This is a genomic window from Candidatus Tisiphia endosymbiont of Sialis lutaria (assembly GCF_964026535.1).
Lineage (GTDB): Bacteria > Pseudomonadota > Alphaproteobacteria > Rickettsiales > Rickettsiaceae > Tisiphia.
The window spans coordinates 922,742-1,384,114 of sequence record NZ_OZ032153.1 but is presented as its reverse complement, the minus strand read 5'-3'; the positions used below and the strand labels follow the sequence as shown (position 1 = coordinate 1,384,114).

Below are 461,373 nucleotides of genomic sequence, written 5' to 3'. Positions count from 1 at the left end.
AGCAATTTTATCTAGGTCAGATTTATTTTCAGCAAAAGATATAATTTTTTGAGGAGGTGTTACCCTTATCATAACATTATTTTTTTATTAAATTTTTATAAAAATGCAAGTTTTACCTACGACTCACATTTAACTGTAAAACAAGGAATGTGCAGACGAATATCTCCGCAGGTATATTTGCGGTATCAATTCTTCAAAGCAGGAGAGTATACATATTTATTAAGTAATTGCAATTACTTAATCTTGGAATATGCATTTTTAGAATATTTATTATGATTCTTCTTCCATCTATTATGAAACCAGAACCATTGTCCTGGGTTTTCTTTAACCCAATTACCTAAAATTTGGTTAATAGTAACCATTATATTATAACAATCTGTTTGATTATTATTAGTTTTTTGTAATTTTATTGGCGGATGAATAATAATTTTAAAATAACTGTTATTACTATTAGTGCGAACCACTTGTAATGGTATAATTGGGTAGCTGAACTGTAATGCAATTTTAGCAATTGCCTGAGCAGTCATGGCTGGTTGCCCTAAAAATGGTACTTCAATACCATTATTCATTTTTTGATCTACCAGCATACCAATTGCATATCCTGATTTAATAGCAGATATTAGCTCTCTTACCCCTTGTGTTCCTTTGGGAATTAGCTTTATATCATTACTTATACGCGTATCGTTAATTAGTTTGTCAACATAAGGATTATTTAATTTGCGGTAGATAATAGCAAATTTATGATAAAATTTATTGCTAATTTTAAGAGCAAAATCCCAATTAGCAAAATGTCCAGTAAAGAATAAGAATGGTTGCTGTGATTTCTGGAATTCTATTATATTCTCAAGACCACTTATCTCTATTCGTCTAGATAATTCTTCCTCTGACATCTTATTAACATATGGAAATTCTCCTATAAAACTGCCAAAATTATCCCATACTTGATTAACGATTGCTTGAGAATTTATGGATCCTTCATTTGTGTATAGATTATTGCCAAGAATATTTTGAATATTTTCTTTTGCAACTTTATTAACTGGTAACAAAGGACCTATTTTCCTTGCTAAGGATCGACAAATATTTACAGATTTGTCAATACCCAATGCCCCTAGTATTTTTAGTACTATTAAAACAAAAAAATATTCAAGTAAATATATAATATTTTTAAATAATTTTTTCATATATTAAATCTACTAATAATTGTTGATTATTTAATAATAAATGCACATCGCAACATATTACGGACAGATCAGTATCGCATATTCTTACGTAATCTTTTCTAGTGGTTATTAGCAGAGAGTTAGATTTTTTTGATTGTTCTTTTAAATATTCTAAATCTTCTGCAGAATATTGATGATGATCAGGGAAAATCTTATGACCGATTAACTGCAATCCATAATTTTCTAATGTAGAGAGAAACCTTTCAGGATTTCCTATACCACTAAAGGCAAAATAATTTTTTGTCTTGTCGATATTTATAGAGGGAACTATTTGAGCTTGTATACTCTTCTGCTTTGAGTATAGAAATGGATACTTCTTATATGAGAGAAAAGAATCAGAACCTACTGAAATAACTATATCAGCTTTGTCAATAGCTTGTTTGGGGTATTGACGCAGAGGACCAGCTGGAATTAAGAACCCATTGCCAAATAATCTATTAGCATCAACTGACAGAATAACAATATCCTTATGAAAATTAGGATTCTGCATCGAGTCATCTACTATAATCACCTTTGGCTTAATCCTTTCTATAAAAGGCTCTATATCTTGAATTTTCTTTGCGGCAATGACTTTACCATATTTTAACAGCATTACTGTTTCATCCCCGACATCTGCTACTGTATGGTGTGCTTCAACTAACAATGCTGCTTGAAGATTACTACCATAACCTTTAGTGATAATTATAAAATCAATATTAATAGCTTTCAATAGTTGAGCAAGGAAAATTACTATTTGAGTTTTACCAGTACCCCCGATGCTTATATTACCAACGCAAATTACTTTACAAGGAAATATTATTGGGCGAGCTGTGATCCTTCGTAGATAACTAGCAAAAAGATATAACCAGCTTAATGGTAATAATAAATAGGCAATAATATTTTTACTTTGCCAAAATTTAGGGTAAATAAGCCTGATCATAGTTATTATAAGTAATATTGCTCAAAGTCATTGCTAGGAAAACCGTGGCACAACTGTTGAAAGTTAAAAAGTGGAACGGGTTTTAGATAGCTTTTTCGTCATTGCGAGCCACCGTAGATGGCGTAGCAATCCATAAAAGAGTAGATTGCTTCTTATTACCTTCTTAAACTGATGCATATGCACGTAGGCGGGAATCTAGACCCCTGCTTTCGCCAGGGGTGACATCCAACTTTCTCGTCATTCTCATCCACTATTGTTATTCCCGCGTAGGCGGGAATCTAGACCCCTACTTTCGCAGGGGTGACATCTAAGGTAAATGAGTTAAGATAACTTCAAACCTATCATGGAAATTATCATAGTACTAATAAAGAAAACTCGCATAGCAGAATATGGCTCATTAAAATACACTATTCCTACTATGACTGTTCCTACCGCTCCGATACCAGTCCATAGAAGATAAGCAGTGCCAAGAGGTAGCTTATCTAGAGTTTTACTAAGACAAATAAAGCTTAATATTGAAAAGCCAATAAAAGCTATAATAGGTTTTATTTTGGTAAACCCATCTGATAATTTTAGCGATATAGAAAAACCTATTTCAAATAATCCGGCAAATATAAGGAGAATCCAAGTTACTAGCATATTATTACCTTTGTTTAACATATCCTGAGGACTTGCTATTTTGTAAAGAACTTTTATTAGGCAAGTTGGGCTGTAGCTGAGTCTTTATTGTACTATATTTTTGATTAACTACAGACTTTACCCCACTACTCAATAGATGTTCCTTTGCAACATTATGCTCTACAGATTGTTGTTTGGTCAAAAATTCTTTATTATTTTTTAACAAATTAGTTTTTAGAGTAGTAATTTTTTGTTCTTCCTCACTCATCGATTTATCAGCACTAAGAATCATCCCCCCCATCTTCTCTCCTATTTTGGGAGCATATTCTATTGCTAGAATAGAAGCCGGGACTACCATAAAAGCAAATGTAGCCCCGGCTGTTGCAACACTAATCGCCCCAACTGCTAAAACACTAATAGCCGTTATAATTTTGCTGGTTGCTTGTTTAAATATTTCCGTTTTCTTATTATGTTTTGCTGCAACAGTTACTATTCTATTAATTTCCAATTGAACATTATCACTTACCTCTTTAGGCTGTTGATATTTTTTTACCGCATGCATTACTGTTGTACGAAATATTTCTGGTTCAACTTGAATAAAGTTTGTTAATTCATAATTATTTTTTGCTGCCAACAAACCTTTTAGCACTTGTTTGATTACTCCCCTCTCTTCAGAATTTGTATCACCAAAATTTGTATTTATTAGTGTATCAACTACTATATCTTCTGATTTGTTTAGAATATTATCTCTATCCTGATAGTCTACTGCATCTGTAGAGATTGCTACCGAAAACAACATTAATACTGTTGAAAAACTATCATCAGTAATAACTTTTTGACCAAAAAAAGTTCGTAATTTACCAATGCAATTACCTATATGCACATTAATTTCAGGTATTGATTTAAGTCTAATTTCGTAATCAATAGCTATGACATTAGCAAGTGTTAAACATGTTTGTTTTGTTATATTATTAATTAACTCTTCACATATGCTTTTTCTGCATATAGAAATATTTGTACTGTTGAAGATGTTCATAATTTTATTTATTTGTTGTTATTTCTCTTATACGCATGTTGAGTTTTGTAAAAATCACATCAGGGGTTCTTTCTGTTGATAGTTTATAAATAACCTTGGACTCCAATACATCTTCTTTTTTGACGTCTATAGATAGTACAATAGTATTTTCCGGCATACAAGAGTATATTTCTTTTATGATTGTCGAGAATGTTACAAAATCTTTAGTAGAGAATCTTATGTAAACATCATAATTCTTTATCTTTATAGTATCTTGCTTTGTTCCCATATCTGATCTAATACCACTTAAGAATTCTTGTTTAATCGATATAGTAATCGGCTCATTTAGGTTGTATTTTTTTGACAAACTATCAATTTTCATTATTAACCTTGCTCTCTCTAAACAACTTTGTCTAGCAGAAATAGATAATAATTTCGTATATCTTGCATAGGTCTCTAGTATTTTATTTTTTGAATTTATTATAGAATATAGCTTTAACGTTTCTTGAGCTAGGGATTCTGCAATATTGTTATTCTTGCTAATCGACTCCATATAATCTTTATTAAGACTTTGTAGCAACCATAAAATGCTAGAAATACACAAACAACATATAGCAAACTTAAAAAATATAACATTTTTTAGATGAATAATAAAATTTTTAAGCATCTTTTACCCTTTCTTTTTAGTAATAATAACCGATGCCGGTATTACCACTCTATTAGATAAATCTAATATTTGGTCAGTAAATATTGTAAATTTAATATCCATATTGCTAAATATTTTACTAAAATTTGCAATTTCTTGTTCTAAAAATTTAGTAGCCTCTTCGACTAATATATCATTAACTATAAGCCTCAATGATATTCCAATTTTTATATACTGATTAGAGGATGATAACGTATTATCTAGATCCAACCTTTGCCATTTAACCTCTTCTATATGAATACTAGGTGGTAAATTTGTTACAAACTTTTCTAACAAATCAAATGGTATTGGTGCTGGAATTTGTAATAATGATTCAAAGACGTATAAATCAGCTAAATTAGTAGCGTTTTGAAGATATGGATAGGTCTGCTTAACATTATAATAATCCTGCTCAGTACTAAAATAATGTGAATTTAAAATATCTAACTTTTTGTAATTTGCTACGGTTTTAACTTTGATAATAGATGCGGCAAATATCAATATTATTATTATAGTAATAAGTGGTTTAAAAACTAAAGAGCTGATAAGATTGAGTTTAGCTATCGATTCTAAATATTGATTAGAGGCTAGAAAGCTTTTTTGTTCATTAAATAATTTAACGATCATCCCATCTGAAAATTTATTATCCAATTCCCCTGAATTGACTATACATATTACTGGATGTCCAGCAAAATTGGATTGTTCTAATAGCAACTTTAAATTTTGGTCTACTATGAAAATTATACAAACTTTAAGGGCTAGATTAGCAATATAATTTTTACAAGATATCAAACAATCTTCCACTTCTTGTTCGATTATACCCTGAATATATGAATCTGACTTATCAGCTGGATAGTCCAATGTTTGTTTTGAGATTATATTACCTTGGTGTTTAACAACAAGTTTAATGCCGCTGGTATTTAAAATACATACAAAAATTTGTAAATATTCACTATATTTATTATTCTCAACATTTTTTACAATTTTATCGATAATTGTTTGCAACTCTAAAGATAAAAAATAAATCCCACCAAATTTTTGGCTATCACTTGCCAGCAAATTTTCAAGTAGTTTACTTAAAGGAGGAGTATAAGGACTAGAGACAATCAAACTATTCCACACCTCACTAGGCTTGGTATTGATGTTATAAACACTATAACCAACTATATAATCTGCAGGAAAATACTCTTCAATAAACTTCTCCACAGGATTGTTTGTTACTATTGAATGTAGTACAGGTACTAGCTCATGACGTAATTGACATTCAGAACCGCTTAATAAGAAGAAAACATAATGTTTCTTGAATTTAGCAAAAAATTCTTTATAGGAATCTAATTCATTTTGCTTTTCATCAGGGACAAATAAACTACCTACAACTTTATCGTGAACCAAAGCACAAAGAAATGTACCTTTATCTCCTATTAGGATAATAATATTTTTTTTATACAAAAAATACGCTATAAGCTTGTGCAACATTTTTATAAAAACTTGCATTTTTAATCGATTGAGTATATTAATCATAGATTAGCACTTAACTTATAGTTAGTTAGATTATATTTTACCTTACGTATAACAAATATCACCCTTACCCGACTTAATGTCACCCCTGCTCGACTTAGTGTCACCCCTGCGTAAGCAGGAGTCTTAGATTCCCGCCTACGCGGGAATGCCAAGGGAGTCAATGTCATATATCGTAATATATCATAAAAATTAACTACACTAATAGATATATGCAAATTATTTAAAAAATTGTCAGATATAATCATCAGCTTTTATTGTTGCCTGAGCTGCGGCAACCCTTGCTATAGGGATGCGGTATGGTGAACATGATACATAATGCAAACCAACTCTATAAAAGAACTCTATAGAATGAGGATTACCAGCATGCTCTCCGCATACGCCAAGTTTTAATGTAGGGTTGCTCTTTAAACCACGTTTTATAGCAATTTTTATTAACTCCCCTACCCCTTCCTCATCTAATTTACTAAAAGGATCAAATGCAAAGATTTTTTTCTCCAAATAATCCGGGAAAAATGAGGCTACATCATCTCGAGAAATGCCGTATGTTGTTTGGGTCAAATCATTAGTACCAAAACTAAAATAATCTAGCTCTTCAGCAATCTCTCCAGCTTTTAAAGCCGCTCTTGGTAGCTCAATCATCGTACCAAGAGTAAAATCAAACTTGCATTTGTTAATATCTTCCATGTTAGTAATAACATCTTGTATGTGTATTTTTAAGATTTTCAGTTCATTAACATCACTAATTAAAGGAATCATTAACTCCAGAATAGTATTGATATTTTCTTCAACTTGTAACTCTCTGATAGCAGTAAAAATTGCCCTTATTTGCATTTGATAAATCTCAGGATAAGAAATACCGAGGCGACATCCTCTATGTCCAAGCATAGGGTTTACTTCATATAATGCATGCAAGCGTTGCTCCACAACAGCTAACGGTAGATTCATCACCTTTGCTAAGTTTCTTTTATCATCCTCTGTTGTTGGTAAAAATTCATGTAGAGGCGGGTCAAGCAATCTGATATTTATTGGTTTACCCTGTATAATTTTAAATAATGCCTTAAAATCTTGAATTTGTAAGGGCAATAATTTACTAATCGCATGTTTCCTTCTCTCTAGATCAGGAGCAATGATCATTTCTCGTACTAATGGTATTTTATCATGGTCAAAAAACATATGTTCTGTTCTGCATAAGCCAATTCCGCTTGCCCCAAATTTTAGGGAAACACCTGCATCTAAAATAGTTTCGGCATTGGCTCTAACTTTTAAAGTAGCAAATTCATCTGCCCAATCCAAAATTGTTTGAAATTCCTTAGTAAAAGTAGGCTGAATCAATGGCACCTCCCCTAAGAAAATTTTCCCCGTTCCGCCATCTATAGTTATTAAGTCACCATAGTTGATGATAGTATTACCTATTTTAAATATCTGTTTTTTCTCATCTATTACCAAATCATTTGCCCCGCAAACACATGGTTTTCCTAACCCTCTAGCAACTACCGCAGCATGAGAGGTCATCCCACCTCTGGCTGTCAGAATACCGGCTGAAACATACATACCGTTTATATCTTCAGGGCTAGTATCATGGCGTACCAAAATCACTTTATGGTGATGCGACATTTTCTCAGCATCATAAGGAGAAAAAACTACTATACCAGTAGCAGCCCCTGGAGAAGCTGGTAGCCCTTTAGAGATATGGTCTAGAGTATTGCTATAATCAATAGCCGTATGTAAAAGCTGCGTTAACGATTCCGGCTCTATACGCATTATTGCTTGTTGTTTAGAAATCAGCCCTTCTTGCACCATATCCGTAGCAATTTTAATGCTGGCTAAAGCTGTTCTTTTGGCAGTACGTGTTTGCAAAATATACAAAACTCCGTTTTGTACGGTGAATTCAATATCTTGTACGTCCAAGTAATGTAACTCTAACTTCTTACAAATCTCTTGTAATTGTTCAAATATTTGTGGCATAACTATTTGCATTGAACAATCTACATCATGCTCGTTGGTAATAGGGCTTGGGGTTCTTGTCCCTGATACCACATCCTCACCTTGAGCATTTATTAAATATTCACCAAAAAGCTTATTTTCACCAGTTGCAGGACAACGCGAGAATACTACGCCTGTAGCAGAATTACTTCCTTGATTGCCAAAAACCATTGACTGGACATTAATCGCCGTACCCCAGTTATTGGGTATATTGTGTAATTTTCTATAAGTTACCGCCCTATCCCCTGCCCAGGATTTTAATACGGCTTTTATTGATTGTTCTAATTGTTTATATGGGTCAAAAAGTGATTCTTTACCATGAGATTCTTCCCCATGATTAAAAATTATTTTTTTAAACTCTTCAACTATTATTCTTAAAAAATCTCCTGTAATTTCTTTCTCTTGATAGATATTACATTTAACCTTATGCATCTCAAATGCATTTTTAAATAAACCATTTGAAATTGATAGCACCATTGATCCATACATTTCTAAGAATCGTCGATAGCTATCAAGAGCAAAAATCTCATTTCCAGTAATATTTGATAGTGCATCGCAAACTTGATCATTATACCCAAGATTAAGTATAGTATCCATCATACCAGGCATCGAAGCTCTTGAACCTGAGCGAACGGATAATAATAATGGATTATTATGATCACCAAAAACCTTGCCAGTAGAATTTTCTAAATTTTTAATAGCTATCACTAAATCATTATTAAAATTCTCAGGCAAACTGTAATTATTTTTATAAAAATAATTACAGAGTTCTGTAGTAATAGTAAAACCATCAGGAATAGGTAAATTTAAATTAGACATCTCGGCAAGACCAGCTCCTTTACTGCCAAGCACGTCTTTCATTTGAGCATTACCATCCCCACCTTTAGTACCAAAATAATAGATCCATTTGTTCATAAATACCAAAACAATTTACTTTTTATGTAACCCCTGCTTCGGTGCGGGGTCTAGATTCCGCACCGAAGCACATAAGCATCAGTTTAAGAAAACAATAATTGAAAAACCGTCATTGCGAGGAGACCATAGGTCGACGAAGCAATCCAGAAAGGCGATTAGAGATGGATTGCCACGCCACCTACGGTGGCTCGCAATGACGACTTTTCTACCTTATTTTCTTAAACTTACGCCTATGTACCGAAGCAGGAATAACAGGGAAGCCAAGAACCTGACAAAGTAGCAAGAACGACCAAAGCCCCCTACCCCACCATCAAAATTTATAACCATACCGCATACCTAAATTAGTTAAACCAGGGTTAAATTTCCCAATACCAGCATTAGATAAGTGGTCAATAATTACAGCAACACTGTGCTTCTCTTGAATCATTACCCCTAAACTAAGACTTTCTCTAAATAAGAATCTTGTTCCTAAGGCTCGTCTTCTTTGATTTAATTTTTCTACTTCGCCATTATGAATTCCAAATCCAAAAGTTGCCTCTAAAAATACATATTTCATGATATCAAAATGCCAAGTAATCCCAGTATAGATATTGCTAGTATAGCTATCACTGTTAATATTTGTTCCTACATGAGGATAAGCATATAAAAATTTGTACTCGTTATTAAAAAGATATTCTAAATTAATGTCAGAACCCTTCTCATAACGTTGTCTTAATTTACCCCTTAGTCCAAATTTATACCCTAAATCATGTCTCAATACTCCAATTCTCATTTCTTCAGCCAGAGTTCTTGAACCAATTAATAAAAGAATTAAAAAAATTAAGTGCTGTATTTTTTTATATTTCATATAACTCAATGCCCTTTTGCTTTATTAGTTAAAATTAATCCCATAATCAAATCATAAGCTCTAGCAAATTGATAATCTTTTTTATAAAGATCAGATAGTTGGTCTAGAGTATTTTTCGATTCAGTCGTTTTTGTTTTATCTTTATCTTTTGTAGTATCATCTGTTTTCTTAATAGCCTCTTTATCTTTATTTGTAGAGTCTAGTTTTTTATCATCATTTTTTTTGTTATCGTTTTTTAAGTAATTTTTTAAAGAAGCTTCAGAGAATCTTCCATCTATCATTTTTGTTTCAGGATATTCAACTTTTACCATCTCAACAAATATGTCAGGTTCGATACCCTCTGCTTGAATTGAACGATCATTAGGGGTGTAATATTTAGCCGTAGTAAGCTTTACAGCTGCTCTAGGACTGATTACCGAAAAGCTTTGTACAGATCCTTTACCGAAAGATTTTGTGCCAAGTATTATCGCTCTTTTATGATCTTGCAAGCTACCAGCTACAATTTCTGCAGCTGAGGCAGAGCCAACATTAATAAGAACAATCATCGGAACTAATGGAGCTTTTTCTGCAGATTTATTGCTATTAAATACCGCATTACTATTCTTGGTTCTTCCCTTGGTAGTAACAATTACTCCAGAATCAATAAAATATTCGCTAACAGCAACAGCCTGCTCTAACAAACCACCAGGATTATTACGTAAATCTAGAATAATACCCTCTATGCTATTTTTACTGCCATCTTTTAAAGTTTTCATAGATTTTTTTAATTCTTCAATGGTGTGTTCATTAAAAGCCCCTATTCTTATATAAGCTATATTATTTTTTTCTAAATGAGCTTTTACTGGGGTAATGGTAACTATTTCGCGGATAAGTTCAATTTCTTTTGGCTTAGATTCACCTTCTGTAATCACCAGTAATTTCACTTTTGTTCCTGGTTCTCCACGCATCTCTTTGACAGATTTATGAAAACCCAAAGTTGATACAAACTCATCATTAACTCCTACTATATAGTCTCCGGCTTTTATACCTGCCTTATAAGCTGCTAGATCATCAATAGGTGAAATGACTTTGATGGCACCATTATCATACTGCACTTGAACACCAATACCGCCAAACTCTCCTTTAGTCTCATTAAGAAAATCTTTTAGATCATCATCAGTAAAATAGCTAGAATGGGGATCTAGCGAAGTTAACATGCCTTCGATAGCAGCATCAGTCATTTTTTGTTTTTCCGGTTCTTGAACATAGTCTTTATTAATACGCTCAAAGACCTCTTGAAATTGTTTGAGATAAGCTGTATCTGATAATTCGTTCTTTTTCTTCGGTTCTTCCGCAAATGTGATATTGGCACAAAAGATAAAACTTGATAATAACATTATAAAGCGTATGAACATAGTACTCCTAAATATCTAAATTGTTTATAATTGTATCCATCTTAATTAAAGCCTGATTATAAATGAACTGAAAACGTTTTTCTGGTTTCTTGCCCATAAGATCGTCTACTATCTTAGCAATATTATCAAAATCATCTATAGTAACTTTTAGAATGGTTCTATTTTTTGGGTTCATTGTTGTTTCTTTTAACTGAGCTGGCATCATTTCACCTAACCCCTTAAATCGACCAATATCTATTTTAGCCTTACTATTTTTTAATAATTTAGCAGTTAAATCAGTTTTTTGTTGATCATTTACTGCATAGTAAGTTTTATTAGATTGGGTTAATCTATAAAGAGGTGGTTTGGCAAGATATAAATGACCTGAAGATATTAACTTCGGCATACGAAGATAAAAGAACGTCATTAACAATGAGGCGATATGAGCTCCGTCAACATCAGCATCTGTCATAATTATTATTTTTTCATAACGCAAATTCTCCTCTCGATAATTTTTAAGACTACCACAGGCTAATGCCACCTCTAAATCTTGAATTTCTTGGTTGTTAGTAATTTTCTCGAAAGTTGCATTGGCAACATTCAAAATTTTGCCTCTAAGAGGTAAAATAGCTTGTGTTTCTCGATCTCTTGCCTGTTTAGCTGATCCCCCGGCAGAATCTCCTTCAACCAAGAATAATTCCGTCCCATTAGGAGAGGTTCTTGTACAATCTGCTAATTTACCTGGTAATCGCAATTTTTGTGTAGCAGTTTTACGTGAAATATTTTTTTCGTTACGCTTATTTATTCGGTATTCCGCAATATTAACTATATGTTCAAGCAGCTGGTTGGCTACGAGTTTATTACTACTCAACCAATGATCAAAATGGTCTTTAACAATGTTCTCTACTATTTTATTAATCCCAGGCGAAACCAATTTTTCTTTTGTTTGTCCTTGAAATATTGGCTCTTGGATAAATACAGAAAAAACAATAGAAGAAGTTTCTAGAATATCCTCAATAGTAAGTAAAGTGGTTTTTTTATTACCGGTCATTTCACCATATACCTTTATACCACGCAGTAATGCACTACGCAACCCTTGCTCATGGGTTCCCCCAAGAGGGGTAGGAATAGTGTTGCAATAGGATTGGATAAAAGGTTGGTCTTCATTTTTATGCCAAGCAATTGCCCATTCCACTTTTATGTGATCCTGGTCCCACTCAATATTACCACAAAAAATCTCTCCACTAACTAAATCTTCCAAATTTATTTTAGAAATTAAATAATCTTTCAAACCATCTGGAAAATGGATGAGAGCTGTTGCTGGAACATCGCTTTTAGTTTCAACTTCACATTGCCACTCTATCGTTACCCCTCTATACAAATAGGCTTTTGATTTGGCTAATTCATATATTCTTTTTGGTGAAAAGGATGCTTTCTCTCCAAAAATTTCTGGGTCAGGATGAAAATTGATAGATGTTCCCCTTAATTTTTTGGCAATATCTTCACTGGTTAAATCATTCAATTTTTGTCCTTTGGAATAAGATTGCTTGAATAATTTACCCTGCTTATATACTTTAATTTCTAAATAGTCGGATAAAGCATTAACAACCGAAATGCCAACTCCATGTAAGCCACCTGCTGTTTGATAGACATTATTTGAAAATTTACCACCAGAATGAAGGTGAGTTAAAATTACCTCAAGAGCAGATTTATCAGGAAATTTGGGATGATTATCAACAGGAATCCCTCTACCATTATCAGAGATAGTGATACTATTATTTACATGCATCTTTATGGTGATAACGCTAGCAAAACCAGCAACAGCTTCATCCATAGCATTATCTAGCACTTCCGAAACAAGATGATGCATAGCATTCTCGTCCGTCCCGCCAATATACATACCAGGACGCTTGCGTACAGGCTCAAGCCCTTCTAATACTTCAATATCTTTTGCTGTATACGAATTATTAATTTTGGGCTTCTTTTCATTAAAGCTAAATAGATCAAGCATATTATGATGTTAACTTACAAGTTTTTGATGAATATACTATTTTGAAAGATAGAGAAAAGCAAGAACACATACAGCAAATGCTTGAAATATAACCCGTAACGACATTAATTTGGAACTAAATTTTTTGTCAATTTTCCCGCCAATAGCCATAGAGACAACACCTAGCACTAAGATTAATGTAGTCAAACTTAAAGCAATTAATATATATACCACAAAATTATCTCTAAAAATTACTTTATTATATAGTCAATTAACCTGAATTAGTGCCGAATAAGCCATAGTACCCTACAATTTTTATTCTATAACTCACCTTACGCACAAACCACATGACAATTTAAAAATTCCAGGAAAGTGCAAAATGTCATTGCAAGACCACTACGTGATCGTGGCAATCGACATTTATTAGATTGCTTCGTCGACCTTACGATCTCCTCGCAATGACGATTTTTTAATTATTGTTTTCTTAAACTAACGCTTATGCGTCATTGCGAGGAGTGCGGAAACCGCACAACGAAGCAATCCATATATTCGATGTATCTATACTAATTCTCATGAATTGCTTCGTCGCCACTAAAAGTGGCGACTTTGCTAAACTTAGTAACGGTATACTTTATTTTATAGAAGTTACAGCCCTACGGTTCTGTGCCCAAGCTGCTTCATTATCACCAAGAACAGCTGGTCTCTCTTTACCATAAGAGATAGTATCAAGTTTGTTCATAACTCCTAGATTATTAGTCAAGTATTTTCGAACAGCCTCTGCTCTTCTTTCACCAAGTGCCAAGTTATACTCTCTTGTCCCTCTCTCATCACAATGCCCTTCAATAGTGGCTTCCGTATTAGGATGGCTTTTTAACCAATTAGCTTGTTTACTTAGCTGTTCTTTTGCTTGAGGTGAAATATCTGATTTATTAAGAGCAAAAAACACCCTGTCACCAGCACGTCTTTCAAAATCAGAAGCTAGAGAACTTTCCTCAACTTCATTAGTTATACCCGTATCTATCGGTTTTTTCTTTGCACCACACCCAGAAAGCATAAATAGTGCTAAAAAAGCTATTGTGGTTTTTTTTAGTATCATAACAAACTCCTTAAATTATTAAATAAGCTACTGATTTACATTTGCCTAACAAAAAATTGTCAAACACCCATTGCCTGCATTATATACTATCATATCACTACTTAAAAGCATAAAATTATTCTAATATTACATTTTAAACTCTTTAGTATCTGTGTCAGAAATACCATATATCTATAGTCAATTCAGGAGAAGTTGGTGACGTCGTCACTCGTCACTCGCCTATTACTTATAGGCGTCGCTCCATCGCTCCTAGCATCAACTTCTCCTGAATTGACTATAATCCGTTAAAGTTCTGATAACACCCCCTTTATCATATCTGGTAACTTTCCTAGTTTACTTACATCAGTACCACCTGCCTGAGCTATATTCGCTTGACCACCACCGCCACTACCGCCAAGGAATATAGATATTTCTTTAGCCAAATTACCAGCATGAACCTTATTACTGATTTTTTTACTAACAGCAACTGTAATCGATAATTTGCAAGTATTATGCCCTGTGCTACCACTAACCTCTTTAGATTTTTCCGGCATAGCTATGTATATAACTACAAGATTATCAGACTTATCAACTATTCGTTCAGCAGATAAGCGTAATATTTTACTATCTATATTATGTACTATCTTATAGATTAACTTTATATCCGAAACACTGACTGATTCTTTGGCAATTTGTTCAATATTCAAATCAAGCATCGAGACCTGCAGAGATACTAACTGATCTTCTAATTGTTTCTTACTAGCAATTAGACTATTAACCTTATCAATAAGTTCATTCTTACCTATTTTTAAAGCGGCAGATATATTTTCAATCATCGCATCATTCTGCCTAATTAGTTTTAAGACAAATTCACCGCAAACCGCTTCTATCCTTCGAACGCCAGCTGCAATAGCACTTTCACTGATAATTTTAAACATCCCAATATCACCAGTTCTAGTAACATGTGTACCACCACATAACTCAAGTGAATTTAGTTCGAGCGAATTCATCGCTACTACCCGTACTTCAGAATCATATTTTTCACCAAATAAAGCCATAGCCCCTGCTTTAATAGCGTCGTCTGTTGACATTAATGTTGTGGTAACTTTTGAATTATCAGTAATAATCTGATTTACTTTATCTTCTATCAAGATAATTTCTTTTTGGGTTAATGCCGCCATATGACTAATATCAAAACGTAAACGATCATATGCTACCAGCGATCCTTTCTGCGTTACGTGTTTACCCAGTACTTGATGTAATACTGCATGTAATATATGAGTTGCCGAATGATGAATTCTTAAATTATTACGATATTTGACATCAATAGCAAAATCGGCACTATCTCCAACCTTAATGGTGGTTCCTTCCTGCCAAATACATATATGAGCAATTATTGAACCAAGATATTTTACAGTATCTACTACTCTAATTTTACTGTTGCTAGATTTGATATAACCTATATCCCCCATCTGTCCACCAGATTCCCCATAAAAAGGAGTTTGATTACTAATTAAAATAAATCTCTCCTCATTAGTTTCTATAGTATCAAATAATTTATTATCTTTAATAAGAGCTAATATCTTACCTTCCGCCTCATTCAAATAATAACCCAAAAATTCGGTACTACCAAATTCTGCTTTAATATCAAACCACATCTTATCTGTTTTAGATTCATTCGAACCTAACCAAGATTTTCTTGCCCTGTCTTTTTGCTCTTGCATCTTATTATTAAAGCCATCAAGATCAATGGAGATTTGTTTAGATTTTAATATATCTTCAGTTAAATCGACAGGAAAGCCGTATGTATCATATAATTTAAAAACTATTTCTCCTGAAAGCTCTGAATTTTTACTAAGATGGTTTGTTTCATCATCAAGTAATTTAAGACCTCTTTCAAGAGTTGCTTTAAATATTATTTCCTCTTGTTCCAGGATATTACTGGCAAAATCCTCAGCCCTTCTCAGTTCGGGATAAGTTGTTCCCATAATCTCTACTAATTTAGGAATCAGTCTATACATTAAAGGTTCACTACTACCAAGTATATGGGCATGCCTCATACTCCGACGCATAATACGCCTAAGTACATATCCTCTACCTTCATTTGAGGGCATGATGCCATCACTAATTAAAAAAGCACAAGCTCGTAAATGATCTGCAATAACCCGGTAAGAAAACTTAGCCTCTCCTTCTACCTTAACTTTTACTATATTCTCGGTATAGGCGATTATTTCCTTAAATAAATCTGTGTCATAATTATTATAGACATTTTGCATCACAGCACTAATACGCTCCAACCCCATACCAGTATCAATGGATTTTTTAGGCAATTCAATCCTAGTATCACTATCGACTTGTTCAAATTGCATAAAGACCATATTCCAAATCTCAATGAAGCGATCACCATCTTGCTCTTGCGTTCCTGGCAACCCTCCTTGTATCTGCTCTCCATGATCATAAAAAATTTCTGAACATGGCCCACAAGGTCCAGTATCTCCCATTGACCAAAAATTATCAGTGGTTTTTATTTTAATAATTCGCTCATCGCTTAAATTAGCAATTTTTTTCCAATAGGTAGCTGCTTCTTCATCAGTATGATAAACCGTTACATATAGTTTTTCTTTAGCTATAGCAAATTCCTTGGTTAAAAGATTCCAAGCATGATATATTGCTTCTTCCTTAAAATAATCACCAAAAGAAAAATTGCCCAACATTTCAAAGAATGTATGATGTCTTGCAGTATAACCAACATTCTCAAGATCATTATGCTTACCACCAGCCCGTAGTGATTTTTGACTAGTAACCGCTCTTTGATAATTTCTATTTTCCTGACCGGTAAAAACGTTTTTAAATTGTACCATCCCAGAATTAACAAACATTAAACTAGGATCATTATGAGGAATAAGAGAACTAGCTGGAACGTGTAAATGATTATTGGCAACAAAATAACTTATAAATTTATTTCTAATTTCTTCAGTGGTAAGTTTAGTCATGAGTAAATGATCCTTGGAAAATGTTTAGTTTAATGTTTTATTTAATTTTATATCACATAAATATATCTACACTAAGTGTATTAACTCATTTTATTTACAATAAATGTATTTTTATTTTGAATATATATAGTCAATTGATGGGAAGTTGGTGACGTCGTCCCTCGTCGCTCCTAGCCCCAAATTCTCCTGAATTGACTATAATTAATTATCGCAGACAGTCTCTTAAAGGGATAATTGATATTTTATAACTTATTTAGGTTTGGAAAATTATGGAGTTTATGGCACATATGTTTGTGTAATATTCTAACAACAATTATACCTTCCTCCTGCTTTATATAATAAAGCACATGTTTCTTTATAGGAAAGCTTAGTAACGCATGATATATGTCGGCACGCAAAGTACCTATACTAGGACTGCTGCTTAAAGTAATAATTTTACTATATATCTCGTCTAGATATTTTATGGCTTGTTGTTTTCCCCAATATTTTAGAGTATAATTTGTAATATCTTCAAGATCACGTCTAGCACTATCAGTAAACTTACATTGAATCATTGATCTTCATTTGTAGGTTATTAAAAACATCCCTATAATCATATATTTTATTTTTTGTTATGTCATCTAATCCTTCAGCAATAGCAAGTTTCAATAGCTGTTCTTTAAAGGCTTCCAATTTTTGAAATTCTTTATCAGAAACTATTACAGCTATAGGCTTACCATTTTTTCTTATACTAATAGGTTCTACTTGAGCTTTAATAAGTAATTCACCAAATTCACGTTTTGCATCAGTTGCATTTAATTGTTCCATAACAATAATTATTTTAATTAATATGCTCAATTAAAGCATAAGTTACTAATATAGTCAAATTAATAACAATATAGTCAATTGATGGGAAATTGGGGACGTCGTTACTCGTCGCTCCTAGCCCCAAATTCTCCTGAATTGACTATATATGGCTAAAAGCTTTTTATCTTAAAAGTTTTTCTATGGTAAGGTGAAAAACCATGAGAATGTATAGCATTTAGATGTTCTTTTGTCCCATATCCAAAGTTCTTATGCCACATATATTCTGGAAATTCTTTGGCATACTCAAGTAATAAACGATCTCTAGTAACTTTTGCAATAATAGATGCCGCTCCAATAGAAATCGATAAATTATCACCATTTACTATACTAATAAATCTTGAATCGGCAAATTTCATGTTACCATCTACTAATATTGTATCCGGTTTAACAGAAAGATTTGCTACTGATATAGTACAAGCCTTTTTAGTCGCTTCAAGGATATTAATTATATCTATCTCATCGTGATACACTATACCAACAGACCAAATATAATTCTGTGTTATTTGTTCATATAACAAATTCCTCTTTTCTCTAGTAAGTTTTTTAGAATCTTTGATACCATTTATGATTTTTGTTTGATCAATGATGACAGATGCAGCTACTACAGGTCCCACTAACGGCCCTCTGCCAGCTTCATCTACTCCAGCTACTAACCCAAAATATTTTTGCTCTAATTCAAACATAATATTCTCCTATTTTAATATGACATCTAACTTTTTCGTCATTCCCGCTTCGGTGCGGAATCTAGACCCCGCACCAAAGCAGGGGTGACATCTGACTAAGTAGCTCCTTGCCATGACGTTTGGGGTAGGAAGTTTATTAATCATAAGCAAAAGTTAATGTTACAGTAGTGCCTATGCCTATTTTACTTTGTAACTCAAATTTACCTTTCATTAATTCAACCAACTTGCGAGTAAGTGGTAAACCAAGACCGGTTCCTTGGTATTTTCTGCCAACGGTACTATCAATCTGCCCAAAGGTTGATAGTACTTTGGGAATATCTCTCTCATCAATTCCTATACCAGTATCTATAACCTGTATATAAACTAGCCCTTTAGGCTCATCTTTCTCAGCATAAATTGTTATAGTACCTGATGCTTTGGTGAACTTTATAGAATTAGATAAAAGGTTAAAAAATACTTGTTTAAGTCTTTTGGGATCTGCTTTTATCACGATATGATCTTTTGGTAATTTTTCAATTAATTGCACTGATGCCTGATCAGCTCTTGGATTCATTATCCTTACAGTAGAAGTAATTAATTTATTGAGATCTAACTCGATAAATTCAACTAATAGCTTGTCAGCCGATGCTTTTGATAAGTCTAATATATCAGTTATTATACTAAGTAAATGCTTACCTGCACTGTTAATATCTTTTATATAATTATCATGCTCTTTATTGTAAGGTGTAGACATCATAATTTCTGAAAAACCTATAATAGCATTTAAAGGGGTACGTAGTTCATGACTAACATTGGCAAAAAATTTAGTATGAGCAGAACTTTCATTTCTAACCTTAATTACCGCTTCCTCTAACGCTTTATTAGCCTCAAATTGTTGATCTATAATCTTCTGTGCATAATTTGTGTTGCTAATTACGATAATTAAGAATATTAGCATAATGATAAAAAATGTTAGTAATACTTTTTTCTCCAGCTCTATAATACTTGACCATAAACTAGTAATATTAGTATTAATCTCTAACACACCATCAACAGGATACCTAGATAAGTCGCGGTTTATTATTGGAATATAACTTGTTATACAGGATGCTTTCTCTACTTTCCCTGACATATGGAATAGGGCTCTAGGAATTAATATATGACTTGTCATTCCTTTAAAAGCTTTGTTAAAGGCTTGCTCTACAACCAGCTCTTTTAAAAAATATTTGTCAAATTGGCTAATAATTCTTTGATACAAAGTATCTTCAGGAAAATTCACCTGACTTGTTATTTGAATTGGAGAGCTGGTTATAATTTTATGACCTTGTAGATCATATAAAGAAATATAGGCATTGAGATTAACAAAAATATCAACTGAAGTAGTTGCAAATTTAATAAAATCGGCATCTTGCAATAAATTTATATAACCAAATTCATGTAATTTATTTACAGCCGTTTTATTCCTATTCCAGACATTTTTTGTATAAACACCAGCTATTTTAATATTTGCTTCTCCAACTTGCTTTAAAATCATTTCTTCAATAATGAAGTAACGATAGTAAATCATGTTGACAATGATATTTATAAATAACCCAAAGAATGCCAGTCTAACAATATACTTATTTTGAATCATTAGATTTGCACATATTATTTAGAGGTGAGCGTTCACAGGAAAAAAGTTAAAGTACAAGACGTCATTGCGAGGAGCTACTTTAGTAGCGACGAAGCAATCCAAGAATAATGGATTGCCACAACCACTACGTGGTCTCGCAATGACGCTTGGCTTTTATTCATCATAAGAAAATAGCAAAAAAACCGTGAACGCTCATTATTAGAGTATAGCAGGTTATTCACTAGCACTAAGTTTTTTCTTTGTAGATGATTCCTTAGGCAATTTCTTATCACTCGCTGATTTCAGCTGATCAAAAATACTCAAAGCTTGAGTTATAAAGCTTCCTGGTTCAGAAAGATTTGCCGGCAAAATTACTGTATTACTATCCTTAGCTAACTCACCAAAAGCAGATATATATTGTTCAGCGATTTTTAAAGATACTGCATCGTTTCCTCCAGATTTCTGAATAGAGGCTGCTATAAGTTCAATACTTTTAGCAGTAGCCATGGCTACTAATCCTATTGCTTCAGCCTCACCCTTAGCCCTATTTACTTGATCAATATAGGAAGCTTCAGAATTTAATACAACTTGAGCCTTCTCGCCTTCCGCATGGTTTATTTTTGCTTGTCTATTGCCTTCTGAGTCTAAAATTTGGGCTCGTTTTTGACGTTCTGCTGCAACTTGTAACTCCATCGCTTTAAGTATTGTTTGTGGTGGCTGAATGTCTTTAATTTCATAACGCATACATTGTATTCCCCAATTGACTGCCGCTTGGTTAATAGCAGAAACAATAGCGATATTCAAGGTTTCTCGTTCTTCAAAAGTTCTGTCTAATGGTAACTTACCTATTTCTGAACGCATAGTGGTCTGTGCAAGCTGAGTGATAGCATAATATGGACTATTAACCCCATAAGATGCAGCAACTGGATCGACAATTTTTACATATAACACACCATCTATTAGTAACGTAACATTATCATTGGAAATGGCTGTTTGAGCAGTCACATCAATCGCTTCTTCCTTTAAAGTGTGTTTGTAGGCTACTTTCTGAATCACTGGTATCAAAATACTCAAGCCAGGCTGCAAGATGCTATCAAATTTCCCAAATTTTTCAACAATCCATGCTTGTTGTTGTGGCACAACCTTAACCATCTGTATAATAATAAGGATCGCCACGATACTACAAACTAATAATATATATTCCATATTTTCTCCTTTTTAAATCTATAACTAACCCGATTAGTATTTACCCATACAAACCGTCATTGTGAGGAAGCCCGTAGGTCAACGAAGCAATCCAGGAAAGTGAATAAAAATGGATTGCTTCGACTACTACGTAGTCTCGCAATGACGTTTGAGATGCATACACGTCATTGCGAACGAACATATGTGAGTGTGGCAATCCATTATTCTTGGATTGCTTCGTCGCCTTCGGCTCTTCGCAATAACGTCAGTTCACATGGCTAAAACCTTTTTTGGGTAGCTATAATAATTTCACTATGCTACCGTCATTAATCTTAGTAATTCCTTCCACTACTACCATATCTCCTTCTTTGATTTCGTCTGAAATAATCTCTGTTAAACCATTTAGACTAGTACCTAGCTTAACATAAAGTTGTTGCACTTTGTTATCATTAAGTTTATATACAAAATACTGACCTTTACTATTACTCTGCACTGATTGACTAGCTACTGCTAAATTCCGATGTTTGTTAATAATTAAGTCTATAGGCACATAGCTTCTATGTAGCATATTACTATTAGAATCAACAATAACTTTAGCACCTATAGTACCATTATCTGAAACATATTGTGAGATTTCAGCAATTTTTCCATTAATCTTATCACCATTATTATCGGTTATCACTAAATCAGTAGATACTGACACCTGATTATAAAGCTCCTCAGGTAACTCCATTAAAATACTCTTAGTGGTAGAATTTTGAGCAATAATGCTAAAAAGATAATTTTTTTGTTCTACCTTATCCCCTTTTTTTAGCTTTATTATACCAATATTTCCATCAAATGGTGCTACGATAACCATATCGTTGTAACTATTCATTGCTTTGGAAAAAGCAAGCTTAGCTGTTTCTAAATCACTATTTGATTTTTCTAGTACATCACTACTAATATATTTTTTGGCAAATAATGCCTTATCACGTTCATAAGCAGTCATCGCCGTTTTTAAAGAGATTTCTGCTTGTGACTTAGTTGACGTAGCTAAATCTTTGTCAATAATAAGCAAAATATCTCCTTTATTAACCTTACCATGAGAATCAGATACTACATCAACCGTACCAGAAATATTAGCATAATAATCCCGGCTTGCATCATTTTTACATTGTCCGACAACGCTGAAAACATTATGCAAATCAGCCATTTGCACTTTACTGGCTTTTACCGGAATGCCCTCTTGTTTTTCAGCGATAGCACAGCAAGAAATAATGCATATACTTACAAAAACAATTAACTTATTCAACATTTCAAATATCCTATTAAAGTTTTAAATCTGTTAGCCAACGATGTTCATTCTCTAAAATTTCAAAACGAATTTTTTCACTTTTTTTATCAAGCTCTGCTTCCGGTACTAAAGAAGCTCCGCTAAATTCAAAACCATAAAAATTAATCTGTAATTTAGTACATATTTTTTCCACCGACTCAATATTTTCTAAAACATCATCAACGAATATTATGGTTTTAGGGTAGTAATTTTTCTTGTGTAAAATATTCTCTAATACTACACCTTTATCAATATCGGCAGTAAGAATCACCCCTTCTTCCATCATCGGCATACCATTCTCACTATGTAATTCATCAATTAATATTTCCTCTTTTATTGGAGTAGATTTCATAAAATCTATATTTATTCCTTTAAGCTCTTTTAAACGCCAATTGATAAAATCTTCAATAACCCCGAATCTACCTGTATATAGCTTGGTTAAAGCAGCAGTTGGAATTTGCCTCTCCCATAATTTACTCAATATATCATTTATATTGGGGTTCACTAAGCGAATAGTACGATTTTTTAGAATAATACTAAAAAAAAGTTGCCTTTCTTTTCTAGTAAAGCGTTTTTTGCTTTCAACACACCATTCACGTCTATAAGGATGAGTTAAGCGATATTCATCTTGAGCCATGATCAGTACGTCATCCACATCAAAAAGCACCAAACTATCTTGATCTAGCTTATCTATTACTTCTGCAACTTTTAAAAAATCTGAGACTTTAGCTGTTTTAGCAAATTTATGGTTATTCATTAGTTTTTATATTTTATTATTTCTTCCAAAGAATTAGCAATTATAGCCAAATCTGATTCTCTTGAGAGATTGTGATGCCCATCTTTTATTAATTTCATTACTACTATATCACTAGTAATTTTTTCTACTAACTTATTTGAAATATTATAAGGTACATCAATATCTAACATCCCGTGAATTAAATGAACAGGTTTCTTAAGATTAATACTATTTGAGTTTAGTAACAAGTGATTTTTGGCTTCAAGTATTAATTGATAGCTTATTGGGTATGTATTATTGCAATTACGCCCACTAACATCAAGCCATTTTTGCTGTTGCATTTGTTTTTTTTGACTTTCAGTTAAATTTTCCCAAATGTTTTCTGTAAAATCTATTGCTGGAGCAAGACCAATAACGCTACAAATTTTACTAGGAAATTTTATAGCAGCCAACATAGCAAGCCAGGCACCCATACTGGAACCAATTATAATAGTTGGCTGCAGGACAAGTTTATTTAACACCATCTCAACTCCCATAAGCCAAGAGCCAATAGTTTCATCAAGAAAATCACCTGACGATATTCCATGACCAAAATTATCAAATGTGATAAAATTATAATCTTGTTTTTTACAGTAATTTTCAAGGAATACAGCCTTGGTACCATTCATATGTGACATCAAGCCATGTAAAAACATTACGGAAGGCATATTTTTTTTACTACTTTTATAATGATTATAAGTGATAAATTTTTTATTTTCTGTATTATATATTTTATTCATTTAAATTAGTTAATTAATGATTTCATCAGATTCACCCAAACGATACCATAAACCAACCATTTTGCAAGTAGTTCCAGCTTTATTCTCTGGTGGAGTAGAGCGAGGGACAATTGAAGTGGCTAAAATGTTAAAAAAAGTTGATTATAATGTTATTGTAGTCTCCTCTGGTGGTTCATTAGTTGAAGAATTAATAGCTGCAGATATACCGCATATTTCTATGAATAGTGCTACTAAAAATCCTTTTTCAATATGGAAAAATGCAAGATTTTTATCAGAAATAATCAAGGAATATGACGTAGATATAGTACATGCAAGATCAAGAGCTCCGGCTTGGAGTTGTTATATGGCAGCAAAGGCTACTAATACTAAATTCTTAACAACATTTCATGGCATTTACAACATCTCAAATTTGTTCAAACATTTCTATAATAGCGTAATGACAAAAGGCGAGAAGGTCATAGCTGTATCTAATTTTGTAAAGCAGCATATAGTAACTAATTATAAAATTTTAGAAGAACAAATTGTGGTAATACGTCGAGGGGTAGATTATCGTTATTTTGATCCCCAAAATGTCACAGAAGAAAAGTTAGTAAAATATAAAAAGAAATACGGTCTATCTAATAACACTCCTCCCATAATATTATTACCATCAAGAATTACCAGTTGGAAGGGTCACCTTACCCTTGTTGAAGCACTTGGTAAACTAAAACATCTAGATTTCTATTGTCTGATGGTTGGGGATTTATCTAAACACCCCAATTTCACAAATCGAATAAAATCTCTTATAAACTTATTGAAACTACAAAGTAAAGTTCAAATTTTTGGTAATGAAATTGATATGCTCGGTCTTTATGGCATTTCAGATATAGTGTTATCTACTTCAATTGAGCCAGAAGCATTTGGTCGTACTATAACTGAAGGGCAATCAATGGAAAAGCTAGTAATTGCTACAAATATTGGTGGAGCTATTGAAACAATATCAGATACAAAAACTGGATTTCATGTTAAACCAAACGATCCAAGCGATTTAGCAGAAAAAATTGAACATTGCTTATCCATCCTCAAAACCAATGAAGGTAAAAAGATACAACAAGCAGCAAGAAAAGCAGTAATCGATAACTTTTCCCTTGATTTAATGCTAAGTAAAACCTTAGATTTATATAAGGAAATGCTTAAGAAAACATAATATTTTCTAGGTTTGATAAAGCCCCAGCCACCTTTTTAGCCTTTCTAAATTTTGTTGGAGCTTTAATATGGTTACGTTAAAAATTTTGTCAACAGAACCTAAACAAAAAAATCCCTAAAATACTTTATTACGCAAATTTTGGATAAGAAGTTAAAAATTTTATAATTTTTTACTGATAAATAGTTAGTGCAAGTTATTATTATGTTATAATGAAATATATAGTCAATTCAGGAGAATTTGGGGCTAAGAGCGATGGAGCGACGCCTATAAGTAATAGGCGAGCATTGAGCAACAACGTCCCCAACTTCTCATCAATTGACTATATAAGCAAGTTATTAGTAAATACCATGTTCATGAGTTGTCATAAATTATTTAGACATAAGAGTGAATTCTAGTTGATTGAGTAAAGTATGAAAGAACAAACCCACAATAATTATCAGCCAAGAATGTTTGTTGGTACCGATGACTTCTACGATTTGTTGATTAATAGCGACATATTTGTTGACAAAAGTCTAATGATCAAGGAGTTGTTAGAAGATAGTGGTAAAGTCACCTTAATCACCCGTCCAAGGCGGTGGGGGAAGAGCTTGAATATGGATATGGTGCGGAGATTCTTTGAGATAGAGGTGGATGAGCAAGGGCAGGTTCTGCCACAAGAACAAAAGATGAATTATAAGCTGTTTAGTGGAGGAGAAGTGGATTTAGGCTTTGATGAGACTAAAGAACTAAAGCCATTAAAAATTGCTAATGTAGCAAACTCTATGAAACGCCAAGGTCAATTTCCAGTTATTCTTATAAGTTTCAAAGGCGTTAGGGGCAGTAATTATGAAGAAATTGAGGTGGGAATTAAAAGTCAAATAATTAATTTATTTGCCAAGCATCGTTATTTAGAGCGTTATATAAAACAAGATGAAAAATTATTGATTGATGCACAAAAGGAAATATTACAAAGATATTTTACAGGAAAGTTAATAGAAGATGACATTAAAAATAGTTTAAAATTTCTAAGTGATTTACTTTATAAACATTTTAATCAGAAAGTTTACATACTAATTGACGAATATGATACGCCAATTAATAGTGCCTATATGAAATTTGGCAATAATCTAGAAGAGTTTGAGGAAGTATTAGCTCTATTTCGTGCAATATTTGGTAATAGTCTTAAAACCAATGATTCATTACAAAAAGGTGTTATTACCGGTATATTACGGATTGCTAAGGCTAATTTGTTTTCAGATTTGAATAATTTAACTGAATGTAGTTTACTAGATGAAAGATTTTCTAGCAGTTACGGGTTTACTCAAGCAGAAGTTGATGAATTATTAACTAAAGTACCAACCACTACAAAGCCAGAAGAAATTAAAAATTGGTATAATGGCTATAATTTTGGTGGAGAAGTCATTTATAATCCATGGTCGATTATGCAATGTTTGGCAAGTAAAGGCAAGCTGGATCATTATTGGATTGATAGTGGTGGGACTAATTGGATTGATCATGTACTGCTCTCAGATGAGAGGCAAACAGATATTCAGGCTTTAGCTGCAGGTAAAACTATTACTTCTTCTATTACTAAACATATAAATTTTGCTGATATCAACCAACCAGAAGGGTTATTTAGCTTATTATTATTTAGTGGTTACCTAAATACAACTACCAAGATGCCAGAAAGAGATATTTATGATTTATCTGCTCCTAACTACGAGGTGAAATATATTTATGAAAAAAGAATGCTATACTCAATTAACCTGAAGAGTTGCAGAAATGGTTAACGGTAATAGTTTGGAAATTATCATTTATTAAGGTACGTAACCTATCTTTATAATTGCCGATGTTGCTAAAAAATTTGTTTATTGCTTCCGAAAATTGTTCGAAATTATGATAAAATTTATTATTAGTTGTAATACTGTGCATAAACTTCCATAATCTCTCAATTGGGTTAAGATTTGGACTATATGGTGGCAAAAATACTAGCTCTATTTTAGTATTTACTAGGTATTCCTTAACTTTCTTGGATTTGTGGTAACTGGCATTGTCACAGATTAAATATATTCTTTCCTTCTCACTATTCTCCTCTTCCAATCTCTGTAGGAAATTAACTATCTGCTCCCCATTTATTTTGGGGTTCTCTGTGCTTACTAACTGTAAATTAACTAGGTTAATAGCACCAATCATGTGCTTTCTTCTCCAGCCACTGAATGTTGGTAAGGTCTTATCTTGGTTCTTTCTTATCCAACCGCACCTTGCCTTTGCTTGATACTGAGGATGAACACCGTCCATAAAATATATGGCTTCCTTATCTCTGAGATTCCCTTTTAGTAAACTGTAGTTTAACTTAAATAATTCTTGCTTGTCAAAATCCAGCTTAGCTGGTACTACTTTCGGCTTCTTGTAAACAAAACCCAGTTTGTATAGTAATTTTGTTACTCCCGTTATCGTATATGTCACACCATATTTGTTCTCAATGTAATGCATGATATCTTTAGCATAAACATAATTATTTGCTTCTAGGTGATTCACTAATTCTGCCTGCTCAACATCATTTAATTTGCTTGTGCTACCTCCATTGTTGGTATTAAGCTTATTGGCTTTTTGATAATCAACAATATGTTTTCTTATCGCTTCGTGGCTCAGGAGTAGTACCTTAGCAATCTCTACATTACTATACCCATCGTCATACATCAAAACTGCCTTAATACGATCACGTATCCTTCCGTCTCGTTCTGTTTTATGACGTTCCTTCAATTTTTCTCTTTGTTCTTCTGTCAATACATTCTTGCTCATAATATCATATACTCTATAATATCTCTCCTATCTTTGCAACCCTTCATTTATTAGTAGTATACAATGGGTTACTAAACAAATAAAAATTGATAATTCTGGATATTATTCTTTTGTTACTCTATTACCAGATGGTAAAATAGAGGCGTTTAAAGAGCGTCTGCAGGAATTGTTAGTTAATCCTACTAGTTTTCATCAAACAGGAGAGAAAAAAGCCGAATTATTTTATAGTGGCTTTATGCTCGGCTTTATTAATATGTTAGCTCCTAATTATATAATATCAAGTGAACAAGAATCAGGGGATGGCAGAGCCGACGTTATGATGATTCCAAAAATTGGCAAAGGTGATAAAGCGATGATTATCGAGTATAAAATCGCTAAATCCTCAGAAGATTTAGCAGATATAGCTAAATCTGGCTTACAACAAATTATAGATAAGAAATATGATACTAGGATAAAAGAATATCAGCATGTAAAACAAATACTCAAAATTTCGATGGCATTTTGTGGAAAAAATATGGAGTTAGAATATGAAATAACGAAGCTCTAATAATAGAGCGTAAGCACTTGTATAATAAGCAATTTGGTATCTGATTGGGTTCGGAAATTGTTCACTACGCCCCGCCAATTCTCTTAGCAATATTTTCGTTAAAATCCTTATATTCATGGTATTTTCTCCGGTTAATTAGGTTGAATTTTAATAGTATAAAAAATTTTATTACTTGTCAATTTACAATTAATTTATAGGTTTTTCTGCTGGAAGAGTTACATATCGATTACATATCATAACACTACTTTTAAGTACCTCCTTATTAAGATATACAACTGAAAAATAGTTAATTATTTTTGTCGTCAACAACGAACCAAATCAATCTAAAATTGAATAGTTTACCATTTTAAAAATAATTGCCTGTCCTAGCTTGAATTACTAAAAATATAATTCAAGTTGCCAAAATACCACTTTTAAACACTTCCTTATTTTAATTTTCATTATTATAAATTAATTCTTGCAAACTATTTTTATCAGCGATAATTATTTAATTATGACTAGGGCGTGTCATCAATTAAGTAATATTACAGAAGAAGCCAAATAAATTGCTCCCAGAAAATTCTGAGCTAGTTTATCATAACGCGTAGCAATGCCTCGAGATTGTTTAAGTTTTGCAAAGAAATTTTCAATTAAATGACGATACTTATAAAGCTCTATATCATATTCTACAGGAAATTTACGATTCTTCTTGGATGGAATTACAGGAGTGCAATTCTTATCTTTTATCTTATTCCTCATTCTTGCCTTAGCATCATAAGCCTTATCTGCAATTACGGTATCCGCTTTTGTCAAAGTTTCCATTAAAGCATCAGAGCCTTGTAAATCATGCGACTGACCAGGGGTTAAATGAAAAGCTGTCGGATTTCCTAAAGAATCAACAGTTGCATGAATTTTAGTTGATAAACCGCCTTTACTACGACCTATTGCTTGGTCATCTACTATGGCTTTTTTTTAGCTCCGGCACTATGTTGATGTACTCTAACAATCGTTGAATCAATCATACTATATTCATTATCTGCATCTTGTGCAAGTAGTTCAAAAACCTTCTTCCATACCTCTTTTTGGCTCCAACGTGTATGTCTTGTATGAATTACTCTAAAATCTCCAAATCTTTCTGGTAAGTCTCTCCACGGTATACCACAACTGTTGAAAGTTAAAAAGTACAAAACATTGCAATCGATAATTATACATAAATTTATCCTTCAATCTTTATAATTTTAAGTCTACAAGATTAGGATCTCCGCCGCAAAATAATACAATATCCTTGATAATCTCCTTTTCAAGCAGCAGCGTAAATTGCAATAGAACAAGCTTAAATCCCCATAAATTGTTTACTTTTTTAAATATTGCAAACAAAATAGCAGCTATTAAAATACAATATATGTATACTTTCATTCCATTCTCCCTATGGCTAATAAAATGTTTAATTTGTAAATTTTGCTTAATAAATTTAAAAAATACTTCAATTTCCCACCTTTTTTTGTAGCTGCTTGCTATATCTTGTGCTGATAAATATAATATATTACTTAAAAACCACAATTCTCCTGCTGTCTTACTATTGGCTTTAATTAGTCGTAAATTACACTTTATTTCCTTATGATTTTTATCATATAAATTTACAATCTCATCACTTATGATAGTTAAATCTTTGCAGAATTCCTGTTCTAAATCTTCTTCAGTCGTATCAGTTGTGTTAATTCTATTCGTTTGTATTAATGCGTATTTTCTGTTTATATTTGCTCGCGTAATAAAATATTGTTCATTTTTGGTAAAAGCCTCAAATGTTTGGGCTTTTGAGAGACCTCTATCAAATAACAATATTTCTTCTTTCTCTATCTTTGTTGCATTAATGGCTTGTACAAGAGCTATATTTTCACTAGACTCAGATTGTTGGCTACAAAATCTTACACTAGATGGTATTGAATTTTTTAACCCTACACTTATTTTAATATGTCTGTCTTGAGTTTTGCCACCAAGATTTAATCCATCTTTTAATAATTTACCAGATAAAGTAATTATAGTAGAATCAAACCTATGTAGCTTATCGGAGTCAGTTTTTTTAAATTTATCATTATATTTTATTACCAAATTTATATATATATCTTCAAAATATCTGGTATCTATCGATGATAATCTCTTGCTGATAGAGCTGTGATCTAAGACATTATTATTTTTATCTTGAGTTTTAAGTAACGAAGATAAATTTTTATTATTATTAGTTATAAGTTATAAGGCTCTCAGGCTCTCAGGCTCAGTTTATAGCCCTTTAGTATACAATGAACAAAGCTTTTTAAAATAAATTTACCTGTAATTTTATTATTTACTTTATCTATTTTGTATAATTTGCCCAGTTCATTTAATTTTTCTTCGTCTATTAAATCCATAATTTCTGATATCTGCATATTCTTAAGTCATTATTTATATGAACTTAATTTATACACAATCTTTAGTTATATTTTAACTCCTTTTTTAACTTTCAACAGTTGTGCACGGTATACCAGCACGATATCTATATAATACAACTTCTACGAATAATCTATTATCTTTGGCACTTGCTCCTACGTCTCCTTCTTTTCCAGGTAAAATATCCTTTATTCTTTCCCATTGATCATCTCTTAAAGCATATCTGCGCATTGGTCACCTTCTTATTTTTTTACCAATATCTAATTTGCCTCATCCTAATATTTATGTCAACTTAATTGATGACACGCCCTAGATAATATTTGTATATTATTAGTGATATAAATGGTTTATTCTAACTTATACAAAAAATATATGATTTATGCTTATGTTCGTGTTAGTACAGATACACAAACTGTAACTAATCAAAAATATGAAATTTTGCAATTTATTGATGAGAAAAAAATTCATATTGGTCAATGGGTAGAAGAATCTATTAGTGGAACTAAAAAAGTAAATGAACGCAAATTAGGAACTCTACTTGATAATATGGTAGCAAATGATTTGTTGATCGTTACAGAATTATCAAGATTAGGACGTAACCTAATGGAAGTAATGAGTTTCCTTCACCAATGTATGGAACGTAATATCAAAGTATTTACGACAAAAGAACGTTACGAATTGGGTAATAATATCAATTCTAAGGTTCTTGCTTTTGCATTTAGTCTCTCAGCAGAAATAGAACGTAATATGATTTCTCAAAGAACAAAAGAAGCTCTTGCTCGAAAAAAATCAGAAGGAATAAAACTTGGGAGACCAAAAGGTAGTCTATCTAAATATACGAAACTGACAGGAAAAGAGTTAACTATTATAGAATTACTGAGTAAGGACATCTCTATTTCTGCAATAGCAATAATTTTTGGAGTTCACCGACTCACAGCAAATGCATTTATAAAAAACAACAAACTCTTAAATAAAACCTGATCCATCATAATCAAAAATTTCTGGAATTACCCCCTAGGTTCTGTTGACAAAATTTTTAACGTAACCATATTAAAGCTCCAACGAAATTTAGAAAGGCTAAAAAGGTGGCTGGGGCTTTATCAAACCTAGAAAATATACGCCTAAAATGTTTGATTTTACCAAAGAAACATTCAATTAAATGGCGTTCTTTATAAATATGTTTATCATATTCACGTTGTACTTTACGATTAGATTTTGGTGGGATAACAACCTCACACCCCTTATTTTCTAGGCTTTCTACAAACGCACTACTATCATATCCTTTATCACCTATCACCGTCGTATTCTGAACATCTTTAGTAAGATTTTCAGCCTGAGTGATATCATTTCTTTGCCCAGCAGTTAGTATAAACTTCAGTGGGTTACCCAACCATCAACGAGGGCATGAATTTTAGTACTAAAACCACCTTTGCTTCTACCTAAAGCTGCTTCCTCTTGATTACCTTTAATATATCCAGATGAGCAAGCATGTGCTCTTACAATAGTTGGATCAATCATCATTGATTCCATATCTACATCTACTTTAACATGATCCATTAAAGCTTCCCATATACCTTTGTCAACCCATCTCTTAAATCTGCGATAAACACTGTACCAACAACCATAATAATCAGGCAGAAGACGCCATTGACAACCTGTTCTAGCAATAAACCATATTGCTTCAATAAACTGTCTTATTTTTTCCTCATTCTTGTTGTGTATAGCTTTTTTTTCTTGAAAAATGATAAAATTGCTTCCCATGCTTGGTCTTCTATGTAATACTTCATATCGGTAGTTTCTTGGTTTCGATAACTAGAAACTACCATTTCTTCTTACTATTGCAACTTCTTTATTCTACTCTGATAACTTAACATAAAATTTTGTCAACAGAACCTAGCATCTTCACTCTATCTTTTTTATCTATCTCAATAATTTTTTTTTGAGGTAATTATTTTCTATTGTTATTTCTCCTATAATTTTGTGTAGACCTTCAATCTCCTGTAATACAAGCTTTTACTTTTTAATATACTCACTTTCTGGTATAAACACTTGGTATAGATTACTTAAAGCCTTGTCACGCCATTCATATAAATTAGTAACTGGAATCTTATATTCACTACAGATTTCAGCGGTTCCTTTTTTACTCTTTATTGCTTCTATAGCTATTTTTGCTTTAAATTCTGCCTCATAATTCTTCTTTATTGTCATAATATTTTAGACCTCCTATCCTGGTTATTTTATCTTATAAAAAACGGATCGCTCTAATTTTTTTGGTCTAAATTTATGGGTGCATTATAATCTTGGTTGTCAAGATGTTTACTATGTTGGCAACTTTAAAGGAATAGGTAAGGTTTATGGTCAAACTTTTATCGATAGCTATTCCAGGGTGACGGATGCCAAATTATACACAGACAAAACAGCTATAACCTCTGCTGATATGTTAAATGATAGAGTTCTACCTTGGTACGAAGAACAAGGTATTCCTATACTACGTATATTAACTGATCGTGGTACTGAATATAAAGGAAATATAGAACATCATGCCTTTGAATTGTTTTTAAGTATTGAAGGAATAGAACACACCGTTACAAAAGCATATTCCCCTCAAACTAACGGGATATGTGAGAGGTTTCATAAAACCATGAAAAATGAGTTTTATGATACTGCAATGCGTAAAAAGATTTACAATTCACTTTTTGAATTGCAAAAAGATCTTGATACCTGGTTACATTATTATAATAACGAACGTCCTCATTCCGGCAAGTATTGCTATGGTAAAACTCCAATGCAAACCTTTAAAGATAGTAAAAAATTAGCGTTTGAAAAAAATAATGAGATCTTGTATCTTGAACACTTATCTGACAGTCAAAATTTATCTGACAATCTAATAAGTTAATTTATGGGGTCTGTAAGATCAAATCTTGACTTCTACAGATAAGGCATTTGAGTAAGATAACTTATTGCAGGATATTTTTCTATAACAGAGAAGAAATTAACAGCAATTCCGACTCCTAGTTCGCTTTTGCCCCGTTTCTGTAAATTAACCCAATTTTGTGGGTACCCGCTCCTAAAATTGATTCAAAAAATCTTCGTCTGGCAACAGCCCCATAATACTAACTATAGAACCAAGACTCCATTGTGATGAATTATTATAGGTAAATACCATTACTTGTCCTTTTTGAATATATTCTAATAGATAGTTATTAATTAGTGTTTTTTGTATGGATTTAAATACCTCCAGGTGAGAGACAATTATCAAATTATCATGTTTCTTTAGTAAAATATCTAATATAGTCGTAGCTACTCTTCTATCAAAACTTGTCTCTTCCTCTGGGGTAATCAATTTATTATTATGCTCTCCAAAATACCTTTCATTTAGATTGCTGTTATAAAAGATAGGTAATTTATTATAGTCACTAATTATTTGAGCCGTTTCTTTTGCTCTATTTAAGTTGCTAGAGATAAGTGTTGCTTTTTTAGCATGTATTTTTTTTAAATACTCACTTATAGTAATTGCAGCATTTCTAGCTTCTTTTATTCCAGTTAAATTTAACTGATAATCTTTAAAACCTAGATGTAATAAATCCATATTCCAATCGGTACTACCATGACGAACAAAAATAAATTTTTTAGTTAAGCTCATTTGTATTACCTATCAATTCATACTCATCCATGCTATTTACACTCCACTTATGCTCTGAAAAACGAAAAGATACAATTTCACCATAATTAATATTAACATCGCTAAGACCCATAAATTTCATTATTACAGATTTCACACATCCATGTGAAATAATTAATCCGACTCCTAGTTCGCTTTTGCCCCGTTTCTGTAATTTAACCCAAAATTCTAGTTTTTTGATTAAATAGCTTCGGTATACAAGTTGTCACCACACACTAACCTACTCTCCCCTTCTACATTATTATCTGAACTTCCAATCAGTTTGGCATTTTCATCATCAAATATATTATCATTTCTTATATTATGATCTTTGAATTCTCTGTCTTATAAGAAAGGACTTGATTTACTCATTTCAAAATCAAGTAATCTTTGTTTAAGATCAAGACCGGAAGCATAACCTCTAAGTTTTCCATCTTTGCCAATAACTCTATGGCAAGGAATAATAAATGTAAAGGGATTATATCCTACTGCAGTAGCTACAGCTCTGACCGCAGTAGGATATAATATTTCTTGGGCTAGCTCTTTATAACTAATAGTTTTGCCATATTCTATTTCAACTAAGCGATTCCAAACAAGTTCTTGTAATTTAGTCCCATTAAGTTTATATTCGATATTGAATGAATATCTTGAGCCTGCAAAATATTCATTGAGTTGTTTGGTAGTTTCTTTAAAAATTTCTAAGTCATTATTCAAAAACCAGTTCTTTTGGATTTCTGGAAAGTACTTTTGATTTAATACATATACACCTGTTAAAAAATGGGTATCTGCTAATAATAGCAAATTGTCAGCTGCTGTTTTAATAAAAGAGTAATAAGTCATTTTTTTACCTATTCTTTAATATAACTAATAGCACATTATTAAATTAGTAATTTCTGCTACTGCACTTTAATATAATTATACATAATACGATATGCTACTGATCCAGCATAGGAACCCCATTTTTTTTGACAAATCGAATCAATTTGTGTACTGGAAATTATCGTAGGTAGTCCAAGCCACCAAGAGAATGCTTTTCTGATAATTAAGTCACCTGAAGGAACAACATCAAAATTTCTTAACCCTCTTAAGGAAATCCAGTCACTAGTCCAACGTCCGATACCACAGAAATTCATCAAAGTATTTTTTATTTCTTCTGTGTTATTCATAGTAACTAACCGCTGCTCTAAGTTATTTTGTACAAATTCATTAGAAATTTGTATAATTGCCTTGCTTTTTAATTTACTTATACCAATTGACATGATCTTATCTATAGATAAGCTTTTAATAAGTTCAGGAAGAGGAAATAAATAATAATTTCTTCCTTTGTAAGAAAAGAATTCACCAAATTTTAAGATAAAATTCCTTCTTAAAGAATTTGCTACATTTGCTGATATGAGTTGTCCTATAATTGTCTGAACAGTTGCTTCAAATATTGATAAATATCCATGTACACCAGTATAGTAAGTTAATACAGGATACGTTTTTGATTCTATATTTATCTTTCTAAAAAATAAAGGATCATCTAATCCAAACAATTTTGTAATCATTAAAGATAATGTTTTAAATTGATCTACATAGGAGTTGTCATTAAGAACTTTTATTTTTAAAAATTCTTTCTCTTTATAAACGCAAACAAGTAAGTTCCTACCATTCAAATTAATAAGTCTAGTAAAGACATATCTATTAACAATATTTATAGGGTCAGTGCTTCCTCTCTGAATTACATTTAAAGCATCGGATAAACAGAATGATTTAGGTTCTGTTGACAAAATTTTATGTTAAGTTATCAGAGTAGAATAAAGAAGTTGCAATAGTAAGAAGAAATGGTAGTTTCTAGTTATCGAAACCAAGAAACTACCGATATGAAGTATTACATAGAAGACCAAGCATGGGAAGCAATTTTATCATTTTTTAAGAAAAAAAAAGCTATACACAACAAGAATGAGGAAAAAATAAGACAGTTTATTGAAGCAATATGGTTTATTGCTAGAACAGGTTGTCAATGGCGTCTTCTGCCTGATTATTATGGTTGTTGGTACAGTGTTTATCGCAGATTTAAGAGATGGGTTGACAAAGGTATATGGGAAGCTTTAATGGATCATGTTAAAGTAGATGTAGATATGGAATCAATGATGATTGATGCAACTATTGTAAGAGTACATGCTTGCTCATCTGGATATATTAAAGGTAATCAAGAGGAAGCAGCTTTAGGTAGAAGCAAAGGTGGTTTTAGTACTAAAATTCATGCCCTCGTTGATGCATTGGGTAACCCACTGAAGTTTATACTAACTGCTGGGCAAAGAAATGATATCACTCAGGCTGAAAATCTTACTAAAGATGTTCAGAATACGACGGTGATAGGCGATAAAGGATATGATAGTAGTGTGTTTGTAGAAAGCTTAAAAAATAAGGGGTGTGAGGTTGTTATCCCACCAAAATCTAATCGTAAAGTACAACGTGAATATGATAAACATATTTATAAAGAACGCCATTTAATTGAATGCTTCTTTGGTAAAATCAAACATTTTAGGCGTATATTTTCTAGGTTTGATAAAGCCCCAGCCACCTTTTTAGCCTTTCTAAATTTTGTTGGAGCTTTAATATGGTTACGTTAAAAATTTTGTCAACAGAACCTAGGAGGCTGCCTGCGATAGATTGATTATGCAGAAAGTTTAATTAACATATGTTTCTTCTTACCCGCAGATATCTTAATAACTTGGCTGTCCTGCATAAAAGTCAAGTCAACCATCATATTTTCATCTTCGATTAGTTGATTATTGATTTTAGCCCCAGCCCCTCTAATGAGTCTACGTCCCTCAGATTTTGATTCAACAAGACCCAACTCATGAAGCAATTCATATACTGAAATGCCTAGAGTTAAACGACTCTGTTCAATATAGATAGTTGGTAAATTTACGTCAATTTCTCCTTGTTCAAAAACCTTTGTAGCTGTTTCTAAGGCTGCTATAGCCGCTTGTTCACCATGACAAAGTTTTGTTAAATTAAATGCTAATTGCTTCTTGGCGCCATTAATATCAGACTCAGCAAGTACGATAAACTCTTGCATCTTATCTTCCTCTAACTCGCTATATAATTTAGCAAATTTGACTACATCTTGATCTTCACAATTCCGCCAATATTGATAATAATCATATGGAGTTAACATATCTTCATTTAGCCACACTGCTCCACCAATAGACTTACCCATCTTATTGCCAGAAGCAGTTGTTAATAATGGCGTAGTCATACCAAAAACTTCATTACCAGTTAGTTTCCTGGTAAAATCAACGCCCATTATGATATTACCCCATTGGTCACTACCACCTATTTGCAAAGAACAGCCATATACTTTATTTAAATGATAAAAATCGTAGGCTTGTAGCAACATATAGTTAAATTCTAAAAAACTCATATGCTGTTCTCTTTCCAAACGTAATTTCACCGAATCCATAGATAACATACGATTCACAGAAAAAAAACTACCAAATTTGCCAAGAAAATCTAAGTAATTTAACGATTCGAGCCACTCTGAATTATCAATTAATATTGCATCATTTGTCCCAGTACCGAATTTAATAAATTTTGATAATGATTTTTTTATACCTTCAGCATTTTTGGCAATTTCTTCTTTTGTTAAAGATTTTCTTGCCTCATCTTTACCAGTAGGATCACCAATTTTACTAGTCGCCCCTCCCAGGATTACTATTGGTTTATGACCATATTGTTGCAATAGACGCAAAATCATAATTTGCATCAGACTCCCAACATGTAAAGATTGAGCTGTACAATCAAAGCCAATATAAACAGATATTTTACTATTGTTCATTAGTGTCGTTAGTTTTTCTAAATCAGTACATTGATATAAAAAGCCTTTATTCTCAAAATCTTTAATAAACATAATGATTTACAAAATAATAAAATTAAACAAAAAACTATATAGCAGTTACTTACTAACCTTACGCATGGCATTTAAAAGTCATATAGAAAATAGCTTGGCGTCATTGCGAGAAGCTACTTTAGTAGCGACGAAGCAATCTATATGTGGATTGCCACGCTCACGTACGTTCGCTCGCAATGACGTTTTGTACTTTTCCGAAATTTTTAAATTGTCATGGGGTTTATGCGTAAGGTAAGTTACTTACTCATTGATTGTTGAGTCCCTTTACCCATAGCAGCCTCTTTTATTGCCGAACCTAGATTAACAACACTCTTGGCAACGTCTCCCATGGCTATAGCATTGTTTAAACTACTTTTAACCATAGTACTAACTGCCTTACATGAACATTTTATTACATTCACCACCGCATTTAAAATCTTATTATCTTTGATGGCATTAATGGGTGCCTCAAATATTTTTTCAACTTTTTTTAATTGTTCTGTAGCAAAATCTTTTAAGCGACCTGTAAGAGTTAGTGAAGAGCTTAATTTATCTAGAGGTTTTTTATGATCTACACTATCAGCGAATTCCTTGAGTTTTTCAAATGAACTCATAAATTCCTCAAACACCTTTCCTGCTTTCTCAAATTCTAATTTCTTTACCCCAGAAAAAGCCTTACTAGCAGTACCAGAAAAACATTTACGTGCTTCCTCCAGATTCTTTTTTACTTCTTCTAGTTGTTGCAAGGCTAGAAAAGTACCAGGCATTTCTCCTACATGACTCTTTAGCTCTTCTGCAGACAAACTCTCTTGAACTTCATCTACTTTTTTACCCATAATTTCCTCTGATTATTTAATTAAATTTTTTATCCATGGAACTTCACTAGAAATTGTAGCAGAAAATTCCTCTTATCTCAATCATTAAAAATCTAAATCGGCGTAGCATGTGGGTGGAGTAAAACCTGGTATTTTGTCTTGTAGTAGAGAGCGAAAGCTAGGTCTGGATTTGACTATTGCATACCAATGACGAATAGATGACCATTTATCCCAGTTAACTTCACCGAAATAATCTAGAACGGAGATATGACAGGCGGCAGCTATATCTGCACAGCTTAAGGAATTTGATGCAATAAAGCTACGTAACTCCAATAAATTGGACATATAGTTCAAGTGATGTGACAAATTAGTCTTTGCTGCTCTAAGAAAATCGGTTCTAGGTCCCCCTAATTGGCAGGATGGTCTTACTATTTTTTCATCGATAATAATTTTTGTTACTTCGCGGTAAAATTTTTCATTAAACCAACTGAGTAATCGACGGATTTCGCATCTAATATCAAAATCTTCGTCCATAAAATTAAAATTTGGATATTTTTCATGGAAATACTCAGTGATCGGATAAATTCCTGCTATAATTAAATTGGATGCCTCTTGTAAGACCGGTAAAGTACCCGCCTGATTTAAAGACAAAAATTCTTGATTCCTCTGCCAATAATCCTCTTTAACCATAGTAAATTGAGCATCTAGTTCTTTTAGTAACACCCGAACCTGACGTGATAATGGACAAATAGGATAATGGTATAATTTTCTCAATTAACTACCCTTGATTTAAACATTGAACCTAAAATGCACTACATCTCCATCTTGCATTTTATACTCTTTACCTTCTAAACGCATTTTACCCATTTCTTTAGCTTTTACTTCCCCATTAAACTTTATATAATCCTGATAGCTAATGACTTCAGCCCGAATAAAACCTTTCTCGAAATCAGTATGAATAATACCAGCCGCTTTAGGAGCCAGTGTACCATTACTAAAAGTCCAGGCATGTGTTTCTTTCGGTCCAACAGTAAAAAAGCTTTTTAGATCTAATAAATTATACATTTCTCTTATAATTTTACTCAGACCTGTTTCCGCAAGCCCTATACTATTTAAGAACTCAATTTTTTCCTCTTTACTTTCCAAAACTGCAATATCCGCTTCAATTTTCGATGAAATGAGGACATGTTTTGCCCCTTCTTCTTCAGCTTTTTTTGCTACAAGCTCGGTAAATTTATTACCAGTAATCGCCTCATTTTCCAAGACATTACAAGCATATAAAACTGGCTTAGAAGTCAATAATTGCAATTGATCTAACATTTCTTTGCTATAAGCCTTGCTGATGCTGCGTACTGGCTTACCTATCGCTAGAGTTGCTTGAATTTCTTTTAATAACTCTACTTGATCTTTTAAAGCTTTATCGCCTGTTTTTAAACGTTTCTCAGCATTCGTTAAACGTTTTTCTACCGATTCAAGATCGGCTAAAATTAATTCTGTTTCTATTATTTCAGCATCATATATTGGATCAATCTTATTATGCACATGAGTAATATCTATATCCTCAAAACAACGTAATACGTGCAAAATAGCATCGACCTCTCGTATATGAGATAAAAACTTATTACCAAGCCCCTCACCTTTACTAGCCCCTTGTACCAAGCCAGCAATATCGACGACTTCTATATAAGTAGGAATAATTTTAGTAGAATTAGCAACAACTGCCAACTCATTTAGCCTAATATCCGGTACTGATACTATAGCCGAATTTGGCTCTATAGTGCAGAAAGGATAATTAGCCGCTTCTGCTGCAACACTGGAAGTTAAAGCATTAAACAAAGTTGATTTTCCTACATTTGGCAAACCAACAATACCACATCTTAATGTCATAAATCTAATATCATAAATTTCTATTCATATAGTTAACCCAATTGGTATTTACCATGGATTGCTTCGTTGCCACCAAAGTGGCTTCTCATAATGACGCTGGGGGTATATATACGTCTATTAGCGATATATATGCTCCTATATTTAAACGTCATTGCGAGAAGGCGTAAGCCGACGAAGCAATCCATTTCTAACCATTTTCTTGGATTGCTTCGTCGCTACCAAAGCGGCTTCTCGCAATGACGAAGTAATGCTAGGAAGCTATAAATCTTTCCTTAAATAATATACTTCCGAATCTTTAGCATAGCCACTTCTTATAAACTCTAATTTAAAGCCTAATTTTTCATAAAATGGTCTGGCTTGCCAATCGGTAGTGAATAAAGTCATAAATTTACAATTACGCTCTCGTGCTACCTCTTCCACCTTTGCCATTAGTAAAGTACCATAATTTTGACCACGAAAATTTTCTGAAACCCATAACGTGTCAACATATAAACAACCATAGAAACTCTTGCCATCTACACCAGCAACAAAATTTTTATCATTATCAAAACAGGCGAAGGAAAATGATTTTGTAGCATCAAGCCCCTTCTTGACTTTAGCCAGCTCATTTAAACCATTCTCCATTACCTTCATATATTGTGCATCTATGCTATTATCTGCATAGACTATCTCTAAATGTGATTGTCTCTCCATAATTTAAACTACACTCCTGTTAAATTCTTCTACTTTGCCTGAAAGCAATAAATGGAAATTATTGGTTATTATATCAATGGAACTGATAATAATTTTATATTCTTCTTTAGAGAAAGGAGCTAAGACGTAATCCGATACATCATCATACGCCGATGGTCTTCCTACCCCAATTCTGATACGGTGATAATAATTCCCTATACACTGATCCAATGATTTTAAACCATTATGCCCACCACTACCACCAGCTAATTTATATTTTATTCGACCAATTTCTAAATCTATATCATCATGTAAAACGAAAATATTTGGTGGGTTGATATTATAGTAAGAACATATGGCTTGTACTGCTTTACCGGACAGATTCATATAAGTTACAGGTTTTGCCAATAGTAATTTCTGTCCGTCCACTATCCCTTGTGCCAGTTCTGCATGAAGTTTGGATTTTGTATTCCAAGAAATTTTATAGTATTCTGATAAATAATCGACAGCTATGAAGCCAACGTTATGACGAGTATTTTGATACTCCTTGCCTATATTTCCCAAACCTACAACAAGTACACTCTTCTGATTTGAATATATATTTGAAGGCTTTGAAGAATTGGCTTCGCCAATAATTGAGGGATATTCATGCGTTTTTGATAATGTCATTATTACGACCTTTTGTCATTTCCACCCACTATTGTCATTCCCGCGTAGGCGGGAATCTAGACCCCGCACTGAAGCAGGGGTGACACTAAGGGCAGATATAACACAAAAACGGATTGCTTCGTCGTCATAAAACGACTCCTCGCAATGACGTTTGAGATGCATACACGTCATTGCGAGCGAACATATGTGAGCGTGGCAATCCATAAATTGTCATATGGATTGCTTCGTCGACCTACGATCTTCCTCGCAATGACGGCTAAAGCTTACACACTTCTCGCAATGACGGTTATATAATTATTTTGCTTTTACTTCTTCAGTTGCAGTTTCTTCAGTTTCTGCCTTACTACCCTTACGCCCAATGATAGTAGCAATAATAAAATCACTTTTACTAGCTAGCTGAGTTCCTTCAGGTAATTTAATGCCTTTAGCTTTTAAAGACTGACCTATTAGCATATTGCTAACATCAATATTAATATTTTTAGGTATATTATTGACATCACATAAAAGATTCATAGTTCTTTTGATGATATTAAAGAACCCTCCCCTTTTAACTCCTAAAGCTCTTTCTTTACCTTCGTAAACTACTGGAACTTCCATTGTTTGGGTTTTTTCTTCTAAATGGACAAAATCAACATGCCTAACTATGTCAGTAATCGGATGCAATTCTACAGCTTTTGGTAATACTTTATGGGTTTTGTTCCCCACTTTAATTTGAACAATGGATGATATAAAACCAGGCTTTCTATAGTGCTTAGTTATTTCTTTTTCTTCAATAGAAACAGCAAGTGGCTGTTTATTTGCTCCATAAACCACAGCAGGAACCATACCTCTTCTGCGTAGGTCTCTTGCAGCTCCTGTCCCAAATTTCTCCCGCATTTCCGCTGCAAGTTCTAATAGTTCACTCATCTTTTTCTCCCAAGAGATTTTAATAATATTAGGTAATGATAGTACTAAATGCTAAAAAATTCAAGTATTAATTTGACAAGTTGTTTGTCAATTGGTTACTATAGACGTTCATAGTAAAGTTATATAGGGAGTATTTGCATGTCAAAAGATCAAAATCAAGATCAAGGTCAACAAGAAATAGAAGCTGTATTATTAAAAGAAACCGATGCATTAACAAAGATGCAGAATGTTATAGGTGGACTCCTAGAGGCTAATAAACAACTGGAGGACAGTATACAGTTAAAACAAGAAGTGGAAAAGCTAAAAAAAGAAGCACCATCTTTACCTTGGTTTAAAAGACTTGTGCAAATTATTCCACAGATAAAATATCTTTTTATAAAAAATGATGAGCAGATCTCTGCAGAGAAAAGAGAAATTAACAGAGAGATACTTACAGATGTTGACGATACATTAAAAAAAATAGGAAAAAAATCTTCATCGTTACAAGTAATCATCGATAAAGAATTACAGAAAGGGTTGGATAAGATTTTGCAAAAAGAGTTATCGGATAAACAAAAAGAAACAGCAGCAGAATTACAAGAACAGTTGAACAACTTAGCTGTATCCCAAGAAAATTTTAGGGAAATTGTACCAAAAATTTATAATGCTAATGAAGCTGTAGCATTAATGCACGAAAGAACACAACTAACCCAAATACAAAAAGACATCACCAAACTGGTAAATGCTAATGATAAAGTGCAAGAGCTGATTGCTATAAAACAACAATTAGCAAAATTGCAACAAGAATTACCATCAACTTGGTTAGATGGTCTTAAACAAATTGTAACAAAAATCAAGCATATTTTTGTAAGTACTCCGGAAAAAATTCTAGAAAAAACCGTAACCAAAAACAATGAAACGTTACGTCATATTGATAATGCTTTAAAATTCACTGGTAAGAACATAGAGAGTTCAAAACTAGCTAGAAAAGATAAGTTGCATAAAGAATTAGAGAAGTTGACAGAAAGAAAGTTATCAAACGAGCAGTCCGATGCAGTGAAAGTTTTAAGTAGTAAAATTGATTTAGCTTTTTCCAGAACAGTTTCTATTTCAGAACCATTACTAACTACGATTGGTCAAGAGCAGACTCAGTCGCAAACCTTGCACTCATCAATGCCTAATCTACAGACGGTGCCACTACGTCAAGCCCCGCCACCACCTCCTTTAGCTAACGCTTCATTACCAAACCAAGCTGTTCAGCAACAAAACACAATACCACCAGCACCACCTCTACCTCAGGGTATAGGTTCTCAGCAAGCAGCCGGCTCTATACCACGACCAACACGTCCAGCTCCACCGCCACCTTCTACACATACTACTTCGTTGCCGGATATAAATGCTCCACAACCAGAAGAACATGCTAGACGAGCATCTATGCCATCGTCAACAAAACGGCATGCTCCACCTCCACCTGTACGTACTACGTCGTTGCAGAATCTAGCTGACCCACAACCAAATATTGCAGCGGAAACACCTCCAGCACCACCGCCGCCACCACTACATGTACCAGGCTTACAACAAGGTGCCCATCAAGAACCCCAAATAATACCACCGCCACCACCATTGCCACCGACAGCAGCCCAACCAGCTCCGCCGCCTCTACCAGGAGGGTTTGATCAACCGATACCACCACCTCCTCCACCACCGCCACCACCTGGTCAAACTAACAACCCGGCAGCAGCAAACCCAATAGAAAGGCAGGAGAATGCTCATGGACAGCTATTAGATGAAATTGCAACAGGGATTACTCTAAAAAAAGTAGAAATCGTGGATAAAAAACCCTCTCAAGATGATATGTTCGCTGCAATTAAAGCTGGCAAGGATGGTGGCTTCAAACTAAAGACAAAAGAAGAAAGAGATGCAATAGAAAAAGAAAGAATAGAAAGAGAAGGAGTAGAAGGTGATAAGGGTGGAACTAAAGCAGGAGAGGAACCTTCTATTGTTACAGCTCTGAGAGACGCAATACTTACTAGAGGAAAGGCAATACACGATGATGACGATGATGAACAACCACATGCTGACCTTGTGGAGTTTATTAATAATAAAGATATCGATCAATCTGCTCTTATTAATAAACTTGGTGCTAAGGGTGACAAAGATATTAATAGCAAAGAAAAGCTAATTGAATTTATTGGGAAAGATTTCAGGGAGCAAGATTTTGAGGGATGGGAAGAAGTTGATCAGGAAAAGAAACAAACAAAACTCGTTAAAAAACTAAAGGAACTTAAAGAGAACTATAATAATAAGACTCTTGACTTATCAGCTAAGCCTGTTGTTGAAGCGGTAGCAACAAAGGAAAATCTCCCTAAAGAGCTTCAGGCAGAAGTAAAAGCTATTGCAGCCACTATCCCTAAACCCGAGAATGTTACAGGAGCCAATAAGCTCCCTCCTACACCGCCTCCTCCCCCTAAACGACCTGTAGGACAGGGTAAATAGGCTGACAACCATTAAGACAGTCTAGGATTGGATTGCCTTCAATGGCACTAAAGTGGCTTCTCGCAATGACGGTATGGCGATAATCTAAGCCCCCTGCCTACGCAGGGGTGACAACTACCCTTCTGTCATTGCGAGGAGGTCGCCAGACCGACGAAGCAATCCATTTTAATCGTTTTTTGGATTGCTTCGTCGACCTAAGGTCTCCTCGCAATGACGACTTTTCTACTTTATTTTCTTAAACTAAGTCAATTCAGGGGAATTGGGTAGCAGGAACGATGGAGCGACGCCTATAAGTAATAGGCGAGTAACGACATCACCAACTTCTCATCAATTGACTATATCTATAGCAACTAATTCATTGAACTTATACTAAAGAAATTTTAGAAAAAATTATTTTCTTTTGTCTTGATTTCTTGCCCACTATACTTTAAATTATCTCTAACTAAATGGGTTTTTAATATATGATCAATCATCATTCTGTAGAATCTTCTAATAATAGTGTAACTAAGAAATCTTATAATCTGTATTTTGCAGGTCCATTATTTACTAATAAGGATCTTATAGGTAATTTATATTTAGCTTCTGCCATAGAGGAGGCATCTAGTGGTAAGTATAAATTTATACTACCTCAAAATTTAGAGCAAAGGGATACCCATGCTAAACACATAAAAAATAATGATTTAAAAGCTATAAAAGAAGCTGATGGAGGCATATTTAGTTTTGACGGTACAGACCCAGATTCTGGTACAATAGTAGAATTTATTCAAAGTAAATTTTTAGATAAACCTGCAGTATTATATAGAAGTGATATTAGATTGGGGGGAGATCAGAAAAGAACTCAGGGTAATCCTTGGAATCTGATGATGTCAAATTATCCGCGTGCTAAAGTTGTTATAATTGAAGATATAGTGATAAAATATCAAGACTTCCATAAGGAGCATTCAGGTGATGTACACAGTATATCAAAAGCATTATCTCTTCTTATAGCTCAGCCTATTATTAAGGCATTAGATGAAGTATTTGCTACACTGCCGTTAGTGTTGCCTGATAACTTAGATAAGAAAATGCTAGATAAGCACTTTCATATACTTAATGATTTAGATACACACTAGGAGCCTGTTGGAGAATAGAGAATTTACCATAAATACGGTCAATTTTTATTCTCCAACAACCTCCTATAGTCAATTCAGGAGGATTGGGTAGCAGGAGCGATGGAGCGACAACGTCACCAACTTCTCATCAATTGACTATACTATACAACCCCGTCATTGCGAGGAGGTCGCCAGACCGACGAAGCAATCCATTTTAATCGTTTTTTGGATTGCTTCGTCGACCAAGGTCTCCTCGCAATGACGACTTTTCTACTTTATTTTCTAAACTAACGCCTATGCACAATGACGTTGACCACATACGACTTTTAAACTCCCCAGTCTAAAACCGCTTCCTCTTCTAACTAACTATATAGAAAATACCTGAATAAAAAATAATAAAAATATTTTTCATAAAATACTTAGTGCATATCATAATTAGTATATACTATAGTCAATTGATGAGAATTTGGTGCTAGGAGCGGTGGAGCGACGACGTCACCATCAATTGACTAATGGATAAAACAATTAAATTAAGTAAATATGACAAAAAAATATAATATCGCAGTGGTTGGGGCAACAGGTAATGTTGGGCGAGAAACTCTAGAAATTTTATTTGAGAGAAGTTTGCCAATTAATAATATCTATGCTATAGCATCGAGTGAATCTAATGGTAAAGAAGTTAGTTTTGGAGATGGTACTATAAAAATAGCTGATATAGATAGTGTAGATTTTAGTAAAATTGATATTGCTTTTTTTTCAGCCGGATCAGAAATATCAAAGAAATATATACCCATGGTTACCAAGCAAGGCTGCGTAGTTATCGATAAATCATCATTTTTCAGACTTGATCCTGATGTTCCTTTGATAGTTCCAGAAGCTAATCTGGCTAGCCTAAAAGATTATACTATTAAAAATATTATAGCTAATCCTAATTGCTGTACTGTTCCCATAGCTACCGCGTTAAAGCCTTTGGATAATGCCGTAAAGATTAAGAGACTGGTTATATCAACCTATCAGTCAGCTTCCGGAGCAGGCAAAAAAGGAATGGAAGAACTGTATGAACAAACCAAGGCAAAATATGTTTTTAAGGACATTGAACCTAAAGTTTTTCCACATCAAATAGCTTTTAATTTATTCCCGCATATAGGTAGCTTTAATAAAGATGGTTCTACTAGTGAAGAATCTAAGATCGCCCTGGAATTAGAAAAAATTATAGGAACACATGCTAAAGCTAGTGTAACTTGTGTTAGAGTACCGGTGTTTGTTGGTCATGCTATTTCAGTTAATGTTGAATTTAGTGGGGCAATAAATGCGGAAGAAGTAAAAGAGATTCTTAAAGAATCAGACTCTATTGAGGTTAATTGTCATTTAGAGCCAATACAATATGTCACTCCCAAAGATGTAGTAGGTACGGATATGGTCTATGTCTCACGAATTAGACAAGATCATAGTCAAAAAAACACCATTAATTTATGGATTACAGCTGATAATTTACGTAAAGGAGCAGCTTTAAATGCTGTGCATATTGCTGAAGAGCTAATCAAGTATATTTGACAAATAATCAGAATAAATTGTGGATAACTTTGTGGGTAAATAAAAAATACTTATTTTGGGTAACTATGCTAAGGTCAGTTTTATATGTTATTGATAGCCAAGATATGTTGCCATAATTGCTTAAAGTATAGATTAAAGCTCGTTAACATTTTAATTAAAAATATATAAAAAGTCAATATAAATTTCTAACTTTTACTTAGTGCATAACTTTTTTGGTGTATAATTAAATTAATTAATCAATAATAAAATAATGAGACAAATACAAATAATTTCCGTTGGTAAACTTAATAATTATTATCAGCCAATTGCCAGAGATTATCAAAAATTGATAAAATATAATATAAAATCCACAGAAATTTGTTATTCAAAAAAATTACCAGCTGAACAAATCAAACAATTTGAAGGTAAATTAATTAATGAATTTTTAGAAGAAAAATCCTGTAAAATAGTACTAAACATTATTGGTAATGATTATAATAGTCATGAATTTACAAAATTAATAACAAATAATTTGCAATCAGGTAAAAATATACAATTTATTATTGGTGGTGCATTCGGTTTAGATAAATCGATTCTTGAACAAGCAAATATCCATCTTAGCCTTTCAAAAATGACTATGCCCCATCAAATGGCAAAAATAATATTATTAGAACAAATATATCGGACTCAGACCATAATAGAAAACCATCCATATCATAAATAGGTATATTACTCTATGAAATTTAACAATTATCTTTTACATATTAGGCTCCTAACAATTCATACAATCTTCCTACCAGTTATTTTTATGTCCTTATCAGCATTTGCTAATTCAGAGTTCAACAAGAATAATGCAGAATTTATTAATTTATTGAAAGATACAAAAATTACTGTTGTTGCTCCTGCTTCAGGAGTCAGCAATGAAATATTATCTAATTTGAGAAATATTACTTCGTTAAAACTAAATATTCTAAATGATTGCTTTAAAGGAAAAAGCCTATTCCATTCTTCCGATGATCAAACAAGATTATTATGTTTGGAAAAGGCCTTAACTGATCAATCAAATAACGTAATATGGGCTCTTCGTGGGGGATATGGTTCAGCTAAATTAATTCCTGACTTACAACGCTTAAAGAAACCGATAAAGGAAAAGTTTTTTATAGGATTTAGTGATATGACAGCTTTACATATTTTCTTTTCGCAAGAATGGGGGTGGAAAACAATTCATGGTAATGGTATCGCTGAAATACTTAAGCCAACTAAAGATCGTCAAAATTTTATAAAAATAGCAAAAATAATTTCTGGTAAAGAAACTCAAGCTAAAATTAAAGGATTATCAGCACTTAACCTTGCGGCAAAATCCAGTAAAATCGTTACAGGTAATCTTACGGGCGGTAATCTAAGCATTGTACAAACATCTATAGGTACATCATGGCAAATAAAAACGGCAAATAAGATACTTTTCTTGGAAGATGTTGATACAAAGCCATACCAACTAGATCGTATCTTATATCATTTAAAACAAGCAGGGCTGTTAGAACGAGTAAACGCTATAATATTTGGAACTTGTGGAAATGATAACGAGACCATGATTAGGACTCTTACTGATTTTGCGGCTACCTTAAAAATCCCAATATTTAAGACCAATAGATTCGGTCATGAACGAGTTAATAATCCAATTATCTACAACACTGATACAAAAATTATTGTTACTGATGATAATCAGTTTGAATTAATAATGCAATGCTATTAAATAACCCCCCTCTCTCTTGTCACCCCTGCTTACGCAGGGGTCTCAGATCATAGCACCCTACAATTTTTATTCTATAAGTATTAAACAGCATAAAAACGTCATTGCGAGAAGGCGTGAGCCTACGAAGCAATCCATATAGTCTTGATGTATCTATACTAATTCTCATGGATTGCTTCGTCGCTACTAAAGTAGCTCCTCGCAATGACGTTTTTACCCTGTCATTCCCGCGTAGGCGGGAATCTAGACCCCTGCTTACGCAGGGGTGACACAACAATGGATTGCTGCGTCACCGCTTTTAGCGGCTCCTCGCAATGACGCTTAGCAGTCAGCTTTCTTACTCATCATAAGGAAATAAATAAAAAATTGTAGGGTGCTATGCTCAGATTCCCACCGTTGCTAAGAATGACACAAGACTTTCACAGAAATGACAAAAAAGTTAGATGTCATAAAGGATGAACAGCTGGATTAGCTATAATCATTTTCATATTTAGACATTTTAGCAGCTAAACGATATTGATTGATCCCATCAACATGCGATTTCACTTCACTTTTAATAAGCTCTTTTCTTTCTTCTATTTTCTTCAGTACTGCTTTACTATATTCTAAAGATTGACTATCACCATTACTTTCGGCTTTCTCACGCATAATATCATAATGTTCTTGTCTACGTATATATCTATCCTCATCAATCATTCTTTGCTCAATCTTATGGGCATTGTCAATCATTTCACGAGTTTGAGTATCTGTTGCTTTTTCTCGCATAAATCTTTCTCCCATTAATACTGGACTTTCTCCATCATTTTCACCTTGAGCAAGAGCATTATATACCTGAAAGGAAAGATCTTTGTTGGTTAATTGTTCATAATAATCAATATCTGTTGTTCTACCCTGTAATTCAAGTTTAGCTAGATATTCAGGAGATGCGATATCTTCCTGAACAGCTATAGTTTCTTTATTGATTTTTGTCTTAAGTTTTTGATGTTCCAAAGCTCGTTGATCATCCTTAAGTGATTCATTATGGGTTCTAAGTCTTGGATCATTATAGTTAAAATCTTCCCACTCAGCCCCAGTCAAGTTACCCTCAAAAGCATCACGTAAATCCTTACCAACAACAGCCGTCAGAGCTTCCCGCTTTAACCCTTCATAACCAGCATATATTTTCTCCCCTATATTCCTACGTTTTCTATCCCGTAACGCTCTCTTTTCCTCAACACGCTTGTTCATATCTTGCCAACTTCTGAGAGGAGCTATATTTTTACCAAATAATCCTACTCCTCTTTTTGACATTTCTTGATGCGAATTCATATAAGCTTGCTGGAAATCTTTGGTAAACTTTGCATCACTGGCTAATTCTCGTAAACTCTTACCATCTTTAGTTTTCATTGACTCATTAAGTTGTTTCTTTTGATCTTCATTAAGAGAATCATATTTTTTACCTTCACCAAATTTAAGAGCTGCTAAATGATCTCGAAGTGCTGAATAACTATTGCCAGTAAATTCTTTAACTGGTTCATCAGGTTTAATGGTTTTCATAACCTCGTTAATAGCTCTGTGATAATCACTTTCAGCTTTAACATTAACGTCTTTATAATCTATACCGTAATTTCTTTTTACTTCACTTAAAACACTCGAATTTACTGATTTGGGGTCAAGTGCCTCTCGTGCTACACCCTTCATCATTTTTTTCTCATACCATATAGCAACAGGCATTGTTATCATTTCCACTCCTTGATCCGCCCTTTTCTTGACAGCCCCAAAAGCATAATTTGCAGGTCTCTCTATTTGTTGCTGAATAGGGGCAAAAGCAGCTTGTCCAACCGCTTGTAAATTTGTTAGATTACCCGATGTGCTAGATAAGAATTTAGCACTTGAAACAGCTATATCATTAAATTTACTTAGTAAATAAACACATACAAAAATTAACAATAATCCATCCAGCTGAACAAATTTACCATTAAAAAAGTTGTTAATTCTTGCTAAATCTTTGACTGGATCTAAAAATGGTAACTCAATATATCTATTCTCCTGACATTCATAAGCTGAACATAGTCTACCCTCCGGCGAACGACCTTCTGGTGAATTATCCCTTACACGATGATCAACAGGTACTAATATATCAGCTCTTGCTTTACTAAATTGGTTACCTTTCATTGGAGATGGAAACCACCAATAAAATATCGAGTCTCCAAGACTAGTATCTAGGTCTTCATTAATACTACCAAATAGTTCATTTATCGGACCTAAATTTGGGAAGTCATACTTACATACACCAAAACCAAGTGAAGAATATATTTCTGTTCTGATAATCATTGAAATAAATGCTAAACCAGTAAATAATATAATCGGTTGTATAGCATATGATATTAGCTGCCTTAACCAGTTCTCAAACAATGAACGGGTAATACCAAATAACATAAAGCAGATGAATATTGGTGCCATTATGATAATCATCCCAATAATTATCAATGCCGTAAGATATATAACAGTAGCCTTAAATACCATCATGAAGATATAATAAAGAGCTATCAGGAATAGAATTATATATATAAACCCTAATGGATCAACGAACAGTAATGAAAATAATTTTGCCATAGTTTGTGGAGCAATCATCAAGCCTATTATACTCCAAGAACCTGGTCCGGTCGCAGCAGTTTGTTTAATTATTTGTAATATTTGCTCTACCCCTTCTACAAAAAACACAAACAAATAATCATGGAAAAATTGCCAACTAATAGTAGAACTAAGTAAAGTAGATACTATACTAATTTTTACTATTCTAATTATTAGCTCAGTATGGGTGAGATTAACATTGCCAATCAGAAAAGAAAAGCCTGTAAATATAACATACAAAGTTAACAAAGCCGAAACAGATAAACGATATCCTGGTTTTTTAATAATATTCTCGTAAATTTTCCTAACTAACCCATGTTCCTCTCCTTTACCAAATAACTCAACTTTTATTAAATTTACTAAAAAGTCAATAGGATCTGGTCTAGTATCATTAACCCCAGATTTAATAACTACACGATACTGACCATTATTATCATCGTAAAACTTATCTAAAATCTTGAAATATAATGGAGATTTATCGTATTGCTTTTTTTTACCTTGATCTTCATCATATTTATAACTTATCCCTCCAGCTTTTACTAATTCACCTCTTTTATTAAGATCATAAAATGTATGACCAACCATAGGCTCACCAAGATGGGCGGTAATTCCTTTTGGTGTACGTTGGGTATCCAATGAAAGATTAGGATTTGTATTACTTTCAGCAATCAATAAATATAGCCCCACTCCATTTTTAAATAAGCATGGTGCATTACTAACTTTAGCATCTTTACTATTAGTACACATCTTACCATCTCTAAATTGGCATTCTTGTAATCTTTTACAAAATTCAGATAAAGTATTGGTATTATTTTCTTGACCATACCATGCACACCAAGCTGATAACTCTGAAGGGCTATTTTTATCTCCTTTAGCAAAATCCCAAGTTTTTACCAAGATAGTCAGTGGTTGACCATTTACATTATATCCAGTATCAACCCAAGGAGCAGATTGATTATCTTGTTGTTGCCCACTTAACTCTTCTTTTTTATATCTTGAAGAAATTACAAATTTTATAAAGCCAAAATCATCTGCATCAATGCACCTATCCCCAGTACACCCTGAAAGACAAAATATAGAAATTAACAAAATAGTACAAATATTCTTCATTTATAAAACCTAGGCTTAAATAGTAATTATTCCTGTTTAGTAGGTGGTGTGCCACCTGCTCCACCACCATCTGAATCATGTCTTGAGGCAAATATTTTGCCTGTATATTCTTTTTTATTTTCAGAGTCCTCTCTACCCTTTGCTCTATAATTTTGATCGATTACCTTGTCTTTAAATATTCTCGCTGGGGCAAGAGCTACATCCTTAATAGGTTTTGCTACAGTTCCCATATCCTGCATAATAGATTTTGTAGGATTATCAGGCTCTTGGAAATTCCCCTCCCGCCTTGCAGGTTGTACATTAGTCAATAGGACAACCACTTTAGTAACATAATCCACAAGCCCATGAGCCATTAGGCAATAAGCATAGAATAACAAACAACTGGTAAATATTACCAAAAATGTACCTGTAGAATTTAATAAAGTGTCTAAATCATTAATTTCTGCAACTGATGGACTAAAAAAAGGTATCCCAGGTAAAAATGGCAAACTAAAAGAAAAATTAATTGGTATATCTATATGTGTTAAATCTAAACCTATAGCTATTGGTAAGAATCCTGGATTCCAACATGCTCTAACTACAATTTTTAAAAGTTGATCCGACATCACTTGATCTATTAATAAAAAGAATATTAATAATATGCTTGGTTGCATCATATAACTAAATAAAGTAGATAGCCAGTTATCAAAGATACTTTTCGTTTTTTCAAATAGTACCAAGATTATAAAGAATGGTGCTAAAGATATCATCACTGACAAACCAATATATGCTATAACGTAACCTATGATAACTTCCAAAATAGCTCTAAAATAGAGTGTAAGAGAATAAATAGTTATGATAGCAACAACAATAAGACCATTATGGATTTGTAATAGCTGTATGAACAATAATAACCAAAATCTACCATTGGTATATTTGTCAAATATTGGATCAATAAAACCAAAAATATTAGACTTAGAACTAGTGAGTCCTGATACATTGCTCATTATATAGTCAGTACCCTCAATAAAGGCACTAAATAAATAATCATTAAAAAAGCTCCAACTATTTTCTCCTAGTAGCACTGCTACCAAAGCTATTTTTATAAACCTAGTTAATAAATCTTTAGCCGTTATCTGGGTAGCACCTGCTAAAAAGGTTAACGCATATATCATTACATAGAGAACTAATGCTGATTTGATGATTCGTCGTAACGTTACGTTTTTAGTTAGTTTAGTATAGAAATGCCAAGTACAATTATGAAAACTATCAGTAATAGGTTTAACGGCTCCTTTATATACAATATCTGAGAACCAAGTACTTCCAGTGTAATTAGCATAATTTACACTAATTTCTCCCATCACCTCTTTATTAGGATTCTTGACTCTAATCCATAAATAGCCATCTTTTTCAGCATCAATTGAAAAATCTTGGGCAATTTGTGTTCCAACGGTCGATTTTTCATCTGGCGTTCCACCATCTTCCATTATAGCATATTCAACTTCTATGTTTTTTTGTTGAGTATTACTAATAGCCTTATCACCATTACCTACTTCTACAATCATAATGTAGCGTCCAAAATGTAAGAATTTAGCACTCAAATCTACAGTAGAACCATTAATATAAGAACTAAGCTCACCAAAACTAGAAAAGCTAGTCCAATCACTAATTAGAGGCTTATCCAGAGCAGTAAACATACCTTGAATTGACCAATTAGTTGAAAAATCCAAATTACCGGCAACGCTAGACTTGTAATATAAGAAATTCTTTTTTAAAGATTCAGAATATACAAAACTTTCTGCTTCTCCCTTTATGACATTCCCACCTAGCGATATCTTCATTCCTCTTCCTTGATCATAGAAGCATACTGGATCATTATCATTAACAGAATTAGGACAATTTGTAACAGGTAAGTTATTCATACGGTCTATAGATGATTGAGTTAATGGCTTACCAACTAATATTAGCTTATCTAATATCTTATACTTGGTATTTGTCCCAGTACCACTACACTCTATGCTCTTTCTTGAGGGATCAATAGAATCACACAATCTTTCTGCAGTTGAATATAGTATTTTATTATCAAGGTTACTATTAGTGTAAAGTGACGCTATTCCCAGCGTATTACTCTCAAGTTCTGTTTTTAATATATCTTTGTCAGTAGCTGCACTAAAAAACTCTCCCGCTGCTGCAAGAGTTATGTTTATTACATCACCTTGTTCTATATGAATTTTTTGTCTGTTTTTAGCAAAATTAAAATAGTCTACATAATTTTGTATTTTATTAAATGCTAAAGTTGCATAATCTTTCGTTTGGTCAGTTGACTTAAATCCTGGAAAATCACTAGCTTCATACTTATTAGTTAAATAATTAAAAGTTTTAATAAATATTTGAGGTTTATTGAACCTTGGATCTATACGGTAAATCACCAAATATTTTCTTGGATTACTTACAGCTCCCCTAGTACTCCATTCAAACTTAATTGCTCTATCTTTTTTAACGTAGTTACCGGTAGAATTCCATGTATTGGGTTTTGCCAGGTCTAAAGAAATTCTGCCTTCTTGCATACCATTAAATTTTGGTACTTCTAGACATGTCGCAAATAAAGCACCAAGCCCACTTAAAGTTGAATTCATCCAATCATATTTACTATCATCGGCTTTGGCAGAATGAAAGGCTAAGAGAACTAGTAAGGCAATAAATATTTGCCCCTTAAATAGTAGACTTCCTGCATAAGTCAATCTAGTTGGTGATTTTGTCGTCAAAACTCGCCTCCGCTCCGAACAATCGTCTATGTACGCGAGGGTAGCAGGCTTCGTTTTTCCTAAAAATCCCTCAACTATCTTTGACTTATGCAGGAAGTCTAGTAAATCTACCAACAAAATTAAATACCTAAAATTTCTCATCCTATTCACTTATTTTCAATTATTATTTCGGACTCGTATTAGAAGCACTTTCACCACCACCTTCACTATTATTTGAACTTTCAGCCTTATTGTTACCATCACTATCCTTGGTATCAATTTTTGATCTAGCTTTATTACCCTTATCAAGGGCTTTATTCCTATCTTTTAATCTTTTACTAGCATCTTGCTTGATTGCGTCTCTTCCTTGTTTGTCTAAACCAACTTTTTTCAAAGCTCCTTGCTCCATTGCCGATGACATATTTTGCCCCATAGAGGTAGCAGAAGGTCCAGCAGTACTAGTCAATTTTGCCACCATTTGCCCAGAAAATTCAACATAACCATACATTCCATAGGAAATAATAATCAAGGCAATATAATGTTGCATATTCAAGCCCATCATCCCAGAACGAGGATCCATCCCCCAAGGTGCAAACCAATTGATACACAAAATCTCTAAATTAGAGAAAATTGCAGGAAGACCCGGAATGGCAGGGAATGGAATTTTTATTGGTAAAGCACATTTCCAACACACACTATAACCAGTTGTAAAATCCAAGTAAATTGTAAACAACTGAGTAAGTATAATAATTCCTGCCATTAAGATTACTGGTTCTATCATATATCTAAAAGTAAATCGCACCCAATTATCAAATAAATATCTAGTAAAATCAAATAGCATAAATGTAAGAAATAGTGGAGCTATGCCGATTAATAAAGCTGTTGCCATAAATGCCATAATATAAACTGCTACCGCCCGAAGAACGGTAATGATTACTATAATTACACTAATAAATAGTATAACAAAATAAATCAGTCCACTAAGGCCCATTGATAATAAAGATAGCACTTGACCAGCAAAAGTTTTACTAAATAATATTTTACTCATTAATGCATCTAAGAACATAAAAGGATTTGATATCTTATCCGTAGATGAAAACATACTATAACCACTCATATTAGAGATGATCCCATCTGAAAAATTAGTGATAAAATCAAATATATATTCATTAAAAAATCTAAAAGTACTCTCATTCATTAATCCACTAACTATGGCAATTTTTGCTATCCTAATTACCAAATCCTGTTGATTGATTTTAACCATACCTAGTAAAAACATTGCCCCATATAACATAACGTAAAGAATTAACACTGCTTTTATATAGTTAAAAAAGTTACTACAATTAGTAGTTCCACCACCATAGCAAGTCATGTTCTTAAAAATTGTTACCGCAGCATCCTTGATTTTTCCTTTTAACAACTCAAATAAAGGATTTAGAACATTAAAAGTAAAGCTACCCACCTTTTGTGATGTACGAAATTCTACTTTGTACCTACCATAACTTTCTTTATAATCCTCTTTTGCATTGTAAATTCTCATCCATAAATATCCAGTATCATTCGCCGTAATTTTTGCATTACCATCGGCATCTTTCACTTGAATATTAGTAGTGCTATAAATTGTACTAGTTTTATTAGGATTTTCACCATATGGCATTATTAAATACTGTACTCCACCACGATTCTCTATAACATCATCAAAACTATTACCATTACTTCTTCGACATTTAGTTTGCTTAATATTTAACACATAACCACCAGTATTTTGGCTATAGTCAGAATATTTTGACCAAAAACGATATTGTAAATAGCTTTTTGCTGTAGCGGTTATAATATCGTTAAAAATAATTTGATATTTACTATTAACCACCTTACTATCATTTCCTGAATCATTCTCCTTGTCTTTATCATTTATTTTAGCAAATGCATAGCCTGTTCCTGGAGATTTAGATGGAGTCCCACTATTATCGATTCTGTATAATAGACCTGTTGGAGCGGCATACCAAAAATGTCTTTTTTTCTGATAATCTCCTTCTATATACTCTTTATCTTTAATACTATGATCAACATCTGGACATGTAGAAGATGGAATATTTAAATTATGAGAACATTCCGGATGAAAATCCGTAAATAATTTTCCAACATTATTAGACCAAGGAGATGTAAAAAAATCATCATCTCGATAAGGTTCTGGTGCTTCCTTCATATCATTAACCCAAGCCCCGTTTTTAGGGCAGCTATAGGTTGCACAACAACCAAACGCTACAGTACAAAAATCACCAATTAGTTCCATACAACCAAAAAAACAAGCGGAAGGACAGTATCTTGTACTGGGTCCATTATATAAACCATCAACCCATTTACAACCACTAACATACTCTCCATAATATATTGAATATCTACCACATAATGGACTGTATTTTCTCTTGCCTTCTGAGCAATCTGCTGTTTCTATAAAATTTTTAGATTCACCATCTTGCTTAACAAACTTAAAGATATTTTTTACACTAACATTAACCATATTTGGCAATTTCTTTTGATCCGGCAAAATTGATATTACAACCTCATCATTAACAAATAATTCAGCTATATTTCGCCATTCATCAGTTTTAGCATCAAAAATTAAAGATAACGGTTCCACATTAATTTCTTCAACCCTAGGAATGGCAATTCTGTTACCATTACTATCCAAATCTGAAAGTTGTTGGATATTATTTGGGGGAATATAAGCCCTGCAGAGACTTATATTGCCTTTTATTGAAAACTGAATCTCCTTCCCATTTGTAACAGCTAGGTTAGTATTTAACCATTCTCCGTAATGGTTAGGATCATACTTAGTATTGAGCGAACCATCTGGGTTTGTTTCAGTAATAACAGTATAGTTTCCTGTTGCGTTAAGCATTACCGTATTAGTAATATAATCGGTATTACCACCCTGTGTGTCATCATATCTCATAAGACAACCATTAGTAATTTTTACTGATCCTATCATCGCAAGCACTACCATAACAAGGCTAACCAATAAAGCAATTAGACCTAGTAACATTATAAGTTTTGATAAATTTCCTTTCATATTATAATATCCAAGTTATAGCTAACCCCATTAGTATTTATCCATAACAAATTGACGTAATTACAAGAAGGTGTGAAGTCCAAACAAAGTAATCTACCTTGTGGCGTCATTGCGAGCGAGCGTATGTGAGCGTGGCAATCCATGAAGTTTGTATGGATTGCTTCGTCGATCTTACGACCTCCTCGCAATGACGTTGGGGTAGAAGTGCTTCCGTCATTGCGAGGCCACGTAGTGGTCGTGGCAATCCATTGTTCATTGGATGCCATATATGACGTTAGGGGTTTTTGTACTCCTCGCAATGACGACATCATAATGTTATTATGGTTAATTCTAGCCATTACCCAGCACCACCAGGACTCATACCACCACCTGCACCCATATCGCTACCACCGCCACCCATACCACCACTACTAGAATCTTTTGCTTCTTCCCCTCCTTTCCTTGGTTTTTCTACGGGATCTTTTTCGGGTACTTTTCCGCTTGATTTTTCTGAAGCATCGGCAATAAAGTCTATCCCTTTCTTAACCATGTCAACTATCTTAGTAGGACTGGCTGTTACAGAATCCATGATCGGTCCTCCATTAAGCTCAGCTGCAAACTGACTAATTGATTTTGAGAAATAATAAAAAATAATTGAGAAAACTAATACATATAGTAAATCTATCATCAATGAGAAGATATCCGTCACAATTGATTTAATTGGGAAAAAACTTAAAAGATGCTTTTCCCAACCTACTCCTGAATAATATTGTAATAATTTATACCCAGCACTATTTCTACAATCTTCAGGCTTATCTATTGGCAATCTAAGCTCAAAAGTACTAAACTGAACCTCATTATGTACATAGTCATGCCTCATAAACTGACAATTCTTGTATATTGCCGAATCGTACATAGTAAGCAGCAAGGCAATAAAACCAGCTATTACCGCAGGCTGCAATGCACAAGATATACAAATTTTTAGCCATGCGTCAAAATATGCTTTGGTTCTGGTAAATAAAGCCATAGGAATAAATATAGGAGAAATATAGGTCATGACATATATGGTAACTAAACATACTAGGTAATGGGTTAAAAAATATAAAATTATTGAGATAAATATTACAGAAAATATTAACCCAGATACTACTATTATGATATTACCAGCTAATAAAAAGCCAAATAATACAGTAAAAAATCTGAATGCCCCTACCTTACCCAAATCATCCGGAGCTTCACTACCAGGTTTTTTAAAATCTTCCTTATTCAAAGCAGTACCTTTAGTATCGCCCGACACAGTATTAGGAACGTTATTTAAAATAGCTTCTGTATTATAGATTAACCCCATACCCAAATAATAAGCTATCCGACAATCAACAGCATCCCAAAGGGCATAAAAACTATAACCATTTTTATATTCCTTAGCATCAAATTCACATAACCCTCTAGAACCACCAGAATTAAAAACTATTTGGGCAAATTGTGGAGTAAGTTCAGTAAGTAACGGTAAACCATACTGCAACATCCCATTGTCAGTAGTTTCTTTACCACCCTTAAAATAAGCTGGTCCAATACCTGTAGCAAAATAAGTCACCATTATTAGTTTCATAACAAAAGTTGCTATTTTATCTAAATTACCATATTCCTTGCTTAGAATCATATTAACAGCAAAAAACATAATATATAATATTAACGCTGCCCTAATAGATACTTTCAAAGATTCTTGAAAGGTCGAGAATGGATTAAGGGCAACCAAACTAACTTTATCATTTTTTGGGTTACAGTTACTATAACGGAAAAAAACTTTATCCAGAGTTTCCTTCATGCAATCTACAGCTAACCCAGAAAAATTAAATAACGACTGACTTCTGGTAGTACCCATATAACAAGTTTTGCCTATATTCCGACATTGTTCATCTGGCGGCAATGGCGGAGCTGGTGTGGTAGTATTCTTACAAGCCAATGGAAATGGTCCTTTTGAAGTAGACATGACCAGGCACAATAAGCGTCTATCAACAATTTTTACTGTCAGAATAATATCCTTCAACAAACTGTTTCCACCTAAATCAGGATTATCAGCACTTAACTCACCGAGAGTCTTAGAGTCATTTAAGTTAAGAGTAATAACTGTACATTCTTTAGGACTCCCTTTTTTATTTTTTAGACAAAATTTAAATCTTGCATCACTTGGATCGCAAGCATCAGGAGCAAGAGGGTTGGTCATATCAATACTATACATAATATGACCGTAAGCAGTACTTTTCTTTAAATAATCATCGGTTCCAAATGAGACTGATGGACACAGCTCTCCATAACCAGCAAAAACCTCAACTGCAAAAAATATTAAGCAAAATTGTATAAAAATTTGTATGGCTTTACTCACTTTACACATGGCATTTAAAAGACATAGGAAAAATAGTCTGACGTCATTGCGAGGAATGCGGGAGCCGCAAGACGAAGCAATCCATTTTTGGTTAGTTTTATGGATTGCTTCGTCGGTTACACCTCCTCGCAATGACGTCTTGGTAAGAGTACTGGTCATTGCGAGACCACGTAGTGGTCGTGGCAATCTATTTTTGATCACTTTTTGGATTGCTTCTTGGCTCGCACCTCCTCGCAATGACGTCTTGTACTTTTTTGCAATTTTTAAATTGCTACTAGGTTTATGCGTAAGGTGAGTGGCTTTATGAATTTTCATCAGAGCCATCTTTTTTTACTTTTACATTAGCACTATCAGCTATAACTTGTCTAGCTGCTCTATTTTTAATAGATTTTGCTTTGAAATCTTTAAATGCTTGTTCCTCTAATTTAGCATTTCTATCTTTTATTTCACGATTTCTTATTTCTTGTTTAACGTAACCAGTATCTCCAAGTTTTAAAGTGTGATCCTCCATTTCTCTCGAAGTTTTAGAAAGTACTCCAGAAGCACCAGAAGCATTTTGCTCTTTTGCCAATGCTGATGCAGCAGGAGTTGCCTTTTCTAAGGGCTTACCTAATTCCTGTTTATTAGTAGCTAGCGGTGGTGATTTATCAATAGGACTATCTGTTGCTGCTATTGTAGTAGTTGCCGCTAAAACAGGACTTTCACCAACACTCGTCTCTAAATTACTTCTTGCTTCCTGTGAAGCCCCTCCTCCACTTGAAGAACCGCCTTCATTGACAGCAGCTACAGTAGCTTCTGCAATGCGACGAATTGGCAAAGAAGCTCCAGTACCTCCTAAAGATTTCGTTCCACCTCCTGCTGAGCCAGTAGCTCCAGCTGAACCACTGGTACTTACGCTATCTCCTACTGATTCATCACCAGTAGTACTATTACTATCTCCAGCTAATTCACCTTTATCGCCACCTTTACCACCACCAGCCAAATCCTTAGCTCCCCCTCCTCCGGCTGCTTTATCTCCTGCCATGTTTCCAGCTGCTCCAATAGCAGCCATACCAGCTTTAAATATTGCTTGCGGATGAATGGCAACACTACTAAGTGCCACACCCTCGGTCATATCAGCCGCAAATTCTGCTAACTGAGCACTAAGGTGATACATTAAATACAAAGTAAAGCAGGCAGTAATTAACGCTAGCACAATATCTTTAATTTTTTCAAAAATTAATTTTGGTGATACAAAGAACATACCGGGCCCCATAACAACACCCTGCAGAAACTGAAATTTAGATAAATAACTATCTGTACTACCACTTCCTGGCTTTTCTTTAAGCATCTCATTTAGGTTATCTTTAGCAAAATCAACAACTGTTGCAAGTGGATTATTAAGCATATAACCTAGGCTATTCTTACAACTTTTAACTTCGTCTTTAGTATACTTACTCCAATCATTATTAACAAAAAATATTTTCACAGCTCTTTTTCCGTCGCCACCACTTTCTATACTATTGTTTATGGTTTTACTTGTATATTTACAGTGACCATAAAAACCAACATCGTAAACCGAAAACATCATAATCATAAAGGTCACCACCACCATAGGCTGTAACAAAAATGATATTAGCAATTTTACCCACGATTCAAAGTAACCTCGTGTATATTCAAATAAAAACATTGGTACGAAAAGAGGTGCTAAAACACCCAATATTACTATAGATATCATGCACATCACTGTAGCATTCACCATAAATGCTCCAACAGATATCACTAATAAAGGATAAGAAAGTGCTAAAGATACAAGAGTCATGTTGCCTGAAATAATAGCAGGAATCAGTAAATATACATAAGGTGGAGCTGAGAAACTAAAGAAGTCAAAACTCTTGAAATCATGATTTCTATATTGATTTTCTACCATCATCGTTGATAGTATATCTAATCCCAAATAATGACTTACCCGACAATCTAATGCATCCCATAATGGCAGATAAGAAAGACTCTTATCACCATAATCTTCAGGGTTAAATTTACACAAATCTGATGGGGCAGAATTCATAACCCAACCACCAAGCGTATCTATTCCTCCTAATAACAAAGGAAAAGCCCATTGCACCATACCATCTAGTCGATTATAGTCAGAACCACTATTGGGAGTAATATTTATACCTACAGAGAAATAGGTTACAAATAACATTTTTAATACAAAATTAATTATTTCATTTTTAGGTGGAATTTCACTAGAAAGTATGATTTTAAAACCAAAGAAAATTACATATATAGTTAATAAAGCAGTGACAGTTCTGTGCATATTACGCTGAAATTGAAATAATACACTACTCTCCCTTTTACTAGGATTAACCACTTTATTAACATCATCAAATGTACAAACATCTTTACTAATCAGTAATCTTGCGGTCATTTCTTTAATACATTCGATTAATGGAGCAGAGATAACTATGGCTGTCTTAGAATTATTATAAGCCCTTTGGTAACAACTAGAGGATGATAAACCACAATCAACTATCGCCATTGGATCAGTAGCAGTTTTGTTAGAACCATTTTGAGAATTATCACCAAGATTCATAAAAGACGCATATATAGATTCAGGGTGGGGTTCTCTAATATACTTACAACCAACCGGCACCCAATCTGCTAATATAGTAGGAGCAGCTACACACATAGTATCCTTTTGCCTTACTACTTTAAAAACAACTGGCAAAAGCACGTCTAACATTACACCGGTATCACCATCTTTTTGATCCTTATAAATAACATGAAATTCGCCCTTATTATCTTTCCAAGCCTCCATAATATCATGCCATGGATCAGAACCGGTTAATACGGCTTTAGCAATAGCAATGGCAGAAATACCTATTGCCTTTATCCTAGCAGTTTGTAGCTTAATATTATTGCAAAATGCAAAGGTTAATTTGGGATCGTTTGGATCAATTTTATTATTTCTTGCACACTGCCCCCCAGGGTAATCTCCATCAAATAATTCATGATCATTTATTTTAAGACGCAGCATCGTATTAGCATAAACCCCTGGCGAGATTATATTCGCAGTAGCAAAGGAAAAAAACGACCCTGGTATACAAGTGTGAGAAAATTCTGTACGTAATAAGTCACCCACACCCCGAGTTTCACAGGTCAAACTTGAAAGAGTAGTAATTATAGTACCTAAAGCATCTTCTTCTGCATAACTATTATGGATAGCAGTAATATTGAGTATACTACATAAGATCAGTATCCTACCAAATGCTTTAACACTATACAATAAGCCACTGACACTAAAGTTACAGTATAACAGGGTTAATAATTTTCTATGTTTGTAATGCATAAATTAACTAAAGTGACTTTACTTCCTCATAAAATATAGGTAACCATTTTTCAGGATCATCACCATATTGCTCTCTAATCTTATTCAACAATAACACCGTTTCAACCCGACCAGAAAGAACATTAATAATATCATTCATACCATCTAGGTTTATTTTAGCAACAACCGCATCTACTCCCTGTTTTATTAAAAAATAACGCGATGTTGGATCAGTAGTTTTTATTAAAATATATTCCCGTTGACTAAGCATAAAGGCACTACGATAAATATCAGTTGCCTTAAGATTGGGTAAAAATATTTGGGTTGCAGTTTGTTGAATCAGAGTATCGCTGATTCTGCTTTTAGCTGCATCTTCAACGCTTTGGGTAGCAAAAATTACAAAAGTATTTAACTTACGCAAAACTTTTAGCCAGTCCTTAATTTTCGGAGCAAATACCGGATTATCAATCAAAGCCCATGCCTCATCAAGAACTATCATAGTTCTCTGACCATCTAAAGAAATACTAATTCTATGGAAGATGTATAATAATACAGGAGCAAGACTAACTGGATCTTTTAACAACTCTGTCATATCAAAACCAAATACTCGAGCTTTCTGTAAATCGATATTATCTGTCTCATTATCAAATATTCTGGCATGCGAACCTCTCCCAACCCACATAGCAATTCTACCTGCCAAACTATTAGGACCATCAATGCCTAAAAATGCTACAACATTTTTTAACCTTCTATCTTTCTTTTCTAGCTTAAAATTACCGCTTACTGCTTGTGATAGAGTCTTATTATCTTCGGATGATAACGACTCTCCATTAGAAGTAACCAATACTTTAAGCCACTCTAATATAAATGTTCTATTCTCTCCAGTATCATCAAGTTGTAAGGGATTAAAGTTACATTCTCCCCCCGGATCAATTGTGGTATAAACCCCATTAAGTGATCTAATAAATATTTCTGCACCGTGATCTTTATCAAAAAAGAACATTCTCGGTTTAAATTTTTGTGCTTGTGCACATAAAAAATTCATTAATACTGTTTTACCAGCCCCAGTTGGACCAATAATCAAACTATGCCCAACGTCCCGAACATGAAAACTGAAATAAAAAGGAGTACCCGAAGTAGTATCGAGTACAGTCACATATTCTCCCCAATGATTATTAAAAACCTTACCTAATGGATAATTATGCATAGATGCAAAACTAGCCATGTTTAAAGTATTGATAGTCGAACCTCTTACTATATAATCCATATTCCCAGGAAGCTGTCCCCAATAACTCGGTTCCATATTAATTTTTTCTCTAACAGGTTGAATTCCAGAATTAGAGAGTTCAACAGAAGCCATAGATAAAGTATCTTCAAGAGATTTTAAATTACTATCAGAGCAGAGAAGTGAAAAATGGTGTTCTCCAAAACCAATATCACCACTGGTAGCCATATCAAGTGCTCGAGAGATTTCGGCAACTTGTGATACAGCCTTATCGTCTGATTGAATCATCCTATTTTGTTGTAGTTGCATTTTATTAATTGCCACCGTTCTATTAGCAAAAATAAAACTCTGAGTCATAACAAATTCAAAAGGCATTTGTAAAAAGCCATCAAATATCCCAGCTGATGTAGATGGTCCATATTCTAAAATACTTAGTATCCCAGCATATCTTCTACCCGCTGGACCACGTGCTTCTATGGATCTAGAACCAAAAAATAATCTATGGGTTGGAAGATATTGGTCTATTGAACTTCTGGGAACAACCATTTGCATTGAAGAACCACAATTTACCAGAGTACCAAGAAACTCCATAATATCACAACAATAGCCACTACTAGATTTGCGGACGCCAAGTAGCGTAGCACCATAACTATGGAAAGTGTTAACTACTCTTGAGGACATTTCTCGTAGACTGTCCTGCATCTCTCGCATGTCATTTTCCCAAGCCGATTTATTAGACTTTTGCATCAACTTCTTAACAAAGTACTCGATTACAGCAACTCCAGCTTTATCTGGTCGATAAAGAATACTAACATACAACTCATTAAAAAAAGACCTAGAACCGGCATGTTTCTTACGCCATTCATTTGATAAATAAGTTGTGAAATCATTAGGTACTTTTATGGTAGGATCAGAGGTATATTCCAGCCCATCAAAAATCACTGGTCTACGCCTCCTGATCGTGTGGAAATACATCACAATGTTGCCTGATGACATATTTTTAAGCAAAGAATTCCTGATATTTTTTTTAATATCTAAATCTTCATCATCAGCTGTTTCAAAGGAAAATCCCCCTATCTTTACTACTTGTAATAATTCATTATTTTTGGTTAGGATAGTATTACTATCCCAATGGCACTTATAAGGAATAAAATGAGAAGTAGGTTTTTCTTTCCTAGAACTCGATTCTTTTGCTGCTTTTGTTACAGATAATTTTATCATTTTGTCATTTTATAACTGTTCTTTTAAATACCGTATGAGTTCGCTCCATAGAATGATTTATTAGGACACTGGCTACATTTAGAAGATTTATTTAAGAACAATTCTATAAATCTTGGTTCTTTAAAACATATTACATACCCTATCATATGAATTACAAAAGCAACAAGCAAATTCATAATACTATTACTTTGAATAAATAATGACATCGATATGATCATATTAAGTGCTGCAAATTTTATACTCACGCCAAATATCATTGCAGGTCTTGTTAAACCAACAAATAACGGATCTGATACTAAACTACCTGACATAAATTAATCCCCTTTAACTCCAATTCGGTTATATCTATAAATATATAGTCAATTCACCTGAATTAGTGCCGCACCCATCATGCTGTCATTGCGAGGAGGCGTAAGCCTCCGAAGCAATCCATTTTAATCGTTTTTTTGGATTGCCACGACCACTACGTGGTCTCGCAATGACGCTGAGACTAAATACTAATCGAATTTATAACGTCGCCAATTCAAGTTAATTCACTATAGCAGATTTTTATGCTCCACTAATAGATGTTTTCATTATTTTTGTAATATTAGTTATTTTTTTCATTAACGTGAGTTGCCAATTAAAACGTCATTGCGAGCAAACGTACGCATAAGCGTCAGTTTGAGAAAACAATAATTGAAAAACCGTCATTGCGAGGAGACCGTAAGGTCGACGAAGCAATCTAGAAAAGTGATTAGAAATGGATTGCCACGCCACCTACGGTGGCTCGCAACGACGACTTTTCTACTTTATTTTCTTAAACCGACGCTTATACAATGACGCCAAGCTATTTGCTATATGACTTTTAAATGTCATACGTGAGGTGAGTTTATAATTTAATGCATTTTGCCAAACTAAACTGCAATTCTTTTGCACCTTCTTTACTCCTACTACTTGTATAAATTACATTACAGGAGTAGCCCAAAGTTGCAAGAAAATTCTGTGCTGTTGCCGTTAGGTTTTCTCTATCTGTTACCTTATCTGACTTGGTAAAAACAATTTGGAAATCTTTATTGCAAGAAAGTAACAATTTAGCAATTTCCATATCATTTTGCTTTACTCCTCTTCTAGCATCAATCAACAAATTTACTAATTTGAGATTTACACTCATTCTGAGATAGTATGTTATTAATACTTCCCACTGTTGTTTGATATATATTGGCACTTCAGCAAAGCCATATCCAGGAAGATCAACTAAAATAAGTCTATCGATAAGGGAGAAAAAATTTATTTGCCTAGTGCGACCAGGAGTATTAGAAACCTTAGCAATACTTGAATTATTACAGATACTATTAATCAAACTTGACTTACCAACATTTGATTTACCAACAAAGGCAATCTCTGGTACAGATGTATTAGGGAACTGATTTATTTTTGCCACACCAGCTATAAATTTTACCTCTTGCCGAAATAGTTTTGTAACCTTATCAACCGACATTCTTATCTAGCTTATTAATGTAATATTGCTGAGCTATTGATAAAATATTACTCCAAGACCAATAAATCACTACTCCCACTGGAAAACTACTAAACATTACTAAAAAAACTAGCGGCATAAATTTCATTACTTGAGCTTGAATTGGATCGGCTGACTGTTGTGGAGTCATCCTTTGCAATAAGAACATAGTAAGAGCCATGAGAATAGGCCATGCACCAATCATTAGGAAGCTTGGGCAAGCAAATGGCAATAGTCCGAACAAATTAAAAATTGATGTTGGATCAGGAGCAGATAAATCTTTTATCCAACCAAAAAATGGTGCCTGACGCATCTCGATAGTTACATATAACACTTTATAAATTGAGAACAATACTGGGCTTTGTACAATAATCGGCAGACAACCAGCAAGGGGATTAACCTTTTCTCTTTTATACAATGCCATAACTTCTTGGTTAAGTCTCATTTTATCATCAGCATATAACGCTCTAATCCTCTCTACTTCGGGCTGAATATTTTTCACTCTCTTCATAGAACGATATGATTTATTAGCAAAAGTAAACATTAGCAGTTTTATAATAACAGTTACGATCAAGATACTAACACCGAAGTTACCAACGTAATGATAGAAAAAGTTCATAACATTAAAGAGTGGTTTAGTGATTATATAAAACCAACCAAAATCAATTGCCCGGTCAAATAATTTAATATTATATTGCTTTTCGTATTTGTCTAATAAGTCAACTTTCTTTGCTCCGGCAAATAATCTTTGCGATATAGTGAGTTTTTGTCCTACTTCTATAGTCTGAGTTGAAGAAATGAAGTCGACCTGGTATTTTTCAACACCGTTTTTCATTGCATAATTGAAGTTGGAACTATATATACTAGCTTTATCTGGAATTAAGGAAGATAACCAATATTTATCGGTTATACCAACCCAATCAACAACAGTTTGTGGAAATTTCTCAGTTTTCTTATCTTTTAAATCGTCAAAAGAATGTTCTTTAAGCCTACCATCAATAACACCGATTGGTCCTTGATGTAGTATATTAACTGATTTTTCTTTACCAATATATTTACGGTTAATTAGTCCATAATATTGCACTGAAATTGGTTCTTTGCTATCATTCACCGTAGTTTGATCTATGGTAAATAAATAATTACTATCCATACTTATCGTAACCAAGAATTTAACCCCATCTTTGTTGATCCATGACAAATTCACAGGGTTTGTAGGCGTTAACTGATCATTATCAGCCTGCCACAGAGTTTCACTATCAGGAAGAATAATACTATTATCCTTGTTAAACCAGCCTATTTCAGCAAAATAAGCTTCTTCTGACTGAGAATGGGCAAATAACACAACAGGTTTACTGTCTGGTGATAAATCTTGCTTATATTTCAACAAAATTAAATCATCAAACCGGAGTCCTTTTAAAGCAATCGATCCAGAAAGTAATTCTGAGTCTATCCGAATTCTCTTAGTAGAAACAGGTGATTCAGCTTCTTTAGGGGTTGCTACTTGATTATTCTTTTTCTTTAACTCTTGAACTTGCTTGTTATATATTTTATTTTGCTGTTCTAATTTTTGTAATCTTGGTTTATCATAAAAATATTGCCATCCAAAAATAATCCCAAGGGACAAGACAATTGCAGCTACCAAGTTAACTATGTTATGATTCATTACCGGTCTAAAAAATAATTTATATTATATAAAATAAAATAGAATACCCTAAATTTAGGGTTTTCATTATACTACTCCTATGAGTTCTATAAGATTTAAGTAAATTAATCAAGAAATTTGATTTATTGATTTAATATACCAGCATCTCTTGTATTATTATTCACCATTAATTATATATTAAAGTACTTAGTGGAAGAAAATATTATGATATATTTATAGTATAGCTCATAACAAACTAACGTCATTGCGAGAAGACCGCAGGTCGACGAAGTAATCCAAAAAAGTAATTAGAAAGGATTGCCACGCTCACATATGTTCGCTCGCAATGACGGAGTAATACTAATCGGGTTGGCTATAATAAACTTTGAGTTAATTTAAAATTTATGAGGTTATGGTAATGAACATAGAGAAATTTACTACCCAGGCAAAATCTGTATTATCTAATGCCCAAAGCATAGCAGCAAAAAATGATCATCAGCAAATATTGCCATTACACATATTGGCGAGTTTATTAAACGATGATAGTGGAGTTATTGATAATCTTATTAATACTTTAGGTACTAGCTTCGATGATTTGAATAGAGCTATAACCGTAGAATTAAACAAAATCCCAAAAGTGCAAATAGAGGGAGGAGGACAACTTTACCTATCATCAGAAGCACTAAAATTACTTGATAAAGCATTAGAGCTTGCAAAGAATAATGCCGATAGTTTTATAACTATTGAGAGAATTTTTGAGGCATTATCATATGATAAAACCTCTGCTGGTAAGATTTTATCAGAGAATGCAATAACTAATAAAAAAATAAACGCAGCAATTTTACAGTTAAGAAAAGGTAAGACAGCAGATAATAACTCTTCTGAAAGTAGTTATGACGCCCTAAAAAAATATGGTAGAGATGTAACCGAGCTAGCAGAACTTGGTAAACTTGATCCAATCATCGGTAGAGATGAGGAAATTAGAAGAACCGTGCAAGTTTTGTCGAGAAGAATGAAAAATAATCCTGTGCTAATAGGAGAGCCAGGAGTTGGTAAAACGGCGATAATAGAAGGGTTAGCCCAAAGAATATTTAGCCAAGATATTCCAGAAACTCTAGCAAATTGTCGAATCATTGAACTTGATATGGGAGCTTTAATTGCTGGGGCTAAATATCGTGGTGAATTCGAAGAACGACTAAAAGCTGTATTAAATGAGATTAAGCACTCTAGTGGGGAGATTATTTTATTTATTGATGAGCTACATCTTTTAGTAGGAACTGGTAAGACAGACGGAGCCATGGATTCATCAAATTTACTAAAGCCAATGCTTGCTAGAGGAGAACTCCATTGTATCGGTGCTACGACTTTAGATGAATATCGCAAATATATCGAGAAAGATACCGCTCTTGCCAGAAGATTTCAAGCAGTTTACGTTAATGAACCAACAGTAGAAGATACTATTTCGATTCTGCGTGGTATTAAGGACAAATACGAATTACATCATGGCGTAAAAATTGTTGATAGTGCTATAGTTGCCGCTAGCACTCTATCTAACAGATATATTACCGATCGTTATTTACCAGATAAAGCTATTGATTTAATCGATGAAGCATGTAGTCGGCTAAAAATAGAATTATCTAGCAAACCGGAAGAATTAGATGAGCTTGATCGTCGTATCATTCAAATAAAAATTGAGCTAGCAGCTCTAAAAAAAGAAGATGATGAATATTCAAAAAAGAAAATTATCCAATTAACAGACGAATTAACTAAACTTGAATCTCGTTCTTACGATATGAATGCTAGCTGGCAAGCTGAAAAATCCAAAATACATATTGAACAAAAATTAAAAGAAGAGCTAGAAAAAGCTCGTTTAGAACTTGAAAGAGCAGAAAGAAGTAGTGATCTTGCCCGAGCTAGTGAGTTGAAATATGGTATTATTCCTGATTTGACTAAGAAACTACAACAAGCAGTAGAAGGGGGAAATAACAAATTATCAAAAGAAGTTGTATCAGAAAACGATATAGCTATAATTATTTCCAAAATTACTGGTATACCGATTGACACAATGCTATCAAGCGAACGTGAGAAGTTATTAGCGATGGAAGATAAACTACGTCAATCGGTAATCGGTCAAGATGAAGCTATAAAAGGAGTCAGCGATGCTGTGCGTCGTTCTCGTGCTGGAATACAGGATCATAATAGACCACTTGGATCGTTTTTATTCTTAGGTCCAACTGGTGTTGGTAAAACGGAACTAACCAAAGCTTTGGCACTTTTTTTATTTGACGATCGTAATGCCATTCTCAGAATTGATATGTCTGAATATATGGAAAAACACTCTATATCACGTTTGATTGGGGCTCCTCCAGGCTATGTTGGTTATGAGCAGGGAGGAGTTTTAACAGAAGCGGTACGTAGGAGACCTTATCAAGTTATTTTATTTGATGAGGTAGAAAAAGCCCATACGGATATTTTCAATATCATGTTACAAATTTTGGATGAAGGTCGTCTAACTGATAGTCAAGGAATAACTGTTGATTTTAAAAATACCATCATTGTTCTTACTTCCAACCTTGGGGCTGAAATACTTATTAATCAACAGCAAGATGATGACCAAGATGCAATTAAAGAACAAGTAATGCAACATGTACGAGCAACATTTAAACCTGAATTCTTAAATAGGCTAGATGAGATTATTCTATTCCATAAACTAACTCGTGCTGACATACATGATATTGTCAAAATACAACTAGATAATTTGAAAGAAATTCTTTCACAACAAAATATTACATTGCAATTTGATCAATCGGCAATAAATTACCTGGCTGATAAAGGTTATGATTCAATGTTTGGTGCTAGACCATTGAAAAGAGTTATTCAACGAGAATTACAGAATAATTTCGCCAAAATGATTCTTTCTAGTAGAATCGGTAGCGGTGATATTGTAAATATAAAAGCAATAAATAATGAATTAGCTATTGATAAAATGATAACTTAACAATAATTATGAAAAATGCACAATATTAAACCCAAGATTTGGGTATTAGCTGATAGCAGGGTGGGTAATGTCAATCAAGCTATAGCTCTAGCAGAAAAGCTTGGTCTTGGTTATCAATTAAAACCTATTGAATATAATTTTTGGGGTAAATTACCAAATTTTTTACTAGCCCTTAGCCCTATCCATGTGAAAAAGCAGCTATTACAATCGTGGGAGATGGAAGGCTTCCCTGACTTAATAATTTCTGCTGGGAGAAGAACCGCTTCTTTAGCGAGCTATTTAAAACATAAATCTGCTGGGAAAGTAAAAATTATTCAAATTATGCACCCCAACCTACCATTTAAGCAATTTGACCTAATTATTTTACCGCATCATGATAAGGTTAGCAGGGAAGAACTATGCACGAATGACAAGAATATATTGAGAATTACTGGAGCTCTTAATAATGTTCAAGCAAAAATACAGGCTGGCGGTATTGAGTTACGCAAAAATTATCCAGATCTTAAGCAGTTTATATCGGTAATTATTGGTGGTAATAGCAAAAATTATCAATTTACCGACGAAAATGCTCGCGAATTTGCTGCAATATTATCTAATCTTACTAAGACCCAAGATGAAAAACATACCCTGTTCATTAGCTTTAGTCGACGTACTCCTAATTCAGCAAAACAAATTATCAAAAATAAGGTACCTTCATCGGCTATTATTTACGATCCAACAGAGGAAGAAGCTAAACCTAATCCTTATTTTGGGATGTTGGCACAGGCAGATTACATAATTTCTACGGCTGATTCGATTTCTATGTGTAGTGAGGCAGCTTCCACTGGTAAACCTCTTTATATATTCTGTCCTAGTAATTTTAAATCACCTAAACATCTAGCATTTACACAAAATTTGCTAGAATTAGGAATAGCTAAAATACTAGACAAATCTGTAATGCAGCTTGAAAACTATAATTATGCCCCTCTTAATGAAGTAGAAAAAATTGCTAATATCATAATTACAAAAAATTGGATAAAATGATGATCCATAATTCGACAACAAAATCACCAACTAGCCTGGCACCAACTAGCCTGGCTTATGCAGAAAGTATATTAATTGATTCTCATTGTCACCTCAACATGTTAAAAGAAGACTTATCAGCCATAATAAGCAGAGCTGAGAATAATAATGTTAAGTACATGCAGACTATATGTACTACCATTGAGGAATTGCCGGATATTTTAGAAATAGCCGTAAGATACGGTAATGTTTTTGCTTCGTGTGGAGTTCACCCCAATGAAGTGAAGGAAATTGTCTCGTGCGAAACTATTATGGAATATTGTAATCATCCGAAAATTATTGGAATTGGTGAAACTGGTCTCGATTATTATTACCAGACATCAGACAAACATCAACAGATTAGTTCTTTTGGGCAACATATACAGGCATCTCAAAGTACCGGGTTGCCAATTATAGTCCATACAAGAGAAGCCGAACAAGATACTATTGATATTTTAAGTAGCGAAATGCAAAATATCGCGTTTCACGGTCTTATTCATTGCTTTACCGCTTCAAAGCATTTGGCAAAAAAAATGCTTGACCTTGGTATGTATATATCGATTGCTGGAATTGTAACCTTTAAAAACGCCACCGATTTACAGGATATAGTACGTTATATTCCACTAGACCGGTTATTAATTGAAACAGATTCTCCTTATCTTGCCCCTGTTCCGATGCGTGGCAAACAAAACGAACCAGCTTTTGTCAAATATGTAGCAGAAAAAATAGCTGAAATAAAAGAAACAAACCTAGAAACAGTAGCAAATGCTACTACCACAAATTTTATATCTTTATTCAGCAAAACCCATCTAGTTGTAAATTGTAATTCCCGCCCACTATTATCATTTCCTCCCACTATTGTCATTCCCGCGTAGGCGGGAATCTAGCCCCCTGCTTCTATAGAGCCTGAGCAATCAGAAAAGTTTTTTAACCGTAATTTTGTATCCCACTCATCTTTAAGTATACTATAATATACTGTATCTCGGCGTCTATCATCAGGCATAAGAGTGTGGCTTCGCAATACACCTTCTTCAGTTGCTCCAATTTTAATTAGCCCACCTTTAGCTCTTACATTAAGTGCATCTGTTTTAAACTCTACCCTTTCCATATTAAGGTAATCAAAGGCAAAATGCAATAAAAGAAACTTGGCATTTTTGTTAATACCACTTCCTTGAAACAATGTTTCTATCCAACTCCAACCTATTTCTATCCTTCTATCTTTTGGAGAATAATTGCCAAAAGCCGTTGACCCAACAATTTTTCCTGTTTTCTGCTCTTCAATAGTAAAATGATATCGTAAACCCATTTTCCTTTGTTGTATAGCATCATCAACGTAGTCGTTCATATCTTGTACTTGAGACATTTTGATAGCAAAATATTTCCAAACTGCGTAATCATAATGGAACCGAACAAACTCAGGCATATCATCTGCGTTTAATGGTCTTAATCTTACTAACTCATTATTACAGATAATGTCATGCTCAAAAAAGCTGCCATTATTCTTAGCTAACGCTAACTTAAAATTAGCGAATATATTGTTCATATTTACTCCTACTATAGTTGACGCCTGGGTAAAACCCTTCCGTCATTGCAAGGAATGCCCAAACCTCAGCCGTCATTACACATAGGCATCAGTTTAAGAAAATAAAGTAGAAAAGTCGTCATTGCGAGCGAACATATGTGAGCGTGGCAATCCATTTTTAATCATTTCTGGATTGCTTCATAGACCTAAGGTCTCGCAATGACCTCGCAATAATGTTAAGTAATAAGCAAGCAACGAGTGACGACGTCCCCAACTTCTCATCATTTGACTATAGCATCAGTGGTCTTTATATCATCATCTTCACTAAGAAATTTCTTTTGCATCTCTGACTTGCCAAGTGGCTTGTTAATTTTATTATTCTTACTGGCTTCGACTTCCTTAATTTTTTTACTACTACCTGTTTTAGCTTTATTTGGTAAAACTTTATCAACAGTTTGTTGGTTAGTAGTTTGTCGTGCAGGACATCTATATTTTTCTAAATCTTTCTTAGTTTCACGCAAAATAGCTTTAATTTGCTCTAGCTCTTTGTGCAAATTATTATTTGCTTGATCATTCTTATCATTATTTTGTTTCTTCAGCTTATCATTTGCCGAATTCAATGAAGGATATTCTTTTTCTTGATTTTGCTTACGTTTTTCATTACGTTCCGCATCTTGTTTTACCATCTTAAGATACATTTGACGATTTCTTAAAGTTGGATTGATTGTTTCAGTATCATATTCACTAAACAAATCCCCCTCATCATCATCAAAATTTTCTTCCATAACATTTCTTTTTGCCATCGCTATATATTTCTTATTATAAAGCGGTGGACGTTTGCCACCGGCAAAACCTTTACTATCTATAATTTTATTATTAGCAGATTTTTTGAAATATCCTCTAAACCCATCAGTACAACCTGAAAGTAGGGATAATCCCAAAACTATAATAATAACTTTTTTTAACATAAATTAGTCCGATAATTTGATAATATAGTCAATTCAGGAGAATTTGGGACTAGGAACGATGGAGCGACGCCTATAAGTAATAGGCGAGCGACGAGTGACGACGTTCCCAACTTCTCATCAATTGACTATAACATAATTAATGACACAAAATCACCCAAGTTGCAAGAATCAATTAACCAGGAAGTAGTTATAGGGAAAAAACAAGCTGATTGACCCAAATTTATCTTGTACTTTTTAATAAATATTATATAAAGCCTATTCATAAGTAAATAAAGTACTTTATATATGCCAAAATCTACTAAAGATCACTTAGTTATTACCGAAAACAGAACCTTTTTTTGCAATAAAATGCCATATATTAGCAGGCCTGAACGTTATTACTTCGAAGTACTCGAAGATATAACGCTAACTGTAAAATATCCAATTGATATAGCAGTTGCCTTAAATCCCACAGGTGCAGTTAAGTTACCTTTAGAGAAAGATTATTGTACTTTTCAAAATCAAAGCTCCTTAGATTCTCTTTGTGATCATGTCTCTATATTAAATAAAGATTCTATTACCTCACTTCTACTCCCTATGGGTACTAAAGTTAGCTTTACTAAAAACAATATTACCTATCATTTAGAAAACACAACTTCAAAAAAATTAGTCATAGAGAATCTAAATTTAGTTATCAATATTTATGAATACCTAACTGGCGAATTACCAAAAACTCTTTCCATTTTTAAAATTAACAAAATAACTAAAATGGCACTTGAGTCTCATGATATAAGGTATCTAATATTTTATAAGATGAATCAAGAATTAATAGCTTTATTTGCTAAACAAAATAATGGGAATTTAGATTGCCAAAAAATAGATGCATTTATACAAAAGCATTTTTTAGAATTACCTGATATTATTCTTAAAATATTACAGGATTATCTTGGTTTAGAAAATCCCTATTACTTAAGTTCTCTCCCTCCAAAAATATTAAATGAAGATTTTTTGCACTTAAAGTCCTCCGATGTAAACAAGCATGTTGATATTGATGATAATCACACCATCACCCCTCTAGGAATCGTAGAAGTTCCTATAGAAATACAATAAAATCCCGCTTAAAGGCAACTTCCTAGACGTCTTCTCCTCCCGCTAATAACAACCCAAAGAAATCAGTTTACTATTTCTTCTACTGTATCAGCTAAAATATTACTACCGTCATTTTTCCGCTTTAATAATTCACAAGATGCCCGCTCCAGTATATCACGATTTTTTATTAGCACTAAGAGTTTATCGGCTAATTTTTCTGCAGTAATTTTATTTTGTTCAAAACACCACCCTGCCCCACTATCTTCCAGTGCCTTGGCATTATAGAATTGATGGTTTTCAGTAGCAAAAGGTAGAGGAATAAAAATTGCCGGCAAGCCAATATAGCTAAGCTCAGAAATAGTTGATGCCCCAGCCCTTGATATTACTAGTTCTTGATTGGCATATTGCTGATCCATATCATAAAAAAAATCGGCTATTTTATGTGGGATGTTTAATTCACTATAAATTTTAGCAATATTGTCTAAATCTTCTGGGGGAGCTTGTTGGGTAATATGTAGTTTAATATCAGGATTTGATTGCACTAATATCTTAATCGCTTCCGGTATTAAAGTAGAAAACACCTTTGCTCCCTGACTTCCACCAAAAATCAATATTCGAAAAATATCATTGCTAAAATTATCCTTAACTTTCAGCTTTTTAACATTATCCCGTACTATATTTCCTATAACTAATTTCTTATTATAGTCAACAATATTATAATTTTTAGTTTCCTCATAGGTAAGCGCAACTCTTCTGGCCCATTTTAAGAATAATCTATTGACCTTACCAATAAAGCAGTTTTGTTCATAAATTACGATAGGAATACGTAACAATACAGCTGCTATCAGAGGAGGAGCAGAGGGATAGCCACCAAACCCAATTATAACACAAGGTTTGACCTGCAATAATAGCAATAACATCTTAAAAATCATAAATAATAAACAAATTAATAATTTAAACTTATTAAACAACCCTTTCGGTGGCAATCTAAAATTTATTATATGTGGAATGAGCGGTAAATCTTCAGTTAAATATTTTTGGCATCTAACGTCAGTAATAAGGTGTAATTTATACCCGCGTTTCACCAATTCTTCAGCCAAAGCAATAGCGGGAAATAGATGACCTGCCGTACCACCACCAACAACAATTATACTCTTCATATGTCAATATCTTGAATTTTATAGTTAGTAAGGGAAGTTTTATGTTTGGTAAAACCAAGCAGCATCCCTGTAGCAATAGCTATGGCAAAAGTTGAAGAACCACCATAGCTAATAAATGGTAATGTCATCCCTTTGGTTGGTAATAAATTCAAGGTAACACCTATATTAATTAAGGCTTGTAAACCTATCTGTGCAACAATACCACTTGCTGCCAATTGAACAAATTTATCTTCTTCGTTAATGAGTTTCAGTAAACTACGAATCACTATAAAAGCAAATATTCCTATAATTATCAAGCAGATAATCGCCCCAAATTCCTCACCAGCAACAGCAAAAATAAAATCAGCATGAGAATCCGGCAATACTTGTTTTACCGCTCCTTCACCAGGACCACAACCATATAAACCACCATGCTCAAATGCTCTGATTGACTTACTAACTTGATAATTACTAATACTCTCTGGATCAAAAAAACTATTAATCCTTTTCGCTACATGAGGCAGCCAAAAATAAGCTGCTGTAACACCAAATAACAACATAAAAGCAGCAAGCATAATCCAAAATATTGGCATACCAGCAACAAAAAGCTGAATACCAAAAACTGCAGTAACCATCACTAACATACCAAAATCTGGCTGGATAATTAATAATAAAGCAATGATACCATACAGAACTATACAAATAGAAAAACTTGGAAATTCCCCCTCAAATTTCAATGATAATATCCAACCTGCAACTACCGCAAAAAATGGTTTTATAAATTCTGAAGGCTGAATCGAAAAACCTAAAATATTAACCCAGCGAATAGCCCCCTTAACTTCATAACCATAGAATTTAACTAAAATTAATAACAATATGCTGACAATAAATCCTAAAATTGACAATCTCTTTAACCATTTTTTGGAAAAAAGGGAAAAAAGAATGATCAATAGCGATGCACTAGCAAGATAAAATAATTGTCTAGAGGCAAAATAATGCTCATTGAGTCCTATTCTATTTGCTATTACTGGTCCAGCTGTAGTAACCAGCATCATACTAAAAACAAACAGGATTACTAAAGCAATAATCATTTGCTGGTCGATACTACGCCACCACCATTTTAGGTAATTGTTAGATAATTCATTATTATGATTATCTTTAATCATGGTTAGCAATAATATTATATAATTCTATAAATAGATTTCCGCGTTCTTCAAAATTTTTAAATTGATCGTAAGAGGCACAAGCTGGAGCTAACAAAATATTTTTTATGCTCCCTATATCTTGCATTGCATCTCTAACTGCAACATTAAAAGCCTCCTGCAAATTTTGACAAATTTGAAAATTTACTCTACCCTTAAGTGACGATGCAAAAAGTTCTTTATCTTGACCAAAAAGATAAGCCTTATGAATTTTATCAAACCATGGAGCTAAATTTGTTATTCCTCCTTCTTTTGCCACTCCTCCAGCTAGCCAATATATATTATCAAGTGCAGCAAGGGATTTAGAAGCAGCAATGCTATTGGTAGCTTTGCTATCGTTATAAAATTTTATCATACTCGAATGATCTGAGTATATTGTACCAACATATTGCATCCTGTGCGGCAACCCCTTAAACAACTCGATAGCAGCAATTATTTGTTCTGGTCTTAGCCCTATAATCCGACAAGCCGCATAACTGGCAACAATATTTTCCTGATTATGGATGCCTTGTAGATAGCTATTATTTGGCAAATTAATAGTAATTGGTTCAAAAATATTGTCATAAACAACATTATTACAAATTGATACTCCTTTATCAAGGATTTTACCAACAGAGATTGGTATTAAATTTGTGGTATTCTCCTTTTGTAACTCTAAGAAAATATTGTTGGTAATTTCATTATCAACACTAATTATGGCAAATGAATCTTTATCCATTCGATCAAAGATTTTCTTTTTAGCGACAATATAGCCTTGCATATTATTATGCCGATCTAAATGATCCTCGGTAATATTAAGTAGCACAGCAATTTTAGCTTTAAAACTGCTTAATAAGTCTAACTGAAAGGAAGATAGCTCTAATACATACCCTTGACAATCTAATCCCATACTTAAGGCAGGAACACCAATATTCCCGCCAACTGGATAATCAAAACCACAAAACTGTAAAATATGACCAGTTAGAGCAGTGGTAGTACTCTTACCATTAGTACCAGTTATACCGATAAAATTAGCTTTCTTCCCCCCTCTAAACTTAACTTCCTCAAATAATAAGTCTATATCTGAGGTTATTGATATATTACGGACATTCGCCATGGTAACAATGTCATGCGATAAGGGAACACCTGGACTCAACAATATCTTATCAATATCCTGCCACCGCTGATCAGAAAAGCTAACCAAATTATCGTTTCCATAAATTTTACTGAAAGCATCCCTACTACTACCTAGTTGATCATAACAAATTATCCTAGCTACTTTATTTAGCGATTGATAAGCAGCCATACCAGTCTTACCAAGACCAACTATCCCTATAGTCTTATTTTTTTGTGAAAGAAATAATGACATAATTTTTAGTTTAATAATCCATTATTTACTCTACTTTCAATAGTTCATTGATTCTTGTAACAGATAATCTAGTCATTCTCGCTACTTCTTCAATAGAGCTACCATTATTTATCATCATTTTTATTAATTTAGCTTCTCCCCTAGCTTCTCCGATTCTAATACCATCCTGTACTCCGATTTTAATACCATCTTGCACTCCGATTTTGATACCATCCTGTAGCCCGATTTGAATCCCTTCTTCTTTCCATACTTGAGCTATACTAGGCATAAGTTCTTCTCCTTTTTCTTTAGTTAAACTATTTTTTAATATTTTTTCTAACTCTATTTTATCATTTTGCTCAATAAAGGTCAAAGTATAGCTCAATAGATTTCTTATATGGTCATGACCTATTGTTATTTTACTCAATTTAGGCAAGAGATAAGAGATTTCTTGCCATCTTTTCAGTAATTGACGTTCGTGGATGTGCTTAAGGAAAAATAACAAAATTCCAGACCATATTTTTTTCTTGAGTTCTTCATCGGGGATATCATGTACGTTAATAAGCTGACAATCATTTGTCCAGAAGCCTCTGGCTAAATCTGGATGGCTAAATAAATTCCATATATTGAGCGATGCGTTATATTTCTTCTTGCCATTATAAATTATTAGGGGATAAATTAATGGGAGGCTTTTAGCTTTATGATTAGTAGTTAAATATAGATCACAAATATTAATCATATATTTAAATAACCTAAATGCCATCATTTTATCAACAGTACTTTGATGCTCCAATAGCAAAAAAATATAGCCATCCTGATCATTAAACTTAACAGAAAATAATACATCAGAAATAGTTTCAGAAAGGTCTGGCTCAATAAAACTATCTTTTTCTAATTTTACAGTTGTGCTATCGATTAAAGCCAGCACATCTTTAGGCAAATGAGTTACCAAAAACTCTTTAGCAACTATAGGATTCTCCATAGATTTGCGAAAGATTTCGTCATGTTTTGGCTTGTCTGAAGTCATAATAAAATTTGCTTATATAGCTAATCTAATAATTCATTACTTACTGTACTTTCAGTAATTCATTGATTTTAGTAATAGATAGTCCAGTAATTCTCGCTACTTCTTCAATAGAGTTACCATTTTTTATAATCATTTTTATTAATTTAGCTTCCGATTTGGATGCCTCCCTCTTTCCATACTTAAGCTATACTAGGCATAAGTCCATCCCCTTTTTCTTTAGCTAAACTAATTATAGGGCTTTGTAAGCCACGCATAAATTCTTCGGCGTTCAAGATTTTTCTTCCTTCTTGCTGTAATCTCTGGATGATCAAAGTACCTTTACCACAAGCTACCTCCAAAACACTATTATTAACTACGGTACCAGGTGGCAAATTAATATCCAAATCGTTATAATACGCTTCTAGAATCTTTATAATTTTACCTCTATATTCAAAATATACACCAGGCCAAGGATTCATACCTCGAATTTTACAATCTATTTTGTAGGCAGTCTCACACCAATCTATCTTTCCTTCTTCTTTCTTAAGTTTATGAGCATAAGTTACGCCATTCTTATCCTGGATAATTTTTGGTAAATTATCAATATTATCTAAGGTTTCAATCAATAAATCTGCTCCTATTTTTGCACATTGGTCATGCAAAATTGGTAAAGTTATTCTAGGAGAAAGTGACAATGAATGCTGCAATATAATATCACCAGTATCTAGCCCTTCATCCATCTGCATTATACATACAGAAGTTTCTAAATCACCTTCTATAATAGTACGCTGTAATGGAGCTGCCCCCCTATGACGCGGCAAACTTGACGGATGAATATTAAGACATCCATATTTTTTAGCTTGCAGGATAACTGTTGGTATTAAAAACCCATAAGCAACTACCACTATTATATCCGCCTCAATTGAATTAATTAAATTGGTTATTTCTTCGGTTCTTAAGGTCTTAGGAGTATAAGTTGCAATATTATATTTTGATGCCAAAAGATGTACTGGAGATTCCACCTCATTGAGTCCTCTCCCTTTAGATTTTGCAGCTTGAGTAAATACACCAACTACCTGGTGGTCGTTGCTGTTAATTAATTCCCTAAGAGTGGGTACAGAAAATTCTGGCGTACCCATAAAAATTACTTTCATAAATTATTATTTTTTAGCTTTTTTAATTTACGTAATGCTATATCCTTTTTTATATTACTCAAATAATCAACTAACAACTTACCGTCTAAATGATCCATCTCATGTTGAATAACCCTAGCAAGCCAACCATCAGCTTTTAATTCTTGCTGTATATTGTTATAGTCTAAGAACCTTATACTTATAGACTCAGACCTTGCTACTTCAACATGTTGCTCCGGTAAAGATAAACACCCTTCTAATGCCACAACTAACTCTTTAGATTTATCTATTATTTCTGGGTCTACAATAAATAACGGATAAAAACCCTCTGCTCTTTCTGTATCATCACTATTCTGTAAGTCAACCACTAATATACGCTTAACTATTCCGATCTGAATTGCTGCAAGTCCTACCCCATGATCATGATACATGGTTTCAACCATATCATCCATCAACTTTCTTATAGTATCATTGACTGTACCTACGGGCAAAGATTTTTGTTTTAATCTTGAATCCGGAGCAGTTACAATAGGTAACACAGACATAATTTTTAAACCACCAAATTATTTATAGTAAATTTAGGAGAATTGGCTAGCAGAGGCGATAAAGCAACACCTATAATCAATAGGCGTCACTCGTCGCTCCCAGGAGACTAGCGACAATAACTAATTCAGCGTTATCCACCTTTAGCCCGCCCTACTCCTTTCCCTTGACTACTAATACGAAAAGCTTCACTTTTATTTTTGCTTAAAAAACCACTAAAATCTTCTTTCGTAAATTTAAACTCCGCAATATTCTTTGCTGGACTTTTTTCTGTATTCAATCTTTTATCTTGTTTTTTATCAATAGATAGTAATTGTATAAAATCTTCTTTAATTTTACTTGATGTTGTTGGAGAGTTTAAAGTCTTAATCAGCGATTCTAATGCCTTGGTATCATTTCTAACTTCTTTATTGCGGTTAGTTGCTGCAAGTATAACATAATCTTTTAAGGGACTCTTATTATCTTTTCCTTCCCAACGTTCTGAAGTACAAAAAGATAAAAGTGCCTCAGCTTTTGCTTGATGACTTCGAGTAGCATCACGATCTTGCCAACTTTTCTCAGTTGGCTTTGCCGGAATTATATGGTCTAACATTTTATGAGCAAATGTTTTATTCAAATTGTCATTATCATAAACCTCATAGACGCTTAGAAGGAATTTTTGCTGTTCAAAGTTTTTATCTACCCCCTTACCTAACTCGTAATTATCTAAATATTCCAACGTCTGAAAACGTCCTTTAATATGCAAGTAACCTGCATATTTCTGAGCATCATCAAAATCAAGAGTGGATATACCTTGAGTATCTAATGTCACCGTGTTTAATGCATTCTCACGTAAATTAGTAAGAGTAGCTTTATCAGTTTCCGTATATTTAAAATGTCCACCAACTTGAGCCAGAGTTTTATATACTACATCCATTAAAAATTTTATTAGAGCACTTGGGCTGTCAAAAGGCTTGGCACTATATATTGCCACATTTGTTGAAGCATCCATACCACTACCAAAAGCAAGAGCCAGTACCCTACCCTGTTTTTTTGCTAGAGCAACATTATCAAAACCATCTAATTCTTCGGCAGAATCCACTTTACTCTCATTTTCAGGAAAATATCCAATAGGTACATTGTCCCTATATCCCCCATCAACATATTCAACCCCATCAATTGTTGCCGGTTGGAAAACTATAGGAATTGAAGCAGAGGCACGACAAGCTAAAGCAATTTCAACATCAGGGCTATTTTCCGCACTAAAAATTTGCAACGTACCATTATCTCGCCTTACTGCAGTAATTAATAAATCTTTAAATTGCTCTGAGTCAACAAGTCTTAAAAGAGCTAAATCCTTAAAAAGGATTTTCCCACCAGCTTGGCATTTTTCCATTAATTCACTGAACTCTTTACCATTAGAGTCTATGATAGTTTGAATTTTATCAAATTGCTTATTTAGCTGTTGTTTTTGAAAATCCAATCCTTGAATATTCTCATTTATATCACTAATCTGTTGACTATTATCACCATGTTGTTGTTTTAATTGTTCAATCGAGTTTAAAAGCTCTTGCTTTTTTTGCTCTAACTTTTCTTGCTGTTGTACAATCCTATCACGACCTGACTGACAAAGCTCCCCAAAGTTCTTGCCCTTCAAAAAATTAAATACCCCTGTTCTGATTGTTTTATCTAAAAGACCATATAATGGGGTACCATCCTTGCCAATCTGCACCGGACCAGCTGAAAATCCTTGCGTACCAAGTAAACCTTTAAGGTTAGTCTCTTTTGAAATTTTCTCAAATTCTTCAGGGGGGATACCACAGGCAACCATCGCCGCACTTATCGCCCCAGCAGATGAGCCTGCAACCGCCTTAACCATTCCAACTGCTCCAGATTCTGCCAAGGCTGAATAAACACCGGAATATATTGCCCCTTTGGCTCCTCCCCCACTAAATACCAAATACTCAAAAGGAGTTTTTTGCCTTTCCAGCATTTCTTCTATATTACCCATAAATTTTACTCAATATTTAATTTTACCACCTTACTCATGACATTTACAGATCATGTATATCTCGTCATTGTGCATAAGCATCATTGCGAGGAAGCCCTTAGATCGACGAAACAATCCAAGAAAGTAATTAGCAATGGATTGCCACGCTCACATACGTTCGCTCGCAATGATGAGTTATAGGCTTATACGTCATTGCGAGGAGTACGGAAACCACAATTTTTCAGGGTAGCTATTGTCATCTTCTATGATAATCTTTCTGCCTGGTAAATTTAGTAGAAGATATGAATAATCCAGCTCCTATAACTAAAAATACTGAAACAGTAAAAATACTAGCTATCATAAAATGCCCGAACATTGCTAAAATTAGCGTAGTAATACAGACCATTATCATAAATATAACCGCACTAACTCTCCCTTTTTTTGTTATGTTTTCATAAACCTCAATACTTTTAATATCCATTTGCTGTCTATGCGTTTGTTCTTTCTCTGCCATAACAATTAATTTTGCCAAGGTGCCTGGATGAAGATTTTCATATTCTTCCATTAAATCTATAGGCGGCATAACATGCTCAAACTTCTTACGATAGAAGCTATTATCTTTTTCTCTAGGATTATTGTTAATTTTTGAATATCCTTTATTCAATCTATTATTACTAGCAAAGAAGCTTTTACTCTCTTTCATATTCTTTTTTTATTTCTTGAAATGTTGAATTAATATATTTTTCTATTTTAACAAAATACTCAGACAAATCTGTCTCTGGCTTCTTTCTTATTGTTGTTTTAGATATTTTAAATATACTAAAAAAACCAGTTAGGAAATGCCTTACAAAATCTTTACTCATTTGGTTTTATTCATTTAATTTTCATATTTATTACGTCATTCCCGCCATTGCGAGACCATGTAATGGTCGTAGCAATCCACACTCATTAGATTGCCGCGTCGCTACTAAAGTAGCTCCTCGCTAATAGACGATTAAATTCCTCTAAATCACTTTTATAAAATTATCATCAGGAATCAATGGCTCTCCTCTGAAATTTACTGCATTGTTGAATTTATTGCAACAAGTTATAAAGTTTTTATCACAACCTATAGTAAGATCAACCGTTTTATTACACTTCATACTATCAGGAATTAATTGATCCAATATAATTACATTTCCAGAATGACTAATTATCTTACTATAAAATTGACCATTAGCTAAAATAGCATCCCCATAATTAAAATAACCACTTTCTTTATCAATATCTGAAATGACTATAGTTCTGCCAAATATTTCCTGAACATTATATATCTGACTATAAACTGTTTTATCTATTTTGCATTTTAAATCTCCAAAATTAGCACGACATTTTTTACTAAAAGATTGCAGTAACGACTGATTATATCCCATATTTGGCTCTAAACGTAAAGTAAAATCTAAATCCCTTTTAGTATAAAGGCTACAGCAATAAGTAACAAAATGCTTATAAGAATCAGCACAACTAGTATAAATTCTGACCATAGCCTGGGTCAAATCATAATGTTGCTCTACTCCATTATTCTCAAAAACTCCTTCTAAGATAATGTAATTCTGTGCGGAATCATTAAAAACCCCTTCCTTTAAAGTTATTCCAGAATTTGGCATAAATCTTATCCCATCAATTGACAAAGATTTATCAGATTCAGTAAGATATACTACTAATAAATGAAGGGTTGCAAAGATAGGAGAGATATTATAGAGTATATGATATTATGAGCAAGAATGTATTGACAGAAGAACAAAGAGAAAAATTGAAGGAACGTCATAAAACAGAACGAGACGGAAGGATACGTGATCGTATTAAGGCAGTTTTGATGTATGACGATGGGTATAGTAATGTAGAGATTGCTAAGGTACTACTCCTGAGCCACGAAGCGATAAGAAAACATATTGTTGATTATCAAAAAGCCAATAAGCTTAATACCAACAATGGAGGTAGCACAAGCAAATTAAATGATGTTGAGCAGGCAGAATTAGTGAATCACCTAGAAGCAAATAATTATGTTTATGCTAAAGATATCATGCATTACATTGAGAACAAATATGGTGTGACATATACGATAACGGGAGTAACAAAATTACTATACAAACTGGGTTTTGTTTACAAGAAGCCGAAAGTAGTACCAGCTAAGCTGGATTTTGACAAGCAAGAATTATTTAAGTTAAACTACAGTTTACTAAAAGGGAATCTCAGAGATAAGGAAGCCATATATTTTATGGACGGTGTTCATCCTCAGTATCAAGCAAAGGCAAGGTGCGGTTGGATAAGAAAGAACCAAGATAAGACCTTACCAACATTCAGTGGCTGGAGAAGAAAGCACATGATTGGTGCTATTAACCTAGTTAATTTACAGTTAGTAAGCACAGAGAACCCCAAAATAAATGGGGAGCAGATAGTTAATTTCCTACAGAGATTGGAAGAGGAGAATAGTGAGAAGGAAAGAATATATTTAATCTGTGACAATGCCAGTTACCACAAATCCAAGAAAGTTAAGGAATACCTAGTAAATACTAAAATAGAGCTAGTATTTTTGCCACCATATAGTCCAAATCTTAACCCAATTGAGAGATTATGGAAGTTTATGCACAGTATTACAACTAATAATAAATTTTATCATAATTTCGAACAATTTTCGGAAGCAATAAACAAATTTTTTAGCAACATCGGCAATTATAAAGATAGGTTACGTACCTTAATAAATGATAATTTCCAAACTATTACCGTTAACCATTTCTGCAACTCTTCAGGTTAATTGAGTATACAACTCCAAACCGTCTTGTAGCGTGATATGGAAACAATAAGTAAAATTATGTACCGCTCTATGGAATTATCAATATATTCTGTCATATAACCTCCATTAACTCTATTTGCGATAATTCTATTGACCCATCAGAAGAATACGAATATTCAAAACTATCATTAGCAAATCGTACAGCTACATCAAAAGTAAAACTACCTGTCAAAATTTGCTCCCTATCTAATGGGTTTGGTAAAGTTATTAATCCAGTATTATAATCAAGCTGAACATCCAAATTTACACCATTAACATAAAATTCTTCGCTACCAGCTACCGGTTTATTAATTGTTATAGCATAGGGTAAAATTGGGTCATCATATAATTTAATCAGTTGATATTGGGTTAATTTTCCATCGCCTTCAGCAATGAATTGCCTTGATACTTGATGATCAACATTATCTCTGAAGCGAAAAGAAAAACTCCCTCCCCTTCTTGCTCTGAAGAAAGAGCTAAATTGCTCAAATTCAAAACTACTCAGACGACAATTTTTAATCAAATATCTTTGTCTAGCATATTCTCTATCTAAATTTCTTACTTCTCTACCTGATAATGTCATAGCACAAGAAATAGCAAATTCCGGTTTACCAACAGCAAAAGTTTCAATAAATTCCGGCATACGTATATCATGAAAATTCATAATTCAATATCCCTTGCTTTACCCTGAACTCTTTCAAATAATTTCTCCTCATCATTATAGTCAATTAATAAGAAGTTGGTGACGTCGTTGCTCCTGCTAGCCAATTCTTCTGAATTAAATATAGCTTCTTGTAATTGCCATTTTTTCATAATCTACCTTTGATTTTATTAATTAATTAGCGTAGGCAGTCTCCTAACCTATATCATTCTAATAGCATAAGATCATTTTTTATTAGCGACCTAAAATCCTTATCCATATCAACAAGCCATCTTTTTATATCCACTTTAATAGTTAAATCAGATTCCTCCAATTCTTCTTACAACTTACACAATTGTTGATCACTTACTGCTTCCATAATACAAAGGTCAAGATCAGAAAATTTTCTATGACGACCTTTAACACGTGAACCGTATGCCTTAAATATATAAGGATATTTTTTAAGATAGATTGCAATATAGTCAATTGATGAGCAGTTGGGGACGTTGTTGCTCAATGCTCACCCATTATTTATAGGCGTCACTCCATCGTTCCTGCTACCCAATTCTCCTGAATTGAATTGACTATAGTTTCTATATCCTCATTCTTGGCAATAGAAGTTTTTCAAACTTATAGTTCTTAATTATCTCCATAATGACTCCACATGCGTAGTATCTTTATTCTCTTATCTACTATCTACCTCATAAAATAATCTATGTTGCAAATTAACCCTTCTCGAATAAGCTCCCAAATACATACCCCTTAACTTTTTAAAAGGTGGGGGATTTTGAAATGGATCATTGCTTATAATTTCTAGTAATTTGTATATTTGTTTCTGCAAAGGTGATTTCTTAATCTTTTTAAAATCTTTACAAGCATCGCTAGTAAAATACAAACTATACATTTAAGCTAATCCACCAATTTTGTCTTACAATCTTTAAAATCAGTAGTAAGACCTTTGATTATTGATTGACTTAATTCTTTATTTTTTGCTACCAATAATGTTTCTTGAATATCTTCCCAGTCTTGTTTTGAAATTAAAACTGCTGTATTTCTTTTGCCTTTTATTATTGTTGGCTCATGCTCCTCTGCTACCATATCTATTAATTTATATAAGTTCTTCCTAGCCTCACTAGCTACCAAATATGCCATAATTATTCCTATAAAATGTTGATTAACAGTACTATATATGGCACTGTTAATCAATAGACCTCTTGCCTAACTCTACTTCTGCTGGCAATTTGTACGTGATAGCGGTACTCTGCTCCTCACGTACACTAGAGTACGCTGCGGTTCGAGGTGAAGCGTCTCCTTCAAATTCCTCAGCATAAGCGAGTTTTGCAAGAGGTCTAATATCTTTAACCCCCTTTATTGCAATTTTTGCTAATTCTGTTCTCCTTTAACAAGGCTTTGTAATCTATAGTAAGCTTAGTAGTAATAAGGTCAGAACTACGCTGAAAATTTATATTACAGGCTTTCATACCAGCAACAATGTAATCTTGAAGAATACACGAATTAGCTGTTAATTTATTAGTAATTTTCTCCGCCAGTAAAGTTAAAAGCCCCTGATTTTTATCCCTAGCAAAAGCACTTATCTCAAATTCCACTTGGTAAATATCCTGCCCTAATCTTGAAATATTTTCAACTTTCAAAATATTTACTAGTAAGAACGGATATTTTGCATCTTGGACTACCGATATGTAAATCCGGTCAACACTAAGCCTAATATCCGGCTCCCCAGATAATAAGTTATATATGCTCATGTGAAAATCATGAATAAAATTAACAGACATATATTTGTAACCCTATAATATTCAAGAATTTACTTCTTTCTTCAACATTAATAATCCGCTTAATTTCAAATTGCCTATCTCTAAACGATATACGCATTTTGGTGGTAATGCCGGTGATAAATCTCATTTTAAACACATAAAACCCTTCAGTCATAATATGACCAAAATTCAAATGTTCTATCGAGGTAAATCGATTATCAGAAATAGGTTTTATTTCAGCATAAGTAGAAAGTTTCTCTTGCCATTTTTCTTGTTCTATCTCACTTACAGAAAAATTCTCTAGAATTTTCACCTGATGTTGTAAAGTACGTGCTATTGATTTTTTCATTCTTACCTTTCCAAAAGCCTTATATTCTTAATTGCCTATACGCTAGATATAGATTCTTAATTTCTGTTGATAAAGAAGTAGCATTTTGCCTTTCCCTATCATACATTTCTGCTATATGCATTAATATGCTATGCTTTATTGAAGCTGGAATATGCATTTTATCATAACCAACAATATATTCAACCATTAATTGATAATTTTCTAATTTTTTATTCAAACATAATAATGATCGATCGTGATCTAAGTAATATTGATCAGATTGCAGCTTCATAGATTGACTGTTATTTGTTAGAGTATAGTCAATTGATGAGAAGTTGGGGACGTCGTCACTCGTCGCTCGCCTATTACTTATAGGCGTCACTCCGTCGCTCCTAGCCCCAAATTCTCCTGAACTGACTATAATCTTCACTAATTCCTTTATCGGTTGGTATTTTAACTGAAAATTTTGTTGATTTTTAATATTACAAACAAACTCTACCCGCCTTGTTATTATTGTAAGTTTAGTAAAATTCTCAGCAGCCATAATTGCAGCATCTATCAAGCTGCTAATTAAATCATCATCATAATCGCCTTCTATTCTCATATAGTTCTTAACTTCCACTAGGCTCCAAATAGCCTGAGGAATTAGTTCAATAATCCTAAAAGTATTTTTTTTATACATATAGCTACTTCACATAGGTTAACTAAACATAGCCAGTTTAATAGCACTCTGATTCACTACGTCGCCCCCTACCCTTTTAACTGCGTAAAATTTGACAAATGGCTTATCAGTATAGGGATCTCTCATTATACTAATACCACCACGATCTATGATTTTATAGGCTGATTTAAAATCACCTATAGCAATTGCCATATTACCTTCCTTGATAGGCGGCATCTCAGAACAGCAAAGCACTGATATACCAAATATTGTTTGCTTTAAAGAATCAGACAGTGACTGTTGCCAAATAAACCGACCATTATTATCTTGAAGTTTTTGGATTTCTGATAAAGTAGTACGATTCATCAAAAAAGTAGCATTTGCCAAATATTCTTCATCAAGTAAATTAATGAAATCTAATAATTTTTCGGCAGTAACTTGTCCCCCCATCTCAAATAGCTCTATTTTATCACGAGCTCTTGATAAGATACCTCTTGGCTTTTTCTTACCGTCACCATTAATAAACGCCTCATTTTCTGCTTTAACAAAACTATCTCTTAAACGCTCTATCAACCAATTCTCTATCCGAATAGCTGAGTCATCTATCAAAGTTTGACTGGCTTTTGGCTGAGCATAAAGCTCATGCACAAAGATTCTCTGTTGCTTTAGCCGAGAGGCAGTTGTTTCTTCTCTTGCTTGCAAATCACCAACCCAACCACTAGCAAAACTCCCCTCTTCAATTACTATATCAAGGGCATTACTAGAAATTGTTTCGATTGATGCTAATTGTCGCATAGGTGATCTAGCGTTAATCTCAGTAATGATACTATTATATAAAGCCGGTACTAACAATACTCCACCTTCCTCAGGTCCGCTATTTAAAGATTTTTCGATTAATTCACTTTGGCTACCTTTGCGAATATAATTATTAAAAGCAGTTTTATGCTCAATATCTTGCATCCCCCCTATTTCTGGGCGAGATAGAAAATTTTCTAAATTATAAACTTTTTCTTGTAACTCACTAATTTTTACTTCATTGTTATTTTGTTTTGTTATTAATTCTATATGCATTTTATTCTCCATTAAAATTGAATGTTTTACATTTTTTTGTTTTAAAGAAAAGCTATCGCAAATTTGCTGATTACTAGCCCGTTGCTTATTGCCCAAATTATAAATTGATGAGAAATCTCTCCTGCTACCCAATTCCCCTGAATTGACTATATTCAAATCATTTAAGTATCTTTGTTTAGTGATATGCGAAATTTTGGCATGGTAATTGGCTGGAAAAGTTACGATACTCACCTCAATTAATTCCGCTTCAGTGATTATTCTTTGGTTTAAGTTATTGTAATTTGCTAATTTTATATTAAAACCAATGGAAAGACCATCAACGGCTCCTTGGCGAACAAGCTCTATAGCTTCTTTACCTTTGTCGATTTTATTATTAATTATAGCTTCAACTTTTAAGCCGTAATCATCTTCCGTCAAAGACTTAATCACCCCTATTGGCTGTTGCCAATCATGTTGCCAAAGAAACTTGATACATAAATGATTGGCTGAGGCAAAAGCCCCTTTAGCAATTAGGTCATTATGCTGATCAGAAATATTATAAACACTAGCATAACCTGAAATAACTACGTTATTATCTGTAACAGATTTTATGATTAAATTTTGAATGGCTTGATTTTGCTGTAAGTTTTCAATATACATATTACCCCATAATTGCAATAACTATAGGTAATATATACTAAAAATCTCTAGCACTAAGTATTTTAGAAAAAAAATATTGATTTTTATCAAATATTTTTAAAATATATTCAATAAACGTTTATTAGTAAGGAAAACTATAGAAGAAAAATCTTCTGTATAAGGATGCCATCCTACTCGACTTATTGTCATACCTACTCTCTTGTCACCCTTGCTTTGGTGCGGGGTCTAGATTCCCGCCTACTCACATAAGCGTCAGCAATTAAGAAAACAATAATTGAAAAACCGTCATTGCGAGGAGACCGTAAGGTCACGAAGCAATCCAGAAAAGTGATTAGAAATAAATTGCCACGCCACCTACGGTGGCTCGCAATGACGACTTATTAATAAAAATTAATCTTGTGTTTTTTACTAAATATTATACAATCTCTCTTTAACAATTATAATACGAGACTTTATATATGCAAAATAACACCAATAACTTATCCCCTCCCAATCATGTTACCCCAGCAACGTTTCTTGCTGCCTTAAGGATGGCTAATGGCATACGCCTACCTATACCAGTTAATAACAATTTGGATATGCCAAATCTTGATACCTCTCTTGTTAATAACAATTTAAACGTTACAACCTCTGATCTATCAACTCCAATCCCTAATAGTACCGCCCCTGATGCTCACCCACCACTGCTAGGAGCAGAAGTTCAGCAGCCCCCTACAGAGTAAGATAACTTCACCACTTCAAAAGCTGTTTTTACAGCTTTTGAAGTTTAGTTACAAATATTCAGTTTAATATTTAGCCTCAGCGTCATTGCGAGCTGATGTATCCCCACGAAATTGTTGCAAAATAGCAAGAATTGATAGAGATAGTAGGTTATGGATGTAAAAACAGTATTAAATCGAAGTAATAAAAGAACATTGTCCTTTTATACATAATAATCGTTTAAATGCGTTACTTGATGTTGCAGGAGGCTTGACAGTAAAAGATAAAAAGATTTATTCGTATTTTATCCTTGGGAAATTTATTATTGAATTTAATTATTTGCATGCCATAAAACCATTGCTAGAACCCCTGACATCTATTATAAAGACAGAGCTTTGTCATGCTTAATTTCGTGGGGATATATCAGCTCGCAATGATAGTTTTTCATTTATTATTTTCTTAAACTGACGCCTATGTACTCCATCGCTCCTAGCCTCAAATTCTCCTGAATTGACTATATCAATGGTTATTATAATTTCTAATGAAATCAAATTTATAATTCTTCTTGCGTAATGCATTAATTAGATTTCGTAAATTTTCTTTACCATTGAAGCAATCTTGGAACATCTCATCATGCATTAATAAAATTAATTTATTAGGTAATGCAGTATCTTTTTTTGCAAATTTAGCATCTATCTCTTCTACTAGACGATCAACAGATTGTATAGGGCAACCATCATTATAGTGAGTCCATTCTAAATCCCATCCATATAGGTAAAAACCATTCTTGTACATAGCATTATCATCTATCTTTTCAACTTGATCTTCCTGTTTTGAAATATACGGATCATCTCTAGTTAAGTTAGGGAGACGGAATACATTCCTCCCAGGAAGTCTAGTATCAATATGGGAACCTTTTAAACCTAGCGTATCATTATTCTTTTTAAGATCATTAATTACCGATGGAATATCGCGATAAAATTGCTGATATCGATTATAAGCATGAGAATAACTGTGATTCCCTATCTGAATAAAAGGACTCTTCTTAGCTAAATTCACAACACCCTTTGACCAACTACTAGAATCGTAGTGGAATCCTACCATAAACATGGTAACGGGTATCTTTTCTCCAGTCATAACCGCAACGACATTTTCTGTTCCTCTAAGCGGTCCATCGTCTGAAGTGATATAAATGGTATAACTAGCGTATGAAAAGCCAGCATAAAATATACTTGTTATAAATAACAATAAACAAAAATGGTTTAATCTTACAAGAGTTCTTAGTATGTTCATATATTCCTCAGTTAATCTGTTTGGCATAAAAATATAGCTAACCTTTAGTATTTATCTATAACCAACAGAAGTCATCGCAAAAAAGCATAAACCAACGAAGCAATGGCGTTAACCAAATATAGAATTACTTTTAGTTATTAGACCTTATATCACATTTTCAAGATATAAGGTCTATTGTAAGCAGCCTCCTATTGTACCAAAAGAAATATTGAATGTCTATACCAAATAATATGCAACCGTAGAATCAATAGTTGACAATAATCAAAGAGTATAGTTAAATAAATTGTGAGGCAACTATATAACTTATAAATAGCAAAAGAAATGAGTAAATATTTTATATTACTACTGATATTTATAATGCCTCTTAATTCATTAGCTCAACAACAAATATCTAACCAGGTATCTAATTTTGTTGCACCAGTTACTTATTTTGTCGATCATACTAAACAACTAAAGCTACTCAAACATAATTTAGATAAACATCGACAAGCAAGTATTATAGGAACTAGTGGTATGGGGAAAACCCAACTTGCTAGAATGTACTCTCATGAGAATCAAAATAATTATAAACTCATATGGTTTATTGACTGTAATTTAGATATTAATCAAGAGTTTCTAAAGCTAGCTCAAGCTATTAATAGTACTGCTAAATCTAATCTAGTATCAGAAGATATGAGGTTAGTACAACAAGAAGTAATAAGCTATTTATCGAATCAAGATAAATGGTTATTGATATTTGATAATCTGAAAGTCAGTGAAAATAAAAAAGTTCAAGAATTTGTTGATTGGGAAAATAACGGGCATGTTATATTTTGCTCCCAAGATAGTGAAAGATTACCTAATATAATTAAAATGACTGCCTTTACAAAAAGTGATGCGATTACACTTGCTAATAATATTCTAGAAAACAATGATCCAAAAATAGTAAAATTCTTGAGCAAAGAATTTGCTGGCTATCCTATCCTGATAGCACAAGGTGTACAATTATTAAATAATGTACAAGGTTTAGATATAACAGAATATAAGAAAAAAACCCAACGAGCAGCAGATAAAATTCAATTGAACATTATGTTAACTATCAATGAATTAAAGCCAAGTGCTAAAAAATTACTAAATAAAATAGCCTTAATAAATAATCAAGGTTTCTCGAAAGAATTTTTAAAAATTATTACTGATGATCAAAGTACATTGAATGATGATCTTTATCAATTGTCTAAATTTGCCTTAATATCTAACATTGATTCTAATGAAAATAATCCGATCTTTGAAATGCACGATGTTATTGCTGAGAAAATAGCTGAGATTAATTGTAGCGAAGGTAATAAAGCTTATTTAGAGGATATCATTACCAAATTAATAAATTGTATACCAAAAAGTGTATTACAAGCTCGCATTTTTAGAAATGCTAAAACTATCCAAGAAAATCTTGAGATAATTTTAAAAAATTCAGAGAAATATAATTCAAATATATATAAACTTATGGAGCTTAATTTTCAAATAATGCTTCAATATCACAATTCTCTTGATTATTATAATGCAGAAAAAAAGGTTAATTGGTTTAATAAGGCTGATCAGGAAGGAAAATTTAATTTATGGTCGAATAATGATGAAAAATGTGCATATGCAAGTTATGTACAAGCAATAGGTGGGTATCATAGGGGCTATTCTAATTATAAGATGGCAATAAAATATTTTATAAGAGCGAAAGAAATATTTGATAATGTGAAAGGTTATGAATCTTTTAAATGGACTTTATTTTATAGTTTAGCAATATGTAATATTGCATTAGGACAGATTCAAGAAGCAGAAAAAAACATTAAAATTATAGAACAAATGTTTAATGAAGGTTTAGCAGATAAAAGTGACTTAGGATATATACATAGTGCTAGAGCAAAATTATTATTTGTACAAGAGAACTATACTGAATCATTGGAGCAAACTAATAAAATTATAGAAATATCCATTAAAAATGGACTAAGTCCTGATGACCTATTTCTTGTTAATCCTTATTTACTTAAAGTAGAACTATTAAATTATCTTAAAGAATACCCAAAAGCATATATTCAAGTTGAGAAATTATACAATTTGTGTAAATCTTCCCAAAAAGCACCTCCTGAAATATTAGGTCGTATTTACACCCAAATGGCAAGTAGTGAATTAGGATTAGGTAAGCTAGAGCAAGCCTCAGATCATGTTAATAAGGCTATCTCCATATTTTTAGCCGATGAACGTAGAAATCCTAAAAATGCAGATTATTCGGAAGATCCAGATTTAGCAGCAAGTTACGTAGTCCAAGGTAATATTTTATTTGCTCAAGATAACATAAAAGCAGCTATAGAATCCTACAAGAAGGCTTATAGCATATATCATTATTTATATAGGGATAATCGTAAAAATGTGGCTCAAGTGAGTTACTTATATACTCAAGGAGCTAAAGCATCATGTAAAGCAAAAGACTTATCTAATTATAAATTTTTTGGTAAACCGCAAGTAAAGGAGTTTGGCATAAATTATCCTAATACTGTATCTATGTTTGAGTATTGCAAACAATATGATATGGATTTATGGGCAAAAGAAAAATAAAAGAGCTGTATATTTTTGCTTTAAATAGTAGGACTCTTTTTATAAAATGAATGAATTACAACAACAAGCATCAGATCCCCAATATTCTGTTTGGGTTTCTGCCTCAGCCGGTACAGGCAAAACCAAAATTTTAACAGATAGAGTACTCAGATTGCTGATTGAAGGGGTGGCATTTAACAAAATTTTATGCCTAACTTTCACTAATGCAGCTGCCCTTGAAATGCAGAGTAGAATTAGAAATAAGCTTGCTAAATTTGCTGTAGATGGAACTGCTAAATTGACGAAAGAGTTAAGTTTATTACTTACTAGGGAGCCTTTAGAAAGTGAGGTGCAATATACCAAGACTTTATATTACAGACTACTAAACTCTGAAGATGGAATTAACATTTATACTATTCATGCTTTTTGTCAAAAGATGATTAAATTATTTCCTTTGGAATCGAGTATCAATCCAGAATTTCAGATTCTTGATGATATTACAGCACAAGGGGTTATTAACAAAATAAGAAACCAAATCTATTTAGATCCAACTTATAATGAGCTGATTAGTTTCTTTTTGACAAACTTCCATGAAGTAACCATCAATGATATTTTTTCTGAAATAATCCAGCAAAAGATTAAGTTTAAGAAACTATTTGCCAAGCAAGTGGATTACAAAGAACATCAAACTATTAATTCTTATGTTCCTGAGCAATTATCAGAACTTTATAGCCATGCTCGGCAATTACTGGCAAAATACTCAATAGCTATTAACCTAGATCAAGAAATTCAACTATTTTTTCTTACTAAAGAAGGTACTAAGCGTAAGAATATGCTGTCTAAATCTATAGCAACAAACTATCCAAAATTATTGAATGAACTTGAATATATTCAAGAAAAAGTTTTTCAGTTAGGGCAGCAAACTAAAATGCAAGATATGGAAAATTATTCAAATTTGTTGTGTAATTTGGCAAAAATTTTTCTTGATAAATATGAGTCCTATAAAACTGAGAACAGCTTACTGGATTATGATGATTTAATTTATTTGACACAATTATTATTAACAGATGATACTACCAAAAATTGGGTGTCATATAAACTTGATGGTGGAATTGAGCATTTGCTTGTTGATGAAGCACAAGATACTAGCCCTGAACAATGGAGCATTATCACTGCAATTATAGCAGAGTTTTATTCTACCACTAAGCATAAAAAGAGTACTATTTTTGTTGTGGGTGATGAAAAACAGTCGATTTTTAGCTTCCAAGGAGCAAATCTTAGCTCTTTTAATTCTGTTAATGCAAATTTATGTAAAAAATTCTCTGAGGCAAATAAAAATTTCAAAAATATTACTCTTGAATGGTCATATAGGTCTACTGAAAAAATTATCGATATTGTCTATCTAATTTTACAACAAATTAAAAACACTACCCCTCAATTATTTACCTCTGAGAATCCTAAAATTTTACCATTTCGTCAAAATGATAAAGGTATAGTAGAACTCTGGCCACTAGTTAGAGGAGAGAAAGAGACTAAATTATTTTGGCCCTTACCAGAAGAGCATAATAAATCCAAATCTGCTCAGCAAGTACTTGCGGAACAAATTGCTAATTTTATAAAAAGTCAGATAGCAAGCCAAAGAATCTTACATGCCACTAATTCCGAAGTTAAAGAATCAGATTTTATGATTTTGGTACGTAAGAGAGATGAGTTGGTTTTTGAAGTTATTAATTGTCTTAAGCAACATGGTTTGCAAGTAGAAGATGTTGACCGAATCACTTTAGATAAAAGTTTGTCAGTATTAGACTTAATAGCCATAGCAAAATTTGTGCTACTACCTCAAGACGATTTGAATTTGATTGGTCTATTAAAATCCCCAATAATCGGCATGAATGAACAAGAACTACAGTTGCTTGCAGTTTCTCGTGGCAAGAATTCTATATGGGAATATCTGCAAAATATACCAGAATATACAAATATATATAATAAACTATGTTATTTTCTACAACTATACAAAGTTGCCAATTGTGGGAATTTTTTCTCATTGATTGTCGATTGTTGGGATATTAGAAAAATTCTAGTTGAATCTAATGGATTTGATAGTAATGATGTAATAAATGAATTGATATATTTAAGTATAAATTATGCTAATAATATAGATAGCTCGCTGCAAAGCTTTGTTTATTGGTTTGAAAATAACAAAATTGATGTTAAAAGAAACTTAGAATCGTCAAGTAAGATAAAAGTCATGACTGTTCATGCTTCTAAAGGGCTACAAGCACCGATTGTTATCCTGTGTGATACTAGCTCAGTGCCAACTAACAGCAATAAATTTATTTGGGATCAAGATGGTAAGGTGTTCTCTGTCCCCCAATCATCTAATAGCCCAGAATTTTTTAAAGCTCTCAAGGAACAGGAACAACAAAAAGACTTACAAGAATATATCAGACTACTTTATGTGGCAATGACCAGGGCAGAAGATCATTTAGTGATATGTGGTTACCAGTCAAGTGGTAATAAGCTGCCACAAAATTGTTGGTATGAGTTAGTTTCTAGAGCAATGAATATGCATGGTAAGCTACATGATAATGGGATTATAGTTTATGAAATGGTTATTTCTGAGTAAAATTTTAACACAAGATAAAGGTAGCATAGGCTCTAAAATTCAGGTATAATAGCTGTTATAGTCAATTGATGAGAACAACAACCATGCTTAACTTTGCCCCCTATATAGATTTACCTTTAGTTTGGGGTGGACTAATTGTCATAGCAATATTTCTGTATGTATTACTAGATGGTTTTGATCTGGGGGTTGGTATATTATTTCCATTTGCTCCTACTCAAGATTGCCGCAATAAAATGATGAATTCCATAGCACCATTTTGGGATGGTAATGAAACTTGGTTAGTTTTAGGTGGTGGTGGATTATTTGTTGCGTTCCCACTGGCTTATGCAATTTTGATGTCAGCCTTCTATATACCAATTATTGCAATGCTTTTGGGCTTAATTTTTCGCGGGGTAGCTTTTGAGTTTAGATTTAAAGCCACTCCAAAGGATCGTTACATATGGGATTATTCTTTCCATTTTGGTTCTATCATTGCCGCCTTATTTCAGGGAATTATGCTGGGAGCTTTTATCCAAGGCATTAAAGTGGATGGCAGGGTATTTGCTGGCGATGCTTTTGATTGGCTCACCCCTTTTTCTCTGATGACCGGTATTGCTCTGGTATTTGGTTATGCCCTACTTGGTTGTACTTGGCTTATCATGAAAACTGACAAAGATACGCAAATATGGGCTCGTAAATCTGCAGCATATGTATTAATTTATGTTATGTTATTTATGGGATTAGTAAGTTTATGGGTACCATTTTTAAACGAGAGAATTCGTATATTTTGGTTTACTATGCCTAATTTTGCATATCTCTCATTCATTCCTATTTTAACTATTTTTACCTTATTTATGTTATTCACCACTCTTTATAAAAATAAAGAATACCAACCTTTTTGTTACTCAGTTTTACTTTTTACTCTGGGCTATTTAGGGCTAATTTTAAGCATTTGGCCTTTTACCGTACCATATCAAATATCTTTATGGCAATCGGCAGCAATAGCCGAATCACAATCTCTAATGTTGGTAGGAGCTGCGTTACTTTTACCGATAATATTAGGTTATACAATTTATTGTTATTATATATTCCGTGGAAAATCAACTCATCACCCAATGTATTAGTAAATTGAGAAAAATTTTTATTTCTCAGAAATGCAAACAATGGCTTTGGTTTGTAATTTTATACTTAGTGGGGCTAATATTTGTGCTATCATTATCCTGTATAATTAAAGCTATCTTTTTTATATTTGGCTAGGAAACTGGGTAAATAATTTAATTTGTGCTAGACACGCTGCTACGGCAGTTTCAGTTCGCAAAACATTCGCTCCTAGACTTATTGATAAACTATTAGGTCTCAATGAAAGTATCTTAAGTTCATTCGGTGAAAAACCTCCTTCTGGACCGACAATAACTGAAATATTTGAGTATGATGTAGGCATTATTTTTAATAATGTATTATTTTCATCTTCATTTTCATTAGCATATATTATAGAATTATTTAGGTTCTGATCGAGGAAAAGACTAAGTGATGTTAATGGCATAAGAATGGGCGGGGTCAAACGTTCGGATTGTTCTGTAGATTCAATAATACATTTCATCAATTTTTGATTATTAACATTACGAAATTGAGACCTTTCTGTAATTAATGGAATAATTTTTGTCACCCCAAGCTGTACAGCCATATCTATGGCATCTAACATTCTATCACTTTTAATAATCGATATCCCTAAAGTAAGCTCAGGTTCGATTATTGTTTTTCTTAAAATATTAGTAAGTTCAACATGTAAATTATTTTTTGTTATATCGGTAATTTGGGCTATAAACTCACCATCTATACCGTTAAAGATTCTAAAATGATCACCAATTTTTAACCTTAATACTGTTTTAAGGTAGTGGCTATGGTCTTCTGCAAGATTTAACGAATAATTTTTAATTAGTTTGATATTGCTATATATTCTATGAAGACGAGAAATTTTCATAATTTTAACTCCAATGATCAATTATCATAGTACTCTACAATTTTTTATTTATTTCCTTATGATGAGTAAAAAAGCTGACTACTAAGCGTCATTGCAAGCTGATGTATCCCCCACAACTGTTGAAAGTTAGAAGGTAAAGCGGGTTTTAGATAGGTTTTCTGTCATTGCGAGACCACGTAGTGGTCGTGGCAATCCATCTTTGGTTACTTTTATGGATTGCTTCGTCGACCTACGGTCTTTCTCGCAATGACGTTGACCACATACGACTTTTAAACTATCCGGTCTAAAACCGCTTCCTCTTCTAACTTTCAACAGTTGTGATGTATCCCCACGAAATTAAGCACGACAAAGCTCCGTCTTTATAATAGATGCCAGGGATTCTACCAATGGTTTTATGGCATGCAAATAATTAAATTCAATAATAAATTTCCCAAGGGTAAAATACGAATAAATCTTTTTATCTTTTACTGTCAAGCCTTCTGCAACATCAAGTAACGTATTTAAACGATTATTATGTATAAAAGGACAATGTTCTTTTATTACTTCATTTAATACTGTTTTTACATCCATAACCTACTATCTCATCATTAAATAATGATGATATTCTATCAATTCTTGCTATTTTGCAACAATTTCGTGGGGATACATCAGCTCGCAATGACGAAGCACTTTTCTCAAACGTCATTGCGAGGAATAGCTTTGCTATGACGAAGCAATCCAAAATAAGTAGAAATGTATTGTCACAACCATACAGTGGTCTCGCTAATAGACAAAAATTTACTATGGATAAGTGCTAATCGAGTGCATTTTAAAGATTTTTCTAGCATTTATAGCAAAATTATCTATAAATTACTTAGTGGCTAATAAAAATAATATATACTATAGGTAAACTGAGAAGGGTTAACTAAATATATGGTATAATTATGATGTCTTGATAAACAAAAAAATTTAATTTTATGACAGAAGTGATAGCTAAAGAACAATTAGAACAATATATAAATCAAATAGAAGGGCTTGAACAAGAAAAAGCTGAATTATCTGAAGCAATAAAAGATGTATTTGATGCGGCTAGCTCCAGTGGTTTTGATACCAAGGCTATGAAGTCTGTGTTAAAACTAAAAAAACTTGATAGAAATAAGCTGGCTGAACAAGATGCAATCTTAGAATTGTACAGGCAAGCTTTAGGTATATAAATTAAAGATATTTAATAATGAAATTATATCCGTTAAGACTATTACCTGAGCAAGTTAATTTTGATTTTATCAGATTTAAAAAAGTAAGCTATACGATGTCCATTATTTTGTCTCTTGTGAGCATTATATGGATAGGAATTTATAAATTTAATTTTGGTATTGATTTTTCTGGTGGAATTGTTATAGAAGTACGGCTTGATCAATCGCCTGATTTAACCAAAATGCGTGAAGTACTTAATAACCTTAAGATTGGTGAAGTAGTATTGCAAAATTTTGGTAACCAGAATGATTTGTCGATACGAGTTGGTAGCAATAGTGAAGACACTTTAATGCACAATATTGAGCTGATCAAATTGACTTTAAGCAACCAATTTCCTTATAAATTTGAATATCGTAAAGTAGATTTTGTTGGTCCACAAGTTGGAACTCATTTGATAAAATCAGGAATAACGGCTCTAATTCTTTCTTTTCTTGCCATCATGGCTTATACTTGGGCTAGATTCGAGTGGTATTTTGGGCTTGGTATACTGATAGCTTTGCTACATGATGCCATACTAAGTTTAGGTTTTATGAGTGTGATGAGGTTAGACTTCAATCTAACTTCCATAGCGGCTATTCTTACCATAATAGGTTATTCTGTCAATGATTCAGTAGTTATCTATGATAGAATTAGAGAAAACTTACAGAAATCATATCAGAAAACAATGCCACAAATTATTAATCAGAGTATTAATGAGACTTTGTCTAGAACCATTTTAACAGTTGTGACAACCTTGTTGGCAAACCTAGCTTTAGTAATATTTGGTGGAGAAGCTATTCATAGCTTTAGCTTATTAGTATTTTTTGGGATAATAGTTGGTACATATTCTTCTATCTTCATATCTGCTCCGATACTAATGTTATTTGTTGCCAAGAAATTTAGATAGCGAGAACAAGGAGGCAATGAATAGTGGATTGCTTCGTCGGCTTACGCCACAACTGTTGAAAGTTAGAAGAGGAAGCGGTTTTAGACCGGATAGTTTAAAAATCGTATGTGGTCAACGTCATTGCGAGAAAGACCTTAGGTCGACGAAGCAATCCATAAAAGTAACCAAAGATGGATTGCCACGACCACTACGTGGTCTCGCAATGACAGAAAACCTATCTAAAACCCGCTTTACCTTCTAACTTTCAACAGTTGTGGGCTTACGCCTTCTCGCAATGACGCTTGGGTTGCATACACGTCATTGCACATAGGCGTTAGTTTAAGAAAATAAAGTAGAAAAGTCGTCGTTGCGAGCCACCGTAGGTGGCGTGGCAATCCATTTCTCATCAATTGACTATAGTGATTTCAAGAATTGTTAGAACCCACCTTACTCAACATAGTATCGGCTCTTTTTTCAAATGCATCGACCATTTTTTCAGTAGCATCAGTAAAAAATATACCAACTAATTTGTCAACTATGGCAAACTTCATTTTGAAATCAATAAAGAACTCTACTTTACTACCAGTATCTTCTTGAGAAAATTGCCATAAATTTTTTAAATATTTAAATGGTCCGGAGATTGCCTCGACTTCAATGGAGTATCTCTGCTTATTTAAATCATTTGAGTAGATAATTCTTGATTGATAATTGTCTGAAAAACCTTTTAACTGAATTACTAACTCAGCTATAATTTGATTCTCATTTTCTGAGATGATTCTAGCAGCCCTACACCATGGTAAGAATTCAGGATATGACTTTACGTCAAGAACTAAGTGAAATAATTCTTGGGCATTATATGGTAGGAGTTTGATTTGATGAAAACTTGGCATAAATTAATTTACAATTGCAGCATTAAAAATCAGTTACCCTGCCTTTATGCTGCCAATCTCCATGGATAGTTGGTTCTTGACCTTTAAAACCACCTATTTCTTCTGGCTTTTCTTTTTTATCTTTTATGGTAGTATCTTTTTTGTTATCCATAAATGTACTAATCCTCTGTATTACGTCTTTTTATTTGTATAGTCAATTAATTTGAATTAGCAACGTTATAAATCCGATTAGTATTTAGCCTCAGCGTCATTGCGAGGAGCCACTTTAGTGGCGACAAAGCAATCCAAAAAACGATTAAAATGGATTGCTTCGGAGGCTTACGTCTCCTCGCTAATAGACAGCACGATGGGTGCTTATTCGGCGCTAATTCAGGTTAATTGACTATATCTATACATGTTGAAACTTCAGTTGCCGATTTCTCCAATTCTTGCATTAGGTTATGCAAGAAGTCTACTTGCTAAGCCTGGTGCAAAAAAACCATCGGCTCCAACTGCTGCATAAGCTTTGCTTCTTCCTTAATAATATATTTTTACTTAAAGCACAATTTTAATTATCAAAATCTGTCGATAACAATAAGTGCTTGACTCTTTTATTGGGTTAGGATACTCTCAAGATACATTAACTAATTTTTGATACTATTATGTATAGATTGTTATTATTATATATTTTTTTTATAAATATATCTCAAGTAAATGCTGCTGATTTTACCATAGAACCTTTATCTGAATCATCGAAACAAGAGATGATCAAGAAAAAAGTGTGGCATGATGGATGTCCAGTTGCTCTAAATCGATTGAGAGTTATTAAATTCCCTTATTATGATTTTAATTCTGTAATACATCATGATGGAAAACTAGTTGTTTTTGATGCTGTTTCTGAGCATGTTGTCGCCATTTTGAAAAAAATATATGATTTAAAATACCCTATTGCTAAAGCACGTACTATTGAAGATTATGATGGTGATGATGACAGAAGTATGGCAGATAACAATAGTTCTAGTTTCAGTTGTCGTGAAATTACAGGAGGCGGTTTACCTTCAGTACATTCATACGGTCTTGCGATTGACATTAATCCAATTCAAAATCCTTATATTTCTATTCCAAGTGACATAAGTCAAGCAGGGCTTGTTACTGTAAAACCTTCAGAAGGATCAAGTTATCTCAATCGAACCAATATTAGACCTGGGATGAGTGAAGTAATAATTGATCTTTTCGCTGAAAATGGTTTTAGTGTTTGGGGAGGAAAGTGGAACACTCCTATAGATTGGCAGCATTTCCAAACGTCTCGAGCTATGGCACAATTATTAGCCATTATGAACTATAATGATGGGTGTACTCTTTTTGAGTTCTACACTAAAACCCCGCAAATGCTTAACAAAATTGATCCTAATAATAATCAATTTGTTGAGCTTTATAAAAAAGACTCTAAGATGTTTATGCAATGTTTAAAAAAATTACCAGAAATATTAAGCCTAACGCCAGATCAGGCATATGAGATTTTATCAAAATGTATTGTAAATAAGTGATTAATACAACCATTTCTTCTTACTATAGAAATTTTGTTACTCCACTAAGTTAACTAAGAATTTTGTTAACTTAGTATAGGCAATTGATGAGAAGTTGGGGGTGTTATCGTTCAATGCTTGCCTATTACTTATCATAACACCCTACAATTTTTATTCTATAAGTATAAAACAGCATAAAAACGTCATTGCGAGCTGATGTATCCCCACGAAATTCTTGCTATTTTACGCGAGTTGCCAATTAAGTTAGCTCATAAAACCTAGATGTCAAGCAGTTTACGAACTATTTGACACGTGAAAAGTATAATCAAAACGCTATGTATTTTAAAAAATTTCTAATTTTAAGAATTTATTGCATTTTTTGACCTGATTAAATGTTCTTCAAACCTTGTGAAGTCTAGGGTTTACTAAAATCAATTAATTGGCAACTCGTGTTATTTTGCAACAATTTCGTGGGGATACATCAGATTGCGAGGAGGTGTAAACCTCACAACTGTTGAAAGTTAGAAGAGGAAGCGGGTTTTAGATAGGTTTTCTGTCATTGCGAGACCACGCAAGTAGGTCGTGGCAATCCATCTTTGGTTACTTTTATGGATTGCTTCGTCGACCTGCGGTCTTTCTCGCTAATAGACGTTGACCACATACGACTTTTAAACTATTCGGTCTAAAACCTCTTCCTCTTCTAACTTTCAACAGTTGTGGTGTAAACATCCGAAGCAATCCATAAATTGTCCCCTGTTCGACTCAGTGTTACCCCTGCGTAAGCAGGGGGCTAGATTTCGTACCAAAGCGGGAATGACCGCTTCCTTTGTGGCTCTATTTTTTTATTTTATTTGTTGACAAATTCACTCGTCCATATATGACATTGAGTTAAGCAGGGATGACCAACTTATCATCGCTCACTATCCTCCCTTGAATTAACTATATATAGTCAATTCAGGAGGAGTTGGTGCTAGGAGCGATGGAGCGACGCCTATAAGTAATAGGCGAGCGACGAGTGACAACGTCACCAACTTCTCATCAATTGACTATATCTTAAATATGAATAATCAACCGCAACTAATACCAAATTTTATTACTTTAAATAAGCTCGGTCATGATATTGACATTCCAATAAGATGTAGTAATAAAGCTAAACGCATTGCAATTAGAATAAACCATAAAGGAGTTGAACTAGTTCTGCCTAATAAAAATTTTAATACAGGATATAAATTTTTACTAGAAAAAGAATCTTGGATTAGGCGAAAATTATCAGATGTTTCAAAACAAGAACCCATAGATAATAATACTATAACAGTCTTTGACAGAATATACTCATTACTACATATTGATGCAGATTATAATAAAGTGCAAATGGCAGAGGATATTATTCAGATATATTCCCCACCTTCTCAACATAAGAGTACCTTAATAAAATTCTTGAAAGATAGACTGTTACTAGAAGCAATAAACCTGGCTACTCTTCTGGGTAAAGAATATAATATAAACTTTAGTACAATAAAAATTACAAATAATAAGAACAAATGGGGAAGTTGTTCCAGTTATGCTGAACTTACTTTTAATTGGCGACTTATTTTTGCTCCAAAAAAAATACTAAAATACTTAGTGGTACATGAAATATGTCATATAATGGAAATGAATCACAGTAAACATTTCTGGCATTTAGTGGCAAAACTCTATCCTGATTATAAGTTGGCTAGATTATGGCTTAAGAAAAATGGCAATAAATTGCATCAATATCTACAATAAATGGTATCAATTTACAAATTGAGATTATAAAATAATCGCTTTATAAAAATAATATTTGCATTAATAATTACAGTTGATATAATGTGCGACATAAAATAACAGCCCGTTTAATACGGCATAAAAATTATATAGCCAAAAAAAGAACATTTCATGTCAAAAGAAAAAAAACTGCAAATAATACCAAGTTCAGAATTAAAGAATCCTTTGGATTCTCTGTTACTTATTGCACAATATAAAGAGAAAGATTTTACGGTTAAGAAATTTACTCCTAAACACCAAGAATTCTTAGAGCGTCTTTGTCGATATGGTCCAATTGATGATATAGTAAAAATATTTGGAAAAAATATACTAAAGGAGTATGAAAAACTTACAATGCCAGCCTTGCTTTGTAATTTATGCCTTTCACGAGAGGAAAAGAACGGAGTATACAGAGATTACGATAAGAATATTGCTAAAAATATTAAAGATATTTTTGGCATTAAAGATATTTGGGTACCAGCTAATAACAAAACTCCAGGCATTATCTATCAAATACCAGGAAAACGTGTACAGATAAAGATACAATGTGATGATAATATTAAGACTACTCAAATTGCTTGGGCAGCTTACACTAAAGCTAGTGGTATATTATATTTATACAAGATAGGAAAACCTATACCTTCACATAAGATAATAGAGTCATTTCTAGAACTAATAGCATCAATCGATCAAAATAGTTTTATAATAGAAATATTTTTTGATTACACTAACATTATTAAATCTATAACTACAGATATCTTAAATGCTATTGTTAATCAGCCATATTTTAAGAAATCAATGGCCCTCTCTCAGAAGATAACAGAATTTCTGATTAATACTGGTAATATAAAAGAAGCATATGATTTTTTAAATATTACATGTCAACTCATTAAAGATGCACAAGAAGATTCATCAAAATTAGACCCATTGGATAAAAAGTCTGATTTATCTGAATTTATTATGAATCATTATTGGAACTTAGGAATAATAAGTAAGGCTCTAGGTAATTTACCAGATGCTGAGATATGCTTCAAGAGATATTATGAAAAAAATCCAAATTGTAAAGATACTTTTCTAGAGTTATACGGTATCTATTCAGGGTTGGATGATAAGGACAAATCACGAACTCTAGCTGAAGAACATAAGGATTCAGTACCTCACCTTTTAATAATAGACAAAATCATTAATAATGCAATATATCCTCCAAAATCATCTATTATACATCTTTCTTATCAGGAGAAAGCATCTGTAGTAATTACTGCCTTTAATCATGCTATATACTCAGATAACAAAGCACAAACCCAATATTACAAGCAAATAATATTAAAGGAGATACTGCGTGACAAAGAATTTAAAAATACTTGTTCTTTAACAGAACAAATAAAAACACAAATTTTATGCGGAAGTATAAATTTTAATGCTGATATGAGTCAATCATTTATTTTGTGTAAGTTCTATTTTTTACATTCCAATAAATCATATTTAAAATCACCACAAAGTATTTCAAATTGATTCAAAGCTAATGACCAATCTTTTATGGGCATAGTCCATTTTTTAGATGCATTTTGCAGAGCTAAAAATATTATTTTCTGAATTGATTTATCATCTGGAAACACCCCCTTATTTTTGATGATTTTTCTAATTTGACGGTTGACAGATTCAATGGTATTTGTTGTATAAATTACCTTTCTTATTTCCTCAGGAAAAGCAAAAAATGGGATTATCCCACACCAATTACGTTGCCAAATATCAGAAATTACTGGGTATTTTTTGTCCCATTTTGAACTAAATTGTTGAAGTTTTAGACTTGCCATTTCTTCATTATTTGCTGTATAAATTTGCTTCAAATCTGTGGTCACCTCCTTTAAATCCTTATATGAGACATACTTCACTGAATTGCGAACCATATGAACTATACATAACTGTACTATAGTCGCAGGAAATATGCTACTTATCGCTTCCGGAAAACCTTTTAGACCATCAACACAAGCAACATAAATTTGTTCTACTCCTCGATTTTTTAACTCAGTAACTACTTGCATCCAGAATTTAGCACCTTCATTTTTTCCTACCCAAATACCCAGCAACTCCTTCTTTCCTTCTATATTAACAGCAATCGCTAAATATACTGCTTTATTTATCACTACCTGGTTATCCCTAGACTTAACGTGAATACAGTCTAAGTATAATATTGGATAAACCTTATCTAAACCTCGATTTTGCCACCTAGTTACTTCGTCTATTACTCCATCGGTTATTGTCGATATTAAATCACCGGAAACCTCAGTTTGATATATTTCTTCCAAATGACCTCGAATTTCACTGACTGTCATTCCTCGACCATAAAGTGAGATAACTTTATCGTCAAATCCACTGAATCTTCTCAGCCCTTTAGGTATTAATTTCGGAACAAACTCTCCTTCTCGATCTCTTGGTACTTCCAGAGTAACCTTCCTACCATCATCATCAATTATTGTCTTTTCATAGCTACCATTACGACGATTATTATCTACTTTCGGCATTTTACTATGCTTTGAATAACCTAATTCATGCTCTAGTTCACTTTCTAATATTTTTTCAACTATTTGCTTTTTTAGTTGTTGAAATAATCCTTCTCTACCAAACAATTTAGATGGATCGGCTTTTGATAATAATTCTTCTACTAATTCATTACTTATATGATTAGCGTTTAGTTCTAGAAACTTCTTTTCTATTTTTTCTGACATATCTTTCCTTTTTATAAGTTGTTTTTTTACAGTACCTCTTAATGATTTCTTTTACAACTTACACAAACTATATTATAGACTCGCTGATATTCTAAAACAACTTCCTTCTGACGAGATACCTAAGCTACTTCTAGAACTATCTATAATGTATTCATCCCCCTCTACTTATAAGACGGCTTTAGAATATATCAACTTAGCTCGAGAATATGATCCCAATAATCTAACATACTTATTTCACCAAACGATACTAACTGCTGCTTTAAACCTTATTAATCAATATGAATCATTATCAATAGAATCTCAGTCATTAGTAGCAACTTTACCACCAGTAGTGCAAGATTTACCTACAGCAAATGCAGCAGTAGTAAACTCAGAAAATACATCAACAATACCAGAATTAAGGCAACAAAGTTCAGTAAAATATTATTATAATATGCCTGATCTTATTGAAGCATGTAATACTGGAGAGCCAAATGCAATACATCAATACTTTCAAGAGATAAAACAAAAGTCTTTACATGGGAGTCTCGATCTATACCAATCGCCTGGGTGGTATATTAATGAAACAACCCCTATTAAGTCTTCAGAGGCAACTAATGTATTACATAATTTATATGCAATTATTAGCCCTACATTAAAAGAACAACTTAATGACGATGAATATACTAGATGGCAAACTATTTTAGAAAAGGGTTTTGCTAAGAACGACAAAGGTGCCGCAGGGATAAAATTTTTAAAAGGAAAAACAGGAAAAATTTATGAATTAAAAGACCCTTCAAAGGATGCTAGGTTAATGGCGGCGGAAATATATAAAAATAAAAGTGCTGAATCCCTAATATTATTTAAGGAAATAAAGTATCATGGTTATATAAGAGGCTATTTGGACAGAACTGAGAGCGCAATAATCCCATGCGAAGATTATTATGAGTTAATGGGGAAGTCCAATCATCTATTGGATAATTTTGATATAATGGCATTGTAACGGGATGTAACTTAAATACTCACCTTACGCATGGCATTTAAAAGTCATATAGAAAATAGCTTGGCGTCATTGCATCAGCGTCATTGCGAGAAACCACTTTAGTGGGCGACGAAGCAATCTATATGTGGATTGCCACGCTCACGTACGTTCGCTCGCAATGACGTTTTGTACTTGTTCCGGAATTTTTAAATTGTCATGGGGTTTATGCGTAAGGTGAGTTAAATATAGCAAAGTATAAAAACCACTCTTTTTTTTAAACTAATATATAATAAACTATTGCAAGAATTTTTATTTTTAGTTATTATTTACTTTATTATTAAAATAATGGAATGGATACTTAAATGGAAGATATTAATGATTGGGAAGTCAAATACGAAAATTGTAAATATGCTGATAGGTTACTAACTAAACTAATGCAGATGAACCAGGAAGTAAACCGACCAATAGATATTAAAGAAGTCAAAAAAGCTATTTATTATGCAAAAAAATACCATGGTATACTCAATTAACCTGAAGAGTTGCAGAAATGGTTAACGGTAATAGTTTGGAAATTATCATTTATTAAGGTACGTAACCTATCTTTATAATTGCCGATGTTGCTAAAAAATTTGTTTATTGCTTCCGAAAATTGTTCGAAATTATGATAAAATTTATTATTAGTTGTAATACTGTGCATAAACTTCCATAATCTCTCAATTGGGTTAAGATTTGGACTATATGGTGGCAAAAATACTAGCTCTATTTTAGTATTTACTAGGTATTCCTTAACTTTCTTGGATTTGTGGTAACTGGCATTGTCACAGATTAAATATATTCTTTCCTTCTCACTATTCTCCTCTTCCAATCTCTGTAGGAAATTAACTATCTGCTCCCCATTTATTTTGGGGTTCTCTGTGCTTACTAACTGTAAATTAACTAGGTTAATAGCACCAATCATGTGCTTTCTTCTCCAGCCACTGAATGTTGGTAAGGTCTTATCTTGGTTCTTTCTTATCCAACCGCACCTTGCCTTTGCTTGATACTGAGGATGAACACCGTCCATAAAATATATGGCTTCCTTATCTCTGAGATTCCCTTTTAGTAAACTGTAGTTTAACTTAAATAATTCTTGCTTGTCAAAATCCAGCTTAGCTGGTACTACTTTCGGCTTCTTGTAAACAAAACCCAGTTTGTATAGTAATTTTGTTACTCCCGTTATCGTATATGTCACACCATATTTGTTCTCAATGTAATGCATGATATCTTTAGCATAAACATAATTATTTGCTTCTAGGTGATTCACTAATTCTGCCTGCTCAACATCATTTAATTTGCTTGTGCTACCTCCATTGTTGGTATTAAGCTTATTGGCTTTTTGATAATCAACAATATGTTTTCTTATCGCTTCGTGGCTCAGGAGTAGTACCTTAGCAATCTCTACATTACTATACCCATCGTCATACATCAAAACTGCCTTAATACGATCACGTATCCTTCCGTCTCGTTCTGTTTTATGACGTTCCTTCAATTTTTCTCTTTGTTCTTCTGTCAATACATTCTTGCTCATAATATCATATACTCTATAATATCTCTCCTATCTTTGCAACCCTTCATTTATTAGTAGTATAGTCAAATGCGACAATCAGGTGAACCTTATTATTCGCATCCAATAGAGGTAGCGTATATGACTTCTGATTATCTTTTTAGAACTGATATTATTGTTACTAGCATACTGCAAGATACTATAGAGGATACAGAACTTTCCAAAAGTATGATTGCAAGCATTTTTGGAGAACAGGTTGCTAGTCAGGTTATGGATCTTACAAGGATAAAAGAAGATGGATGTAAGATTAGCTCAGCTGAAATAATGAAATTATTATATCAACAAAAAAAATATGATACCTTGATAATTAAGCTTTTTGATCGACTTCATAATATACAGACTATTAGTGCTAAATCTCAGGAAAAAGCTAAAAAGATAATTAAGGAAACTTTACAACATTTCCTAGTTATATGTGAAATAGTAGAAATGCCATGGCTCTGTGAAATTTTATATGACAAATGTTGTATGAACAAACCAACATTAAAACAAACTTCCGATAATCTTTTTATTTTTAACAAACCGTTTAAACTTTCTGGCATTCCATTTTTTCAAAATAAGACACTCCTATGAAAAAAGCTATGCCCACCGGTACAAGAATTAAAAATAATCCCCAATAATCTAAATACTTTGTAGTAAATACTAAACCAAACGATGTTATAAAATAAGTGAGTAATTTTGCTATAGCACTTAAAAAACTAGTATACGTAAACCTTCTAAAGACAGGAAAATATTTATAAAATATTGGTGCTGCAGGTACATGGTCAAATACAAATAAAGCAGCTAAACATTGAAAAATAAATACATAAGTTGAATTATGAGTATATGACAATACTATAGGGAATGAAATAACTGAGGCAAAGAATAAATAGAGCTTTGCTTTAAGTATCTTTAAGGGATGTATTATATAACTAATATAAGCAAGCATAATTATTCCAAATAAGTCTATTAAAGATACCAAGAAGTTTTGGCTAATGACCTGATTAGCTGAAAAACCACATTTTTGCTTTAATATATCTCCACAATATATATAAACAAAATAGAAGCATGGGGGTCTAGCACATTGGATAAAAAAATATGCAATTGAAGTCAAAATTGGTACGTGTTGATCAATAAACTCTTTATCCACCTCTTTAAACTCAATACCATTATCTATAAGCCTATGTTTTAACTTAGTTTTTTTATCCATAAATTCAGTGGCTTCCTTTAAACTAGTTCTAGCAACAGAACCAACTAAGGCAATTCCTGCTCCTACCCAAAATGCTATACGCCAGCTAGATTCATTTTGATAAATATGTGTACTAGTAAAAATTGATGCAACTCCTAGTGCCGCTGTAGTTCCTATAGCTGAAAATACAGTTATTAAAGCAACTAAGGAGTATTGAATAGGTGGATTAGAACTTTCTGTTAAATAAATTTCTGCTCCACGTGCTTCAGCAGTTGCCGCCAAACCTTGTATCATACGACACGCTATAAGTACCCAAGAAGCAGTAATCCCTATTTGAGAATAAGTCGGCAAAGTTGCAATAACAACACACGAAATACCCATTAAAAAAGTAGTGATAATCACTACAATTTTTCTACCGATATAATCACCAATAAAGCCAAACAATAACGCTCCAAAAGGTCTAAGTATGTAAGTAGAAGAAAAAGCAGCAGCGGAAAGCAAAGAGGTTGTAAAAGGGTCGTATTTAGGAAAGAATAATTCATTAAGGAGTACTGCCATATGGATATATAGCATTAAATCAAAGTACTCAAGAAACGTTCCTATAGAAAGTAACCCAACAGCTTTTTTCTGATCTTGCGTTAAGCTAGTCTGAGTATAAATAACTCTTCCATCCGCTTGAATAAATTTACTCATAATTGACTCAAATAATTGTTTTTTACTAACTAGCTAAACCCTTATAAACAGCTATGCTCCTATGACTTAGAGGATAACCGCCACATTCTTTTGCCAATCTATCAAAATAAAAGGTAGCTGTAACCCCACAACTGTTGAAAGTTAGAAGAGGAAGCGGTTTTAGACCGGATAGTTTAAAAATCGTATGTGGTCAACGTCATTGCGAGAAAGACCTTAGGTCGACGAAGCAATCCATAAAAGTAACCAAAGATGGATTGCCACGACCTACTTGCGTGGTCTCGCAATGACAGAAAACCTATCTAAAACCCGCTTTACCTTCTAACTTTCAACAGTTGTAGCTGTAACCCCTATCCATGTAATGGTCGAAGCAATCTATTTCTAATTACTTTCCTGGATTGCTTCGTCGTGCGGTTTTCGCACTCCTCGCAATGACGTTTTTACCCTTAATAGTTACAATTATAATTAAATATAACCTGCTTTAAATAGTCAAGTAATTTTTTATTAAAATATTTTTATTTTATCCTATAAAAAATGGATCGGTCTAAATTTATGATGGGTGTTATATAACAATGTACTCTATTATTAATTTGTTCAAGAATAGTATAGTCAATTGATGGGAAGTTGGTGATGTCGTCGCTCAATGCTCGCCTATTACTTATAGGCGTTGCTCCATCGTTCCTGCTACCCAATTCCCCTGAATTGACTATAATTACTAAGTTAGGAAATGAAAAAATAAGCAATATCGCAAAAATAATGAAAACAGCTATTAGTGGAGCAAAAAAATCTGTTATATTATAGATATAACCGAATTTGGAATAACTTGTTATATCGAATTCAGGTTAATTAGGTTGCTGTAAAAGATTCAAGTACAGTTTTAAAATTCCAATAAGGTATTATCAATGAGCAAATTTAATAAGCAGCCTCCTGAGACTAGCAAGAATCAGAACTCTAGTACAAATTTTAACCCATATGCTAAGATGGGGTCAATCAAATTATGTCAGACCTTAAAAAATATTACAGATGTTAATAATTTGAAGTTAGCTCAGGACAGAGCAAAGAACATTATGTGGGATCAAGCAGATGGTTATAAATATGGTTTTAACGCTTGTGGGCTTAGTACGATAATTACTATATTTAGCAAGCGTGGTTTCAAACCATCTGTAGAATTTTTGGAGGACTGGTTCTATACAGCTATCCAGTACATAGAAGAATTTACCCCTCAAGAACTGTCTAATAGTATTTATGCTTTTGGCACATTAAATATACACCCTTCAAAAGAATTTTTGGAAGTTTGGCAGAGAGAGGCTGTAAAGCAAATAGGAAACTTTAATAACCAAAATTTGGCTAACAGTATTTATGCTTTAAGCAAGTTATACTCGAATGATTTAAATAATATGGACGACAATAAACAAGAGGTGAACGAGCCGAGTGTTAATTTAGTAGATGAACACTCAAATGCGAGTGCCTCAGAGTTTTATAGAACCAATTATTTAGATAATTCCAGTAGAACTCTTTTAATAGAATTCTTGGAAGTTTGGAAAATAGCGACCATAAATAAAATGAACGATTTTAAGGCACAAGAATCAGTCAATTCTTTGTCTGGTTTCTGTAAGTTAGATGCATATTTGAATAAATCTCTTGCAAAACTCGCTGATGCACAAGGAGTTGAAGGAGATGCTTCATCTCAAGCCACAGCACACTCTAGCTCTAGTGTATGCGGAGATTCTAGTACCGCATCATTGTCCCAATTAGTATCTGAACAAGCAAATACTTCAGAATCTTGCGAGATCAATTCCTCAAAAAAATTTCTGAAGAGTTGGGAAGAAGCAGCTATAAGAAAAATCTACCAATTTACCCCACAAGGACTGGCTAATAGTGTTCATGCTTTTAGTCAATTAAAAGACAGGCAACCTTCACAAGAATTTTTGGAATGTTGGCAAAAAGAGGCTATAAATAAGATAAAATGCTTTAAAAGCCAAGAATTGGCTATTAGTATGAATGCTTTTGGTAAATTAAAGCTACAGCCTTCAAAAGAATTTTCGAAAGTCTTGCAGATAGAGGCTATAAATAAAATCAATGATTTTAATGCCCAGGGATTGGTTAATATTATCTATGGTTTTGGTAAATTAAAGCTACAGCCTTTAAAGAACTTTTTGAATAGTTGGGAGAAGGTGGCTATCAATAAAATTGACAAATTTAATACACAAGGACTGGTTAATATTATCTGTGCTTTTGGTAAATTAAAGCTACCACCTTCAACGAATTTTTTGGAAAATTGGGAGGCGGTGGCTATCAATAAAATTAACGAATTTAATACACAAGGACTGACTAATGCTATCTATGCTTTTACTCAATTAAAGGTACAGCCTTCAAAGAACTTTTTAAATAGTTGGGAGAAGGTTGTTATAAGTAAAATCGATAAATTTAATGCACAAGAGCTAACTAGTATTATCTATACTTTAGGTCAATTAGAGGAACAATCTTTAGACAATTTATTGAAAGTTTGGCCGGAAGCAGCTGTAAAGCAGATGCAAAACTTTAGTAGCCAAAATTTGGCTGTTATTATCTGCGCTTTGGGTAAATTAAAAGTGCCGCCTTCAGAGGATTTTTTGGAAAATTGGGAAAAGGCGGCTATCAATAAAATTGACGAATTTAATACACAAGATCTAACTAATATTATCTATACTTTTAGTTCATTAAAGGTACAACCTTTAAAGAATTTTTTGGAAAATTGGGAAAAGGCGGCTATCAATAAAATTGACAAATTTAATGCCCAAGGTCTGGCTAATGCTATCTATGCTGTGAGTCAATTAGAGGATCAATCTTTAGAAAAATTCTTGGAAGTTTGGCAAGAAGCGGCTGTAAAGCAGATACAGACCTTTAACAGCCAAAATTTAGCTAATAGTATATATGCTTTGAGTCAATTAGGGGTTCAACTTTCAGCAAAATTCTTGGAAGCTTGGCAGGAAGCGGCTGTAAAGCAATAACAACCTTCAATAGTCAAAATTTAGCTAATAGTATGTATGCTTTAAGTCAACTAAAAATACAACCTTCAACAGAGTTATGGGAAGTTTGGCAGGTAGCGACTATTGGTAAAATCAATGAATTTACTACACAAGAACTAACTAACAGTATTTATTCTCTTACTATACTCTCTGCGTTAACACAAAATAATTACCTATCAACAGTGAAAGTCTTACGAGATGCAATAAACAAACTTGACTTTAATCAGTTGTCTATAGAAGGGGTTATACAAATTTGGACAGGAACAAATTTGTTGCAAGCATTATTTAATGATCAATTATTAGAGGAAGAGAAGTATAAAAGTATTAGCGAAATAATAAATTCGAATCCATTAAATCCGATGACATCAAATTTACAAGAATCTATGTTTAAGGTTATTGCTAATAAATATAAAGGCACACCAACAAAAATCTGTTCAGAATACTGGATACCAGAATTAGCTACTAGAGTAGATATATGTGTTGTGTTTGAAAATAATGAAAAATTAGTAATACAGATAGATGGACCTTCTCATTTTATTGGCAATGGTAAGCAACATAATGCCGCAACAGAAATTAATACTCTCTTTTTAAACATACTAGGTTATACGACAGTAAGGATACCTTATTATGAGGTGAATGCTGAAAATAGTAAGATAGACATTCTAATGCAACTATTCAAATGTATAGATAATTTCACAACTTCTGAAGAAACAAAGTTTGACCAACATTCATTATCAAATAATTCTGAGTTATTTTCAGAAGTACCATTAAGTGCAGAAGATAGTTCTTATTTTGACAACAAAATTACCAATTAGATTAGGTTATGCAAGAGGTCTATTTTTTTATTTTGAATTTTCTCTACTATTTATAATTAATTGGGGCAATAATTTAAAAAATCTTACATGTGATATAAGAAATTTATTTTACGTAATCTACTGGCTATGCTAGCTTGTTTGTGTTATTATTTCCTAATAAAGTTTATAATAATTTTTAATATGAAAGTAGAATTTTTTGATAATATATCAACCAAAAAAACTAATATTGTTAAAGATAACAATAAACCACCAAGAATGAGGATAGGTACCGATGAATTCTATGACTTGCTAGTTAATAGTGATGTCTTTGTTGATAAAAGTCTAATGATCAAAGAATTATTGGAAGATAGTGGTAAGGTTATATTGATCACCAGACCAAGACGATGGGGTAAGAGCTTGAATATGAACATGCTACAGAAATTTTTTGAGATAGAGGTGGATCAAAATGGCGTTCCTTTACCTACAGAAGATAGGGTTAATCGCATTCTCTTTATCGGTGGGGAAATCAATTTAGGTATTAAAGGAAAAAGGACTTTAAAGCCTTTAAAGATTAACAGTAATGAATATGCCATGACTCAACAAGGTCAATTTCCAGTTATTTCCATAAATTTTAAGGATGTTAAAGGCAGTAACTACCAAGAAATTGAAAATGGGATAAAAAATCAAGTAACTAATTTATTTACAAACCATCGATACTTAAAGCGTTATATAACAACAGATGAAAATTTACTAGATGAGGCACAAAAGGAAAAGTTAAATCGATATTTTACAGGAAAGCTTGATAAGGAAGACTTAAAAGATAGTTTACGGGTTTTGAGTGAAGTACTGTACAAACATTTTGGTCAAAAAGTTTACATATTGATCGATGAATATGACACACCGATCAATAGTTCGTATATTGAATTTGGTGATAAATTAAAAGAATTTGATGATGTACTAAAAATATTCCGCGGGATGTTTGGCAGTAGTTTAAAAACTAATCCTTATTTAGAAAAAGGCGTAATTACTGGTATATTACGGGTTGCTAAGGCTAATTTATTTTCGGATTTGAATAATGTTCGTGAATATACTCTGCTAGATGAAAATTTTGCTAAATTTTATGGTTTCACTCAAGCAGAAGTTGATGAGTTATTAACCAAAGTACCACTTGACACAAGTCCTGAAAAAATTAAAGCTTGGTATAATGGCTATAGTTTTGGTGGTGAGGTAATTTATAATCCATGGTCAATTATGTTATGCTTAGATACTAGAGGCAAACTTGATCATTATTGGCTTGATAGTGGGGGGACGGCTCTTGTTGATAAAGCATTATTGTCAGATGGAATACAGGAAGATTTACAGAGCTTAGCTGCCGGAAAGGCTATTATCTCACCGATTGTCAAACAAATTAGTTTTGCTGATATCAACAAGCCAGTAGGATTATTTAGCTTGTTGTTATTTAGCGGTTATTTAAACCCTGTTGCTAAAAAACCAGAAGAAGATATTTACGAATTGTCGGTACCAAATAAAGAGGTACGATATATATATAATGCCAGAATGCTCCAATGGGTAACTGATCAGTTACAAATTGATCATTTTCGATATTATTCTTTTGCTACTTTGTTACCGGCAGGTAAAATAGAACAGTTTAAAGAAAGATTGCAAGAATTATTGTTAAATGCTACTAGTTTTTACCAAACTGGCGAGAAAAAAGCTGAGCTATTTTATAGTGGTTTTATGCTAGGTTTGATTAATACCTTAGCTTCTGACTACATAATAGACAGTGAAAGAGAAACCGGTAGCGGTAGGGCTGATATTATGTTGATACCTAGAGCTGGAAAGCAAGACAACGCCATTATTATTGAATATAAAATATGCAAGTCTCCAGAAGAGTTAGAATCTGTTGCCAGAGAAGGGCTAGAGCAAATAGCAAAAAAACGATATGAGGCTAAAATAAAAGAATACTCCCATGTTCAAAAAATCATCAAAATATCTATGGCTTTTTGCGGTAAGGAAGTAGCACTAGAATACCAAATAGATAAGGTATCTTAGGCATATAGTCAATTGATGAGAAGTTGTGGACGTTGTCACTTGTCGCTCGCCTATTACTTATAGGCGTCGCTCCATCGTTCCTAGCCCCAAATTCCCCTGAATTGACTATATAGGCTTATACGTCATTGCGAGGAGACCGTAGGTCGACGAAGCAATCCAGTATGTCGTACCTGTTCTGCTTAGTACTACAGTTGTAGTTTAGATGTGAGCATTCATGATTTTTTTGTGATGAATAAAAAAACCTGCTCACCAAAAGTCATTGCGAGGAGACCGTAAGGTCAACGAAGCAATCCATTTCTAATTACTTTCCTGGATTGCTTCGTCGGTCTGGCAACCTCCTCGCAATGACATCTTATACTTTAACCTTTTTTCCGTGAACACTCACATTCAATCTACAACTGTAGTATTAGTGTCATACCTGCGTAGGTAGGGGGCTAGATTCCCGTCGTTGCTAAGAATGACAATAGTGGACGGGAATAACAATTTATTGCTTAGTCTCTACCAAAGTGGCTCCTCGCTAATGACGGCATAATGTACTACTAATAAATTAAGGGTTGCAAAGATAGGAGAGATATTATAGAGTATATGATATTATGAGCAAGAATGTATTGACAGAAGAACAAAGAGAAAAATTGAAGGAACGTCATAAGACAGAACGAGACGGAAGGATACGTGATCGTATTAAGGCAGTTTTGATGTATGACGATGGGTATAGTAATGTAGAGATTGCTAAGGTACTACTCCTGAGCCACGAAGCGATAAGAAAACATATTGTTGATTATCAAAAAGCCAATAAGCTTGATACCAACAACGGAGGTAGCACAAGCAAATTAAATGATGTTGAGCAGGCAGAATTAGTGAATCACCTAGAAGCAAATAATTATGTTTATGCTAAAGATATCATGCATCACATTGAGAACAAATATGGTGTGACATATACGATAACGGGAGTAACAAAATTACTATACAAACGGGGGTTTGTTTACAAGAAGCTGAAAGTAGTACCAGCTAAGCTGGATTTTGACAAGCAAGAATTATTTAAGTTAAACTACAGTTTACTAAAAGGGAATCTCAGAGATAAGGAAGCCATATATTTTATGGATGGTGTTCATCCTCAGTATCAAGCAAAGGCAAGGTGCGGTTGGATAAGAAAGAACCAAGATAAAACCTTACCAACATTCAATGGCTGGAGAAGAAAGCACATGATTGGTGCTATTAACCTAGTTAATTTACAGTTAGTAAGCACAGAGAACCCCAAAATAAATGGGGAGCAGGTAGTTAATTTCCTACAGAGATTGGAAGAGGAGAATAGTGACAAGGAAAAAATATATTTAATCTGTGATAATGCTAGTTACCAATTTCGAACAATTTTCCCGACTTCAGTGTTGTTGTGCCAAAAAGTGGCTGACAGCTCAGGAAATGATAAAATTTCCAGGCACAACAAATTATTTGTTCGAATATAAAAATTTCAAAATAATCCTATAATAATTATTACCTTTACTACTTGATTATTTCTTTTACTCTCCTGATGATATTAAATAAGGAATAGTGCTAATCGGTAAATTCATTGCCTTATAAATAATCTTTGCCTCATCTGATACCGGGGATGGAATGCCAAATACTCTTTTATCTTTAATGTGTACTACACTGGTAATTTCCACCCCAATTAGTGCTTTACGTAATCGTTCCGGTGATAGTTTAATTGACTGTAAATTTACCCGATATTCTAAATGCCTGATACATACTAACGCCATAAAACATAAAGCAATATGTGCCTTGATTCTACTAGGACTCCAATGATAAATTGGTCTAATCTTAATATCGTGTTTACTAACTCTAAATGTTTCTTCAATTTGCCACAATCCTTTATAACGAGACAATATATACGCTATATCAACATTTTCTAGGTTACTAATAACTCCATGCAAACCGTCCCATTTGCTATCTTCCTCTATCTTTTGCTCGTTTACTGCAAACTTATCATTATTATTAATTATTAAATATTTTTTATAACCACTAGCAGAAATTAACGACTTAACTCCTTTACTTCTGTTCATTTTTTTCATTAATTTCTTCAATGCTTGCTCTCTATCTTGAGCATCTTTATAAGCCCTTTTGCTACTATAGCTCATAATCAGTTTGCGACCCTTTTCAGCTAGTTCAATTATTTTTCCCTTATATTCTTCTGCATCAACGGTTAATGGCTGATAATCATCACTATTTAAGATTTTAGCTGTAATATCCTTAGTCATATTCTTAATTTTGGCACCTACTATATATTGATAGCCAGCTTGTTCTAATAGAGCTAAATTTTCATTATTCAACATACCGCTGTCTGCTACAAACACTACTTTATCAATAGCAAACCTGCCTTTCAAGCTATCTAAAGCTTTCAATAAAGTATGACCTTCATAGGTCGCTCCAGGAAATATCTCATAACCGATTGGAATACCATTATTAGTAACAAAAATGCTCAGCATTACCTGTACTTCATTGAATTTATGATCTTTACTAAACCCCTTACTCTTCAACTCATCTTCAGTAAATGATTCAAAATAAAGAGTAGTTGCATCATAAAATAGTACATCGATTTTTTCTTTAAACAACTTTTGACTGCTAAGTAAAGCACACTGCTCGATTTTCTCAACCACCTTATCATCTATTTTATCCATAGTTTTGTATACCGAATCAAGCTTTAAATCTACTCCATAATTATTGACCAATAAATTGACTGTTTCACGCTTACTAGTTGGGTTAGCAATACGAGCTAAAACAACATTGCGTATTATGTTTATGCTCGACACTTCCCTGGCAGGATTGGGTAAGATTTTATTAAAACCAAGTTGGTCATAAATTTTTCCATACACCTCATGAATGCCAATGATAGTGCTTCCTTGACTACGTAAATTGCTGATATCATCAATAGGTTGTGGTTGTATTTGTTCTTTCTCGCACCGCTGTCTAGATGACATCGCCATCGATACTATATCCTTGTCTGGGATAAGATTAGGTTGAGTGCTACTAGTGATTTCAACCTTAATGAATTCAGCAAGCTCTATTAATTTAGTTATTTCTTCTTGGTCTGATGCACTGCCAATATGTCGAACAACCCGTTGTTTTACTTTATTAGTTATGGGATCGCGTATCCCTTCTACTAGTTGAACAGCGTTAACATTACGGGTAGCAGATTTTTTGACTCTAACGAACATATCAGTAGCATATTTAAAACTAATTGTTGGTTAGTATATCTACTAAAATATTGTATGTCAATAATAAAAATATATGGAGGCACAACAAACGCCCTCTAATTAACAAAACCTTTTTTCTCCTGCTTTTTCTATACACTTATCTTTAACTATTTTCCGAAGTCAGGCGAAAATAACCAAACTATCTGTCGCTAAGATCACTGAACTACTGAAAACCCTAAATGGCGGATTATCAGATAAGTTATGATTACTAATTAAAATAAATTCAATTGACTATACTGTTTCCTCAGTGGATATTTCCCCAATACGACTTAAAAATCGTATGATTCCATAATTTTGTTAAAAATTCTTCTATTGGCAATATGTTAATTTGTTGATTACCCCAAATTATCTTCCTAGAAGTATCTTCTAAACAAACTAAATAACCTTTATCTATTTGATGTTCTTCCATAAAAGATTTTATACCTTTTAATTCGGTTTTGTGGACATTTGAAGATATTTTTACTTCAATTGGTAATGGTTGGCTGGTAATAGTGCTAATTATAAAATCAACTTCTAAACCGGTTTTAGTACGCCAATAATTTATACGATGATCTAAATCATTTAGGTTTACATATGCTTGTAACTCAGTAAATACGTAGTGCTCTAAAGCTCTTCCTGCTTCTGAACCTTTGATATTATCAAAACGATTTTGACTAATGCTATTTGCAACTCCTACATCAAAAAAATAAAATTTGGGGTGAGATGATATAATTTCTCTACTAATTTTCTTTTGATATGGATAAACTAAATATCCTACTAAAGTATCAACTAGTATTTGGTAATATTCTTTAACTGTTTTGGCATCAATAGAACAATCCCGAGCTATGTTAGAATAGTTTAATAGTTCACCGCTAGAGAAGGCTGTGCTATCTATAAATCTACTAAAAGCAGTTATATTTCTTACTAATCCCTCAGCTCGAATCTCATTAGTTAAATAATCCTCAACATAAGCTTTTAGTAACTTACGAGGATTATTACTAATGAAATGTGATGGAACTAAGCCATTGTTAAATATTTTTAGAAGATTAAATTCTGACTGTATTTCAGGATATATCAATGGATAGAAATTATATTTTATCGCTCTACCACCTAATAAATTTGTACCATAGGCTCTTAATTTTCTACTACTTGAACCGCATAAAATGAAATAACTATCACTATTCTCTATAAGCCAATGTATCTCATCAAGTAATGCTGGAACTTTTTGTACTTCATCTACTATTATAGGAAAGGTGAGTTTAGCTAAATCTAATGCTAATATTTCTTCTCTAAATTTTGAAGGTTGTTTTAGATACTTAATGTATAGATCAGTTTTTAATAGGTCATAATATATCGAATTAGGATACAGACTTTTTAAATAAGTTGATTTCCCTACCTTCCTAGCTCCCCATAAAAAAGCTGTTTGCCTGTTACTTAAGTTCAATTTTAAATATCTTGTATACATAGGGTTACTATTTAGGAATAAGAACCTAAATAGTAACCCTATTTAGGAATAAAGTATAGATTTTATTTGTTAATCTTAGCTTCCCTCAACATATTCCCTTCCTGCTATAGTCAATTGATGAGAAGTTGGTAACGTCGTTACTCGTCGCTTACCTATTACTTTATACTAGATAATCAAGTTTTTTACAGATTTGAATAAAATATAAGACAATGGTTGTCACCCTGCATAAGCAGGGGGTTAGATTCCACAACTGTTGAAAGTTAGAAGAGGAAGCGGTTTTAGATAGGTTTTCTGTCATTGCGAGACCACGTAGTGGTCGTGGCAATCCATCTTTGGTTGCTTTTATGGATTGCTTCGTCGACCTACGGTCTTTCTCGCAATGACGTTGACCACATACGACTTTTAAACTATCCGGTCTAAAACCGCTTCCTCTTCTAACTTTCAACAGTTGTGGTTTAGATTCCGCACCGAAGCAGGAATGTGGTGCACTCGATTGGATTTGAACCAACGACCTCTGCCTTCGGAGGGCAACGCTCTATCCAGCTGAGCTACGAATGCTTAATTTATTGCTATATACATTTATCATTAGCTGCATTATATTATAAAAGCTTGGGAAGTGCTACCGAATTTTAAATTTTTAAATACTAGGAGGCTACTTACGATAACTAATTATTTAATGGAGAATTGATAGTTTTGATAGTGATAGCATGTAATTTATTATTATCCAATATTTCTGCTAAAGCTTTTTTTACCATCTTGTGCTGATTAATGAGACTGATTCCCCAAAAAGCATCATCTTGTATTTCTAAGGAATAATGATCCTGATCCCCAGCTAGATCAATGATTTTTATTTTGGCATTTGGAAAACTATAACGTATAATCTTTTCAAGTTCTGTAATAGATATTGCCATTTTTTTAAACTTTTTATGCAGAATATAGCAAAAATTTATAGCCTGCAATAATTAATTCTTTACAAAAAAGCCATCATCTTAGATTCGAAAAAAACAAAAGGATAATTATGATAAAAAATATTGAACTATTAAAAGAGTTTGTCGTTAAATGTTTAGAAGAAAAAAAAGCAGAAGATATAGTTGTAATAGATATAAAGCAAAAAACCACCTTAGCTGAATATATTATTCTTGCAAGCGGACGTTCAACTAAAAATGTCGGAGCAATTGCTGAATATTTAGCTTTAGAGCTAAAGAATCAAGCTAATATCAGTACTAATATAGAAGGGCTTGGAAAATCTGAATGGGTGTTAATAGACGTTGGAGATATATTAGTGAATATTTTTTACCCAGAAACTAGAGAGCATTTTAAGTTAGAACAGATGTGGGGAAAAAAATAAATTAAAAATATTAGATTTTTTACTGAAAACTACTTAGTGTAGTTAAAAAATAATGTATAGTCAATCCAGGAAAATTTGGGCTAGGAATGATGGGGCAGTGTCTATAAGTAATAGGCAAGCATTGAATGATGATGTCACCAACTTCTCATCAATTGACTATATATAAATAACTTCTAAAGAAAAGGTGTAAATGGAAGAACATATTCTTATCAATATTATAATTTTATTAGGAACTGGTGTATTTGTTGTAGCAATACTGAAACGTCTTAATCTCAGTCCTGTTTTGGGATATTTAATTGCCGGAGCGGTAATTGGTGATAATGGATTTAGGATTGTAACCTATGATCAGACAAAATTATTAGGAGAATTAGGAGTAGTTTTTTTGCTTTTTGCTATAGGTTTGGAATTATCTTTTGAAAGATTAAAGGTAATGAGGAGGTATGTATTCGGTCTTGGCTCACTGCAAGTATTAACAACTGCTATAATAATTGCTGCTGCTGTTGCTCTAATTAGCGGTAATAGTGGTGCTGCAATTATTATTGGGGGTGGTCTTGCTTTATCCTCGACGGCACTTGTCATGCAAGTGATTGAAGAAAGCCGTAGCCAAGCGACTCAACTCGGGCGTATATCCCTAGCTATTTTGTTATTACAAGACCTCGCAGTTGTACCACTGCTAGTTATTGTACCGCTATTTGCTAGCGATAGTAAAGTTTCTTTAGTATCAGCTCTAGGGATAGCTTTGCTTAAGGCTATTATAGCTCTATTTGCTATATTTGTTGCAGGTAGGGTATTGCTAAGACCTTTGTTTGGGTTCATTTCATCAGAAAATGGTGATATAAACGAGCTGCCAATTTCCATGACTTTATTGGTAGTTTTGTCAGCTGCTTGGGCAACAGAATATTTTGGTCTATCACTTGCTTTAGGAGCTTTTGTTGCGGGGGTTTTGGTTGCAGAAACAGATTTTCGATTGCAAGCGGAAGAAAGTATATATCCTTTCAAAAGCTTATTGTTAGGACTATTCTTTATGAGCGTTGGTATGAATATTGATGCACAGGAAATATATGCTCAAATATCAACTATCCTAACTTGCACTGTTGCCTTGATCATGGTAAAAACATTAATTATTACCGCCTTTTGTATCTTATTTGGTTTTAATCGGGGAGTGGCATTGCACGCCGGTTTATTATTGTCACAAGGCGGAGAGTTTGCTTTTATCTTATTTGGCCTTGGTAAAGAAACTGGGGTTATTGAAGAGAGTACTGCCAATGTGCTTTTATTAGTGGTGACATGTACCATGGCACTAACTCCACTACTGGCAATTTTAGGCAGAAAACTTGCTGAAAAACTTGATAAGCAGCTTGGGAAAACTCCAATACAAATTATAGAACTTGGGGCAAGAGATTTAACAAATCATATAATAATTGCTGGTTTTGGTAGTGTTGGTAAGATGGTAGCATCAGTGCTAGAAGCTGAAGGAATCAATTATATAGCATTAGATGTTAATGACGAAATTGTCAAAGAAGAAACAGCTAATGGATTTCCAGTTTTTAGGGGAGATGTATCACAAATTGATACGTTAAAAGCCGTCGGAGCAGAAAGGATTTTAGCTCTAGCGCTTACAATGAATAATAAGGTTACTATCAAAAAATCTCTTCGAACAATCTCAAGTAATTTTCCAGATCTTGAGGTTATTGTAAGATTAAAAAATTTACAAAATGCTAGAGAATTTTATGATGCTGGAGCAACCACAATCATCCCAGAAAATTATGAGACTGGGTTACAGCTTGGTGGAACTATTCTAAAATTTATTGGTTTGAGTGAATATGAAATAAATCGTATCAAAGGACAATTTAGGTCAGGTAATTATGTAACAGCTAAGCGAGATGATGCATTGCATGAATTAGAAGAAAATGATTCAGAGAAATACTAGGTGTGTTACTCATGGCGATCAAATTATTGCTACTATTACAACAAAAACTATATATGGGGCTATATATTTGGATTGGGCTTATTTTAGCCACTATACCTTTGCTAACAAATGCCGATGATCAAAGGTTACCTATACCTAGATTTGCCGCGATAAAGGCTAATGAGGTAAATGCTAGAGTTGGTCCTACGATAAGAGCCCCTATAGAATGGGTATTTATTAAAAAAGGGGAACCTGTAGAAATTATTGCAGAATATGAACAATGGAGGCAAATTCAGGACATAAAAGGAGAAGGTGGCTGGGTGCATTCCAGCGTATTATCCGGTAAAAGATCGGTGATTGTGGTAAGCCCAGAGTTGGTAGCACTTACTAAAGTGCCTGATGATCAAAATAAAATTATTGTAAAAGTAAGTAATCAAGTCCGTTGCTTACTTAATAAATGCAAAAAAGATCATTGCCAAGTGCGTTGTAAAAATTATACTGGGTGGCTACCTAAAAAAATATTGTGGGGAGTCTATAAGGATGAATATTAATAAAACTTTAATTTTCTAAAATATGACACAAGAAGCAATTAAAATACCTGAAATACAGGAAAAGAATTATAGTTTTAGTGAATTTGTGAATAAATTGCCTTGTCAAAAACAAGAACATAATATCTTAAAAAATAGTTTTGATTTAAATAATCAAGCAATTCTATTTGAAGGTGATTGTATGAAATTATTAAAACAGATTTCAGATAACAGTATAAATTTAATAATAACATCACCGCCATATAACATAGGTAAGGAATACGAAAAAAATAAATATTATAATTGGCAAAAAGAAGTCATCAATGAGTGTTATAGAGCATAGTACCCTACAATTTTTTATTTATTTCCTTATGATGAATAAAAAAGCTGACTGCTAAGCGTCATTGCGAGGAGCTACTTTAGTAGCGACGAAGCAATCCATGAGAATTAGTATAGATACATCAAGACTATATGGATTGCTTCGTAGGCTCACGCCTTCTCGCAATGACGTATAAATCTATAACTTGTCATTGCGAGCGAACATATGTGAGCGTGGCAATCCATATATCATTTCCGTGCTTTCTTATCACCCCTGCTTAACTCAGTGTCATACCTGCGAAGGCAGGTATCTAGATTCCCGCCTTCGCAGGTATGACAAAAATTGACTATAAACGGAGTAAAGATAAGATTAATTCTCTAAAGTTTTTTGATAATTAATCTCTTCTTGATCTAACCTAGCGGCAAGTTTACGCATCCTATTCATGTAAAAGCCTGTTCCTGCCGGCACTAATCTACCAACTATGACATTTTCTTTCAGTCCACGTAACTTATCAACTCTTCCAGCTATAGCCGATTCCGTTAAAACTCTCGTTGTTTCTTGGAAAGAAGCCGCTGAAATAAACGATCTAGTTTGCAGCGATGCCTTAGTAATACCTTGCAGAATTACCTGAGCTTCCGCCGGTCTTAAACCATTCTTAATAGCTTTTTCATTAATTTCAGCAAATTCGCGATGATCTATCTTCTCATCAACCATTAATGTCGTATCACCAGAATTGGTTATCTCTACTTTTTGTAGCATCTGACGGATTATTACCTCGATATGTTTATCGTCAATTTTTACACCCTGTAAACGATATACTGCTTGAATTTCTCCAACCATATAACTTGTAAGAGCTTCCACTCCCATTACTTTTAAAATATCCTGTAGTACTGGATTACCATCAATTAACATATCGCCTTTTTTAACAAAATCACCCTCATTAACCACAACATGCTTGCCTTTTGGTACCATATACTCAATTGGCATACCACCTTCACTTGGCTGAATAATAATACGTCTTTTTGACTTATAGTCTTTACCAAATTCAACTCTACCATCTATTTCTGCAATAACGGCATGATCTTTTGGACGTCTAGCTTCAACAAGTTCGCCCACCCTTGGAAGACCACCAGTAATATCTTTGGTTTTAGTTGATTCCCTTGGAATACGTGACAAGATATCTCCTACTGATACTTTAGCCCCATCTTCAACACTTAAAATAGCATTTACTGGTATATAGTATCTAGCCTCTAAACCATTGGATAACATAATGGTTTCTCCATTCTCATCAACTAATTGGATACGAGGACGTAACTCTGCTCCACGTAAATATTGTTTTGATTCAACTATAACTTTGCTAGAAATACCAGTTGCTTCATCAGTAATATCACGAATTGATACCCCTTCTACCATATCTTTGAATACAACTTTACCAGATTTCTCGGTAATAATTGGAATAGTATATGGATCCCACTCTACTAATTTTTGTGCCTTTTTTACATTATCTAAATCATCAGCTATCAATCTTGCCCCATACGGTACTTTATGCCTTGCTTTCTCATTATTGTTACTATCCAATAATAATAACTCACATGAACGACCCATTACAATCCTACGACCTTCAGAATCAATAACCACATTACGCCCTAGAATCTTCACTTTTGCATCATGAGAAGCTTCTATTGATGATACTTCAGCACCTTTTGTCGCAGCTCCTCCAATATGGAAAGTTCTCATGGTTAGCTGAGTACCTGGCTCACCAATTGACTGGGCGGCAATCACTCCAATTGCTTCTCCTACTGAAACTAATGAACCAGTAGCTAGATCTCTACCATAGCATTTTACACATATTCCGTCAGGAATCTCACATGTTAAAACAGATCGTACTAGCACTGAATCTAGACCAGAAGATTCGATTTCTTCTAATTTTGCTTCGTTAATTAATTCCCCAGCTGATAGTAATAGCATATTAGTCACTGGGTGATAGACGTTAATTGCCACTGTTCTACCTAAAATCTGCTCTGCCAGTGATACAATAACTTCACCACCATCAATAATACTTCTAACTTCTATACCTTTTGTAGTGTGACAATCTTCATCGGTAATTATACAATCTTGAGCAACATCAACTAATCTACGAGTTAAATACCCAGAGTTAGCTGTTTTCAATGCTGTATCCGCCAGACCTTTACGTGCCCCATGTGTAGAATTAAAATACTCAAGAACCGTAAGACCTTCACGGAAATTAGAAATAATAGGAGTTTCAATAATCTCGCCTGATGGTTTAGCCATCAAACCACGCATACCGGCTAACTGCTTAATCTGTGCTGCTGATCCCCTTGCTCCTGAAGTAGCCATCATATATATAGCATTTACTTTTTGATGATTAGGTTTATCATTAACCGGCATCGTAGCAATTTCTTTCATCATGTCATTTGCTACTTTATCAGTACATCTCGACCAAGAATCAATTACTTTATTGTATTTCTCACCATAGGTAATCAGACCATCAGAATATTGTTGTTCAAACTCTTTGACCTCAGTCAATGTTGCATTAATATGAGTATCTTTTGATTTTGGTACAACCATATCGTCCATACCAAAAGAAATACCTGAGGAACAAGCATATTTAAATCCAAGTTTCATTAGCTGATCAGCAAAAATCACCGTAGACTTTTGACCACAATGGCGATATACCAAATCAATTACCCCCGATATATCCTTTTTAGTCATGGCTTTATTGACAAACTTAAACCCAACATTATAATTACGAGGTAATAAATCTCCAATAATTAATCTACCAAGGGTAGTATCGACCATAGTTGCTACAACTTCCCCTGCAGCATTAAGCATATAGCGACGAAATTTTATCTTCGAGTGAATAGTTATTACCTTATTATACAAAGCATGCTCAACCTCTGACATTTTGGCAAATACCATTCCTTCACCAGGCTCATTATCAAAAGCCATAGTTAAATAATAAAGACCCAGTACTATATCCTTATCAGGTACGATAATCGGACGACCATTTGCTGGACTCAATATGTTGTTTGTTGACATCATAAGCACCCTGGCTTCAAGCTGTGCTTCGATTGAAAGAGGGATATGCACTGCCATCTGGTCACCATCAAAGTCAGCATTGAACGCAGCACAAACTAAAGGATGTAGCTGAATAGCTTTCCCTTCTATCAGTAAAGGTTCAAAAGCCTGGATACCTAAACGGTGCAAAGTTGGTGCTCTATTAAGCAATACCGGGTGTTCACGTATAACGTCTTCTAAAATATCCCATACTTCTGGTTTTTCAGCTTCAACCATTTTTTTAGCAGCTTTTATAGTGGTAGCAATTCCATGTAATTCAAGCTTTGAATAAATAAATGGTTTGAATAATTCCAAAGCCATGGTCTTTGGCAACCCACATTGATGCAGCTTAAGCTCTGGTCCAACAACGATAACGGAACGACCAGAATAATCCACCCTTTTACCCAGCAAATTCTGACGAAGCCGACCTTGTTTACCTTTTAACATGTCACTAAGCGACTTAAATGGACGCTTATTAGTATTTTTTACTACCTTACCACGACGACCATTATCGAATAATGCATCGACTGATTCTTGTAACATCCTTTTTTCATTTCGGATGATAATATCCGGTGCCTTTAGTTCTAGTAGTCTTTTTAATCTATTATTTCTATTAATAACTCTTCTATAAAGTTCGTTAAGATCAGAAGTGGCAAATCTGCCTCCATCAAGCATAACTAATGGTCTAATCTCAGGTGGAATAATTGGCAGAACGGTCATAATCATCCATTCTGGCTTATTTTCGGATTCCAGAAAATCTTCCACTAACTTAAGTCTTTTGACAATCTTCTTCTTTTTAATTTCTGAAGAGGTACTTGATAAATCCTCTTGTAATTTCTTCTTTAATTCAGGTAAATCAAGTTCTGAAAGCATTTGGCGAACTACTTCCGCCCCAATAGAAGCCGTAAAATTATCTCCTCCATACTCATCTTGTGCCTTTTGCAGACTATCTTCTGATAAAAGCTCTCCTTTGTGTAGATCAGATAACCCAGGATCAACAACTACATAACTTTCAAAATACAGAACTTTTTCCAAATCCTTCATGGTCATATCTAGCAAGGTACTAATCCTTGATGGTAGAGATTTCAAGAACCATATATGAGCAACTGGTGCTGCTAGTTCAATATGCCCCATTCTTTCTCGACGAACTCTAGATGTAGTAACTTCAACACCGCATTTCTCACAAGTAATGCCACGATATTTCATACGCTTATATTTACCACAAAGACATTCATAGTCTTTTACTGGTCCAAAAATCCTAGCACAGAATAATCCCTCTTTTTCTGGCTTGAACGTACGATAATTTATCGTCTCAGGTTTCATCACTTCACCAAAAGACCATGAACGCACTTGGTCAGGACTAGCAATATTGATTCTTATTTGATCAAATTGCTGAGTACTGCTTAATTGCCCATAAAAATTTGTCATTCCTGTTGTCATAAAGATTTTTCCTTAAAAAATTTTATCAGCTCTAGTTTAGCCTGAATTCGATATAACAAGTTATTGCAAATTCGGTTATATCTATAAATATAGCAGATTTTTATACTACACTAATAGCCATTCTCATTATTTTTGCAAAATTGCTTAATAATAAATAAAAAATCTGCTCGCCAAAGGTCATTGCGAGGAGGCGTAAGCCTCCGAAGCAATCCATTTTAATCGTTTTTTGGATTGCTTCGTCGCCACTAAAGTGGCTCCTCGCAATGACGCTGAGGCTAAATACTAATCTGGTTTATAACGTTGCAAATTCAAGTTAATTCACTATATTATTAATCTGTTGTAGTATCTTCAAGCTTGACATTCAAACATAAGGATCTAAACTCTTTGATCATTACGTTAAATGACTCAGGGATACCAGATTCAAAATTATTATCACCTCGAACAATCGATTCATAAATTTTAATTCTACCAACCACATCGTCCGATTTTACAGTTAACATTTCTTGTAACGTATAAGCAGCACCATAAGCTTGCAAGCCCCAACATTCCATCTCCCCAAATCTCTGACCACCAAAATGCGATTTACCACCTAATGGTTGTTGAGTTACCAAACTATAAGGACCGATAGAACGAGCATGAATTTTATCATCAGCTAAATGGTGCAGTTTTAGGAAATATTTATAGCCAACTGTAACAGTACGATCAAAATACTCTCCTGTTCTACCATCAATTAACTTAATTTGACCAGATGGATCTTGATCTGCCATAGCTAGCATTTCTTTTACGTTCTCAACCTTTGCCCCATCAAAAACCGGAGTTGAAAAATATACCCCCTTATCGATATTATGACAAAATGCCATAATATCTTCATTGGACATTTGCTTTATATCTTTTGTCGTTGAATTCTCGCCATATACCTTCGATACAAAAGATTTAAACTCTTCTATATCAAGATTATTGTTATGAACTTGCTTCAACATAGAAGATATTTTTTTACCAAGATTTACTGCCGCCCAACCAAGATGAGTCTCTAAAATCTGTCCTATATTCATCCGTGAAGGTAAACCAAGTGGGTTAAGAACTATATCAACTACTGTACCATCTTCTAAAAATGGCATATCTTCTTCTGGCATAATACGAGAGATAACACCTTTATTTCCGTGTCTTCCCGCCATTTTATCTCCAGGTTGCAGCTTATGTTTAGTCGCAATAAATACTTTTACAACTTTAAGAGCCCCTTGTGGTAAATCATCGCCACTTTGTAGTTTTTCTACTTTGTTACTAAAACACTTATTGAGTCTATCTTTCTTTTCATCATAATGACGTTTAATTTGCTCAATTTCATTCATTACATCAGCATCTTCAACAATTAGCTGCCAAAATTGTCCCTTTGATAATGATCCAAGGGTTTGCTCGCTAATTAATTGACCAGGTTTTACCGATTTAGGACCACTAACAACTATTTGTCCTGTTAAAATCTTCTCTAAACGCATAAAAACAAAATGCTCTATGACTCGAAGTTCATCATCTCTGTCTTTTGATAATTTTTCAATTTGTTGTTTTTCAATAGCTATAGCACGCTCATCTTTTTCTACTCCTCTACGAGAAAATACTCGTACCTCTACCACTGTACCAGTGATTCCAGAAGGAACGCGTAAAGAAGAGTCCCGAACATCCGAAGCCTTTTCTCCAAAAATAGCTCGAAGTAATTTTTCTTCCGGAGTCATAGGTGACTCACTTTTAGGAGTAACCTTACCCACCAAAATATCACCTGGTTTTACTTCTGCCCCAACATATACTATACCTACTTCGTCAAGATGACGTAAACTTTCATCACTAACATTTGGGATATCACGAGTGATTTCCTCAGGCCCAAGTCTAGTATCTCTAGCAATTATTTCAAATTCTTCAATATGAATTGAAGTGTAAACATCATCTTTTACAATACGTTCTGATATTAAAATTGAATCTTCAAAATTATAACCACTCCATGGTAAGAAAGCCACCAGAACATTTCTACCAAGAGCTATCTCCCCATTATCGGTGCTTGGTCCATCAGCAATTACTTCACCTTTTGCGACATAATCACCAACATTAATTAATGGTTTCTGATTAATACAAGTATTATGGTTAGATCTTTGAAATTTCAATAAATTATAAATGTCTACACCAGGTGAGCCATCTGTTTTCTGCTCCTTAGTCCTTACTACTATTCTAGTCGATTCAACTTGCTCTACTATTCCATCATGTAAGGCGACAACTGAAACTCCAGAATCTTGGGCAACAATTCCTTCAATACCAGTACCAACTAAAGGAGCATCACTTCTAATAAGTGGTACAGCCTGACGTTGCATATTTGATCCCATCAAAGCTCTATTAGCATCATCATTTTCTAAAAATGGAATAAGTGATGCAGCAACAGAAACAACCTGCATCGGAGTAACGTCAATATAATCTATTTCTGCCGGGGTAACCATAACAAAATTACCACCATCAATCCGACAGTTAATTAACTCTTCCTGTAATAAACCTTTTTTATCGATAACTGCATTAGCTTGAGCAATTTTATATTTTCCTTCTTCAATTGCTGACAAGTAAACAACTTCATCTGTTACACGACCATCTACAACTTTTCGATAAGGAGTTTCAATGAAACCATGTTTATTAACCCTAGCATAAGTAGCCATGGAATTAATCAAACCGATATTCTGTCCTTCTGGTGTTTCGATTGGGCAAATACGTCCATAATGGGTAGGGTGAACGTCCCTCACTTCAAATCCAGCTCTCTCCCTACTAATTCCACCAGGTCCTAAAGCTGATAATCTTCTCTTATGAGTTATTTCTGATAATGGATTAGTTTGATCCATAAACTGGGAAAGTTGTGATGTACTAAAAAATTCTTTTACTACAGAAACTAAAACTTTTGAATTTACTAAATCATGAGGCATAACCGCATCAAGATCAACCACAGACATTCTTTCAAGTACTGATTTTTCCATACGAACCAGACCAATCCGAAATTGATTCTCAATTAATTCACCAACTGACCTAACTCTTCTATTACCAAGATGATCAATATCATCTATCGAACCTTTGCCATCTTTTAGATCTACTAAAACTTTAAGAATATGTTTAATATCTTCAATAGTTAAAATAGCTGTAGATTCTGGTATGTTAAGTTCCAATCTTGAATTCATTTTAATACGACCAACTTCCGAGAGATCATATCTTTCAGGCTCAAAAAATAAATTATTAAATAATATCTTAGCCGCTTCAATATTAGCCGGTTCTCCTGGTCTTAATACCCTGAATATGTCGATCAATGCTGATTCATAATTTTGGTTTTTATCAGCAAATAAGGTATTTCTTATGTAAGGACCTGATTGGGTATTGATAGCAAGTACGTCGACAGACGAAATTCCAAGAGTCATAATAGAATTTAGCATATCTATTGTGATCATTTCAGCAATGGTAGCTAGTACCTCACCATTATCTGGATTAACAAGATCATGTGCTAAATATTTCCCTACCAAATACTCACCTTCTACCAAAATATTTTTCACTCCATCTTGAGCAAACTTCTTAGCCAAACGAGGAGTGATCTTTTGCCCAGATGCCAGTATGATATTACCAGTATCTGCATCTACTAAATCAGTAACTAGCCTATGAGCATTTACAGATTCTGGTATAAACTTCATTGCCCAGCATCCATCCTTGGTAAAACAGGTTACCGTATCATAGTAGAATTTTATAATTTCATTAGTAGACATTCCAATAGCTCTAAGCAGAGTAGTAACATAAAGCTTTCTTTTCCTATCTATTCTAAAGTACATAACATCTTTAGCATCAAACTCAAAATCTAACCATGATCCTCTATATGGTATAACCCTAGCAGAATACAAAAACTTCCCTGAAGAGTGAACTTTACCCTCATCATGGTAGAAAAACACACCAGGTGACCTATGCATCTGTGATACTACTACCCTTTCTGTACCATTAATAATAAAGGTACCATTTTTGGTCATCAGGGGAATATCCCCCATATAAACTTCTTGTTCTTTAATACCTTTAATTTCTCTTGCTCCAGTATCTTCGTCAATATCCCAAATACTTAATCTCAATGTAACTTTAAGGGGAGCAGCATAACTAAGACCTCTTTGTGTACACTCCTCAACATCATATTTAGGATTATCAAATTCATATTTAGCAAATTCTAAATAGGCAATATTAGAGGGATCATGAATTGGGAAAATTGAACTTAATACTGATTGTAATCCTTTGTTTTCTCGCTCAAAGTCTTTAACTCCAAATTGTAAAAAACCTTTTTCATAAGAATTTTTCTGAACCTCAATCAAATTTGGTATAGATGCTACCAAATTTATGTGACCAAAATTCTTTCTTATGCGTTTACCAATTGATAAGGACTGCGTTGTCATATAATCTCCCGATTAATTTCTATATCTTAACGCGAGTTGCCAATATATGTAATTGGTAACTCGGCTGTAATCTTGAAAAAAATAGACTTGTTGCTGTGAACAAAGTTTCTGTCATAACTTTTTGTCATATTTTTGATAAAAATTGTAACTTTCAATAATTTTTGTTTTGAAACCAAACAAAAAGCCACTTAAAGAACTCAATTTAGAAGTAATGTATGTTCGAATTATTTGGAGAATTGGCATATAAAACAAAAAAGAAATCTGACATATGCATATTCAAAACAAAAGCCCATGCACAGTTTATAGTTTTACGAAACCAATTCTCTAATTATTCAAGCTTTAAATTATTCAAGCATAATCTCAAATTATTTTTATTTTTGCTAAATAGTATGAATAAATTCTTTAAATTAATAGGCTCTGTGAAGCTAAAATGCATAAATCTGTTGCAAATCTTCAGCTGATTTAGAATTTTGAATAAACAAACGCCAAATTCTCCCATGACAAAAAATATCCGCCCTAGGAGTTTAATAGCTTTTTGTTTATATTTTTGTATAAAATGCAATAGTTTTTGCAGGCACGAAAGTATATTTAGCACCACAACTCTTAAGCAAAATAGAATATCACACAACAAGTTTATTCCCATTATCAACAATACAAACCTAGATTCAGTACTAAAAACGCTAAATATATCAATGTATACTCCAATAATTTAAAGAATTAGAATATACATATAGTCAATTAACCTGAATTAGTGTCGAATAAGCACCCATCGTACTGTCTATTAGCGAAAAGGGGTAAGCCTCCGAAACAATCCATTTTAATAGTTTTTTTGGATTGCTTCGACCACTAAAAGTGGCTCCTCGTAATGACGTTATCTGTCATTGCGAGACCACATAGTGGTCGTGGCAATCCATTTTGGTTAATTTTATAGATTGCTTTGTCGTGCGATTTCCACACTCCTCGCAATGACGCTGAGGCTAAATACTAATCGGATTTATAACGTTACCAATTCAAGTTATTCACTATAGTCAATTGATGAGAAGTTGGGGACGTTATCGCTCAATGCTCGCCTATTACTTATAGGCGTCGCTCCATTGTTCCTAGCCCCAAATTCTCCTGAATTGACTATAATTCTCATAAAATAACTGATATTATAAAAATTATTTTAATTCAACTTTTGCTCCAACTGCTTCTAATTTTTCTTTAAAGCTTTCAGCTTCTTCTTTATTTACACCAGATTTAATAGTTTTTGGGGCAGCATCAACTAATTCTTTAGCTTCTTTCAAACCAAGACCAGTAAGCTCTCTAGTGACCTTAATTACTTCTATTTTTTTATCACCACTACTAACCAAAACAACTTCAAAGGCTGTCTTTTCAGCTACTGCTTCTGATGCAGTAGGAGCTGCAGCTACTGCTACAGGAGCGGCGGCTGTTACACCCCATTTTTCTTCTAGCATTTTTGAAAGCTCTGCTGCTTGAATTACTGTAAGAGTTGATAATTGATCTACGATTTTTACTAGGTCTGTCATAATTTTCTTCCTTTTAAAACTTTTTTATTAAATTAACTTTTATTTGCATAAGCTTGCAAAACTCTAGCAAGTCCAGATGCAGGAGCTTGTATAACGCCAGCAATTTTAGTTGCAGGAGCTTGTAGAAGCCCAATAATTTTGCCTCTGAGTGCGTCTAATGAAGGCAATTTTGCCAATTGTCGTACAGAGCTTGCATCTAATACTTGGTTATTTACTAAACCACCAACTATTTTCAAACATTCATTAGTTTTTGCAAATTCTACGATAAGTTTTGCAGCTTCAACAAGGTCTTCAGAATATGCTAGTGCTGTGGGACCAGCAAACAAATGTGCAACATTATCAACACCAGCCTTATTGGCTGCTATTTTTGACAAAGTATTTTTAACTACTTTGAATCCCACATTTTTTGCTTTAAGAGCCCTACGTAGCGTAGTCACTTGACTAACAGTAAGCCCATGATAATGAGTAATTATCACAGAATTTGACCGCTGATACACTCCTTCAAGTTCTGCGACAAACTCATGTTTCTCTGATCTTAACACCTTAACTCTCCTTGTCGTTACGATATAGTTGCTAAATCTATTTTTACTGATGGACCCATAGTAGAAGATAGATATATTGCTTTTAAATAATTTCCTTTAGCACCAGAAGGCTTTGCTTTAACTACAGCAGATATCAAGGTTGATGCATTATTTACTAAATCTTGTTTAGTAAATGATAATTTACCAACTCCAGCATGAATAATACCAGCCTTTTCAACCCTATACTCTACTTGACCACTTTTGGCATTTTTAATTGCCGTTACGATATCTGTAGTTACCGTGCCAAGTTTTGGATTAGGCATTAAGCCCTTTGGCCCAAGAATTCTTGCCACCGAACCTATTGCTGACATCATATTTGGTGTTGCAATACAAACGTCAAAATTAATTTTCCCAGCCTTAATATCATCGATAATCTCTGTAGAACCAGCCATATCTGCTCCAGCGGCTTTAGCTTCTTCTATCTGTTCATCCTTACAAATCACTGCAACTCTACTAACTTTACCGGTACCAGCTGGCAATGCCACAACACCACGCACCATTTGATCCGAATGTTTAGGATCTACCCCTAATTTCATTACCACTTCCAAAGTAGAATCAAATTTAGTATAGGATGCCGACTGCAAAGCTTCTATTCCTTCTGCTAAAGTACGGTTGCTAGCCAACTCTATATTCTTTCTCGCTGCCCGTATTTTTTTACCACCAGTTAACTTTTTATTATTCACAACATCCTTTTTATCAACTATCATATATTAATCTCCTACTACTTCAAGCCCCATAGATTCAGCAGTACCACGAATAATTTTAGCGGCAGCTATTAAATTATCAGCATTAAGATCCACCATCTTAATTTTGGCAATTTCCATACAATCTGACATGGTAACCTTACCAACAAATGCCTCTTTTTTAGTAGCACTAGAACCTTTAGGAATTTTAGCAAATTGTTTTAAATAATACGATGCTGGGGAAGTCTTAGTTACAAAAGTAAAACTATTATCTTCATAAGCAGTAATTAGCACTGGAATAGGCATACCTGGTTCAAAGCCTTGAGTAGCAGCATTAAATGCCTTACAAAATTCCATAATATTAAGCTTCCTTTGACCAAGGGTAGAACCAATAGGCGGAGCTGGATTAGCTTTACCTGCTGGCACCGTTAACTTAATATAAGATTTTATTTTTTTTGCCATTATAATCCTATTTTTATTCATTTAACACTAATTGGTAATTATCTAATAATAATTTACTAATTAGTCTATTAGACCTCTTGCAAAACTCTACTTCTGCTGGTAATTTGTACGTCAATGCGGTACTCGAGTCCTCACGTACATTAGAGTACGCTGCGATTCTACGTTCCGAGTTTCCTCCAAATTCCTCAGCATAAGTGAGTTTTGCAAGAGGTCTTTGTTTACCTTACACATGGCACTTAAAAGCCATAAGGAAAATAACTTAACATCATTGCGAGGAACTACTTTAGTAGCTCCTTGCAATAACATCATAAGTCATTGCGAGACCATGTAATGGTCGAAGCAATCCATTTCTAATCATTTTCCTAGATTGCTTCGTCGGCTTCACGCCTCCTCGCAATGACCATTAATTACCACAAAACAAGCTAACTATTTTTCCTAACTTGCGTAAAATTTAATTCTATAGGAGTTGCTTTACCAAAAATAGATATAGACACACGCAATTTATTTTTGTCATAATCAATTTCTTCTATAACTCCTGTGAAAGTCTCAAATGGACCGTCAGTAACAATTATCGCTTCACCAATTTCATATAATTTTGAAACCCTAGCATCTTTAGTTTCAGATTCAAGCTTGCTAAAAATATTTTGTACTTCTTTTTCACTAAGAGCTTGTGGTATACTTTTACTACCCAAAAATCCTGTAACTTTAGTGACACTTTTTACCAAATGCCAAGTATCATCTGTCATTTTCATTTTAATCAAAATATAACCAGGCATAAATTTCTTTTCAGTCTTAACGTTCTTACCACGCTTAACTTCAGGTACTTCAATAACCGGAACCACGATATCTTCAAAAAATTCCGACATACCTTGCTTGGCAATTTGATCAAGAATCAGTTGCTTTACACGCTTTTCTGAGCCTGATAATGTATGAATAACGTACCACTGCACCACAATTTTCCCTAAACCTATTCTTTCTACTTCCCAATATTAAGTAAAATCTGCATTATACTATGTATACCGTAATCTAATACTAAACAAATTATACTAAAAATAAATACAGCTACCACTACTATAATAGTTGAAGTTATCAATTCCTTCTTACCGAGCCAAACAATTTTATAAACTTCTTGCTTTACTTGCTCATAAAATTTATAAACTCTATTTTCCTTTAACATATTATACAAACTCATTTATTGGCAGGAGCGACAGGAATCGAACCCGCAACCTTCGGTTTTGGAGACCGATGCTCTACCAATTGAGCTACACTCCTATCACATTCTTATTAAAAAATCAAACTATTTCTTAATAAATTACAATCACAATTTAAAAATTGCAAAAGCAGTCAACGTCATTGCGAGACCACGCAAGTAGGTCGAAGCAACCCATTTTGGTTACTTTTGTGGATTGCTTCGTTGACCTTACGGTCTCCTCGCAATGACATTTGAGGCTTACAACATACCCCAGGCGTCATTGCAAGACCACGTAAGTAGGTCGAAGCAATCCATTTTGGTTACTTTTGTGGATTGCTTCGTTGACCTTACGGTCTCCTCGCAATGACATTTGAGGCTTACAACATACCCCAGGCGTCATTGCGAGACCACGCAAATAGGTCGAAGCAATCCATTTGGGTTACTTTTGTGGATTGCTTCGTTGACCTTACGGTCTCCTCGCAATGACATTTGAGGCTTACAACATACCCCAGGCGTCATTGCGAGACCACGCAAGTAGGTCGAAGCAATCCATTTTTAACTATTTCCCTACAATCTTTAAACTACCATAAATTATAATATCACATCATATATGATCCACTAATACTTTATGTGAAAAATATTTTTATTTTTTACCTTTAATAGTCTCAGCTACCTGTAACGGCACTTGCTCATAATGAGAAAAAACCATACTATATTGAGACCTACCTTGTGATAAAGACCGCAAAGTACTAACATAACCAAACATTTCAGCTAGAGGTACATTGGCAATTATCGCCTGTGCATTACCCCTTGGATCCATGCTTTGCATTTGTCCTCTACGGCTATTTAGGTCGCCAATAATATCACCCATATATTCATTTGGAGTAATCACTTCCACTTTCATAATTGGCTCAAGTAACTTTGGATTACCTTTTGGCATTCCTTCCCTAAAAGCAGCCTTAGTAGCTATCTCAAACGCTAATACACTTGAATCCACATCGTGGAATGCTCCATCTATCAAAGTTGCTTTGAAATCAATCATTGGATAACCAGCAACTACCCCTGTATCCTTAATATTATTTAGACCCTTTTCAACACCAGGAATAAATTCTTTTGGTATAGCTCCACCAACGATTTTGCTTTCAAAAAGAAATCCTTCTCCAGCTTCTTGAGGCTCAAATATTATTTTAACCCGGGCAAATTGTCCAGCTCCACCAGATTGTTTTTTATGTGTGTAATCAATCTCACATTTGCTAGTAATTGTCTCACGATAAGCTACTTGTGGAGCTCCAACATTAACCTCAACCTTAAACTCACGCTTCATACGATCAACCATGATCTCTAAATGCAGCTCTCCCATACCTTTAATAACAGTCTGACCGCTTTCTTGATCAGTTGACACTCTAAAAGATGGATCTTCAGCAGCTAACCTAGATAATGCCATTCCCATTTTTTCTTGATCGGCAGTTGATTTTGGTTCTACAGCTAGTTCAATAACCGGTTCAGGAAATTCCATTCTCTCCAAAACAACCTGCTTATCCATACCACATAAAGTATCACCAGTAGTGGTATTCTTCAGACCAGCCAAGGCAACAATATCTCCTGCCAAAGCTTCCTTAACATCCTCTCTTTCATTAGCATGCATCAGCAACATTCTACCTACTCGTTCCTTTTGATTCTTTACCGTGTTAATCACAGTAACACCAGAACTAATCTTACCAGAATAAATCCTGACAAACGTAAGAGAGCCAACAAATGGATCAGTCATTACTTTAAATGCTAAAGCAGCAAGAGGTTCAGACGCTGAAATTTTAAAATCTTTTTCTTCTCCAGAATCAACCTCTATTCCTCTAACGGTTCCAATATCAACCGGTGAAGGTAAATAATCAACCACTGCATCTAACAAGGGTTGTACACCTTTATTTTTAAAAGCACTACCACATAATACTGGGAAAAAGGCTCTATTAATTGTTCCTTTTCTTATTGCTGATTTAATTTCTTCTTCAGTAAATTCTTCGGCTGACAAATATTTTTCCATTAAATTATCATCAATTTCAGCAACCATCTCAACAAGCAAAGTACGATATTCTTCAACTTTTTCTAGCATATCACTAGGAATATCTTCGTATGAATATTCAGCACCAAGAGATTCATCTTTCCAGATTATTGCCTTCATCTTAATTAGGTCAATAACTCCTTTAAAATTTTCTTCGATACCAACTGGCAACTGAATGACCAAAGGTTTTGCCCCAAGGCGATCTTTAATCATTTCCACGCATTGATAAAAATTAGCACCCATTCTGTCCATCTTATTGACAAAACACATTCTAGGCACTTCATATTTATCAGCCTGTCTCCATACTATTTCTGATTGTGGCTCAACACCGGCCACCCCATCAAATACCGCTACCGCCCCATCAAGAACCCTCAGAGATCTTTCTACTTCGATAGTAAAATCTACGTGACCTGGTGTATCGATAATGTTAATTCTTTTATTTTGCCAATAACAGGTAGTAGCAGCAGAAGTAATGGTAATACCACGCTCTTGCTCTTGTTCCATCCAATCCATGGTAGCACCACCTTCATGGACTTCACCAATCTTATGTGATTTACCAGTATAGAAAAGAATACGCTCGGTTGTAGTAGTTTTACCAGCATCAATATGAGCACAAATCCCGATATTACGGGTGTTAGCAAGAGAAAATTCAGTAGTTGACATATAGCTTATTACCTTGGTTGCGATTTTTTAGGACTAAAATGAGCAAAAGCCTTATTAGCTTCAGCCATTTTATGAGTATCCTCTCTCTTTTTAATAGCAACGCCTCTACTATTTGACGCTTCAAATAGTTCCTCAGCTAATTTATCAATCATCATCTTCTCAGAACGTTTATTTGCTGCATTAATAATCCAACGCGATGCAAGTGCATATCCCCTTTTCTCATCAACAGGAGACGGGACTTGATAGTTTGCCCCTCCTACCCTTACTGACGTAACCTCAAGATATGGCTTAACATTATTCATCGCATTATTGAAAGTTTCATAAGGGTCTACCTTATGCTTTTTCTCTATCTTATTAAAAGCAGAATATACTATCTTTTCAGCTAAAGCTTTTTTTCCTTCTCTCATAATGTTATTAATGAACCTAGCAAGCAAAGGGCTATTATACTTCATATCAGGCAAGACAACCCTTCTCTCTGCGGCATGACGACGTGACATCTTATCTCTCTATTTCAAATTATTTTTTTACAGCTTGCTGCTTCGCTGACGTACCATAACGTGAGCGTCCTTGTTTACGATTTTTTACACCCTGAGTATCATAAGCACCACGTACTATATGGTACTTAACACCCGGAAGATCAGGAACCCTTCCGCCTCTAACCAATACTGTTGAGTGTTCTTGTAAATTATGACCTTCACCAGGTATATAAGCATTGACATACTGCCCATTACTTAAGCGAACACGTGCCATCTTACGAAGAGCAGAGTTAGGCTTCTTAGGAGTAACAGTTTTCACTATTACACAAACACCTTTCAAAAATGGATTGGATTCTAAAGCCGGGGATTTTGTTCTACGAACCTTCGACTTTCTTCCAAAACGGACTAATTGATTATTTGTTGGCATCCAATACTCCAAAATTATTTCTTTTGACTCTTAGTTTATTAACTTTTAAAATGATAAGATTATATACTAAATCCTTAAAGTTATGGAAAAACTATATGCTTTACCACTTTCACTATTAAGAGGCAACAGGTGGAACTATAGCTAATTTTTTCATAAAAGCAAAGTGTTTTTAATAAACTTAACTATATTAGCTATTTTTATGAACTTAAAGTTGCAATTACCCCCCTTAAAGTTTGCAATTCTGCACTAGATAATTTATCTATACGAGTAAAAATATTCATAATATTTTGTGTCATGTGTAATTTCTTCTCAGGAACTTTAAAAAAATTCTTATTATTTAATTCAGTAAATAAATGTTCAAAAAAATATCCTAATTCACCTCTTGACGCTAACTCCTGTTCATTACTAACATTTACTCTCGACTGTTTACTACGAAACAACTCATAACATATGATAATTACCGACTGGGCAATGTTCAGAGAATTAAAATCTCCGGTATTAATATTAATAATCTTATGGGCATAAGTAATCTCCCTATTTTGCAAACCACAATTTTCACGACCAAACATAATACCTACTTTAAGACCTGCCGGACAATCTTGACTTAAATTCTCTGATAGAACATAATCTTTATTGATATTACGTGATGCTACAGTTGTTGCATATAAATAATCAATATCCTCGATACTGGCTTCTAAACTATCATAAATCTTAGCATCATCTATGATATCTATCGCTTATACCGCCACACTACGTGCCTGTTTGTTTGGCCAACCATCTCTAGGCGTAACAATTCTCAACTCTGAAGCATTAAAATTTTTCATTGCTCTGGCAGTGGCACCAATATTCTCCCCCATTTGAGGCTCTACTAAAATAATAATTGGCATACTCAAATCTTTTGAGCCTGGATGTTTTTGATTTCGTGACATATTCTAATACTTAATTATATTATATATTAATTTTTCAAATTTTTGGGGTGTAAGCAAAGCAAACATAGGCTACCGCAAGAGCATCTGCTTCATCAAAGTTACTAATAGCAACTGCCCCTGGTAGTAAAAGCTTAATCATTTGCAAAACCTGATTTTTTTCGGCGTGTCCATACCCCACTACTGATTTCTTAATAACATTAGGTTTAAATTCTCGAAAAGCAACATCATATCCTCCAATAAGTGACATAACCGCCCCTCTAGCATATCCCAATTTCAAAGATGATACACTATTCATATTAACAAAAGTCTCCTCCATCGCAACAATAACAGGTTGATATTGCGTTATTACCTTTTGCAAGGATGCCGTAATGAAAGCTAACCTTTTATGCATCAGCTCACTTGATTTAGTCTTTATCACCCCGCTAGCTAAATATTTCAGAGGATTAGTATCAATTACTCCCCATCCCATACCAGCTAAAGATGGGTCAATTCCTAGTATAACCAAAATTACTCTCCCACTAATAGATTTTTATAAAAAATTATTTAATTCTTCAAATTATTTGAGTTGATATAGTCAATTCAGGAGAATTTGGGGCTAGGAGCGATGCCGTATAGGCATTAGTTTAAGAAAATAAAGTAGAAAAGTCGTCTATTAGCGAGCCACCGTAGGTGGCGTGGCAATCCTTTCTAATCACTTTTCTGAATTGCTTCGTCGACCTAAGGTCTCCTCGCAACGACGGTTTTTCAGTTATTGTTTTCTTAAACTAACGCTTATGAGCAACAACGTCCCCAATTTCTCATCAATTAACTATACCAGTAAAACTCATATAAATTAAGTATAGATTAACTAAAATGACACATAGTTATCATATTAATAATTTATTTTTATGTAAGAAAACAATTTTATCTATTATTTGACTTGAATATTATACATTTTAAGCTAGAATCACCAGTACAAAAAATGAGGTTTACTATGAAAAATTTACTAACTATTATTCTAACTTTGGCTTTCTCTATTTCTGCTTTTGCTGCGGGTTCGTCTTCTGATAAAAAAGATTCAACTGCTACGGATCAGCAACAAGAAGAAAATGCGGATAACCAAGATACAACAAATACGAAGAAAAAAGACGACAAGAAAGAAGAAAAGAAATAATTTCTTTATTCTACAGGCTGGTATAGGATATTTTCTATACCAGCTCTTTCTTTCGACACTGTAAAAAGTGGTATCATTTCTGGACATTTCGTCTTCTTGTCATTCTCCCGTTTCATTCTTTAGTTATAGCTGAATTCTTGTTATTTCTGTGGAAACAGACCTGCAAAATAAGTTGAAAAATATTAGACATGTTTCAAATATAATATATATTCATTTTTAAATTCAAAAGTGTGGTTTTATGAATTTGTTTATTGCTATTATAATTATGGAAATTTTGGCTGGGGCTGAGGTAGATTTATTTGTCCCTAGTTTTCCAGATTTACAAGATACCTTTAATATTTCTACTTTTAAGGTCGAATTTTTACTAGGAATAAATCTTATAGCCCATTGTTTCACAGCTCTAATTGTTGGAAATTTAGGAGATAGGTTTGGTAGAAGAGTAATTATTCTTATAGGTCTTGTAATATTTGTGATTGGCAGTGTATTTTGTCTGTTTGCCATCGATTATTATATGATATTATTTGGTAGATTCCTGCAAGGGGCTGGTATATCTGGAGTAGCAGTGCTTTGCTATCTAGTACTTGCTGATATATATTCGGTCGAACAACAACAACGAATGGTGGGTACTTTAAATGGTACTATTAGCTTAGCTATGGCTTTTGCCCCGGTAGTAGGAAGTTATGTAAATTTTTTGCTTAGTTGGCGAGGGAATTTTGCTATACTGTTAATATTGGGAGTCTTGTGTTTGATAATCGGCATATTATTTATTCCCAAAGGGCAGGCAAATGATAATGTAAAAATATCCCTAAGAGAATATAGCGTAGTCTTTAAGTCCCAAAAAGCTATCTATTATCTAATAACTCTGATTTTTTTATTTCAAGCTTATTGGGTGTTTATTGCTATTTCTCCTATCTTGTATATGCGAGATTTAGGGGTACCTATTCAACAATTTGGTCTATATCAAGGAGCATTGGCAGCAATATTTTCAGCTTTTAGTTTTAGCAATGGCTATTTATTAAACAAGTTTGGACAGAAAAAATGTTTTTTCTTTAGTATTGCAGCACTGGTAGCTTTTATAATTGCTGCTATAATTTTGATTATACTTAAAACTAATGATCCATTAACAATAACAATAGTAGTACAATTAGTGGCAATTGGTAGCATATTTCCTTGTAATATATTATTACCTCTTGCATTAGATAGCATACCAAATGCTAAAGCCAGGTTTAGTGCTATATTTACCTCAGGAAGATTGATTATTACAGCAATATGTTTGCAATTGGCTAGCTATTTTTATCAGGGTAATTTTACGTCATTAGCAATTGTTATGTGTATCACTATAGTCATAGCATTGATTTTCTGTTATAAACTATTGCAAGAAGATAAGATTTTTAATGAATCTGAATTATAATAATGATAAAAAATAATTTTATTCTAAAAGTAGCAGCCCGATATTTTAGAGCCAAGAAGAATGAGAAATTTGTTTCTATTATTTCTGGTTTTTCTTTGATCGGTGTAACCATTGGCGTTGCCGCATTGATCGTGGTAATGTCCGTTATGAACGGTTTTCATTATGAATTAACTAAAAACATTATTGGGCTTAATGGTGACATTAGCATAACCCCATTATCACGTTTTATAGCAAATTATGATGAAATTAACAAAAAGTTACTTAGTAAAAATTATATAAAACATATTTCTCCAAGCGTTGTGGGTCAAGCTCTAGCCCTAGGTAACAGAGCAAATAGTGGTGCGGTAATTAAAGGTATAGATTTAAGTGAACTAAAATATAAAAATCAGATTTTACAAAATGTTAATACCGGAGATTTTGCTGATTTTTCTGGTAAAGATGTGGTGGCAATTGGTAATGAACTTGCTTATAACCTAGGAATTCAAGCAGGAGACAAAATAAAATTAATTTCTCCTAATTCAATTTCTACTGCCTTTGGTAGTATGCCTAGATCTAAAGAGTTCATGGTTGTGGCTACTTTCACTAGCGGTGCATATGATTATGATGCGGCAACTATTTTAATGCCACTTATTGCTGCACAAAATTTCTTGTCTTTTGGTGAAGTTATTAATCTAATCGAGGTAATAACAATAGAACCGAGTAACGCGGGAATTTATGCTTGGGAGATACAAAATATTTTAGGCTCAAAATTACGAGTGATAAGTTGGCAAAAATCGCATCTACAGTTTCTAAATGCTTTAGCTGTTGAAAGAGTAGCAATGTTTACTATTCTTTCCTTAATTATTATGGTAGCAGCCTTTAACATCGTTTCTAGTTTGTTTATGTTGGTTAAAGACAAAACTTCGGATATTGCAGTACTGCGTACTATTGGTGCAAGTACTAGACAGATTATGCTTATTTTTATTTGTAACGGCATGTTTATCGGTGTACCAGGTACTGTTTTAGGTATAATATTGGGTACAAGCTTTGCTTATAATATTCAGTCTATTAAAGATATTTTGGAAAAAATAACTGGTACTAAAATTTTTGAAGCAGCAATTTATTATTTATATAGTCTACCATCGAAGGTAAAAATGGAAGATATAACATTAGTGGCAAGTATTTCTATAGTTTTATGTTTTTGTGCAACAATTTATCCGGCATATAAAGCTGCTAAATTGAATCCTGTGGATGCCCTTCGTTATGAATAAAGCTGTATTAACATTAAAAAATATTTCTAAAAAATATCAGCAGGGAAAATCTATTGTTGAAGTATTAAGTAATGTTAACTTAACTGTAATGCAAGGAGAATTAGTTGCCATAATAGGTTCTTCTGGTAGTGGTAAGTCAACTTTACTCCATATAGCTGGTTTACTTGATACCCCGAATAGTGGTGTGGTAGAAATAAATTCCATAAATTATTCCCAGAATTATGCTCATATAATAAGATTGCATAATATAGGTTTTATCTATCAACGACATCATTTACTCAAAGATTTTACTGCCTTAGAGAATGTAGCAATGCCGAAATTGATTGCTGGTAATAATCGTAAATCCGCTTTCAGGGAAGCAGAAGAGTTGCTAGTAGAGTTAGGGCTGGCTAATAAAATACATAACATGCCGGGTGAGTTATCTGGTGGCGAACAACAAAGAGTAGCTATTGCCCGTAGTTTAATTAATAATCCTCAAATTATTTTAGCTGATGAACCTACCGGTAATCTAGATCCTAATACAGCTAATGAGGTTTTTAACTTATTACTCAAAACTGTTAATCAAAAGAATACTTCTATTATTGTGGTAACTCATAATCATGAAATGGCAAGTAAAATGCATAGAGTATATCAATTAAAATATGGTGAATTGTTATAGTCAATTAACCTGAATTAGTGCCGAATATGCACCCCAAAAGTCATTGCGAGGAGCCGCTAAAAGCGGCGACGCGGCAATCCAAGAAAAAGCGATTAGAAATAGATTGCTTCGAAGGCTTACGCCTTCTCGCAATGACGCTTGAGATGCATACATGTCATTGCGAGACCATGTAATGGTTGAAGCAATCCATTACTAGATTGCTTCAGAAGCTTACGCCTTCTTGCTAATATACAGCACGATGGGTGCTTATTCGGCACTAATTCAAGTTAATTGACTATACTTTAAGAAAGTTTTACTGATTTGTCATGAAGCAACATAATCCCTGTAGTAAAAAATGGATCAAATATAGTCTTTACTTCAAACAATAATGCTTCGTTAGTAATTTCTTGTTGCAATTCTTCTCTAATTAAATCAAACATCTCCTGCAAACTTTTACCACCATCTATCATTTGTTTAAAAACATATTTAGTATATTTAGAAACTGGTATAGTAATCTTGACATCTTTTAACAATGAATTATTTAACGTAAAATTAATGACGTTGCCAGCTATCAAAGCACTAGCTTCCATGTGATCATAAATTTGTTTAGCAATACCCGCAATACCATAAAAATATGGTACATTATCCAAATCATCAAGAGTAGCAATGGTATCTTTTGCATTAGAAGCAAAAAAACTATGTTTAATGATATTGCCAACCATTAATTCACAAATTGCTTGCTGAGTTATTATATCCATCCTCTTAATTTTTTGCAAAAGAGAGAAATCACTAATATAATTCTCAATTCTTAGAGCTAATTTTTCGCTAACATCAGAAAATTCAACAAAATTCAAACCTGCATTATGGATAAATTCGTATAACTCGGGAATGGAATAAGCCCTATCTTGTTTATGCAAGAACATATCATATAATCCTATATCGCCAAAAAAAAACATGGTCTCTTAATAGTTCTTGCCCACGTATATACCAATTAGTTGCAGGGAAGCCAGCCATAACAGCTTTGGCATTCATTATTTCCTCTACCCTATTGTTAACACCCTGATTTACCATTTTCATAATATCTTGTACTTGATATAGTCCAGTACGACCATATTTAGCATAGACCATTACTCCAACTGCTCCGTTGGCAGTTAAAGATTCCTGTAAAATTTTTAAACCATCGGGAGGGCTTTTTAAATGGTGTAATACTCCTGAGCAATTAATATAATCAAACTTGCCTAAATTAAGCTTTGGGATATTTAAGATAGAATCATATACCCATTTAATATTGGTAAGACCACGTTTCTCGGCACGTTTTTGTGCGACCTCCATACTTGGCTTACTAAAATCTAAATATACCACTTCAGCATTTTTATTTTTTAGCTGCTCTGCCATGTATATAGCAGAATCACCAGTACCACCGCCAGCAATTAATACTCGAAAACCTGAGTTAAAATCTTTTTTACCTCGATATAAATAATGATTTAATTCCCCCAAAAATTCACCAGTAATAGCCAGTAATCTTTTTGTTTCATCCTCAGGATCTCTATAAGGATAGGGGTAATCTTGATAATGTTCTTGAACTACAGCAAGATCGCTTGTTGCTTCGATAGAAGAATTAGTCCGTGTTTTTAGTTGCTTAGTTGCCATAGAAAACTTATATATAATGGTTAATTATGCTCCTTATCTAAACGTCATTGCGAGGAGACCATAAGGTCGACGAAGCAATCCATTCTTATGTTTTTTCATCATTTTGGATTGCTTCGTCGCCACCAAAGTGGCTCCTCGCAATGACTTTCAAGATAGGAGATGTACAAACTCATATTAGTAGAAAAAATCATATTATCAAGTCCTTTATTTGTAATTGTATAGTATGACGTTCTTGCCAGCTATTGACTTTTAATGACCCAATCACGGAAATATTATAAGACTTAACATTAAGCAATATATTCTCTATTGGACTAGACACGGCATTAAAAGCAATAGCAGCAAGGGCTTTAGAGCCAAAAGCTTCCTTAGAAGGGGCTAGCAAACATTTTATATGTTTACCACCAACTATGTCAGCTTTCAAAACAAAAAGGTTAGAGAATTTAAATATTGGTTCAGGATTTCCCTGACCAAATGGCTCAAGTTTACTTAGCTCATCCATTAATAGCAAATTTACACTACTAGTAGTGAGCTCAGCATCATATTCTTCGCCTATAAGATCATTCTGATTATTCATATCACTCTTAAAGGCGTGATTTAAGAATTCTTGCAACTCTAGTAATTTTTCTTCTAATACTGTAAATCCAGCAGCCATTGAATGCCCCCCGCCAACTACAATTAACTCTTTAGTCTTGGCGTTGATAATTTTACTACCAAAATCAACATTTTTGATAGAACGGCAAGAAGCCTTACCTATTCCATCATTTAAAGCTATAACTGACACCGGTTTATTAAATTTTTCCTTTAATCTTCCAGCGACAATACCAATCACACCCGGATGCCATCCTTTACCAATTATAAATAATGAGCTATCATTTTCCTGAGTTAAAGCTATTTGAGTAGCTTCCTCTATCATTATCAGTTCTATTACTTTCCGCTCATTATTATGTTTCTCCAACTCCTGTGCTAATCTATTTGCTTCTATTGGACATTCGGTAGATAAAAGATTAGCCCCTAATGATGATTTACCAACTCTTCCACCAGCATTAATCCTAGGTCCCAAGACAAATCCCAAATGATAACAGTTTGGTTTTTCATTTAAGCCAGCAATATCACATAGGGTTGTCATACCTAAATTTTTTCTTTGCTGAAGGATTTTTAATCCTTGAGTAACAAAAGCACGATTTAAGTGAACAAGCTTCATTACATCGCATACCGTACCAAGGGCAACTAAATCTAAATACTGCATTAAGTTAGGTATAGTAATATCATCCCTACCACTAATGTCATGGTGATTGGCAAAGAAATTTTGTTTTTTTAAATCAGATAATAAGGCAGTAGCAAATAAAAATGATACTCCTACAGCAGCCAGATACTTATAATCGCTGGTTTCATCAATACGATTCGGATTAACAACGGCAACAGCCTCAGGTAATATATCACTACTAATGTGATGATCGATCACTATCACATCAAGCCCTACTAGTGCTGCATGTTTCAGAGCCTCATGTGCCATTGCTCCGCAATCTACAGTAATAAGCAGCTTAGTTCCATTATCCTTAATTTTTTGCATAGCAGCTGGGGTTGGTCCATATCCTTCAGCAATTCGGTCTGGAACATAAATATCAACATTTTGCCCCAAATCTCTAAATAGATTCTTAAGCAATGATGAAGAAGTAGCCCCATCAACATCATAATCAGCAAATATGCAGATTTTTTGTTTATTTATAATGGCTTCTATAGCTCTATCTACTGCCTTTTGCATATCAAGTAAATGAAAAGGATTGGGCAGTAAATTCTTAATCCTAGGTGATAAAAAGTCAGCCGCTTGTGCTAAGTTCTCCAGGCGAGGAGATAGAACCCTAGCTAGAAAATCACTAATTCCTACAGAACGACAAAGCTCTAGAACAGCATCCTCGTTGACTAATCGCTGCTGCCAAATTTTGCCATTTACTGAACATTTAGATTCTAGTGCTATTGACATGTAGGGTAACCTTATTAAAAAGTGTAAAATCTAGTTATATAGTCAATTAACCTGAATTAGTGCCGAATAAGCACCGCTGTCATTGCGAGAAGGCGTAAGCCGACGAAGCAATCCATTTTAATCGTTTTTTGGATTACTTCGTCACCACTAAAGTGGCTCTGAGCCATGACGCTAAGGCTAAATACTAATCGGATTTATAACATTGCCAATTCAAGTTAATTGACTATATCTATAATATAACAGATTTTTATGCTCCACTAATAGCTGTTTTCATTATTTTTGCGATGTTTTGCAATATCTAAATTTCAGATAAATTGGCAGGCTAAATAATGTTAACACTCTTATGACATAGTAGTAACGGTAATCACATGCCATAGTAGCAAAAAGTAATACTACCGAAAAGACAAGACCTATCGCAACAATATAAGTTAAAATAACCTTCTCAGGATTATTAGATTGTTTATTTGTTAAAATAGCTGCTAAATACACAAATATTAGTATAAAACTAATAAAGTTCTTAGTTATTAGCCTTGGAAATGCTTTTAAGTAGACTATCACTAGATCTTTTACATGATTTTTTTTAAGATAAATGCCATATTTTTTAGCTTCATTAGGATCAATAAATAAATCGTCACTATAATACTCTGCACTCTTCATTAATAAGATGAAATTCTTTATACGATGTTTAAGAAAAGCTAGTGGATAATGGGTTACAGCTTTTACATAACTAGATTCCAGCTCTTGTAGCTTTATAGGGTCTGATGTTGAATTATAAATTCGATCATCACCAAAAACTAAAGCATTAACTAAAGTCGGTGTATAGAGGGATTTAAGCTTTTCAAAACTATATAAATTTTTATCTTCTTTGACATAATCTGGTAGTAAATCATCATTATCTATTGCAACAATCACCCCTGCTATGTCAAATAGTTGGCGTAATTGTTTTGCATGACTATCCGTGGAAAAATGCTTAGCAAGATAATTATTCCCCTCTATTATTACTAAAGAAAGAATAATAGTTACTATTATCCTAATAAACCAGTTAGCTTTAAGAGAAACTGATAATACAAACAAAATTAAAATTGGGGCAATAAATTGTGCTTGAAATTTAACACCAACAATATAAAAAATAACTAATAACAATCCAATAGCTGCCAAATAAGATGGTCGTTTTTGATGATAGCTATAAAAAATACAACTAGCTATTACAAAAAAACTACCTAAGCCAAACCCTATATCTTTCTAAATTACACCGGATTGAGCTAATATATTTGGAAGAAATGGTATTACAAAATAAAGATATCTATATTTATTTTGTCGATCAGCATAAAAAAGCAATAATACCCCACCCCACAACAATACTAAATGCCATAATAGCATTATCTGTGGTCCTTGATAGATATGATTGAGTAACGACCATATCATTGACATTAAAGGTGGATGATGAGAAAAATAATTTCCACTAATACTTTGTTCATATTGAGAAAAGCTATCAACCGTCATTCCACCAGGATAGGCTGATAAAAAATGAAAAAACATTAAAGCAAAACATAAAATTATGGGATAATATTTACGCCAAAATTTTGTATAAAAAATATTTTTCATAATTTAAAAATCCTTGAGATATTATAAATTCCCGCCTATACGCATAGACATCGGTTTAAGAAAACAATAATTGAAAAACCGTCATTGCGAGGAGACCTTAGGTCGACGAACTACGTGCCTACACGGGAATGAAATTTGTTACTTTGCAATGTCTGAACTTCAGATAAATTGGCAAGCTAAATAATGTTAACACTCTTATTACATAGTAGTAACGGTAATCAGATGCCATAGTAGCAAAAAGTAATACTACCGAAAAAACAAGACCTATCGCAACAATATAAGTTAAAATAACCTTCTCAGGATTATAGTCAATTGATGAGAAGTTGGGGACGTCGTCGCTCAATGCTCGCCTATTACTTATAGGTGTCGCTCCATCGTTCCTAGCCCCAAATTCTCCTGAATTGACTATATCAGATTGTTTATTTGTTAAAATAGCTGTTAAATAAACAAATATTAGTATAAAACTAATAAGGTTGGTTGTTAAAATCCATGGATATTTTTTTAAATATTTTGTTATCGCCTTTTTTAAGTGATTATTCTTAATATCTATATTATGTTTTTGAGCTTCGGTAGAATCAATAAAGCCATAGTGATAGAATCCCGTGTTGGTCATTAAAAAAGCAAAATTAATCATTCGATGTTTTAAAAAAATTAAAGGATGGTACATTATAGCTTTTATATAAGCAGACTGCATCTCTTGCAATTTTATAGGGTCTGATGTTGAATTATAAATCCTAGCATCACCAAAGATTAATGTATCAACCCACTTTGCAGTATATTGTGCCTTGAGCTTTTCAAAACTATATAAATTTTTGTCTTCTTTAACATAGTCTGGTAATAAATCATCATTATTTATGGCAACACTCACTCCAGCAACATCAAAAAATTGAGGTAATTGCTCTGAATGACCCTCTGTAGAAAAATATTTAGCAAGTGTAATATTACCATATATGATTATTACGGAAATAATACTAGTAGCTGTTATTCTTATCAAAATATTAGTTTTAAGATAAACTGACAATATAAACAAAATCAAAATTGGTACAATAAATTTAGCTTGAAATTTAACCCCAACAATATAAAAGCAAATCAATAATAATCCAACAACCACCCAGAAAGGTGCTGTTTTTTGTCGATAAGTAAAAAAAATACAAGTAGCTATGCAGAAGAAAGTACCTAAGGCAAAAACTACATCTTTCCAAATTGTTGCAGATTGAGACAATATATTAGGCGAAAGGGCAATTACCAAATATAGATATCTATATTTATTTTGTTGATCTGCATATAGAAGTAGTAGTATTCCACCCCATAAAAATGCTAAATCTACCAATAGCATCAATTGTGGATCTTGATGGATATGATTAATTAACGACCATACTATTGACATTAAAGATGGGTGATGAGAATTATAATTTCCACTAATACTCTGCTGATATTGATCAAAACTATCAGATGACATACCACCAGGATAGGCTGATAAGAAATGAAAAACCAGTAAGATGAAGCATAAAATTATAGGATAATATTTATGCCAAAATTCTGTATAAAAAATATTTTTCACAATCTTAAAAATCCTTGAGATAATCTATTCTTATGGAATGGATTGCTTCAACCATTACATAGTTTCGCAATGACGTATATGCATCTCAAGCGTCATTGCGAGACCACGCAAGTAGGTAGTGGCAATCCATAAAGCTTGTCATATTGCTTCGTCACCACTAAAACATCTCCTCGCAATAACCTTTGGGTAAAAGTCTTATAAAAAATGATGGTCTATAAGCCGGATTTTGTATAGATAATATTTCTATTATTTATTGCAGTTATTTATCTAGGATAAATGTTACAATTTACCTCAAGCGATCTACCCGCACTACTTCTAGCCAGAGATGCCTAGGAACACGTAAGTTCTGTAGTGCCTATTTGATCTTGCTCTTGGTGGGGTTTACCATGCGTAGCTTGTTACCAACCTACCGGTGTGCTCTTACCACACCATTTCACCCTTACCAAACTATATTATAATTTGGCGGTATATTTTCTGCGGCACTTTCCCTAAAAGATTACTCTCCCGCTGGACGTTAACCAGCACCATATCTCTGTAGAGTCCGGACTTTCCTCGTAAATTCTAGTATAGATTTTTACGCAACTGCACGACCATCGAGGTGATTATGTTTTAATATATTTGCCTAGTCAATGATTTTTTACTAAATTTTTTTACCAGATCACTTAGTGCTAGCTAAAAAGATGCTATTATTGACTTATGCAAGAAGTATAAGATAATAAAGGTTATAAATTTATGGTAGTAAGTATAAAATTTGCCGCTGAGTTACGGGATAAATTACATGGTTTAAATCTTTTTAAGCCAGAACATTTACAATTTTATCAAGAAATGGCACTTGCTTTTATTAAAGGCAATGAAAATGAAATATTACAAATATATAAAGATATTAAAGGAAATAAGACTATAGGGATAGGTTTTAATATGGATAATCCCGAAGCAAGAATTGTTTGGCAGGCAATATTTCAGGGGTTGATATCATTTGATAAAGTTTATAATGGTCAGCAAACTATTACAACTGAGCAATCTCGAATGATATACGACTATAAGAGTGCTACTAATCGCATCGAACTAAAAAATATTTATGGTAAGTCTTGGGATAAGCTAAAACCTAACGAGAGGCTGATGATTGAGGATCTTTATTGGAATGGTGGTAATAAGTTAGTGGGTAAGTTTACAAAATTTTTTCAGCATATGAGGCTTTATGCTGAAAGTTCTAAGTTAAAATATCTAGAGCAAGGATTAATCGAAGTAAGAGAAGGTTCTAATAAAGAAAAGATTAGGGGAATTCAAAATCGTAGAAATGTGCAAAGTGAAATAGGTGATTCGTCCAAATGCCTTACTCTACTCCCATATGTGGGTATTCTCATGATTTTTTTCATCACCACCTCTTGTAAAATAGATTGTAAATTACTATATCAGAACTTGTTAAGTTGAATTGTTTAATCGGAATTAGGAGTGTATATGGCAAAAATTATAGGTATAGATTTAGGAACAACAAATTCCTGCGTTGCAGTAATGGAAGGGAAAGAACCGAAAGTTATAGCAAATGCCGAAGGAGTTAGAACGACTCCCTCAATGGTAGGATTTGCTAGCGGTGGTGAAAAATTAATTGGCGAACCAGCAAAGCGTCAAGCTGTGACCAATCCAAATAATACTTTATATGGCATTAAAAGATTGATAGGTAGAAGTTTCTCTGATCCTATGGTTAAAAAAGATCAAGACCTTGTACCGTACCAAATCGTAAAAGCTGCTAATAATGATGCTTGGGTTGAAGTTAACGGAGAAAAATATTCACCTAGTCAAATTAGTGCTTATATTCTGCAAAAAATGAAGGAAACAGCTGAAAATTATCTTGGTGAAAAGGTAACGCAAGCAGTTATTACTGTACCAGCATATTTTAACGATGCACAACGTCAAGCAACCAAAGATGCTGGAAAAATTGCTGGTTTGGACGTATTACGGATAATCAACGAACCAACAGCCGCAGCTTTAGCATATGGTTTTGATAAAGCTGAAAGCAAAATAATTGCAGTTTATGATCTTGGTGGCGGTACGTTTGACGTATCAATTTTAGAAATAGGTAACGGAGTATTTGAGGTTAAATCTACCAATGGTAATACTTTCCTTGGTGGGGAAGATTTTGATTCGAGAATTCTAGATTATTTAATCGATGAATTTAAGAAAGAAAGTGGTATGGATTTACGCAAAGATCCTTTAGCTTTACAGCGTTTGAAAGAAGCTGCCGAAAAAGCTAAAAAAGAATTATCATCTGTACCGCAAACCGATGTTAATTTACCATATATTACAGCTGATAGTTCAGGTCCTAAACATTTAAATATAAAATTTACTAGAGCAAAGTTAGAATCCTTAGTGGCAACGCTAATTGATTATACAATCGAACCATGTAAGAAAGCTTTAAAAGATGCTGGGCTAAAAGCCTCAGATATTCAGGAAGTAGTGCTAGTTGGCGGTATGACTAGAATGCCAAAAGTTATTGACAAGGTAAAAGAATTTTTTGGTCGCGAACCACATAGAGGAGTAAATCCTGATGAAGTCGTAGCTCTAGGGGCTGCTATTCAAGGTGGGGTATTAAACAAAGAAGTTACTGATATATTATTACTAGATGTTACCCCTTTATCTTTAGGTATTGAAACTCTTGGGGGGGTATTTACTAGGCTGATTGATCGTAATACAACTATTCCTACCAAGAAAAGTCAAACATTCTCTACGGCGGACGATAACCAACATGCGGTAACGATTAGAGTATTCCAAGGTGAACGGGAAATGGCAGCTGCTAATAAGCTACTTGGGCAATTTAATCTGGATGGTATTCCTCCTGCCCCACGAGGAGTACCACAAATTGAAGTAACCTTTGATATCGATGTTAATGGTATAGTTCACGTTTCTGCCAAAGATAAAGCTAGTGGTAAAGAACAGAAAGTAACTATCCAGGCTTCCGGAGGGCTTAGTGATGCAGAAATTGAACAAATGGTCAAAGATGCGGAAAAAAATGCTGATGAGGATAAAAAGCGTCGTGAATTAATTGAAGCTAAAAATAATGCCGATAGCTTGATTTATTCAACTGAAAAGACTCTAAAAGAATATGATGGTAAAATATCAGTTAGTGATAAACAACAAGTAGAAAATGCTATAACAGAGTTAAAGGCAGCTTTAGAGTCAGATAATCTTGAAGAAATTAAAGCGAAAACTGACACTCTTATGGCAGCAAGCATGAAAATTGGAGAAGCTATGTATAAATCTCCGTCGGAAGATGATAGTAATACAGAAGCTAAGGCAAGTGATGACGATAAAGTAGTTGATGCTAATTACGAGGATGTAAGTAATAAGTAATTATTATGCCATTGCGAGCTATCGTAGGTGGCGTGGTAATCCATTTTTTCTGGATTGCTTCGTCGACCTTACGGTCTCCTCGCAATGACAGTTTCTCAATTATTATTTTCTTAAGCCTATGTGCAATGACATGTATGCATCTCAAGCGTCATTGCGAGGAGGCGTAAGCCTCCGAAGCCATCCAGAAAAAATGGATTACCACGCTCATATACGTTCGCTCGTAATGACGTTTTGGCTAAAAATAAAATTTAAAATAAGATATCCTTATTATGTCTACAAAAGATTATTACCAAGTACTTGGAGTTAATAAAACTGCTAGCCAAGCAGAAATAAAAAAGGCTTATCATAAATTAGCTATGCAATATCATCCTGACCGTAATTCACAGGATCAACAAGCAGAAAAAAAGTTTAAGGAAATAAGTAGTGCTTATGATGTACTAAAAGATGAGCAGAAAAGAGCAGCATATGATCGTTTTGGACATGAGGCTTTTCATAATTCAGGAGCAGCATCGTCAGCTGGAAGGCAGGCTTCTAGAGGGGGAAATCATGATTTGAATGATATATTTGGTGAGTTTTTTAATGATTTTATGGGTGGCGGGGCAAGAAGGTCGCACCAGTCCACTAGCGTTAGAGGTTCAGATTTAAAATATGAAATCACAGTTACTTTGTCAGAAGCATTTCGTGGTATCGAGAAAAATATTAGTTTTACTAGTGAAGTAAAGTGTTCACCATGTAACGGTAGTGGTTCAGAAAATAATGATACTGGCATGACCAAATGTGATACTTGTGGAGGACGCGGGGCTACAAGAATACAACAGGGTTTCTTTACCTTAGAACAAACTTGTGCAAAATGCCAAGGTGCAGGGCAAATAATTAAAAATCCATGTAAAAAATGTCATGGTCAAGGGCGTCATTTACAACATAGGAATTTATTGGTAAATATTCCAGCTGGTATTGAGGAAGGCACAAGAATAAGACTTACTGGTGAAGGAGATGCCGGAATGCGAGGAGGCAGTAATGGAGATTTGTATATTTTTGTTACTATTAAGCAACATGACCTGTATAAAGTTGATGGAATTAATTTGCATTGTCGACTACCTATTAGTTTCATTAAAGCTATTTTAGGTGGAGAAGTAGAAGTACCAGACATAGAAGGTGGTAAGGTAAAGTTAAAAATACCAGCCGGCACACAAAATGGCGAACAACTAAGACTAAAAGGCAAAGGTATGTCTAAGGTTAGATCAACCATTAGAGGGGATATGTTTGCCCACATCCATATTGAGATACCGAAAAATCTTACTAAAAAACAAAAAGAATTACTAGAGATGCTAGATACAGAATTGTCAAACGACAAAGATGAAGATGATGCTAGTTTTTTTAACAAAATGAAAAACTTATGGTCATAAAATTTGATTTTTTAATGGTATTGTATTATAAAATGTATTATATGAGTGTAGATATTCAAATGTAGTATTTGGGTATGTTCTAATGTAAAAACAGGGGATTTATGAGAAAAACATCTAACTCAGAAGAAGAACTAAATATAACAATTTCTTCAGAAACAACAGTAGGATTTCAGAGTATTGAGCCAGGGGCAAATCAGGCGAGTGTACAAGTAATCTTACCAGTAGTCTTACCAGTAGGCTTACCACAACAAGCAAATTCTTTAGAAGCACTAAAACATTATCTAGGAAGCTCACTAACATTTCTTAATGCTGAACATTCTAGTAACGAAGAGCTTGGTGTAAATGTAACTGGTGAAAACTCTGGGAATACCGGCAATATTAGTGAGTAGTTTCTTTAGTCACAACTGTTGAAAAGTAAAAGAGGAAGTGGTTTTAGATCGGGTAATTTAAAAATCCCGAGCATTTTGCTATGACTTTTACATTGCCATGACTGTTTAGAATCTAATAACCAATATTTGCGGTAAGATTGTTTGTAATATGCATATACCATTAACATTAAAAAGAATATTACTAATTATTCGTCAAAATAGCCGTATAGTTATTAAATTGGTAATTATAGATCAATTAGTAAAATGGTGGTTTATAAATTATCTAAGGGGCAAAATTGGTCTAACCATGAAAGTAACAAGCTTTTTAGATATAGTTTATAGCTGGAACCATGGTATTAGTTTTGGAATGTTCCGAAATTATTATCAGTATAGCAATATGTTGTTTATAGTTATTAATTCTGTTGTTATAATATATTTATGGTATATCTTATTAAAATGTAAGACAATGACAGGCTTTGTTGGTTATAGTTTTGTCATTGGTGGGGCTATCGGTAATTTGATCGATCGTTTTGTTAATGGGGCAGTATTTGATTTTATTTATTTTCATTATCAAGATTTTGGTTTTCCAATATTTAATCTAGCTGATAGTTTCATTTCATTAGGAGTAATATTTTTGATACATGATTATTATAAAACTAAGAAAATTGTTGAACAACAACAAGACATTAAATATAATCACACTATGATACAAGCTGAAGCAGATAGGATCCGTGAGCTTGCTTTTAAGGAAAATATAAATTTAAAAGGAGATTAAGTGCGTATAACTTTTTGGTTATTTGCTACTGTAATAATGTTATCTGCATGCAGTAAAGAAGTAAAAGAAACAATAGGAATTGTGACCCCTGGACCTGATGAATACAAGGTAGGACGCAACAAAACTCTAGAAATGCCTCCTCACTATGACTTACCTGCTATTAAAGTAAAAGATAAAGAAAACTCTAAATCGTCTTCTCCAGAAACTCTTACTGAGGGTGAACAGGCTTTGATAAAAGAAATAGAAAAATAAGATTAATTATATAATTTTTTCACTTTTTCACTTAGTGGACAGAAATTTTGGTATATACTCAAAAATATATAGATAATTAAATTGACGTCTATTACAAGGCTGTCACCCCTGCTTTGGTGTGGGGTCTTAGATTCCGCACCGAAGTGGGAATGACAAATTGAGCAGTACTATTCAGGGCAGCTATATAGAGGACAATAATTGCCGGAGTTTAAAATAAGGTGAGTGATAATAATAAAAATGTTGTACTGAATTTTGGACCACAACATCCAGCTACCCATGGAGTTTTAAGATTAATCTTAGAAATGGATGGTGAGGTGATCAATAAAGCAGATCCACATATTGGCTTATTGCATCGTGGTACTGAAAAATTAATTGAGTATAAAACATATCTACAAGCTATACCATACTTTGATCGATTAGATTACGTATCGCCAATGTGCCAAGAACACGCCTTTGCCTTAACAGTTGAAGGATTACTTGGCTGCGAAGTTCCAAGACGAGCTCAATTTATTCGAGTGATGTTTTCTGAACTTACCCGTATCCTTAACCACATCCTTAATATCACAACCCAAGCTCTAGATGTTGGTGCTACTACCCCTCTATTATGGTTATTTGAGGAACGTGAAAAAATTATGGAATTTTACGAGCGTGTGTCTGGTTCTAGAATGCATGCAAATTATTTTAGACCTGGTGGCGTTGCCCAAGACTTACCAGATGATATATTAGAAGATATTCATATTTTTATTCAACAATTTCCTAAAAAATTACAAGATGTTGAAACCTTGTTAAATGACAATAGGATTTGGAAACAACGCCTAGTAGATATCGGAGTAGTAAGCCAAAAAGAAGCTATGGATTGGGGGTTTTCTGGTCCAATACTACGAGGCTCAGGTATCGCATGGGATCTTAGAAAAACCAATCCGTACGATGTATATGGTGAACTAGATTTTGACATACCAATTGGCAAAAATGGTGATTGTTATGATAGGTATTTGGTTCGCATTGAAGAAATGTACCAATCACTTAAAATTATACAACAATGTCTTGAAAAAATACCGAAAGGTAGTATTAAAACTGATGACCCTAAAATTGCTCCACCATCAAGAAAGCAAATGAAAGAATCGATGGAAGCAATGATTAATCATTTTAAACTTTATACTGAAGGATATAACGTACCACAAGGCGAGATATATCGATTTGTTGAAGCCCCAAAAGGCGAGTTTGGGGTATATTTATACTCTGATGGAAGCAACAAACCCTATAGATGCCGTATTAAAGCCCCTGGATTTGCTCATCTGCAAGGTTTAGACTTTATGTCGAGAGGCCATTTGATGGCAGATGTGGTAACTATTATTGCCAGTCTTGACATTGTTTTTGGAGAAATTGATCGATGAATGATGAACCAGTAAATTTCAGTTTTAATGATGAAAATTTAAAAAAAGCTCAAGATATTATTAAGAAATATCCTGAAAATAGACAGAAAAGTGCGATCCTACCGTTACTTGACCTTGCCCAACGGCAAATGAATGGTTGGTTACCTAAAGCATCGATAGAGTATGTGGCAAATTTTCTAAATATACCTTTCATCAGAGCTTATGAAGTTGCAACATTCTATACCATGTTTAATCTACAACCAGTAGGACGATATCACATACAAATTTGTGGTACTACCCCCTGTTGGCTAAGGGGTAGCGATAAAATTGCTACTATCTGTAAGAATAAACTGGCTATTAATTTCGGTGAGCTAACCAGCGATAAAAAGTTTAGCCTTACAGAAGTTGAATGTTTGGGTGCTTGTGTTAATGCACCAGTTGTCCAAATCAACGATGATTTTTTTGAAGAGTTAGATGAAGAAGGCATGGCTAAGTTAATTGATAGCCTTGCTTAAACTCTTGAGGAGTAGAATTTTGGGCTAGGAGCGATGGAGTACATAAGCGTCAGTTTAAGAAAACAATAATTGAAAAACCGTCATTGGCGAGGAGACCGTAGCACAACTGTTGAAAGTTAGAAGGTAAAGCGGGTTTTAGATAGGTTTTCTGTCATTGTGAGACCACGCAAGTAGGTCGTGGCAATCCATCTTTGGTTACTTTTATGGATTGCTTCGTCGACCTACGGTCTTTCTCGCTAATAGACGTTGACCACATACGACTTTTAAACTATCCGGTCTAAAACCGCTTCCTCTTCTGACTTTCAACAGTTGTGGAGACCGTAGGTCGACGAAGCAATCTAGTTTAATGAATAATGGATTGCCACGACCTACTTGCGTGGTCTCGCAATGACAGAAAACCTATCTAAAACCCGTTTTACCTTCTAATTTTCAACAGTTGTGGCGGGAATGACAAAGGAGCCAGGTGTCATAAAATAAACAGCTGGGAATCTGAAATTGACTCAATACCAGATTCCAGCTGTAACAGATAGGTAAGTTAAACGTTTATAGAACAGAGCTAACTGGCCCTAGATCTAATACCTCTCCAGAACAATCTACTTTGTCTTGTACCTCACCGCTATCAACAGGAACAAAAGTAGATACTTCAGATACTGAAGCATTAGTAGATGAGAAAATATCACTAAATCTATCAGCAATATGACTAAGTCTATCGAGTCAATCATTTATTTTGTGTAAGTTCTATTTTTTACATTCCAATAAATCATATTTAAAATCACCACAAAGTATTTCAAATTGATTCAAAGCTAATGACCAATCTTTTATGGGCATAGTCCATTTTTTAGATGCATTTTGCAGAGCTAAAAATATTATTTTCTGAATTGATTTATCATCTGGAAACACCCCCTTATTTTTGATGATTTTTCTAATTTGACGGTTGACAGATTCAATGGTATTTGTTGTATAAATTACCTTTCTTATTTCCTCAGGAAAAGCAAAAAATGGGATTATCCCACACCAATTACGTTGCCAAATATCAGAAATTACTGGATATTTTTTGTCCCATTTTGAACTAAATTGTTGAAGTTTTAGACTTGCCATTTCTTCATTATTTGCTGTATAAATTTGCTTCAAATCTGTGGTCACCTCCTTTAAATCCTTATATGAGACATACTTCACTGAATTGCGAACCATATGAACTATACATAACTGTACTATAGTCGCAGGAAATATGCTACTTATCGCTTCCGGAAAACCTTTTAGACCATCAACACAAGCAACATAAATTTGTTCTACTCCTCGATTTTTTAACTCAGTAACTACTTGCATCCAGAATTTAGCACCTTCATTTTTTCCTACCCAAATACCCAGCAACTCCTTCTTTCCTTCTATATTAACAGCAATCGCTAAATATACTGCTTTATTTATCACTACCTGGTTATCCCTAGACTTAACGTGAATACAGTCTAAGTATAATATTGGATAAACCTTATCTAAACCTCGATTTTGCCACCTAGTTACTTCGTCTATTACTCCATCGGTTATTGTCGATATTAAATCACCGGAAACCTCAGTTTGATATATTTCTTCCAAATGACCTCGAATTTCACTGACTGTCATTCCTCGACCATAAAGTGAGATAACTTTATCGTCAAATCCACTGAATCTTCTCAGCCCTTTAGGTATTAATTTCGGAACAAACTCTCCTTCTCGATCTCTTGGTACTTCCAGAGTAACCTTCCTACCATCATCATCAATTATTGTCTTTTCATAGCTACCATTACGACGATTATTATCTACTTTCGGCATTTTACTATGCTTTGAATAACCTAATTCATGCTCTAGTTCACTTTCTAATATTTTTTCAACTATTTGCTTTTTTAGTTGTTGAAATAATCCTTCTTTGCCAAACAACTTAGATGGATCGGCTTTTGATAATAATTCTTCTACTAAATTATTACTTATATTATTATCTTTTAGTTCTAATATCTTCTTTTTTATTTTTTCTGACATATTTTACCTTTTTATAAGTTGTTTTCTTACAGTACTTCTTACTGCTTACTTTTGCAACTTACACAAAGTATATTATAGACTCAGTCTATCAGCAATGCTATGACAAAAAGAGGAAAATTTATTATAAGAACTTAAGCTGTTATTATCAGTTACCTTTAATTCAACAGGTTCTAAGCTACTAGTAAGTGAATTAGAAGAATTTGCAGATGAGTAAAAACCCTTTAATGAATCTGTTGTTTCTACTTTTATAAATTTAGGGATATCAATGTTACTACTGATCTCATCAGAAAAATATGTTGTATCTTCACCACCTAATTCGCCTTCTCTATATGATTCATCTTCGCTATCTAATTCGTCTTTTCTATCTGATTCGTCTTCGGTCTCAACAAGTTTAACTTCTTCCTTAGTATTATCCGCATTCTCAGAAGGAGACAAAACTTCCTTATCACTTACTGGTTCTGTAACTACAGTTATTTCACTTACAATATCAGTAGTGTCAGTTTCTTTATTGTCGCTATTACTGATAACATCAGAAGAAACTTTAGGTTCAGTAGTAACGGGTGAAGAGACTGCAGAACTAGCACCCCAACATTTAACATTTCCATCATTAGTCCAACTTTTTATCAATATTTTTACAGCTAAATCATTCTCTATTTTCTCTATATCAGTTAATCCCTTCTCAGGACCACAGAAGCTTTCCAGATTTTCCTTCTTTGCCGCTTGGAGGAATTTCGTATTCTCAGCTACTAATTTCTTATACTGATCGTTAGGTAAACCAAAAGTAGTTGTAGATGTTTCAGTTGAAAATGTTTTCAATGACCCTAAATTTGCTGATTTTTCATTAGCTAATTTCGCCTTCGTCTCTTTAAACCATTCAGTATTCTCAGCTTTCCATTCTTCATATTGCTTTTTAGATGAACCAACCATAAATTTTTTCCTAATAAATAAATTTGTTAATAAATACATAACGACATTTCATCCGTCTGTTCCGGTTTATACAGCGTTTTTATAATATTGCAAGTACTATTTTCATTTATTTTAAAATTAGTTAAATGACTGACTGATTGACCTTACAAAATTTTAAATAATTGCTTGCCTAAGAAGAAAACTTAGTATCTCACCTTATGCATGGCGTCATTGCGAGAAGCTACTTTAGTAGCGACGAAGCAATCTAATGTCAAACCTATTGAAGGTAATTTGTGGGAAATAAGGCTAAATGGAAAAGTAAATATAGCAAGATCAATCTATTTTTTAGCTCATAAGAAAAAAATAGTTATTCTTCACACTTTCATAAAAAAGACTCAGAAGCCCCCTAAAAAAGCATTGTTAATAGCAAAACAAAGAATAAAGGAAATAAATTATGATAAAATATGAATCATTAAGAGAAAAATTACTTGCTAATCCTGAAGTAAAAAAAGAATATGAAGCATCTTCTCTAGAGTATGAAATATCTTATGCTTTAATATTATCTAGAATTAAGGCTAACATGACTCAAGAAGAGGTGGCAAAAAAATGAATACCACCCAATCTGTAATAGCACGTTTAGAAAGCGGTAAACATTTTCCAAGTTTAAAAACAATTTATAGATATGCTATTGCAATAGATAAACCGATTAATTTACATGTACAACCATAGTATAGCCAATTCAGGAGAAGTAGATAGCAGGAACGATGCCTATAAGTAATAGGCGAGCGACGAGTGATGACGTCACTAACTTCTCATCAATTGACTATAGTGAGGAATCTATGCTATAGCTAATATAAACCTATTTATTTTATTGATAAAAATTATGAATATTTTTGTTACTAATAACTGTCCTATAATATCTGCCCAAGCCTTGGATAACAAACGGGTAGTTAAAATGGTTTTAGAGACAGCCCAATTGTTAAGTACCGCCATATTCATTAATAGTGGTGTTACTTATCAGCATATCTACAAACCAACTCACATGAAGCACCCATGTACTATCTGGGCGGCATTGAATATTGGCAATTGGGACTGGTTATTTCAGCATTTTTTAGCATTATGCGAAGAATATAGTTTTCGTTATAACAAAAAACATGCGACTACAAGGTTATTACCATATTTGTTAGAACATAGAGCTGATATTCAAGATGGCATAATAACTCCATTTGCTAATTGTACTAAATCAGAAAGTATGCAGGTGGATTTTAAGCATATTAGCGATCCTTGCGAAGCTTATAGAAAATATCTCAATGCAAAATGGCACTATGATAAATTACCACCGAAATGGATTAACAGAGAACCACCTTTATGGTATAACCCCCTATTTCTCATCAATTGACTATATACTGCAAAAATAATGAAAACAGCTATTAGTGGAGTATAAAAATCTGCTATATTTAAACAAAATTGATAATTATGGCATTACATTACATGAACAAGATTTATAAAATTCCGATATTTACACTATATTTGATATTAATTTGTCTCTTAATATTACCTATTAGACCTCTTGCAAAACTCGCTTATGCTGAGGAATTTGAAGGAGACGCGGAACGCAGAACCGCAGCGTACTCAAGTGTACGTGAGGATTCGAGTACCGCATCATTGTCCAAATTACCAGCAGAAGTAGAGTTAGGCAAGAGGTCTATTGTTACTGTTAAGGCAGAGTCTCCTGTTAAAGCAGTGACATCTAGCACAGAGGGAAATAATAATGTGATTCATCACCCTGATAGTAATGCAATAACCCTTGAAGCAAAGCAAGCAATAGTCATAGATTATGCTACAGGTAAAGTGTTGTTGGCAAAGAATGCTGATGAGCATATGTTTCCCTCATCAATGACCAAAATAATGACATCTTATCTTATTGAGGAGAAAATTCAAAAGGGCGAGGTGTCGTTTGATTCGCATTTTATTGTAAGTGAGAAAGCTTGGCGTATGGGAGGGTCAAAGTCTTTCATGCCTCTAGGTGAAATGGTACGTCTTGAAGATATTCTAAATGGTATTATTGTTCAATCAGGAAATGATGCTTGTATTGTAGCTGCTGAAGGATTGTACGGAACGGAAGAAAATTTTGTTGAGGCTATGAATTTACAAGCACAGAAAATAGGTATGAAGGATACTCATTTTGTTAATGCTAGTGGTTGGCCAGCAGAAAATCACTATAGCACTGCCTATGATCTTGCCATACTTAGTATGGCTCTTATTAAAAACCACCCGGAATTTTATCATATTTATAGTAAAAAATATTTTACTTTCGGTAAAGATCAAAAAGGTCGACCTATTACTCAAGGAAATCGTAATCTTTTATTATACAAAGATATTGGATGCGATGGTATTAAAACCGGTTTTACTGATAATGCGGGTTATGGCATGGTCACATCATGTATAGATGATGGGCGTCGCTATATTATGGTTGTTAACGGTCTTAGTTCTATGAAAAAGCGAGCGGATGAATCTCTAATGCTATTAGATTGGATTAAGCAAAACTTTATTCACAAAAAGTTTTATGCTAAAGGTGATATAATAGAAGAAACTGATGTATGGCTTGGTGTAAAGGATAAAGTGCAACTTGTAGCAGCAGAAAAGTTATCAATGGTTGTGCCACGTTCTAACCAAGAAAAAATTGATATAAAAATATCGATACCGCCAACTGTTTCAGCTCCTTTAAAGGCTGGGGATATTGTTGGTAAAATAACTGTAATTGTTGACAATGATGTGCAAGAAATAGCTCTTCTTGCTAAAGAATCCATTGACAAAGTAGGATTTTTGAAGAGAATAGCTTGTTACTTTAATTATTTATTTTTTAACAAATAATTTGGTAATTGGCATTTTACTAAACTTATAATATTTATAATTATGACAGAGATAATCGATTCACAAGATTTAATTGACACTATCAGTAAACTTGAGAAGCTAGAGGAAGAGAAAAACGAGTTAACTGATCTAATAAAGGATGCTTATGAAGAAGCTAAACATAAAGGCTATGATATTAAGATAATTAAGCATGTTCTGAAACTTAAGAAAAAAGACAAAGATGATCTTGCTGAAGAAGATAGCCTAATAGAAATATATCGTGGAGCGTTGAATATTTAACAATTATAGTCAAACCATTAACTTTTACGTATCTTTAAAAAGGCTAATACAAATAGCATGCTAAATAAGGTAGTGAATAAAAAAAGATTGGACCAATCCATATAGTTTGCACAAATACCGGATAAACAAGATAAAATAATACGTACAAAGGAGCTAAAAGAAGAAATAATTGAGTATTGCGTGGCGATCAATTCGCCATTACATAAACTAGAAAGATAAATAATAAGAGTGGTATTACCAAGTCCGCAACAGAAATTCTGTACAGTAATTGTTATAGTAAATATAACTAGATCATGACCTACTATAGATAAAAACATTAGCATTAAGGGGGATAGTAATTGTAGAATACCGCATATTAGTAAACCTCGAGATATCCCTACTTTTGTAGTTAGAATACCGCTAATAATTCCCCCTAAGGTCATTAGCATGAATCCATAGGTTTTTGAAATAGAGGCAATTTCTTGGGAGGTAAAGGACAAGTCAATAAATAAGGGAGAGCTCATTGCCATAGTAATTGAATCGCTTGCTTTATATAGAAAGACAAACAGCATAATGAATATCCAATTTGGATGGTGTCGTTTTAATAATAGTAAGCTATCACCAATGATTTTAGAATATTGGCTAAATGAAATTAAATTAGTAAAAATATGTTCAGTTTTTTTTGTAGCAGGCTCTTGCATGCATAAGATTATTAGTGGGGCAGCCATTGTTATAAAAAAGGTACATAGATATACGCAGTACCAATTAAAGAAGCAAGAGACATATAATGCTCCTGTACTATTAATCAGCATTCCTATGCGAAAACCAGTGCCACTAAAAGTTGTAGCAACTGAAAGCTCTTCCTTTGTTGCAGAGCGTTCTATACGATAGGCATCTAAAATAATATCTTGAGTTGCCGCACAACAAGAAATAGTAAAATTTAAAATGGCAGTAATAACGATGTTAACAGGGGGAGCTATAATTAAAAATCCACTAGTAGTAACTAATAAACATCCTTGTACAGCTAGTGCCCATCCTCGACGTTGACCAAATTTTTTACATATAATAGGTACAGAATATTTATCAATAAATGGTGCTAATATTGGTTTTAGGCAATATGGCATAGAGGTTAGAAACATTAAGCCAATAATATCAGTTGAATATCCTGCTTGTGATAATTGGTAATGAATAGTAAATGTGACCAATGAAAAATTTCCCCCCGCCACTATACCTAGCAAGAAGAAACAAATAAAATAAGAACTTATGCGATTAGTTAACATTCCGGAGTTATATCCACCTTTTTGGACAGTTATCTAACAAGTCTTCAGTGTTTAATGTATATAGTTAATTCAAGAGAAGTTGGTGACGTTGTCACTCATCGCTCCTAGCACCAAATTCTCCTGAATTAACTATAGTTAGTCTTGGAAGATTAAATATCACAATTTCCTTCTTATTTCAATATAACATCTGCAATTAAGTTAATTAAACTCGATAATCAAGTTTTTTTTGCAGATTTGAATAAAATATAGGACAATGGTTGTCATCCCTGCGAAAGCAGGTATCTAAAAATACCCTGAGGTATTATAGATTCCCGCCTACGCGGGAATGACAAGGGAAAGAAGCGGGAATGATAATAGTGAACGGGGATGGCAATAGTGTTTGTTATGCGGGTGAGTTATATATTATATATTAAATCTCATCCCAGCAATTATGTTATGAGTTCGATAACTAGTTTTATTTATTTCAACATCATTACATTTTGAAAATTTTGTTTGCCCATAATCTGCCAAGATATAGGCAACATCAATCCTTGCCTTTTCATTTAAACTAACAGACACTCCAGCAATTAGCTGATAAGCAAAATTATTAGCCTTCCTATTAACTGAAGAATGTTTTTGCAGTGGAACAAAATTTGCAGCAGTCGGAGCATCACGACCCAATACCTCACCTGTGGTTATTTTTTCTTTTATTTGAGCCATCCCAACACCTGCTCCTACAAAAACAGAAGGAGAGTTAGCATCAGTATTTAAATCAACATAACTATTGACCAACACTGAGGTTATTTGCCCCCTATGTGTTCTTTTTAAAGTTATAGGGGCGTCAATTGTTTTCTCAACTCCTAATACGTTATAAGTTCTAGTACTAGTATTAGTAGAAGAGCCTTCAAGTCTTGGATTAGTAAAACCAAATGTTAGATCAGCTCTAACATTATTTGTTAGATAATAACCTACACCAAGATTAACATCTCCCCCAAACAGAGGGGTCATTTTTATATCGAGGATTTTGTCTCTTGTTTTCTGTAATAAAGCTGCACCAACCTCAGCTTTCACATAAAGCTGCCCTTCACTTGCAAATGATATGCTAGAAATCAAGCTAATAAACGTTACAACTGGAATTGATAATAATCTTTTCATATATTTTTATTATTTAATTTCTTAATTGTAAAAAAAAATTATATAATTTTTAATTCTTTATGCAAGCTAAATCTAAATAGATTGACAGCAGCAACCTAATGGTATATAAGTCTTTAACCTTATGTTTTGCATGATAGCCTTAAGCAATTAACGGAAAACTCTTAAGAATAGTTTCAGCTTACTAAAAGATCACTCTTTAAGTTGATATATAGTCAATTGATGAGAAGTTGGGGACGTTGTCACTCGTCGCTCGCCTATTACTTATAGGCGTCGCTCCATCACTCCTAGCCCCAAATTCTCCTGAATTGACTATATCTGTTGAGTTTTTTTTTTGTCTTAGGGAATCTTTATTATGACTATTATAAAGTCAAATTCATTTAGCAGCAAATTCAGAACTATCTTTTGGCCTATCCATAATCATGAACTCGGGAAATTCATACCGATGTGTGGTTTGATGTTCTGCGTCTTATTTAACCAAAATATATTAAGAATTTTAAAAGATAGTATTTTAATTTCAGAGATTAGTGCTGAAGTAGTCAGTTTCACTAAAGTTTATTGTGTAACACCTGCAGCGGCTCTATTCGTTATAATCTATGCTAAGATGCTTAACCATTATAGTTTTGAGAGGATTTATGGCTATTTAATTACCTTTTTTATTAGTTTCTTTATTGTTTTTGCTTTCATCATTTATCCTAATGTCCATATTTTCCACATTAATCCAAGTTCGCTGGAACAAATTATGGGGAATTATCCTCATTTAAAATGGTATATAGCTTTAATTGGTAATTGGAGTTATGTGGTTTTTTATACATTATCTGAGCTTTGGCCGAATATCTTTTATGTTTTACTGTTTTGGCAGTTTGCTAATGAGCTTACTACAACAGAAGAAGCAAAAAGGTTTTACACTCTTTTTTCATTATTTGGTAATTCTGCTTTAATATTTGTTGGCTTTTTGATGTCAAACTTATCATCTGCTAACACTATAGCTAAGTATTTTTTTACCGTACCGGACAATAAAACTATATTGGTAAAAATATCAACAAGTTTCGTGGTAGTTGCAGCTATTATATCATATTTACTTGTAAGATTTATTAGCAAAAATGTTTTTACCAATCCAACATTTTATGCAAAGGCTAAATCTGCTAGATCGACTAAAGATGGAATGGGATTAATCGAAAGTTTTAGATATATCATAAGATCAAAATATTTATGGTTAATGCTAATTTGCTCTGCTGCTTTTGGTTTATCAATGAATTTGGTAGAAGCTGTATGGAAAGCAAAAATAAAAGAATTATACCCCACTGTTAATAGTTATGCAGAATTTAATAGTCTTTATATTCTTTGGACTGGGGTTACTATCATGATAATGACTATAATAGGCAACAATATAATGCGTAGTCATAGCTGGTTTGTGGCGGCTGTAATTTCGCCAATTATCATGATGGTTACTGGTACATTATTCTTTATTTTAATCGTGTTTGATCATCAAATATTGTCTCTATTTGACAGTGCTATTCTTATGACCCCACTGGCTCTTGCGGTATCAATTGGTGCTTTACAGAACATTCTAGTGAAAGGTACTAAATATTCAATTTGGGATACCTCTAAAGAGATGCTATATATCCCTCTAGACAAGGAGCTAAAAACCAAAGGTAAAGCAGCTGTTGACGTTATTAGCTCGAAAGTTGGTAAATCTTCGAGTGGATTAATACAGTCAGTTATTTTTACATTAGTACCAACAGCAACTTTTAGTTCTATTTCACCATTTTTAATGGTAGTATTTATCGTTGTTTGTATTACCTGGATTTACTCGGTAAGAAAAATATATTTTGAGTATAAGAAAATTGTCTAATCTATCAGGTTCTTATATATAATAGACCTCTTGCATAACCTAAAGATGATTGAGGAATTTTTAGGAAAAACGAAGTCGAGTACCGCAGCATACTATAGTCAATTCATGGGAATTTGGTGCTAGAAAACTGTCTCCTAGGATAATTACAAAAGATTTGTTTTCTAAGCCTTAAAAGAGAAAAATCATGCAACAATTTAGTTTTTATCACACTACTGAAGGATTAGTATATAAAACAAGCTGTCTTTTAGTAGAAAAATCTTACCATAGCAATTTGAGAATTGTGGTTTTAGTTCCAGATATTGAAGTACAAGAATCACTAAATAAGATGATATGGACTTATTCTAGAAAACAGTTTATTCCGCATGGTAGTAAACTTGATCCATTACCAGAAAAGCAACCAGTCTATATTACTCATCAGTTAGAGAATCCTAATCAGGCTACCATCCTAATAATTATTGCCCCATTTGATATACAAGAAATTTTTAATAACAAAAATTTTGCACATTTTCAGAGAGTAATTATAATATACGAGGCTTTAGATAATTTAAGTTTAATAATTAAAACAATAAATGAACTAACTATTGCAACACCGATAATTGATTGTTATAAACAGAGTCCAATGGGAACGTGGAGTAAGATTTAATATACTAATCAGGTTAGTATTAGTTCGTCATTGCGAGGAGCTGCTTTGCGGCGACGCGTCAATCTATAAAATAGATTAGAAAGGATTGCCGCGTCGCTACTAAAGTAGCTCCTCGCAATGACATATGTACCTATAATTCGTCATTGCGAGACCATGTAATGGTCGAAGCAATCCATTTTTAATCTCTTTTCTGGATTGCTGCGTCGCTACTAAAGTAGCTCTTCGCAATGACGAACTAATAGTAATCAGGTTAGCTATATTATTTTTTTGAAGGAACAAATAAATTTACCAATATGCAAAAATTATCATTTCAACAAATTATCATGACCTTGCAAAATTATTGGCAGGATTATGGCTGTGCAATTTTACAACCATATGATGCTCACGTTGGAGCTGGCACTTTTCACCCTGCCACTGTATTACGAACTCTTGGTAAAAAACCTTGGTTTGTAGCTTTTGTTCAACCTTCTCGGCGTCCTCATGATAGTAGATATGCCATGCATCCTAATAGAATGCAGCATTATTATCAATTTCAGGTTATACTAAAACCATCTCCTGACGATATACAACAACTATATTTAAAAAGCCTTGAATGTCTTGGTATAGATTTGCAAAAACATGATATTAGGTTTGTTGAAGATGATTGGGAGTCTCCTAGTCTTGGAGCTGCCGGACTTGGTTGGGAAGTATGGTGTGATGGTATGGAAGTATCGCAATTTACTTATATGCAACAAATTGGTGGTATTGATTGTCGCCCAGTGGCTGGTGAGATTACCTATGGTTTAGAGCGTCTGGCACTTTATATACAAGGTATCAATGAAGTTAAAAATATTGACTGGAATGGTCAGGTTGGAGAAAAAGCTTTAACCTATGGTGAAGTAGATTTTGCTGCTGAAAAGCAATTTTCTAAGTTTAATCTAGAATTAGCTGACACAGCAATATTATCTCAGCATTTTATTGATAGTGAAAAACAATGTAATGAATTAATTGCCGCAGATTTACCGTTACCAGCCTATGATTATTGTATTCAAGCTAGCCATCTTTTTAACCTGTTAAATGCTCGGGGAGTAATTAGCGTAACAGAGAGAGCCTCTTACATACTCAGGATACGTAATTTGGCAAAAATATGCTGTCATAAATGGTTAGAACTAGAAGATAAAGAAGAGTTGATATGAGTGAGTTATTATTAGAGCTTTTTAGCGAAGAGATACCAGCTTTGATGCAAAAAAATGCAGCCGAAGCTTATAAAACTATATTTACAACAATCTTACAGGAAAGTGAGATTGTTGCTGATGTTCAGGTATTTATTGGACCTAGGCGTATTGCTATATATATTACAAATTTACCGAAATTTATACCAGCAAAAGAAATTATCATAAGAGGACCAAAAGTTTCGGCAGCACAACAAGCTATAGAAGGATTTTGTCGAGCAAATAATATTGAGCAAAATAAATTGTCTACGCTATTAGTGCAAGGGCAATTATATTATATAATAGTAAAGAGTACCGCAGAAACCGATATACGAATATTATTGCAAGAGATAATTCCTAAAGCAATTAGTAAGTATATTTGGTCAAAATCTATGTATTGGGGGAATTATGATATAAGTTGGATTAGACCGCTTAGGAATATTTTATGTATATTTGATGGTGAAATACTAGCAATTAAATATGGGCATTTGACGGCAAATAATATTACTTTTGGGCATAGGTTTCTTAGTTCCGAACCGATTGTTATAGGCAGTTTTTCTGAATACCAGAATAAGCTACGGGAAAGTAATGTCATTATTGATCAACAAGAACGCAAGGAGATAATAAAAAATCAGCTATCAGAAATAACCAAACCACTTAATTTAGTAATAAAAGATGATGAGAGATTATTAGAAGAAGTAACAGGGCTAGTAGAATTGCCAGTAGTTATGGTCGGTAAAATACCTGAGATATTTTTAACGTTACCTAGTGAAGTACTGATTAGCTCAATGCGTACCCATCAGAAATATTTTAGTACTTTTGACCAGGCTGGTAATTTCGCTCCTTATTTTCTTTTTGTTAGTAATATGCGACATGATCAAAATATTATAGTAAGTGGTAACGAAAAGGTATTGGCTGCTAGATTATCTGATGCTTTATACTTTTATCAGCAGGATTTGTCTAACAGCTTAGAATCTAGATTATTAAAACTTGAGCAGATAACTTTCCACGCAAAGATTGGTAATATAAGACAAAAAACGGAGAGAATCGCTAATATTTGTAATTATATAATGTCAGGAAGTCAGGATTTGCAAATAGCAGCTAGAATTTGTAAAAGCGACCTAACAACTGAAATGGTAGGAGAATTCCCCGAATTGCAAGGTATTATGGGATATTATTACGCCAAATCTGAAGGGTTAAATGATCAGATTGCCTTGGCAATAAGAGACCATTATAAACCACAAGGTCCATCGGATAGTTTACCAATGGGGGATACTGCAATATTGGCTATTGCCGATAAATTGGATAGTTTAGTAGGTTTGATATTAATAGGAGAAGAACCAAGTGGCTCAAGAGATCCTTACTCACTTAGACGACAAGCATTAGGTATTATTAGGACAATTTTAGCTAATAAACTAACTATTAATATTAAGCAATTAGTGGCGTATGTAATTCAGCTATACTCTGAAGAGAACATAACATATAATAAAAGTAGTCAGATAATTTTAGAGTTTTTAGAAGAGCGAGCCAAGTATTATTTCAAGAATCATTATGATCTATCGTTAATTAATGCCGTGCTTGATTTTGATATTGAAGGAGATTTAATGATTAGCGAAATAAAGCTTAGTACTTTACAAAAATTTCTAGCTGGATCTGAGGGTAAGAATTTATTAACTATTTACAAAAGAGCAAATAATATATTAGAAGGTAATAATATAGCAGGAGATGTTAATCAGGAGGCTTTTATTTCACCATATGAGCAACAATTATTTTTATCGTTGGAAAACGTTTCTAAGCAAATAGACATATCCATTGCCGAAAAGGATTTTACTAAAGCATTGAGAGGACTACTGGAAATGTTGAAACCTATCAATGATTTTTTTGATAATTTGATGGTTAAAGATGAAGATCGTACAATTGCTAATAATCGTTTATTGTTATTAAAAATGGTTAGACAATTATTTAATAAATTAGCAAAATTTAGTGTTTTATGATTAGTACAAATGAATTAGATTGGTGTCTTAAACGCCATTGTGAGGAGTCGTTTTTTGGTTCAATCGTCATTGCGAGAAGCCACTTTGGTGGCGACGAAGCAATCCATATGATAAGCTTCATGGATTGCCACGCTCACGTACGTTCGCTCGTAATGACCTTTAAGTTAGGCAATTAGGGAAAGGAGATAAATGTTGACGACAAAATTACCCACTAAATTGAGTTATGTAGCAAGTCTATTAGATCAGGCTGCCAAATTTATTAAATCTGGTAATATAGTAGCCTTTCCCACAGAAACAGTATACGGACTTGGAGCAGATGCTAGTAACGAACAGGCTTGTCAGAAAATTTTTAAGGTAAAAAAGCGTCCAAGCATAAACCCTCTGATTGTTCACGTGGCAACCATGAGCCAAGCTAAAACTATCGGGGAATTTAATGCAGATGCTCTTAAATTAAGTGAAGTATTTTGGCCTGGACCTTTATCGATTGTTGTGCCATTAAAAAGTGAAGCCAATATCTCTAAATCAGTATTAGCCGGACTAACAACGGTTGCACTCCGTATACCATCGCATAATATTGCTTTGGAGCTAATAAGAAAATCTGACACACCGATAGCGGCACCTAGTGCTAACCCATCAGGTTACATTAGTGCTACTACTCTAGATCATGTAAAAGAGCATTTTTCAGGTGAGAAAGATGTTTTTATTTTAGAAGATAATTCGAGTGATTATAAGTGTCAATATGGTATAGAATCAACCATAGTAGATAGTACTACTAATAACTTAACTATTTTGCGAGACGGTTTTATTACGTTGGAAGCGTTAGAGAAGGTTCTTGGTAAGAAAATAGACAAAGCTCCTTCCTTGATACAAATTAAAGCCCCAGGGATGATCAATAAACATTACTCACCAAAAGTGAAAATGAGACTGAATGCAGAGAGTTTGGAAGCTAATGAGGTAGGTCTTAATTTTGCTAATAGTAAGCTGGATGGCAATTTCTCGCTTAATTTAAGTTTAACTGGAGACTTAATTATCGCTGCTAGCAACTTATTTGCCAGTCTTAGAATATTGGATAATTATGCAGAATTAAATGGATTAGCAATTGCCGTTGCCTCTATCCCACAAATTGGTATCGGTGTTGCAATTAATGACAGACTTAAAAGAGCGGCAATAAAATGACCTCTATATTTACTAAATTAAAACAGGTATTAGTCAATAGTTCTAATAAAATATCTTCGGGCATTGACCAAATATTTTATAAAAAAAAACTAGATGAGCAAACTTTAAGTGAATTAGAGGAGTTGTTAATATCGGCAGATATAACTGCTTCTGTGGCAATAGAACTGGTCAATAAACTAAGAATTATCAAATTTGATAAAGAAGTAAGTAGCTTGGTAATCAAAGAGCAGCTTGCCAACATTATCGAGCAATTATTGATCAAGGCTAGTAAAAATTTTGAATTACACGATAAAAAGCTTAATGTCATATTAGTCTGTGGCGTTAATGGTTCAGGAAAAACTACCACCATAGGTAAGCTGGCTAGTATTTATCGTAAACAAGGTAAGAAAGTAGCAATTGCCGCTTGTGATACATTTAGAGCCGCCGCTGTCAATCAATTATCTAGCTGGGCTGATAAAAGTGGTTCAATGTTTATCACCGGCGAAGAATCAGCTGAACCTGCTAGTGTTGCTTATCTTGCTATGCAGTCTTCCATAAAAAATGATGTGGATATATTATTTATTGATACAGCTGGTAGGTTACATAACAAGAAGAATTTGATGGAAGAACTTGCCAAAATTGTTAGGGTTATTAAGAAAATTGATGATAAAGCTCCCCACCATAGTATATTAGTAATTGATGCAACTACTGGACAAAATATCTATAACCAAGTCGAGCAATTTACCGCTATTGCTAATATAACAAGTCTGATAGTTACTAAATTAGATGGTACGGCAAAAGCTGGTGTAGTGGTTGGTGTGGTGCAAAAATTCGCCTTACCAGTATGTTTTTTAGGGATAGGAGAGAAGGTAGATGATTTAAAGCCGTTTGATCCGGCTGCATTTGCTAGTAGTTTAGTAGGGAATTAAATTGGCATCATTGCGGGGAGCTACTTTAGAACAATGAAGCAATCCATAACAAAAATTCAGATGTCATCCCTGCGAAGGCAAGGGGCTAGATTCTCGCCTACGCGGGAATGACAATTTATGGATTGCTTAGCTTTAGGAGGCTGTCTCCGATAACTAATTAATTAGTTATTGCAGGCAACCTCCTAGGAAATGAAAGAAAATAAGCAATATCGCAAAAATAATGAAAACAGCTATTAGTGGAACAAAAAAATCTGTTATATTATAGATATAACCGAATTTAGAGTAACTTGTTATACCGAATTCAGGTTATAGTTAATTCGATATAATTACTAATTAACAGGCACAATATGGCAGATATACTCAATTAACCTGAAGAGTTGCAGAAATGGTTAACGGTAATAGTTTGGAAATTATCATTTATTAAGGTACGTAACCTATCTTTATAATTGCCGATGTTGCTAAAAAATTTGTTTATTGCTTCAGAAAATTGTTCGAAATTGGTAACTAGCATTATCACAGATTAAATATATTTTTTCCTTGTCACTATTCTCCTCTTCCAATCTCTGTAGGAAATTAACTACCTGCTCCCCATTTATTTTGGGGTTCTCTGTGCTTACTAACTGTAAATTAACTAGGTTAATAGCACCAATCATGTGCTTTCTTCTCCAGCCATTGAATGTTGGTAAGGTTTTATCTTGGTTCTTTCTTATCCAACCGCACCTTGCCCCTGACTTCGGAAAATAGTTAAAGATAAGTGTATAGAAAAAGCAGGAGAAAAAAGGTTTTGTTAATTAGAGGGCGTTTGTTGTGCCTCCATATATTTTTATTATTGACATACAATATTTTAGTAGATATACTAACCAACAATTAGTTTTAAATATGCTACTGATATGTTCGTTAGAGTCAAAAAATCTGCTACCCGTAATGTTAACGCTGTTCAACTAGTAGAAGGGATACGCGATCCCATAACTAATAAAGTAAAACAACGGGTTGTTCGACATATTGGCAGTGCATCAGACCAAGAAGAAATAACTAAATTAATAGAGCTTGCTGAATTCATTAAGGTTGAAATCACTAGTAGCACTCAACCTAATCTTATCCCAGACAAGGATATAGTATCGATGGCGATGTCATCTAGACAGCGGTGCGAGAAAGAACAAATACAACCACAACCTATTGATGATATCAGCAATTTACGTAGTCAAGGAAGCACTATCATTGGCATTCATGAGGTGTATGGAAAAATTTATGACCAACTTGGTTTTAATAAAATCTTACCCAATCCTGCCAGGGAAGTGTCGAGCATAAACATAATACGCAATGTTGTTTTAGCTCGTATTGCTAACCCAACTAGTAAGCGTGAAACAGTCAATTTATTGGTCAATAATTATGGAGTAGATTTAAAGCTTGATTCGGTATACAAAACTATGGATAAAATAGATGATAAGGTGGTTGAGAAAATCGAGCAGTGTGCTTTACTTAGCAGTCAAAAGTTGTTTAAAGAAAAAATCGATGTACTATTTTATGATGCAACTACTCTTTATTTTGAATCATTTACTGAAGATGAGTTGAAGAGTAAGGGGTTTAGTAAAGATCATAAATTCAATGAAGTACAGGTAATGCTGAGCATTTTTGTTACTAATAATGGTATTCCAATCGGTTATGAGATATTTCCTGGAGCGACCTATGAAGGTCATACTTTATTGAAAGCTTTAGATAGCTTGAAAGGCAGGTTTGCTATTGATAAAGTAGTGTTTGTAGCAGACAGCGGTATGTTGAATAATGAAAATTTAGCTCTATTAGAACAAGCTGGCTATCAATATATAGTAGGTGCCAAAATTAAGAATATGACTAAGGATATTACAGCTAAAATCTTAAATAGTGATGATTATCAGCCATTAACCGTTGATGCAGAAGAATATAAGGGAAAAATAATTGAACTAGCTGAAAAGGGTCGCAAACTGATTATGAGCTATAGTAGCAAAAGGGCTTATAAAGATGCTCAAGATAGAGAGCAAGCATTGAAGAAATTAATGAAAAAAATGAACAGAAGTAAAGGAGTTAAGTCGTTAATTTCTGCTAGTGGTTATAAAAAATATTTAATAATTAATAATAATGATAAGTTTGCAGTAAACGAGCAAAAGATAGAGGAAGATAGCAAATGGGACGGTTTGCATGGAGTTATTAGTAACCTAGAAAATGTTGATATAGCGTATATATTGTCTCGTTATAAAGGATTGTGGCAAATTGAAGAAACATTTAGAGTTAGTAAACACGATATTAAGATTAGACCAATTTATCATTGGAGTCCTAGTAGAATCAAGGCACATATTGCTTTATGTTTTATGGCGTTAGTATGTATCAGGCATTTAGAATATCGGGTAAATTTACAGTCAATTAAACTATCACCGGAACGATTACGTAAAGCACTAATTGGGGTGGAAATTACCAGTGTAGTACACATTAAAGATAAAAGAGTATTTGGCATTCCATCCCCGGTATCAGATGAGGCAAAGATTATTTATAAGGCAATGAATTTACCGATTAGCACTATTCCTTATTTAATATCATCAGGAGAGTAAAAGAAATAATCAAGTAGTAAAGGTAATAATTATTATAGGATTATTTTGAAATTTTTATATTCGAACAAATAATTTGTTGTGCCTGGAAATTTTATCATTTCCTGAGCTGTCAGCCACTTTTTGGCACAACAACACTGAAGTCGGGAGAGAAGAAATTAACAGCAATTCCGACTCCTAGTTCGCTTTTGCCCCGTTTCTGTAATTTAACCCTAATACTGCGACAAAAGATAATTGGAAGCTTGGGTGAAATATATATTCTGGATTCATTGATAATATGACGAACGCCGCAATTGCTAATGACCTTAGAGGGTATGGCTTGCGTCCTATCATAACCGCATAAATAAAGATTGCTGTCATAATGAAGGCTCTGGTAGCAGCAATTTGCATGCCACTTAGTTGCAAATAACCATAGCTTCCTATTAAAGAACAAATTGCTGCAATTAACTTTATGTCATAATTATAAGCAATATAGTTTGATAAATTTAACAAGAATCTGGTGGATATAAAAAACAGCATCGCTACCAATGATAAATGTAAGCCGGAAACGCAAAGTATATGGGATATACCGCTTTGTCTCATTTCTTTCATTAATTTTCGATCGATGGCTTTGCTTTCACCTAGTAATATTGCAGCAGCGAAATTACCTTTTATAGAACCAAGTATTTGAATCAGGCGGTTGTAAATATTTTTTTTAATTTTATAGACAAAACTATTAGTGTAAAGATCACTATGTGCTATAATTTTAAGGGGGGACAGTGCATAGCCAGTAGCATTAATATCCGCTAAATATGCATAAAAGCCAAAATCATAACCACCCGGCAGAATACTGCTTTGTGGTTTATAAAGCCTTGCCACTAGGCTAATATTATCGTTAATATTAATTTTTTGGGCATATTTTGCCGGCATACTTATTCTGACTTTTTGTAAAACTTGTTTAAGTTTCTGAATTTTTACTTGATATAATATAACCTGCATACCATGAGTAGTTGGTTTCATCGATTCTACGATACCGCTTACTCTTGAGATTATTGGATTGTTAATAGTACTAACATGTAAATTTGATACGCGATATTTGCCAACTAGCATACCACAAAAAAAGGCGATAATTATTCCCGAAATAAATCGCCCAAATATATTGTTTCTTAAAATTAGTAGCGATAAGGAAATTGTGAAAATAGTTAGAATAGATATAAAAGAAGGTTCCTTACTTAAGGTAAAATAAGTACCAATACCACAAATGAAACTAACAAAATACCAAAGATTGAGATGGTGATATTCTTGTTCTAAAATGCTTGTGAAAAAATTAAGAGTTAATTTGTAGTTTCTCAGGATCATCGCACCGAATAGCAGAGTTACTTTTAAGATACTCTACTATTAGATGCAAATCAAGTAATCTATTCCCTCATTTCACCATGAATATATAAATCATAAGCTATCTGATAAAAACTAATAGCTTCTTCTACTAGACGAGGAATATTATCAATCTCTATTTTATAGTCAATTGATGAGAAGTTGGGGACGTTGTCGCTCAATGCTCGCCTATTAGTTATAGGCGTCGCTCCATCGCTCCTAGCCCCAAATTCTCCTGAATTGACTATATCTTCATCAACTAATTTATAAGTTTTTGGTTGCTCCTGTGGGCGTAAGATAATTAAATGATTATCCTTCATAAACCCAAGCAATTGGTAAGTACTGATAAAAGCCCTGTTTGCCGGCGTATTTAATATATCTTGACCAAAAAATTTACTATTATATGAAAAATTTAATAATCCCAAAATAGTAGGGGCAATATCAATTTGACTTGATAAATTATCAACTATCTGTGGTTTTAATATATTAGGAGCATATATTAATAGAGGTATGTGATATTTATTAATTGGTAAATCAGTTTTACCAGCACTTGACGCACAATGGTCAGCCGTGATAACAAAGATAGTATTATCAAACCAGGGGTGAGTTTTGGCTAATTCAAGAAACCTACCAATAGCATAGTCGGTGTATTTAACTGCTGCATTACGCCCACTACCAGACAGCAAATCAATTCTACCTTCGGTGAAAGTATAAGGGCGATGATTAGAGGTAGTCATAATTAATGAGAAAAAGGCTTTGCCTTGATGGTAATTTTGATCAGCTAACTCCAGTGCTTTTATTAGTATATCCTCATCCGCTACTCCCCAAATATTAGCAAAACTTATCTCATTGGATTTTAGATTGCCTCGATCAATTATGTTATAACCATTACCGTGAAAATAATTTTGTAAATTATCAAAGTAGCTATAGCCACCAAATAGGAAATTAGTAACATAGCCTTGATTCCTAAAAATAGTAGCTATATTAAATAGTGACTGATTCTCAGGGCGGCGGATAATGGATGAACCAGGAGTTGGTGGTACTGATAAAGTAATAGCCTCTAAACCTCTTACTGTTCTAGTGCCTACTGCATATAGATTGGTAAAAAATATGCTTTGCTCAGCTAATCTATCTAAATTTGGTGTAATATTTTGTTGATTGCCAAATTTACCCATGAATTCGCTACTAAGACTTTCTACGGTAATAAATATAATATTATATTTTTTATTATTAGAAGAATTAGCTTTGATATAACGTGCTATAGTAGAGTCATCTGAGTATAGTTCTTCATTTTTTGATAAACTGTTGCGAACAATATCTAAAGCCCGTTTTTTATCAATTACTGGATAAAAACTATTATAATCCAAACTATTATTAAAAAAGGCAGAGAAAAACTGATAATGACCATTTTCAGCAAGTTCGATAGCATATTTATTAGAATTTATATCAATTTTATTAGGGTTATAAAAATAAAAAGCCAGTAGGCTAAAGAAAAATAGCATTATCGTGCAGAGAATATATTTCTTACTATTTATTATAGTACTTGCTTGATTAATTATATATTTTCTCAAGTAAAAATTAATCAATAGTGCAATCACTATAATAGCTAGTAATATTTCTATATAGGGCAAAGATTCTTTTACAGTACCAATAATTTCATTGGTATAAATTAAATAATCTACCGCAATAAAATTAAATCTAACACCGAACTCATCCCAAAAAATAATCTCGGCAATGGTAATAAATATTAATAGAGCAATAGTACAGAAATAACCAATAAAGCAACAGCTTAAATACAACAATTTATGCCGAGCCAATAATTTATGGAAGCCAATGATCAGCAGTAAAATTATCGGTAAAAAATAACAAAGAGATATTAGATCATTAAGAGTACCAATAACAAAAATTGACACTAGATCAGATATGGTTATTTGTTGTTGCCATAAAGCGTATGAGCTTAATAGGACGCGGGTAATAAACTGAAATATTAGATAAATTCTAACAATAGGAAAATTGAACAATGTTTTTATCATCTAATAAGAGCAAAAAAGCCTGGGAGGCTTATAAATACTGCTATCCCCTCTGGTTAATTAAATCAGGTTTTAATAGTATAGAAAATTTTATTACTTGTCAATTTATAGCTAATCAGATTTTGAATTTTTTGATTACTCAATGCCACTGTTTGATACATTGACTATACATATTTCCTTCGGCATATTAGCAGTTACTTCTTTGCTCATAGGCTATTCTTCTTTTAACTTCTTTATTTCTTCAATGGTTAGTTCGGTTAATTTACTTATATCTTCCATAGGATAGCCTTCTTTCAGCATTTTCTTTGCTATAACTATAGCGTTTTCTTTAATACCTTCAGCTTTGCCTTTAGCTTCACCTTCTTTAAAGCTTTCTTCTAAAACAATATCTTCCGCATCTTCCTGCAATTTGCATCTTACATATAAGTCGTATTCTGCTGGTGTTAGTCCATGCATCTCGATAACATGGTAAGCTTCTAATACCTTACTACTTTTAATTCCTACAGGGGGGGTATTTTCTTTTGTTGCATATTTAAATAGATGTAACCACTCATCGGCAATACTCAATAATGGTTGCTTAATATCTTTAAATTTTTTAAGCTCTATAAAGACATACGATATATCAAATATGTGTTGCTGTTTCTTAGTTGTTGTCTCAATAGTTTTATGAAAACTTATATATGGTACTTCTTCAGCAAATATTTTTGATTTCATTAATGATATTACTACTATCGGTAATAAATCATTGTGAGTCACCCCTTCTGTAAGTTGTTGAACATATGAATGAGCAGAATAATATTGTAATCTTTTTAAATAATCGGTTTCATTTCTTTTCTGCATCTCGATAATGTACCAATGATCTGACTCATCTTTAACTTTCAAATCAAATACACTTCTCTTACCTTGATGAATTCTAGGTAGGTGTTCTAATGAAAGAAAGTTGATTTCCTTAATTCTATGCTTTTCAGGTAAATCAAGAATACTATTAAGAAATTCTTTTAGCCTCTCCAGATCACTAAAGATTTTCTTAAATAGACTATCATTTGTTGGGTCTAAATATTTTTGCATATCAACTACTTCCTTCTATATGCTCGATGTTCTTCAAGAAAGATAGTGTAATCACTTTCCTGCAGAACGAAATCCATAAATACCAAGAGGTATGCTTATCGGATAAAATTAAGGTTTGTGATATTTCTCAATCATCCAATCTACAAATGTACTATCAACAGACTGTTTTTTCAGAGCATATTCATATATTTCTTTTATTAGGGCTGTAAGATTAGTAAATGAAAAGTTTAAATTTTTTTCAATTAACATATTAATTGTTATACTAGTAGCCTTGCTAAAGATTTTCATCTGCTCAACAGTTAGCACCTCAAGGTTTATTTCACTGTCAACAATAAGAGCTTCCAAATTAACATCTAAGGCTTTGGCAATTAATTGCAAATTACTAGCACTAGGATTTTTTGAGCTACCATACAAAATGCTATAAACAGTATTTCTACTTATTCCAGTTTTCTTTTCTATTTCTACAGCATTAATATTTTTTTGAATCATTAATGAGTTAAGTTTGGTCTGTAAGTTTACCATATATAACACTTTATTTGTAAAAATTGATATATGTCAATTGATGAGAAATTGGTGAAGCCTTCGCTCAATGCTCGCCTATTACTCATAGGCGTCCTCATCGTTCATGCTACCCAATTCCCCTGAATTGACTATATTTAAATATTAAGGTATCTCAATCAAAAAGTAAACAAATAATAATTTATTAATTTATATTTGATTATAATAAATACAAATTATCAAAAATCCTATGCAAATTATCCACAAAAATTATCCACCAAAAGCAGATTCAGAAGAATTATTTTGCTTTCTAGAACCACCACGAAAGCTACTAAGTTTTTTAGATCTAGTTGGATGTTTCAATTTACGTAGTGCTTTGGACTCTATTTGTCTAATACGTTCCCTAGTAACGTTGAATTGCTGCCCTACTTCTTCCAATGTATGATCAGTATTCATCCCTATACCGAATCTCATTCTTAGAACTCTTTCTTCACGAGGAGTAAGGGTTGCTAATACTCTAGTTGTGACCTCCCGTAAGTTCGATTGAATTGCCGCATCAAGTGGTAATATAGCATTTTTATCTTCAATAAAGTCTCCCAAATAGCTACCATCATCATCGCCTACTGGATTTTCCAAGCTAATTGGTTCTTTAGCTATCTTCATCACTTTACGTACTTTATCAACTGGCATAGAAAGGCGAGCGGCAATTTCTGCTGGAGTTGGTTCATAACCTAACTCATTCAACATCTGCCTAGAAGTACGGATAATTTTATTAATGGTCTCAATCATATGCACAGGAATACGTATGGTTCTAGCTTGATCAGCAATAGCTCTAGTAATAGCTTGTCTAATCCACCAAGTAGCATAAGTAGAAAATTTATACCCCCGACGATACTCAAATTTATCAACTGCCTTCATTAACCCAATATTTCCTTCCTGAATTAAATCTAAAAACTGCAATCCACGATTTGCATATTTTTTAGCAATCGAGATAACTAGACGAAGATTAGCTTCTATCATAGCCTTTTTTGCCCGAAGAACCTGTCTTTCACCTTTTTGTATGGTATGCACTAATTTTTTAAATTCAATAATTGGCAAACCGCTAATCACTTCCATGCTTCTTAATTCGCTAATCATTTGATCCGTGACATCAGATTCTTTAGCAAGGAAGTTCCTCCAATTAGCATTTTTATTTTTTTGCATTTGCCTTTTCCAATTCTCATCAATTACTGCTCCCATATATTCACTTAGGAAAGATTGACGAGTTACGCCATATTTTTCAGCTAATTTAAGAAAATTTCCTTCTTTATGCACTAATTCTTTATTCAGACTATATATTCTATTAAGAATTTCCTCCGTTCTTTTAGAGTGAAAATGGATAGCAGAAATTTCAACAATTATTAATTGTAAATTCTTGGCATATTTTTTGTTATCTTGCAACCCCTTAGGTTGAGGATAACGTGCATAATGTTTTTTTGCTTCAACTAACAACTCCTCAGAAAGTTTAGCAATTTTTTCCATACGCTTGACAACAGCAGGTAATAACTGTAATTCAATAGTAGCTATTGATAAATTACTAGCTTCTTCATGCTCTTCATGGTCTGATTCCAGATCGTTATTATGATTTTCTTCAGAATTACCACAATATTCGTGAACCATATTAGCTTCTAAATCAATCAAATCTCGAAGTAAGATTTTTTCATTAGCTAAATCCTCATGCCATTTAATAAAGAATTTCATCGATATTGGATTTTCACAAAGTGATTTAACCATTATCTCTTTGCCTTCCTCAATATCTTGAGCTACTTCTATTTCAGCCTCACGAGAAAAGAGCCCTACTCCACCCATATCTCGTAAATATAATCTTACTGGATCATCGGTTGAGCCTATATTTTCTTCTTCACTGTCATCCTCAGGCTCACTATCAACATTATTAGATAGTTTAAATTCTTCATCTACATTAATATCAAGTTTAATCTCATCTTCATCGCCTTCTATAATATCAACTCCAGCCTCAGAAAACTTTGATATTACCTTTTCTAGATCATTTACTGATATATTATTAGTGATTGGAATAACTTTATTTATATCATAATAAGTAACTGCCTTACCTTTTGCTTTGGCTGATTTAACTAAGTTATCAACTGCTTCGCCTTTTTCATCTATATTCTTTTTCACTTCTGTCATAATTTATAAACCTTAAGTCAATTAGTAAAAGATTCGTTTAGATTATAAAGTTCTTTAGAGACCCTCATAATTTCTTCTCGGTATAGCATAGCTTTTTTCAATTCTTCATCCGTTCCATTTTGAATAATGGAACTATATTCTTGTTTTAATAGTACTAGGTGATGTTTCTTATGCAACCATTGCCAAAGCAAGTCAGAATCTATATCATTCTTGTTAAATGATAAATCTAGAAATAGATTATTAGATTTTGACAATAGCGAAAAAGTCTCATAAAATCCAGCTTTTTCTGCCAAATCAATAATATTCTCATGATCTAACATATCATTGCTAATAATCTCTGCAAAATACCAATCACGAAAATCTTCAAGCATTTTGTTTTGAAAATTTAACGTTAATAAAAAATCCTTTATTTCTTGCTTGTTAACTATCTCTGGAAACTTTACTAACATCATACAAAAAACTTGTTCTAACATCTCAATTTCCGAATAGTCAGGAGCTGAAAATATTACATTTGAATTTCTTACCCCTCCCTTACTTTGACGTTTAATTAAATTTTGCCATATTTGCTCTTTAAAATATCTATAGTAATTATGGCTAAGAGTCCTATCTTTTATTTGCTTACAATAATCTTCAAGATTCTTTTCCAAAATAGCTTTATCTTCCGGGGTTACAAAACTCTTACCTTCATATTCGGAACGCCAAATCATTTCGGATAGATTAATCCTTTTATCAAAAATTTTGGCAAAGCCCCCTGCCCAATCTTTATTGATAATATCATTAGGATCACTGCCGCCAGGTAACATCACAAAGGAAATTTTCTTATTACCATTTATCAACGGCAATACTAGGTTAATTACTCGCTGAGTAGCTTTTATCCCCGCCATATCACCATCTAAACAAAGTGCTATTTCATCTCCGGCACGCCATAATTTCTGCAAATGATTCTCTGTAACCGCAGTACCAAGACTTGCTACTGTCTCTTTAAAACCAGCCTGATGCAAGGCAATAACATCTAAGTACCCCTCAACCAAGATTGAATGGTTTTTCTTATAAGCAACACTAATCGCATTATTCTCTCCATATAATGTTTCATTTTTCTGAAATAATATGGTTTCCGGAGAATTTAAATATTTAGGCAATCCATTACCAATTACTCGTCCTCCGAACCCAATTACCTTGTTATAAATATTCCTAATCGGAAAAATTATCCGGTTATAAAATATCTCATACATTGTACCATCATTTCCCTTGCCCACTAAGCCTGCTTTTTGAAGTTTTTTCAAAGATATTGATTTTTTTTCAAAAAACTTCTGCAATTCCTTAGCCGGAGGAGCAAAACCAATAGAAAATTCCTTAATTGCCTCTTTACTAATACCGCGGTCACGTAAATAATTACATACTTCTTGTGACAATTGTGAGGTAAAAAACCTTTCTGCCATCCCTAAGATATCAAGTAGTTCATCCGATTCTTCATGCAATTTTTGTTGCTCTACGGTTAATTTAGGCAATTCAATGCCATAATCATTGGCAAGTTTAATAGCTGCTTCTTTGTAAGATAAACCGTTAAGGCTAGCAACAAATTTTATAACATCTCCATGAACAGTGCAGCCAAAACAGTAATAGAACCTCTTGGCGTCATTCACAGTAAATGATGGAGATTTTTCAACATGAAAAGGACATAGACCCAAGTAATTCCCAGATTTTTTAGTTAAAACTACTTTTTGCCGAACAATATCTGATAAATTAATCCGGGTTCTAAGAAGTTCATAAAATTCTAATGGAATTCTCATAAACCTAAAATAAAGGTGAATATAATCGTAGAAAAGCAGTAAGTAAGAGGTATTAATAAATTATCGTTGATCAATAAATCTTTTGCATAAAATTCACCAATAGTAGTAACTACAGAACTAATTATGATAACAGTAAAACTAGTATGATAACCGATGAAAAAATACACCAACATGCTAATAAAAATTGCAGAAATTAGAAAAGCAATAGAACCTTCCAGTGACTTACCATTTTCTAGAGGCTTACCTATTTTAGTACCAACTAATGCCGCAAGACAATCAGCTATTATCAATATCAACCAAGACGAAATCGCTAAACCTTTTGAAAATAAAAGAGCTGTCAAAAAAAATCCAATTGCCATAAAACTACTACCACTTAGCCTGAATAAACCGCTCTGTTCCTCGGGTCTCATAAACTTTCTAAGAAATCTATCTGTGAATTTTTTAATATATAAATTGTAGTTCCTGGCAATATCTACATATAATACACAGGCAGTAAGTAAAAATAATAGTGTAGTAATAATTAATTTAGATGAAAATAAATAAAATAGTGGTATAATCAAGCTGTATAAATGGAAGGTTTTGCGTTGTATCTCAAATTTAAATATTTTAGTTTGCATGATAATCTAAAAGGGCTGTTTGACAAAGTTTAACACAACAAATATACTAGAAAACTTAACTTAGACAAGACATATTATTATGACGAAATTTCCTATTACACATAAAGGGTTCGATAGCTTAGAGAAAGAAATCAAACACCTTAAGCATATAGAAAGACCAAAAGTAATTGAGGCTATAGCAACAGCTAGAGATTTTGGGGATTTATCTGAAAACGCGGAATGGCATGCAGCACGGGACAAACAAAGTTTTATTGAAGGTCGAATTTTAGATCTTGAAGATAAAGTAGCAAGAGCTGAAATTATTGACACATCAAAACTCTCAGGTGACAGCATAAAATTTGGTGCTACAGTTAAGTTGATCGATGACGAAACAGAGGAAGTAGTTGTGTACCATATCGTTGGAGAATACGAAGCAGATATAACTAAAAAGAGAGTATCGATCGTATCGCCAATCGCTAAGGCTCTCATTGGTAAAGGGGTTGGAGATATAGTGGAAGTTACAACTCCTAAAGGTTCAAAATCTTACGAGGTTTTGGAAGTAACCTATCAGGAACTAGTCGATATTTAAGATATAGGAGCAATCCATAAGTCATATATGGACGAGTGAATCTGTTGTCATACCCGCTTCGGTGCGGAATCTAGACCACAACTGTTGAAAGTTGGAAGAGGAAGCAGTTTTAGACCAGGTAGTTTAAAGTCATATGTGGTCAACGTCATTGCGAGAAAGACCGTAGGTCAACGAAGCAATCCACAAAAGTAATCAAAAGTGGATTGCCACGACCACTACGTGGTCTCGCAATGACAGAAAACCTATCTAAAACCTGCTTTACCTTCTAACTTTCAACAGTTGTAAGGCTCACGCCTTCTCGCAATGACGTTTTTATGCTGTTTTATACTTATAGAATAAAAATTGTAGGGTACTATGGTGACGACGTCACCAACTTCCCATCAATTGACTATAGTTGTGCTATATACCATTTTACGCATAGTAATAAAACCTTGAGGAGCAGGATTGTTATCAACAAATTCCAGTATTTGTTTGGCATTTGCAAAGGCTGTTTTTGAGGTAGTATCAACTGTTAAATCATATTCACGCAAGCTACTTGCGTGAACTCTGTCTATTTGATCATTCGATAAACCTATCGCACGATCACAGCGTAGAATTTCCCGCTCCTGCATCACTGAAAGATCACAGAAAACTCCAACAAAATAGACAATATAGCTACTCAAGGTTTTTATGTAAGATTTGAGACCGGAGTCATCAAGTAATACTTCATCAATAATAATATTATTTCCTCGGCTTGCAAGCAGATTGGCAAAATCTGGCATTACACCAAAAAGTTGCTCACCTTTTTCTCCACTCTCAACCCGCATAGTTGCCCCCCGATCATTTGTTCCTGACACAAAGGTAAAATATTCAGTAGATACTTTATCATTATATGAGCATGGCATCATATTGATAAAACTATCTACACCAAAAGTAAGCCAAGAATCCTTACTTAAATGTTGCATTGATCTTGCGATAGATGTTTTACCGGCAGAACCACATCCATTTAAAAATATAATCTTACTCATCTTGTACCTTCCTGATATTTTGTATTGCTACTATAACTCTCCCAATTTGTCTAGAGCAAATTTTTATAAATGATTAGAGGAATACAATAAAATTAGCTATAGCAATAAGTTAGGATATCAATAAATTAATAGAAGCACCATGGATAGAAATATTATCACTACAGAATATAAAGAGTTTTTAGAACAGTTAAAAGCCCGTGTATCTATAAGTCGTTATCAAGCAGTCCGATCTGTTATAGTCAATTGATGAACAATCGGCTTAGCTATAACGCCAAGGTGGAACAGCCAAAGAAACTGGTAAGTTTCTTACAGTAATAACTGTATCTGCTAATGAATAATAATCATCCACCCTAATTAAAGCTATTGCCATGTTCTGATAAGCTGAACATACTACGCCAATTTTTATATTATTGGCGATAATTTCATCGTCTTTCGCGATATCTAAACTACCAGTATTACCGGAATCTGTGTTAATGGATAATTTAAATATTTTTTTTCTTACAACTCCTTGGTATTTTGTTCTGGAAACAACTTCCTGCCCAATATAACAACCCTTACTGTAACTTATAGCATTTAACTCCTCAGCCCCATATTCGATGGGAATAGACCTATTAGCAATTAAATCATCATAGCCATCAACTATGGCAAAATTATATTTATCCTGCTGATATAAGCCTTCTGTTGCTGTGGTTGTTAAAAAATCATCTTTATTAATAATTGAACGAAAAGCAAGTTGGTTATAACGAGGGTCTTGGTAGCTATTAAGTGGCAATTGCTGCTTTGAGTAAATAACCTGATAGGCGTTAGTTAAGTCATTCATTTCAATTTTAGCACGTAACTTGTACTGCACTAAGTGATTTTTAAATAAATCAGACTGATTAATATTTATATCAATAAAAAACCTCGTTGCCGATAATTTCAATACAAAAAAATCAAACAAATATCTTCCTTGGTTAGTTAGAGCATAGCTATAACAATAATCGTTATTTTTTATATCATTAGTGATCAAATTATGCAAAAAATTCATCGCATCATCACCAGAAACTTCAATGATTGATCTATTTGTTAATATTTCATACATAACTACCAACTATTACATTTTAATTGACTTTGTAACTTTTATAACTACTATAGTATAATGAAGCAACAATTGTTTGCCATAAATTATTTATTATATGAGATGCACTTCCTACTGTACTACTTCTGAATACAAAATGAACGATTTAGTAATAAACCTCAATAAAATCGGTCTTGAACCTAAATATTTCGATGATGTACTATATATTCAAAAAGAACAAGGGGAAAATTTAAATCCTATCGATGTTTTCTTTTTCCCTTTCGGTTGCGTTACTATATGGGGAGCTGAAGAAAGCCAAGAAAAAATGCTCCTTGCAGAAATAGCAGCTCTTAAAACTAATCAAAATGACGAGCTAGTTTCCGACTTTATTTATTTTGATTATGATGAAGCTACTGGTAAAACATTTATCGATGAAGAAAAAAACCAAATCATTCTTGCCGATAAATCAACTTTTATAAAATTATCTATCTCGCATGCTTTAGCTCAGTCAGTTAAGCTTAGTGTACTAGAAAAATCGGTAAGTAATCTAATTGTAAAAACCACCCCAATTCAACAAGAACTAGCCAGTACAGGTAGTGTATCACTTTCCAAAAAAGAAATATCTCAACAAATTGGGATATTATTTAACGAACGATATTCAATTAATTTACACAGCGATATACTGGATACTCCTGAATTCTTTTGGCGTCGTCCTAGTTACGAACCTTTATACTTAATGACTGCAGAGTTCCAAGATATTCAAATTCGTCAGAATATTCTTAATAATCGACTAAATATGATTCATGAACTTTACAATATTTTGTCAAATGACTTAAACTGTAAACACTCTACTAGACTTGAATGGATCATTATAATATTGATTACTATAGAAGTTGTGCTATCCCTTGCTCATGACAATCTCTTTTTCAAAATCATTTCCTATCTTATAGGCAAGATTTGAGATTTTAGATATAGTCAATTCAGGAAAATTTGGGGCTAGGAGGTTGCCTGCGATAACTAATTAGTCTCTCCGTCAAAAAGACCAAATATGAATTACTTTCGTTATTGCAGGCAACCTCCTAGTATTACAGTTGTAGTTTAGATGTGAGCATTCACGATTTTTTTGCTATTTTTTTGTGATGAATAAAAAAACCTGATCACCAAGCGTCATTGCGAGGGACCGTAAGGTCAACGAAGCAATCCATTTCTAATCACTTTCCTGGATTGCTTCGTCGGTCTGGCAACCTCCTCGCAATGACATCTTATACTTTAACCTTTTTTCCGTGAACACTCACATTCAATCTACAACTGTAGTACTAGCGTAATGCTAATCTGGTTTTTAGAAGAGCTTACTAAAGTGGTAAATTGTCATGTTTCTTCCATGGTAACTGTACTTTCTTGTTTTGAAGAAAGTTTAGTGCTTTACATATACGCCATCTAGTGTTTTGAGGTTTTATAATATCATCTAGATAACCTCTAGATGCTGCAACAAAAGGAGAAGTAACAGTATCTTTATATTCCTGAATCTTTTGCTTTTTTGATTCTGGGTCTTTACATTCTTCTTTAAATATTATTTCAGCAGCCCCCTCAGCTCCAAGTACTGCAATTTCTGAGTTGAGCCACGCATAATTAACATCACCTCGAAGATGCTTTGAGTTCATCACTATATAAGCTCCACCATAAGCTTTCCTAGTAATTATGGTAATTTTCGGTACAGTTGCTTCAGCGTACGCATATAATAATTTTGCTCCATGTTTGATAATTCCATTATGCTCTTGAGAGACACCAGGTAAAAAACCTGGTACGTCAACTAAAGTCACTATCGGAATATTAAATGCATCGCAAAAACGTACAAATCTTGCTGCCTTTCTTGATGCATTAATATCTAAACAGCCAGCTAAATGTAATGGTTGGTTCGCAACAAATCCTATAGACCTTCCTTCCATATAACCAAAGCCGGTTATAATGTTTTTAGCAAAATCTGGTTGCAACTCAAAAAAATCTCCTTCATCCACAATACGCTCAATTAATTCTTTCATATCGTAAGCTTTGTTTGGAATATTTGGGACTAAGGTGTTTAGAGACATATCAACTCGATCGGCTGGATCTTCAGTACGACGACATGGTAGTGGGCTACGATTTGATAGAGGTAAAAAATTAAAAAATCTTCTAGTTTCTAGAAGTAGTTCTATATCATTTTTAAAAGCAAAGTCAGCAACACCACTCTTGGTAGTATGCATTCTTGCCCCACCAAGCTGTTCCTGGGTTACTTCTTCGCCTGTAACAGTTTTAACTACCTCCGGTCCTGTTACAAACATATAGGAAGTATTTTTAACCATAAATATAAAATCTGTTAAAGCAGGAGAATACACAGCTCCTCCAGCACAAGGACCCATAATTAAGGTGATTTGTGGAATAATACCGGAAGCAATTACATTGCGTTGAAATAATTCACCATAACCAGCAAGAGCATCGACTCCTTCTTGGATTCTTGCCCCTCCTGAGTCATTTATCCCAATAACTGGGGCTCCTACCTCCAGAGCAGAATCGAGTATAGAGCATATTTTTTTAGCATGATACTCACCAAGGGAGCCACCGAATACCGTAAAATCTTGGCTATACACAAAAACTAACCTACCATTTATGGTACCATGTCCAGTTATTACAGCATCCCCTAGAAATTTCTTTTCTTCCATTCCGAAATTATCACATCTATGTTCAACGAACATTCTTGTTTCTTCAAAACTCTCAGGGTCTAGCAATGCTTCTATCCTTTCTCTGGCAGTAAGTTTACCTTTCTTATGTTGCAATGCAATTCTTTCCCCCCCTCCTCCTTGACGGGCGTTATTACGCTTTTCATCAAGAAAATCAGAGGAATTAGCAGAGGAATTTACAATATGTTGATTCATATATGGTTATTATAGTTCATTATAATCATAACTTGTAGTATAATAACAAAATGACGAAAAGATAGTAAAAATTTATCTAGATTAGAATAGATTTCTTGTACAACTCTACTTTACAGCTATCGAAAGTTATAGTCAGTTCAGGAGAAGTTGGGGACGTCGTCGCTCAATGCTCGCCTATTACTTATAGGCGTCGCTCCATCGCTCCTAGCCCCAAATTCTCCTGAATTGACTATAGAAGGTAGAGCTGATTTTAGATAGCTTTTCCGCTATAGTCAATTGATGAGTCTTACGTAGGACAAAAAAACAAAATAGCTCAGCTTACTCACCTAATATTATCGCAACTCGAGCAAATTCATTTTCTAACTTAGTTTTAAGATTTTTATACTGAGAAGTTTTTAATTCTTCCTGGGTAATCAAGCTCTTTTTTATGGTTATTATATCTGTGAATACAGTATCTTTATCCTGATATTTACATGATCTATTCACATATATCCAGGGAGTATCAATCTCAAAGTTTAATTTTTTACAATCTTTAACTATAATATTTTTGATAATCATATATTTCTTGTTAGTTTCAGGCATACCTATAAAGATGTCTGATATCTGGTCAGAAGCTGTATGGGTGATATCATCCGATCTATTAGACTTTGAAGTTAAAGCAACCCCCATATTTGTTTTAGAAATTCTATTTCTTTGCTGTAATGCATATTTGATTGTAATATCTTTAACAATACGAGAAGTAAGATCAGGTAATTCTAAGAATTTTTTGTCTTCTTCATTAAGATATTCTCCACTCAACCTGCGGAAAGTAAAATCCTTTAACTGTTCAGTTGAATAATATAATCCCCAACCACTCATGCTTGATGCCACTTCTCCCTTCATATCAAACTGACCAGACAACTCTACAATATTATTTTTTATAACTAATTCCTCGCGTGATATAGCTTGTGAAGTTTCAGGCTGTATATTGGCAACTTTGGTATAACCAGCTTCTTGAGTATCTAAGACCAATGCTATTTTATTAGCAACATCTGGGAAAATTCCTTGTGCCATACTAACAAGATTTGTTGGATCAATCCAATATACTTTGCCATTTTTATTAGTTACTTTAAGCATCGCATGATTAAAATTCCCCATGTTAGGTAAGGCATCTGGATTAGAAAAATTAGTAATACCTCGCATTACAAAAATAGGTTGAACTTTATAATCAAGTTTTTGCAAGATAGCAGCAGTACTTGCAGAAAAATCTTTACAATCACCAATTTGCGAACTGGCTACTTTTTCTAAATCTCTAGGAAAGTAACGACCTGATACTGTTCGCCAATCACCCATATATTGGATTTTTTCATTTAATGCAGAAGTGACAAAATTAATTTTTTCTTCGTCGGTATTCTTGTCTGCAGCAGATTCGGCTATATTCATGAAAATTGCAGGGAGTGGTTGGTTAATTACACTAGAATACCCAGGAGCAAGTTGTTTAGCCAAGTCTTCCCATTTGGTTAAACTTGACAAGGATACCCAAGTAGTATGCTTAATATTTAATATAGCATGACTTGGTTCATTTGTTATGAAATCGTAAACAGGCTTTTCTAAGATAATTTCTGCCGAATGAAAATCACTTTCAGCATCTTTAATAATTTTTAATACGCCTTTTGGATCATTTACTTTAATATTCAAAGGTAATTTAGAATTAATCTTAGTATGACTTGCCTGCCAATAACAGTCCCCACCGTAAAATAAATTAGTACCATAAAAATTATCTACAGGAACTTTTGTTTCAACATGCTTATATTTTAAATATATTTCTGCTCCAAGTTCTGCTTTAGGAAATGATATGGTTATTTGTCTTAATTGATCAAAACCTTTACCAAAAAAGGCTAGTGGTTTATCCTCAATCATATCTTTAGTGACTATATATTCTTGTCCATTATAAATAGTTTTAGCTTCTAATATAGAAATTGCAGAACTATTTTCATTATAAGTTAAACGATGTTGGGAAAAAGCATCACGCCCTGATTCTTTTAGTATTTTTGCATGCATTTCTGTTATTGATTCAAAAGTGCCATCTTGATTGACATTAATATTGTGGCTATAAAGTTTAATCTCAACAGGGGCATCTTCATAGCTACTCCACCTAGCTTGAGCGGTATGGTTTATTAAAAATACTAATAATATGAGGTGAAGAAAAGATTTTAAATAACTCATCATAATAATCTATATAAAAACTTAGTTGTTACCTGTAAAAAAATTTGATAAATCAAACTTTAATTTATGTATTATAGTAGCAAAAATTATAAAGCTTAGCAAGATAAAAAAACAAAAAACTGCCTAATCTATTTTTCTTTTGCCCATAAATCCATATTATATTTTTTACAATACTTAAACATAGAGACCGTATTGGAGTGATTTATGCCAAACTCTTTTACTTGCTGATTACCAAAAAATTTATAACTAGATAAGTCTTTTGCTTTACATGATGCTTTAGCTCCTTGATTATATAAGTAGCTAACATGTGCCACATTTTTACGATTATCCCTATATAAATAATGATATACGGTATAAGCTTTATTATAGGACTCTATTGCGGCTTTTACGTTATCTTGAGCAAATAAAATATCACCTTGTATTACATAACTAGCTGCTAAACTTGGATCTTCTGAATAATCTGCATCTTTAGGATTCCTACGCTCATCAGCTAGAAATATGTCAATAGCCTTATTAACATGCTCTGAGGCTTGGTCTAGTTTACCCATCCCTAATTCACTTTTTGCCATTTGGGTATAAATACGACCAAATATTTCGTGTTCTTCACTTTTTACCGGTTTATGCATGTCATATAATTGCTGAGCTTGAACATAAGCTTCTGGATATTTACCCAAAAAATTTAGTATTTCTGCTTTAAGTATGTAAGGAATGGTAAGGTGTAGGTCTTTAATATTAAATCCATTTTTCACCACTACATCAATAGATTTATTGATGTAATCTAAAGATTCCTGATATCTACCTTTAATAAAAAATAATTTTGCCTTTAAATAATATATTATAAATATATCAGATTCTTGTACACCTTGTGTAAATAATACCTCCATTTTTTTTAAATTTTCTTCACTAACTTTTACATTTCCTAAAGAAATATCAATCCCCGCTATGTGTGAATTAAGATTAAATTTTAAAAAAACATACTCTTTACCAAGGGTATCTAAAATGTTTAATGCTCTAGTGAAATAAGAAATGGCTATTTCAAAATTTGCTAATGACATCCTATTATACACTCCTATTAACCCTAAATATCTAGCGTAACAATATTTTTGGTATTCGGACATTTGCCAAAGCTTAAAGTCACCTTTTTTATCTTTTTGTTCCAACCAATCAATCATTTGTCTTTCTTTATGTATATTTTGAGTATTGACGTATATAACAAATAGTTCAGTTCTTAGATCAAGCATTGAATATATGTTAATATTATATTTTTTAGAACTTTTTAGCAGAGCTTCTAAATTTTCAGGAATAGTTTTTGCGGTTCTCAATAAATGCCCTATCTGTGAACCTTTAGGCTTAGGTAACTTTAAAATAATATCTTCTAATAATATTTTATTATTTCTATTTCCGCTTATCTCCCTTATTTTCTGAGCAATAACATCATGCATTTCAAAGATAGGATTAGTTTCATGAGAATCAATATTAGATATTAAGGCAAATTTAGATAGTTGATAAAGATCATCATCCAGAGTATTAGGATCATCAGTGATAATTTTTAAAAGTTCTTTCGAAAAACCTTGATTATTTATTAAGGCTATTTTATTTAGCAAATTTTTAGCATTTGGCTTTAATTCCTTGATAGCTAATGTAATATTTAATTTAATTTTGTCTGTTGATTGATGAATTTTTTTCTTATATTCGGCTTTATCTAAACCTTTTACATTATTTAATAATTGTACCCCTTGTACTATCATGATAGGATAACCAGCAAACTCTTTGTTCAAGAATTTTGCTAATTTGGAATTATGATTTTCTAGAATATTATTAGCAAGGGTAATTGCATCATTTTTTCCAAAAGCAGTCATTTTGACTATACTCGATAGTATTTCACTATATTGAGAGCAAAATATAACATGTCCATTATGTTCCCAATCAACGAATTCTTTAACTTTCTTATTTTTATTTACTTTTAGATTATCAAATATTAGTAACCATTTATCTTGATTTGATAAATAGTTCATTAGTTCTTTTCGTACTAATCTTATATCTTCTGATATTAGATTAGATTTAGCAGTACTATTAATAACTTTTGCTAGCTTTAGTAGTTCTTGATTAATATCTAAATTACAGTCAATAAACCAAATAAGCTTATAGTTATTTTGATTTTCATAACAATACATTCTAGCAAGTTGGGTTTTTCCCATGTCACTAGTTCCTACTATACTTGCTTGTCGATATTTAATTAAGTTATTTGTAAGCAAAGCTAGTTGTTTAACATGATCGACAAAATAAGTACTGGTGCAACAAAATTAGATAACTGGTTAGCTATTTGTTGTTGAGCTAATGAGTTAAGAGGCATTATTAATAATATTAATAGTATCAAATATTTATTCATTGTATTTTGCTAATAAAAGGTTTCAGAAAAGTTGCATTACTATCTTTATTTTGCTAATGTACATTATATATTATTATGAGGATTTTGCCTCCATCCTTTCATACAATATTGAGATTAGGGATTACATTTTTGATATCTTACATTGTAAAAAAACTCTTTGATTAGATTTTCAGAAATTTTTGCCGAAAAGCCACTATATATTTCAGGGCGGTAAAAACAAGATTTGCTATTAAAAAAACGTCCACCATTTTCAATCGCCCCTTGTTTTGGATCATTTGCCGCATAAAATAATCTACCTATTCTAGCGAAAGATATTGCCCCAGAACACATAACGCATGGCTCTAAAGTAACATACATATCACAATCTGATAAATTTTTACTAGATAGAATCTGACAAGATTGATTTATCGCTACAATTTCAGCATGCAATAGCGGATTTTTGGTTTGCTCAACAATATTATGAGCCTTTGCAATAACTTTGTTAGTTATTCTATTGACTATAATAGCCCCTACTGGAATTTCATTTTTATCTAAAGCAAATTGTGCTTGCTTTAGAGCTTCCTCCATAAAAAAATTGTTAAATTCTGTTGATCTTTTCACGGTAATTAACTTTTTCTTCATAACCATATGGATCTAGATGAATAATTATTTCCGCCCCTGGAAACTCTAATAGCAATGCACTACAAATTTGATCACTATGATAATGAGAATTATATAATGACATATCTGCATCCATTTCTATGTGACATTGTATAAACGGCTTACTTGCAGCGTATCTAGTTTTCATTTCATGGATGCCTTTTACTTCTTTAAAGCTAATAATTCTTCAAATAATTTGCATATATCTATTAGTGTAGTTGATTTTTATGATATATTGTCATACAGGAAGGATGAATTTTTAGAGGTATTATGCCAATAATTAATAATTATAATCTCAAACAACAATCTGGTATATTATCTATACAATCACATGTTGCTTATGGGTATGTGGGTAACAAGGCTGCAGTATATCCATTGCAATCTATGGGATATGACGTATGGCCTGTAAATACAGTACAATTTTCTAATCATACCGGGTATGGACAATGGCAAGGAGAAATATTTAGCAGGGAGCATATTAGAAATATATTACAAGGAATAGAACATCTAGGGGTTTTAAATCAATGTTGTGCTATATTGTCAGGTTATATGGGAAGTGCTGATATATGCTATGAAGTATTTGATATTGTTAATAGATTAAAACATCAAAACAGTCAATTGCTATATCTTTGTGATCCAGTCATAGGTAATACACATTGTTACGTAAAACCTGAAGTTTTAAATTTTTTTAAAACCAAGCTTATAGCTGATATTATTACTCCTAATCAATTTGAAGCTGAGATATTATCAGGTATTAAGATTACTAATACAAAAAACCTTAAATTAACTTTAAGGTTTTTTCATGATTTAGGAATACAAATTGTAGTAATTACTGGAGTAAAATTATTTGATATATCATCTACAGATATACACCTTGTTGCTTCTGAGGGAAAAGATACTTATATAATCAAGACAAAAGAATATAATTTTCCTAAAGTAATAAGTGGAGCTGGAGATTTATTATCTGCTATATATCTGGGTAGCTATATAGCCACCAAAAGTATAATTCAAAGTTTACAAATCTCAGCCTATTATATGGATAAAGTAATGGGTTATACTTTACAATCAGGAGCAAAAGAATTACAAGTAACAAAAATAAGCTATGATACAGTATTATATACTAATGATTTGCCAAGAGTTATAACAATTTAGGATTCTATCACATCTGTTTACTGGGAGAAACCTAGGAATGGCATTTTTGATATCTTACCTTGTAAAAAAACTCCTTGATTAGATTTTCAGAAATTTTTGCCGAAAAGCCACTATATATTTCAGGACGGTAAAAACAAGATTTGCTATTAAAAAAACGTCCACCATTTTCAATCGCCCCCTGTTTTGGATCATTTGCTGCATAAAATAATCTACCTATTCTAGCGAAAGATATTGCCCCAGAACACATAACGCATGGCTCTAAAGTAACATACATATCACAATCTGATAAATTTTTACTAGATAGAATCTGACAAGATTGATTTATCGCTACAATTTCAGCATGCAATACCGGATTTTTGGTTTGCTCAACAATATTATGAGCCTTTGCAATAACTTTGTTAGTTATTCTATTGACTATAATAGCCCCTACTGGAATTTCATTTTTATCTAAAGCAAATTGTGCTTGCTTTAGAGCTTCCTCCATAAAAAAATTGTTAAATTCTGTTGATCTTTTCACGGTAATTAACTTTTTCTTCATAACCATATGGATCTAGATGAATAATTATTTCTGCCCCTGGAAACTCTAATAGCAATGCACTACAAATTTGATCACTATGATAATGAGAATTGTATAATGACATATCTGCATCCATTTCTATGTGACATTGTATAAACGGCTTACTTGCAGCGTATCTAGTTTTCATTTCATGGATGCCTTTTACTTCTTTAAAGCTACTAATTATTGATATAATTTTTCTTCTATCTTTTTCTGGTAACTCTTCATCAATAAGATTTTTTAAAGCTTTTCTGAACAAAGCATAAGAAGCATATATTATGTACAATGAAATAGCTATACCAAATAATGAATCTATAAACCAAAAACGAGTAGTTAAGTTTATAGAAAAGATTACCGCAATATTTGTTAATAAGTCTGTAAAATAATGTAATTTATCTACTTTTATTATTTCTGAACTAGTCTTTTTTATCACATAAGTTTGATAAGCTACCAAAATAAAAGTTAGTATAATACACAAATACATTACATTGATACCAGACTCTATATTGCTTGGAACAGATTTATCAATAAGAGATTTTATCGAAGAGAAACAAATAAATAAACCAGAAACACAAAAGAATACTGATTGTGAAAAAATTGCTAAATCTTGGATTTTTTCATGCCCAAATCTATGGTGATAATCAGGGGGTTGCAGTGCAAAACGAATAGCAATCAAATTAATAAAAGACGATGAAATATCAAGTATAGCATCAATTAAAGATGCTAAAATAGACTGAGAATCAGTCACAATCCATCCATAAGATTTAATAAATAAGATGAATGCAGCTAAAATAAAAGATACATAAGATGCCGATTTAATTAAATTTTGATGCTCTGAAGTTGTCATATAAAATTTCAATTGTTTTATAATATAAAATACATTATTATCCAGCTAGTGTACTATAGTCAAGAGGTGTATCAAATTTAACGATACTTAATAAGATTTTTTGTATATCTTTAATTTAAAATTATATGGTTTTTTATGAATTTAACATTCAAAATTACGGCAATCATTTTGGCAACAACAATGTTGCACGGCTGTTCTGGCATGAATAAACAAGGTGGTGGAACATTAATTGGCGGTGTAGCTGGTGGGCTTTTAGGATCTCAATTTGGCAAAGGCACAGGACAACTTGTAGCAACTGGTGCAGGTGTTCTAATTGGGGCACTTGTTGGCGGTCATATTGGTCAAACTATGGATGAGAATGACAGAAAATTGGCACAATTAAGCTCTCAAAAAGCATTGGAGACTGGCTCTAGTGGTCAAAGTGTAGAGTGGCGTAATCCGGATAGTGGTAATTACGGATATGTAACACCAGAAAGAGCTTTTAAAAACGATCAAGGACAATATTGTCGTGAGTATACTCAAACCGTCGTTGTCGGTGGTAAGCAGGAGAAAGCTTATGGCCAAGCTTGTCGTAAACCAGATGGGCAGTGGGAAATTGTTAAATAGACTATCATAAATTTAGCAACACATCGTCATTGCTTCGTCGATCTACGATCTTCCTTGCAATGACGCCATTTGTAAAGTTTCGCAAGGATTCTAATGCCTATTTCTAAATCAGAAGATACTATATTAATAAAGTTCAGTAATGTATCTAAGCAATTTGGCAAAAAAATTCCCCTTACCAATATTAATTTTACTATCAAAAAAGGCGAAGTAACGACTTTAATTGGTCCAAATGGTGCTGGCAAAACAACAATAGCTAGGTTAATCTTAGGTTTAGATCGCCCTTCCTCTGGTAACATAATAATTCACCCTAATCTAAAAATTGGCTATGTCCCTCAGAGATTAGATTTTGCCTCAGATTTACCAATTACAGCTGAAAATTTTTTGTATTTATTAGCTTCAAATAGTACTAACAAGGATTGGCAAGAATTGAGCAATTTTATTGATTTTGATAATTATAAGCATCACGATATTTCTGAGCTTTCTGGTGGTCAATTTCAGAAGTTAATGCTAACTGCTAGCTTACTGAACAATCCTGATCTAATTATTTTAGATGAACCGACTCAGTCATTAGATGTTACTAGCCAACAAGAATTTTACCGAATCATTAATCAAATAAAAAAACGTCTAAATATTACAATTTTTATGATCTCACATGATTTATTTACGGTAATGAAAAATTCCGACCAAGTAATATGTTTAAATGGTCATATCTGCTGTAGTGGCAAACCAAATGATTTAGCAGAAAACCAAGAATTCCTAAATACCTTGTCAGCAATTGGTTTTTACGTCCATCATCATGACCATAAACATTAGACCTTATATCACATTTTTAAGATATAAGGTCTAATGAAAAAATAAGCAACATTGCAAAAATAATGAAAATAACTATTAGTGGAGCAAAAAAATCTGTTATATTTATAGATATAACCTAATTTGGAATAACTTATTATATCGAATTCAGGCTAAACATTATACTTATTGCAAATAATCTTAGCTGGTGTAAGCACGGTTCTTAGAGGACTTGCTCTCAGCAATGGGAGTGGGTTACTAACCTATATAGTTTTGGTTATGTGGCAAAAATGTTATAAAAATTAGTTGATTTCTTTTTTATTAGCTATTAACCTATAATTTCAATAATTAGTTTTTAGGAAAATTTGATGTCTATAGATGTTCTTGTTGTTGATGATGAAGCAGATATTAGAGATTTAGTCTCAGATATTTTAAAAGAAGAAGGATTTACTACCAAAACTGCTGCTAATAGTATTCAGGCTTTTAAAATACTCCAAGAAAGAACTCCAGCAGCAATTATTTTAGATATTTGGTTACAGGGTAGTGAGCTTGATGGGCTTGGAATTTTGGAGATAGTAAAAAAACGTTATCCTCTAATGCCTGTGATAGTTATTAGCGGGCATGGTAATATTGAAACTGCAGTAAATGCTATCAAAATGGGTGCCTATGATTATCTAGAAAAACCATTTAGTCATGATAAGCTATTGATCTTATTAAAAAGAGCCTGTGAAACAACTAAGTTAAAGCGTGAGAATCTTGATCTAAAATCAAAAGTTATTGATAAAACTGAACTTATAGGTAACTCTCACATTACAGGCAAACTTAAGTCTGATATTGAAAAAGCCGCTTTGGCGACTAGTAGAGTATTTATTCAAGGGCAAATTGGCAGCGGTAAAGAACTAGCTGCTCGATTAATTCATAAAAAATCAAAAAGGGCTAATACACCTTTCGTAACCTTTAGTCCAGTAGGTATGGAGCCTGACCGTGTTCATCAAGAATTATTTAAAGGAATAGATAACCAGGATATTAGACGTCCTTCGATATTAGAAATAGCAAATAATGGCACTCTGTACATAGATGAAATTAGTGGTTTACCAATTTCAGCACAAGTACAATTACTTAAATTTTTGCAAGACCAAATGTTTCATAAGCCAGGAAGTAAAGCAATAAAACTAGATATACGGGTTATTGCTGCAACTTCTAAGATTGTACAAGAAGAGATAAGTAAAGGTGAACTCCTGGAGGATTTATATCATCGATTAAATGTTATTTCCCTAAAAATTCCATCTTTATATGATAGAAAAGATGATATGTCTGCATTAGTGAAGTATTTTGTTAAACAACTTTCTAAGTTTTCTGGTTTAAAAACACGTGAATTTTCTGATGAAACAATTGCAGCTTTTCAAGTTTATAGTTGGCCAGGTAATATAAGGCAATTACGTAATGTAATAGAGTGGACTTTAATTATGAATCCGCTATCTTCAAATAGTAATCAAACGATCAAACCAACTATGATACCACCAGAAATTTTAGTTACTGATTCTAGTTCTGCAAAGCAGGAAGATAATGTTGATATAATGATCATGCCGCTCCGAGAGGCAAGAGAGATTTTTGAAAGGCAGTATTTAGCTGCTCAGATGAATCGATTTAATAATAACATTTCTAAAACCTCAGCATTTGTAGGTATGGAACGTTCAGCATTACATCGTAAATTGAAATTACTCAATTTACATATTCCTAGTAATAAATTTAATGACGAGGATTTTTATGACAATTATGAATAAAACAACTTTACCAACTATCATAGCTAATAACTATCTTGTAATTGCTAAAGTAATGCTGGGGGTAGCCGCTCTATTTGCTGGCTCACAAATCGTTATCCCTCTCCAACCAGTGCCGATATCCATGCAAACTGTGGTGATTTGTATTATTGCTGTTACTTATAGCCCAAGACTTAGTTTTGCTACGGTTTTAGCTTATATTACAATTGGCGTGGCAGGGCTACCAATGTTTGCAAAGCTATCAAGTGGTTTACATATTTTGTTTGGTGCAACAGGTGGTTATCTGATAGGATATTTAATCGCTACTCCTGTGATGAGTATACTTAACAGTAAGTTTTCTGAAAGATTTACTGGAACATACTCACGTTATTTGAGTATATTTTGTACTTGTCTTATAGGACACCTTATAATTTACTTTTGGGGAGTTAGTTGGTTAGCAACATTTATAGGAATTAAACAAGCTATTTATAGTGGATTTATAATATTTATACCGAGTGGCTTAGTAAAGATGCTAATATTTTCTTCTACATATTCTTATGTAAAAGGCAGAAAGAATACTATTTTATGATTCAAATAACAAGGTCATTGCGAGGAGGCACTTTAGTAACGACAAAGCAATCTAGGAAAACTTGTAGCACAATAAATAATCTGGATTGCTTCGTAGCAGTTTTGCTGCTTCTCGCAATGACGGTTACCTCTATATCACGTAGGCAGGAACCTGTAATATCGCATGGTGGTGTAAAATTCTTTATTGTAACTTTGCTTTTAGTTCTTACCGGATGTTCAGATTCTTCAAGAGATGCAGATGGTTTGTTATCTAATAGTCAAAGTCTCATTATTAGAAATTATATAGCAGAGCAAAATAAAAATAAGGTACCAGTAAATATTAAAAATAAATTTGGTGCAAATCTTAGAGGCTTAAAACTAGTAGGTGTTAAACTGATAAATGAGGATCTTTCTGGTGTTGATTTAAGTTTCTGTGAAATATCACGGGTAGATTTCTCAGGAACAAATTTTGAGAATGCAATTTTAACAAGATCTATAATTCAAGAAAGTGATCTTTCTAATACTATATTAAAAAATATATCAGCTTATGGTGCAGATTTTCAAGCATCGATGTTTGAGAATACTCATTTGAGAAATAGTAATCTTATTCAATCAAATCTTGAGGACACTGACTTTGTCAAAGCTAATTTAGAAAATATTAATTTTGAAAATGCAAATCTTACTAGAGCTGTATTTGATGAGGCTATGATCAGTAATTCTAATTTTCAAAAAAGTAATTTAGCAAAAGGTAGTTTTAAAAAAGCAGTTATCTCAAATTCTATTTTTTATGGTACAGATTTACGGCAAATATTAGCTAATTACCTAAATATGACTAATTGTTATTGTGAATCTGTGGAGCTAACTGGGGTGGACTTTACTGGAGCGGTGATTAGCAATTCAGATTTTACTCATGCTATTATTAATCAAGCTCAATTAAAAAATATAAAGCTTACTAACTCGTTATTTTCTTTCTCTTCCTTTCAATCTGCAGATTTTGCCAATGCAATTATTGAGAATTGTAATTTAAAAAATACCAATTTGAATAATGTGCAATTGAATCAAGTACAAATTCAAAATAGTGTGATGGATAATGCTCATTTTAATGATGCTATTATAAAGGAGCTATCAATAAAGAACTGCCATAGCATTTTGCTCAAGTTAAATAAAATTAATATCACTAATGCTGATATTGAGAATAGCAATTTTACCAGCGTATCATTGAATAATAGCTATGTCAAGCAAGCAACTATTATTAACTCTGATTTAACCAATAGTGAATTAATAAACTCTAATTTCTCTGCTACTAAATTTAATACGGTAAATTTTACTAAAGCACTGATACAAAATACTGTATTAAATGGGATAAAATTTATTGATAGCCATTTTTATCAGATAGCTATCATAAATTCAGATTTATCAGAAGTCATTTTTGATAATTCGCCAATCATAAATTCTCAATTAAATAATGTGAGATATAAAGATAATAATTTCATTAATTCAGATTTTAACAGAAATATTGTATTAAATGGTCAGGACTTTTATAAATTTAAATCAGTAAATACTATCTACTCTGTAAAAGATTTAGAACAGGTGAAAGACTTATCAAATATCAATTTACAAGGTTTAAATTTGTCAGGTTTGGCATTTAACCAAACTATTTTCTCAGGCTCCGTTCTTAAAGGTATCGATTTATCTAATGCTATAATTCATAGCTGTATATTACAGAATACTGATCTAACTATGGCCAATCTAAGTAATGCAGATTTTAGCAAATCATCTCTTATTGGGAGCAATTTAGAATCTGCTAAACTTTATAATACAAATTTTAATGATACTGATTTAACAAATGTTAATTTTATTAGAGCTTTTGTTAGTAAAATATCTTTAATTAATGCAAAGCTTGACGGTACTAAAGGGCTTGAGGATAAAGAACCGTAGCAAAAATATATAATAACTACAAACTTAAGAAGTTTTGTCATTATCAGAAGAAGTGGTAGGATCAATTCTGCCAACCATTTCATCTAGTGATACTTGGAAATAGTCTGCTAAGGCTACTACGATTTGGCTATTTAAAGTTTTTTGCTCCCGGCTTCCGCAAGAAAATGTTGAAAGATGGGAAGAGAGGATATGGAGGAACCATAAAGCTGGGAAATGATTTTTTCAGGAGGTCTGTTGTGCCTAGTGAATAATTTGTTATTAGCTTTGGTTTTTGTTATGCTATAACTATATTATTACATATTAATTCTACAATTATCTACATGTACATACGTCGTAAAAAAACACCAAATAGTCCAAGGCAATCAATACAAGTGGTTGAAGGATACCAAGATAGCAAAGGTAATGTCAAACAACGTATTGTCCGACATTTAGGAATATTCTTCGATGATGCAGAAGAAGCCAAATTAGTTGCATTAGCAGAGGATTTAATTGTAAAGATTAAAGCTATAGTCAATTGATGAAAAGTTGGTGACGTCGTCACTCGTCGCCCGCCTATTACTTATAGGCGTCGCTCCATCGTTCTTAGTGCCAAATTCCCCTGAATTGACTATAGTATATGGTCAACATCATTGCGAGTAAGACCGTAGGTAGACTAGGTAATCCACAAAAGCAACCAAAAATCTCTTCGTCGACTCACGTCTCCTCACAATGACACCGGTTATTTTTTGCAACTTTTAAACTGCCATGATGACCTTTAAAACCTTTTCCTTTTCTAACTTTCAACAGTTGTGGAGGCTTATCCCCGACAGTCTCCTAGCCTTAACGAATTGATAAGGGCGGAGATTAAGATTATAAACCAATATCAACTTTTATAGTTTCTATTTTTTCAAGTTCTCTTTTTATATTAGCCTTTATTTCTTCGATTTTACGATATTTTTTTGCTATCTCCTGTTGTTTTGGTAAATCAAATTCACCTGCTGTAGTAATTGGAATTTTGACTTCAATATTTCTTGTTCTTTCTATGGTTGGCTTATATTCCCAATTAAAGTTATTTTTATCTAATGCTTTTTGTAATTCAAACGATAGATATAAACAATCAAGATTATCACATTTTGGAATATACAATCTTGCATCTCCATTTATGCTAAATTTATGTTTTGACCTATAAAAAACTGTGCCAGCATATCCATTAGTAGTAATCTGGATAGATTCCACCTCATGATCAAAATGATTTATATAACCTAAAACACCATCTTGTTTGGTGTTTGCTGAGTAGACAGGATACGAACCTTCATGTTCTTTAATATAAGTCTTAGTGTATTTTGCTATTCCCTTTTTTATATTAAAAATATCCTCTATTTTGATACTTTGGCAACGTCCGATTTCATTATCAAATTTATAAAGAACGCTATCTTGTAATGATTTACTAAATTCATTACAGATCATTCCTAAATCCCTAATTATATCGCTAAATTCACCAATTGAAACCATTTGGTCTGTTTCTCCAATAGCTAATTCAATTTTTTCTTCTTTACTCCACCATCTTTCTACAGACCAATTTTTACCACTGTCAAATTCATTTATCAAAACTATCTTACATCTCTTATCATGATTAAGATTTGCAAAATACTTCTTATTACCCTTAAAAGCGTTATACAAATTAACAGCTTCTTTTAAGTCATCTTGCTCAATATCAAATCTATTTACATCTCTGCTTTCACCAATTTCACTAACTAAATAGGTGAATACTGGATCAGTCTGAATATCAGAAATATCGAATTTTTTTGTAATCGCTAAAATATAAGTCTTTTTGGTCGTTGTAAAAAATGTCTTTAATGGCAAAGAAATAATTGCATCAATATAGCAACTATCTAAAATATATTGCCTCAAATTTTTATCGTTCTGTCTATTAAAAATTCCATCAGGAATAACTATAAAAGCCTTACCACCTTTTTTTAGAGCTTTTATAATCCATTCCATGAAAAGCCCCTCAATACCCATGGCATTTATCTTATAATAATTTTTTAACGTAGTATTTTTAGCTATCTCTTCTTTTAAATTACTACTACCACTTGTTACATAAGGTGGGTTTGTTAAAATTAAGTCATATTTTTCTTCTTCTGCTTCTGAAAGCGTACCAAGTATCGAGTTTGTTTTTAAAACAAAACTCTCATTAAATATTTTGGCAAATTCCTTAGTTAATCCAATATTATCTTTTATCAGTTCACAAAAATAAATAAGCATATTGGCTTTTGCTAAAATGATGGTTTTCTGCTCATCTTTATCAAAACCCTTATCAAAACCAACTATTTTAACTTTTTGTATTATTTTATTGTTTTCAACTTTAAAGAGCTTATCAAGATCGTTCTTTATAAATTCTAATGGAAATTTTCCCACTCCGCAGGCTGGATCGCAAATAGTCATTCCTTCTTTTAGCTCACCTTCTGCCATTTCATTGATAGCACGGACAACTTTAATCGGAGTAAAGAATTGCCCCCAATTCTTTTTACTGATACTTTCTTTTAAAAAACTCTCGAATAACTTACTTTTAAAATCATGGTCAATATGTTCAAGTTTTCCATAATTTTTAAATTTTTGTAGAACTTTTTTAAAGACTATTCCGTAACCATCAACAGCTTTTTGTTCTTTGCTGATAAATATGCTACCATTTATTATGGTGGTCTTGTCTAAAGCATTTTCAGGAAACAGCTCTTTTATTTGTGGTCTGATAATATTTGCATAATGTTGTAAAACTGTATTAGTTTCATTGCCTTCTTCATACATCCCAAGTAAAGTGTAAAAATTATAAGTACCTTGCAATATTTTTAAATCACTTAAATATTTGAATATAAATAATTCAACAAATGTGTATAAGCAATTATCAGGGGTTGCACCGCTAACACTCCAAACATCTTGCCATATTTGTTTTGCTAAATCTGTTGGATTGACTAGTTCTTTTGGTAAAATTCTATCATTTTTCTCATTTATTGATTGTATTATTTCATTGATAACTTTTGGTAAGTTTATATCTTTAGAATCAAAAGGATATTTAAAATCATTAGCTTCTTCGGTTTTCACGGTATTACCAGTAGCAACATTAAACCATACCGTCTCTTTGGTATCAGTTGCAATAATTAATTTTGTTTTTAGTTTTTTGGCAACCTCAATTTCTTGCAGAATGGCATTATTTTTTTTATCCTTGGTATTAAAATGTTCAGGTGATTTAAATTCCACAATAGCAATAACTTCTTTTTGTTTGGTGATAATGGCATCAACTCTCTTGTTTGATACATTCCCATAGTCTATACTTCTTATTATATCAGATTTTTTTAAAGCACTAATAGTTGTTGAACCAATATTATAAAAATTCCAAGTCCCTATTTTTTCAGGATTCTTGATTAAATCTCGTTGCAGAAGTTCTTCGCTCATAATTAAATCACCCAATTATTCAATAACAATTTAAAAGCCGCGTTATTGTTCCTTTAATTATATCCAAAACAAAACCCATCAACAATAGATACTTAAGATATTTGTCAAAAAGATAATTGCTGGTGCTGTTAGCTTATTTATGCTACACTTTCTTAAAGCAAATATTTATAGTAATTCTCAAATATAATATAATAATATGACCTTTAAACTTTCTGATCTTAATACAACAGTTAAAGATATTAGTACCATTCAAGGTAAAAATAAGCCGCCAAGAATGCTAGTAGGTACGGATGAGTTCTATGACTTGGTTGTTAATAGTGATGTATTTGTTGATAAAAGTCTAATGATTCAAGAATTACTAGAGGACAATGGTAAGGTTATCCTAATCACCAGACCAAGACGGTGGGGTAAGAGCTTGAATATGAATATGCTCCAGAAATTTTTTGAGATAGAGGTGGATAAGAGAGGTACGCCTTTACCTGAAGAAGATAGAGTTAATCGCATTCTCTTTACCGGTGGGGAAATCAATTTAGGTATTAAAGGAAAAAGGACTTTAGAGCCTTTAAAGATTAACGGCAATGAATATGCCATGACTCAACAAGGTCAATTTCCGGTGATTTTGCTCAATCTTAAAGATGTAAAAGGTAGTAGTTATCAAGAAATAGAACTAGGTATAAAGGATCAAATTATAGAATTATTTGCAAGTCATCATTACTTAAATCATCATGTAACAGAAGATACAGGACTATTAAATAATGCCCAAAAAGAAAAACTAAGGAGATATTTTGATGGGAAACTTGAGAGAAATGACTTAAAAGATAGTTTACGGGTTTTGAGTGAAGTACTGTACAAACATTTTGGTCAAAAAGTTTATATATTGATCGATGAATATGACACACCGATCAATAGTTCATACATTAAGTTTGGTAACAAGCCAGAAGAATTTGAACAGGTACTTGAAATGTTTCGCGGAATGTTTGGTAGTAGTTTAAAAACTAATCCTTACTTAGAAAAAGGCGTAATAACCGGCATATTACGGGTTGCTAAAGCTAATTTATTTTCGGATTTGAATAATGTTCGTGAATATACTCTGCTAGATGAAAAATTTGCTAAGTTTTATGGTTTCACTCAAGCAGAGGTTGATGAGTTATTAACCAAAGTACCAACAACAACTAATCCTGAACAAATTAAAGCTTGGTATAATGGCTATAGTTTTGGTGGGGAGGTGATTTATAATCCATGGTCAATTATGTTATGCCTAGATACTAGAGGTAAGCTTGACCATTATTGGCTTGATAGCGGTGGCACTGGGCTTGTTGATAAAGCATTGTTATCAGATGAAATACAAATTGATATCCAACAATTAGCTAGCGGTAAAAGTATCATCGCACCTATTACCAAACAAATCAGTTTCAGCGATATTAATACGCGAAGTGGGTTATTTAGTCTGTTGCTATTTAGTGGTTATTTAAACCCAACAGCTATCGAACCTGCAAAAGATATCTACGAATTATCAGTGCCTAATAAGGAAGTAGAGTATATATATGAAACCAGGCTATTACAATGGGTGAGTAGCAAGTTACAAATGGATAGTTCTTTATATTATTCTTTTGCTAGTTTGCTGCCGGCAGGTAAAATAGAAGAATTTAAAGAGAAATTACAAGAGTTATTACTAAACGCTACTAGTTTTCATCAAACTGGCGAGAAAAAAGCCGAGTTATTTTATAGTGGTTTTATGCTAGGTTTGATTAACACTTTATCTCCTGGCTATGTCATAGATAGTGAGAGAGAAACAGGCAGTGGTAGAGCTGATATTATGTTGATACCTAAGGCTGGGAAGCAGAATAATGCTATTATTATTGAATATAAAATATGCAAATCTCCTGATACTCTAGAATCTATCGCAAAAGATGGGCTAGATCAAATCATAAGAAAAAAATATGAGGCTAAAATAAAAGAACACTCACACATTCAGAAAATTATCAAAATTGCTATGGCTTTTTGTGGCAAGGAAGTAGCACTAGAATATCAGATTGATGTGGTGAATCTTTAAACTATTTAATATATAAATACAAGAATCCTAAATAATAACAATAAATTAATATTTCTTTAGGTTTTTGTAATATATATGGTGATATTAAATCTTCCAGGAGGAGTCAATAATGCTTTCTAAGCAAAATTCCTATATATTACAAAAATCTGAGGAAATAAGTTATACTTTATTGTACTAAAATTGTTGTGATTATTTTGTTATTTTATTAAAAAATTAACAATTTTCTTAACTTTTTTATTTGCACAAGTTATAACTTTCATTCATCATATTAAAAATAGCTGTCAAAATGGTTTGTCATTTATTGATTTAATATTTTGGTCTGTTTCCTATATCTTTAGCCTTACATATAAGGTTTATTTGTAAAGATTATAGGTTTTTACTTTACAAGTTTATAAAATATCGCTATGCAGTTAGCAATTATATCCAGAGTAAGAAAATTGGATTAAACTACTAGAAATTATTTAGAATAATTTAATATTAATTAAATTTATGAGGTAAATGATTATGGCTACACTTAAAGAAATTATCGAAGCCCTGCAAGTAGGCGATGATCTTAAAGAAATAGATTTGAGATTCAGCCAGATAGGAGATGAGGAGGCGAAGGCATTAGCCCAAGCCTTACAAAATAATAAAACTGTGACAACAATAGATTTGGGTGCCAACCAGATAGGTGATGAGGGGGTGAAGGCACTAGCACAAGCCTTACAAAACAATAACACTGTGACGACAATAAATTTGGATAACAACCATATAGGCAATGAGGGGGCGAAAGAACTAGCACAAGCCTTAAATCATAATAAAACTGTGACAACAATAAGGTTGGGTGCCAACCAGATAGACGATGAGGGCGCGAAGGCACTAGTCCTCGCCTTAGAGAAAAATGATACTGTAATGCAACTAAGTTTAAATAACAACAATATAAGCGATAATTTAGTTAACCAAATATATGCTATTATAGATGTAAACAAAAATACAAGTAATCTTTACCCTTCAGTGACAAGCATAGAATTTAAGCACAACAAGAATCAGATAGGATATAAGGAAGCAAATGCAATAGCCAAAGTCTTAGATAACAATAAAACTGTGACGACAATATATTTGGAAAATCAGATAGGCGATGCGGGGGCGAAGACGATAGCACAAGCCTTACAAAACAATAGCACTGTGACGACACTAGCGTTACGATGCTGCCAGATAGGCGATGAGGGGGCGATAGCACTAGCACAAGCCTTACAAAATAATAAAACTTTGAAAAAGCTAGATTTGTGGGACAACAATATAGGCGATGAGGGGGCGAAGGCAGTAGTCCAAGCCTTACAAAATAATAAAACTGTGATAATAGATTTGGGGTGGAACCGGTTAAGAGATGAGTTATTAGAGGATATAAATAAACTATTAGAGAGAAACCAATTACAAGCAGAAGAATTATCTAAGAAGATCGAGCAAGGAGTAGATTCTGTACAAGAAAAATTGGTTTCTGAAGATAATATAAAAGCAGAAGAGAAACAAAAAAACCTCGAAATAATACAACAATCAAAGTGTGAGACACTAGAGCTTGTTATGGTACTAAAATTACAGAAAATGCAAAAATTAGATGAGGCTATAGAGAAAATAAAACTGCTTAAGGAACAGTACTCAATTCAAGAAACACCAACAAAACATAGCTTAGGAACAGAAACAAGTTACCATAAATTTAAGCTGTTCTTATCTGACGCCAGTAACTTTAATTCCGATAATTTGTATAAAGACTTCGAGAAGTTATTAACTGGAGATATTGCCCATTTACCAGAAGACTCAGGGATTTAATAAAATTTCTATATATTACAAAAACCTAAAGAAATATTAAACTGATTGTTATTATTTAGGTTTTTGTATTTATTAGAGATTAGTGTTAAACCATAGACAATTTGCCCAATTTTTTGTTGTGGATATCTAGTACTACAGTTGTAGATTGAATGTGAGTGTTCACGGAAAAAAGGTTAAAGTATAAGATGTCATTGCGAGGAGGTTGCCAGACCGACGAAGCAATCCAGGAAAGTGATTAGAAATGGATTGCTTCGTTGACCTTACGGTCTCCTCGCAATGACGCTTGGTGATCAGGTTTTTTTATTCATCACAAAAAAATAGCAAAAAAATCGTGAATGCTCACATCTAAACTACAACTGTAGTACTAGGTTCTGTTGACAAAATTTTTAACGTAACCATATTAAAGCTCCAACGAAATTTAGAAAAGCTAAAAAAGTGGTTGGGGCTTTATCAGACCTAGAAAATAACCCCTTATTTTCTAAGCTTTCTACAAACGCACTACTATCATATCCTTTATCGCCTATCACCGTCGTATTCTGAACATCTTTAGTAAGATTTTCAGCCTGAGTGATATCATTTCTTTACCCAGTAGCTAGTATAAACTTCAGTGGCATCAACGAGGGCATAAATTTTAGTACTAAAACCACCTTTACTTCTATGCAAAATATAGCAAAATTGAAGAATGGTGAAACCGAAGGGATTCGAACCCCCGACCTAGTGATTAGGAATCACTCGCTCTATCCTGCTGAGCTACGGCTTCTCTTGTTACTATTTTAAAGAATAAGTATTATATCAAAATTTTTAACAGTTGCAAGCATGCGATATGAAATCGAATGGATTGACAGGCTTATTATTAAGCCAAATTTCAAAATGCAAATGCTCTCCCGTACTGTTACCACTATTACCTTGCACTCCGATAATCTGACCTTTGGTAACAATATCTCCTTCTTTTACGTGCATTTTTTTTAAGTGAGCATATTTGGTAATAAATTTATCTGAATGTTTTATTTCTATTAAATTTCCATAAGAACTTTTTCGCTTTACGGTAATAATTGTTCCATTAGCAGAGGCATAAATGGAAAAGTCTTGGTATCCTTTTAAGTCTATTCCGCAATGAAATTTTTTTTGTTTCTTCCTAGGATGTTTACGCATGCCATAGTGACTAGTAACCTTTACATTATATTGTGGTAACATTATAGGAATAGCAGTAGTTAGCTTATCTAATTGTGCCAGCTCTTTAAGATTATAAGAACTATTTTTATTACTAGCTTTTTGAACAAGTTGTAATTGTTCTGGGGATAAAAACTTATACTTACAATTTAATTTTATCAGCAAATCTTTGATCTTAGTTGATTTAATCATTGCCTGGTTATTAATTGCTTGGCTATTAATATTCTTAGAGCCGATAACTTTAAATTTTTGCAAAAAAGCCTTGTTATATTTGTCATTATTAATAACAAGACCAAAATTTTTTGCATAAATGCAGTCATTTTTACTTAGTGCTGCTAAATTATATTGTATAATTAAAGTGCCGTGATTCAGTTTGTAATCTTTTTGTAATTGCTGTGCCGTGACGTTTAAAAATGTCTTATTAACAGATGAGGTGCTACATCCTTGTAGGAATAATATTATAGTTAATAATAATATACAGGACTTAAGCATCTATATCCTTATAAGATTTGTTTACATAACCTAAGAAACGATTGCTTTTTATACCAAAGATAAACAGGTATTCCGCTTAATACAAATGAGATAGCTTTTATTGTAACATTTAATGGTGTTTCATAAATAATCCATAGGCAAAAGGCAATTGATCCTAGGGCAATTAACCATTGATATGTTGAAGATTTTTCTGATTTTGTTAGTAGTAATTTTAAAAAAGCTACGCTACAGGCTAGATATACAAATAAAAAAGAGATAACGGAAAAATCAATTATTTCGGTAATTTGTTCTGATAAATCTTCATTGGTTGTACTAATCAATAATAATAATATTCCAATACAACTTATGATTAAACTCCAAATTGGAGTGCCATTTTTATTTTGTTTAGCAAAAAAAGATGGCATTAAGCCGTCTTGGGCAAGTCCCAAAGCAATTTGTCCACTGATTAGTACCCAAGCATTTAACGTTCCAATACAAATAATTGAAGCAATCAAAGAAATAAGTAGATGCCACTGACCACCAAAAATTATTTGGGTGGCATCTACATAAGGAGCTTTAGAATGTATTAAGTCTTCTGGTGGGATTAAACCAATTATTCCAACACTATTAATGAGATATAAAATAGCAACACAAAGCGTACCTATTACTACAGCTCTTGGTATTGTTTTTGATGGATTCATTACCGAACCAGCTTGAGCAGTTGCTGATTCTAAACCAATGAATCCCCAGAATGTTAATAATGTTACCTTACCAAGAATTTGAGAAAAAGTTAAATTAGTTATTTGCTTATCCATAACAAAATTATTACTATCAAACTGATATAATGCCGCAATTGGCACTACTATTAATGGAATAAATTTTAGAATTGCTAGTATAAACTCAGCTCGCCCTGCTACTTCCACACCTTTAAGGTTTAGCAACATAATAGCAAATAACAATAATATCTGCAAAATTAAGATCACAAAACTATTATTCACCCCAATTAAAGGTATTAAATATGTAATAGCTGAAATAACAACTACAGCCGTACTAACCCATGAAATAACCCAATAAGTCCAGCCGGTAAAAAATGCTACATCATTACCAAATGCCTTTTTTAAATAAACATGGGGTCCACCTGTTTGTGGGAATCGGCAACAAAGTATAGCAAATAACAGTGCTAAAATTATAGCACCGCAGGAGGATACTACTCCTCCAACTAAACTAAAAATACCGTATGGCGCTAAACTTGCTGGTAATATTAAAACACTGGTGCCAATTTGACTACCAATAACTAAAGCAAAAACTGACCAAAAACCGAGCTTTTGTGACATATAATCCTGAACTGTATGTATAAACCCTGAACTGATTTCATGGGGTAATAATCACAAATTGTACATAAAAAAAATAAAAACTTGAAAATTGATAAATCAATTACTCAAGTTTTTGTAAACTATATACTAAATAACACTATTGAGTACTGGTGACCCCTACGGGACTCGAACCCGTGTTTTCACCGTGAAAGGGTAACGTCCTAACCACTAGACGAAGGGGCCATAAACTCTTTAAGCTCGTCTATTAACTCTTTAATTTGCAAGGAGTATATTCGAATGATTTAAGAACTAGTATCGTTCAGTTTATACAGTATTCACGAAATATTGCAAGTATGATTTTATCGTTTCTTTGTCTTTTTTCCCTCAGTAGGTTTATTGAACCTACCAATATTCTTTACAAATTTCTGTAGCCCGTTTAATTCTGTACCGTAAGTTTTCGTATATTCTCCCATTATATTTATATCATCTTTATGCGAATCATTAAGTACTAAAACCTCCTCAATTACATCTTTTTTATTAAAAGCAATTTTTATTATTTTTTGTTCAATTACTTTTGGCTCAAACCAGGCTCTCCTAGCTAAAGAACGTTGAACATAATACCAAGTATTAGGAGTATAATCGGGTATAATTGTTGGCGTACCAACTAAATCTTCTACTTCCGATTTGTTAAGCTTTTTTTCTTCAAGTGTAGTTAATAAATTATCATCAATATACTGCCCCCTTGATTCTATAGTTTTACAACTACACAATGTGAGTAATATAGATGAAATAAGAAAAGTTTGAATTATAATGAATTTCATAAATTTTATGTTTAAAATACCTAGATTTTGTAATGGAAGTATAATATACTGCTATATCGATTTGACAAATACTTTTTATTCTAAAGTGTAATTTTTAAGAGGCTATATGGCAGTTCCAAAAAAGAAGACATCAAAATCAAGACGCAATATGAGGCGTTCTCACCTTGCACTTGGTAAAATTAATGTAGTAATAGATTCTCAAACAGGAGAATATAAGCTTCCTCATCACATATCTTTAGCTGATGGCACATATAATGGTCGTCAGGTTATTGTCCAGAAGCGAGAAAAAGATGAAGAAGTAGCATAAACCACAATGACTTGTAAAATTCTTGGGTGTGGTGCCTATTTGCCGAAGCGTATTCTCAGTAATGCAGAATTATCGCTATCAGTTGATACTAACGATGAATGGATTCATTCAAGAACCGGTATATTACAAAGACATATCGCGGCTGATGATGAATATACATCACATTTAGCTATTAAAGCTAGCCAAAATGCTATAGATGATGCTGGATTAAATCCAGCATCTATAGATTTGATAATTACCTGTACTACTACTCCAGATAATAGCTTTCCTTCTACCGCCTCTAAGTTACAAGGTTATCTAGGGCTTGGTAATGTACCTTCATTTGACCTACAGGCAGTATGCTCGGGGTTTATATATGGTTTACATGTTGCCGACTCTTTGATCAAATCTAGAAAATATAAAACCATATTATTAGTTGGTGCTGAAAAAATGTCATCTCTAATGGACTGGAGCGATAGAGCTACTTGTATTTTATTTGGCGACGGTGCCGGTGCGGTAATTTTGCAATATAGTGATGATAACTCCGGTATAATAGATAGTAATATCTATTCGGATGGTCGTTATCACGATATTCTTTACACTGATGGTGGTGTAAGTAGTAATGGCAAAACCGGTAAAATAAAAATGAAAGGACAGGAAGTTTTTAGACATGCAGTAGAAAAGATGAGTAAGATAGCTGAAGAAATATTGCATAATAATAATTTTACCATAGATGATGTTAATCATTTTATTCCACATCAGGCAAATGTAAGAATTATAGATGCCGTTGTAGATCGACTAAAAATCGATCCGAGTAAAGTAGTAAAAACGGTTGCAAAACATGCTAATTGTTCGGCTGCTTCAATTCCTTTAGCTCTTGCTTCTCTAAAATCTTATGGCAATATTAAAAAAGGCGATCTATTGCTTTTTACGGCTATTGGTGCTGGAGTAACTTGGGGTTCGGCTCTAATCAGATGGTAAAAACAACAATCTTCTGGTTATCGCAGGCAGCCTTCTAGGCTCTGTGAACAAAATTTAAATTGTTTAGATTTTGACTCTTTTTAGCTGCAAATTATAAGATTTTTTTAAAATAGAACTAACTATTCCGGCAAAAATCTTATTAATTTTCGCTTAAAAACACTCAAAATCTAAACAATTAAAGTTTTGTTCACAGAGCCTAGGAACCTACTTGTTATTTTTCTCTACGATTTTTAAGCTTCGGTGCGGAATCTAAGACCCCTACTTTCGCAAGGGTGACATCTAACTTTTTCGTCATTCCCGCTTCGGTGCGGAATCTATAACTCGATAATCAAGTTTTTTTGCAGATTTGAATAAAATATAGGATAATGGTTGTCATCCCTGCGAAAGTAGGTATCTAAAAATGCCCTGAGGTATTATAGATTCCCGCTTACGCGGGAATGACAAAAAAGTGTAGTTGTCACCCCTGCTTTGGTGCGGGGTCTAGATTCCGCACCGAAGCGGAAATGACAAGAGGAAATGGGAATGAAAAAATAATGAAAACAGCTATTAGTGGATGATAAAAATCTGTTATATTTATAGCTATAAATGAAAATGTTAATAAAAGAGTATTTTATGATAATGAATAAAATCTTTACCTCTGAATCGGTGTCTGAAGGACACCCAGATAAAATTGCTGACCAAATTTCTGATGCGATTTTAGATGCAATTATCACTCAAGATACTAAATGCCGTGTTGCATGTGAGACTTTAGTGAAAACTGGTATGATTTTAGTAAGTGGAGAGATTACTACAAATTCTTGGGTTGATATAGAGCAAATAGCACGTGATACAGTAAGAGAGATTGGTTATAACGACCCAAGCCTTGGGTTTGACGCAGATTCTTGTGCTGTTATATCCGGTATTACCAAACAATCAGTAGATATAGCTATTGGTGTGGATAACCAAGATGAGGATATGATTGGTGCTGGTGATCAAGGGATGGTATTTGGTTACGCCTGTAATGAAACAGAAGTTCTGATGCCAGCTCCAATATATTATGCTCATAAATTAGTTAAGAGGCAAGCTAAATTACGTAAGCAAGGAATTTTGCCATGGCTTGGTCCAGATGCAAAATCACAAATTACTTTACGATATCAAGGCAATAAGCCGATTGGTGTTGATACGGTTGTATTATCAACTCAGCATTATAGCCATGTAACTCATAGCCAACTAGTAGAAGCGGTAATGGATGAAATTATTAAACCAGAACTACCAGCAGAATGGATTACTAAAGACACAAAATATTTAATTAACCCTACTGGTAGATTTGTTATTGGTGGACCTGTAGGAGATTGTGGGCTTACTGGTAGAAAAATTATAGTAGATACTTATGGGGGAATGGCTAGGCATGGTGGTGGTTGTTTTTCTGGCAAAGATCCAACAAAAATAGATCGTTCTGCTGCTTACATGGCTCGCTATATTGCGAAGAATATTGTAGGAGCTGAGATAGCGGATCGTTGTGAAATACAAATATCCTACGCAATTGGAGTGGCAGCTCCTGTATCTATTTTAGTTGACACTTTTGGTACTGGTAAACTAACTGATAACGAAATAGCAGAATTAGTAAATGAGCATTTTGATCTAAGACCAGGTAGAATTATAAAACAACTCAAATTGCAAACTGCTTGTTATCAAAAAACAGCGGTATATGGGCATTTTGGTAGAGAAGATCAGAATTTTGCTTGGGAACAACTGGACAAAGTAGCGTTACTACGTACTGTTTCACTAAAAAAATGACACCCATGAAAGCTGATTTAATCATAATACAACCGATCGAGATATTTATATGGAAAATAATAAACCACCAAGAATGAGGGTAGGTACCGATGAATTCTATGACCTGCTAGTTAATAGTGATGTCTTTGTTGATAAAAGTCTAATGATAAAGGAATTGCTAGAAGATAGTGGTAAGGTTATATTGATCACCAGACCAAGACGATGGGGTAAGAGCTTGAATATGAACATGCTGCAGAAATTTTTTGAGATAGAGGTGGATGAGAGAGGTACGCCTTTACCTGAAGAGGATAGAGTAAATAGCAAGCTATTTACTGGTGGTACAGTAGATTTAGGATTTGACGAAACTAAAGAGCTCAAATCTTTAAAGATTGTTCATGACGCAAGTAGCATGAAACGTCAAGGTCAATTTCCGGTGATTTCCATAAATTTTAAGGATGTTAAAGGCAGTAACTACCAGGAAATTGAGAATGGAATAAAAAATCAAGTAACTAATCTGTTTACAAACCATCGATATTTAAAGCGTTATATAACAACAGATGAAAAATTACTAGATGAGGCACAAAAGGAAAAGTTAAATCGATATTTTACAGGAAAGCTTGATAAGGAAGACTTAAAAGATAGTTTACGGGTTTTGAGTGAAGTATTGTACAAACATTTTGCTCAAAAAGTTTATATATTGATCGATGAATATGACACACCGATCAATAGTTCGTATATTGAATTTGGTGATAAATTAAAAGAATTTGACGACGTACTAAAAATATTCCGTGGGATGTTTGGCAGTAGTTTAAAAACTAATCCTTATTTAGAAAAAGGCGTAATAACCGGCATATTACGGGTTGCTAAGGCTAATTTATTTTCGGATTTGAATAATGTTAGTGAATATAGCTTGCTTGATGAAGAATTTTCTAAGTTCTATGGTTTTACTCAAGCAGAAGTTGATGAATTGTTAGCAAAAGTACCAACAGCAACTAATCCTGAACAAATTAAAGCTTGGTATAATGGCTATAGTTTTGGTGGGGAGATCATCTATAATCCATGGTCGATTATGCAATGTTTGGCTCATAAAGGCAAGCTTGATCATTATTGGCTTGATAGTGGGGGGACGGGTCTTGTTGATAAAGCATTATTGTCAGATGGAATGCAGGAAGATTTACAGAGCTTAGCTGCCGGAAAGAGTATTATCTCACCGATTGTCAAACAAATTAGTTTTGCTGATATCAACAAGCCAGTAGGATTATTTAGCTTGTTGTTATTTAGCGGTTATTTAAACCCTGTTGCTAAAAAACCAGAAGAAGATATTTACGAATTGTCGGTACCAAATAAAGAGGTACGATATATATATAATGCCAGAATGCTCCAATGGGTTACTGATCAGTTACAAATTGATCACTCTCGATATTATTCTTTTGCTACTTTGCTGCCGGCAGGTAAAATAGAACAGTTTAAAGAAAGATTGCAAGAATTATTGTTAAATGCTACTAGTTTTTACCAAACTGGCGAGAAAAAAGCCGAGCTATTTTATAGTGGCTTTATGCTAGGTTTGATTAATACCTTAGCTTCTGACTACATAATAGACAGTGAAAGAGAGACTGGTAGCGGTAGGGCTGATATTATGTTGATACCTAGAGCTGGAAAGCAAGACAACACCATTATTATTGAATATAAAATATGCAAGTCTCCAGAAGAGTTAGAATCTGTTGCCAGAGAAGGGCTAGAGCAAATAGCAAAAAAACGATATGAGGCTAAAATAAAAGAATACTCCCATGTTCAAAAAATCATCAAAATATCTATGGCTTTTTGCGGTAAGGAAGTAGCACTAGAATATCAGCTATAGTTTAATATTCCAAGGAAGTAGTTTTATCTATTATTACTAGGTTTTTGCCTAATTACTGGTGGTTTCGTTGGTGCCTTTGTTGGTGAGATTGTGGATAATTTTGAAGTGCTAGAAGGGGTTTTTCCTTGCCTAACCTTTTGTAGACTTTGTCTTAATCTATCTGTCCTTAATTCTTGTCTCTTTTTAAATGCTACTAATGGTTCATTTAGCTTCTTAACATCTGCTTGCACTTTCTCTAAAGGCATTTGTTGACTCTGCTGTTTAGTAGTATCTTGAATTTGTGGTTTACCAAGGAGTCCTTTAATATTATCAACAATAACCTCTATAATAGCGTTTATAATTTTTGCAAACCAACCTGTTGTTTGTCCAGGTTTGGTCATTGATGGTGGCAAAGTGTCTTTATCTCTCTTATCGGATTCAGACGGTTCCCTAATTACCGGTTCTGGCAATGCTGCAGGAGCGTTAGTCTGTAACTTATTATCCTTTGAGCTGGTAGCTGCTTTATTAACTGCTTTTTTTATTGGTTTTATCGACTGAGACTGTTTAATCTCATTATCTTTTAATTTTTCATTTAATTTTCTAATTTTCTTTTGCGGTTTTTCGGCAGTTTGCTTTTCAACAATTTTTGTTGAATCTTTTAACTTTTTCAGTCTATCCTCTAATTCTTTGACAGTTGGTATTGGTGCAGGATTTTTTAACGCTTCTTCCGTAGGTCTTGGATCTCTTATAGCCTTAAGCCTATCTGCTAATTCTTGATCTTTTTGTTTGCCTAATGCTGCACTTTTCTTATCTAAATTCACTTCAGATTGCATTTGTTCTAGCAATTTATCTACTTCCTGATCGGAAACGGAACCAGCCATCCTATCTAATGAATCATTGAAGATATCTCCCACTTTTTCAAATTTAGATAATTCTTTATCTAAATCATTAGATACTTTTTCAAATTCTTCATTAATATCACGTTTCTCAGACATATTATAACCAGTTAGTTATTGAATATACTTGCGTATATTATAATATATTCTGTTGGTTCCTACTAGCAATTTTACTAAATACATATTTTTTTAAGTTCTTATGCTTGTAATGTTGTTGCTTTTGTGATATACATACTATGCTATAATGGGTGGTTTTTAATGCCCACACAACAAGTTCTTCCTTCTCTCCCATTATCCAGCAGTTATAGTCAATTATTTTAAACTCTGCACTATAACTTTGCTTCTTTACCTCGAAAAACACAACCACAAATCTTGCATTTATATCTTTGCACCCCATCTTGTAAACCATTCTTCACTATGTTTTCAAATTTGTATGTTTTACATTCTTTCCATTCCCCTGAGATTTGTTCTCCTTATTGCTATTCACTTATCATACTCTAGCAATATTTTATTTCATATACTCAAATGATTTGAAGAGTATACCAACTGTTTCTAGGCAACGCCTGACAAGTTACTGATGAGTTCTTGACAAAAGGGTTGACTTTATATATATTACGACTTGCCTATATGTTATAGATATTGAAAAGGGGGTGTAGCTCAGTTGGTTAGAGCGTCTGCCTGTCACGCAGAAGGTCGCGGGTTCGAGTCCCGTCACTCCCGCCAGTTACTTATTACCCTTTCAGGGATTTTGTAATTTTACTAGAGAATAGTACTCTACAATTTTTTATTTATTTCCTTATGATCAGTAAAAAAGCTGACTGCTAAGAGTCATGGCTTAGAGCTACTTTAGCAGCGACAAAGCAATCCATGAGAATTAGTATAGATACATCAAGACTATATTGCTTCGTCGACCTACGGTCTCCTCGCAATGACGCTGAGGCTAAAGCTATAGCTAACTCTGTTTAATCTTCACATCAGCCATTCTAATATATAATGGCTCGATAGAGTTAGAAAAATTACATTTTTCAGCTATTTTATCAGCTATATATTGACATATATGCCATGCCTTAATTTTAGTGAAACGCGGTAAGATTATTACATTTTCTAAATCCTTAATCTTGTCGTATATCATCTCTAACCCACTACCAGCACAGACTTTAATAATATTATCTTCTGTATTTAATAACTGCCCAACTTGGTCATAATTTATCAATAAAGGAATAGATGACTGTCCATCTTGATCAAAAACCTGGCTATATAATTGCTCTCTATATGCATTAAGAAAAATAAAAAACTTAAAAGTAACCTTTTTATTATGGTTATTTACTTGCCTAGTGGCTCTCCGCCAGGAATACTCAAAATTAGATATAGTAGTACCTATGATATTGGTACTTAGCAAAATGCCTTTTGCTACTGACAACCCTACCCTAATACCGGTAAAACTACCTGGACCATTTGTAACGGCTAGGTAATTTAAGTCATGGTAAGAAAGCTTTGCTATTCTCAGAGCTTCTTCAATCATTGGTACTATTGTTTCAGCCTGCATAGAGGGTCTTAAATCCTCGATATAGGCTAAAATAACTTTATCTTCAGAAATCGCAACAGATGCACTATTATTTACCGTATCCAATGCTAAAATTTTCATTTATACTATCAACTCTTTAAATCATTTCAAGTATACTAAAATAGTAATGACAATGGAAATAAATAGAACAATTTTTAGATTGTACGATATTCGTGGAAGCAGTCTGCTGGATATTAATACAACTATTGCTTATAAAATTGGATTTTGTTTTACTAAACTGAGTATATCTAAACAAGGGAACAAAATATTGATAGGGCGAGATGGTAGATTAAGCTCCCCTGCCCTTTACCATGCTTTGGTTAATGGCATTATCTCAGCTGGTGGACAGGCTATCTCAATAGGAGTCGCCCCCTCTCCTATGCTATATTTTGCTGATAAGATATTTAAGCCACAAGCTAGTATAATGATCACAGGTTCACATAATCCCAAAGATGATAATGGTTTTAAGATGTTATCGCAAGGCAAGTCTTTTTTCGACCAACAAATACAACATTTACTAAATAGCATTCTACATACTGATTGGTCTAATATGCCTGATAAGTTTATAGCATCATCTATAGCGAAAGAGCTGGATATCACAACTCAATACATAGATAGGATATTACAAGAAATAACTATAGAACCTAAAGTAAAAGTAGCATGGGATCCAGCTAACGGTGCGGCTGGAAATATTACTGATCTATTAGCATTAAGGTTACCCAACAAAAATATCGTTATCAATTCGGAAATTGATGGTAATTTTCCTAATCACCACCCAGATCCCACTATTGCTAAAAATCTAGAACAACTAATAGAAGTAGTGAAAACCCAAGATTGCGATATTGGTATTGCATTTGATGGAGATGCCGATCGTATAGCCATTATAAGTAAGAAAGGACGAATAATTTTAGGCGACCAGATTCTTTGTATATTAGCAAAAGATATAATTGACCAAAATCCACAAGCAACTATTATCATGGATATTAAATCAAGTAGCGCCATATTTAATCAGATTAAGTCATATGGCGGAAGACCGATAATGTGGAAAACAGGTCATTCTTTTATTAAAGACAAGATGCAAACAACTAAGGCATTACTGGGCGGCGAAACTAGCGGTCATATATTTTTTGCTGATAAATATTATGGATATGATGATGCAATTTATGCTGCTCTACGGTTTCTTGATTTATTATCAAGATCAGAAAAAACCTTGGACGATATGATAGATGAGCTACCTAAATGTTACAGCACTCCTGAAATTAGCATCCCGGTACCAGATGATCTCAAATTTGATATTATTCAGCAAATAAAAGATGATTTAATTAGCCAAAATATCGCTTTCAATGACATTGATGGTATAAGGATTGACTCATCAATTGACTCTAATGCATGGTGGTTACTCCGAGCCTCTAACACTGAAGCCAAAATTATTGCTAGATATGAATCAGATAGTTTGGAAGGAATGAATAGTATAAAATCTGAACTTTCCTCTTTACTAGCTAAATATGGTTTGAACATATAATTAACCCACCAGCGTAGGCGGGAATCTAGACCTCTACCTTCGCAGGGGGGACACTAATTCTAGCAGAGATGACACCTGCCCCTCTCGAGTTAACTATAGGTTATTATCCATTTTTCTATAGTTTAGTGCTTCGGCAATATGTATCTTATAGACATTGCGAGAACCTTCTAGGTCAGCTATAGTTCTTGCAACTCGTAAGATTCTATTATATGCCCGCATTGATATACGAAATTTTGTAGCTGCTTCGTTAAGTAAATCTTTTCCATCATCAACTGGTAGTGCATATTCAATAAGCAGTTGCCCATCCAAACGATTATTTGTTTTGATATTATATCCTTCATATCTAGTTTGTTGAATATTGCGAGCTATTTCAACCCTATTAGCTATTTGTTCAGACCCTTCTTCTGTATCATCTCCTATTAAATTATAATTATATGAATCGATAGAGCCTACATTTATATGTAGATCAAATCGATCCATGATTGGACCGGAAATACGCATCTGATAATCACTACCACATTTTGGAGCTCTTGAACATGCTTTATGCGGATCGCTTAAATAACCGCATTTACAAGGATTCATTGCGGCTATTAGCTGAAAGTTAGCTGGATATTTAATATGCGAATTTGATCTAGCAATTAGTATTTCCCCAGTTTCAATTGGTTGCCTTAGAGATTCGATAACATTAGGTGGAAACTCTGGTAATTCGTCTAAAAATAATACCCCATTATGGGCTAATGAAATCTCACCTGGCTTTACTCTTTTACCCACACCACCACCGACCATTGCTGCTATCGAGCAGGAATGGTGAGGAGCACGAAAGGGTCTAACCCTTGATAGTTTGCCATTTGCTAACTTGCCTGCAACGCTTGCTATAGTACTGCACTCTAATATTTCTTCGGGTCGCATTTTGGGTAATATGCCAGGTATACATTGTGCCAGCATCGATTTCCCAGTACCAGGTGGACCAAACATTAATAAATTATGGCTACCTGAAGCTGCTATTTCTAAAGCCCGCTTGGCTGTTTTCTGCCCTTTGATCTCTTTAAAGTCAGGGTAATTTATGATGCTAGTGTCAATTTCCAATTCTGGTGATGATAATATTTGCAGACCTTTAAAATGATTAACTAACTCTATTAAATTACTTGCTACCAAAATATTATTATTGCCAGACCAGGCAGCTTCCTGACCATTCTGTTTTGAACAAATTAGCCCTTTATTTCTAGCTGCAGCACCAATAGCAGCAGGCAAAGCTCCACTGACAGGTAATATAGAACCATCTAGAGATAATTCCCCTATTACTAGATATTCTTGCATTTCTCCAGCTGGTAAAATTTTCATACTGCTAAGTATGGCACAAGCAATAGCAAGGTCAAAATGACTACCCTCTTTAACCAAATCGGCTGGAGCTAAATTTATAAGTATTTTCTTGGCAGGTAGGGCAAGACCTATGGAAGACAGAGCTGCCCTAACCCTTTCTTTAGACTCACCAATGGTTTTATCCGCTAGCCCTACTATAGTAAAATTAGGTATACCTGGCGATATCTGTACTTGCACATCGACATCAATAATGTCTATACCACTAAAGGTTAAACTGCCAAGATGAACTATCATTTACAAAATAAATTTTACTAAATCCAGATTTTTGATAATTTTTGATAATTGCTGGTCGACAAAATGATCCTCCATAACTACCTTTTTTTCTTTCATGTCACTTGCATTAAAACTTATATCCTCCAATAAATTTTCTAAAATAGTATGCAATCTTCTTGCTCCAATATCTTCAATTTCTAAGTTAACTTTTGCTGCATAAGTAGCAATCTTATCTATTGCCTTATCAGTAAATTGTAATTCTACCCCTTCGGTGCCAATTAAGGCTGAATATTGTTTTATTAAACTTGATTCTGGTTCAACCAAGATTTTCACCATATCTTCCTTAGTGAGTGAGTTTAACTCTACTCTAATAGGTAGCCTTCCTTGCAACTCGGGCAATAAATCAGATGGTTTTGATAAATGAAAAGCCCCTGATGCTATAAATAATATATGAGCAGTTTCTACAGAACCATACTTAGTATTAACTGTTGTACCCTCAATAATAGGTAATAAATCCCTCTGTACTCCCTCTCTACTAATCTCTGAGCTTTTTCCCTCCGGTCTTGAAGTAATTTTATCAATCTCATCCAAAAATACTATACCATCATTTTGTACTAGCACTAATGCATCTTGAGTAATTTTTTCTTGATCAATCAATTTATCTGACTCTTCAGCCAAGATAGTTAACATAGCATCTTTAACTAGCATTTTTTTGTTTTTTGTTTTACTAGTACCGATGACTTTGCTGATCATATCAGAAACATTTAACACACCCATAGCCGCTCCTGGCATACCAGGAATTTCAAAATTACTACCAAATATGCTACCTGAATCTGCTATATTGATCTCAATTTCATTATCATCGAGTTCACCTTTTTCAAGCTTAAGACGAAATTTCTCTCTAGTCTCAACTGATGCCGATTTGCCTACTAAAGCGTCCAATACTCTTTCTACAGTTTTTAAAGTTGCATTAGCAATAACTTCTTTTTTAGCATTAGCTTTTTGGGTATTAACAGCTATCTCCACTAAATCTCGTATTATTGACTCAACGTCTCGTCCAACATATCCTACTTCAGTAAATTTAGTGGCTTCTATTTTAAGAAAAGGTGAGCCGCTAAGCTTAGCAAGCCTTCTAGCGATTTCAGTCTTACCTACGCCAGTTGGTCCAATCATTAAAATATTTTTTGGAACGATTTCTTGACGAAGTGGCTCGGCTACATTTCTACGCCTACAGCGATTGCGTAAAGCGATCGCCACAGCTTTTTTGGCCTTATATTGTCCAACAATGAATCTATCAAGCTCAGCTACGATTTTAGAAGGAGTTAATCCCATAGATTTAGCAGGAATTTCCACTGATTTAGGTGGAGTTCTTACAGGTTTAACCGAAGTTTTAACAGATTTAGCAGGAGTTCCCGCGGATTTTTTCTTAATACTAGTACTCATATAACTTTTTCTAAAATAATGTTATGATTAGAGAAAACACAAATGTCAGCTGCAATATGCATTGATTTTAAAGCAATCTCTTCTGCAGTTAGGTTATTATCAAAAGACATTAATCCCCTAGCACTTGCCAGGGCATATAATCCACCAGAACCAATGGCAGCAGCATCCCCGTCAGGTTCAACTACATCACCATTACCAGTTAGAATTAATATATTTTTTTTATCTGCAACAATCATCATTGCTTCAAGTTTACGTAAATATTTATCGCTACGCCACTCTTTTGCCAATTCTACTGCACTTCTCAGTAACTGGTATGAATGTTTTTCTAGCTTTAATTCTAGTTTTTCAAATAAAGTTAAAGCATCGGCAGTAGAGCCAGCAAAGCCTGCAATAATACTATTATTGAACATAGTTCTTAATTTTTTGGCTGTCGATTTTAAAATTGTATTACCAAGGGAAACCTGACCATCAGCGGTAATCACGACTTCTCCGCCTTTTCTTAAGCACAGTATAGTAGTCCCGTGTAATGAGTTGTCTGACATAAATAATCTTCTAAATATTGATGTTTAGCTATTGATGTTTAGTTGTTTGTTTATTATTATGATGTTTAAGTAATCATTCAGTATCATAATTACAAGACTCTCCTATGAATATTTATTCAATATATGTTAATCCTCAAAAAAAAGATAATGATTTTATTATTATCAAACAGGGTTTTTCGTTATTTGCTGCATTTTTTAATATATTTTGGGCATTATATCACAGAATGTGGTTAGCACTAATAATTACTTTAATAATAAGTGTAGCTATATCAAGCTTAGGTTTTACTTATCTTACCTTTGCCAGTCGAATAGCTATTATGTTAATATTTGGTTTTTTTGCTGCTGACATGAGAGAATATGATTTGAAACAAAAAAAATACCGACTAACAGAAATAATATTAGCAAAATCTGAGATAGAAGCTGAATTAAAATTTTTAAAACACTTAATGTAGGTAATAAGAATTAGAGTATAATGAATATGTATGACAAAAATAATGTTTTTGCAAAAATTATTGGCAAGTATCTACCAGCAGAAATAATATATGAAGATGAGAATCTAATAGCGTTTAACGATATAAATCCTGTAGCTCCGGTACATGTAATAGTTATACCGAAAAAAGAGTATATTGACTATAGCGACTTTATCCTCAAAGCTTCTGGTGATGAAATTAAAGATTATTTTACCAAACTATCTTATATTGCATCTCTAGTAGGTTTAGAGCAAGATGGCTACCGTTTAATTACCAATAAAGGTGTGATATCCGGACAAAGTGTGTTTCATTTTCACTTCCATATTATTGGTGGAAAAACTATTTCTAAGTTGATATAGCTTAAAACTCGATAATCAAGTTTTTTGCAGAGCTTATAAATAGTAGAAGTAAATTGTCATTCCCGCGTAGGTTGGAATCTATAATATCTCATGGCATTTTTAGATCCCTGCCTTCGTAAGGATGACAACCATTATCCTATATTTTATTCAAATCTACAAAAAAACTTGATTATCGAGTAAAAGCTATATCTATAGCCGAGTAAGCACCCATCATGCTGTCTATTAGAAGAAGGCATAAGCCGACGAAGCAATCCAGGAAAATAATTAAAAATAGATTGCTTCGACCATTACATGGTCTCGCAATGACGTATATACAACCCAAACGTCATTGCGAGGGGGCGGAAGCCAACGAAGCAATCCAGAAAAGCAACAAATGGTGCTATAATTACTCCTCTTAACTATAACACACTTTCTTCACAGCACTAATAACATCTTCGATAGTTGGTAAGGCTAATTTCTCTAAATTAACAGCATATGGTAGAGGAACATCCTTACCCGAGATAATTTCTATGGGAGCATCTAGATAATCAAATGCCTGACTCATCACCATGCTAGCTATAGTTGCCCCAACCCCGGCAAAAAACCAACCTTCTTCTATAATAACCAATCGGTTAGTCTTTTTGACTGATTGTAATATAGTTTCTATATCCAAAGGCTTGATCGTTCTAAGGTCAATCACCTCACAGTTAATGCCATTATCCTGCAAACTATTTGCCGCATCTAAAGCCAACTTAACTTGTAAGGAAAATGTTACTATGGTAGCATCATCACCTTCAATAAGTTTCTTAGCTTGCCCAAAAGGAATAGGCTCGATTATTTCTGGAACTTCAAAACTATGCCCATAGAGAATTTCATTCTCTAGAAAAATCACTGGACCATCATCACGAATAGCCGTCATTAACAACCCTTTGTGATCTTCTGCACTATAGGGAGCTACTACTTTTAACCCCGGAATATGACTATAACAAGCTGTATAATTTTGACTATGTTGTGCAGCAACTCGACTTGCTGCTCCATTTGGTCCACGAAATACTATTGGACATTTAATAATTCCACCAGACATATAATGAGTCTTAGCTGCAGAATTAACTATTTGATCCATTGCTTGCATAGCAAAATTAAATGTCATAAATTCAACAATTGGACGCAACCCCGAAAAAGCTGCACCAATAGCCACCCCAGCAAAGCCATGTTCTGTTATTGGTGTATCAATTACTCTTTTTGCCCCGAATTGCTCTAACAATCCTTGGGTTACCTTATATGCTCCTTGATACTCGGCAACTTCCTCTCCCATAATAAAGATGCTATCATCCTTCAACATTTCTTCCTGCATTGCCTGACGCAAAGCTTCCCGTACTGTTATTTGTAACATCTTCCTACTCATTCACAACATAAATATTAGTATATAGTTCTTTCTCATCCGGTAAGGCTGAGCTTTCTGAAAACTCAACTGCTTCTGCAATAATATCTTTGACCTCTTTGTCAATTTCTTTCAACTGCTGCTCACTAGCATATTTGTTATCCAGGATTATATCCTTCACTCGCGATAAGGGGTCTTGTTCTTTATAGATATCAACTTCTTCCTTACTACGATATTTGGCTGGATCAGACATTGAGTGTCCTCGATAACGATAACAATCCATTTCTAATATTATTGGTCCGCCACCATTTCTTGTAAACTCTGCAGCTTGCCGAGCATAATCATAAACCGATTCTAATGACATAGCATTTACTTTAAAGCCGGTAATACCACACGACTCCCCTTTTTTGTAAAGGTCAGTCATAAAGGTCGAACGGGCTACTGAGGTACCCATTGAATATTGATTATTTTCAATAATATAAATTATCGGTAAATGCCATAATGCCGCTATATTAAAAGCTTCATATACTTGCCCCTGATTAACTGCCCCATCTCCTAAAAAGGTAAAACACACATTATCAGTATTTCGATATTTTTCAGCAAAAGCCAAACCAGTACCTATCGGCACCTGAGCTCCTACAATGCCATGCCCACCGTAAAATTTGTTTTGTACGTCAAACATATGCATTGAACCACCCTTGCCTTTCGAGCAACCAGTTTCCTTACCCATTAGCTCTGCTAACACATATTTTGCTTCAGTCCCGGCTGAAATAATATGAGCATGATCCCTATAACTGGTAATAGTATTATCACCAGCCTGTTTTACTAAATCTATACCAGTAATTATCGCTTCTTGTCCAATATATAAGTGACAAAACCCACCTATTAGACCCATACCGTATAATTGTCCACATTTTTCTTCAAATCTTCTAAGCAACAATATCTTTTTATAAGATTCGAGATATTGAGTACTATTTAGTTTATATTTCCCAGGAACAATCATCTATGACTCCTCTATATTCTCAACTATTTACAAACTTTATGCCATCCCCTAAAAAACGTTATCCTAACTTTTTTGTCATTCCCGCGTAGGCGGGAATCTTAGACCCCTGCTTACGCAGGGGTAACCTAAGTCAAGCAGGAATGACATCCTACACAGGAATGACAGTAAATCAAGGATTAACTGTCAATTTATGTTTTAGATTTACTAATTTTATATGACAATTAACGCTACATTTAGGATTGGCTACTTTTCTTTGGGCGATACAATTTTCCTTAGGTCTTAAAGCAATATTATGCAAAAATTCTTTAGTATCTTTAGGCATATATTGCACTCTAACCTTTGTTATACCACGTCTTTTAAATCCTAAAATCTCAGCAGATTTTTCTGAAACATCTATAATACGGTTCTTTTTAAAAGGTCCACGATCATTAACCATCACAATCAGGGACTTATTATTACTTAAGTTAGTAACTTTGACTAAACTAGGCAGCGGTAAACTACGATGAGCTGCACTTAGCATATGTTTATTATAGATATCACCATTGGCTGTTTTTTTCCCATGGGTATTATCCTTGAAACCATACCAAGATGCCATACCTATTTGATCACAATTAACATCTTCCTTAGGCTGATAAGTTTTACCTTTGATAGTATATTTTTTGCCTATCTTATAATGTCCCTTGTAATGAGTATTTTTAGGATCTTCCTGAGATAATTTTTTATATACGCTAGTCTTTGATGAAGTAGAACAAGAACTAAGCCCCATACAACAAACTAGCAACAAAAGAATATATCTAAACTTCATTTTCATTTATATCATGTTCATTATTAATCTTTTTAGTTTCCTTCATTTTAACGTGACAGATTACTCTTTCCACCCCATTAATCTGAGAAGCAATAGAAGTGACCATTTCTAGCTCTTCTTCAGACCTTGCTATACCAAATATATATACTATATTATTAACTGTAATAATGGTGTAATTTACCCACTTTATATCTCTCTTAATAAAAAGCCGAGCTTTAATCTGACTAGTAATCATAGCATCTTTAGTGTATTGCACTAAGTCAAAATGATCACTTTTTTTATCTATTATCAGTTCATTAATAACTTCACTAACTCCTGTTACATCCCAGACAAGTTCTACAGCTTTTAATGCATCTTCTTTTTTATCTATGATTCCAGTCAGTAGCACCCTACCCTGTTCTACCTCAACCTTAATCTTAGTATATAATTCCCTGAAACTATTTTTTATAAAAGAAGCTTTGATCTTTGCCGATATTTTTACGTCATCAATTGTTTCAGTAATGGACTGATCTTTTGCAGCAGCGATAGTAGAACTAGTGGCTGCAGTAAAAATAGCTGGAAGACAACCTGTAAGTATGAAAGATAAGATTATAATAATAAAGTTAATTCTATACATAACCCTCCTTAATTTACGTAATATCTGCCCTTTAAGATAAATCTAACCCGTTAATGTTCTAGATAACATCTTCGTCATTGCAAGACCACGTAGTGATCTTGGCAATCCATTTTTAATCAATGTTTGGATTGCTTCGTCGGCTCACGCCTCCTCGCAATGATGGGATATCTAAAACTTATTCGGATTAGCTACAAAGCTTTCTAAAGAATTTATTATAGTAAATATAATAGTAAGCACAACTAATTTTTGCCCGAAATTCTAATTGCCATGCCCACATAGACACATAAGCGTTAGTTTAAGGAAATAAAGTAGAAAAGTCGTCTATAGTCAATTGATGGGAAGTTGGTGACGTCGTCGCTCAATGCTCGCCTATTATTTATAGGCGTCGCTCCATCGTTCCTGCTACCCAATTCCCCTGAATTGACTATATTAGCAAGCCACCATAGGTAGCGCGGCAATCCTTTCTAATCACTTTTCTGGATTGCTTCGTCGACCTTACGGTCTCCTCGCAATGACGTTATCTGTCATTGCGAGACCACATAGTGGTCGCGGCAATCCACACTTATTGGATTGCTTCATTCCGATTTCCGCAGTTTTTATTAAGAAAGAGTCCTGTAAGCCTTAATTTATAAGGGTTACAGATTTTTAGGCACAACATTATTTGCTTATTTTAGATATATTTCTGTAGAATTTGAGCATTTAAGATTGAAGATTTTATAAAAATCTTCCTTGTCTCATTTTGTTAGTTAATTTTTGACTGTCAGATAGCTATTCAATATATATCTTAAGCAAAGAGGATGGTGACATATACTTGCAGTTTTACTGCAAGTATATGTCAATGATCTTAAGGACAAAACTAGAATTTAAGCCTTGCACCAATAAGAGCAACAGTACCTCTAGTCCTTTTCTTAGGAGCTTCAACAAAATAAACTGGTCGACCTTTAGCTTGGAAATAAGATATTTCAGCATAAGGCAATAACCCTGGTGTTACTAAATATTGAGTACCAACACTTACTGAATCGACAGTATTTTTATATTTCAACGATCTAAAATAAGAAACACTTGTTTTCATAGGACCCTGCCCATAAGCAATTGCTCCATTATAATATTGTGTGTTACGACCAACTTTATGATAAATTTTTGAAGTCAAACTTTTACCTAAACTACCATAAGAAGCTGCACAAGAAATATTACCATAAGTAAAGACTGCCCCTAAATTGTAAGCAGTTAGATTTGATAGCTTATTTCTAGATAATACATTGCTATCTGGATCTAACACTATAATCTTATCGGCTGGTTTAGCATACTCTCCTGTAACAGCCACCTGTACTGATACATCATCTATAATTTCATATTTATAGGATATCCCAGCAGAGATCGCATCTTTGACATTCTGATTTACAATTATCTGATTGCCTTTGGCACCATTTACGCCTTGTAAATCTACTTTAGTTACCCCAACCCCTAATTTACTCAAACCCTTATCGTCTAAGTTTTTTAGACTACGATTACCACCAGTATTTGCTGAATCAGGAATATAAGAAATACCAAATTGAAAACCTTTCATTTCCGGGGTATAGTAAGAAATTTTTCTAGATGCCTCAGTTCCTTTGCTTATATCATCAAAACTATTGGAGTATGAACTTATCTGAAAAGTATCAGGAAAAGTAATAAAATCTGGTAGCTGACCTTGATACTTCATATTGTCATCATTTAATACGGCAAACTTAGACCAACCACCAGCCCCCGCCACAATTGAACCTGGACCAACACCCATGTTAGAACTAGCATCATGAGGAGTCCCTAACTCTACTTTACCATAGTCTGTTTCTAAGAAAATATGAGAACCATTATAAGCTGCAGAAAGTTTTGGTTTAGTGGTTGTTAGTAAAACTATTTTGGCTCCAACTGTCACATCATTCAATTCTTGTTTGGCAGTAGCCATAAAAGCAGCTTCCGTATAAAATGCAAGATTTTTCCTATTATCAGTAATATTTTTACTTGTTCCTGACAATTTTCCTTGATTTCTATAACCAGATTGGAAACCAAAAAAACCTTCTAATTTTATTTCCGTATCTGAAGCAGCAGCATCAGCTGGAGTAGTGCAACCACTAGCAAATGCTATGCTTGAAAAACAAGAAAAACACAGTAACATTATTAATTTCTTCATTGTAACACCTAAATTTCAATTCTATATTTGCATTTGTCGTTATACTTAAAGTACAGACCTATTTTCTTATTATTGAATTATAGCATAAGATAAATCCTTATGTAACTAATAACTTGCAAATAATTGCAATCGCTACCTAAATATACTAGCTTATCATGGCAAAATTACCATTATCATTAGACCTCTTGCATAACCTAATCTAATTGGTAATTTTGTTGTCAAAACTCGTCTCCGTTCCTCACGTACATCTTAGTACGTTGCGGTACTCGACTTCGTTTTTCCTAAAAATTCCTCAATTATCTTTAGGTTATGCAAGAGGTCTAATGATAATTTTTAACTCACTTTACGCATATAGTCAATTAACCTGAATTAATGCCGAATAAGCATCCATCGTGCTGTCATTGCGAGGAGGTGTAAACCTTACAACTGTTGAAAGTTAGAAGGTAAAGCAGGTTTTAGACTGGATAGTTTAAAAGTCGTATGTGGTCAACGTCATTGCGAGAAAGACCGTAGGTCGACGAAGCAATCCATAAAAGTAACCAAAGATGGATTGCCACGACCACTACGTGGTCTCGCAATGACAGAAAACCTATCTAAAAACCGCTTCCTCTTCTAACTTTCAACAGTTATGGTGTAAACCTCCGAAGCAATCCATTTAATAGTTTTTTTGGATTGCTTCGTCGCTACTTAAAGTAGCTTCTCGCAATGACGCTAAGCTATTTTCTATATGACTTTTAAATGCCATACGTAAGGTGAGTTTTTAATTGTTGCTAATATCACAAAAATATTGTATTTATATGAATAAGTTGATTGTTGTGAAGAGCAAAGGTGGGGTTAACCCACCTTTTTTATTAACGCCTTTAAATATTTTTATTTTGTAATGAAAACTATAGAGCAACAAATTATTAATGCTCCAGGATAACTTAAAAGACCTTGGTTTTGATTTAGTAAAAGTAACTTTAAAGGGTTCAAGCCATAAAGTACTTGAAGTATTAATAGATAGATTAGATGGCAATAAGGTAAATATAATAGATTGTCGTAATGTTAGTAGAAATATCTCGGCACTCTTAGATGTTGAAGATATAATTAGTGATAAATATTTTTTAGAAATTTGTTCAGCAGGTATCGAACGCCCATTAATAAAATTTGAAGATTATACTAGATTTATCGGTAGAGAAGCTACCATAAAATTAAAAGAATTACTAAATGGTCAAACTCGATATCAGGGAAAGATAATTAAAGCTGAAAATAATAAAGTTTATCTGAATAGTAACGGTAAAGATATAGTATTTTCATTTGATATGATAAAAAAGGCTTCTTTGGTATTAACAGATGAAATGTTCAAAAATTTAATGAATAAAAAATCTTAAAAGGCAGTGACATTATGGTCAATATTGGTAACATAGAAATTTTACAGATTATAGAATCTGTAGCTAGAGAAAAGAACCTTCCTAAAGAAGCTTTACTTTCGGCAATGGAACAGGCTGTACAGGCTGCAGGACGTAAAAAATATGGCAATGAACATAATATAAAAGCTGAAATTAACCGAAAGAATGGTAATATTAGTCTTTTTAGAGTCCTGAATGTAGTAGATAATGTAGAGGATCATTTTACTCAAATTTCTTTAAATGATGCTATCGAAAAGAAAGATGATGCTAAAATTGGCGATGAGATTTATGAACTCTTACCACCTATTGATCTTGGACGTGTTGCAGCTCAAACAGCTAAGCAGATAATAATACAACGTGTTAGTGAAACGGAAAGAGAAAAACAATATGAAGATTTCAAAGATAAGAAAGGTGAGATTTTAAACGGCATTGTTAAGAGAATAGAGTTTAATAATATTATAGTTGACCTTGGTCGTGCTGAGGCAATAATTAAAAAGGATCAGCTAATTAGAGGAGAAAATTTTAAGGTTAATGACCGTATTAAAGCTTATGTACAAGATGTAAGATTAGTGTCTAAAGGTCCGCTAATTTTTCTATCTAGAAGCGATGACCAAATGCTAATAAAATTACTTGAATTAGAGATTCCAGAGATTTATGATAATGTAATTGAGTTGCGAGCTATAGCCCGTGATCCTGGGTCAAAGGCAAAAGTTGCAGTCTTCGCTTCTGACTCCAGCATTGATCCTATAGGTTCATGTGTAGGAATTAAAGGTAATAGGATTAGGGCTATTACTAATGAGCTTAATGGTGAAAAGGTAGATATAATATTATGGAGCAAGAATATTGCCCAATTTATTATGAATGCACTGGCTCCTGCAGAAATTGCAAAAATCGTCATCGATGAAGATAAGAATATGGTTGACGTAGTCGTATCTCAAGATAATTTGAGTCTGGCAATCGGTAGAAGAGGTCAAAATGTTCGTCTAGCATCTAAGCTTACTGGCTGGAATATTAATATAATGACCGAAGATCAAGAATCTAAACGAAGAAGTGATGAGTTTCGTTCTGCTACCGAGTTATTTATGGAATCATTGGATGTTGAAGAAGTTATAGCCCAACTATTATCTGCTCAAGGTTTTACTTCTTTAGAACAGTTAGCTTCTAGTAAAATTGAAACTTTAATGAATATTGAAGGATTTGAAGAAGAATTAGCAGCTGAGATCATTGAACGATCAATAAATTATGTAAATGCTAAGAATGAAAAAATTATTATTAAGCTTGAGAATCTAGGTGTTGAACAAGAATTAATTGATATATTGGATTTACAACCGGAATTTATATTAAAATTAGCTGAATATGGTATAAAAACTATAGAAGATTTGGGAGAATTAACAGTTAATGAGTTTAAATCATTAGTTCCTAATTCTAATATGGCAGATAACGATATCGAATTACTAATTCGTACGGCTCGTATTGCTGATAATGAGCAAGTTGTTTGAAGTTGGGAAATTATATCCAACAGCGTTATTGCGAGTAAGACCGCATAAGCGTCAATTTAAGAAAACAATAATAGACCTCTTGCATAACCTAAAGATAATTGAGGAATTTTTAGGAAAAACGAAGTCGAGTACCACAGCGTACTAAGATGTACGTGAGGAACGGAGACGAGTTTTGACAACAAAATTACCAATTAGATTAGGTTATGCAAGAGGTCTAATTGAGAAACCGTTATTGAGAGAATATCTTAGGTCGACAAAGTAATCCAGAAAAGTGATTAGAAATGGATTGCCACGCCACCTACGGTGGCTCGCAATGACAGAGGTGCTTTTACCCAAAAGATGTAATTGTGAGAAGTGCGTAAGCTTTAGTCGTCATTGCGAGGAGACCATAGGTCGACGAAGCAATCCATAAATTGTCATTCCCGCGTAGGCGGATATAAGGTTCTGTACGAAGTAAGAACGACACATTTTTGCTATAGTTAATTCAGGAGAATTTGGCGCTAGGAACGATGGAGCGACGCCTATAAGTAATAGGCGAGCATTGAGCGACGACGTCACCAACTTCTCCTCAATTGACTATATTATGAATAATTTTGCAAATAATTTAATATTAAGTATTAGTGTTAAGGATTTTATTGATATAATTAAAATACTACCAGTAAAGCATTAGCAACAAGATTAGCTAATTCAGAATTAAGGTATATAGTCAATTCAGGGGAATTGGGTAGCAGGAACGATGGAGCGACGCCTATAAGTAATAGGCGAGCATTGAGCGACGACGTTACCAACTTCTCCTCAATTGACTATATCTGATGATTATTCAGATAGCAAAACTATTTACAAAACTTTAGCATATATAATTGCTATTTAAAGGTTTAATATTTATGACGTATGACCAAGAACCTAAACCAAAGAAATTAACACTTGGTGGTTCAAAACTCTCACTTAACAAGCCCTCTCAACCTACTAATGTTACTAGGGGCTTTGTTAGTTCTGCAAAAACCATTGTAGAAGTCAGGAAGAGTAGCACTGCAACTGGTGCTTTATCTTTTAACAAACTTTGGTCTAATAGTTCTACTGCTCAGAGTGGAGAATCTGCTGCTGGGGAGGAATTTAATAGACGACTAACTATTTTAAAAAAAGCAGCAGAAGATGCAAAATCTAAGATTATTGATACTAAGATTAGTACTCTTAGTAAACTGGCAAGTATCAATCAATCTAAGTCACAAGACGATTTAGAAGATACTATAGAAAATATCCAGCCAGAAAATATTCATTCCCAAACTCCGCAAAATGAGTCACAAAATATTGAAAAGGATTCTGAGGTACTTCCTACGTTAGCAACTCCATCTGTACAAGATAAAAACCCATCTAAGCCATTTGTTAGATCACCAGTGATTGGTTCTCAGAGCCATTTTGGTGTTGCACTTGAAGATATTTCTTCAACAGATAAAGCTGGCGATAATAAAATAGTAGTACCAAAGGTTAAAATTGAGGAGCCTAAAAAATTAAAAAAGGCAGATATTTTCAATATGCTTGATGCAGACGGAAGTGATAATGCCGGTAAGACTAGAAGCCTTGCCTCAATAAGAAGAGCAAGGGAAAAAGAAAAACGTAAAGCTTATCAACAAACACCCGACAAAGTGTATAGAGAAGTTATCATTCCTGAAGCCATTTCTGTCGGAGATATAGCCAATAGAATGTCTGAGCGGGCAACCGATGTTATAAAAGAATTGATGAAGCTTGGCATCATTGCTACGACCAGCCAAACAATCGATACAGATACAGCTGAACTTATTGCTACGACCTTAGGGCATACAGTAAAAAGGGTACAAGAATCCGATGTTGAGAATATATTGATTAGTGAAGCTGATAAAGAAGAAGATTTAAAACATAGAGCTCCTATTGTAACGATTATGGGACATGTCGATCACGGTAAAACTTCGTTACTTGACGCTTTAAAATCAACTGATTTGACAAGTCAAGAGGCAGGTGGCATCACCCAACATATTGGTGCTTATCGGATAACATTGCCTGATGGTAGGGCTATTACTTTCATTGATACTCCAGGGCATGAAGCGTTTTCAGAGATGAGGACTAGAGGTGCTAAGGTAACTGATATAGTAGTTATAGTAGTTGCAGCAGATGATGGAATCAAGCCGCAAACGATTGAAGCAATTAATCATGCTAAGGCAGCAAATGTCCCGATAATTGTTGCAATAAATAAGATCGATAAGCCGGATATTAATCTTGACCGAATTAAAAATGATCTGTTAATGTACGATTTAGTTAGTGAAGAATTAGGTGGCGATATTATAATTGTACCGGTTTCCGCTTTGAAGAAAACTAATTTAGATAAGTTAGAAGATGCTATATTATTAGTGGCAGAAATGCAGGATCTTAAGGCTAACTTTAGCGGACTCACTGCTGGTGTAGTTATAGAAGCAAAAGTTGATAAAGGTAAAGGAGCTGTGGCTACTATATTGGTACAACGTGGTACTCTAAGAAATGGAGATATAGTAGTTGCCGGAACAAAATACGGTAAAATTAAGAGAATGAATAATGATAAGGGAGTGGATATTACCGAGGCAGAACCAAGTTTACCAGTAGAGATTTATGGTTTAAATGAAGCTCCGCGTGCAGGAGAGCAGTTTAATGTAGTACAGAATGAAAAACAGGCTCGGGATATTATAGAATATCGTGAACGATTGGCAAAAGAAAAGAAAATTTCTGTTACTCAAAGATCAAGCTTAGAAGAATTGTTCCTAAAAGCTTCTGGCAGTGCTGGTATGATAAAAGAGTTACCAATAATTGTTAAAGGTGATGTACAAGGTTCGATTGAAGCAATTGTTACTAGCCTATTAAAGCTACCAAATGATGAAGTTCGTGTAAGAATTTTACACCATGCAGTAGGTGGAATATTGGAGTCAGATGTTACCTTAGCTAAAGCATCAAATGCTATTATTATTGGCTTTAATGTTAGAGCTAATAATAACGCTTTTGCTATGGCTGAAAAAGAAAAAGTGGATATTAGATACTACTCTCTTATTTATAATTTACTAGACGATGTTAAATCAATACTCAGCGGTATGCTTTCACCAATTATTCGTGAGCAATATATTGGTACAGTCGAGATCAGGCAAATATTCACTGTCTCGAAGGTTGGGAAAATTGCTGGGAGTTATGTTACTAAAGGTACTATTAAAAGAGGTGCTAGGGCTCGCTTATTACGAGACAATATCGTTATTCACGAGGGAAAACTTAAAACTCTCAAACGTTTTAAAGATGATGTCAAAGAAGTCCATGAAGGCTTTGAATGTGGTATCGCTTTTGAAAATTATGAGAATATCGAACAATTTGATATTGTAGAAGTTTTTGAAATTATTGAAGAAAAAAAACAATTATTGTAAATGCAAAAAGTTTCTGATAGAGAAAAATCTTCAAGACAAAAAAAAGTTGCATCATTAATAAATGCAGCATTAGTGGAAGTACTAAGACGTGGTAAAATGTTAGATGAACGGTTGATTAATTGTCCAGTAACTATTACCAAAGTCTTAGTTACGGCTGATTTAAAAGTAGCAGATTGTTACTTTTTACCGTTTAATACGGTTTTTAATAAAATACAACTTACTGAATCTTTAAATAATTCGAAATATGCTATAAGAAATTTTATAACTGCTAAAATTAATTTAAAATATTCACCGGAAATTCGTTTTCATTATGATCATGGATTTGATAATGCTGATAAAGTTGATAAATTATTGAAGCAAGCTGAGATTAATCGAACTGATTAGGAAAATAGATCTGTTGCATAACCTAAAGATAATTGAGGGATTTTTAGGAAAAACGAAGTCGAGTACCGCAGCGTACTAGATGTATGTGAGGAACGGAGACAAGTTTTGACAACAAAATTACCAATTAGATTAGGTTATGCAACAGATCTACTCAAACCTTACCCATCGCAAAGCAAGAATTGCTGACTTAACAGTAATTATTAAACTTCTTTCAGAAGATGAACTTGGGCAAACAAGAGAACAATTTTCAGAAAAATTGGATCAAGCTTATATTGATGCATTCCACAGGATAGATAACGATCCAAATCAATATTTGATGATAATGGAAATGGATAAAGAAATCGTTGGCACTTGCCATTTGACCATTATGCCATCACTAACTTTCATAGGTTCAACAAGAATGCAAATTGAAGCTGTTCGCATTGCAAAAGACTATAGAGGTCAACATTTAGGCGAATGGATGATGAATAGTGCCATGAAGTATGGTAAATCAAAAGGGGTGTCTATTGTTCAGCTGACAACTAATAAAAAACGTCCAAGAGCTAAGCAATTCTATGAAAAACTTGGCTTTGAAGCAACGCATGAAGGAATGAAATTATATTGGAAAAAAGAAAAGTCGCTTGCCTATTCCTTATAGGCATCGCTTCTAGTACTACAGTTGTAGATTGAATGTGAGTGTTCACGGAAAAAAGGTTAAAGTATAAGATGTCATTGCGAGGAGGTTACTAGACCACAACTGTTGAAAGTTAGAAGAGGAAGCGGTTTTAGACCGGATAGTTTAAAAGTCGTATGTGGTCAACGTCTATTAGCGAGAAAGACCTTAGGTCGACGAAGCAATCCACAAAAGTAACCAAAGATGGATTGCCACGACCTACTTGCGTGGTCTCGCAATGACAGAAAACCTATCTAAAACCCGCTTTACCTTCTAACTTTCAACAGTTGTGGTTGCTAGACCGACGAAGCAATCCAGGAAAGTGATTAAAAATGGATTGCTTTGTTGCTACTAAAGTAGCTCTAAGCCATGACGCTTAGCAGTCAGCTTTTTTACTCATCATAAGAAAATAAATAAAAAATTGTAGGGTACTATAAGCTAGGAGTCGGAAATAACTAATTAATTGCTCTATGTTGCATCCGGAAGATCTGCAAGTGCTGAATTAAACAATATAGAAAGATTTTTCCTATCCACTTTGTTATTATCAGAGAAATTTTCAATAGTGGTGTCAATCATATCTTTAGAAAGAGATACTGAATTTGTCCATAGTACTCTACCAGTTAATGAATCAAGAATTGCTAATCTAACTATTGAAAATTCTGATGGATCACTTGAATCGATTCTACCAGTGAGAACTCCCTTCAAAATCTCTGTACAAAAATCCTTAGTCACAGCACCAGATGTTTTGCTTTCACCATAGAAATTCATTACAACTAACAAATCAGCACCTGTCATTTTACCAAGTTTAATTGCAGGAGGAATTTCTTGATCGATAGAATATGCCACATCTTCTTTCCAAGCTCCACCAGCATAGAGTATCCCCAGAATTTCATCAAAATTATCTTTAACATCAACAACGTCCTTGGATAATTTGTTAGTGCCAATTTCTGTTCTAGAGAAAAGTTTAATATTATACCCTTTATCCTGCATTTTGGCTATGAATACATCGATAATATTCTCTTCAAGTCTATCTTCGTACTCATAAACTCTGGTTTTTTTGTTAAAAGCATCAACTTGATTTATTTCAACTTTTGGTGGCAAAAGTAATGCGATTTTGGATTTAACTAGCGATTGTGAATAATCAGGCGCGGATCTAATAAAAGTAGTTTTAGTACAAGCTGATGTAGAAATAAGTAATAAAATTATAAAGAAAATTCTAACCATGGTAATAATCTATTATTATTAATCTTAATATTTAGCTGGAATGAGTCTAGTTCTCTTCTCAGAAAGAATAACTAAAACATTTTGTCCTTCATTTATTACAGGATTGTCTTTATCTTCTTTAGCCTGTACAATGGTGATAACACCTGTTGCACGCACAGCTGCTATAGCATTTCTTAAAAGTCTGCTACCTTCGTAATAATCATCCTTCAAATTTGATCTATCAACTTGTACGATATATTCTATACCGTTTGATGTTCCCAAAGCAGCTTGCATTGCTGCACCAGTAACACCTCCAACAATAGCACCACCAACAATTAGAGCTAAGTTGTTACTTCCACTAGCAGCAACCGCCCCACCAGCAACAGAGCCAGCCAAAGCACCAGTTGTATTATCGCCGAGTTTTTCATTCTCCGTAATTTTTACATCTCTTTTGGCAAGAAGCTTTCCTTCTAACACAATATTTAACGTTGAGTCGCTAGTATATGTATTCGCTGCAAGATTTCGACCGCAACTAGAAAGAGTAAAAGCGATTATAAGAATCAGAAAAGAACATAAAAATTTTTTTATCATAAAATACTCTTTAATAATTATAGCTACCCTGTTGGGTACTGTTACATTGATAGTAAAAAAGTTGTTACGAACCTAAGAGGTTGTAGGAAATAACTAAGCAAAACTAATTATTGAGTCACTTATAAAAAAGCTAGTAAGTAAAATAATGATAACACAATTTTTTAAAATAAAGAAGAAATTATTTAGATAAATAGCAATTATAAATTATACAATTCGGGATTATAAGTTTTCGTGATAGTATTATACAATCACCAAGCGTCTATTAGCGAGGAGCCACTTTAGTGACATTGATGCAATCCAAAAATAATGAATTGCCACAACCACTATGTGGTCTCGCAATAACAGATAAAGTCATTGCAGGGAGCTACTTTACTAGTAACGCAACAATCCATTGTTGTGTTACCCCTGCTCGACTTAGTGTCATCCCTGCGAAAGCAGGGATCTAAAAATACCCTGAGATATTACAGATTCCGCACCGAAGCGGGAATGATAAATTAGACGTGGGGATGATAACCACAACTGTTGAAAGTTAGAAGGTAAAGCGGGTTTTAGATAGGTTTTCTGTCATTGCGAGACCACGTAGTGGTCGTGGCAATCCATCTTTGGTTACTTTTATGGATTGCTTCGTCGACCTGCGGTCTTTCTCGCAATGACGTTGACCACATACGACTTTTAAACTATTCGGTCTAAAACCTCTTCCTCTTCTAACTTTCAACAGTTGTGGGATGATAACCTTCGCAGGGATGACACAAAACAGCATTGCCTCAATGCCACTAAAGCGACTCCTCGCAATGCTCTCTGAATTTGGCTTAACACTAATCAGGTTAGCTATAAATCCTCTAAGCTCCATTTTGCTCTAGGGCAGAAATCGAGTGAGTTAGTAAGATTATTTTGCAGCCGTTCTAGCCCAGCATAAGCAATCATAGCCGCATTATCGGTGCATAAATGTGCTGGTGGTACTAAAAGTACATATCCCTGTTTTTCCGCTTGATGCTTAAGTATAGTTTTTAAATAACCATTAGCGGCAACTCCACCAGCAAGTACGCAGGTTTTTTGTGGTAATGCCGACTTACTGATAAATTCCTCATACATTTTAAAGCTATTAAGCATTTTTACTGACAAGATTTCTCCAACTACATATTGAAAACTGGCGGCTATATCATTAATTTCTTGTTCACCTATAGGCTGTAATTTAGATATTAATATGCGTACTGCCGTCTTTAAACCTGAAAACGACATGTCACAGCCAGCTTGATGAATAATGGGTTTTGGTAAAACATACTTAGATGGATTGCCAAATTTTGCTCTTTTCTCAATTTCTACGCCTCCGGGAAAAGGCAAATTTAGCATTTTAGCTACTTTATCAAAGCACTCCCCTACCGAATCATCGATAGTCCGTCCTAAAATTTTATATTTACCCAATGCTTGGACTGCAACAAATTGGCAATGCCCACCTGAAACTAATAGAAATAAATATGGGTATTCCGCCTTATTGGTTAATCTAGCAGTAAGTAAATGCCCCTCTAAATGGTTAACTGCAATAAACGACTTTTTTAAGACGCTAGCAACTATTCTGCCAAACATTGAGCCAACTATTACTCCACCTATTAAGCCAGGACCGGAAGTAGCTGCGATTCCATCTATATTAGATAGTTCAAGATGAGTTTCATCTAAAACATACCTAACTGCTTTTTCTAAATTTTGCAAATGTGACCTAGCAGCGATTTCCGGTACCACCCCTTGAAAAGCCTTATGCTCTTGGTATTGGGAAATAACAATATTTGATAAAATCTCTTTATCTGAGGTAACTATTGCTACGCCAGTATCATCACAACTTGATTCAATACCTAATATTTTAATTATTGCAATTTCTCCTTTAATAAAACATTCACTAGGTTAGGGTTTGCTTTTCCTTCAGTTTTTTTCATTACCTGTCCAACGAAAAAACCAAATAATTTATCTTTACCACTTCTATAAGAATCAACAGAGTCAGGGTTTTCCAACAATATTCCGTCAATTATAGCAGATAGTATACCACTATCTGACATTTGCACTAAGTCTTTTTCTTCAATAATTTTTTCCGGTTCTTGTCCAGTTTCAAACATAGTTTCAAAAACTACTTTGGCAATTTTGCCGGAAATCACCCCATCTTCTATTAGCTTCACCATTTGAGCAAGCATTTTTGGGGTAATTTTACAGTCACTTAAGCTAATGGAATTTTTATTAAGCTGACCAAATAACTCACTAATAATCCAATTAGCAAGTATCTTTGGATTACATAAGCTAACTGCTGCTTCAAAATAACCTGCCACCTGTTCATCAATTACCAAAACTTCAGCATCATAAGCATTTAAACTATACTCTGTCATATATCTTTGAATTTTTGCATCCGGTAATTCTGGTAGCTCTTGAGCTAATTGTTCTATTAGCTCCTCAGATATAACTATTGGCAATAAATCTGGGTCAGGGAAATATCGATAATCATGAGCTTCTTCTTTTAGACGCATCGTTCTAGTCTCCCCAGTATCTCCATCAAATAATCTAGTTTCCTGTATTATTGTCTGCCCATCTTCAATTAAATTTACTTGCCTATTTGCTTCAAACTCTATTGCTCGCATGATATTACGAATCGAATTGATATTCTTGATCTCACACCTTGTGCCAAGTGGAGCCCCAGGAAGCCTAACCGAAATATTAGCATCACAACGTAATGAGCCTTTTTCCATATCACCATCACAACTTCCTATATATCTCAACAAAGTCCTGAGTTTACGAACAAATTCTGCTGCATCTTCCGGCGAATCAAGGTCTGGCTCAGTAACAATCTCCATTAATCCTACACCAGAACGGTTTAAATCAATGAAGCTATAATGAGCTGATTGATCATGAATGGACTTACCAGCATCTTGTTCTAAATGCAAACGATTAATTCTAATTCTTTTGGTTGTTCTCTGTTCAGTTACTATATCCAAATAGCCCTCTTGGACAATTGGATGATAAAATTGGGAAATTTGATAACCCTGCGGTAGATCAGGATAAAAGTAATTTTTACGATCAAATCTTGAATTAAGATTAATTTTCGCATTAAGTCCAAGACCAGTTTTAATTGCCTGATGAACACAATATTCATTTAACATTGGTAACATTCCAGGCATTGCTGCATCAATCAAAGATACTTGTGAATTAGGAGGAGCGGCAAATTCGTTAGAACTACCAGAGAAAAGTTTGGATTTTGAAGAAATTTGGGCATGTATCTCGACGCCTATCACATATTGCCATTTACCTGTATTACCAATAATATAAGCCATTTAAAATCTCTTTAAGTTTACTAAATATATAACTTTTACCTAACATCATTAGCCGTCATTGCGAGCGAACATATGTGAACGCGGCAATCCATACAGCTTGTCATGTGGATTGCTTTGTCAGCTACGCTTCCTCGCAATGACGTATGTACATGTACACCTATAATTGTCATTGCGAGGAGCTACTTTAACAGCATTGATGCAATCCATATAACAAGCTACATGGATTGCCACGCTCACGTATGTTTGCTCGCAATGGCGTATGTAAATTTGGTACAATGCTAATCGGATTAACTGCACATAAGTGTTTATCATATTTTCAATAAAAATTGTAGTTTTTTATAATTTTTTATTTTCTAAAGAACAATTAAGCAATTCACAAAAATATTGAAAATTAATTACTTTTTTACTTAGTGAAAAAAAATTTTGATGTACACTATAGAAATATTAAGAAATTTTATAGTCAATTGATAAGAAGTTGGTGACGTTGTCGCTTAATGCTTGCCTATTACTTATAGGCGTTGCTCCATAGCTCCTAGCCCCAAATCTTCCTGAATTGACTATAGTTGAAGAATTCTAGAGCTTGTAAAAATATCATAAATTACAGAAAGGTTACTAATTATTGTCTATATTTTAAGAAAAAGTGTTTAATATTACTTGATTATTCCTTACAAATCTGTCTTAATTTAAATAATAGGTTCCTTGTATAGCTTTATTGAAAGAGAAATTTGGAAAGAAAAATTAAGCAAAGAACTTCCACTAATAAAATATTTAGTACGATTTTCTGCTTAATTTTGACAACAAAATTACCTTACAAATTAGTAAAGTTATGCAAAAATCTGTTACTAAATAATAATTATAATGAATATATGAGAGGATATTATGTCTAAGACCCAAAATGAGACCCCCCTTCAAAATGATAGTGTAGACTCAGCTTCTTTAACAGCCAAAATAAAATTATTAAATACCGAACTTACTTTTTTTCAAGATGAGGGTAATATAAATATAATTAATACCCCTCTAAACAAATCGGAATATTCTAGAATCCTGAAGAAATATAATGACTTAAGTAAAACTGCACAAAAAACTACCCAATTTTCATCAGATAATGAGAAAAATGCATTTTTGTTTGAGTTAAACAAATCTCTAGCTATTATTGCTATTCGGACAAATGAGAAAAAATCACTAGATACATACTTATCAAATATGCGAAAAAACAACAGCCATAGCACAGATGAGTTTATACTAGGAATAGAACAGATATTATCTCAACTTCCACCTAAACCTAAAGATACATCAGAAAATAATATTAATATACTACACACAGCTTTGTTAGATAATACCATAAAAGAAGTGGAACAGCTCATTAATAAGGGGAAATATAACGATTCTTTTGAGAAGATAAAGTATTTGCAAACTCATTCCCTCAGTCCTAAAATAGTTGAGACATACATTAAAATTTGTATAGCAGAAGGTAATTCTTTGAAGGATCCAGCAGCAAAAGAAGCTGCATACAAAAAAGTCTTTACAGAGTATGAGTCAATACTACTCGGAAAATTTGCCCCTGGAAAACATAGTGGGCTGTTTAATATATTAACAGAATTATCAAAAAAGTTTGAAGAAATTAATGATTACGACAATGCAAAAACAGCTACTAACATTGCCGCAAGGTACAACACACCTACTGCTGAAAAAGCAGCTGCAGCTGTGCCTGCAAGCAAGGGTGCACAAAAAGCTCTAGAAGAGAAACAAAGAAAGGAAGAAGAATATAGGAAAAAGGAAGAAGAACTTAAGAGAAAGGGAGACGAATTACAGATTGCTACAGTTAATGCCGAAACAGCAGAAGAGAGAGATGCAGCTAAATTGGCATACGAACGTAATTTAGCAGAAATTGAAGCTAACCGGAAGCTTAAGTTAGCTTCAACTCAAGATACTGTCCCTCAAGCCAGTGCCCCACCTCCATATACTAATAAAATGTCCCCTGATCTTTCTAACTATACTCAAGATACTACAGCTGAGCTTACAGCTAAGCTTACAGCTAAGCTTACAGCTGAGCTTACAGCTGAGCTTACAGCTAAGCTTAAAGCCGAGCTTAAAGCTGAGCTTACAAATACTACAACTACATCCAATATATACCCTAATCTTTCTAGCTATATTTCAAAAGATACTACAGCTGAGCCTACAAAAGATACTACAACTATAACTACAGATGCTACAGCTGTAACTACAAATACTGCAGCTGTAACTACAGATGCTACAGCTGCAACGACAAATAATACAGCTGTAACTACAGATACTACAACTGTGCCTACAAAAGATACTACAACTGTAACGACAGATACTAATCTCAATACTATTGCCGCTGAAAAGCTAGTACTAGAGGTAACAGATTTGCTTAATTCAAACGGAGTAGATTCTACAACTCAAGCTATAGTTCGTTGTAATAAAGCTATTAGGACTAATCCTAATATACATCAAAATATTGAAGATAGCACCATTTTGAAGTTTTTGGCTCCTAGATATAGCAATTTAAATCAGCCGGAAAAAGCTGAAGAAATTTACGATAAAGTTACCCTCACTTCTGATGATGTACCAGCTATGGTGTGTTTAGTTTCTAGCTATTTATCTTCAAATAACTTGGAAAAAGCTGAAGAAATTTGCGATAAAATTATGGCTATAGACATTAATGCACATATGAGCATTAAGGATCGTAAAGTTTTGGATTGCTTAGCTAAGGTCTATCGTGATGAAGGACTCTATACCAAGAGTATTGAAACTTGTGAACAATCATATAAGTTAAAAAGTACACCTTCTCTAGAGAATTATCAGTTATTAAAAGAAATAGCACAAAGGTTAGAAGATACCGATACCGATCTTGCTTTGAAAGCTTTAGCACAGGCTGAACTCCAAGCACTCAACAACAAACAGAAAGCTGAGGTTTATGTAGCTAGAGCTAAAATTTATTCTTCTTTAGGAAAGGATACTGAAGCTACAAAAGATTGTAAGAAAGCTGTTACGACGGATCCTAAGATATATAAAGATGTTGATATGGAATCTCTGGAGGTGTTAAATAAATATTCAGGAAAATCTATAGTATCGTATCACTACTTATCTAAACAAAGCGATAATAATTCTGTTGATCTAAATTTTAATCAAAAATTCTTAGATCTTGCCAATAATGTAATGGCGAAAGAGTTTTTTTATGAAGGAATTATACTGTGTTATACAAAAGCTTATTTTATCTTTCACGATAAATGTTTATTTTCAGCTATTGAAGAACAACTAAATTTACTACAATTTTATCACCCTAACTACAAGCCACAATGCCAAGAATATTTAGCAGCCCTAAATTTGCCAGAAGAAGCACATAGGAATACGGAGATCATGAAGGTAGTTGGAGAGATTGAAGACATGCTCTAGGTATGTAAAAAAACAACTATATCACTCTCTAAAGCTACCTAAAGCCGGGCGGTATCAACTAATGGTTTAAATTTTAAAATCATTAGTTGGTACTACTGACTTATAGTCTATAGCTAACCAGAATAGCATTATAGTCAATTGCTGAGAAAGCGTAAGCCGGTGAAGCAATCCTGTTTTGTGTCATCCCTGCTTTGGTGCGGGATATATTCCTGACTCCTTGTCATTCCCGCGTAGGTGGGAATCTAGCCCCCTGCTTTCGCAGGGGTGACGCTAAGTCGAGCAGGGATAACAATTTATGCATTGCTTCATCGATCTACGGTCTTTCTCGCAATGACGACAGTTTATTATGGCTAAATGCTATTCGGGTTGCTCTAAATTCTCACTTTCCCAACAAATAAAAAAATAACCAATATCACAAAAATAATGAAAACAGCTATTAGTGGAGCATAAAAATCTGCTATACTTGTATAGTTAGCTATGAGGTACCCCTACGTAGGCAGGAGCCTAGTACTACAGTTGTAGATTGAATGTGAGTGTTCACGGAAAAAAGGTTAAAGTATAAGATGTCATTGCGAGGAGGTTGCCAGACCGACGAAGCAATCCAGGAAAGTGATTAGAAATGGATTGCTTCGTTGACCTTACGGTCTCCTCGCAATGACTCTTGGTGATCAGGTTTTTTTATTCATCACAAAAAAATCGTGAATGCTCACATCTAAACTACAACTGTAGTACTAGATTCCCGCCTACGCGAGAATGACAATAGTGGACGGGAATGATGCCTATGCGTCATTGCGAGCTGATATATCCCCACGAAATTGTTGCAAAATAGCAAGAATTGATAGAATATCTTCATTATTTAATGATGATGGAGATAGTAGGTTATGGATGTAAAAACAGTATTAAATGAAGTAATAAAAGAACATTGTCCTTTTATACATAATAATCGTTTAAATGCGTTACTTGATGTTGCAGAAGACTTGACAGTAAAAGATAAAAAGATTTATTCGTATTTTACCCTTGGGAAATTTATTATTGAATTTAATTATTTGCATGCCATAAAACCATTGGTAGAATCCCTGGCATCTATTATAAAGACGGAGCTTTGTCGTGCTTAATTTCGTGGGGATACATCAGCTCGCAATGACGGTTTTTCAGTTATTGTTTTCTTAAACTAAAGCTTATGTGAGTAGGCGGGAATCTAGACCCCTAACCGAAGCAGGGATGACATTCTACATAGGGGTGACAATCATTGTCTTATATTTTATTCAAAATAGCTGTGAAGTAAAAATATGGCTAATCTGAATAAATACTATAGTTAATTCAGAAGAATTTTGTCTGGTAGCGAGGGAGGGATTTGAACCCCCGACATGCGGATTATGATTCCGCCGCTCTAACCAACTGAGCTACCCCGCCATGATGGAAAGAGTTTCAATAGACCTCTTGCATAACCTAATCTAATTGGTAATTTTATTAGACCTATTGCAAAACTCGTCTTCATTCCTTAGATACATCTTAGTACGCTGTGGTACTCGACTTCGTTTTTCCTAAAAATTCCTCAATTATCTTTAGGTTATGCAAGAGGTCTAATACAAAAAAGTAAGCATCTACCTAAGGTCTTCCTCGCAATGACGGCTTTCCAATTATTACCTTCTTAAACTGAAGCATATGCACAATGACGTTAACCACATACGATTTTTAAAATGTATGCATAGTATAGTCAATTGATGAGAAGTTGGGGACGTCGTCGCTCAATGCTCGCCTATTACTTATAGGCGTCGCTCCATCACTCCTGCTACCCAATCCTCCTGAATTGACTATATCTTTAACGTTTAGAGAACTGAGTACTTTTTCTAGCTTTATGCTTACCATATTTTTTCCGCTCTACAACTCTTGAATCTCTTGTTAAGAAGCCAGATTTGCGTAGAATACTGTGAAATTCTGGGGCAATTTTATCAAGAGTTCTAGCAACGCCATGTAATACAGCCCCCATTTGTCCTGATTTTCCGCCACCTTTGACAGTACATATTATATCATATTGTCCAGAAGTTTTGGTTACAACAAATGGTTGTAAGAGAGATTTGGTATGAGATTCACGAGTAAAATATTGCTCAACATTTTTTTTGTTAACAATTACTTTACCACTACCACTTTTTAACCAAACTCTAGCAATCGCATTTTTCCTTCTGCCTGTACCGTAAACCTTGTTATCACTGTTTTCTGCAGATGGTTTTTGCTTAACTAACTTACTCTGAATTGGACTATTCTTAGTGTTTTCACTTTGAAGCTTCAATGTTGTCATAATTCACTATTTTTTATTCTTGGTATTTTTGCTTGCAAAATCATAAAATTCTGGTTGTTGAGCTTTATGCGGGTGTTCATTCTCTGCGTAAACATATAGATTACTCATTTGTTTTGATCCCAGAACATTTCTTGTGATCATTCTTTTTACAGAGAGTTTAATGACTCGTTCAGGGTGCTTACCAGCCAGGATTTTTCCGGCAGTTGTATCTTTTATTCCACCCGGGAAACCAGTATGACGATAATAAATTTTACCATCTTTAAGAGCTGATTTTTTACCTGTCAAGCAAATATGTTTGGCATTAATTATTACTACATAGTCCCCACAATCTAAATGAGGAGTGAAGGAAGGTTTATGCTTACCGCGTAAGATTTTAGCCACCTCACTAGCAAGCCTACCTAATACAAGGTCTTTAGCATCTATAACCCACCACTTCTTTTGAATTTGTGATGGTTTTGCAGAATAAGTTTTCACGTTATATATCTTTATTAATTACAATTATACTTGAAAATAGCAAAAAATTGCTGTTTTCACTATCCAAGTAGTGAGCTATATTAAATAGCATTATAACCAGTATTTTGTCAAGACAAATTACAATAAATTATACCATAATATAGCCTCTTGACTAATCTACTAGTATAATTTTTTTATCAGTAGTAAAATACATAGTACCACAGCAGGTTTTGCCATAATATTCAATATTTTTAGTAATTTTACTAATTACCGGAGTGGTGCTTAAATTACCATTAATATCTGATTGGAAAGTATATAATTCACCTTTAGCAGAGATAATATTTAAATTCCAATCTTTTTCTTCTCCCTCTTTTTCCCCCGTTGTTTTAGCAATTATCGGGGCTAAAAATGATGAAGCTTTAACTTTTTTGATATCTTTTCCATCGTTTAAATCTGCTACAAACTTAACTTTACCAAATTCAGTGCTTATAGCAGCTACTTGTCCAGCATTATTTGTTACAAATAAACTATTGCCAGCTAAAGACATTGATTGTACATCATAAGCTTTAATTTGCCATAGGATATTACCGGTTATAATATCTAGCTTTATTATCTTGCCGGCACTATTAGCTATATATAGGTGAGAGTTATTGACAACAGGTTTGCATAATATAAAAGCTGCCTCAAAATTTGGTAAACCTATTTCTTGCTGGCTAGATAAATCGTTAGTCCATAAAATTTTACCACTATTAGATTCTAAAGCAAGAATTTGTCCTGAATTATAGTTTACTATCACATAACCATTTTGTACTATTGGAGCCACATGATAACTTGATGATAAAATTTCAATTATACCTTCATGTTGCCAAACAAAATTTAATCTCTCAGTATTAATCGCTAATATTTGATTAGTTACTGTTTGAACTACAATAGTATGATTATTAATTAATATCGGTTTTATTCTGGTAATATCAGGTAGTTCTTTTCTGATTATTTCATGACCTGATTTACTATCTAAAACTACCAAGAATCTTGAACCATAGGTAACGTATAGTTTATCATTATGGTATAATATTCCGCCACCAACATAATGATCATTTTTGTTGGTGCTTATATTATATGACCAAATAATAGCTTTGTCTTTCATAGAAAAGGCAGAAACATTACCTTTGTTATCGATGGTATAGACAACAGCTTTCTTAAAAATTGGCTCGGCTATTATTTTGTGTTTTGTAACAGTATATTCATTATTCTGAAGCATCTCAGGGCTAAATATATCGGTTTTAGCAGAATCCACTTGAATTGCTTCATTAGTTTCTACAGATAATCTAGGAGTTAATTCTACAATATTTTTTGTTTTTTTACTTATTAGATCACAAGAAGTTAGCATTAAAGGTAGTAAAAAAATAATTAATCGTTGTTTTGTCACAAGTTGTTTTGCCATAATCTAGACCTTTATTATTGTAAATTTGCAAGTAAAGCTTTAGCCTGCTCTTTAACTGTTTGAGTTGTACTTTCTAGTGATATCAACTTTTTTAAAGTATCTTCGGCTAAATCTTTTGAGTTGTTATTAACATACCAAATTGCTTTGATAATATTTGCTGTCCCAAAAAATGGTTTATTTTCATCATCAAAATAATTTAAATATTTCTCGATTTCATTAGTGTTTACATCAGATGAATTTGGTTCATCTATCATTAAACTCAACCAAACTAGATGGGCATAGGCATTTGTTAATTCATCATAATTGTTGTTATCGATAACTTTTTTTAATAAAGTTCTTGCTTCAATAAAATCTCCTTGGTGTATTTTGATACTAGCTTGCTCGATAGCAGCTAAACCACTTACTTTATTAGTACTTGTTGTCATTAAATTATCCAAAGACTTTATAGCAAGCTCTTTGTTATCATTAATAAGGGCTATAGATTTAGCTAAAATATCACCTGTCTTTTGGTTATTCTCTATTGCCTTTCTATCACGCCAATTATTTATTAACATAAATAATATTACTATAAGTGTAAGGATTATAGTGATAGGAAGAATTTTTTTAAAGTAATAAAGTTTTTTTTCTTCATTTTTATCACTTAAAACTTCTTGCAAAATGTCAGTCATGATTATTTACCAATTATTATTCATATATCCTAATGTTTACAAGCAAATTTAATTCTTGCCTCCTTAGCTCTTTTTATTGAGGTCGCTGGTCTATTTGGAAACTCTGCTTCAAGTTTATCAAGAATAGAACATGCCTCTTGTCCTTTTTTAAGCTCTCCAAGAGATAATGCTAATTTTAGCAATGAGTCAGAAGCTTTGATCCCTTTTGGCGATTGTTTATAACCTTTTAAATAATTTATTGCGGCTTTATCAAACATCTTACGTCTAAAAAAAGATTCACCATACCAAAAATAAGCATTACTTAACAAAGGACTCTTAGAGTAATTTTTTAAAAAATTTGCAAATTTTTCTTCAGCCTCTGTTAATTTATTATCTTTTAAAGCGGCAAGTGCTAAATCATAAAGTTGTTTATCTGCTGCCACTCCCGAAATAGGTTTTACAACATCAGTAGCAACAACTTCTTTCTCCACTTTTTTAGTAGATGGTATATCAAAGACATCATTAGCCACAGAATCATCTACTGAATTTTTTGATGTATCGCTACTATCTTGGGAATTTGTTACCTCTTGTTTTGTCGAGTTTAAAATTTTTTCTAATTTACCAATAGTATGCTCAATTATTTCAATTCTGCCAAGTAAATGTTGATTTTCTTTTTCTAAACCATCTAATCTTTCCGTATAATCATTAGAGGTATCAAATTTCAAATTTTTTCTAGTAATTTGATTATCAGCCAATACTTGCGTAGCAATCAAAATAATCAATAAATATATAGAAATTATTTTCATACGTTAATATTTTATTTAAAAGTTATAAAACCAGCTGAGTATACTAGAAATTTTATAGTAATCTATAACTTTTCAGTTCAACTTGATTTTTTATAGTTAACTCAGTTAGCATTTCTTCATAATAAACTGCTGTCATTGCGAGAAAGACCGTAGGTCAATGAAGCAACATAACCTTACGTCCTCAAGCCGTCATTGCGAGAAGGCGTAACTATTTTTCAACGCAAGTGTCATTGCGAGACCACATAGTGGTCGCGGCAATCCACACTTATTGGATTGCTTCGTTGGCTTATGCCTCCTCGCAATGACGCATAGGCATCATTCCCGTCCACTATTGTCATTCCCGCGTAGGCGGGAATCTAGGCTCCTGCCTACGTAGGGACACCTCCTAGCTAACTATACAAGTATAGCAGATTTTTATGCTCCACTAATAGCTGTTTTCATTATTTTTGTGATATTGGTTATTTTTTTATTTGTTGGGAAAGTGAGAATTTAGAGCAACCCGAATAGCATTTAGCCATAATAAACTGTCGTCATTGCGAGAAAGACCGTAGATCGATGAAGCAATGCATAAATTGTCATCCCTGCTCGATTTAGCGTCACCCCTGCGAAAGCAGGGGTCTAGATTCCCGCCTACAAGGGAATGACAGGGTAAAAACGTCATTGCGAGGAGCTACTTTAGTAGCGACGAAGCAATCCATGAGAATTAGTATAGATATCAAGACTATATGGATTGCTTCGTAGGCTCACGCCTTCTCGCAATGACGTTTTTATGCTGTTTAATACTTATAGAATAAAAATTGTTATGGCTCACAACCACCTACGTTCGCTCGCAATGACCTCTTACACTTTTCTGGAATTTTTGAATTGTCATGGGGTTTATGCGTAAGATGAGTGAATTAACTATATCTAAATTAACCATAGACATCCCCCCTACTCTGAATTTTAATTATATTAACTCCTTTAATTCTTTTAGATTACCAATTGGACAAATTAGGTTACTACTCAGTTTTTCAAGTTTGGAGCAAATTAATTTATTGAATCCTAATTTTGTTGCTTCTTTTATTCTGACTTCTGCTGCAGTTACTTTCCTTATTTCGCCAGATAAACCAATTTCTCCAAAGAAAATACTATGTTCTGGCACAGCTTTATTTTTTGCAGCAGAAATTAAAGCAGCTGCAACAGCTAAGTCTGAAGCTGGGTCTGAAATTTTAAGCCCACCAGCAACGCTCAAATATACCTCATGAGAAGATAAATTAAGACCAAATCGTACATTTAATACAGCTATTATCATTGCTAGCCTATTCAAATCCCAGCCTACAACCGAACGTCTTGGCATTGGTATATTTGACGGAGCAATTAATGCTTGAATTTCGATTAATAAAGGTCTTGATCCTTCGATTCCAGCAAATACTGTTGTACCGCTAACGTTTTTGTCTCTTTTCATCAGAAATAGTTCAGAAGGGCTAGAGACTTCAATAAGACCGCTAGCAGTCATTTCAAAAACACCAATTTCTCCTACTCCACCAAACCTATTTTTAATAGACCGTAAAATCCGAAAATGACTATTATGATCACCCTCAAAATATAGTACGGTATCAACGAGATGCTCAAGTAACTTAGGACCAGTTAATTGCCCATCTTTTGTCACATGACAACTAAGCAAAATAATAATATTATTATGTTTAGCATAGTTAACTAATTCATTAGCACAGGCACGAATCTGGGAAATAGTACCAGGGGGCGATGATAATGTACGAGTTACCATCATTTGAATTGAATCAATCACTACCAAATCAATATTGTTCTTATCGGCATCAATAGTTGAGATAATATCTTCAATGCTAGTGGCGGCTAAGATGGAGGTTGTTTTATTAGTAAGTCCTAGTCTTAAAGCTCGGAGTTTTATTTGGTCAATAGATTCCTCTCCAGTTACATACAGACAGCACTTCATTGTAACACAAGAGGAGGTTGCCACTAAGTGTAATAATAAAGTTGATTTCCCAATTCCAGGGTCACCGCCAATTAAAATTGCAGAAGAGCATACCAACCCGCCTCCCAACACCCTATTTAATTCCTTTATAGGCGTAGGGATACGTAACGAATCCACTACCACCCCATCCAGCTTTTGTATTTCTTGTTTATTACCTAACTTAACTTGCGTTTGACTAATTATCTCTTCTTCAATCCCTCCCCATAAGCCACAATCAAAACATTGCCCTGTCCATTTTGACGTACTATTACCACAATTTGTACATATATATTGTTTTTTAATTTTGCTCACGCTGCTAATAATTGTTCTAACAAACTATTTGTTTCTTCTATAATATCCTTTCCTACCAATATTTTGCTAAATATTAATTTAGTATCCGGTTTTATTTTGGTTTGCTGAGGATGTTTTATAACAAAATTCATAACCTTACCAGCTATATCCGCTTCTTTGTAAAATTTTAAAACAAATCCTCGTTCACCAGAGTCTAAATTTTCAATATTAAGTTTACTGCATTTATGTTTTATTTTCACTATATCAAGTAGATTATTAAACTCTAATGGAATAGGACCAAAACGATCAACCATTTCATCCTTAAAATTTTCAATATCTGTATCGTCAGTTAAATTGCCAATTCGTCTATACAAACTTAGTTTAAGAGAAGAATCTGCAATATAATTATCGGGAATGAAAACAGGTAACCCCAAATTAATTGTCGGAACAAAAGATTTTGGATTTTCAGTAACTTCACCCTTAAAAATTGCTATTTGTTCATCTAACATTTCCTGATAAAGCTCTACCCCTACTTCTTTAATCTGGCCTGATTGTTCCTCCCCTACTAAATTACCAAAACCACGTAAATCCATATCATGGCTAGCAATAGTAAACCCGGAACCAAGAGTGCAGCTACTCTGCATTATTTCTAGACGTTTTATTGAATGGGCAGTCATCTTTTTATAATTTGCTAAGGTTAGATAGGCATAACCTCTGAATTTACTTCGCCCTATCCTCCCCCTGAGCTGATATAACTGACTTAGACCAAGAGTATCAGATTTATGAATAATCATCGTATTAGCTTCGGCAATATCTATACCGGACTCAATTATTGTAGTAGAAACTAGTATATCAAACTTACCATCACAAAATTCACCCATAATCTCATCTATTTTACCAGCTGGCATCTGACCATGAGCAACTTTATATTTTAATTCTGGCACAATTATTTGTAAATATCTTTCTATATCTGGAATATCCTTAATTCTAGGTACCACATAGAAGCTTCTACCACCACGGAAACGTTCTCTAAGTAAAGCATCTCTGATAATTACTTGGTCAAATGGCATCACTGTTGTTCGAACTTCTAACCTATCCATTGGCGGAGTGGCAATGATGCTAAGATCTTTAAGACCAACCATTGACATTTGCATTGTACGAGGAATTGGTGTTGCTGAAAGAGATAGAACATGCATTGTAGCTCTGAGACTCTTTAAATATTCTTTTTGAGCAACACCAAAATGTTGTTCTTCATCAATTATTAATAATCGGAGATTATTAAATTCTATATTTTTACTTAATAAAGCATGCGTGCCAATTATTATATTAGCTGTACCATTTTTGATTTGTTCTTTAATAATTTTAGCATCTTTATTGCTAACCAGACTGGATAATTGTACTATATTTAAACCAAAATCTTTAAATCTTTTAACAAACCTTAAATAATGCTGCTTACCTAGAATAGTAGTTGGTACGATGATCGCTACTTGAGAAGTCATCGTAATTGATTTTGCTACCATAAAGGTTGCTCGTATAGCTACTTCGGTTTTCCCAAAACCAACATCTCCGCAAATTAATCTATCCATTAAAATACCAGAGTTAAAATCTTTTTTAATGTCGTTTATGGCATTTAATTGATCTTCAGTTTCAGTATATTTAAATCTATGACAAAATTGCTCATACTCTGTATGATCAAATTCTATTGGATTTGCTACAGTTAACTTTCTCTTCGCAGCTATCTTTAATAATTGTTCAGCAATTTCTGTAATACGGTTTTTAAGCTTGGCTTTACTTCTTTGCCATGCACTACTACCCAATTTGGCAAGCTGTGCTTCACCACTGCCATATTTTTTAATTAGTTCTATATTTTCAACAGGAATATATAATTTATCATTATTCTCATATAGAATTTTTAGGAAATCATGAGCTTTGCCTTTAACATCTAGTGTTTCAACGTTAAGAAACTGACCAATACCATGATCCTTATGAACAATTAGCTCTCCTTCAGTTAAATTATCTAATTCCATTAAAATGTTTTTGAGCTTACGTTTAGCACCTTGCTGACGAAAATTCACCGCACTTTTTCCTAGAATATCATGAGCGGCAATAAACAAATATTTATCACTATAAAACCCTTGGCTAAGTTGAACATAGGCAAGATTTATAACTGCAATTTTTGCTTGTTGTAAATTGTCTATCTCGATATATTTTCGTGAGTAACTATCTATTAGGCTTTTAAATCTTTCTAAATTACTTTTAGAATGACAAAAAATAATCGGTATTTTATTTTTATTATTTTCTATAATTTCGAATAGCTTATTAAAAACTGTCTTATCCTCCATAAAACTAGTTACCGTAATTTTTTCTAATGAATGGGCATAAGACGAATCTTCTGGTGTAATTAAAATATTATTATCCTGTTCCAAGAATTTTTGTATTTCCTGGCTGGTAAAATAAACTTGTTCGGGAGGCAATGCAGGATAAAAGGTATTTAATTTTATTTTGTTAGACTCAATCCGCGATCTATAAAGATCCGTATAATTATTTTCCTGCTCAATAATTGATTGCAACGATAAATTATCGTAAATAATAACAGGATCATCCAAGTAATTAATTAGGCTACTGAAAGAATTATAAAATAAAGGAGATAAATGTTCATATCCTTGGAATTTTTTCCCCTCAATCACTGATTCATATAAAGGGGTATTGACATAATTAACTCCAAAAACTTTTAAATAATTATCTCTAAAATTCTTTATTGTTTCTGGATTTAATATCACCTCACTAGCAGAATTAAGTATTAGCTCTGTGCAATTATTAGTAGAAATCTGACTATCAATATCAAATTCTTTTATTGACTCTATGTGATCCCAACTAAAATTAATACGATAAGCTTTAGAACCAGGCAAGACTATATCTACTATCTCTCCTCTTACCGAAAATTCACCACTATCAATACTACTGCTACTCCTAGTAAAACTATTATGTACCAAGAATTCCGCTAATTTATCGGCTGAGAGCTGCATTTTATTATGTAATCTTAAAAAAGACTTAACCAATAACTCTGCAGGAGGTAATTTTGTCAGTAAATTTATAGCACTAGTCACTACCAATTTTGTATCGTTATTACTTGCCAAGTAACTCAATATATTCGCTCTTTCTGATAAAATATTTTGATTTGGCGAAATACGATCATATGGTATAGTATCAAGACTAGGAAAATATAATATGTTGCTAGTTTTAATATTTTGTGCCATAAATAATAATTGTTTATGGCTATTGATTGCATCATCTTCACTGGCAAAGATAAGTAAAATATTCTTGGTACGTTTATTTGATAAATGTTTATTTGATAAATACTCACTAGCAAAAAAACTTTTTGCACTGAGCGGAAGTGGTTGTTGTATCATTATTTACTAAGCTTCTATGTTGTTAATATCAAAACTAAGTATTTGTAACATTACTTTTGAGTTTAAGTGAGAAGGAGGAGCAGTTTTACTGGTAATCCAATCATAAATATCTATGTCATTTTGGTTAAGTATTAAAGCAAAATCTGCTAAATTAGCTGCATCCATGTTAGCAAGAAATTTTTCAGCAAATTTACCCAATATTAAGCCAATTTCTTTGCAACCACGATTTTTGCTTTGATATAACAATTTTTTGGTTAAAGATGTTTTGTTAAAATAATCCATATTTACAATATTACAAAAAAACATCATAATATAATTCAGATAGTTTGACAATTACCAAATATAAAATAAAATGTAAACTGTATAAAATGGTGCTAGAACTTAATTGCTCCAAATCTTCTTTATCCAATAATATTTAATATTATAGTGAATTAACTTGAATTGGTAACGTTATAAATCCGATTGGTATTTAGCATCAGCGTCATTGCGAGGAGCCACTTTAGTGGGCGACGAAGCAATCCAAAAAAACGATTAATGGATTGCTTCGGAGGCTTACGCCTCCTCGCAATGACGGCACAATTGGTGCTTATTCGACACTAATTTAGGTTAATTTAATATATCAAAGAAACGCTAAACTTTATGAGCATTAAAAATATATCTTCCTTAAAAGCTTATAAGTTGCTAGAAATAGATAATAACAACATGATAATTGATGTTAGGACTGGTGAAGAATGGCAACAAGTAGGCATTCCAAAGCTTGATAAAGATAAAATAATTTTTATTAGTTGGCGTTTATTGCCTAATATGTCACTAAATAACGAATTTAAGAACCAGTTGATGTCGAAAATCAGTAATAAACATACACTATTATTCATTTGTCGCTCCGGGGGTAGATCCCATGAAGCTGCACAATTTGCTAGTACTCTAGGTTATAAAGAGTGCTATAATATAATTGATGGTTTTGAAGGAGGAACTAATGGAGCTGGTTGGAAACAAAATAATTTACCATGGCAAATTCTGTGAATACTAACCATAATCAATTGACTATAGCAAAGGAAGTGACTTATCATAGAGATATTTGGCAACAAGTTTGCTCTGACCTTAATAAACATTACGGCGATGCCTTATATAAAAGCTGGTTCAGTAAGATTAACTTTTTAGAAGCTGCTACTAATACTGTTATACTTTCTACCCCAACAAATTTTATTCGAGATTGGGTGGAATCTAGGTATGCAAGGGCTATATTGCAATCTTGGCAATCTTATGACAAAGATATCAAATCCATTGAGATCATTACTAAAGAATTATCAGAGCAAAACCAAAATATACCTGAATATTTAGCAAAAGTTCCATCAATAAAAGAAGGAATGGATACCAATTCCGAAGGCATTTTTTCAGCCTTAGACTTACGATTTACTTTTGAAAATTTTGTGGTGGGTGGACCAAATGAATTAGCCTATGCAGCATCTAGAGCAGTTGCTGAGTCGGAAGGAGCCGTAGCTGAATCTAACCCTTTATTTTTATATGGAGGAGTCGGTCTTGGCAAAACACACTTAATGCATGCCATTGCTTGGTATATAAAACATAATAATCCGACTCGTAAGGTAATTTACATGTCGGCAGAAAAGTTTATGTATCAATTCATCAAGGCACTCCGTAATAAAGATGTTATGTCTTTTAAAGAAGAATTTCGTTCAGTTGACGTATTAATGATCGATGATATTCAATTTATATCAGGTAAAGATAGCACCCAAGAAGAGTTTTTTCATACTTTCAATGCTTTGATTGATAATAATCGTCAAATGGTTATATCGTGTGACCGTTCCCCGTCAGATTTAGATAATATCGAAGATCGAATTAAATCCAGACTTGGCTGGGGATTGGTTGCCGATGTCCACAGTACTACTTATGAACTAAGATTAGGAATCTTAGAATCTAAACTTGAACAAATGAATATCCATATACCTAAAAATGTTGTGGAATTTTTAGCAGCTAAAATAACATCAAATGTCAGAGAGTTAGAGGGAGCTCTTAATAAAGTTATCGCTCATTCTACCTTAGTTGGTAGGGAAATAACTTTAGAAAACACCCAAAATATCTTGCGTGATTTGCTACGTTCCAATGAGAAAATTATCACCATTGAGGATATTCAAAGAAAAGTAGCTGATCGTTATAATATTAAATTTTCTGATATGTCTTCTCCTAGGCGTATTCGCTCAATAGCTAGACCAAGACAAGTAGCTATGTATTTGAGTAAAACATTAACGCCAAAAAGCCTGACTGATATCGGTAAGAAATTTGGCAAAAAAGATCATACTACAATAATGCATGCTATCAAAAAGGTAGAAGAATTATGTGAGATTGATATAGAATTCCGAGAAGAACTTAGTCTATTAATGAAGATATTGCAAAATTAAACTTTTTACAACAATGTCATTGAGGTGCTTATAGGCGTTGCTTATCGCTCCTGCTACCCAATTCTCCTGAGTTGACTATAACCTAAAGAAAATCCTTTTTTATAATATATAGGTAATTTTGAAAATATATTAGACTTAGCTAAATAACTTATCTATATTTATACTTACATAAGATAATATTAAAATCACAAATTAAAGAAGCAGAATTATGACAAGTGGTGAAGTCGAAAGAAAAGAATTAAACTGTTCTTTTTGTGGTAAAAATCAATATGAAGTAATAAAATTAATTGCTGGACCAACAGTATTCATTTGTAATGAATGTATTGAACTTTGTCTTGATATTATAAAAGAAGAAACTAAAGTAGCACTTAAGAAAATTTCATCTTCAATCCCAACACCACAAAAGATTTTTTCTACTCTTAATGATTACGTAATTGGTCAGGATCAAGCAAAAAAAGTCTTATCAGTCGCGGTATATAATCACTATAAACGATTAGAATATATCGAATCAGGTAATAATGATGTCGAATTAAATAAATCAAATATCCTGGTTATTGGCTCTACTGGCTCAGGAAAAACTCTTTTGGCACAAACCTTAGCAAAAATTCTTGATGTACCTTTTACTATGGCAGACGCCACTTCTTTAACCGAAGCTGGTTATGTTGGTGAAGACGTTGAAAATATCTTGCTAAGATTATTACAAGCAGCTGATTTTAATATAGCTAAAGCCCAACGAGGCATTGTTTATATAGATGAAGTAGATAAAATCGCTAGAAAATCCGAAAACCCTTCTATAACAAGAGACGTCTCAGGAGAAGGAGTTCAACAAGCGTTACTTAAAATCATGGAAGGAACTGTTGCATCTGTACCACCACAAGGAGGAAGAAAACATCCGCAGCAAGATTTTGTGCAAGTAGATACTTCCAATATTTTATTTATATGTGGCGGGGCTTTCATGGGAATAGATACTATCATTAATGCTCGTACCGCTCAAAGTTCAATTGGTTTTGCAGCAAATGTCCAGTCAAAACAAGAAAGAAACCACAGTGAAACACTAAAATCATTAGAAATTGAAGATTTAGTAAAATTTGGATTAATTCCCGAATTTATTGGTAGGCTTCCAGTAGTAGCAACTTTAGATGACTTAGATAAAGCATCCTTAGTAGCAATTTTAACTCAACCAAAAAATGCTGTTATTAAACAATATCATAAATTATTTGAGTTAGACGATGTCGAACTATCAATTGATAATGATGCTTTAGAAGCAATAGCCGAAAAAGCACTGACACGAAAAACCGGTGCTAGGGGACTCCGTTCTATAATCGAAACACTTCTACTTGACAGTATGTATAATGTTACCAATTTGAAAAAAATGCACGTACATATTTCAAAAGATGTGATAGATGGCAAAGCTCAGCCGATAGTCACTCCAAAAAATTATGTAAAAGCTACTAAAAAACGTATAGCGGGTTAGAATAACTTAGTAACAATTAATAGAATATTTATATGTTTCACAATAAAGAATTTATTACTACAGAAGTTGAAATAGCAAAAGCTAAAATAGCAGAAGTTCAAAGAACAGAAGAAGCTAAAAGAATAGCAGAAGCTGAATTTGTAGAAGCTAAAATGGCAGTAGAAGCTGAATTTAAACTAGCAAAAACTAAAATGATAGCAGAAGCTAAAGCTAAAATGGCAGCAGAATTTGATTTAACCAGTAATGGCATTTATCCATTAAATGAGCTTAAAAAGATATCTTCCGAGGGCGAGTCATCTTCTGATAATCATCCCCATTTATTGGGTAATGGCTCTGAAGAACATCATACAGAGTAATATAGTCTGATACTTACTTTTAGGGATTGATAGATGGCACAGCTCAGACGATAGTCATCAACTTCTTATCAATGACTAAGAATTACTTTAGTTATTTCCGACCAATCTACTAGTCATGCACAAATGTCTTTAAAAACATTATAACATTAGCGATATCTTGAGGTTTATTTAAACCAGCAAAAGACATTTTTGTACCTGGTATATATTGGTTAGGCTTATGCAGGAAATGAAATAAACTTTCTTCATCCCATATCCCACCTTTGCTAGATAGAGCAGTTGAATATTTATAATTCTCTGCTTTAGCTTTTTCCGTCCCAACGATATTCCATAAATATGGTCCAACCTTATTAGCTTTACTATTGTCAAAGGAATGGCACATTAAGCATTTTTTTGCTATTTCCCTTCCAGCCTCAGCATTAGCAGTTTTCATCAATTCCTCTATATTCACTGGTGCTTCCGCAATCGCGTTCGCATCAGATCCATTAGGCGAATCTTCTGTTACTTCTACTTTGTAGCCTTGAGATTCAGGATGTAAAACTGGCTTATACAGAATATCTGTTATAAACCCTACCATCATTGCAATTAAACTGGCTAATAAAATAGAAGCAGCAATTTTATTTAACTCTATTCCAGACATATTATTAGTGTCGTCTCCGTAGAGAGAATATGTATTACTAATTAGGACAATTTTTGTACTGGAGCGGGTGAAGGGATTCGAACCCTCGACTTCGACCTTGGCAAGGTAGCGCTCTACCCCTGAGCTACACCCGCTTTTAACACACTGCAAATTGTGAATAAAAACAATTATTCTTATCCCAAATTGATGTAAAAAGGCTCACTTGCACAAAAAACAAACCCTAAATATAGGAGATACTATAAGAATATCAAGAAGAAATAGCATCAAAAAAAATTTAATTTTAAATTTTATTTACAAAACCTATAGCTAACCCGATTAGCATTACTCCATGAAGACAACTAATTAATTATCTATCCTAAAATAATATAAAAACATCTTGCTTAAAAGCACTAAATCAACTAAGAATGATTATTTTAATATTAATTTAGTTGGAACAAATTATGGGTCAAAAAAGCAATCCTAATAGTTTAGCAGAGAAGCAAACAAATAATATTAACTATGATGATTTTCCTTACGAAAGCTTTCCTTTTACTTATACAAGACCGGAGCATTTAAGAACTATAGGTCTAGTATTTGGCATGCAACCTCCTATGGTAGAGAATGCTAGGATACTTGATATTGGTTGCGGTGAAGGCGGTAATATGATCAATTTTGCTGAAAGTTACCCTCAATCTTATTCTTTAGGTATTGATTTGTCAAAAACACAAATTGATAATGGACTAAAAGTAGTAAATAGTTTAGGTCTAAAGAATATCGAGCTAAAACACTTATCGATATTGGATCTTGATGAATCATTTGGTAAATTTGATTATATAATCTGTCATGGGGTAATCTCTTGGGTACCGGACGAGGTTCGTGAAAAGATTTTTGCCATATCTAGTAAATTATTAAGTCCTAACGGTATTGCCTTTATCAGCTATAATACTCTACCAGGCTGGAATATGCAAAAAACTATTAGAGATATGATGATGTTTCATAGTGCTATCTTTACTGATAAGCATGATAAACTACAACAAGCTAAATTATTATTAGATTTTGTTAGTGATTCTCTAAAAGAAAAAGAGACTCATTATTCTAAGTTTTTACACCATGAAACTAACGCTCTTAAAAATTTATCTAATTCATATTTGTTACATGAATATCTTGGAGAAGAAAATATAGCTTTTTACTTCCAAGAATTTATAAGTAACGCTAGAAAGCATAATTTAAATTATCTTGGAGACTCTTCACTTTCTGCAATGTTTGTCGGTAATTTGCCGGAAAAGACTGCAGAAAAATTACAATCGATAAATGATATTGTAAGAACTGAACAATATATGGACTTTATTAGTAATCGTAAATTTAGAACTACTTTGCTATGTCACGATAATGTCAGGCTCAATAGGGCAATTGAACCAAGTAAATTATCAGACTTTCATACTACTCTTGATATCAGACCAGCCACACCGGAAAATGAAGCAGATATTAGTAATGCAGTAGAATTGGGGTTTTACTGTAGCAATTCAGAATCTCCTGATATTTCAACGTCTTCCCCTATAATGAAAGCAGTTTTCTATACCTATGCTGATAATATTGGTAATCCTTTGACTTTAGATCAAATTACTACATTGGCTATGAAAAAGTTAGAAAAATTGCAGCTTAAAGATTTTAAAGAAGAATTAGATTCTGTAATTATCCAACTGGTGCTACAAGGATATGTACAAATATTTGCAACAAAACCTATTTCAATATATAATATTTCGTCAAAACCAAAAGTAAGTGACTTTGTAAGATATCAGGCTCAAAAATTAGGCGAAACTAATTTGTTTGTGACAAATCGGATTAACCATTTTGTTCCATTGCAGTTACATGAAAAATATATTATTGAATTATTAGATGGTACAAATTCTATCCAGCAGATTGAAGAAAAAATATTTGAAAAATTTGCTTCTGGACTATTAGTGGCGTCTGATAAAAATGGTATAGTAAGTGACGAACAGCTTATAAAGCCATATATTACCCATTGTGTAAATGTTTGCTTACAAAAATGCAAAATGAATTATTTATTAATTGGATAAAATAATGTTAGTTGAAAAAATTACTACCCTAGCTAATAATTCTGAAGAGATAAATGTAATTATCGAGATTCCAATGCAAAGTAATCCGGTAAAATACGAGATGGATAAAAAATCAGGGACACTATTTGTTGATAGATTCATGCAAACTGCCATGTTTTACCCTGGTAATTATGGATTTATCCCACATACTCTGTCAGAAGATGGTGACCCAGTAGATGTATTGGTCATAGCACATTATCCTGTTGTACCTGGTTGCGTAATTAGATCACGCCCCATTGGGGTTTTAATGATGGAAGATGAATCTGGATTGGATGAAAAAATTATTGCGGTACCTAGCTCTAAGCTAGATATTACTTTTGATTCAATAAAAGATTTAGATGATCTTTGCCCAATGTTAAGACAACGAATAGTACATTTCTTTGAACATTATAAAGATATAGAAAAAGGTAAATGGGTGAAGGTAATTGGCTGGGAAAACGCTCAAAAAGCTAAAGGGTTAATTGATACAGGTATATCAAGGGCAAAGAGTTAGCTTTGATATAGTTGCATATACTCAAAATTGGAATAACAAATGAAAGGCGAGGGATATACATTATTTCGTTCTGGAATTATAATAGCTTTATTTACCTTAATTTCTCGTATATCTGGTCTTGCTAGAGAATTATTTGTCGCTTCATTATTTGGAGCTGGTAGTGTTGCTGATAGTGTTAATGTTGCTTTTAAATTACCCAACCTATTTAGGCGTATTTTTGGCGAGGGGGCTTTATCAGTCGTTTTTGTCCCTATTTTTAATACAAAAATCATAGAATCTCGTGAGGCGGCACGCCATTTCACCGGCGTTATATTTACTATTTTACTAATTACTTTAGTAATGGTAGTAGTACTAATGCAACTTATGATGCCTTCCTTAATGTTTATTATTGCTCCTGGTTTTCATGAATATCCAGAGAAATTTAATTTAACAATTGCTCTGTGCCGTATCACTATGCCATATTTGGTTTTTATTTCGATAGCGGCGATGCTTGGGGGTATTCTAAATTCAGTAAAGAGGTTCGCAGCTTTTGCTTTTTCTCCGATTATTTTAAATATTCTTGTGATTATTACAACGGTAGCATTACAAGAACGTATATCTGCCCCTATATCGATTAGTTTATCTCTGGTGATTGCTGGCTTATTACAAATCATTTTTATGTTTTATTGTGTCATTAGAGTTGGTTTATCGTTTCCACTAGTTTTTGATCCATATAATAGAGATGTAAAAAAGTTTTTGTCCAATATGGGACCGGCGGTTGTTAGCTCAGGATTTCAGCAGCTTAGCTTATTTATCTCGCAATCAATAGCTAGCTTCATCGAAGGGGCAATTTCAATATTATCTTATGCAGATAGAATATACCAATTTCCTTTATCAATAATAGGCGTGACTTTTGGTACTATATTATTACCAGAATTATCGAAAACCTATCAAATGAATGATTTAAAGAAAGCGGCAAATATCCAAAATAATGCTATTAAAATTGGGCTGTTATTATCTTTACCAGCTGCCTTTGGTATTATTGTGCTATCAGAACCAATCATTCATATAATATATCAGCGGGGGGCTTTTACTTATGCTGATACCATTAAAACTGCTGAGGCTATTTCGGCTTTTGCTCTTGGTTTGCCAGCTTTTATACTTGCCAAAATTTTGACCCCGATTTTTTATGCTAATCACGATACGAAAACTCCTTTAAAAATAACCTTATATTCCCTTACAGTGAATACTATATTAAATATTGTTATGATGAGGCAATTTGGTCATCTTGGTATAGCTCTTGCCTGTTCTATTACCGCTTGGTATAATGTTTGGTTGTTATACGTACACACAAAGAAATATGGTCTTTCTTTTATTGATACAAAATTATACTCATTTTGTGGCAAGATTTTATTAAGCTGCATAATAATGACACTAGTAATTTGGGTAATTAAACATTATTATGCCCAATATTATTATGCCGAATTCTTATTAGTAAAAGCTTTTATGCTAGCAGCAACAATTATAGTTGGAATAGCAACGTTTTTTCTAATGGTTTTTTGTTTTAAGCTTTATCCAAAGAAATGTATTAATGATGAAAACTGAGTCTAATTATCAAGATTTTTTGAAGACTATAGCCATGATAACTATGGTAATAGATCATTTGGGGTTATATTTTTTTCCTGAGTACGAAATAATGCGAGTTATTGGTCGTACTACTATGCCGATTTTTTGCTGGCTATAATTTTCATACAAAACCAAAAATTAGAATTTTGGTAGTTGGAGTTCTGCTATATATTTTTACTACCATATTATTTAGGGAATTTACTGTAACTAATATACTTATCCCTATTTTTTTAGGACAATGCTATCTTTATTATTTTCGTAATAGCTTAAATAATTTTTTCTATAAAGGCTATTGTCATGTTGTTTTCCTTGGCTCTCTTTGGTTCTGTAGTTGGTTCCTTATTGATTACGGAACCTTATCTATGGCTATCATGCTACTTGGCTATATTGCTAAGCATGATCTAGGTAATCTCAGGCTTACCATTGCAATATCTATAATTTTGTCCATAATGCATACCATATCTATTTTTCAGTTTTCGTATATTTACGTATTTATAGTCATTATATTCGGGGTTCTAGGATATATATTTATGATCGCAAGAAATTTTGAGCAGAAAATTGCTGTAAATTTACGGATTATCAGTCATAATGCTTTATATATCTATGCTATACATCTAACAATTTTACAGTTTTTATTTTTTAAACTCTACTTATATAATTAAATCACCTTGCGGGAACGACAATTTACAACTCAGTGTCACCCCTGTGTAAGCAGGGGTCTTAGATTCCCGCCTACGCGGGAATGACAAGGGACGCGAGAATGACAATAGTGGGTGGAAATGATGGATTGCCACGCTCACATACATTCGCTCGCAATGACTCATATGTACTCCAAAGGTCATTGCGAGAGGGCGTAAGCCGACGAAGCAATCCATAAATTATATTCAATTCAGGAGAATTTTGGGCTAGGAGCGACGACGTCACCAACTTCTCATCAATTGACTATATATATAAATCAATTTAAACAACTACTATATGCAAGATATTCCCACTAATATTGAACAGCTTTCTGAATTAGAAGCAAAAGATTTATTAAAACAACTAGCAAATAAGATAGAAGAATATAATAAAGCCTATCACCAAGAGGATGCTCCCCTGATTTCTGATGCTGAGTATGATCAATTATTTAATTTAAATCTTGAACTTGAAAAAAAATTTCCTCATCTGATACTAGAAAATAGCCCAACTAAACAAATTGGTAGTTCTGTAGCAGAGAAATTTTCGAAAGTAACACATATCCATCCAATGTTTTCGCTTAGTAATGCCTTTGATAGTGAAGATGTATCAGAATTTATCAATAGAATAAAGAATTTTCTACGACTTGATGGTTTTCCGGCTATTTTTTGTGAACCTAAAATAGATGGTTTGTCTTTTTCTGCTACCTATGAGAATGGGATACTTACAAGGGCTGCAACAAGGGGTGATGGCTTGATTGGGGAAGATATAACGGAAAATATCAAGACTATCAAGAATTTTCCTCATACAATAGTTGCGACATCAGCAATTTTAGAAGTAAGAGGAGAGGTTTACATTAATAAGCAGGATTTTCTATTATTAAATCAAGCTCAAGAATTATCCAAAAAAGATAAATTTGCCAATCCGCGTAACGCGGCTGCTGGGTCATTAAGACAGTTAGATTCAAACGTTACGGCAACTAGACCCCTACAATATTTTGTCTATGCTGTGGGGAGTAGCAGTAGCAAAATAGCTGATTCTCAAGATATTTTATTAGATAAGTTAAAAGAGTTAGGGTTTATCGTCAATAATATAGGGAAATTAGCTTGTTCTGAAGATGAGATGAAATCTTTCTATGAATATTTGAATTCATCTAGAGAAGAATTACCTTATGAAATTGATGGTGTTGTATATAAGCTAAATGATTTTGCTTTGCAGCAAAGAATGGGCTTTATTGCAAGGAGTCCAAGATTTGCTATTGCTCATAAATTTCCGGCGATTATTGGTCAAACTAAACTAATTAACATTACTCTACAAGTAGGTAGAACCGGTGTATTAACTCCAGTTGCTGAGTTAGAGACGCTTTCTATTGGTGGAGTTAGGGTATCACGAGCTACCTTACATAATTATCAGGAAATTATCAGAAAAGACATACGAATCAATGATTATGTATTTTTGCAGAGAGCCGGTGATGTCATACCGCAAATTACTGCTGTAGATTTTACTAAACGTTCTAGTGAATCGTCAAAAATCGATATGCCGAAGCTTTGCCCATCTTGTGGCTCTCAGTTACATTATAATCAAGAAACTATAATTATTCGTTGCGATAATGGTTTAAATTGTCCTGCTCAGAATTATGAACGAATTTGCCATTTTACATCTAAAAATGCTTTAGATATAGATGGTTTGGGGAAAAAGCAAATAGAATTTTTGCTGGAAAAATCTTTAATAGAAAATCCTGTGGATATTTTTTATTTACAAAATAATAATGAAAAAAACTTAGTCAAGCTTGAAAATATGGTAGGATGGGGGCGAAAATCTGTAGAAAACCTATTTGCCAATATTGACAAAGCCAAAACCGTTTCCCTAAATAGATTCATTTATTCCCTAGGAATAAGACATATTGGTGAACAAACCGCCAAATTACTTGCTCGAGAATTTCAGAATTATAATAATTTCATAACAGCTATGGAATCTTTGTTAAAAGGTGAACAGCCAATTTACCAAAGGTTAAATGATCTGGAAGGAATAGGCGATAAGATTTTGCTAGATATTATCGACTTTTTTGATATTAAAGAAAATTTACAAACTATTCAGCAACTGAGTAAAATTCTAAATATTCAAGACCATAATCAACAAACAACTAAAACTGCATTATCTGGCAAGATTGTGGTATTTACTGGATCATTACTAACTCTCTCAAGAGCAGAAGCCAAATCTCAGGCAGAAAAATTAGGAGCTAAAGTAGCCAGTAGCGTTTCGTCTACCACTGATTTAGTAGTGGCAGGTAGCGATGCTGGTAGTAAACTCAAGAAAGCTAAAGAGCTGGGGATTAACATTATTGATGAAGATGAGTGGCAAAAATTAGTACTCTTACGCCCTACTCTATAGTATAAAAAGAGCAAAAATGGATTGCTTCGTCGGCTTATGCCTTCTCGCAATGACGTTATCTGTATTGCGAGACCGTGTAATGGTCGAAGCAATCTATTTCTAATTATTTTCCTGGGTTATTTCGTCAACCTAAAATTTTCCTTGCTAATAAACATTGACCACATACGACTTTTAAACTATCCGGTCTAAAACCCACTTCCCCTTCTAATTTTCGATAGTCGCCACTAAAGCAGCTTTCTGCAATGATACTTTTTAGGAAAAAAATCATCATAAGAAAATAAAATTATTTTACGCTTTATAAGTTGGTTAAGTTGTCTATAATCCGATTTAATTAAATTAATTTGATAAGATCTAGATGAGTAAACCTAAGTCCGTTTTTTTATCAGCAATTTTAGGAAATATACTAGAATATTATGATTTCACAGTATACTCCATATTTTCACTAATAATTGGTCGTACGTTTTTTTCTGAAAGTTCAGAATTTATACAAATAATGTTAAGTCTTTGTGTATTCGCGGTGGGGTTTGTTACTAGACCAATAGGCGGTATATTTTTTGGTTATATTGCAGATAAATATGGTAGGCGGATATCCTTGATTATTTCTATGCTTGGTATGACTATACCCACATTCACTATAGGGTTAATCCCTTCTTATTCTAGTATAGGAATTTGTGCACCTATAATATTGATTATAATGCGTCTCTTACAAGGTTTGTGTATTAGTGGTGAAGGTGCTGGAGCGGCTATTTTTATTCTAGAGCATCATCAAAATTTACGTCCGGGTTTTACGGCTGGTTTAGTGAATGGTTCAAATATTGCTGGTACATTAATTGCTGCTTTTGTCGGAATTATTATTGAGCAATATTTTTATCATCTTGATTTTGCCTGGCGTTTCGCATTTTTATTAGGTGGAGTTCTGGGGTTGGTTGGCTTTTATTTACGCCTTCGTATATCAGAGACTCCCATTTTTAAAATGTTAGCTGAACAGAAAAAAACTTTAAAAGCTCCTTTTATCAACGTAGTCAGGACAGCTTGGAAGGCAATGTTTTTAACATTTTGTATTGGAGCAGTTGCTAGTAGTATCATATATTTAATAAAAACTTATATCAATGTGTATTACCGCAATGTTATGCATTTTGATAATACAACTGCTCTTATTTATTTATTATATGCCAACTTTATATCAATGATATCTATGCCATTATTTGGTGGATTAACTGATATTATAGGAAAATTTAAAGTGCTAGTTTTAGTAAGTATAGCGGTCTTAATACTAATTTTACCTACTATATTATCTATGTCATTACCGTCCATATGGCAACAAATTTTTGCTCTGACTATCTTGGGCATTCTTGGTGGGGCAATAGCTGGAACAGCCTATAGCGTCATTATAGTATTATTTTCTCCTGAACAAAAATTTTCTGGGGTAGCTTTTAGTTACAATTTGGGTATTGCCATGTTTGGTGCCACTTCTACTGTTATTTCGCGTTGGCTTGTTGAAGAAACAGGTTTGTTTTATGCTCCTGCCTTTTATATTATAACTATTTATAGTATATTTTTAGTTATCATTTATTTTATGAGGAATGAAATAAGACGATTAATTAAGGCTAATAACTACAAGAGAGATATTTAAAAATTGTATAAACGTCATTGCGAGGAGACCCTAGGTCGACGAAGCAATCCATTCTAACCACTTTCCTGGATTGCATCAATGCTACTAAAGTAGCTCCTCGCAATAACGCCTGGAATATCTAAAACATTAATAGGTTAGCTATATAAAAAAATTATTTTTACTTAAAGTATTAGTGGAAGAAAATTTTGGGGTATAATGTAAATAAATTGGAAAAATTATGACAACTGATAAAGAAAAAACGATAACATGGTTTAGTGATTTACGCGATCAAGTATGTAGCAAATTAGAAGAAATTGAGCTTGAATATAGTAAGGCAAAAGGTTTAGAACCAGCAAAATTCATACGAACACCCTGGGATAGAAAAAGCGGTGGTGGTGGAGTAATGTCTATAATGCGTGGCAACTTATTTGAGAAAGTTGGGGTAAATATTTCTACAGTTTTTGGAGAATTATCTGCAGAATTTAGTAAAAATATACCAGGTACAGAAAATAGTAGGCAATTTTTTGCTACTGGTATTTCTATCGTCGCTCACCTTACTTCTCCATTAGTACCAGCAGTGCATTTCAACACCCGCTATATTGAAACTGCTAATCGTTGGTTTGGCGGTGGTGGCGACCTAACGCCATTTTATCCTGATAAGAATGAGACAGCAAAATTTCATACTGCTTTTAAACAAGCTTGTAATAAACATGATCCAAATTATTATCATAAATTTACAAAACAATGCGATGAATATTTTTACTTAAAACATCGGAATGAACCAAGGGGAGTAGGAGGTATATTTTATGATTATTTAAATACCGGAAATTTTAATAATGATTTTTCTTTTACTAAAGACGTAGGACAAGCATTTCTAACAGTATATCCTGAAATTGTTAGAACAAAAATGCTTCTACCCTGGAGCAAGGAACAAAGAGATTATCAATTAGTACGTCGAGGTAGATATGTTGAGTTTAACTTACTATATGATCGTGGTACATTATTTGGCTTAATGACAGATGGTAATGTTGAGGCAATATTAATGTCCCTACCCCCAGAAGTACGTTGGTAGACTGGGTTGCGTAAACATCCCTCCTTAATGTGGAGATTTAAAAGATGGAGGTTCACGGCAACCTAATCTCTCCTAGCCAAGTAGGCATAGTCATCGTGTTTTAGTAAATCAATATCATACGAAAAGCTTTTATTCGTTATATAATATTCTAGTAATCGTATCATACCTTGTTTATGCCTAGCCAATTCCTCTTTAGTGAGTTCTATCTCTAAAGTTTGGATTATTGGCTTTGAGCTAGAAATTTTTACGTAAACAACCTGTTTAACGTTATGGATTTGCATACCAAAACCACCTTCTTGTAACATTAACGCCTCAATTATCAATTGCGGGGATAACCCAGTTTCTATATCTTTTCTACTCGGTAAGCTACCGGTTTTATAATCGATAATGCTCGCTGCCCCAAACTCATCTATCTCAATTCTATCAGCCACTCCAATTATTGTTAATTCTTGCCCAGCAATATTTAATGAAATTGCTCCTCTAGTTTCAGAATAAATATATTTACAACCATTTCTACGTTGTTCATCAAATTCAACAAAAGACTCAGCAATAGGCATAAATTTTATTTGCCAAATTTTTTGCGTATAGGTTGGTAAGATAACATCTTGTAACAGATTATTACTAATATCCAATATTAAGCCAATTTTGTTATTCTCTAACTTGTTATAATTTTTTGAATATTGCTCTAAAACCTTATGAACAAAACTACCAAATTCAGATATTTTAGGCTCCTGCCCTACCCTATCTCTACTCCTGACATTCAAAATCTTCTTAGCGTAAAAACTATAAGGATTCCGTATTAACATTTCTATATCAGTAACTGATATTGTATCAGGAAAAATTGGACTATACACATGATTACTACGATTAATTGACTCAACCATATTAATATTAACATTATTTTGTACATCCACTAAGTCACTTTCTGATAAATATGTTAAATAATTTTCTGAAATCAAACTTTGTTGTGCAATAAGTTGCAATTTTAGTAACAAATTCGATGGTAACAAACCAGATTTACCATCCTGTCTTTTTGATCTAGTAATTATTACTTGGGCATTATGCAGAAATAAATAAAAATAATATTGATCGATAGAAGTTCCAACAACCATATGTAATTTTTTTAACGTTTGCTCATTAATCCATTGGCTGATAGATGAGGATGATGACCAGCATCCTTGATTAAAGTCAGTTAAAATTACTAAATCAAATTTAAGTAATATTAAATCTTCTGCTTTACCAATAATTATATTTTTAGAATAATTATTATGAGCAAAATACTTACAATTAGACATTAAACCCTTCAGTAACTTTGGAAAATCTTTTTTATTATCTAAGGTTAAATTACAATTAGTATTTATTAACTCCGATAAAAAATTTGATAATTCAGCAGCTGACTGCTCATGCCAAATATCTCGGTAAAGTTTTTCAGCAATGCTAATCGAGGATTTTAATATTTTAGCAAAATTATTGCCACTATTGCTATAAAGTAAGTTTATTAGCTTCTTAGACCATTCTATTAATTCATTATCATTGGTTTTTTCTACTAAAAACAGCATTTGGCTAGATTGCCGGATAAAGCGGTTTTTACCACTCGTTAAAATCTCTAATCTTTGAACTAATTTATGATTAATCAAAGGATGCTTTAATAGTAAAAATAACTTTTTTATATCAAAATCATTACATAATATTTCACTAATGGCAATTATTAGAGAGCTAATTAACGTTTCTGATAAATTATTACCTAGCAAATCTTGGAATTCTAGGGAATATTTGGTCAAAAAATTACAATAAAAATTCTTGGTTGTTTGATTATTGACAATAATAGCTATTTTCTTATCACTAGATTGTTGGCAAAATTGTTGACAAATCAGACTTATTTGCTTTGCCTCTTGAAAAATATCTTCAAGCTCATAATATTTTATATGATCTACGGCTAATCGTTTAGGCTCATCAGGTATACTCGAATGCTTTGAAGAATTGGCTCCGCAAAACTTCGGGGCATTCGCGTGCTCACGTAGTTCATCTACGCTCCGCTCGCTCACCCCTTGTTTTACGTTCCAATTCTCCAGATCATCCGAGTATATATTGTTACAAATTATCCGATCGAAAAGCAAATGATCTGACTGCTGATTACCCAAAAGTTGGGAATCTGATAAATTTTTATTGAGAATTGTCAGTAATTTTTTAAAGTTATATAAGCAATCTTCTTCAGGATTATAGCTATAGTCAAGTTCTCCTAAATTGACTATATCTAGATTCCCGCCTACGCGGGAATGACACATACTAATAGGCGGTAAAATTATAAAACCATCCGGTGAATTAGCAACATTCTTTAAAAAATTCCATGATATGGGATTATGCCCTACTATACCGGCTATTATCAAACTAGTATCAGCTCTTTTCAGCCTTGCTATCTCTGCATCCATCATAGTGACCTGATAATTTAGCCGATCTTGCTTTCCTAACAATTTTATCTTCTCTTGCCATTCAGAATGGACGTATTTAAGAAATTGATAAATAACACTCCAATGTTGCGATGGATTGATTTTTTCTATTTCATTTACCGAATCTATCGATAAATTATTACCAGCTAGCTGGTAAAATAACTCAGATATTGTTGAACAAAATTGTAAAGATTGGGTTATACTGAATTGTAAATCATGATAATTATGAATGATTTCTGCCAGGATAATTTTTTCTTGCAAAAACGTTATTGGCTGTAAATTTTCTGATGCGATAGCAAAAATTTCTTCACCTTCAGCCATAATATTAGACCAAGGAATAATATTTGGCAAAATCGCAATATGCTGTTTGTTAATCAAAATATTTTGTAAATTCCAACAATCGAAACCACTAGGCAATATAACCTTAAGATTGCTAATAGAATTCTTCTCACTGAAATTATCTAAAATAAAATCAGCTAATATATCTAAAAACGATAATGATGGGTTAATTCTATAGAGGTTCATTAATTCCTTATTAGTTATATTATATAAATGCTATATATAACCTGGATTTGATATAACAAATTATACCAATTCCCGAAATTAATTTATGTTGGTAATTTGTGCGTCGATCCGGTACTCGCATCACAACTGTTGAAAGTTAGAAGAGGAAGCGGTTTTAGACCGGATAGTTTAAAAATCGTATGTGGTCAACGTCATTGCGAGAAAGACCTTAGGTCGACGAAGCAATCCATAAAAGTAACCAAAGATGGATTGCCACGACCACTACGTGGTCTCGCAATGACAGAAAACCTATCTAAAACCCGCTTTACCTTCTAACTTTCAACAGTTGTGGTACTCGCATCCTCACGTACACTTGAGTACGCTCCGGTGCTGCGTTCCGTGTCTTCTACAAATTCCTCAACCTAAATTAATTTCGAGAACTGGTATTATTCCAAATTAGGCTATATCTATAAATATAACAGATTTTTTTGCTCCACTAATAGCTGTTTTCATTATTTTTGCGATATTGGTTATTTTTTTATTTTTTAATAGTAACTTAATATTTATTTAAGTTTTTGTAATATAAAAAATTTCCCCAGACTGTTTAAGCTTTGTTAATCTTTATGTGAAATTGTTAATTAAAATTTAGTATTTCACTTTTAATATTATTTTTTTTTGTTATCATTAATAACCAAGCTATTGATGGTAAGAAAAATGATAGGCTACCCTCAACAACAAACAAGTTTAAACATAGAACAAAAAGAAGCTTTGGGGTTACTATCAATAGGAACCTTCCTTGAATATTTTGATTTGATGGTTTATGTTCACATGGCAGTATTTCTTAACCCCTTATTTTTTCCCAAAACTGATCCACACACTACTGCTTTGTGTTATGCAGCTACTTTTTGCTCAACTTACTTACTTAGACCATTAGGGGCTTTAATATTTGGATGGATAGGTGATAATATAGGGCGTAAGACCACAGTTATCATCACAACCCTTACAATGGCTTGTTCTTGTGTTGTTATGGCTAATCTGCCTACTTACGAACAAATAGGAAATGTAGCGACTTGGGTAGCGATTATTTGCCGGGCTGTGCAAGGTATTTCTTCTATGGGCGAAATAGTAGGGGCAGAACTTTATCTAACTGAAATGCTTAAACCCCCGGTACAATATGCAAGTGTAGGGTTGATGGGAGCTTTTGCTGTCCTAGGAACATTAGCGGCTTTAGGAACGGTCTTACTTGTTACTTTGCATATTTTTAACTGGCGTACAGCATTTTGGATTGGGGCAATAATTGCCTTTGTTGGATCTGTTGCCAGAACCAAACTTAGAGAAGCACCAGAATTTGCCGATGCTAAACGTCGAATAAGAAAAATTTTTAAAAGAACTAATACCGATATAACTATTTTACAAGACCGTCCTATTTGGCAAGAAAGAGTTAATAAAAAAACCGTACTAGCTTTCTTTTTATTACAATGTGCTTTACCAGTATGCGTTTATCTTATTTATATATATTGTGCTAATATTTTAAAAACCACCTTTGGTTACACACTATCTAAAGTTATTCAGCATAATTTTCTTGTCTGTTTTATGGAATTGTTAACCACATTAGTATTATGTTATTTAAGTTTAAAAGTATCTCCATTATTAATCATGAGAATTATACTGATAATATTTTCTATTTTTATGATATTTTGTCCGTATTTATTAAATAATCTTAATTCGCCTTATCAGTTATTTTTCATTCAATTCTTTATAGTCTTATGGAAGAAATGCATAAGCCCTGCTACTCCCATTTTTTTAAAAAGCTTTCCTGTATTTAAACGTTTTACCTGTGCTAGCATGACATTTGCTGTATCTCGTGCTTTGATGTATGTTATTAGCTCTTTTGGTTTTGTCTATCTTATTGAGTGTTTTGGCAATTGGGGAATATGGTTTATTATGATTCCGACAATGATCGCTTTTGCTTATGGGTTATCTCATTTTGAAAAATTGACAAAACCAGCTAAAAATTATCAATACAAGAAACTTCATAAGTTAGAGTTAGATTGAGCCGTTAGTAGATAAATTTTGGTAACATAGCTTTGTTAATTGTCGCTCGGCTATTGGTATTTCCAATTGGACACAAAGAGTTATAAAATATCCTACAGTCTCTTTAACTATTTTCAGTGCCTTTTCTGATGACTTAGCCCTTAGTGTTTGTAAATTATGAATACGATCAAATAATTTAATTAATATCACATCATATCGTTCTTGTTGGAATAACAAATCTAAAGTTTCTTTGGCACTAATCTTGCCATAAGGCTTAATCCTTGTTAAACCTTCAACTTGGTTAGCAACAATACTCCCAAAAATTCGAGCTATCATCTCTTCGGTAAGGGCTGTATCTTCGATCGTGTCGTGCAATAAACTGGTAACGATCATCTCAGTTTTAAATAATGTGGGAATTTCTTGGGCTGTGTACTGGGCAACCATGTATGCTACTTCTATTGGATGAGAGTAATAAGGCTCGCCGGATTGCCGCCTTTGACTACCATGATATTTCTTAGCATAATAGATAGCTTTGATAATTTCTCTGATATCTACTGGATAAGGTACCTTGTTGTTTAGTAAAATCAATTTATTAAGTAACTTATCAGAATAGTCACAACACTCAAACTTTGCTTGCCAATTGGCAATATCTTCCATAAATACCTCTCTAATTAGTTTAATTGTACATTAAATTAAACTAATATTGCCAATAAATTTTGGATATCTTTTTCTCGATAATCAAGTTTTTTGCAGAGCTATCTTTAAACGCAAAATTTGTCATTCCCGCGTAGGCGGGAATCTATAATACCTCAGGGGATTTTTAGATCCCTGCTTTCGCAGGGATGACAACCATGATCCTATATTTTATTCAAATCTGCAAAAAAACTTGATTATCGAATTTTAAAAATTCTTTTGGAATTTATGCCAAAGATTTTCAATTATCTGCTCATAAGCAACAAGCTCTGATATAGTCCAATTAAATTGGTTAAAAATATCATATGCCTTATTTATCTCAGTATTAATAGCAGCTGTATTAAGTTTCTCCTCATATAATAACTCTCTTAGTTTTTCTTCCTGTATCTTTTTATAGTTCTTATGGTTAGCGCTACCAGATTCTGCCATATTATGCATCCTGTTAGTCCGTATTTGTATTTCTATGTTACAGTCATAGGTATCTGCTATAACTACGATATGCAAAGAACGGTAACCATTATCCTTAGGGTTAGCAATATAGTCTTTGCTCTTCTCCATATTAACAGGATATATCTTGTAAAGAATAGTCAATAATTTATAACATTCATATTGCTTATTAACTATAATCCTAAAACCAATTAGGTCAGTCAATTCTTTCACAGTAATACCCTTCCTTAGCATCTTCTTTAAAGCAGAATAAGGATCTTTTAATCTGTAACGTATTTCAGCTTCTATATAATTTTTACGCAGACTATCCCTAATATTAGCTATAATCTTGTGTAAATCGTTAGTAGTGGTATCTTGCATAATTAATATCACATGAAAAGGAATCTTTGATATGTTAACAAGTAGTAATTAATTTGTCAATTATCAGAAACTAATTAGTTAATAAATCAATAAAAATTTATCATAAAAAACTCCCAAGCTAAATAATGTAGAAAATTAGATATACTTATAAATATGAGCGTATTATACTAAGAATAGAAACACTAATACTGTTTTATATTTTAAAAAGAATGTTCTAATTTATTTTTTCACATGAGGTAAATGTTATGAATACACTTAAAAAAATTATTGAAGACTTGAAAGCTAAAAAAGATATTAAGGAAATAGATTTGACTTGGTGCTTTGGTATTAATCAGATAGACGATGAGGGAGCTAACGAACTAGCTCAAGCCTTAGAGAGCAATGATACTGTAACGCACATAGATTTGAAGGACAATAAAATAGACGATGAGGAAGCTAAGGCACTAGCACACATCTTAACAAACAATAAATCTATAACAACAATAAATTTGGGTAGCAACAACATAGGCGATGAGGGAGCTAAGGCACTAGCTCAAGCCTTAGCGAATAATAGCACTGTAATGAAAATAGATTTGAGCTGGAACAAGATAGGCAATGATGGAGCTAAGGCACTGGCTCAAGCCTTAGCAAGTAATAGCACTGTAATGAAAATAGATTTGAGCTGGAACAAGATAGGTGGTGAGGGAACTAAGGCAATAGCACAAACCTTAACGAGCAATAGCACTGTGACACATATAGACTTGAGTCACAACAAGATAGGCGATAAGGAAGCAAAGCTACTAGCCCAAGCCTTAGAGAACAATAGCACTGTAACGCAAATAAATTTGAGTTACAACGATATAGGTGGTGAGGGAGCTAAGGAACTAGCTCAAACCTTAAAGAACAATAAAACTGTAACACACCTATATTTGGAAAGTAACAAGATAAGCGATGAGGGAGCTAAGGAACTAGCTGATGCCTTAAAGAGCAATAGCACTGTGACACACATATATTTGAAGAACAACTATATAGGCGATGAGGGAGCTAAGGAACTAGCTCAAGCCTTAGAGAGCAATGATACTGTAACGCACATAGATTTGAAGGACAATAAAATAGGCGATGAGGGAGCTAAGGCACTAGCTCAAGCCCTAGAGAACAATAGTACTGTAACAAAAATAAATTTAAAATACAACAAGATAGGCGATGATGGAGTGAAATCACTAGCTCAAGCCTTAAAGAATAACAAAACTGTAACGGACATAAATTTGAATGAAAATTGCATAGGTGATAAAGGAGCGAAAGAATTAGCAGATACTTTAGCGAACAATAGCACTGTAACAAAAATAAATTTGAACAGCAACCAGATAGGTGATGAGGGAACTAAGGCAGTAGCTCAAGCCTTAGAGAACAATAAAACTGTAACGCATATAGTTCTGGGCGGAAACCAGATAGGCGATGAGGGAGCTAAGGCACTAGCACAAGCCTTAAAAAACAATAGTACTATAACAGAAGTGCATTTGTGGGGCAACCAAATAAGCGATGAGGGAGCTAAAGCACTAGCTGATGCCTTAAAGAGCAATAGCACTGTGACAGAAATACATTTGTGGAACAACCAGATAAGCAATAAGGGAGCTAAGGCACTAGTACACGCCTTACAACACAATAACACTTTGACAATAATGAATTTGTGGGACAACAAAATAGGAGATGATTTACTAGAGAATATAAATAAACTATTAAAGAAAAACGTATTACAAGCAGAAGAATTCAAGGGAAAGCCCTCAATACAAGAAAAACAAACACAGGAGACAGAACATAACTCAGAAACAAAGATTGTGAATGAACATGATCAGGAATTAGCTGTTATAAGTACCGTCGATGCTTTGCCTAAAGATGTGGAAGTTATACCTCTTGGTGCTAATGTTTATCCAGTAGAAAACATTTAAGGTTGCAAAAAAATTCTTTTTATATATTACAAAAACCTGAAGAAATATTAAGCTAATTGTTGTTATTCAGGTTTTTGTATTTATTAGAGATAATAGACCTCTTGCATAACCTAAAGATAATTGAGGAATTTTTAGGAAAAACGAAGTCGAGTACCGCAGCGTACTAAGATGTACGTGAGGAACGGAGACGAGTTTTAACAACAAAATTACCAATTAGATTAGGTTAGGCGAGAGGTCTAATGTTAAACATAGCCCCCTGCCCAATATAAATAAAGATTTAAGGATGTATAATTAATGATTGCAATATTTTGTATTTTTAACTTCCAAAAGTTGTGAGTGTTAATTCACTATAAAAAAACAAAAAATTATAAAAATTTTGCTAATTAGCTATTAGTGGACAATAAAAAAGTAGTATAATGGATATTATAGTTGGAAGGAACAGGTGAAAACAATGATAGAAGAAAAAAATAATATTAATTACCAACCAAGAATGTTTGTTGGTACCGATGACTTCTACGATTTGTTGATTAATAGCGACATATTTGTTGATAAGAGTCTAATGATCAAGGAATTGTTAGAAGATAGTGGTAAAGTCACCTTGATCACCCGCCCAAGGCGTTGGGGTAAAAGTCTGAATATGGATATGGTGCGGAGATTTCTAGAAATAGAAGTGGATAAGTATGGGATACAATTGCCGCAAGAACAAAGAGTTAATCATAAGCTGTTTAGCGGAGGAGAAGTGGATTTAGGCTTTGATGAGACTAAAGAACTAAAGCCATTGAAAATTGCTAGTGTAGCAAACTCTATGAAACGTCAAGGTCAATTTCCAGTTATTATTATAAGTTTCAAGGGCGTTAGGGGCAGTAGTTATGAGGAGATTGAAAGTAAAATCAGCTATCAAATAACTAAGTTATTTAGTAATTATCGTTATTTAAAACGTTATGTAAGTGAGAAAGAATATTTATTGGAAGAAGCGGAAAAAGAGCAATTAACTAGATATTTTTCTGGAAAGTTTAACAAAGTAGAGCTTGAGAATAGTTTAAAATTTCTAAGTGATTTACTTTATAAACATTTTAATCAAAAGGTCTATATATTAATCGACGAATATGATACACCAATTAATAGCTCCTACATGGAATTTGGTCATACAGAAGAATTTAATCAGGTACTTAAACTATTTCGGGCAATATTTGGCAATAGTCTTAAAACCAATGATTCATTACAAAAAGGTGTTATTACCGGCATATTGCGTGTTGCTAAGGCTAATTTGTTTTCAGATTTGAATAATTTAACTGAATGTAGTTTACTAGATGAAAGATTTTCTAGCAGTTACGGTTTTACTCAAGTGGAAGTTGATGAATTATTAACTAAAGTGCCGCTTAAAACTAATCCAGAAGAAATTAAAAATTGGTATAATGGCTATAATTTTGGTGGAGAAGTCATTTATAATCCATGGTCAATTATGCAATGTTTGGCAAGTAAAGGCAAGCTTGATCACTATTGGATTGATAGTGGTGGGACTGATTGGATTGATCATGTATTGCTTTCAGATGAGATGCAACAAAATATCCAGGCTTTAGTTGCAGGTAAAACGATTACTTCTTCTATTACTAAACATATAAATTTTGCTGATATTAACAAACCAGAAGGGTTATTTAGCTTATTATTATTTAGTGGTTATCTAAATCCTGCAGCCAAGATGTCAGAACAAGATATTTACGAACTATCTATCCCTAATTATGAGGTAAAATATATCTACCAAAAAAGAATGGTGCAATGGGTTAGTAAACAATTAGATATTGATAATTCTGGCTATTATTCTTTCGTTACTTTATTACCAGATGGTAGAATAGATGAGTTTAAAGAGCGTTTGCAGGAATTGTTACTTAATTCTACTAGTTTTCATCAAACAGGAGCAAAGAAAGCAGAACTGTTTTATAGCGGCTTTATGCTCGGCTTTGTTAATATGTTAGCTCCTAATTATATAATATCAAGTGAACAAGAATCAGGGGATGGCAGAGCTGACGTTGTGATGATTCCAAAAATTGGCAAAGGTGATAAAGCGATGATTATCGAGTATAAAATCGCTAAATCCTCAGAAGATTTAGCAGATATAGCTAAATCTGGCTTACAACAAATTATAGATAAGAAATATGATACTAGGATAAAAGAATATCAGCATGTAAAACAAATACTCAAAATTTCGATGGCATTTTGTGGAAAAAATATGGAGTTGCAATATGAGGTGAGTCTATAATATACTTTGTGTAAGTTGCAAAAGTAAGCAGTAAGAAGTACTGTAAGAAAACAACTTATAAAAAGGTAAAATATGTCAGAAAAAATAAAAAAGAAGATATTAGAACTAAAAGATAATAATATAAGTAATAATTTAGTAGAAGAATTATTATCAAAAGCCGATCCATCTAAGTTGTTTGGCAAAGAAGGATTATTTCAACAACTAAAAAAGCAAATAGTTGAAAAAATATTAGAAAGTGAACTAGAGCATGAATTAGGTTATTCAAAGCATAGTAAAATGCCGAAAGTAGATAATAATCGTCGTAATGGTAGCTATGAAAAGACAATAATTGATGATGATGGTAGGAAGGTTACTCTGGAAGTACCAAGAGATCGAGAAGGAGAGTTTGTTCCGAAATTAATACCTAAAGGGCTGAGAAGATTCAGTGGATTTGACGATAAAGTTATCTCACTTTATGGTCGAGGAATGACAGTCAGTGAAATTCGAGGTCATTTGGAAGAAATATATCAAACTGAGGTTTCCGGTGATTTAATATCGACAATAACCGATGGAGTAATAGACGAAGTAACTAGGTGGCAAAATCGAGGTTTAGATAAGGTTTATCCAATATTATACTTAGACTGTATTCACGTTAAGTCTAGGGATAACCAGGTAGTGATAAATAAAGCAGTATATTTAGCGATTGCTGTTAATATAGAAGGAAAGAAGGAGTTGCTGGGTATTTGGGTAGGAAAAAATGAAGGTGCTAAATTCTGGATGCAAGTAGTTACTGAGTTAAAAAATCGAGGAGTAGAACAAATTTATGTTGCTTGTGTTGATGGTCTAAAAGGTTTTCCGGAAGCGATAAGTAGCATATTTCCTGCGACTATAGTACAGTTATGTATAGTTCATATGGTTCGCAATTCAGTGAAGTATGTCTCATATAAGGATTTAAAGGAGGTGACCACAGATTTGAAGCAAATTTATACAGCAAATAATGAAGAAATGGCAAGTCTAAAACTTCAACAATTTAGTTCAAAATGGGACAAAAAATATCCAGTAATTTCTGATATTTGGCAACGTAATTGGTGTGGGATAATCCCATTTTTTGCTTTTCCTGAGGAAATAAGAAAGGTAATTTATACAACAAATACCATTGAATCTGTCAACCGTCAAATTAGAAAAATCATCAAAAATAAGGGGGTGTTTCCAGATGATAAATCAATTCAGAAAATAATGAGTCAATCATTTATTTTGTGTAAGTTCTATTTTTTACATTCCAATAAATCATATTTAAAATCACCACAAAGTATTTCAAATTGATTCAAAGCTAATGACCAATCTTTTATGGGCATAGTCCATTTTTTAGATGCATTTTGCAGAGCTAAAAATATTATTTTCTGAATTGATTTATCATCTGGAAACACCCCCTTATTTTTGATGATTTTTCTAATTTGACGGTTGACAGATTCAATGGTATTTGTTGTATAAATTACCTTTCTTATTTCCTCAGGAAAAGCAAAAAATGGGATTATCCCACACCAATTACGTTGCCAAATATCAGAAATTACTGGGTATTTTTTGTCCCATTTTGAACTAAATTGTTGAAGTTTTAGACTTGCCATTTCTTCATTATTTGCTGTATAAATTTGCTTCAAATCTGTGGTCACCTCCTTTAAATCCTTATATGAGACATACTTCACTGAATTGCGAACCATATGAACTATACATAACTGTACTATAGTCGCAGGAAATATGCTACTTATCGCTTCCGGAAAACCTTTTAGACCATCAACACAAGCAACATAAATTTGTTCTACTCCTCGATTTTTTAACTCAGTAACTACTTGCATCCAGAATTTAGCACCTTCATTTTTTCCTACCCAAATACCCAGCAACTCCTTCTTTCCTTCTATATTAACAGCAATCGCTAAATATACTGCTTTATTTATCACTACCTGGTTATCCCTAGACTTAACGTGAATACAGTCTAAGTATAATATTGGATAAACCTTATCTAAACCTCGATTTTGCCACCTAGTTACTTCGTCTATTACTCCATCGGTTATTGTCGATATTAAATCACCGGAAACCTCAGTTTGATATATTTCTTCCAAATGACCTCGAATTTCACTGACTGTCATTCCTCGACCATAAAGTGAGATAACTTTATCGTCAAATCCACTGAATCTTCTCAGCCCTTTAGGTATTAATTTCGGAACAAACTCTCCTTCTCGATCTCTTGGTACTTCCAGAGTAACCTTCCTACCATCATCATCAATTATTGTCTTTTCATAGCTACCATTACGACGATTATTATCTACTTTCGGCATTTTACTATGCTTTGAATAACCTAATTCATGCTCTAGTTCACTTTCTAATATTTTTTCAACTATTTGCTTTTTTAGTTGTTGAAATAATCCTTCTCTACCAAACAATTTAGATGGATCGGCTTTTGATAATAATTCTTCTACTAATTCATTACTTATATGATTAGCGTTTAGTTCTAGAAACTTCTTTTCTATTTTTTCTGACATATCTTTCCTTTTTATAAGTTGTTTTTTTACAGTACCTCTTAATGATTTCTTTTACAACTTACACAAACTATATTATAGACTCTGCTAAATTTTTGTCTAGACAAAGGAGACCACCATACTATGCTTTCTCCATCTGACAGCACTAAGCTTCCTTTATCTGATCTTACGCTCTTTTTGTCTAATTCTAAGCTTCCTTCATCTGACCTTATGCTTTGTTCAATCTTGTCTTGAATAAATGTAGCATCAGGAATTTTATTAGTTGTATAGTCAATTGATGAGAAGTTGGTGGCGTCGTCACTCGTCACTTGCTTATTATATATAGGTGTCGCTCCATCGCTCATGCTACCCAATTCTCCTGAATTGACTATAGGAGTTAATGGTTGTTGAGTAACTGTCTTAGGAGCAATAGGTTGGTACTCAATTGCTCTATTTTGCTCAGCTCGTGCCTGCTGTCTCTTCTCTTTACGCCTTTGCTTTTTATTCAGATGATTGGTGGTATTGGGCATCATTGCTGTTGTTGGCAATGTCAGTTGGGTTGTCCCTGAGCTTGATGCTTCTAAGTCAGGAGAATAAGTAATACTAAGATTTTTGAACTCAGAAACCAATCCTTGTTCTTCATCCTCTTTAGGTTGTATTTTTTGAAGCTGATTATATGTACTCAGTAAGTCTGTATTGCTTAAGTCATTATTATTGAATAATGGGGTTAGTATTATGTTTTTAGTAGGCGATTTAAGGATAGGATCACTACTATCCCTATAATCTCTAAACTTATCTGATTGAGAATTATTAGAAGGTGATAGTACAAGATTTTCTGGAATCTCAGTAGGTGTTGATGTAACGTATTTAGCAAGATTAGTAGTTGGAGAACCACCAAGATTAGTGCCGCTACTTTGATGTGAGGGCAATGGACTAGTTGCATCCCATTGTTTTACTTCTGTACTAGATGTTGCTGTAACAGTACCTAATACATCCTCTTTTGATGATTCACTTACCATTGTGTTAGGATTCTGTACTATTATTTCCATTTGCTTTTTTTCTTCTAATGATTGATTCCCTTTTTGAGATGAAAGTCTTACTCTATACACTTTCCGTCGAGCAATTGTAGGTAACTTTGGCGTTGATTCCTTAGATTCTTGGGTTAATAATGACGGGCTTCTATTCTCATCTGCTCCAAATGCAAAATATCTAGATTGATTTCGATTTGAAATACCGAAACTTGTAAATGGTGGAGTATTCTCTTTGGAGAAGATGTTTTCTAAATCAATTTCTTTATCAGTAAATGATGCATTAGTATTTATAATATTGCTACTAGCAAGAATTTCCGATGATGAGTTAGATTTGTCAAATTTTGCATGTGGTGAAATACCCCCTTCGGCTTTACATGTACTGATTAATACTAGTTGTGTTAACCCAATATTGAATAATATGCTTATTCTTAAACTCATATATAACCCCCATATATTGAATGGCTTTGTTGATAATAGTATAATTTGCCCTAATTTTTACTGAATCACTCCGCTTGTAAATTGAATGTCATTGGATTAATAACACTTTAAATAATTATCCGATTTTGGTTTACTATATATTTTATGCCCACCAATCCAGTTAATTTATATAAAAATCTTCATACTATTATTAATAATTCACATGAATATTTTAATATTATTATTAAGAGTATAATAATAATTTTTAAATGTCTATTACTTATTTTTAATAAAATCAGAATTGCCTGGAAATAATTAACAATTGAATAATCATATTCAAAAAATATGATTTACATTTCCATCTATAGCTAATCCTAGAAGATTTTAACCGGATAATGTTTGTCATTCCCGCGTAGGCGGGAATCTAGATCATAGTACCCTACAATTTTTTATTTATTTCCTTATGATGAGTAAAAAAGCTGACTGCTAAGAGTCATTGCGAGGAGCTACTTTAGTAGCGACGAAGCAATCCATGAGAATTAGTATAGATACATCAAGACTATATGGATTGCTTCGTAGGCTCAAGCCTCCTAGCAATGACGTTTTTATGTTGCTTAATACTTATAGAATAAAAATTGTAGCTATGAATCTAGATACCTGCATACGCAGGTATGACACTAAGTCGAGTAGGGGTACACTAAATCGAACAGGGAGGATAATGGTTGTCATCCCTGCTTCAGTGCGGGATCTAAAAATGCCCTGAGGTATTATAGATTCCGCACCGAAGCAGGAATGACAAATTTTGCGTTTAAAGATAGATGTTGTGACTCGGATATATTCAAATTTCCTTCAAACAACCTACTATTTATAAGCTCTGCAAAAAACTTGATTATTGAGTAAAAGAGATATTGCTAAAATATCACATGAGATTAAGGAATTATTAACCATTAAAATGCTATTCCATGCCAGGGAATTATTAAATATTGTTTTTATTAAGAAAAAATAAAAAATTAATTGACTATTTAGTGTAGGTTATATTTAATTAAAATTGTAACTATTGCTAACGAAATTTTGCTAATAAAGTGTAAACATGGTGAAAACATAATAATATGCCTGATGATTTTGATGGCGATAAATGGAATAAGAAGTATGGTGCGGATTCTGCTCAATTTGACAATCCTATAGTCAATTGATGAGAAGTTGGGGATGTTGTCGCTCGTCGCTCGCCTATTACTTATAAGCGTCGCTCCATCGCTCCTAGCCCCAAATTCTCCTGAATTGACTATATATAGTAGGAAATTATGTTTAACAAAATAATCACTGGAGAAATATGAACTATCAGAAATCAATAACAAAACTGGTTCAACTATGAGTGGGCTTGTTCAAGAAAATACCAGGATTATTCCTGATAGGCAGACTAGCCTTACCAGAGAACAAAAAGAAGCTGTGGGGTTGCTTTCAATAGGAACATTTTTAGAATATTTTGATTTGATGCTTTATGTGCATTTAGCAGTATTATTAAACGAGTTGTTTTTCCCTAAATATGAGTCTTTTGCCGCATCTATGTTAACGGCTTTTGCATTTTGTTCTACTTTTATTTTTCGTCCAATTGGTGCATTAATTTTTGGCTATATTGGGGATAGAGCAGGGCGGAAAGCAACGGTTATTATTACCACCATTATGATGGCAATTTCATGCGTCATAATGGCAAATGTTCCAACTTATGCTCAAATTGGTATTACCGCTTCTATAATAATTACGGTTTGTCGTGTACTACAAGGTATGTCATCAGTAGGAGAATTAGTAGGAGCAGAACTTTATTTAACAGAGACTATAAAACCTCCTATACAATATCCAACAGTAGCTTTTGTTGCCGTTGCTTCTGTTATCGGAACAACAGCTGCACTTGGAGTCGCTTCTCTCGTTACATCATATGGCTTGAATTGGCGTCTTGCTTTTTGGATAGGAGCAATAATTGCTTTAGTTGGTGGGGTTTCCAGAACGACTCTCAGAGAAACACCTGATTTTGTTGATGCAAAACTTAGACTAAAAAAGAAATGTGAGAAAGCTAATATTGATATCAAGGAACTTGCTAATAATCCCATTGTTAATGAAAAAGTTAATAAAAAATCAGTGCTATACTTATTTATAGTAAATTGCGTTTGGCCAGTATGTTTTTATTTCTCTTATGTACATTGTGGCAGTCTCCTAAAAAGTTCTTTTTGCTATAGTGCGGAACAAGTAATACATCAGAATTTTATTCTATCAATGATACAGTTGGCTGGCAAATTATTTGTGAGTTATTTAAGTTATAAGATATATCCAATGAAAATTCTAAAAGTGCAATTAGTGGTATTTTCTATTTTTGTGCTATTTTCCCCTTATATTTTGAATAATATAACTGAGGCTTTTCACTTATTTTTATTTCAAATTTTTCTTGTACTGTTTGCTATTGATATTGGACCAGCTGTTCCAATATTTTTCAAATATTTCCCAGTTTTTAAACGTTATACTTATAATAGTATGATATATGCTGTATCACGGGCTTTGATGTATGTTATTACTTCTTTTGGAATTTTATTTTTAACAAAATATTTTGGTCATTGGGGGTTGTTAATTATTATGATTCCAATAAGTGTAGGATTTGCTTTTGGTTTACGTCATTTTCAAAAATTAGAGAAGGAAGCTGGTATTTATGTTGAATAATTGTTGTAGGTTCTAACGGAGATTCAGTACCTAACAAATGTTTGTAACATAAATTAGTTAATGTATTTTCTAGCTGTTTTGTTCCACAATACATACTAATGCTTATAAAATTTTTAAAAGTCTCTTCTACAATTTTCTTAATCTTCTCAGGCGATTTTACACCAATAGTTTGCATATTATGCAGCCGGTCAAATAGTTTGATCAATAAGACATCATATTTTTTCTGTTGAAATAATATATCCAATGTTTCTGCTGCACTGATTTTTCCATAAGATTTAACCCTGGTTAAACCTTCCACTTGCCTAGCGATTTGCTTGTTAAAGATCATAGTGATCATGTCTTCGGTAAGAGTCGTATCCTCAATAGTATCATGCAGTAAGCTGGTAATGATCATATCAGTCCTGAAGTATTTTGGTACCTTTAATGCTGTATGTTCAGCAACCATATATGCTACCTCTATCGGATGGGAGTAATATGGATCGCCGGATTGTCGCATTTGCGAACCATGATATTTCTTGGCGTAATAGATACCTTTTATAATTTCATTAATATTTACTGGTATAGTTACTTGCTGATTTAGCTCGGATAGTTTATTTAGTAGCCTCTTAGTATATTGGCAATCTGTATATTTTATTTCCCAATTATTAATATCTTCCATTTAAATATCCACTACATTGCTTTAACAATAAAATAAATAATAACTAAAAATAAAAATTTTTGCAATAGTTTATTAGATATTAGTTTTAAACAATGGTAATTTTTATACTTTGTTACATTTAAGTTATGTTCCTATTGTTTGAATTTAGTATACATTGTATAAAATTATCTCGTGCATATAATTGTTGCTGTTTGGTACAGAAATATCGATTAAAAAAATAGCTAGTCAACTCAAAAGCTTGTTTTTTATCATTATTAGTAATTTCACACTTAGTGGAGGTTAAGAATTGTGGTAAGATTAGAAGCCTGTCTTGATATTTCAGCCCTGCTGATAAACAGACAGCTTTTCCAGATTTTGGTGAGACATATTTCAGATTTTCTTGGCTACCTGTTACTGTACATTTATCCAACTCAAGACCATATCCCGATTCTTGGAGTATGGCTAATTCAAACCTAGTATACTCTTCAAAAATAAAATTATTTGCTAGGTTGTTTAAATATTTTGCAAAAATTGGGAAAAAATTATTGTGATTTTCTCTTTCATGAAAGGCTATTTTAATAAGGCTAATAATTGAATTAAAGGCATATAATTTAATTTTATTAGTTATTAAAAGACCAGCGTAAGATTTTATTAACTCGCATTTAGCCATTCCTATATGCTCGTGTAATCTAGCTTGCCAAAAAAAATCAACAATATTACCTTGCTGATTTATAGTGCCAGATTTTCTAGATGTTTCTCGTATTACCCCAGAATATAAGCCATGATTTTTAGTAAAAACTGTAATAATAGCCGAATTTTCTTTTAATGGTTTTTTGCCAATTATTATTCCTATATCTTTAAAATTCATATTCAAGTCTGTTGTAATCGCATATGGCTATATGAGTTTGGGTCATCTTGCCAAAGTTCACGTACTTTTACAAAAAGAAAAAGATGAATTTTACAATCAAAAGATATCTGCATTTCTATTCTTGCCTTAGAACCTATTTCTTTAATTTTACAACCATTTTTTCCTAGAATAATAGTCTTATAAGAATCTCTTGAAACAATTATTACTTGATGAATTTTGATAGATTTATCGTTATTTTCCTGCCACATTTCAGTTTGGACGGTTAAATTGTAAGGTAATTCTTGGTGGAGATTCAAAAATAATTGTTCCCTAGTTATCTCAGCTGCTAAAAATCGCATAGGCAGATTAGTAACATCATCCTCTTCGTATAGCCAAGGCGATTCTTTAGCGTGGCTTTGGATATAATTGAGTAATTTATTGACATTTTTGCCGGACAAAACGGATAGTTTTAATATATAACTATCTACGAACTGAGAATTTAGAGTATTTTCTATTTCTTCTAGATATTCAGAAGGAATATCAATTTTGTTTAATAAGAATATTAAATTTATTTTAAGAGTTTGCAATTTTTTGAGTATTTGCAAAGTAAATTGATCAATAGGTTTCGTACTATCTATGATCAATAATACTAAATCTACACCATGTAAGCTTGACCATGCACACCGTACCATTGCTTTTTCCAGCTGTTTCTTTGGTTCAAATATACCCGGTGTATCTAGTATTATCAGCTGTGTATCTTTTATGGTAACTATTCCGGTTATAATAGAGCGGGTAGTTTGAACTTTAGGAGTAACTATCGATATTTTTTGTCCAATAAGTTTGTTTAATAATGATGATTTACCAGCATTTGGTTTCCCAATGATAGATATGGATATTGTCTTTTGAAATATTTCCACAGATTAAACCTTATAGTGAGCGTTCACGAAAAAAAGTTAAAGTATAATACGTCTATTAGCGAGAAGGCGTAAGACGACGAAGCAATCTAACTTCACAACCGTTATTGTGAAGAGCTACTTTAGTAGCATTGATGCAATCCAAAAATAATGGATTGCCACGACCTACTTGCGTGGTCTTGCAATGACATTTGGCAAGTAGATTGCCGCGTCGCCGCAAAGCGGTTCCTCGCTAATAGACGTTTGGGTTGTATATACGCCGTCATTGCGAGCGAACGTGTGAGCGTGGCAATCCATTTCTAATCACTTTTCTGGATTGCTTCGTCGGCTCATGTCTCCTCGCAATGACATTTGGTGAGCGGATTTTTTACTCATCATAAGAAAATAGTAAAAAAACCGTGAACGCTTACAACTTATAAATTGTTGAGGTAATTCATTAATTTACGAGCAGCGACTTTTTCTGCTTCCTTAACTGAATGACCAGTACCAGTTTGTTGATATTCATCCATCTGCACTAATACAGTGAAGATGGCGGCATGAGGGGATCCTTCTCTTTTAATCACTTGATATACCGGCTTTTCACTTCCCTTTTTTTGGGCTAATTCCTGAAGAGTACTTTTAGGATCATAATCAGCTAAATCAATAATATCTATAAATTCATACCATAAATCATATATTATTTTTTTTACGGTATCAATATTACTATCAAGATAAATGGCAGCAATTAATGCCTCCATAGTATTTTCGATATTATTAGGATTTTGTCTTCCTCCTAATAGCTCTTCGCCGTAAGTCATAATAATATAGTCTGACAAATTGATCTTGGCAGCTACCTTACAAAGTAATTCTTTACAGACTAGATAAGCTCTAATTTTTGCTAATTTGCCCTCATTATAAGTAGAGAAATTTTTAAATAAAATTTCAGTAATAGCGAAATTAATTATTGTGTCACCAAGTAATTCTAAACGTTCGTAATTCTTTTGTATTCCATGCTTTAGGGTATTTTGCTTTAAAGAAGGATGGCTTAACGCTTCCAGTAAAAAATTTTTATCATTAAAGTTATATCCTATATCCTGCTCAAGCTTTTCAGGGGCAGAGAGGGTTAATTCTTTTGTACTCATTCTTGTATTTTATCTGCATAAAGAGAGGTAAATAGTCTGTTAAATCTAATAGATGCCAGCCAAGTACCAACACGGAGTATTTGGTTAATTATCCCAATATCACTGTGCCATAATTGTTCTTTTGTCGAAAAAATAATAAATTGTCCTTTGGCAATAAAGTTTTGAAATGGTACAAATCCTAGATCTATCCTACTATCATTCGATTCATCTCTGTTATCGCCAAGAAAGAAATATTTCCCTTCTGGTACATAAAAGATTTCTGTATTACCATATTGATTTTTTAATAAATGATTATCTTGTTTTAATTTATAAGAAAAATAATTTACGCCGTTAGGTAATATTTCCTTATATTTTATATAATTTCTGCCTTGTTCACTTGTATATGTCTCAACTTCAGTACGATCTATAGCTTTATCATTTATATATACTACATCATTGATTAATTGTATTTTATCTCCAGGTAGCCCAATTAACCTTTTTATATATCGAATATCCATATTATTGGGTGGGCGAAAAACTATTATATCTCCTCTTTGTGGTGGCGATGCCAATATTCTACCATTAAAAATATTAGGATAGAAAGGAAAAGAATAATTGCTATATCCATAAGAATATTTTGTTGCAAAAATATAATCATGCTCCAGCACTGTTGCTTTCATTGAACCTGTTGGCACAAAAAAAAGCTCCATTACAAAAAACCTTATCATCAGTGCCAAAAATATTACAAAGATAAAAGATGAGAATTCTTGTATTGGGGTTTTTTTGTTAGTAGCCTTACATGTTATTTTCATATGTAATAATTATTTATAATGAGTAACCTCGGATAATAATCCATTACCATGTTGAAATCTAGTAATATTTTGGTATAGTCAATTGATGAGAAGTTGACTATACCTCAAACTTTTTTTAGATTCCGCACCGAAGCGGGAATGACATAAGGGCAACTGTCACCCCTGCGTAGGCAGGGGGCTAGATTCCCGCCTATGCGGGAATGACAATGGGAAGCGAGAATGATAAATTGTCATGGCAAGGAACCACTTTTTGGTGGCGAAGCGGTTTATAGAATTAGTAAATTAAAGATATGAAACATTATATTTGGTTAACAATCATAAGTTGTTTAGTAATTAACTACTGCTCAACTATTTATGCGTCTGATACTAACGTTGACAATAGATTTGACGCAAAAATTGCTATTGTAGACGTACAATCAGTTTTAGAACATTCTGCAGCAATCCAGTCTATAAGAAAGACTGTAGAGCAGATAGGTAAACAAATTCGACAAGATTTATCAAAAAAGGATATAGAACTTAAAAAAATAGATAATTTATTAATGGAAAAACGTAATTCTGTAAGTGAGTCAGCTTTTGAGCAAGAAGTTAATGCTTTTAATAAAAAAGTAAATATAGCACAAAAAGAAATACAAGATAGGAAAGCCCGCCTTGAACAGTCTCATGCTGAAGGCATAGGTAAGGTACAAGAAACAATCATAAAAATTATAAATGATTTAGCCGAAAAGCATAATCTTGATTTGGTTATACCTAATACTCAAATTTTATTTGCTAAAAATACCTTAAATATTACCCAAGAAGTAATAGCGGAGCTAAATAATCAATTAAAACATGTTATAATTAAATACGAATAATTTTGAGGTTATAATGAAAGAATTCACGCCTATTACAGTGGCTTATGGTGATGGTATAGGTCCAGAAATCATGCAAGCGGTATTATATATTTTAAAGGAAGCTTCTGCTAGAATACGTATAGAAGTAGTGGAAGTAGGAGAAAAATTATACCAGAAGCATTATACTTCAGGGATAGCACAAGATACTTGGCAATCATTGGCAAGAACTAAGATACTTCTAAAGGCACCTATTACCACCCCTCTAGGTGGTGGGTATAAAAGCTTAAATGTAACTCTTAGAAAAGCCCTATCTCTTTATGCTAATGTTCGCCCTGCTATTTCTTATGCTCCTTTTGTTAAAACACTACATCCACATCTAAACGTAGTGATAGTAAGGGAAAATGTTGAAGATTTATATGCAGGAATTGAATATCGCCAAACTCACAATGTTTATGAGTCTCTTAAGCTAATCAGCCGAGTTGGTAGCGAAAGAATTATTAGATATGCCTTTGAGTATGCAATAAAAAATAATCGTAAAAAGGTTACATGTTTCAGTAAAGATAATATTATGAAAATGTCTGACGGAATTTTTCATAAGGTTTTTGAGGAAATTGCTAATGAATATAAGCAGATTCAAGGTGACTATTATCTTATAGATATCGGCACTGCCAGGCTAGCAGCCCAGCCAGAATTATTTGATGTCATTGTAACTTCAAATCTGTATGGTGATATTATATCTGACGTATCTGCAGAAATTTCTGGTTCAGTAGGACTCGCTGGTTCTGCTAATATAGGGCAGAATTATGCTTTATTTGAAGCTGTACATGGCTCTGCCCCAGATATTGCTGGTCGTAATATAGCTAATCCTTCTGGTTTGCTTAACGCCGCAATTATGATGCTAGTTCACATCGGACAACATGATATTGCTGCATTAGTAGAGAATGCCTGGAAAAAAACTATTGAGGATGGGGTTCATACTGGAGATATCTACAATGACAAAATATCTAGCAAAAAAGTTGGTACTACGGAATTTGCCGATGAAGTAGTGAAAAGACTAGGTACTGAACCTTCTACCCTCAAAGCAGCTGCATATTCCTCAGTAGTTGCTCAACAACAAACTATTGAACATAATTCGATTAATAATAAAGAAGTTAAAGAATTGGTAGGTAGTGATGTATTCATACAGATGGTGGCATTGACTGCCCATGAGGTAGCAGAAAAAATTCAAACTATCAGTTTAGGTGACTTAGAATTAAAAACCGTATCTTCCATGGGACTTAAATTATGGCCCAGAGATGAACGATTTGAATTATTATCTGATCATTGGTGTTGTCGCTTTATGGCAAAGAAGAATGGGGAAAGAATAACCCATTTATCTATAGCCCATTTACTTGAACTACTTAGCCAGGCAGAAATAGATTTTATTAAAATTGAGAATCTTTTTGAATTTGATGGGAAAGCAGGGTATTCACTTGCTCAAGGAGAATAGCTAACCATAGCACCCTGGTTAGTTATAAATTTAATTTTTGAGGATATTTATGATATCTATTATTGGTTATGGATTAACCCTACTTGGAATTATAGCAATATTTTCTGGCATTGTTGGGCTTTTTCGATTTCCTGACTTTTATACAAAAATTCATGCTGCCAGTGTAATTGAATGTTGTGGAGTACCTTTGTCGCTTGTTGGGCTTGCTTTTTTACAACATGATTTTAATAGCTCTTTTAAATTGCTTTTTGCGGCTATATTGATTTTAATATTAAATCCGGTATCTACTCATGCAATTGGTAAGGCTTCCCTATTAAGCCCAAATAACCAAAAAGGATTAAAATGATTGATCGCTTATTTGTTATACCAGACATAATAAATTTCCAACTAGCTAGTTGGTTGCTTGTGGGAATCTTGATATTACTTGTTGTCGTATCAATTAAGCTGATATTTTGTAACTCTTTATTAGAAACAGTGATAATAAACTCTATGTTTAGCTTACTTATTGGTTTATCTTATCTACTGATGGATGCTCCCGACGTGGCAATGACTGAAGTAGCTCTGGGAGCCTGTTTATCTAGCTGTGTATTTTTAGGGTTTCTAAGCAAACTGTCAGCCGTACAGAAAAGTAATAGACCTCCTGCAAAACTCGCTTATGCTGAGGAATTTGAAGGAGACGCGGAACGCAGAACCGCAGCGTACTTAAGTGTATGTGAGGATTCGAGTACCGCATCATTGTCCAAATTACCAGCAGAAGTAGAGTTTTGCAAGAGGTCTAATCTTAAACCAACACGAGTAATAAGTTCAGCAATTATATGCATAATTTTTATAGTAGTATTAACCTTCGCAGGGATTGATTTATTAGAATATGGAGCGATAGATTCTCCATTGCAAAACCATCTAACCAAATATTATATTGAACATACTAAAAGTGACATTGGCATTCCATCTTTTGTTGCAGCCCTATTAGCTAGCTATAGAGGGTATGATACTCTTGGAGAAACTGCCGTCATTTTAATTGCTGGAATATCGGTATTATTACTATTCTCACAAAAAATTACTAAAGATGCTTAAAATAATACTGAGAAATTTTATTATTATAAAACATTCTACTCTTTTTATCTTACCCTATATATTTTTATATGGTCTATATATTCAAATTAATGGTGATGCATCACCAGGGGGCGGATTCCAGGCTGGTACTATATTTGCTTCTACGATAATTGGTTTTGATTTAGTTCATGGTCAATTTAAATTACGGCAATATTTCTCTACTGATTTACTAGTTGGTATGGCTACTATCGGAGTATTGATCTATGCCCTAACCGGTATGGTATCAATATTATTTGACGATAATTATTTAAATTATTATTCTTTGGCAGATGATAAATTGCTAGCTCAACATATTGGTATTTTTACCATTGAGATTGGTGTTGGACTTTGTGTTGCATCGGTTATGTGTTTGATATATTCTATTATTACTGCAAGTAATATTATTAAAAGTGAGCAGATTAAAAATCATTAGACAAGAAGCCTTCTCTGTGCGACAATAAAGTTGTGTATACTAGGAGGTTGCCTACGATAACGGAAGTAATTAATCTAATGCTAAAAATTAAAGACATACATTTTTTTGTAACAAAGAATGGAAAATGCTATATTAAAGAATGGTTACAGAAACTAGATATTCAAATACGAGGACGAATCAATAATAGGCTAGTTAGATTGGAATACGGTGTATATGGAGACTATAAGCATATTAAGGACAATCTATATGAATTAAGGTTCTTCTTCGGAAAAGGATATAGAATATATTTTCTTGAAAAGGATAATAAAATAATTCTTTTATTAAATGCAGGCGATAAAGGCACGCAAAGTAGGGACATCAAAAAAGCACAAGAAATAATAGATATACTTGAATTAGAGAATGATTATATGGAAAAATTTACCAATTACTTAAGAGAACAATTAGAAAATAAGGCAGAAGTTACGGAGTATGTGAATGCTGCTTTAGAACAATATTTTCTAGATCGTAATAAGGAATTATTTTTGTCTACTTTAAAAGAAGCTATTATTGCAAGTGGGGGGATAACGAAAATGTCTAAAGATATTCATATAAATAGACAACATATATATAAGATATTATCTAGTAAAGGAAATCCTAGTTTTGATAATATTGGCTCCTTATTAACTGCTTTAGGACTCCAGTTAAAAGTTGAGAGTCAGCCGCATCATTTATAGTCACTTACAAAAATGTAGCTAACTGGCTCAACATATTGGTATTTTTACCATTGAGATTGGTGTTGGACTTTGTGTTGCATCGATTATGTGTTTGATATATTCTATTATTACTGTTGAAACATAATAAGATAGTGAACAGAATTCTTTATAGTGCATTTTCGGCCATTAATGGAACATCTACATCATTATTTTGATTAGTTGGTACATCACCATTTATTACACCGCCATTTATAGGTTGTAAGGGAACTTCTGCTAACTGATCCAGCCCTGCTTCAGTATTAAAATAACGATTCGGCATCATACATTTTAGCACCTTATGTATGCCTAAACAAACAAGTAATCCAGTTGCTACTACCACGACGCTCCCGAACCCTTTAGTAAAATAGCCCCATTTACTATTCAAGAAACTATTATCCTTTGACAAACCATCACCTGTATTATTGAGCATAGTTATATCTCCATTATTTGTTATAGTCAATTCAGGAGAATTTGAGGCTAGGAGCGACGAGTGACAATGTTCCCAACTTTTCATCAATTGACTATATATTTAAAAATTTTTCCAAAGTCTTAAGTTGCAGTCATTATTATGTTTGTTATAATTAACCAAAGTAATAGCTCCATTAGAAAACATACACAGACAGAGCCAAGACCACTCTTAATTCAATCAATTCTACTATAGTTATATGCATAAACTAATACAGCTGATCAAATGGGAATATTTAATTCAAAATCGTATTAATAATCTTAGTAAATATCTATTTATATTCTTTTTATTTTGTATTTTCAGTACTGCTTTAATTAATGACCAAACAGATATTAAAAAATTTGGAATTATTTTTTCAGTAATTGTTTTACCGATAGCTCTAATTGGCTTTTCTAGTCTAATATTTCAGCAAGATGTTGAGGACGGAAGTTTAGAGTTACTATTATCTAGCTTCAATGAGAGTGAAATTATTGCCGCTAAATTAATTACCATAATTGTTAGTTCCCTCACCAGTGCTTTATTAAATATGCCAATAATTTATATTATCTTCGATCTTGACATGCTAACAGTAAGCTATCTTTTGATCAATCTAATTCTATTATTAATTTTGTCCAGTAGCCTATTAGTTTTAATTGGAGCTGTTCAAAGCTATTTTAGGTCAAATACTAATCTATTAGCAATATTAATCATGCCGCTACTAATACCCAACATCATACTTAGCGGTCTTGTTTTACAAAATTTTGATAATATCAATCTAATTTTTGTTATGATTGGTATCAATATGGTTCTTGTACCAATAATATTTTATCTCTCATCCTATCTAATTAAGAATATTTACAACATTTAATTTTAATTATACACTATACTGACCCTTGCACTAATAAAAAAATTGTTATTTTTTTACAATTCATGTAATTTCTACTCGTAGATTTTTTAACTATTTTTCGGTAATTATATATATGTGGCAAGCTTTAAGAAGACTAATAGCAGCTAACCCTATGGGAATGTTTTTATGGACTATCATAGCCAAATGGTACGTTATGATAGCTGTTGCTTCTCTGGTAATATTATTTTGGGTAGCTAAAGGACTCGAACAAATTGGACTTATCAGCTATATAACAACTGCTACCACTGAAATTCTTGATACGTCAAAATCAATTGCTCAACATTGTACTCCAAAATTAGGTCCCAACTTTGAAAATTTAACCAATTTTTGGAAATGTTTAGGAGATCCACCAAAATATGAGGTTAGAGAAGAAACCGGTGAGAAAGCTTTAGAAGACGGATTAAAGAAGTTATTGCCTAAAGATGGAACTGTACCGGAAATGCTCCCTTATCGCAATCCTTATGACTCTCCTGACAATTCTAACGATAGTGATGGTAAATCAACTGATGGCAAATGAGAATAATATAAGTATAAGTTAGGGTAATCAATAAAAATTAGTATGTTAAAGGATGGATACATTAATGACTTTGCAACAAACAAAGCTGTAGATTTAAAAAAGCCTGAAGAAAAAGTACGACAAGAATATGAAAAGATATTGTATGACGACTATTTTTATGACAAAGAGCAATTAGATATTGAAGTTTCAATACAAATGGGTAGCTCTGTAAAAAAAGCAGATATTGTAATATATAAAAATAAATCAAAAAATAGAAATCAATATAGCGATATACTTGGTATTGTTGAGGTTAAAAAGAAAAGTAGAAAAGACGGTTTAGAACAACTGACGAGTTATATGCAAGCTACTTCTGCTTTGTTCGGAGTTTGGACTAATGGAGAAGAAATTGAATATTTATATAAAAATTCTAAAGGAGAAGTAAAGAAAGATTGTCTATTTAACATACCGAAAAAAGGAGAAACGATAGAAGCAATAGGTAATATAACAAAAGATAAATTAAAACCTGTTAAAAATCTAAAACCTGTTTTTAGGCGTATACTAAATACTTTATATTCTAATACAAATATTAGTAGGAAAGAAAAGCTTGGAAGCGAAATGATTAAACTAATCTTTTGTAAGATTATTGATGAGAAATATTATAATGGTCTCCATATTTTGGACACAAAAATAGAAGAAATGAGATAGAATTCTTTAGCAAAAAAGGAGAGCTAGAGATGAAAAAACAAGTAAGGCAATATAGTGCTGAGGAGAAATCAAAAATTGTCATAGAGACAATCAAGGGCGAGCTAACAATAGCCCAAATAACTAGTAAGTATGGTGTTCATGCAACGCAGATAAGTAATTGGAAAAAACAGGGGCTTGAATTATTAGTACAAGGCTTTAAGAGTAAAACACAGAGTGCTGATCCAAATCAGCAGGAGTTAATCAAGAATCTATATGAACAAATTGGACAGTTAAGTGTAGAGCGTGACTGGCTCAAAAAAAAATCTGCATTGTTTGGACTTAAAGGTTAGGTGTAATATGATAGAGCCTAATCATAATAAATTAACAATTATACAACAGTGTAAGTTGTTGGGTATTAGTAGGTCAACCTACTACTATCAACCTACTGCTATTAGTGAACAAGAACTTAAGATCATGGCAATAATTGATGAGACCTATACTATGCATCCATATTATGGTATGCGACGGATGGCTAAATATTTACAAGCCCAAGGTTTTTCGGTAGGTCGTAAAGCTGTTAGACGTTACTACCAAATAATGGGTCTTGAAGCTGTTTATCCTAAAATGAATTTGAGTAAAAGAAATCAGGCACATAAAATATATCCTTATTTATTAAAAGATTTAGAGGGAACATACTCAAATCAAGTATGGTGTTCAGATATCACTTACATAAGGTTGCAACAAGGATTTGTTTATTTGGTAGCCATTATGGATTGGCACAGTCGTTATATACTTAGCTGGCGGGTATCTATTAGTTTAGAAAGTACTTTTTGTGTAGAGGCTCTTGAGGAAGCTATAGAACAATATGGTATACCAAAGATTTTTAACACAGACCAAGGAGTGCAATTTACGTCTGAGCAATTTATCTGTATTTTAAAAAAATATAATATTCAAATAAGTATGGATGGCAAAGGTAGAGCTTTGGACAACGTGTTTATTGAGCGATTTTGGCGTTCGTTGAAACAGGAAAAAATTTATCGAATAATTTTAACAATTGTAAAGGAGGCAAAAGCAGCTATTAAGGAATATATCGATTTTTATAACCACGAAAGAATGCACCAAGCATTGGGGTATAGGACTCCTAGCTTGATGTACTATAAACAAAAAGTTGCATAATAGTGACAATAATAATTTCATGGGAATTATATCTCTAAATTGCTAAATTTTTGTCTAGACAAAGGAGACCACCATACTATCTCATCATAAGTATTATCGTTAATCTTTACCACTGCATGACTATTTAGCTCTTTTATCTCAGGACTTATCTCTTTTAATACATGTGCTTGACATGCCTTATATAGTTGCTTAGCCAGCATCCCTACCTGTGTTGTATCTTTTATCTTTTCTACTAGCTTGTCATCTGTTTCTATAGTATCTCCTGTATAAATTCCTCCTATCTTAAATCTACTGACATTATTTATATCTCTCGCTAAATTGCTTAGTAGTTCAGGTTGCTCCTTATGCAAGTTAGCTATCGTCAGGAAATAATGGTCTTGCTCCTTTTTGCTATAATACTCTACCACATCTTTATATTGCTTATACATATCAAGACAAAAATCTTTTTCTTTTTTTAATAGCTGTAAAACTTCATTTACTGATTTTGCTTCTTCTCTCTCTTTGTTAATTAAAGCTATTCTGGGTGTTACATAATCTTTGAATGCTTTTAGCCATTCTGCCCCTAATAAGTTAACTACTCCCTTTTCATCTTCTAATTTCATCTTATCTTTTAGTTGTTCTATATTATATTTTGGCTGTAGTTTAACTATTGAATAAGTTCTTAGATGAATTTTCTTTGACTATTGATTCTGGTAGGCATGTTGCATTATTAACAGATAATGCCGGGTGGCATGCAGCGAAAAAATTAATTATTCCAAGTAACATTACCTTGGTACCGCTTCCGCCATACGCACCGGAATTAAATGCGATGGAACAAATTTGGCAGTGGATCAAAAATCACTTCCTATCTAATCAATGTTACGGTGTATACGAAGATATCGTTGCTAATGCTTGCTATGCCTGGAATCAACTTAGTAAAAATGTAACTTTAGTAAAATCAATTATGTATAGAGAGTGGATTAATATACCGCGTTAATTATTTTAATTGGTATAAAAAGAATTATTACCTAAATAAAACAGTATTACACCGTTTAATGCAGCAGCCATTTTATTACGGTGAAATGTTAGTAAAAGGAGAGATGTGGTTGCATAATTATCCACCAATTATTACAAGAGAAACATTTATGGCATGTACAGAAGTACGTTTAGGTTGGAATAAAAAGCCTTTCAAATATGGAGGTAAAGATTTCCTATTTAGAGGGTTAATTACTTGTGCAACAACAGGCAAGATAGTGACATCGGAAATTCATAGTAAAACATATTCCAATGGTAAGGTAGATCAATGGGTTTATTTGGCAGCATGGGATCCAAAAAATCCAAACGAAAAAAGATTGAACTCATTAATAGATTTACGACTTAATGGTGAATTGAGTACAGAAGAATTTCAAGCAAAAAAACAACAATTAAAAGATCGTCAATATGAAATTAATCGATATTGAAAATTTATGATGAAGCAGATGACAAAATTACTGATACCGCCTCAACCTTGATAACTCTAGCTTCTGAAGCCTATGAAACTTTTAAAGGTTCGACAATTGCTGAAAAAAGGGAATTATTAAATTTTATGTTTTCGAACCTAACACTCGAGGGCTGTAAGCTGCATTACGTTCTGGCTTTTCCATTCACAGAAATGCAAAAAGTAGCAAATTGTGCCGATTGGCGGGGCGTAGTGTACAATTTCCGAACCCAGTCAGATACCCAATTGCTTATTATACAAGTGCTTACGCTCTATTATTAGAGCTTCGTTATTTCATATTCTAACTCCATATTTTTTCCACAAAATGCCATCGAAATTTTTAATATTTGTTTTACATGTGAATGCTCTTTTATTTTACTATCATATTTTTTATTAATAATTTGTTGTAAACCAGATTTAGCTATATCTGCTAGCTCTTCTGAGGATTTAGCGATTTTATACTCGATAATCATCGCTTTATCACCTTTGCCAATTTTTGGAATCATCACAACGTCAGCTCTGCCATCCCCTGATTCTTGTTCACTTGATATTATATAATTAGGAGCTAACATATTAACAAAGCCGAGCATAAAGCCACTATAAAATAATTCGGCTTTTTTCTCTCCTGTTTGATGAAAACTAGTAGAATTAAGCAGTAACTCTTGCATACGTCGTTTAAACTCCTCTATTCTACCATCTGGTAATAGAGTAACAAAAGAATAATAGCCAGAATTATCAATTTTTATTTGTTTAGTAACCCATTGCAGCATTCTCTTTTCATAAATATATTTCACCTCGTAGTTAGGAGCAGATAAATCATAAATATCTCTTTCTGGCATCTTGGTAGTTGTGTTTAGGTAGCCACTAAATAATAATAAGCTAAATAACCCTTCTGGTTGGTTGATATCAGCAAAATTTATATGTTTAGTAATAGAAGAAGTAATAGTTTTACCCGCAGCTAAAGCCTGGATATCTGTTTGCATCTCATCTGAAAGCAGTACATGATCAATCCAACCAGTCCCACCGCTATCAATCCAATAATGATCCAGCTTGCCTTTACTTGCCAAACATTGCATAATTGACCATGGATTATAAATGACTTCTCCGCCAAAATTATAGCCATTATACCAATTTTTAATTTCTTCTGGCTTTGTAGTGGTTGGTACTTTAGTTAATAGTTCATCAACTTCTGCTTGAGTAAATCCGTAACTGCTAGAAAATCTTTCATCTAGTAGACTACATTCAGTTAAATTATTCAAATCTGAAAACAAATTAGCTTTAGCAACACGCAATATGCCGGTAATGACGCCTTTTTGTAATGAATCATTGGTTTTAAGACTATTGCCAAATATTGCCCGGAATAGAGCTAATACTTCCTCAAACTCTTCTAGATTATTGCCAAATTTCATATAGGCACTATTAATTGGCGTATCATACTCGTCAATTAGTATGTAAACTTTTTGATTAAAATGTTTATAAAGTAAGTCGCTTAGAAATTTCAAACTATTCTCAAGTTCTACTTTGTTAAACTTTCCAGAAAAATATCTAGTTAATTGCTCTTTTTCCGCTTCTTCCAATAAATACTCTTTCTCACTTACATAACGTTTTAAATAACGATAATTACTAAATAGCCTAGTTATTTGATAGCTGATTTTACTTTCAATCTCCTCATAACTACTGCCCCTAACGCCCTTGAAACTTATAATAATAACTGGAAATTGACCTTGATAGTCTAGAAGAATATCTGGATACTTAGATATTTTAAGTGGTTTAAGCAACTTTTTTCTACCACTTGCTAATCCCAAATCCACCTCTCCACCAGCAAATAGTTTATAGTTCACTCTTTGTTCTTGTGGTATAGGATTGCCATGTTGATCTACCTCTATCTCAAAAAATCTCCGCACCATATCCATATTCAAGCTCTTCCCCCATCGCCTTGGACGGGTGATTAAGGTGACTTTACCACTATCTTCTAACAACTCCTTGATCATCAGACTCTTATCAACAAATATGTCACTATTAATCAATAAATCGTAGAAGTCATCGGTACCAACAAACATTCTTGGTTGGTAATTAATATTATTACTGGTTTGTTCTTTCATACTTTACTCAATCAACTAAAATTCACTCTTATGTCTAAATAATTTATGACAACTCATGAACATGTTATTTAATCATAACTTGCTTATATATTTCATTATAACATAATAATAACTTGCACTAACTATTTATCAGTAAAAAATTATAAATTTTTTAACTTCTTATCCAAAATTCGCGTAATAAAGTATTTTAGGGATTTTTTTGTCTAAGGAGTCGTAAGAAAATAATGTGTATAAATTAAATTCTACCTACAACTAAAATTATATAATCATTGTATAATTGCCACTAAACTAAATATTTCACTAATTTTTTATAAAATACACTTTACATACCAAAATATATTGTATACCTTATAAAATATATGGGTTTTTAGAAATAATATAGCAACCACAAATTAGGTTTTTGATATTGTTATTTCGTAATATTCAATATAATCTCACTAGTAAGCAAAATAATCTTGCAACATTGCAAAGCAAACTTAATGAACAACAGGCTTTAGTAAGCAAAATATACGAATATTTAAGCGATTTTCAGGATAATCCTACATCTAATACAAGAATGGTGGAAAATGATCAACTAGCTGCCAAGTTGGTTGGTGAACTAACACAATTAAATTTGAATGAAGTTGAAAATACTGAATTTTGGCGACCGTGGCAAGATAGACATTTTGATGTTCCAGGACAGATGGCATATGATATGTATGGTTTTGGAAGTTATACAGATATGCTTTCATCTCTTTCTACAGAAGGTCAATCACATCTTTTGCTTACAATACACGACACACCTGAAGTTATTGCTAATCTAAAACAAGTAGTAATTGCAGCTTACTCAAATATTTCTGCAAAACAGATAGGAGATAACATAGGCATAAGTTATCCAAGTGGAACCTTTCATATTGGAGACACAGAAGTTTATAATGTGTACAGAATACATTACAATTACCGAGAGTCTGCACCAGAAGTTGCGGATAGTATTTTAAACGAAATAGCCCTAATACTTGAAATAATTTCGGAGATTAGTTCATATCAATTCCCCAAAAATTGACTACAATAGACTTAATTAATTCTACTGTCTAGCTCACGGAATACTCCAACTTCTTTCCATAAGTCCCTATTTCCTATAACATAAATAACTTCTTTAGCACGGGTAACTGCTACATTTAAGATGTTAGGAAATTTGCCTACCCATACTCGACTGCTATCTTGGTCTGATCCTTGTGCCCCTAATACTAAAATTACCGCTTCAGCTTCTCGACCTTGGACAGTATGTATTGTTCCAACTCGCTCATTAAGCCAAGAATAGCTATCTGTAGTTATCCAAGATTTTAAAATATGACTATCTTTTATAATTTTGCGTAAATTATTCGCAACAACTCTAAAAGGTGTCACAATATACAGATTTGGCTGTATTCCAGCACTCTTTAATGTACCTAATAGTTCAAGTACCTTTTGCCCTTCTTCTGGACACCACTTATCTGACGCTTCTCCTTTAACATCAAACCATTTAGAAGAACCAAGACACTTATGTATTGCAGAGCTGCTATCAGAACTCTTGGCGTGAACCATAGATTCTCCATAAGCAATTATATTAGAAATATCAAACATAGGATTTCCACAACGTCTATGTACTAGTAAAGGCACACCAACCAAACGACTTCCGTGCTTAGTATCAAATTCATAAATATATGAATTTGCAAAATCTGATAGGGTCTGCACTGATGCTTCTGGGGCATTAAAACGTTTTGGATCTACCGAAAATTGTTTACATATACTTTTTGTTAAATTGTCAGGTAAATCAACCACTGGTTCTATTTGTAGAGGATCCCCTGTCACTACAACACGTTTTGTTCTCATTATAGCCCCTACAGCAGCTTGCGGTAAAGCCTGCCCAGCTTCATCAATAATAAGCCATCCAAGAGAATTGGCAGGGATATCCTTTAACATTTTCTCTACAGATGCAAAAGTTGTTGATACACTAGGAACTACAAGGAAGAAAGATGCCCATAAGTCTAGTAAAAAATCAGTGGTGCTTTTATCTATTACGTTAAAAGAATCCCTAAAAATTTTCATCATAGCTCCAAGGTTATGATGTAAAGGTTTGGCTGCTGCATCTATAAATGCTTTATGTAGTTTTATAGCGGAAATAAATACCTCATCGCGTAATAATTGTGTCTGTTCGTTACACCATGGGGACACTAGGTGCATTTCTTCAGAGGATTTTGTAAATAAACTACTATCAATCAAATGATTTTCAAATTCTTTAGAGGATGTTACAATCTTTTTCTTTTTATAATTAAGACGAACAATCTTTTGCCTTTTTTCTCTCCAGGCAAGAAATGAAGGAGTGTTTAGAATACACCAAATAATATGTGGTTTTAATTTATCATGTTTTAATAAAAAATCTTCTGGATCCTCTACCTTTCCTAACTCTTTTTCTAAATTTTCTAACTCTTCAACTAAATTTCTTGTTTCTTGTAATTTAGAGAGTTCATCTCGACTTGCTTTTAATGTTTTTTCAAAATTTTCTTTAGCTTCTTTCCAACGTTCTAAAGCTTCACTATGACTAGACGGTGGGTTATTTTCTTCAATAATTTTAGGGTATATAGTTTCAATGATTTCATGACTATCTGGATCTTTAATCTCGAATTTCTGCGGTTTTCCATTTATTTCTGCTAAATATGTTGAAAAGCTAAAATCCTTATCCCACCAAAATTTTTCATTAAAATTCTTACAATTAGTCATATTGCCAAGTACTGCTGCAATCAACCCCCAACTTCCACCTCCAAGTAATGAATCAGATAGAGCTTTAAAATAACGCAGATCATTTGCATTATCGGCAATTGCTTTTAAACTAGGTAATTCAGTGCTAATATTTTCAACAGCCTTATTGTTAGATGAGGCGATTAATATTTCAAAACCTTTTAGTCTTTCATCTAATTTGTAAAGTTTGAACCACCCCTTTCCGGCTTGTATTTTTTCCCCTGAATCAATGAAAGCTTCTTCAGGATCAACAAAATTCAGTAATGCTTCTGCTCGTTCTGCAACTAATTTTGCCACAATATCACGTAATAAAGTTGTTTTTCCTGTTCCTGGTGGTCCATTAATTGCAAGAATTCCACTGTCTTTTAGTTCAGTCATAGATAAATTAACCGCAGCCTGCTGAAATAATACTAGAGGATGTCGTCCTAATCCAGGCCATCTTGCTGAAGGAATGTTTCTAGGGGAAAGAATATTTTGTAAAACTGTCTTATCTAGGATATTTTGACGTTTTAGGTCATTCACACCTAAATATTGTAAGAGGTTTGTTGAAGCACTTGAAGCACTTGAAGTATCTTGGTTTTGAGCTAAAGTATTAGCAATTAAAGTACTAGCTTTTGCTAAATCATTTAGGTAAAAGCTGTTAAGTAATACAGTCTTAGTAGAACCATCTTTTTCATTTGATTCAGGGTCATCTTTTTTACTTGATTCAGGATCACCTTTTTTTCTTAATTCGTAAGTTCGGAGAGCAAATTTTTTATTTATTAGCATTTCTGCTGATATACCATAAATATTATTAGTAAGGTAAGTATAAGCCTCATCTATCATTATTTTATTCAAGGGAAGCTCTTCGCCATTTTCATCTTTTTTACGTAAGATTCTATCAAAAGCTATTTCCATTTTTTGTTTAACTAATGCCCAGTCCCTTAAGTTTTCAAGACTATTTTTTAACGCTTGAGGAGTACCCCATGCAAAACTTGATAGATTAACAGATATATTATTTTTAAGAAGATAGCCATATTGATCTATAATAATTACACCTGTAATGGCTTCTCCTGATACTTGTTTTGATTCGACACTTGTATCACCATATTTTTTAACTAAAGCAGAAAATACACTCTGAAGACTAATTGAACCCATTATTATTTGATAGAATAATTTTTTCTCAGGAGGTACTTCTTCGCCACCATTCTCCCATGGTAGTCCATTATCTAATAAAGCAACTAAACTTTTTTCTCCTCCTACTAGGTCTTCTGCTTTATGAAATGATTGAGGCGACAATACTTCCAAAACAGTCCAAGCTGATAAGACGTTACTTGCTTCTTGCATAGTTAATGGTTTCATTTTGTTAGTAATTTAATGTTCTAAGAAATCTGCCCAGCTTATTTAAGCATGTATGCATTTTAGAAAATATATCGCCAACTCGTGTAAAATAATAATAATTTAAAAGTTTGGTTGTAAAACTTTTGATTATTCCTTATATTTGTAACTTAATAGTCTCACACCACGATATTTACTATTTTCGAGGGTATTATGATAATTTTCTTAGGCTCTTTACCGCTTAAATGTTTTTGTATCTCGGGTAATTGCATTACCATATTCTGAATCTCAATATTGCTCGTTACGTTGGCAAATTCTTGTGTAGCTCTCAGTTTGCCATTAACTTGGATAGCCATGGTATAAGATTCTAGCTCCAGCAATGATTCATCGAAAGAAGGCCAGGAAGTTTGATATAATCTTTCCTTACTACCTAATTTTTGCCAAATTTCCTCTGTAATATGTGGAATAAATGGGTTAAGTAACATAATCAAGACTCTAAACCCCTCTTTAACACTATAGTCAATTGATGAATTGACTATATTAACATTACCTTCTCTGCCCTTAGATACTTCATCTGACAAAGCATTAAATAGTTCCCGCATTCTTGCTATGGCTTTATTTAGCTTAAAATCCTTTAATTCTTCGGTAACATGTTTAATAGTATAATGGGTAAGCTTTGTTAATTTATTTGATTTATTACTAGAACCTTCCGTTATTTCACTATTAATTAGTATTTCTGCCATATTTTCTAGCTTACTAATAAAACGAGAACAGCCTTCAAAACCATTTGCCGACCATTCAAAATCTTTCTCTGGCGGACTATCGGAGAGGACAAATAGCCTAATAGCGTCAGCACTATGGTTGGTCAATATTGATTCTAAATCCACAAGATTCTTTTTGGATTTACTCATTTTTTCTATTCGTCCTTGAACTACTTCTTCTCCAGTATTTTTATTAATCCACTTATCAGACTGTTTTATTACCTCATCTGGGTAAAGCCAATTATTATTAGCATCTTTATAAGTAGCATGTAGAACCATACCCTGAGTTAGCAAATTATTAAAAGGTTCACGAATACTAAGATAACCTTGTTCGTTCATTACTTTGGTAAAAAACCTGGCATAAAGAAGATGCATTACTGCATGTTCAATTCCACCAATATACTGATCAACAGGTAACCAATAATCACATACTTGCTTGTCGGTTATATCTTTTGCTGCCACGTTACAATAACGGATGAAATACCAAGAAGACTCAAAGAATGTATCTAACGTATCAGTCTCTCGAATAGCTTGTTTTTGACATTTTGGGCAATTAGTATCTTTCCAAGTAGGGTGAGAATCAAGAGGGTTGCCATTTCCATAAAATATAACATCGCTTGGTAGAGTTATTGGTAAGTCTTTTTCAGCTACCGGCACAGTTCCGCAAACTGAGCAATATATTATTGGGATAGGACAGCCCCAATATCTTTGTCTAGACACTCCCCAATCCTTCAGACGGTAGTTAATAGTACGTTTTCCTAAACCACGTTTTTCAAATTCTTCTATAGATTTTTGTTTAGCATCCTGAACAGTAAGATCATTCAAAAAGTCTGAGTTGATCATCATACCATCACCCGTGTAAGGTTCCGAGTATACGTCCATTTGAACATCTTGGTTAATTACTACCTGCTTTATTGACAAGCCCATTTTTTTTGCTAATGCATGATCTCTTTCATCATGAGCTGGACATCCAAAAACCGCCCCAGTACCATAATCCATTAGTACAAAATTTGTTATTATGACAGGAATAATAATTGTCGAATCAAATGGGTGAATGGCAAAAAGGTTAGTATACACCCCTTCTTTTTCAGCTTTATCTACTGCAGCATTAGTGTGTAATTGTGAACATTTTTCAATAAACAACACCATATCGTTATTTTTATCCACTAATTGCCCAACTATTGGGTGATTATAGGCTATTGCAACAAAACTTGCTCCAAAAATAGTTTCTGGTCGAGTAGAGAACACTTCTATATTAGCTTGATGATCTTTAATTTTAAAAGTAAAATTTGCTCCTTCCGATTTACCTATCCATTTTTCCTGCATAGATTTAACAGAATCAGGCCAAAATTCCAGTTTTGAAATTTCATTTAATAGCTCTTCAGCGTAATTAGTAATTTTTAAAAACCATTGTTTTAAATATTTTTTTTCAACTAAAGCACCTGAACGCCATCCACGACCATCTACTACTTGTTCATTAGCTAAAACAGTCTTATCAACAGGATCCCAATTTACTAAAGATTCTTTTTGATAGGCTAAACCTCTATTATAAAGTTCTAAAAAGAATTTTTGTTCATGCTTATAATAATCTGGATTACAAGTTGTTATTTCTCTCGACCAATCATATGAAAAGCCAATTGATTTTAGCTGATCTCGCATAGTTGCAATATTTGAATAAGTCCAATCTTTAGGATTAGAGTTATTATTAATGGCAGCATTTTCTGCTGGCAAACCGAAAGCATCCCAACCCATGGGATGCAATACGTTATAACCTCGTGATTTCATAAAACGAGCGATGCAATCTCCAATAGAATAGTTACGTAAATGTCCAACATGAATTTTCCCAGAAGGATAAGGTAACATTTCAAGTACGTAATATTTAGGCTTATCGCTGTTGTCTTTTGCGGCAAAAGCTTTTTCTTCAAGCCAAATTCTTTGCCATTTTTTCTCAATATTTTTCATAATTCACACGTTAGTTATTAGTATTTTTTAGTAAGTATACTATAACATTATTTTTTCCCTGCACTAATATATATTTCCCTAGCTTTTCGTAAAATTTTATCTTCTATGTTATTAGCTAGCTCTGAAGTAGTATGACTATCTAGCCATTGACCATTTTTAAGTGTTTGCTCAAATATTCTTACTTGAATTGCATCCGGACTAATAACGTTATCCTTTATAAAAATATTTATTTTAAATCGAAAATCTGCTTTTCCTTTTGGACTATACCATTCAGTAATAATAACTCCGCCGATTGAATCGCTTGAAGCAAGAGGGACAAAATTTAAGGTTTCTATAGAAGATTGCCATAAATATTTATTGATATTACCTATCTCTGTTTTGGTAGATTCATTTTTGATTCTACCTGGTCTAAATATCAAACCTTCTCCTCCAACTACCGAGCCCATTTCTTCCATTTTTCTTTCTTGTTCGCTTTTTGGGTATTTTGAATCTCTAGCAATTGTCAAAGTTGGAAAAAATAATAAACTTGACATTACACCAATCATGGTTCTTTTAAAATGTTCTTTCATAAATACTATATTTTTATAACTATTGTTGTTTGTTTTAGATAGCTTACTGATAGTCAATTCAGGAGAATTTGGGGCTAGGAGCGATGGAGCGACGCCTATAAGTAATAGGCGAGCATTGAGCGACAACGTCACCAACTTCTCATCAATTGACTATATCACTTTCCATCCTAAACTCAATCTAATATTAGGTTGTAACTCCAAGAGATATTTACTCTTTAATTGTGACTTTTAAATTGCCCTGTGATTTGAACCAGGACATTTTCAACATCAATTAAATTTCAGTAGCTAACCAGTTTGTTCAATGGCAAATATAGTATTAATAACTCAAGTACTTTTTTATCTTAATAAAAACCGATTCTCTATCTTCATCTGCCAAATAACCTAATTTTCCTGTTATAAGATCGCAATCCAAAGAGAAAATTTTAATTCTAACTTTTGATGGTGAAGGGAGACCTGCGATTTGAAGATTTGTAATTATTATATCATCTTGCCAACTTGTTTGTTTAGCACTTGTGATCATAGCTAGTATACAATGATTGTAATTTATTTGATATTCACTTGATGATATTACTAAAGCTGGTCTCTTTTTAATCGCTGCTTTATCAGTGAAAGGAAAAGAAACTTTAATTACATCAAATTTATTATAAATCATGATATGCTTCATCATCTTCTGGCGATAACCATTCAGGGAGTGATTTAGATAAAGAATCTAGATACTCATAATCAGTATAAGGTAATTTCTGTACCATGACCTTACCTCCTTCAATTTTAAACTTTACTCTATCACCTTTCTCTAAATGTAGGAAATTCCGTATCTCGTAAGGAATAGTAGCTTGATATTTTTCAGTAACTTTTGATGCCAACATAAATTTATAAAAATAAGTATACTACATACGTAATACTAACACTCCTAGATAATTTATACAAATAATAATTTAAAATAATAATTTAAAATTTAGGTTATTTAGTTTTTCTATATTAATCAATTCATTTGCAAAGTTATTAGGGTTACAGAGGAAAGATATAGTTAATTCAGGAGGAGTTGGGGCTAGGAGCGATGGAGCGACGCCTATAAGTAATAGACCGAGCATTGAGCGACAACGTCACCAAATTCTCCTGAATTAATGACTATACCATATCATTGTCCAAATTACCAACAGAAGTAGAACTCGGCAAAAGGTCTAATTTAGAAAAAGATTCGCAATAAAACGAACAATTACCTTGTTACAAAACGCGGACATTTTAGAATGTTATTGACACTATGAAATATTTTACTAGACTTAAAACGCTAATAATTATATAAAGCTTAAATAATCATTATATAGTCAATTCAAGAGAAGTTGATGCTAGGAGGCTGCCTGCAATAACTAAAGTAATTCTATATTTGGCTCTTTTTGACTGCGAATAAACATGATTTTTTTGAAATAGGCACACTATTCCTTCATAAATCATATCTATTCTCGCCGAAAAATAGCTCAAAATATAATTAATCAGTTATCGTAGGTAGCCTCCTAGGAGCGATTCCTATAAGTAATAGGCGAGTGACAACGCATAAGCGTTAGTTTAAGAAAATAATAATTGAAAAACCGTCATTGCGAGGAGACCGTAAGGTCGACGAAGCAATCCAGAAAAATGATTAAAAATGGATTGCCACGCCACCTACGGTGGCTCGATAATAGACAATTTTTCTACTTTATTTTCTTAAACTGACGCCTATGAGTGACGACGTCACCAACTTCTTACTAATTGACCATAAAGGGGCCTGTAGTTCAGTTGGTTAGAACCCACCGCTCATAACGGTGTTGTCGCAGGTTCAAGTCCTGCCGGGCCCACCAAAAATCAATAGGTGAACGGTTTATTTTAAAATGATTAATTTTAAAACACTTTCAATTTACCTGTTCAGACTATATTGTAGCTATTTCATTGTTATATTAGTTCTGCTTATTGGGGTTTTTACTCTTTCAAATATCTTTGATCTTTTACAGCAATCTAAAGCTGTATATATCCCAACGCATTCTTTTTGGAAACTTGTATTATATAAAATACCTTACTTGGTTAATGAAGCGGCTTCTCTGCTCAGCTTTATTGCGATGTTACTTTTTCTAAGAAGATTAACTAAACATAACGAATTAATAACCATTTTATGCAATGGTATCCATATTTGGCGGGTTATTGCTGTTCCATTTTTTGCCGCGATCATTCTTGGTATAATACTAATAACTATATGCAACCCTATTGGTACATTCGGTCTACAAAAATATGAATCTTTAAAAGCCAAGCTGTTTAAAAATACATCGACTAACCTTATAATATCAAAATCTGGTCTATTATTTTTTGAGAATTATCAGGGCAAAAAAAGAATCGTTCAGGCTGGGTCTATTGATATAGTGAATAATAAGTTAAATAAGGTTATTATATTATTCTTGGATAATGAAAATAGCTTCTTAAAAAGAATTGATGCTCAATATGCTATTTTAATTGATAATAATTTTGAATTAACTTCTGTAAAACTTTCGGATGCTAATAACTTCAAGCAATATGAGAATTTTGCCATTCCAACAAATTTGTCAATAAATAACTTACTAAATAGTTTTATAACCCCTGAAATGATTGCTATTTGGGATTTACCAGATATAATTCAGCAATTAGTAAAATTTGGCTTACCCATAACTAATTATCAGATTTATTTCTATAAACAGTTATTTAAACCTATAATTATGGCTACTACCGTAATTTTAGCAGCATGCTTTTTTAGCCTCAGGCAACGTGATAATTCTCAGGAAAAAATTTTAGTAATTGGTTTATTTTTAGGTTTTATTATTTATTCTTTATTAGAGGTGTTGTTTAAAATACTTGCATATAATGCAACTCCTCCTTTCTTAGCTATTTTATTACCAAATATATGTATATTATTTTTCAGTAATTTTGTTATTATGCATTCTAAGAAAATTTGATATATTCAAATGTATTTAATCTTGAGGATTGATATAAGATGGTTAGAACTTAAGACTTTGGAGAAATAAAAATGCTAACAAAATTTTTCAGTAGATTTGCAAGTGATATGGCAATAGATCTTGGTACTGCTAATACTTTAGTGTATGTCAAAGGCAAAGGAATCGTATTAAACGAACCTTCTGTAGTTGCATTGATTAAAGTGGATGGAGCATTTAAACCATATGCATTTGGTCATGAAGCAAAAAATATGTTAGGACGCACCCCAGCCGATATTGAAGCTAAGAGACCACTAAAAGATGGGGTTATAGCTGATTTTAAGGGGGCTGAGGAGATGATAAAGCATTTTATCAGAACAGTACATAGTCGCCGCTCATTTACTGGTCCAATGATTATAATTTGTGTACCCTCAGGTTCTACACCCGTTGAACGTAGAGCCATCCAAGAAGCAGCGGAGAGTGCAGGTGGTAGAGATGTGTATCTTATAGAGGAACCTATGGCAGCAGCAATCGGTGCTGGCTTACCAGTAACAGAAGCAACTGGTTCAATGATTGTTGATGTAGGCGGTGGAACAACAGAAGTAGCCGTCTTATCATTAGGCGGTATTGTATATGCTAGATCAGTGCGGGTTGGTGGTGATAAAATGGATGAGTCTATTATTTCTTACATTAGAAGGCATTATAATTTGCTAATCGGTGAAGCTACAGCAGAAAAAATTAAAAAGCAGATTGGTGCTGCTTATGTAGACGATAGTTTAGAACCAAGAGTAATGGAAATTAAAGGGCGGGATTTAATTCATGGCATCCCTAAAGAAATGCTACTAAACGAAAAACAAATTGCTGATAGTCTAATTGAACCAGTCAGCCAAATTGTCGACGCAGTAAAAGTAGCGTTGGAATGCACCCCACCTGAACTTTCATCGGATATTGTAGATAAGGGGATTGTTATGACTGGTGGTGGGGCATTACTTCGAAACCTAGATCATGTTCTAAAAGAAGCAACTAAATTACCGGTAATTGTTGCTGAACAGGCTTTATCATGCGTAGCTCTTGGCACAGGAAAAGTATTAGAAGATTTTCAAAAATTAAAGCATGTGTTATTTAAACAAGATTAACAAATGGCATTACTAGCAAATAGAATAAAGAATCCTAGTAGAATAGCAGGGTTAGCTAAATTTATACTTGTCACCGCAAAACGTGGTTTGATTTTATTTTTTACCATAGCTTCGCTTTACTTATTTATTGCTACTCCCAAAAGACTCTCTTCTATGTCTCTTGAAATCGTTGGACATGTTATGTTTAGTGGCTTGCTAATTCATGAAAATGTATTTAAACAAATTAACCTAATAACCCAAAATTTTATTTATTTACGGGACTTAGCAAGAGAAAATATTGAATTACAATTAGAGGTGGCAAGATTAAGAAGCTTGCAGAGTGATATATATTTAATCCAATCTGAAAATAGAGAGCTAAAACAACTATTATCAGTTATAGAAGAAGAGCAATATAGCTATGTTAGTGCTAAATTGTTAAGCGTCTCATTAAATCCCTTCAGTAAAACTGCTTTACTGTCAGCTGGGGCAAAACATGGTGTGGCAATTGATCAAATAGTTACCAACAGTGAAGGATTAGTTGGACGAGTAATACAGGTAAGCAACAATTATTCTAAGATAATTTTAGTTAATGACGTGAATTCTAGAATTCCGATCACTACAACCTCTTCAAAAGAGAAAGGTATAATGAGTGGCTATGGTAACGGTAGTAAAATACTCTATTTACCAAAAAACCACTTAGTGCAAAAAGGTGAGAAAGTTATAACCTCTGGTTATGGAAATATTTATCCTTATGGCATAACAGTTGGTTACGTAAACAAAGCAAATTCAGAAAATGTTCTTGTAAAACCTATAGTTGACTTATCTAAAACTAAGTTTGTCAGCATATTACTTCCACAATGAATCTTTTATACTATATCTTATGTTTGGACAAAATCCCAAAAGGGCAGCAATATTTAATGACGGGACTAGCCTAGAGATTAAAAGTATCTTTAAGACTATTCAGGGAGAAGGTCCTTTTGTTGGTATGCCTGCTGTCTTTATTAGGCTTGGTGGATGCAATCTAGCTTGTAATTTTTGCGATACCGACTTTGAAGATTTTAATATATTGACTATTAATAATATTATCGAAGAAGTCCAAAGATTTACGATTAATGTCAAATTAGTGGTTATAACTGGAGGTGAGCCTTTTCGTCAACCCATAGAATTATTGTGTCATAAATTAATAAATTTGGATTATATAGTGCAAATAGAAACTAATGGCACGTTATATCGTGAGATTCCAGATAAAGTACATATAGTTTGCTCACCCAAAGCTGCAAAAAATGGTTATTCCTTATTGCGAAATGATTTACTATCTCGCATTAATGCCATAAAATTCTTAGTAGCTAAAAATATACCAGAATATTCTAACATACCTGAAGTCGGGCAAAGTAAATATAATATACCAGTATTTATCCAGCCTATGGATCAAAACAACCCATTGCTAAATAAAGAGAATGAACAACTAGCTATTGATTTGGCACTTAAGTACGGTTATCGCCTTTCTATACAAATCCATAAGATTTTGGGTATTGATTAGGTTACTAAATAAAGCTACCAATATAGTTGTCAAAGTTTTTTATTTTTATACTTATAGTAATACTGAATTATAGAAAAAATAAACCAAAAAAATAGTGAGTAAAGGGTATCGTATAATACATCCTTGCTAAAGAAAAGTTCATAAAAACCTATATTATGCTCAATTAGATATTGTATCGTTTGAAACAAGATAGTCATATATAACGTCATCCTGATTGTATATAACAGACATTGATCCCACTTAAACATAATTAACCTCAGCATTCAACATAAGCAATAAACCAGTTATGCTTGCATAGCTAACCCGAATACATTACTACGCCTCCTTGCATAAGCGTCAGTTTAAAAAAACAATAATTGAGAAACCGTCATTGCGAGAAGACCGTAAGGTCACGAAGCAATCCAAAAAAGTGATTAGAAATGGATCGCCACGCCACCTACGGTGGCTCGCAATGACGATTTTTCTACTTTATTTTCTTAAACTAATGCCTATGCACCTTCTCGCAATGATGTTTAGTTATTAATAGAAATCTAAATGTCAAATATCTCCCATTATTAGCATACTATCTTCATCGATTGCCATCGCTACCGGATCTTTTAGTACAGTAGTTGTCACAACATTAGCAACTTTTGCAGGGATTTTTTTAACGTTAAGATTAATAAGGTCTAATGGCGAATCTACAATATCCAATATAGCAAAATAATTATTTTCTGGCTTTTTAGGTTGCCTTGCCTTAGCTTTTTTTATATCTCGTAAAGTTTTTTCTACATCTTTCATAATTCTCTTAACAGACATAATTAAACCTCCAAATTGTATAAATTGATGAGCTTTGTAAAAAATTCTTTATATAGTCAATTCAGGAAAATTTGGGGCTAGGAGCGACGACGCCCCCAACTTCTCATCAATTGACTATAACAATCAATATATCAAAAATTCTCTTATATAACAAGAATATTTTTCTATAAAACAAAACTTTTTATTTACTATATATAACAATCTAAAATTTTATTTATTTACAGGAGTTAGCAAGAGAAAATATTGAACTACAATTAGAGGTGGTAAGATTAAGAATTAATAAAAAAGCTTCGGCGACTTCTTTTGGTGATATTTTTCCCTTGTAGTCTAATATATATGGATAAGGTTGCTCAAGAGAACGAGTTAGCCAACCACTTTCAGACATTGATGGAAATTCATATTTTCTTAAAAATGGAGTAACATATTTTGTATCAAAGCTTCTACCAGAATATCCATTTTGCATATTTGATTGATGGTACCTAACATCTTGAGAAGAATGAAAATACTTGTATACTACACTTGTAATGAGAACTGTTAGCACCCCCTTACTACGCTCTGAATTATCTAATATAATATCCAATCTACTTTTAATACTATCTTCTATAAAGAAGTCAGACTCAACTGAAACTTTTTCCAAGAAAGTAGCTAATTCTTTTCCATATTCCATAATAAACTCAATAAATCACAGTAATTGTTCAACTATAGCTTCTCCTATAATTCTTACCTTTGGAATACATACAGAATTTCCAACTTGTTTATATAACTCAGATATTGAAGATTTTAGTTTATAGTCTTCAGGAAATCCCATAATTTTAAAACACTCATTTATTGTTAGTTTTCTTACACGTCCATTATTAAGTAATATCCAATAACGCCCCGAAGTTTCTTGCGATGATAATGTTGGGTGCGTACCTTCAATTGAATATATTCTGTTTGGTTGTTTGTGAACTCTAGATAAATGCTCAGTTCCCTCCCTAACCCCTTTATTTCTTATCTTTTTATTCCTATATCCACAAAATATTAAACCACTTTGTTGTCTAGTTGGATTCTCTATAATTTTATATTCATCTGATTCTAGAAATTCAAAATCCCCTTCTTGATCCAAAATATCATGAATTTTTATAGTTTTTTGTTTTTTAAGCTTAGAAAAATCAAACTTACCATTTAAACTTGCAATAATAATTAATCTTTCTCTATTTTGTGGAACTCCAAAATTTTTTGCATTTAGTATATTGTAAGAAATATTATAGCCTATCTTATTAAGGTTTGATACGATGTGTTGCAACGTTTCACCATTGTTATGATGTAATAAATGCTTCACATTTTCTAGCATCACAACTTTAGGCTTTGAATGATTTACAATATTAAATATCGATTCAATTACACTTGCACGTTCATCTTTTAATCCCATTTTTTTACCTGAAATACTAAAGGGTTGGCAAGGAAATCCTGCACATAAAACATCACACTCCGGTATATCATTTGGATCTATTGTTTTGATATCTCCAGCTGGAATTTCACCAAAATTTTCTTGATACATTTTTTGGCAATGTTCATTTATTTCGCATGAAAAAAGACACTTTCCACCTATTGACTGCAACGCAATCCTAAATCCTCCGATCCCAGCAAATAAATCAATGAAAGAAAATTTGTACATTTGTAAATCAGTTTTTATAAACTTTATATTAAACAACTTAACCACAATCTCAATCTTAAAATCATAGTAGTATATTTATTTTTCTATATTAACCTTATCACTTCTCCGCCTCTCCTAATTCTTTATGATATAATTTATAATATTCGGCTTTATTTTCTATAAGCTGTGAGTGAGTTCCTTGCTCAAATATCATACCAGATTTCATAACAACTATGTGATCAACATCCTTAATACTCGATAAACGATGGGTGACAATTAAGGTAGTCTTACCTTTACGAAGATTTACTAAAGAATTTAAAATTAATCGCTCAGAATTTTGGTCTAACGAACTTGTTGCCTCATCCCAAACTAAAATTGCTGCTGGCTTCAAAAATGCTCTAGCTATCGCTAAACGTTGACGCTGCCCACCTGAAAGCGTTGAACCTTGATTACCAATCATCGTATCATAACCGAATGGGAGCTGTGAAATAAACTCATCAGCATCAGCATATTTTGCCGCAGTAATAATTTCACTGCGAGTGGCATCTGGGTTACCATAAGCAATATTTTCTGCAACGCTAGTGTCAAATAATGTAGTATCTTGCGTTACTAAAGAGATTTGCCGTCTTAAAGAGTCAATTTTTATATCTTTAATATCGTAATCATCAATTAAAATTTGCCCGCTAGTTGGGTTATAAAATCTTACTAATAAATTAGCTAATGAAGTTTTGCCGCTACCAGAACGTCCTATAACAGCTGTAGTCTTTCCTTGCATTAATTGTAAATTCAGATGCTTTAAAGCTACTTTATTATTAAATTTTAGCTCTACATTGTTAAAAACTACTGATGGATTAACTAACGGAACAGTTAGAGCATTTACACTATCTTTAATAACAGGCTCAGTATCTAGAATATTAAATATTCTTCTTGTCGCAGCAATTCCCTCTTGTAGGTTGATATTTAAAGACACCAAACTCTTAAAAGGTCTATACGCTGTGATAAAGGCTGTAATAAAAGCAAAAAGTGCTCCTGGAGTAGTCTCTCCTTCTATGACTAACAATCCACCATACCAAATAAGCCCACCAACTGTTATACCACTTAATATTTCCATAAGCGGTGAGATCAGTGCATCCAATTTGGCAGTTTTTTTTAGAAAACGTAAAATATTGCTGGAAATCAATAAAGCTCGATTGCTTTCAATTTTCTCTCCTAAGAAAGACTTAACAATTTTAATTGACCCAAAAGTCTCATCTAACCTTGAAGTATAATTAGCTAATTCCTCTTGAGCTTGACCGGATATTTTGCGAATTTTCCGTCCTAATTGTTGTGTTGGATAAATTGCTGCTGGAAATGCCATAAATACAATACAAGATAGCTTAGGTTCTAACCTAAACATCACTATGATCAGACCTAGTACTGTTAAAAAATGTTTGGCACAACATACCAGTATATTCGATACTGCACCACGCATCATCGAAATATCGTTAGTAAAACGTGATATTAAACGCCCCGATGATTGAGACTGAATAAATAGAATATCAGCAAATAATAAATGTTCATACATTTTAATTTGCAAATCAGTTAAAATTCTCTGACCAACAAATTTAATTAAATAACTTGAATAATATTCAGCAATACCTTTAATAGTAAATGTTAGTACTACCATTAACGGTAAAAATAATAACATTTGACGATGATGTGTTAAAAATATTTGGTCAATGGTTGGTTGGACTAATTCAACAATATAAGCATTACAGCAAGCGTTAACTACCATAAACAATACTGCTATCCCAATCTGTTTTAGATATGGTCTTATATGGTCAACTATTAGCCTTCTTACAGTGCTATAGGCATTATAGTCATAATTTATTAGATTATGTTTTTTTGGCAAAATTCTCTCCTTCTGTTTAATAATTTGTTATATAGTTAAGCCAAATAGTATTTGCCCATTTGTTCCAACAGAAAAGTTGTCATTCCCGCGTAGGCGGGAATCTGGATACTTGCTTACGCAGGTATGACAGTAAGTTAACTAAATTCTGCAAAAAAATTTGATTATCGCCTATTACTTATAGGCGTCGCTCCATCGCTCCTAGTCCCAAATTCTCCTGAATTGACGATAGCAACAACGGGTATATGATCAGAAGGTTTAACTTTAGCTCGTAAATTATAATACATGTAGCAATTATCTAAATAATCGGCAACATTGCTCGAGGCAAGTATCATATCAATACGCATACCTTTATTTTGTTCAAAACAACCTGCTCTATAATCCCACCAAGAAAATTCTTGTTTAGTAGGGTTTGATAATCTATATAAATCTTCAAACCCAGAATTTAGAATAATTCTCAATCGTTGTTTTTCTTCATTAGTAAAACAAGTAGTATTTTGTAACTCCTTTGCTGAGTATACATCAATATCAAAAGGAGCAATGTTAAAATCTCCTCCAATTATTATCTTAGTATCAAGAGATTTCTTGGCTTGTAAATAATTAGTTAAATCGTCATAAAATCTTAATTTCATTTCAAATTTATCACTACCTACCAATGAACCGTTAGGGGCATATAATGAAGTAATGCTACAAAAACCTATTGGGGTTTGTACAGTGATTTCTATCAGTCGTGCTTGATCTAGACAATTAATGGTAGGGAAGTCTTTTATTACTTCATCAGCTGGAAATTTTGATAAAATAGCAACGCCATTATAGGATTTTTGACCATGTACATATAAGTTATACGCCAAATCCGATAGCTCATCAAAAGGAAATTTCTCAGTCTCACACTTTATTTCTTGTAGTAAAACAATGTCGGTATCTACTTCTGTTAAAAAGTCACGTAAATGTTGTAGTCTCATTCTTATCGAATTAATATTCCAAGTCGCTATTTTCATTGAAGATTCTTCATTTAGATTTTGTTCACAATGTCTAACAAGATTAATTTTATAGTCTGGTACTTTTTATGTTTTCAAGAGCTTTTTTTATTATCATATTCAATCCACTTCTTGTATAGGCAGAAACTACAAAAATTTCTTCACTAGTAATTTTTTGTAACTCGGTAATTTTTTCCTGAACTTCTTCCTCTGACAAAACATCGCACTTATTTAAACAGATTATTTCTGTCTTATTTTTTAATAAGTTTGAATATGATTCAAGCTCATTCCTAATAGTTTGATAATCAGCCAATAAATTATCACTTGTTGCTGATATCAGATGAATCAATAAATTACACCTCTCAATATGTTTTAGGAACTTATCACCAAGCCCATGTCCCAAATGGGCTCCTTCTATTAAGCCTGGGATGTCAGCTATCACAAATTCTTCATCATCCACATAAACAACCCCAAGATTTGGGCTTAGTGTAGTAAATGGATAATCAGCAATTTTAGGCTTGGCTGATGTTGTTGCTGCAAGAAAGGTTGACTTTCCTGCATTAGGTAAACCTATAAGACCAACATCTGAAAGTAGTTTGAGCTGTAAATTTACCCACATTTCTTCTCCTACGATACCTTCAGTTCTACGTCGCGGAGCTTGATTAATGGATGACTTAAAATGGCTATTACCAAGTCCCCCTTTTCCCCCCTTAATTATTTCAAAAATTTGTTCATCTGCAGTAAAATCATATAGTAAAATATCATTATGTTCAGTAAATATTTGTGTTCCAACTGGTACTTGTAAGAGTAAAGCGGGTTTAGATTTACCAGTTCGGTTTGACCCTTTACCATTTTCACCATTATCTGCTTTAAAATGTAGTTTATACCTAAAATTTACTAAAGTATTAAGGTGAGAATTGCTCTTGAAAATAATGCTACCACCACGACCACCATCTCCACCGTCAGGTCCTCCCATATCAATATATTTCTCTCGATGGAAACTAACTGCTCCATCACCACCATTACCCGCTTTTAAATATATTTTAGCTTCATCAATAAAATTCATAATTTATTATTTTACGTTATTAAGAGTTGAGTATCATACTCTACATTTTCAAGATATAAGGTCTAATTTACTATGTGGAAAAATAATAGCATTTCTGGAAGACGATACTATGTAATGTCAAGCCACTAAGGTTAGAAGATAGTTTCGCTCTAACCTCAGGAGCTTTCCGAAAAACAAAAAACAGACTCTAACTTTATGCCTTCCTTGATTAAAAATCAATAAAAAACTACTTAATATACAATAAAAAATACCAATAACACCATTATAGTCAATTGATGAGAAGTTGGTGACGTTGTCGCTCTCCTATTACATATAGGCGTCGCTCCATCGCTCCTGCTACCCAATTCCCCTGAATTGACTATATCTACCAACTTCTTCTCAATTAACTATATTTGGTATTCTAGTGCCACTTCCTTGCCGCAAAAAGCCATAGCGATTTTGATGATTTTCTGAACATGGGAGTATTCTTTTATTTTAGCATCATATCGTTTTTTTGCTATTTGCTCTAGCCCTTCTCTGGCAACAGATTCTAGAGTATCAGGAGATTTACATATTTTATATTCAATAATAATAGCATTATCACTTTTACCTATCTTGGGTAGTAGCACAATATCAGCCCTACCGCTACCGGTTTCTCTTTCACTGTCTATTATGTAGTCGGAAGCTAAGGTATTAATCAAACCTAGCATAAAGCCACTATAAAATAGCTCAGCTTTTTTCTCGCCAGTTTGATGAAAACTAGTAGCGTTTAGTAATAATTCTTGCAACCTTTCTTTAAACTGTTCTATTTTACCTGCCGGCAACAAAGTAGCAAAAGAATAATATCGAAAATGATCAATTTGCAACTGATCAGTTACCCATTGGAGCATTCTGGCATTATATATATATCGTACCTCTTTATTTGGTACCGACAATTCGTAAATATCTTCTTCTGGTTTTTTAGCAACAGGGTTTAAATAACCGCTAAATAACAACAAGCTAAATAATCCTACTGGCTTGTTGATATCAGTAAAACTAATTTGTTTGACAATCGGTGAGATAATACTCTTTCCGGCAGCTAAGCTCTGTAAATCTTCCTGCATCTCATCTGATAACAATGCTTTATCAACAAGACCCGTCCCCCCACTATCAAGCCAATAATGGTCAAGTTTGCCTTTATGAGCTAAACATTGCATAATCGACCATGGATTATAGATGATTTCTCCGCCAAAATTATAACCATTATACCAAGCTTTAATTTGTTCAGGATTAGTTGCTGTTGGTACTTTTGCTAACAATTCATCAACTTCTGCTTGAGTAAAACCATAGAACTTAGAAAATTCTTCATCAAGCAAGCTATATTCACTAACATTATTCAAATCCGAAAATAAATTAGCTTTAGCAACCCGTAATATACCAGTAATTACCCCTTTTTCTAAATAAGGATTAGTTTTTAAACTACTGCCAAACATCCCGCGAAACATTTCAAGTACCTGCTCAAACTCTTCTGGCTTGTTACCAAACTTAATGTATGAACTATTGATCGGCGTATCATATTCATCGATTAATATGTAAACTTTTTGACCAAAATGTTTGTACAGTACTTCACTCAAAACCCGTAAACTATCTTTTAAGTCTTCCTTATCAAGCTTTCCTGTAAAATATCGATTTAACTTTTCCTTTTGTGCCTCATCTAGTAATTTTTCATCTGTTGTTATATAACGCTTTAAGTATCGATGGTTTGTAAACAGATTAGTTACTTGATTTTTTATTCCGCTTTCAATTTCTTGGTAGTTACTGCCTTTAACATCCTTAAAATTTATGGAAATCACCGGAAATTGACCTTGATGCTCAGATATTACATCTGAGTACTGAGCTATTTTCAACTTCTTAAGTAACTTCTTTCTACCTGTTACTAGTCCTAAATCTACTTCACCCCCGATAAATAGCTTACTATTTACTCTATCCTCTTCAGGTAAAGGCTTACCTCTCTCATCCACCTCTATTTCAAAAAATTTATGGAGCATGTTCATATTCAAGCTCTTACCCCAACGCCTTGGTCTAGTGATCAGGATAACTTTACCACTATCTTCTAGCAATTCTTTTACCATTAGGCTTTTATCAACAAAGACATCACTATTAATTAGTAGGTCATAGAATTCATCAGTACCTACCCTCATTCTCGGTGGTTTATTGTTATCTTTAACAATATTAGTTTTTTTGGTTGATATATTATCAAAAAGTTCTACTGTCATATTAATTTCACTATATTATAAAATATATTCATCCTCAGTTAAACTGGCTATTTAATTTTAAGAGTGTCGCTTTCTCACCATAAACCTGTTAAAAATTTTTCCTAGCCGTCTTGAGCAAATTAAGCCAAGCTATCCAGTCACGTTTGCCTAAATCTTCCTCAAATGACAATAAATCTTGCACTGATTTCTTGCAAGTTTCTGGAGATGGTATGATTAACTCCTGATTTGTTGAACATGCTAAACATTGGGTTTTACATGCTTGCTCTAAATGATAAGTATAAAACATCGCTTCATGTATTGTCCTGCCACAGGCTAATATTCCGTGATTACGTAGAAACATAACATAATTCTGCCCAAGATCGTCTAGTATTTTACTAGTTTGATTGGAGGTCAGTATAAGAGAGTTATACTCATGATAAGATAGTTTTTCATAAAAATGTAGTGCCCACTGACTTATTGGCATCAATCCTACTCGCATAGATGATACAGCAACAATTGCTGGAGTATGCAGATGAAAGATAGATAAAATATCCGACCTTTCTTTGTATATATTACCGTGAGTAACGTAGCCGGTTTTACTATAATTATATTCATTGCCCTTTATAATTGTTCCATCTAAACTAACTTGCAGTAAATTATCGCTAGTTACTTCCTCAAACCTTAACCCAAAAGGATAAATATAGTAATAGTCAGCTCCTTTAGGTCTTGCAGATAGATGGGTATATGTATGATCATCGAAGCCCAGAATTGCAAGAATTTGGTAGGCAGAAGCTAAATTAAATTTGGTTTCTAAAGTCATTATTATATCCAGTTTTAATTATTACTATTTTGAAATATTTTTAATTTGAGATCAGGTAGCACCGCCATCAAATGATCAAAAATATCTGATTGGATATCTTCAAATAGCCCCTTCCTCGTTTCATGGGTAAAGACACATAACTCTATTGGCAGACCATTAGGGGTTGGAGTCAACTGACGCACCAGAAAGGTGAAATTTTGTTGATAGATCATCGGGTGATTTTTCAAATATTCTTTTATATATAGCCTAAATATCTTGATATTTGTTACATAATCATCTAGCTGTTTCAAATCCACTTTATCCATTACTTCCTTTAGCAAATATGGTGATTTTTTTAACTCTTGTATAAATGCTATAGTCGAAACCGACAAAATACTGTTCATGTCAATACAGATTGCTCCCTGAATCCTTTTTGCCATTGAGTCAGTTATACCACGTGAGTTCACTACATTAGTCGTTAAAAGACTAGATGTCGGTATTGTTGAAATAGTCTGATCATTATTCCTAATTTTAACTAATGTAATAGTAATTTTCTCTACGGTACCTTCAACATTATACTGACTAATACTAACAAAATCACCAATTCGTATTATATCTTGCGAAATTAGTTGTAAGCTTGCTAGCAAAGCCACAACCGTATCCTTAAATAGAAAGGTTAACAACGCTGCTGCTGCTCCCAAGCTAGTAAAAAATGCACTAAGAGAAACATTCAAAATGCTGGAAATAATGATAATGGTAGCAACCGAGATAATAAGTATCTTTAATATTTGAGTGTATAAACTTAAATATGATTGGATGGAAATTGTCAGTCTGCTTCGATAAATATCCGCAAAAGCATCGATAAGAGATAGGATTAGCATTGTAACAAAGCTACCTGTATAGAGTATTATCGCAACATTCTTGATGCTAATCATCCAAGATAAAGTAGGAAATGTCTGTAAGATATTATCCCAAAATATAAGGTATAAAGCTAGTAATGTATGTAATAAATATGTGTATATAGAATATTTTTTAAATATTTTCTGATAATCAGGATGCCATTGATTAATATAGTTTTTGAGCATTGAAAATATTATTGTCTTAATAAAAATAATCAATGGAATGATTGAAACTATCATAATTATTAACATTAAAATTTCTTGATTGCCTTTATGATAAAGATCCAATAAATATTGTACTAGCATATAAACTAACCTTTCTGATGGCTATTACGTTAACGATAAATAACATTAATTCGGGACAAGAATAATTGTTTTTATCTACCCAATTTGTATAATATACACCAATTATAATGTACACTAAGTATTATTGTGAATATTTTATAAAAAATATTCACACCCTTCTCGTAATGACCTATGAGGCTTACAACATCCCCCACGTCATTGTGCATAAGCGTTAGTTTAAGAAAACAATAATTGAAAAACCGTCATTGCGAGGAGTGCTAAAGTACGACGAAGCAATCTAATGAATGTGGATTGCCACGCTCACATACGTTCGCTCGCAATGACGAGCATTTTTACCAAAACGTCATTACGATGATGACGGGTTGTAGGTTTATACGTCATTGCGAGGAGACCGTAAGGTTGACGAAGCAATCCATAAAAGTAACCAAAGATGGATTGCCACGACCACTACGTGGTCTCGCAATGACAGAAAACCTATCTAAAACCCGCTTTACCTTCTAACTTTCAACAGTTGTGGGGTTTATGCGTAAGGTGAGTAAATAACAAATTATTTTTTTAATAAGAATAGGTTAAATTATGGTTAAAAAACAAAAATTCTTAAAAAATTTGCTGACCAGCGTGTCAGTCGCCTCTGTTGTAGCAAGCATAGGGGGAAGCAGCGTGGCTTTTGGTGTTGCTACACTTAATGGTAGGATGATGGTAGGTAATGCTACTTTAGGAGCCGATGCACATTGGCATGGTATAAATGATGATGGCACTGTTCATGATGATGCGGCTGTTAATAAAGCCCCGAATGGTCAGGCATTTACCTATAATGGTGACTTCACACTTGATGCTGACAATGCTGCTGTAATTACTGCTATCAATATAGGTGGTAACACACCTGGTCGGCTTACGGTTAATCAAAATTTATCAATTGGTTCTATAATAACTGGCGGGAATACATTGCCTATCACTATAGCAGCTGGTAAAACCTTAACTTTGACTGGGGATGAAGCTATAGCAGCAAATCATGGTTTTAATGCGAATATAAATACCTACACTGGTTTAGGTAACATAACCCTTGATAATGCAAACTCAACGCTTGTAGTTCGACCTACTAATAACCCTGATGGTAGTGCTGGAAGCATAACACTCGCTGGTATCATTACGGCTACTAATAGGGAGGGCATATTAACCTTTGAAGGAGCTGGTACAGTAACTGGAAATATCGGTGAGGCTGGTAAGGCTTTAGCAAAGGTTGATTTTATTGGAGCTGGTAATGTGAAATTGAAAGGAGCACTTAATAATGCCTTGATTTTCAATATTAACCATGCGGATGCTAATGTTACCGCTGCTCATGGTTTGACTGGTAGCGTGATTTTTGGTGCTAATGGTGGTACCTTAAAAACACCTAATGTTACAGGTGATGCGACTTTTGGTGATGGTGGTGGTACGTTAAATGGTAATGTGATTTTTGGTGTTGGTGGTGGTATGGCTGGTAACGTAGGTGGTAGTGTAACTGTTGGTGCTGGCAATGCTAGTGTTGGTGCGGTTACAGGTAATGTGACTTTTGCTGATGCTGGTCAATTAACTGTTGGTGGTAGGATTGGTGGTAATGTAGATTTTGCTAATAATGCAGGTACAATTAATCTGGCAGCTAATCAGACAATCACTGGTACTGTAGATAGCACTGTTGGAATTAATGGTACATTAACCCTAGGAAACAGGACTAAGGTAACTGGAATAATTGGTGGAACTAATGCTCTAAATGTGGTTAATATTAATGGAGCCACAACTTTAGATGCCGCATCTAAAGCTACGACTTTCAATATTCGGGGTAATGTTACCGCTAATGGTTTATTAGAGGGGGCAGTGAATTTTGGTGCTGATAAGACAATATTGGCTAATGATGGAATTAAAGGTAATGTAAATTTTGCTGGTCATGCAGGTGTAATTACTCTGGCAAATGCTAAGGTAATCGAAGGTAATGTAGATAGTACTGTTGCCGCTGGTGGTATATTGAACTTTCAAGGCGCGGGCGAAGTAACAGAGAGGATTGGTGAGAATCATGCTTTAACATTAGTGAATTTCAATGGACCTGGTGATGTACACTTACAGCACGCTGCTAATGCGGCAAAAGCCCTTACTTTTGTTTTTAGGGACGCCAATGCCAATGTTACTGCTCATGGTGGAATTGAAGGTAATGTGAAGTTTATTACTACTGGTAATTTAAATCTGGCAAATGGCAAAACAATCAAGGGGAATATCACTACGACTACAAATAATCAGGGAATATTAAACTTCTTGGGAGCTGGTGAAGTAGATGGAAACATTGGGAGTAATGCTGCTGCTTTAGGTGTGATTAGTTTAGAAGCTGGTGATGTTGTATTAAAAGGAGATGTTTTTACCCAAAAACTTAACTACTATAATGCTAATGGTGGTGCTGTCCGTAAAACTGTAACAATTGGTGGTAGTTTTGGTGGCAATGATTATACAAAAGCAGGAAAAGTTGATTTTAGTAACGCTAATCCTAACACTTTAATATTTAATGGTGGTGGTGCTGATCCTTATATTTTCAATTCAGAAATAGAGAATGGCAATAATGGTACTTTAGATGTTCGGACTAACCTCAAGGCTATCCATGCAGATATTGGCAAGATTGGTATCATAAATATTGGTACTGCTGCTGCTAATAATACACTAACCATAGATACCTCAGGTGCTAACGTTACTCTCCTTGCTAATGCTGCAACAATCAACTTCGCTAATGCAAATTCAGTATTGACATTATATAATGATGGTGTTGCTGACAGAACCATAACCTTTGCTAATAACTTAACAGGAGGAGTTGCTGGTCGTGCTCCTGGTGGGGTAGTATCAATGCATGGTGATGGTGATAATACTTTAACTCTAAAATCTGCAGGTGGAAGAACCCTTGGGGTAGCTGCTAACTCGCTACAAGAATTAGAAATTCGTGGTAAGGTGACTATTGCAGGCGGAGTTGATAAACTTGATATACGGCATATTCCTGTGTTAAACATTATCAATGGTGCAACATTTACTGATGCAAGTGCTACTTCAAGCAAGATTGCTACGATCAATATTGGAGCAGGTGGTGGTGGCAATGCCGGTAAAGCAACTTACATACTGGATGCCACACATGATGATGTTAAGATTTTAACTAACGGTGGTCATAACATCAACTTCTTGGCTGCAGATTCAGTATTGACATTATATAGTAATGCAGCTAATAAAACCATAACCTTTGATAATAGCTTAGCAGGAGGATTTGGTGGTGGTGTTGGTGGGATAGTATTAATGCATGGTGATGGTGGTAATACTTTAACTCTAAAATCTGTAGGTGGAAATAAAACCCTTGGGGTAGCTGGTAACTCGCTACGAGAATTACAAATTCGTGGTAAGGTGACTATTGCAGGCGATGTTGATGCACTTGATATACAACATATTCCTGTATTAAACATTATCAATGGTGCAGAATTTAATGATGAAAGTGGCACCTCAGCCCAGATTGCTAATGTCAATATTGGATCCGCTGCGAATGGTTCAGCAAATTACATAATTGATGCAAAACATGGTGCTGTTGATATTTTAGCTAATGGTAAAGCAATTCATTTTTCGCATGCACAGTCTCAGTTAACGTTACGGAATAGTGATAATGCAAATGATAGGACTATAAAGTTGCTCAATAATCTAGACCCAGGTACTGATAATACAGGTATAGTTGAGCTTGATTCTGGTAATCGTAACAAACTATTAAAGATTGACGGAGCAGCTAAAACTTTAGGTATTGTGGGTCGTAAGCTAAAAGGAGTAAAATTTTCTGGTACTGGGAATATTGAGGTCGTCCCCGCCATATATGCTGAGACTATAACATTAAATACAACTGGAAATGCTGAGATAACAACGAACGGTGTTAATGGTGATGTTGTATTTGCTAAGGCTGGTACCTTAAAGGGTAATGTTACAGGTGGAGTGATTTTTAAAGCCGATGGTCGTGTAACTGATAACATTACAGGGCTTGTGACTGTTAATGCTGGTAAGAGTATTGTTGACAATGCAGTAGCTAATGTAGCTTTTACTGGTGATGGTCAATTAACTGCCACTCAGGGTGTTACAGGTAATGTGGATTTTGCTGGTTACGCAGGTACAATTACGCTGGGAGATAATCGAAGAATTGGTGGTGCTATAAGCAATAGTGCTAATGCAACTTTAGAGTTTTCAGGAGCTGGGATACTAACTGCTGCTAACTTAAACTTAAACATATTAAAAGCCGGTAATGGTAATGTAAGCTTAGCTGCTGGTAATTATAACATTAAAGAAATCCAGGGTAATGGTGTACTTGGCAGTTTAACTTTTGCTAATGACTTTAATTTAAAAGGTGGCATTAACTTGAGTGCTGGAAACGCAGTTAATTTAATATTCGCAGGTAATGGCAGCATTGATAGTGACGTCGGAACAAATGCCAACCCGGTTGGTAGTATCCAAATTAAAGCTGGCACTGTGACATTTGGTGGGGCAATTAATTCTAATAACGATCTCGTGATAGCAAATAAGGCAATGGCTGATATTGCTAAAGATTTGAAGGCTCGTGAGATTAAGGGACAAGGTACTGTTAAATTTAGTAATAAAGACAAGATTGTTATTGATAGCCAAATAGGTAATGATACTATTCTGGAAATAGCCGGAGCAGATGTAGAAGCTGTCAAAAAAGTTTCTGCTCAAAATATTATCTTCTCTAGTGCTAAGAGTGCAACTTTAACCTTAAAAACAGCAAGTACTATTAATGGTATTACAACAACAGGCAATAATTTCTATAGTCTGGCATTAGGTGCAGATTGTAGCACTGGAACAAATGATATTGCTGCTAACGTAGATATTAAATTACTAGGTGATCACACAATCACTATCAATAGTAAAAATTTCTATTCCGATATATTGACCGAAAAGAATAATAGTGGTAAAGTAATATTCAAGGCAGAGGATAGCGTTGCTTATGGCAATCTAGGGGCAGATAAATTTAGATTGGCTGATGTAATTTTTGATAATAATTCAACGGTAAGAGCTGATATTTACTCCAAGAAAATAACAATTAGTGCTGATAAAACTGCAACTTTTGCTGGTGTTGAAAAAAGAACTATAGCTGTGCCAACAATAAATATAAAGGGAGTTGAATTACCAAGACTATCAAAAGAGTTTAGCTATTATACGCTAATTGATTCGGACAATATAGATGCTAAACCATCGTCCGAGATAAAATTTGAGAATGCCGCCTTGGTTAAAGCTCCAATTAAGGATGGACAGGTGACATTAGCAGATAATGTCTGGTTTAAAGGAAAAGTAGATTCAACATCCTCTGTAAGTTTTGCTAATAAGTATGTATTATTAGAAAAAGACATTAAGTTTGCTAGCATTGAAGCAAGTCAAGCTAAGATAATTAGCTTGCCTGGAAATCAAACTATTGCTGGTGATTTAACCGCTAAAGATTTAACTATAGATCTTGGGACTAATAAATTAAAATATGTTGGTAATGCTATACTAACAGGAACGCTACAGCTGGACACTTTCTATGACAGCTTAAAAAAGGCAGGTGGTAATATAGAAATTCAGGGTAAATTAGATATATCACAACTAGACAGATTGGATGTAAACATAACAGCCCGATCTGATAGTAGCAAAATTTCTAAAGACACTCAATATACTCTGATTTCGTTAGCTAATAAAGATGACAATACTGTAATTGATAAAGACAAAGTTAAACTTGTTTCAGTAAAGGAACAAAACAGCTTTGTTGAATGGAGTCTTGATCCTACTACTCTAACTTTACATGCCAAGAACATTACTAAGGAAGAATTAGAGGCCAAATTAAAGGAAAAAGAAGGAAAGAAAGATGATGATGAAGGAAAGAAAGATGATGAAGGGAAGGAAAAGAAGGAAACAAAGGGAAAAATAGATGAAGTAAAGAAAGAAGCAAAGAAATTTGTTATTGACTCACCAAATAATTCAGCACAAGAAATAGCGTTTATTAAACAGTTGCTTCAGGTTGAGTTTAATGGAGATAGTGATGCGGCTAAGTTTCTGAGCCAATATGGTTCTATGGATAGCAAAAATCAAGATTTAGCGACTAACAGATTATTACCTGGTAACGAAAATTTAATCGGACAAAGCCCAATGAATTCAACGGCTGCAGTAATGACATTGATGAGTCAAGTTGCTGTTGCTGCTACTCAAGTTGCTGGAAGAACAGCAACTGTAGGAGCTGGTGATGATGATAAGGTAATGTATGGAGTATGGGGTAGTCCGTTTTATTCTACCGCTAACCAAAAAATGCAGCAAGGAGTTAGTGGTTATAACATGAAATCGGCGGGCTTAATCGTCGGCTTTGATGGTTTAGTAAATGATAACTTGCTAGTTGGGGCAGCCTATAGCCTAATTAATACCAAAATGTCTCATAAAAATCAGAAAAGTGGTGATAGAACTAACGGGCAAACTAATATCTTCTCTTTATATGGTGTATATAAATTTGCAGATAATTGGTTTGCTGAAAGCATAGCATCATATGGCATAACTAATGTTAAAAACTTAGAAGGACGCCTAATCTCAGCTGAATCGGCAAGTGTTACTGCTCTAGAAAAAGCTGTTGCTAAATATAAATCTACTTCTTATGGTGGGCAGCTAGTTACTGGATATAATTATCAAGCTTCTGAACAATTGACTATTACCCCAGCTATTGGGTTTAGATATTCGCAATTTATGGATGATGGTCATACGGAAACTGGTACAACCTGTCAAAACTTAGTTGTTAAAAAGAGATCGTACAATAAATTTGAAGGTATTTTTGGGCTGAGAACTGCGGCAAACATCCAACTTGACCAATTACTATTAATACCAGAAGTGCATGGTTATGTTAATTATGACTTCAAAGGAAAATCACCAGTAATTGATGCAAGGTTAGGTGGAATAGATAAAGCATTACCAACAAAATTAGTTAAACCTGATAGGGTCTTCTTTAATGTTGGTACTGGCTTAACTGCCAAACACAATATGATGGAATATGGTGTTACCTATAATGCCCACATTGCTAGCAAATATATTGGTCATCAAGGTAGTTTGAAGATTAAAGTGAATTTCTAGAAAGCTTTAAAATTGGGTAGTGTCTCTGTGCTTCATTGTCATTCTTAGCAATGGCGGGAATCTAGACCCCTGCTTACGCAGGGGTGACACTGAGTTAAGCCGGGGTGGCATCCACAACAGTTGGGATTTTACGTCCTCAAGCCGTCATTGCGAGGAGGCATGAGCCAACGAAGTAATCCAGAAAGTAATCACAAAATGGATTGCTTCGTCGGTCTGGCGACCTCCTCGCAATGACATCTTGTACTTTAACCTTTTTTCCGTGAACACTCACATTCAATCTACAATTGTAGTATTAGAACAATAATTTTAATTTTAGCGAACCTTGATGGTGGGAATATTTATTATTAAAAACTAAATATTCATATGCTGCCATAATTTCTGCTAGTTGACATTTTATAGTAATAGTTCCGCCAATTTTATACTGGTATTTAGCCGCCTCTTCAAGTAATAATACTTCCTCCCTATTGTTAGATCGATCTGACTCTATCTGCATATGCAGATTTTTTTGTTTATTATGCAAAAACTTTTCGACTTCCATATATAACCCAGGAACCATCTGGCTAGTATTATTAACATTCATTGGCATAATTACTCCAAACCCTATAAGCCCAGAAGTTCTTCTGCCATTACTAGCTGCAACTAATAGGCTTTGTGTTTTAAAACTTGCATTATATCTAGCAATATTATATCTTCCATATTTAAACCCAATATATGGGGCAATTAATACTCTGCTAATCCTTGAATTATAAGCAATTATTGCTTTGCTACTATAGGCAGTATCAGCAAATTTAGCTTTAATTAGCTGATTATACGCTGATAATTTTGTAGAAACATTAACCCAAAGCAAGAGAAAGAAAACCCTGTAATATTACTTTTTTCGACAAATTAGTTTGACCATATATCGACATTACATGGGTATGTACAACAATTTTGTTAATACGATTCTTATATTTAAAATTCGAGAGAACATAGTTATAAGCTCCCCCAATAATGCTACCACTTGGCAACTCTATATCCTCGCCAATAGTTACCGCACTAATTTTGCCAGTATACCCATTTAACATGCTTTTACCATTATACTTAGCTTTACCAATCGTGCCACTAATCCACAAATTTTTAGAAACAATATTAACGTCATCGCCAGAGCCAAGGACGGTAAGATTGTTTAAGTACCTTAAATTAGCCAATCTTAAATCAATAGTTGAATTTGCAAATTCATAAGACAATATAACTATTTCATTTACCGCTAAAGTAACAACTCTTATTGTTTCTTTTTGTTTTTGTAATAATGCTATTGCTATGTTCTCGGGGTTAGTTGTTACAATTGGAACTAATATCGCATCTGCTGTTGGAGATGCAGCTTCTATTGCTGGCACAGTTTTTTCTTCTGAAGTATCTTTTTCTTCTGGAACGACTGCTCCACAATATGGTGGTCTCCTTTGTCTAGACAAAAATTTAGCAATTTAGAGATATAATTCCCATGAAATTATTATTGTCACTATTATGCAACTTTTTGTTTATAGTACATCAAGCTAGGAGTCCTATACCCCAATGCTTGGTGCATTCTTTCGTGGTTATAAAAATCGATATATTCCTTAATAGCTGCTTTTGCCTCCTTTACAATTGTTAAAATTATTCGATAAATTTTTTCCTGTTTCAACGAACGCCAAAATCGCTCAATAAACACGTTGTCCAAAGCTCTACCTTTGCCATCCATACTTATTTGAATATTATATTTTTTTAAAATACAGATAAATTGCTCAGACGTAAATTGCACTCCTTGGTCTGTGTTAAAAATCTTTGGTATACCATATTGTTCTATAGCTTCCTCAAGAGCCTCTACACAAAAAGTACTTTCTAAACTAATAGATACCCGCCAGCTAAGTATATAACGACTGTGCCAATCCATAATGGCTACCAAATAAACAAATCCTTGTTGCAACCTTATGTAAGTGATATCTGAACACCATACTTGATTTGAGTATGTTCCCTCTAAATCTTTTAATAAATAAGGATATATTTTATGTGCCTGATTTCTTTTACTCAAATTCATTTTAGGATAAACAGCTTCAAGACCCATTATTTGGTAGTAACGTCTAACAGCTTTACGACCTACCGAAAAACCTTGGGCTTGTAAATATTTAGCCATCCGTCGCATACCATAATATGGATGCATAGTATAGGTCTCATCAATTATTGCCATGATCTTAAGTTCTTGTTCACTAATAGCAGTAGGTTGATAGTAGTAGGTTGACCTACTAATACCCAACAACTTACACTGTTGTATAATTGTTAATTTATTATGATTAGGCTCTATCATATTACACCTAACCTTTAAGTCCAAACAATGCAGATTTTTTTTTGAGCCAGTCACGCTCTACACTTAACTGTCCAATTTGTTCATATAGATTCTTGATTAACTCCTGCTGATTTGGATCAGCACTCTGTGTTTTACTCTTAAAGCCTTGTACTAATAATTCAAGCCCCTGTTTTTTCCAATTACTTATCTGCGTTGCATGAACACCATACTTACTAGTTATTTGGGCTATTGTTAGCTCGCCCTTGATTGTCTCTATGACAATTTTTGATTTCTCCTCAGCACTATATTGCCTTACTTGTTTTTTCATCTCTAGCTCTCCTTTTTTGCTAAAGAATTCTATCTCATTTCTTCTATTTTTGTGTCCAAAATATGGAGACCATTATACCACCTCCTCCTGGTGGCACTCCACCACCACCTCCTCCTGGTGGCACTCCACCACCATCTCCTCTTGGTAGTACTCCACCACCATCTCCTCCTGGTAGTACTCCACCATCTCCTCCTGGTGGCACTCCACCACCATCTCCTCCTGGTAGCACTCCACCACCATCTCCTCCTGGTGGCACTCCACCACCATCTCCTCCTGGTGGTGCTCCATCACCATCTCCTCCTGGTAGCACTCCACCACCATCTCCTCCTGATGGTACTCCACCACCATCTCTTCTTGGTATTCCTGCTGCTAGAATAACTGCTCTTTTTTGAATGATTGGCTCTTCTTGAACTGCTCCTTCCACTGGAGGTGACATCGTATTAACATTCGAATGGCTATCAATTGGTATTACATATTCAGTATCTTGGCTAATCACTGAATCGCTTGGGGTATTGGTAGAATCTAATGATGTGAACAAATTATCAGAATTATCATTAATTTCAACAAGAGAACTTGTGTCATGACCACTAGAGCCTATTAACGAACTATTATCAGAATTATCATTAATCTCAACAAGAGAATCTGTGTCATAATCTAAGTCTATTACCTTATAATTGTCATGAGTAGTTAAGTTTACTTCCTTATAAATATGGGGGACATCATTCCTTTCAACAAGAGAATCTGTGTTTTGATCACTTAAGTCTGTTCCGCAATTATCACAGGAGTCTCTTAATAAATTATTTGGAGATACATTTACGGTTGCTGATGCAGGTGGCGTATTAACAAATGGCTGTGGTATTTGCTCTATAGGTTTGGTATCTTGACTAATCGACTTGCTTTTATCGTAATTTATTAATAGCATAGAACCGCCAGGAATGAGCATTCTAGGGTTTTCCTCAAAATTTTTAAGTACGCTTTTCAAAGCATTTGATAAATATTCATGTGGAGGTTTAGCTAATACTACAGAAACATAGAGTATATTAACATAAAAACAACTCAATATAAGACATTTAATTACCTTGTTTATTCTTGTAAAAGTTTTATCTAATATTGACATATTGATATTACTTCCAATTCATTACATTCAGTTAGTGAATACCTCCATTTAATAAATGAGTACTCAAATGTTACTGTCAGGCAATAATTGAAATAGTATCATAGTATTATCCGTTGTCTAGACAAATCTTGTCCACAGACCCTAGTACTACAGTTGTAGTTTAGATGTGAGAATTCACGATTTTTTTGCTATTTTTTTGTGATGAATAAAAAAACCTGATCACCAAGAGTCATTGCGAGGAAGACCGTAGGTCGACGAAGCAATCCACAAAATTAACCAAAAATGGATTGCCACGACCTACTTGCGTGGTCTCGCAATGACGAAAAAGCTATCTAAAATCCGCTCCACCTTCTAACTTTCAACAGTTGTAGTCTGGCAACCTCCTCGCAATGACATCTTATACTTTAACCTTTTTTCCGTGAACACTCATATTCAATCTACAACTGTAGTATTAAGCTAAAAATTCATTTTAACCTTTAAACTACCTTGATGACCAATATATTTGCTAGCAATGTGAGCATTATAGATAATGCCATACTCCATCATATGGTATTTCGCAGTTAAACCAGTACCAAAAGTAAAAGATAATTTGTCAGGTTTAACTGACTTGATTGGTAATGGTTTATCTATTCCATCTAACCGTACATCAATTATTGGCGATTTTCCTTTGAAGTCATAATTAACGTAACCATGCAATTCTGGTATTAATAGTAATTGGTCAAGTTGGATGTTTGCCGAGGTTCTTAGACCCAAAATACCTTCAAATTTATTGTATGATCGCTTTTTAACAACTAAGCTTTGACAGGCTGCCCCAGTTTTTGTATAACCAGAATCCGTAAATTGTGAGTATCTAAACCCAATAGTTGGGGTAATAGTTAAATTTTCAGAAGCCTGGTAACTATATCCGGTAAGTAGCTGACCACTATAAGAAATAGATTTATATTTAGCGGTGACTGTGCCTAGAGTAGTAACATTTCTTACATTAGTTGGGAGTATCCGTCTTTCTGAGCTTTTAATATCAGTTATGCCATATGATGCTACACCTTCAGCAAACCAATTAGTTGAGAATTTATATAAGCCGTATACCGAGAAGACATTAGTTTTGCCGTTAGTTTTATCGCCATTTTTCTGATTCTTATGAGACATGTTTGTATCAATTAAGCTATAAGCTGCACCAATTAGCAAGTCATCATTTATTAAACCGTCAAAACCAACTATTCCACCAGCCGATTTCATGTTGTAACCACTAACTCCTTTTTGCATTTTTTGGTTAGCAGTACTATAAAATGGACTACCCCATACTCCGTACATTATCTTATCATCATCACCCGATGGTATAGGAACCTGCAGTATATTCACAGACCTTGAAGTAATTTGGCTAGTAACTTGAGAAATTGCTTCGCTTATTATAGATACCAAATCTTTTAGAGCAACTTCTACTGCAGTCAAATTTTCATTACTAGACAGCAGCCTTTCAATCTCCAAGTGGGCGTTATCTTTATTCATAAAACCAAGTTTATTTTTGTAGCTAGCAGCCTCACTCTTTGTATCAGTTACCTCAATCAATTGTTTAATAAATATTGCTTCTTCTGATAAGATAGCATCAGATTTTTTTGCTTCCTCTAATTCTTCCCTTGATTCTTCCCATGGTTCTCCCGATAATTCCTGCAATTCTCTCGCTAAAACTTCCTTAGAAATATCCTTGGCAGATAGGGTCAGAGTGTTAAGATCAACGATCCAGCTAACAAAGCGGTTTTGTTCATTTGTTGTATCCAAGGTAATTTTACTTGAATCCAAGGCAGTAATGCCATTGCCATCAATTGACGAAATCAGAATATATTTAGTATCTTCAGAAATTTTGTTAATATCAGATTGGGCTATTACTTTTATATTCAGCTTGTCTAGTTCTGATAAATCTAATTTACTATCCCTCTGAATTTCTATATTACCACCTGCCATTTTTGAGGTATCATAGAAAGTGTTCAGCTGTAGCGTTCCTGTCAGCTTGGCATTACCAACATATTTTAACTGATTAGTCCCTATATCTATTGTTAAATCTTTAGCGACTAAATCACCAGTGATAGTTTGATTTCCAGACAAGCTAATTATCTTAGCTTGATTTGCTTCAATACCAGCAAACTTAATGTCTTTTTCTAATAGCACATACTTATTAGCAAAACTTACAGGGGCTGTTGAATCTACTTTTTCTTTAAACCAAACATTATCTGCTAATATTATCTTTTCACTATTAATTGAAGCTTTAACCAAGGCGGCATTATCAAATCTTATCTTGGACGATCCCTTAGCATTTACCTCTTCTGAATCAATTACCGTGGAATAGGTAAACTCTTTTAATAGCCTGGTAATTCAGCTCTATCTACATTTACTCCTGGGACAGCTATAGTTCTGTTTTCAATACCAGCAAAAGTTACAGTTTTATCAGCATTAATTGTTATTTTCTTAGAATAAACATCAGCTTTTACCGTTGAATTGCTATCAAAAATTACATCAGACAATCTCAATTTATCCGCCCCTAGATTACCATAAGCAACGCTATCGTCCGACTTGAATATTACTTTACCGCTATTATTCTTTTCGGTCGATACATTGGAATAGAAATTTTTACTATTGACAGCGATTGTGTAATCACCTAGTAATTTAATCTCTTTTAATCTGTTCTCAGATGATCCAACATCACCTGCAATGGTAAGATTTGCATTTAATGCTAAACTATGCAAATTATTGCCAGTTGTGGTAATGTTACTTATAGTACTATCTTCTTTTAAGGTTAAAATTGCATATTGAGTACTAATAAAACTAACTTTACTATTAATCTTCCCCAGGTTTACCATAGCGGCATTTAATTCTATTTCCACAGTATTAAGAGTAGGCTTAATATCAAAGCTACCAGCTCCAGAGAAAATTATCTTTTTTAGTTTATTATCAGCAGTACCTAAATTTTTATTTACTCCGTCAATCGTCAATGTTTTATCTTCCTCAACAGAATCAAACTCAACTATACCTGTATCATTAGTACCTGGGTCTAGATTATTGTCTAAAGTTATCATTCTGTTTTGATCGCTACTATTCCGTAATGTTAATCTAGCCTCTGGATGTATGAAATTAATTGCATTACGACTACCGCCACCTCTGTTGGATAAAATATTAATAGGACCATGTTTAGCATCTAGTACGTAAGTTGCTGAACCGGTGTCGGTAGAAGGGTCTATAGTAAAACCAGCAGCATGTTTAGATTGTCCAATATCGATTTGAGCAATCGAGGCTGAAGTACCACTTTCATCAACAAATATTGTACCATTATTTATTGGGTTATAAACAATGCTCAATTTCTTAGTATTACTGATATCAAGTTTATTACCAGCTGCTCCTGTGATAATCACATTACCATAAGCTGTAATGTGCTTTAGACTTCTAGCATCTGTACCAAGAGCTTTGTCACCATTAGCTGTTATAGTTAAAGTAGCACCGTCGATACCAACCATTGCTACTCTTCCTCCATTACCAATTTTTCCTGGTAAATTATTCTCAAAGATTATGGAGTGACTGTTTCCTAAAGTAATCAATCCCAATTCTGAATCTTCATGCAAGAAGTTGATTTCCGCTCCATTAGCAGCAAGGAGATGAACGTCATTATTTGAAGCATTTATTACTAGAGTATTAGCAGTAGGAGCAGTAGGAGCATCAAGAGGAGGAAGAAGAATAGCAGGAGTACCAATATTTATAGTCTTAATATTGCCAATCTCTGCATTGGTAGCTATGAGGGTAGCCTGAACATTTAAAGTGCCATGCTCACCACCAGCTATTGTTGAATTGAATGTTGTAGGCTTCTCAGGAACAACAGGCTTATTAAAGGTTAACGTTCCTCCCTCACCAAAATCAACTCCACCCGTAAAATCACCACCAATTGTTACAGTTTTATCGACATTAGTGAAGTTAAGTTTTTCAGTAAAAACATCTCCTTCTAAATTGACATTACCATCAACAATATTAATCTCGGCTAAAGCAGCACCATTAGCACCGATATTTTTAGTTACCCTACCAAATCCCAGGAAGGTTAATGTACCCTGATTATCTGTACCGCTAGTATTATATATAGCGCCAGTGATTCTTTTACCAGCTTTTAGCTTAAGTATAGAATTTTTATGGGTAAGATTAGTATTAGTAGCAAAAACATGATCTTCTAAATTAACTTCTCCAGCCCCTATATCTACTGTAGCTAAAACAGCAGTACCAGTCCCTATTGCTCCAGCCTTGCCAATTTCTGCAAAGCTTAATGTTCCCTTACCATTAAACTTTGTAGTGATAGCCCCATTGATTATTACATTATTCCCAATCTTAAGTACAGAATTTTCATGGGTAAGATTAGTCTGATTAGTAAAAACATTCCCATATAAAGAAACTGTTCCATCACCTATTTTTATCTCTTTTAAAGCTTTTTTATCAGCACCAATCGTTCCAGTTACCTCGCCATTTCCTTCAAAGATTAACGTTCCTTCTTTATGTATAGTCGTAGTGATAGGACCAGAGAGTTTTATATTCCCAGCAGTATCATCAGCCTTTTTAGCAGATTTAATTATAAGGGTTGAGCCTTTACCATTAAATTTTATTGAGCCTAATTTATCATAGGTATTTATTATAACATCACCGTAAGCGTTTCCATCTAATATTAATGTCTTATTGCTATTAATTCTAGCCGTTATAGAGCTAGCAGCACCACCAGATATAGATCCTATAGTAACGTTATTATTTATTATAAGACTATCACCCCCAAACCAACCATCATGACCTGGATTAGCTTGCACTTCTATCCCACCTATTCTTTCAGGAGCGTGTTCATCAACTGTAATTATATCATATTTCTTATTAAGAATCATCCAATCATTATTACCATTCTTGGCATCTATCTTCTCACTAAGTTTACGACTACCATCAGTATTAACTCCACGACCTGCAGAAGCAACGCTGCTCCATCCCATACTTGCTAAAACAGAGGCAACTGACACGCTGGTCAGCAAATTTTTTAAGAATTTTTGTTTTTTTTTAGACATATTTACCATTTTTTATTTTAAAAAATAACTCACCACAACAGATTTTTACTTAATACCCACTAGTGTACGGATAAAATATTAATACAAATTTTTGAGTATATTAACTTGATTAAGCAACATCTGGTGTATCATAGTGATTAACCTATGTCAACAAGAGGTATAAAAATTATTTAATTAAGATTAAAATCTTAAGAAGGATTAATTAATATTATTACAATAACATTAATATAATCTAATTTAGGGGGTTATCGATTTTATTTGCGATTTCCCATTGACTAAAATAGATGGTGGTAATATAATGCCGACTTAGTTTTGTTTAAGGACTTAGTTTGTTTAAATTTTAGTTTAGGATATTTCTCATGTTCGCAATCGTCAAAGCAGGCGGAAAACAGTATAAAGTCGGCAAAAACAGTGTCATCAAAATAGAAAGAATTGACGGTGATAGAGGGGCAAAAGTTCAACTTGATCAGGTGTTGATGATTGGTGAAGATTCAAAACCATCTTTTATCGGTACGCCAATAGTTCAAGGGGCTCTTGTTACAGCTGAAATTACTAACCAGTTTAAAGATAATAAGATTATTGTCTTTAAGAAAAAACGTCGCCAGAATTATCGTCGAAAGAATGGTCATAGGCAGGAATTAACCGAACTGAAAATATTAGACATTACTAAATTATAACTGGATTTATAAGGATATATAGATGGCAACTAAAAAAGCTGGTGGTAGTTCCAGGAATGGGAGAGACTCAGCCGGTCGTAGATTAGGTACTAAAAAATCTGATGGACAATATGTCATATCAGGTAATATAATTGTTAGGCAACGGGGTACTAAAATTTACCCAGGTGAAAATGTTGGGATTGGAAGAGATCATACGTTATTTGCCTTGGTTAAAGGTAAAGTAAAATTCTCTAGTAAGGGCGGGCATAAAATAGTTAATGTTGTGTTGGTGGCATAATTATAATCCTGTATAATGCCCAGCCATGCAACTAGACCTCTTGCATAACCTGTATATCATAAGTGATAAATTCTTGTTGAGGATCGTAGTTAATTGTTAGGAGTGGTAAGAGAAAGTGAGGAATATTTCACAAATAAATTGGCTATGCTAAATGTTGAGGAATATGATAAATCTCAATTGGAAACCATTAGAAATCAAATTAGCAATAACGAAAATCCTACCACTATAGTTTCAGTTGATTATTATGGTATAGAATCAATAATCAACTGAAAATCAAATACTGAATTGACAAAAAAGATTATAGCTGCACATAAATATAAATGATTATCTCCGGCAGCCTCCTAGAACTTCTTTCTATAGTTAATTCAGGAGAATTTGGGGCTAGGAACGATGGAGCGACGCCTATAAGTAATAGGCGAACGACGAGTGACGACGCCCCCAACTTCTCATCAATTGACTATAGGCCGCTATAGCTCAGAGGTAGAGCACGTCATTGGTAATGATGAGGTCGCAGGTTCAATTCCTGCTAGCGGCACCATATACATATTATCATTTGTTAAATTGAAACTATAAAATTCAATACAAAGTTTTATGAGTGCTATTTAGTTTATAATCGAACTCAAGAGAGTAAAAGCACTTTAGACTTTGTCATGTAGTTGTATAATGCGAGAATCGTTATTTGTTGTTTTTGGCTTACTAGAAAAGAAACATGAAGGTACAAATTTTTTGGTGTAAAGTAGCCTTTCTAGAAATGATGACTCCACTGGCATTTCTGCAGTACTTGTATTAATAAAATGAACTGCTCTTAGCAAAATATATTTTTCTCTTTCATTTACAAGAAAAGCAGCCTTTTCTTCGATATAATTTTTGTTAAGCTTTTCTGGATTTAGCATATACCATTTTTGATCTCGCTCAGATTCTTCCAATCTTTGATAATCTTTAGGCTGGAGAGCAAAAAAATCTGATTCCAATATTTCTGCTTTTACGTATTCATAGAGTACTTGGATTCCTCTACCTACTTCTAAAACACCAAACATAACACTTACATTTTTAATTATTTTAAGGACGTAAAAAACAACATCAATTTTATCATAACTAATATGAAACTACTTTTTTAAGAGTTTTGCAAGCATAAAATATACACCCTTATTTAAATTCAAAAAGATAATTGCTAGTGCTGGTAGCTTATTTATGGTACAATTTCTGTAATGAAATAATAAGATTATTAAGCTTTTTAATTATAACACAACCAATCAAGATATTTATATGGAAAATAATAAACCACCAAGAATGATGGTAGGTACCGATGAATTCTATGACCTGCTAGTTAATAGTGATGTCTTTGTTGATAAAAGTCTAATGATAAAGGAATTGCTAGAAGATAGTGGTAAAGTTATCCTAATTACTAGACCAAGGCGGTGGGGTAAGAGCTTGAATATGAATATGCTCCAGAAATTTTTTGAGATAGAGGTGGATAAGAGAGGTACGCCTTTACCTGAAGAAGATAGAGTTAATCGCATTCTCTTTACCGGTGGGGAAATCAATTTAGGTATTAAAGGAAAAAGGACTTTAGGGCCTTTAAAGATTAACGGCAATGAATATGCCATGACTCAACAAGGTCAATTTCCGGTGATTTTGCTCAATCTTAAAGATGTAAAAGGTAGTAGTTATCAAGAAATAGAACTAGGTATAAAGGATCAAATTATAGAATTATTTGCAAGTCATCATTACTTAAATCATCATGTAACAGAAGATACAGGACTATTAAATAATGCCCAAAAAGAAAAACTAAGGAGATATTTTGATGGGAAACTTGAGAGAAATGACTTAAAAGATAGTTTACGGGTTTTGAGCGAAGTGCTGTACAAACATTTTGGTCAAAAAGTTTACATATTAATCGATGAATATGATACGCCGATCAATAGTTCGTATATTGAATTTGGTGATAAATTAAAAGAATTTGACGACGTACTAAAAATATTCCGTGGGATGTTTGGCAGTAGTTTAAAAACTAATCCTTATTTAGAAAAAGGCGTAATAACCGGCATATTACGGGTTGCTAAGGCTAATTTATTTTCGGATTTGAATAATGTTAGTGAATATAGCTTGCTTGATGAAAAATATTCTAAGTTCTATGGTTTTACTCAAGCAGAAGTTGATGAATTGTTAACAAAAGTACCAACAGCAACTAATCCTGAACAAATTAAAGCTTGGTATAATGGCTATAGTTTTGGTGGGGAAATCATCTATAATCCATGGTCAATTATGCAATGTTTGGCTCATAAAGGCAAACTTGATCATTATTGGCTTGATAGCGGTGGCACTGGGCTTGTTGATAAAGCATTGTTATCAGATGAGATGCAGGAAGATTTACAGAGCTTAGCTGCCGGAAAGAGTATTATCTCACCGATTGTCAAACAAATTAGTTTTGCTGATATCAACAAACCAGTAGGATTATTTAGCTTGTTGTTATTTAGCGGTTATTTAAACCCTATTGCTAAAAAACCAGAAGAAGATATTTACGAATTGTCGGTACCAAATAAAGAGGTACGATATATATATAATGCCAGAATGCTCCAATGGGTAACTGATCAGTTACAAATCGATCACTCTCGATATTATTCTTTTGCTACTTTGTTGCCGGCAGGTAAAATAGAACAGTTTAAAGAAAGGTTACAAGAATTATTGTTAAATGCTACTAGTTTTTACCAAACTGGCGAGAAAAAAGCTGAGCTATTTTATAGTGGTTTTATGCTAGGTTTGATTAATACCTTAGCTTCTGACTACATAATAGACAGTGAAAGAGAAACCGGTAGCGGTAGGGCTGATATTATGTTGATACCTAGAGCTGGAAAGCAAAATAATGCTATTATTATTGAATATAAAATATGTAAATCTCCTGATATTTTAGAATCTGTTGCCAGAGAAGGGCTAGAGCAAATAGCAAAAAAACGATATGAGGCTAAAATAAAAGAATACTCTCATGTTCAGAAAATCATCAAAATCGCTATGGCTTTTTGCGGCAAGGAAGTGGCACTAGAATATCAGATTGATGTAATTTCTTAATTCGTATTTCAGAATCTGGAGCTTAGGGGCAAAAAACTTGAAACCTCTCTACGTTTCCCGTTCGATATTTTTGAAAAAACGACCACTCGTACGGAAGTGGCGGATAGGGTGGGATTCGAACCCACGGTACGGTTGCCCGTACGCTAGTTTTCAAGACTAGATCCTTAAACCACTCGGACACCTATCCGAGATAATACATATCAGACAAACTAAAGAAATTCAAGTATAAATGTTTATATAATAATATTATACAATATAAATTGTTGTAAGAAAACTTGAATATTTTTTAACTGACGTTTATACTACTCCCGTCATACATTTATACTGTTCTCATCATTTTATAAAAATAACTAACTATGATAAATTCACGCTTTTATAAGAAATCTGCCTCTTATAAATTATCAGAAATTATAAAGTTAATAGATGCTGAGATATCATGTTTCACTGACTTGTTAATCCATGATGTTAAATCTTTAGAAGAGGCTGATGTTGGTGATATAACTTTTTTAAGTAATAGCAAATATATTACCCAATTTCAAAGCACTAAAGCTTCATGCTGCATAGTTCCAGAGAATTTTTCACAAGAATCTAACAATGGAACAATATTATTAAAAGTAAAGAATCCGTATTTCTTTTATGCAAAATTAGTGGATTTGTTCTATAGTAAAGCAAAGACTTATCCTAACAAAATTATGCAATCTGCCTATATTTCGGATTCTGCCACTATAGGAAATAATTGTTATATAGGACATAATGTTGTTATTGAAGATCATGTTGTAATAGGTGATAATTGCGTTATAGAATCTGGGACGATTATAGATTATGGAGTGGTAATAGGTAATAGAGCATTAATATACTCAAATGTTTCAATAAGTTACAGCATAATAGGTGATGATGTGGTAATATTACCTGGAGCAAGAATTGGACAAGATGGTTTCGGTTTTGCAACAGATAAAGGGGTTCACAAGAAAATTTTCCATACAGGTATAGTTAAAATAGGTAATAATGTTGAAATAGGTAGTAATACTACTATTGATAGGGGATCAATAAATGATACAGTGATAGGAGATTTATGTAGAATAGATAACTTAGTGCAGATAGGACATAATGCTATAATAGGAAGGGGGTCGATTATTGTTGCACAGGTCGGTATATCAGGTAGTACTACAATAGGGGCATATTGTGCTCTTGGAGGGCAAGCAGGACTAGACGGACATATAGTACTGGGTGATAAAGTACAAGTAGCAGCAAAAGCCGGTGTTATAAAAGATGTTGAATCAGGAGTAACAGTTGGTGGATACCCTGCCGTATCGATTAGAGATTGGCATAAACAATCAGTAATTATGAAACAGCTTATAAAAAACGGAATATAAATGAAGATTAATATTATAGAAATAATGGAAATGCTACCTCATCGCTATCCATTTTTATTAATAGATAGGGTGCTAGAATTTAAGCTTAATGAATCAATTGTTGGCATCAAAAATGTTACTGTTAATGAGCCACAATTTACTGGTCATTTTCCTACAAAACCAATAATGCCCGGCGTTTTAATTGTTGAGGCTATGGCTCAGCTTTCTGCTATTTTAGTAGCAAAATCAATGAATTACTCTATAAAAGATAAAGAGTTTTTCTTTATGTCTATTGAAGAGACAAAATTTCGTAAAATTGTTGAGCCAGGTGATACATTACATATTTATGCTAAAATAGAGCAAAATAGAGGTTCTGTTTGGAAATTCTCAAGTAATGCTAAAGTTGATGAGCAGATAGTTGCAGAAAGCAAATTTACGGCAGTGGTTAAAAATAGGAATTAATGATGGGCTTACCAGCTATACACGCAACTGCCATAGTAGATCCAAGAGCTTCAATTGGTAAAAATGTCAGTATAGGTCCCTTTTGTACTATTGGATCAGAGGTGGTTTTGGCAGATAATGTTGAGCTAAAATCACATGTAGTTATAGAGGGGAAAACAAAAATTGGTGCTAATACAGTTATATATCCATTTGCTTCTATTGGTCAACCCCCTCAAATAGTTAAGTATGAGGGAGAAAAGTCAGAGGTTATCATAGGTAGTAATAATACTATTAGAGAATATGTAACTATTCAAGCTGGTAGTAAAGGTGGTGGGATGGTTACCACTGTAGGTAATAATGGTTTATTTATGGTTGGAGTACATATAGCACATGATTGCACCGTAGGAAATAATGTGATTTTTGCAAATTATGCTAGCTTAGGTGGTCATGTTAAAGTTGGTGATTATGCTATTATAGGAGGGCTGTCTGCTGTTCTTCAATTTGTACGTATAGGACAGCATTCGATAATCGGTGGCATGTCGGCAGTGGAGAAAGATTTAATTCCATTTGGGCTAGCTATAAATGAAAGGGCATTTCTTAGAGGAATAAACTTAGTTGGAATGAAAAGACGTGGCTTTGATAATCAGGAAACGCTTGATACTATAAAAGCTATAGATGATATTTTTGTTAGCGAAGGTATTTTTACTGATAAAGTTGAGAAAGTTTCAAAGCAATATAAAGGTAACCATATTGTAGAACAAATTATCGCTTTTATAAAGCAGGATAGTACCAGAGTATTTTGTCAACCACGACAAGTCGATCATGATAAGGCAAATAGCTAAAATGTGGCAAATACACTCTTCTATTTTCAAAAATTGGATTCACAAAGTTTGGTGGTATTTGCGTACTCACATACAAAGAGTACGTTGTACTCGCTTCTTCTCCCTTGTTTATCGTTCCCACTCTTCAAATCCTTTGACTATAAAAAATGTGCATGACCCAAATATGCGTAAGGTAGATTTGTCCATAGCTTTACATTCTAATTTTTCTAATCCTTTTAGTATAGTGGGAATTATAGCAGGAAATGGTTTATTGCCAATCTCACTAGCTGAAAGTTTTATTACACAAGGAGGACAGTGTTATATCGCTGCTTTAGAAGGAGAAGCAGATCCGACATTATATAAGGATCTTACCCACCAATTTTTTAAAATTGGTATGGTCAAACCAATAATTGAGTATTTTCGTAAATATGATGTAAAAAATATAATTCTTGCTGGTGGTGTAAAACGTCCTAATTTAAAAGCAATTAAAGTAGATTTAATGGGTTCAAGGTTACTTGCTCGTATATTGAAACAAAAATTTTTAGGAGATGATAAACTTCTTAGTATAGTGACAGATTTCCTAGAAGAAAAAGGGTTTAACGTAGTTTCTAGTTATGAAATATTGAGTGCAAATAATAGCATTAAGACCAGGATTGCTCCATCATCAATAGATAATACAGATATCGAATTAGGCATGAAACTATTAGATAGTATAGGACAGCTTGATGTAGGGCAATCAGTCATTGTTGATAATGGATATATTATAGGTATTGAAGCAGCAGAAGGTACAGATAATTTAATAAAAAGATGTTCGTATTTACGCAAAAATTCTACAGGTGGGGTACTTGTTAAAATGATGAAGAAGGGACAAGATACTAGAATTGATATACCTACAATAGGACCAGAGACAATAAATAATTTAGCTAGTTATGGTTATAAAGGGGTAGCAATACAGAAAGAGAAAGTGATTGTTATTGAGCTAGAAAAAACTATTGAACTAGCTAATAAATGTGGGCTTTTTATTGTAGAAAAATAAAATATTTATTAAAATGATTTGTGTGGGAATTACTGGTAGTTATGCTTCAGGAAAAACTTTTGTCTTAAATTATTTAGCTGATTTAGGATTTATGACTTTTTCCGCTGACGAATATATTAAGGATATCTACAAAAAGGCGGCAATACAAAATATAATTCTTAACTTACTGCCTGATCTAAAAATTTTTGATAAAAGAAAAATAGCAGAGCTAATCTATGCTAATGATTCATCAAGAAGAAAATTGCAAAATTTTATTCATCCATTTGTAGTGGAAGGTTTGTCTCTTTTTAAAAGGCAAAATAATGATTCAGAAATTACATTTGCTGAGATTCCATTACTTTTTGAAGCTAAATTTGATAAATATTTTGATTTTTATGTTACAACATTCTGCTCGGAAGAATCTAGGTTAAAAAGGGCAATGTCTAGGGAAGGATTTAATTTAACAACTTATAATAAAATCGCACAGATTCAATTATCACAACAGATTAAAATAGCAAGAGCAGATTTTGTTATTAATACTGATGTTAATATAGTAGATTTAGATAAACAAATAACTCAACTAATACAAAAATTAAAATGCCGCAATTAAGAGAAGTAATTTTAGATACTGAAACAACTGGTTTAGATCCAAAAAGTGGACATAGGATTGTTGAGATTGGTGCTATTGAAATGGTTAATAAAGTTCTAACCGGTAAGCACTTTCACTTTTATATTAATCCACAACGAGATATGCCAACAGAAGCTTATCGAATACATGGTATATCAGGAGAGTTCTTAAAAGATAAACCACTCTTTGCAGAAATTGCCGAGGAGTTTTTAGCGTTTATTAGTAACAGCCAGCTTGTTATACATAATGCAACATTTGATATTAAGTTTATTAATTATGAGTTGTCTTTGCTCAAAAGACCTAATACAGATTTTTTAGAACTTGCTAGTACTATTGATACTCTTGCTTTGGCTCGCAAGATGTTCCCTGGAATGAAGGCTAATCTTGACTCATTATGTAAAAGATATAAAATTGACAATTCTTCGCGTAAGTTGCATGGAGCCCTTAAGGATGCGGCATTATTGGCAGAAGTTTATGTTGAGCTTACTGGAGGTAGGCAGATAAGTTTTAACATTAATAGCAAAAAGGTACAAAATACAGATGAGCTGTTGGTTAGAACTACTATGGCAAATAAAAATAATACTATAGTTATCAAACCAACTAAGGAAGAATTACAAAAACATAAAGAATTTTTGTCAAAAATTCTTTCTCCTATGTGGTTATAGAATTATATAGTTAATTCAGGAGAATTGGGTATAGTCAATTGATGAGAAGTTGGTGACGTCGTCACTAGTCGCTCGCCTATTACTTATAGGCGTCGCTCCATCGTTCCTGCTACCCAATTCCCCTGAATTGACTATAGCAGAAGCGATGGAGTACATAAGCGTTAGTTTAAGAAAACAATAATTGATAAACCGTCATTGCGAGGAAACCTTAGGTCAACGAAGCAATCTATTTCTATTCACTTTTTCTTGGATTGCCGCGTCGCCGCTTTTAGCGGCTTCTCGCAATGACGTTATCTGTAATTGTGAGACCACATAGTGGTCGCGGCAATCCACACTTAATGGATTGCTTCGTTGGCTTATGCCTTTTCGCAATGACGTTATCTGTCATTGCGAGACCATGTAATGGTTGAAGCAATCCATTGTTTATTAAACTAGGAGACTTACACCTCCTCACTAATAGACAGCACGATGGGTGCTTATTCGGCACTAATTCAGGTTAATTGACTATAATTTAAATATATAGGTGCATAGGTGATGAGATATCAGCAGGAACGAAACCTAACTAAAGACCAAAAAGAAGCCATAGGATTATTCTCAGTTGGTACATTCCTAGAATATTTTGACTTAATGTTATACGTCCATATGGGGGAGTTTTTTAATGAGTTATTTTTTAAACCGACTGATTCTCATACAGCCTCTTTAATGAAGGCTGTGATCTTTTGTTCTACATTTATTTTTCGACCTATTGGTGCCTTAATATTTGGTTGGATAGGTGATAATATAGGGCGTAAATCAACAGTGATCATCACAACTTCTTTGATGGCTGTATCATGTTTTGTGATGGCTAATCTGCCTACTTATGCTCAGATAGGAAGTATGGCAGCTTGGATAGCGACAATTTGCCGTATTGTTCAAGGTGTCTCTGCCATAGGAGAGGTGACAGGGGCACAACTTTACTTAACTGAAACGATTAACCCTCCAGCCCAATATGCAAGTATAGGATTAATATGGGCTTTTTGTAGTCTAGGGGCATTAAGTGCTTTAGGGGTTGCCTCACTTGTTAGTTCTTATGATTTTAACTGGCGTTTGGCATTTTGGGCTGGCACAGTAATTGCATTGGTTGGTTTTGTTGCAAGAACCAAACTTAGAGAAGCACCAGAATTTGTTGATGCCCAATACCGAATAAAAAGAGTTTTTGAAAGAATTAATATAGATACAGCTATCTTAAAAGCCAATCCCATTTGGCAAGCAAAAGTTAATAAAAAAACACTACTAGCTTTCTTTTTATTACAATGTGTTGCACCGGTGTGTTTTTATTTTATTTATATACATTGTGCCAATATTTTAAAAACTAGCTTTGATTATACAATGCTTGATGTTATTCATCATAATTTTATTATCTGTATAATAGAGCTGTTAGTCATATTAGTATTATCTTATTTAAGCTTAAAAATGTATCCATTATTAATCCTAAGAATTATACTGATTATATCTGCTATTTTTATCGTATTTTGTCCGTATTTATTGAATCATGTTAATTCTCCTTACCAATTATTTCTAATTCAATCCGTTCTATCTTTATTGCATGAATGTTTAGGACCTGCTTTGCCCATTTGTTATAAAAGCTTTCCTATATTTAAACGTTTTATCTGTGCTAGCATGACATTTGCTTTATCTCGGGCTTTTATGTATGTCATTACCTCTTTTGGTTTGGTATATCTTGTTGAATATTTTGGTAATTGGGGATTATTGTTTATTATGATTCCTGCAATTATCGGTTTTGCTTATGGGCTATTGCATTTTGAAAAATTGGCAAAAGATTCTGGGAATTATAGTGAATTAACTTGAATTGGCAACGTTATAAATCCGATTAGTATTGAGCATCAGCGTCATTGCGAGGAGCCACTTTAGTGGCGACGAAGCAATCCATTTAATAGTTTTTTTGGATTGCTTCGTCGACCTTACGGGTTCTTCGCAATGACGTTTTTACCCTGTCATTCCCGCGTAGGCGGGAATCTAGACCCCTGCTTACGCAGGGGTGACACAAAAATGGCTTGCTGCGTCGCCGATTTTAGCGGCTCCTCGCTAATAGACAGCACGGTGAGTGCTTATTCGGCACTAATTCAGGTTAATTGACTATAGCTATAAATTTTATAATAAATTGATAATATAACGATGTTCAAACTTTTTTACGTATTTTTTAAATTATTTTTAATATTAGGGCTAATAGCTATTAGTGCTTGTATATATTTGTTGTATAATTACTCTAAGGATTTACCGGACTACTCACAACTTGCCGATTATCATCCACCATCGGTAACAAGAGTGTATGCCCAAAATGGAAAATTAATGGAGGAATATGCTTTAGAACGTAGAGTTTTTGTACCTATTAGTAGTGTGCCACGCTCTCTTATAGAGGCTTTTATTTCAGCTGAAGATAAGAATTTTTTTGAACATTCAGGAGTTGATATTATAAGCATAATTAGAGCAGCAATACTAAATATTTCTAATATTGTACACCACCGTAGAGTGGAAGGAGGGTCAACTATTACCCAGCAAGTAGTCAAGAATTTTTTATTAACCTCCGAGGTATCGATAGAACGTAAGATTAAAGAGGCGATTTTATCCTATATGGTCTCAAAAACCTTTACTAAAGATCAAATTTTGGAGCTATATCTTAATCAAACATTTTTTGGTAGGGGAGCCTACGGAGTTGCCATGGCTGCTCAAAATTATTTTAATAAATCTATTGACGATTTAACTCTTGCTGAATCAGCTTTTATTGCTGGGTTACCAAAAGCTCCATCAAATTTTAACCCGGAAAAAAATTATGCCAGGGTAAAAGAGCGTAGAGATTATGTCATTATGAGAATGTTGGAAGATGGTTATATAACGCAAGAAATAGCAAAAGAGGCAATAGATACGGCAATTACTTTACAAAAGCGGGATCGTAGCGAAACCGTTACCGCTGGTTATTATGCTGAGCAAGTGCGGGAAGAAGTTATTCGTAGAATTGGCAGTAAAGAATATTTTTATACCGGAGGCTTAACAGTCATTACCTCACTTGATGCTAATATGCAGCAAGCTGCAGAGAATTCTCTTAGAAAAGGTATAAGAGAATATGACAGAAAACATGGTTTTAGAGGAGTTATCACTAATATAGATATAAATAACTGGCAAGATAATTTAAATAAACTAACAAAGCCACCAGCCATTCTAGAATATCAATTGGCGGTAGTATTAAATGTTTCAGATAATCAAGCGGAAATTGGTCTTTGCGACTTGAGTAAGTCCAAAATAGCTTTATCAGAAATGAAATGGGCGAAAAATAACCTTAAATCTGCAAAAACTCTTTTGCAGAAAGGGGATGTTATAGTAGTTGAAAAAGTAAATGCTAATTACTCTTTAAGGCAAATTCCTACTGTTAATGGGGCTATTATGGTGATGAACCCTACAACAGGGCAGGTGCTTGCAAGTGTTGGTGGGTATGATTTTGCGGTTAGTAAATTTGATCGTGTTACCCAGGCTTTACGACAACCAGGGTCACTCAGTAAAACTTTCGTTTATCTGGCTGCTTTAGAAAATGCCATCCAGCCAAATAGAATTTTTGAAGATGGTCCAGTAGAGGTTCCACAAGGTCCTGGTATGCCAGTTTGGCGACCAAAAAATTATAAAGGGGATTTTTTGGGTTTAATTACTATGCGTACAGGTCTTGAGAAATCGCGAAACCTTATTACTGTCAGGGTAGCACAATCTATAGGACTAAACAAAGTTGCTGAAATAATCAAGCGATTCGGCATTAATAATGAGCCAAAGAGATTTTATTCTATGGTGCTTGGTTCGCTCGAAACCACGTTAAAAAAAATGATAACTGCTTATGCAATAATTGCCAATTCAGGGAAAAAAGTCACCCCACATTTTGTCGAACTCATTAAAGATCGTAACGGTAAAATAATTTATCGTAGAGACAATAGAGAATGTGAAAATTGTAGTGTATCTGATTCCCAGCTTACTGATAACGTATCACCGCCTATCTTGTCTCAACCAGATTGTCGAATGATTACCGATGAGGCAAGTGATTATCAGATTGTCTCATTTCTTACTGGAGCAGTTGAAAGAGGCACCGCAATAGCTGCAAAAAAACTTGGTAAGATTATAGCTGGTAAAAGCGGTACCACCAATGAGAGTATGGATACTTGGTTTATTGGTTTTACTCCCAAAATAATTGTTGGAACATATATTGGCTATGATACACCAAAAACACTTGGAAAAACTGCCACAGGGTCAAGTGTTGCCTTACCGATATTTATCGACTTTATGGAAAAGGCGTATTCTGATATCCCTTCACTGGCGTTTAAAATACCAGAATCGATTAAATTATTACCAGTAAATCCACAAACCGGTAAAATTACCTCTTCTGGTAGTATTATGGAAGCATTTAAAACTCATGATATACAGATATTAGATTATCAACAAGAGACCCAAGATAATGATGATTTCCATAATAGCTCACCTGAAAAAGATAATTCTCAGGAGGTATATTAGGCTCTGTGAACAAGATTTAAATTACTAGATTTCGACTCTTTTTAGCTGCAAATTATAAGATTTTTTTGAAATAGAACTAACTATTCCGGTAAAAATCTTATTAATTTTCGCTTAAAAATACTCAAAATCTAAACAATTAAAATTTTGTTCACAGAGCCTAGTACTACAGTTGTAGATTGAATGTGAGTGTTCACGGAAAAAAGGTTAAAGTATAAGATGTCATTGCGAGGAGGTTGCCACAACTGTTGAAAGTTAGAAGGTGGAGCGGATTTTAGATAGCTTTTTCGTCATTGCGAGACCACGCAAGTAGGTCGTGGCAATCCATTTTTGGTTAATTTTGTGGATTGCTTCGTCGACCTACGGTCTTCCTCGCAATGACGTTGACCACATATGACTTTAAACTACCTGGTCTAAAACTGCTTCCTCTTCCAACTTTCAACAGTTGTGGTTGCCAGACCGACAAAGCAATCCAAGAAAAAGTGAATAAAAATGGATTGCTTCATCGGTCTGGCGACCTCCTGGCAATGACGGGTTTGTATGGTAATTACCCTGAGTTTATATTTACACACAATCTTTAGTTGTAATTTGGCTCTATTTTAAACTTTCAACAATTATGCTATTTACCCCCTACCGCCTCTGGGTCCTCTTGGTTTAAGGTTTGCTTTAAAATTTACTATAGGGGTTTCTATTGGTTTTTTAGGGGTAGAATCTTCCTTAATTGCAACTTTCCTCAACCCTTGTCCCGCTTTCATGATGTCATCCTTATAAACAGCAAGTCGAGCAGGCTTTGCCTGTTGCTTTGGTTCTGCGGTTGGGGATTTTGGTTTAGGCGACTGAATACCAGAGAGTCCAGGTGGAGGGGGAGGAGGTGGTGGTATTGGAACTCCAGCATCATTAAACTCAACTTTAGGAGGAGTAGGTTTTGCACTTGCTGCTTGCTTTTCTGCTTCGGCTTTTAGTGCAGCTGCTATTCTTGGAGCATCTATTACATCTTGTTTAGCCTGGCGTGCTGCTTCTTCTTTTCTAGCCTCTTCAAATCTAGCTTGGTCTGCAAGCCATGCTTTAGGTAGTTCTTTGCCACCTTGAACTTCACCAGCTCCTCTCCGTGCTGCAAGCCTTTTTCCCAATTCACCCATCAAACCATCGTTTGTTGAACCTACAGCTATTTCCCCTAATGGTCGATCTGCTACACTCTTTAACTTAATCCCTTCTCTTATGGCTGCCAAATGATTTGCCATATCGACATTTGCTACCGGTGTCACTTTTGTATTAAGATTAGGCGGTGGTGGTGGCGGTGGCGGAGGGGGCGGTGGAATATCTGGAACATTATTAACTGTTACCTGCACTGGTGGTGGCATAACTGTCGGAGTACTAGTTGTTACCTGTGTTGGCGGCATAGCTGGAGCATTACTCACTACAGCTTGTACTGGCACAACATCTTGTATAGAGTGAGTTACTTCTGGTACTGCTAACGGGGCTGTTATAGTTCTAGGTTTAGGAATTGGTTTCACAGATGGTTGTTCCGGTGCTTCTTGTGCTGCAATAGTTGTGGCTATTTGCTTTTCCACAACTTGCTCCTTGGCAACTTGTTCTTGTATAACCTCAGCTCCTTTAACAAACTCTTCTGTTGCTTGCTGTAATTTTTCTTGATGTTTTTTACTAAATGGAGATTTTAAAAAGTTAATGAGAGGAGTAAGCCATGAGTCAAACCATGCCTTTATCTGAGCTCCAATTGATGAACGGCTTTTAATGTTCTCAGCTTTTTCCTCTAACCCCTTTATATCGTTAGCTGTTATATTTTGCAGTGAGTTTCTTTTTTCCAAAACATTCACCACCTCAACTAGAACCCCAGCTATATGCTCTAAATCTTGTTTCGCAGGAGAAAGAGCTGATAAATCATTATTTACTGCAATTACAACTTCAGCCACCTTATCCACAGCTTCATTGGCAACAGCGAAGCCTTCGTTATTATCTTCATTACCACTTTTCATACAATGCTCATAAATTAATTTATACTCTTATACCCAATTATACAATATAACCTTATTAATCCAACTAAGTCAAGTATTCGGCTAAAAAAAGTTACTTTATCAGAAATTTTATTTATTCTCTTAATTTACCTTGGAATTTCTCGTAAGCAGTTGCAATAACTTCCTGGTTTAATAAATTTAAGTCTGCTTCATTTAACGTCCGATCATCTGCTTGAAATTGCACTTTAATTGCCACCGATTTTTTACCGGAAGGCAGTTTATCTCCTGAATAAACATCAAATAGATCAACTGATTTTATCAGTTTTTTATTAGAATTTTTGATATAAGCAATTATCTTGCCAACCGGTTGTTCTAGATCAACTACAAAAGCATAGTCTCTAAAGGTTGGTTGGAAGTCGGAAACAATAAACTCGTCTCTTTTAGCAAATTTTGCTTTAGCAAATGGTATATTGGCAATATTTATCTCAAAGGCAAATATCTGGCAGTCAATATCAAAATATTTTAATATAGAGGGATGAATTTGTCCAAAATATGCTATGACATTCTTACCAAGTTTTATAATGTTTGAGTTTGTCGGATGGTAATAAGGTAAATCAACAGGAGCAAATTGGCACTTATCAATAGGTAAACCTGTATAATTTAAAACATTTTCTAAGTCAGATTTAATGTCAAAAACATCTACGGGGCGGGCTGTAGAATGGCAATCTTTTTCGTTATATAGCCCACATCTTATCGCCGAAGCAAAAATCAATTCGCCATCGGATGTGCAAGAGTTAAAGATTGGTCCCAATTCCATCAAAGCAATATCTTTGATGGATCTTGTTAGATTCTTTTGCACTAATTTAAGTAATTTGGCAATGATGCTAGGTCGCATATAATTATTATCAACATTAATAGGATTTAGCAAAAATAGCTCCTCTTTCATTGGAGCAAATAATTTTGCTATTTCACTATCCATGAATGAGTTTGTTACTACCTCATCATACCCGCAACTGGCTAAAATTCTTTTAATATCAGAAACTCTTCGTTGTTCTTTAGGTACAATCCTTGCTAGTTGTATCTCTGGTAATTTAACCGGCTGTAACTTGTCATAACCGTAAATACGAACAATCTCTTCAACAATATCTTCTTTAATTGTGATGTCATGTCGCCAGGAGGGTATGGTAAGTTTGAGACTATCACCTATATAGTCAATTGATGAGAAGTTGGTGACGTCGTCGCTCAATGCTCGCCTATTACTTATAGGCGTCGCTCCATCGTTCCTAGCCCCAAATTCTCCTGAATTGACTATATCTATAATAAAACCAAGTTTCTTTAAAATATTACAAATCTCGGTTTTGCTTAGGTTTAGACCGGTTATTTTAGCTAGGCAATTGATAGGGAAGTCCAGGGATTTTTGCTCAAGGGTGAGTTCCCCATTATACACTATATCAGAAATTTCACCTCCACAAATAGCTAAAATCATTTTACTTGCAATATTTAAGGCTTTTAAGGTAAATTTTTGATCAATATTACGTTCAAAACGATAACGCGAATCAGTATCAATCTGCAGATGCCTACCAGTTTTAGTAATATATTTAGCAGAAAAACATGCCGCTTCTAGCAGAATATTTTGCGTTTCAAGTCCACAACTACTACTCCCCCCCCCTATAATACCAGCAAGAGCAAGTATTTGTCCATCATCTTGCACTACCAAATCTCCTGCATCTAAATCATATTCTTTGCCATTTAAAGCTGCAAATTTAGTTTTTTCTTTAAGAGTTGTAACTTGGATATTATCTGATAATTTACTTCTATCATAGGCATGCATTGGTTGCCCGAAGCTATATGATATGTAGTTAGTAACGTCTACTATAGCCGAAACTGGTTTTATGCCAATATTTTGCAATAATTGTTTTAACCAATCAGGGCTTAGCTTATTTTGTAAATTTCTTATTTCTCGAAATCCGAATAAAGGACACGCCTCTTTATTTTCTACTTGTAAACTCAAGCTAGATTTAAATTCTCCGGCAATTTCCGCTGTCTCTAGTTCTTTAAGTGTACCAATACCACTAGCAGCAAGATCTCTAGCTATACCATAGACGCCAAGAGCATCGCCACGATTGGGGGTAACATTAATATCAAAGACAGGATCATTATACCCATAATATTGTATAAGTGACTCGCCTACTTTAGCCTCTTGCGGTAGTTCTATGATACCTTCTGAATTAGTACCAAGTAATAATTCCTCTTCCGAACATAGCATACCACAACTTTTTTCTCCACGAATTACCGATTCTTTAATTTTAAATTTACCATTTGGAATTTCACAACCAATTTTTGCCAATACTACTTTAATATTCTCCCTAGCATTACTTGCTCCGCAAACTATCTGTAAAATTCCTTCATTAGTTTGGACTTGACATATCTTAAGTTTATCCGCCGAAGGATGGGGTTTAGTAGCTAGTATGTGAGCTACTTCAAAATCTTTTAGCTCCGCCCTTCTATCTACGATTTCTTCTACTTCTAGACCGATCATAGTCAAGCGTTCAGCAATATCTGTAACAGAAACATCTGTATCTAAGAATTTTTTTAACCATGATAGAGTAAATTTCATCTTGTTAACCCCCCAGCTAGAGTTGGTATATCAAAAGCAGAGAAATTATAGTGTTTCAACCATCTTATATCTCCTTCAAAAAATTGTCTAAGATCTTTGATCCCGTATTTTAACATAGCAAAACGTTCAACACCTAGCCCAAAAGCAAACCCTTGATAATGATCACTATCTACATTAACATTTTTCAGAACGTTTGGATGAACCATACCGCAACCAAGCACCTCAAGCCATTTATTGCTATCGGGCATCTTAATATCCACTTCGGCAGATGGTTCAGTAAATGGGAAGAAACTTGGTCTAAAACGTATTTCAATATTTGTTTGTTCAAAAAAGTCTTTGATAAATTCCGTGATAAGGTATTTTAAATGCCCCATATTAATATTTTCATCGAGTACTAGACCTTCAATCTGATGGAACATTGGTGTATGCGTCATATCGGAATCTGATCTATAAGTTCTACCAGGAGCAATAAACCTAAAAGGCGGTTTATCATTTTGCATGGTTCTAATTTGTATTGTTGAAGTGTGAGTACGTAGTAACAGAGGATCGGCTCCTTCTTTTGCTTTTAGGTAAAAAGTGTCATGCATCTGCCTGGCAGGGTGGTCTTCATAAAAATTGAGGGCAGTGAAATTATACCAGTCATTTTCGATATTTGGACCATCCTTAATGGTTAGCCCAAATTTTGCAAATATTTGAATTAATTCTTCGGTAGCTTGGGTAATTGGGTGAATGCTCCCCTTCTTGTGCTGTCTAGCTGGAATGGTTAAATCTGTCTTTTCTTCAGCAAATTGCTTATTTAATTCAAATTCCTCCAAAATAGTTTGTTTTGCTTGTAGCAAATTACTAATCTGCTCTTTAAGCCGATTAACTATCTCACCTAACTTTTTGCGATCATTTGGTTCAAGATCGCCCAGTTTTTTCATTTCTTGAGTGAGTAAACTTTTTTTGCCAAGAAACTCTACCCTAATTTGTTGTAATCCTGATAAAGTTTGAGTTGCCTCGATACTGCTTTGAGCAGATTCTAATATTTGGTTTAGATTATCCATAATTAAGTTAATTTAAGTAATAATATCAAGTAAATTAAAGGAGATTAGACTAAGTTTCATCAGATGTCTAGATTAAATAAATTATTATTGTTGTTTCGGATTGCTAACCCGACTAACATCTCGCAATTCTCCAAAGTCATTGCGAGCTGATGTATCCTCACGAAATTGTTGCAAAATAACACGAGTTGCCAATTAATTGATTTTAGTAAACCCTAGACTTCACAAGGTTTGAAGAACATTTAATCAGGTCAAAAAATGCAATAAATTCTCAAAATTAGAAATTTTTTAAAATACATAGCGTTTTGATTATACTTTTCACGTGTCAAATAGTTCGTAAACTGCTTGACATCTAGGTTTTATAAGCTAACTTAATTGGCAACTCGCGTAAAATAGCAAGAATTTCGTGGGGATACATCAGATTGCGAGGAGCTACTTTAGTAGCGACGAAGCAATCCATGAGAATTAGTATAGATACATCAAGACTATATGGATTGCTTCGTAGGCTCACGCCTTCTCGCAATGACGTTTTTATGCTGTTTAATACTTATAGAATAAAAATTGTAGGGTACTATGGCAACAACGTCCCCAACTTCTCATCAATCAACTATAGTTATAGTGACGTTTTTAGGGCTGACATATGCAACAAAGTTTTAACAAAATACTAAAAGGCTATCAAGTTTTTAGGAAAAAATATGCGGATGGTAATAAATCTGTCATGCATAGCCTATCCCGTGATGGTCAACAACCAAAGATTATGGTAGTTGCTTGTTGTGATTCACGAGTAGACCCAGCGTTAATATTACAGTGTGATCCAGGAGATTTATTTGTTGTCCGTAATGTGGCAAATATTGTTCCCCCTTATGAAAAAGATACATATCATCATGGTACGAGTGCCGCCTTAGAATTTGGAGTTTGTTTTTTAAGAGTTGAACACTTAATTATATTGGGACATAGTCAATGTGGAGGAATCCAGGAATTATTAACTAGTGATGATTCACAGCACAATGATTTCATAACCAACTGGGTTTCTCTAATAAAAACACCTAATTTTAGACAACATAATGCTGATGATTATACAAAATTAGCACTTAAACAATCATATCAAAATTGTATGATGTTTCCATGGATCAATGAACAAGTAAGCAGAAAAGAACTAATTATTCATCTATGGTTTTTTGATATAAAAACAGGGCAAATTTTTACTTATTCTGATAAACAACAGACATATATACCCCTTGCTTAAGGTTATTCTACACAGAATATAGTGGTATTTTCTAATAAATATTACTTCTATGCCCTATTTTATTTATAATTACTAAATTATTTGCTAAATCCGTATCAGCTGTATCTTCCCATTTAGCCTTATAAACTAGGCTCTGCACGATATCTTTCTTTTAATTTTTGCTTCATTTCTTCAGAAGTATAAAATTTCCTATTTGGATTTTTCATTCTGGCTAAAGCATCTTCAGCATCCTCTATATCTTGTAATTGCTCTTTAATGTAGCTTTCAATTGCTTTATGAACAATATAGCTTTTTGATCTTTCCATTGATTTAGCTATCAAAAATAAAGAGATATTTAAATCATCCATCTAGTTTACCATTCCCGCGTAGGCGGGAATCTAGCCCCCTGCTTACGCAGGGGTGACACAACAATGAATTGCCGCGTTGCCGCTTTTAGCGGCTCCTCGCAATCTGATGTATCCCCACGAAATTCTTGCTATTTTACGCGAGTTGCCAATTAAGTTAGCTCATAAAACCTAGATGTCAAGCAGTTTACGAACTATTTGACACGTGAAAAGTATAATCAAAACGCTATGTATTTTAAAAAATTTCTAATTTTGAGAATTTATTGCATTTTTTGACCTGATTAAATGTTCTTCAAACCTTGTGAAGTCTAGGGTTTACTAAAATCAATTAATTGGCAACTCGCGTTATTTTGCAACAATTTCGTGGGGATACATCAGCTCGCAATGACGTTGACCACATACGACTTTTAAACTACCCGGTCTAAAACTGATTCTTCTAACTTTCAACAGTTATGGTTGTCACCCCTACGAAGGGTAAGGGTGACATTAGAACTTATAATATGGGAAGAAGCGGTTAGAAGTCCATACCGCCCATGCCACCCATACCACCGCCCATACCACCACGTGGCATAGCAGATTCATCCTTATCAGCTGGTTCATCAATAATAAATGCTTCGGTAGTAATAATCAAAGAAGCAACTGATGCTGCATCTTGCAAAGCAGTACGCACGACCTTAGTTGGATCGATAATACCAGCTTTAATCATGTCAACATAAGTCATATCTTGAGCATTGAAGCCAAAGTTTTTATCTTTGCTATCAGTAAGTTTCCCAACTACAATAGCTCCATCCATACCAGCATTCTCTGCAATTTGTCTTACTGGAGCTTGCAGAGCCTTCTTAACGATGTTAATACCAGCCTGTTGATCTTCATTAGCACTTTTTAGTGACTCTAAAGCTCTTGCCGCATAGAAAAGAGTAACACCGCCACCAGCAACAACGCCTTCTTCCACGGCAGCTCTAGTAGCATGCAAAGCATCTTCTACACGATCTTTTCTTTCTTTTACTTCAACTTCAGTAGCACCACCAACTTTTAAGACAGCTACGCCACCAGCAAGTTTAGCTAAACGCTCTTGTAATTTTTCTTTATCGTAATCTGAACTAGACTCATCAATTTGTGCTCGAATTTGAGAACAACGAGCTGTGATATCTGCCTTACTACCAGCACCATCAATTATGACAGTATTTTCTTTGGAGATAGTAACTTTTTTAGCAGTACCTAGCATTTTGATATTAACATTTTCAAGCTTCATACCAAGATCTTCACTAATAAGCTGACCACCTGTTAAAATAGAGATATCTTCCATCATGAATTTTTTTCTATCGCCAAATCCAGGAGCTTTAACTGCAGCAACTTTTAACCCACCACGTAATTTATTCACTACCAGGGTAGCAAGTGCCTCTCCTTCTACATCTTCAGCAATTACTAATAAAGGACGTCCTGATTGCACTACGGCTTCAAGCACTGGTAACATTTGCTGTAAATTTGATAATTTCTTTTCAAATAGTAAGATAAAAGGATTTTCCAATTCAGCTACCATCTTTTCGGAATTAGTAACAAAATATGGTGATAGATAACCTCTATCAAACATCATACCTTCAACTACATCTACTTCAAAACTAAAATTCTTAGCTTCTTCAACGGTAATTACCCCTTCTTTACCAACTTTTTCCATTGCTACGGCAATTTTTTCACCAATTTCTTTATCACCATTTGATGAAATAGTACCAACTTGAGCAATCTCCTCTTGGCTACTGATTTTCTTACTAGCTTTCTTAATTTCTTCAACTATTAAATTAACGGCTGAATCTATACCACGTTTTATATCCATAGGATTCAAGCCAGCTGCTACCGCTCTGTTACCTTCCCTTGCTATTGCTTGAGTTAGAACAGTTGCGGTAGTTGTTCCATCACCAGCAACATCAGATGTTTTACTTGCCACAGATTTTACTAATTGGGCTCCCAAATTTTGGGCTTTGTCTTTTAGTTCAATGGCTTTTGCCACTGTCACACCGTCTTTGGTTAATCTTGGCGCTCCGAATGACTGTTCAATTGCAACATTTCTACCTTTTGGACCTAATGTTACTTTTACGGTATCAGCTAAAATATCAATACCTCTTAGCATTTGTTCACGTGCATTTGAGCCGTGTCTTATTAATTTTGTTGCCATATTATATTCTCCTTACAAATTAAATAATTCTTATAATAATTTAGATAAATTATTAACTAATTATGCCCATGACATCACTTTCTTTCATGATTATCAGATCTAAACCATCAACTTTAACTTCAGTACCAGCCCATTTGCCATATAGTACTTTATCGCCTACTTTAACTTCTAATGAGTGGATAGTACCATTCTCCCCTCTCACTCCTTTTCCTACAGCTATTACTTCCCCTTGCATAGGCTTTTCCTTAGCTGTATCAGGGATAATAATTCCCCCGAGTGTTTTTTCTTCTTGTTGAATTGGTTTTACCGCAATTCTATCATGTAACGGTCTAAAAGACATTCTTACCTCCATAAAATTAATACTTACACATTGTGTATTCTATATATGTTTGATTTTGTAACAGTTCAAGGGATAAAAGAAAATTTTTTAATTATTAATGAGTAATTTATGTAAATAATTCACCTTACGCATAAACCCCATGACAATTTAAAAATTTCGGAAAAGTGCAAAACGCTATTAGCGAGACCACTACGTGGTCGAAGCAATCCACATTCATTAGATTGCTTCGTCGCTACTAAAGTAGCTTCTCGCAATAACGCTGATGCTAAATACTAATTGATGAGAAGTTGGTGACGTCATCACTCGTCGCTCGCCTATTACTTATAGGCATTGCTCCATCGTTCCTAGCCCCAAATTCTCCTGAATTGACTATATATATACCTCCTAGTTTATTTTTGATAATCTAGTACTATGTCTCCCACCTTCAAATTTAGTGGTTAAAAATTTATCGACCATTTGACATGCCAATTCTTCGTTTGGTATCTTAGCTCCTAACACTATTATATTAGCATCATTATGGGCTCTTGATCTTTCTGCCATAAATAAGTCAAAACATAAAGCAGCCCTTATGTCAGATGTACGATTTGCAGCAATTGACATACCTATACCAGTTCCACAAATTAAAATTCCTAAAGGAGCTCTATTTTCTAAAATTCCATCAACAACTTTTTTAGCATAATCTGGATAATCGACTGCTTCTTGGTTATAAGTACCATAATCAAGGATAGATATATTTTTATTGTTTAAATAACTGATAATTTTATTCTTGAGTGAAAATCCTGAGTGATCACTGGCTATTAGAATGCTGTAAGTTTTCATAATTACGTAATCTTGGTAAAAAAAATACTAAAATTAATTGTACATTAAAGTTAGTTTATTGCATAATAAAATTGCAAATTTTTTGGTTAGTTATGAAAAACAATATATTTTTTATCTATTTTGTAATATTTATGATTTCTGGATGTGCTACTCAACTTCCAGCTCCTATTGAATATAATCGTGGAAAGAATTTTTCCCAAAAAGCTACAACTACAAAACCACCAACTACCACATATTCTGAAAATAATCATATATCAGAAAGTGATGAAGGCGAAATAATAGGTAGAGAGATTGACGAGAAAGAAAAAGAGTTTGATGCTCCAACTGGTTTCTTACAGGAACGCCATGCTATAAAGCCTCAAAATCAGGACGATATAATAATAGTCCCAAAAGTAAAACTAGATGATAATAAGATAATCTATCGTGAGGTTCAATCAGGAGAAACGTTAGAATCGATAGCCAATGAGTATGGTCAAACGGTTGAGCAATTAGCTGAGCTAAATAACATGTCTGCCCCATACCATCTTAGCAAATCTCAAATTATCATGATAAAAGTTAATACTGAGCTGTTAAATAAAAAAAATCAAGAAAGATCAATAAGAAAAAGCACTATAAGAGAAGCGGAAAATGCGACAAAATTTATCAAACCAATTGATGGTAAAATTACTATCAAATTTGGTGAACAAACATCTAAAGGAAAAAGCAAAGGGATTAATATTGCTGCAAAAGAAGGTGCTAATGTAAAATCTATTGCCTCAGGTAAAGTAATGTTTGCAGGCAATGATACAAAGTTTGGTAATTTACTAATAGTAAAATTAGATAATAGCGACCTTTATGTTGCTTATGCTTATTTACAAGACCTAATTGTTCAAAAAGGAGCAACAGTTTCACAAGGAGAAGTAATAGGACATGTAGGGGGTACTGGAGATGCCGAATACCCTCAGCTGCATTTTGCTATTCGCCAGGGAAAGCTAGCTGTTGATCCGCTACAATATGTAAACTATTAAAATTTAGAACATAACGTAGCAAGAACCTTTAAATAGCAAGGATGCGTTGAAGCTAGGAAATTGCCTGCGATAACTATTCCATTATATCTCCCTGATTTGTTTAAATATTAACTTTTTTTCTCTAAATATGTTTATTTTATGAAGAAAATTAGCTAGAGATCGCGGCTTTGACATATCACGTTTGTAGCTTTGTTTAGTCATTGATACATAATTAGAAATTAAAGAGGGTATAACTTCATGGTAATATACTTTATACAATCCTTTCATTGTTTCCATAGTTGTTAAATATCCCCATTTCATAACCTGTTGAGGTACTCTGGCTAGAGCTTCGATACAGGCAATTGTTTCTTCGACTTCAGGGTCGCTACTCTTATAAACATCTGCGACTGGTGCCAAATTAAACTTCATATCTTCGATCATAGCTCTAATCATCAGCCCCATATATTGTTCTTTTGCGAACCTCTTAATAAAAAGTAATTTTCTCCTATAAACAGAAAATAAAAATTTCTGTTTATAAATCAATGCAAGTAATCTTGCCCAATAAACCCTTATGCCATGAACCTTGTTCTTATTATAAAATTCTACCTTCTCTTCATAATTAATCATTTGCCTCATCCCCATCGAGAGAAGATTAGCTAATAATTTATTACAATTAGTAATATCATCCTTCCTCGCCTGTTTTACATGAGGCGTTGCTTTTGTTCCAGAGAAATTTGCTGAATGACGACTTATTTGACGACCACTCTCATCTCTTTTAATATCGGCAAAATGCCCAAGCTCTTGTCCAGCTATAATTTGCAATCTAGCAACCGCTGCCCATCCATCACCATAAGTTGGATGAGTTTCATCATTTTCAGCAAATGGATTGCCACCACAGGACACAAAGACTGCAACATTCTTGCCGTCAGTACTTTGCATACCACTATTGGAGCCAGAACGTTGCCAATCAACTATATCCATCATATCGCCAATATTATGGGAGTAAGTAATAAATACTTGAACCTGATCATGCAGTAACCACCTAATAACTATAGGATGGGCTGACTGAACAAAAATCCTTGTTAATCTTTCAGTAACTAATGGGTTAACTGGTTGTAATTTTTGAATTTGTTTTTTCAAATCTGTATAAATCGATGCCAATTTTTTATCGGATATAGAAGATTTATATAAAGACCTAAATAACTGATTAGTTTGTTCAATTAAATCTGGGTCTGTTATTTCTTCCTTACTTACCATCAAACTAATATTGAATTTGGGATCAGAAAATCTTGCAAAATTACAACTATTATCGGTATCTATTCTAAGTTTACCCGATTTGATTAATTGCTGAGCTAATTGTTCATATTCTATCTGCATATCTTCAGGATAGATAGCAGGAACCTTATCGAGTATATGATAAATTGAACTCATAATAGTACACTTAATATTTTCATTTTCTATCTAGAATCTCAAAAAATTTATCCTTAATAACTTCATCAAATTGCTCTAACGTTATATCAACACCAAGTTTCTTTAACGAAGTTACCGGCACATCCCTTAACCCACAAGCAATAATTCCGGAGAACATATCAAGATTTGTTGAAATATTTACAGCAATACCATGATATGCAATCCATTTTCTAACCCTAACGCCTATTGAGGCAATCTTTGCCGGTACATCGTTGTCTTTTACCCATATTCCTACCATACCATTAATAGTAAAAGCTTTGATTCCAAAATATAACAGGCTATTTATAATCCATTCTTCCAATAATTTAATATATAGCTTTAAATCTTTTTGTCTCCATTCTGATGCTAAATCAACAATAGGATATATAACTCTTTGTCCGCTACCGTGGTAAGTAAACTTCCCCCCCCTATTAGTATAAATTACTGGTATATCTCCAGGGTCTAGCAATTCATTGGCCTTAAAACTAGTACCTGCGGTATAGATATCCTTATACTCAACTAAATAAACAACCTCTTTCGAGGATTTATTAATTAAACTAGCAACCTTATCTTCCATTAATTTTACCGTATCTTCATATTCTGAAAAACCTGATAAGGTAACAAATTGCACCATAATTAGTAAGATATTTTATATTTAAGGAATATTATAATACACAAATAGGCTACCACTAAGAAGTAAAATAGAAAAAAATGAAAAATTTTAAAAAATATTTTGTATCGAAATATTTTGGTGGGAGAAAGTAGCTTGTTTGCTATAGTCAATTGATGAGAAGGTGGAGACGACGTCACTACCTTCTCATCAATTGACTATAGCTCAAAATATAATTAATTAGTTTGCAGGCAGTGTAGGTATATCAATACCACAAATACCCTTCATTTCATCAATATCACCACTACAATGTAGCGCTATATAATTATTATCAATTGTAATAATTTGCTTAGTAATTTTAGCTAAATTTTTGATAAATTCTGCCTTTAGTTCTGGGAAACGTGCTAAAAAGTTTTTTAGTCCTATATTATCATATCTATCTTTAACAATTCCGTAGTCAGTAAGTTTTTGTAAATCTTCATTACTTAACATATCCGTCGTAACCGTCTTCGGGTATTTTTCAAGAATTAAGTTAGCTTCTAAGTATTCAGGGTATTTATTACCAATTTCACCATGCAGAGCTCCCATACAAATATCATCTGAAACTAACGTGCCTTTAAATCCAATGGTATTTCTAATGAACTTTACGACGGTAGGCGACAAACTTGCTGGTAAATTAGGATCTAGATCATCAAATACAATGTGAGCTATCATCGCCCATACCGCATTATTATTTTCAAAAATTTTAGATAATTGTTTAAATACTGCAAAATCTGTTTTATTTAATTCAGCAAGCGAAGTGGTAACACGCATACCCTACAATTTTTTATTTATTTCCTTATGATGAGTAAAAAAGTTGACTGCTAAGCGTCATTGCGAGGAGCTGCTTTAGTAGCGACGAAGCAATCCATGAGAATTAGTATAGATACATCAAGACTATATGGATTGCTTCGGAGGCTTACTCCTCCTCGCAATGACGTTTTTATGCTGTTTAATACTTATAGAATAAAAATTGTAGGGTATGGGTAACACGTGGCAACTGAATGGCTATCAAGAGTAGCTCTGCCATGTCCTGGCATATGTTTTCATAATGGCAATGCCATTTTGAGCGTTTATTGCCATTATTGCTTCTTTACACAAATCAGATACTTGATCAACAAAGCTTCCAAAGCTACGTTTTATAAATTGCTAAATTTTTAATATTAATGTTTATATAGGATTATTTTTAAAACCCAAAGAAGTAAGCATATGCATAGTCTCCAATAGTGGTAATCCCATAATATTGGAGTATGATCCGTATATGCTAGGAATAAAAGCTTCAGCATAGCCGTGAATCATGCAACCACCTGCTTTATTGATTCCTTCATCTAGGCTACAGTAAAATTCTATCTCTTGATGACTCAGTTTTTTAAACTTGACTATAGTTTGCACTATTTTTTGTCGTGTTAAGAGTTGTTCGGAAGTTTTTTTTATTATACAGACCCCTGTATAAACCCTATGACGTCTTCCAGATAAAATATTAAGACAATATCTAACATCTTCACTTGTTAAAGCTTTGGGTAATATTTTTCTGCCACGAGCTACAACAGTATCAGCTGCTATAATTATAGCTTCACCAGTTATTTGTTGGGCAACAACTTTTGCCTTTTCCTGCGCCAATCTTATCGCTAATTGATTTGGTAACTCCCTCGAATATTCTGTTTCATTGATATTAGCAGGAATAATTTGGGTGGGAAATATTTTGATTCTTTTTAGCAATTCAAGCCTTGCCGGTGATTGCGATGCTAGAATTACATCTATATTATGCTGTTTTAAAGAAGTATCTTCTACATTTGACATAAATATGAAAAATCTTAATGACGATGGATAACACGACCTTTTGTTAAGTCGTAAGGAGTCATTTCCACTGTTATCTTATCCCCAACAAGTATCCTAATACGATTTTTACGCATCCTACCAGAAGTATGGGCGATAATAAAATGACCATTTTCTAGCTTCACTCTAAAAGTTGCGTTAGGTAAAAGCTCAAGGACAACCCCTTCAAAATTAATTAGCTCTTCTTTGGTCATTACAACTTAAATTAAATTATATTTAAAATGGCTCCCCGGGCCGGACTCGAACCAGCGACCGAACGGTTAACAGCCGTTTGCTCTACCACTGAGCTACCGAGGAACATTTACCTTACCCTTATAACAAATCTTTTGTCTAGGGTCTAGTGTTTTCTTGTTTTTTCTCTAAAAAAAAATTATATTTCCTGCATAAGTCTATTAAAAACTACTATAGTCAATTTAGGAGAATTTGGGGCTAGGAGCGATGGAGCGACGCCTATAAGTAATAGGCGAGCGACGGTGACAACGTCCCCAATTTCTCATCAATTGACTATACTATGCTGGTGTATTTGAGCATTCATTACCAATCCAAAGCCAATAAGCATTGACACCATCATTGTACCACCATAAGATATAAATGGTAAAGGTACGCCCACTACTGGTAATAATCCCATCACCATAGCTATATTTATAAATACATGACTAAATAGGATCGATGTTATGCCTATTACCATCAATTTACTAAATGTTGTTCGACAATTAGTAGCAATCATCAATGAAATTACTATAATTGCCGAATAAAGAATTAATAGAAACAAACTACCAACAAAACCAAATTCTTCAGCAAAAGTAGCAAAGATAAAATCGGTCTGATGCTCTGGTAAAAAATTTAGATGGCTTTGACTACCTTTGGTAAGCCCTTTACCCCATAACCCACCAGAGCCAATAGCGATTTTTGATTGGATAATATTATAGCCAGCTCCAAGCGGATCTTTCTCAGGATCCAAAAAAACCATGACTCTTTTTCTTTGATAATCATGCATCACTTGCCAAATAACCGGTACGCAAGTAACAACGATAATACCAATTATCATAAAATTTCTTACTCTAAAACCAACAGCAAAGAAAATAACACTAGCAATAATGATAGTAATCACTCCAGTACCTAAATCCGGCTCTTTTATTATCAGTACAACTGGTACTATCACAGCTATTATAGGCAATAAAATCTTATGAAATCTGGTAAAATCTTCAGTTTTTAATTGATGAAAATACCTAGCTAACATTAACACTATTGCTAGTTTTGTCGGTTCAGAAGGCTGCAAGCGGACAACTCCTAAATCTATCCAACGTTTTGCTCCCATAGCAATAGAGCCAAAAAGCTCAACACTAACTAATAAGATAATAACTGCAATATAAAATATATATGAAAACTTAAATATATATTTTATGTCAATAATCGTAATAATTATCACAATTGGTATAAACAAGAAAAAAATCATCATCTGCTTATATGCCCAAGGTTGAATATTACTATCCGAAGCGGAATATAGTACAACAAAACCAATACTACAAATTATGCTAATAAGAATAATTAAAGTAATTGGTAGTTTTTTTAGTTTTTCAAAATAATTTCCTTGAATTGACATTTTAGGTAGATATCCATAAAAATTAACTATAAAACAATAATAAATATTATATAATTATGCTCTTTAGAGCTAACCCAATAATATTACTCAGTCATTGCGAGAAGCTACTTTAGTGGCAACGAAGCAATTGTTCATATGACAAACTTCATGGATTGCCACGCTCACGTACGTTCGCTCGCAATGACGGAAGTATTTTTACCCAACGTCATTGCGAGAAGCTACTTTAGTAGCGACGAAGCAATCCCAAAAAATAATTAGAAATTGCTTTGCTACCTTGCAATGACGGTGTAATGTTAGTCGGATTAGCTACAAAGTTTAACACAACGATAAAGAACATGAAATTATTATTACATAACACACTAACTCGCAATAAAGAGGTTTTTGTACCGCTAGATAATAATCTAGTGAAAATGTATGTTTGCGGTCCAACTGTCTACGATCACCCCCATATTGGTAATGCTAGATCCGTAGTAGTATACGATATTTTATATCGCTCACTAAGTAAAATATTTGGTAAAAATCATATAAAATATGTCCGTAATATTACCGACATTGATGACAAAATAATAAATAGAGCCAGAGAACTCAAAATAACTATTGCTGACTTAACAGCCAAAATTACAGAAGAATTTCATTGTAATATGCAATATCTAGGTTGCAAAACACCAAATATCGAACCAAAAGCTACTATGCATATTGATGATATGGTGATGATTATTCAAAAATTACTTGACCTAAACCATGCTTATATTGCAGATAACCATGTTTATTTTGATATTTCTACCTCTCCAGATTATACAAAATTATCAAATCGTAATCTTAATGAAATGCTAGAAGGAGTACGTATTGAAAATAATCTATCAAAAAAGCACCCCCATGATTTTGTCTTATGGAAACCAGCCAATAAAGATGAAGAAATATTGGCAAATTTTGATAGTCCTTGGGGAAGAGGTAGACCAGGATGGCATATAGAATGTTCAGCGATGAGCTATAAATATCTAGGAGAAAATTTTGATATTCACGGTGGTGGAGCAGATTTAATTTTTCCTCATCATACTAATGAAATAGCACAAAGTACATGTGCTTTCCCGAACTCTTACTTTGCTAAATATTGGGTGCATAATGGATTCTTAACCTGTAATGGTGAAAAAATGAGTAAGTCGCTCAATAATTTTATTACGGTAAAAGATTTGATAGATAAGAAAATCCCAGGTGACGTGATTAGGTTATTGCTAATGAGCAGCCATTACCGCAAACCATTAGATTACAACGATAAGGCTTTAGAAGATGCTAAAAAAACAATAAATTATTGGTATAGAGCGATAGAAAATTTAGATATTAACAAGCTTGATGTTCAGAATGTTCCAGAAGAATTTTGCTCAAGCTTATTTGATGATCTGAACACCCCTCTTGCCATAAAAATAATCAACGATTATGCCAAATTGGTTTTTGCCAGTACCACAGAAGACGATAAATACACCTATGCATCCTACTTGCTTTCTTGCAGCAATTTTATCGGTCTAATGACCAAGCCAGCTAGTGTGTGGTTCCATTATACAATAAATGATCAACAGGGCGATCAATTAATTATGCAGCTTATTGCCCAAAGACAACAAGCAAAATTACAAAAAGATTGGCTATTAGCCGATCAAATTCGCCAAGATTTATTGCAAGATGGCATTATTCTAGAAGATAAACCAGATGGATCAACTATTTGGAGAAAAACTTGATTATCAAGAATAAGACGTTTATTAGCGAGTATAGTCAATTCAGGGGAATTTGGGGCTAGGAGCGATGGAGCGACGCCTATAAGTAATAGGCGAGCGACGAGTGACGACGTCACCAACTTCTCATCAATTGACTATAGTATTTTTGCTACAACGAAGCAATTTCTAGTTACTTTTTGAATTACTTCGTTGCCTATGTTTCAATGCTTAGATTTGTCTATAGCAAAACCTATTGAATTAGGTGATATTATGATAAAGTAATATGCATATCTCCTATAACGTCTATGCTATAATCCTCGCCACCATAGTTAAATTCTAGATGACCATCAGGGGTAAGAGATAAAAAGAGGAGATGGAAATCATGTCCTGTAAGAGTGACAGTAGGCCCTCCTGCCCTTACAGTTAATGATTCTCCAAAAGTCGAATCTCTAACAACTACAGCAGGTTCTGCTGCTTCTATTCTTTCTTCTGTTCTCAATATTCTTGGTGTATTTGGTATATTAGGGGCGGTCATAATATTTTCCTATTTAAAAATTATTTTGTGCATTATATATAATTTAATTTTTAAAGATTTTGTCTGAAAAAAGCTGTTCTCTAAGCGTCATTGAGAGCGAATGTATGTGAGCGTGGCAATCCATAAAGCTCGTATAGTCAATTGATGAGAAGTTGGTGACGTTGTCGCTCAATGCTCGCCTATTACTTATAGGCGTCGCTCCATCGTTCCTAGCCCCAAATTCCCCTGAATTGACTATAATATGGATCAACTATGTTTCGCAATAAAAATTTAAATAAATTTGGTGTAAATTTATTATAAAGCTATATAATTAAATCTACTTAAATCAACTGCAGAAGCTATATTTGCTCAGCCATATTCAACAACAAATTATATTATGAAAATCAATGTGGAAATTATTCGCACTTATCAAGATTGGAAAAATCATAAATTTATCAATAAACTATTAGTCAAGAAGGTTGCGTGTGCTATATTAAGTAGATATAAGAATTTTAAAGGAGTTGCAAGGTTTGAGCTAGCGATATTACTAACTGATAATAATGAAATGTTAAATTTGAATAGCCAATTTTGTGGTAAGGAGAAACCTACAAATGTGCTATCATTTCCTGATATAGAATTAGACTTTCGGCATTTACTTGAATTTACTCCTAATGTAGGTTATATGTATTTGGGAGACATAGCTTTTGGGTATGAAATAATTCAGAGTGAAGCGATAAGTCAAAATAAAAGCTTTAGGGATCATTTTATACATCTTTTGGTACATAGTATTTTGCATTTACTTGGCTTCGATCACCAAAATGACGAAGAAGCAACTATTATGGAAAATTTAGAAATAGAAATATTAAAGGATTTTGCTATTGTTTCTCCATATTAACAATTATGCTAGGTTATGTGAAAAAAGAAGATATTTCCTCTATTAACTCTAAAAAGGCTATGCTTACAAATCCTTCAAAATTTGATATTCTTAAATCTTGGTTCTTTCGTCTGTTTCTTAAAGAAAAGATAGAGGATAATTTTTATTATACTATTAAAAAGCTAAAATCTAACAGCAAGAAAATGGCATTGGAAGAAAAAAAGATTTTTATGAATCTTTTGAAATTTGGTCATAAAACTGTAGAAGATGTAATGATTCCTAGATCTGACATTAAGGCAGTAAAATTAACCACTAGCGTGGAGGAGTTAAGCAAAATACTTAATAGCAAAATACCTCATACTAGAACGTTAGTTTATGATGAAACGTTGGATAATATAATTGGTTTTATTCATATAAAAGATTTGTTTAAGATACTTGTTACTAAGCAAGATATGTCGTTGAAAGGAATAATTCGTAAACCTATCATTTCTGCTCCTTCAATGAAATTGATAGATTTATTAGCGAAAATGCGAAGAGATCGTGTGCAGATATCTATAGTTGTTGACGAATATGGTGGAACTGATGGTATTGTCACCATTGAAGATATTATGGAAGAGATAGTTGGTAGAATAGATGATGAGCATGATAAAAAGTCGGATAATGATAATTTCAAAATTATCAATAATAATACCATTTTATCAAATGCTCGAGTGAAGGTTGAGGAGCTTGAATTGGCTCTTGGAGTGAAGTTAAAAACAGAAAATGATGAATTCGATACAATTGGTGGCTTAGTTTTAGCAAAAGTAGGTAATGTGCCTTCGGTTGGTATTAAAATTGATATTGAGGAACAGGTTGAACTTGAAGTAATCGAGGCAGATCCGAGATCACTTAAGCAGGTTAAATTAAAATTAAAAAATGGTACATTATTACCTAATTATACTTTATGATTATCGCAACTAATTTAGCCATGAGTTATGGTGCAAAAATATTATTTACCGACGTAAATGTTCATATCAAAAATGGTAATATATATGGGCTTGTTGGAGCGAATGGTGCTGGTAAATCTACTTTTTTTAAAGTTCTAATTAAAGAAGAGGAAGCAAGCATTGGTGAAGTCAATATAGTTAAGAAGGCTCGTATTGGTTGCTTGAAACAAGATCAATTTATTTATGAAAATACTTCAATTATTAATACTGTTATTGCTGGTAGAAGCGAATTATGGCAGGCTCTACAAGAAAAGGAAAAAATATTAGGGAATGAGAAATGTGATGAGGAAAGCGGTTATCGGTTAGGTGAATTGGAACAAATTATTGCTGATAATGATGGATATATCTCAGAAATTTTTGCCATTGAGCTACTTCTAGGTTTAGGGATACAAGAAAAATATCATCATCAACCATTAGCCGTTTTATCCGGCGGCTACAAACTTAGAGTATTACTAGCCCAAAGTTTATTCAACAATCCTGATATATTATTACTTGATGAGCCGACCAACCATCTTGATATAGTATCGATTTATTGGCTAGAAAATTATCTAAAACAAAAATTCAAAGGTGCTTTAGTATTTATTTCGCACGATTTGACTTTTCTTAATAATATTTCTACCCATATTTTGGATATAGATTACGGTACCATCAAAACTTATACTGGTAATTATGATATTTTTATTCGTGATAAACAGCTAATTGCCGATCAAAAGCTTAAGGATCTTACTAATATAGAGAAAAAAATTGCTACTATGCAGGTTTTTGTTGATAAATTCCGGGCTTCCGCTAGTAGAGCTAAGCAAAGTAGCTCACGAGAAAAACAAATAGAGAAAATGGAATTACCTGATATACAAAAAAGTTCACGTATTAGCCCGTATTTTAATTTTAAGCAAAAAAGACCATCTGGAAAATTAGCGCTACAAGTTAAGGGTATTTCTAAAAATTATGAGAATAAAAAAATATTAAATAATGTAAGTTTTACTGTAACAAGAGGAGAAAAAATTGTTATTATTGGTCCAAATGGTATTGGTAAATCTACTTTACTAAAAATCCTTCTTGGTAAAATATTCTCAGATTTGGGAAGTTATGAATGGGGATACGAAACTCAAATTTCTTATTTTGCTCAGGATCATCATGAATTACTCAATGAAAATATCAACGTTATTGATTGGTTATCCAACCAAATACCTACTGAGAATGACAATACGTTGCGTAGTATATTAGGTCAATTATTATTCCGTAAAGATGAAGTAACTAAGAATATTTTAAATTTGAGTGGTGGAGAAGGAGCTCGTTTATTATTAGCCAAAATTATCTTAGAAGAAAGTAATATATTGGTATTAGATGAACCAACCAATCACTTAGATATTGAATCTAAGCATATGCTAAAAAATTCACTAATTAACTACCCAGGTACTCTAATATTGGTAACTCATGATAGAGATTTTGCTAGCAGTATAGCCACAAGGATTATTGCACTATCCCGCCAAACTATTACTGATTTTAAAGGTAAATATCAGGAATATTTAGCTAAATATAGCAATGATTACTTAGATAGTAACTGGGTATTGGCAAATAAGGCGGGGAAGTAGTCTATTAAGTTTTTTGTAGACTTATAGTCAATTGATGAGAAGTTGGTGACGTCGTTGCTCAATGTTCGCCTATTACTTATAGGCGTCGCTCCATCGTTCCTGCTACCCAATTCCCCTGAATTGACTATACAATAAAATATAGGACAATGGTTGTCATTCCGGCGTAGGCGGGAATCTATAATACATCAGGGCTTTTTGGGCATTTTGTATCCCTGCCTTCGCAGGGATGACACTGAGTTGTAAATTGTCATTCCGGTGTAGGCTGGAATCTAGACCCCTGATTACGCAGGGGTGACATATTTTCCGAAGTTAGGAAGAAGGAGAGCTTTGTTATAGTTAATTCAGGAGGAGTTGGTGCTAGGAGCGATGGAGCGACGCCTATAAGTAATAGGCAAGCGACGAGTGACGACGTCACCAACTTCTCATCAATTGACTATAAAGCATCATCAAGACCATCTAGCCTACGACTCAGAGAAGATAAAATGAGTCTATAGCAACCTGGTTAAATCTTGTCAACAAACCCTAGCTAGCAAAATATGATGCAAGTGGCAAGATAATTGTGGAGCTAGGAAAGAAGGTTGATAGCATTAGTGCTACTGCTAAAACGAACTAGTTTCTGAGGATAGCAAGCTTAGCGGGCTGTGGATTTAGGGATAATTTCTAACGAACTTCCCCACAATTCCACAGCCACAACTACAGCAATCTAAATTTTAAAAATATTTGAAACACCCAATTATTGTATTTTCAGCAATTCATTAATTTTACTAATAGACATACCTGTCATCTTAGCAATTGACCCCACGGAATTGCCATTCTTTAACAACAGCTTTACCAATTCAGCTTTACCCTCAGCTTTACCCTCAACTTTACCTATATAGATACCTCTAGCTTCACCTCTAGCTTCACCTCTAGCTTCGCCTTCTTCGATATATTTTTGTGCAATAGTTCTCATAATAACACCTTGTTCTTCTTCTGATAAATATTTGGCTAGTACTTCCTCCAATTCTGATTGCTTTGCCTCAGGAAGCTTAGCGTCAGTGTACCATAAAAACGATTTTATGTAAATATAGCCTTTTTCCTTATCTATTAATATCTCTAATTTAAACCTTTGAAGAAATTCTTCCCAAAGCTTTATCATATCTCGTTGATGAATATGCTTGAGCATATATTCTAACATCCCAATATGCTTTTTCTTCATTATTTCATCATCAGACATGCTTTGTAAATCGACCAATTGATAATCTTCTGTCATTAATTTCTTGGCTATAATTGCATCGGTAAATAAACTCCATAAATTCCTAGGGGCAGTATAAACTTCTTTACCATTATAAATTACTAAATTATATACTAATGGTAATTTCTTTCTTCCTTTTTTATGCCTTTCACATAATAATAATGTGTATTTCCATAACCGTAAAGCTGTCCAATAATCAACGCCCGACTGAGCCTCAATCAACACATACACAAAAGCCTTACCCTGATTCTTGGTCGCAACTCCATACACTATATCACTATATTTTTTGTTTAACGATTCCTCTATGTAACTTTCTTTTTCTACTGTTATTTTTGATAAATCTACTAAACTCTTAAAATCATTAGGCAAATAATATTCCAAAAACTCTTGAGCTGCCACAGGATCAGCCATTATTGTTTTGACTAATGAATCATGCTTTAACTTTTTTGTCATTTTTCTACTTACTTATTAAGCTATTGTTTAGCTAAACTAGTACCTATAATACCTTGATCATGATATTCCAGCAATTGCTTTCTATCAATCTGTCAATAACATTTTAAATTCGAATAAATAATTTGTTGTGCCTGGAAATTTTATCATTCCCTGATCTCTCAGCCACTCTTTGCCACAACAACACTGAAGTCGAGAAACTTAGTTGGGTTAGCTATAGCAGATCATTTAATACATTCTCACTATTTTCACTCCAAGTAGCTAATATCCCTCTGGCATCCTTATTACTAGAATTGTTCCATAATATATCCCATTGTTCTCTGAGAGCAATATTATTTAAAATATCTCCCGTATAATGTATATTAAAAGCCAACATAGCTGATATGGTGCCTTCATCTAATAGACCTAGATTTGAGTTATCTGCTTTTATAATTGGATAACCAAATTTCTCAAGTAATTTCTGTACTTCTTCAATCTTATTCCTATCTTGCTTTGTTTTATCATTATAAGATATTATAACTTTAGGGTTCTCTTTTCTTGAGACAAAAGAATAAAGTCCAAGAGATGCTTTAGCAAAGCTCTCCCAAGGGAAATATATACCAGGATCTATTTTTCTACCTGGAGCCCAATCACTATGACCTATTATTAATTTTGGATTTATTTCATATTTGGATACTAATGTTTTAACTAACTCAATACTGGCATCTATTTGCTGATCAGTAAAAGGTTCCTTACCAGAAGCAATGTGTTCAATACCAATAGACCAGCTGTTCATATCATTATCAAGTATTGAAGTCGCAATATGGGGATTAAGAGTACTATTTTCTTTTAAATTATTTGTTTCATCATCTGATCCATGAACCCCACAAAATTTTGAATTCATAAATGTTGGATCAGCTGGGTCAAGATCACTATCTGCTTCTAATTTTCCTCTACCAGCATGCCAAGCCCTATACTGATCTGGTACAAGTCGATAAATGGTACCATCAGTATTTATTACATAATGAGATGAAACATTTGATGTATTCCTGGTAAATAATGCGATAGTTTCAGCAAAATCACACTCCGTATAATGCATTACTATCCATTCAGCAGTACCATTATTCTTTCTCAAGTTATAATTATTACATTTCCCTGCCTCAGGTTTTTCTTGAGGATCAGGTGGAATTTCAAAGTTTGTACGTAAATAAGTATTATTAATATTGTTATTGCTCATATTACTATTCCTCTGGTTAAATTAGTTAAAGTATAGTCAATTTATGAGAAGCTGGTGACGTCGTTACTCGTCGCAGTCCAAATTCTCCTGAATTGACTATATTTGTTGACTTCCAATATAGCCCATGATTATTAGTATATAATATTTTATGGTTTGACTAAGGATATTAAGAGAAAATAATGTAAAAAATTGGAATAATAAATTTGAGGGAGGTAACAATATCACATCCGACAGCTTCCTAAGGGAGTTGAGACAGAAAAACTTTAATAGACCTCTTGCATAACCTAATCTAATTGGTAATTTTGTTGTCAAAACTCGTCTCCGTTCCTCACGTACATCTTAGTACGCTGCGGTACTCGATTTCGTTTTTCCTAAAAATTCCTCAATTATCTTTAGGTTATGCAAGAGGTCTAATAACTCATCTTACGCATAAACCACATGGCAATTTAAAAATTCCAGGAAAGTGCAAGATGTCATTGCGAGACCACTACGTGGTCGTGGCAATCGACATTTATTAGATTGCTTTGTCGCTACTAAAGTAGCTTCTCGCGACGCCAAGCTATTTTCTATATGACTTTTAAATGTCATGCGTAAGGTGGTTTTAAATTCCTAATGGCACTTCAGTTTGTTGTAATATGGTTAAAAATAGACTATTTTGTAGGCTAAATTTTGGGACTTTTGGAGAGAAACCAAAATAAAACCAAAATAAAAATGTTTGAGTGAAGTTGTAGAACCTCGAGAAGGTGGGGCGAATAACGGGACTTGAACCCGCGACCCTCAGATCCACAATCTGATGCTCTAACCAACTGAGCTATATCCGCCATATAATCTGTGCTAAAGTAATTTATTATCACTTGTAAGTCAAGTATATTTAACTTACCTTACGCATGGCATTTAAAAGTTATATAGAAAATAGCTTGGCGTCATTGTGAGGAGCCGCTAAAAGCGGCGACGCGGCAATCCATTTTTGTGTCACCCCTTCGTAGGTAGGGGTCTAAAGATTCCCGCCTACGCGGGAATGACAAATTAGATGTGGGAATGACAGGGTAAAAACGTCATTGAGAGAAGTGCTAAAGCACGACTAAGCAATCCATTAAGTGTGGATTGCCGCGACCACTATGTGGTCTCGCAATGACAGATAACACTACCCAATTCCCCTGAATTGACTATATTACTTCACTAATTCATCTAGTTTACCTGCTTTTTCAAGTTCATAAAGAGCGTCGCACCCACCAATATGCTTACTATTAATGAATATTTGTGGTAATGTACGTTGTCCACTAGCTTTATGCTGTAGTTCTAATCTTTGCCTCTCATTATAATTATCTACGATTATTTCTTCGTAAGATATATTTTTTTGATTAAGTAGCTTTTTGGCCTTAGTGCAATAGGGGCAATGTGTTAATGTATAAATAATGACCGTGACAAATATGTTTTTCATAAAAGTTATCCTATTTAATTGGTTATAAAACTATTATCTACATATAATAACAAACTAGCAAGTTACAAATTAATGATAAATAATTTTTCGATAGTATCTAAATATAGTCCAGCTGGCGATCAGCCAAAAGCAATTAATGAAATCATTAAGGGGCTTGAATCGGGATTGCCTTCACAAATACTTTTTGGCATTACTGGTTCCGGTAAAACCTTTACTATGGCAAATATTATTGAGAGAACCAATCGACCGTCACTTATTATGGCTCATAATAAAACGTTAGCTGCCCAAATTTATTCAGAAATGAAGGCGATTTTTCCAAATAATGCCGTTGAATATTTTGTATCATATTATGATTATTTCCAACCCGAAGCATATATTGCAAAAACCGATACTTATATAGAAAAAGATTCTTCGATAAATGAACAGATAGATTTATTAAGACACTCTGCTACTAGGTCTCTTTTAGAACGTAGGGATGTAATTGTTGTATCTTCTGTTTCTTGTATTTATGGTCTTGGTTCACCGGGTCTTTATTATCAGATGACTATAAGCCTTAAGTCTGGGGAAATTTATGCTAGAGATAAATTGCTCAGTGACCTAGTAAGCTTACAATATAAGCGTAATGATGTGGGATTTGAGCGTGGTACGTTTAGGGTAAAAGGTGATAATATTGATATATTCCCAGTACATTATAACGATAAAGCTTGGCGATTATCATTTTTTGATAATAAACTGGAATATATCAGCGAATTTGATCCGCTTACAGGTGAAAAATTAGCTAAATTGGAGCAAGCTGTGATTTATGCTAAATCGCACTTTGTAACACCTAAAGAAGTAGTACAAAACGCCATATCACAAATTGAAGAGGAGTTACAACGACGTTTAGAATTTCTTAATACACATGGTAAGTTAGTAGAAGCTCAAAGGTTAAATCAACGTACTCAATATGATATGGAAATGATGATGGAGACTGGCAGTTGTAAAGGTATTGAAAATTATTCTCGGTTTCTAACTGGTAAAGCAAATGGACAGCCACCACCAACCCTATTTGAATATTTACCTAAAGATGCTTTATTATTTGTTGATGAAAGTCACGTATCTGTTCCACAAATTAGAGCAATGTATAATGGTGATAGGGCTAGAAAAACCGTACTAGTGGAACATGGGTTTCGTCTTCCGTCAGCCTTAGATAATAGACCATTAAAATTTGAGGAATGGCAAGATTTTAGACCTCAAACGGTTTTTGTTTCAGCTACACCGGGATCTTTTGAATCGGACGAAACAGCAGGGGTTATGGTTGAGCAAATCATCAGACCCACAGGATTACTTGACCCAGAATGTATTATAAAACCAGCAACTAACCAAGTTGAAGATTTGCTAAGCGAAATTCAATCGACAATAAATAAAGGATTTCGTATCTTAGCGATAACATTAACTAAAAAAATGTCAGAAGATTTAACAAATTATCTCCAAGAACTAGGGTATAAAGTATCATATTTGCACTCTAATATTCATACTCTTGAGCGTATTGAAATCATCAAAGATTTACGCCAAGGTACTATAGATATTATTGTTGGTGTTAATCTATTACGAGAAGGTTTAGATATTCCGGAATGTGGACTTGTTGCCATACTCGATGCTGATAAAGAAGGCTTTTTACGCTCGGAAGTTTCGTTAATTCAAACTATTGGTAGAGCTGCAAGGAATAGTCAAGGAAGGGTAATACTCTATGCAGATCGTATTACCAACTCTATTGACAAGGCAGTAAGCGAGACATATAGGAGAAGAAAAATTCAAGAAGAATATAATAGACAGCATTCTATAATACCCCAAACAATTAATAATCATATCCATGCACTAATTAAATTAGAAAAACTGGATAGTAAGTTAGGTAATAAAAAACAAGCTCATATATTATTGGATAATCCAGTAAAATTAAAAGCTCATATCAATAAATTAAAAAAAGAAATGTACTCAAAAGCTAGTAATTTGGAATTTGAACAGGCAGCAAAAATACGAGATCAAATTAATACGCTAGAAGAAGCCGCTTTAGAGCTAACTTAGTTTACTCACCTTATGCATAAACCCCACAACTGTTGAAAGTTAGAAGGTAAAGAGGGTTTTAGATAGGTTTTCTGTCATTGCGAGACCACTACGTGGTCGTGGCAATCCACATTCATTAGGATTGCTTCGTCGCTACTAAAGTAGCTTCTCGCAATGACGCCAAGCTATTTTCTATATGACTTTTAAATGTCATGCGTAAGGTGAGTTAGTTTAAAGTACCTCTCTATAATGTGATGAGTTAGGGGATGAAAAAATAAGCAATATTAGACCTCTTGCATAACCTAAAGATAATTGAGGAATTTTTAGGAAAAACGAAGTCGAGTACCGCAGCGTACTAAGATGTACGTGAGGAACGGAGACGAGTTTTGACAACAAAATTACCAATTAGATTAGGTTATGCAAGAGGTCTATTATAAAAATAATGAAAACAGCTATTAGTGGAGCAAAAAAATCTGTTATATTTATAGATATAGCCGAGAATTTGACATAACTTGGTGAGTATTCACGATTATCATAAATAAAAGGTAACTTATATGTATAAAATTAATCCGGTACACCCTGGCGAAATACTTAAGACTGAATTCCTGGAACCTTTTGGTATTTCGGCTTATAGATTAGCTAAAGATATTGAAGTACCAATTAATAGAATAACAGAGATTGTAAACAAACAAAGAAATATTAGTACTGAAACTGCTCTGTTATTGGCAAAGTATTTCAGCTTATCAGATAGTTTTTGGATTAGGATACAGTCAAGATATGATGAGGCAGTTACTAAGGAAAAAATATTTAACCATCTTGCCTCTATTCATCCTTTAGTTACCATGGGGAAAAGGCATCATATACTCTAATAGGTGGTTTGAATTAGATTATTTGACATAAAGCAAGGAATTGCATACTATACCGCCATTATAATGTCTTTGGAGAAAGCATGTCATCAAATCGGTTATATTTATTTCGAGATACGCGTTTTTTGCCTATCTTCATAGTACAATTTTGTGGTTGTATGAATGATAATATACTAAAGAATGCGTTAATTATATTAATTACCTATAAACTATCTAGTCAATTGGTGGAATCAGCCCAATTACTTGTACTCGCTGCTAATACTATCTTTGTATTACCTTTTGTAATATTTGCAAGTATTGCAGGGCAAGTAGCTGATAGATATGAGCGATCAACTTTAGTTAAAATCATTAAATTATTTGAACTAATCATAGTGCTTTTTGCTACTTATGGATTTTTTGATAATAGTTTAGTAATACTGTTTTTATCTATATTGTTTATGGGTATACATTCGACATTTTTTGGACCAATCAAATATAGTGTTTTGCCAGATCATTTATACCGAGATGAGTTGTTGGGAGCTAATGGATTCGTTGAGGCGGGAACATTTATTTCCATTTTAGTTGGTACTATTATTGGAGGATACTACACTATAAGTGGCAATTTAATAATCACTATTCTGATAATGATTGCGGTAATTGGCGTTATTGCTAGTTATTTTATGCCAAAATCAAATAATTCTAATTGTGAAATTAAAATAAAATTAAATTTATTTCGCGAAAATATAGAAATGATTAAATATGCCAAATCTAAAAAGCAAGTATATTTAGCAATTCTTGGCATATCTTGGTTTTGGTTTATCAGTGCGGCAATACTTGCCCAAATTCCAGCTCTTGCTAAAAATACTTTTGGAGCAGATGAAAATGTTGCTAATTTGTTTCTTGCGACATTTTCAATTGGAGTAGGGGTTGGTTCTTTTTGGTGTAGTAAGATTTTGGGGAATGAAATTACCACGAAATATGTTTTTGTTTCAGCGATTGGTGTCAGTATATTTGGTATTGATTTATTTTTTGCCAGTCGAATTAGTGCAGTTCATTATGAACCGGAGCAATTAAAGAGTATATTTGTCTTTTTATCTAAAAAGCATAATTGGCGGATTATTATAGATTTATTTTTTATAGCTGCTATTGCAGGGTTATATATTGTTCCGCTTTTTGCAGTATTACAATATCTTAGCTCCTCAGCTCATCGTAGTAGAATAATTGCCATAAATAATTTTGCTAATGCTGTGTTTATGGCTGGGTCTACTGCAATACTTTCGTTGTTATTCTATTGGGAATATTCGATACCATCGGTTATATTATTTATTAGCATACTTAACATAGTGGTAGCTTATTATATTTATCAATTAATTCCTGAAGTAAAAATAGTACCTTTTGCTGTTAACCGAGCTATTTTAAAATTTATTTTTGATTGCATGTACAGAGTGGAAGTAAAAGGTATTGAAAATTTTTATAAAGCTGGCAAAAGATCAGTAGTTATCGCCAATCATATTTCATATCTTGATCCTGCATTACTGGCAACTTATTTACCTGAAGAAATGACTTTTGCCATTAATACAAATATGGCTAAAGTGTGGTGGGTAAAACCATTTTTAACGATGGCAAAAACTCTACCAGTTGACCCCGCTAATGCAATGGCTATAAAGAGTTTGATTAGGGAAGTGCAAAAAGATAAAAAAGTTGCTATCTTTCCCGAAGGAAGAATAAGTATTACTGGTTCCTTAATGAAGATATATGAAGGACCTGGCATGATCGCTGAAAAAGCTGATGCAACAATTTTACCTGTAAGAATAGATGGTACACAATTTACTAATTTTTCCAAACTTAAAAATATACTAAAAACACGGATATTTCCTAAGGTTACTATCACTATTTTACCACCAGTAAAGTCTCCTGCTAATCAGAATATGGATAATAGGGAAAAACGTAAATATATAGGTCAGGCTCTTTATGATATTATGACTGACATGATATTTGAAAGCTCTGATTACCAGAATACTATATTTCAGTCTCTCCTTGAAACAGCAAAAGCTTATGGTTTTAACAAAACAATAATACAAGATATTGATGATAAGTCTGTTACCTATCGTCAATTAATATTACAATCTTTTACTTTAGCAAATTTAATAAAACAGGATACAGAAGTAGCTGAATATATAGGTATTATGCTACCTAACATGGTTGAAACGATTGTTACTTTTTATGCTATGCAAGCCTGTTCCCGTCGACCGGTCATGATTGATTATATGAGTGATGTTAGCAATGTAGTGACCTCGTGCAAAACAACGTCAGTAAAAACCGTCTATACTTCAAAACAATTTGTTGAAAAAGCTGGGTTGCAAGAAATGTTGGCAAAGATCTTAGAAGTTAATATAAAAGTCATTTATCTTGAAGATTTAACAACAAGAATTACTTTATATTTAAGAATTAAGGCTATGATAGCTAGCTTTTTCCCACAGAGTTATTATAGTAATATGTGTGCTAGTTATGATGACAATGATCCGTCGGTTGTAGTATTTACTTCAGGCACTTCAGCTTCCCCTAAGGCTGTAGTATTGTCGCATAGAAACCTACAAGCTAATAGATGCCAGGTTCTAGCTAAGTTACATTTTAGTCTAGATGATTTTGCCTTTATGGCTTTACCATTATTTCACTGTTTTGGTTTATCTGGCACAATAATGATGACGCTTAACGGTATACCAGCCTTTCTTTATCCTTCTCCTTTGCATTATCGGAGTGTTCCTGAGGTAATATATGACATCGGAGCAACAATTATATTTGGTACAGATGTATTTTTATACAATTACGCCACCTGTGCTCATCCTTATGATTTTTATTCTATAAGATACGTGTTTGCCAGTAGTGAGAAACTTAGGAAAGAAACAACGCAATTATGGCTCGATAAATTTGGTATAAGAATTTTTGAAGGATATGGGGCATCTGAAACAGCTCCAATAATAGCTTGTAATACTCCCATGCATTATCGTGGTGGAAGTGTAGGTCGTTTGATGCCCAAAATAGAATATTATATTAAACCAATTAACGGAATAGAAGAGGGGGGGCAATTATTTATTAAGGGACCAAATATCATGCTTGGCTATATGCACTCTAATAATCCTGGAATTATTCATCCAACATCATCAGAAAATTTGGGTCTGGGCTGGTATGATACTGGGGATGTTGCAAAAATTGATAAAGATGGTTATCTTACCTTATTAGGTCGTGTTCAACAATTTGTTGCAATAGAAGAAGTAGTCTCGTTGGTATTAATAGAGGAATTGGCTAATATGATTGATGTTGATAGTAAAAATGTAGCTATTTGTTCTGATGATGGTATAGTCAATTCAGGGGAATTGGGTAGCAGGAGCGATGGAGCGACGCCTATAAGTAATAGGCGAGCGACGAGTGACGACGTTACCAACTTCTCATCAATTGACTATAATAAAGACAGACAAATTTTTCTCTTTACCACCAGTCAGATTATTAATAGGGAAAATTTTATAGAAATGATGGCTAAAAATTCGCTATATTCGAGACAAAATACTGAATTAACAAAATATTTGCCAGAGATTATCCATGTTAAAGAAATACCGATTCTACCAATAGGTAAAGTAAATTATTGGCAAATAACTAAAATGCTTGAAAATTATGGAAAAGCAACTAGAATGCTGGAATGAGGTAAGGAACCTATATTTAATAGAAAAGAATTATGCATAATGTTATTAGTAAAATATTATTGATTATCGTCGTTGTCCTAATAGCATTATTTGCTTATAAAACTATGAAAACTCCTAATGCTGTCTCTGCTACGGTTTCGATTAATGCTGCAGATCAGTACTCATTAGATAAAAAAGAAAACATAGAGAAAACTGAAAAAATTGTAAAAGAATATTTACTAAATAATCCTGAAGTAATAATTCAGTCAATAGAAGGTCTTCAACGACGTAAAATGCAGGAAATGGAAATAAAAACTGGTGAATATATCAGAGATAATAAATCTGAAATAGAAAATTCTCCTACATCTCCAGTACTTGGTAATTCCAATGGGGATATAATCATTGCTGCTTTTTATGATTATAATTGTGGTTATTGTAAAAAAGGTAGTTATTTTATTAATCAGTTAATTAAATCAGATACGAGCGTTAAAGTCGTTTTGCAACTATATCCACTTCTTGGTGAGGCGTCTAATTATGCAGCAGCTATTGCTTTAGCTGTTTATAAGACCACTCCTGATAAGTTTCAGGATATTCATAACGGTTTAATGGAGCTAAAACCTATCACCAAAGAATCTGTAGAAAAATTGCTTCTTGCAAATGATTTAAATATTGAAGTAATCACAGAAGAAATTAATAAGGGGGAGATACAAAAGCTTCTCGAGAAAAATGTTAAATTAGCAAAAGGTTTAAAAATACAGGGAGTTCCTGCCTATATTATTAATGGTAAATTAATTGCAGGAATGATGGATATGGAACAATTGCAAAGAATAATTGCCGATATAAAAAGCCAAAATAAATTATAATGGTATCCTAATTCAGGAGAAGTTGGTGACGTCGTTGCTCAATGCTCATAAGTGTCAGTTCTGGGTTTCCGTTGTCATTCCCGCTTCGGTGCGGAATCTAATACTACAGTTGTAGATTTAATGTGAGTGTTCACGGAAAAAAGGTTAAAGTATAAGATGTCATTGCGAGGAGGTTGCCAGACCGACGAAGCAATCCAGGAAAGTGATTAGAAATGGATTGCTTCGTTGACCTTACGGTCTCCTCGCAATGACGCTTGGTGATCAGGTTTTTTTATTCATCACAAAAAAATCGTGAATGCTCACATCTAAACTACAACTGTAGTACTAAGACCCCTGCTTACGCAGGGGTGACACCTAATTTTTTCGTCATTCCCGCTTCCCGTTGTCATTCCCGCGTAGGCGGGAATCTAAGACCCCGCACCGAAGCATGGATGACACTAAGGCAAGTAGGGATGATACAAAATGGATTGCTTCGAAAGCGGAAACCTCCTCGCAATTACACTTAGCGATCAGCTTTATAGACACCCCAATTAATACACCATATCAACATAATGTGCCACCTCTGACCCCCTTCCATCACAAGCTACTTCTTCTGCAGCACGGTATTCATCAGCACAGCTAATAGCTTCATTAATAATATTATCTTCATGTTCAAACATTGAACTGAAAAATTTAAGAAATTTATTCTGAAAATGACTAAGTTCAGATATATTGATATTTTTAAAATTGCCATCAGCAATTAAAGGCAGGTGAGCAGACAAAGCTTCAAGCTGTGCGTCATTTAATCCTTTTAAGAATACTTGCAGAACATCATATTCTTTGGGTGATAATTTCATCAAGCCTTCTTTTAAAGACTGAGCTTGTTTCTCAGTTAAGTTTATCGCTAATTTTGCTTCAAATTCTTCTGATATTACGTGAGTATTAACAGTATCCTTATCTTGTCCTTTTTTGTCAATATTATCGTTCTCTTTATCCTCGCTAAGAACACTAGACTCCTCAACACTTGCATCATGAAGTTTTAAGCTTTCCTCTCTAGCCTGGGCATTCTTAACCAATGTTGCACATAGCTTTTCAATCAATTCTTTATTATCTTCGACATATTTCTTACCAACTTCTTTTAATTTAGCTATATTAGATGGACTAACATTATCTAACTTCGTACATCCTTTTGGCAGATTAAGTACAATTTCTATAAATTGTCCATCTTCCGATAGGTCTCGCCTAACTTCATCCGTAGCATCCTTTTCATTAGCTCTCAGAATTTTATTCACCAGGTTTCCCTTAGTTACCCAACCTATCGAACCATCAAGTTTTTTTGATGGTATCTCTCTTGGTATATCCGGTGGTTCAAAATTAAGAGCACAAATTGTCGTGTTTTTTAGCATTTCTCTTTGTTGCTCAATATTTAATCCTTCTTTAAGCTTTTTTAGGATTGATGCAGCCGGACGATTAGCCCCTAACCCTCCATCAACAAAAGCAGTACCATTATCTTCGTCAATAACAGGTTTAAAATAGGTAGGAGCAGCTGCACTACAACGAGCTGCCCATTTTGCAAGAATACCTTTGTCAGCAGGGTTATCACTATCCCAAAACTTATTAGGATTATCTTCTTTACCACTTACGTCAAAAGCAGAAATAAAAGCACGAGTTACACTATCTCCCAAAGTAGTATCACCTGCATATTCTTCTAGTGCTGCTTTAAGAGGTTTTTGACTATATTGATGCTTAAATATTTTAAGAAACCCTCCTCCAAACTTTGGTGGAAAAATTTCAGCTGCTTTATTTTCAAACATCTCTAAAACTTTTTCTGCTGAAAAAAGCGGTTCTGTTGAGCCTGGTTCTTTAGGGCGTGTCAATGCAACTGTAATTATTGCACCGACACTAGTACCAGCAATACCGTCAAATAATTTAGATATAGGCATGCCTGTAATTTTTTCGATTTTTGCAAGCACAACCAACTGAGAGACTCCTTTGATCCCGCCTCCTGAGAGCGAGAGAAACATCTTTTGTAATGTTGGCATGATAACAACCTCATAAAATTTAAGTTTAATAATAAATATTATATAGCTTATTACAGCATAGTAACTATCTTGTTTAAGAAAATCAAGCAATAGATGAAATAAGTTGCTAATTATTAGATAAAAATTAATTATAGTCAATTGATGAGAAGTTGGTGACGTCGTCACTCGTCGCTCGCCTATTACTTATAGGCGTCGCTCCATCGCTCCTAGCACCAAATCCCCCTGAATTGACTATAGTTATCGTAGGCAGCCTCCTAGTTTATTATAATAGTCTTAATAAAAAATCTATCTTTAAACGTAAAATTTGTCATTTCCGCATTCCATTGTCATTCCCGCTTCGGTGCGGAATCTATATTAAATGTCATATGTAAGGTTAATCATTAATTATAGAAACCGCCATAATTTTCAACTTCATCGATAATTCCTTGTATTTCTACTGTTAAACGAGATAATTTCATGGAGATAATCCTAATTTGATATTGATAATTCCGATAATACAATAAGACAAAATCCCCCGGTTGATATTTGATAAAATTTGCCGGCATGATAAATCTTAAAATTTTAGTTTCAGTAGCAGCATTTTTTAGGATTAGCTGCCCTAATCTTTCCGCTTCCAGGCAAGATAGTATAATAGGTAGCCTTAAGACTGGAATAGCTCTATGTGAAAAATTCTCACTATTTATTTGGCAAAAACCATTATTATAATTATCACATCGATCAATAAAGTTTAGCCCTAATTTACTAATAATGCTAGTTTTAGAAATTTCCATTTGTTCTAAATAACTATTGCTTGATAATTTAACCAATATTTTTGAACTAACCTTACAGAGAGGTGAATATCCACGCTTGGTAAATTTAATTTGTTCCTGATAAGCTATGATATCAAAGAAATATATAATCCTTAGAGAGTTAATAATATCAATGCAAGATAACGCTTTATTTAATACCAACCCTTCTACCGCTTCATCAAGAGTAGATATGTCGATGTTCTTTAGTGGAATATTGCATCTATAAGACAATTCAAGAATTATTGCCGCTAAATTACAAGCCCCAAACTTATTATTCACCCAATGTCCTTTTGCCCATAAGTTACCATCTCGCCAAATATTATTATGGGGCCAAGCTGGATAAGGTCTGGCATCCCAAGTCCATAAAAACATTTGTTCGATATATTCTTGTGTTTGCCAATATTCAATAAATCCCCGTATAGCTTTACGCTGAATGGAAAAATCAACTTCACCAGTAGAATATTTTGGTACTCCGCCATCAATACATAAAGGATCAAAGAATATATTAGGTTGATTAGTTGCTTTATCAATAGAAGGGAAACCAAACTCTGTAAACCAAATTTTCTTCATTTTTGGTTGCCATTCTGTTGTTATCCCATCAGGATTGCGATGATAATTCTCCCACCAATATCTTAAATTCTTCCAAGCATAATCTTCTGATAATTGACGTTGACTATTATTGTCATCTACAAAGTAATCATATCCTTCGCCTGATTGCCAACCTTTAATGATTTCTTCTGACGAAATTCTGGAATTTACCGTTCTTGTTACAGGAAAGTAAGCATCAATACCAACAAAATCTATATATTCTGAGGCAAATAACTTATCTAAATTATACCATCCGTCTTTTGTATGGTGATATTCTGACCAATCTGCGGCATAAGTCACAAGTACATTGTCACCAACGATATTTTTAACTAATTTTGCTAGTTTTATCAGTTCCATAACAGCAGGAAAATTATTATGTTGATCTCTGATACTAGTTAAACCTATTAACTCAGACCCGATTACAAAACTATCAATATGATCCTTAACTAACTCAGCATAATGTAGAATGAAATCATTATAACCTTGATCTTTATTAAAAAAATCTACTACCGAACTTATCGAACCTGTCAAATGACCCCGCCATGGCTTTTGCCAAATATCCAGAAAAAACATTGGATAAAACATGATTTTAAAGTTTCTACGTTTTAATTCCTGTAAGTAACGTATGATACTCGCATCATTGACTGTACCACCATATTTAGGGAAGTTATCTGCATCTCGTGATACTAATCTTGCCGTATCACGTGAATATTTACCAACTTGCCATTGTTCTGAGTATTGGGTATGCGGATCATTAAATTCTACGGCAGGTTTGATAATACAATTTTTAATATCCAAACTATCGCCAAACCAGCATACAACTGGTGCAACCCATTTGATATTAGGACATATAATTTTCATTTGATCCAGACTATAAACACTATCAGCAATGTTATGATAATTATTGGAATTTATTGGTTTTTTACTGATGATACCCCCCAAAGAATTGGTAATGGTTTTATACTGTATTAGGCAATCATAAACAAATTCCCCTGAACCTGGGATAATGTCAATCGCCTCAACCAAATCTTCTACGCTCTTGCCTTCAATATTATCAGGAATATTAGCCTTTCTGGTTACTTCAAAGGAGAAATTTGGTATAGAATTATTAAAATCAGCTAATGGTAGCTCTTCAAATACCGCGTAGCTTAACCCACGGAAAGCTGGTACTTGCCCTTGAGGATCAGTTGCAGCAATTAAAGGATCGGCTATTTGCTCTTCTGACCCTAAATAAAGCCTGAATGTATATTGTTCAAGATTGAGCAACTGATCATTAGCCCATACTCTACTAATTTCAGCAATTTCACCTTCACATATGCCAACTGCAAAGGATAAATAATATTCGCATTCTGTTAAATTATGGATGGCGGCAGTTCCCTGAGTATCTGATACGCCTGGCTGTGCAACGCTGGTAATCTGCACTTCCTTAATTTGGTTTGCCCAAATTATTTTACCATTGACCCTTGCTGTACCAAAAACTAACGCTATTGGATGTCCATAAACGGCTTTTGATAGAACAAAACTTTCCCTAATATTTTTAAAATGATAATATTCCTCGGGTTGATGATTTAAATATTCTAAATAATCACCTAATGTCTTACCTGCAAATCGTCCAATAGTTGATAATATACCTCCACCAAAAACACCACCTATGCTACTTCCTATGTTACCTAGAATCTGACCAAACATATTAATATCTTATATTTTTTAGTTAATATAAGATACTATATCACATAATATCTCTGCACTAAGTGTATCGACTCATTTAATTTATATTTTTTTGTTAAAACTAAAATTTATCTCTTAACCCCTTACATACATCAATTGACTATAACGACTCATTAAGAGCTTGTAGATTAGCTTTACTAAACATCGCTCGATCAGCTATAAAGCATACATCCTCTATATTATCTTATTTTTATGCATTTAGGATTTGTGAGAAAATATCCATCTTTGAACCTTGCTCAACATAATTTTTTATAATAGTTTTTAGACTTTCTGGCAGAATAACTATATTATCAATTTGGTCTATGGGCTTCCAAATGAAACTATGGAATTTATGATCCATTGCTACAGGTGGATGAGATAAATCTAACCCCTTAATATCAATATTATATACAATATTTAATTCATGATAAATTGATCCTTTACGCTTCCAACTGCATTCCAATATACCGGCAAACTCTGATTCCTCTATCTCTAGATTCATTTCTTCCCATATTTCTCGTTTCAAAGCTTGTAAAGATGGTTCATTATATTCAACATGTCCACCTGGCAAGAAAAAAATATTTGGTGGAAAATTTGGATTATCAGATGTAGCAGTAGTAAGCAATATGTGATTATTATGAATAATTATTCCACGTACTATTACATTGATACCAGTATCAATGTGTTTTGTTTGTGATAATTCTAATTTTTGTACACATGCTGTATGCTTTTCACCAGTGAAGTTTTCTGTAACAAATTTTTCAATTATATCCTGAGATTCTTCTAAAGAGGAGTTTTGGCTACCTAAACATACAACATTTGCATTAAGCTTTTGCCTAGTTTGTATAGAGTCTTCCGTTGATCGTGATATAATTGCCCTTATATGGGTAAATCTATTGAGTGCAATAGCTACTTCTTGACCACTCTCGCATATCATCACCCCTATGTCTTCTGTATTTCGGAGCCTATCTGCTAACAATCTAGAAATATCAACATAATCTAGTGGAGAATCATCATCAATACCTAAATCCTCAGATTCAAAACCACTTAAATTATGCTGATCTATCAGAGCTTTACGCAATTCTATGCCACGATAATCGCTAGCATATACCAACTTTCTACTCATTACAAATTCTCCTAGTACTACAGTTGTAGTTTAGATGTGAGCATTCACGATTTTTTTGCTATTTTTTTGTGATGAATAAAAAAACCTGATCACCAAGCGTCATTGCGAGGAGACCGTAAGGTCAACGAAGCAATCCATTTCTAATCACTTTCCTGGATTGCTTCGTCGGTCTGGCAACCTCCTCGCAATGACATCTTATACTTTAACCTTTTTTCCGTGAACACTCACATTCAATCTACAACTGTAGTACTAGTATTAATCGATTTATCCTTCAAATCCTTAACTATAGGTGACGTCGTCGCTCAATGCTCGCTTATTATTTACAGGCATCGCTCCTAGCCCCAAATTCTCCTGAATTGACTATATATTATCTGGTATATTGCTATTAAAAAAACCAGTCTATAATATATATTTGGTATTATATCTTAAATTATCTAAATTTTTGTCTAGACAAAGAGAGCAACCTTAGATAATCTTAACATATGGTTAAGTATAGTCAATTGATGAGAAGTTGAGGACGTTGTCACTCATCGCTCGTCTATTACTTATAGGCGTAGCTTCATCGCTCCTGCTACCCAATTCCCCTGAATTGACTATAATTATAAGTATATATTACAAAATTAGATGCAACGTTTACTTGGTAAAAAATTAACTCCACATATTATCGCTATCGTTATATTTATGGTTTATAATATTAGTATATATCAATGTCTGCAATATAGCCAAAAAGAACAAGATAAGTTGGCTTTGGAAATGGTTCAACATAATATAATCACTTTATTAGCAACAGATATAGAAACAGCTTTAAATTCAAACGTATTTGATAAAACTTTTTTCATTCTTAAGAAATTTACTAGCCAAGATAGTAATCAAATACTAAACCAAAGTGGATTAGTTAATTTTATTGGTTCTAATAATTCTTTTCTTTATGTTAATAATTTCCAAGATATGTTAGTCTTTGATTTGCAAAATTTAAAAGAAACAATTATCAAAATACTACCAATTTACCTTATTTATCAGATTGAAATTAATGCTAATGATATAGCAACAAATAATATTGATAACAATGATTATTTAACGAAAAGACACTGTAAAATTAATAATATAAATCTTTTGATTAAATTAGGTATTAGACCTAATTCTGATTATTATTTAAATAATGTTAGCAAGCTATACAAATGTTTATATCTAAATATAGCAATTTCTTTTGTTATCTGCTCGATAATTCTTTACATATATCTGCAAAGAAAACAACGTTTTACTTACAATATAGAACAATTAGAAGATAATTTATTTGCAGCAAATAAATTGAATAATGCCTTAATTTTACATAAAAAATCCAGTAGAAACTTAAATGCTTTTTTTATCAAAAAAGCCACTGAGAAATATATAAGGCAACAATTAGAATTGGATTCTAACCAAAGAATTAAAATGGATAGAGTAGCTCCCAGTAACTATTTATTTCCTATATGTTTCACTAATCATACTCAAGCAGAGATTAACATAAAAGAGTTAATTAATTATTTGGAAAACTATTTTGCTGAACATTTTTTAGATATAGCAATAAAATATGAATATAAGACTGATAAATTGATAGTGGATTGTGGTCAACATGTCTTGTATCAAATAATTTTTAGCTTAATGTATAATTTAATCCATTTTATGGAAGACCAAAGTAGTTTACCTAAAACTTTGATAGTCACGTTTAATGTAAACAATATCATTATTTCTTATGATAGTTTTTTACTTACTGAACAAATGATGATAAATTTATCAAACAGTATGCTTTTAGAAATTATAGATCCATTTTTACTAAGTTGTAATAAAATATTTCAATCTTTAAGAGAACATGGGTTGAACTATAAAATATTCAGTAAAAATAAAATAAATATAATAACAATTACATTACGTAGAACTGTAATTATCAATAAAGAGAAAGGCAAAGTAATAAGTTTTGCCAAATATACACCAAATAAATAAAGAGTTACTTAAATTGAGGTAAAAAAGATGAAAAGATACTTATTAATAATAATGTTGCTAGCTATGCCTTATAATTCATTTGCTCAAATACAAGTATCTAATCTTGTTATACCAGTCAACTATTTTGTTAATCACATTAAGCAATTAACTTTTGTAAAGAGTAATTTAGTTAAATATAGACAAGCAAGCCTTGTTGGTATTAGTGGTATGGGCAAAACTCAGCTTGCTAGAATGTATGCTTATGAGAATAAAAATAATTATAATGTGATTTGGTTTATTGATTGCAATTTAGACATCAATGAAGAATTTTTAAAATTGGCAAAATCAATTAATGCAGTTAGTAAATCTAACCTAATATCAGAAGATGTATTATCCGCAAAGAAAGAGGTGATGTCTTATTTATCCAGTAAAGATAAATGGTTGTTAGTGTTTGATAATTTAAAGATCAAAGAAAATGAAAAAGTACAAGAATTTGTTAACTGGGAACATAATGGTCATATTCTCTTTGGCTCGCAGGATAGTGAATTATTACCTAATATAGTCAAAATGACTGCCTTTGAAAAAAGTGATGCGATAACTCTTGCTAATAATATTTTAGAAAAAGAGAATAATGATGTTAAACTATCAGAGTTCTTAGCCCAAGAATTTGCCGGTTATCCTATATTGATAGTACAAGGGGCTCAATTGTTAAAACAAATACCGGGTTTAGATAAAAAGGAATATAAGAAAGGGCTAGGAAAGTCTACTGATAAAATTAAGTTAAACATTACCTTAGCTATCAAAGAATTAAAACCAAATGCTAGAGAGCTATTAAATAAGATAGCTTTAATTAATAACCAGGCTTTTTCTAAAGATTTACTACGAATTATCACTAATGATAAGAACAGCCTTGATGATGATATTTATCAATTATCTAAATTTGCCTTGATATCTAATATTGATACCAATGAAACTAATTCTATCTTTGAAATGCATGACGTGATTGCTCAGAAAATCGCAGAGATTAATGGGGACAAGAACAATAAGGCTTATTTAGAGGATATTGTTATTAAATTAGTACACTCTATACCACAGGAGCTAGTCAACTCTTACATGTTATTCAGTAAAAAAACTGTCAGAGATAACTTAGAAATAATTACTGAAAATGCACAAAAATACAATATAAATACATACAAACTTTTGGATTTGAATTTACAGCTATTAATGCAATATGTTAATCACTTAGATTTCTATAATGCTAAAAAATTGGTCAATTGGTTCAATAGAAATGATCCAGAAAAAAAATTTACATCATGGATAATAAATAATAATGAAAAATATTTATATGCAGCTTATTTACAAGTAATAGGGTGGTATTATGGAAACCTAACACAGTATAATACAGCTCTTAACTACTACAGAAGAGCTGAAAAGATATTATTTAGTCTTGATGGTTATAATGATTTTAAGTTTAATCTTATATCTCATATAGCAGAATCAGAAGCTTATTTAGGGAATACGAAGGGTGCAGAAGAAAGTCTCAAAAGAATAGAAGATTTGCTTCAAGCAATTAATGAACCTGATTTAAATAAAAGGCATTACATTTATGCTATAACATACTACGCTGAATCGATATTATTATTGACACAGGGTAAGTATGATAAAGCACTGAAAGTCATTAATAAATCTTTAGAGTCATTTATTAAGGGTGGATTAAATCAAAATGATTTTGCTCTTGTAGGTCATTATATGATAAAAGTTAGTATATTTAATACTTTAGGTAAGTATCAAAAAGCATATAGCCAAATCCAAAAATTATATGATATATCGGGACATTTAAAAAAAGAAGAGCATGTAGTTTTTGGCAAGATATTTACTCAAATATCCATATTAGAACTAGGTTTAGGCAATGCTAATAAAGCCTTAGAATATGCAAAAAAAGCAAAAATGATCTTTATTAACGATCCAACCAGACTTAATAATAGTAAAGAAATTGTCCTATCACCGGATATATATTTAGCCAAAGCCTTTGTTGCTGAAGCAAATGCTTTAGCATCTCTTGGACAAAATGAGCAAGCAGTTAAATCTTATGCTGATGCAGAAAGCTTATATTGGAATAACTACCAAGAGAATATGGGGAATGTTGATGAAATAAGTATTATGTATTTAAATGCAGCAAAAGCTAGTTGTCATTTAACAGAAAAAGCCTGGTATATTAAGTTTCATGATCAACATGTGAAAAAATTTGGTTCAACTCATCCTAGAAGTATTGAAATATTAAAGATGGATTCCATATGCTATCCTGCATCTCAACGTTGATTGTATTTGTGTTTCAGTACCCATTTAATGAATTTCTCATCAGGGAGAGTTAATTTAGATTCAGAAGAATAATTAAACACTTCGTTAATTATTAAGGTCGCATCATTACAAGAAACGCTTAGTTGCTGAGCTTTAATTTCAATTATTACTTGTTCTGCGACTTTAATAAGTAAGTCTAGGTCTTCAGATGTTAGAAATGGATAACTTTCCGTTGGCATAGTAAAAAGGTCTTTTACTGTTAAGCCAAATACATCAGCTACAGCTTGTAACAATTCTGCAGAAGGTTTTCTTGATATTCCCTTAATAATATTATAAACATTATTTTTTCTAAGCCCCGCCTTTCTTTCTAAATCGGCTATTTGATAATTATGATCTTTAATTAATTTCTCAAGATTTTTTTGTAATGCATTATAAGACATGTAATTACAACTAATTTAGTTTATAAATATAACTTATTATATGCAATATTTTAATTTTTTCAGTAAAAATATATTGATATTAATTGCTTGCTATAATATAGTTACATATATATAGCGTAATAACTGTAATTATTTATAGTAAAGATCGAATAATTAGTTATATATAAATACTAAAATTAAATAAGTGTAAATTCAGTTTTGGGTTTTCACAAATATAGTCAATTCTCCTGAATTGACTATATTCAGCAGAATTATCAACAAATAATCAGACGATGTTGGGCTTGAACAAATTATCAATTAGCAGGTATATCATATGAGTAATAATAATCATGAGCAATGTGCAGCAGAACTCAAAGAGATCAAGAGCAAACTTTTTGCATTATCGGGTATGGTGCAATCTTTGCTATGGACAGTTGGTAACAGTGATTTTAAGCAAGAAAGTTATATGAAGATGCTAATTAAACAACAATCTGATTTGCAACAAAAGATCGATTATATCTGTTGCTATATTGAAGTTAAAAAACAATGGGATGAAGAAGACTATCCTCAAAATTAGCTAAGAATCAATCATAAATTGTTATTCCCGCCCACTATTGTCATTCCCATTTTGGTACGGAATCTAGACCCCACACCAAAGCATAAGCATCAGTTTAAGAAAACAATAATTGAAAAACCGTCGTTGCGAGCCACCATAGGTGGTGTGGCAATCCATTTCTAATCACTTTTCTGGATTGCTTCGTCGACCTTACGACCTTCTCGCAATGACGGTTTTTCAATTTAGGAAGAATTGGGAAATTTGCTATTAATTCTCAAAATGACCATCTTTCATTTCTCTCCAAGCTTCAAGAATCTCTTTTAACACCTCTTTATTTGGTTCAATTTCATGATCGTCAAAATCACTTAATGATTTTATTAAGTCTTCAAGGTCTTTTAGTGTTAATTCAGATATATCTTCATCCGGATAATTTTCTTCTAAACTCATAGCAATTTCGTCAACATCATTCCAATGCATTATTTTCCCCTATATTATTTTTATAGCCAATTACTATTACCATTTAATCAACTCTACCAATAAATAATATATTAGTGCATGTTTATAATAGTATATTATTAAAGGGGGTGAGATTATTATACAACTAATATACTGTTTTGCTTTGAAGAATTGACCTTGCTTATTTTTTAGTTTAAACTGACAGCCATTGGATATTATAGTTAATTAGAGGTACATATGTCATTAGCAAAGGAAGGAGAAAATAATGTAGTGTTATTTAATATTGGCGGTAGCCATGAAAGCCAAGAAACTCAGCATAATACCAATATGTCTAAAATTAGCTCAGCAATATCAACTATTGAGCTTAAACCCTACATGCAAGATGGTAAACTAGATAAGAATCATATAGTAAATGAAATATTGGATAAATCTGAGGATTTAGAAAAAACACCCATACTTAATATACAATTTAATTCAAATATGGAAAAACCATTATTTGATGAAAATGATTTAACGAATTTAAAAAACTTAGGGGTTAAGGTTTGTTTGACCTTTAGTAATTATAATGCACAAGATCAAAATTTTCCAACTAGTTGGAAACCTCTTCTTTCTAATGTTGATCATGTGTTTTTTGCCAATGCTAATGACCAAGTTAGGGCTGTAGATAGAAAACATATAGCTAAAGAAAAAACTTCGCACATCCAATCTATGCCAGTTAGCAATTTAATAGAGTCAGAGATTCTAAACAGACCTCCTAATATATTATTGTCAGGGGGATTACCTAATAAAGAGAGATTAACTGAGGTAGTAAAAGCAGCAAAAGACTTAGGTAATACTAGGGTAATTGTAGCCAGCAATCCTTCATCTATTGATGATGTAGCTAATATTATTGCAAACAAATTTGATATCATTAACCAAGATCAACAATTAGGTATTAAGTTAGAAGTTGAAGAAATTTTAAAAGATAAAGTTGGTGGTGCTAGAAAACTAGAGAATTATATATCGCAATTATCTCAACAATTCCAAAAAGATATTGGTAGAACAGAAATAAATCCTATTGATATATATTTTGACCTATCTGAGCCACAAAAACTTCAGAATCTTGCCAAGCAAGCTAAATATACTGTACCGCTTCAACAGGGATACACCATTGAAAATTTTACTAATGGTTGCATCCCATTAGGTCAAGGTCAGGGAAGAAGTTCTGATATTACTGCTGAAGTTAAACAAAGGGAAGATGTTCCTGGCATTAACAGCTTAACTGTTCATGATATGCAAGAGAATCTAAATGAATATAAACCAGAGAATGTCCTTAAGAGAGTTATCAATGCTTTTAAACAAATGGCAAATGAAGGGAGAAAAGCAATACCGATACCAACAAAACAAAACAAGGTAGAATACTCTCAGGAAAATAATCTAACAAAAGAGAATTATTGGTATAATGATTTGGATATATCCAATTTACTAAAAGCCTCATTAAACGAAAATGTTTCTATCCAACCAGCTGTATCACTAGCTTCTGAGCAGTATAACAATGAAATGTTACGACATGTTATGCTTGAAGCTATCGTATCGGTAAATAGTGGAAAAGACTATGCTGTTATGCCAATTAATACGGGACATGAACACTGGGTTAGTTTAGCAATCACTAAGGATAGGGATAATAAGATAGTATTTACCTATAATGATCCTATGGGAACGCCTATAGATCAACGACAGGAGTTACTAGATATGATTAAAGAAGTTTGTCCTGATAATGCTGAAATCGTTGATTTAAAGACTAAACAACAACAAAACGATAAAGATTGTGGACCTTTCATTGTAGATAATTTAATTAAAATGGCAAAAGGCAAGAAGATTCTTACTACTGAACAATCTCAAGATATGGGAGCAAAATTACGTGAGGGGCAAGCAGAAACAATGAACATCGAAAAAATCAAGAAAAAAGCTCGTAGTATGAGAGAAATAATTGGTAGCACATCTACAACTCTTTCCACTACATCTTGCCGTCCTTCTACATCTCTTGCTATTAAAAGCAATAGCCGCCCTAGAGGGAATAGTATTGCTTAGGGAATTAGATAACTATAGTCAACTGATGAGAAGTTGGTGACGTTGTCGCTCAATGCTCGCCTATTACTTATAGGCGTTGCTCCATCGCATAGGCGTCAGTTTAAGAAAACAATAATTGAGAAACCGTCATTGCGAGCCACCGTGGGTGGCGTGGCAATCCATTTTTAATCACTTTTTTGGATTGCTTCGTTGACCTTACGGTTTCCTCGCAATGACGGTTTCTCAATTATTGTTTTCTTAAACTGACGTTTATGTACTCCATCGCTCCTGCTAGCCAATTCTCCTTAATTGACTATAACTCCTAAGAAAATTTATTGTTTTTAGGGAATCCACTAGGAGGGATTTTGCCAACAGAGCCTCGTCGTCCACGAAATGGTAAAAGATCTTTCTCTACCCTAGTCTTTTCTCCTATTTTCCAGCTTAATCCTAAACTACTATCGAATATCTTAACATCCATCAGTTTGGCATCTTTAAATTTTTGTAGAGTTACGCCTTGTCCTCGTTTCATTATTGGTACTTCATTGAGATTAAATATTAATAATTTCCGGTTTTCACCTATACAAGCAAGACAATCGCCATCTACTGGTAAGCAAGTAATACAATAATGATTTTCAGGAACTTGCATAATTTGCTTGCCTAGTTTAGTTTGTGCTACTACTTCATCTGAATCAATAATAAATCCTTTGCCAATACTACTGGCTAGTAAAAGTTTTTGAGTGGGTTGATAAACAAACATACTCACTATTTCTTCATTACCAATATCTATAATCAGCTTTATCGATTCTCCATTGCCTTTCCCTCTAAATATATTATCACCTAGAATAGTGAAAAAACGCCCTGATGCACTAAATATAAGGATTTTGTCAGTAGTATAAGCCTCAAGAATAAAATTTTCTGCATCACCTTCTTTGTATTTTACAGTTGATAAATCATTATTATGACCTTTCAAAGAACGAATCCATCCCATTTTGGAACATATTATGGTGATAGGTTCTTTGGTTATGAAAGCTGAAATATCAACAATCTGAGCGACAATATTAGCCTCTTCAAAACTAGTTCGACGCATGCCTAATTTAGTAGTAAAACCAAACTTTGTTTGCACCATTTTTACTTCTTTCTTAACTATTTTCTTTAACTCATTCGGATCTTGTAAAATTTTCTGCAGATTTGCATGTTCTTTTTCTAGCGAAGTATGTTCGTTAATAATTTCTTGTTCTTCCAGTTTTCTTAAAGACCTCAACCTTGTATTGAGAATTGCTTCAACTTGCAGATCAGTTAAACTAAATTTAGCGATCATTATTTGTTTAGGCTCATCTTCTTCACGAATAATTTTGATTATTTCATCCAAATTTAGGTAAGCTATTCTTAAACCTTTAAGAATTTCCAATCTATGTTCAATTTTGCTAATAAGAAATTTGGATCTACGAGTAATAATATTTTGTCGGTGTAATAAAAATTCCTGCAATATTTCCAGTATATTAGCTACTTTAGGAATATTATTTGAACCTATAACATTCATATTAAGCTGGATTCTATTTTCTAGAACAGTTAATTTAAATAATGACTCCATAATTACATTAGGGTCACAATTACGATCTCTAGGTTCAATAATTAACCTTATATCTTCTGTCGATTCGTCCCTGATATTACCGATCAAAGGAATTTTTTTGTCTTTTAACAAGCCAGCTACTTGTTCGATAAGTTTAGATTTTTGTACTTGATAAGGTATTTCAGTAATTACTATCTGATATAAACCATAACTTAAATCCTCTTTGACCCATCTTGCCCTTACTCTAAAACTACCACGTCCTATACTATAGGCTTGATGGATTGAATCAATTCTATCCACAATTATGCCACCTGTTGGAAAGTCAGGACCTTTGACAAATTGCAAAATATCGTTGACCTTTGATTCAGGATGGTCAATTAAATATATTAGCGCATCACATAATTCATGTAAATTATGTGGGGGGATACTGGTTGCCATGCCAACTGCTATACCTTCTGAGCCATTAGCCAATAAATTAGGAAACATAGCAGGCATAATCACTGGTTCAGTATCTGAATCATCATAGGTAGCACGAAAATCAACAGTATCTTGATCTATATCTGACATTAATAAAGTACAGATTTCTGTCATTCTTGATTCCGTATAACGCATAGCTGCTGCATTATCGCCATCAATAGAACCAAAATTTCCCTGCCCATCAATTAATGGATATCTGAGAGAAAAACTTTGGGCAAGACGTACCAATGTATCATAGACTGCACCATCACCATGTGGATGATATTTACCGATTACATCACCGACAACTCTTGCACATTTCTTATAGCCTGAGGCTGGTTCTAACCTTAATTGCAGCATAGCATATAATAATCTACGATGGACTGGTTTTAACCCATCACGAACGTCAGGCAAGGATCTTGACATAATTGTTGATAGAGCATAAGAGAGATAACGCTCTGATAATGCATTACCAAAATCTATATGTTCTATTTTAGCATCATTGGTCATAAAAAACTTTTTCTTATATTTATTTCCGATAGTATAATACCCTAAATATATACTCACACTAATACAAAAATAGTATTAAATAGTAAAAATTACACTTTTTATTTTAATGGTTCTATTGTTACTCCCCGTTTCGGTGGAGCCTCCATAACTGCTGGAGTTAAAAAGAGATCTAAATTACAACTAAGGGTAATTACCATACAAATCCGTTATTGCGAGGAGGTTGCCAGACCGACGAAGCAATCCATAGGTTGTCATTCCTACATACTATTGTCATTCCCGCGTAGGCGGGAATCTAAGACCCCGCACCGAAGCCGGGGTAACAGCTGCCCTTGTGTCATCCTAAGCAGGGATAACAAACATTATCATAATCAATACTAATCTAGTACTACAGTTGTAGTTTAGATGTGAGCATTCACGATTTTTTTGTGATGAATAAAAAAACCTGATCACCAAACGTCATTGCGAGGAGACCGTAAGGTCAACGAAGCAATCCATTTCTAATCACTTTCCTGGATTGCTTCGTCGGTCTGGCAACCACAACTGTTGAAAGTTAGAAGAGGAAGCGGTTTTAGACCGGATAGTTTAAAAGTCGTATGTGGTCAACGTCATTGCGAGAAAGACCTTAGGTCGACGAAGCAATCCATAAAAGTAACCAAAGATGGATTGCCACGACCACTACGTGGTCTCGCAATGACAGAAAACCTATCTAAAACCCGCTTTACCTTCTAACTTTCAACAGTTGTGGTCTGGCAACCTCCTCGCAATGACATCTTATACTTTAACCTTTTTTCCGTGAACACTCACATTCAATCTACAACTGTAGTACTAGTTAGTTACAACTCTTGCACTATACAGATAAATTACTGTACTGAGCAATATTAGTAATAATAACATAAAAAATCCTAGCACTAAGTATATTGAATTAAAATATTGCCATAATAACATACAAAAAAATGGCGTTGTCGATGAAAGTATCATTCCACCAAGTGAATGAGATAGGCTACACATTCTAGCCCTAATATTAGTTACAAACATAGATTGGACAATAATTTGTAATGGCACTACGTAAAATGGAGCAAGTCCGATAAGTATTACCGGAAAGTAAATTATCGAGATTTTTATATATAATAGCAATTGGACAATAATTATAACTAGCAAACTTAATGATAATGAGATAATAATTTGTTTTTTGGGATAAAACCTATCGGCTAAAAAACCAGACAATACTGACATAATGGCATAAATGCTTATTAAAACTATATTGATAATTTGAGATTGACTGCTACTCATCACCAATACACTTTTTACGGCAAAGACTCCCCAAAAATAAATGAGAAAATGGTAAATTCCCCCTATACAACCACTGATTAATATTGCTAAAATAAATTTGCTAGGCAAATTTTTGATAATCTTTGCCAAATAAAAAAAGTTATAATCAGCAGATTTGTGATCTTTTCTAGATTTTAAAAATTCTTTGCTTTCATGAAAATAATGCCTCAAGAATATAATAATTAAGCCAAAAATTCCACCAATAATAAAATTCGCTCGCCATAAATAAGCAATTGACTCAAACTCTGTAGAAAAATGGTAAATTGTTGCCGCAAGCAATGCTCCAACCTGACTACAAAATGATACAATACCACTAGCACAATTTTTACTTGCCTTACCCACTTTTTCTACAACATAAATTTTTATTGCATCACTTTCTCCTGCTAAACTCATTAAAAATGTCATACGACAAAATATTAAAATTATTGTCGCTACTATACCAATTTTATCAAAATTAGGAGTTAACCCTATAAGAATTGTCGAGATAGTGGCTAAAAATACCGAAATTCTCACTGAGACAACTCTACCATATTTATCACTAATAAAACCAAAAATGATAGAACCAATGGGACGAGCTATTACAGCTATACTAAATATAGCAAAAAATAATAATATTTGTTGATCATTTGATCCTAATGGTAAAAAGTTTTTGGATAAAATAGTTGCTGATAGTCCAAAAAGAGCATAGTCATAATAACGAACAGTTGTTGTAAAAAAAGCAATTAGGAACGCCGGTCTTGTCATACATCTAGACCTATTATTTTTTTCATGGTATAATTTTTTTATCTTATTTGTGCATTGTTGATTTTTTATTGTTGAGTATATACATTTAATGCAAAAAAAGAAAATGTTAGTTATATGCGGACCTACTGCTAGTGGTAAGTCTTATTTGGCACATTATTTAGCCAAAATATATGATGGCGAGATAGTTAACAGCGACTCTATGCAGATATATAAGCATATCCCTATTATTACTGCTTCACCATCACCAATATACCGAGACGAGATACCCTATCATCTTTATAACTTTTTATCTGTAGATCAAGAATTTTCAGTAATACAATATGTAAATCATGCTCTTGAGAAAATTACAGACATCCGTAATAGAGGTAAGCTACCAATAATTGTTGGTGGTACGGGGTTATATATTAATTCACTGCTTTTTGGTTATAATGAAATACCGACAATATCTCCAGAGATTAGGCAATATGTTAGAGAGTTGCACTCTAAGATTGGCTCATGTCAATTCTTTAATCAACTAAAAGAGCTTGATGTATTGGCTAGCCAGAAATTAAATAAGCATGATAGTCAGAGGGTTATAAGAGCCTATGAAGTATTTATGCAAACCAAGCAATCTATATTTACTTTCCAAGCTACACAGAATATACCCATTCTTCCAGAATTTGACTTTAAAGTAATTTTTCTACATCCGGAGCGGGAATTTCTTTATCAAACATGTAATACTAGGTTAGAAAAAATATTTAATGAAGGAGCAATTGAAGAAATAGCTCTAATTAAAGAAAACTTTCCCGATATAATATCTTCTGCAATAAAAACCATTGGTCTGCGAGAAATATTATCTTATCTAAATAATGAAATTACTTTACAAACTGCCTTAAATCTAGCACAAATTAAAACCAGGCAATATGCAAAAAGACAAATTACCTGGTTTAAAAACCAAATAAAAGACAAGATTACTCTAGAATATTCCAATAATCAACAATTTGAAGAGTTATTAATAGACTTACCTAAATCTATTGATTTGAAAAAAAATTTTAATTTTTTTAAATCTATCTCTTAGTGCTGGAAAATTTTGTGCTATACTAAAAATTATAAAGAACATTAATTTTAAAACAGGCTATATTGAAAATATAAGCTTTTTATGCTAAATATGAGGAAATTATGATATATTGCAACCAATCTAACCAAAAATCCTATCCTTTTGTTTTGCCGGAATTGCCTTATGGTAAAGGGGACTTCGTGCCACATTTTTCCCCTGAAACGTTTGATTACCATCATGGGAAACACCACCAAGCATATGTAACTAACTTGAATAATTTGTTGCAAAATAATCAGGAATTACAAAAGAAGAGTTTGGAGGAGTTAATAATTTACGCAAGTACCAAACCAGATGAAGCCGCCATATTTAATAATGCTGCACAAATATGGAACCATAGTTTCTTTTGGCATTCTATTAAGCCTTCAGGCGGTGGAAAACCTACTGGTATGATGTTAGAGCAGATAAATAAAGATTTTGGTAGTTATGAGAATTTTGCTACTGAATTTAAACAAGCGGCAATAAGTCAATTTGCTAGTGGTTGGGCATGGTTAGTCTCTAATAATGGTAAATTACAGATAGTAAAGACTAGTAATGCTGAAACGCCTATTACTAAGTCTATGAAACCGTTGCTTAACTGTGATGTTTGGGAACATGCCTACTATATAGATTATCGCAACAAACGTCCAGACTATGTTTCAGTTTATATAGAGCATATGATTAATTGGCAATTTGCTGCCAGTAATATTTGAAATTACCAAATATAGAATTACTTATTATTGCAATCTTCTAAATAACTATCTACGGCTTCATGAAAAGCTTTTACCAGAGATTTGGCTTCGAAAGCCTCATAATTTACTAAATCTCTTATAAATTCTATTTTCCCAAAAAAAAGCTCTTCTTGTGAATCAAAATGAACTGATCCATAATAATTTTTGTAACAAATCAAATCAATTTTTGTCATATCAGCCTCTCTTTTTCTAGTTTTTTAATTATAGTCAATTGACTATACTTTTTACAAATTTATTGATTGTTCTTGGCAGATTATTTTATAGATTTTACTTTTTTCTAACAATTTAACATGAGTATCCCGAGCAATTAACGTTCCATGATCAATTAGCAAAATTTCATCAGCCTGTTCTATACTTGAAATACGATGAGCAATCGATAATATAGTTTTGCCTTTCATTATTTGTTGCAATTTACTCAATAATTTTTGTTCATTTTCGCTATCTAAGGCACTCATTGCTTCATCTAAAAGTAAAATTTCTGGGTTATATAGAATTGCCCTACTGATAGCTATTCGTTGTTTTTGTCCTCCAGATAATCTAATACCCTTCTCACCAATTTCAGTATCTAATCCTTCTTTAAGATTCTGGACAAAATCCATTATACCGGCGTTATTAGCTGCTTCTATTATTTCTTCCATACTTGCATCAGGTTTAGCAAAAGCAATATTTGACCTAATTGTACCAGAAAAAATACTTGAATCTTGTGGAACATAGGCAATCTTGCGTCTTATCTGATGATCTTGAGTTTTGGATATATCTTGACCAGCAATTCTAATTATTCCTTTCTCAGGAAAATAAAATTTTAACATTAATTGCATAATAGTACTTTTACCAGCACCCGATCTGCCAACTATACCAATAAACTTACCTTTATCTATCTTAAATGACAGATCATCTATAACTAAATTGTCTAATCTTGATGGATAGACAAAACTTACATTGTCAAACTCTATACTCAAAGAAGATTTATTATCTTGATAATCACCCATTGGAACATTAGTTAGTTGATTTTTGCAAGTATAATCTATAAGAACAAAAACTCTTTCCGAAGCTACAAGAGATGAGTGGACTTCAGTTAAAAGTTCAAAAATACCCCCGCTACTTACACCAGCAATGATAGCATAATAAATAAATGATATCATCTGACCTGATGATAAATGCCCCTGCACTATGTCTCTGCTACCTACCCATATAACTATAGTAATCGAGAATAATATAACTGAAATAGCCAAAGCAAAAAATACTGAACGGACTTTTAAACGACTTGCCGCATGTTGTAAATAATCAGAAATTTGCTTATTGAAAGCCGCTACTTTATTTGCCTGCTGATTAAAGGCTTGTATTGCACAAATATTTGATACGCTCTCTTCTAAATTAGCGGTAATATTGGCTTGTGATTGGAGAACATTTTTTGATAAATTTCGTACATATTTACCAAATTTTATTAGTGGTAGCAATAATAATGGTATAATAATAATGACAATCGCAGCGAGTTTAGGACTCTGGCAGAACATTAAGATAATTCCACCAATTAGCATTATTGAGTTACGAACAAAAAAAGAGAGAAAATTGACAATCAACTTATAAATAAGTTCTATATCCACACTCAGGCGGGAAATGATATCACCAATTTTGAGATCCTCAAAACAAACAATATCGAAATTAATTATGTTACTGTAAGCCTCTTGCCTAATTTGACTAACGATTTTTTCAGCAATATTATTAATGAAATAAGAACGGAAAAAACTACCCGTACTAAAAATTAATATTAAAATACTAATATATAATATTGATTGGTTGATTGATTGTAGATAATTTCCTTTCAAACCGCTATCGACTAACTGCCTAAAAGCTCCACCTATTGCTAGCAAAGAAATTGACACACATAATAATGCCAACATGACAATTGCAAGATCTAATTTATAGAACTTTAAATAGTTGATAAATCTACAAGGAATTGTCTTATGCATTACAAAAATAATTTTGTTACTTGCTGTGGTGCCGGATGTCGGATTTGAACTGACGACCTACCGCTTACAAGGCGGTTGCTCTACCACTGAGCTAATCCGGCAAATAAGAAAAAGCTCGTGTGACCTTTAATGTCATTGCGAGGAGGTGTAAACTCAATCCATTTCTAATCACTTTTATAGATTGCCACGTCGCCGCTCTGCGGCTCCTAGCAATGACGTTTTTTAGACTTATATTACTTCTTCAGCTTACGCCTTTTCGCAATGACGTATGTATTCCATAACCGTCATTGCGAGACCATGTAATGGTCGAAGCAATCCATTTTGGTACCTTTATGGATCGCCACGTCGCCGCTTTGCGTCTCCTCGCAATGACTTTTTTTAGACTTATATTACTTCTTTCAGCTTACGCCTTTTCGCAATGACGTATGTATCCATAACCGTCATTGCGAGACCATGTAATGGTCGAAGCAATCCATTTTGGTACCTTTATAGATGCCACGTCGCCGCTTTGCGGCTCCTCGCAATGACGTTTTTTAGACTTATAATTACTTTTTCAGCTTACGCCCTTTCGCAATGACGTATGTATCCATAACCGTCATTGCGAGACCATGTAATGGTCGAAGCAATCCATCTTGGTACCTTTATGGATCGCCACGTCGCCGCTTTGCGGCTTCTCGCAATGACGTTTTTTAGACTTATAATTACTTTTTCAGCTTACGCCATGTTATTTAAGCTTTTTTGGACTCTTTCTTAGGAGGCTTTATTTTACGATTCTTAATTTTTATTTCCATTTTCTTTTTGATCGAGGCTGGGAGTGCTATACCTGCTTCTTCAATAAACCTAGCAACACGATCTGTAGGTTGAGCACCAGTACTTAACCAATATTCTATACGATCAGATTTTAGAATTACACGATTTGCATCACCTTTGACAAGCATAGGATTATAAGTACCTACCTTCTCCAAAAAGTCACCATCTCTAGGAGCTGTTTCATTTGCTACAACCACTCTATAATGAGGACGTTTCTTGGTTCCACCTCTTGCCAAACGAATTTTTGTTGCCATATATTCCTACTATTTCACTACTTAATCTTTTCTTCTTTAAAAGGAACGTGTTTCCTAACTACCGGATCATATTTCTTAAATGCTAATTTCTCAGTTTGGGTCTTAGGATTACGTTTCTTTACCAAAAAATACCCTGTACCAGCTGTACTAACAAGTCTTACCAAAACATTTTTATTTTTTTTAGCCACAACTATCAAACCTTTTAGTATTATTTTATAAATTGCCAGTCATCATAAAACTAAGACAACAAATAGTCAAGAGTAAAATAGTTTTCTTACGTCAACTATTGTGCTAGGCTTTTATATCACATTTTCAAGATATAAGAGCCTAGGAGTCTGCCTAGACTTTTTCTTTATCATTACTAGTACTCAACGTCACAAAACGTTGGGCTGAAGTATCTAAAGCACGGCAAGCAATTGATTGAATTTGTTGCGTTGCCATATCGGCTTTTGCAGTTAGTTCTTTCATTAAAATTTCCTGCTTGGTAATTTTATCTTCAAGATAACTAATACATTGTGCTTGCAATTTTAACTTGCCTTCATATTCCTGCTGTTTAAGTTGCATGTCAAAATCATATTGCTGTGACAACTTACCGCGAAGCGATTCTTCTGCATTATTTACCGCCTCTTTTATTATATTTGGAATTTGCCCTACTTGCATTTCTAAGGATTCATAATCACCCTCTTTTTCTACTAAATCAGCTTCTCGTTTTAATAGATTATCTCTTAAATCCGATAATTCTTTCTCCATAATAGCTTTCTTACTATTATATTCATCAATTTCCTTACGACGTTTTAATTCTAATGTATAAATATATTCTTCTTCCTCACGTTTCTTGGTCTTTTCAAGTTTTTCTTTTTGCTCTTTATAATCCCGCTCAAGTTGCTCACTTTGCTGTTGCCACTGAGATTTTTTGGCTGTCATTTCTTGAGTAAAAGTTTGTTTTGTTTGTTCCATTTCTAATTTAAACTGTTCTTTTTGCCCAATTTGGGTTTGTAATAAGGCAGATAAAGTATTAGCTGTTTCATTAATTTGATATAATTCTTGTAAATGTTTTTGCTCTAAATTAATTGCTTCCCGTAAATTTACCAATTTTTCTGATTCTTTAAGCAATTGCTCTGATAAATTATCGATTTGTTTAATTATCTTGGATTTTAAGGCACTAAGATCAGTTAATATAGCATCTGATGAATTGCTAACAGCTTTTGTTATAACAACTTGCTCATCTTGTCGTTGCTTTTGTTCTTGGGGACTAGTTACTTGCTTTTCAGCTAACTCTAGTACCTCATTATAGGCTGATAAAATTTGCTCCTTGGTACTTTTAAGCGATAATTGTTCCGGGGTATTGGGTTTTTTCATTATTACCTCATCTCTTACGTAAAGTTTAACAGTCTAGGACGCTATATTAGTGTATTCTTTATTCAATTCTCTAATCACCCACATCCATATAATACAGATTATACCAAATACTATCATTAAATATATAGAAATAGATTGATAAGTTGCACAAGGTAAAATAATAAATATTAAAGACTGGAGAAGAGCACTCGTTGACTTTCCAAGTTTAGTACCAATTACGTCAGCAGCTGCTTTACCTTTTGTCTTAAGCTCAGTATCTAAAGGAACATATGACATTTCTTTAGTAGAATCAAATAGAGTATATTTACTTGATTTACTCAACACGTTGTTGATTAGTCCCATTGTAATAGCAATTGAAGAAGGATCAGTGAGCATAAAACTAACCACGATTATAGCAGACAATCCATCAAAATTAGATACTAAGAAAAATAGCATGCCAGTTATAAAAACCATTATTGGCGTTATACTTGCTGCGGTAAACCAGCCCAACCTCCTGACAATATTGGAGCCAAGAATAACAAACAAAATGGTAAATATGCCAGTAATACTTAGATAATTGCCAACAAAAGCAGCAAATTCCGTCGGTGTTTTATAAATCTTTGAAGCTGATGCTTTCCAAGGTCCTTCAACTAAGTTTATAGCTATACCATAACAGACAAGCAGTGTAGCAATTAGCCTAATATATCTTGAAGCAATAACCATTTTAAAACTTTCTATAAGGGTTAGCGATTGTTTCTTGACAGAAAATTGCAGTTTTTCTACTTGAGCTTTATCTAATATTTTATGATTCAGTATCCAAAAAGTTGCTAATGCTATTGAGCCAAGTACCAGTACGCAACCTAATATGATTTGTACTGAAAGTTCGGACTCTGTATGTTGTAAGTCAAATTTTTTAATTAAAAATTGATTTAAATAAGCTAAATTTTCTAAAAACTTACCTGATATATAAAGCCCCGTTTGAGCAAAAAGTCCAAATAAAGGATAGAATCTTTTTGATTGTTCCACCGAGGTTATATTATTAACAAACTGCCAAAAAAGTAATGCAAATATCACACTTGGCCATAATTCTGCTATAATATAGAACAAAGAGAAACTCCAATTAGATAAAAGTAATATAAACCATTTTAAATTGGGATAAGACTTTACTAAAATACCAGCATGCTCACTACTCAAATGCAATGCCAAATGATTAGGAAAAATATAAAATGCAAATAAAGCAAAAAATAGTAGAAAAATTGATAATATAAGGTAGAATATATACTCCTCTTTTATGTTATTTACTAATTTCACATAGATTATCGACATCAAAAATGCCGAAGGTAAAACCCCCCAAAATTTAAGAAATGATACAGTTTCGGTACCAATCATGGTATTAATCAGACTGTCTTTTAAGGCTCTGATAATATTTTGTATAAATAAAATACAGAACATCAATAATGTTACATATAGAAATTTAGATAATTCATACCTTTTGATAGGAAAGATATATTCTGACAATCTATTTGTTAATTTTGAGGTGGGTGATGTATTGTGAGTTATAGAGAGATACGAAAAAACTTTAGAAATTACTGCCATATAAGGCTCTAACCTACTTATTACTTGGTTAGAGCCACATACTAAAGCTTTTTGTCTTGATAGTCAAGGATAATATTTATTAATCAGCTAAATAGACGAGTAATATGGCTCTGAGCAAGCGTTATTTATTATTTTTTCCCTCATTAATCTTATTATCATGCACTTTGTGAACTAAATATAATCCGGAAAATATACATATATAAGCTGCTAATGAATATAGACATTTAAATAATACTTCTTGATAAAAAATCGACAAAACTCTACTTGTAGAGAATATATTTATGAAAAATCCTAACATCACAACACCATCTACAATGGCACACACTATCAAACTAATAAAATTCCTGGTATTAAAAGAATATGCTGATGCTGACTTGAGATGTAAAAATACACTTGTACTACAATATGTTGACAGCAATACAGAGACAAAAGCTGCAAACACAACTCCCTTAATAGCATAACCATTAATATAATAATCTAAATTCCATAACAAACCAAAGCTTACTATTGTACTCAACACTACAGCAATCATAGCTTTTTTCTTGCCATATAGCTCGGATATAATATTGACAGTTAACGTTAAAAAGACAAATACTAAAGAACATTGAGCTATTTTATTAAAGAAATTTAATAAATAAGTAAATATACAAAGTAACGTCACTAATGGCATGTAAAATTTATTATTAATATGGTGCATATTCCTTTCCTCTTTTTTTGGTCTAGTTTTTTGATTTATAATCTTAGATTATAACATAGTTGAATGATTTAAAGAATTGAAATTGAATGACAAGCGTGAAGTTTTAAATATACTCAAATGATTTAGAGAATTAGATTTGAAAATAGACCTCTTGCATAACCTAAAGATAATTGAGGAATTTTTAGGAAAAACGAAGTCGAGTACCGCAGCGTACTAAGATGTACGTGAGGAACGGATACGAGTTTTGACAACAAAATTACCAATTAGATTAGGTTATGCAAGAGGTCTAATGAATAGCAAGCACACGCAATAGTCATGGCACGTGGCAATCCATATAGTCATTGATGAGAAGTTGGTGACGTCGTCGCTCAATGCTCGCCTATTACTTGTAGGTGTCGCTCCTAGCCCCAAATTTTCCTGAATTGACTATAAATTGTCATTTTTAGCAATGGTGGGAATCTAAGATATGCACCAAAACAGGTATGACACAAAACAGGGTTGATAACCTTCATAAAAAAATTTGTATTGCAAGCTTGGCAGTGACTTACTCTCCCATGCCTCAGGGCATAGTACCATCAGCGCTACAAGGTTTCACGTTCGAGTTCGGTATGGGATCGGGTGTTTCACTTGTGCTATAACCACCAAGCTAGCAATACAAATTTTTTACATCATAAGTCAACAAATATCTTTTACAACTCTACTTCTGCTGGTAATTTGAACAATAATGCGGTACCCGAATCCTCGCATACATTATAGTACGCTGCGATTCTGCGTCCCCTTCAAATCCTTGCACATAAGCGAGCTTTCAAAAGGTCTAGTTGGTAATTTTGGCGTCAAAACTCACCTTCGCTCCTCACGTATGTTTATATACGCTGTGGTACTCGATTTCGTTTCTCCTAAAAATTCATCAACTATCTTTGACAGCCTCCTAGAAGGCAAATAAAAAAATTTAATGTTGATAAAACTGAAAACTTGGTATGTTTTTTACAGAATTAATGCTGCACACAAAGTACAACCTCAGCAAAGTAAATCAATCGAGCTATTAGTACCAGTTAGCTACACACGTTACCGTGCTTCCACACCTGGCCTATCAACGTGGTGGTCTTCCACGGCTCTGATAGGGAAGTCTAGTTTTGAGGTAGGTTTCCTGCTTAGATGCATTCAGCGGTTATCCTTTCCGTACTTAGCTACCCAGCTATGCCGCTGGCGCGACAACTGGTCCACCAGAGGTACGTCCACCTCGGTCCTCTCGTACTAAAGGCAGATCCTCTCAAACTTCCTACACCCACGGCAGATAGGGACCAAACTGTCTCACGACGTTCTAAACCCAGCTCACGTACCACTTTAATCGGCGAACAGCCGAACCCTTGGGACCTTCTCCAGCCCCAGGATGTGATGAGCCGACATCGAGGTGCCAAACGATTTCGTCGCTATGGACGCTTGGAAATCATCAGCCTGTTATCCCCGGAGTACCTTTTATTCGTTGAGCGATGACCCTTCCACTCGGGACCACCGGATCACTATGACCGACTTTCGTCTCTGCTCGTCTTGTCAGACTCGCAGTCAGGCTAGCTTATGCCATTGCACTCTAATAGTTGATTTCCGACCAACCTGAGCTAACCATCGCGCGCCTCCGTTACTCTTTGGGAGGCGACCGCCCCAGTCAAACTACCCACCATGCATTGTCTCGGATCCTGATTCAAGGATCGCGGTTAGATATCAAGAATCAAAAGGGTGGTATCTCAAGGGTGACTCCACAGTGGCTTGCGCCACCGCTTCATAGTCTCCCACCTATCCTGCACATCTAATTCCTAATACCAGTGCAAAGCTATAGTAAAGGTTCACGGGGTCTTTCCGTCTAACCGCGGGAACTCCGCATCTTCACGGAGAATTCAATTTCGCTGAGTCGATACTGGAGACAGCGGGGAAATCGTTACGCCATTCGTGCGGGTCGGAACTTACCCGACAAGGAATTTCGCTACCTTAGGACCGTCATAGTTACGGCCGCCGTTCACTGGGACTTCAATTCAGAGCTTGCACCCCTCCTCTTAATCTTCCAGCACTGGGCAGGCGTCAGACCCTATACTTCGTCTATTGACTTTGCAGAGCCCTGTGTTTTTAATAAACAGTCGCTACCCCCTAGTTTGTGCCACCTATAAATGGTTGCCCATTCACAGGTCATCCTTCTCCCGAAGTTACAGATGCAATTTGCCTAGTTCCTTCAGCATCGTTCTCTCAAGCGCCTAGGTATACTCTACCTGTCCACCTGTGTCGGTTTGGGGTACGGTCTTTAACGAGGGTGTTATTTCCTGGAAGATATTCACCGCACACGCAATCCAATAAGCGTATACAATTTACTATCTCCGTCACATCCCTCAGGTTCAGGAATATTAACCTGATTCCCATCGATTACGCCTTTCAGCCTCACCTTAGGAGCCGACTAAGCCTGCGCAGATTAACTTTACGCAGGAACCCTTGGACTTTCGGCGAGAATGTTTCTCACATTCTTTATCGCTACTTATGTCAGCATTCTCACTTCCGATACCTCCAGCAAACTTCACAGTTCACCTTCACAGGCTTACGGAACGCTCCGCTACCATCTGCACTATTAAAGTGCAAATCCGCATCTTCGGTACATGACTTGAGCCCCGTTACATTGTTGGCGCAGGAAAACTTATTTAGACTAGTGAGCTATTACGCTTTCTTTAAATGATGGCTGCTTCTAAGCCAACATCCTAGTTGTTTTGGTTTTCCCACATCCTTTAACACTTAGTCATGATTTAGGGACCTTAGATGGCGGTCTGGGCTTTTTCCCTCTCGACTATGGACCTTAGCACCCACAGTCTGTCTGCTATGCTGTACTCGTCGACATTCGGAGTTTGGTTGAGTTTGGTAAGTCTGTAGGACCCCCTAGCTCATCCAGTGCTCTACCTTCGACGGTAATCGCTATAACGCTCTACCTAAATAGATTTCGCGGAGAACCAGCTATATCCGAGTTTGATTAGCCTTTCACCCCTAGCCACAGCTCATCCCCTACTTTTTCAACAGTAGTGGGTTCGGTCCTTCAGCGGATATTACTCCACCTTCAACCTGGCCATGGCTAGATCACTCGGTTTCGGGTCTAATTCATCTAACTAAAATCGCCCTATTCAGACTCGCTTTCGCTACGCCTACACCTAACGGCTTAAGCTTGCTAGATAAACTAAGTCGCTGACCCATTATACAAAAGGTACGCCGTCACAGAACATAAATGTCTGCTCCGACTGCTTGTAAGCATTCGGTTTCAGGTCTATTTCACTCCCCTTGTCGGGGTTCTTTTCACCTTTCCCTCACGGTACTTGTTCACTATCGGTCACTAGAGAGTACTTAGGCTTAGAGGGTGGTCCCCCTATGTTCAAACAGGATTTCACGTGTCCCGCCTTACTCAAGGACTCCAAAACTTTTTACCTATAAGGGGCTATCACCCTCTATGGCCAACCTTTCCATGTTGTTCTAGTTTTTATTCTGAAGCCACTGGCCTGGTCCGCGTTCGCTCGTCACTACTAACGGAGTCTCGGTTGATGTCCTTTCCTCCAGCTACTAAGATATTTCAATTCGCTGGGTTTGCTTCGCATAGCTATGTATTCACTATACGATACCTGCTAAGCAGGTGGGTTTCCCCATTCGGAAATCTTCGGATCAAAGCTTATTCGCAGCTCCCCGAAGCTTATCGCAGCGTATTACGTCCTTCATCGCCTTCTAGTGCCAAGGCATCCACCAAATGCTCTTATTTTATTTACTTTAATTTTTTCAAACTTGAGATTGTACGATGTGTACAGAACTAATTCTGCACCATTACAGTATCCACTCGCGATCATAGAATTTTTATTAATCGCAGTGTGTATTTAGTTTTCAGCTTTATCAACTTGTCAAACAGCTACAGGATTTATTTACCCTGTGTGAAGTTTTATACCGATTATTCAAAACAATGTCAAACATTATTTTATAAATAATTCCAGAGGCAGGCTAAAGTTATAGTCATGTATAGACTTACCCGATAATGCAAGAAAAAAATAATATATAACAGCAAAAAAATCGAATGCAGTCATGTATCCGGCTTATAGTTAATCAATTACTTTAAATTTACCCTATAGCCCTGATGGAATTCGCTGGCTTACAAACTTATACTTATCATTTCATCGACTTCTAACGAGCCATTGACTATTTCAGTTTTCTCGTAAGCTAAGGTTCGTCTTATTTACCATCAATATTATCATTCTTTCGCATATTCCGGATTAGAATCTATTAAATTTCTATTTACCTATAATATTATCTCGTCAACAACTAGTTTGTACCTATTCTTTAGCTACAAACTTTACTCTCGGTATAATCATTGCCTGAACTGAGTACCGCAAACACCACCCTTGCTAGTTTGTTAGCTACTGCAACAGTTGTTTTATTATGCCCATTTCGTTCAGATAAATTAATTGTGGAGCTATTAGTTTTACAGTATGACCTAATTTTGTTAATTCTCTTGCCCAATAGCTAGCTCCACCGCAAGCTTCCATGCCTACTAGACATTTTGGTAAGTTAGCCATAAAAGTTAGAACCTGATCTCTCATTAATTTTTTCTTTAATATTGTCTTACCATTTTTATCTACACCGTGAATTTGAAAAATTCTTTTTGCAATATCTATACCAATTGTGGTAACTTCCATATGAACCTCCTTATTGTTGTTTAGGATTCATTTCCTATCCTAGAAGATTAGCATATGCTTCTCATTCTGTATATAGGGTAGATCCATACCATTAATTCAGGAGAATTGGGTAGCAGGAATGATGGGACTCGCCTATAAGTAATAGGTGAGCGACGAGTGACGACGTCCCCAACTTCTCATCAATTGACTATATATAAAATAAGAGGTAAGAATATGAGTACCATACCTTTTTGTAAAACCAATTTGCAAACTATTCTACAAAATAGTTTGAGTATTCCTAAAGTTGTTATATATACTGATGGAGCTTGCTCAGGTAATCCTGGACCAGGCGGTTGGGGGGCATTGTTACAATTTAATGGAGTTTGTAAGGAGATATTTGGTCATGAGCTACACACCACTAATAATCGCATGGAAATGACAGCAGCAATTGAAGCGTTAAAAGTTCTTAAAAAATCATGCTGTGTAGAACTTTATACAGATAGTAAGTATTTACAGCTTGGAATAACTCAGTGGATTAACACCTGGGTAAAAAATAACTGGCATAAAAACAACAATGATCCTATCAAGAATGTTGATTTATGGAAAAAATTGTACGACGAACTAGGTAAACACTCTATTATCTGGAATTGGGTTAAAGGTCATGGTAATAATAAGGGAAATCAGATAGCCGATAGTCTGGCTGTCAAAGGAAAAGAAACTGCTATAAAAATGCTCAAATGTCATTCATAGATAATTTTTTTATATCTATTTTCTCTAAGGAAATTGGGAAAGATCAATTTGGTAACAAATATTACGAAAGTAAAAAGCTTGATTATTTAGGTCAAGCTAGAAGACAGGTGGTTTATAAAGGTAAAGTAGAAGCATCAAAAGTTCCGCCTATGTGGCATGCTTGGCTGCACTACATGATCAATGAAGTGCCAATCAATAATGATAAATTTGACTGGCAACAAGATTATCTTCCTAATATCACTGGTACTAGCTTGTCGCATAAGATAGTAGAAAATAAGACAACCAAAGCCGAATATAGTAGGTGGCAACCTTTAGACGAATCAAATTTAGGTGAATCAAAATAATGAAACAGAATGTTATAGAAACTTTAGTTGGCTTTATAGTAATATTAGTTGCTATAGGTTTTTTTATTTTTGCTTATAAAATTGGCAACTCATCAAGAGTCGAATCTGGGTATATGCTTAAAGCAAATTTTCAAAACGCTGAAGGGATAGTCAGGGGAAGTGATGTGATGTTAGCTGGTGTAAAAATCGGATCAGTAATTGATATAACTTTAGATAAGACTAGTTTTTTTGCCTTATTAACGATTTGCATCAATAACGATATAAAGTTACCTAAAGACACTAGTATAGCAATAGTTACAGGTGGAATACTTGGTAGTAGATATATATCCGTAACTCCAGGTTCGTCTGAAGAAAATTTGGCGATAGGTGAGCAGATAAAATACACTCAGTCGGCGGTTAATATTGAATCCTTGATAGGTAAATTAATTTATTCCTTTGGTAGTGGTAAGAAGTAATATTAAATTTTATTCAAAATCCTATTAGTGTACATTGCAAATTAGTGTATAATTGTAGTGACAAGGATTATTATATTAACTAGTTATGGAATAAAAAATAAGCAATATCGCAAGAATAATGAAAACAGCTATTAGTGGAACAGAAAAATCTGCTATATTTATAGATATAACAGATTTTGCCATAACTTGTTATATCGAATTCAGGTTATATTACAAAATGAAATAAGTTATAATCACAATGTTTAAATTAGCTAATATATTAAATACACTTAAATCACCTACCAATCCTACGATAGAACCTAAAAATGTTCAGTCTGGTAACTCTGTTAAAATTACTAGGAATTGGTACGAAGAAAGATCTGATAAAATCATTGTACAGCGTAATATCTTGTTGGTAATATCTATATTATTGATACTTTTAGTAATGGCATCTATAGCAGCGGTAACTATAGTGATAAATTCAAGAGAATTTAGCCCTTTTGTTATCCAAATTGATAATAGTACAGGTATGGCAACGATTGTTAATCCAATATCTTCGGAGATATTAAGTGGTAATGATGCTCTTTCAAGATATTTTATTAAAAAATATTTAATAGCTAGGGAAACATATAATCCTGTTGATTTTGATACTGAAGCACGTAGAAGGGTTAGGTTATTATCTTCAAATTCAGTATATTATAACTATCTTGGCTACATAAAAAATAAAGATATAGATCCAGTTTTAATGTATGGTCAAAATAACACAACTTTCTTACTAATTAAATCTTGGTCAAAATTACAAGAAAATTTACAAGAAAATAAAAATAAATATATGATTAGGTTTTCTATTAATGAAACAGCAGGTGATAGAAAGGTTTTTAATAAAATAGCAGTGGTAAGTTTTTCATATATTCCAATGGAATTAACAGATATAGACCGAGATATTAATCCAGTAGGCTTTCAAATTAATGATTACAGGGTAGATGATGATAATAGCTAGACTTCTTTTTACAGCAATAATATTATTGCATTCGGTTATTGCCAATGCTGATACAAGTAATATGCATGTAGGTAATGATTTAGATGACCTGGCAATAACTACTGATAACAGAATTAAAACTTATATACATAATCCTAATGAGGTTTATTTATTAGTTCTGCATTTTGGGTTTCAGTCAAGTATAGAATTTGCCAAAAATGAGGAAATACAAAATATTGTTCTTGGAGAGTCATATGCTTGGAAAATGACTCCGTTGGCAAACAGATTGTTCATTAAGCCGTTGGAAAAAAACATTAGAACAAATATGACTATAATAACTAATAAAAGAACTTACCAATTCGATGTGGTATCCAAAGAATTGGAAGAAGGACGCGAAAAGGATTTAGTGTATGTAGTTAGGTTTTATTATCCTAAGAAAACCTTTAGTACTTTACAATAATTTTATTGTTAGTGCTAATCGATTGGCATTTAGTTATAGTAAACCTTGCATCATTGTTAGGAGTGCTAAAGCACGACGAAGCAATTGTAAGTTGTCATTCCCGCGTAAGCGGGAATCTATAATATCTCAGGGCTTTTTTGGCTCTATTTTTAGATTCCCGCCTACGCGGGAATGACAATAGTAAGTAGGTGTCACCCCTGCTTCAGTGCGGGGGCTAGATTCCACAACTGTTGAAAGTTAGAAGAGGAAGCGGGTTTTAGATAGGTTTTCTGTCATTGCGAGACCACGTAGTGGTCGTGGCAATCCATCTTTGGTTATTTTTATGGATTGCTTCGTCGACCTACGGTCTTTCTCGCAATGACGTTGACCACATACGACTTTTAAACTATCCGGTCTAAACCCGCTTCCTCTTCTAACTTTCAACAGTTGTGGGCTAGATTCCTCACCGAAGCGGGGATGACAAACATTATCCAGCTAAAACCTTCTTGGGTTAGTTATAGATGATTTTTTTTATAAATTGATATTAATTTAACATGTCAGAACAAGATAATACTACTTCTCAAGTCAATGCAACTGGTGCAGAGGAACAAGATATACCAGAAGTTCAAAATGAGCTATCAAAAGTTGCCACTAATCCTAAGCAAAGTATTGCGATTTTGCTTGTCATTTCTGCTGTTTTTATATTTATTTTTTTTAAACTTTTTATTAGTGATAATAAACCAGAGGAGGTAGTAGTAGCTCCGTCAGCACCTACCGATATTACTAAACCGACACAAGATAACTCTAAAAATATACCAGAAATTCCAAAATTACCAGAAGCCCCTAAGCTTGAAACCCCTGCGGAGCGTCCACCACCACCACCTCCTCCTCCTCCACAACCTATTCTCCCTCAAGTTGCTTTACCTACTGGAGAGAATAATAGTGCTGACAAAGTTACTCTTCCTTCCGTTACGCCAACAGCTCTTCCTGGGAAATTAACTGAAAGTGAGGAGGAAAAGAACCGTCGTGAAGCAAAGAGAAAATCTGCTATAGTATTAATTGCAGGAGTCCCAGAGAAAAAAACACCGGATCAAATTGCCGAAGAAGCAAATTTCCAAGATCGGGGAAATATGGCATTTGTTCTTGCTCGTGGCAAGATAATGGAAGCAGTATTAGAGACCGCTATTAATAGTGATTTAGGTGGAGAAATAAGAGCAATAATTAGCAGAGATGTATTCTCTGAAAAGGAGAAAATTATTTTAATTCCTAAAGGGTCAAAGATTTTTGGTGTTTATGCAACTGGTACTGATGGAGCGTATGGTCGAATTTCCATAATATGGAATCGTATTGATCTATCAAGCGGTTATACCATTAATTTAGATGCTTTGGCTGTTGATAATCTTGGAAGACCAGGCGAACAAGGAAGAGTAGATAATAAATTTAAAGAGCGGTTAACCAATGCTGTATTATCATCAGCATTTAATATTGTACTTGCCAATGCTCTTGACAAAGTGGTAGCTCCGCCAGTTAATGCACAAGCTACTGCTGCTAATACTGCTATCGCTGTTAATATACAGAATTTGGCACAAAGTATTAATAATAGTTCTGGTACTGAGGATGTTAAAATTGCACAGATATGTACTAATGTGATGAATGCCATTACTGATAAAAGCTCAACGGCATATATTTCAATGATGCAGGCTTGCAATATTGCTCGTAATCCAACTGGCTCGCAACCTGGTCAAAGACTTATAGCATTAATGAGTGCAGTAACTAGTGCAGCAGCTAGTTTGTTATCTAGTACGGCAAATGCTAGCACTCCAACTCAGGCACAAGCAGCTTCAAAACAAGCATTTACGGATGTTAGCAATACTGTGAAAGATATGATGAAGCAACAGGCATTTAAACCAACTATTACCATAGATCAAGGTACGTTAATAAAAATTTATGTTAATAAAGATTATAAATTTCCTCAAGCTGTACTAAGAAAATCAAGATTAATAAAATGAGTGATAATTTTGCGGCATTAGAGACTTTTTTATTACCATTTAAAGAATTATTTGCAGAAGATGGTATTAATGAGATCATGGTAAACAAACCAGGAGAAGTATGGGTTGAAAAGAAAGGAGATCAATTTTGTAAATTGGTACCTGAGCTTGATTTCGAACATCTTATATCACTTGGTAGGTTAGTAGCTCAGTCAACTGATCAGATAATTTCCGAAGAAAGACCTTTACTTTCCGCCTCATTACCCAATGGTTACCGTATTCAAGTAGTATTTCCTCCTGCTTGTGAACCGGGTTATGTTGGCTATGCTATCAGGAAAGGTAGTGCAATGAGTCTTACGCTAGATCAATATGACAAGATGGGAGCTTTTGATTCAACATCTACAGGGGAATTGATTGACGAGAATGAAGAAGTATTAAACAACTATCTGAAAGAAAATAAAATTAAAGAATTTATTCGGCATGCGGTAATTTCTAAGAAAAATATTATTATTAGTGGTGGAACATCAACTGGTAAAACAACCTTTACTAACGCTGCCTTAGCAGAAATTCCAAGTAGTGAGCGATTAATTACTGTGGAAGATGCACGAGAGGTAATTCTAACAAGCCATCCTAATAAATTACATCTCCTAGCTTCAAAAGGGGGGCAAGGTCGTGCAAAAGTTACTACTCAGGATTTGATTGAGGCGTGTTTACGTCTAAGACCTGATAGAATTATTGTTGGTGAACTTAGGGGAGCTGAGGCATTTAGTTTTTTACGAGCCATTAATACAGGGCATCCTGGTTCTATATCTACTTTACATGCTGATACACCAGCCATGGCTATAGAACAACTTAAGTTAATGGTTATGCAAGCTAGTTTAGGTATGCCACCGGATGAGGTAAAAAAATATATATTAGCGGTCGTCGATATTGTGGTACAATTAAAGCGAGGTAGTGGCGGTAAAAGATATGTCTCAGAAATATACTATAGTAAGAATAGGCAAGGCTAACGATGGAATGGCATAAAATACAAAAACTTACTCGTAACATTTTAGGGCATGCTATAATACACCCATTGGTAATATTTTGTACGATATGGGTAAGTGGAGCGATAGTTGCATTTATTACTAACGAAACTAGAGCCCTAAATATTGACTTAGTAGCCATAGACATAGCTTATAAGTGGTTTTATTGGTTAGTTAGTGTATGGTCACAATTAGATCTTCAAGCATATAATTACTTGAAAATTAAGTTAATACTAGCCCTGACTATGCCAACAATTATAGTGATCATATTCTACTGGAAGAATTTCAAAAGAATAAAAAGTTTACAATTTTTTACTCAGGCAGAAAAAGTTTATGGTGATGCTAGTTGGGCTACTGAAGATGATATAAGTAGAGCTAATTTACGTGCAAAACATGGTATGTTACTTGGTACTAATAGTGGTGGATATTTTGTTGCTGATGGGTTTCAACATGCTTTACTTTTTGCTCCAACCGGTTCAGGTAAAGGTGTAGGATTTGTTATTCCCAATTTATTATTTTGGGAACATTCTATAATAGTGCATGATATTAAGCTAGAGAATCATGGTTTTACAAGTGGGTGGCGGCAAAAACAAGGGCAACGTGTTTTTGTTTGGGAGCCATCAAATCCTGATGGGATAACTCATTGTTACAATCCGATAGATTGGGTAAGTACCAAACCAGGTCAAATGGTGGATGACGTACAAAAAATCTCAAATCTGATTATGCCTGAAAAAGATTTTTGGAATAATGAGGCACGCAGTTTATTTCTCGGTGTGGTACTATACTTAATTGCTGATCCGACAAAAACTAAATCTTTTGGCGAAGTGGTAAGAACAATGCGTAGTGATGACGTAGTGTATAATTTAGCAGTAGTTCTAGATACTTTAGGCAAAGTAATACATCCTGTTGCCTATATGAATATAGCAGCATTTTTACAAAAAGCAGATAAAGAACGTTCAGGTGTTATCTCAACAATGAACTCCTCCTTAGAATTATGGGCAAATCCCCTTATTGATGCTGCTACTGCCTCATCTGACTTTAATATACTTGAGTTTAAAAAGATTAAAACAACAGTGTATGTTGGTCTAACTCCTGATAACATACAACGTTTGCAAAAACTGATGCAGGTTTTTTACCAGCAAGCTACAGAATTTTTAAGTCGTAAAATGCCTGATCTAAAAGAAGAGCCTTATGGTGTGATGTTCTTACTTGATGAATTTCCTACTTTAGGAAAAATGGAAACATTTAAGGCTGGTATCGCGTTCTTCAGGGGATATAGAGTTCGCCTATTCTTGATTATCCAAGATACTCAACAGCTCAAAGGAACTTATGAGGATGCTGGTATGAATTCGTTTCTGTCAAATTCTACATATCGTATTACTTTTGCAGCTAATAACTATGAAACAGCTAACTTAATATCTCAGCTAGTTGGTAATAAAACAGTTGAACAACGATCATATAGTAAACCAATATTTTTTGATCTTAATATTTCAACAAGAACGCAGAATGTATCACAAGTTTCAAGAGCTCTGCTTTTACCTCAAGAAGTAATTCAGCTGCCAAAAGATGAGCAAATCGTGTTAATTGAATCTTTCCCGCCTATAAAATCTTTAAAAATTAAGTATTATGAAGATAAGTTCTTTACAAATAGGCTATTACCCCCTACATTTATTCCAACTCAAAAACCTTATGATCCAAATAAAAATAATGTAAATGAGGAACAAGAGAATGTAGATTCTAGCAATACAGATGCTACTACTATAGAAGATTAATTTTTTTAAGTAAGAAATAAGATAAATATCTATGCGTTCAGCTATTATTGATATTGGGTATAATGCCGTAAGAGCTGTAGTTTATGAATGTGATAGACTTGGAGCTCCAGAAATTTTTAATGATAAATTTAAAAGTGATATTATTAATTTACTTAATCTAGATAATTTGGAAGTAAAGCATCAAGCATATTTGTCACTACAATATTTAGTACATATTTTTGATAGGTTATCAGTCACAGATGTTAAATGCGTTGCTACTGCTGTACTTAGAGGACATCCAAGAGCTGAAGAATTTAGGGAGATAGTTAAGAGAGAGTTTAATATTGATATTGAAATTATTTCTGGTGAACGTGAAGCTTATCTTACAGCTGCTGGGTTAATTTCTGGTATTAATGATGCTTGTGGTATCGCAGCAGACTTAGGGGGTGGCAGTCTTGAGCTTGTCCAAATCAAAGATAAAAAGGTGGGTATTTTAAAGTCTCTACCTTTAGGCACTAGCCTAATCACTACTAGCATAACCACTAATTTAGTCACTAATACTCACTTTGACAATATTGATATAATTAGTCAAATGATTAAGAAAGAGTTTGAAGGATTACATTGCCCAAATTTATATTTAATAGGAGGGGCTTTAAGATTAATGGGGCGTTCTTATATGGAATTTATTCATTACCCTCTTAAAAACTTACATAACCTTGAAATAAACCGTAAGGAATTTGAACTATATCTTGAAAGATTGGCTCATGTTAATATGTTGAAAACACAATACAAGTCAAAAATTCATGGTAATGCAATTTTAGTGGCACAATCTATGTTAAATGTCTTTTCACCAGAAAAGGTAATAATTTCAAATTATGGTTTAAAAGAAGGTGTTAGATTTGATTGCCTTCCTGAAGAAGAACAGCAAAAAGATATTATTTATGAACGAATCAAGACATTAGTAAATTTTGACGAGGCTACTTGCAATATCAAAAATTATACAGAAGTTATTAGACCTATCTTAATTAAACCAGATACCACAACAATTAGTATAATTGCTTTGGTCGTAATGCTTGCACAATATAATAAGAATATTGATAGAACACTGCGTTCTAATTTTATTGTTGAATTTATTCTATCTTCAGATATTCCTTTTACTCATCGTCAACGATTGATGATGAGTAACGCTCTTGCACTTAGCTATACATCCAAAAGTGATACATATATTAATAGGCTGGCAAAAAGAATGATTGATCAGTATGATTATTGTAACAGTCATGTAATAGGTAATTTTATAAAAATTGCTAGGGAAATTGATGGACCAAGATTTCAATCACCATCTTTTTCTTTTGAATTAAAAAATGATAAATATATTGAAATTTCTACACTAAATATTTTACCAAAACCAGTTTTTACCAAACTATGCGAATATCTAAAAGCTATAGGTTTTGCTCGAAAGAATATTTGTTGAATTTCTAAGTAACTTATCTAATACTAAATTAACTTATAAAAAACTTTAACTTTCTAGAATATGGCACAAGAAGCAATTAGAGTACCTGAAATACAGGAAAAGAATTATAGTTTTAGTGAATTTGTGAATAAATTGCCTTGTCAAAAACAAGAACATAATATCTTAAAAAATAGTTTTGATTTAAATAATCAAGCAATTCTATTTGAAGGTGATTGTATGAAATTATTAAAACAGATTTCAGATAACAGTATAAATTTAATAATAACATCACCGCCATATAACATAGGTAAGGAATACGAAAAAAAATTAGATATTAATAAATATTATAATTGGCAAAAAGAAGTCATCAATGAGTGTTATAGAGTGCTAAAAGATGATGGACATATTTGTTGGCAGGTCGGTAATTATGTAGAAAATGGAGAAGTAATACCTTTAGATATTTTATTATATCCTATATTTTCAGAATTAAAAATGAAAATGAGAAATAGGGTTATTTGGCATTTTGGACATGGATTACATGCTTCAAAAAGATTCTCTGGAAGACATGAAACTATTATGTGGTTTAGTAAAACCGACAATTATTACTTTGACTTAGATGCTGTTAGGATACCTCAAAAATATCCTAATAAAAAATATTTTAAAGGTAACAAAAAAGGGGAATTGTCTTGCAATCCAAAAGGTAAGAACCCATCAGATGTTTGGGATATTCCAAATGTAAAAAGTAATCATATAGAAAAAACGGAACACCCGTGTCAATTTCCCGTCGGTTTAGTTGAAAGGTTGGTTTTATCAATGACAAAAAAAGATGATATTGTTTTAGATCCTTTTGTTGGTTCTGGTAGTTCTTTTGTTGCAAGTCTAAAAAATTCTAGAAAATGTATAGGGGCAGAAATAGATGAGAAATATATAAATATTTCAAAAAAAAGAATTAAAGAAACATTAAGCGGAACTAGTAGGGTTAGAGAAATGAATAAACCCGTCTATGAACCTGAAACAGTATGATATGAAAATAGTTTATGAATATTCTCATCTTGGAGGAAAGCAAATTTTACAAGTTGATTATCCTAAAATTTTTCAAGAAGTTCATGAATCAATAAAAGCGATAAATGATATAAAGAAAAACAAAATCAGCAAAGAGAAAGCAAATAAAGGAAAAATGCTTTATTCGCCAAAAGAATTAAATAATGCTTTTGCTCAACAATTTAACTCAAGAGGATTTCACGAAATAATAGATAAATATGATATTGTTATACCAAATCACGACAAGGTTATATCAAATTCATATAAACAAATAGATTTTGTAAAGGATAAGGTTTTAGTTGAAGTTCAATTTGGCAAATATGCTTTTATGTTTTATGATCTGGCAAAATTTCAGTATTTTTTCAATGAAAATAAGGCTGATGTAGGAATAGAAATAGTACCATGTCATAGTTTACAACAACAAATGTCAACAGGTGTTTCTTATGGAGAACAGCTTGTTTACGATATTGAAAGATTAAAAAGGCATTTCCCTGCTGTTCCTGTTTGTGTAATCCTGGTTGATATAGGGGAAAATATATAATCACCAAAATTACTATAAATTTGGATTGCTTTGTCGCCACTAAAGTGGTTTCTCACAATGACGTTTACACCCTTGCTGACAAAATATTTTTGGGTAATATAAGATACTGAAGAAGAAATTATGATAAAATGTACTCGCAAAATTGAATTTGATGCAGGTCATAGGGTGATCGGGCATAAGAATAAATGTCAATTTTTACACGGTCATCGTTATGTCCTTGAAGTTACCGCTGGATCTGATGTTACCAATAATCTTGGTATGGTGGTAGATTTTAGTTACCTAAAATCAGTAATAAAAAACTGGATAGATGATAATTTTGATCATAATATTATATTACATCAAAATGATAAAGAGATAGGAGATAAAATATGTGATTGGACTGGTCAGAAAATATATTATATGCAACAAAATCCAACGGCAGAAAATATAGCATTACACTTAAAGTTGGATATATTGCCAAAATTATTTACTAATAGTTCCTTTTTTATTACAAAAGTCAAATTATTTGAAACACCTAATTGCTTTGTTGAGGTATAAGTGGTACAAAGATGTTGTGTAATTTTAACTACGACCGATGACCAGCAAGTATTAGACAAACTAACCATTAGTTTGTTGGAAGCAAATCTAGCTGCTTGCATACAAGTAGACAATATAGTCAGCTATTTTAAATGGGAAGGTAAGATATCTTCTGTACCAGAATTTCGTATTGTAGTAAAAGCCAAGTCTGATAACTACAATGCAATAGAAAAGATGATTATTGATATACACAATTATGATCTTCCTCAAATAATAAAGCTCGACATTCAAGATGGGCTACCGGAGTACTTAAACTGGGTAACTCAAAGTATCTAATTTTAAGAGAGTGTTTATTAGAATTAAGATTTACTCAATTATGGTAAAAAGAGTTGTAATTAGTTAGTACAGCTAGTTTTTATTATAGATATTCACCTGAAATCAGCAAAATAAGTTTAAAACACTCTTTAATTTAATTAAGTATAATAATGAAATTATGGAAAAAAGTTACATTGGGGTTAATCTTAGGTATAGTGTTTGGTATATATTTTCCTGAATATGTATCTTACATAAAACCGCTAGGAGATATTTTCCTGCGTTTGATAAAAATGATTATTGCTCCTTTAATATTTTTTAGTTTAGTAGCGGGTATAACTAGTATGAATGACCCTGCTTCTCTTGGTAGAGTAGGGTTAAAGGCGGTTGCAGCTTTCTTAGGCACGACCTTCTTTGCCGTAGTTTTTGGTATTACAGTTGCTCTTATATTAAAGCCAGGGCATGGTGTACATATTAACTTTGATGTTGCACAAACTATACCGCAAGAAAAATCCTTTAACATACTTAACTTTTTTGTAAGTATTGTACCTGAGAATGTAGTAGGTTCATTTGCCAATTCTAATGTTTTACAAATTGTATTCTTTGCAATATTTTTTGGACTTGTGATAAATAAAATGGGTATTAGTGCTGAACCAATTAAGAATTTATTTCATATATTATCAAAAGTGGTGTTAAAAATGATCTCAATGATCATTCAGCTTTCTCCATATGGTGCATTTGCTTTAACGGCTTGGATAGTTGGTACTCAGGGCTTTGATGTAATGATTAGTTTGTCCAAATTAGTTGTTGCGGTAGTTATTGCTATGATATGTCAATATGGTATTTTTGGCATGTTAATTTATCTATTCTGTCGAATATCACCATTACCTTTTTATAGAAAAAGTCTAGAATATCAAGTGCTTGCCTTTTCTACTTCTAGTAGTAAAGCAACGCTTGCTACTACTATGCAAGTTTGTCGTGAACGACTAGGTATATCTGAATCTAGCACTTCTTTTGTATTACCACTTGGTGCATCGATAAACATGGATGGGTTTGCAATAAATTTAGCTCTTACCACTATATTCTTTGCCCAAATGATGGGTGTAGATTTAGCATTGCATGATTATTTAGTAATCATTATTACCTCAACTCTCGGGTCTATAGGTGGAGCTGGCATTCCTGGAGCTTCTTTAATAATGCTACCTATGGTACTGTCTTCGATCAATTTACCGATTGAAGGGGTTGCTATAATCGCTGGAATTGATAGGATATTAGATATGTTACGTACGACCATTAATATTACAGGGGATGCAACAATTACCTTGATTATCGATAATAGTGAAGGTACTCTGGATAAAGATACATATAACTCAATATAATTAGAATTTTGGTATTAGTGGACAATAAAAATATGATATAGTAACATGATGGTTAACCCGAGAAGGTGTTAGCAATAGTAAATTGGCATCATTATGAAAAAATGAAGGATATATGAAAGTAGAAAATGTTGAACTAAAAATAGGAGATAAAACCTTTAATTTACCAATCAAAAGAGCCTCAATCGGTCAAGATGTTATTGATGTTAGCAGTATATATTCATTAACAGGCTATTTCACTTACGACCCTGGATTTATGTCTACAGCAGCTTGTAAATCAGCTATGACATATATAGATGGTGATCAGGGGATATTGAGATATCGGGGATATGATATTAAAACATTAGCAGAAAGAAGTAATTTCTTAGAGGTATCCTATTTGCTATTAAATGGTGAATTGCCGACTATTGATCAATATAAATCTTTCTCTCAGAAAATTACTTATCATTCTTTGATTAATGAGCAGCTTAGAAATTTATTTATGGCTTTTTGTCCATCAGATCATCCTATGGCAATTATGCTGGCGGTGGTAGGCTCTTTATCTGCATTCTACCCGGATTTTCTAAATGTAGAAGAAAATGAACGTGAATTGATTTCTATTAGAATGATCGCCAAAATGCCAACTATTGCGGCAATGGCATATAAATATTCAATAGGACAGCCTTTTATCTATCCTGATAATAGTCTAGATTTTACTGAAAATTTTCTCTATATGATGTTTTCAACCCCTTGTGAAAAATATAAGGTGAATCAGGTAGTAAAGAATGCCTTAGATAAAATATTCATCCTTCATGCTGATCACGAGCAGAATGCCTCCACTTCAACAGTACGTTTAGCCGGGTCGTCCGGAGCCAATCCATTTGCTTGTATCAGTACTGGCATAGCTTCTTTATGGGGACCAGCCCATGGTGGAGCTAATGAGGCAGTAATTAACATGTTGAAAGAGATTGGCACCATAAACCGTATTCCGGAATATATCGCACGGGCAAAAGATAAAAATGATCCATTTCGATTAATGGGTTTTGGTCACCGAGTTTATAAAAGTTATGATCCAAGAGCAATTGTACTTAGAGAAACTTGCAAAGAAGTATTAGATGAGTTAGGGAACCGTAATAACCCCTTATTACAAATTGCTACTGAGCTTGAAAAAATTGCTCTCAATGACCAATATTTTATCGATCGCAAGCTTTATCCGAATGTTGATTTTTATTCTGGTATTATTTATCAGGCTATGGGTATACCATCACAGATGTTTACAGTATTGTTTGCTATGGCAAGAACTGTCGGCTGGATGGGGCAATGGAAAGAGATGCATGAAGATCCAGAACAAAAAATTAGCAGACCTCGGCAATTATATACTGGGTATGTACAAAGAGAATTTATGCCTTTTGATAAAAGATAAAAGAGTTTATGTAGCTATTAAGTCAATTGATGAGAAATTGGTGACGTCGTTGCTCCATCGCTCCTTCTACCCAATTTTCCTGAATTGACTATATCCTAACCTAAATTTCTTGTAACTTCCATAATTTTTTGTATAGACTATGTTTATTACGAATTAATGTAGTATGTGTGCCTTCTTCAATAATTACCCCTTTATCTAGCACAATTATCCTATCCATATGTTTTAAAGTAGATAAGCGGTGGGCAATTGCAAGCACAGTCTTTCTTTTATCTTGAATTAGGAAGTTAAGACTATCTTGGATAAAACGCTCGGTTTGACTATCAAGTGCAGAAGTTGCCTCATCTAAGATCAAAATAGGTGCATCCCCGACTTCAGTGTTGTTGTGCCAAAAAGTGGCTGACAGCTCAGGAAATGATAAAATTTCCAGGCACAACAAATTATTTGTTCGAATATAAAAATTTCAAAATAATCCTATAATAATTATTACCTTTACTACTTGATTATTTCTTTTACTCTCCTGATGATATTAAATAAGGAATAGTGCTAATCGGTAAATTCATTGCCTTATAAATAATCTTTGCCTCATCTGATACCGGGGATGGAATGCCAAATACTCTTTTATCTTTAATGTGTACTACACTGGTAATTTCCACCCCAATTAGTGCTTTACGTAATCGTTCCGGTGATAGTTTAATTGACTGTAAATTTACCCGATATTCTAAATGCCTGATACATACTAACGCCATAAAACATAAAGCAATATGTGCCTTGATTCTACTAGGACTCCAATGATAAATTGGTCTAATCTTAATATCGTGTTTACTAACTCTAAATGTTTCTTCAATTTGCCACAATCCTTTATAACGAGACAATATATACGCTATATCAACATTTTCTAGGTTACTAATAACTCCATGCAAACCGTCCCATTTGCTATCTTCCTCTATCTTTTGCTCGTTTACTGCAAACTTATCATTATTATTAATTATTAAATATTTTTTATAACCACTAGCAGAAATTAACGACTTAACTCCTTTACTTCTGTTCATTTTTTTCATTAATTTCTTCAATGCTTGCTCTCTATCTTGAGCATCTTTATAAGCCCTTTTGCTACTATAGCTCATAATCAGTTTGCGACCCTTTTCAGCTAGTTCAATTATTTTTCCCTTATATTCTTCTGCATCAACGGTTAATGGCTGATAATCATCACTATTTAAGATTTTAGCTGTAATATCCTTAGTCATATTCTTAATTTTGGCACCTACTATATATTGATAGCCAGCTTGTTCTAATAGAGCTAAATTTTCATTATTCAACATACCGCTGTCTGCTACAAACACTACTTTATCAATAGCAAACCTGCCTTTCAAGCTATCTAAAGCTTTCAATAAAGTATGACCTTCATAGGTCGCTCCAGGAAATATCTCATAACCGATTGGAATACCATTATTAGTAACAAAAATGCTCAGCATTACCTGTACTTCATTGAATTTATGATCTTTACTAAACCCCTTACTCTTCAACTCATCTTCAGTAAATGATTCAAAATAAAGAGTAGTTGCATCATAAAATAGTACATCGATTTTTTCTTTAAACAACTTTTGACTGCTAAGTAAAGCACACTGCTCGATTTTCTCAACCACCTTATCATCTATTTTATCCATAGTTTTGTATACCGAATCAAGCTTTAAATCTACTCCATAATTATTGACCAATAAATTGACTGTTTCACGCTTACTAGTTGGGTTAGCAATACGAGCTAAAACAACATTGCGTATTATGTTTATGCTCGACACTTCCCTGGCAGGATTGGGTAAGATTTTATTAAAACCAAGTTGGTCATAAATTTTTCCATACACCTCATGAATGCCAATGATAGTGCTTCCTTGACTACGTAAATTGCTGATATCATCAATAGGTTGTGGTTGTATTTGTTCTTTCTCGCACCGCTGTCTAGATGACATCGCCATCGATACTATATCCTTGTCTGGGATAAGATTAGGTTGAGTGCTACTAGTGATTTCAACCTTAATGAATTCAGCAAGCTCTATTAATTTAGTTATTTCTTCTTGGTCTGATGCACTGCCAATATGTCGAACAACCCGTTGTTTTACTTTATTAGTTATGGGATCGCGTATCCCTTCTACTAGTTGAACAGCGTTAACATTACGGGTAGCAGATTTTTTGACTCTAACGAACATATCAGTAGCATATTTAAAACTAATTGTTGGTTAGTATATCTACTAAAATATTGTATGTCAATAATAAAAATATATGGAGGCACAACAAACGCCCTCTAATTAACAAAACCTTTTTTCTCCTGCTTTTTCTATACACTTATCTTTAACTATTTTCCGAAGTCAGGAAACTTGATTATCGAGTAAAAGTTGATTAGAAATGGATTGCTTCGTCGACCTTACGGTCTCCTCTCAATGACATTTGGGGTGCATATACGTCATTGCGAGACCATGTAATGGTCGAAGCAATCCACTCTTTAACCAGTTAAGCTAAGTCATTGTCATCCAAATTAGAACCAGTTATAGGTACAATATCCAAAGTATCATCCAAAATTTGCAATATCTGCTCGGTTATATTAGATACAGCTTTTTCTTCTGGTAATTCTTTATCGCATATCTCAATAGTAGGTTCTTGTTTTTCCGAAATATCTGTTATGATAATCTTTTCCATAGATTCTTGGTAAATAGGATTTTCTACGAATTGCTTAAAACCAAGGAAAGTAAATAACACCTCTTTTTTAATTGAAGGTTTGTCTGTTTCTGGTATTTCGCTAAAAAAAGCATTAAAATCTTCTTTCTGTACATTATTCAGACACCCTTTAGTTGCTGCTATCCAAGTTTTGAAAGACTCATTAATATCAGAATTACCATAATTACTGTTTAGTACTACTTGGAGTTTAGTTTTCAGTGCATCAAAGGCTGTTATAAACTTGTCTGTATCAGGTTTGCTGTGTTCGTCTAGATAGATATAAGCTTTGTGTTTTGTCTCCTCCCTGTCGTTGCTGGAATCAGAAAGATTTTTGCTCTGTATTTGATACTGTTCGATCAGCTGATAAGCAGCACAAAAATACTGAGCCAACTCCAATACGCTAGATTTTTTGATTTCCTCTACTGACTTTTTCTCAAACTTTGCTCGGATATCTTCTAAAGGGGTAAAAAATTCCTCGATATTTTCTAAAGGGGCTAAAAATTCCTCGCATTTTTGTGTTTCTGCTTCTGTGTTGATAATTTTTTCCAAAATTGCTTGGTAATCAGGAGACTTTAATAATTGCTCATAACGAAGAACGGCAGTAAACAGCTTGTCTCCAATTGAAGAATTAACATCTGATATTTTTTCAAAGGAAGATAAAAGTGTTTCTGACTGTAAGGAATTCAGACTACTTTTTATATCTTCTGCCCAATAAGTAAATGGGACGCTAGGAGCAGTTTCATATGATGTTAACAATTTTAAAGTCTTAATTTTGAGTTCACCAAAAGCTGTTATGAACTTGTCTATGTTAGATTCAGTGTGTTCGTCTAGATAGCTATAAGCTTTCTGTTGTTCTTCCTCACTGCTTTGGGGATCAGAAAATTTCTCGCTCTGTTTTTGATGTTTTATGATAAGCAAATAATCATTACAAAAATACTTAGCCAACTCTAATATGCTAGATTCTTTGATTTCCTCTACTGACTTTTCCTCAAATTCTGCTCGGACATTTTCTAAATATGCTAAAAATTCTTCATGTTTTTTTCTTTCTGCTTCTGTTGTTTCATCACTTATTAAAGAAGCATTATCTTGATTCTTAGACATGGGTTACTCTCCATTTTAAAATTTATAATATGATTATTGATTTATTAATTATCGCAAACAACCTCCTAATAAGTAAAGTTTAGTTACCAATTTCGCTACTGTCAATTGGATTTTTTTGTTAATAGAATACTTGACTAAATTAGTAGGATATTATAAGATATATGCTATAATGGTGGAGTCGTTTGTATGCAATTAACTACAAAAGGGCGATATGCGGTGATGGCAATCTTAGAAATTGCATCACAAATGTCGGATACGCCTGTTACCTTGGCTGAAATTTCAGCAAAACAACATATACCGGTTAATTATTTGGAGCAAATTTTTGCAAAACTGAAGAAAGCTAACATAGTTAGATCAGCTAAAGGTCGAAAAGGTGGTTATATCATTAATGAAAAATTAGATAAAATCAGGATTACTAATATTATTGATGCGGTAGATGAGAATATCGAAATGACCAGATGTTTAGGGAAATCTGGAAATAGTTGTGTACCTAATAAAGTGCAATGTAACGCCCATCATTTATGGTTGGGTTTAAGTCGGCATATAAGGGATTATTTTGATACTATTTCGATAGCTGATATGCTTTAGGTATACTTGACTTCCTATATTAACTAATATAAAAATTATTTTTTTACAACTTTTGTATTAGTGGGCTGAAAATTTATGTTATATTTAGATCATAATGCTACTACTAACATTCATCCTAAGGTTAAAGAGCTGATGGAGAATTTGATGATAGAGACCTATTATAATCCGTCTTCTATTCATACAAAGGGGCGTTATGCTCGAAGTTTAGTAGAAATAGCTAGGCAGCAGGTTGCGAAATCTGTTGGAGCTGATATAAATTCTAGGGAATATCAGGTAATTTTTACTTCCTCTGGTACAGAGAGTAATAATTTGCTGATGAATAATTATTACGATGGAGAAATTTTTGTTTCTAGTATAGAGCATTTATCGATCTTTGATCACACTAAATATCGGGATAATATTAAAATTATCCACGTTGATAGTGATGGCATTGTTGATATTGAACATTTAGAGCAATTATTATCAACTAGTCAAGCTAGTAAAAAGCTAGTCTCTGTGATGTTGGCTAATAATGAAAGTGGTGTTGTACAAAACATACAGCAGCTAGTTAAAATTGCCCAAAAATATGGAGCGGTATTTCATAGTGATTGCGTGCAAGCAGTTGGCAAAATACCGGTCAATATTAAAGAACTAGCTGTTGATTTTGCTACTATATCAGCTCACAAATTAGGAGGAATGCAGGGTAGTAGTGCGTTGATTGTTAAGGCAGGAAATACGCTTAAAGCGATGATGATTGGCGGA

385 protein-coding genes, 13 tRNA genes, 2 rRNA genes, 1 other RNA gene and 19 pseudogenes (2 of these 420 only partly in view) are annotated in these 461,373 nt (G+C 33.5%); 177 read left to right on the top strand and 243 right to left on the bottom strand.

Annotation, left to right across the window (positions count from 1 at the left end):
- The 22 genes from AAGD20_RS06675 to AAGD20_RS06570 form a co-directional block, all read right to left on the bottom strand.
- Positions 1-72: the 5' portion of a DUF2674 domain-containing protein gene (locus AAGD20_RS06675; protein ID WP_094649698.1), read on the bottom strand. It extends 153 nt beyond the left edge of the window; only the first 72 of its 225 coding nucleotides appear in the window; its start codon is at positions 70-72; its stop codon lies off the left edge, out of view.
- Positions 73-233: 161 nt separating this feature from the next.
- A complete protein-coding gene (locus tag AAGD20_RS06670; protein ID WP_341748893.1) occupies positions 234-1,181 on the bottom strand; it encodes a lipid A biosynthesis lauroyl acyltransferase in 948 nt (315 codons plus the stop codon).
- Positions 1,165-2,139: a tetraacyldisaccharide 4'-kinase gene (lpxK, locus tag AAGD20_RS06665; protein ID WP_341748892.1), complete on the bottom strand. Its 975-nt coding sequence runs from the start codon at positions 2,137-2,139 to the stop codon at positions 1,165-1,167. Before lpxK ends, AAGD20_RS06670 begins: the two co-directional genes overlap by 17 nt.
- 321 nt (positions 2,140-2,460) lie before the next feature.
- On the bottom strand, positions 2,461-2,778 hold the full coding sequence (locus tag AAGD20_RS06660) for a DMT family transporter (protein ID WP_094648854.1): 318 nt from the start codon (positions 2,776-2,778) through the stop codon (positions 2,461-2,463).
- Between the two features lie 4 nt (positions 2,779-2,782).
- Complete coding sequence (locus AAGD20_RS06655) at positions 2,783-3,793, bottom strand: RP853 family protein (RefSeq protein WP_341748891.1); 1,011 nt, start codon at positions 3,791-3,793, stop codon at positions 2,783-2,785.
- 4 nt (positions 3,794-3,797) lie between these two features.
- On the bottom strand, positions 3,798-4,439 hold the full coding sequence (locus tag AAGD20_RS06650) for a hypothetical protein (RefSeq protein WP_341748890.1): 642 nt from the start codon (positions 4,437-4,439) through the stop codon (positions 3,798-3,800).
- A 3-nt stretch (positions 4,440-4,442) separates the two neighbouring features.
- Positions 4,443-5,978 (bottom strand): hypothetical protein, encoded by a 1,536-nt coding sequence (locus AAGD20_RS06645; RefSeq protein WP_341748889.1) that lies wholly within the window; start codon positions 5,976-5,978, stop codon positions 4,443-4,445.
- Between the two features lie 231 nt (positions 5,979-6,209).
- Positions 6,210-8,876 carry a pyruvate, phosphate dikinase gene (gene ppdK / locus AAGD20_RS06640; RefSeq protein WP_341748888.1) on the bottom strand — a complete coding sequence of 889 codons (2,667 nt, stop codon included), beginning with the start codon at positions 8,874-8,876 and terminating at the stop codon, positions 6,210-6,212.
- Positions 8,877-9,186: 310 nt separating this feature from the next.
- The gene (locus AAGD20_RS06635; RefSeq protein WP_341748887.1) at positions 9,187-9,723 is read right to left on the bottom strand and encodes an acyloxyacyl hydrolase; all 537 of its coding nucleotides are present in this window, start codon (positions 9,721-9,723) and stop codon (positions 9,187-9,189) included.
- A gap of 5 nt (positions 9,724-9,728) precedes the next feature.
- Positions 9,729-11,117, bottom strand: coding sequence for a S41 family peptidase (locus tag AAGD20_RS06630; protein ID WP_341748886.1), 1,389 nt, complete (start codon positions 11,115-11,117; stop codon positions 9,729-9,731).
- A gap of 7 nt (positions 11,118-11,124) precedes the next feature.
- The gene (gene parE, locus AAGD20_RS06625) at positions 11,125-13,107 is read right to left on the bottom strand and encodes a DNA topoisomerase IV subunit B (protein ID WP_341748885.1); all 1,983 of its coding nucleotides are present in this window, start codon (positions 13,105-13,107) and stop codon (positions 11,125-11,127) included.
- A gap of 36 nt (positions 13,108-13,143) precedes the next feature.
- A complete protein-coding gene (locus AAGD20_RS06620; protein WP_341748884.1) occupies positions 13,144-13,320 on the bottom strand; it encodes an HIG1 domain-containing protein in 177 nt (58 codons plus the stop codon).
- Between the two features lie 397 nt (positions 13,321-13,717).
- Positions 13,718-14,179, bottom strand: a complete 462-nt coding sequence (gene pal / locus AAGD20_RS06615; RefSeq protein ID WP_094648853.1) for a peptidoglycan-associated lipoprotein Pal — start codon at positions 14,177-14,179, stop codon at positions 13,718-13,720.
- Between the two features lie 287 nt (positions 14,180-14,466).
- Positions 14,467-17,154, bottom strand: a complete 2,688-nt coding sequence (gene alaS, locus AAGD20_RS06610; protein WP_341748883.1) for an alanine--tRNA ligase — start codon at positions 17,152-17,154, stop codon at positions 14,467-14,469.
- 242 nt (positions 17,155-17,396) lie between these two features.
- Positions 17,397-17,708, bottom strand: a complete 312-nt coding sequence (locus tag AAGD20_RS06605) for a type II toxin-antitoxin system RelE/ParE family toxin (protein WP_341748882.1) — start codon at positions 17,706-17,708, stop codon at positions 17,397-17,399.
- A complete protein-coding gene (locus tag AAGD20_RS06600; protein WP_341748881.1) occupies positions 17,695-17,961 on the bottom strand; it encodes a type II toxin-antitoxin system prevent-host-death family antitoxin in 267 nt (88 codons plus the stop codon). The genes AAGD20_RS06605 and AAGD20_RS06600 overlap by 14 nt, the downstream gene beginning before the upstream one ends.
- A 149-nt stretch (positions 17,962-18,110) precedes the next feature.
- Complete coding sequence (locus AAGD20_RS06595) at positions 18,111-18,683, bottom strand: ribonuclease HII (protein ID WP_094648840.1); 573 nt, start codon at positions 18,681-18,683, stop codon at positions 18,111-18,113.
- Positions 18,684-18,819: 136 nt separating this feature from the next.
- Positions 18,820-20,295, bottom strand: coding sequence for a sensor histidine kinase (locus tag AAGD20_RS06590; RefSeq protein WP_094648839.1), 1,476 nt, complete (start codon positions 20,293-20,295; stop codon positions 18,820-18,822).
- Positions 20,296-20,508: 213 nt separating this feature from the next.
- On the bottom strand, positions 20,509-21,480 hold the full coding sequence (locus AAGD20_RS06585) for an SPFH domain-containing protein (protein ID WP_094648838.1): 972 nt from the start codon (positions 21,478-21,480) through the stop codon (positions 20,509-20,511).
- A gap of 277 nt (positions 21,481-21,757) precedes the next feature.
- Positions 21,758-22,756: an efflux RND transporter periplasmic adaptor subunit gene (locus AAGD20_RS06580; RefSeq protein ID WP_341748880.1), complete on the bottom strand. Its 999-nt coding sequence runs from the start codon at positions 22,754-22,756 to the stop codon at positions 21,758-21,760.
- Positions 22,757-22,769: 13 nt separating this feature from the next.
- Positions 22,770-23,531, bottom strand: coding sequence for a DUF2608 domain-containing protein (locus tag AAGD20_RS06575; RefSeq protein ID WP_341748879.1), 762 nt, complete (start codon positions 23,529-23,531; stop codon positions 22,770-22,772).
- A complete protein-coding gene (locus AAGD20_RS06570; protein WP_341748878.1) occupies positions 23,531-24,289 on the bottom strand; it encodes an alpha/beta hydrolase in 759 nt (252 codons plus the stop codon). The genes AAGD20_RS06575 and AAGD20_RS06570 overlap by 1 nt, the downstream gene beginning before the upstream one ends.
- Positions 24,290-24,305: 16 nt before the next feature.
- On the opposite strand from AAGD20_RS06570, the gene AAGD20_RS06565 reads away from it, so the two are divergent.
- The 3 genes from AAGD20_RS06565 (at position 24,306) to AAGD20_RS06555 (ending at position 27,244) form a co-directional block, all read left to right on the top strand.
- Positions 24,306-25,475, top strand: coding sequence for a glycosyltransferase family 4 protein (locus AAGD20_RS06565; protein ID WP_341748877.1), 1,170 nt, complete (start codon positions 24,306-24,308; stop codon positions 25,473-25,475).
- A 209-nt stretch (positions 25,476-25,684) separates the two neighbouring features.
- Complete coding sequence (locus AAGD20_RS06560; RefSeq protein WP_094648834.1) at positions 25,685-25,870, top strand: palindromic element RPE2 domain-containing protein; 186 nt, start codon at positions 25,685-25,687, stop codon at positions 25,868-25,870.
- Between the two features lie 15 nt (positions 25,871-25,885).
- Positions 25,886-27,244 carry an AAA family ATPase gene (locus tag AAGD20_RS06555; protein ID WP_341748876.1) on the top strand — a complete coding sequence of 453 codons (1,359 nt, stop codon included), beginning with the start codon at positions 25,886-25,888 and terminating at the stop codon, positions 27,242-27,244.
- Here the strand turns inward: AAGD20_RS06555 and AAGD20_RS06550 are convergent.
- Positions 27,216-28,256, bottom strand: coding sequence for an IS630 family transposase (locus tag AAGD20_RS06550; RefSeq protein WP_341748821.1), 1,041 nt, complete (start codon positions 28,254-28,256; stop codon positions 27,216-27,218). The two genes, AAGD20_RS06555 and AAGD20_RS06550, sit on opposite strands and share 29 nt — an antisense overlap.
- Positions 28,257-28,422: 166 nt before the next feature.
- Between AAGD20_RS06550 and AAGD20_RS06545 the strand changes: the two genes are divergently transcribed.
- Positions 28,423-28,803 carry a PD-(D/E)XK nuclease domain-containing protein gene (locus tag AAGD20_RS06545; protein WP_341748875.1) on the top strand — a complete coding sequence of 127 codons (381 nt, stop codon included), beginning with the start codon at positions 28,423-28,425 and terminating at the stop codon, positions 28,801-28,803.
- Between the two features lie 510 nt (positions 28,804-29,313).
- Here the strand turns inward: AAGD20_RS06545 and AAGD20_RS06540 are convergent.
- The 4 genes and pseudogenes from AAGD20_RS06540 to AAGD20_RS06525 all read right to left on the bottom strand — a co-directional run.
- A pseudogene (locus tag AAGD20_RS06540) lies at positions 29,314-29,942 on the bottom strand (IS5 family transposase); the annotation flags it as partial.
- Positions 29,943-30,012: 70 nt separating this feature from the next.
- On the bottom strand, positions 30,013-31,026 hold the full coding sequence (locus tag AAGD20_RS06535) for an IS4 family transposase (RefSeq protein ID WP_341749432.1): 1,014 nt from the start codon (positions 31,024-31,026) through the stop codon (positions 30,013-30,015).
- 14 nt (positions 31,027-31,040) lie between these two features.
- Entirely contained in the window at positions 31,041-31,205 is a 165-nt protein-coding gene (locus AAGD20_RS06530) for a hypothetical protein (protein ID WP_341748874.1), read from the bottom strand.
- 88 nt (positions 31,206-31,293) lie between these two features.
- Positions 31,294-31,437 (bottom strand): annotated as a pseudogene (locus AAGD20_RS06525) (transposase); the annotation flags it as partial.
- 111 nt (positions 31,438-31,548) lie between these two features.
- Between AAGD20_RS06525 and AAGD20_RS06520 the strand changes: the two are divergent.
- Positions 31,549-32,187: a master DNA invertase Mpi family serine-type recombinase gene (locus AAGD20_RS06520; protein WP_341748873.1), complete on the top strand. Its 639-nt coding sequence runs from the start codon at positions 31,549-31,551 to the stop codon at positions 32,185-32,187.
- 55 nt (positions 32,188-32,242) lie between these two features.
- Here AAGD20_RS06520 and AAGD20_RS06515 read toward each other — a convergent pair.
- Positions 32,243-32,993: pseudogene (locus tag AAGD20_RS06515) on the bottom strand (IS5 family transposase).
- Between the two features lie 107 nt (positions 32,994-33,100).
- Positions 33,101-33,414 (bottom strand): annotated as a pseudogene (locus tag AAGD20_RS06510) (transposase); the annotation flags it as partial.
- A 91-nt stretch (positions 33,415-33,505) separates the two neighbouring features.
- Between AAGD20_RS06510 and AAGD20_RS06505 the strand changes: the two are divergent.
- Positions 33,506-34,102 (top strand): annotated as a pseudogene (locus AAGD20_RS06505) (integrase core domain-containing protein); the annotation flags it as partial.
- A 171-nt stretch (positions 34,103-34,273) separates the two neighbouring features.
- Here AAGD20_RS06505 and AAGD20_RS06500 read toward each other — a convergent pair.
- The 4 genes from AAGD20_RS06500 to AAGD20_RS06485 form a co-directional block, all read right to left on the bottom strand.
- Entirely contained in the window at positions 34,274-34,849 is a 576-nt protein-coding gene (locus tag AAGD20_RS06500; RefSeq protein ID WP_341748872.1) for a histidine phosphatase family protein, read from the bottom strand.
- Positions 34,836-34,970 (bottom strand): hypothetical protein, encoded by a 135-nt coding sequence (locus tag AAGD20_RS06495; RefSeq protein WP_341748871.1) that lies wholly within the window; start codon positions 34,968-34,970, stop codon positions 34,836-34,838. Before AAGD20_RS06495 ends, AAGD20_RS06500 begins: the two co-directional genes overlap by 14 nt.
- Before the next feature lie 242 nt (positions 34,971-35,212).
- Entirely contained in the window at positions 35,213-35,707 is a 495-nt protein-coding gene (locus AAGD20_RS06490; protein WP_341748870.1) for a methylated-DNA--[protein]-cysteine S-methyltransferase, read from the bottom strand.
- 56 nt (positions 35,708-35,763) lie between these two features.
- The gene (locus tag AAGD20_RS06485) at positions 35,764-36,636 is read right to left on the bottom strand and encodes a hypothetical protein (RefSeq protein ID WP_341748869.1); all 873 of its coding nucleotides are present in this window, start codon (positions 36,634-36,636) and stop codon (positions 35,764-35,766) included.
- A gap of 93 nt (positions 36,637-36,729) precedes the next feature.
- Between AAGD20_RS06485 and AAGD20_RS06480 the strand changes: the two genes are divergently transcribed.
- A complete protein-coding gene (locus tag AAGD20_RS06480; RefSeq protein ID WP_341749482.1) occupies positions 36,730-37,482 on the top strand; it encodes an IS5 family transposase in 753 nt (250 codons plus the stop codon).
- Positions 37,483-37,526: 44 nt separating this feature from the next.
- Here the strand turns inward: AAGD20_RS06480 and tyrS are convergent, their stop codons facing one another.
- The 7 genes from tyrS to AAGD20_RS06445 form a co-directional block, all read right to left on the bottom strand.
- Complete coding sequence (tyrS, locus tag AAGD20_RS06475; protein ID WP_341749481.1) at positions 37,527-38,768, bottom strand: tyrosine--tRNA ligase; 1,242 nt, start codon at positions 38,766-38,768, stop codon at positions 37,527-37,529.
- A 233-nt stretch (positions 38,769-39,001) separates the two neighbouring features.
- The gene (locus tag AAGD20_RS06470) at positions 39,002-39,580 is read right to left on the bottom strand and encodes a hypothetical protein (RefSeq protein WP_341748868.1); all 579 of its coding nucleotides are present in this window, start codon (positions 39,578-39,580) and stop codon (positions 39,002-39,004) included.
- An 84-nt stretch (positions 39,581-39,664) separates the two neighbouring features.
- On the bottom strand, positions 39,665-40,333 hold the full coding sequence (locus AAGD20_RS06465; RefSeq protein WP_341748867.1) for a glutathione S-transferase family protein: 669 nt from the start codon (positions 40,331-40,333) through the stop codon (positions 39,665-39,667).
- A gap of 15 nt (positions 40,334-40,348) precedes the next feature.
- Positions 40,349-41,446, bottom strand: a complete 1,098-nt coding sequence (gene ychF, locus AAGD20_RS06460; RefSeq protein ID WP_341748866.1) for a redox-regulated ATPase YchF — start codon at positions 41,444-41,446, stop codon at positions 40,349-40,351.
- A 258-nt stretch (positions 41,447-41,704) separates the two neighbouring features.
- Positions 41,705-42,139, bottom strand: coding sequence for a GNAT family N-acetyltransferase (locus AAGD20_RS06455; protein WP_341748865.1), 435 nt, complete (start codon positions 42,137-42,139; stop codon positions 41,705-41,707).
- Positions 42,140-42,142: 3 nt separating this feature from the next.
- Complete coding sequence (gene pth / locus AAGD20_RS06450) at positions 42,143-42,787, bottom strand: aminoacyl-tRNA hydrolase (protein ID WP_341748864.1); 645 nt, start codon at positions 42,785-42,787, stop codon at positions 42,143-42,145.
- 294 nt (positions 42,788-43,081) lie between these two features.
- Positions 43,082-43,693, bottom strand: coding sequence for a 50S ribosomal protein L25/general stress protein Ctc (locus tag AAGD20_RS06445; RefSeq protein ID WP_341748863.1), 612 nt, complete (start codon positions 43,691-43,693; stop codon positions 43,082-43,084).
- Between the two features lie 138 nt (positions 43,694-43,831).
- Here AAGD20_RS06445 and AAGD20_RS06440 point away from each other — a divergent pair, with 138 nt between their 5' ends.
- The 5 genes from AAGD20_RS06440 (at position 43,832) to AAGD20_RS06420 (ending at position 50,545) form a co-directional block, all read left to right on the top strand.
- A complete protein-coding gene (locus AAGD20_RS06440) occupies positions 43,832-46,168 on the top strand; it encodes a hypothetical protein (protein WP_341748862.1) in 2,337 nt (778 codons plus the stop codon).
- Between the two features lie 461 nt (positions 46,169-46,629).
- Positions 46,630-47,280 carry a nucleoside 2-deoxyribosyltransferase gene (locus AAGD20_RS06435; protein WP_341748861.1) on the top strand — a complete coding sequence of 217 codons (651 nt, stop codon included), beginning with the start codon at positions 46,630-46,632 and terminating at the stop codon, positions 47,278-47,280.
- A 519-nt stretch (positions 47,281-47,799) separates the two neighbouring features.
- Positions 47,800-48,813, top strand: coding sequence for an aspartate-semialdehyde dehydrogenase (asd, locus tag AAGD20_RS06430; RefSeq protein WP_341748860.1), 1,014 nt, complete (start codon positions 47,800-47,802; stop codon positions 48,811-48,813).
- Between the two features lie 250 nt (positions 48,814-49,063).
- Positions 49,064-49,516, top strand: a complete 453-nt coding sequence (locus AAGD20_RS06425; protein ID WP_094649778.1) for a 23S rRNA (pseudouridine(1915)-N(3))-methyltransferase RlmH — start codon at positions 49,064-49,066, stop codon at positions 49,514-49,516.
- Positions 49,517-49,600: 84 nt separating this feature from the next.
- Positions 49,601-50,545 (top strand): LD-carboxypeptidase, encoded by a 945-nt coding sequence (locus tag AAGD20_RS06420; protein ID WP_341748859.1) that lies wholly within the window; start codon positions 49,601-49,603, stop codon positions 50,543-50,545.
- A 483-nt stretch (positions 50,546-51,028) separates the two neighbouring features.
- Here the strand turns inward: AAGD20_RS06420 and AAGD20_RS06415 are convergent.
- The 9 genes and pseudogenes from AAGD20_RS06415 to yidC form a co-directional block, all read right to left on the bottom strand.
- Positions 51,029-54,265: pseudogene (locus AAGD20_RS06415) on the bottom strand (type IV secretion system protein); the annotation flags it as partial.
- Between the two features lie 26 nt (positions 54,266-54,291).
- Positions 54,292-56,949: a type IV secretion system protein gene (locus tag AAGD20_RS06410; RefSeq protein WP_410520917.1), complete on the bottom strand. Its 2,658-nt coding sequence runs from the start codon at positions 56,947-56,949 to the stop codon at positions 54,292-54,294.
- A 223-nt stretch (positions 56,950-57,172) separates the two neighbouring features.
- Positions 57,173-60,061, bottom strand: coding sequence for a type IV secretion system protein (locus AAGD20_RS06405; RefSeq protein ID WP_341748857.1), 2,889 nt, complete (start codon positions 60,059-60,061; stop codon positions 57,173-57,175).
- A gap of 337 nt (positions 60,062-60,398) precedes the next feature.
- The gene (locus AAGD20_RS06400; protein WP_410520901.1) at positions 60,399-62,432 is read right to left on the bottom strand and encodes a type IV secretion system protein; all 2,034 of its coding nucleotides are present in this window, start codon (positions 62,430-62,432) and stop codon (positions 60,399-60,401) included.
- Between the two features lie 292 nt (positions 62,433-62,724).
- Entirely contained in the window at positions 62,725-65,754 is a 3,030-nt protein-coding gene (locus tag AAGD20_RS06395) for a type IV secretion system protein (protein ID WP_341748855.1), read from the bottom strand.
- A 7-nt stretch (positions 65,755-65,761) separates the two neighbouring features.
- Positions 65,762-68,176, bottom strand: coding sequence for a VirB4 family type IV secretion/conjugal transfer ATPase (locus AAGD20_RS06390; protein ID WP_341749480.1), 2,415 nt, complete (start codon positions 68,174-68,176; stop codon positions 65,762-65,764).
- A 26-nt stretch (positions 68,177-68,202) separates the two neighbouring features.
- Positions 68,203-68,490: a VirB3 family type IV secretion system protein gene (locus AAGD20_RS06385; RefSeq protein ID WP_094648608.1), complete on the bottom strand. Its 288-nt coding sequence runs from the start codon at positions 68,488-68,490 to the stop codon at positions 68,203-68,205.
- A 560-nt stretch (positions 68,491-69,050) separates the two neighbouring features.
- A complete protein-coding gene (gene yihA / locus AAGD20_RS06380) occupies positions 69,051-69,659 on the bottom strand; it encodes a ribosome biogenesis GTP-binding protein YihA/YsxC (RefSeq protein WP_341748854.1) in 609 nt (202 codons plus the stop codon).
- Positions 69,649-71,340: a membrane protein insertase YidC gene (yidC, locus tag AAGD20_RS06375; RefSeq protein ID WP_341748853.1), complete on the bottom strand. Its 1,692-nt coding sequence runs from the start codon at positions 71,338-71,340 to the stop codon at positions 69,649-69,651. Before yidC ends, yihA begins: the two co-directional genes overlap by 11 nt.
- Positions 71,341-71,737: 397 nt before the next feature.
- Here yidC and clpB point away from each other — a divergent pair, with 397 nt between their 5' ends.
- From clpB to AAGD20_RS06360, 3 genes are all read left to right on the top strand, one after another.
- On the top strand, positions 71,738-74,317 hold the full coding sequence (gene clpB / locus AAGD20_RS06370; protein WP_341748852.1) for an ATP-dependent chaperone ClpB: 2,580 nt from the start codon (positions 71,738-71,740) through the stop codon (positions 74,315-74,317).
- Between the two features lie 15 nt (positions 74,318-74,332).
- Positions 74,333-75,340 (top strand): mitochondrial fission ELM1 family protein, encoded by a 1,008-nt coding sequence (locus AAGD20_RS06365; RefSeq protein ID WP_341748851.1) that lies wholly within the window; start codon positions 74,333-74,335, stop codon positions 75,338-75,340.
- Between the two features lie 68 nt (positions 75,341-75,408).
- A complete protein-coding gene (locus tag AAGD20_RS06360; RefSeq protein WP_341749479.1) occupies positions 75,409-76,233 on the top strand; it encodes a TatD family hydrolase in 825 nt (274 codons plus the stop codon).
- Positions 76,234-76,241: 8 nt separating this feature from the next.
- Here the strand turns inward: AAGD20_RS06360 and AAGD20_RS06355 are convergent, their stop codons facing one another.
- Together AAGD20_RS06355 and AAGD20_RS06350 are read right to left on the bottom strand one after the other, a co-directional pair.
- The gene (locus AAGD20_RS06355) at positions 76,242-76,901 is read right to left on the bottom strand and encodes a GNAT family protein (protein ID WP_341748850.1); all 660 of its coding nucleotides are present in this window, start codon (positions 76,899-76,901) and stop codon (positions 76,242-76,244) included.
- 260 nt (positions 76,902-77,161) lie between these two features.
- On the bottom strand, positions 77,162-77,848 hold the full coding sequence (locus tag AAGD20_RS06350; protein WP_341748849.1) for a hypothetical protein: 687 nt from the start codon (positions 77,846-77,848) through the stop codon (positions 77,162-77,164).
- 285 nt (positions 77,849-78,133) lie between these two features.
- Between AAGD20_RS06350 and AAGD20_RS06340 the strand changes: the two genes are divergently transcribed.
- Positions 78,134-78,937 carry a hypothetical protein gene (locus AAGD20_RS06340; RefSeq protein WP_341748848.1) on the top strand — a complete coding sequence of 268 codons (804 nt, stop codon included), beginning with the start codon at positions 78,134-78,136 and terminating at the stop codon, positions 78,935-78,937.
- Between the two features lie 62 nt (positions 78,938-78,999).
- On the opposite strand, the gene murG is transcribed toward AAGD20_RS06340, so the two are convergent.
- The 10 genes from murG to AAGD20_RS06290 form a co-directional block, all read right to left on the bottom strand.
- Positions 79,000-80,076, bottom strand: a complete 1,077-nt coding sequence (gene murG, locus AAGD20_RS06335) for an undecaprenyldiphospho-muramoylpentapeptide beta-N-acetylglucosaminyltransferase (protein ID WP_341748847.1) — start codon at positions 80,074-80,076, stop codon at positions 79,000-79,002.
- Positions 80,073-81,221, bottom strand: a complete 1,149-nt coding sequence (gene ftsW / locus AAGD20_RS06330) for a putative lipid II flippase FtsW (protein ID WP_341748846.1) — start codon at positions 81,219-81,221, stop codon at positions 80,073-80,075. The genes murG and ftsW overlap by 4 nt, the downstream gene beginning before the upstream one ends.
- The gene (gene murD / locus AAGD20_RS06325) at positions 81,214-82,605 is read right to left on the bottom strand and encodes a UDP-N-acetylmuramoyl-L-alanine--D-glutamate ligase (RefSeq protein WP_341748845.1); all 1,392 of its coding nucleotides are present in this window, start codon (positions 82,603-82,605) and stop codon (positions 81,214-81,216) included. The genes ftsW and murD overlap by 8 nt, the downstream gene beginning before the upstream one ends.
- A 25-nt stretch (positions 82,606-82,630) precedes the next feature.
- Complete coding sequence (locus tag AAGD20_RS06320) at positions 82,631-83,611, bottom strand: Rpn family recombination-promoting nuclease/putative transposase (RefSeq protein WP_341748844.1); 981 nt, start codon at positions 83,609-83,611, stop codon at positions 82,631-82,633.
- Positions 83,612-83,790: 179 nt separating this feature from the next.
- The gene (fmt, locus tag AAGD20_RS06315; protein ID WP_341748843.1) at positions 83,791-84,744 is read right to left on the bottom strand and encodes a methionyl-tRNA formyltransferase; all 954 of its coding nucleotides are present in this window, start codon (positions 84,742-84,744) and stop codon (positions 83,791-83,793) included.
- Positions 84,741-85,268, bottom strand: coding sequence for a peptide deformylase (def, locus tag AAGD20_RS06310; RefSeq protein WP_341748842.1), 528 nt, complete (start codon positions 85,266-85,268; stop codon positions 84,741-84,743). The genes fmt and def overlap by 4 nt, the downstream gene beginning before the upstream one ends.
- 131 nt (positions 85,269-85,399) lie before the next feature.
- Positions 85,400-87,256 (bottom strand): patatin-like phospholipase family protein, encoded by a 1,857-nt coding sequence (locus AAGD20_RS06305; RefSeq protein ID WP_341748841.1) that lies wholly within the window; start codon positions 87,254-87,256, stop codon positions 85,400-85,402.
- Between the two features lie 235 nt (positions 87,257-87,491).
- A complete protein-coding gene (locus AAGD20_RS06300) occupies positions 87,492-87,938 on the bottom strand; it encodes a DUF2335 domain-containing protein (protein ID WP_094649503.1) in 447 nt (148 codons plus the stop codon).
- Entirely contained in the window at positions 87,925-88,098 is a 174-nt protein-coding gene (locus tag AAGD20_RS06295; protein WP_250310584.1) for a hypothetical protein, read from the bottom strand. Before AAGD20_RS06295 ends, AAGD20_RS06300 begins: the two co-directional genes overlap by 14 nt.
- A gap of 141 nt (positions 88,099-88,239) precedes the next feature.
- Entirely contained in the window at positions 88,240-88,959 is a 720-nt protein-coding gene (locus AAGD20_RS06290; RefSeq protein ID WP_341749477.1) for a DUF2163 domain-containing protein, read from the bottom strand.
- A gap of 29 nt (positions 88,960-88,988) precedes the next feature.
- Here AAGD20_RS06290 and AAGD20_RS06285 point away from each other — a divergent pair, with 29 nt between their 5' ends.
- Entirely contained in the window at positions 88,989-90,029 is a 1,041-nt protein-coding gene (locus AAGD20_RS06285; protein WP_341748821.1) for an IS630 family transposase, read from the top strand.
- Between the two features lie 91 nt (positions 90,030-90,120).
- Here AAGD20_RS06285 and AAGD20_RS06280 read toward each other — a convergent pair whose 3' ends face one another.
- The 9 genes from AAGD20_RS06280 to AAGD20_RS06235 all read right to left on the bottom strand — a co-directional run bounded on the left by AAGD20_RS06280 (position 90,121) and on the right by AAGD20_RS06235 (position 95,158).
- A complete protein-coding gene (locus AAGD20_RS06280; RefSeq protein WP_341748840.1) occupies positions 90,121-90,711 on the bottom strand; it encodes a TIGR02217 family protein in 591 nt (196 codons plus the stop codon).
- Positions 90,708-90,860, bottom strand: coding sequence for a hypothetical protein (locus AAGD20_RS06275; RefSeq protein ID WP_157905688.1), 153 nt, complete (start codon positions 90,858-90,860; stop codon positions 90,708-90,710). Before AAGD20_RS06275 ends, AAGD20_RS06280 begins: the two co-directional genes overlap by 4 nt.
- Positions 90,861-91,027: 167 nt before the next feature.
- Positions 91,028-91,204 carry a nucleotidyltransferase domain-containing protein gene (locus tag AAGD20_RS06270; RefSeq protein WP_341748839.1) on the bottom strand — a complete coding sequence of 59 codons (177 nt, stop codon included), beginning with the start codon at positions 91,202-91,204 and terminating at the stop codon, positions 91,028-91,030.
- Between the two features lie 168 nt (positions 91,205-91,372).
- Positions 91,373-91,591, bottom strand: coding sequence for a Txe/YoeB family addiction module toxin (locus AAGD20_RS06265; RefSeq protein WP_239832759.1), 219 nt, complete (start codon positions 91,589-91,591; stop codon positions 91,373-91,375).
- Between the two features lie 5 nt (positions 91,592-91,596).
- Positions 91,597-91,893, bottom strand: a complete 297-nt coding sequence (locus AAGD20_RS06260) for a type II toxin-antitoxin system Phd/YefM family antitoxin (RefSeq protein WP_341748838.1) — start codon at positions 91,891-91,893, stop codon at positions 91,597-91,599.
- A gap of 152 nt (positions 91,894-92,045) precedes the next feature.
- A complete protein-coding gene (locus AAGD20_RS06250; protein WP_239832760.1) occupies positions 92,046-92,480 on the bottom strand; it encodes a hypothetical protein in 435 nt (144 codons plus the stop codon).
- Positions 92,470-92,808 carry a phage head closure protein gene (locus AAGD20_RS06245; RefSeq protein ID WP_341748837.1) on the bottom strand — a complete coding sequence of 113 codons (339 nt, stop codon included), beginning with the start codon at positions 92,806-92,808 and terminating at the stop codon, positions 92,470-92,472. The genes AAGD20_RS06250 and AAGD20_RS06245 overlap by 11 nt, the downstream gene beginning before the upstream one ends.
- A 19-nt stretch (positions 92,809-92,827) precedes the next feature.
- Entirely contained in the window at positions 92,828-93,469 is a 642-nt protein-coding gene (locus AAGD20_RS06240; protein ID WP_341748836.1) for a head-tail connector protein, read from the bottom strand.
- A gap of 18 nt (positions 93,470-93,487) precedes the next feature.
- A complete protein-coding gene (locus AAGD20_RS06235) occupies positions 93,488-95,158 on the bottom strand; it encodes a phage major capsid protein (RefSeq protein WP_341748835.1) in 1,671 nt (556 codons plus the stop codon).
- A gap of 458 nt (positions 95,159-95,616) precedes the next feature.
- Here AAGD20_RS06235 and AAGD20_RS06230 point away from each other — a divergent pair, with 458 nt between their 5' ends.
- Together AAGD20_RS06230 and AAGD20_RS06225 are read left to right on the top strand one after the other, a co-directional pair.
- Positions 95,617-95,880, top strand: a complete 264-nt coding sequence (locus tag AAGD20_RS06230; RefSeq protein ID WP_341748834.1) for a hypothetical protein — start codon at positions 95,617-95,619, stop codon at positions 95,878-95,880.
- 247 nt (positions 95,881-96,127) lie between these two features.
- Positions 96,128-96,265, top strand: coding sequence for a hypothetical protein (locus AAGD20_RS06225; protein ID WP_341748833.1), 138 nt, complete (start codon positions 96,128-96,130; stop codon positions 96,263-96,265).
- Here AAGD20_RS06225 and AAGD20_RS06220 read toward each other — a convergent pair.
- Positions 96,262-96,408 carry a hypothetical protein gene (locus AAGD20_RS06220; protein WP_341748832.1) on the bottom strand — a complete coding sequence of 49 codons (147 nt, stop codon included), beginning with the start codon at positions 96,406-96,408 and terminating at the stop codon, positions 96,262-96,264. The two genes, AAGD20_RS06225 and AAGD20_RS06220, sit on opposite strands and share 4 nt — an antisense overlap.
- Positions 96,377-97,177, bottom strand: a complete 801-nt coding sequence (locus AAGD20_RS06215; protein ID WP_094649125.1) for a polysaccharide deacetylase family protein — start codon at positions 97,175-97,177, stop codon at positions 96,377-96,379. Before AAGD20_RS06215 ends, AAGD20_RS06220 begins: the two co-directional genes overlap by 32 nt.
- Positions 97,178-97,471: 294 nt before the next feature.
- On the opposite strand from AAGD20_RS06215, the gene AAGD20_RS06210 reads away from it, so the two are divergent.
- The 3 genes from AAGD20_RS06210 to cydB all read left to right on the top strand — a co-directional run bounded on the left by AAGD20_RS06210 (position 97,472) and on the right by cydB (position 103,441).
- Positions 97,472-99,733 carry a tetratricopeptide repeat protein gene (locus tag AAGD20_RS06210; RefSeq protein WP_341748831.1) on the top strand — a complete coding sequence of 754 codons (2,262 nt, stop codon included), beginning with the start codon at positions 97,472-97,474 and terminating at the stop codon, positions 99,731-99,733.
- Between the two features lie 46 nt (positions 99,734-99,779).
- The gene (locus AAGD20_RS06205) at positions 99,780-102,338 is read left to right on the top strand and encodes a UvrD-helicase domain-containing protein (RefSeq protein WP_341748830.1); all 2,559 of its coding nucleotides are present in this window, start codon (positions 99,780-99,782) and stop codon (positions 102,336-102,338) included.
- Positions 102,339-102,421: 83 nt separating this feature from the next.
- Complete coding sequence (gene cydB / locus AAGD20_RS06200; protein WP_341749476.1) at positions 102,422-103,441, top strand: cytochrome d ubiquinol oxidase subunit II; 1,020 nt, start codon at positions 102,422-102,424, stop codon at positions 103,439-103,441.
- A gap of 119 nt (positions 103,442-103,560) precedes the next feature.
- Here cydB and AAGD20_RS06195 read toward each other — a convergent pair whose 3' ends face one another.
- Complete coding sequence (locus tag AAGD20_RS06195; RefSeq protein ID WP_341748829.1) at positions 103,561-104,298, bottom strand: 16S rRNA (uracil(1498)-N(3))-methyltransferase; 738 nt, start codon at positions 104,296-104,298, stop codon at positions 103,561-103,563.
- A gap of 336 nt (positions 104,299-104,634) precedes the next feature.
- Positions 104,635-104,868, bottom strand: coding sequence for a hypothetical protein (locus AAGD20_RS06190; protein WP_341748828.1), 234 nt, complete (start codon positions 104,866-104,868; stop codon positions 104,635-104,637).
- 386 nt (positions 104,869-105,254) lie between these two features.
- Between AAGD20_RS06190 and AAGD20_RS06185 the strand changes: the two genes are divergently transcribed.
- Together AAGD20_RS06185 and secF are read left to right on the top strand one after the other, a co-directional pair.
- Complete coding sequence (locus AAGD20_RS06185) at positions 105,255-105,491, top strand: DUF2312 domain-containing protein (RefSeq protein ID WP_094649130.1); 237 nt, start codon at positions 105,255-105,257, stop codon at positions 105,489-105,491.
- A gap of 17 nt (positions 105,492-105,508) precedes the next feature.
- On the top strand, positions 105,509-106,417 hold the full coding sequence (gene secF, locus AAGD20_RS06180; protein ID WP_341748827.1) for a protein translocase subunit SecF: 909 nt from the start codon (positions 105,509-105,511) through the stop codon (positions 106,415-106,417).
- Between the two features lie 404 nt (positions 106,418-106,821).
- Here the strand turns inward: secF and AAGD20_RS06175 are convergent, their stop codons facing one another.
- Positions 106,822-107,286 carry a type II toxin-antitoxin system RatA family toxin gene (locus tag AAGD20_RS06175; RefSeq protein WP_094649132.1) on the bottom strand — a complete coding sequence of 155 codons (465 nt, stop codon included), beginning with the start codon at positions 107,284-107,286 and terminating at the stop codon, positions 106,822-106,824.
- 22 nt (positions 107,287-107,308) lie between these two features.
- Positions 107,309-107,437, bottom strand: coding sequence for a DUF1674 domain-containing protein (locus tag AAGD20_RS06170; protein ID WP_094649133.1), 129 nt, complete (start codon positions 107,435-107,437; stop codon positions 107,309-107,311).
- 490 nt (positions 107,438-107,927) lie between these two features.
- Between AAGD20_RS06170 and AAGD20_RS06165 the strand changes: the two genes are divergently transcribed.
- From AAGD20_RS06165 to AAGD20_RS06150, 3 genes are all read left to right on the top strand, one after another.
- Positions 107,928-108,812, top strand: coding sequence for a M15 family metallopeptidase (locus AAGD20_RS06165; protein WP_341748826.1), 885 nt, complete (start codon positions 107,928-107,930; stop codon positions 108,810-108,812).
- A 1,038-nt stretch (positions 108,813-109,850) separates the two neighbouring features.
- Positions 109,851-110,558 carry a SprT family zinc-dependent metalloprotease gene (locus tag AAGD20_RS06155; RefSeq protein WP_341748825.1) on the top strand — a complete coding sequence of 236 codons (708 nt, stop codon included), beginning with the start codon at positions 109,851-109,853 and terminating at the stop codon, positions 110,556-110,558.
- Positions 110,559-110,708: 150 nt separating this feature from the next.
- Positions 110,709-112,088: a hypothetical protein gene (locus AAGD20_RS06150; protein WP_341748824.1), complete on the top strand. Its 1,380-nt coding sequence runs from the start codon at positions 110,709-110,711 to the stop codon at positions 112,086-112,088.
- Here the strand turns inward: AAGD20_RS06150 and AAGD20_RS06145 are convergent.
- Positions 112,031-113,302 carry an IS256 family transposase gene (locus AAGD20_RS06145; RefSeq protein WP_341748721.1) on the bottom strand — a complete coding sequence of 424 codons (1,272 nt, stop codon included), beginning with the start codon at positions 113,300-113,302 and terminating at the stop codon, positions 112,031-112,033. The genes AAGD20_RS06150 and AAGD20_RS06145 overlap by 58 nt on opposite strands.
- Before the next feature lie 145 nt (positions 113,303-113,447).
- Between AAGD20_RS06145 and AAGD20_RS06140 the strand changes: the two genes are divergently transcribed.
- Both AAGD20_RS06140 and AAGD20_RS06135 read left to right on the top strand, forming a co-directional pair.
- Complete coding sequence (locus tag AAGD20_RS06140) at positions 113,448-114,284, top strand: hypothetical protein (protein WP_341748823.1); 837 nt, start codon at positions 113,448-113,450, stop codon at positions 114,282-114,284.
- A gap of 341 nt (positions 114,285-114,625) precedes the next feature.
- A complete protein-coding gene (locus AAGD20_RS06135; RefSeq protein ID WP_341748822.1) occupies positions 114,626-114,793 on the top strand; it encodes a guanosine polyphosphate pyrophosphohydrolase in 168 nt (55 codons plus the stop codon).
- Here AAGD20_RS06135 and AAGD20_RS06130 read toward each other — a convergent pair.
- Positions 114,790-115,830 carry an IS630 family transposase gene (locus AAGD20_RS06130; RefSeq protein ID WP_341748821.1) on the bottom strand — a complete coding sequence of 347 codons (1,041 nt, stop codon included), beginning with the start codon at positions 115,828-115,830 and terminating at the stop codon, positions 114,790-114,792. The genes AAGD20_RS06135 and AAGD20_RS06130 overlap by 4 nt on opposite strands.
- A gap of 63 nt (positions 115,831-115,893) precedes the next feature.
- Between AAGD20_RS06130 and AAGD20_RS06125 the strand changes: the two are divergent.
- A pseudogene (locus AAGD20_RS06125) lies at positions 115,894-116,436 on the top strand (HD domain-containing protein); the annotation flags it as partial.
- Here the strand turns inward: AAGD20_RS06125 and AAGD20_RS06120 are convergent.
- Positions 116,390-117,724 (bottom strand): MFS transporter, encoded by a 1,335-nt coding sequence (locus tag AAGD20_RS06120; protein WP_341748820.1) that lies wholly within the window; start codon positions 117,722-117,724, stop codon positions 116,390-116,392. The pseudogene AAGD20_RS06125 and the gene AAGD20_RS06120 sit on opposite strands and share 47 nt — an antisense overlap.
- Positions 117,725-118,236: 512 nt before the next feature.
- Entirely contained in the window at positions 118,237-118,413 is a 177-nt protein-coding gene (locus AAGD20_RS06115; protein WP_410520900.1) for a hypothetical protein, read from the bottom strand.
- Positions 118,414-118,623: 210 nt separating this feature from the next.
- Between AAGD20_RS06115 and AAGD20_RS06110 the strand changes: the two genes are divergently transcribed.
- From AAGD20_RS06110 to AAGD20_RS06095, 4 genes are all read left to right on the top strand, one after another.
- Complete coding sequence (locus tag AAGD20_RS06110) at positions 118,624-120,711, top strand: hypothetical protein (RefSeq protein WP_341748818.1); 2,088 nt, start codon at positions 118,624-118,626, stop codon at positions 120,709-120,711.
- A gap of 32 nt (positions 120,712-120,743) precedes the next feature.
- Positions 120,744-121,544: an RAP domain-containing protein gene (locus AAGD20_RS06105; RefSeq protein WP_341748817.1), complete on the top strand. Its 801-nt coding sequence runs from the start codon at positions 120,744-120,746 to the stop codon at positions 121,542-121,544.
- Between the two features lie 180 nt (positions 121,545-121,724).
- Positions 121,725-123,575 carry an AAA family ATPase gene (locus AAGD20_RS06100; RefSeq protein WP_341748816.1) on the top strand — a complete coding sequence of 617 codons (1,851 nt, stop codon included), beginning with the start codon at positions 121,725-121,727 and terminating at the stop codon, positions 123,573-123,575.
- A gap of 593 nt (positions 123,576-124,168) precedes the next feature.
- The gene (locus AAGD20_RS06095) at positions 124,169-125,038 is read left to right on the top strand and encodes an IS630 family transposase (protein WP_341748815.1); all 870 of its coding nucleotides are present in this window, start codon (positions 124,169-124,171) and stop codon (positions 125,036-125,038) included.
- A 54-nt stretch (positions 125,039-125,092) separates the two neighbouring features.
- Here AAGD20_RS06095 and AAGD20_RS06090 read toward each other — a convergent pair whose 3' ends face one another.
- The 4 genes from AAGD20_RS06090 to AAGD20_RS06075 all read right to left on the bottom strand — a co-directional run bounded on the left by AAGD20_RS06090 (position 125,093) and on the right by AAGD20_RS06075 (position 129,178).
- Complete coding sequence (locus tag AAGD20_RS06090) at positions 125,093-126,784, bottom strand: IS1634 family transposase (protein WP_341748631.1); 1,692 nt, start codon at positions 126,782-126,784, stop codon at positions 125,093-125,095.
- Positions 126,785-127,067: 283 nt separating this feature from the next.
- Positions 127,068-128,267, bottom strand: coding sequence for an ATP-binding protein (locus AAGD20_RS06085; protein WP_094648764.1), 1,200 nt, complete (start codon positions 128,265-128,267; stop codon positions 127,068-127,070).
- Positions 128,268-128,748: 481 nt separating this feature from the next.
- A tRNA-Arg gene (locus AAGD20_RS06080) sits at positions 128,749-128,825 on the bottom strand.
- Between the two features lie 107 nt (positions 128,826-128,932).
- On the bottom strand, positions 128,933-129,178 hold the full coding sequence (locus AAGD20_RS06075; RefSeq protein ID WP_094648774.1) for a BolA/IbaG family iron-sulfur metabolism protein: 246 nt from the start codon (positions 129,176-129,178) through the stop codon (positions 128,933-128,935).
- A 107-nt stretch (positions 129,179-129,285) separates the two neighbouring features.
- Between AAGD20_RS06075 and rsfS the strand changes: the two genes are divergently transcribed.
- The 4 genes from rsfS to AAGD20_RS06055 all read left to right on the top strand — a co-directional run bounded on the left by rsfS (position 129,286) and on the right by AAGD20_RS06055 (position 132,394).
- The gene (gene rsfS / locus AAGD20_RS06070; protein ID WP_341748814.1) at positions 129,286-129,615 is read left to right on the top strand and encodes a ribosome silencing factor; all 330 of its coding nucleotides are present in this window, start codon (positions 129,286-129,288) and stop codon (positions 129,613-129,615) included.
- A 190-nt stretch (positions 129,616-129,805) separates the two neighbouring features.
- Positions 129,806-131,545, top strand: coding sequence for a cation:proton antiporter (locus AAGD20_RS06065; RefSeq protein WP_341748813.1), 1,740 nt, complete (start codon positions 129,806-129,808; stop codon positions 131,543-131,545).
- Positions 131,546-131,598: 53 nt separating this feature from the next.
- Entirely contained in the window at positions 131,599-132,075 is a 477-nt protein-coding gene (locus AAGD20_RS06060; protein WP_094648773.1) for an SH3 domain-containing protein, read from the top strand.
- 22 nt (positions 132,076-132,097) lie between these two features.
- Positions 132,098-132,394, top strand: a complete 297-nt coding sequence (locus AAGD20_RS06055; protein ID WP_094648761.1) for a DNA methyltransferase — start codon at positions 132,098-132,100, stop codon at positions 132,392-132,394.
- A gap of 345 nt (positions 132,395-132,739) precedes the next feature.
- Here the strand turns inward: AAGD20_RS06055 and rpoC are convergent, their stop codons facing one another.
- The 16 genes and pseudogenes from rpoC to ruvC form a co-directional block, all read right to left on the bottom strand.
- Positions 132,740-136,888, bottom strand: coding sequence for a DNA-directed RNA polymerase subunit beta' (rpoC, locus tag AAGD20_RS06050; protein ID WP_410520899.1), 4,149 nt, complete (start codon positions 136,886-136,888; stop codon positions 132,740-132,742).
- A 329-nt stretch (positions 136,889-137,217) separates the two neighbouring features.
- Complete coding sequence (rpoB, locus tag AAGD20_RS06045) at positions 137,218-141,324, bottom strand: DNA-directed RNA polymerase subunit beta (RefSeq protein WP_341748812.1); 4,107 nt, start codon at positions 141,322-141,324, stop codon at positions 137,218-137,220.
- A gap of 1,015 nt (positions 141,325-142,339) precedes the next feature.
- Positions 142,340-142,462, bottom strand: a complete 123-nt coding sequence (locus tag AAGD20_RS06040) for a palindromic element RPE2 domain-containing protein (protein WP_341748811.1) — start codon at positions 142,460-142,462, stop codon at positions 142,340-142,342.
- 22 nt (positions 142,463-142,484) lie between these two features.
- A complete protein-coding gene (gene rplL, locus AAGD20_RS06035; protein ID WP_341748810.1) occupies positions 142,485-142,853 on the bottom strand; it encodes a 50S ribosomal protein L7/L12 in 369 nt (122 codons plus the stop codon).
- A 32-nt stretch (positions 142,854-142,885) separates the two neighbouring features.
- Positions 142,886-143,395, bottom strand: a complete 510-nt coding sequence (gene rplJ, locus AAGD20_RS06030) for a 50S ribosomal protein L10 (protein ID WP_341748809.1) — start codon at positions 143,393-143,395, stop codon at positions 142,886-142,888.
- A gap of 17 nt (positions 143,396-143,412) precedes the next feature.
- Positions 143,413-144,141 (bottom strand): 50S ribosomal protein L1, encoded by a 729-nt coding sequence (gene rplA, locus AAGD20_RS06025; RefSeq protein ID WP_341748808.1) that lies wholly within the window; start codon positions 144,139-144,141, stop codon positions 143,413-143,415.
- A gap of 3 nt (positions 144,142-144,144) precedes the next feature.
- Positions 144,145-144,579 carry a 50S ribosomal protein L11 gene (gene rplK / locus AAGD20_RS06020; RefSeq protein WP_094648771.1) on the bottom strand — a complete coding sequence of 145 codons (435 nt, stop codon included), beginning with the start codon at positions 144,577-144,579 and terminating at the stop codon, positions 144,145-144,147.
- A 58-nt stretch (positions 144,580-144,637) separates the two neighbouring features.
- Positions 144,638-144,793, bottom strand: a pseudogene (locus AAGD20_RS06015) (palindromic element RPE1 domain-containing protein); the annotation flags it as partial.
- A 208-nt stretch (positions 144,794-145,001) separates the two neighbouring features.
- Positions 145,002-145,550 (bottom strand): transcription termination/antitermination protein NusG, encoded by a 549-nt coding sequence (gene nusG / locus AAGD20_RS06010; protein WP_204839942.1) that lies wholly within the window; start codon positions 145,548-145,550, stop codon positions 145,002-145,004.
- Between the two features lie 5 nt (positions 145,551-145,555).
- Positions 145,556-145,756, bottom strand: coding sequence for a preprotein translocase subunit SecE (gene secE / locus AAGD20_RS06005; protein ID WP_094648770.1), 201 nt, complete (start codon positions 145,754-145,756; stop codon positions 145,556-145,558).
- A 19-nt stretch (positions 145,757-145,775) separates the two neighbouring features.
- Positions 145,776-145,851, bottom strand: a tRNA-Trp gene (locus AAGD20_RS06000).
- 563 nt (positions 145,852-146,414) lie between these two features.
- A complete protein-coding gene (gene fusA / locus AAGD20_RS05995; protein ID WP_341748807.1) occupies positions 146,415-148,490 on the bottom strand; it encodes an elongation factor G in 2,076 nt (691 codons plus the stop codon).
- Positions 148,491-148,498: 8 nt separating this feature from the next.
- Positions 148,499-148,987: a 30S ribosomal protein S7 gene (rpsG, locus tag AAGD20_RS05990; RefSeq protein ID WP_094648754.1), complete on the bottom strand. Its 489-nt coding sequence runs from the start codon at positions 148,985-148,987 to the stop codon at positions 148,499-148,501.
- A 19-nt stretch (positions 148,988-149,006) separates the two neighbouring features.
- A complete protein-coding gene (rpsL, locus tag AAGD20_RS05985) occupies positions 149,007-149,393 on the bottom strand; it encodes a 30S ribosomal protein S12 (RefSeq protein WP_341748806.1) in 387 nt (128 codons plus the stop codon).
- Between the two features lie 197 nt (positions 149,394-149,590).
- Positions 149,591-150,280, bottom strand: a pseudogene (locus AAGD20_RS05980) (RNA methyltransferase).
- 76 nt (positions 150,281-150,356) lie between these two features.
- Entirely contained in the window at positions 150,357-150,827 is a 471-nt protein-coding gene (ruvC, locus tag AAGD20_RS05975; RefSeq protein ID WP_341748805.1) for a crossover junction endodeoxyribonuclease RuvC, read from the bottom strand.
- A 414-nt stretch (positions 150,828-151,241) separates the two neighbouring features.
- On the opposite strand from ruvC, the gene AAGD20_RS05970 reads away from it, so the two are divergent.
- The 4 genes from AAGD20_RS05970 (at position 151,242) to AAGD20_RS05955 (ending at position 154,794) form a co-directional block, all read left to right on the top strand.
- Positions 151,242-151,475 carry a hypothetical protein gene (locus AAGD20_RS05970; protein WP_133062952.1) on the top strand — a complete coding sequence of 78 codons (234 nt, stop codon included), beginning with the start codon at positions 151,242-151,244 and terminating at the stop codon, positions 151,473-151,475.
- A 238-nt stretch (positions 151,476-151,713) separates the two neighbouring features.
- Positions 151,714-152,886, top strand: coding sequence for a multidrug effflux MFS transporter (locus AAGD20_RS05965; RefSeq protein ID WP_341748804.1), 1,173 nt, complete (start codon positions 151,714-151,716; stop codon positions 152,884-152,886).
- 2 nt (positions 152,887-152,888) lie between these two features.
- The gene (locus tag AAGD20_RS05960; RefSeq protein ID WP_341748803.1) at positions 152,889-154,136 is read left to right on the top strand and encodes a lipoprotein-releasing ABC transporter permease subunit; all 1,248 of its coding nucleotides are present in this window, start codon (positions 152,889-152,891) and stop codon (positions 154,134-154,136) included.
- The gene (locus tag AAGD20_RS05955; RefSeq protein ID WP_094649560.1) at positions 154,129-154,794 is read left to right on the top strand and encodes an ABC transporter ATP-binding protein; all 666 of its coding nucleotides are present in this window, start codon (positions 154,129-154,131) and stop codon (positions 154,792-154,794) included. The genes AAGD20_RS05960 and AAGD20_RS05955 overlap by 8 nt, the downstream gene beginning before the upstream one ends.
- 281 nt (positions 154,795-155,075) lie before the next feature.
- On the opposite strand, the pseudogene AAGD20_RS05950 reads toward AAGD20_RS05955, so the two are convergent.
- The 6 genes and pseudogenes from AAGD20_RS05950 to rnpB form a co-directional block, all read right to left on the bottom strand.
- Positions 155,076-156,423 (bottom strand): annotated as a pseudogene (locus tag AAGD20_RS05950) (methyltransferase).
- A gap of 187 nt (positions 156,424-156,610) precedes the next feature.
- Positions 156,611-158,404 (bottom strand): single-stranded-DNA-specific exonuclease RecJ, encoded by a 1,794-nt coding sequence (gene recJ, locus AAGD20_RS05945; RefSeq protein WP_341748802.1) that lies wholly within the window; start codon positions 158,402-158,404, stop codon positions 156,611-156,613.
- A gap of 273 nt (positions 158,405-158,677) precedes the next feature.
- The gene (locus AAGD20_RS05940; RefSeq protein WP_341748801.1) at positions 158,678-159,547 is read right to left on the bottom strand and encodes a hypothetical protein; all 870 of its coding nucleotides are present in this window, start codon (positions 159,545-159,547) and stop codon (positions 158,678-158,680) included.
- A 99-nt stretch (positions 159,548-159,646) separates the two neighbouring features.
- A complete protein-coding gene (locus tag AAGD20_RS05935) occupies positions 159,647-160,009 on the bottom strand; it encodes a hypothetical protein (protein WP_341748800.1) in 363 nt (120 codons plus the stop codon).
- Between the two features lie 118 nt (positions 160,010-160,127).
- Positions 160,128-161,570: a palindromic element RPE2 domain-containing protein gene (locus AAGD20_RS05930; RefSeq protein WP_341748799.1), complete on the bottom strand. Its 1,443-nt coding sequence runs from the start codon at positions 161,568-161,570 to the stop codon at positions 160,128-160,130.
- Positions 161,571-161,769: 199 nt separating this feature from the next.
- Positions 161,770-162,168: RNase P RNA component class A (gene rnpB, locus AAGD20_RS05925), an RNA gene on the bottom strand.
- Between the two features lie 134 nt (positions 162,169-162,302).
- Between rnpB and AAGD20_RS05920 the strand changes: the two genes are divergently transcribed.
- From AAGD20_RS05920 to nuoE, 8 genes are all read left to right on the top strand, one after another.
- Entirely contained in the window at positions 162,303-163,001 is a 699-nt protein-coding gene (locus tag AAGD20_RS05920) for a hypothetical protein (RefSeq protein ID WP_341748798.1), read from the top strand.
- A 27-nt stretch (positions 163,002-163,028) separates the two neighbouring features.
- Positions 163,029-164,918 (top strand): molecular chaperone DnaK, encoded by a 1,890-nt coding sequence (gene dnaK / locus AAGD20_RS05915; RefSeq protein ID WP_341748797.1) that lies wholly within the window; start codon positions 163,029-163,031, stop codon positions 164,916-164,918.
- Positions 164,919-165,187: 269 nt separating this feature from the next.
- Positions 165,188-166,324, top strand: a complete 1,137-nt coding sequence (gene dnaJ / locus AAGD20_RS05910) for a molecular chaperone DnaJ (RefSeq protein ID WP_341748796.1) — start codon at positions 165,188-165,190, stop codon at positions 166,322-166,324.
- Positions 166,325-166,425: 101 nt separating this feature from the next.
- Complete coding sequence (locus AAGD20_RS05905; protein ID WP_341748795.1) at positions 166,426-166,713, top strand: hypothetical protein; 288 nt, start codon at positions 166,426-166,428, stop codon at positions 166,711-166,713.
- Between the two features lie 154 nt (positions 166,714-166,867).
- On the top strand, positions 166,868-167,467 hold the full coding sequence (gene lspA, locus AAGD20_RS05900) for a signal peptidase II (RefSeq protein ID WP_341749474.1): 600 nt from the start codon (positions 166,868-166,870) through the stop codon (positions 167,465-167,467).
- On the top strand, positions 167,468-167,719 hold the full coding sequence (locus tag AAGD20_RS05895; protein WP_341748794.1) for a DUF3035 domain-containing protein: 252 nt from the start codon (positions 167,468-167,470) through the stop codon (positions 167,717-167,719).
- A 218-nt stretch (positions 167,720-167,937) separates the two neighbouring features.
- Positions 167,938-169,113, top strand: a complete 1,176-nt coding sequence (gene nuoD, locus AAGD20_RS05890) for an NADH dehydrogenase (quinone) subunit D (RefSeq protein ID WP_341748793.1) — start codon at positions 167,938-167,940, stop codon at positions 169,111-169,113.
- Positions 169,110-169,607, top strand: coding sequence for an NADH-quinone oxidoreductase subunit NuoE (gene nuoE, locus AAGD20_RS05885; protein WP_094649218.1), 498 nt, complete (start codon positions 169,110-169,112; stop codon positions 169,605-169,607). Before nuoD ends, nuoE begins: the two co-directional genes overlap by 4 nt.
- A gap of 738 nt (positions 169,608-170,345) precedes the next feature.
- On the opposite strand, the gene AAGD20_RS05880 is transcribed toward nuoE, so the two are convergent.
- Positions 170,346-171,617 (bottom strand): IS256 family transposase, encoded by a 1,272-nt coding sequence (locus AAGD20_RS05880; protein WP_341748792.1) that lies wholly within the window; start codon positions 171,615-171,617, stop codon positions 170,346-170,348.
- Positions 171,618-171,689: 72 nt separating this feature from the next.
- The gene (locus tag AAGD20_RS05875) at positions 171,690-172,544 is read right to left on the bottom strand and encodes a hypothetical protein (RefSeq protein WP_341748791.1); all 855 of its coding nucleotides are present in this window, start codon (positions 172,542-172,544) and stop codon (positions 171,690-171,692) included.
- Between the two features lie 201 nt (positions 172,545-172,745).
- Between AAGD20_RS05875 and AAGD20_RS05870 the strand changes: the two genes are divergently transcribed.
- The 6 genes from AAGD20_RS05870 to AAGD20_RS05845 all read left to right on the top strand — a co-directional run bounded on the left by AAGD20_RS05870 (position 172,746) and on the right by AAGD20_RS05845 (position 175,676).
- A complete protein-coding gene (locus AAGD20_RS05870; RefSeq protein WP_341748790.1) occupies positions 172,746-172,991 on the top strand; it encodes a type II toxin-antitoxin system RelE/ParE family toxin in 246 nt (81 codons plus the stop codon).
- On the top strand, positions 172,978-173,133 hold the full coding sequence (locus AAGD20_RS05865) for a hypothetical protein (protein WP_157905664.1): 156 nt from the start codon (positions 172,978-172,980) through the stop codon (positions 173,131-173,133). Before AAGD20_RS05870 ends, AAGD20_RS05865 begins: the two co-directional genes overlap by 14 nt.
- On the top strand, positions 173,130-173,252 hold the full coding sequence (locus AAGD20_RS05860) for a helix-turn-helix domain-containing protein (protein ID WP_133062932.1): 123 nt from the start codon (positions 173,130-173,132) through the stop codon (positions 173,250-173,252). The genes AAGD20_RS05865 and AAGD20_RS05860 overlap by 4 nt, the downstream gene beginning before the upstream one ends.
- A gap of 154 nt (positions 173,253-173,406) precedes the next feature.
- Positions 173,407-173,922, top strand: coding sequence for a pyrimidine dimer DNA glycosylase/endonuclease V (locus tag AAGD20_RS05855; RefSeq protein WP_341748789.1), 516 nt, complete (start codon positions 173,407-173,409; stop codon positions 173,920-173,922).
- Positions 173,923-173,999: 77 nt separating this feature from the next.
- Positions 174,000-175,397, top strand: coding sequence for a palindromic element RPE1 domain-containing protein (locus AAGD20_RS05850; protein WP_341748788.1), 1,398 nt, complete (start codon positions 174,000-174,002; stop codon positions 175,395-175,397).
- Between the two features lie 42 nt (positions 175,398-175,439).
- The gene (locus AAGD20_RS05845; RefSeq protein ID WP_094649222.1) at positions 175,440-175,676 is read left to right on the top strand and encodes a GapR family DNA-binding domain-containing protein; all 237 of its coding nucleotides are present in this window, start codon (positions 175,440-175,442) and stop codon (positions 175,674-175,676) included.
- A gap of 17 nt (positions 175,677-175,693) precedes the next feature.
- Here the strand turns inward: AAGD20_RS05845 and AAGD20_RS05840 are convergent, their stop codons facing one another.
- Both AAGD20_RS05840 and AAGD20_RS05835 read right to left on the bottom strand, forming a co-directional pair.
- On the bottom strand, positions 175,694-176,935 hold the full coding sequence (locus tag AAGD20_RS05840) for an MFS transporter (RefSeq protein ID WP_341748787.1): 1,242 nt from the start codon (positions 176,933-176,935) through the stop codon (positions 175,694-175,696).
- A 402-nt stretch (positions 176,936-177,337) separates the two neighbouring features.
- Complete coding sequence (locus tag AAGD20_RS05835) at positions 177,338-178,069, bottom strand: outer membrane protein (protein WP_341748786.1); 732 nt, start codon at positions 178,067-178,069, stop codon at positions 177,338-177,340.
- 352 nt (positions 178,070-178,421) lie between these two features.
- Between AAGD20_RS05835 and AAGD20_RS05825 the strand changes: the two genes are divergently transcribed.
- The 6 genes from AAGD20_RS05825 (at position 178,422) to ftsY (ending at position 185,832) form a co-directional block, all read left to right on the top strand.
- Complete coding sequence (locus tag AAGD20_RS05825) at positions 178,422-179,921, top strand: Npt1/Npt2 family nucleotide transporter (RefSeq protein ID WP_341748785.1); 1,500 nt, start codon at positions 178,422-178,424, stop codon at positions 179,919-179,921.
- 184 nt (positions 179,922-180,105) lie between these two features.
- On the top strand, positions 180,106-180,564 hold the full coding sequence (locus tag AAGD20_RS05820; protein WP_341748784.1) for a DNA polymerase III subunit chi: 459 nt from the start codon (positions 180,106-180,108) through the stop codon (positions 180,562-180,564).
- Between the two features lie 293 nt (positions 180,565-180,857).
- The gene (locus AAGD20_RS05815; RefSeq protein ID WP_094649462.1) at positions 180,858-181,739 is read left to right on the top strand and encodes a glycine--tRNA ligase subunit alpha; all 882 of its coding nucleotides are present in this window, start codon (positions 180,858-180,860) and stop codon (positions 181,737-181,739) included.
- Positions 181,736-183,748 carry a glycine--tRNA ligase subunit beta gene (gene glyS / locus AAGD20_RS05810; RefSeq protein WP_341748783.1) on the top strand — a complete coding sequence of 671 codons (2,013 nt, stop codon included), beginning with the start codon at positions 181,736-181,738 and terminating at the stop codon, positions 183,746-183,748. Before AAGD20_RS05815 ends, glyS begins: the two co-directional genes overlap by 4 nt.
- Positions 183,749-183,937: 189 nt before the next feature.
- The gene (locus tag AAGD20_RS05805) at positions 183,938-184,924 is read left to right on the top strand and encodes an L-threonylcarbamoyladenylate synthase (protein ID WP_341748782.1); all 987 of its coding nucleotides are present in this window, start codon (positions 183,938-183,940) and stop codon (positions 184,922-184,924) included.
- Positions 184,921-185,832, top strand: coding sequence for a signal recognition particle-docking protein FtsY (gene ftsY / locus AAGD20_RS05800; RefSeq protein WP_341748781.1), 912 nt, complete (start codon positions 184,921-184,923; stop codon positions 185,830-185,832). Before AAGD20_RS05805 ends, ftsY begins: the two co-directional genes overlap by 4 nt.
- Positions 185,833-186,311: 479 nt before the next feature.
- On the opposite strand, the gene AAGD20_RS05795 is transcribed toward ftsY, so the two are convergent.
- Positions 186,312-186,542: a transposase gene (locus AAGD20_RS05795; RefSeq protein WP_341749472.1), complete on the bottom strand. Its 231-nt coding sequence runs from the start codon at positions 186,540-186,542 to the stop codon at positions 186,312-186,314.
- 180 nt (positions 186,543-186,722) lie between these two features.
- On the opposite strand from AAGD20_RS05795, the gene AAGD20_RS05790 reads away from it, so the two are divergent.
- On the top strand, positions 186,723-188,414 hold the full coding sequence (locus AAGD20_RS05790) for an IS1634 family transposase (protein ID WP_341748631.1): 1,692 nt from the start codon (positions 186,723-186,725) through the stop codon (positions 188,412-188,414).
- Positions 188,415-188,588: 174 nt separating this feature from the next.
- On the opposite strand, the gene AAGD20_RS05785 is transcribed toward AAGD20_RS05790, so the two are convergent.
- From AAGD20_RS05785 to AAGD20_RS05755, 7 genes are all read right to left on the bottom strand, one after another.
- Positions 188,589-189,749, bottom strand: coding sequence for a ComEC/Rec2 family competence protein (locus AAGD20_RS05785; protein ID WP_341748780.1), 1,161 nt, complete (start codon positions 189,747-189,749; stop codon positions 188,589-188,591).
- A 59-nt stretch (positions 189,750-189,808) separates the two neighbouring features.
- Positions 189,809-191,797 carry a sulfatase-like hydrolase/transferase gene (locus AAGD20_RS05780; RefSeq protein ID WP_341748779.1) on the bottom strand — a complete coding sequence of 663 codons (1,989 nt, stop codon included), beginning with the start codon at positions 191,795-191,797 and terminating at the stop codon, positions 189,809-189,811.
- A 210-nt stretch (positions 191,798-192,007) separates the two neighbouring features.
- Positions 192,008-192,862, bottom strand: a complete 855-nt coding sequence (locus AAGD20_RS05775; protein ID WP_341748778.1) for an Rpn family recombination-promoting nuclease/putative transposase — start codon at positions 192,860-192,862, stop codon at positions 192,008-192,010.
- Positions 192,863-192,970: 108 nt separating this feature from the next.
- Positions 192,971-193,384 (bottom strand): helix-turn-helix domain-containing protein, encoded by a 414-nt coding sequence (locus AAGD20_RS05770; protein WP_094649341.1) that lies wholly within the window; start codon positions 193,382-193,384, stop codon positions 192,971-192,973.
- Between the two features lie 246 nt (positions 193,385-193,630).
- Entirely contained in the window at positions 193,631-195,547 is a 1,917-nt protein-coding gene (gene rpoD / locus AAGD20_RS05765; RefSeq protein WP_341748777.1) for an RNA polymerase sigma factor RpoD, read from the bottom strand.
- 17 nt (positions 195,548-195,564) lie between these two features.
- Positions 195,565-197,337 carry a DNA primase gene (dnaG, locus tag AAGD20_RS05760; protein ID WP_341748776.1) on the bottom strand — a complete coding sequence of 591 codons (1,773 nt, stop codon included), beginning with the start codon at positions 197,335-197,337 and terminating at the stop codon, positions 195,565-195,567.
- Positions 197,334-197,954, bottom strand: coding sequence for a diacylglycerol/polyprenol kinase family protein (locus AAGD20_RS05755; RefSeq protein WP_094649338.1), 621 nt, complete (start codon positions 197,952-197,954; stop codon positions 197,334-197,336). The genes dnaG and AAGD20_RS05755 overlap by 4 nt, the downstream gene beginning before the upstream one ends.
- Positions 197,955-198,030: 76 nt before the next feature.
- Here AAGD20_RS05755 and greA point away from each other — a divergent pair, with 76 nt between their 5' ends.
- A complete protein-coding gene (greA, locus tag AAGD20_RS05750; RefSeq protein ID WP_094649337.1) occupies positions 198,031-198,522 on the top strand; it encodes a transcription elongation factor GreA in 492 nt (163 codons plus the stop codon).
- Positions 198,523-198,902: 380 nt separating this feature from the next.
- Here greA and AAGD20_RS05745 read toward each other — a convergent pair whose 3' ends face one another.
- Positions 198,903-199,529: a phosphotransferase-like protein gene (locus AAGD20_RS05745; RefSeq protein WP_341748775.1), complete on the bottom strand. Its 627-nt coding sequence runs from the start codon at positions 199,527-199,529 to the stop codon at positions 198,903-198,905.
- A gap of 259 nt (positions 199,530-199,788) precedes the next feature.
- Positions 199,789-200,610 (bottom strand): folate-binding protein, encoded by an 822-nt coding sequence (locus AAGD20_RS05740; RefSeq protein ID WP_341748774.1) that lies wholly within the window; start codon positions 200,608-200,610, stop codon positions 199,789-199,791.
- Positions 200,611-200,743: 133 nt separating this feature from the next.
- Between AAGD20_RS05740 and AAGD20_RS05735 the strand changes: the two genes are divergently transcribed.
- Entirely contained in the window at positions 200,744-201,547 is an 804-nt protein-coding gene (locus AAGD20_RS05735; protein ID WP_094649333.1) for an RMD1 family protein, read from the top strand.
- 391 nt (positions 201,548-201,938) lie between these two features.
- Here AAGD20_RS05735 and AAGD20_RS05730 read toward each other — a convergent pair whose 3' ends face one another.
- From AAGD20_RS05730 to AAGD20_RS05705, 6 genes and pseudogenes are all read right to left on the bottom strand, one after another.
- A complete protein-coding gene (locus AAGD20_RS05730) occupies positions 201,939-203,495 on the bottom strand; it encodes an acyl-CoA carboxylase subunit beta (protein ID WP_094649151.1) in 1,557 nt (518 codons plus the stop codon).
- 318 nt (positions 203,496-203,813) lie between these two features.
- Positions 203,814-205,703, bottom strand: a complete 1,890-nt coding sequence (locus AAGD20_RS05725; protein WP_341748773.1) for a DUF3857 domain-containing protein — start codon at positions 205,701-205,703, stop codon at positions 203,814-203,816.
- Between the two features lie 125 nt (positions 205,704-205,828).
- Positions 205,829-207,898 (bottom strand): tetratricopeptide repeat protein, encoded by a 2,070-nt coding sequence (locus AAGD20_RS05720; RefSeq protein ID WP_341748772.1) that lies wholly within the window; start codon positions 207,896-207,898, stop codon positions 205,829-205,831.
- A 59-nt stretch (positions 207,899-207,957) separates the two neighbouring features.
- Positions 207,958-208,089, bottom strand: a complete 132-nt coding sequence (locus AAGD20_RS05715) for a hypothetical protein (protein ID WP_341748771.1) — start codon at positions 208,087-208,089, stop codon at positions 207,958-207,960.
- A gap of 114 nt (positions 208,090-208,203) precedes the next feature.
- Positions 208,204-208,710: a nucleoside deaminase gene (locus tag AAGD20_RS05710; protein ID WP_341748770.1), complete on the bottom strand. Its 507-nt coding sequence runs from the start codon at positions 208,708-208,710 to the stop codon at positions 208,204-208,206.
- A pseudogene (locus AAGD20_RS05705) lies at positions 208,667-208,894 on the bottom strand (cation transporter dimerization domain-containing protein); the annotation flags it as partial. The pseudogene AAGD20_RS05705 and the gene AAGD20_RS05710, both read right to left, overlap by 44 nt.
- A gap of 104 nt (positions 208,895-208,998) precedes the next feature.
- On the opposite strand from AAGD20_RS05705, the gene pdxY reads away from it, so the two are divergent.
- Positions 208,999-209,880, top strand: a complete 882-nt coding sequence (gene pdxY / locus AAGD20_RS05700) for a pyridoxal kinase (RefSeq protein WP_341748769.1) — start codon at positions 208,999-209,001, stop codon at positions 209,878-209,880.
- A gap of 31 nt (positions 209,881-209,911) precedes the next feature.
- Here pdxY and AAGD20_RS05695 read toward each other — a convergent pair whose 3' ends face one another.
- Both AAGD20_RS05695 and AAGD20_RS05690 read right to left on the bottom strand, forming a co-directional pair.
- Complete coding sequence (locus AAGD20_RS05695; RefSeq protein ID WP_341748768.1) at positions 209,912-210,418, bottom strand: nucleoside deaminase; 507 nt, start codon at positions 210,416-210,418, stop codon at positions 209,912-209,914.
- Positions 210,375-211,283, bottom strand: a complete 909-nt coding sequence (locus AAGD20_RS05690) for a cation diffusion facilitator family transporter (protein WP_341748767.1) — start codon at positions 211,281-211,283, stop codon at positions 210,375-210,377. The genes AAGD20_RS05695 and AAGD20_RS05690 overlap by 44 nt, the downstream gene beginning before the upstream one ends.
- A 135-nt stretch (positions 211,284-211,418) precedes the next feature.
- On the opposite strand from AAGD20_RS05690, the gene AAGD20_RS05685 reads away from it, so the two are divergent.
- The 6 genes from AAGD20_RS05685 (at position 211,419) to AAGD20_RS05660 (ending at position 217,461) form a co-directional block, all read left to right on the top strand.
- A complete protein-coding gene (locus tag AAGD20_RS05685) occupies positions 211,419-211,889 on the top strand; it encodes an RT0821/Lpp0805 family surface protein (protein ID WP_341748766.1) in 471 nt (156 codons plus the stop codon).
- A 93-nt stretch (positions 211,890-211,982) separates the two neighbouring features.
- Entirely contained in the window at positions 211,983-212,702 is a 720-nt protein-coding gene (locus AAGD20_RS05680) for a metal ABC transporter ATP-binding protein (protein WP_094649157.1), read from the top strand.
- 341 nt (positions 212,703-213,043) lie between these two features.
- Positions 213,044-214,462: a sigma-54-dependent transcriptional regulator gene (locus tag AAGD20_RS05675; RefSeq protein WP_094649158.1), complete on the top strand. Its 1,419-nt coding sequence runs from the start codon at positions 213,044-213,046 to the stop codon at positions 214,460-214,462.
- Positions 214,455-215,027, top strand: a complete 573-nt coding sequence (locus tag AAGD20_RS05670; protein WP_341748765.1) for a biotin transporter BioY — start codon at positions 214,455-214,457, stop codon at positions 215,025-215,027. The genes AAGD20_RS05675 and AAGD20_RS05670 overlap by 8 nt, the downstream gene beginning before the upstream one ends.
- Positions 215,028-215,143: 116 nt before the next feature.
- Complete coding sequence (locus tag AAGD20_RS05665) at positions 215,144-216,943, top strand: pentapeptide repeat-containing protein (RefSeq protein WP_341748764.1); 1,800 nt, start codon at positions 215,144-215,146, stop codon at positions 216,941-216,943.
- 320 nt (positions 216,944-217,263) lie between these two features.
- Positions 217,264-217,461, top strand: a complete 198-nt coding sequence (locus AAGD20_RS05660; RefSeq protein WP_341748763.1) for a hypothetical protein — start codon at positions 217,264-217,266, stop codon at positions 217,459-217,461.
- A 331-nt stretch (positions 217,462-217,792) separates the two neighbouring features.
- On the opposite strand, the gene AAGD20_RS05650 is transcribed toward AAGD20_RS05660, so the two are convergent.
- A complete protein-coding gene (locus tag AAGD20_RS05650) occupies positions 217,793-220,372 on the bottom strand; it encodes an N-6 DNA methylase (RefSeq protein WP_341748762.1) in 2,580 nt (859 codons plus the stop codon).
- A 196-nt stretch (positions 220,373-220,568) separates the two neighbouring features.
- On the opposite strand from AAGD20_RS05650, the gene AAGD20_RS05645 reads away from it, so the two are divergent.
- Complete coding sequence (locus tag AAGD20_RS05645; protein WP_341748761.1) at positions 220,569-222,425, top strand: AAA family ATPase; 1,857 nt, start codon at positions 220,569-220,571, stop codon at positions 222,423-222,425.
- Positions 222,426-222,929: 504 nt separating this feature from the next.
- Positions 222,930-224,231 carry a hypothetical protein gene (locus AAGD20_RS05640; protein ID WP_341748760.1) on the top strand — a complete coding sequence of 434 codons (1,302 nt, stop codon included), beginning with the start codon at positions 222,930-222,932 and terminating at the stop codon, positions 224,229-224,231.
- 386 nt (positions 224,232-224,617) lie between these two features.
- Here AAGD20_RS05640 and AAGD20_RS05635 read toward each other — a convergent pair whose 3' ends face one another.
- The 6 genes from AAGD20_RS05635 to AAGD20_RS05610 all read right to left on the bottom strand — a co-directional run bounded on the left by AAGD20_RS05635 (position 224,618) and on the right by AAGD20_RS05610 (position 228,006).
- The gene (locus AAGD20_RS05635) at positions 224,618-224,758 is read right to left on the bottom strand and encodes a hypothetical protein (protein WP_341748759.1); all 141 of its coding nucleotides are present in this window, start codon (positions 224,756-224,758) and stop codon (positions 224,618-224,620) included.
- Between the two features lie 156 nt (positions 224,759-224,914).
- Positions 224,915-224,991, bottom strand: a tRNA-Arg gene (locus tag AAGD20_RS05630).
- Positions 224,992-225,032: 41 nt separating this feature from the next.
- Complete coding sequence (locus AAGD20_RS05625) at positions 225,033-225,893, bottom strand: M23 family metallopeptidase (RefSeq protein WP_341748758.1); 861 nt, start codon at positions 225,891-225,893, stop codon at positions 225,033-225,035.
- An 8-nt stretch (positions 225,894-225,901) separates the two neighbouring features.
- The gene (locus AAGD20_RS05620; protein WP_341748757.1) at positions 225,902-227,206 is read right to left on the bottom strand and encodes an APC family permease; all 1,305 of its coding nucleotides are present in this window, start codon (positions 227,204-227,206) and stop codon (positions 225,902-225,904) included.
- A 147-nt stretch (positions 227,207-227,353) separates the two neighbouring features.
- A tRNA-Glu gene (locus AAGD20_RS05615) sits at positions 227,354-227,428 on the bottom strand.
- 116 nt (positions 227,429-227,544) lie between these two features.
- Positions 227,545-228,006: an outer membrane protein assembly factor BamE gene (locus tag AAGD20_RS05610; RefSeq protein WP_094649450.1), complete on the bottom strand. Its 462-nt coding sequence runs from the start codon at positions 228,004-228,006 to the stop codon at positions 227,545-227,547.
- 106 nt (positions 228,007-228,112) lie between these two features.
- On the opposite strand from AAGD20_RS05610, the gene rpmF reads away from it, so the two are divergent.
- The 4 genes from rpmF (at position 228,113) to AAGD20_RS05590 (ending at position 232,886) form a co-directional block, all read left to right on the top strand.
- On the top strand, positions 228,113-228,313 hold the full coding sequence (rpmF, locus tag AAGD20_RS05605) for a 50S ribosomal protein L32 (RefSeq protein ID WP_094649449.1): 201 nt from the start codon (positions 228,113-228,115) through the stop codon (positions 228,311-228,313).
- Between the two features lie 6 nt (positions 228,314-228,319).
- Entirely contained in the window at positions 228,320-229,273 is a 954-nt protein-coding gene (locus tag AAGD20_RS05600; protein WP_094649448.1) for a beta-ketoacyl-ACP synthase III, read from the top strand.
- A 615-nt stretch (positions 229,274-229,888) separates the two neighbouring features.
- Positions 229,889-231,049 (top strand): methionine adenosyltransferase, encoded by a 1,161-nt coding sequence (metK, locus tag AAGD20_RS05595; RefSeq protein WP_341749471.1) that lies wholly within the window; start codon positions 229,889-229,891, stop codon positions 231,047-231,049.
- 49 nt (positions 231,050-231,098) lie between these two features.
- Entirely contained in the window at positions 231,099-232,886 is a 1,788-nt protein-coding gene (locus AAGD20_RS05590; RefSeq protein WP_341748756.1) for an AAA family ATPase, read from the top strand.
- Between the two features lie 23 nt (positions 232,887-232,909).
- Here the strand turns inward: AAGD20_RS05590 and AAGD20_RS05585 are convergent, their stop codons facing one another.
- Complete coding sequence (locus AAGD20_RS05585) at positions 232,910-233,860, bottom strand: hypothetical protein (protein ID WP_341748755.1); 951 nt, start codon at positions 233,858-233,860, stop codon at positions 232,910-232,912.
- Between the two features lie 37 nt (positions 233,861-233,897).
- Positions 233,898-234,170 (bottom strand): hypothetical protein, encoded by a 273-nt coding sequence (locus AAGD20_RS05580; protein WP_341748754.1) that lies wholly within the window; start codon positions 234,168-234,170, stop codon positions 233,898-233,900.
- A gap of 237 nt (positions 234,171-234,407) precedes the next feature.
- Here AAGD20_RS05580 and AAGD20_RS05575 point away from each other — a divergent pair.
- A tRNA-Asp gene (locus AAGD20_RS05575) sits at positions 234,408-234,484 on the top strand.
- A gap of 229 nt (positions 234,485-234,713) precedes the next feature.
- Here AAGD20_RS05575 and tsaB read toward each other — a convergent pair.
- Positions 234,714-235,406: a tRNA (adenosine(37)-N6)-threonylcarbamoyltransferase complex dimerization subunit type 1 TsaB gene (gene tsaB / locus AAGD20_RS05570; RefSeq protein ID WP_094648693.1), complete on the bottom strand. Its 693-nt coding sequence runs from the start codon at positions 235,404-235,406 to the stop codon at positions 234,714-234,716.
- 52 nt (positions 235,407-235,458) lie between these two features.
- On the opposite strand from tsaB, the gene AAGD20_RS05565 reads away from it, so the two are divergent.
- Positions 235,459-236,847, top strand: a complete 1,389-nt coding sequence (locus AAGD20_RS05565) for a phosphomannomutase/phosphoglucomutase (RefSeq protein WP_341748753.1) — start codon at positions 235,459-235,461, stop codon at positions 236,845-236,847.
- A gap of 93 nt (positions 236,848-236,940) precedes the next feature.
- Here the strand turns inward: AAGD20_RS05565 and AAGD20_RS05560 are convergent, their stop codons facing one another.
- From AAGD20_RS05560 to hslV, 3 genes are all read right to left on the bottom strand, one after another.
- Positions 236,941-238,461 (bottom strand): YifB family Mg chelatase-like AAA ATPase, encoded by a 1,521-nt coding sequence (locus AAGD20_RS05560; RefSeq protein ID WP_094648691.1) that lies wholly within the window; start codon positions 238,459-238,461, stop codon positions 236,941-236,943.
- Complete coding sequence (gene hslU / locus AAGD20_RS05555; protein ID WP_094648697.1) at positions 238,462-239,772, bottom strand: ATP-dependent protease ATPase subunit HslU; 1,311 nt, start codon at positions 239,770-239,772, stop codon at positions 238,462-238,464.
- A 107-nt stretch (positions 239,773-239,879) separates the two neighbouring features.
- Positions 239,880-240,425 (bottom strand): ATP-dependent protease subunit HslV, encoded by a 546-nt coding sequence (gene hslV, locus AAGD20_RS05550; protein ID WP_094648690.1) that lies wholly within the window; start codon positions 240,423-240,425, stop codon positions 239,880-239,882.
- A 104-nt stretch (positions 240,426-240,529) separates the two neighbouring features.
- Here hslV and AAGD20_RS05545 point away from each other — a divergent pair, with 104 nt between their 5' ends.
- Together AAGD20_RS05545 and AAGD20_RS05540 are read left to right on the top strand one after the other, a co-directional pair.
- Positions 240,530-240,877: a DUF2628 domain-containing protein gene (locus AAGD20_RS05545; protein ID WP_341748752.1), complete on the top strand. Its 348-nt coding sequence runs from the start codon at positions 240,530-240,532 to the stop codon at positions 240,875-240,877.
- Between the two features lie 26 nt (positions 240,878-240,903).
- Positions 240,904-241,254 carry an HIT domain-containing protein gene (locus tag AAGD20_RS05540; protein ID WP_094648696.1) on the top strand — a complete coding sequence of 117 codons (351 nt, stop codon included), beginning with the start codon at positions 240,904-240,906 and terminating at the stop codon, positions 241,252-241,254.
- A 394-nt stretch (positions 241,255-241,648) separates the two neighbouring features.
- Here AAGD20_RS05540 and AAGD20_RS05535 read toward each other — a convergent pair whose 3' ends face one another.
- From AAGD20_RS05535 to AAGD20_RS05510, 5 genes and pseudogenes are all read right to left on the bottom strand, one after another.
- Positions 241,649-242,626, bottom strand: a complete 978-nt coding sequence (locus tag AAGD20_RS05535; RefSeq protein ID WP_094648688.1) for a pyruvate dehydrogenase complex E1 component subunit beta — start codon at positions 242,624-242,626, stop codon at positions 241,649-241,651.
- Between the two features lie 4 nt (positions 242,627-242,630).
- The gene (gene pdhA / locus AAGD20_RS05530) at positions 242,631-243,617 is read right to left on the bottom strand and encodes a pyruvate dehydrogenase (acetyl-transferring) E1 component subunit alpha (protein WP_341748751.1); all 987 of its coding nucleotides are present in this window, start codon (positions 243,615-243,617) and stop codon (positions 242,631-242,633) included.
- Positions 243,618-243,786: 169 nt separating this feature from the next.
- Positions 243,787-244,407 (bottom strand): annotated as a pseudogene (locus tag AAGD20_RS05525) (septal ring lytic transglycosylase RlpA family protein); the annotation flags it as partial.
- A gap of 4 nt (positions 244,408-244,411) precedes the next feature.
- Entirely contained in the window at positions 244,412-245,038 is a 627-nt protein-coding gene (locus AAGD20_RS05520) for a BON domain-containing protein (protein WP_094648685.1), read from the bottom strand.
- Between the two features lie 856 nt (positions 245,039-245,894).
- Positions 245,895-247,208 (bottom strand): porin, encoded by a 1,314-nt coding sequence (locus AAGD20_RS05510; protein WP_341748749.1) that lies wholly within the window; start codon positions 247,206-247,208, stop codon positions 245,895-245,897.
- An 880-nt stretch (positions 247,209-248,088) separates the two neighbouring features.
- Between AAGD20_RS05510 and rimP the strand changes: the two are divergent.
- The 7 genes and pseudogenes from rimP to AAGD20_RS05475 all read left to right on the top strand — a co-directional run bounded on the left by rimP (position 248,089) and on the right by AAGD20_RS05475 (position 254,526).
- Positions 248,089-248,578, top strand: a pseudogene (gene rimP / locus AAGD20_RS05505) (ribosome maturation factor RimP).
- 14 nt (positions 248,579-248,592) lie between these two features.
- The gene (gene nusA / locus AAGD20_RS05500) at positions 248,593-250,095 is read left to right on the top strand and encodes a transcription termination factor NusA (RefSeq protein WP_341748748.1); all 1,503 of its coding nucleotides are present in this window, start codon (positions 248,593-248,595) and stop codon (positions 250,093-250,095) included.
- Positions 250,096-250,636: 541 nt separating this feature from the next.
- Positions 250,637-250,765, top strand: a complete 129-nt coding sequence (locus AAGD20_RS07125) for a hypothetical protein (protein WP_410520898.1) — start codon at positions 250,637-250,639, stop codon at positions 250,763-250,765.
- A 50-nt stretch (positions 250,766-250,815) separates the two neighbouring features.
- The gene (locus tag AAGD20_RS05490) at positions 250,816-250,908 is read left to right on the top strand and encodes a palindromic element RPE2 domain-containing protein (protein ID WP_410520897.1); all 93 of its coding nucleotides are present in this window, start codon (positions 250,816-250,818) and stop codon (positions 250,906-250,908) included.
- Between the two features lie 71 nt (positions 250,909-250,979).
- Positions 250,980-253,505 (top strand): translation initiation factor IF-2, encoded by a 2,526-nt coding sequence (gene infB / locus AAGD20_RS05485; RefSeq protein ID WP_341748747.1) that lies wholly within the window; start codon positions 250,980-250,982, stop codon positions 253,503-253,505.
- The gene (gene rbfA, locus AAGD20_RS05480) at positions 253,506-253,889 is read left to right on the top strand and encodes a 30S ribosome-binding factor RbfA (protein WP_341748746.1); all 384 of its coding nucleotides are present in this window, start codon (positions 253,506-253,508) and stop codon (positions 253,887-253,889) included.
- 136 nt (positions 253,890-254,025) lie between these two features.
- Positions 254,026-254,526: a GNAT family N-acetyltransferase gene (locus AAGD20_RS05475; RefSeq protein WP_094648677.1), complete on the top strand. Its 501-nt coding sequence runs from the start codon at positions 254,026-254,028 to the stop codon at positions 254,524-254,526.
- A gap of 483 nt (positions 254,527-255,009) precedes the next feature.
- Here AAGD20_RS05475 and AAGD20_RS05470 read toward each other — a convergent pair whose 3' ends face one another.
- The 4 genes from AAGD20_RS05470 to gatB form a co-directional block, all read right to left on the bottom strand.
- Positions 255,010-255,765 carry a hypothetical protein gene (locus AAGD20_RS05470; protein WP_341748745.1) on the bottom strand — a complete coding sequence of 252 codons (756 nt, stop codon included), beginning with the start codon at positions 255,763-255,765 and terminating at the stop codon, positions 255,010-255,012.
- Positions 255,766-255,789: 24 nt separating this feature from the next.
- Positions 255,790-256,335, bottom strand: coding sequence for a hypothetical protein (locus AAGD20_RS05465; RefSeq protein WP_341748744.1), 546 nt, complete (start codon positions 256,333-256,335; stop codon positions 255,790-255,792).
- 828 nt (positions 256,336-257,163) lie between these two features.
- Positions 257,164-258,198, bottom strand: coding sequence for a tRNA (adenosine(37)-N6)-threonylcarbamoyltransferase complex transferase subunit TsaD (gene tsaD, locus AAGD20_RS05460; RefSeq protein WP_341749468.1), 1,035 nt, complete (start codon positions 258,196-258,198; stop codon positions 257,164-257,166).
- A complete protein-coding gene (gatB, locus tag AAGD20_RS05455; RefSeq protein WP_341748743.1) occupies positions 258,195-259,643 on the bottom strand; it encodes an Asp-tRNA(Asn)/Glu-tRNA(Gln) amidotransferase subunit GatB in 1,449 nt (482 codons plus the stop codon). Before gatB ends, tsaD begins: the two co-directional genes overlap by 4 nt.
- A gap of 879 nt (positions 259,644-260,522) precedes the next feature.
- Between gatB and AAGD20_RS05450 the strand changes: the two genes are divergently transcribed.
- The 3 genes from AAGD20_RS05450 to AAGD20_RS05440 all read left to right on the top strand — a co-directional run bounded on the left by AAGD20_RS05450 (position 260,523) and on the right by AAGD20_RS05440 (position 264,175).
- Entirely contained in the window at positions 260,523-263,060 is a 2,538-nt protein-coding gene (locus AAGD20_RS05450) for a hypothetical protein (RefSeq protein ID WP_341748742.1), read from the top strand.
- Positions 263,061-263,813: 753 nt separating this feature from the next.
- Complete coding sequence (locus tag AAGD20_RS05445) at positions 263,814-263,951, top strand: hypothetical protein (RefSeq protein WP_157905694.1); 138 nt, start codon at positions 263,814-263,816, stop codon at positions 263,949-263,951.
- Positions 263,942-264,175, top strand: a complete 234-nt coding sequence (locus tag AAGD20_RS05440) for a hypothetical protein (protein WP_094649576.1) — start codon at positions 263,942-263,944, stop codon at positions 264,173-264,175. The genes AAGD20_RS05445 and AAGD20_RS05440 overlap by 10 nt, the downstream gene beginning before the upstream one ends.
- A gap of 221 nt (positions 264,176-264,396) precedes the next feature.
- Here the strand turns inward: AAGD20_RS05440 and AAGD20_RS05435 are convergent.
- The 9 genes from AAGD20_RS05435 to AAGD20_RS05390 all read right to left on the bottom strand — a co-directional run bounded on the left by AAGD20_RS05435 (position 264,397) and on the right by AAGD20_RS05390 (position 274,688).
- Positions 264,397-264,473, bottom strand: a tRNA-Met gene (locus tag AAGD20_RS05435).
- Positions 264,474-264,882: 409 nt separating this feature from the next.
- Positions 264,883-265,359, bottom strand: coding sequence for a 30S ribosomal protein S9 (gene rpsI, locus AAGD20_RS05425; RefSeq protein WP_341748740.1), 477 nt, complete (start codon positions 265,357-265,359; stop codon positions 264,883-264,885).
- Positions 265,360-265,365: 6 nt separating this feature from the next.
- Complete coding sequence (gene rplM / locus AAGD20_RS05420) at positions 265,366-265,833, bottom strand: 50S ribosomal protein L13 (protein WP_094649573.1); 468 nt, start codon at positions 265,831-265,833, stop codon at positions 265,366-265,368.
- A 151-nt stretch (positions 265,834-265,984) separates the two neighbouring features.
- Entirely contained in the window at positions 265,985-267,256 is a 1,272-nt protein-coding gene (locus tag AAGD20_RS05415; RefSeq protein ID WP_410520896.1) for a PQQ-binding-like beta-propeller repeat protein, read from the bottom strand.
- A 14-nt stretch (positions 267,257-267,270) separates the two neighbouring features.
- Positions 267,271-267,924, bottom strand: a complete 654-nt coding sequence (locus AAGD20_RS05410) for a DUF2659 family protein (RefSeq protein ID WP_341748739.1) — start codon at positions 267,922-267,924, stop codon at positions 267,271-267,273.
- A 29-nt stretch (positions 267,925-267,953) separates the two neighbouring features.
- A complete protein-coding gene (gene ybgF, locus AAGD20_RS05405; protein ID WP_341748738.1) occupies positions 267,954-268,709 on the bottom strand; it encodes a tol-pal system protein YbgF in 756 nt (251 codons plus the stop codon).
- A 946-nt stretch (positions 268,710-269,655) separates the two neighbouring features.
- On the bottom strand, positions 269,656-270,990 hold the full coding sequence (gene radA / locus AAGD20_RS05400; RefSeq protein WP_341748737.1) for a DNA repair protein RadA: 1,335 nt from the start codon (positions 270,988-270,990) through the stop codon (positions 269,656-269,658).
- Positions 270,987-274,379, bottom strand: coding sequence for a transcription-repair coupling factor (mfd, locus tag AAGD20_RS05395; RefSeq protein WP_341748736.1), 3,393 nt, complete (start codon positions 274,377-274,379; stop codon positions 270,987-270,989). The genes radA and mfd overlap by 4 nt, the downstream gene beginning before the upstream one ends.
- Positions 274,380-274,385: 6 nt before the next feature.
- Positions 274,386-274,688, bottom strand: coding sequence for a succinate dehydrogenase assembly factor 2 (locus tag AAGD20_RS05390; protein ID WP_375333895.1), 303 nt, complete (start codon positions 274,686-274,688; stop codon positions 274,386-274,388).
- A gap of 330 nt (positions 274,689-275,018) precedes the next feature.
- On the opposite strand from AAGD20_RS05390, the gene AAGD20_RS05385 reads away from it, so the two are divergent.
- The 4 genes from AAGD20_RS05385 to AAGD20_RS05370 all read left to right on the top strand — a co-directional run bounded on the left by AAGD20_RS05385 (position 275,019) and on the right by AAGD20_RS05370 (position 278,626).
- On the top strand, positions 275,019-275,402 hold the full coding sequence (locus AAGD20_RS05385; protein WP_341748735.1) for a rhodanese-like domain-containing protein: 384 nt from the start codon (positions 275,019-275,021) through the stop codon (positions 275,400-275,402).
- Positions 275,387-276,796 (top strand): chromosomal replication initiator protein DnaA, encoded by a 1,410-nt coding sequence (gene dnaA / locus AAGD20_RS05380; protein ID WP_341748734.1) that lies wholly within the window; start codon positions 275,387-275,389, stop codon positions 276,794-276,796. Before AAGD20_RS05385 ends, dnaA begins: the two co-directional genes overlap by 16 nt.
- A 208-nt stretch (positions 276,797-277,004) precedes the next feature.
- Positions 277,005-278,270: an ATP-dependent Clp protease ATP-binding subunit ClpX gene (clpX, locus tag AAGD20_RS05375; protein ID WP_094648964.1), complete on the top strand. Its 1,266-nt coding sequence runs from the start codon at positions 277,005-277,007 to the stop codon at positions 278,268-278,270.
- A 32-nt stretch (positions 278,271-278,302) separates the two neighbouring features.
- Entirely contained in the window at positions 278,303-278,626 is a 324-nt protein-coding gene (locus AAGD20_RS05370) for a hypothetical protein (RefSeq protein ID WP_341748733.1), read from the top strand.
- A 109-nt stretch (positions 278,627-278,735) separates the two neighbouring features.
- On the opposite strand, the gene AAGD20_RS05365 is transcribed toward AAGD20_RS05370, so the two are convergent.
- Together AAGD20_RS05365 and AAGD20_RS05360 are read right to left on the bottom strand one after the other, a co-directional pair.
- The gene (locus AAGD20_RS05365; RefSeq protein WP_341748732.1) at positions 278,736-279,263 is read right to left on the bottom strand and encodes a cytochrome c family protein; all 528 of its coding nucleotides are present in this window, start codon (positions 279,261-279,263) and stop codon (positions 278,736-278,738) included.
- A gap of 59 nt (positions 279,264-279,322) precedes the next feature.
- Positions 279,323-279,397 (bottom strand) — tRNA-Gly (locus tag AAGD20_RS05360).
- 306 nt (positions 279,398-279,703) lie between these two features.
- Here AAGD20_RS05360 and AAGD20_RS05355 point away from each other — a divergent pair.
- The 7 genes and pseudogenes from AAGD20_RS05355 (at position 279,704) to hemF (ending at position 289,207) form a co-directional block, all read left to right on the top strand.
- Entirely contained in the window at positions 279,704-281,320 is a 1,617-nt protein-coding gene (locus AAGD20_RS05355; protein WP_341748731.1) for a class I SAM-dependent methyltransferase, read from the top strand.
- A 4-nt stretch (positions 281,321-281,324) separates the two neighbouring features.
- Positions 281,325-281,852 carry an inorganic diphosphatase gene (gene ppa, locus AAGD20_RS05350; protein ID WP_341748730.1) on the top strand — a complete coding sequence of 176 codons (528 nt, stop codon included), beginning with the start codon at positions 281,325-281,327 and terminating at the stop codon, positions 281,850-281,852.
- Between the two features lie 39 nt (positions 281,853-281,891).
- On the top strand, positions 281,892-283,436 hold the full coding sequence (gene murJ / locus AAGD20_RS05345; RefSeq protein WP_341748729.1) for a murein biosynthesis integral membrane protein MurJ: 1,545 nt from the start codon (positions 281,892-281,894) through the stop codon (positions 283,434-283,436).
- Positions 283,423-284,119 (top strand): annotated as a pseudogene (locus tag AAGD20_RS05340) (TraX family protein). The gene murJ and the pseudogene AAGD20_RS05340 overlap by 14 nt, the downstream one beginning before the upstream one ends.
- 313 nt (positions 284,120-284,432) lie before the next feature.
- Positions 284,433-286,523, top strand: a complete 2,091-nt coding sequence (gene ligA / locus AAGD20_RS05335; protein WP_341748728.1) for an NAD-dependent DNA ligase LigA — start codon at positions 284,433-284,435, stop codon at positions 286,521-286,523.
- Positions 286,524-286,878: 355 nt separating this feature from the next.
- Positions 286,879-288,156 (top strand): MFS transporter, encoded by a 1,278-nt coding sequence (locus AAGD20_RS05330; protein ID WP_341748727.1) that lies wholly within the window; start codon positions 286,879-286,881, stop codon positions 288,154-288,156.
- A 217-nt stretch (positions 288,157-288,373) separates the two neighbouring features.
- A complete protein-coding gene (gene hemF / locus AAGD20_RS05325) occupies positions 288,374-289,207 on the top strand; it encodes an oxygen-dependent coproporphyrinogen oxidase (RefSeq protein ID WP_410520895.1) in 834 nt (277 codons plus the stop codon).
- 62 nt (positions 289,208-289,269) lie between these two features.
- Here hemF and AAGD20_RS05320 read toward each other — a convergent pair whose 3' ends face one another.
- On the bottom strand, positions 289,270-292,179 hold the full coding sequence (locus AAGD20_RS05320; protein WP_341748726.1) for a PD-(D/E)XK nuclease family protein: 2,910 nt from the start codon (positions 292,177-292,179) through the stop codon (positions 289,270-289,272).
- Positions 292,180-292,872: 693 nt separating this feature from the next.
- Between AAGD20_RS05320 and AAGD20_RS05315 the strand changes: the two genes are divergently transcribed.
- The gene (locus tag AAGD20_RS05315; RefSeq protein WP_341749465.1) at positions 292,873-294,213 is read left to right on the top strand and encodes an MFS transporter; all 1,341 of its coding nucleotides are present in this window, start codon (positions 292,873-292,875) and stop codon (positions 294,211-294,213) included.
- Here AAGD20_RS05315 and AAGD20_RS05310 read toward each other — a convergent pair.
- Positions 294,205-294,849, bottom strand: coding sequence for an HD domain-containing protein (locus AAGD20_RS05310; protein ID WP_094649584.1), 645 nt, complete (start codon positions 294,847-294,849; stop codon positions 294,205-294,207). The genes AAGD20_RS05315 and AAGD20_RS05310 overlap by 9 nt on opposite strands.
- Positions 294,850-295,092: 243 nt before the next feature.
- On the bottom strand, positions 295,093-295,692 hold the full coding sequence (locus AAGD20_RS05305; RefSeq protein ID WP_341748725.1) for a bifunctional (p)ppGpp synthetase/guanosine-3',5'-bis(diphosphate) 3'-pyrophosphohydrolase: 600 nt from the start codon (positions 295,690-295,692) through the stop codon (positions 295,093-295,095).
- 245 nt (positions 295,693-295,937) lie between these two features.
- Here AAGD20_RS05305 and AAGD20_RS05300 point away from each other — a divergent pair, with 245 nt between their 5' ends.
- From AAGD20_RS05300 to AAGD20_RS05290, 3 genes are all read left to right on the top strand, one after another.
- Complete coding sequence (locus AAGD20_RS05300; RefSeq protein ID WP_341748724.1) at positions 295,938-297,617, top strand: hypothetical protein; 1,680 nt, start codon at positions 295,938-295,940, stop codon at positions 297,615-297,617.
- Between the two features lie 451 nt (positions 297,618-298,068).
- The gene (locus AAGD20_RS05295; RefSeq protein ID WP_341748723.1) at positions 298,069-299,874 is read left to right on the top strand and encodes an AAA family ATPase; all 1,806 of its coding nucleotides are present in this window, start codon (positions 298,069-298,071) and stop codon (positions 299,872-299,874) included.
- Positions 299,875-299,946: 72 nt separating this feature from the next.
- Positions 299,947-301,176, top strand: coding sequence for an IS256 family transposase (locus AAGD20_RS05290; RefSeq protein WP_341748722.1), 1,230 nt, complete (start codon positions 299,947-299,949; stop codon positions 301,174-301,176).
- Here the strand turns inward: AAGD20_RS05290 and AAGD20_RS05285 are convergent.
- From AAGD20_RS05285 to AAGD20_RS05275, 3 genes are all read right to left on the bottom strand, one after another.
- Complete coding sequence (locus AAGD20_RS05285; RefSeq protein WP_341748721.1) at positions 301,119-302,390, bottom strand: IS256 family transposase; 1,272 nt, start codon at positions 302,388-302,390, stop codon at positions 301,119-301,121. The two genes, AAGD20_RS05290 and AAGD20_RS05285, sit on opposite strands and share 58 nt — an antisense overlap.
- 38 nt (positions 302,391-302,428) lie before the next feature.
- Positions 302,429-303,835: a hypothetical protein gene (locus tag AAGD20_RS05280; RefSeq protein WP_341748720.1), complete on the bottom strand. Its 1,407-nt coding sequence runs from the start codon at positions 303,833-303,835 to the stop codon at positions 302,429-302,431.
- Positions 303,836-304,836: 1,001 nt separating this feature from the next.
- Positions 304,837-305,169 carry a palindromic element RPE2 domain-containing protein gene (locus AAGD20_RS05275; protein WP_341748719.1) on the bottom strand — a complete coding sequence of 111 codons (333 nt, stop codon included), beginning with the start codon at positions 305,167-305,169 and terminating at the stop codon, positions 304,837-304,839.
- A 13-nt stretch (positions 305,170-305,182) separates the two neighbouring features.
- On the opposite strand from AAGD20_RS05275, the gene AAGD20_RS05270 reads away from it, so the two are divergent.
- Positions 305,183-306,520, top strand: coding sequence for an MFS transporter (locus AAGD20_RS05270; protein WP_341748718.1), 1,338 nt, complete (start codon positions 305,183-305,185; stop codon positions 306,518-306,520).
- Here AAGD20_RS05270 and AAGD20_RS05265 read toward each other — a convergent pair.
- From AAGD20_RS05265 to lepB, 5 genes are all read right to left on the bottom strand, one after another.
- Positions 306,435-307,178: an HD domain-containing protein gene (locus AAGD20_RS05265; RefSeq protein WP_341748717.1), complete on the bottom strand. Its 744-nt coding sequence runs from the start codon at positions 307,176-307,178 to the stop codon at positions 306,435-306,437. The two genes, AAGD20_RS05270 and AAGD20_RS05265, sit on opposite strands and share 86 nt — an antisense overlap.
- A 118-nt stretch (positions 307,179-307,296) precedes the next feature.
- Positions 307,297-308,025 carry a DNA repair protein RecO gene (gene recO, locus AAGD20_RS05260; protein ID WP_341748716.1) on the bottom strand — a complete coding sequence of 243 codons (729 nt, stop codon included), beginning with the start codon at positions 308,023-308,025 and terminating at the stop codon, positions 307,297-307,299.
- A 2-nt stretch (positions 308,026-308,027) separates the two neighbouring features.
- Entirely contained in the window at positions 308,028-308,921 is an 894-nt protein-coding gene (era, locus tag AAGD20_RS05255) for a GTPase Era (protein WP_094649024.1), read from the bottom strand.
- Positions 308,922-309,331: 410 nt separating this feature from the next.
- On the bottom strand, positions 309,332-310,039 hold the full coding sequence (gene rnc, locus AAGD20_RS05250) for a ribonuclease III (protein WP_341748715.1): 708 nt from the start codon (positions 310,037-310,039) through the stop codon (positions 309,332-309,334).
- Positions 310,036-310,830 (bottom strand): signal peptidase I, encoded by a 795-nt coding sequence (lepB, locus tag AAGD20_RS05245; RefSeq protein WP_341748714.1) that lies wholly within the window; start codon positions 310,828-310,830, stop codon positions 310,036-310,038. The genes rnc and lepB overlap by 4 nt, the downstream gene beginning before the upstream one ends.
- A 290-nt stretch (positions 310,831-311,120) precedes the next feature.
- Between lepB and AAGD20_RS05240 the strand changes: the two genes are divergently transcribed.
- The 7 genes and pseudogenes from AAGD20_RS05240 (at position 311,121) to AAGD20_RS05215 (ending at position 315,387) form a co-directional block, all read left to right on the top strand.
- Positions 311,121-311,681, top strand: coding sequence for an OmpH family outer membrane protein (locus tag AAGD20_RS05240; RefSeq protein ID WP_094649021.1), 561 nt, complete (start codon positions 311,121-311,123; stop codon positions 311,679-311,681).
- Between the two features lie 13 nt (positions 311,682-311,694).
- Entirely contained in the window at positions 311,695-313,149 is a 1,455-nt protein-coding gene (locus AAGD20_RS05235) for an NADP-dependent isocitrate dehydrogenase (protein ID WP_341748713.1), read from the top strand.
- Positions 313,150-313,198: 49 nt separating this feature from the next.
- Positions 313,199-313,495, top strand: coding sequence for a Na+/H+ antiporter subunit G (locus tag AAGD20_RS05230; RefSeq protein ID WP_341748712.1), 297 nt, complete (start codon positions 313,199-313,201; stop codon positions 313,493-313,495).
- Positions 313,492-313,791: pseudogene (locus AAGD20_RS07120) on the top strand (hydrogenase subunit MbhD domain-containing protein); the annotation flags it as partial. The gene AAGD20_RS05230 and the pseudogene AAGD20_RS07120, both read left to right, overlap by 4 nt.
- Before the next feature lie 93 nt (positions 313,792-313,884).
- A complete protein-coding gene (gene mbhE, locus AAGD20_RS07115; RefSeq protein WP_410520916.1) occupies positions 313,885-314,223 on the top strand; it encodes a hydrogen gas-evolving membrane-bound hydrogenase subunit E in 339 nt (112 codons plus the stop codon).
- Complete coding sequence (locus AAGD20_RS05220; protein ID WP_341748710.1) at positions 314,216-314,674, top strand: Na(+)/H(+) antiporter subunit B; 459 nt, start codon at positions 314,216-314,218, stop codon at positions 314,672-314,674. The genes mbhE and AAGD20_RS05220 overlap by 8 nt, the downstream gene beginning before the upstream one ends.
- A 77-nt stretch (positions 314,675-314,751) precedes the next feature.
- Positions 314,752-315,387 (top strand): type II toxin-antitoxin system RelE/ParE family toxin, encoded by a 636-nt coding sequence (locus tag AAGD20_RS05215; protein WP_341748709.1) that lies wholly within the window; start codon positions 314,752-314,754, stop codon positions 315,385-315,387.
- Positions 315,388-315,532: 145 nt separating this feature from the next.
- Here the strand turns inward: AAGD20_RS05215 and AAGD20_RS05210 are convergent, their stop codons facing one another.
- Complete coding sequence (locus tag AAGD20_RS05210) at positions 315,533-315,835, bottom strand: hypothetical protein (protein ID WP_341748708.1); 303 nt, start codon at positions 315,833-315,835, stop codon at positions 315,533-315,535.
- A gap of 235 nt (positions 315,836-316,070) precedes the next feature.
- Between AAGD20_RS05210 and AAGD20_RS05205 the strand changes: the two genes are divergently transcribed.
- The 5 genes from AAGD20_RS05205 to AAGD20_RS05185 all read left to right on the top strand — a co-directional run bounded on the left by AAGD20_RS05205 (position 316,071) and on the right by AAGD20_RS05185 (position 319,113).
- A complete protein-coding gene (locus AAGD20_RS05205; protein ID WP_341748707.1) occupies positions 316,071-316,718 on the top strand; it encodes a heme exporter protein CcmB in 648 nt (215 codons plus the stop codon).
- 112 nt (positions 316,719-316,830) lie between these two features.
- Positions 316,831-317,274 carry a DUF2670 domain-containing protein gene (locus AAGD20_RS05200; RefSeq protein WP_094649011.1) on the top strand — a complete coding sequence of 148 codons (444 nt, stop codon included), beginning with the start codon at positions 316,831-316,833 and terminating at the stop codon, positions 317,272-317,274.
- Positions 317,275-317,316: 42 nt separating this feature from the next.
- Complete coding sequence (locus tag AAGD20_RS05195; protein ID WP_341748706.1) at positions 317,317-317,958, top strand: type I restriction enzyme HsdR N-terminal domain-containing protein; 642 nt, start codon at positions 317,317-317,319, stop codon at positions 317,956-317,958.
- A gap of 29 nt (positions 317,959-317,987) precedes the next feature.
- Positions 317,988-318,287: a transposase gene (locus tag AAGD20_RS05190; protein WP_341748685.1), complete on the top strand. Its 300-nt coding sequence runs from the start codon at positions 317,988-317,990 to the stop codon at positions 318,285-318,287.
- A 7-nt stretch (positions 318,288-318,294) separates the two neighbouring features.
- The gene (locus AAGD20_RS05185) at positions 318,295-319,113 is read left to right on the top strand and encodes an IS3 family transposase (protein ID WP_341748686.1); all 819 of its coding nucleotides are present in this window, start codon (positions 318,295-318,297) and stop codon (positions 319,111-319,113) included.
- Positions 319,114-319,139: 26 nt separating this feature from the next.
- Here the strand turns inward: AAGD20_RS05185 and AAGD20_RS05180 are convergent, their stop codons facing one another.
- A complete protein-coding gene (locus AAGD20_RS05180) occupies positions 319,140-319,715 on the bottom strand; it encodes a hypothetical protein (protein WP_341748705.1) in 576 nt (191 codons plus the stop codon).
- Positions 319,716-319,762: 47 nt separating this feature from the next.
- Between AAGD20_RS05180 and AAGD20_RS05175 the strand changes: the two genes are divergently transcribed.
- Positions 319,763-320,089, top strand: coding sequence for a transposase (locus AAGD20_RS05175; protein WP_341748704.1), 327 nt, complete (start codon positions 319,763-319,765; stop codon positions 320,087-320,089).
- A gap of 58 nt (positions 320,090-320,147) precedes the next feature.
- Positions 320,148-320,552 (top strand): SHOCT domain-containing protein, encoded by a 405-nt coding sequence (locus tag AAGD20_RS05170; RefSeq protein ID WP_341748703.1) that lies wholly within the window; start codon positions 320,148-320,150, stop codon positions 320,550-320,552.
- Between the two features lie 295 nt (positions 320,553-320,847).
- Here AAGD20_RS05170 and AAGD20_RS05165 read toward each other — a convergent pair whose 3' ends face one another.
- Positions 320,848-322,671, bottom strand: a complete 1,824-nt coding sequence (locus tag AAGD20_RS05165) for an AAA family ATPase (RefSeq protein WP_341748702.1) — start codon at positions 322,669-322,671, stop codon at positions 320,848-320,850.
- A gap of 406 nt (positions 322,672-323,077) precedes the next feature.
- On the opposite strand from AAGD20_RS05165, the gene AAGD20_RS05160 reads away from it, so the two are divergent.
- On the top strand, positions 323,078-323,713 hold the full coding sequence (locus tag AAGD20_RS05160) for a hypothetical protein (RefSeq protein WP_094649807.1): 636 nt from the start codon (positions 323,078-323,080) through the stop codon (positions 323,711-323,713).
- An 11-nt stretch (positions 323,714-323,724) separates the two neighbouring features.
- Here the strand turns inward: AAGD20_RS05160 and AAGD20_RS05155 are convergent, their stop codons facing one another.
- The 3 genes from AAGD20_RS05155 to AAGD20_RS05145 form a co-directional block, all read right to left on the bottom strand.
- Entirely contained in the window at positions 323,725-326,769 is a 3,045-nt protein-coding gene (locus AAGD20_RS05155) for a DEAD/DEAH box helicase (RefSeq protein WP_341748701.1), read from the bottom strand.
- Between the two features lie 155 nt (positions 326,770-326,924).
- Positions 326,925-329,468 carry a leucine--tRNA ligase gene (gene leuS / locus AAGD20_RS05150; RefSeq protein WP_341748700.1) on the bottom strand — a complete coding sequence of 848 codons (2,544 nt, stop codon included), beginning with the start codon at positions 329,466-329,468 and terminating at the stop codon, positions 326,925-326,927.
- 47 nt (positions 329,469-329,515) lie between these two features.
- The gene (locus AAGD20_RS05145) at positions 329,516-330,037 is read right to left on the bottom strand and encodes a DUF3576 domain-containing protein (protein ID WP_410520894.1); all 522 of its coding nucleotides are present in this window, start codon (positions 330,035-330,037) and stop codon (positions 329,516-329,518) included.
- Between the two features lie 22 nt (positions 330,038-330,059).
- Between AAGD20_RS05145 and AAGD20_RS05140 the strand changes: the two genes are divergently transcribed.
- Positions 330,060-330,269: a palindromic element RPE2 domain-containing protein gene (locus AAGD20_RS05140; RefSeq protein WP_094649277.1), complete on the top strand. Its 210-nt coding sequence runs from the start codon at positions 330,060-330,062 to the stop codon at positions 330,267-330,269.
- Between the two features lie 84 nt (positions 330,270-330,353).
- Here AAGD20_RS05140 and AAGD20_RS05135 read toward each other — a convergent pair whose 3' ends face one another.
- Positions 330,354-330,689, bottom strand: coding sequence for a type II toxin-antitoxin system PemK/MazF family toxin (locus tag AAGD20_RS05135; protein ID WP_094649278.1), 336 nt, complete (start codon positions 330,687-330,689; stop codon positions 330,354-330,356).
- Entirely contained in the window at positions 330,679-330,903 is a 225-nt protein-coding gene (locus AAGD20_RS05130; protein ID WP_094649279.1) for an AbrB/MazE/SpoVT family DNA-binding domain-containing protein, read from the bottom strand. Before AAGD20_RS05130 ends, AAGD20_RS05135 begins: the two co-directional genes overlap by 11 nt.
- Positions 330,904-331,795: 892 nt before the next feature.
- Here AAGD20_RS05130 and AAGD20_RS05125 point away from each other — a divergent pair.
- The 5 genes from AAGD20_RS05125 to AAGD20_RS05105 all read left to right on the top strand — a co-directional run bounded on the left by AAGD20_RS05125 (position 331,796) and on the right by AAGD20_RS05105 (position 335,622).
- Positions 331,796-331,872: transfer RNA gene (locus AAGD20_RS05125), tRNA-Ile, on the top strand.
- Positions 331,873-331,902: 30 nt separating this feature from the next.
- Positions 331,903-332,991, top strand: coding sequence for an LptF/LptG family permease (locus AAGD20_RS05120; RefSeq protein WP_094649280.1), 1,089 nt, complete (start codon positions 331,903-331,905; stop codon positions 332,989-332,991).
- Between the two features lie 71 nt (positions 332,992-333,062).
- Positions 333,063-334,103 carry a rod shape-determining protein gene (locus AAGD20_RS05115; RefSeq protein ID WP_094649281.1) on the top strand — a complete coding sequence of 347 codons (1,041 nt, stop codon included), beginning with the start codon at positions 333,063-333,065 and terminating at the stop codon, positions 334,101-334,103.
- A 3-nt stretch (positions 334,104-334,106) separates the two neighbouring features.
- On the top strand, positions 334,107-334,943 hold the full coding sequence (gene mreC, locus AAGD20_RS05110; protein WP_341748699.1) for a rod shape-determining protein MreC: 837 nt from the start codon (positions 334,107-334,109) through the stop codon (positions 334,941-334,943).
- Positions 334,944-334,962: 19 nt separating this feature from the next.
- Positions 334,963-335,622, top strand: coding sequence for a 7-carboxy-7-deazaguanine synthase QueE (locus tag AAGD20_RS05105; protein ID WP_341748698.1), 660 nt, complete (start codon positions 334,963-334,965; stop codon positions 335,620-335,622).
- Positions 335,623-336,159: 537 nt separating this feature from the next.
- Here the strand turns inward: AAGD20_RS05105 and AAGD20_RS05100 are convergent.
- The 9 genes from AAGD20_RS05100 to AAGD20_RS05060 all read right to left on the bottom strand — a co-directional run bounded on the left by AAGD20_RS05100 (position 336,160) and on the right by AAGD20_RS05060 (position 346,201).
- Complete coding sequence (locus AAGD20_RS05100; protein ID WP_341748697.1) at positions 336,160-336,417, bottom strand: hypothetical protein; 258 nt, start codon at positions 336,415-336,417, stop codon at positions 336,160-336,162.
- 214 nt (positions 336,418-336,631) lie between these two features.
- Positions 336,632-337,084 carry a hypothetical protein gene (locus AAGD20_RS05095; RefSeq protein ID WP_341748696.1) on the bottom strand — a complete coding sequence of 151 codons (453 nt, stop codon included), beginning with the start codon at positions 337,082-337,084 and terminating at the stop codon, positions 336,632-336,634.
- A 15-nt stretch (positions 337,085-337,099) separates the two neighbouring features.
- Complete coding sequence (locus AAGD20_RS05090) at positions 337,100-338,074, bottom strand: DNA cytosine methyltransferase (protein WP_341748695.1); 975 nt, start codon at positions 338,072-338,074, stop codon at positions 337,100-337,102.
- 97 nt (positions 338,075-338,171) lie between these two features.
- Positions 338,172-339,944, bottom strand: coding sequence for an ABC transporter ATP-binding protein (locus AAGD20_RS05085; protein WP_341748694.1), 1,773 nt, complete (start codon positions 339,942-339,944; stop codon positions 338,172-338,174).
- Positions 339,945-340,105: 161 nt separating this feature from the next.
- Complete coding sequence (gene xth, locus AAGD20_RS05080) at positions 340,106-340,939, bottom strand: exodeoxyribonuclease III (RefSeq protein WP_341748693.1); 834 nt, start codon at positions 340,937-340,939, stop codon at positions 340,106-340,108.
- Between the two features lie 49 nt (positions 340,940-340,988).
- Positions 340,989-341,984 (bottom strand): GTPase ObgE, encoded by a 996-nt coding sequence (gene obgE / locus AAGD20_RS05075; protein WP_094649319.1) that lies wholly within the window; start codon positions 341,982-341,984, stop codon positions 340,989-340,991.
- 386 nt (positions 341,985-342,370) lie between these two features.
- Positions 342,371-344,218 carry an AAA family ATPase gene (locus AAGD20_RS05070; RefSeq protein ID WP_341748692.1) on the bottom strand — a complete coding sequence of 616 codons (1,848 nt, stop codon included), beginning with the start codon at positions 344,216-344,218 and terminating at the stop codon, positions 342,371-342,373.
- Positions 344,219-344,306: 88 nt separating this feature from the next.
- Positions 344,307-345,017, bottom strand: a complete 711-nt coding sequence (locus tag AAGD20_RS05065) for a class II aldolase/adducin family protein (RefSeq protein ID WP_341748691.1) — start codon at positions 345,015-345,017, stop codon at positions 344,307-344,309.
- Positions 345,018-345,031: 14 nt separating this feature from the next.
- Complete coding sequence (locus tag AAGD20_RS05060; RefSeq protein WP_341748690.1) at positions 345,032-346,201, bottom strand: mechanosensitive ion channel family protein; 1,170 nt, start codon at positions 346,199-346,201, stop codon at positions 345,032-345,034.
- A gap of 576 nt (positions 346,202-346,777) precedes the next feature.
- Between AAGD20_RS05060 and AAGD20_RS05055 the strand changes: the two genes are divergently transcribed.
- Positions 346,778-353,335 (top strand): autotransporter domain-containing protein, encoded by a 6,558-nt coding sequence (locus AAGD20_RS05055; RefSeq protein WP_341748689.1) that lies wholly within the window; start codon positions 346,778-346,780, stop codon positions 353,333-353,335.
- Positions 353,336-353,627: 292 nt separating this feature from the next.
- Here the strand turns inward: AAGD20_RS05055 and AAGD20_RS05050 are convergent, their stop codons facing one another.
- From AAGD20_RS05050 to AAGD20_RS05020, 7 genes are all read right to left on the bottom strand, one after another.
- Positions 353,628-354,182 (bottom strand): autotransporter domain-containing protein, encoded by a 555-nt coding sequence (locus AAGD20_RS05050; protein ID WP_341748688.1) that lies wholly within the window; start codon positions 354,180-354,182, stop codon positions 353,628-353,630.
- A complete protein-coding gene (locus tag AAGD20_RS05045) occupies positions 354,169-354,786 on the bottom strand; it encodes an autotransporter outer membrane beta-barrel domain-containing protein (RefSeq protein ID WP_341748687.1) in 618 nt (205 codons plus the stop codon). The genes AAGD20_RS05050 and AAGD20_RS05045 overlap by 14 nt, the downstream gene beginning before the upstream one ends.
- A 50-nt stretch (positions 354,787-354,836) precedes the next feature.
- On the bottom strand, positions 354,837-355,655 hold the full coding sequence (locus AAGD20_RS05040) for an IS3 family transposase (protein WP_341748686.1): 819 nt from the start codon (positions 355,653-355,655) through the stop codon (positions 354,837-354,839).
- A gap of 7 nt (positions 355,656-355,662) precedes the next feature.
- Positions 355,663-355,962, bottom strand: coding sequence for a transposase (locus tag AAGD20_RS05035; protein WP_341748685.1), 300 nt, complete (start codon positions 355,960-355,962; stop codon positions 355,663-355,665).
- Positions 355,963-356,005: 43 nt separating this feature from the next.
- The gene (locus tag AAGD20_RS05030) at positions 356,006-357,079 is read right to left on the bottom strand and encodes a hypothetical protein (protein WP_341748684.1); all 1,074 of its coding nucleotides are present in this window, start codon (positions 357,077-357,079) and stop codon (positions 356,006-356,008) included.
- A 456-nt stretch (positions 357,080-357,535) separates the two neighbouring features.
- Positions 357,536-359,347 (bottom strand): autotransporter outer membrane beta-barrel domain-containing protein, encoded by a 1,812-nt coding sequence (locus AAGD20_RS05025; protein WP_341748683.1) that lies wholly within the window; start codon positions 359,345-359,347, stop codon positions 357,536-357,538.
- An 83-nt stretch (positions 359,348-359,430) separates the two neighbouring features.
- Positions 359,431-362,148 carry a hypothetical protein gene (locus AAGD20_RS05020; protein WP_341748682.1) on the bottom strand — a complete coding sequence of 906 codons (2,718 nt, stop codon included), beginning with the start codon at positions 362,146-362,148 and terminating at the stop codon, positions 359,431-359,433.
- A gap of 359 nt (positions 362,149-362,507) precedes the next feature.
- On the opposite strand from AAGD20_RS05020, the gene rplU reads away from it, so the two are divergent.
- The 5 genes from rplU to AAGD20_RS04995 all read left to right on the top strand — a co-directional run bounded on the left by rplU (position 362,508) and on the right by AAGD20_RS04995 (position 363,640).
- Complete coding sequence (rplU, locus tag AAGD20_RS05015; protein ID WP_094649747.1) at positions 362,508-362,825, top strand: 50S ribosomal protein L21; 318 nt, start codon at positions 362,508-362,510, stop codon at positions 362,823-362,825.
- A 22-nt stretch (positions 362,826-362,847) separates the two neighbouring features.
- Positions 362,848-363,102, top strand: a complete 255-nt coding sequence (gene rpmA, locus AAGD20_RS05010; RefSeq protein WP_341748681.1) for a 50S ribosomal protein L27 — start codon at positions 362,848-362,850, stop codon at positions 363,100-363,102.
- Positions 363,103-363,204: 102 nt separating this feature from the next.
- A complete protein-coding gene (locus AAGD20_RS05005) occupies positions 363,205-363,372 on the top strand; it encodes a hypothetical protein (RefSeq protein ID WP_341748680.1) in 168 nt (55 codons plus the stop codon).
- A gap of 50 nt (positions 363,373-363,422) precedes the next feature.
- The gene (locus tag AAGD20_RS05000; RefSeq protein WP_341748679.1) at positions 363,423-363,575 is read left to right on the top strand and encodes a palindromic element RPE2 domain-containing protein; all 153 of its coding nucleotides are present in this window, start codon (positions 363,423-363,425) and stop codon (positions 363,573-363,575) included.
- A tRNA-Thr gene (locus tag AAGD20_RS04995) sits at positions 363,566-363,640 on the top strand. Before AAGD20_RS05000 ends, AAGD20_RS04995 begins: the two co-directional genes overlap by 10 nt.
- A 100-nt stretch (positions 363,641-363,740) precedes the next feature.
- Here AAGD20_RS04995 and AAGD20_RS04990 read toward each other — a convergent pair.
- A complete protein-coding gene (locus tag AAGD20_RS04990) occupies positions 363,741-364,139 on the bottom strand; it encodes a hypothetical protein (protein ID WP_094649744.1) in 399 nt (132 codons plus the stop codon).
- A gap of 229 nt (positions 364,140-364,368) precedes the next feature.
- Here AAGD20_RS04990 and AAGD20_RS04985 point away from each other — a divergent pair, with 229 nt between their 5' ends.
- Positions 364,369-366,168 (top strand): AAA family ATPase, encoded by a 1,800-nt coding sequence (locus AAGD20_RS04985; protein ID WP_341748678.1) that lies wholly within the window; start codon positions 364,369-364,371, stop codon positions 366,166-366,168.
- 97 nt (positions 366,169-366,265) lie between these two features.
- Here AAGD20_RS04985 and AAGD20_RS04980 read toward each other — a convergent pair.
- Positions 366,266-366,355, bottom strand: a tRNA-Ser gene (locus AAGD20_RS04980).
- A gap of 169 nt (positions 366,356-366,524) precedes the next feature.
- On the opposite strand from AAGD20_RS04980, the gene lpxD reads away from it, so the two are divergent.
- From lpxD to dnaQ, 6 genes are all read left to right on the top strand, one after another.
- Positions 366,525-367,541 carry a UDP-3-O-(3-hydroxymyristoyl)glucosamine N-acyltransferase gene (gene lpxD / locus AAGD20_RS04975; RefSeq protein WP_341748677.1) on the top strand — a complete coding sequence of 339 codons (1,017 nt, stop codon included), beginning with the start codon at positions 366,525-366,527 and terminating at the stop codon, positions 367,539-367,541.
- Positions 367,542-367,982 carry a 3-hydroxyacyl-ACP dehydratase FabZ gene (gene fabZ, locus AAGD20_RS04970; RefSeq protein ID WP_341748676.1) on the top strand — a complete coding sequence of 147 codons (441 nt, stop codon included), beginning with the start codon at positions 367,542-367,544 and terminating at the stop codon, positions 367,980-367,982.
- A 2-nt stretch (positions 367,983-367,984) separates the two neighbouring features.
- Positions 367,985-368,803, top strand: a complete 819-nt coding sequence (gene lpxA, locus AAGD20_RS04965; protein ID WP_094649354.1) for an acyl-ACP--UDP-N-acetylglucosamine O-acyltransferase — start codon at positions 367,985-367,987, stop codon at positions 368,801-368,803.
- Between the two features lie 163 nt (positions 368,804-368,966).
- Entirely contained in the window at positions 368,967-369,818 is an 852-nt protein-coding gene (locus AAGD20_RS04960; protein WP_341749463.1) for an LpxI family protein, read from the top strand.
- A gap of 13 nt (positions 369,819-369,831) precedes the next feature.
- Entirely contained in the window at positions 369,832-370,407 is a 576-nt protein-coding gene (gene coaE, locus AAGD20_RS04955; protein WP_094649356.1) for a dephospho-CoA kinase, read from the top strand.
- Positions 370,395-371,090 (top strand): DNA polymerase III subunit epsilon, encoded by a 696-nt coding sequence (dnaQ, locus tag AAGD20_RS04950; protein ID WP_341748675.1) that lies wholly within the window; start codon positions 370,395-370,397, stop codon positions 371,088-371,090. Before coaE ends, dnaQ begins: the two co-directional genes overlap by 13 nt.
- A gap of 15 nt (positions 371,091-371,105) precedes the next feature.
- Here the strand turns inward: dnaQ and AAGD20_RS04945 are convergent, their stop codons facing one another.
- Complete coding sequence (locus tag AAGD20_RS04945) at positions 371,106-371,207, bottom strand: palindromic element RPE2 domain-containing protein (RefSeq protein ID WP_410520893.1); 102 nt, start codon at positions 371,205-371,207, stop codon at positions 371,106-371,108.
- A 417-nt stretch (positions 371,208-371,624) separates the two neighbouring features.
- Between AAGD20_RS04945 and AAGD20_RS04940 the strand changes: the two genes are divergently transcribed.
- Both AAGD20_RS04940 and AAGD20_RS04935 read left to right on the top strand, forming a co-directional pair.
- On the top strand, positions 371,625-372,938 hold the full coding sequence (locus AAGD20_RS04940) for an MFS transporter (RefSeq protein WP_341749462.1): 1,314 nt from the start codon (positions 371,625-371,627) through the stop codon (positions 372,936-372,938).
- A 327-nt stretch (positions 372,939-373,265) separates the two neighbouring features.
- A complete protein-coding gene (locus tag AAGD20_RS04935) occupies positions 373,266-375,635 on the top strand; it encodes a penicillin-binding protein 1A (protein ID WP_341748673.1) in 2,370 nt (789 codons plus the stop codon).
- Between the two features lie 620 nt (positions 375,636-376,255).
- Here the strand turns inward: AAGD20_RS04935 and AAGD20_RS04930 are convergent.
- From AAGD20_RS04930 to pheS, 4 genes and pseudogenes are all read right to left on the bottom strand, one after another.
- The gene (locus tag AAGD20_RS04930; protein WP_341748672.1) at positions 376,256-377,626 is read right to left on the bottom strand and encodes a hypothetical protein; all 1,371 of its coding nucleotides are present in this window, start codon (positions 377,624-377,626) and stop codon (positions 376,256-376,258) included.
- Between the two features lie 112 nt (positions 377,627-377,738).
- Positions 377,739-378,809, bottom strand: a pseudogene (locus AAGD20_RS07110) (phenylalanine--tRNA ligase subunit beta); the annotation flags it as partial.
- Between the two features lie 102 nt (positions 378,810-378,911).
- A pseudogene (pheT, locus tag AAGD20_RS07105) lies at positions 378,912-380,222 on the bottom strand (phenylalanine--tRNA ligase subunit beta); the annotation flags it as partial.
- Positions 380,219-381,268 carry a phenylalanine--tRNA ligase subunit alpha gene (gene pheS / locus AAGD20_RS04920; protein ID WP_341748670.1) on the bottom strand — a complete coding sequence of 350 codons (1,050 nt, stop codon included), beginning with the start codon at positions 381,266-381,268 and terminating at the stop codon, positions 380,219-380,221. The pseudogene pheT and the gene pheS, both read right to left, overlap by 4 nt.
- Positions 381,269-381,905: 637 nt before the next feature.
- Here pheS and AAGD20_RS04915 point away from each other — a divergent pair.
- A complete protein-coding gene (locus AAGD20_RS04915) occupies positions 381,906-382,511 on the top strand; it encodes a carbonic anhydrase (RefSeq protein WP_341748669.1) in 606 nt (201 codons plus the stop codon).
- 119 nt (positions 382,512-382,630) lie between these two features.
- On the opposite strand, the gene AAGD20_RS04910 is transcribed toward AAGD20_RS04915, so the two are convergent.
- From AAGD20_RS04910 to rpiB, 4 genes are all read right to left on the bottom strand, one after another.
- A complete protein-coding gene (locus tag AAGD20_RS04910) occupies positions 382,631-382,816 on the bottom strand; it encodes a hypothetical protein (RefSeq protein ID WP_133062940.1) in 186 nt (61 codons plus the stop codon).
- A gap of 553 nt (positions 382,817-383,369) precedes the next feature.
- Positions 383,370-385,025: a chaperonin GroEL gene (groL, locus tag AAGD20_RS04905; RefSeq protein WP_341748668.1), complete on the bottom strand. Its 1,656-nt coding sequence runs from the start codon at positions 385,023-385,025 to the stop codon at positions 383,370-383,372.
- A 52-nt stretch (positions 385,026-385,077) separates the two neighbouring features.
- On the bottom strand, positions 385,078-385,365 hold the full coding sequence (locus tag AAGD20_RS04900) for a co-chaperone GroES (protein WP_341748667.1): 288 nt from the start codon (positions 385,363-385,365) through the stop codon (positions 385,078-385,080).
- A 384-nt stretch (positions 385,366-385,749) separates the two neighbouring features.
- Entirely contained in the window at positions 385,750-386,184 is a 435-nt protein-coding gene (gene rpiB, locus AAGD20_RS04890; protein ID WP_094649443.1) for a ribose 5-phosphate isomerase B, read from the bottom strand.
- A 92-nt stretch (positions 386,185-386,276) separates the two neighbouring features.
- On the opposite strand from rpiB, the gene AAGD20_RS04885 reads away from it, so the two are divergent.
- On the top strand, positions 386,277-387,191 hold the full coding sequence (locus AAGD20_RS04885) for a LysM peptidoglycan-binding domain-containing M23 family metallopeptidase (protein WP_341748666.1): 915 nt from the start codon (positions 386,277-386,279) through the stop codon (positions 387,189-387,191).
- A gap of 81 nt (positions 387,192-387,272) precedes the next feature.
- Here the strand turns inward: AAGD20_RS04885 and AAGD20_RS04880 are convergent, their stop codons facing one another.
- From AAGD20_RS04880 to rodA, 7 genes are all read right to left on the bottom strand, one after another.
- Positions 387,273-388,601: a DUF2748 family protein gene (locus AAGD20_RS04880; RefSeq protein WP_341748665.1), complete on the bottom strand. Its 1,329-nt coding sequence runs from the start codon at positions 388,599-388,601 to the stop codon at positions 387,273-387,275.
- A 19-nt stretch (positions 388,602-388,620) separates the two neighbouring features.
- Positions 388,621-389,253 carry a lipoyl(octanoyl) transferase LipB gene (gene lipB, locus AAGD20_RS04875; protein ID WP_341748664.1) on the bottom strand — a complete coding sequence of 211 codons (633 nt, stop codon included), beginning with the start codon at positions 389,251-389,253 and terminating at the stop codon, positions 388,621-388,623.
- A gap of 216 nt (positions 389,254-389,469) precedes the next feature.
- Positions 389,470-390,042, bottom strand: coding sequence for a glycoside hydrolase family 3 N-terminal domain-containing protein (locus AAGD20_RS04870; protein ID WP_341748663.1), 573 nt, complete (start codon positions 390,040-390,042; stop codon positions 389,470-389,472).
- A 396-nt stretch (positions 390,043-390,438) separates the two neighbouring features.
- Positions 390,439-391,068 (bottom strand): nucleoside triphosphate pyrophosphatase, encoded by a 630-nt coding sequence (locus tag AAGD20_RS04865; protein WP_341748662.1) that lies wholly within the window; start codon positions 391,066-391,068, stop codon positions 390,439-390,441.
- 14 nt (positions 391,069-391,082) lie between these two features.
- Positions 391,083-391,298 carry a translation initiation factor IF-1 gene (gene infA / locus AAGD20_RS04860; protein ID WP_094649298.1) on the bottom strand — a complete coding sequence of 72 codons (216 nt, stop codon included), beginning with the start codon at positions 391,296-391,298 and terminating at the stop codon, positions 391,083-391,085.
- Between the two features lie 28 nt (positions 391,299-391,326).
- Positions 391,327-391,401 (bottom strand) — tRNA-Asn (locus AAGD20_RS04855).
- A 199-nt stretch (positions 391,402-391,600) separates the two neighbouring features.
- Entirely contained in the window at positions 391,601-392,701 is a 1,101-nt protein-coding gene (rodA, locus tag AAGD20_RS04850; protein WP_341749461.1) for a rod shape-determining protein RodA, read from the bottom strand.
- Positions 392,702-393,042: 341 nt separating this feature from the next.
- Between rodA and cysS the strand changes: the two genes are divergently transcribed.
- Complete coding sequence (gene cysS, locus AAGD20_RS04845) at positions 393,043-394,437, top strand: cysteine--tRNA ligase (protein WP_341749460.1); 1,395 nt, start codon at positions 393,043-393,045, stop codon at positions 394,435-394,437.
- A 244-nt stretch (positions 394,438-394,681) separates the two neighbouring features.
- Here the strand turns inward: cysS and AAGD20_RS04835 are convergent, their stop codons facing one another.
- Together AAGD20_RS04835 and AAGD20_RS04830 are read right to left on the bottom strand one after the other, a co-directional pair.
- A complete protein-coding gene (locus AAGD20_RS04835) occupies positions 394,682-394,948 on the bottom strand; it encodes a hypothetical protein (RefSeq protein ID WP_094649300.1) in 267 nt (88 codons plus the stop codon).
- A gap of 43 nt (positions 394,949-394,991) precedes the next feature.
- Positions 394,992-395,198: a palindromic element RPE2 domain-containing protein gene (locus AAGD20_RS04830; RefSeq protein ID WP_341748661.1), complete on the bottom strand. Its 207-nt coding sequence runs from the start codon at positions 395,196-395,198 to the stop codon at positions 394,992-394,994.
- Between the two features lie 126 nt (positions 395,199-395,324).
- Here AAGD20_RS04830 and ybeY point away from each other — a divergent pair, with 126 nt between their 5' ends.
- Genes ybeY through AAGD20_RS04815 form a run of 3 tightly spaced genes read left to right on the top strand, consistent with a single transcriptional unit; the run spans position 395,325 to position 398,379 of the window.
- Positions 395,325-395,822 (top strand): rRNA maturation RNase YbeY, encoded by a 498-nt coding sequence (gene ybeY / locus AAGD20_RS04825; RefSeq protein WP_341748660.1) that lies wholly within the window; start codon positions 395,325-395,327, stop codon positions 395,820-395,822.
- Positions 395,823-395,881: 59 nt separating this feature from the next.
- Positions 395,882-396,748, top strand: coding sequence for a hemolysin family protein (locus tag AAGD20_RS04820; protein WP_410520915.1), 867 nt, complete (start codon positions 395,882-395,884; stop codon positions 396,746-396,748).
- Positions 396,745-398,379 (top strand): ABC-F family ATP-binding cassette domain-containing protein, encoded by a 1,635-nt coding sequence (locus AAGD20_RS04815; protein ID WP_341748658.1) that lies wholly within the window; start codon positions 396,745-396,747, stop codon positions 398,377-398,379. Before AAGD20_RS04820 ends, AAGD20_RS04815 begins: the two co-directional genes overlap by 4 nt.
- Here the strand turns inward: AAGD20_RS04815 and AAGD20_RS04810 are convergent.
- The 5 genes from AAGD20_RS04810 to grxC all read right to left on the bottom strand — a co-directional run bounded on the left by AAGD20_RS04810 (position 398,334) and on the right by grxC (position 402,720).
- Positions 398,334-398,489: a hypothetical protein gene (locus AAGD20_RS04810; protein ID WP_410520892.1), complete on the bottom strand. Its 156-nt coding sequence runs from the start codon at positions 398,487-398,489 to the stop codon at positions 398,334-398,336. The genes AAGD20_RS04815 and AAGD20_RS04810 overlap by 46 nt on opposite strands.
- A 623-nt stretch (positions 398,490-399,112) precedes the next feature.
- Positions 399,113-400,066 carry an Rpn family recombination-promoting nuclease/putative transposase gene (locus AAGD20_RS04800; protein WP_341748657.1) on the bottom strand — a complete coding sequence of 318 codons (954 nt, stop codon included), beginning with the start codon at positions 400,064-400,066 and terminating at the stop codon, positions 399,113-399,115.
- A 211-nt stretch (positions 400,067-400,277) separates the two neighbouring features.
- Positions 400,278-401,279 (bottom strand): N-acetylmuramoyl-L-alanine amidase, encoded by a 1,002-nt coding sequence (locus AAGD20_RS04795; RefSeq protein ID WP_341748656.1) that lies wholly within the window; start codon positions 401,277-401,279, stop codon positions 400,278-400,280.
- A 744-nt stretch (positions 401,280-402,023) separates the two neighbouring features.
- Positions 402,024-402,100 (bottom strand) — tRNA-His (locus AAGD20_RS04790).
- A 350-nt stretch (positions 402,101-402,450) separates the two neighbouring features.
- Entirely contained in the window at positions 402,451-402,720 is a 270-nt protein-coding gene (gene grxC / locus AAGD20_RS04785; protein WP_094649417.1) for a glutaredoxin 3, read from the bottom strand.
- A gap of 75 nt (positions 402,721-402,795) precedes the next feature.
- Here grxC and uvrB point away from each other — a divergent pair, with 75 nt between their 5' ends.
- From uvrB to AAGD20_RS04765, 4 genes are all read left to right on the top strand, one after another.
- The gene (uvrB, locus tag AAGD20_RS04780; protein ID WP_341749456.1) at positions 402,796-404,784 is read left to right on the top strand and encodes an excinuclease ABC subunit UvrB; all 1,989 of its coding nucleotides are present in this window, start codon (positions 402,796-402,798) and stop codon (positions 404,782-404,784) included.
- A 533-nt stretch (positions 404,785-405,317) separates the two neighbouring features.
- Positions 405,318-405,632 carry a HigA family addiction module antitoxin gene (locus AAGD20_RS04775; protein ID WP_094649416.1) on the top strand — a complete coding sequence of 105 codons (315 nt, stop codon included), beginning with the start codon at positions 405,318-405,320 and terminating at the stop codon, positions 405,630-405,632.
- Positions 405,633-405,712: 80 nt separating this feature from the next.
- Positions 405,713-409,306: an acyl-[ACP]--phospholipid O-acyltransferase gene (locus AAGD20_RS04770; RefSeq protein WP_410520891.1), complete on the top strand. Its 3,594-nt coding sequence runs from the start codon at positions 405,713-405,715 to the stop codon at positions 409,304-409,306.
- Between the two features lie 32 nt (positions 409,307-409,338).
- Positions 409,339-410,148 carry a DsbA family protein gene (locus AAGD20_RS04765; RefSeq protein WP_341748655.1) on the top strand — a complete coding sequence of 270 codons (810 nt, stop codon included), beginning with the start codon at positions 409,339-409,341 and terminating at the stop codon, positions 410,146-410,148.
- 530 nt (positions 410,149-410,678) lie between these two features.
- On the opposite strand, the gene AAGD20_RS04760 is transcribed toward AAGD20_RS04765, so the two are convergent.
- The 3 genes from AAGD20_RS04760 to AAGD20_RS04745 all read right to left on the bottom strand — a co-directional run bounded on the left by AAGD20_RS04760 (position 410,679) and on the right by AAGD20_RS04745 (position 416,378).
- Positions 410,679-412,334 carry a patatin-like phospholipase family protein gene (locus AAGD20_RS04760; protein ID WP_341748654.1) on the bottom strand — a complete coding sequence of 552 codons (1,656 nt, stop codon included), beginning with the start codon at positions 412,332-412,334 and terminating at the stop codon, positions 410,679-410,681.
- Positions 412,335-412,549: 215 nt separating this feature from the next.
- Positions 412,550-415,234 (bottom strand): glycoside hydrolase TIM-barrel-like domain-containing protein, encoded by a 2,685-nt coding sequence (locus AAGD20_RS04750; protein ID WP_341748653.1) that lies wholly within the window; start codon positions 415,232-415,234, stop codon positions 412,550-412,552.
- Positions 415,235-415,463: 229 nt separating this feature from the next.
- On the bottom strand, positions 415,464-416,378 hold the full coding sequence (locus tag AAGD20_RS04745) for an RpiB/LacA/LacB family sugar-phosphate isomerase (protein WP_341748652.1): 915 nt from the start codon (positions 416,376-416,378) through the stop codon (positions 415,464-415,466).
- Positions 416,379-417,002: 624 nt separating this feature from the next.
- Here AAGD20_RS04745 and AAGD20_RS04735 point away from each other — a divergent pair.
- A complete protein-coding gene (locus AAGD20_RS04735; protein WP_341748651.1) occupies positions 417,003-418,358 on the top strand; it encodes a hypothetical protein in 1,356 nt (451 codons plus the stop codon).
- A 27-nt stretch (positions 418,359-418,385) separates the two neighbouring features.
- Positions 418,386-420,656, top strand: coding sequence for a tetratricopeptide repeat protein (locus AAGD20_RS04730; RefSeq protein WP_341748650.1), 2,271 nt, complete (start codon positions 418,386-418,388; stop codon positions 420,654-420,656).
- On the opposite strand, the gene AAGD20_RS04725 is transcribed toward AAGD20_RS04730, so the two are convergent.
- Entirely contained in the window at positions 420,647-421,075 is a 429-nt protein-coding gene (locus AAGD20_RS04725) for a helix-turn-helix domain-containing protein (RefSeq protein ID WP_094649625.1), read from the bottom strand. The genes AAGD20_RS04730 and AAGD20_RS04725 overlap by 10 nt on opposite strands.
- A 313-nt stretch (positions 421,076-421,388) precedes the next feature.
- On the opposite strand from AAGD20_RS04725, the gene AAGD20_RS04720 reads away from it, so the two are divergent.
- Positions 421,389-421,631 carry a hypothetical protein gene (locus AAGD20_RS04720; RefSeq protein WP_094649624.1) on the top strand — a complete coding sequence of 81 codons (243 nt, stop codon included), beginning with the start codon at positions 421,389-421,391 and terminating at the stop codon, positions 421,629-421,631.
- Between the two features lie 246 nt (positions 421,632-421,877).
- On the opposite strand, the gene iscX is transcribed toward AAGD20_RS04720, so the two are convergent.
- Entirely contained in the window at positions 421,878-422,087 is a 210-nt protein-coding gene (iscX, locus tag AAGD20_RS04715) for a Fe-S cluster assembly protein IscX (protein ID WP_094649784.1), read from the bottom strand.
- Positions 422,088-422,303: 216 nt separating this feature from the next.
- Here iscX and AAGD20_RS04710 point away from each other — a divergent pair, with 216 nt between their 5' ends.
- On the top strand, positions 422,304-424,136 hold the full coding sequence (locus AAGD20_RS04710; protein WP_094649783.1) for a Ulp1 family isopeptidase: 1,833 nt from the start codon (positions 422,304-422,306) through the stop codon (positions 424,134-424,136).
- Positions 424,137-424,437: 301 nt separating this feature from the next.
- Here AAGD20_RS04710 and parC read toward each other — a convergent pair whose 3' ends face one another.
- Complete coding sequence (gene parC / locus AAGD20_RS04705) at positions 424,438-426,651, bottom strand: DNA topoisomerase IV subunit A (RefSeq protein WP_341748649.1); 2,214 nt, start codon at positions 426,649-426,651, stop codon at positions 424,438-424,440.
- 825 nt (positions 426,652-427,476) lie between these two features.
- Complete coding sequence (locus tag AAGD20_RS04700) at positions 427,477-428,724, bottom strand: MFS transporter (protein WP_341748648.1); 1,248 nt, start codon at positions 428,722-428,724, stop codon at positions 427,477-427,479.
- Positions 428,725-428,812: 88 nt separating this feature from the next.
- Here AAGD20_RS04700 and miaA point away from each other — a divergent pair, with 88 nt between their 5' ends.
- Both miaA and AAGD20_RS04690 read left to right on the top strand, forming a co-directional pair.
- The gene (gene miaA, locus AAGD20_RS04695) at positions 428,813-429,781 is read left to right on the top strand and encodes a tRNA (adenosine(37)-N6)-dimethylallyltransferase MiaA (RefSeq protein WP_341748647.1); all 969 of its coding nucleotides are present in this window, start codon (positions 428,813-428,815) and stop codon (positions 429,779-429,781) included.
- 101 nt (positions 429,782-429,882) lie between these two features.
- On the top strand, positions 429,883-430,509 hold the full coding sequence (locus AAGD20_RS04690; protein ID WP_341748646.1) for a superoxide dismutase: 627 nt from the start codon (positions 429,883-429,885) through the stop codon (positions 430,507-430,509).
- Between the two features lie 17 nt (positions 430,510-430,526).
- Here AAGD20_RS04690 and AAGD20_RS04685 read toward each other — a convergent pair whose 3' ends face one another.
- The 12 genes and pseudogenes from AAGD20_RS04685 to AAGD20_RS04630 all read right to left on the bottom strand — a co-directional run.
- Positions 430,527-430,721, bottom strand: coding sequence for a hypothetical protein (locus tag AAGD20_RS04685; protein ID WP_239832603.1), 195 nt, complete (start codon positions 430,719-430,721; stop codon positions 430,527-430,529).
- Between the two features lie 51 nt (positions 430,722-430,772).
- The gene (locus AAGD20_RS04680) at positions 430,773-432,518 is read right to left on the bottom strand and encodes an ABC transporter ATP-binding protein (protein WP_341748645.1); all 1,746 of its coding nucleotides are present in this window, start codon (positions 432,516-432,518) and stop codon (positions 430,773-430,775) included.
- Positions 432,519-432,544: 26 nt separating this feature from the next.
- Positions 432,545-432,619 (bottom strand) — tRNA-Thr (locus AAGD20_RS04675).
- A gap of 627 nt (positions 432,620-433,246) precedes the next feature.
- Positions 433,247-433,582, bottom strand: coding sequence for a 30S ribosomal protein S16 (gene rpsP, locus AAGD20_RS04670; RefSeq protein WP_094649034.1), 336 nt, complete (start codon positions 433,580-433,582; stop codon positions 433,247-433,249).
- Between the two features lie 17 nt (positions 433,583-433,599).
- The gene (gene rpmG, locus AAGD20_RS04665; protein WP_094649033.1) at positions 433,600-433,770 is read right to left on the bottom strand and encodes a 50S ribosomal protein L33; all 171 of its coding nucleotides are present in this window, start codon (positions 433,768-433,770) and stop codon (positions 433,600-433,602) included.
- A gap of 151 nt (positions 433,771-433,921) precedes the next feature.
- Positions 433,922-434,941, bottom strand: coding sequence for a hypothetical protein (locus AAGD20_RS04660; RefSeq protein ID WP_341748644.1), 1,020 nt, complete (start codon positions 434,939-434,941; stop codon positions 433,922-433,924).
- A 33-nt stretch (positions 434,942-434,974) separates the two neighbouring features.
- Positions 434,975-436,480: an Npt1/Npt2 family nucleotide transporter gene (locus AAGD20_RS04655; protein WP_341749454.1), complete on the bottom strand. Its 1,506-nt coding sequence runs from the start codon at positions 436,478-436,480 to the stop codon at positions 434,975-434,977.
- Between the two features lie 157 nt (positions 436,481-436,637).
- On the bottom strand, positions 436,638-437,213 hold the full coding sequence (locus AAGD20_RS04650) for a VUT family protein (RefSeq protein WP_341748643.1): 576 nt from the start codon (positions 437,211-437,213) through the stop codon (positions 436,638-436,640).
- A 273-nt stretch (positions 437,214-437,486) separates the two neighbouring features.
- Complete coding sequence (locus tag AAGD20_RS04645; protein WP_341748642.1) at positions 437,487-437,624, bottom strand: hypothetical protein; 138 nt, start codon at positions 437,622-437,624, stop codon at positions 437,487-437,489.
- 120 nt (positions 437,625-437,744) lie between these two features.
- Positions 437,745-437,859, bottom strand: a 5S ribosomal RNA gene (gene rrf, locus AAGD20_RS04640).
- A 375-nt stretch (positions 437,860-438,234) separates the two neighbouring features.
- Positions 438,235-440,994 (bottom strand): 23S ribosomal RNA (locus AAGD20_RS04635).
- A 679-nt stretch (positions 440,995-441,673) separates the two neighbouring features.
- Positions 441,674-441,910, bottom strand: a pseudogene (locus AAGD20_RS04630) (IS110 family transposase); the annotation flags it as partial.
- 213 nt (positions 441,911-442,123) lie between these two features.
- On the opposite strand from AAGD20_RS04630, the gene rnhA reads away from it, so the two are divergent.
- The 15 genes from rnhA (at position 442,124) to AAGD20_RS04555 (ending at position 456,237) form a co-directional block, all read left to right on the top strand.
- Positions 442,124-442,639: a ribonuclease HI gene (gene rnhA / locus AAGD20_RS04625; protein ID WP_094648721.1), complete on the top strand. Its 516-nt coding sequence runs from the start codon at positions 442,124-442,126 to the stop codon at positions 442,637-442,639.
- The gene (locus AAGD20_RS04620; protein WP_341748641.1) at positions 442,627-442,983 is read left to right on the top strand and encodes an NADH-ubiquinone oxidoreductase subunit NDUFA12 family protein; all 357 of its coding nucleotides are present in this window, start codon (positions 442,627-442,629) and stop codon (positions 442,981-442,983) included. The genes rnhA and AAGD20_RS04620 overlap by 13 nt, the downstream gene beginning before the upstream one ends.
- A complete protein-coding gene (gene mlaD / locus AAGD20_RS04615; RefSeq protein ID WP_341748640.1) occupies positions 442,983-443,438 on the top strand; it encodes an outer membrane lipid asymmetry maintenance protein MlaD in 456 nt (151 codons plus the stop codon). Before AAGD20_RS04620 ends, mlaD begins: the two co-directional genes overlap by 1 nt.
- Before the next feature lie 238 nt (positions 443,439-443,676).
- Entirely contained in the window at positions 443,677-444,417 is a 741-nt protein-coding gene (locus AAGD20_RS04610) for a virB8 family protein (RefSeq protein ID WP_094648718.1), read from the top strand.
- Positions 444,404-444,856, top strand: a complete 453-nt coding sequence (locus AAGD20_RS04605; protein WP_192866910.1) for a TrbG/VirB9 family P-type conjugative transfer protein — start codon at positions 444,404-444,406, stop codon at positions 444,854-444,856. The genes AAGD20_RS04610 and AAGD20_RS04605 overlap by 14 nt, the downstream gene beginning before the upstream one ends.
- Before the next feature lie 533 nt (positions 444,857-445,389).
- Positions 445,390-446,844: a TrbI/VirB10 family protein gene (locus AAGD20_RS04600; protein ID WP_341748639.1), complete on the top strand. Its 1,455-nt coding sequence runs from the start codon at positions 445,390-445,392 to the stop codon at positions 446,842-446,844.
- Positions 446,841-447,833 (top strand): P-type DNA transfer ATPase VirB11, encoded by a 993-nt coding sequence (virB11, locus tag AAGD20_RS04595; RefSeq protein ID WP_094648715.1) that lies wholly within the window; start codon positions 446,841-446,843, stop codon positions 447,831-447,833. Before AAGD20_RS04600 ends, virB11 begins: the two co-directional genes overlap by 4 nt.
- A gap of 2 nt (positions 447,834-447,835) precedes the next feature.
- Positions 447,836-449,620: a type IV secretory system conjugative DNA transfer family protein gene (locus AAGD20_RS04590; RefSeq protein ID WP_094648714.1), complete on the top strand. Its 1,785-nt coding sequence runs from the start codon at positions 447,836-447,838 to the stop codon at positions 449,618-449,620.
- A gap of 31 nt (positions 449,621-449,651) precedes the next feature.
- Positions 449,652-451,070, top strand: coding sequence for a Ppx/GppA phosphatase family protein (locus tag AAGD20_RS04585; protein WP_341748638.1), 1,419 nt, complete (start codon positions 449,652-449,654; stop codon positions 451,068-451,070).
- 60 nt (positions 451,071-451,130) lie between these two features.
- Positions 451,131-452,072 (top strand): site-specific DNA-methyltransferase, encoded by a 942-nt coding sequence (locus tag AAGD20_RS04580; protein WP_341748637.1) that lies wholly within the window; start codon positions 451,131-451,133, stop codon positions 452,070-452,072.
- A 1-nt stretch (position 452,073) separates the two neighbouring features.
- Positions 452,074-452,631 carry a BglII/BstYI family type II restriction endonuclease gene (locus AAGD20_RS04575; protein ID WP_341748636.1) on the top strand — a complete coding sequence of 186 codons (558 nt, stop codon included), beginning with the start codon at positions 452,074-452,076 and terminating at the stop codon, positions 452,629-452,631.
- 120 nt (positions 452,632-452,751) lie between these two features.
- Complete coding sequence (locus AAGD20_RS04570; RefSeq protein WP_341748635.1) at positions 452,752-453,168, top strand: 6-carboxytetrahydropterin synthase; 417 nt, start codon at positions 452,752-452,754, stop codon at positions 453,166-453,168.
- The gene (cutA, locus tag AAGD20_RS04565; protein WP_341748634.1) at positions 453,169-453,483 is read left to right on the top strand and encodes a divalent-cation tolerance protein CutA; all 315 of its coding nucleotides are present in this window, start codon (positions 453,169-453,171) and stop codon (positions 453,481-453,483) included.
- A 149-nt stretch (positions 453,484-453,632) separates the two neighbouring features.
- Entirely contained in the window at positions 453,633-454,838 is a 1,206-nt protein-coding gene (locus tag AAGD20_RS04560) for a dicarboxylate/amino acid:cation symporter (RefSeq protein WP_341748633.1), read from the top strand.
- A gap of 112 nt (positions 454,839-454,950) precedes the next feature.
- Entirely contained in the window at positions 454,951-456,237 is a 1,287-nt protein-coding gene (locus tag AAGD20_RS04555) for a citrate synthase (RefSeq protein ID WP_341748632.1), read from the top strand.
- Positions 456,238-456,337: 100 nt separating this feature from the next.
- Here the strand turns inward: AAGD20_RS04555 and AAGD20_RS04550 are convergent.
- The 3 genes and pseudogenes from AAGD20_RS04550 to AAGD20_RS04540 form a co-directional block, all read right to left on the bottom strand.
- A pseudogene (locus AAGD20_RS04550) lies at positions 456,338-456,601 on the bottom strand (multidrug ABC transporter ATP-binding protein); the annotation flags it as partial.
- 145 nt (positions 456,602-456,746) lie between these two features.
- The gene (locus AAGD20_RS04545) at positions 456,747-458,438 is read right to left on the bottom strand and encodes an IS1634 family transposase (RefSeq protein ID WP_341748631.1); all 1,692 of its coding nucleotides are present in this window, start codon (positions 458,436-458,438) and stop codon (positions 456,747-456,749) included.
- A gap of 301 nt (positions 458,439-458,739) precedes the next feature.
- Positions 458,740-460,044, bottom strand: a complete 1,305-nt coding sequence (locus tag AAGD20_RS04540; RefSeq protein WP_341748630.1) for a hypothetical protein — start codon at positions 460,042-460,044, stop codon at positions 458,740-458,742.
- A gap of 186 nt (positions 460,045-460,230) precedes the next feature.
- Between AAGD20_RS04540 and AAGD20_RS04535 the strand changes: the two genes are divergently transcribed.
- Both AAGD20_RS04535 and AAGD20_RS04530 read left to right on the top strand, forming a co-directional pair.
- Positions 460,231-460,632, top strand: coding sequence for an Rrf2 family transcriptional regulator (locus AAGD20_RS04535; RefSeq protein WP_341748629.1), 402 nt, complete (start codon positions 460,231-460,233; stop codon positions 460,630-460,632).
- A gap of 75 nt (positions 460,633-460,707) precedes the next feature.
- A protein-coding gene (locus tag AAGD20_RS04530) for a cysteine desulfurase family protein (protein WP_341748628.1) crosses the window boundary here: on the top strand, positions 460,708-461,373 show its 5' portion. The gene runs 450 nt beyond the window's last position; the window shows 666 of its 1,116 coding nt (coding positions 1-666); its start codon is at positions 460,708-460,710; its stop codon lies beyond the right edge, outside the window.

Coding starts and splice junctions, on each gene's coding strand:
- AAGD20_RS05115 (WP_094649281.1), top strand. CDS start 333,063: ATGCTAACAAAATTTTTCAGTAGATTTGCAAGTGATATGGCAATAGAT.
- AAGD20_RS05390 (WP_375333895.1), bottom strand. CDS start 274,688: ATGATGTTTTTTTGTAATATTGTAAATATGGATTATTTTAACAAAACA.
- AAGD20_RS05620 (WP_341748757.1), bottom strand. CDS start 227,206: ATGTCACAAAAGCTCGGTTTTTGGTCAGTTTTTGCTTTAGTTATTGGT.
- AAGD20_RS06670 (WP_341748893.1), bottom strand. CDS start 1,181: ATGAAAAAATTATTTAAAAATATTATATATTTACTTGAATATTTTTTT.
- AAGD20_RS06280 (WP_341748840.1), bottom strand. CDS start 90,711: ATGAATTTTCATGATATACGTATGCCGGAATTTATTGAAACTTTTGCT.
- AAGD20_RS05695 (WP_341748768.1), bottom strand. CDS start 210,418: ATGAAGAAAAAGTTAATTACCGTGAAAAGATCAACAGAATTTAACAAT.
- AAGD20_RS04725 (WP_094649625.1), bottom strand. CDS start 421,075: ATGTCTTATAATGCATTACAAAAAAATCTTGAGAAATTAATTAAAGAT.
- hslV (WP_094648690.1), bottom strand. CDS start 240,425: ATGTCAGACAACTCATTACACGGGACTACTATACTGTGCTTAAGAAAA.
- AAGD20_RS06155 (WP_341748825.1), top strand. CDS start 109,851: ATGAATAATCAACCGCAACTAATACCAAATTTTATTACTTTAAATAAG.
- AAGD20_RS05470 (WP_341748745.1), bottom strand. CDS start 255,765: ATGGTTAGAATTTTCTTTATAATTTTATTACTTATTTCTACATCAGCT.
- AAGD20_RS04880 (WP_341748665.1), bottom strand. CDS start 388,601: ATGAGTTCAATTTATCATATACTCGATAAGGTTCCTGCTATCTATCCT.
- mlaD (WP_341748640.1), top strand. CDS start 442,983: ATGAAACAGAATGTTATAGAAACTTTAGTTGGCTTTATAGTAATATTA.
- cysS (WP_341749460.1), top strand. CDS start 393,043: ATGAAATTATTATTACATAACACACTAACTCGCAATAAAGAGGTTTTT.
- leuS (WP_341748700.1), bottom strand. CDS start 329,468: ATGAAAAATATTGAGAAAAAATGGCAAAGAATTTGGCTTGAAGAAAAA.
- AAGD20_RS05870 (WP_341748790.1), top strand. CDS start 172,746: ATGGCGTCATTGCGAGAAGCTACTTTAGTAGCGACGAAGCAATCTAAT.
- AAGD20_RS06170 (WP_094649133.1), bottom strand. CDS start 107,437: ATGGATAACAAAAAAGATACTACCATAAAAGATAAAAAAGAAAAGCCA.
- miaA (WP_341748647.1), top strand. CDS start 428,813: ATGCAAAAAAAGAAAATGTTAGTTATATGCGGACCTACTGCTAGTGGT.
- AAGD20_RS04750 (WP_341748653.1), bottom strand. CDS start 415,234: ATGTTTGGTCAGATTCTAGGTAACATAGGAAGTAGCATAGGTGGTGTT.
- AAGD20_RS05955 (WP_094649560.1), top strand. CDS start 154,129: ATGAATAAAGCTGTATTAACATTAAAAAATATTTCTAAAAAATATCAG.
- AAGD20_RS05825 (WP_341748785.1), top strand. CDS start 178,422: ATGACTATTATAAAGTCAAATTCATTTAGCAGCAAATTCAGAACTATC.
- AAGD20_RS05565 (WP_341748753.1), top strand. CDS start 235,459: ATGGAAATAAATAGAACAATTTTTAGATTGTACGATATTCGTGGAAGC.
- AAGD20_RS05365 (WP_341748732.1), bottom strand. CDS start 279,263: ATGTCTGGAATAGAGTTAAATAAAATTGCTGCTTCTATTTTATTAGCC.
- ybeY (WP_341748660.1), top strand. CDS start 395,325: ATGAAAATCAATGTGGAAATTATTCGCACTTATCAAGATTGGAAAAAT.
- AAGD20_RS05100 (WP_341748697.1), bottom strand. CDS start 336,417: ATGTCTGTTAAGAGAATTATGAAAGATGTAGAAAAAACTTTACGAGAT.
- AAGD20_RS06555 (WP_341748876.1), top strand. CDS start 25,886: ATGAAAGAACAAACCCACAATAATTATCAGCCAAGAATGTTTGTTGGT.
- rbfA (WP_341748746.1), top strand. CDS start 253,506: ATGCAAAAAGTTTCTGATAGAGAAAAATCTTCAAGACAAAAAAAAGTT.
- AAGD20_RS06420 (WP_341748859.1), top strand. CDS start 49,601: ATGTCCTTATCAGCATTTGCTAATTCAGAGTTCAACAAGAATAATGCA.
- AAGD20_RS05775 (WP_341748778.1), bottom strand. CDS start 192,862: ATGCAAAAATATTTAGACCCAACAAATGATAGTCTATTTAAGAAAATC.
- AAGD20_RS05835 (WP_341748786.1), bottom strand. CDS start 178,069: ATGAAAAGATTATTATCAATTCCAGTTGTAACGTTTATTAGCTTGATT.
- AAGD20_RS05650 (WP_341748762.1), bottom strand. CDS start 220,372: ATGAGCGAAGAACTTCTGCAACGAGATTTAATCAAGAATCCTGAAAAA.
- AAGD20_RS05690 (WP_341748767.1), bottom strand. CDS start 211,283: ATGACAACTTCAGAGCATCAAAATTTAATTAAATCGGCATCTTATGTA.
- AAGD20_RS06305 (WP_341748841.1), bottom strand. CDS start 87,256: ATGGGTAATATAGAAGAAATGCTGGAAAGGCAAAAAACTCCTTTTGAG.
- AAGD20_RS05510 (WP_341748749.1), bottom strand. CDS start 247,208: ATGAAGAAATTAATAATGTTACTGTGTTTTTCTTGTTTTTCAAGCATA.
- rnc (WP_341748715.1), bottom strand. CDS start 310,039: ATGAGTACAAAAGAATTAACCCTCTCTGCCCCTGAAAAGCTTGAGCAG.
- secE (WP_094648770.1), bottom strand. CDS start 145,756: ATGTTAAAGGAAAATAGAGTTTATAAATTTTATGAGCAAGTAAAGCAA.
- AAGD20_RS06240 (WP_341748836.1), bottom strand. CDS start 93,469: ATGTATAAAAAAAATACTTTTAGGATTATTGAACTAATTCCTCAGGCT.
- AAGD20_RS05535 (WP_094648688.1), bottom strand. CDS start 242,626: ATGTTACAAATAACAGTACGGGAAGCTTTGCGTCAGGCAATGCAGGAA.
- AAGD20_RS05135 (WP_094649278.1), bottom strand. CDS start 330,689: ATGATTTATAATAAATTTGATGTAATTAAAGTTTCTTTTCCTTTCACT.
- AAGD20_RS05450 (WP_341748742.1), top strand. CDS start 260,523: ATGTCTAAGACCCAAAATGAGACCCCCCTTCAAAATGATAGTGTAGAC.
- rnhA (WP_094648721.1), top strand. CDS start 442,124: ATGAGTACCATACCTTTTTGTAAAACCAATTTGCAAACTATTCTACAA.
- AAGD20_RS05180 (WP_341748705.1), bottom strand. CDS start 319,715: ATGAAATTAGAAGATGAAAAGGGAGTAGTTAACTTATTAGGGGCAGAA.
- AAGD20_RS05355 (WP_341748731.1), top strand. CDS start 279,704: ATGGGTCAAAAAAGCAATCCTAATAGTTTAGCAGAGAAGCAAACAAAT.
- AAGD20_RS04685 (WP_239832603.1), bottom strand. CDS start 430,721: ATGACAAAAATTGATTTGATTTGTTACAAAAATTATTATGGATCAGTT.
- AAGD20_RS05090 (WP_341748695.1), bottom strand. CDS start 338,074: ATGTACAAATTTTCTTTCATTGATTTATTTGCTGGGATCGGAGGATTT.
- ftsY (WP_341748781.1), top strand. CDS start 184,921: ATGACCTCTATATTTACTAAATTAAAACAGGTATTAGTCAATAGTTCT.
- AAGD20_RS05740 (WP_341748774.1), bottom strand. CDS start 200,610: ATGTATGAAATATTAACAAATAGATCAATCATTGAAGTTTCTGGTGAT.
- AAGD20_RS06135 (WP_341748822.1), top strand. CDS start 114,626: ATGGAAGATATTAATGATTGGGAAGTCAAATACGAAAATTGTAAATAT.
- infB (WP_341748747.1), top strand. CDS start 250,980: ATGACGTATGACCAAGAACCTAAACCAAAGAAATTAACACTTGGTGGT.
- lpxD (WP_341748677.1), top strand. CDS start 366,525: ATGATAAATTCACGCTTTTATAAGAAATCTGCCTCTTATAAATTATCA.
- AAGD20_RS05790 (WP_341748631.1), top strand. CDS start 186,723: ATGTTCGTTAGAGTCAAAAAATCTGCTACCCGTAATGTTAACGCTGTT.
- ftsW (WP_341748846.1), bottom strand. CDS start 81,221: ATGATTAAAGATAATCATAATAATGAATTATCTAACAATTACCTAAAA.
- AAGD20_RS04735 (WP_341748651.1), top strand. CDS start 417,003: ATGCAACGTTTACTTGGTAAAAAATTAACTCCACATATTATCGCTATC.
- AAGD20_RS05585 (WP_341748755.1), bottom strand. CDS start 233,860: ATGTCTGAGAAACGTGATATTAATGAAGAATTTGAAAAAGTATCTAAT.
- AAGD20_RS06040 (WP_341748811.1), bottom strand. CDS start 142,462: ATGAGAATTATAGTCAATTCAGGAGAATTTGGGGCTAGGAACAATGGA.
- AAGD20_RS06355 (WP_341748850.1), bottom strand. CDS start 76,901: ATGAACAATATATTCGCTAATTTTAAGTTAGCGTTAGCTAAGAATAAT.
- cydB (WP_341749476.1), top strand. CDS start 102,422: ATGCTTAACTTTGCCCCCTATATAGATTTACCTTTAGTTTGGGGTGGA.
- AAGD20_RS05520 (WP_094648685.1), bottom strand. CDS start 245,038: ATGTATAGAATTAACTTTATTATTATAATCTTATCTTTCATACTTACA.
- AAGD20_RS05130 (WP_094649279.1), bottom strand. CDS start 330,903: ATGTTGGCATCAAAAGTTACTGAAAAATATCAAGCTACTATTCCTTAC.
- dnaK (WP_341748797.1), top strand. CDS start 163,029: ATGGCAAAAATTATAGGTATAGATTTAGGAACAACAAATTCCTGCGTT.
- dnaJ (WP_341748796.1), top strand. CDS start 165,188: ATGTCTACAAAAGATTATTACCAAGTACTTGGAGTTAATAAAACTGCT.
- AAGD20_RS05265 (WP_341748717.1), bottom strand. CDS start 307,178: ATGGAAGATATTAATAATTGGGAAATAAAATATACAGATTGCCAATAT.
- infA (WP_094649298.1), bottom strand. CDS start 391,298: ATGACCAAAGAAGAGCTAATTAATTTTGAAGGGGTTGTCCTTGAGCTT.
- AAGD20_RS04555 (WP_341748632.1), top strand. CDS start 454,951: ATGAAAGTAGAAAATGTTGAACTAAAAATAGGAGATAAAACCTTTAAT.
- alaS (WP_341748883.1), bottom strand. CDS start 17,154: ATGACTAAACTTACCACTGAAGAAATTAGAAATAAATTTATAAGTTAT.
- AAGD20_RS06210 (WP_341748831.1), top strand. CDS start 97,472: ATGAGTAAATATTTTATATTACTACTGATATTTATAATGCCTCTTAAT.
- AAGD20_RS06570 (WP_341748878.1), bottom strand. CDS start 24,289: ATGAATAAAATATATAATACAGAAAATAAAAAATTTATCACTTATAAT.
- AAGD20_RS05205 (WP_341748707.1), top strand. CDS start 316,071: ATGCATAAACTAATACAGCTGATCAAATGGGAATATTTAATTCAAAAT.
- AAGD20_RS06285 (WP_341748821.1), top strand. CDS start 88,989: ATGAGCAAGAATGTATTGACAGAAGAACAAAGAGAAAAATTGAAGGAA.
- AAGD20_RS06175 (WP_094649132.1), bottom strand. CDS start 107,286: ATGCCAAGTTTTCATCAAATCAAACTCCTACCATATAATGCCCAAGAA.
- AAGD20_RS05290 (WP_341748722.1), top strand. CDS start 299,947: ATGTCAGAAAAAATAAAAAAGAAGATATTAGAACTAAAAGATAATAAT.
- AAGD20_RS05905 (WP_341748795.1), top strand. CDS start 166,426: ATGAGAAAAACATCTAACTCAGAAGAAGAACTAAATATAACAATTTCT.
- AAGD20_RS06500 (WP_341748872.1), bottom strand. CDS start 34,849: ATGAGCTTAACTAAAAAATTTATTTTTGTTCGTCATGGTAGTACCGAT.
- nusA (WP_341748748.1), top strand. CDS start 248,593: ATGGTCAATATTGGTAACATAGAAATTTTACAGATTATAGAATCTGTA.
- AAGD20_RS05475 (WP_094648677.1), top strand. CDS start 254,026: ATGCAACAGATCTACTCAAACCTTACCCATCGCAAAGCAAGAATTGCT.
- AAGD20_RS05710 (WP_341748770.1), bottom strand. CDS start 208,710: ATGAAGAAAAAGTTAATTACCGTGAAAAGATCAACAGAATTTAACAAT.
- AAGD20_RS06185 (WP_094649130.1), top strand. CDS start 105,255: ATGACAGAAGTGATAGCTAAAGAACAATTAGAACAATATATAAATCAA.
- hemF (WP_410520895.1), top strand. CDS start 288,374: ATGACAACTGATAAAGAAAAAACGATAACATGGTTTAGTGATTTACGC.
- AAGD20_RS06470 (WP_341748868.1), bottom strand. CDS start 39,580: ATGGGTAAAAAAGTAGATGAAGTTCAAGAGAGTTTGTCTGCAGAAGAG.
- AAGD20_RS05850 (WP_341748788.1), top strand. CDS start 174,000: ATGGCATTACATTACATGAACAAGATTTATAAAATTCCGATATTTACA.
- AAGD20_RS06095 (WP_341748815.1), top strand. CDS start 124,169: ATGAGCAAGAATGTATTGACAGAAGAACAAAGAGAAAAATTGAAGGAA.
- xth (WP_341748693.1), bottom strand. CDS start 340,939: ATGAAAATAGCGACTTGGAATATTAATTCGATAAGAATGAGACTACAA.
- nuoE (WP_094649218.1), top strand. CDS start 169,110: ATGAATGATGAACCAGTAAATTTCAGTTTTAATGATGAAAATTTAAAA.
- AAGD20_RS04775 (WP_094649416.1), top strand. CDS start 405,318: ATGTATAAAATTAATCCGGTACACCCTGGCGAAATACTTAAGACTGAA.
- lpxA (WP_094649354.1), top strand. CDS start 367,985: ATGGGCTTACCAGCTATACACGCAACTGCCATAGTAGATCCAAGAGCT.
- AAGD20_RS04990 (WP_094649744.1), bottom strand. CDS start 364,139: ATGTTTGGTGTTTTAGAAGTAGGTAGAGGAATCCAAGTACTCTATGAA.
- AAGD20_RS06560 (WP_094648834.1), top strand. CDS start 25,685: ATGAAATATATAGTCAATTCAGGAGAATTTGGGGCTAAGAGCGATGGA.
- AAGD20_RS06455 (WP_341748865.1), bottom strand. CDS start 42,139: ATGGAGAGACAATCACATTTAGAGATAGTCTATGCAGATAATAGCATA.
- AAGD20_RS05185 (WP_341748686.1), top strand. CDS start 318,295: ATGATAGAGCCTAATCATAATAAATTAACAATTATACAACAGTGTAAG.
- iscX (WP_094649784.1), bottom strand. CDS start 422,087: ATGCATTGGAATGATGTTGACGAAATTGCTATGAGTTTAGAAGAAAAT.
- AAGD20_RS04580 (WP_341748637.1), top strand. CDS start 451,131: ATGGCACAAGAAGCAATTAGAGTACCTGAAATACAGGAAAAGAATTAT.
- rpsL (WP_341748806.1), bottom strand. CDS start 149,393: ATGCCAACAAATAATCAATTAGTCCGTTTTGGAAGAAAGTCGAAGGTT.
- AAGD20_RS06650 (WP_341748890.1), bottom strand. CDS start 4,439: ATGCTTAAAAATTTTATTATTCATCTAAAAAATGTTATATTTTTTAAG.
- AAGD20_RS05220 (WP_341748710.1), top strand. CDS start 314,216: ATGCTTAAAATAATACTGAGAAATTTTATTATTATAAAACATTCTACT.
- AAGD20_RS05190 (WP_341748685.1), top strand. CDS start 317,988: ATGAAAAAACAAGTAAGGCAATATAGTGCTGAGGAGAAATCAAAAATT.
- AAGD20_RS04885 (WP_341748666.1), top strand. CDS start 386,277: ATGAAAAACAATATATTTTTTATCTATTTTGTAATATTTATGATTTCT.
- clpB (WP_341748852.1), top strand. CDS start 71,738: ATGAACATAGAGAAATTTACTACCCAGGCAAAATCTGTATTATCTAAT.
- rpmF (WP_094649449.1), top strand. CDS start 228,113: ATGGCAGTTCCAAAAAAGAAGACATCAAAATCAAGACGCAATATGAGG.
- AAGD20_RS05065 (WP_341748691.1), bottom strand. CDS start 345,017: ATGACTTTAGAAACCAAATTTAATTTAGCTTCTGCCTACCAAATTCTT.
- AAGD20_RS04560 (WP_341748633.1), top strand. CDS start 453,633: ATGAAATTATGGAAAAAAGTTACATTGGGGTTAATCTTAGGTATAGTG.
- AAGD20_RS05200 (WP_094649011.1), top strand. CDS start 316,831: ATGTGGCAAGCTTTAAGAAGACTAATAGCAGCTAACCCTATGGGAATG.
- AAGD20_RS04870 (WP_341748663.1), bottom strand. CDS start 390,042: ATGCGTGTTACCACTTCGCTTGCTGAATTAAATAAAACAGATTTTGCA.
- AAGD20_RS04770 (WP_410520891.1), top strand. CDS start 405,713: ATGTCATCAAATCGGTTATATTTATTTCGAGATACGCGTTTTTTGCCT.
- murD (WP_341748845.1), bottom strand. CDS start 82,605: ATGTCATTATTTCTTTCACAAAAAAATAAGACTATAGGGATAGTTGGT.
- yihA (WP_341748854.1), bottom strand. CDS start 69,659: ATGTCGGTTGATAAGGTTACAAAACTATTTCGGCAAGAGGTAAAATTT.
- AAGD20_RS05105 (WP_341748698.1), top strand. CDS start 334,963: ATGTTTGGACAAAATCCCAAAAGGGCAGCAATATTTAATGACGGGACT.
- AAGD20_RS05035 (WP_341748685.1), bottom strand. CDS start 355,962: ATGAAAAAACAAGTAAGGCAATATAGTGCTGAGGAGAAATCAAAAATT.
- AAGD20_RS06320 (WP_341748844.1), bottom strand. CDS start 83,611: ATGACTTCAGACAAGCCAAAACATGACGAAATCTTTCGCAAATCTATG.
- AAGD20_RS06595 (WP_094648840.1), bottom strand. CDS start 18,683: ATGTTTGAATTAGAGCAAAAATATTTTGGGTTAGTAGCTGGAGTAGAT.
- AAGD20_RS06655 (WP_341748891.1), bottom strand. CDS start 3,793: ATGAACATCTTCAACAGTACAAATATTTCTATATGCAGAAAAAGCATA.
- AAGD20_RS05215 (WP_341748709.1), top strand. CDS start 314,752: ATGCTAAAAATTAAAGACATACATTTTTTTGTAACAAAGAATGGAAAA.
- AAGD20_RS05770 (WP_094649341.1), bottom strand. CDS start 193,384: ATGGTAAACTTACAGACCAAACTTAACTCATTAATGATTCAAAAAAAT.
- AAGD20_RS06120 (WP_341748820.1), bottom strand. CDS start 117,724: ATGAGTAAATTTATTCAAGCGGATGGAAGAGTTATTTATACTCAGACT.
- rpoD (WP_341748777.1), bottom strand. CDS start 195,547: ATGACAGAAGTGAAAAAGAATATAGATGAAAAAGGCGAAGCAGTTGAT.
- AAGD20_RS05465 (WP_341748744.1), bottom strand. CDS start 256,335: ATGATAAAAAAATTTTTATGTTCTTTTCTGATTCTTATAATCGCTTTT.
- AAGD20_RS05370 (WP_341748733.1), top strand. CDS start 278,303: ATGTTTCACAATAAAGAATTTATTACTACAGAAGTTGAAATAGCAAAA.
- AAGD20_RS05000 (WP_341748679.1), top strand. CDS start 363,423: ATGATTATCTCCGGCAGCCTCCTAGAACTTCTTTCTATAGTTAATTCA.
- AAGD20_RS06165 (WP_341748826.1), top strand. CDS start 107,928: ATGTATAGATTGTTATTATTATATATTTTTTTTATAAATATATCTCAA.
- AAGD20_RS04940 (WP_341749462.1), top strand. CDS start 371,625: ATGAGATATCAGCAGGAACGAAACCTAACTAAAGACCAAAAAGAAGCC.
- pdxY (WP_341748769.1), top strand. CDS start 208,999: ATGCCAATAATTAATAATTATAATCTCAAACAACAATCTGGTATATTA.
- AAGD20_RS06140 (WP_341748823.1), top strand. CDS start 113,448: ATGTATTCATCCCCCTCTACTTATAAGACGGCTTTAGAATATATCAAC.
- AAGD20_RS06090 (WP_341748631.1), bottom strand. CDS start 126,784: ATGTTCGTTAGAGTCAAAAAATCTGCTACCCGTAATGTTAACGCTGTT.
- AAGD20_RS04600 (WP_341748639.1), top strand. CDS start 445,390: ATGTCAGAACAAGATAATACTACTTCTCAAGTCAATGCAACTGGTGCA.
- AAGD20_RS04690 (WP_341748646.1), top strand. CDS start 429,883: ATGATATATTGCAACCAATCTAACCAAAAATCCTATCCTTTTGTTTTG.
- AAGD20_RS05040 (WP_341748686.1), bottom strand. CDS start 355,655: ATGATAGAGCCTAATCATAATAAATTAACAATTATACAACAGTGTAAG.
- AAGD20_RS05920 (WP_341748798.1), top strand. CDS start 162,303: ATGGTAGTAAGTATAAAATTTGCCGCTGAGTTACGGGATAAATTACAT.
- rpmA (WP_341748681.1), top strand. CDS start 362,848: ATGGCAACTAAAAAAGCTGGTGGTAGTTCCAGGAATGGGAGAGACTCA.
- AAGD20_RS05715 (WP_341748771.1), bottom strand. CDS start 208,089: ATGAATAAATATTTGATACTATTAATATTATTAATAATGCCTCTTAAC.
- AAGD20_RS06295 (WP_250310584.1), bottom strand. CDS start 88,098: ATGAGTAAAGATTTTGTAAGGCATTTCCTAACTGGTTTTTTTAGTATA.
- AAGD20_RS04765 (WP_341748655.1), top strand. CDS start 409,339: ATGCATAATGTTATTAGTAAAATATTATTGATTATCGTCGTTGTCCTA.
- AAGD20_RS04570 (WP_341748635.1), top strand. CDS start 452,752: ATGATAAAATGTACTCGCAAAATTGAATTTGATGCAGGTCATAGGGTG.
- AAGD20_RS06300 (WP_094649503.1), bottom strand. CDS start 87,938: ATGAAAGAGAGTAAAAGCTTCTTTGCTAGTAATAATAGATTGAATAAA.
- recJ (WP_341748802.1), bottom strand. CDS start 158,404: ATGTCAATAGCACTAGAATCTAAATGTTCAGTAAATGGCAAAATTTGG.
- AAGD20_RS06190 (WP_341748828.1), bottom strand. CDS start 104,868: ATGGATGTAAAAACAGTATTAAATGAAGTAATAAAAGAACATTGTCCT.
- parC (WP_341748649.1), bottom strand. CDS start 426,651: ATGACCAATGATGCTAAAATAGAACATATAGATTTTGGTAATGCATTA.
- AAGD20_RS06230 (WP_341748834.1), top strand. CDS start 95,617: ATGCAAAATAACACCAATAACTTATCCCCTCCCAATCATGTTACCCCA.
- AAGD20_RS05385 (WP_341748735.1), top strand. CDS start 275,019: ATGAGCATTAAAAATATATCTTCCTTAAAAGCTTATAAGTTGCTAGAA.
- AAGD20_RS04930 (WP_341748672.1), bottom strand. CDS start 377,626: ATGAAAAGTGGTAATGAAGATAATAACGAAGGCTTCGCTGTTGCCAAT.
- recO (WP_341748716.1), bottom strand. CDS start 308,025: ATGAATTTTAAAGATATAGGAATAATAATTGGCAAAAAACCATTAAAA.
- AAGD20_RS05960 (WP_341748803.1), top strand. CDS start 152,889: ATGATAAAAAATAATTTTATTCTAAAAGTAGCAGCCCGATATTTTAGA.
- AAGD20_RS05660 (WP_341748763.1), top strand. CDS start 217,264: ATGTACATACGTCGTAAAAAAACACCAAATAGTCCAAGGCAATCAATA.
- AAGD20_RS05725 (WP_341748773.1), bottom strand. CDS start 205,703: ATGATGAGTTATTTAAAATCTTTTCTTCACCTCATATTATTAGTATTT.
- AAGD20_RS04820 (WP_410520915.1), top strand. CDS start 395,882: ATGCTTACAAATCCTTCAAAATTTGATATTCTTAAATCTTGGTTCTTT.
- AAGD20_RS05685 (WP_341748766.1), top strand. CDS start 211,419: ATGAATTTAACATTCAAAATTACGGCAATCATTTTGGCAACAACAATG.
- AAGD20_RS05310 (WP_094649584.1), bottom strand. CDS start 294,849: ATGGAAGATATTGCCAATTGGCAAGCAAAGTTTGAGTGTTGTGACTAT.
- AAGD20_RS06630 (WP_341748886.1), bottom strand. CDS start 11,117: ATGTTCATACGCTTTATAATGTTATTATCAAGTTTTATCTTTTGTGCC.
- ychF (WP_341748866.1), bottom strand. CDS start 41,446: ATGACATTAAGATGTGGTATTGTTGGTTTGCCAAATGTAGGAAAATCA.
- AAGD20_RS06265 (WP_239832759.1), bottom strand. CDS start 91,591: ATGTATAGTTTGTATTTTACTAGCGATGCTTGTAAAGATTTTAAAAAG.
- AAGD20_RS05560 (WP_094648691.1), bottom strand. CDS start 238,461: ATGATAGTTCATCTTGGCAGTTTAACCTTTAGTGGTATAGACATTATT.
- murJ (WP_341748729.1), top strand. CDS start 281,892: ATGAAAGGCGAGGGATATACATTATTTCGTTCTGGAATTATAATAGCT.
- AAGD20_RS05055 (WP_341748689.1), top strand. CDS start 346,778: ATGGTTAAAAAACAAAAATTCTTAAAAAATTTGCTGACCAGCGTGTCA.
- AAGD20_RS05235 (WP_341748713.1), top strand. CDS start 311,695: ATGAAAGAATTCACGCCTATTACAGTGGCTTATGGTGATGGTATAGGT.
- AAGD20_RS04865 (WP_341748662.1), bottom strand. CDS start 391,068: ATGTCAAATGTAGAAGATACTTCTTTAAAACAGCATAATATAGATGTA.
- AAGD20_RS04800 (WP_341748657.1), bottom strand. CDS start 400,066: ATGACAAAAAAGTTAAAGCATGATTCATTAGTCAAAACAATAATGGCT.
- AAGD20_RS05170 (WP_341748703.1), top strand. CDS start 320,148: ATGCAGCAGCCATTTTATTACGGTGAAATGTTAGTAAAAGGAGAGATG.
- ppdK (WP_341748888.1), bottom strand. CDS start 8,876: ATGAACAAATGGATCTATTATTTTGGTACTAAAGGTGGGGATGGTAAT.
- AAGD20_RS06645 (WP_341748889.1), bottom strand. CDS start 5,978: ATGATTAATATACTCAATCGATTAAAAATGCAAGTTTTTATAAAAATG.
- AAGD20_RS05680 (WP_094649157.1), top strand. CDS start 211,983: ATGCCTATTTCTAAATCAGAAGATACTATATTAATAAAGTTCAGTAAT.
- AAGD20_RS05865 (WP_157905664.1), top strand. CDS start 172,978: ATGATAAAATATGAATCATTAAGAGAAAAATTACTTGCTAATCCTGAA.
- fmt (WP_341748843.1), bottom strand. CDS start 84,744: ATGAAAGTAATTTTTATGGGTACGCCAGAATTTTCTGTACCCACTCTT.
- AAGD20_RS06105 (WP_341748817.1), top strand. CDS start 120,744: ATGTATGCTTTAAGTCAACTAAAAATACAACCTTCAACAGAGTTATGG.
- AAGD20_RS04650 (WP_341748643.1), bottom strand. CDS start 437,213: ATGCACCATATTAATAATAAATTTTACATGCCATTAGTGACGTTACTT.
- AAGD20_RS06205 (WP_341748830.1), top strand. CDS start 99,780: ATGAATGAATTACAACAACAAGCATCAGATCCCCAATATTCTGTTTGG.
- hslU (WP_094648697.1), bottom strand. CDS start 239,772: ATGGGATTAACTCCTTCTAAAATCGTAGCTGAGCTTGATAGATTCATT.
- groL (WP_341748668.1), bottom strand. CDS start 385,025: ATGGCAACAAAATTAATAAGACACGGCTCAAATGCACGTGAACAAATG.
- AAGD20_RS06490 (WP_341748870.1), bottom strand. CDS start 35,707: ATGACTTATTACTCTTTTATTAAAACAGCAGCTGACAATTTGCTATTA.
- AAGD20_RS04915 (WP_341748669.1), top strand. CDS start 381,906: ATGCAACAAAGTTTTAACAAAATACTAAAAGGCTATCAAGTTTTTAGG.
- AAGD20_RS05300 (WP_341748724.1), top strand. CDS start 295,938: ATGAATACACTTAAAAAAATTATTGAAGACTTGAAAGCTAAAAAAGAT.
- rplA (WP_341748808.1), bottom strand. CDS start 144,141: ATGATAGTTGATAAAAAGGATGTTGTGAATAATAAAAAGTTAACTGGT.
- AAGD20_RS05210 (WP_341748708.1), bottom strand. CDS start 315,835: ATGCTCAATAATACAGGTGATGGTTTGTCAAAGGATAATAGTTTCTTG.
- AAGD20_RS05730 (WP_094649151.1), bottom strand. CDS start 203,495: ATGAATCAACATATTGTAAATTCCTCTGCTAATTCCTCTGATTTTCTT.
- AAGD20_RS05670 (WP_341748765.1), top strand. CDS start 214,455: ATGAATAAAACAACTTTACCAACTATCATAGCTAATAACTATCTTGTA.
- AAGD20_RS06085 (WP_094648764.1), bottom strand. CDS start 128,267: ATGTATACAAGATATTTAAAATTGAACTTAAGTAACAGGCAAACAGCT.
- AAGD20_RS05665 (WP_341748764.1), top strand. CDS start 215,144: ATGACGGTTACCTCTATATCACGTAGGCAGGAACCTGTAATATCGCAT.
- secF (WP_341748827.1), top strand. CDS start 105,509: ATGAAATTATATCCGTTAAGACTATTACCTGAGCAAGTTAATTTTGAT.
- AAGD20_RS04710 (WP_094649783.1), top strand. CDS start 422,304: ATGTCATTAGCAAAGGAAGGAGAAAATAATGTAGTGTTATTTAATATT.
- AAGD20_RS06100 (WP_341748816.1), top strand. CDS start 121,725: ATGAAAGTAGAATTTTTTGATAATATATCAACCAAAAAAACTAATATT.
- rplK (WP_094648771.1), bottom strand. CDS start 144,579: ATGGCAAAAAAAATAAAATCTTATATTAAGTTAACGGTGCCAGCAGGT.
- tsaB (WP_094648693.1), bottom strand. CDS start 235,406: ATGAAAATTTTAGCATTGGATACGGTAAATAATAGTGCATCTGTTGCG.
- AAGD20_RS06520 (WP_341748873.1), top strand. CDS start 31,549: ATGGTTTATTCTAACTTATACAAAAAATATATGATTTATGCTTATGTT.
- AAGD20_RS05600 (WP_094649448.1), top strand. CDS start 228,320: ATGACTTGTAAAATTCTTGGGTGTGGTGCCTATTTGCCGAAGCGTATT.
- AAGD20_RS05305 (WP_341748725.1), bottom strand. CDS start 295,692: ATGCAAGATACCACTACTAACGATTTACACAAGATTATAGCTAATATT.
- AAGD20_RS06660 (WP_094648854.1), bottom strand. CDS start 2,778: ATGCTAGTAACTTGGATTCTCCTTATATTTGCCGGATTATTTGAAATA.
- AAGD20_RS05285 (WP_341748721.1), bottom strand. CDS start 302,390: ATGTCAGAAAAAATAGAAAAGAAGTTTCTAGAACTAAACGCTAATCAT.
- AAGD20_RS04795 (WP_341748656.1), bottom strand. CDS start 401,279: ATGAGCAATAACAATATTAATAATACTTATTTACGTACAAACTTTGAA.
- AAGD20_RS06245 (WP_341748837.1), bottom strand. CDS start 92,808: ATGAAAAAATCAATAGCACGTACTTTACAACATCAGGTGAAAATTCTA.
- yidC (WP_341748853.1), bottom strand. CDS start 71,340: ATGAATCATAACATAGTTAACTTGGTAGCTGCAATTGTCTTGTCCCTT.
- AAGD20_RS05270 (WP_341748718.1), top strand. CDS start 305,183: ATGAGTGGGCTTGTTCAAGAAAATACCAGGATTATTCCTGATAGGCAG.
- AAGD20_RS06585 (WP_094648838.1), bottom strand. CDS start 21,480: ATGGAATATATATTATTAGTTTGTAGTATCGTGGCGATCCTTATTATT.
- AAGD20_RS05625 (WP_341748758.1), bottom strand. CDS start 225,893: ATGCTTAAGTCCTGTATATTATTATTAACTATAATATTATTCCTACAA.
- AAGD20_RS06445 (WP_341748863.1), bottom strand. CDS start 43,693: ATGAGTGAACTATTAGAACTTGCAGCGGAAATGCGGGAGAAATTTGGG.
- lipB (WP_341748664.1), bottom strand. CDS start 389,253: ATGGTGCAATTTGTTACCTTATCAGGTTTTTCAGAATATGAAGATACG.
- AAGD20_RS06495 (WP_341748871.1), bottom strand. CDS start 34,970: ATGAAATTTATGGGTCTTAGCGATGTTAATATTAATTATGGTGAAATT.
- AAGD20_RS04585 (WP_341748638.1), top strand. CDS start 449,652: ATGCGTTCAGCTATTATTGATATTGGGTATAATGCCGTAAGAGCTGTA.
- ybgF (WP_341748738.1), bottom strand. CDS start 268,709: ATGAAAATAATTTCTATATATTTATTGATTATTTTGATTGCTACGCAA.
- AAGD20_RS06340 (WP_341748848.1), top strand. CDS start 78,134: ATGCCAAAATCTACTAAAGATCACTTAGTTATTACCGAAAACAGAACC.
- AAGD20_RS04680 (WP_341748645.1), bottom strand. CDS start 432,518: ATGCATAAGACAATTCCTTGTAGATTTATCAACTATTTAAAGTTCTAT.
- AAGD20_RS05755 (WP_094649338.1), bottom strand. CDS start 197,954: ATGCAAACTAAAATATTTAAATTTGAGATACAACGCAAAACCTTCCAT.
- AAGD20_RS04935 (WP_341748673.1), top strand. CDS start 373,266: ATGTTCAAACTTTTTTACGTATTTTTTAAATTATTTTTAATATTAGGG.
- AAGD20_RS05880 (WP_341748792.1), bottom strand. CDS start 171,617: ATGTCAGAAAAAATAAAAAAGAAGATATTAGAACTAAAAGATAATAAT.
- AAGD20_RS04700 (WP_341748648.1), bottom strand. CDS start 428,724: ATGACAAGACCGGCGTTCCTAATTGCTTTTTTTACAACAACTGTTCGT.
- AAGD20_RS05070 (WP_341748692.1), bottom strand. CDS start 344,218: ATGACAGTAGAACTTTTTGATAATATATCAACCAAAAAAACTAATATT.
- AAGD20_RS05590 (WP_341748756.1), top strand. CDS start 231,099: ATGGAAAATAATAAACCACCAAGAATGAGGGTAGGTACCGATGAATTC.
- AAGD20_RS06440 (WP_341748862.1), top strand. CDS start 43,832: ATGTCAAAAGATCAAAATCAAGATCAAGGTCAACAAGAAATAGAAGCT.
- AAGD20_RS05735 (WP_094649333.1), top strand. CDS start 200,744: ATGAACGATTTAGTAATAAACCTCAATAAAATCGGTCTTGAACCTAAA.
- rpsI (WP_341748740.1), bottom strand. CDS start 265,359: ATGACAACATTGAAGCTTCAAAGTGAAAACACTAAGAATAGTCCAATT.
- AAGD20_RS05330 (WP_341748727.1), top strand. CDS start 286,879: ATGAGTAAACCTAAGTCCGTTTTTTTATCAGCAATTTTAGGAAATATA.
- AAGD20_RS06065 (WP_341748813.1), top strand. CDS start 129,806: ATGGAAGAACATATTCTTATCAATATTATAATTTTATTAGGAACTGGT.
- AAGD20_RS06215 (WP_094649125.1), bottom strand. CDS start 97,177: ATGCCAAACAGATTAACTGAGGAATATATGAACATACTAAGAACTCTT.
- AAGD20_RS06395 (WP_341748855.1), bottom strand. CDS start 65,754: ATGCATTACAAACATAGAAAATTATTAACCCTGTTATACTGTAACTTT.
- AAGD20_RS06365 (WP_341748851.1), top strand. CDS start 74,333: ATGCACAATATTAAACCCAAGATTTGGGTATTAGCTGATAGCAGGGTG.
- rpoB (WP_341748812.1), bottom strand. CDS start 141,324: ATGACAACGCAGTCCTTATCAATTGGTAAACGCATAAGAAAGAATTTT.
- ppa (WP_341748730.1), top strand. CDS start 281,325: ATGTTAGTTGAAAAAATTACTACCCTAGCTAATAATTCTGAAGAGATA.
- lepB (WP_341748714.1), bottom strand. CDS start 310,830: ATGAAAATAACATGTAAGGCTACTAACAAAAAAACCCCAATACAAGAA.
- mfd (WP_341748736.1), bottom strand. CDS start 274,379: ATGATACAACAACCACTTCCGCTCAGTGCAAAAAGTTTTTTTGCTAGT.
- AAGD20_RS04960 (WP_341749463.1), top strand. CDS start 368,967: ATGCGTAAGGTAGATTTGTCCATAGCTTTACATTCTAATTTTTCTAAT.
- AAGD20_RS05095 (WP_341748696.1), bottom strand. CDS start 337,084: ATGGAATATGGAAAAGAATTAGCTACTTTCTTGGAAAAAGTTTCAGTT.
- AAGD20_RS05840 (WP_341748787.1), bottom strand. CDS start 176,935: ATGTTAACTAATCGCATAAGTTCTTATTTTATTTGTTTCTTCTTGCTA.
- rpiB (WP_094649443.1), bottom strand. CDS start 386,184: ATGAAAACTTACAGCATTCTAATAGCCAGTGATCACTCAGGATTTTCA.
- ligA (WP_341748728.1), top strand. CDS start 284,433: ATGCAAGATATTCCCACTAATATTGAACAGCTTTCTGAATTAGAAGCA.
- AAGD20_RS04900 (WP_341748667.1), bottom strand. CDS start 385,365: ATGTCTTTTAGACCGTTACATGATAGAATTGCGGTAAAACCAATTCAA.
- AAGD20_RS06405 (WP_341748857.1), bottom strand. CDS start 60,061: ATGAAAGGAAATTTATCAAAACTTATAATGTTACTAGGTCTAATTGCT.
- AAGD20_RS05120 (WP_094649280.1), top strand. CDS start 331,903: ATGATTAATTTTAAAACACTTTCAATTTACCTGTTCAGACTATATTGT.
- AAGD20_RS05845 (WP_094649222.1), top strand. CDS start 175,440: ATGACAGAGATAATCGATTCACAAGATTTAATTGACACTATCAGTAAA.
- AAGD20_RS05935 (WP_341748800.1), bottom strand. CDS start 160,009: ATGAAAAATATTTTTTATACAAAATTTTGGCGTAAATATTATCCCATA.
- AAGD20_RS06110 (WP_341748818.1), top strand. CDS start 118,624: ATGAGCAAATTTAATAAGCAGCCTCCTGAGACTAGCAAGAATCAGAAC.
- obgE (WP_094649319.1), bottom strand. CDS start 341,984: ATGAATTTTATTGATGAAGCTAAAATATATTTAAAAGCGGGTAATGGT.
- rplU (WP_094649747.1), top strand. CDS start 362,508: ATGTTCGCAATCGTCAAAGCAGGCGGAAAACAGTATAAAGTCGGCAAA.
- AAGD20_RS05415 (WP_410520896.1), bottom strand. CDS start 267,256: ATGGCAAAACAACTTGTGACAAAACAACGATTAATTATTTTTTTACTA.
- AAGD20_RS05445 (WP_157905694.1), top strand. CDS start 263,814: ATGACAATAGTGGACGGGAATGATGCCTATGCGTCATTGCGAGCTGAT.
- AAGD20_RS04620 (WP_341748641.1), top strand. CDS start 442,627: ATGTCATTCATAGATAATTTTTTTATATCTATTTTCTCTAAGGAAATT.
- AAGD20_RS06480 (WP_341749482.1), top strand. CDS start 36,730: ATGAAGTATTACATAGAAGACCAAGCATGGGAAGCAATTTTATCATTT.
- AAGD20_RS06350 (WP_341748849.1), bottom strand. CDS start 77,848: ATGTTAAAAAAAGTTATTATTATAGTTTTGGGATTATCCCTACTTTCA.
- fabZ (WP_341748676.1), top strand. CDS start 367,542: ATGAAGATTAATATTATAGAAATAATGGAAATGCTACCTCATCGCTAT.
- AAGD20_RS05645 (WP_341748761.1), top strand. CDS start 220,569: ATGACCTTTAAACTTTCTGATCTTAATACAACAGTTAAAGATATTAGT.
- AAGD20_RS06130 (WP_341748821.1), bottom strand. CDS start 115,830: ATGAGCAAGAATGTATTGACAGAAGAACAAAGAGAAAAATTGAAGGAA.
- AAGD20_RS04610 (WP_094648718.1), top strand. CDS start 443,677: ATGTTTAAATTAGCTAATATATTAAATACACTTAAATCACCTACCAAT.
- AAGD20_RS04815 (WP_341748658.1), top strand. CDS start 396,745: ATGATTATCGCAACTAATTTAGCCATGAGTTATGGTGCAAAAATATTA.
- AAGD20_RS04605 (WP_192866910.1), top strand. CDS start 444,404: ATGATAATAGCTAGACTTCTTTTTACAGCAATAATATTATTGCATTCG.
- AAGD20_RS05145 (WP_410520894.1), bottom strand. CDS start 330,037: ATGAAAGAACATTTTAAAAGAACCATGATTGGTGTAATGTCAAGTTTA.
- dnaQ (WP_341748675.1), top strand. CDS start 370,395: ATGCCGCAATTAAGAGAAGTAATTTTAGATACTGAAACAACTGGTTTA.
- AAGD20_RS04745 (WP_341748652.1), bottom strand. CDS start 416,378: ATGAGTAGAAAGTTGGTATATGCTAGCGATTATCGTGGCATAGAATTG.
- AAGD20_RS06635 (WP_341748887.1), bottom strand. CDS start 9,723: ATGAAATATAAAAAAATACAGCACTTAATTTTTTTAATTCTTTTATTA.
- AAGD20_RS06605 (WP_341748882.1), bottom strand. CDS start 17,708: ATGATTCAATGTAAGTTTACTGATAGTGCTAGACGTGATCTTGAAGAT.
- fusA (WP_341748807.1), bottom strand. CDS start 148,490: ATGTCAACTACTGAATTTTCTCTTGCTAACACCCGTAATATCGGGATT.
- grxC (WP_094649417.1), bottom strand. CDS start 402,720: ATGAAAAACATATTTGTCACGGTCATTATTTATACATTAACACATTGC.
- gatB (WP_341748743.1), bottom strand. CDS start 259,643: ATGGCTTATATTATTGGTAATACAGGTAAATGGCAATATGTGATAGGC.
- parE (WP_341748885.1), bottom strand. CDS start 13,107: ATGCTTGATCTATTTAGCTTTAATGAAAAGAAGCCCAAAATTAATAAT.
- AAGD20_RS05280 (WP_341748720.1), bottom strand. CDS start 303,835: ATGAGTTTAAGAATAAGCATATTATTCAATATTGGGTTAACACAACTA.
- AAGD20_RS06600 (WP_341748881.1), bottom strand. CDS start 17,961: ATGGAACAATTAAATGCAACTGATGCAAAACGTGAATTTGGTGAATTA.
- AAGD20_RS04660 (WP_341748644.1), bottom strand. CDS start 434,941: ATGAAAAAACCCAATACCCCGGAACAATTATCGCTTAAAAGTACCAAG.
- AAGD20_RS06150 (WP_341748824.1), top strand. CDS start 110,709: ATGTCAAAAGAAAAAAAACTGCAAATAATACCAAGTTCAGAATTAAAG.
- AAGD20_RS05410 (WP_341748739.1), bottom strand. CDS start 267,924: ATGACTGACATTTTGCAAGAAGTTTTAAGTGATAAAAATGAAGAAAAA.
- AAGD20_RS06550 (WP_341748821.1), bottom strand. CDS start 28,256: ATGAGCAAGAATGTATTGACAGAAGAACAAAGAGAAAAATTGAAGGAA.
- AAGD20_RS05540 (WP_094648696.1), top strand. CDS start 240,904: ATGTATGACAAAAATAATGTTTTTGCAAAAATTATTGGCAAGTATCTA.
- AAGD20_RS06145 (WP_341748721.1), bottom strand. CDS start 113,302: ATGTCAGAAAAAATAGAAAAGAAGTTTCTAGAACTAAACGCTAATCAT.
- AAGD20_RS06385 (WP_094648608.1), bottom strand. CDS start 68,490: ATGTCAGGTAGTTTAGTATCAGATCCGTTATTTGTTGGTTTAACAAGA.
- AAGD20_RS06055 (WP_094648761.1), top strand. CDS start 132,098: ATGACACAAGAAGCAATTAAAATACCTGAAATACAGGAAAAGAATTAT.
- pdhA (WP_341748751.1), bottom strand. CDS start 243,617: ATGATTGTTCCTGGGAAATATAAACTAAATAGTACTCAATATCTCGAA.
- dnaA (WP_341748734.1), top strand. CDS start 275,387: ATGGCAAATTCTGTGAATACTAACCATAATCAATTGACTATAGCAAAG.
- AAGD20_RS05320 (WP_341748726.1), bottom strand. CDS start 292,179: ATGAACCTCTATAGAATTAACCCATCATTATCGTTTTTAGATATATTA.
- AAGD20_RS05780 (WP_341748779.1), bottom strand. CDS start 191,797: ATGATAAAAACATTGTTCAATTTTCCTATTGTTAGAATTTATCTAATA.
- pth (WP_341748864.1), bottom strand. CDS start 42,787: ATGACATTATCAAAAACGCATGAATATCCCTCAATTATTGGCGAAGCC.
- AAGD20_RS06275 (WP_157905688.1), bottom strand. CDS start 90,860: ATGAAAAAATGGCAATTACAAGAAGCTATATTTAATTCAGAAGAATTG.
- AAGD20_RS06060 (WP_094648773.1), top strand. CDS start 131,599: ATGGGGCTATATATTTGGATTGGGCTTATTTTAGCCACTATACCTTTG.
- AAGD20_RS06075 (WP_094648774.1), bottom strand. CDS start 129,178: ATGGCAATATCTATTACAGAACTTGAAAAGATTATACGTTATAGTTTT.
- AAGD20_RS06530 (WP_341748874.1), bottom strand. CDS start 31,205: ATGCAGATATCAGAAATTATGGATTTAATAGACGAAGAAAAATTAAAT.
- AAGD20_RS05240 (WP_094649021.1), top strand. CDS start 311,121: ATGAAACATTATATTTGGTTAACAATCATAAGTTGTTTAGTAATTAAC.
- AAGD20_RS06575 (WP_341748879.1), bottom strand. CDS start 23,531: ATGAATAACCATAAATTTGCTAAAACAGCTAAAGTCTCAGATTTTTTA.
- AAGD20_RS05580 (WP_341748754.1), bottom strand. CDS start 234,170: ATGGTTTACAAGATGGGGTGCAAAGATATAAATGCAAGATTTGTGGTT.
- AAGD20_RS06435 (WP_341748861.1), top strand. CDS start 46,630: ATGATCAATCATCATTCTGTAGAATCTTCTAATAATAGTGTAACTAAG.
- AAGD20_RS05440 (WP_094649576.1), top strand. CDS start 263,942: ATGGATGTAAAAACAGTATTAAATGAAGTAATAAAAGAACATTGTCCT.
- def (WP_341748842.1), bottom strand. CDS start 85,268: ATGTCTGTGTTACCTATTGTAACTGCTCCGGATTCAAGATTAAAACAA.
- AAGD20_RS05155 (WP_341748701.1), bottom strand. CDS start 326,769: ATGAAACCATTAACTATGCAAGAAGCAAGTAACGTCTTATCAGCTTGG.
- rpsG (WP_094648754.1), bottom strand. CDS start 148,987: ATGTCACGTCGTCATGCCGCAGAGAGAAGGGTTGTCTTGCCTGATATG.
- clpX (WP_094648964.1), top strand. CDS start 277,005: ATGACAAGTGGTGAAGTCGAAAGAAAAGAATTAAACTGTTCTTTTTGT.
- AAGD20_RS04540 (WP_341748630.1), bottom strand. CDS start 460,044: ATGTCTAAGAATCAAGATAATGCTTCTTTAATAAGTGATGAAACAACA.
- AAGD20_RS06195 (WP_341748829.1), bottom strand. CDS start 104,298: ATGAAAATTTCTCGTCTTCATAGAATATATAGCAATATCAAACTAATT.
- AAGD20_RS06580 (WP_341748880.1), bottom strand. CDS start 22,756: ATGTTGAATAAGTTAATTGTTTTTGTAAGTATATGCATTATTTCTTGC.
- AAGD20_RS04720 (WP_094649624.1), top strand. CDS start 421,389: ATGAGTAATAATAATCATGAGCAATGTGCAGCAGAACTCAAAGAGATC.
- AAGD20_RS05875 (WP_341748791.1), bottom strand. CDS start 172,544: ATGGTTGGTTCATCTAAAAAGCAATATGAAGAATGGAAAGCTGAGAAT.
- pheS (WP_341748670.1), bottom strand. CDS start 381,268: ATGGATAATCTAAACCAAATATTAGAATCTGCTCAAAGCAGTATCGAG.
- AAGD20_RS04910 (WP_133062940.1), bottom strand. CDS start 382,816: ATGGAAAGATCAAAAAGCTATATTGTTCATAAAGCAATTGAAAGCTAC.
- AAGD20_RS05610 (WP_094649450.1), bottom strand. CDS start 228,006: ATGAAATTCATTATAATTCAAACTTTTCTTATTTCATCTATATTACTC.
- rplL (WP_341748810.1), bottom strand. CDS start 142,853: ATGACAGACCTAGTAAAAATCGTAGATCAATTATCAACTCTTACAGTA.
- AAGD20_RS05295 (WP_341748723.1), top strand. CDS start 298,069: ATGATAGAAGAAAAAAATAATATTAATTACCAACCAAGAATGTTTGTT.
- AAGD20_RS06590 (WP_094648839.1), bottom strand. CDS start 20,295: ATGATTCAAAATAAGTATATTGTTAGACTGGCATTCTTTGGGTTATTT.
- AAGD20_RS05745 (WP_341748775.1), bottom strand. CDS start 199,529: ATGAGTAAGATTATATTTTTAAATGGATGTGGTTCTGCCGGTAAAACA.
- AAGD20_RS05030 (WP_341748684.1), bottom strand. CDS start 357,079: ATGTCAATATTAGATAAAACTTTTACAAGAATAAACAAGGTAATTAAA.
- AAGD20_RS05545 (WP_341748752.1), top strand. CDS start 240,530: ATGAATATTTATTCAATATATGTTAATCCTCAAAAAAAAGATAATGAT.
- dnaG (WP_341748776.1), bottom strand. CDS start 197,337: ATGAGAATTCCATTAGAATTTTATGAACTTCTTAGAACCCGGATTAAT.
- AAGD20_RS04575 (WP_341748636.1), top strand. CDS start 452,074: ATGAAAATAGTTTATGAATATTCTCATCTTGGAGGAAAGCAAATTTTA.
- AAGD20_RS05815 (WP_094649462.1), top strand. CDS start 180,858: ATGCAAAAATTATCATTTCAACAAATTATCATGACCTTGCAAAATTAT.
- AAGD20_RS05820 (WP_341748784.1), top strand. CDS start 180,106: ATGCAACAATTTAGTTTTTATCACACTACTGAAGGATTAGTATATAAA.
- AAGD20_RS06400 (WP_410520901.1), bottom strand. CDS start 62,432: ATGTGTAAAGTGAGTAAAGCCATACAAATTTTTATACAATTTTGCTTA.
- AAGD20_RS04985 (WP_341748678.1), top strand. CDS start 364,369: ATGGAAAATAATAAACCACCAAGAATGATGGTAGGTACCGATGAATTC.
- AAGD20_RS04535 (WP_341748629.1), top strand. CDS start 460,231: ATGCAATTAACTACAAAAGGGCGATATGCGGTGATGGCAATCTTAGAA.
- asd (WP_341748860.1), top strand. CDS start 47,800: ATGACAAAAAAATATAATATCGCAGTGGTTGGGGCAACAGGTAATGTT.
- AAGD20_RS05855 (WP_341748789.1), top strand. CDS start 173,407: ATGAATATTTTTGTTACTAATAACTGTCCTATAATATCTGCCCAAGCC.
- AAGD20_RS05805 (WP_341748782.1), top strand. CDS start 183,938: ATGTTGACGACAAAATTACCCACTAAATTGAGTTATGTAGCAAGTCTA.
- lpxK (WP_341748892.1), bottom strand. CDS start 2,139: ATGATCAGGCTTATTTACCCTAAATTTTGGCAAAGTAAAAATATTATT.
- murG (WP_341748847.1), bottom strand. CDS start 80,076: ATGAAGAGTATAATTGTTGTTGGTGGTGGTACGGCAGGTCATCTATTT.
- AAGD20_RS05165 (WP_341748702.1), bottom strand. CDS start 322,671: ATGAAAGAACAAACCAGTAATAATATTAATTACCAACCAAGAATGTTT.
- AAGD20_RS04590 (WP_094648714.1), top strand. CDS start 447,836: ATGGAATGGCATAAAATACAAAAACTTACTCGTAACATTTTAGGGCAT.
- AAGD20_RS04835 (WP_094649300.1), bottom strand. CDS start 394,948: ATGACCGCCCCTAATATACCAAATACACCAAGAATATTGAGAACAGAA.
- AAGD20_RS05315 (WP_341749465.1), top strand. CDS start 292,873: ATGATAGGCTACCCTCAACAACAAACAAGTTTAAACATAGAACAAAAA.
- AAGD20_RS04545 (WP_341748631.1), bottom strand. CDS start 458,438: ATGTTCGTTAGAGTCAAAAAATCTGCTACCCGTAATGTTAACGCTGTT.
- AAGD20_RS06250 (WP_239832760.1), bottom strand. CDS start 92,480: ATGTCTGTTAATTTTATTCATGATTTTCACATGAGCATATATAACTTA.
- AAGD20_RS05965 (WP_341748804.1), top strand. CDS start 151,714: ATGAATTTGTTTATTGCTATTATAATTATGGAAATTTTGGCTGGGGCT.
- AAGD20_RS06565 (WP_341748877.1), top strand. CDS start 24,306: ATGATTTCATCAGATTCACCCAAACGATACCATAAACCAACCATTTTG.
- AAGD20_RS05720 (WP_341748772.1), bottom strand. CDS start 207,898: ATGGGAAAAACCCAACTTGCTAGAATGTATTGTTATGAAAATCAAAAT.
- mreC (WP_341748699.1), top strand. CDS start 334,107: ATGGCATTACTAGCAAATAGAATAAAGAATCCTAGTAGAATAGCAGGG.
- AAGD20_RS05195 (WP_341748706.1), top strand. CDS start 317,317: ATGTTAAAGGATGGATACATTAATGACTTTGCAACAAACAAAGCTGTA.
- AAGD20_RS06235 (WP_341748835.1), bottom strand. CDS start 95,158: ATGTATATTGAAAACTTACAGCAAAATCAAGCCATTCAAAATTTAATC.
- AAGD20_RS05020 (WP_341748682.1), bottom strand. CDS start 362,148: ATGTCTAAAAAAAAACAAAAATTCTTAAAAAATTTGCTGACCAGCGTG.
- coaE (WP_094649356.1), top strand. CDS start 369,832: ATGATTTGTGTGGGAATTACTGGTAGTTATGCTTCAGGAAAAACTTTT.
- rpoC (WP_410520899.1), bottom strand. CDS start 136,888: ATGACAACAGGAATGACAAATTTTTATGGGCAATTAAGCAGTACTCAG.
- AAGD20_RS04730 (WP_341748650.1), top strand. CDS start 418,386: ATGAAAAGATACTTATTAATAATAATGTTGCTAGCTATGCCTTATAAT.
- rpsP (WP_094649034.1), bottom strand. CDS start 433,582: ATGGCAACAAAAATTCGTTTGGCAAGAGGTGGAACCAAGAAACGTCCT.
- rsfS (WP_341748814.1), top strand. CDS start 129,286: ATGATAAAAAATATTGAACTATTAAAAGAGTTTGTCGTTAAATGTTTA.
- AAGD20_RS05860 (WP_133062932.1), top strand. CDS start 173,130: ATGAATACCACCCAATCTGTAATAGCACGTTTAGAAAGCGGTAAACAT.
- AAGD20_RS05640 (WP_341748760.1), top strand. CDS start 222,930: ATGGCTACACTTAAAGAAATTATCGAAGCCCTGCAAGTAGGCGATGAT.
- virB11 (WP_094648715.1), top strand. CDS start 446,841: ATGAGTGATAATTTTGCGGCATTAGAGACTTTTTTATTACCATTTAAA.
- AAGD20_RS06425 (WP_094649778.1), top strand. CDS start 49,064: ATGAGACAAATACAAATAATTTCCGTTGGTAAACTTAATAATTATTAT.
- glyS (WP_341748783.1), top strand. CDS start 181,736: ATGAGTGAGTTATTATTAGAGCTTTTTAGCGAAGAGATACCAGCTTTG.
- AAGD20_RS05060 (WP_341748690.1), bottom strand. CDS start 346,201: ATGCTAGTACAATATTTATTGGATCTTTATCATAAAGGCAATCAAGAA.
- AAGD20_RS05230 (WP_341748712.1), top strand. CDS start 313,199: ATGATATCTATTATTGGTTATGGATTAACCCTACTTGGAATTATAGCA.
- AAGD20_RS05785 (WP_341748780.1), bottom strand. CDS start 189,749: ATGATCCTGAGAAACTACAAATTAACTCTTAATTTTTTCACAAGCATT.